The following is a 364,865-nucleotide window of genomic DNA, read 5'->3' as shown; positions in this document are numbered from 1 at the left end:
TGTGAGCTGTGAGCTGTGAGCTGTGAGCTGTGAGCTGTGAGCTGTGAGCTGTGAGCTGTGAGCTGTGAGCTGTGAGCAAAAATCGTAAATTCGGTATGTATTGGTGCAAGCCTTTTTGGCCGATTTGCCAAGAATTTCTCTGAATCGGATTTCTTAAAGGCTCTGGAATGGGGTTTTGCGAGGTGCTGAAAATCGATTAGATTCGCTACCGCCCGGCCGGTTACAGGGCACACCAAGGGGTTGTTCAGTTGTTGAACGCGAATTGTAGGGGGTTGGGGTTGGGGGGTCAAGGGAACTGGTTTGCGTTTTGTTGTTGGTTTGTATTGGGGTTGTAGGGAAGTTGTGAGCTGAGAGCTGGGAGCTGAGAGCTGGGAGCTGAGAGCTGGGAGCTGAGAGCTGCGAGTTAATGATAAGGCCAGGCTATCCTGTCTTTTACTCATAGCTCGCAGCTCTCAGCTTATCGCTTTGTCCAACCCCTTAATCATGGCTGATATTTCGTTGGTTTCGTTTAGCCAGTGTTCACTGGTTTTTGCGTCTATGTACTGGATTTTGGCGCCTATGTGGATTTGGGTGCGTAGCTCGTAGCTCACAACAAACAGTATTCAAACCAGTGCAGACAAGTCTACTTCCAGTGCATCGGCCAATGCGCTTAGTACGGTGACGGAGGCAGTTTTGTTGCCTGCTTCAATCTGGCTGATGTATGACTTTCCAACACCGGCTGCCTTACCCAGGCTTTCCTGGGTTAAGCCGCGGTATTCACGCCAGACCTTAAGTGGGTGATCGTTCATGGCCAGCAGCCGCTTTACAACGTCGGATGGAATTGCTTCGTCGTCACCTGCTTTTATTTCCTGATCTGCACGCTGGGCATCCGCCAGGTCTTCAATGTCTTCAACAATTGACAGCAGGCGTTGGTATTCTTCAAAAGGGATCACCGCGTATTCAGGGACGCCTTCTTTTTCGATAATCTGAGCACTCATTTGTAAACATCTCCTCTGGAGCCAACTTTCAACACCAGCAGCACCAGCTCACCGTCGTTAACACTGCATATTGCCCGATAACTACCCTGACGCAGCCGCCAGTATGGCTCCCCCTTGAGTGGTTTCCAATCACCCTGATAATTAAAGGGGTCTTCAGCAATAGCTTCCAGTGCTGCCTGCATCTTTTGCGCTTGCCCCCTGGGCATTTTAATCAGCATTTTTAGGGCTGATTTTTTAAAGGTGAGTGTGTACATAAGGCGAGTTTACCTCCAGAGTTTACCATCAGTCAACTATGGAGGGATGTGAACTTTGAGTAAAAGATTAGCCTGTGGCTTTTCTGGGTTTTTACTCGTCGCTCACAGCTCGAAGCTCGTTGCTGCCCTACCCCGGCACCCACACCTCCGTATCCAGCAGTCTTTTGGCCAGGTGAGCCTGGAATTGCTGCTTCACCCTCGCGTCGCCGTGGACGAGGCGGATTTCTGTTGGGGCCTTGGGAATGTCGGTGCAGAAGTTGGTTAGGCCGGTGCGGTCTGCGTGGGCTGAGAAGCCGCTTAGGCGGTGTACCTGGGCGTTCATTGGGGTTGGTCGGTTGTTTACTCGTACGGTGTCGCCGTTTTGGGCGCTTTGGATGGCGGCGCCAAGGGTGCCTTTGGCCTGGTAGCCTACGAAGAAGACGTCGGTTTCCGGTAGGGGCAGCATGGCTTCCAGGTAGTTCATGATGCGACCGCCCTGGCACATGCCGCTGGCGGCGAGCACCACAGCGGGTTGGCGGGTGTGGGCTAGGCGTTTCACCAAGGCCAGGTGCTCTTTGTGATGCTCCAGGGTTATTAGCTGGTCGAACGCCAGGGGGAAGCGCCCGGCTTCGCGCTGGGTTTGCAGGGGTTCGCGCCAGTGGTTTACCAGGTGGCGGTAGGCTTGGGTCATGCGTAGGGCCAGGGGGGAGTCCAGTATTATGGGTAAGGCACTGGTGCCATCTGGGTGGATCAGGTTCTGTTCTTGCAGCAGGCCTTCAATAAAGGCGAGTATTTCCTGGGTGCGGCCCAGGCTAAAGGCGGGTATCAGCACGGTGCCGCCATCGGCCAGGGCGCGTTTCAGGCTGTTGCCCAGTTGGGTTTTGCGTTCGGCGCGGGCTTCGTGGTCGCGGTTGCCGTAGGTGCTTTCCAGCACCAGGATGTCGGCGCGTTCGGGAGCCTGGGGCGGGTCTACGAACACGGCGCCGGGTGCGCCGAGGTCACCGCTGAATACGGTGCGGTGGCCGTGGGTTTCCAGTTCAACGTAGGCAGAGCCCATAATGTGGCCGGCGGGCTGGAAGCGCAGCTCGGTTTCAGCGCCGGGCAGTGGCTGCCATTGGTTGTAGGGCACGGGCTGCAGTTGGCTCAGAATGCGCGCCAGGGCTTTCTCTACCAGGTCGGCATCGTCGGGTATGTGTATGCCGAGGGCATCTTCGAGCACCAGGGGTAACAATGCAGCCGTAGGTTCGGTGCAGTATATGGGCCCCCGGAAACCGGCGGCGATGAGCCAGGGAATGCGCCCCACGTGGTCTATGTGGCAGTGGGTGACGATAAGTGCGCTTACCTCGGGCACGGCGAAGTCGAAAGCATCCAGTGGCCGGTTGGATTCAGAACCCTGGAAGAGGCCGCAGTCTATTAAGGCGTTGGTGTGTTTAGTTTGGTATTGGTGGCAGGAGCCGGTCACGCCGGTTACTGCGCCGTGGTGGGTGATTTGGGGTGTTGCATCCTTGGGCATGGGGGTCCTTTTTTTAGCTGAGAGCTTTTAGCTGCGAGCTGTTAGTTTAAGAGATAGCTGTTAGTTTAAGAGAAAGCTTAGAGCTTCGAGCTATTAGCTGAGAGAAAATGATAACTTCGAACTATCAGCTTTTAACTAAAAGCTCGCAGCTCGCAGCTCTCAGCTTTCATTTCAGCTTATAGCTTTCTCTAACCCTTTAATCATGGCTGATATTTCGTTGGTTTCGTTTAACCAGTGTTCGCTGGTTTTTGGGTCTATGTACTGGATTTTGGTGCCTATGTGGATTTGGGTGCGTAGTTCGGCGCAGGAGCTGTAGGCGTAGCCCAGGAATTTGTGTTTGTCTGGGTTTGTTGTCCGGGTCATGCCCTCGGCTATGTTGCTTGGGATTGAGAGGCCGGATCTTGTGATTTGGTCTTTGAAACCGAAGTCGCTTAACTTTTTGAAATAGAGGTATAAATTGGCAGACAGTGTGGCGGACCGTTTCCATACGGTTAGGTTTTCGAAGTTCATGGGGTTCCTTAAATGATAGCTGCGAGCCTTGAGCTGTGAGCTTTTAGTTTAAAATGGAGTTGCGAGGTTTGAGCTTGTAGTTTATTGCTCACAGATCTCTACTTGCAGCTACCATCTCACTTTTCTAATAATTCTCTTTTCTCCAGGTCGGTCAGAATGGCGTTGGCGCAGTTTATTAAGGTTGGCTGGTATGAATGGGCAGCTTCAAGTGCATTAGCCAGTATTTCTGGAACCTCGATATACTCATGCATCATTTGATTTCGAAGTTGGCGGATCATCAGCCATTGATCGGCAGACTCCAACACGCCGAGCCGCTCGGCTTTGTCGAGGTTATCTATAGCAGCACGCGGTTGTTCGCCCAAGGCTGTTAGCCAGCTGGGCAGTAATCTGTCGCCGACGGTATCCTGTAAACGGCAAAAACGGCTGGTATAGGCTTCCACCCGCTCGGCAAAGGCTTCATCAGTCGCCATACTTCGAACTTTGTCGATAGTAATGGGTTTGGCAAAGGCTCGTTGCTCCGAGTAGTTTAAATGCTGTATCTCTTTTCTGACTACCCGGCCCAGGAAGCTCAAGCGCTGCTGAAGGGCCTCAAAGGATGAGTTGCTCACAGCAAGGCCCCCTGCTCTCTGGCTATCCGATGGATAGGCTGGTCAGGCAGGTTGGGGGCACTCAGAACAACATCGATTTTGCGGCCATTTAAGGCCCGCATTACGGCAACACTGACGGATGCCGCTGTTTCAGCAGGGTTAGTGAGTGGGTAATTCAGCTCAACCAGTAAGTCGACATCCCCTCCCCGTGCGTTGTCATCCAACCGGGAACCGAATAACAGTACTCTCGCATCTGAACCTAGTTGCTCTGCTACGATGCGGTGGATTGCCTGTTTTTGGAATGGTGTTAGGCGCATTGGGCTGTGTCTTTTGAAGTTTAATCTGAGTTTAGCAGGAAGGAGGGGTTTAGTTTAGGGATGCGAGACGATAATGGGTTCTGTTAGCTGTTAGCTGTTAGCTGTTAGCTGTTAGCTGTTAGCTGTTAGCTGTTAGCTGTTAGCTGTTAGCTGTTAGCTCGTAGCTCGTAACTCGTAGCTATCCTTCTTTGCGAAGCCAATCACAAGGTTTCCGTTTGGCGCTGGAACTCTGTGCCCGTGCCTTTAAAGTCCCTCGTTATTCGTAAAAACCGTTAGCCCCAGGGATATGGGGAAAGGGATGAGTAATGACCAGCCACTTTGAATCAGGGCAAGATTCGGCGTTTGATGAGGGGTTTGACCCCCTCTTCAGGGAAGATGCCTTCTTTGCCAGCACCAAGCCAACAGATGGCCTTCAACCAGAAGCCCCCCTTCAATCTAAACCCGGTGGCTGCCACCCCATTCGCTGGTATGAACTGCCCCACCCCGTTCGGCATTATCTTCAGCGGCCAGAGCATCGCCGGTTTTGCTGGCAGGCTTCGGCGCAAACGGCGCGGGCCTGGCAACAGGCTTCGCCAAACGAGCATCGGCTGTTCATTGCCTGGGATGGCGTTCGGGCCGAGCCTGTAGCCCAGTACCGCCAGGGGTTGCACAGCCATCGGTCGGTGTATGCATTTCGAACAGATCTACCGGCCCAAAGCACCGCGACCGCGGTTGGTTCGGGCAGTGGCACGGCTGATAAATCCGTTTCCCTGCCTTCCCGTTTCGGCGGCGGCGCTGCCGTTGAAGGGGGTGTTGAGCACAATGCCACGGTGCGCATCATTCAGCCTGAACCCGGCACTGAACTGCGCCTGGAACAGCGCCCCGTTCGCCAAACCCGTGAACGTTACCGTCTGGCGGCCGATGAAAGCTGGTGGGACCTGGCGTTCGAACTCTATGGCGTGCCCCACGCCACGCCGTTGGCCAACCTGAACCACCCGGATTACACCATGAGCCAGCCACCCGAGCCCGGGCAAGAGCTCTGGGTACCGGGAACGCCGGTACTGGCCGTTACCGGGACTGGAAGCTACGGCCGTGCCGTGAGGGTGCAGTGGCAAGGGCCCACCCAGGGCGAACAATCGGTTCCGTTGAACCGGGACCAGGCCGATGTCGACTGGTCTTTAGATATACCGGTGGCGGCCGGGGAGTATCAGTTGCACGCCAGCAACCGGGATGCAGAACACCCGCTCACTGTTACGGTATTACCGCCCGATCCGGTGCCACTGGCCCTAGAGGTGGTGTACTTGCCCGACATCGATGCCTTGTTGGTGGTGCCAGATCTGCTGGCAGACCTGATCGATCAGGACCATCAGGCGCTGACCTCGGCCATCACCGCCCTGAATACGGCCCAACAAAACCAGGAAGCTCAGTCTTCTGGCAGTAGCAGCCATTCAACCGACCCGGTTACCACGGCCAAAGCCAATGTGATGGCCGCGCTTGGCCCGGCGCTGGCCCGGCACACCGGCAACGGCCCCGCTCACAGCAACCAGATTGCCGGGCTGACCGAACTGCTGGGGTACCGGGGCCGCAAGTTCACCTATGTGCGCAGCGACCTTATTCGCAACCATATTCGTCGTTATTCGCTCACCACCGATGTTCGAAATGCCCGGCGCTTTACCAACGCCGCCGGCCAATTCGATGCCAATAAAGCCGCCCGATCACTGGCGGAAGATTTTAACCGGGGCTCCGTGAAAACCCAGGCCCGCATCGATCTGGCGGCGTTTGAACACAGCCTGACCGACTGGGCGGCGGACTGGAACGCAACCACCGGCGAACAGCGCGACTGGCTCAGCGCCAGTGAGCATTATTCAGCCACCACCGAAGCGGCCATGCTGCGTTTCTTTGCCGGTGCTTCCGCCGATGCCACTTTCAGCAAAACCGCAATTGGCCTGTCAGCCAAAGCCCAAATGAGTGTGGCGTTGTTTGAAGGCAAGGCAACGGCGAGCTGTCATTTCCCCAGCAAAGAAGGCTGGCCGATGCGGCTGGACCTGCCCACCAAAGACGGCGGCACCCATCCGCTCGATTTCGGCGCCATTAGGGCCACCATGACCATTTACCTGGTGGGCTTCGCCGGTGCCAAGGTGTTGCTATCGGGCAATGTTGATATCAGCATGAACGGTGGCCAGCCAGAAATTCGCGGGCTAAGCAGCAACGAAGCCACTCAGAAACAACAAAACGACCCGCACTTCGTGCCCACCGATGTGCAGTTAAACGCGTTTACCGGGGTTTCTGGCGGCTGTGGCGCTAACGGATCCATTGAATGGGATAACCCGGAAGCCCGGACGGACGATGAACCCGCGTTTCGGGCGTTGGCTGAATTGGGGGGTGAGTTTCAGGCCCGGGCGGGCACTGGTTTTACATTGGGTTTCTACGTTGGCTATGAAGATGGCAAGTACAAAGTCAGAGCCAAGGCAGGTGCCGCGCTGGGTGTTGGTGCCAGCGGGGAGGTGGTGGCCACCGTCGGCATTAATGCCCTGATCGACTTCGTGCAATTTGTTTATCACCAGTTGATGAAGTTTGATTTTCGGAAGTTGGAAATTATTGAAAGTGATGCGTTTAAGGTACTGCACAAAGTAATTTCAGGTATTTTTTCTGTAGGGATAGCCTTCTCAGATGGTTTAGTGGGTACCTTCAACTCAATAAGCGACTGGTGGGACACCTTGAAGTTGCCCTATGAAGAAAATGAACATGCGCACAACCTTGCGGAAAATATACTCTCTGACAACGAAGGGCTACTACAGTTTGCACCACCAGAGTCAAAAGCAACAATGCTAAGGACACTATGTGTCACTAGTGAAGCTTGGTACCATCACAAAAATTGGCGCTGGGACGGTTTTACTGAGACGCGAGAAGAAGCCATCTTGAAGATTCTTAAAACCATCACATGCAAACGCGAGTACACAGAAATTATCGAACGGATGGGACCAGCTGGGCCACTACATCCAAGCCAAACAGGTTGGTCTGCTTGGGATGGATTTGATTTAATTAGCGGTTCTCTTGATGGAGTTGAAGCCCGGTTCTTCTACGATTGGCGAGATAACCTTCCAGAATTACCTGTTAAAAATACCAATGCCTCGACTGCCGCATTAATTGCTCAGTCCGGGTATCCGATGTATCGTCAAGCATAGCAGAGAGAGTTAATACAACTCACAGTGTCGTTAAGAATTTAAAGCGCAACGAAACCCAGTAGAACTGTATTCTGTTGAATACTCGAGGAATTCAGTTCTCTTAATAACTGTATTAGCATAAGAAGACTCACCATACACCCCACCACGTAGAATCTTCTCGGTGCCTTCCTTTGGACCAGCCGGGTTATTTTCAGGCATTTTCTGATAATAATTTTTGTCATACCAGTCATTTACCCATTCGCTCATATTGCCCGACATATCGTATAGTCCAAGCGGGTTGGGCGGGAATGTTCCTGATTGTAATTGACGATTCGCACCATCTTCATAGTTCTTACCCAAGCGAATCGTTCCATCATCTGTACCAAATATCACATCCAAACCCCGACTGCGCGCCGCATACTCCCATTGGGCTTCTGTCGGCAAATCGAACGGTTCACCTGTGATTTCAGCCAACCATAAACAATAGGCTTTGGCCCGGGTCCAACTCGTTCCTGCTGGATACTCAGGCCCGCGCCACTCCTGACCGACAACCCAATCACGATCCATAGCACGGGGCAGGTCATTGGCCGCCGTGTAAACATCAAAATCCTTATAGCTAACCTCATAGGCGCCAATTGAGTAGCTATCGAGCGATACTTTAACGGCTGGCTTGTTGTCATCACCCCAGGTCGAATAGAGCCCGTCGTGCATGATGTCGCCCATCAGGAACTCGCCCCCTTCGACGAACACCATTTGTTCATAGGTACGGTCGATCAGCGCATCAATATCGGCCTGGGTGACCTTGAGGCGTGGCAGGTGCTTGGAAGGGTTGAGGTTCAGGCCGTACAGGGTGGCACCGCCCGCGCTGATTGCGACAATAGCGATGGCGAGCCATGAACGCGCTTGCATTGAGTGATCCTTACTCGGGTGACTGGTTGGTGCAGTGTATCAAGCTTGGGTGTGCGAGTTTTTTGGTTGGAGTCACAGATTTGGAATGAGCTGTTAGCTGTTAGCTCGTAGCTCGTAGCTCGTACCTCGTACCTCACACCTCGCTACTCTCCTTTTCTCAAACCAACCCCCTCCCGGTTATTATGTTTTTGTCGGCCTCCGTAAGGCCGGTGCTGGTTAAATAGTCTGGTAGTTTTTGGGCCAGGGTTTTTATGTCTTGTACGGTTGCGTGTGCTTCGCTTTCTTTCAGTCCGAACAGGGTGCAGTAAGACAGGGCGTTTTCCAGAGTGCTGTCGGCACCATGTTTACCGACGCCCATGGCTTGCTTGCCGGCTGGTGCTCCTACTGTTGGCAGTACATCGTACAATGGGGCCAGGTTCCAGATGCCGGTTTTGATGTCGAGCGTCATGCCGTGGTTGCGGGCGTGATCGTCGGTATTGCCAATAAGGATGTTGAACACCATGCGCCGAAACAGTTCTTGCCCTGCTTGTTTGGGATGTTCGGCGTGGCGCCGCAGTATGCCGGCCAGGTTAACGTAGCTGTAAGGGTTTTTCAGGGAATCCCGAATCGGCCGAAGCCGGGCCAGGTTAAACAGGCTGTTGGCAGAGATAAAGTGTACGGGATGGGCCGGCTCTCTGTCGAAACGGCGGACCAATAAAGCGGAACGCCCTGCCCCCAGGTCTTTCAGCTGAACCTCGGGAACGGGCCAGCCCGCTTCTTTTAACAGCAATAGGGTGGCGTATTCCAGGCGAGGGATGTCTACCAGATCGCTGTCCCTCGATAACTTGACCAGCCATTGGGCCATTCCGTCAGTGACCACGGTTTTTGGGCGTGCGCCGCCAATGGACGAGCCCGGTTCTATGAGTGCCCACTGTTCTGGCGTGAGAGCCTCTCTTCGCTGTACCCGTTCAGCCACATCGACCAGTTGATCCAGCCATTCCATTGAAGGCGGTTCAACGAGGGGTTTCGAACGGCTACGGGACAGGCTGAGTTCCAGTACACCGACGCCGCCACCACTGGTTCGTAACAGCCGTTCAATTTCGTTTCTGGGCGCGCTTGTCTGGTGCGTCAGCATCAGGCGGGTACCCCAATCATCAGGGCCGGCATCAGTGAACACGCCGAATACGCCTTTTGGGTTTTGAACTCGAAAGGTTCGGGGTTCCAGCGGTAGATTAACTGGGTCTAACGGGTAGGCACCCGGGTCGTCCAACCAGTCTTGCGCATAATGAAAAGTGCCCAGGCCATCGCCAACGGCGAGTGTACCTGCCCATTGCTGTTCGTTCTCGGCATTGATGGCGAAGACATAGGCTTGAGTGTAGGGCACAGTCATTCGGTAACCTTGCGTTGCGCTTTTACAATTCGGTTTCGTCGGCCGGTTTCGTCTCGATTTGGAGCAGCCAGGTCGGCAAAGCCCTCAGACAGCCCCATAGCACCCAGTATTGCCAGGTAAACGCCAATCGCCGTACCCAGGTTGCCTGCTTCGGCAGCACGGTATGAGGTGACTGATAGAAAGGCGCGGTCTGCGGCTTCCTGTATTGTCCAGCCACGCGCCTTGCGGGCTTCTTTGATATTGGCGGCGAATAGGGTGAACAGAGCTCGGCTGTGCTCATCGATGCCGGCCTGATAGTCTGTTCTTGGCATGGGACCTCCCGCATCGGGGTTAGATCGGTTTTTCAACTTAGCACTATTTATTTTATATAGCTATATTTTAGCCGATATTGTATTTATATAAATACTTTACATTAATAACCAGTTACTAACTGCTAGGTGAAAGAAAGTGGCATGAGCTGGTAGCTCGTAGCTCTATACCAATGTGTTAACATTGGCGGCAATTAATCAATTATTAAGGACAACAGGGATGACCATTCTTGTAACCGGTGTAGCCGGGTTTATCGGGTGTGATGTGGCGCTTCAGTTGTTGGCTCAGGGCCACGATGTAGTGGGCATCGATAACCTGAACGATTATTACGAGGTTCAGCTCAAGCGGGACCGGCTGGCGCGTATTGAGAGCGATCGGTTTACCTTCGTTGAAATGGGCGTTGAAGACCGGGTGGCCATGGCCAAACTGGCTGACCAACACCGGTTTGAGCGCGTTGTGCATTTAGCGGCGCAGGCCGGGGTGCGGTATTCCATCGAGAACCCCAGTGCCTATATCGATGCCAATCTGGTCGGGTTTGGCAATATTCTGGAGCTGGCGCGGCAGCAGCAGGTGACGCATCTGGTGTATGCATCGTCGAGCTCGGTGTATGGCGAAAACGAAAAACAGCCATTCAGTGAAGACGACCCGGTAGACCACCCGGTCAGCCTGTATGCGGCCACCAAGAAAGCCAACGAAGTCATGGCGCACAGTTACAGTCATTTATACGATGTGCCCACCACCGGTCTGCGGTTTTTCACCGTGTATGGCCCCTGGGGCCGGCCAGATATGGCCCCAATGAAGTTCTTAAAGCTTGTGTCGGAAGGCCAACCGATTGATGTGTATAACCAGGGCGATATGCAGCGAGACTTTACCTTCATCGACGATATCGTCGCCGGCGTGCTGCAATCGCTCGATGCACCCCCTACTCGCTCTGCCAAGGGAAACTCCCACACGCCCGCCAGCAGCGATGCGCCCTACCGGGTACTGAACATCGGCAATGCCAAGCCGGTGCACCTGATGGAGTTCATCGAAACGCTGGAGCGGCACTGGGGCGCAGTGGCCGAGAAAAACTACCTGCCCATGCAACCCGGCGATGTGCCCATTACCTATGCGGATGCCAGCAAGCTGACGGCGTTGACCGGGTATCAGCCGAGTACGAGCATTGATGATGGGGTTCGGGCGTTGGTGGAGTGGTATCGAAGTTACTTAAATCACTGAAAGACGTGAAACAATAAAAGACGCGACACATGGAAAGACGCAGGATACGAACTGACGTCTTTTCGTGTTTTGCGTCAGTTACTGTTTTGCGTCTTTCATTGTTCTACGTCCCTAAATGTTCTACGTCCCTTCGTGTGTTGCGTCCCTCAATGTTCCGCGTCACTCAACCACTCGCACCTGGCTGGTGGCCATTTCCAGTTCGCGTTCCTGGCTTAGCAAGTTCAGTAGCAGGATGACGCGCTCTTCGCCCTTGGTGGCTTTTACGACGGCTTCGATTGCCTGAAAGGCACCTTCGGTAATGGTAACGGTATCGCCGGGTTTGAATTCGGGTTCGGGTTCCTGGCCGTTCAGGATTCTGCTGTGTCGCATGAGCGCGGTTACCAGAGAAACCGGTACCGGGCTGGGGTAACCGTGAAAGTTCACGATTTTGCAGACACCCCGGGTGGCGTTTACAGCGGCAAAGCTTTGTTGCGGGCGAATCAGCACGAACAGGTAGTGCGGGAACAGGCTTTCTACGCGCACTGAACGGCGGTTGGCGTGAGTTCGGCGCACGGTGTGCGTTGGGTGAAAACAGGTAAAGCCCTGGTTTTTCAGGTGTTCTTCGGCTCGGAAGCCATCGCGCGGTTTGCACTGAACCAGATACCAGGCGGGCTGGCCAGGCAGAACCTCATATTCGCCGGTGTACGGATGGTGCGAGGTGATCGGTTGCAGTGTCATCGCGTGATCTCCTGTCGTTGCCGGTGGCTTCCCTGCCGCGGCGGTGTCCCTGGGGTGAACACGCCAAATCGGCGTTCATACCCTTTGTAGTACACTGGCTCAGTGCGTTTTGCGGTCTCTGAACAGATCGGCAATCAGGCTCACAAACACCGCCCCGAACAGCGTTAATACCAGCAAGGCAATCAGTGTTTTTACGTCGCTGCTGGTAACGGCCCGCGGGGTTGTCTCAGCAAAGGAACCGCCCATTGGCCGTACCAGTTCACTCACTGTGCCCACCGCCTGGCGGCCCAGCTGCTGGTGAATGCGCCCTACCACACGGGTATAGTCGCGCAGGGTTTCCAGTACCATGGGCAGGCGTTCCTGCACCTGGTCGACATAACGTTGAATGTCTTCGTCGTTCTCTTCAGCCCGGTCGAGCGAGGCCAGCGTCAGTTCAATTTCCGCCATTTCGTTCTGTACGTCGAGCGCTTCGTTTTCATATTCCAGCACTTGTTTAGTGAGTTCTTGCCGGTAAGCCAGGTCGTCGCCCTGGCGGGATACTTCGAGCAAGCGGTCGAGGAAGGCATCGCCCAGTTGCGGGGCCAGGCTGGCCTGCGGGGTGTTGCCAGCGTTGCCAGAAGCGGCACCCTGGCCTTCACTGCGGTATGAACTCAGTACAGTGCGGGTAACTTCGGCACGCTGTTGCCACAGGCGTTGCTGCAGTTCCAACTCCTGCATGCGGCTGTTGTAGAACAGGCGCACAAAATCTGGGTCTCGTGCCAGGCCGAGCTCTTTTACCGGGTCGATCAGTTGGCGCAAGTCGTATTCGGCTACGTCGGCAATGGCTTTTTCGAGGTCTTCGAGTTTGTAGCCAGTTTCAGGGTCGGTCACGTTGGTGGAATTCGGTTCCCGCTTAAGGGCGGCGATGTTTTCCTGAATCAGGCTGATGTTATCGAGCAGCAGCTCAATACCGACCAGATAATCGAGGCTTTCGAAGCGTGCTTCGTCGAAAATGCGCTCGGAATAGATGGGCAGGTTCAGTTCCAGCACGCCTTTTTCGCTGATGGCGCGTTCGGCCCAGGCGTTGGGAATATCGCGCAGGATCTCGCGGGCCTGTTCGGTGGTGAGTGTGCCGTCGGGCAATTGCAGGGTTAGCAGTATGCCGCTGGCGCTGGCGGTACGCAGATCAGATTGCATTTGTTGCTGCAACTCGGCCGCTTCGGCGGCTGAGAGGTTGTTGTTCATGCGGCTGCGGTAACGTTGCACAATCAGAAAGTGGTCGGGTGCGTAGGGCTCTATGTTCAGGCCACGGCGCAATTCGTCGAGCGTCAACTCGGTGGCATCAAGCTGGTTCTCCTGGTACACGCGGCTGAGCACGGTGGAGCTGATGACATCGCTGATCAGAAAGGGGGAGCCGTCTGGAAATTCGCCATTGGCAATGCCGTCGAACGTCAGGTCGAAGGCCTGGCTGTAGGTGACATCTTTATCACTGGCCAAATAGCGCAACGCCAGAAACGCACTGAAGGCCAACGCGACCACCAGCAAGGCTATCATGGCCCGGCCTTTGGTAGCCCAGACCCGTGCCATTAACGCACCAATATCGATTTCGTCGTCACTGGGGTCGCGACGTACTTGCTGATCAGTCATTTAACACTCCTGGTTGACCTTCGATCCTTTTAAACGAACCAAGCCACGTGGGCTTCGCCATTCTAGTCGAAAAGCCTTTAGAAACAACGGCATTGGCCATGTTTACCCTGATTTGGGACGCATTGCTCATACAAGATAACCAGAGGCGCTCTATAAGAACGCCTTGCCAGGGCTTGGGCTTCCGCGCCCTCACCCACGCCAACATTAGCTGATGCGTGTACCGGGCGCAGCATCCTCGTGGGCTTCCAGGACCCACAGTTCATTGCCACCGCCTGCGGCCAGCACCATGCCTTCACTCATACCAAAACGCATTTTGCGTGGTTTCAGATTATAGACGAGTACCACATTCTTACCGACTAATTGCTCCGGCTGGTAGTGGCTCTTGATGCCAGAGAACACCTGGCGGGTCGTGCCTTCGCCGACATCCAGCTGCAGCCTGAGCAATTTATCGGCGCCTTCTACGTGGTCGGCTTCAACCACGCGGGCAACGCGAAGGTCGAGCTTAGCGAAGTCACTGAATTCGATCTCACCGCCCTGCTCTGCTGCATCACCTGCCTTGGCAGCCTTCTCAGTTTTGGCCGGTTTGGCCTGCGCCTGGCTTTGCCCGGCAGCTGCTGCAGTCGGAGTGCCGGTTTTGGCATCGGCGGCTACGTCTTCCTTGCTGGCTTCAATGAGTGCGTCGATCTGGGGCAGTTCAATGCGCGTCAGCAGGGGCTTGAACTTGTTGATGACGTGGCCGGTAAGCACGGTTTCGCGATCTGTGAAGTTCAGGCTCTCGACGTTCAGAAAGGCTTTGACCTTCTGGTTCATATCGGGCAACACCGGGCCCAGATAGAGGGTGATCAGCCGGAACAGGTGAATGCCCATCGAGCACACATCGTGCACTTCCTGCTCGCGGCCCGCTTCTTTGGCCATGCTCCAGGGCGCTTTGGCCTGAATGTACTCGTTGGCGCGGTCGGCCAGGTTCATGATCTCGCGCACGGCCTTGCTGAATTCGCGGCGCTCGTAGGCCTGGGCGATGGTGATGCCAGCCTGTTGGAAATCGGCCAGCATTTTCGGTTCGGCAACGGTATCAGACAAGCTGCCACCGGCTTTCTTGATGAAGCCCGCACACCGGCTGGCGATGTTGACGACCTTGCCGACCAGGTCGGAATTCACCCGTTGGGCGAAATCGGTCAGGCTCAAATCGATGTCTTCAACACCGGAGCCGAGTTTCGCTGCATAGTAGTAACGCAGGTATTCCGGGTTCAGGTGCTCCAGGTAGGTTTTGGCCATGATGAAGGTGCCACGGGATTTGGACATCTTCTCGCCGTTCACGGTGATGTAGCCGTGGGCGAACACGCCACTTGGCTTGCGGTAGCCGGCGTTCTCCAGCATGGCGGGCCAGAACAGGGCGTGGAAGTTAATGATGTCTTTACCGATGAAGTGGTACAGCTCGGCCGTGGAATCCGGCTTCCAGTAATCATCGAATTCCAGGTCATCGCGGCGGTCGCACAGGTTCTTGAAGCTGGCCATGTAGCCAATGGGGGCATCGAGCCAGACATAGAAGAACTTGCCGGGGGCACCGGGAATCTCGAAGCCAAAATACGGCGCATCGCGACTGACGTCCCACTCCTGCAGTTCGGCGTCGAGCCACTCAGCGAGCTTGTTGGCCACACTGTCTTGCAGGGTGCCGGAGCGCGTCCACTCTTTCAGCATGGCCTGGCATTCGGGCAGCTTAAAGAAGAAGTGTTCGGATTCGCGCACTTCCGGCGTGGCACCGGTGTAAGCAGACTTCGGGTTAATCAGCTCGTTCGGTTCATAGGTGGCGCTGCACACTTCGCAGGCATCGCCGTACTGGTCTTCACTGCCACATTTCGGGCAGGTGCCTTTTACGAAGCGGTCGGCCAGGAAAATTTCCTTCACCGGGTCGTACAGCTGGCTGATGGTGCGCACGTTGATCATGTCGTTTTCTTTCAGGCGCGTGTAGATCAGCTCGGCGTAGTAACGGTTTTCATCCGAATGAGTGCTGTAGTAGTTGTGGTGGTCGATCAGAAAGCCGCCAAAATCCCGCACATGATCAGCCTGAACGGCTTTGATCAGGTCTTCCGGAGTTTTGCCTTCTTTCTCGGCCCGCAACATGACCGCTGTACCATGAGTATCGTCCGCGCAGACGTAGGTGCACATATTGCCCATGCTGTTCTGAAACCGAACCCAGATGTCAGTTTGAATGTGTTCCAGCATGTGGCCCAGGTGAATGGGGCCGTTGGCGTATGGCAGGGCACTGGTGACCAGTATCTTGCGGCGGTCAGGCATGGGGATTCCTTATGAGCTGTTAGCTGCGAGCTGTTAGCTTTGAGTTAAAACAAACGCGATGAGTTTTCGCTGAGCCGGGCATTCTACCTGATGGTGTGGTGTTGAGAAACGGGGGTTTTGAATTCAGCTGCGAGTTTTGAGCTGTTAGGTGAGAGTTTTGAGCTGTTAGCTGTTAGCACTTAGCTCGTAGCTCGTAGCTCGTAGCTCGTACCTCGCACCTAATGCTATCATTGCGGGCATCGTCAAATTCAACGGTACTAACCAAGGAGCTCCAAGGATGATTATTCCCGTTTTGCTCGCAGGAGGCGTGGGTTCCCGGCTGTGGCCGGTTTCCCGGGAGTTGTTCCCCAAACAATGCATTGCTCTGGCCGACCCGGAGCTGAGCCTGGCCCAGCAAACCCTGAAACGGGTGCAGGCAGCGGGCATTGGTGCCGAACCTATTGTGGTGTGTAACGATGAACACCGCTTTCTCATCGCCCAGCAAATGGCCGACCTGGGCACCAAAGCCGAGCTGATTCTGGAACCCGAAGGCCGCAATACCGCACCGGCCATTGCTCTGGCAGCGTTTCAGGCACTGGAACGGGACCCGGAAGCCACCCTGGTGGTGTTGCCGGCCGACCATGTGATGAAAGACACCGAGGCCTTCCGCGCCTCGGTTCAGGAAGCCATTATTCAGTCGAAGAGTGATTTACTGGTCACCTTCGGCATTAAGCCCACCTACCCGGAAACCGGCTATGGCTACATTGAAGCCGCCGCTACCGATGTGACCAGCGCCGTGGTTGCCTTTCGCGAAAAACCGGATGCCGACACCGCCGCCCGTTACCTGGCGGCTGGCAATTACTTCTGGAACAGCGGCATGTTCGTGTTCAAGGCGCGGGTGTTTCTGGAAGAGCTGAAGCAATTCCAGCCCGCTATTTATGAAGCCACCCAGGCCGCCATGGTCAACAAGTACGCAGACCTCGACTTCATTCGGGTGGATGCAGAAGCCTTCGCCAAGAGCCCTTCAGACTCCATCGACTACGCCATTATGGAACGCACCGAGCGCGCTGTGGTCGTGCCCTACACCGGAGACTGGAGCGACATCGGCGCCTGGTCGGCCCTGTATGATCTGAGCGAGAAAGACGAGCAAGACAATGTGTTGCAGGGCGATGTGCTCACCGAAGACGCCAGCGGCAACCTGATTCGCGCTGAAAGCCGCCTGGTAGCTGCCATAGGTGTGCAGAACATGGCGATCATCGAAACCGACGATGCCGTGGTGGTGGTGCCGCGTGAGCGGGCTCAGGATGTGAAGTTCATTGTAAACCAGCTGAAAGCCGCCGGGCGCACCGAGCACCATGTGCATGCCCGGGTGCATCGGCCCTGGGGGTCGTACAAGACCATTAACCTGGGCACCCGCCACCAGGTGAAGCGCATTACCGTTAAACCCGGTGAGAAACTCTCGGTACAGATGCACCATCACCGAGCTGAACACTGGGTAGTAGTGAGCGGCACGGCCAATGTCACCATTGGCGAGAAGACTCAGATGCTCAGCGAGAACGAATCGGTCTACATTCCCATTGGCACCGTGCACGCTCTGGAAAACCCGGGCAAGATCCCACTGGAGCTGATTGAGGTGCAGACGGGCAGTTATTTGGGCGAAGATGACATAGTGCGGTTCACGGACCGGTATGGGCGGCAGTAACACCGCCTTTGGCCGGGGCACTGCCCCGGCAAACCTCTGTTGCGACTTTTATTTCCGTTACCCCGCCCCCACCCTGCTGTCAAAGCCACGTTAAGGACCCAGCATGTCGACTGAACGCATACTCCAGGCGCTGAACACCCTGAAAGACCCTCACACCGACCGGCCTTTTGCCGACACGGCCGACATCGACATTACCGAGGGCTCGCCGGTTAAGATCTCGGTAACGCTCCACTACGCTGCCGGACAATACCGTGAAGGGCTGGCTATGTTGCTGGCCAGCCATATTGAAGCCCAGGTAGATGACGTTGAAGTAGAGGTCTCCGTTCGCTGTGACATTGGCTCAGTGAACGTGCGGGAAAACCTGCCGGGCATGGAGAACATCAAGAACATCATCGCCGTGGCCTCTGGCAAAGGCGGGGTTGGCAAAAGCACCACGGCCGTTAACCTGGCGCTGGCGCTGCAGGCGGAAGGCGCCCGGGTCGGTTTGCTGGATGCCGACATCTATGGCCCCAGCATTGGCACAATGCTGGGTGTGCCCGAAGGCACCAAGCCCGAGACGGTCGACAACAAATTCTTCAAGCCCGTAGAAGCCCACGGCCTGCAAAGCATGTCGATGGCCTATCTGGTCACTGAGAAAACGCCCATGGTGTGGCGTGGGCCCATGGTGTCGGGGGCGTTACAGCAGTTATTGACCCAAACCCAGTGGGATAATCTGGATTATCTGGTCGTGGATATGCCCCCGGGCACCGGCGACATTCAACTGACGCTGGCGCAAAAGGTACCGGTATCGGGCTCTGTCATCGTCACCACCCCTCAAGACATCGCCCTGCTGGATGCGCGCAAGGGCATCGAAATGTTCCGCAAAGTGAACATTCCTGTACTGGGCATTGTTGAGAACATGGCGATGCATGTGTGCTCAAATTGCGGACATGTTGAACACATATTCGGGGAAGGCGGCGGCGCCAGGCTCTCGGAAGACTACGACGTGAACCTGCTGGAAAGCCTGCCGCTGGACATCAGCATTCGTACCCAGACCGACAGTGGCAAACCCACCGTCATCGCAGAGCCAGATGGTGAAGTGGCGGCGCATTACTTTGTGCTGGCGCGGAAAACGTCGGCAGCGCTGGCATTGCAAGGGGCTGATGCCGGGCCTGAAATCGCCTTTGTTTGACGAGGGATTGAGAGGACGCCAAACAACTACTGACGTAGAACAATAAAAGACGCAAGGCACGAAATGAGGTCTGTTCGTTTTGCGTCTTTCGATGTTTCGCGTCAATTATTGTCCTACGTCATTCCATGTCCCGCGTCTTTTGTCTATACCGGGTTGCGACCCACCGAGTAATAGGTAATCCCCTTCTTCTGCATCCGCTTGGGCTCAAACAGGTTGCGGCCGTCGAAGATAACCGGGTCGGTCAGTTGTTGTTTGATGGCATCGAAATCCGGCACCCGAAACGGTTGCCATTCAGTCACAATGGCCAGGGCATCGGCGCCTTTGAGGGCAGCCTCTTTGGTGCCACACAGGGTTAACCCCTCTTCAGCACCGTAAATGCGCTGGGTTTCTTCCATGGCTTCAGGGTCGTAGGCCTGCACTTTGGCGCCGGCGGCCCACAACGCTTCCATCAGTACACGGCTTGGCGCTTCGCGCATATCATCGGTGTTGGGTTTGAAACTAAGACCCCACACCGCGAAGGTTTTCCCTTTCAAATCGCCGTTGTAGTGCGCGTGAATCTTGCTGAACAGAGTGGTTTTCTGTTCGTAGTTACGCGCTTCTACGGCTTTGAGCACTTTGGCGTCGAAGTCGATGCCATCTGCGGTGCGGATGAGCGCCTGAACGTCTTTCGGGAAGCAGGAGCCGCCGTAGCCAACACCCGGATAAATGAACTGGTAACCAATGCGCGGATCGCTGCCGATGCCGTGGCGCACGGCCTCGATGTCAGCGCCCAAACGTTCGGCCAGGTTGGCGATCTCGTTCATGAAACTGATTTTGGTGGCCAGCATGCAGTTGGCGGCGTACTTGGTCAGCTCGGCGCTGCGCACGTCCATCTGGATGATTTTTTCGTGATTGCGGTTGAACGGCTCGTACAGTTCGCGCATGGCTTCTATGGAGTCGGCGCTTTCCGTGCCGATGACGATGCGGTCGGGTCGCATGCAGTCGTTCACGGCCGCACCTTCTTTCAGGAATTCTGGGTTGGAGACAACATCGAAGGTCAGCTTGGCATCGGAGCGTTTTGCCAGAACATCGCTGATGGCAGCGGTTACTTTGTCGGCGGTGCCAACGGGAACCGTCGATTTGTTCACCACAATGGTGTGGCGGTTCATGTTCTCGGCGATGGTTCGGGCCACGGCCAGCACGTATTTCAGATCGGCGCTGCCGTCTTCATCGGGCGGGGTACCTACGGCAATGAACTGGATGTCGCCATGGGCGACGGCTGCAGGGGCATCGGTGGTGAAGCTGAGTCGGCCGGATTCGTAGTTGGCCTTAACCATGGGCTCAAGCCCTGGCTCGTAAATGGGGATGATGCCTTTTTTCAGGTTCTCGACCCGGTTGGCATCGACATCGACACACACGACCTCGTGCCCGGCTTCAGCCAGGCAGGTTCCCTGCACCAGGCCGACGTAGCCAATACCAAATACAGTAATCTTCATGGTTTATCCCTTCACGTTGCGGGTGTAAGTCATAAGTGGAATGCGCGCAGTTTACCGCAGGAGGTTGAGGGCTGCGACACCCGATTGCTTGACCTTTACCCAACGACCGATGTTAGATACACGCCCTTTTTTCAGTGCAGTCTTTTGGATGAGCGTTATCGATGGGTGAACTCTTTGCAATATTAGCCGCGCTGTCGTGGACGCTGGCCGCCTATGGGTTTCGTCATCTGGGCACTGCCCTGTCGCCGTTGCAGTTGAATTTCTGGAAAGGTTTGCTGGCCTGCGTGGGTTTGCTGGCGTTTATCCGGGTGTCTGGCCAGTGGGTCGAGATTCCACCTGAGGTCTTAACGCCCCTGCTGCTCAGTGGCTTCATTGGCATTACGCTGGGCGATACCTTTATTTTCTCGGCGCTGAACCGAATTGGTGAACGCACGACGCTGTCGATTGCCGAATCGAGCGCGCCCTTGTTTGCCATTGGCCTGGGCATGTTGTGGCTGAGCGAGTTTCTGACCTTGTGGCAATGGCTGGGTGCGGCGATGATCATCCCGGCTCTGTTCTGGGTGCTGGAGCCGGAAAACCCGGCGCATCGCAGCCATCCATTTCTGGGCATGGCCTTCGCGCTGGGGGCGGCGTTGTGCCAGGCGCTGGGCATGGTGTTTATGCGCGAGGTGTTTCTGGCGGTCGATATGCCAGCTTCACAGGCATCGTTTTTGCGGCTGGCCGCCGGCATTACCGCCATTCCGCTGATCATTGGCTTGCAACGCAAGGCGTTCTGGCCCCGACTAACAGGCCGCCAATGGGCGATTCTGGCGCTGAGTACCTTTGTTGGTACCCTGCTGGCCATCTGGTTTCAGCAATTGGCGGTTAAGCGCACCGAGGCGGGGGTGGTACAAACCCTGATCGCCACCTGCGCCATTATGGCGTTTTCGATCGACAGGATTCGCGGGCATCGCGCCAGTCGCAAGGCTTGGGGTGGCATGTTATTGGCGGTGGCAGGTGTGGCGGTTATAGCGCTCAACGGGGCGACACACTGACCCCCACCCATCGTTTGCGGCACAGACGTTTTATAACCATAACCAAACACACTAAAACGATTCCGCCAATTACCTTGTTAGCTATATAACAATTCACGATAATACCGCCGCACATCAACGATTTATCCGTTCACTGCGTTAAAGGCCGTCTTTTAGATGAGCGACTACCTGCTTTTGCTGGTTGGCACCATTCTGGTTAACAACTTCGTTCTGGTTCAGTTTCTCGGGCTGTGCCCCTTTATGGGCGTGTCGAGTAAGCTGGAGACGGCCGTGGGCATGTCGGCCGCGACGACCTTTGTGCTGACGCTCTCCTCGGTGGCGAGCTATGTAGTGTACACCTGGCTGCTCGAACCACTGGGGTTGACCTACCTCAGAACCATCAGCTTTATTCTGGTGATCGCCTTTATGGTGCAGTTCACCGAGATGCTGGTACGCAAGACCAGCCCGCTGTTGTACCGGGTGCTGGGCATTTTTCTACCGCTGATCACCACCAACTGCGCGGTGCTTGGGGTTGCGTTGCTGAACATCAGCCGCCAAAACAGCCTGATTGAGAGCTTCTTATACGGCTTTGGCGCGGCCGTCGGCTTTTCGCTGGTGCTGGTGCTGTTTGCCGCCATGCGTGAACGGCTGGCCGTAGCCGATGTACCGGTTCCGTTTCAGGGCGCGGCCATTGGTCTGGTGGCGGCGGGCATTATGTCGCTCGCCTTTATGGGTTTCTCTGGTTTGGTGACGTTGGGGTAATTTATGTGGATCGCGGTTGTCACCCTGCTCATTCTCGCCGCTGTGCTCGGCGGCCTGCTTGGTTTTGCCTCGGTACGGTTCCGGCCCGAGGGTAACCCCATTGTCGATAACATCGACGACATTCTGCCGCAAACCCAGTGCGGCCAATGCGGCTACCCGGGTTGCCGCCCCTATGCCGAGGCCATTGCCAACGGCGACAAGATCAACAAGTGCCCGCCCGGCGGCGAAGCCACCATTCAGGCCCTGGCCGACCTGCTCGATGTAGAACCCGAACCGCTCGATGCCGAACATGGCGAAGAGAAAGGCCGCACCGTCGCGGTGATTCGCGAAGACGAATGCATTGGCTGCACCAAGTGCATTCAGGCCTGCCCGGTCGATGCCATTCTGGGCGCTGCCAAACAGATGCACACCGTCATCGAAAGCGAATGCACCGGCTGTGACCTGTGCGTCGAGCCTTGCCCGGTCGACTGCATTGATATGGTGCCCATTGAAGTCACCCTGCGCAGCTGGCACTGGGACAAACCCGAACCCGGGGTTAGCCTGATCGCGACCGATCAGCCTTCAGACCGGGAGCGTGCCGCATGACTGCCCAGGCTGTAATCGTGACCGACAAGGTGTTTTCGCTGAAAGGTGGCATTCACCCGGATGAACGCAAAACACTCTCTAACACCACCTCCATTACCGAAGTGCCACTGCCCTCAGTACTGGTATTGCCGCTGACCATGCACCTGGGCGCCCCGGCCGACCCGGTGGTATCCGTTGGCTCTACCGTACGCAAAGGTGACGTGCTGGCGACCGCCGTTGGCGGCATCAGCGCGGCAGTGCATGCACCAACGTCTGGCCGAATTTGTGCCATTGAAGAGCGCGTAATTGCCCATGAATCCGGCTTGCCTGCCCCCTGCATTCTGCTCGAAGCCGATGGTGAGGACGACTGGCGCGACCGCAACGGACTACCGAACTGGCGCGAGCAACCCGTCGATGAGCTGATTCAGCGCCTGCGCGATTGTGGCGTGGTTGGCCAGGGCGGCGCAGGCTTCCCGACCGATGTGAAATACCGCAACAAGCACAAGCCGATCACCACCCTGCTGATCAACGCCGCCGAGTGCGAACCCTATATAACGGCCGACGACCGCCTAATGCGCGAGCGCGCTGATGAGGTACTGCAGGGTGCCGTCATCGCCAAACACCTGCTCGGTGCCAACACAATTCGCCTTGGCATTGAAGACAACAAGCCGCAGGCACTGGCCGCCATGCGCGAAGCCGCTGGCCGCCTGGGCATCGACCTGCGCATCAGTGTGGTGCCGACCAAATACCCGAGCGGCGGCGAGCGCCAGCTGATTCAACTGGTCACCGGCCAGGAAGTACCGCGCGGTGGCTTGCCGAGCGATCTGGGCATTGTGTGCCAGAATGTGGGCACCCTGGCCAGCATCTACCGGGCCATAGTGTTTGATGAACCTCTGATCAGCCGGGTGACTACCGTGACCGGTGAGGCCGTAGACGCACCGGGCAACTACGAGGTGCGCATTGGCACCCCCATTGAGACCGTGCTGAATCAGGCTGGTGTTCATCTTAAAAAAGCGGACCGGGTCATCATGGGTGGCCCGATGATGGGTTTTGCCATTCCTGACATTACCGCGCCGCTGATGAAAACCACCAACTGCCTGCTGGTGCCCACGCGCAAGGAACTGCCCCGGCCCATGCCGGATAACCCCTGCATTCGCTGCGGCTTGTGCGAACAAGCCTGCCCGGTCAATCTGCTGCCACAGCAACTGTTCTGGGCTTCAAAACACCGGGACCTCGACGCCGCCGAATTGCATTCGATCAACGATTGCATTGAATGCGGTGCCTGCGCCTATGTGTGCCCGAGCCGCATTCCGCTGGTGCAATATTACCGCTACGCCAAGGGTGAATTGCGCAACGAACAGGAAGAGCAGATCAAATCGGAACGGGCCCGGGCGCGCTTTGAAGCCCGCCAGGCCCGGCTTGAAAAAGAACGTCTGGAGAAAGAAGCCCGCCGCAAAGCCCGCGCCAAAGCAGCGGCCGAAGCCCGTGCTGCCAAGGCTGAGAGCGGCACCGGCGAGCCCGATGCCCAGGACGATGCCATCAAAGCCGCCATGGCACGCGCCAAGGCAAAAAAGGCCGGGGCCACACAGAACACGGCTGAACCAAGCCGGGAAGACCTTGAAAAAGCGTTGGAACTGGCGGCAACGAAAGTCAAAAAAGCCAATGAGCGGCTTGTGGTCGCCGAACAGGAATCGCCGGATATGGTGCCCGCCCTGCGCAAGGCACTGACCAAACTCGAAGAGAAACATCGTACGGCTCAGGCCGCGTTGGAAAACGCCGCTCACGGCGAACCGACACGCACAGACGCCAAAAAGGAAACCGATTCATGACGGGGCTCAACCTGACCTCACCGCACGTGACCGGTCGTACCTCCGTCAGTTGGGTTATGGGCTGGGTACTGCTGGCGCTGGTACCGGGCTGGGTCGTTCTGATCGTCAGCTTCAGTGTCGGCTATGCCATCAACATGGTGTTGGCGTTGCTGACAGCGCTGATCGCCGAGGCACTGTTGCTGGCCTGGCGTGGCCGGCCGGTGATGTTCTTTTTGAAAGACCTGAGCGCTCTGGTGACCGCTGCCCTGCTCGCGCTGGCGCTGCCGCCGCTGGCACCCTGGTGGCTAACCGTTTTGGGCACGATGATCGCCATTGTGTTCGCCAAACAGCTGTTCGGTGGGCTGGGCAACAACCCGTTCAACCCGGCCATGGTCGCCTATGCCCTGCTGCTGGTGTCGTTGCCGCTGTACATGACCACGCGCTGGGCCAGCCCCGACTTTTCGCTCCCTATCGCTGATACGCTAGACATTATTTTTGCAGGCCAGACCCCGGTCGATGGCGCTACCGGTGCCACACCGCTGGATGTCTACAAGCTGGATATCTCGCGGCTAACCTCGGCTGAAGTGCTGCAATCGCCCATTTTCGGCAGCTGGGTCGCCGAAGGCTGGGATATAGCCAACCTGGCGTTTCTGGCAGGCGGTGCCCTGTTGTTGTGGAAACGCATCATCACCTGGCACATCCCGGTCAGCCTGCTGGCAGGCCTTGGCATTATGGCACTGTTGTTCAGCGGCGATGCCGACGTGCGCACGCCTATCGACCTGCATCTGTTCGCCGGGGCAACCATGCTGGGAGCGTTCTTCATCGCCACCGACCCGGTCAGCGCCGCCACCAGCAACAGAGGCAAACTGGTGTATGGTGCCGGCATTGGCGTGCTGATTTACCTGATTCGAACCTGGGGCAACTACCCCGATGCCGTGGCCTTTGCCGTGTTGCTGATGAACTTTGCCGCTCCACTGATCGACCATTACACCCGCCCTCGTGTTTACGGCCACGACAAATCGGTGAAAGGCTTCAAGAATGACTGACGAAACCGATAACAACGCACAACGGGACACCGGCGCCGAAGCACCCATCACGCTGACGCAGGCGATTCGCCGCAGTGCCATCGGCCTGGGGATTTTTGCCGTGTTCACGGCTGGCATTATTGCCGTTACCCAGACCTTGACGGCCGATCGAATCGACACCAATCAGCGCGAATTCGAAGCGCGGTCACTCTACGACCTGACACCGGAAAGCCTGCGCGACAACGACTTACTGGAAACCGCCTACCCGATCGACCTGCCCACCCTGACCGACACCGCGCTGCTGCGACTGAACCGCGACGCCACCTGGTACCAGGCGCGCAAGGACGGGGCCGTGACGGCGGTAATACTCCCCTTCATCGCCCCCGAAGGTTATACCGAACCGATCCGGTTGATTGCCGCCATTGATGCCAGCGGCACGTTGCTGGGCGTGCGGGTGATCACTCATAAAGAGACCCCGGGCCTGGGCGACCAGATAGAAACCAGCAAATCGGACTGGATATTCAGTTTCGACGGCCAGTCGTTCGAGACGATTGAGCCCGATCAGTGGCAGGTGAAAAAAGACGGCGGCGCCTTCGACCAGATGACCGGTGCCACCATCACCCCCCGCGCCATCGTGCGCGCCGTGGCCAGAACACTGACTTTCTTCGAGACCAACCGGGCAGTGCTGTTAAGCACCGACCCTAACACCACCGGAGTCGATTCATGAGCGACGCGACCCCCGCCAAAAACACCGCCTCGGCCCGCGAGCTGACGCGCAACGGTCTGTGGAACAACAACCCTGCCCTGGTGCAGTTGCTGGGCTTATGCCCCCTGCTTGCCGTAACCGGTTCGGTGGTGAATGCGCTTGGGCTGGGCATAGCCACCATGGTGGTGCTGGTCGGCTCCAACACGGCGGTCTCACTGATTCGCCACTACGTGCCGGATTCGGTGCGGTTGCCCGCCTTTGTGATGATCATCGCCTCCTTTACGACCTGCGCCGAATTGTTAATGCAAGCGTTTACCTATGAGCTGTACCAGGTGCTGGGTATTTTTATTCCGCTGATCGTCACCAACTGCACCATTCTCGGCCGAGCTGATGCCTTTGCCCGCAAGAACCCGGTACTGCCGGCGATGCTCGATGGCTTTATGATGTCGCTGGGGTTTCTGGCGGTGCTGATTGTGCTCGGTGGTCTGCGTGAACTGATTGGCCAGGGCACTCTCTTTACCAATATGGATCTGATTTTCGGGCCCGTTGCAGAAAGCTGGGAAATCACCCTGTTTCCAAATTATCCGGATTTTCTGTTTGCCGTTTTGCCACCCGGTGCTTTCGTGGGGTTGGGTTTGTTAATTGCGGTGAAGAACCGGGTGGACTCGGGTATCGAAAAGCGCAAGGCCGCAAAAGCCGAGAAGCCGGTTGCTGGCTCCAAACGCGTGCGGGTAACCGGGAGCATCAGTTAGCGCAATTATGAACAAAACCATACGAACCGACATATTCAGCCGCTTGCGAGCCGCCAACCCCAACCCGGAGACCGAGCTGAATTACAGCACGCCCTTTGAATTGCTGGTGGCGGTCGTGTTATCGGCCCAGGCGACCGACAAAGGGGTTAACAAGGCCACCGACAAACTCTACCCGGTCGCCAACACGCCGCAGGCCATTGTCGACCTGGGTGTTGACGGGTTGAAGGATTACATCAAAACCATCGGTCTGTTTAACAGCAAAGCAGAAAACGTGCACAAGTTGTGTCGGCTGCTGCTCGACCAGCACAGTGACCTGAACCTCGAAGCCGGCGAAATCCCGAACGAGCGAGCCGCCCTGGAAGCCCTGCCCGGTGTCGGCCGTAAAACCGCCAATGTGGTGCTGAACACCGCTTTTGGCCAACCTACCATGGCTGTAGACACCCATATTTTCCGCGTCGCCAACCGCACCCGTATTGCACCGGGCAAGAACGTGGTTGAGGTTGAGCAACGACTGCTAAGACTGATTCCTGCGGAATTCTTGATGGACGCCCACCACTGGCTGATTCTGCACGGGCGCTACACCTGCACAGCCCGCAAGCCCCGTTGCGGTGCCTGCATCATTGAAGATTTGTGCGAGTTCAAAGACAAAACAGAATGATCTGTATTAAGCTAATTACGACAATGGAACCCGGAACAGGACGTTCACCCCATGCAGTATCTGACTCTGGCACTGGATGCCAGTTGCGACTTGCCAACGGCCATTTACCAACGCTTCGACTTGGCCACCCTGCCTTTAACCTGGCTCGCAAAACCAGCCACTTTGCCACCGGATGAGCGCAGCAAGGCAGTAACGGAAGCCTGGTATCAGACAACAGACCACCCAACCCGCCTTTCCTTGCCAGAGCTGCATCAGGATACCCATCTCAGCCAACGTTTAAACGACAACTGGTTGTTGCAGAGTGATGGCACCCTGATTATTACGCCGGCAAAGCATCGTCACCCCGGTCACCACCACTGGAACCATCAGGCCGCCACCCTGCAACCACAGCTCGACCGCCTCCGGCATGCCGCGAACTTGCACAGCCATTTCAGATTGCGCGTTATGGACAGCGGTCATACGCTGGCCGCTTACGGGTTACTGGTTCAGGAGGTCGCCCATTTGCATCGCGATCAGGGGCTCACTATCGACAAACTGCGCCTGCCTCTGCTGGCCTTTGCACCCAGAATTCGACACTTCTTCAGTGTACCGGCGTTTGCCAACCCTGTGCTTTTCCCTCACACCCCTGCTTACCCACCACTGAACTGGCTGAAACGATCCATCATGGCTCACCGGAAGACCTTCCCCGTCTTTCAGGCTCTGGATGGAGAAGAAAAAATGATTCAACGCGCAACCGCTGAAGACCCTATTACCCCAATCGTCGATCTGGTCCAGGCGGCACTGGAAGAAAGCCGGTTGAGTCATTCAGCGGTTAATGCCAGCTTCGCGGGTGACATAGAACCCTTGCAACAACACCCGGCTGTTCGACGACTTCACCAGTTGGTCACGGCACAGGGTGGCCATCTTTGGTTGAGCCCAATGGCCGGGTCATCTGCCTGTCTGTTCGGGCGCAATGCATTTTCAGTGGCGCTGGTGAACTAAGCGCTTTTGAAGAATAACGCGGGTTATTTTTCGCCGCTGGGACTGTTCATTTCATCTTGCTGCAGCAGTTTCAAAAACGACTGGCCCAGCAATTCATCCACCGTACCGTCACGCAGGCGATGATTTCTCAGGTATTGATACAACGCGATGATGTGTTTCAGGGTTTCGGTATCGGGGGTGTGAAAAGGGGTAGCACCGGGCTGGTTCGCGATGATACGCAGGGCCGACTGCAATGCATCGATGGCGACTTCGGGTGCTGCATCAAATGGCAACCCTTCGCCACTGGCCAGCCAGACCAGAGAGCATTGGCTGCCTCGGGCAATTTGGTGTGCCCGCGACAGCGAGGGTTCGGAGCCGTTCAGGTACTTTCGAATCAGGCTTTCGCTGAGGCCGACCGAGCGTGCGTACTCGCTGACGGTACGGCCGGAGATCAGTATTTTCAGGCGATCGGAAAACGACATCAGGCTTCGCGGCGGCTGGCCATGGCCGGAACGGTTTTAAGCGCTACCGACTCACCGGTGTCGGTGAGGCTCCAGCGGCCGAGGTTGTCGAACTGAATCAGCGACATGGAATGCAATTGCAGTTTAACTTCATCGAGTGCCGCACGTTCGAGTTTCACATCGGCCACCGCATGGCTGCCTTGCCAGCGGCGCTTGACGTCGACCAGTGCCAGAGGCTGCAAATACTCGGCCAGTAGAGCGTTGACCCGGGCTTCTGTAACCGGGGTTAACAGGGGGGCGGCCAGCCAGGTAAAGACCGTTTTCCAGGAAACGGAGACGCTTCCGGTCAGCACTTTAAGCTGCCCCTCACGAAACGCCTTGCAACTGAACTGGCTGTGCCAGACCGACCGGGGGTTGGTCAGCGCCGACAAATCAGCGGCGGCACGCGATGAACGGCCGGCAGACAATTCCTGTTTCAGCCGCTCTACTTCGGCCCGTAACGCAGCGAGCTCGGCAGACGATTCAGTCACCGTGCCTGCCTTTTGCCAACCGGGTGCCGGATGCTCTTCCATCACTTGCTCGATGGCGCGCTCAGTGACATCACGCAGCGTTTCTTCGCCGTCCCACTCGTAATAGATACCAGTCTTCAGCAAACCAACCAGCTGATTCAGGCGGGTTTTATCGATGTCGCTCGGGCTGGGAATTTCATGGCCGGTGTAGATAAAGGCGACGGGGGTTTTGTGCTGGGCACGAACGGTGGCGTAAGTCTGATGCAGGTAGCCGACGCCCTGCTCCGTCAGTGGGCCGTATTCATTACCGACCAGCAGGAACACGTAGTCGGCATCGCTTAAGGCAAGTTGGTTCAGTTTCCAGAGGTAATTCGCAGAGACGGCCGGAAACGGCAGGCCGGTGGGAACACACTGCTGCGCCATGATGGCTTCAAACAGCACATTGCGTTCCTTTACGAGGTGACGTTCGAGTGACGCCACCATGATCAATTTTCGTGTTTCAGACATGCTTGCTAACCACCTGCCCCATCCATGTTCGCAGAACCCTGTGATGAACTCGGACCCTTGCGGGCGCTTCTGGCAAAAGTCCGCTTAAAAGTATAACACAGCGTCTGGTAAACATGCCTCTATTCACACCCAGGCCATAGATCTCTGGCATCACAACCGACCTGGCCGGGTGACACCGGTAAAGGCGGGCAAGGGCCAGTCTGTCCCCTCGGTCAGATTAACCAGTTCAAGCAGGATCATCGCCGTCAGACCCCAGATGTGGTGCCCGTCAAAATCGTAATGCGGGATCTGAAACGAAATACCATGACGTTCGATGGGCTGCAGCCGGGGTGCTGTATCGGTAAAAAATGCCCAGGGCACCGTAAACCACTCGGCAATTTCATCCGGGCTGGCCACACACTGGTCGAGGTTCAATACCTTGCCGACAAACGGAAATACCTGAACCCCATTTTTCGACAAACCGGTCGATAACGGGCCCAGCACCTGAATCAGATCGGGCGACAAATTCAATTCTTCGTGCGTTTCGCGCAATGCTGTGGCCTGCAACGAGGTGTCTTCGGGCTCCCACATCCCCCCCGGAAACGCGATATCTCCGGGGTGCGAATTCAAATGACTGGCCCGAACCGTCAGCAACAGAGAGGGTTCACCAGCGTTGTCGACAAGCGGCACCAACACCCCCGCTCGCGGCTGGTCGAGCGAAAGCAGTCGTGGTTCATGGGTCGTCAACCGGCGTTCCAGTTGGTTAAAAAACGGGGAATAAGCAGTCATGGCCTTATTTTCGCACGTTTACAGCGCTGTGAGTGGCGTAGCGCACCGACCGTTTTCATGACCTTTACGGAGCAACCGTAAATAGACTGTTTTTTGAACAGTGTCACTGCCATTTACCACTCAGTAGTGCTAGATTAAATCGGACAAGGACGAGTCTGGTTCACACCCAGCCCAGTATAAGGTAACGAGAAGTAGGTTGTAGACCTGAATAGGCAACCCATCCATACGGAGACTGTGATGGCCAACCCTGTAATCGAACTGCCCGCCTTTGATACCCTTAAAGCGCTGGCTGATAAAGACCCCGAAGCGCTGGAAACCCTGCGCAATCAGCTGGTCGCTGAGGTGATTGAACGGGCGCCGAGTCACCAGCGGGCGCAATTGCAGGGCCTTCAGTTTGTACTCGATATGGAGCGCCGCCGGGCTAAAAATCCGATGCAATGTTGTATTCGTATGTCTCAACTCATGCATGAACGGGTCGACCGGTTACGCGAATGCCTCAAAGATACGCTGTATTACGACGGCCTGGCCAGCGTTGGAGCACAGGCCGAGCAGGATCACAATGCAGTGATACTGCATTTTCCCCGGCCGGTTCAAGACGCGCCGCCGAAGTCCTGATAGGCTTGTCGCAAAGAACCCACAACGAACCATTTTATTCATGAATTTTTGCAGCCATTGCGGACACCGGGTGCGATTCGACACCCCTGAACTCGATAACCGCCCCCGCTTTATGTGCGACCAGTGCGGTACAGTCCACTACCAAAACCCTCGTGTTATTACCGGTACCTTGCCGGTGGCTCCCGATGGACGGATTTTGCTCTGCCGGCGCGCCATTGAACCCCGTCATGGTTACTGGACCCTGCCCGCCGGCTTTATGGAAAACGGTGAAACGACGGTTGAAGGTGCGCTGCGGGAGACGGTCGAGGAATCCCGCGTGATGGGGAAAAACCCGCAACTGCTGTCAATGGTCAGCTTGCCGGATTTTGATCAGGTGCATGTGTTTTACCGGATCGATATGCCCGACTTTTCGTTCGAAACCACGCCCGAAAGCAGTGAAGTGATACTGTTTCACCACCAGGACATCCCCTGGGATGAGATCGCCTTTCTGACGGTCAAGGTAACGCTTGAGCATTACCTGGAGCATTTGAATACCGAGCATGTTCCGGTGCTTAATTCGGTGGTGCATCGGCCGAAGCAGATGAGGTAAAGATGCTCGTGTCATGAGCCAATTTTAACTCAAGTTTCGGAGTTCGGGTTTCCTGAGAGGCATTGTCCCGCACCGGGAACCGGGTAGACCCCTGTGGGGTCGGCGTGAACCCATCCATGGGGCCTAGACCGCAGCATCCCTGCTGCGGACTTCCCCACAGTGGTCTACCCGGCACCCAGTGCTAGGGAGCCTCTGAATAACTCCCCCGGGACTCTGGCTTATCCGAGGGACGTTGCCGCAAGGCGGACTCATGCAGGAATGTCTAGACCTTTCAAATGAGTCCAACGCAGTGGCAGCGTTCCTCGGAAAGCCCCGGAGGGCGCGGCTAAAACGTCCTGCCACGGCGTTGCACTTCTTGACAAGGGCTACGGCCATTGCACTGCGAAGTGCGCCTTGTGGCAGAACGTTTTAGCTCGCGCAGAGCCCTGGGGGAGTTATTCAGAGGCTCCCTAGTCTCCTGAGCGAACTCCGAAACTTGAGTTAAAAATACCGGGTTTGTCGCCGTGTAATCGCCTGCAACCCACTGACACCCAGCTCTACCCCCCAGCCAGATTCGCCCATGCCACCGAACGGTACATCGATGCGACTTCGCATCGGCTTGTTAATGGCCACGTTGCGAGTGGTTAGCCTGCGCGCGATTCCGGTTGCTTCCTCAAGTGAACCACTCCAGACCGCGCCGCCCAACCCATACCGGCTTCGATTGGCCCACTGAACCGCCTGGTCAACCGTTGAGTAGGCCGCCAGTTGCAGTACCGGGCCGAAAATTTCATCCGGCCATACCGGGCTGGTCATCGGGTCATCGGTTACGGCCCAGGCCGGGCTGACGTATAGCCCCTCTACGTTAGGGTCTTCACTGTGCCGGGTCGCGGTTACCTTCAGGTTGTGCCACTGCTGGAGCAGGCGGTCGCGAATGTCGGGTCGGGCCAGAGGGCCTAGTGTACAGCCTTCAGATTCCGGCTCAGCCGGCGTAAAATCCGCCAGACGCTCCTGCACCCGGGCCAGGACGGCATCCAGCCGGGTTTCCGGTATCAGCCAGCGTTTGGCACAAAGACAGCTTTGACCCGAATTATTGAGCCGGGATGCCAGAGCATTGTCGACAAAGGCGTTCAGATCGCCACTGTCGGTCAGTAGCCAGACATCGCTGCCCCCCAGCTCAAGCGTGCTGGGAATCAGCCGTTCAGCACAGGCCACCGCGATGGCCCGGCCCGCATTACTGCTGCCGGTAAAATGCACCTGGCGCAAATGGGGGTGATCGTACACAGCGGGCAGCACATCAATGTCGATCTGCAACAGGGCTACCGCGTCGGCAGGAAAACCGGCCTGGTGCATCAGGTCGAGGAGCATTCGGGAGCTGAGCCAGACGTTTGGGGCGGGTTTAATGGCCACCGTATTGCCCGCCAGCAACGCCGGCAGCGCAAAGCGGCACACCTGCCAGACCGGGTAATTCCAGGGCATGATGCCGAGAATGCCACCCCAGGGCTCGAAGCTCAGCACGGCATCCGGTTGCACATCGGTTTGCTCTAGCGCGGCGGGGCCCTGTGCAACCAGGTATCCGATCAGATCGATCGTCTTGCTCAGTTCAGCCAGTGACTGGGCAAGAGGTTTGCCCATCTCCCGGCTGATCTGCCGGGCCAGAGAGTCTTGGTTCGTCGCCAACAACCCGGAGAGCGCTTCAAGCCAGCGCGTGCGCTGCTCCAGTGGCAATGCCGCCAGTGCAGGCCATACTGTCTGCTGGCGCTCCAGAACCTCTATCGTTTCAGTCTGTGACCAGCCTTTCGCCTCGAACAGGCATTCCTGACTGGCTGGATTCACAGATCTGAATACACTCATGGTACATCCTATTTTGAGGCGAAATGTTGTAAAGTTACAATCCGGCCAGGTGTTGTCGTCCCTTCGCCGGCTCCGTCCGTATTGAAAGAGGGGCGCAGTGACAGGGTTATTAGTACAATTAAGCCACTCTGTCGCTTACACGATGCACACAAAAAATGAAAGAAAAGTACGACTACAGGGTTGACCACTGTAGGAAGCACTTGTTCGGTGCACCGGTGCAGGGAGCGCATTCTAAAGCATCGGTTGCCAAAGTTAACCTTTTCCCGGGAGAGATCGACACATGACTGTAATTCCTGACACCCTGCGTGAAAACGTACGTCTGCTGGGCGAACTGCTGGGCGATACCCTGCTGGAAACCCGAGGCCCGGAGCTGTTCCGCAAGGTTGAAGAAATTCGCCGTCTTGGCAAGGCCGTTAATACCGCCGAGAGCAGCGATCCGCAGCCGCTGATCGATGTGCTGTCGAGCCTGGAAGACGACGACGTACTGCCCATTGTCCGAGCTTTCAGTCAGTTCCTGAATCTGGCCAACATTGCCGACCAGCAATTTTTTTCCAGTGCTGAAGCCAATCAACGCGAAGCGGTGGAAGACACCCTGGAACAACTGGTCGATACGCTCGGCAAAGACAGCGTGGCCGATGCCCTGCGCAACCTGAACATTGAACTGGTGCTGACCGCCCACCCCACCGAAGTGACGCGCCGTACCCTGATTCGCAAACACGAACGCATTGCCGAAGACCTCGCCGACCTGAAACGCAACGACCTGCTGCGTTATGAACGGACCGAGCTGAAGTCGAACCTGCGCCGCACCGTCAACGAGATCTGGCACACCAATGAGATTCGGGACGAACGGCCAACCGCTGTCGATGAAGCCAAATGGGGCTTCGCCGTTATCGAAAACTCGCTCTGGCACGCCGTACCGCAATTTCTGCGCGAACTCGATCGTACGGCCCGCTCCCGTCTGGGTCAGGGCTTGAGCGTCGATGCCTCACCGTTCCACTTTTACTCCTGGATGGGCGGTGACCGCGACGGCAACCCGAACGTTACCCACAAGGTTACGCAGGAAGTGATATTGCTCGGGCGCTGGATGGCGGCCGACCTGTACCTGAAAGACATTCACGATCTGGCCGGTGACCTCAGCATGAGCGAAGCCAGCGCCGATTTGATGGCCGAGGTGGGTGAAACACCAACGCCCTACCGCGCCAAACTGCACGGCTTGCGCGCCCGGCTGGAACATACCCTGGCCTGGGCCGAACGCCGGGTTCAGGGCGAAACGCTAGCCGCGCCGGATGACGTCATTGTCACCCGCGACGACATTCTGGCTCCGCTGATGACCTGTTACGACTCTCTGCTGGAATGCGGTATGAATCGCATTGCCAACGGGGCGCTGCTCGATTGCATTCGGCGTGTGCACTGCTTTGGCGTCAACCTGGTGCCGCTCGATATTCGCCAGGACAGCGAACGCCACATACTGGCCATCGATGAAGTGACCCGCTACCTGGGCCTGGGCGACTACAAAGACTGGGATGAAGACCAGCGAGAAGCCTTTTTGCTGGAGCAACTGGGCAGTCGTCGCCCGTTGATTCCGCGCCACTGGGAACCGGGAGCGGATACCCGGGAAGTACTGGATACCGCCCGCATTCTGGCAGAAGAGCCAGCCGAGGTGTTATCGAGCTACATCATTTCGATGGCCAAACAACCGTCGGACGTGCTGGCCGTCGCGTTGCTGTTAAAAGAAAGTGGCCTCGACTGGAACGTGCCCATCGTCCCCCTGTTTGAAACCCTCGATGACCTCGACCGTTCGGTGTCGGTCATGGAAAAACTCTGGTCACTGCCCTGGTACCGCGAGTATTGCGGCGGCAAACAGACCGTAATGATTGGCTATTCAGACTCAGCCAAAGATGCCGGCAAACTGACCGCTACCTGGGCTCAGTACAAGGCTCAGGAGCGCCTGGTCAAGCTGGCCAGCGATAACGACATTCACCTGATGCTGTTCCACGGCCGGGGCGGCACCGTTGGCCGGGGCGGTGGCCCGGTTGAAAAGGCCATGGCATCCCAGCCGCCCGGGTCGGTACGTGGCGCCATTCGGGTCACAGAGCAAGGCGAGATGATTCGCTACAAGTTCGGCATGCCCCGGGTGGCCGTGCGCAGCCTCAGCATTTATGTGGCAGCCACTCTGCGCGCCACCCTGGAACCGAGTGCCGCGCCCAAAGCTGAATGGCGTGACCTGATGGAAGCGATGTCAAAGGCCAGCCTGGAGCGTTACCGCTCGGTGGTGCGGCACGATGAGCGCTTTGTACCCTATTTCAGAAGCCTGACCCCCGAACAGGAACTGGGCATGCTGGCGCTGGGCAGCCGGCCGGCCAAACGCAAGGCAACCGGCGGAGTCGAAAGCCTGCGCGCCATTCCCTGGGTATTTGCCTGGATGCAGGTACGGCTGAACATGCCTTCCTGGCTGGGTGCGCGCCAGGCGCTGGAACATGGCCTGGCGACAAACCCGGAGCTGCTGCAGGACATGGTTGAGAACTGGACGTTCTTCAGCAGCTTTCTCGACCTGCTGGAAATGGTGCTGGGCAAAGCCGACGGCTCGATCACGGCTTACTACGAGCAACAACTGGTACCACCGGAATTGCATGAACTGGGCGAAGACCTGCGTGAAGACCTGAAAGCCAGTGAGGTGTTGCTTAACCAGATCAAGAAACAACAGGTGCTGCTGGAAAGCGACCCGCTACTGGCGCAATCGATTCTGGTGCGCAACCCCTACACCGACCCGCTGAACTACTTGCAGGCGGAACTGTTGAAACGGGCTCGTAAAACGGGGAATCTCGACCCACAACTTGAGCGTGCCCTGAAAGTGACCATGGCCGGCATTTCAGCTGGCATGCGCAACACAGGGTAACCGGACTGGGCTGGTCTTTCGCGCTAGGCCAGCCCTCTGGGTGACAGAAAGAACTGTCATCGAGGGGGCTGGCCCTGTTAGGCGATGGGGTCTTCGCCGGTACGGATACTCCCAGTCGCCCCTTGCTTTAATCGGAGCCTTTCGCCCTGCTATCGACTGAAGTCTAACCGCCAATGGTTGAGCTTGACGGCCTTGGCGGGTATCTTAGCGTCTGGCTGATGCAGGCCTATAAGTTCGACACTGCATCAAGATCACCAAAAATAACAGGAATTAAACGATTTTACCGCTAGTTGCCGCCACATAGAGCAGCATACTGACGCTCAGACCGGAGCCGCACTCCTGGCGTTTACAGGGGGTATCTGGCTCACGACCCCTGAATAGGACACTGAATTTGCAATAACGAGTGGATCGCTCAGTCGGTTCAGACTTTTTTAAACCATGTTTTTCAAGATTAAACATTAACGAGGAGCTCGCCATCTATGCGCATTATTCTGCTGGGTGCACCTGGTGCCGGTAAAGGGACGCAAGCCCAATACATCACCGAAAAATTTCAGATTCCGCAAATCTCCACGGGCGACATGCTGCGTGCCGCCGTTAAAGCGGGCAGCCCTTTGGGCGTGAAGGTTAAGGAAGTCATGGCTTCTGGCGGCCTGGTCTCGGATGAAACCATCATTGAACTGATCAAAGAGCGCCTGACGCAACCGGATTGCGCCAATGGCTGCCTGTTCGACGGCTTCCCGCGCACCATCCCACAGGCTGAAGCCCTGAAAAACGAAGGCATTCGCATCGACTACGTCATCGACATCGATGTTCCCGATGAAGAAATCATCAAGCGCCTGAGCGGTCGCCGTGTACACGAAGCCTCTGGCCGTGTGTATCACGTCGACAATAACCCGCCCAAGCAGGACGGTAAGGACGACGAAACCGGCGACACCCTGGTGCAGCGCGAAGACGACAAGAAAGAAACCGTCGCCAAGCGCCTGGAAGTCTACCACGCCCAGACTGAGCCGCTGATTGGCTTCTATAAGGACCTGGCCGCGAAAGAACCCGAGGTAGCACCGAAATACATTCATGTACCGGGTATCGGCAGCTTTGAGGATATTCGGGATAAGATTCTTGCTGAGCTGTGAGCTAAGAGCTGTTAGCTACTAGTTTTGAGTTTTTGAGCCCGCTTTTTAGCGGGCTTTTTTGTAGGTGGGGTTTGGAGGGAATTTCGGCTATTTCCATTCAACCTCAAGCTGAGTGTTGGCTGCTGGGTCTGGTTATCCGGGGTAGTCTGAGGCATGGATGCCGAAGCCTAGGCCCCATGGACGGGTTCACACCGACCCCGGATAGCCTTACCCAGTGGCCGGCACGGGCTCATGGCACGGAATTAATGCCAACGAAGTAACCACCGAAACCCAGTGACGGGCGATGGTTCAGTGGAGTGAGTCCGTAGGGGATTGGTGGCTGTAACCCAGCCGGGGCCACGAACGGAGGCCTGCGCTTTGCGCAGGTTAAACAAAAAAGGGGTCCCCTTGGGGTATGAGACAGTACTTGGCTAGCTGGAGTCCTGAGGGATGGGCTCGATCACGTTCCTGTGATCGATCCGGCTTCGCCGGACGCTGGCGCAGCCCTGAACGCTCCTGGCGTTCAGTCGAACCGCGGGGGCCACGAACGAAGGCCTGCGCTTTGCGCAGGTTAAACAAAAAAGGGGTCCCCTTGGGGACCCCTTTTTTGTTTAATTTGGCGGAGAGTGAGGGATTCGAACCCCCGGTAGGCTTTCGCCTACGTCTGATTTCAAGTCAGGTGCATTCAACCGAACTCTGCCAACTCTCCTTAACAACGGGGCGTATGTTAACGAACCTGTGTTGGGTGTCAACCAAAAAGTTGCTAAGCTGCTGAAATTAAACAAGAAAGATCGTCCACCGCGGAGACCCACTTATGTACTTACTGGTTGTTTATGTGCCTGAAACACACACCGAGGCGCTGATTGGAGCACTGTCTGACGCTGGCGCCGGTAACATCGGCGATTATGATCGTTGTGCCTGGTCGGTGCTGGGTCAGGGGCAGTTTCGACCGTTGGCCGGAGCCAACCCTACCCTGGGACAAACCGGGCAGTTGGAGCGCGTTGCCGAGCATCGCGTGGAAATGGTGGTTAAGAAAGACCGCATCAAAACGGTACTGCAGGCTCTCGTGGTCGCACACCCTTACGAAGAGCCTGCGCATCATGTGATGGCGGTCATGGATCGGCGAGACTTCCTATAGGCTACATGACAGTAGGCTAAACCGCTGTTTTCTGGCAAACACCCATAAAAAAACCCGGGGCACTGGGTGCGCCGGGCTAAAATATTTTGCAAGAGAGTCAAAACGCTGCGTATCTTACGATTCAGCAGCGTAATGTAAACACTACCACCCGATTACGTCGCTTTTATTAAAATCGACCGGTTGTACATAAAATACTACACATCCCTACCCTGGCGTTAATTGTCGTCCTGCGGGCGCAAACCACCGTCCAGGCGACCTTCAAACAAATCGTCTACCGTCGGCGGCAAATAACGATCGTCTACATGATCCATGGTCTGAATGCGTACATCCCATATGCCATCCATACGGCGTGCTCTCAGATCTTCATCGCCATCCACTATGATCGTTGGGCGAATAATGACCATCAAATTGGTTTTTTGACGCTCGGTCGAGGTACTTTTGAACAGGTGGCCCAAGATCGGAATCCGCCCCAACAACGGGACCCGGCTTTCACGTTCGATCAGGGTGTCGTCAATCAACCCACCTAGAACTATGGTACGACCATCGCCAATCAGTACTTCTGTTTTGACTTGCCGCTTGTCAGTAATGATGTCTACGGCACCGAAGGTGTTGTTGCCTGAAATGGATTCGACCACCTGGTCGACCTCCAAACGCACAGAGCCATCCTGCTGAACATGGGGTATAACCGTAAGCGTGGTACCGACATCCTGGCGCTCAATGACAAACGGGTTTTCATCGCTTCCATTGCCACCCGTTTTGAAGGGTACAGAGCTGCCCACGGTGATAAAGGCCTCGCTGTTATCCAACGTCATGACGCTCGGTGTCGACAACAAATTCGTGTTCGACTGGGATTCGATCGCCTGAATAATGGCTGCAAAATTAGGGGTATCACTGATGGGGTCAACCAACCCCAGGAAAGCACCGTTCGGCAAAGCACCCACGTTTTGACTCGCCGCACCGGCTACCACACTGGGTAAGGAGGAAATCGCACCGTCAATGCCCAGGTTGGTGCTACCAAAGGGTACACCATCGCTCACGCGCTCAGGGTTCGTCGCCCATTGAATGCCCAGGGCATCACTGACATTACCATTCACTTCAACGATAGCCGCTTCAATCAACACCTGTTTACGACGCACGTCCAGTTGGCGAATGATGCTTTCAATTTCGGTCATGACCGAAGGCTCAGCACGCACAACCAACGCGTTCAAATCTTCGTCCGCGAGTATGTTGACCGGACCGGCAGGTGGTGCTGTTTGGCCATTGGAGCTTGCCTGAGCGGCACCTCCGGTAAACCCTTTGAGCAACTCAGCCATCCGCGCGGCGTCAGCATTGTTCAAGAAGATAACCTTCGAAGCACTGTTCTCCTGGGCGGGAATATCGAGCTCGCGGATCAGGGCGATAATTTGCGCCCGGGCATCGGCTTCGCCCTTAATGATGATGCGATTACTGCGCTCATCGCCAACGAGGTGGACGCTGCGCAAGCCACGTACGTCACCGCCCTGCTGAGACCCGGAAGTAACCGGTGTGGGGGCGACACGTTCGAGCAGCGTAATCACATTGCCCACCCAGGCATGCTCGAGTTCTATGACTTCTATTTCTTCGCTGCCAGCGCGGTCAAGCAATTCAACGATTTCTGAAATTCGTTCAATGTTGGTGGCCCGGTCAGCGATGATCAGCGCGTTGGCAGTGCTGACCCCCGCCAGGTGACCATACTTGGCAACCAATGGCCGAAGAATTGGCACCAGCTCCATGGCAGATGTATTCTGGATCGGGAAAACCCGAATGATGATCTCTTCACCTGACATCGACCCATCGGTATCAACCTCGAGACCTGCAGATTTGATGTCGGCCTGGCCGATAATTTTAATGGCGTTATCGGTCTCTACGGCAGAAAAACCATAGACTTCAATGGTAGCCAGAAATATTTCGTAGATGGCGTCGGCGGTCAGGTTGCGATCGGAGATAACCGTTACCTGGCCACGCACCCGGGGGTCGACGATAAAGCTCTTGCCGGTAACGCGCGCCACCAGGTCAATCACTTCATTAATGTCGGCACCCTGCATGTTCAACTGATAGGTTGGCTCTTCGGCGCGAACCGGAAGGCTGACCAGCACCAGCGCCAGAGTCAGTAGCAGTGACCGTAACAGGGGTTCCGCAATCCTGCGAACCGGGCTGAAAGCATGCATCTTGTTGTCCTTTCTTAATCGATCGTTCTGCATTTGTCAGAATCGAGGTATGGATTGGTAGATGGTAAAGGAGCGCGAACCCCGTTGAATCTGTATTTTCAATTCACCGCCGGTTTGCAGAATCTGGTTCAGCAATGCCTGATCCTGCCCGATGTTACCAACCGGCTGATCATTAACCGCCGTCACCACATCGCCCGGGCGCAGCCCGGCCATGGCGAGCTGGCGTGCATTCTGGGTTACCTGATAGCCGGAGCCGGTGGCTTCGAGGCCGACTTCATCGAGCAGGCCCTGGGGGTCTGAGTTGGCACGTTGCTGAACATAAGACACCATTTGTTCAACCTGTGCCTGTACATCTTCGCCCCGGTCGACCCGCTGCTGAGCCTGGTCAATGGTCTCTCTGAAACTGCTGTCGTCTTCGATGGGCTCATCGTTGACTTGCAACAACTGCGATGTCGCTTCCCGCTCGTAGCGCAGCGTCTCCAGCTGGCCATTGCGGTCGAGTATGACCCGGTCACGGTATACCGCCGACAGGGTCGCCTGGTTAAAAATATCGTCACCGACCGAGAACGCGCTGGCCTGACTGCCGCCCCGGGAAATAATGGCAAAACCAGTGCCGTCGTCGCCACGGGCAAGCACGGCCTGCAGCTTCATGTTCAATCGGGTTTCTGGGGCTTCGACCGGCTGCTCGGGTTCAGCAGTTGCCACCGCCTCAAATTGCCCGAAGAAGTGGCGTTCGCCCAGAGCGGCGCCGAGTTGTTCGGGGTTGGTGCTGCTCGCAGCGTTATTCAGGTTGGCTGGTTGAATGCGCGGTGCACTTACCTCGGGTACCGGTTGCAGCCAGAGCCAGGTAAGCTGGGCGCTGTAAACGGCGCTCAGGACTATGAGGATCACCACGACCCAGCGCTGCAGCGGCAGCCATAGTTGCCGGCTTTGATTGACCCAATCCATCAAAACACCTTCTGTGAGATTTCTACCAGGGTCTCACGCCCGCCGGGAACCGGAATGCCCAGGCGCTCGGCCATGGCCCGTTGCACGGTAACTTGCCCCTGCCCTTCCCGGCTCAGTTGCGCCCGGATCAGTGAGGTGTCGTCCAACGCATCGATCGCTACGCGCCATGCGGTGTCGTCGCTGGTGATTTCCCCTTGCATCTGGGGTACGTCGAACTGCTGCCGGGAACGCCCCATCGGCACTTCAACGGGCCCGCCGGACCAGGAGAGTTCACCGCTAGCGTCACCGAGGGCCCCGCCCCAGCCGGCATTGGCGCTCAGGTCTGAGATAACCAGCCGCCCCTGGAGAGTTGAATTATAAGACCGGGTAATCTGGGCAAACGCCGCTTCGTCGACATACCCGGATACCTGCTCAACCCCCACGCCCGTCGGGCGCACCTGAATCTGGCCAGACACATCGAGCGCCGGGCTGGATACACGGACATCGTAAGGTAACCGGGCTGTCAGCAGACCCAGGGGCTTCACCTGCCATTCAAGATTGAATTCTGGGCTGTTTGGCACCAGTACCCGGCTTTGTCCCTGCCAGATGTTACCCTGTGGCTGTTCGAGGCGTACGCCTGCAGACCGCAGCGACGGCTCCGCAAAACTGATCACCCAGCTCAATGGCACGGTCGCCACCAGGGTGAGCAAATACACCCCTACAAACAGCACCACTAATTTTAGATTAATTCTCATAGACTTCCGTTCTGCACTATCCCTGCGCCTTTTTCAGGCTTGCGCCCACAGATCAAAATATCGGGACGCCAGTGTATAGAAGGCCCCTATTCACGACAATCGGTTTACACCCATCTGACAGTGCTTTGCGGCCTTGCTGCTGCCTCGTACGGGCGTTTTCCGCCCATAAAAAAGCCCGCACGTAGCGGGCTTGTCGGGTATTGGGCCGGGCTGGCTTACATCATGCCGCCCATGCCACCCATACCACCCATGCCGCCCATATCAGGCATACCGCCGCCGGAAGACTTGTCTTCTGGCTTGTCGGTGATCATGGCTTCAGTGGTGATCATCAGGCCAGCAACCGAGGCAGCCGCTTGCAGGGCTGAACGGGTCACTTTGGCCGGGTCGATAATACCCAGTTCCATCATGTCGCCGTATTCGCCGGTTGCAGCGTTGTAGCCGTAGTTACCAGAGCCTTTCTTGACTTCGTTCAGTACAACAGACGGCTCGCCACCGGCGTTGTAAACGATCTGACGCAGCGGGGATTCCATGGCACGCAATGCCAGGGCAATACCGGTGCGCTGCTCTTCGTTGTCGCCCTGAATCTCGCCTACGTTCATCAGTGCGCGTACCAGGGCTACACCGCCACCGGCAACCACACCTTCCTGAACGGCTGCACGGGTTGCGTGCAGGGCGTCGTCGACGCGGGCTTTCTTCTCTTTCATTTCCATCTCGGTGGCAGCGCCAACCTTGATGACAGCAACACCGCCGGCCAACTTGGCGACGCGTTCCTGGAGTTTTTCCTTGTCGTAATCGGAGGTAGATTGCTCGATTTCGGCACGGATCTGCTCTACGCGGCCTTTGATGTCGGCGTCTTCACCGGCACCGTCAACCACGATGGTGTTTTCTTTGGACAGGGTGACCTTCTTGGCGCTACCCAGGTGTTCCAGGGTGGCGGTTTCGAGGCTCATGCCCACTTCTTCGGAAATCACAGTACCACCGGTCAGAATCGCCAGATCCTGCAGCATGGCCTTGCGACGGTCGCCGAAGCCCGGTGCCTTGGCAGCGGAGACTTTAACGGTACCGCGCATGTTGTTGACAACCAGGGTCGCCAGGGCTTCGCCTTCGATGTCTTCAGCAATGATCATCAGCGGACGGCTGGCCTTGGAGACGGACTCCAGTACCGGGATCAGGTCACGGATGTTGCTGATTTTCTTGTCGACCAACAGGATGTACGGGTTTTCGAGCTCGGCCGTCATGGTCTCCTGGTTGGTGATGAAGTACGGAGACAGGTAACCACGGTCGAACTGCATGCCTTCGACGACTTCCAGCTCATCGTCGAAACCACTGCCTTCTTCAACGGTGATCACGCCTTCGTTACCAACTTTTTCCATGGCATCGGCGATCAGGCCGCCGATGGTGGCGTCGGCGTTGGCAGAAATGGTACCGACCTGAGCGATGGCTTTCTTGTCTGAGCAAGGCACAGACAGCTTGGCGATTTCATCAACAACAGCACGTGTCGCTTTGTCGATGCCGCGCTTCAGGTCCATCGGGTTCATGCCCGCTGCAACTGATTTCAAGCCTTCGTTAACCAGGGCCTGGGCCAGCACGGTTGCGGTCGTGGTACCGTCACCGGCTTCGTCATTGGCCTTGGAAGCAACTTCCTTGACCATCTGAGCGCCCATGTTTTCGAATTTGTCTTCGAGTTCGATTTCCTTGGCAACCGATACACCGTCTTTGGTGATGGCGGGTGAGCCGAAGGATTTGTCGAGAATTACGTTACGGCCTTTGGGGCCCAAAGTTACTTTGACGGCGTCGGCCAGCAGGTTCACGCCTTTCTGCATCTTACCGCGAGCGGAATCGCCAAATTTTACGTCTTTAGCTGCCATGATGTGCTTACCTTCCTTACAATTCGTTGAACGAGCTCGGTTTACTCAATAACGCCGAAGATGTCGCTTTCGGTCATAATCAGCAGTTCTTCGCCGTCGATCTTGACGGTGCTGCCTGCGTACTGACCAAACACAACGGTATCGCCTACCTTCACATCCAACGACTTGACGTCGCCATTCTCAAGGATCCGGCCGTTGCCGACTGCCAGGATTTCGCCCTGAGAGGGCTTTTCTTTGGCAGAACCTGGCAGAACGATACCGCCGGCGGTGGTTTCCTCTTGATCCTTGCGGCGTACTACGACGCGATCATGCAAAGGACGAATTTTCATGGATCCAATCTCCTAAAAGACATGTGGGAGTTTTGTTGTGATTTCAGGGCTGTTCGATACTGAACGGCCCCGGAATGCCAATGCTCCCCGTTAATGGGGCCGACAAATTTTCATTTCAACACCTTCGGGGTTAAATTTTTTCTGAGCCTGGGGATCGCGCAGGGTACCGGGCATGCCTTTCCGGGGTAGGCGTAAATCCGTCCATGGAGCCTAGGCCGCAGCATCCCTGCTGCGGACTACCCCGGAAAGGCATACCCAGCACCCTGCATTTGCTGCACAGCCACCGCTTTATTTTTCCAATTGCCTACTCAATAACTAACAGCTGGTAAAGTACCAACGCAGCATTCGGCTAGTACCACAGTTCTGAAATCGGGGTCTCAGGCTCAAAATGATAGGCGCACTGAGCCTGAAACAGTTCTGCGGTGGCCAGGGCGTCGGTGAGGGCATTGTGGGGTGGGTAATGCGGCAGGCCGTAGCGTATACGGCTGTCCGATAGGCGGATGGAGACGGGCCGGCGGTTGGTCAGGCGGGCCCAGAGGCTTCGGGGTTTGTCGCGGTGCAGCATTGCCTCTATGGCCATGGTATCGACCATTGGAAATTGCAGGCCTTCGTTCCAGCGGGCTTTGACGACGACATCCATAAAGGATCGCTCTATGGCTCTATGGTGCACCACAGCAACTCGCCCGGCCAGGCAGTCGAGCAGGCCAGGCAGAATCTCGGCCATGTCGGGGGCGTTTTTTATGTCGGTGTGGGTAATGCCGTGGAACTGAATTGACTGTTGAATCAATGGCAGTTGGGGCTTTACAACCCAGTGCCGGCTGTCCGCGACCGAGATGCGTTTTACGGTAAAAGGGACCAGGCCGACGCTGAGAATGGCATGGCGATCTGCGTTCAGGCCGGTGGTTTCCACATCGAGGGCCACAAAGGGCACCTCGTTTATCGGGCAATCGGCCGCGACGGTCCCTGCCTGGTAAAAGCGCTGCAATTCCGGGTGCCTGACCTGGTCTGCCCAGGCGCTGAAGCAGGCAGGCCAGTCGGGCCTGGTATCCAGGGAGTCACTGTCTCGGGGGACAAAAAAGCTCACACCCGGTTCACCTGATACCGCATTCGCAGGTATTTCTGGGCGTTGCTAATGACCTGAAAGGCGTCTTTGAGGTTGCGCCGTTCGAAGACCGTCATGTTCTCGGGTTCAACGTTGTTGTCGGGTTCCTGTTCGGATTCGAGGTCAAGCGCCTGGTGCCGGGCACGTACGATGGATATGTATTCCATGGCGTCGCGCAGATCGTCGCCGTTGCTGTGACCCAGAATGCGGGATTCAGCAATGGCATCGAGCCGGTTGAAGGAGTTCTGGGCGGTAGAGCCCGCCGCCAGAGCGTGAACCCGTATAACGTCGCTCAGCGGTGCAGTGCCGCGTCGTTTCAGGTTGATGGACTTGTTGTGCTTGCCGTCGCTTTCCATGACAAACGTTCGGAAAAAACCCAGCGGTGGTGTTCGGTTGAGGGCGTTGCGCGCCAGGCAAGCGAGAAATCTCGGGCTGCGCTGAGCCCGGCTAGCGACATCAACTTTGAGGGTCTCGGCCAGGGCCGTTTCGCCGTGAATACCGTCCAGATCGAAAAATATGGAGCTGTTGAGCAAGGCCTGGGGGTCGGGGTTGTCGATCCAGTCTTTGAAATAGGCGCGCCAGACTGACAGTGGCTGCCGCCATTGGGGGTTGGTGGCCATGATGCCGCCTTTGCAGTATTCGTAACCGCATTCTGCCAGACCATCGCTGACGTAGGCGGCGAGTTTGGCGAAATAGTCGTCGTGCTCATCCGGGTTGAAGTCGTCACTGAGGATCATGGCGTTATCCTGATCGGTGACGACGTATTGCTCATCCCGCGCCATTGAGCCCAGTGCCAGAAAACAGTATGGCACCGGTGGCGGGCCAAATTCTTCCTCGCCCAGCTCCAGCAGGCGCTGCGTGAAACTGCGACCAATTCCGGCGATGGCGCTGCCGATCATGTGGCTGGTGGCGCCTTCGTTCACCATGCGTATGAAGGTGGCCCGAACGTCGGGCATCAGGCTGCTCAGGTCTTTTCTGCGTGGCTGGCGATGAATCTGGCTAACCAGATAGAGGCTGCTCTGGGATTCGTAACGAATGATATCGGACAATGCCAGCACACCCACGGGCTTGCGGTGGCGTAACACCGGCAGATGGTGCACGTTGTGGCGCAGCATGCTGAGCATGGCATCGAATACAAAGGCTTTGGCATCGATGGTGATCAGTTCGGTGGTCATGAACTGCCTGACCGGTGTGTCGTACCCCAGTCGTTCCGCCAGGGCGCGGGTACGAAGGTCGCGATCGGTAATGATGCCGACCATGAAACCCGCCTGTTCGGGATGATCCGGGTCGGTAATCACCAGGGAAGATACACCCTCTTCGGTCATCGCCAGTGCAGCTTCGTGCAGCGTCGCAGTCTGCGGCAACATAACCGCCGAGCGTGACAGCAGTTTGTACACCCGGGAAGTCATCAGGTCAGTATTTTGTTGCTGGTTGACGGCAGCACGCAGGCGAGACTGATCTTCAACCTCGACGAATTCGGCAAAGGTTTCACTCGACTCCCAGAGCCGGTCGAACAGATCTTTGGCGACAAAGTAGATGAGGGTGTCCTCTATCGCACGCGCCGGAAACCGCACGGGGCGATTCATCAGCAGGCCCCACTGACCGAAAATGTCGCCCTCGGCGAGGCGGTTATAGAGTTCGCCATTACTGCGGTACAACTCGACCGCCCCACTGCGGATAATGTGCAGGTAGGTGACCTCTTCCCCTCTGACCATGATGTCGGAGCCGGCTTTGAAGTAGCCGATTTCGATCTGGCTGGCCAAGGTGTCGAGCCATTCATCCGGAAGCTGGTCAAACGGGGCGAACCGCCTGAGCTGATCACGTATCTCCAGATGCTCGACTTCCATCCTCACCTCCTGATATGGCGTTTTTCAAGACCCCTGGCATCTTAGCCGGGTTGGGTCTGTTCTGAGAACGAATGGTGCCGACTCAAACAATGGTTGTCCAACCTCAACGCCGACCTTTATACTGCCGCTACAGAGGTTGTAACCTTTTTGTAAAGGCTTGTTATAAAGGACGTGGCCGCCCACTTATATGACGGACGGTTGCAGCAGTCAGGTCGTGCGCAGTATGCGCGATGACAACAAGGATATATGGACATGTCAGACACACCCAATGGCCCGAAACACCCGGGGCTGACTCCGAGTGAGACGCATGATACCGCTATCATGATCGTCGACGACACCAAGTTCAGCAGCGCGATCATTCAGCGCATGCTGGTCAATGCCGGGTTCCGTGATATTCGCATTGCCGACAACGCCATAGACGCGCTGGATGCGCTGAAACAGCGCCCGGCCGAGCTGATGCTGGCCGACTGGCTGATGCCAGGCATGGATGGCCTGGAATTGACTCAGCTGGTTCGCGAACTGGACCGGCGACGAGGCTGTTTCACCTACGTGATGTTGCTGACCGCCAAGGAGAACGACGAAGCCCTGCAGGAAGCTTTTGCCAAGGGCGTCGATGATTTCATTGGCAAAACCCACCTGAAAACCCAGTTACTGGCCCGGGTTCATGCCGGTCAGCGGTTGTCGCGGCTGCATAACTCGCTGATCTCCCGTGAGCGTCAGCTAAAAGACCAGTTCCGGGCGGTGACCCGCATGAACCGGCTCGATGCAACAACCGGGCTTGGCAATTCGCAGCACTTGCGCCACCAATTGGACCGGACGCTGGTTCACATTAAAGGGCGTACCGGACAAATGGGGCTGATTCTGTGCCGGATCGATAATCTCGGTGAAGTGGCCACTCAGGGCGGCCGGGCCTTACGCAATGAGCTGATTCGCGAAGCCTGCAGCCGCCTTACTGAACACACCCGCCCACTCGATGACACAGCCCGGCTAGGCGAGAACATCATTGGTGTGCTGTTGCATTCCACGGGCGGCAATGTGGCGACGCAGAAACTGATTCGACGCCTGTACGATGCCCTGTTCACCCGCGCCTACTCGACAACGTCCGGCTTTGTGTCACTGACGGGCTGCATTCAGCTCGATCTGGCCGATGCCTCCCAGCCCCTCCCCGCTTCGGCAGAATGGATGTTGGAGCAGGCACTGGTGCGATTGCAGAAGATTCCCGTAGAACAGCGCCATGCCATGCATGTGTGGCAAAACGGACAAAGCGCCTGACCCTGGCTAGGCCTCTTTTGGTGGCTATCTTCCGCAGCGGGTACCGGGGTCACCTCAGTCAATTTTTAAACTGGCGTTAGGTCCACCGATGTCGCCTCCGAAGGGGCGCTAGAGTTACCATATGCGCTCATCCGGTAAGGATACGACGATATGGCAAAGATCCTTCTGCTTGGCCCCGGCGCCATCGGCAGCCTGATGGCCTGGTCACTGCAAAACCACGCAACCATTAAGGTGTATGCCCACCGTGCGGGCTTGTCGTTGCCTGGCTACGTTGAATCCGACGGAGAAACTCATCCGCTGCGGTGGTCACTGACCGACTCGCTCGATGGTATCGATGCCGTGCTGGTGTGTTGCAAGGCCACTCAGGTTGAACGCGCTACTTTGCCCCTCATTCCAAAACTTACTGATATTCCCTGGTTGATTCTGTGCAATGGCCTGGGCCCACAGGCCTGGCTCAGCCAACAGTTGCCGGGCCGGGTGTTGTGGGCATCGACGACCGAAGGCGCGGGCCGGTTTGGTCAGCGGGTTCGGCACACCGGGGTCGGGGAAACCCGGATTGGAAGCCCGGCGCAGTATCCCGTTACTGATGAAACCGAACAGTGGGGGCGCAAGCTGGTGAATCAGGCGGGCCCGCTGGAATTACACTGGGAGACTGATATTACGGCGGTGCTTTGGCGTAAACTGGCGATCAATGCCGTGATTAACCCGATTACGGCGGTGCAGCAGTGCCTGAACGGCGCCCTGGCCGAGCGCGAATGGGTCGGTGAAGTAGAGCTGTTGTGCGCTGAAATTCAACAGATTGCGCGGGCCAGTGACGTTCAATTGCCATCGGATCTTGCCGAACGGGTGGTGATGGTGGCCAAAGCGACGGGGCGCAACCGGTCGTCGATGCTGACGGACATCGAGGCCGGGCGGGAAACCGAGGTCGATTCGATTCTGGGCCCTTTGCTGTGTGCCGCCGATCGGCATGGCCTGGCGGCGCCACGTTTGCAATACTGGTACCAGGCGGTGATTCGCCTGCACCCGCTGATTCGCTGACGAGCGCTTAACCGACAGCGCCTTAACCGCACACCAAGGAGCCTGCATGGCCTATGCATCACCGACCCTGCTGGGGCGTATTCTCTGGTGGTTACTGGGGATCACCGTTGTCAGCAGTCTGAGCATTGGCTTTGTCTTTTTCTCGGGTCAGCACCTGCATCCGCTGGTGGTGATGTGCCTGATTGTGGTGATTTCCATTCTGGGTTCGGCCGTGTTGCTGCAAATTTTCCGCCGGCATTTTCTCAACCCATTGAACCAGTTGATGCTGGTGTCGAACCAGGTAACGGCGACCTCCAATGTGACGCTGCGGGCAAAAAAACACCACCAGGATGAGCTGGGCAAGGTGGTTGACGCGTTCAATGCGATGCTTGACCAGATGGCACGACGCGAAGCCGATCTGAAGGCCGAACGCGACCGGGCCACCCTGGCCGGACAAGAGTCGGAAGCCATGGCCGAGGCAGCGCAGAAGGCCATGCACAAGCTGGAGTTCGAGGTGCAGGTACGCCACCGGGTTGAACGCCGGCTGACCGAGTTTCAGAATTACCTGAACGCCATCATCAATTCCATGCCGTCAGCGCTGATCGCCGTGGACGAGAAGCTGATCGTCACCCAGTGGAATACCGAGGCGGCGCTGATCAGTGGCACCCGTCCGGAGCAGGCCATTGGGCTTTCGCTGCAGGAGGCCTTCCCGTTTCTGGGCCAACATCAGGATCTGATTCTGCTGGCGCTGACCCGGCACAAGGTGCAAAGCCGGCACAACCTTGAACTGCAAACAGCCGAGCAACCCATCCGTGTCGACCTGGTGGTTTACCCGCTGCAACAGACCGATTCTCAGGGGGCGGTGATTCGGCTGGATGACGTAACCGAGCAGTTCAAGCTTGAAGAAGTGATGGTACAAACGGAAAAAATGATGTCGGTTGGGGGCTTGGCCGCAGGCATGGCCCATGAAATCAATAACCCACTGGGAGCCATTGTTCAGAATGCCCAGAACATTGAACGACGGCTCGACCCGGCCCTCAAACGCAACCGTGAACTGGCGTCCAGCCTGGGGCTGAATCTGGAGCTGATGCAGCAATACCTCGCCAGACGGGATGTACCCAAGTTCCTGACCAACATTTCCGAATCTGGCTTGCGGGCGTCACGCATTGTCACCAACATGCTTCAGTTCAGCCGCGACAGCGACCGTTTGCTGCAACCCTACCCAATCGGCCAATTACTCGACCAGGCCATCAACATTGCCCTGAACGACTTCAATTTGAAATCGGGCTATCGCAAACAGCATCTGTTCGTCGATCAGGATTTTCGATCGCCCGAGGTTGAAGTGCCCTGCGTGATGACCGAACTCGAACAGGTGTTACTGAACCTGATGAAGAACGCCGCCCAGGCGATCCGCGAGCGGTTCGACACCTTGAATGACATTGATGAAGGCATCATCCAGATACGGCAATACGTGCAGGACGATCATTGCGTGATCGAAGTGGCCGACAACGGCATCGGCATGGATGAACCCACCCGAAAACGCATTTTTGAACCGTTTTTCACCACCAAGGATGTGGGTGTGGGCACGGGCCTTGGTTTGTCGGTGAGTTTCTTTATCATCACCACCCACCACCACGGCCGGTTGCAGGTCGAATCGACCGTGGGCCGGGGTGCCCGGTTCATTCTGTCGCTTCCGCTGACCGACCCGCTGGTAAAGCAGACGCTTGAACAGGTAACAACAGCCGATGACGTTCGCGGCCCGGCTGCCGATACCGATGCGGACCAGCCTCCCCTTTAAACAGGCTCGCTAACATCAGCGGGCTTAAACCAATACCAAACGCAAGGACCGACACCACCATGGGTAACCGACTTTCCAAGATTTACACCCGCACCGGCGACGCCGGCGACACTGGCCTCGGCATGGATGGGCGAGTGCCCAAAGACAGTGGTCGCATTGCCTCTATGGGTGACATCGATGAACTGAACAGCCTGGTCGGCTTTCTGATGGTCTGCCTGGGAGACCAGCACAGTGAATACCCAATGCTCAGCCAGATTCAACACGACCTGTTTGACCTGGGCGGTGAACTGGCCATGCCCGGCTATGAACTGCTCGACGCAGCGCTGATCAGTGACCTGGAAGACCACATCGACCGCATCAACGAGCACCTGCCGCCGCTGAAAAATTTCATTCTGCCAGGCGGCAACGAAGCGGCCAGCCGCTGCCACCTGGCCCGCGCCACCTGCCGCCGGGCGGAACGGACGCTGGTGGCCTTCAACCGCCAGGAAGCAGAAGGCCATGTGCTGGCCCAGCAGTACCTGAACCGTCTGTCAGACCTGTTTTTCGTGTTGGCACGACAGCTTGCCCGGGCCGATGGCTCCCAGGAAGTGCTGTGGCAATCGCGTCATCGTAAAAAGGATTCCTGATAGAGTTCACAGATTGACGGAAGACCACTAAACAATGGCGATTATCCGCCGATAGCTCTTTCAAGCACTGACCAACCGAGCGTATAGCATGGCCGCCATCATCCTTGGCAAGAATCTGATCAGCGAAGATGAACTGATAGAGTTCGCTTTCAGTGAAGAAAACCTCAACGACCGCACCCTGCGCGAGTTGAAGGCCGAGGCCAGTGAGGCGGCTCTGGAATCCTCCTGGTTGTTGATCCGGATCATGAAGGCGGAACGCATCTATATCAGCCACAAGCCTGCCCTGCGCACCCCACCCCAGGCACCCACTCCCCCAACCCTCAAGTAGTTCCTGCCAGGGAGGCTTTGGCACGCGGCGGCCACTGGGATGCCATTTCAACTTCTTTCGGAATACTTTGCTTACTGTGAAGACAAGCGACGGGTGCCAGTGGGGCTCCTGTGGGGTAGTCCGCAGCATGGATGCTGCGGCCTAGGCCCGAGACGTCGGACCGCCATGGACAGATCTACGCCGACCCCACAGGAGCTCCACTTGTATCCGGCGCGGCCCCGCGCCTCCCAAGTATATTCAACGATGTAACCAAAGAAGTAAGCTCCCTACCTGCAAAACCAGCGGTGGCTGTTTCGCATTCAGGCTGCTAAATTACGCAACAATTCCGGTAAAGCGGTGGTGGGGGAGCCCCCTGCCCAGCTTTACCCATGCCTGTAAACCATGATCCGTGACGATCCGAGACCAAAGGGTTATTCCATGAGTACAATTCCAGCCGATTTGAAATATGCCGCCTCCCACGAATGGGTCCGTGAAGAAGGTGACGATGTCATTACCATTGGCGTATCCGATTTTGCCCAGCAACAGCTGGGCGATGTGGTTTTTGTGGAAGTGCCGGAAGTGGGCGCCGAAATCGTTGCCGGTGACCCGGTTGCGGTGGTTGAGTCGGTAAAAGCGGCCTCCGACATCTATACTCCGGTGACCGGCACTGTCATCGCGGTGAACGAATCGCTGGAAGATGCACCGGAACAGGTCAACGAAGACCCTTACGAGAACGGCTGGTTCTTCAAAGTAAAAATGCAGGACCCGGGTGAGCTGAAAGATCTGATGGACGCCGAGTCCTACCAGGACCAGTGCGCCGAAGACTGATCTTGCTGCGGCTCTGCGGGCCGCGTTAACGACCCCGTATCAGGGCGTGCCTGCCGAAACCGGCACGCCCCATCCCGCCCTACTGGACCGAGAGCGAGCACCATGACCGCACCCTTTTCCCTCGATGATCTGGAAAGTACCGACGAATTCATTCGCCGCCATATCGGCCCAGGCCCTGGTGAGCAAGCGGCCATGCTTGACGCTGTCGGCGCCGACAGCCTGGATCACCTGACTGAACAGATTGTGCCCGGTGCCATTCGCCTCAACTCGGATCTGAACATCGAACGAGCCACCAGCGAACAGGACGCACTCGATTACCTGCACGCCATGGCCCGCCAGAACAAGGTGTTCAAAAGCTACATCGGGCTTGGCTATCACGACACCCTGACGCCGAATGTCATTGCCCGTAACGTGCTGGAGAACCCGGGCTGGTATACCGCTTATACGCCCTACCAGCCGGAAATTGCCCAGGGCCGCCTGGAAGCGCTGATCAACTACCAGCAAACCATCAGTGATTTGACCGGCATGCCTCTGGCCAATGCCTCCCTGCTCGATGAAGCCACAGCAGCGGCGGAAGCCATGGCGATGGCGCACCGCTGTTTGCGCAAGGCGCCGGGCAACGTTTTCTTTGTCGATGAAAACGTATTGCCGCAGACGCTGGCAGTGATCAAAACACGCGCCCGTTACATGGGCTTCGAAGTGATGACCGGGCCTTTGGAGCAGGCTGCCGAGCAACCGGTGTTCGCTGCCCTGCTGCAATACCCTGGTGCCAATGGCGAGATTCGCGATCCGGAGCCGGTGATTGAAGCCCTGCACGCCAAGGGCGCGCTGGCGGTGGTGGCGACTGATCTGATGGCCCTGCTGATGCTCAAATCACCCGGCGAGATGCAGGCCGACATTGTGCTGGGTAACTCCCAGCGCTTTGGTGTACCGCTCGGTTATGGCGGCCCTCATGCCGCGTTTTTTGCCACGCGCGATGAGTTCAAACGCAACATTCCAGGCCGGCTGATCGGCGTCTCCAAAGATACCCATGGCAAGCCAGCGTTGCGTATGGCGCTGCAAACGCGTGAACAGCATATTCGCCGTGAAAAGGCTAATTCAAACATCTGCACCGCCCAGGTGTTGCTGGCCAACATGGCCGGATTCTATGCGGTCTACCATGGCCCTAAAGGTCTGAAACGCATCGCCCAGCGCATTCACCGGCTGACCGGAATTCTGGCCGAAGGGCTGGAAGCAAAAGGCATTCACATCGTTAACAGCCACTTTTTCGACACCCTGACCATCGACCCCCAGGGCAACCGCGAATTGATTCTGGAGCGGGCTGCTGCCAAGCAGATCAACCTGCGCGAAGATGCGGCAGGCACCCTGGGCGTCAGTTTGCATGAGTGTGCCAGTCGGGAAGATGTGGAAGACCTGTTCGATGTATTGATGGGTGACCACGATTTCAATGTGGCCGACATCGACGCCCAGATCACCGAACATGGCACCACCTTTTTGCCAGAGACACTTGAGCGTGAATCGGATTACCTGACCCACCCGGTGTTCAACAGTCATCACAGTGAAACGGCGATGCTGCGCTACCTGAAGCGGCTTGAGAACCGGGACCTGACGCTGACCCACAGCATGATTTCTCTGGGCTCCTGCACCATGAAGCTGAACGCGACGGCGGAGATGATTCCGGTCTCCTGGCCGGAATTTGCGCGCATTCACCCCTTTGCGCCCCGTGCCCAGACCAAGGGTTACCGGGTATTGCTGGAAGAACTGGATACCATGCTGCGCGCCATTACCGGGTTCGATGCGATCAGCATGCAGCCCAACTCGGGCGCTCAGGGCGAATACGCGGGTTTGCTGGCGATCCGTCGCTATCAGGAAGCCCAGGGGCAGGAAGGTCGCCACATCTGCCTGATTCCGCAGTCAGCGCACGGCACCAACCCGGCCTCGGCCCAGATGATGGGCATGACGGTGGTGGTCGTTAAGACCGACGAGGCGGGCAATGTGGACGCCGAGGATCTTCAGAAGAAGATCGCCGCTGCTGGCGATGAACTCAGTTGCCTGATGATCACCTACCCTTCGACCCACGGCGTTTATGAGGAGGGCGTTAAGGCCCTGTGCGATGCTGTGCATGCGGCCGGTGGCCAGGTGTATATGGACGGTGCCAACCTGAACGCTCAGGTCGGCGTTACCCGCCCGGCTGACATCGGTGCCGATGTCGCTCACCTGAATTTGCACAAGACTTTTGCGATTCCCCATGGTGGCGGTGGCCCGGGCATGGGGCCAATCGGCGTGCGATCACACTTGGCGGACTATCTGCCCGGTCACAGTGTGATGGCCAATGCGACTGGCCTCGCCGCTGAGGGCGCGGTCTCGGCGGCGCCCTTTGGCAGCAGTTCCATTCTGCCCATTTCCTGGATGTACATTCGCATGCTGGGCGCGCAAGGTTTGCGCACGGCGACTCAGGTGGCGTTGTTGAATGCCAATTACCTGGCGCAGCAGTTGAAGCCGCACTACCCGATTCTCTACACCGGCCGCAATGACCGTGTCGCCCACGAATGCATTCTCGATTTGCGCCCGCTCAAGGCGGCCACGGGCATCACCGAGGTCGACATTGCCAAGCGACTGATGGACTTCGGCTTCCACGCCCCAACCATGAGTTTTCCGGTGCCGGGCACCTTCATGGTTGAACCGACAGAAAGCGAAAGCAAAGCCGAACTCGACCGGTTCGTCGATGCCATGGTCTCCATTAGAGCGGAAATCGATGCGGTTGCCTCGGGCGAGTGGCCGGCCGACAACAACCCGCTGGTCAACGCCCCCCATACCCAAGCCGATCTGATCGGCACCTGGGAGCGCCCCTACAGCCGGGAAACCGCCATCTTCCCGAGGCCCTGGGTCAGCCAGGCCAAATACTGGCCGAGCGTCAACCGGGTCGACGACGTCTGGGGCGATCGCAATCTGTTCTGCTCCTGCCCAAGTATGGAGAGCTATATTTAGGGCCGGTGGTTGCTACTTCTCGTGCCAGGAGCTCGTGTCGGCCACCGGGTAGACCTGTCCGGGGTCGGCGTAAACCCCTCCATGGGGCCTAGGCCACAGCATCCATTCTGTGGCCTACCCCGGACAGGCCTACCCGGCACCCAACACTATGTCGGTGGTTAAATTTGAAAATCTTTCCGGGTGTCGTTTATGAACCAGTCAATTTTTGACACCTATCCAAAGAATAAAAATGGAGCTTCTATGGAAATTATTCTCAGCATCATGGCATCAGACCGCCCCGGCATTGTCGAGCAAGTCGCCTCTGCAGTAGCCGATGCCGGCGGTAGCTGGCAGGAGAGCCGGCTATCGACCATGGCCGGTCGCTTCGCTGGCATTGTTCGGGTCAATCTTGATGCCGGCCAGTTGGAGACGTTACGGGCCAGCACTCAGGCCCTCGGCAGCAAAGGCTTGTCGATTCAAATTGAAGTGGGCGATAGCGAAGACACCACGCTGCACCAACACCGCATCGCTGTGGTCGGCAACGACCGCACCGGTATTGTCGCGGAAGTCACTCGCAAGCTTGCGGCGATGAACATCAATCTTGTGGATGTTCATACCGATGTCGAACCGGCGTCGATGAGCGGTGGTGTGTTGTTTCGAGCTGAGCTTGAACTGGGATTAACCGACGAGCAGAGCCTCGATAGTGTGATTCAGGGCCTGGAAGATCTATCTGCTGACCTTATGGTGGATGTGTTGGGTAGCGACTAAAACCTGACTCCAGGCCAAAAAAAAGCGACCCGAAGGTCGCTTTTTTTATTTCTGCCTATCCACTTAGCCGCGTGGTTCGCTGGCCAACCCTTTAAACAGGGAGACACAGCACAGCAGCAACACAATGGTAAAAGGCGCGCCCGTCGAGACGGACATGGCCTGCAGAGCCGTCAGTCCCCCCCCTAGAATCAGGGCAATGGCGACCAGGCCTTCAAAGGTAGCCCAGAACACCCGCTGAGGTGTTGGTGCGTTCACCTTGCCACCGGCGGTGATGGTATCGATCACCAGGGAGCCGGAGTCAGATGAGGTCACGAAGAAGACGATGACCAGCACAATGGCGATGAAGGAGGTGATCTGCGCCAGGGGCAGTACGTCGAGCATGGCGAACAGTTGCAGTTCCAGACCAGAGTTGGCGACGGCTTGGTAACCATCGTTGACGTACTGGCTGATGGCGGTGCCACCGAAAGCGGTCATCCAGAGGACACAGGCCGCTGACGGGATCAGCAGAACCGAGACCATAAACTCACGAACGGTACGACCACGCGATACCCGCGCGATGAACATGCCGACAAACGGTGACCAGGAAATCCACCAGGCCCAGTAGAAGGCTGTCCAGCCTTGTCTGAAGTTGTCGTCTTCACGACCAAAAGGCATCGACAGAGCCGGGATATTTTGTACATACCCCCAGAGGTTGCCGACGAAGCCTGTCAGAATAGCCAGAGTTGGACCGACCAGAATGACGAACAGCAACAACAGAACCGCCAGGCTCATGTTGATTTCAGACAAGCGCTTCACCCCGGCGTCGAGACCGGCCACGACAGACACCAGTGCAATGGCGGTAATGCCAATCACCAGCAAGACCTCCGTCGTCGCCCCCATCGGCACGCCAAACAGGTAGTTTAGGCCAGCACTGGCCTGTGAAGCGCCAATACCCAGTGAGGTTGCCAGACCGAACAGTGTCGAGAACACGGCCAGAATGTCGATGACATGCCCCGGCCAGCCCCAGACACGCTCGCCAAGCAGCGGGTAGAAGATGGACCGTACGGTCAGTGGCAGCCCTTTGTTGAACGAAAACAGAGCCAGCGCCAGTGCCAGTACGGCGTAAATCGCCCAGGGGTGAAGACCCCAGTGGTAGATCGTTGCGGCCATGCCCAGACGTTGTGCAGCCGCTGCATCACCTTCAGCGCCACCAAGAGGTGCCCAGTCGGTACGAACGCCGCCTTCAGTCGCGATGCCACCCAGAGACGAACTAAAGTGCGACATGGGTTCGGAGACGCCGTAAAACATCAGGCCAATGCCCATGCCGGCGGCAAACAGCATTGAGAACCAGCCGAGGTAGCTGTAATCCGGTGTGGCGTCGGTACCGCCAATGCGTACCTTGCCCATGGGCGATACGATCAGAAACAGACACACCAGAACGAAGATGTTACCGGATATCAGGAAGAACCAGTCCAGATTACCCGTCAGCCAATTCCGTAAATTGCTGAACATGGGGCCCGCACTGGTCTGGAATGCCAGCGTCAAAATGACGAAGGCAACGACTGAAAGGCCGGAAATCAGGAAAACACGGTTATGAATATCGAGCCCGAAAGGCCCGATATTCATCTTGATGTTGTCCTGACCGATCTGGTAGTCGGTGTCGATGGCATCTACTCGCCCATCGGGCGGTATCATGTCGGTATTTTCTGTCATAAAGGTTCCCTACTGTCAGATTGGGATCAAGAGTTAAGGCAAACGGAGGCCATTAGCGCAGCTGCGAACACTGCCAATACCGTTTACATACAACACACGTGGCGACTATCGACTGCACGGCTCTAGTTCGACAAACACTCAGGGCCGGGCGCTACAACGGTTGTTTGTCGCTGACAGGTCGCACGTTGGGGGTGTAAACCACCCTACTAACGTTTCGTGCACTAAAGACTAACGCACTGACACGCTCCATACAACCCATTGACAGTCACACCACTCGCAAAATAGTTGTTGTGATTGGTTATGCGAGCACGACTCGATGGTAAAACCAGCGTTCAAAAAAAAAGCGCCCGTAGGCGCTGTTTTCTGATCAATTCCCGACATTTCCAGTCAGTTGTTGGTGATGGCTTCATCTTTTTTCGCCGACATAGTCTGTCCGAACTGCAATTCGGCTAACCGCCGATATAGGGGAGACTGTGTCAGCAACTGGGTGTGCGTGCCTTCAGCAACGATGCGCCCCTGATCCATCACCACGATTCGATCGGCCCCCTGAACCGTCGCCAGCCGGTGCGCGATGATCAGGGTGGTCCGTTGCTTCATCAGTTTCTCCAGTGCTTGCTGAACCTGATATTCGCTTTCTGCATCCAGGGCGCTGGTGGCTTCGTCGAGCAGCAGCAGATCGGGGTCTTTCAAAATGGCCCGGGCGATGACCAGGCGTTGCTTTTGGCCGCCACTGAGTCGCACACCGGCCTCGCCCAGATCGCTGGCAAACCCCTGTGGCAGGGCTTCAATAAACGCCATGGCGTTGGCCGCTTCGGCCGCCGCCAGCACCTCGGCATCGGACGCATCGGGCCGGCCATAGCGGATGTTGTGCCAGACATCGTTGCTGAACAGCACGGGCTGCTGGGGCACCAGGCCGATATGCTGGCGCAATTCGGGTAACGGCAGCGCCCGAACATCCTGCCCCAACAAGGTGACCGAGCCCTGTTGCGGGTCGTAAAAGCGCAGCAGCAGCTCGAACAGAGTGGATTTGCCCGCACCACTCGGGCCGACCAGCGCCACCGTCTCGCCGCGTTTTACGGCCAGGCTGACCTCACTCAGTGCGTTGGTTTCAGGCCGGCTCGGGTAACTGAAGCTGACGTTGTTCAGGGTCAGGTGATTCTCGGCTTCCTGGTCGAGAGGCCCGGCTTCAGCGGGCGATACGATGATCGAGGGCTCAGCCAGCAACTCCATCAGGCGCTCGGTGGCACCCGCCGCCCGTTGCACTTCGCCGTAAACCTCCGACACCCCGGCGACACCAAAGGCCACCATGACCGCATAGAACACAAAGGCGGCCAGCTCGCCGCCGCTCATGGTGCCTGTCATGACATCGTACCCACCGACCCAGACCATGGCCGCGATAGCGGTGAAGGCCAGCAGAATAACGACCGCCATCAGGATGCTGCGCTGACGAATACGCTGGCGGGCAACGTCCAATGCGGCATCGACTTCCACCTGAAAGGCTGCCTTTTCGAAGGGCTCACGGGCATAGCTTTGCACGGTTTTGATCTGGCGGATGATCTCGCCAGCGTAACTGCCTACGTCGGCGACGGTGTCCTGGCTACGCCGGCTGAGCTGGCGCACTTGCTTGCCCATGTACAACACGGGGATAAGCACCGCAGGCACCCCCAGCAGCACGACCAGAGACAGCTTGAGATTGGTGATGAGCAACATAACCAGGCCACCGGTCACCGTCAGTGCGTTACGCAAGGCAAACGACAGGCTGGACCCGATAATGGACTGCAGCAGGGTGGTATCAGTTGTCAGCCTCGACATGATGTCGCCACTGGCGTTTTCTTCAAAGTAGCTCGGATGCATGTGCACCAGGTGAGCAAAGACATCGGCTCGCAAATCCGCCGAGACGCGTTCACCGAGCCAGGTGACCAGATAAAACCGAACAAAAGTACCCACGGCCATGGCCACAACCAGCACCATCACAAACCCCAGGGTGCGATTCAAGGCACCGAGTGATTCAGCCAGTATGCCCTGATCGATCACCAGGCGTACGCCCTGGCCCAGTGCAAGCGTCAGGCCCGAGGTGAGCACCAGGGCCGCAGCGGCGCCCAGCATTAAATGACGATAACGTTTCAGATAGGGCCACAGCTGGGCCAGAAACCCGAAGGGGATGGCGGCAGATACCGGGCCAGACCCGGGCGCGGTACCGGGGTGTCTGGCGGCAGACGGCTCAGTAGCGTCGGCGATGACCTGAGGGTCTTGGGGTGAACTCACGGGCAATTCTCCTGATCGATTCCCGTCAAGTCAGGTCTAAGGGCCAGGAATACAAGGTCAACCGGGCAGAATGTGACTTTCAGCCAGCCGGTCGACCCGCACAGACTAAGTCAGGGCCGCTGCAAGTCACCAAGGCCGCGTTCAACAATGCGGTCGGTAATGGACGCCAATGCGTCCGAGGTCGATTTAGTGCCGCGCAACACCTCATGAATTTCACCGGACACATAGCGGGAAACGTACTTGTAGGTACGACCGGTGGCTGATGAGGGCCTCACCGCCACGTTTTCCAGCGCCCGGCCAACGGGTTCGAACACGGCGTTGCCCTGCGTCAGTTCCGGCTCGTTATACAGCGCCGACCGGGTCGGCAGATACCCGAAATCAGCCCGTCGGCGCTGCTCGGACTCGCTGGTCAGAAACCGCACCAGGTCGGCCGACAGTGCTGGGTAGCGCGTGGCCTCGGTTACAGCCAGCTGCCAGCCTCCCAGGGCCCCACTGGGCATGCCCGAGTCGCCTTGCGGCAACACCGTAACACCCACGTTCCCGGACACCGCCGACTCGGGCTCGTTGGCCAGGCGCCAGGCGTAGGGCCAGTTGCGCATAAACAAGGCGTTGCCCGCCTCGAACTGCGCCCGGGCGTCTTCTTCCTGGTACTCCAGTACGGCGGGCGGCGAAATGGTGTCGATCCAGCCAGCGGCCTGATCGATAATACGGGCGGCACGGTCATTATCGAGCGTCACCACGCCCTGAGTGCTGACTACGGTTCCAGCATCGCTGCTGACCAGCCATTCCATGACATTGCAGGTCAGCCCTTCATAGTCGCTACCCTGCCAGACATACCCCCAGAAGTTCCCGTTCTGCGAACGCTCTCCAAGCTGCACATCGGTGGCAATGGTCTCCAGCTCATCCCAGGTCTGGGGTACCGGGTGACCGTAGCGATCGAGCAGATCTTTGCGGTAATACAACAAGCCGGTATCTACGTACCAGGGCATCGCTATCAACCGGCCATCGACGGTGTTATTGGCCATTAAATTGGGGAAGAAGGCGTCGGTGTCTGGCACATAAGGCGATAAATCCAGCAAATACTCACCCAGCAACCCCGGCCAGATCACATCGATCTGAAACACATCGACGGTGTTGTGGCGTTCGCGCAGCAACAGCTGATACATCGCCAGTCGCTCGGTCGAGGACTGGGGTGTGGCGACGACATCAACACTGTGCCCGGTCTGTTCGGCCCAGCGGTTGGCGCCGTCAATACACACCTGGCGTTCTATGCCGACGGCACCGCAGGCGATGGTCAGTTCCACGGCCAATGCGGGGGCAGACAACAAGGCAGCCGCGACTGTGGCGGCCCCCAAACAGGGAATCACTGTGTTTTTCATGGTTGCGCTCTCTTGTTTTTATGGTTTTAGCGGGCACTGCGGGCCAGCATAACGATGGGAGACCACGACTCGGGCTGTTAAGAACACCCATATAGCCGGCTCTTAATCGTTTAAGATGGAGTATATCGCAAAATAAAAGTCATTTGATCCCTAAACACCGTTCTGCGAAGGTGGAATCTTATTAAGGCGTAGTGGAGCAGCACGACATGACACAGGCACTGATGACCCGGGAAGCACGGGAATCGCTTAATTTATCGACAAAACGCTGGTTTGAAACGGAGCTTGAGATTGAACTCGGGCAGTTTGAATGCGAATCGGTGATCGACTATTTCATCGAAGCGCTTAAACCGGCCTTGCATAACCGGGCCATCGCCCAGGCACTGGCCATGATGCAGGAGCACCATGCCCGCATGGAAGACGACCTCTATGCGCTGGAAGAACCGGAGGTCTGAGCCAGGTCCGACAAATCGGGTGCTGCCTCGCACTGGTTGGCCTGAAAATGTGAGCTCAGCACAGGGTAAGCGCCAATCAGCTGCTGTAACCGGGGCAGTGACCCGGTGGTCAGCAAGCGAGTGCTGCCCTGCCCCCACTCGGCGCTGCCAGCCCGGCGGGCCACTTCACCGGCGATGGCCTCACCGGTGTCAATCAACTGCACTTGGCTACCCAGCAGCCGCTGCAACCGGTCTTTCACCAGCGGATAATGGGTACAGCCCAACACCACGCGATCGACACCGGCATCGGTCATTGCGGTGGTACACCGGGCCAGTATGGCATCGATCCGCTCGGTATCCGGCCCCAGTTCAATGGCATCAGCCAGGCCCGGGCACGGCTGATTAACGACACAGGTGTTGGGGTTGAAGCGGGAAGCAAGCTGCTGATAGCGGCTGGACGCCAGGGTGTTTTCGGTGGCGAGAATGCCAATGGCGCCACTGCGGGTACCGAGGGCAGCCGGTTTGATACCTGGCTCGACACCAATGATGTCGAACGGCAAGCGCTGGCGCAGGGCATCAACACAATGCGCCGTGGCTGTGTTGCAGGCGACCACCAATACGGTGCAGCCCTGGGCGATCAGCCAGTCGGCAATGCGGTCGCAGCGTTGCTGCAGCAACTCGGTAGACTTGGCCCCATAGGGAGCAAACGCCTGATCGGCAAGGTACAGCAAATCGGCCTGTGGCAGCCGCTGACGAATCCATTGCAATACCGTCAGGCCACCAATGCCCGAATCAAAAACCCCTATCACGCTAGCGTTCGCCCCTGTTTAAGCTCAGGGCAAGCCTAAGGCTTGCCCTTTCGCTTGTAAACGGCGTTATAGCAGCGCCAGTGCGTCTTTGGGTGCCAGGTACTCAAGCCCCTGGTCATCCGCCACGCTCTTGTAGGTCACTTTGCCACGGCAGACGTTCAGTCCGTTGAGCAAATGCACATCATCCTGCATGGCTTGTTTGGCCCCTTTGTTGGCCAGAGCCAGGGTAAACGGCAGGGTTGCGTGGTTCAGTGCCATAGTCGAGGTACGGGCGACGGCACCCGGCATGTTGGCAACACAGTAGTGCACCACTTCGTCGACGACATAAGTCGGTTCAGCGTGGGTGGTCGCTTTGGAGGTTTCAAAACAACCGCCCTGGTCGATGGCCACATCCACGACCACTGCACCTGGCTTCATCCGTTTGATCATATCGGCCGTGACCAGCTTCGGCGCAGCTGCACCGGGAATCAGCACCGCGCCGACCACCAGATCGGCCTCCAGAACATGTTGCTCAACGCTTTCGCGCGTGGAGTAGACCGTGCGGATCTTGTTGCCGTATTGCTTATCGAGCTCACGCAGGGTGTCGATGCTTTTATCCAGCACGGTAACGTCCGCACCCAGACCGACCGCCATGGCAATGGCGTTCTGACCAACGACACCGCCGCCGATGACCGTGACCAGTGCCGGTGCCACACCGGGCACCCCCCCGAGCAACAGACCACGACCACCCTGGGCTTTTTCCAGACAATGGGCACCCGCCTGAATGGACATGCGACCCGCCACTTCCGACATGGGCGCCAGCAAGGGCAAGCGGCCGGAACGATCGGTAACCGTCTCATAAGCAATGCAGGTGGCGCCCGATTCAATCAGGTCGTTGGTTTGCGGTACATCCGGTGCCAGATGCAGGTAGGTAAAGAGGGTGTGATGCGATTTGAGCATCTTGCGTTCGACCGCCTGAGGCTCCTTAACCTTGACGATCATCTCAGCCCAGTCGAATACACCGGCGGCCGTGTCCAGTATTTGGGCACCGGCGGCCTGATATTCCTCGTTACTGAAGCCGATTGCTGCACCCGCCTGGGTTTCGACAGCGACTTCATGGCCATTGTGAACCAGCTCGCGCACAGCGGTCGGGGTCAGGCCGACGCGATATTCGTGGTTTTTTATCTCTTTGGGGACGCCTACTCGCATGGTCTTCTCCTGTACGTCAATGGCTAGAGTCGTTTTAATTTAAGAACGCTGGGGACCAAATCAGTATAGAAAAAAAAGGGCGGGTGAGTGGCACTGAATTTACCACCAAAAACAGGGCTTATTACCAGAAAAACAAACAGATACGATGAAGCAACCGCCAAAACCCGCTAATTACAGCGATATATACTGCCAGGACTCATGGGGAGCGGCGTTAGCCCTTACCGATCCAGCCGCGCAGCCGGCCCAGCAGGGAGTGCTGGCGCAGCATTCGATCGGCACGGTGCTGGTAGAAACAGGCGCTGTAGAGCGCTTCTGTCAGTTCAATGGGGGCAATGGGCCGATTGAATCGCACCCGAAAGCGGCGATCGGCCTCGACCAGCAGGCGTTCGCAGGCACGATTGTCGGGCGCGTCGAAGTCGTGCATGCGGTGAGGTTCGTCGAAACGGATGCCGCGCTGATCAAACTGCTCGGCAAACCATTCAATCATCTGCTGGCGTTGTTCCATAATCGAAGCCCTGGTACTAGACCGCGACCGGCGCTGCATCCCGAACCGACTGTCGTTCAATCAGGCGCGGGGTAAATCGCAACGGCTGGTCGGCACTGGCGAATTTACTGTCGAGCTGATGCATGACAATACGGGCCGCTAGAGCCCCCATTTCATAGACCGGGTAACGAATGGTGGTCAGTCTGGGGTTCAGCAGGCGGGCGAGAATCACGTCGTCGAACCCAACCACTGATATTTCTTCCGGTACCCGGTGCCCTGAATCCTGCAGCATGGTAATGGCACCGGCAGCCATGGCGTCATTGTAAGTAAAAACCGCGGTAACACCCAGGTTGCGACTGACAACCTCAGCCATGGCATTGTGACCACCCTCTTCATCCGGGAAGGTTCGCACCACCTTGCGCTCATTAAAGGGAACGGAGAATTCCTCAAGGGCGCGCCGGTAGCCGTGCACCCGGTCGGCACCGTCTTCAATCGCGATGTTGGTGCCAATGTAGGCGATGTCCCGGTGGCCTTTCGACAATAAATGCCGCGTTGCCAGATAGGCGCCATATTCGTTGTCGAGATAGACGCAGCGATGTTCCCAGCCGCGAATCAGCCGGTTCACAATGATGATGGGAATATCGAGTTCGAGCAGGCGCACCAGCTCATCATCGGGCAAGGCCTTGGAGTGAATAACCAGAGCGTCGCAGCGACGGTCGAGCAGGAAACGGATTGAATCCCGCTCTTTATCGATGTGGTGATAGCCCGCCGTTACGATCACATGCTTGCCACTGTCGTGCACGACGTGATGCACACCCGCCATCAGCGCACCAAAGAAAGGGGAGTCAATTTCACCCACCAGCAAACCGACGCAGTCGGACCGGCTGTTGACCAGGGCACGCGCCAGAGAGTTGGGTCGGTACTGCAATGCTTCCATCGCGGCCAGTACGGCCTGGCGTTTATCGGGCACGACCGATGCCGAGTCGTTAATGACCCGTGAAACCGTCGACACCGATACCCCTGCTGCTTTCGCAACATCCTTAATGTTTGCCAATGCCCTACTCTCCTGAACCGCTTTGAGTATGAATCAAGTTTGACCGCTTTTCTGAATTGATACAACGCGCGCTGGAGCTGTGGCAACCAATTCAATCTTGAAAACGTTTTCAAATACGATAAACTGCAATGCAAAGAATAACAGGAGGCTGCAATGAGCGCCCATTCCTTCAACCCGAGCGATCATCCGCACAGGCGGTTCAACCCCCTGACTGAAGACTGGGTACTGGTCTCTCCGCACCGTTCCAAGCGGCCCTGGCAAGGGCAGACCGAAGCGGTCAATGAACCGGAACTGCCCCACCACGACCCGAATTGCTACCTGTGCGCGGGTAACACGCGAATTTCCGGCGACCGTAACCCGGACTACACCGATACCTTCGTTTTTGGAAACGATTTCGGCGCTCTTACCGCCGACACACCCGCCTATGAAACAGAGCAAGACCCGCTGATGCAGGTTCAGGCCGAACAGGGTGAGGCCCGGGTGCTGTGTTTCAGCCCGGATCATGCACTGACGCTGCCGCAAATGTCGGTGCCGGCCATTGGCAAGGTGGTCGATACCTGGGTCGAGCAACTGGAGGAACTGGGCAGTCGCTATCGCTGGGTGCAGCTGTTTGAAAACAAGGGCACGGTGATGGGTTGCTCGCAACCACACCCGCACGGCCAGATTTGGGCCAGCAATGGCCTGCCCACCCTGCCTGCCCGGGAGCACAGCGCCCAGCGCGATTACTTTGAACAACACGGTCGCCCCCTGCTGCTCGACTATGCAGACCGGGAAACCGCTGACGGCAGCCGCACTGTGGTCAGCAACGACCACTGGATAGCCGTGGTACCGTTCTGGGCCAGCTGGCCGTTCGAGACATTGCTGATGCCACGCCAGCACCGGCGCCACCTGACGGACCTGAACGCCGATGAAAAGCACGCGCTTGCCGACATACTCAAGCGCCTGACGACCCGTTACGACAACCTGTTTGAGACCTCCTTCCCCTATTCTATGGGATGGCACGGTGCCCCCTGCGATGGCAATGCCAACGACCACTGGCAGGTGCATGCGCACTTCTACCCGCCCCTGCTGCGCAGTGCCACCGTGCGCAAGTTCATGGTCGGCTATGAAATGCTGGCTGAACCGCAACGTGATCTAACGCCCGAGCAAGCGGCCGAACGGCTGCAAACACTCAGCGACATCCACTACCGGGAACAACGCTAATGGATTTGTACACCACTGCCCGCCAGGCCTTCGAACGGCTCTATGGCACCGCCGCACACCATCACTTTCGGGCACCGGGTCGGGTCAACCTGATCGGCGAGCACACCGACTACAACGATGGCTTTGTGTTGCCGGCAGCCATTGATTACCACACCTGTATTGTTGGCAACCCGCGCGAAGACCGGGTTGTCAATCTGGTGGCACTTGATCTGAATGAAGCCCGCTCCAGCTTCCATCTGGATGAGCCCATCGAGCACGACGCTGCTGCCCCCTGGTCCGATTACCTGCGCGGTGTCTGCGATGTACTGCGCAAGGCGGGTTACCAGCTCTGTGGCGCTGATTTACTGGTCACCGGTAATGTGCCCCAGGGCGCTGGCCTGAGTTCATCGGCTTCACTCGAAGTGGTGACTGCCCGCGCCATGACCCAACTGGCCGGGGAAACCCTCAGCGGCACCCAAGCAGCCCTGTTCAGCCAGCAGGCTGAAAACCAGTTTGTCGGTTGCCAGTGCGGCATTATGGATCAGTTAATATCGGCCCGCGGACAACAGGGCCACGCCGCCCTGATCGACTGCCGTAGCCTGACCACCCAGCCGGTACCCATGCCTGCGGATGCGGCCATCGTCATCATCAACTCCAATGTGAAACGCGGCCTGGTCGACAGTGAATACAACCAGCGCCGGTTACAGTGCGAAGCCGCCGCCCTGCACTTGCAGGTACCGGCCCTGCGCGATGCCACACTGGCACAGCTGGAGCAAGAAAGAGACGGGATGGACCCGGTCACCTACCGCCGGGCCCGTCACATCATCACCGAAAACGAGCGCACCCTTGCAGCAGCCGACGCCCTGGCCCAATCGGACTGGCCGCGAATCAGCGAATTGATGGCCGCCAGCCATGCCTCGATGCGAGATGATTTCGAAATTACCGTGCCGCCCATCGATGGATTGGTGGCCATGATTGCCGACCTGATCGGTGACCAGGGCGGTGTTCGCATGACCGGAGGCGGTTTTGGTGGCTGTGTCGTGTCGCTGGTGCATGAGCACCAGGTCGAGTCCGTCATCGAGCGGGTAAACCAGCGCTACGAGGCCGAATTTGGCATCAAGCCTACGGTCTACGTCTGCCACCCGGTCGATGGTGCCTACCCGGACTGACCACAAAAGCCAGCGCCGGGATGGACTTGCCCGGCCGCTGCTTTCACAATACGGCGCATATTCACATTAACCAAAGACGTCAAGGTTACTATGGTGCCAATAGTCCGCGTCGACTACCAATGCTGGCTCTGTGGGGTCGGGCGGAGTGCCGCCCACTCAATCCATCCATGGAGCCTAGGCCGCAGCATCCTTGCTGCGGACTCCCCCACAGAGCCAACATTGGCACCCGCCGCTCTTAATCTGGCAAATTTAAGACTCGAGTGACAATAAATAAATCAACAACAAATCTGGAGCCCCCTGTGACCGTCACCCCAATCAACTCTGAAGAAACCATTGGCGCCCTCAGTGACGGCCGCGCCGTTAAAGCGTTCACGCTGCGCAACAAAAACGGAAGCGAAGCCCGATTCTACAACCTGGGGGCGGCATTTGTGGGCTTTCGATTACCAGGTATGGCGGATAACGAAAACCTGGTTCTGGGTTGCGACACGCTAGAGGCTTTTATTGCCCAGAACGCCAACTTTGGCGCGACCATTGGCCGCTACGCCAACCGCATTGGCCATGGCAAAACCAGCGTCAACGGTCAGGCATTGGATCTGGAGTGCAACAGTGGCGGGCATCATCTGCACGGTGGCTCACACGGCTTTGGTCATCTCATTTGGGACAGCCAGATCAACCTGGAAAACGACGAACCCAGTCTGATTTTCACCCTGACGTCACCTGACGGCGATGCCGGCTACCCGGGCGAGCTGACCATAACTCAGCGAATCCGACTAACGAATAAGGATGAGGTTGTCATCGACTACGAGGCAACCACGACGAAAACCACGCTGGTGAATCTGACCAACCATGCTTATTTCAATCTAGCGGGTGCGGCAGCAGGCTCGCTTAAAGATCATGAATTCCGGGTACACAGCGACACAGTAACCGACATCGATGACACGCTGCTGCCAACAGGCGAGCTGGTTAAGGTTGAAAACACGGCGCTGGATTTGCGCAACTGGCGCCCGATCGACCAGGCACTTGAAAGCCTGGGTGACCCCAGCCTCGCTCGGGCCGGCGGCTACGATCACAACTATGTATTTGGCAAAAAAATGGAAGGGCCACTGACGCTGATGGCCGAAGCCCGGCATGTACCCAGCGGTCGCTGGATGCGGTGTTCAAGTACCCTGCCCGGTGTGCAGTTTTACAGTGGCGGTTTTCTGGGCGGAACGCCGAAAAACGATACAGAGACTTATCAGCGCCATGGCGCTTTCTGCATGGAGCCGGGCGCTTGGCCCGATTCTCCCAATCACGATCACTTCCCCAATTGTACTCTGACCCCAGATCAGACCTACCGGGCCACTCTGGTGTTTGGATTCGGGCAGGATTGAAACCTCCGCAGCTAATGTAAGTTTCCGAGTTCGCTCCGTGTTAAGTATCAGGTGCCGGGCATCTCTGTCTGGGGAAGTCCGCAGCAAGGATGCTGCGGTCTAGGCTCCAGGGAGGGATTCACGCCGACCCCAGACAGGGATGCCCGGTGGCTGATACGAACTCATGGCACTAAAAAAACTCGAACTCGGAAACTTGAGCCTCCAAACGCTATGCAGTCAAGTTAGCAGACCGCTGGGCCTCACGCTCAGCCGCTTTGCGAGCCCGACGCTGTTCGATGCTTTCTTTGGCGTCGGCGCCAATGTGCGCTTCACCGCGCGCTTTGGCCAGTTGCACCTGGCGTTCGCGTTCGATAAAGCGCTGACGACGGTCTTCGGTTACCTTGTCGTAGCAATGCGGGCAGCTGACACCCGGTTCGTAATGGGCGTGGGCTTTTTCGATATCGGAAATGGGCATCCGGCAGGCGTGGCACTGGTCGTAACGGCCGGGTTCGAGGCCGTGTTTTACCGTGACCCGGTTGTCGAATACGAAGCACTCGCCCTGCCATAGGGAATCGGCTTCCGGAACGTTCTCCAGGTATTTGAGGATGCCGCCTTCAAGGTGGTATACCTCGTTGAAGCCCTGCTCTTTCAGGTAAGCCGTAGATTTTTCGCAGCGAATGCCGCCGGTGCAAAACATGGCCACTTTCTTATGCTTGGCCGGGTCGAGGTTCTGTTTTACATAGTCCGGAAATTCGCGAAAGGTTTGGGTGTGCGGGTTCAGCGCATTCTTGAAGGTGCCGATGGCCACTTCGTATTCATTGCGGGTATCGACCAGCACGACCTCGGGGTCTGAAATCAACGTGTTCCAGTCTTCGGGTTTTACGTAGGTACCAACCACATTCAGCGGATCGATGCCTTCAACACCCATGGTGACGATTTCTTTCTTAAGCTTTACCTTGGTGCGATAAAACGGCATCTCATCGCAAAAAGATTCTTTGTGGCTGAGACCGGCGAACGGGCCCTGGCTTTTGATCCAGCCAAGAAGGCGTTCTATGGCGTCCGGTCGGCCGGCGACCGTGCCATTGATGCCCTCGGACGCGAGCAGCAAGGTGCCACGAATGCCTTCCGCCTCCATCATATCCAGCAGGGGTTGACGGTAGTCGGCGTAATCTTTGAGACGAACGAAGTGATACATTGCAGAAACCGCAATGGTTTCTGCTACAGTGGTGTCAGTCATGAAATTTCCTATAGCGGGCTGGATCGCAAATCCAGAGCCACGGGTTAGTTGGGCGGAGAAGTTTAAGTGACCCGGGCCACGATTTCCACAGTCGTTCTTGCCGTTACAGCGTTCAAATTGTCGTTCTGACCCGCTAGACTGCGTTGTCAGGAGTCTTAAACAGGGCTGTTTAGCTTCGAAACTCCACACTGTTCGCTCGAGGATACTCACATGAAAAAAGTACTGATCGCTGCAACGCTCGCAGCCGCAACACTTGCCAGTACGGCCTATGCCGGTGGCCGCGGTGGCGCTGAGCTGGGCCTCGCCTCCTATGGCGGTGGCGTTGGTTTTATCGGCGCCATTGGTTTCCCCATCAATGTGCCCGCCCTGGAAAATAATGGCCTGAACACTTACGGCGAAATTGAGCTGGGTGTTGGCTTTAACGATGACGTGGCCATCGGCGGGGATCTGTCACTGGGTTTGCTGTTTCCGCTCGATACTGGCCTCGACATGTATGCGAGCCTGGGGCCGGGCCTTGGCGCTGAAGGAAATGGTGATGCAGACTTTGGTCTGGCCGCTGAAGTTGGTCTTAATATCCTGATCAGCAACCGGGTATTGTTTATCGAAGGCGGTGCTCACCCGGGTAATGGGTACTTCACGGTAGGCCTGCACTTCTAAGTAAGCCCTGTTCACACCGGGTCAGGCTTCTGGCTAACCCGGTGTGGCTGCTATTTCCTGTTGTTTCAGAAAGGTCAGTACCTGATCTATGCTGTCTTCGGTCCGGTGTGGCGCAACGATGTCTCCGGTAAACACATGGTTGGACTCCCCATCCACCCCGTCTATTCGAATACGTTCCTTAACGTCAGAACCCCACTTCTCGTACACCCGATCGGTGTATTTGGCATTCACCACATGATCATCCTCACTGTACAGAAACAGCGAGGGGGCCTTGATGGCATCGAGCCGGCTTTTTCTCACCGCAACCACCAGAGCCTGCAATTGATGCAACACCCGGGTCGGGTAACTGGAGGTCCAGTATTTGCCGGAAAGTTCACCTTCCGGTTCCCGGCCATATTCGTGACCGGCAAGCCACGGCATCCAATAGCGGGACCAGGGCCAGCCAAACAGCTTCGACGCCCAGTGACGGGGCTGAAAATTGGGAGCGAACAGCACCATGGCGGCCAGGGCATCCTGTGCCGATGGTTGCTGTGCCAGCCAGGTAGACAGAGTGCCACCCGTTGAGCAACTGATGACGATGACACGGTCGCCCAGCGACCGGGCAATCTGCCAGGCTTCGGCGGTGTCTTTCAGCCAGTCACCGGCCTGGGCCTTGCCCAGACTTTCGCTGTCGAGGCCATGGCCAGTCAAACGGGCACCGTAATAGTTGGCGCCGATGGCCTCGGCTACCCGTTCGGGAATGGGAGCCAGCTCCTGGCGGGTTGCGGAAAAACCGTGCAGGTAGAGAACCACCAGTGGTGTTTTGGCCGGCGCGTTTGGGTTGGCGAACCGAACGTGCTTTTCGGCCCCTTCGGTGACTTCGCCCCGGGATTGCTCCGTCTCTGCCAGCCAGTCGGACAAACCGCCTAGCTCGACCGGCAGTTCATCGACGACCCACCGCAACGCCACCCGGGGCCGCGGGCCCAATACGATCAACAATACGACTACCAGGCCCAGCACAATCCAGATCACGTTACGGCGTCCTTACACGTTTGATTTTTAAGGTTATTGGCTGAAAATAGTATCACAGTGATGGCTTTTTACTAAGACAGCTGTGACCCGGGTTTATCCATTTGCTCCCCTAGAGCAACAATCAAACCCATTAACTGACTTTGTTCACTCTCGTTCAAGGGTCTTTTCATCATTTTACGGACCCAGTACACCCACTGGACCTGCTGTTTGCGACCCAGGCCGTCCAGCCAGTGGCTTAAATCAGACTGGTTGAGCAAGACCGCATCACGCCGGGCATGGTTACGGCAACGCAACTGATACCAGATGCGCAGGCTTCGCCCCGCCAGGGCCAATGCAAACTCAAGATTGGAGACCGGCCCGAGTTGCCATTGCTCGTAGCCGGGCACCCGGGACAGCACCTCAAAACTCAGCGGGTCGCGTCCGGCAAAGCCTCCGGCCAGACTGCCCAGTGCGCCGCCCACAACCGCTCCGAGAAACAGGGAGGTGCCCCCGACGGCTGCATCGACAACCAGACCAGAAGCAGCACCGGCCGCCCCGCTCAGTGACGCCAGCCGGGTTCGCGACAAGCCCCAGGCCCGCCATTCGTGCGCATCCAGCAAGTCATCGGTCGCCAGTGACTGCCATTCGCCGGTCCAGTCGAGATTGCGATGCCCGTAATAGCCCGCGAGGGTGACTTGCAGTTGCTGCTCCTGTCGCTGGATATCGCGGTTAAACTGAGCCAGCCCCTGCTGCTTGAGTTGGTCTTTGGGCCCTGCCAGAGGCAGACGCAGACGGTGTTGCAGCACTTGTTGCAAATACAAAACCAGGGCTTCGGCGCTGTGCTGATGGCGCTGCTGGCGTTGTTCCGACAAGGCCTCAACGCTGCGCATCAGACCCTCACGCCAGGGCAGATGGATCTCCGCCATGCTGCGCAACAAACCCAGATGATGCTCAAACGGAGCCTGCAAAGGGTTGAAGGTACGCACCAGCGAAAAATACTGCTGCAGCGCCAGCTGCCACTCGGCTTCGTGTCCGGTTTCCCGTATTGGGTTCAACAGCGCCAGTCGCGGCTGGGCGGTCCAGGAGAGCAGCGTCAGTTCGGCTTCAAAGGTGGCGTCAAAACGCTGGCTGGTATCGACCACGTAGACAATGCCGGCTCCTTCCAGCACGGGGGTCAGCAGAGTGCAGTCGTCTGCGAATTTGGGGTCGTCGCGATGCGACTCGACAAACCGCCGCAACGCCTCAGGCCGGCCAGCGGCACCCTCACTGTGCTGTTCACACCAGGCGATGATCTGGCGTGCACGCTGAAATCCGGGTGTATCGATCAGTTCATACAGAACGCTTTGTTCAAGCATCAACTGATAACGGTGGGCATCCCGGGTGGTGCCGCTGACGGGTGATACCGCAATGTGGTCATCCTGAGTCAGCGTCGACACCAGGCTGGATTTGCCCTGATTGGGGTGTCCAACCACAGCGAATACCGGGGTAGCCATGGCAGTTGCCGGATTCCGGGTCATGATGCTCCCTTCCGGGCTGCCAGCTCGGTTGCCTGAGCATCGAGCCAGTATAATTGCACTGGTAATTCCTGGGTGCTGACAAAGCCCTGCCAGCTCTGGCGGTCGGTTTCCCGTTGTCCGGAACCCGGTTCAGCCGAACTGCTTAACAACACTTTCACTTCCTTGTGACTGCCCGCGCTGAGCGTAATCAGGTCGGCCAGATCACCGGTGGGTACTGCCTGTGCGGAAATCACCCAGACAGGCTCCTCCTGCTCAGTGTGCCGCTCAATGGTCGCTTCGTCTTGTGCCAGACTGCCGCGACCGAGGTTGACTGAGCCAGCGGGCAATCTGCCGGGCAGCGGATCCTGCCAGGCGAGTACCGGGACTGAAGGCGACATCCCGGTTGTCGGCAGGTCCGCCTCATGGGCCGTATAGGTGGCCGGTTGCTCCGGTGTCAGCGATTCAAAGTGCAACACCTCGGGTCTTTGCTGTTCAAAGCGCTGATGCAGCTGCCGGTTCCAGCGCGGCCAGTGCGCCAACCGGCGCCTCAGGACCCGGTGATTCACCAGCAACGCGAGGACCACCGGTAGCAACACCCAAAGCAGAGTGACCTGGGTCAGCCATACAGCCCAGTACTCCGAGAAATTCAGCAAGTCGGTTTCCCACCCGGTAATGCTGCCTGCCTGCGACGCGCTGATCGCCAGCGGTTCGGGCACGTTCAGAATGCCCAGCGTCAGCAGCGTGAACAAATCGTCAACTCGCGCCGAGGCACCCGGCAGTGAGGTGCTCCAGTAGAAAATCAGTTGCCGGGTCAGCAACATTAGCCACATCCAGGCCATGCCAGCCACCACAAACAGCGCCTGGGCTTTGAGGCTTTGGGCAGCGCACCAGGCGGCGATTACCGCATCGTCTTCGGTGCTCAGCCAGTGGCGCCACCAGGGGCTGCGCTTGCGCCACCAGGCGTTGATCAGAGTCCAGACGAGTACCAGCGACGGAGCCAGCCAGAACACCAGCAAAAAAATCAGCATGTGGATGCCGCTGCCATCGGGCCAGACTATCAGCCCGCTGAACGCAAGGATGCCATTAATGGCCCCCAGCCAGAACCACCATGAAAACCACGGCATCCTGCGCTCAGCCGGCAAAGTGCTGGCGTATCCGAGAAACTCGAACCAGTTGTCCGTAGCCGGGCCTGAACGAAGCCCGGGTTCGGCACGCAACCAGCGCAACCCCAGGTCGATGGCTTGAGAGGGTGATATCCTCTGGGACGGTCGTGAAGTTGTCATGGAGTCCTATTAAGATCGCCGGCTTGAGACCGGCACGTTGCAAAAATAAACACAGCAGTGGCCCGAGTTTAGCAAGGAGCATCGCAGGCGTCGCCTACCCATTGGCGAGACCTGGCCGCTGTTACTATGCTCATTGTACTTGTCAGAATTTGGCTGATTGATAAAGGATGATCCCATGACCGTAAAGAAACGCTACCTTACCTCCAAACCCGAATGTCGGTGCACCTTTGTGCTGCCCGCCGAGGCCGCTCCCAACGCCAGTACGGTGACTCTTGCCGGAGACTTCAACGACTGGTCGCCCGACAGTCATCCGATGAAACGGCTGAAATCCGGCGATTTTAAACTTGAATTGAGCTTGCCGGTCGGCCAGCAATACCAGTACCGCTTTTGCATCGACGGTAACCGGTGGGAGAACGACTGGGAAGCTGAAGCTTACGTGCCAGCCGCTGGCCTGCCGGTCGATAACAGCCTGGTAAGTCTCTAGTCACGTGCTGCATTTGAGGGCACTTAGCCTGCTTCCGTTGTAGCGATGCCCTGAGCACGTGCAACAAAGAAATTGGTGAATGCCTCGACTTTGGGCTGGCGCTGACGCACCTGGTGAATGTAGTAGTAGTTATCCAGAGCGTCGTACCAGTAGGCTTCAAGCACGGGAATCAGCCGGCCCGATGCCACACTGCGGCGTATCACCGGCAAATCGGGGGCGGCATTGATCAGCCCCAGGCCTTGCAGGCACAGCTCCAGGTGCCCGGTACTGGTTCTGACCGGTGCTTGCATGCGGGTATGCGGAAAGCCCCCATCGTCGACCGCACCACCGCTGACAATCAGAAAGTCGTTGGGTTCATCGTGCAATTGTGGCAGGACCCGATGCGCGCTCAGATCATCCGGATGATGCGGGGTACCAAACCGTGCCAGATAATCCGGGCTGGCAAAAATCCCGTTAACGACTCGCATCAAACGGCGTCGAACCAGACCCGGAAACCGATCTCCAAGGTATCGCCCTACGCCCCAGGCCACGTCGAATAGATGCCGGTGTGGGTCGAGCAATTCGTTGACGGCATCCACTTCAACCTCAATACCCGGGTAGGCCCGCCTGAATTCGGCCAGGAATGGGATGATAGTCGCCTGCAAAGGCTGCTCCATACCCACTACGCGTATGCAGCCCGATGGTTCCGCACGGCGGCTGGCAACCCAGTCTGCCAGATTCTCCTGCTCGCGCAGCACCTGCCCGGCCCGCGCCAGAAAATCGCCTCCGAATTCGGTTAACCGGACCCGCCTGGTTGTTCGTTCAAACAGCGCCTCACCCAGCGCCGATTCGAGAGCAGCAATGTGTTTGCTTAGGGCCATGGTGCTCAGCTGTCGTTCACGCGCGGCTGCGGTAAAACTGCCTGCCAGGGCGACCGCGTTAAACGACTCAAGCCAGTCGGTTTTCAGCATATTTATAAACTTATTGTTTAGCTAACTTATATATTATAAGCATTATTTTGCCAATGATCTCAACGTAGAGTGTCCGGGTGACCTATATTATGAGGGCTTCGCCATGACACTGATTCAACGCCTGGGCATCCACCACAGCCTTAAAGGCCTGTCGTTAGGTCTGTTTCTAACCGTTCAGACGCTGTTTCTGCAGGAGAAGGGGCTCTCCCTCTGGCACCTGGGCATCCTGTTCGGAACCTTCAGTGTAACGGCAGCCTTGCTTGAATTACCCCTCGGTTTTGCAGCCGACCGGCTGGGAAGAATTCGCCTCTACGCCCTGGCCCGGGCGGTTGGATTGCTGGGCATTGTGCTGGCCATTTATGTGGATCAGTTCTTACTGTTATTGGGTGTAATGGCGCTGCTGGGCACCAGCCGCGCACTCGACTCGGGCTGCATTGAAGCCTGGCAAAGCGAGCGACTGCAAGAAACGGAACCCACAACGGCCTATACCCGGCTTCTCGCTGGTTTTCATACACTCAGCGCACTGTCGATGGCGGCCGGCGCGCTCGCCGGATGCTACCTGACCGATGCACTCGCCCCCTGGACGCCTGCCTCAATGCAACCAACCGAATGGAACCTCATCGCTCAGGCGACAGTTACCCTGTTGCATCTCGCACTTATTCCAGTGCTGTTTCGCGAAACCGGGCGGGCTCGTCGCGAGATGACCAAGGCCGATCGACCACGATTGCAGACGGCATTGCTACTGGCCTGGCGGCTGCGTCCGGTGCGCCGCCTGTTGGGCGTTGCAACAGCCCTCGGCATGCTGCTGTTTGCGCTGGAAACTTACTGGCAACCACGTCTGATGGCACTGGCACCGAACACCGCCTACGCCGTGTTCGGCTGGCTGGTCACCGGCTATTTTCTGGCTGCCGCCGCCGGGCCTGCCCTGTTGGCAATGCTGTTGAAGCGATGGCCAGTTACCACCGACCGTCAGCTGGTTATCATTCTGCTGCTGACCTCACCGGCACTGGCTGTGCTGGCGCTGCAGACTACCCTGCCCGGCTTTGCCAGCGGCTACCTCGGCGTCATGCTGATAACCTCAATGCTGGGCATTCCGATGGAAGCCCTGATCGCGGACCAGGTGCCGGGGCCTATGCGTTCCACGCTGTACAGTTTGCTCAGCCTGACGCTGCAGGCCGGCGGTGTCATCCTGATGTTTGGGTTTTCCTGGCTGGTACCCGCACTGAGCATCGGTGGTTTCTGGCTATTATTAGCTGCCGTGTTGCTCGTGGCAGGCATAGGCGAATTTCTGGACCTGCGTTCACAGCGAAGGGCTGCATTCGCCGGGGTGAGGCCGTAAACTGATTCAATTTGGTCTAACAGGGAGATAGGGTGAACAGGCTTCGACTGGCAACCTATAACGTCGCACTTAACCGCCCCCACGCTGGCGATCTGATTACCGAGCTGACTTCAAAGTCGGGGCCCCAGGTATCAGCCTTGTTGCAGGTAATGGCGCACGTCGATGCCGATGTCTGGGTCATCAATGAGCTGGACTACGACCCAGGGCAACAGGCGTTAACCGCTTTTCAGGCGCGGCTTCGCGAAGCGAGCATGGATTTCCCCTATCGATTTACCGCACCGGTGAACACTGGCGTGCCATCCGGACGGGATCTGGTAAAACAGGACTTGAATAATGCCCGCGAAACCCCGTTCGGGTTCGGTGACTTCCCGGGCCAATACGGCATGGCGGTTTTGTCCAACGTTCCGCTTGATACCGAGTCGTGCCGGACTTTTCAGCGCTTTTTATGGCGCGATATGCCCGACGCTCTGTTGCCCGAAAACCCGGACGGTTCGGCCTTCTATTCGGACGATGATCTGGCGGTGATGCGGCTATCGAGCAAATCCCACTGGGACTTGCCGCTAGCGCTGCCATCCGGGTCCTACCATTTGCTGATCAGCCACCCCACACCCCCGGCCTTTGATGGCCCGGAGCGGCGCAACGTTTGCCGCAATCATGATGAGATTCGATTCTGGGTGGACTACATCAGCGGAGCGTCGTATATGACGGATGATCAGGGGTTGAGTGGCGGTTTGGCACCCGATCAGCCCTTTATTGTGGCTGGCGACCTGAATGCGTCATCGGAGGGCGGCGACAGTCAACCGGGGGCGATTAACCGCCTGGTGACGCACCCGTCTGTTCAGCCACTTCGACCGGTTTCTGACAGAGGCCATGACCTGACTGCACGCTGGAAAATGCGAGCCGACTACGTTTTGCCGTCGACTCAACTGGCGGTTCTCGGGACCGGTGTTTTCTGGCCAGCACCGGAGCACCCGCTCAACGTTGCGTTGGAGCGGGCGTCCGATCATCGGCCGGTCTGGCTGGATATCGCGCTGCCAGACCGGGCCTGACCAATCAGGCCTTACCGTGATGCTCGGCCAGGTAAATCCAGGTGCTGAGCACTGAATCCGGGTTCAGTGACACCGATTCGATGCCCTGATCCATCAGCCATTCTGCAAAGTCCGGGTGGTCGGACGGGCCCTGGCCACAGATACCAATGTATTTGTTGGCCTTGCGACAGGCTTGAATGGCCATGCTGAGCAGGATTTTGATGGCATCATTACGCTCATCAAACAGGTGCGCAATCACACCCGAATCCCGGTCGAGGCCCAGGGTCAGCTGAGTCAGGTCGTTGGAGCCGATGGAGAATCCATCGAAGTATTCCAGGAACTGGTCGGCCAGCAAGGCGTTGGACGGCAATTCGCACATCATGATCAGTTTCAGATCGTCCTTGCCGGATTCCAGCCCATTGTCGGCCAGCAATTCGACCACCTGACGCGCTTCATCAACGGTGCGTACGAAGGGCACCATCAATTGAACGTTGGTCAGCCCCATTTCATTGCGCACTTTCTTCATGGCCCGGCATTCAAGCTCAAAGCATTCGCGGAACGAATCGTCGATATAACGCGAGGCGCCGCGAAACCCGATCATCGGGTTCTCTTCCTGGGGTTCATACTGGGAGCCGCCGACCAGGTGCGCGTATTCATTCGATTTGAAATCTGACAAACGCACGATCACCGGTTTCGGGTAAAACGCCGCAGCAATCGACGACACGCCCTCGACGATTTTCTCAACGTAGAAGTCGACCGGGCTCGGGTAGCCGGCCATACGATGATTGATGCTCTCGCGCACTTCGACTGGCGCTTCGTCGTAATGCAGCAACGCCTTGGGGTGCACACCAATCATCCGGTTAATGATGAACTCAAGCCGGGCCAGGCCGACACCGGCGTTGGGCAGCGACTGGAAATCAAAGGCCCGGTCAGGGTTGCCGACGTTCATCATGATCTTGAACGGCAGATCCGGCATGGTGCTCAGGTCGTTTTCTTCGACGTTGAAGTCCAGCAGCCCCCGGTAAACGCGGCCGGTATCGCCTTCGGCACAGGAAACGGTGACGTCGTCGCCAGTGATCAGTTTATCGGTCGCGTCACCGCAGCCGACCACGGCCGGAATGCCCAGTTCGCGGGCAATGATGGCGGCGTGGCAGGTACGGCCACCGCGGTTGGTTACGATGGCCGAGGCCCGCTTCATGATCGGTTCCCAGTCCGGGTCGGTCATGTCGGTGACCAGCACATCGCCGGCATGCACCTGGTGCATCTGGCTGAGATCACTGATCACCTTGACCGGGCCCTGACCGATGCGCTGGCCGATGGCGCGGCCATCGATCAGCAACTTGCCCTTCTCTTTCAGCGCATAGCGTTCAATAACAGTAGCCGAGCCACGGCTTTTCACGGTTTCCGGTCGGGCTTGTACGATGTACAACTTACCGTCTTCGCCATCGCGCGCCCATTCGATGTCCATGGGTCGTTTGTAGTGCTTTTCGATGGTCATGGCCTGATGGGCCAGTTGTTCCACTTCGTCATCGGTAAGAGAGAACCGCGACCGGTCGGCTTCATCAACCTGAACGGTTTCAACGGATTTGCCGGTCTCGGCCGACGCCCCATAGACCATCTTGATCAGCTTGCTACCCAGGGTCCGCCGCAGAATGCCGTGGTAACCATCGGCCAGGGCACGTTTGCTAACGTAAAATTCGTCGGGGTTCACCGCCCCCTGGACCACGGTTTCGCCCAGGCCATAGGCCGCGGTAATGAACACCACCTGGTCAAAACCGGATTCGGTGTCCATGGTGAACATCACTCCGGAGGCACCAATGTCGCTGCGTACCATGCGCTGTATACCTGCCGACAGCGCGACATGGGCATGGTCGAACCCCTGATGCACCCGGTAGGCAATGGCTCGGTCGTTGAACAGGGAAGCAAAGACTTCCTTGATCGCCTGCAGCACCTCATCGATGCCGTGGATGTTCAGAAAGGTTTCCTGCTGGCCCGCGAAGGAGGCATCTGGCAAGTCTTCGGCGGTCGCCGAGGAGCGCACGGCCAGTGACCGGCCCGGATCTCCGTCGGTCAGTGTCTGGTAAGCCGCCCGTACTTCTTTTTCAAGACGTTCGGGGAACGGCGCCAGCATGACTTCCTTGCGGATTTCACGGCCCACTTTTGCCAGTGCTTCGACGTCATCGACGTCCAGCGATGACAGGCGTGAATCAATCCGCTCTTTCAGCCCTTCAAAAGCGAGGAATTCGCGATAAGCCTCTGCGGTCGTTGCAAAACCACCCGGCACTGTCACGCCCAGGGCCGACAGATGACTGATCATTTCACCCAGGGAGGCGTTCTTGCCGCCCACGGTGGGTACGTCGTGTATACCCAGTTCGGTAAAGTCCTTAACGAATTCCATGCTGATCTCCACGTGCTACTTGATAGGGTTGCCTGCCCTGTTGCCGGGCAGTACATTCATTAAACCTCAGATCGAGGGCGTAGTGCATTTATTATATGAATAATGACCATTGCCTTGCGGAATGGTCGGAACGGCTGTTATACCTAGCAGGCTGTTGAAATTCGAAGAATTTCAGTCGCCTGCTACCGGAACAAGGACGTTCCGGCAAAATTGATGACTGTTAAGTCATTGATTTTGTGAGAGAAGCAAAAATCGCAATTTTTGGTTCTCGTGTTTTGAAAAAGGCATTAAGCCTTTTTCAACAACCTGCTAGACAGTACCGCTATAGTGTAGGACATCGACAAGGGGATGTGACCCCCGCTGACCCGCTCCGGATTCAAGGAATAGTTCATGAGTGCCAACCGCCCCGTCTTTTTTATTTCCGACAGCACCGGCATCACCGCTGAAACGCTGGGCCACAGTCTGCTGTCCCATTTCGACCGTACCCAGTTTACCGAAACGATTCTGTCGTTTATTGATACGGAGCAAAAAGCACGCAATGCCGTTGACCGGGTGGCCAGGGCGGCCCGTGAATCGGGTCTGCAACCGATCATTATCGAGACCATCATCGACCCGAAGATTCGCGCCATTGTGCACGACAGCGATGCCCATACGGTCGACATCATCTCGACCTTTCTCGGCCCCCTGGAGCAGTTGCTGGGGCAGGCGTCGAACATTCGCATCGGCCGGCCCGAGGTGTCAGCCGACTTTGGCCACTACCAGCGCCGCATGGACGCCATGCAATTCGCGCTGGAGAACGACGACGGCCGGCGACTGCATCATTACGACAAGGCCGATATTATTCTGGTCGGCGTTTCCCGCAGCGGTAAAACCCCGACCAGTATCTTTCTGGCGCTGCAAGCCAACATTTACGCAGCCAACTACCCGCTGACCGACGATGACTTTGAAGAGGCACGCATGCCCAAGGCGCTGGAGCCCTTTCGCAACAAGCTCTATGGCCTGAGTATCGACCCGAAACGGCTGAACCAGATACGCGACGGGCGCAAAGCCAATAGCGATTACGCATCGCTGCGTCAGTGTGAAGATGAAGTACGCATGGCCGAGGCTCTGTTTCGGCGGTTCGGCATTCCCTTTATCGATACGACACGTCTGTCGATAGAGGAAATCTCCACGCGCATCATTGTCGACAAGGGCTTGCGCGACCGCATTCGAACCGTCAATTAAAGCTAGCTATTTGGTAAACCAGGCCATCAAACGCAAAAAAGGGGCCGAAGCCCCTTTCAAATCACAACGTTGTGCTGGCTTAGTTATAAGACCAGTTCAGCGTCACGCCCGAGAAGGCGTAGTAAGCTCTAATACCAATCGTCCAGGTATCCGCAGCCGGGTTAGTAAAGCTGCACTGCTCTGTATTGCCACTGCGATAGGGCCGGCAATCGTAACGGTTGCTGGTCGGCTGATCGCCCTGCCTGACATAAAGATCAGCATCACCGCTGCCACCCTCGATGCCAACGTTCAACGAAGCCATACCAGCAGGCACCTCAACCGTGTAGTACAACCACTGGCCCTGAGCTGCCGACAGATTCGACTCGGTGCCCGCATCCGGGCCGCCGCCATCAGTGCCTTCGTCAAATTCAGCCAGCAGCGTTACACCCTGGTAACTGTTGTAGCCGCGCACCATGACGTGATAAACCCCAGCCTCGGGCGAAGCAACTGTGCAGGACTCTGCATTACCATCTTCCCAGGGGCGGCAATCGTAGTTTGACGTCGACGGCTCGCTGCCAAATTGCGTATACAGATCGGCATCGCCACTGCCACCGCTGATGCTGATGGTCAGATCGCTGGCACCGGCAGGCACCGACAAGGTGAACCGCTGTTCAGACCCCTGCCCACCTTGCAGACCCGTTACCGGTACGCCGTTTTCAAGCTCTGATTCGACAGGACCGGTAGGCGCACACGCCGCCGTAGAAACTCCGACGGTATCAAAAGCATCGACTACAACCTCAAGGTCATACCCCAGCGCATCCGTCGCATCGATTGCACCACAGGCCCCTGCTTCGTAATTGGTCGACTGGTTCCAGTACATCTGGTTTGCCAGTACAAAAATATCGAACGCCTGACGCGTATCCCAGCCTTCGCTGGTCGCGATCAGATAAAACGCCCGGTTAAACACGCCGGAGCTGTGGTGAACGTCCATGCCACTGACATAATCCGATGCGTGGCCGATGGACCTGCCGTCCCGGGTGGGGTCGTCCATGTAGCGCAGCGAGCCCTGGCCCTTGTAGATATCGGCACCTACCATCCAGTCGTTGCTACCCTTCATGAAATATTCGGCAGCTTCCCCGGCCATATCCGAGAACGCCTCGTTGATACCGCCGGACTGATTGGCATATTGCAGGCCTGAGTTCTGCTCGGTAAACCCATGGCTGACTTCATGCGCCGACACATCCAGGCTGACCAGCGGGTAGAAGCGATTGGCACCATCACCAAAGGTCATCTGCGAGCCATCCCAGAAGGCATTCTCATAACTGTTGCCGTAATGCACCCGCATTCTCAATTTCTGGGTCAGTGGCGATGTGTCGTACCACTGCTGATACATATTGAACACCACATTGCCAAAATAATGGGCGTCATTCAGCGGGGAATAGGCACCGTTGGTGTAACGGTTTTCATTGTTCGGGCAAGTGAAGGAAAACACGTTGCCACCACTGGTGGCGCCACCCATATCGATCGTCTCGACATTGTCGGTCGACATTCGGCAATTGTCGTCGACGTCCATGGCCGGATAATCGGTACCGTAGACATACTGGCCGGTTTTTTCGTTTCCGCCCGGCCCGGTTGCTTCCTGGTGCGCAATGCCATCCCAGTGTTCAAGCACGGCGCCAGTATGGGCATCGATAAAGTAGAAAGGCCGCGATGGCTCTTCCCCGTACTCAACCCAGTTGATCAGATAGGCCAGCCGCGTCTGATCCTGCTCATCGACATGAATATACAGCGCGTGATCCTGATTCTTTGCGGCCAGCTTTAATGCCTCAAACGACAGAGCGCCGGCGCTGATGCCCTGCTGATTTCGCTGTACAACCGATTGCGTCATCGCCCGGTCTATCGCGTCGGTTACTTTAATGGAGGGGATGACGGAAGGTACTTCTGCAGCCAGCCCGGTCAGTGCATCACCACTGACGTCGGCCGCGATGCCCTGCCCGGTCTGCGTCACCGTCTGCCCCCAGACGGGAACGCCCTGGTGCATTTGCTGAAACCGCGTCACTGTCATGCCATTGGCCAGTGTCCGGCTGTTAACCGATGCCATCTCAACACCGCTCTGACTTGCCGCTACGCCTTGCGACGCTAGCATGTCGGCACTGGCAGGCACCCGGTCTGCTGCCTGCACACCGGCAACCAGAGTCGCCGCCAGAGACAGAGTAATCCTCGAAAATTGCTTCATGATTGGATTCCTTCTTCTATTATTTTTTTTATCCGTTGCCACGGAGCGCAGTGCGCCTCCATGAGGGATCACCTCGCGACAGCAGCACATCCATCAAGTTCCCTGATGGATTGCGACACTGCACATTGGCGTAACGGAATTCGGAAGGTAAGACGTCTGAAGACAGGCCAACGGACACTGTGCGGGAATCGCACACCGTTGCTTTCACAAACCCCGAGTTGAGACAAGCTCAAACTCTGTTCGGGGTTACCGAACTCCGCTAGCGTGCCGGAAAAACTCAGCGGGCAGTACGGATCAGCCCAGGTTTTTGGGGACAGAAGTCACTTTTTTGCGCAACCTGAGAACTCCTTCACAGCCTGAGCACTGAATGAACGAACACCGGTAGAAATGGTGCTGTTATTGCTTGAAAGACAAGGTCGTGATTACCCTACTCGCGGGAAACAGTGTAGGAAGCCTGTCCGTTAACTAATTGAACGGCCTGGTAGCGCTATCGAACACTTCGATACGCCAGATCTGACGTTCGTGGAGAATACACCTGCTGCCATAACTGACCCTGCCGGGAGCGGAAGAAGGCAGCGCAGCTGTAGAGGTAGAACATCCACAATCGCTGAAAGCGTTCATCGTACCGGCCCGACAGGACAGGCCAGGCCGCATCGATTCGCTCAGCCCAGGCCATCAGCGTGCGATCATAATCGGGTCCGAAGTTGTGCCAGTCTTCCAGCCGGAACAGACCCAGACTGGCGTTGTTGATCTCGCGCCGTGACGGCACTTTGCCATTGGGGAAGATGTATTTGTTGATAAACGGCTCGGGCGCGGCACTGTCGGCTTCATCGCCTATGGTATGTAACAAGAACAAGCCATCGTCGGCCAGCAACCGATGGACCGTTTCAAAGAAGATTCGATGATTCTTGGCCCCTACGTGCTCGAACATGCCCACCGAGACGACCCGGTCGAATCGTCCGGTCAGGCTGCGATAGTCGGCCAGGCGAATGTCCACCGGCAAGTCGGCCAGTTTCTGCCGGGCGAAGGCCTGCTGCTCCTTGCTGACCGTAACGCCAACCACATTAACCTGATAATGCCGTGCCAGGTGCCCGGCCAGACCACCCCAGCCACAGCCGATATCCAGTACGGTCTGGCCGGACCTGAGGTCTAACTTGCGACAGATCAGGTCAATTTTGGCCTGCTGAGCGTCGGCCAGCGTCTGTGCCTGCGCCCAATAGGCACAGCTGTACATCATGCTCTCGTCGAGCATGCGTCGAAACAGGTCGTTACCGATATCGTAATGCACCTTGCCAACGGTGAAAGCGCGCCGGTCACTCTGAAAGTTAATTAGCCGGTAAGCCAAACCCCGGCAGGCATCCTTCAACCGAACCAGCGCCGGCATATGGCCCTGAACACCGGTTCTCAACAGGCGCGTCATCATTTCGTCAATTCGATAACAGCTCCACCAGCCGTCAATATAGGCCTCGGCCAATCCCACAGACCCGTGCCGCAACAGGCGCCCGTATAGCCGCGGGTCGTGTACTTGAAGATCCCAGGGGCGGTCGCCCTGAACCCGAATATCGGCCTGATCCAGTACACTCCTAATCCAGGGTGGTGGCTGACCATCAACCGACGGGGTTATATGGGCAAAACGGGAGGTATCGACCGGGCGTCTGGCCGGACGGGATTCATTCGCAGCGGAATGATCATGGGTCATCTTTGTCGTCATCGCTATCCCCTCTGAATCTGTATTCAGCGAGACAGACTATCTTTTCAGGGTAACCGAACTAACTTGTGACCAGGGTAATCCACTAACCTTTCACACGGCGGTGACACCAACTGTCTCCGGGCAATGAATACTTCCCGTTAGTATTAGCTAAGCACTGGATTAACAGAGTATCAAGCGATCATAAATAATTGAATCTCTTGGAATCGAAAAGTGGCAATCAATCAAGTGCAGGTTGCCGGGTATGCCTATCCGGGGAAGTCCGCAGCAAGGATGCTGCGGTCTAGGCCCCATGGACGGGTTTACGCCGACCCCGGATAGGCATACCCGGTGGCCTGCACGAGTTACTGGCAATAATAGGTCATAGCCATGAGGAAGAGTCAAACACCGCCCAGTACCCAGGCAAGCACCAGGGGTATCGACACAATGCTCAGCGCATTGGAAAACATCACCATGGCGGCCACCTGTTCCGGCTGCTGGTTGTAGCGTTCCGCGACCAGATAGTTCAATACCGCCGGTGGCAAGGCACCAAACAGTATCAGCATGGCTTGTTGCTCGGGCGGCAGATCCAGCAGCAGCGCCAGCGGCCAGGCGACCATCAAGCCGAGAATCGGCGAGGCTACCGCGCTGACCACCCCGATGCGCCAGCCACTCAAGTCCAGATTCACCAGCCGGACACCCAACGCGAACAGCATCAGCGGAACCGCGATGTCGCCCAGCAAAGCGAGCGAGCGAATCAGCCAGTCGGGCAAATGCACGCTGAAACCGGCAATGGCCAGACCCAAAGCGGCGGCGATGATCATGGGGTTTTTCAGTACATGCAGCAGATGGGTTCGCGGGTTAAGCAGCCAGGCGCCCACGGTAAAGTGCAGGGTGTTTTCCACAATAAACAGAATCACCGCCGCTGGCATGAATGCTTCACCGAAGGTGAAGAGCATCAGCGGGAGCCCGGTGTTACCGCTGTTGCGGAACATCATCGGCGGTACAAAGGTTTTCCAGCTGACCCCGATGGCCCGGGCCAGGTAATAGGCACCAATGCCGGGCAGCAAGGTCACCAGAATGGCGCCCAGCGCCAGTGGCGCGTAGTCGCCCAAATCAACCGGACGCGAGGCAAACACACTGAGAATCAGGAAGGGCGTGAATACATCGATGTTGATGCGATTGGCCGCTTCCATGTTCGGGGCGTGCTTGCGCCCATAGAGAAACCCGACCAGAACAACCAGAAAAATGGGCACAACAATGCCCGCAATACGCTCAACCATGACGCTTAACCAACCTGTTTACCAGAAAGAGCCCAGCCGGGAAGCCACTCAGAGACGCACCTGGCGACCGGGCAATCGCCAGACCCACAGCACCCACAACACGGCAAAATTCAATTCAAACAGCCGCTGCCACAAGCCCGGATACCAGTCGCGCTGCCAGGCCGCCACCTGCAGAACCAGAAAGGTTAACACCAGCGTCACTTTCAGCGCGCTCATGCCTTTGACGGAGGTCGCTGGCACCAGCCGGACACCCGAGACAACGGCACCTGCGCTGAGCACCCAGATCAGTGTGCTGTGAATCAACTGGTTAGCGCTGCCCGAAGCCGGGCAACCCAGATCACAGGGAAACACCACACTGCCGATGTAGCTGGCAGCAAACGCTATGGCCCCGAACCGCACCCAGGGGTCCATTTTGTTGGGCTCCAGCGCTTTTCGGGCTGCCTCGACAGCCCCCATCCAGAAAGCACCTATGAGCAAAAAAGCGCCATTAGCGGCAGATCGGTTGGGCATATCAATGGCACCCAACTCGCTGATGAACTGAACACTGCTGTAACCTGGCACCCGGGCACCCAAGACCCAGGGCAACGCCACCAGCAACAGAGTGGCGAGAATCGACAACATCATGGCTTTGGTATTCACAGGCATCCTTTTAGTAAGCCGGTCGCAGCGCAGAGCTTACCGGGCCGGGGCCGGGTGGTACAGAGCCCATCACAAACAGATTTTGCTTTCTGGCTCCAGAACTGAATAATAGCGGCCTGTTTCGCCCACCTATCACCGGGTTTCGCCACTGCCATGTCAGCGTTGCTCTCATTCAGACACTCCGGAAGCACGCTTCCAGCGGCCTTGCTATGGCTATTGCTCGGCCTCTCGGCATCCGCCTTCGCCCAACCGCCGTCTGAACCGGTTTGCGCGAGTGATATCGACACCGAGTCTGAGCATTCCGCTGACACTCACCTTTTACTGACGGAAACCGGTTTAACGCCCGACTTTTCACTGGACGACCGATCCGAGCCAGCCTCCCTGCCCTCTCTGCTGCTACTGGCTCGCCTGCCATTAACCACCTCTGACTCCATTCCGACCGGAAGCAAACAACGCCGCACTGGCTGTCATTTCAAGGCCTGGCCACAGGCACCTCCAGCGACTTGAGCTAATCTGTCTGTTTGATGGTTTGCTTGTAAATTGAAGTTTCTGAGGTGTTAGCAAGTTGAGTGATGGCTGCCGGATGAGTCTACCCGGTCGCGATCACGGATTCCTGGCACCAAGGCCCACATTGTGATTGCCAAGTCACACCTTCTGTAAATGGAGCGATTCTGTGCCCTTAGCGTTAATCCTGATTATCGGTATTTTTACTCTTGGCTACCTCGCCATCATTGCCGAACACAGTCTTAAGATCGACAAGACAGCCCCTGCGATTATGAGCGCCGTCCTGTGCTGGACGGTATATATACTGTTCGCTGGCGATCTGATCGCCGTGGATACTCTTCCCGCCTGGTTTCTGGAAGAGCATGCCAACCTCGACCAGAGCGCGCTGATTCATACCTGGGTTGGCGAGCATCAATTGCTGACCTTCCTGGGTGAAATTGGCTCAATTCTGTTCTTTCTGCTCGGCGCCATGACCATCGTAGAATTTGTGGATGCGTATGGCGGCTTTGCCATTATTACCGACCGGATCAAGGCAACCTCCACCGTTACCCTGCTGTGGTTAATTGCGGTGCTCGCCTTCTTCATGTCAGCCGCTCTGGACAACCTGACCACCACCATTGTGATGATATCGCTGATTCGAAAGCTCATCGCCAGCCGCCAGGAACGTCTGTTTTTTGCCGGCATGATCGTCGTTGCCGCAAATGCGGGTGGTGCCTGGTCACCAATAGGTGACGTGACCACAACCATGCTGTGGATTGGTGGACAGATCACAACCATGGCGATCATCAAATCCCTGTTTTTACCATCGCTGATTTGCCTGCTGGTGCCCATGCTGTATCTGACCTGGTCATTACGCGGCCAGTCCATTCACCCGCCCCAGGCCATGCCTTACAAACAGGATGCCGATCAGGTAACCCGCCACCACCGCAATATCATTTTTGCAGTCGGCATTCTGGGTTTACTGTTCGTGCCCGTGTTCAAAACCGTTACCCACTTGCCGCCGTTCATGGGCATGATGCTGAGCCTTTCGGTATTATGGATCGTCAGTGAAATCATTCATCACAGAGCCGACTACGACGACGACACCGAATTGCACATTACCCGGGTGCTTAAACGTATTGATACGCCCAGCGTGCTGTTCTTTCTGGGTATTCTGCTCGCCGTTTCCGCGCTGGAAGCCACTGGGCTGTTATCGTCCCTGGCCAGTACCCTGGATCAATCGATCGGCAACATTAACCTGATCGTCTTTCTGATCGGGCTGATGTCTGCCGTTATCGACAACGTACCCCTGGTTGCCGCAACCATGGGCATGTATGACCTGTCGGTTTACCCAACCGATGCAGCGATGTGGGAATTTCTGGCCTATTCTGCCGGAACGGGTGGCAGTTGCCTGATCATCGGTTCAGCCGCCGGGGTGGCGGCCATGGGCATGGAGCGCATCAGCTTCTTCTGGTACCTGAAGCACATCGCTCCGCTGGCTTTAATGGGCTATATCGGTGGCGCACTGTTTTATCAGTGGGTTGTGTAAGCCCTGCAAGCAACCCAGGCGCGGGCCTTAAGGTCCGCGCCACCCGTATATTGGGAATGGAATCCCAAACGTGCATTAAACCGTTAATTCCTCAAATACTGACATGGCTTCGCCTGCTTTCATCAGTCCCGGACCTCCGCCCATTTGTATAACAACACCCAGCATTTCGGTGAAAGCTTCCCGGGTAACCCCCAGTTTTACCAGCGAGCGCACGTGGTAACCAATGCAGGGCTCACAGTTCACACTGATGGCGATGGCCGTTGCTATCAGTTCCTTGGTCAAATGAGGCAGTTCACCATCCACATAGGTTGCTTTACCGACTGACTGAAAAGCGTCGTAGGTGGCAGGCTGTTCTTTGCGCAATGCAATCAGATGAGGGGTCAGGTCGTTGGTCTTCTTTAGAATACTCATTGGGTACTGCTCCTGATGTTAAAGACAACCAGTATAGGCAAGTACCCGCACGACACGTTGAGTTTGGTCAGTAAAACAAAAAAAACCGGGCAAACGCCCGGTTTTTTTAGGGTAACTGACGTTACCCCATGCTTTCTTCAGAATCGTGCCTGGCAACAATTAGCCATTCACTTCCTGGAAAGTAGCGTGCATTTCCTTTGAAGGCTCTGTCGATGCAATGCTGCCAACGTAGACGGCAATGGTCGAGAACAGGAAGCCCGGAACAATTTCGTACATATCGAAAATGCCACCGGTCATTTGCTTCCAGACAACAACGGTAATACCACCGACCAGAATACCGGCAATGCAACCGACCCGGTTCATGCGGTTCCAGTACAGTGACAGAATAACCGCCGGACCAAAGGCTGCGCCGAAACCGGCCCAGGCATATGACACCAGTGCCAGTACCGAGCTGTCATCATCGAGCGCAAAAAACCAGGCGACTACTGCAATAAGTACCACAGCACCACGACCAATCTTTACCAGAGACGCCGGGTCAGCATCTTTTCTGAAGATCGACTTGTAGAAATCTTCAGTCAGTGCAGATGAGGACACCAGCAACTGTGAATCTGCAGTCGACATGATCGCCGCCAGAATCGCCGCCAGTAAAATGCCTGCCACCAGAGGGTGGAACAATGCCTGAACCAGGCTAATGAACACCGTCTCGCCATCTGGCAAACCCGTTTCAAAATAGCCAATGCCTGCAATACCAACCAGCAGTGCGCCAGCCATACCCAGGAACGTCCAGGTTACGGCAATGCGACGTGCACGCTTCACTTCGTTGCGGTCTTTAATGCCTTTGAAACGCGCCAGAATGTGCGGCTGACCAAAATAGCCCAGGCCCCAGGCCAACGATGAAATAATGGCAATCAGCCCCAGCGAAGAGCCATCGGCACTGGTGAACATGCTGACCAGGTTCGGGTTTTTCGCTTCCAGAACGGCCGCCGGGCCTTCACCGATAACCATAAGCGCAAAGATCGGCACAATGATCAGCGCTGCCGCCATTAACAAGCCCTGCACCAGGTCTGTCCAGGAAACGGCCAGATAACCGCCAAAGAGCGTGTAGGAAACCACCATGATGGTGCCAATGGTAACGGCAATGGTGTAATCCCAACCGAAGACGGTTTCAAACAATTTGCCGCCCGCTACCAAACCGGAACTGGTGTAGAACAGGAAGAACAGCAAAATGAAGAAGGCTGAAATGGCACGAATCGCCACCTTGTCTTCGAACCGGTTGCTGAAGTACTGCGGCAAAGTCAGGCTGTCCGAGGCAGCTTGTGAATAGGCACGCAGACGGGGCGCAACGATCAACCAGTTCAGATAAGTGCCTGCAAGCAGACCAACGGCGATCCAGGCTTCGCCCATGCCCGAGGCATAAATGGCGCCCGGCAGACCCAGCAATAACCAGCCAGACATATCGGAAGCACCGGCCGACAGCGCTGAAGGCCAGGCACCCAGAGAACGACCGCCCAGAATGTAATCAGACAGGTCTGTCGTGCGGCGATAGGCCCAAAGGCCGATCCACATCATACCCGCCAGGTAAATAATAAAGGTCAAACTGACCGCTAAGGTGTTGCTCATAATGTACTCCGAGTTCTAGTTGTTGTGATCGATTAGGCTATCGAGCGTTTCTCGTGCTGCTCCCGAATACCAGCGCTGTCCAGTGCAATAGGGTCGATTCGGGATGCAGACTCTTAACAATTCCACATCCTGGATCCAGTCGGGGCAGTTATTCGTGGCTGTTCAGGCAGCCACTGTTCACCGGGTTCGGAGGCTGGGTTTCAACGCTCCGGCTCCGGTGTCATTCTCCGGCTGGTAGGCCGGTGGAACGATTCAATCGCCAGGCCGGCAGTTACCGGCACAGCAAAGTCTTCAATCATCACTTTCCAGTGACAGCAAGCTGGCATTCCCGCCCACCGCCGTGGTGTTGATGGTACGCACCCGTTCAGTCGCAAAGCGTTTGATGTAATTCGGGCCACCGGCTTTCGGGCCGGTGCCCGACAAACCACGACCACCGAACGGCTGTACACCAACCACCGCACCAATCTGGTTGCGATTGACGTAGCAGTTTCCGACCCGAACCCGGGCTTCGATGTAGGCAGCCGTTGCTTCATTGCGACTGTGAATGCCGAGTGTCAGGCCATAACCGGTTTTATTGATGTCGGCAATTACCTGATCGAGTTCGCGCGCCTTGTAGCGATAGATGTGCAGTACCGGACCAAACTGTTCGCGCCCCAGTTCATCCAGGCTTTCAATACGAATGGCGACGGGTGGGATGAAATAGCCATGCCGGGTGTGTTCACTCAACTTAGCTTCAGCCAGTACCCGGTCTTTCTTGCGCCAGCCGTCGACATAATCGGTCAATCCGGTCAGGGCTTTCTGGTCGATCACCGGGCCACAGTCGGTCTGGTACAACTGCGGATTCCCCATTTCAATGCGGCTCAGTGCACCACCGATCAGCTCAATGATGCGGTCGGCCACATCGTCCTGAACGCAGAGCACACGCAGCGCTGAACAGCGCTGACCGGCACTGGCAAAGGCCGAGCCCATCACATCGGCAACCACCTGCTCCGGCAAGGCCGTTGAATCAACAATCATGGCATTCTGACCGCCGGTTTCGGCGATGAAGGTAGGCATGGCGCCAGTCCGTGCTGCCAGAGTGCGGTTAATCAACTGTGCCGTTTCGGTAGATCCTGTAAACGCAATGCCGACCAGGCGCTCATCACTGAGTACGGCATTGCCAATAACCGGGCCCGCACCCGGCAAATACTGCAGCACTTCACCTGGCACACCAGCCTGGTGAAACAGTTCGACCGTGCGACCGGCAATCAACGACGTGCTTTCTGCCGGTTTGGCGAGCACGGTATTGCCCGCCACCAGCGCAGCGCAGATCTGGCCGGTAAAAATGGCCAGCGGAAAGTTCCAGGGGCTGATGCACAGAAAAACGCCCCGGCCTTCGTAATAATGTTCGTTGCTCTCGCCGGTCGGCCCGGGCAGCAACGTTGGCTCGTTCATGTTGGCGCGCGCCTGCACCGCGTAGTAACGGCAGAAATCGACGGCTTCACGTACTTCATCGATGCTGTCCTGCAACGACTTACCGGCTTCACGGGCACAGAGAGCCATCAGTTCAGCCGTGTTGGCTTCCAGCAAATCGGCCAGTTTGTCGAGGCAGTCGGCACGCTTGATCGCCGGTGTCCGGTTCCAGCCGAACCAGGCTGAATCGGCGGTTGCCAGCGCTTGTTGCGCCATGTCGGCATCGGCGAAGTGCACCTGACCCACCGACTCTCGGGTGTCGTAAGGGCTTTTAACCTCAATCACTTCAGAGGTTGACTGTGCTTTACCCGCCAACAGCGGTTTCTGTACCCATTGGGTGTCGTTCCAGGCATCAATGGTGTGCATCAAAGGGTCTCGTTCAAAGGCTACGGCAAGGTTATACCCCTGAGAATTACGGCGGCTGTCACCGTAGATTTCAGAGGGACGTACAATTTTGGGGTTGCGATACACCGCCCGGCTTTTCGCCAGCTCAACCGGAGATGACACCAGATCACCCACCGGCGTTTCAGCATCGACCAGGCGATGAACAAAGGATGAGTTGGCGCCGTTTTCCAGCAGGCGCCGCACCAGATAGGGCAGCAAATCCTTATGGGCACCGACCGGGGCATAGATGCGCACACGGTGTTTGTCTTCACTGAGCAGGGTGTCGTAGAGGGCGTCGCCCATGCCATGCAAGCGCTGGTATTCGAAATCCCGCTCCGGGCGCTGCCGTGAGAACTCGGCAATCACCGCGACAGTGTGTGCGTTATGGGTGGCAAACTGAGGGTAAATGGCGCCATCGGCTTCAGCGCTCATTAGATAGCGCGCGCAGGTGATGTAGGAAACGTCGGTGTTTTCCTTGCGGGTAAACACCGGGTAATCGGCCAGGCCAAGCACCTGGGCGTGTTTGATTTCTGTATCCCAGTAAGCCCCTTTAACCAGGCGCACCGGAATCACATCACCCTGCGCTTTGGCCAGGGAGGTCAGGTACCCCAGCACCGCCAGCGCGCGCTTTGAATAGGCCTGAATAACCAGGCCGAAATTGCCCCAGCCTTTGGCGGCATCGCTCTGATAAACCTGTTCAAACAGGCGCAGCGACAGCTCCAGGCGGTCGGCTTCTTCGGCATCGATGGTAATGCCAACGCCCAGTGCCCGTGCTTCGCTGACCAGATCGGTCACCCGCTGCGCAAGCTCGGTCATCACCCATTCCTGATGGGATTCTTCATAGCGCGGGTGCAACGCCGACAACTTGATGGAAATCGTCGGTTTCGGAGCATCACTGGCCCACTCGTCCATGCGTGCACCCAGTGTTTGCACCGCATCACGATAGGATTTGAAATAACGCTCGGCATCCGGGTCGGTAAAGGCAGCTTCGCCGAGCATATCGAACGAATAGGTGTACCCTTTCTTGCGGTAGGACTTGCCGTTCTTGATCGCTTCTTTAATGGTGCGCCCGAGCACGAATTGCTTGCCCATAATGCGCATGGCCTGGTTCATCGCAGCACGAATGACCGGCTCTCCGGCACGATTGATCAGCTTCGACAACAGGTTGGCAGGTGACGTCTCACGACTGTCGAGCGAGGTTACCCGGCCGGTCAGCATCAACCCCCAGGTCGAGGCGTTGACCAGCAGTGAATCCGACTTGCCCATGTGCTCTTTCCAGTCGGCAACGGACAGTTTGTCGCGAATCAGATCGTCGGCGGTATCCGGGTCTGGCACACGCATCAGCGCTTCGGCCAGGCACATCAGGATTACGCCTTCCTCGTTATCCAGGCTGTACTGCTGCAACAACTTGTCGACTGCATGCGCCACATCACCCTGGCTACGAACCCGGTCGACAATGCGACGGGCGGTGGCCTCAATGGCTTTGGCACTGTCGTCACCTGGCTCTGCAACCTCAACCAGTTGCGCCATGTATTCGTCTTCATCAACGGCGTACTGGTCCACAATAAACTGAAACCACTGTTGTGGTGTCAGATCCCGGTAGTCTCCCGATACCGCCCGAGAGGCGTCAAACTGCGTCATAACCATCCTGCCTGCAATCTAGTTGGAGTTATGCAGACACAGTAGCCGAGCCCCTCTGTTCAGCGATTGTCAAAAACGGGGCTTTTTTTGTTAAATAATCCGAAAGTTTCGAAAGCGATAAGGTTCGAGCGAGGAATTACAACGGGAGGGTGGTATGAGAAGCGGGCCTGAAGACAGTGCCCCAACACCCTGTGTTAATGGGCGCTGGCTTGCTTGCGAATCTGACCCGGCGAGTGCCCGGTGCGATTTTTAACCGCGTGGGTCAGTGCACTCTGGTTACTGAAGCCGGTTTCAAGCGCAATGTCGGCAATGGAGTGCGAAGAGCAGCGCAGCAGCCAGATGGCCTGGTCGAGCCGCAGTTTCATGACATACTGGTAAGGCGTCATGCCGGTCACCTGGCGAAACCGGAGATGAAACTGGCTGATGCTCATGTGACAGAGGTCAGCCATTTCGGTCACCGAGACTTTTTCTTGCAGGCGGTGTCGAATCATCTGGTCGATTCTCGACAAATCGAACCGCCCGAGAGACTCCTGGCCGGGTACCGCTCGCCCGGTCAGGCGCTGGTACAGGCTGTGCAGCAAGAGTGCACTGACATGCTGCTGCATGTGTGGGTCGTGACCGAACTGATCAATCTCGCGCGCCATGGCGGTCAGCAGGCTGCCGAATTGCGCGTCGAGCTGGAAATAATGGGGGCGATCGAACAACCGGCACAGCATTTCATGGTCAATGCTGCTGTCGATGGAGGCATCCACCGAGAAATCGAGTACCACCATGCGGTTATCGCCCAGGCCCTGAAAGGCGTGATCACTCTGGGTGGGGACCAGACACCCATTACCCAGACACAACTGGTCACCGCCCTCACCTTCAAGCTCAAAGGCGGCATTGCCCTCGAACCCGAGAACAACCTGGTGATGACTGTGATGATGGCGATCACCCGTTTGAGGCATGGGCTCCAAACGACTCAATCCTCCCAACCACATAGCACGCTCCCAGAGGTGATGAATCAATACCGGTGACAGACCTGCATCGACTTTAGCCTCATACCATACGCCCCGCTACCGCTGTCGCCAAGTCATCGGGGGGATTAATGTCTGCAAGGGCTCGTCACTGCGCTCCCCATCGGTGCGGTAAGCCGCCCCAAAGACGCGCGGATGCACCATAATGCAGCGCTTTGAACCCCTGATCCGCCCGACCGCGGCGATTTTAAAGGCACAGCCCTTGCAATGACAAGCCAAGCCCCGTCTTAGACCCATTAATGCAGGACCTCGCCGTGCGCGTATGAACATTCTTGTCATTGACCAACAACTCGAACGCGCCCAAATTCTGGAAACCGCGCTCACCGCGCTCGGCTACGCCGTGGTGATTCGATCGCCGGACGAACACCGCATCTACCAACTGGTCGAGTCCTTTCAGCCCGATGTTGTCATCGTCGATGCCCAGTCACCCGACCGGGACATGCTCGAGGATGTAGCGCTCACGTCCGACCGTACGCCGCGCCCGATCATCTTCTTCGCCGAAGATGACGACGACACCGTCATTCGTGATGCCATTAACGCCGGCGTCAGTGCCTACATTGTCGATGGCCTTCAGGCCAGCCGCGTCAACACCATTATCAAAGTTGCCATTTCACGCTTCGAGGCTTTTCAGGCTCTTCGGGGCGAATTACGCAAAACCCGCGATGAACTGGCTGATCGCAAGGTCATCGACCAGGCCAAAGGCCTGCTGATGAAACATCGCCAGTGCGACGAAGCCGCGGCGTTTGGCGCCATGCGTAAAATGGCCATGAACAAGAAGGTGCGCCTGGTCGAAATCGCCCAGGACATACTGGTGCTGTTCGATGAATAAGCCGTCCACCGCCACCCCTAACGCCTTCACGCCCGGGCCGGCTGGTATAAGCCAGCTTGCGACTGATGACGAGAGAACACTGTAATGAGTAACCCGATCACCCCCCAAGGTACCGACTGCACCGAACTGAACCTCGGCTTTCTACCCCTGCTCGATGCGGCGCCGCTGATCGTTGCCCAGGAAGCCGGGTTTTTTGCCGACGCCGGCTTGCAGGTGCGCCTGCACCGGGAAGGTAACTGGGCCAGCCTGAGAGACAAGCTGTCGCTGAAACTGATCGACGCCGCCCATTTGCTCGCGCCACTGGTGGTCGCCAGCCAGACCTCGCTGGCCAGCACGGCCATTAGAAATCGTCTCACCACGGCGCTGTCACTGGGGCTCAATGGCAATGCCATTACCTTTTCCAATGCGCTCTCGGCGGCACTCGGCTGTGCCCTGCCCGCAACGCAGGCCGAACTGGGGCCAGCGCTGAAAGCGGTGATCGACGACCGGCACAAACGCGGCCTGCCCAAGCTGGTGTTTGGTACGGTCTTTCCGATGTCGATGCACACCTATTTGTTACGCACCTTTTTTGACCAGGCCAACATCGACCCCAACCAGGACATCGGGATCCGTGTGGTACCGCCGCAGCAAATGGTCGAGGCCCTGACTCAGGGCGATGTTGACGGGTTTTGCGTCGGCGAACCCTGGAACACCGATGCGGTTCGCGCCTGCCAGGGCAACCTGGCCTTGCTGGGCTATGATATCTGGCCCGATGCACCGGAAAAGGTGCTGGCCGTTCACGCCGACTTTGCCGACCAGCAGCCCGACACCCATCAGGCCCTGATCGGCGCCCTGTTACGCGCCTGCCAATGGCTGGATGGTCCTAACAGCCTGGCCTCAGTCGCGCACTGGCTTGCGAAACCCGACTACCTCAATTGCGATTCCGACCTGCTGCTGGAAGCCATGCAAGCCCCCTGGCACGATGGCCAGCCACGCTGGCACAAGGTGTTCTTCCGCAACCGGGCTACCTACCCCAACCCGGATCACGCCCGCTGGATGCTGACCCAGATGCAAGCCGCCCGGCAATTGCCCGAAAAACGGGTTTCTGACGCCGAGGTGATAGACCGGGCGTACCAGCCAGAGATCTGGAAAAAAGTTTTCAAAAAGATGACGACGGTACCGAAAGCTGAAACTCCAACCGATTCAGAGACTTAGAAAGCCGTTGAAAAAAACGGCGTCAATCCTCCCGATTTTTCTTTAAAAACCCTCTTTTCAGCCCCCCTTCTCCTCTGTATTATGCGCGACCCGCTGACCACTGAGCCCCTGGTAAAAGAGTGCCAGGGCGCTGACGGGAGACCTGTATGAGCAAAGCAGCGTCGGCACCGGAGCCTTCACGGCACAACCCGGTTGCCCGGTTCAATCCGCACCGAGGCCAGACCTTTACCGACCGGAAAAAGTCGGCCAAACGCGGTTACCAAAAGCATCGCCCAGACTGGGCATAACATTAACCCAACGTGTCCAAAGCGATACCGGGAGCCATATCATGATCCGTTTCACAGTCGATACCATTCGTGTTCTCATTCACGTCAGCCCGCGGGGCGTGTTTGAGGACCTGTCTGACTGGGATCAGGAGGTTGTCGGTTCATACTCGGTCGATGTATCGGCAAAACTGGACAAGGAACACTGGGCCGATGCCGCCCTGGATGCCTTTCACGGGTCCATTTCGGTCGATGATGAAGATGCACTCGAATTTCTGGTTGAAGACAGCCAGGGCAGTCTGCTGATTGGTTCCCAGGGGCATTTGCACGCCTCACTGATGGACGAAGCAGAACTGGTTTAACCGCCATTTTAGAACCGGCGCAGGGTGGTCACCAGCGCCGGATCCTCAGCATCATACTCGTTCCTTCCTCGATAGTTACCGCCTCAATCTCACCCGCTTCCCTGCCGCAAAATTGTGCCCCAATGGTGCGACTGCCCCCATTCAGCCCATAAATAGCGCATTAACGCAGCGCGCAAACCGCGGGCACAGTTGCCCCAGCTAACCCTCCAAGCCGCTCCACTGCGATGTTTCAGACATGATAAACAGTTCTGGCACGGTTATCGCTTTGTTCTGATTAGATCCATTGCTCCGCAGCAGACGCTTAATCGCTGCGCACAGAGCAATAACAACACAGTCTACTTGGCAACGGTGCCCTGTTCGCAAAACGCGAACTCGGTGCCGTTTTTTTTTGGGCGCTCGTCAGCAGCCAGACCACATTCCGGCACGCTGAGTGCAACGGTAAACCTTGGGGAGACAGACACCATGACCTTAAACCACGCTTCGACTTTCGTGCCTAAACGGCTCACCCGAACCCTGGTGGGCACCGCACTGTGCGCCACCGTCAGCGTTGCCCAGGCCGACCTCGGCTGGCCGGAAAAAGAAGCCCTGACCTTTGGGTTTATCAAACTAACCGACATGGCCCCGCTGGCCATCGCCTACGAAAAAGGTTACTTCGAAGACGAAGGGCTCTACGTCACGCTCGAAGCCCAGGCCAACTGGAAAGTTCTGCTCGATGGCGTTATTACCGGTGAACTCGATGGTGCCCATATGCTCGCCGGTCAGCCACTGGCTGCGACGCTCGGCTACGGCACCCAGGCCAACATTATTACGCCTTTTTCGATGGACCTGAACGGCAACGGCATTACCGTCTCCAACGATGTCTGGGCAAGCATGAAAGAACACATTCCCCACGAAGACGGCAAGCCGGTGCATCCGATCAGTGCCGAGGCGTTACAACCGGTCGTCACCGAATACCGCGACCGGGGCGAGGCGTTTCGGATGGGCATGGTGTTCCCGGTCTCGACCCACAACTACGAAATTCGCTACTGGCTCGCTGCGGGCGGCTTGCACCCGGGGTACTACGACCCGGCCAACGGTGATACCTCCGGGCTGATCGACGCCGATGTCGAACTGAGTGTTACCCCGCCCCCACAGATGCCCTCGACACTCGAAGCCGGCACCATCAAAGGCTACAGCGTGGGTGAACCCTGGAACCAGCAGGCGGTGTTCAAAGGCATCGGTGTGCCGGTGATTACCGACTACGAGATCTGGAAAAACAACCCGGAAAAAGTCTTTGGCATTACCGAGGAATTTGCCGAGGCTTATCCGAACACCACCGTACGGATGGTGCGCGCGCTGATCCGGGCCGCTCACTGGTTGGATGCCGACAACAATGCCAACCGGGAAGAAGCCGTACGCATTTTGTCGCAGCCCAAGTACGTTGGCGCTGATGAAGAAGTCATTGCCAACTCCATGACCGGCACCTTCGAGTACGAACGCGGCGATGTGCGATCCGTCCCCGACTTCAATGTCTTTTTCCGCTACAACGCAACCTACCCCTACTACTCCGATGCCATCTGGTACCTGACCCAGATGCGTCGCTGGGGCCAGATCGACGAGCAAAAAACCGACGACTGGTATGTCGAGATGGCAGCACAAGTGTACCGGCCAGACCTTTACCAGGCTGCGGCTGAAAGCCTGATCGAGGAAGGCACCTTCAGCGCCGACCAGTTCCCGGCCTTTGCCAGCGAAACCGGCTTCAAACCCGAGCAGACTGAATTTATCGACGGCATTCCCTACAACGGCCGTGAACCCAACGCCTACCTGAGCCGGTTTCCCATCGGCCTGCAAGGCAGCAACGAGTAATCGTAGACCGTGCACTGCTCGTGGGTAATTAGCGCGCAGTGCGGTACAGGAGAAAACCATGACAGCGCAGACATCCACCCACCCCTGGCGGAAACTCAAGCTCAACCTGAGCCATCGTCTGGCCGACTTCAACCCGGTGCAATGGCTGACATCACTGCTGTTACCCGTGACCGGCATTGTTGTCTTTCTGATGCTGTGGCACGTCGGTGCCGGCCAGATCAATACCTCGCTGGGCACCTTTCCGGGCCCGGTCGATGTGGTGGAACAAAGCCAGTCACTTTGGCAGGGCCATGTGGCCGAGCGGGAAAAAGAAACCGCCTTCTACCAACGCCAGGAAGAACGCAATGCTGCGCGCATGGCCGATGACCCGAGCTACAGCCCAACCATCCACAGTTACCCGGGCAAGGCGACGTTCATCGATCAGATTTTTACCAGTCTGGTCACGGTACTCGCCGGCTTTCTGGTGTCGAGTGTGATCGCGATTCCCTGTGGCATCATCATCGGTTTGTCGCGGTCGACTTATCAGGCCGTCAACCCGATCATCCAGATTTTCAAGCCCGTATCGCCTCTTGCCTGGCTGCCGCTGGTGACCATGGTGGTCAGTGCGGTGTATGTATCAGACGACCCGATGTTCGACAAATCGTTCATCACCTCATTGTTCACCGTTACCCTCTGTTCGCTTTGGCCAACGCTGATCAACACCGCCGTGGGCGTGGCCAATATCGATCGTGATTTACTGAACGTCAGTAAAGTTCTGCGACTACCGACGTTCACCCACATTCGTAAAATCGTCATCCCCTCGGCCATACCGATGATGTTTACCGGTTTGCGGGTGTCGCTGGGTATTGCCTGGATGGTGCTGATTGCCGCTGAAATGCTGGCGCAGAATCCGGGGCTGGGCAAATTCGTCTGGGATGAATTCCAGAACGGCAGTTCCGATTCACTCGGTCGCATCATGGTCGCAGTGCTGGCCATTGGCCTGATCGGCTACGCCCTCGACCGCATCATGCTGATGCTGCAACAGGCCGTCAGCTGGGACAAAACCAGCGAGCAACGCTGAACCCAAGCAACCCGAATTTTTTACGCGTCAGGAGATTAACATGACCCAGACACATCTCGAACTGAGTGGCGTCGGAATCGACTTCCCGACCCCCAAGGGGCCTTTCACGGCCCTCAGCAACGTCAATCTGAAAGTGCGCGACGGTGAGTTTGTATCACTGATCGGGCATTCGGGTTGCGGTAAGAGTACCGTACTCAACATTGTCGCTGGTTTGCACCAGGCAACTCGTGGTGGCGTGTTGCTCAACGGCAAGGAAGTCGACGAGCCCGGCCCGGAACGCGCCGTGGTATTTCAGAACCACAGCCTGCTGCCCTGGCTCACTGCCTGGGAAAACGTGGAACTGGCGGTTAAGCGCGTGTTCGGAAAAACCAAAAGCCGAGCCGAACTGAAAGACTGGATCGCCCACAACCTGGAGCTGGTGCACATGGGCCACGCCATGCACAAGCGCCCCGGTGAAATCTCCGGCGGGATGAAGCAGCGGGTCGGCATTGCGAGGGCACTGGCGATGCAGCCCAGTGTGCTGTTGCTTGACGAACCCTTTGGCGCACTCGACGCCCTGACCCGCGCCCACCTGCAAGATTCGCTGATGGACATTCAATCACAGCTAGGCACAACGGTGATTATGATCACTCACGATGTCGACGAAGCCGTGCTGCTCTCAGACCGCATCGTAATGATGACCAATGGCCCCTCGGCAACGGTCGGTCAGATTCTGGACGTGGATCTTGAGCGCCCACGCAACCGCCTGGCACTGGCCGACGATGGTCACTACAACCATTTACGCTCTGAAGTGCTGACATTTCTGTACGAAAAACAACGCAAGATCGAACCGATTTCATCGCGGGCAACGGCGACCACACCGGCAAAAAAGAAAACCGAAGTGGCCTGACGTTTTTTACAAAGAGGGTGCGCAACGCACCCTCTTTATTGATCTATTTTTTAACAACACCTCCGAATTGCCAGAACAAATACCCCACCATTTCACCGGGTTCTGTTATTTCCTTACGGTTTAACAGGCCGTACTCGCGAACACAGGGCGCATCGGTCAGCAGGCTGTTACTGAGCAACAAAGCTGACCTGCCGGGCAGGCCCAGGTATTAGCGTCGCCATTGGAGAAGCATCCCGAGGGGTGATAGCGTAAAGGTCCTCACTCACTCCCAAAGGACTTGAACGCCCCATGGCGTACCACAGTTATTTGCATCTGGTATCAAGCTACCAGCAAGATCGCGTTGCCATCAATGGCCTGATCGAATCGATCGTCTCCAGCCTCGACCGCATCAGTTTGCTCACCGATCCCAACGCACAGCAAGAGGAAGTGGCCCACCTCAGCAAGGCCTATCCGTTCATCGAGATGCTCTACAGTCTGGACGAGCGAGGCAAACAATTACTGCCTTCCGCCTACGGCCAGGGGGTCACCGAACCGGCGCGTCGCACCCTGGGGCAACACAGCGATCGCAGCCACCGGCCCTACTTTCAGGCAGCGCACCACAACCCGGGGGCCATCACTGTCTCCGAACCTTACCTGTCGAGCGCAACCCACCGTCTGGCCATTTCGGCAGTGCTGCGATTCAACCGCAACGACAGCGATGAGTCGGATGCTGAAACGCCCGGCTATCTGGTCCTTAATTTAAACCTGCAGGCACTGATTGCTTACCTGAACAACGATCAATTGCGCTATCGGTTTCACCCAGTTTTTCGAACCGTCTACGCCCTGATCGGATCGGTGTTGATAGCAGTCTCCGGCCTGTTGCTCTGGGCCTCGCTGCAATCACTGCTGGGTACCCTGCTGACACCCAGCCACATCGCTACCGACTCATTCGGCGTCGTGATTCTGATCACACTGAGCCTGGCCATTTTTGACCTCGGCAAAACCATCATCGAGGAAGAAGTCTTCGTTCACAAAGACATTCACCACCACGGATCAACAGAAAGAACCATTACCCGCTTCATGTCTGCTATCCTGATAGCGATTTCGATCGAGGCATTACTGCTGATGTTCAAGTCACTGCTGGGTGAGAGCGACCAACTGATCCAGGCGGTCTATATGATGTTATCCGCCGTGGCACTCTTGATCGGGCTAGGCATATACCTGAAACTCAGTCGACCCGAAGGTAGTACTGGTGGTTAACTAACCCCGTTATCCTCCAGTGGCTGAGTTGACTGGGAGTTATTGGCCCGCGCCGAATGCCGGCGAAATCCCTGCGGGGTCGGCGTAAATCCTTCCCTGGAGCCTAGGCCGCAGCTTCCCTGCTGCGGACTACCCCGCAGAGATTCCCCCGGCACCCGTCGCTAGCTTTTGCAGCGCACTCAGAAAAAAGAACCTCCAACAGGAACAACCGATCAAGGTGCCATGAAACAACTCGAATTTTTCGACATACCCAGCCCCTGCATCGGCGTTTGTGAATCCGGTGCCAGGGGTTACTGTCGGGGTTGTTTTCGTTCCCGGGCCGAGCGCCAGTACTGGTTTCAGGCAGACGATGAAGCCAAGCGCCTGATCATTCGTGCCTGCCAGGTTCGTAAGCTTCGCTTCGAGCGAGCCCAAACCAGCCAGTCATCCGAACCCTCTCCCCCGCAGGAAACACTCTTTCCTGATCTCGACGAAGAAGTTGGCAGTAATTCTTAACTTTGGATTCAGAGTTCACAACTCAAGTTTCGGAGTTCGAAATCAGCTGAGTGTCAGGTGCCGGGCAACCCTATCTGGGGAAGTCCGCAGCATGGATGCTGCGGTCTAGGCCCCATGGATGGGTCCACGCCGACCCCAGATAGGGTTGCCCGGTGCCTGACACGGACTCCTGGCACCAGAGCAAAACTGAACTCCGAAACTTGAGTTCCAGATAAAGCCGTGCAGATAGAAGAGCCTTGAACTACCTTCTGTCGTATCGTCATACCGACTTTGCGGAGGCCACCATGTCACTCGATCATTTGTCCACTGAACTGGTGGATTTGCGTTGCCCCTATTGTGACGCCAGTATTCATCTGATTGTCGACCCCACTGAAGACAGCCAGGAATATACGGAAGATTGTGAAGTCTGCTGCCAGCCCATGGTCGTGGTGACCGAGGGTGATCAGATTGTGCGCCTGGCGCGGGAAGACGAATAACAAAGGCACCGATGCCCCAACACCGAACACGCCAACGGACTCCCTGGCCAGTCTTGGTGCAAAAAACCACACTCCCTTCTGCGATAACCTGCTAACCGCCTGATTTTAAGCGCTTTTAAAAGTTGGCACGCCCTTCGCTATATAGAAATCAGTCATCACAAATCAGAGTCTGGCTTGCCAGTTCTCTGAGATGAGATGGCCTTACACTGTGATTTGCGTATCGAGCATTGGCGCTCTTGGGGAAACCCAAGAGCGTCTTTTTTTTGTCTGGCCGAAAGGCTCGGGCACTGGCGAGGGCCTATGAACCAGCAACGCTTACTGATCATCGGACACGGCATGGCGGCGACCCGGTTGCTGCAACAGCTGGTCGAGCGCGGGTATCCGGGGTCGATCACCGTGGTCAGCGAGGAAGGCGGTATTGGTTACAACCGCATTCAGCTGACGCCCTGGCTCGCCGGTGAAGTCAGCGAAGCGAGCCTCGACCTGGTCGACGACGCCTGGTATCGCCAGCACCGGATCTACCGGGTAAACGGCGATGCCGTCGTTGCTCTGGACCCGGCAGGCCAGGTAAGGCTCAACTCTGGCCGCGCCCTGGTGTTTGATCAGGCGGTGCTGGCAACCGGCGCCCTGCCCCGGTTTCCCGACCTGCCCTTTCCAGCACAGCCCGCGATTCGGGCCTTTCGCAGCAAGGCCGATGGCCACTGGTTAAAAGCACTGCCAGCGAACCGCTCGGCGGTAGTGGTCGGTGGTGGCCTGCTGGGTCTGGAGGCTGCCTGGGGGCTGCGAGCCTGCGGGCACCGCGTTAGCCTGGTTCACCGCAACACCCACCTGATGAACCGGCAATTGTCGGCACCGACGGCGGCGTACCTGGCGCGCGCGGCATCTCAGGCCGGCATTGCCTTGCATCTTGGCTGTGAACTGAGCCACATCGATGCTGAGCCTGAACTCACCTCGGTCGAATTAAGCCGTGGCGATACTCTGGCCGCCGATGTGCTGATCGCCGCCGCTGGCATTCAGCCCAACGAGCACCTCGCTCGCCAGGCCGGGCTGCGCGTCAATCGCGGCGTGTTGATTGATGATCAGATGCGCACCAGCCACCCCCAACTGTTTGCGCTGGGTGAATGCGCCGAATACAAGGGCCAGACCTTCGGCCTGGTCGCACCGGCCTATCAGCAGGCTGAGGTGCTGGCCTCGGTGCTCTGTGCCGAACCGGCGCACTGGTCACCCCAGCAAAGTACCACCCGATTAAAAATTTCCGGGCTCGATGTGGTCTCTCATGGCTGCATCGACCACCCCGATGCCCGGCACCTGACACTGGACGCGCCCGTCCTGAATCAGTGCCGGCGACTGCATTTTCTGAACGACCGGCTGATCGGTGCCGAGATGGTCGGCATTCGCACCCACCTCGAGCTCTACCAACATCTGATTGAACAACAGACCCCCATAAACGATGCCCGCGCCGTGATGCTGGGCAGCATAAAAGCGGCCTAGGAGAAGCACATGACAACGCAACCGACACACACAGACACCCGGAATCAACGCCAACTGGTCATTATCGGTAACGGCATGGTCGGTCACCATGCTGCCATGAGCTTTCTGGAAACCTGCGGTGAGGCAGCGGACTGGGCCATTCACATTGTTGGTGAAGAGACTTACAGCGCCTATGACCGGGTGCATCTATCCGAGTACTTTCAGGGCAAGACTCACGCTGATCTGGCACTGGGCACACTCGAACAGTACAGCGAATGCGGCATTCACACCCACCTCGGTGTGGCTGCTCGCCAGATCGATCGCGACGCCAAAAAAGTCGTGCTTGCAGACGACACCGCACTGCCTTACGACGCTCTGATTCTGGCAACAGGCTCCTACCCTTTTGTGCCCCCGATCCCCGGGCACGACCTGCCTTCCTGCCTGGTCTACCGAACGCTCGATGATCTCGATGCGATTCGCAATGCCGCCAGTGATGGCAGCGTCGGCGTGGTGATCGGCGGCGGATTACTGGGCCTCGAAGCGGCCAATGCCCTCAAATCGCTAGGGCTCGATACCCATGTCATTGAGTTCGCCCCCCAACTGATGCCCGTGCAACTGGACGCCGATGCAGGCACTGTGCTGCGCGATAAAATTCAGGCACTCGGTGTTCAGGTTCATGTGAATACCGCCACTCAGTCGATCACCCGCGACGAGCAGGGGCGCACCGTGCTTACCTTCGCCGATGCGGAACCGCTGGTCACCGATGTCGTCGTCTTTTCTGCCGGTATTCGCCCACAAGATGCCCTGGCGCGCGACGCCGGGCTGACGCTGGGTGAACGCGGCGGTGTCGCCATTAACAACCAATGCCAGACCTCCGATCCGGCGATCTACGCCGTGGGTGAAGTGGCACTCTGGAACAACGCCATTTTCGGTCTGGTCGCTCCAGGTTATCGCATGGCCGAAGCAGCCGCTGCGCACCTCGCCGGGGGCGATGCCTCCTTCACCGGGGCCGACATGAGCACCAAGCTGAAACTCCTGGGGGTCGATGTGGGTGCCATTGGCGATGCCCATGCGCGCAGCGCCGGCGCGGTGACCTACCGATACAGCAATGAACGCACGGGGGTTTATCGCAAGCTGGTGACCAGTGCCGATGGCAGCCGGCTGCTGGGTGCCATTCTGGTTGGCGACAACAGTCTGTACGACACCCTGCTGCAGTATTACCTGAACGATATTACCTTGCCCAAAGAACCGGACAGCCTGATCCTGCCGAGCAGCGAAGGCGTACCTCAGCTGGGCGTCGACGCTCTGCCCGACACCGCTACGCTGTGTTCCTGTCTCAACGTCACCAAGGGCGATGTCGTTGGCGCCATCGATTCAGGCTGTTGCTCCCTTGGAGAAGTGAAAGCCGAAACCCGTGCCAGCAGCGGCTGCGGCGGGTGCGCCGCCATGCTCAAGCAAGTGGTCGATGCCACCCTGGAAGCGCGCGGCGTTGAAGTTGACCATTCTTTGTGTGAGCACTTCAGTTACACCCGCCAGGAATTGTTTCATCTGGTGCAGGTCGGCCAGATCAAAACTTTCGATGCCCTGATTCGCGAACACGGCAAAGGCCTCGGCTGCGATATTTGCAAGCCTACCGTTGCTTCCATTCTGGCCAGTTGCTGGAACGAAGGTGTGCTGGAACCGGCGCACGTCAAACTGCAGGACACCAACGACACCTTTCTGGCCAACATGCAAAAAGACGGCACCTATTCTGTAGTGCCACGCATTGCCGGGGGCGAAATCACGGCCGACAAACTGATTGTGATTGGCGAAGTGGCCAAAGAATACGATCTCTACACCAAGATTACCGGTGGCCAGCGTGTCGACTTGTTCGGTGCCCAGCTGCATCAGTTGCCTGAAATCTGGAAACGGCTGATCGACGCCGGATTCGAAACCGGCCAGGCCTATGGCAAGTCCGTGCGTACGGTGAAATCCTGTGTCGGCAGCACCTGGTGCCGCTATGGTCAGCAAGACAGCGTAGGCATGGCGATCTTGCTGGAGAACCGATACAAGGGCTTGCGCGCGCCACACAAACTGAAATTCGCCGTCTCCGGCTGTACCCGTGAATGCGCTGAAGCGCAGAGCAAAGACATTGGCGTCATCGCCACCGAACACGGCTGGAACCTCTACGTGTGCGGCAACGGCGGCATGAAACCGCGCCATGCCGACTTGTTTGCGACCGACCTGGATGATGTCACCCTGATCAAAACCATCGACCGGCTGCTGATGTTCTACATCAAGACGGCCGACCGGCTGCAACGCACCGCCCGATGGATGGAAAACCTGGAAGGCGGTCTCGATTACCTGAAAGACGTCATCCTCAACGACTCCCTGCAAATGAATGCCGAACTGGAACAACAGATGGCGCGCATCGTCGAATCGTACCAGTGCGAATGGAAAGCCGTTCTGGACGACCCGGAAAAGCTGAAACGTTTCCGCACCTTCGTCAACAGCGACAGCGCCGACAGCAATGTGGTGTTCGTTAAAGAGCGCGAGCAGATTCGCCCCGCGCGCGATGAAGAAAAAGCCCGACTGATCGCCACCGTCTAGGAGACCGACATGACTGCCAATGCCCAATCGCAATCCCAAACACACCAGTCCGGAACCAGCCCCTGGGTTCAGGTCTGTTCCGTCGATGATCTGGTACCCGGCTCCGGCGTCGCTGCGCTAGTGCTCGGGCAGCAGATTGCCCTGTTCCTGTTACCGGATGGCAGACAACCGACTCAATCGCAACGAGTCTACGCCCTGGCCAACCAAGACCCGGCCAGCGGTGCCAACGTTATGGCGCGTGGCTTGCTCGGTGACATTAGCAGCGAACCTGTCGTCGCGGCCCCGCTGTACAAACATCACTTTTCACTGGAAACCGGTCGTTGCCTGGAAGACGACACCTGGCAAGTGCCGGTCTGGCCAGCGCGTATTGTCGATGGCCGGGTCGAGATCGAGTGGGTATGACCGATCGCAGTCTGCACACCACCTGCGCCTATTGCGGCGTTGGCTGCGGCGTGGAAATACCACACAGCGGTGATCGCGACATTCAGGTCAGTGGCCTGGCCGATCACCCGGCCAACCAGGGGCGACTCTGTGTAAAAGGTACGCATTTGGGTGAGGTACTGCCGCTGCAGCAACGCCTGTTGCGACCCAAACTGGCGGGCAAGACCGTCAGTTGGGACACTGCACTCGACTTTATCAGCCAAACGATCGACAGGGTCCGCACTGAAACCGGCCCCGACAGCCTTGGTTTTTACCTGTCCGGCCAATTGCTGACCGAAGACTATTACGTCGCCAACAAACTCGCCAAGGGCTTTCTCGGCACCGCAAACCTGGATACCAATTCCCGGCTGTGCATGTCGTCGGCGGTGGCGGCTTATCAGCAATCGCTGGGGGAAGATGCGGTACCCGGTTGCTATAACGACCTGGAACAGGCCGATTTGGTGATACTGGTGGGCTCTAACCTGGCCTGGGCCCACCCGGTGCTGTTTCAGCGGTTGCAGGCAGCGCGCAAGGCGCGACCACAAATGCGACTGGTGGTCATAGACCCGCGCGCTACCGATACCAGCCGGGCGGCCGACTTGCACCTGCCGCTCAAACCCGGAACCGATGGCCGGCTATTCAACGGCGCACTGGCCTGGCTGGCCGACAACAACGCACTGGATACCGACTTCATTGACCAACATACCGAGCAATTTGAAGACACCCTGGCCGCCGCACGGCACCATGCCGGCGCCAACTGGGCGGCCCTGGCGGATGATTGCGGCCTGGCGCTGGTAGACTTACTGCAATTCTTTGACTGGTTAGCCACCACGCCCAAGACCGTCACCGCCTGGTCGATGGGCATTAACCAGAGTCGCTCCGGTGTGGCCAAAAGCCAGGCGATTATCAACCTGCATCTGGCCACCGGTCGCATTGGCAAAGTGGGCGCTACGCCCTTTTCCATCACCGGCCAACCCAACGCCATGGGCGGCCGGGAAGTCGGTGGCCTGGCCAATCAACTGGCCAGCCACCGCGGATTTACAGAGACGGACTGCAATGCCGTTACCCGGTTCTGGAATGCACCCAACCTGGCCTGCAAGCCCGGTTTGAAAGCGGTTGATCTGTTTGAAGCGGCGGCGCGAGGGGAAATAAAGGTTCTGTGGATCATGGCCACGAACCCGCTGGCCAGCCTGCCCGACGCCAACCGGGTGCGTGAAGCCCTGGCCCGGGTCGAGACCGTGATCGTCTCGGATGTGGTCACCGACAACGACACCCTGGCCTACGCGGATGTCATCTTGCCAGCACTCGCCTGGGGCGAGAAAGACGGCACCGTGACCAACTCCGAACGCTGTCTGTCGCGGCAGCGTGGCTTTCTGCTACCACCGGGTGACGCAAAACCCGACTGGTGGGCCCTGGCTGAAGTCGGCAAACGGCTGGGTTATGAGGCCGCCTTCAACTACAGCGGCCCGGCGGCTATCTTTGCCGAGCACGCTGCCATGAGCGTCTTTGAACCGGCACCCAACCGGCAATTTGGCTTGCAGCCGCTAACCAACCTGACGCCGCGTGAATACGACAACCTGGCACCCAGCCAGTGGCCCTATGACGCCGAGGGCCTATCCCGTGCCCGCCTGTTTGGTGATGGCCTTTTTGCCACGGCTAACGGTCGTGCCCGGTTTGTTCCGGTCGCACCCGCCGAGCCTGACGCAGCGGGCAAGCAGTTGCGACTGAATACTGGCCGGCTGCGCGATCAGTGGCATAGCATGACCCGCACGGGTCTGGTCAGTCGGCTTGGCCAACACCGGCCGGACTTTTGCCTCACCTTGCACCCGGCCGATGCAGCCGAACGTGGTCTGCTTGAGGGCCAGCCGGTCAGAGTAACCAATGCGTTCGGCCATTTTGTCGCCGTGCTGGCTCTGGACAGCAGCCAGCGGCGCGGAGATGCCTTTGCACCCATGCACTGGAACGAAACCTTTGCCGCAGCTGGCGGTGTCGCCCGGGTGATTCCGCCCGTTGTCGATCCGCAATCGGGTCAGCCGGAAAGCAAACATGCACTGGTGTCTGTAGAACCGATGTCGCTCAGTTGTGCGGGTACTTATGTTGCCGAGCACCTGCCCGAGACCCTCGCTCGGGGTGCCATCTGGTTTAAACGCTCGCTGGGCGGAAAATGGCTATGGTCCCTGTTTTATACCGATCGGACCCTGAGTGACATCACTGAACACTGGCAAAACGCTGCGCCCGATACCGGCATTACCCTAACGGATTCAGAGCAGCACTGGTTTCAACAAGCCAGCCCTCCGGGCCAGACACCCGCCTACTGGCTCGGCGTGAATGACCGGCAACGACCGGTGCCGGATACCGACTGGCTGCAGCAACACTGGCAAAATGCTGAGGTGTCACTGGAAGACTGGCTGGCGGGCAAACCGGGCGAAGCCAACCCCCGTGGCGATCTGATCTGCACCTGTTATTCCGTGTACGAACGGGACATAGAGAATTACCTGACCCGGCATTCGAAAGCCGGGTTGGCCGAGGTTCAACGCGCCCTGAAATGCAGCACTCAGTGTGGCAGTTGCCTGGAGGAAGTCAGTGCCCTGGTTCAGGCGTGCACGGTAACGGCAGTGAACGTCGAAACCGCCTGAGGCTATTGCAATCCTTTCAGGGCATTCTCAACGTTCACGCCAGCCACCAGCATGCCAATAAGGTCACCGCTGGTATCGCGAATCGGCAAGGCGATCTGGGACAAAAACTGGCGGGTGGATTCATCGTAGGCAATGGCGTCTATCTGAACCGGCTCACGACGGGTAACAATGGCATCAAATGGCCCTTCATCGCCCTGAAACCAGTCCGACGTGATGTTACTGGTGCCCAGGGTGACACCGTGTATATCGGTGATGAACAGTTCACTGAACACGCCTTGAGACTGGCGACGAATCAGCGCCAAACGGGTCGACAGGTCTCGGCTGAGCACCTCGGCGACCAGGTCGAAATTGCCGGTTCTTACTTCATCGACCCATTGCCGGTCTATCCGGTTGATTTCATCAGGGGGTAATTGCCGGTTGCGCGCATTGGCCAGCAACACCGGCTCAAGTACCCAGTCGGACGCTAACCAGCGCGACAGAGGCGCGACCAGATTGGCCAACGACTGCTCATTCTCAGCGGTTAACCCAACCTGTTCAATACGGCACCCGGTAGCAGCTGCGTTGAAGTCACTGATAAACCCGGGGTGTTCACTGGAGAACGCATCGGTAATGTACAAACCAAGCGGAATGAAACCCACAAAGCGCTGATTAATGGCCGATAGCTCCCCATTCAAACGAGCCACGGCCTCGTTAAAAACGGTTTCACTCACCAGTAAATGCCGCGCGCGGCCCGCCAGAAAGGCACGAATCAGGCTATCGGTCGACCCAACGCTGAAGAATTCGCTAAACCCCTGGCTTTGCAGCCAGATGGCCTGATAGGTACCGTTCATGACCAGAACGGTTTCATCCCTGAGGTCTTCCAGGGTGGCATCCGACACATCATCCAGGCTGTACCAGTACCAGGATTCCAGCAGCAACGGATCGGACAGCACCGCAAAATCATCGCTGCCTGCGTTTTGCACATAGAGAAACCAGCCATCAATATCACCCCGGTGAGCCAGACGAACCACTCTGGGCCAGGGCGCAATGGCCGTGTGAAACTGATAATCGGGCAACTGCTCAAAAACACAGTCCAGGGTATGCTTCGCATCGCCCTGCAACGATTGATCGGGAGATTCAAACAAATAAGGTGGCATAACGTCTGTGCCCAGACGGAGAATCGTTTCAGCCCTGGTGGCAAACGAGACGCTGACCAGACACGAGATGATCAGTAATGTTAAACGCACCTTCAGACTGACCGAACGCATCAGACCCACTTATCCCCGTGACGCAATAAGCAGAGTGTAGACCGGTTTTCTGAAAACACCGTGCCTCCGGACGGAGGCACGTTTACAACGCGTTAACTGCCCTGTTTGGGGCCTATCCAGACTTGCTGGGCGTTAACGAATTCGCGAATGCCGTGTGGCCCCAACTCCCGGCCCATGCCCGAGCGTTTGATACCGCCACTGGGCAAACGCGGGTCGGTTTTGACAATACCGTTTACCGCTACCTGGCCGACTTCAAGCCGGCGCGCAATGGCTTCGCCGCGATCAGCACGGGTCCACACCGCTGCAGCCAGACCGTAGTCACTGTTATTGGCAATGGCGATGGCCTGCTCTTCATTCTCGGCCTTCATGATCACCGCAACCGGACCAAAGGTTTCTTCACAGCTGGCTACCATCGACTCGGTCACATCAACCAGTAAGGTAACCGGGTAAAAGTAACCGGGACCGTCGGGCATTTCACCACCGAGCAAACAGCGGGCCCCGGCGTCGACCGACGCAGCCACCTGCCGATGCAGATTATCGCGTAAATCAGACCGGGCAATCGGGCCGATGTCGGTGCTTTCCTCGCGCGGGTCGCCCATTTTTAACCGGGCCAGCCGCTCATGCACTTTTTCGACCAGGCTGTCATAGACCGATGCTTCAACAATGATGCGCTTGGCGGCAATGCAACTCTGGCCGGCATTGATGATGCGCGATAACGTGATGATATCGGCTGCTTCATCGAGATTGGCGTCGGCCAATACGATGCACGGGTCAGATCCACCCAGCTCCAGTACCGAGTGCTTGATTTCAGAGGCAGCAATGGACGCCACTGCACCGCCGCCTTTTTCGGAACCGGTGAACGACACCGCCTGAATGCGCTTGTCGCGTATCACCGCTTCAACGGCTGGCGTTTCCAGCGGCAGATTCTGAAAAATATCGGCCGGTGCACCCACCTGAACAAACAGATCGGCAATCGCCTGGGCACAGGCAGGCACATGCGGGTCGTGCTTCATGACGCAGGTATTGCCCGCCATCAGCGTCGGCGCGGCATATCGGAACGCCAGCCAGAACGGCGCGTTCCAGGGCAAGATGCCAAGAATGACACCCAGCGGCAAATGCTGTACGTAACTCAGCGTAGCATCTGAACCCAGGGTCTGCGGCTGCAAATAGGCCTCGGCGTTTTCCGCATAGTGCTCGGCACACCAGGCCGATTTGATGACTTCAGCACGTGCTTCCTTAATCGGTTTGCCCATTTCTTCGGTCATCAGAATGGCCAGACGGTCGACATCGTCGCGCATCAATTTGGCGACCTTCAGCAATACCTCGGCGCGCTCGTTGTAAGAGCGGGTCCGCCAGCTCTTGAAAGCCGTTTCGGCACGCGACAGGATATCCTCAACCTGTGCAGAGGTGGCCGCAGGCACTTCATGCAGAAGCTTGCCTGTGGACGGATCGGTGGCGGTCAACATGTCTCGTTCTCCTCGGTTTATCGCTATGGCTTAGGAGCCAGCCACTTCACTGCTGACTTTTTCGCTGTTCTTGCTGCTGACTTTTTTGGACGGATCGCGAGACGTTCCCTTTCGCTTGGCCGTGTTCTCATCAGCCTCGGGTTGAGATTCTGCGCTGAGTGGCTTGCCCGACACATCGGTTAACCGGGCTGGCGTATTCGCACTGAGTTCACGCGCTGCAAATTCCGGTTTGACGACAAAGTCCTCATCCAGATCGAAAAAGGACTGACAACCGCGATCCGTCACATAAACGGTGTCTGATATGCCCACGGTCTTGTTGCCATCGACGCCCCACATCCAGGGAATGATGTGAAACGTCATGCCCTCGCGCAGCACCTGGGAGTCACCCTGCTTGAGACTGATGATGTAACCCTCGTCCCAGCTGGGCGGAAAGGCAATGCCAATCGAATAGCCGGAACGAGTGACCAGCCGCGCCCCGACGTCGTTGTCGGTGATGATGTTGCGCACCAGGTTATCCACGTCCGAAACCGTCAGCCCGGGTCGAATCAGTTTCTTCACTTCACGCAGCGCATGCTTCATGCGCTCCTGGGCGTGGTGCATCGACGCCGACAAATCCCCCAGCACAATGGTGCGCATCATGGCGGTGTGATAGCGCCGGTAACAGCCGCCCACTTCCAGAAATACATGTTCACCCGGTTGCACTGTGCGCCCTTCCCAGGTCGCATGGCCGATCATCGACCGGGGACCGGAAGTAACGTAGGGCATCACGGCCGGCGGCTCGCCACCGGCCCGAAACATGGCGGCCGAAATGGCCGCACCGATGTCGTTTTCGGTGGCACCGGCCACCGTGGCCTCGAAACCGGCTTTCATACCGGCCTCGGTGGCCCGGGCGGCCTTGCGCATCACATCCAGCTCGGCCGGTGACTTGCAGATGCGCCCTTCCTCGACAATGCCAAAACAGTCGTTCAGAGAACCGTCCAGAAAGGTGGTGTGAATGCTGTCCTGATGATAGGCCGGGAAAAAATAGCTGTTGCGTTCGTAGCCAATGCTCTTACCGTTCAGGCCAAACTCGCGCAACGCCTCGACCAGCATCTGAATGGCATCACCGGTATCCGGATAAGGCCGGGTACGCTCCACCCAGGTTCGGGCGTGAACATTCGACTCCTCCAGCGCCCGGGTGATCATGAACGGCTCGTCCTCCAGCGGCACAACAAGTGCCTGAAAGAAAGAGTACCCGGTGGTCTGATAATCGGTTAGATACATCAGGTTTTCCGGGTCGGTGATTACCACCGCATCCAGCAACCGGCTGGCCATACGCTCGCGCAGTCCGTCCAGTCGACGCACGTACTCATCGAATGGAAACGTCATGTCCTCGCGTTGTTTCATGCCGCCTCCAGTGCGTCTCCGATGGCTTTCGACAAGGTTGCCAGGCCTTCGTGCAAGTCGGCGTTGGGAATCGTCAGTGGCGGAATCAGTTTGAGCACCCGGCCGCCGATACCGCAGGCACCGATCAGCAAGCCTGCTTCAAAACACCGCCGTGCCACGTCTTTCGCCAGGGCACCGTCGCCCAGATCAATGGCCTGCATCATGCCTTTGCCACGCACCTGAAAGGCCTTGCTGCCGTGCTCGGCGCAAATGCCATCAAGGTGTTCTTTCATTTCCTTGCCTTTGGTGACCACTTCGGTCATCAGGCCATCGTCTTTGAAGTAGCTCAGCGCCTGAACGCCGGCTACAAACGAAAAGCCCTGGCCGCGGAAGGTACCGGTGTGTTCACCCGGGCCCCAGTGCTTGTCGTGCTCCGGACGCACCAGGTTCATCGCCAGCGGCGTACCAAAGCCGCCGATGCCTTTGGCCAGCGTTACGATGTCCGGATCCAGACCCATATCGTCGAAACTGAAGTACTTGCCGGTTCGGCCACACCCGGCCTGAATGTCATCGATGATGAACAAAGCCCCCAGGTCATGCGCCAGCTTTTGCACCGCTTGCAACCACTCTTTAGAGGCGACATGAACCCCGCCTTCGGCTTGAATGGCTTCCACCAGAAAGGCCGCGGGTGGCTCCAGGCCACTGCTCGGATCAGCGTATAGCGCGCGCAGCCGATCGACCGAATCAACACCACACCCCAGCGTACAGCCTTTGCACTGTGTTTCGCAGCCAAAGGGCTGACGCAGCACGTGGTTCAGTGGCACGCCAGCGGCGTTACGGAAATAGCTGTTCGCGGTGGCAGCCAGTGCCCCCAGCGTCATGCCATGAAAGCCATGGCTGTAGGCCACAATGGTTTGCCGGCCGGTAACTTTACGCGCCAGTTTCATCGCCGCTTCAACCGCATTGGTGCCAGTCGGGCCCATGAACTGCATTTTGTAGTTCATCTTACGCGGTTCAAGAATGGTCTGGGCGAACGACTGAATGAAATCGCGCTTGACCGTGGTGTACATATCGAGGCTGTGGGCCACGCCATCGTTCTGAATGAATTCGATCAGCGCCTTTTTCATGCGTTCGTTGTTGTGACCGAAGTTAAGAACCCCGGCACCGGCAAAAAAATCCACATAGGATTTGCCCGCTTCATCGACCTGGCGTGCATTCGACGCCGACTTGAACACCGTCGGATACAACCGGCAGTAGCCACGGATATCAGATTCCCACTTTTCAAATACGTCCATTTCAACCCCTCCAGTTGTGTGTTGAGACAATCATGTTTTAGTAGCCCGGTCTGTTCGCTTTTACTTCACGGTACCGCGACTTCGGGTGTGTTGAGTGGCACCGTCGCCTGGAACGGTGCCAGGCCAGAATGTTCTGTTTCTGGCCAGATAATCCGGTCATTCCGGAATCGGGACGCCGGCAAGGCGGGCATAAATGCGTGCCACCGGGTCAATAAGCGCATCGTTAAAATCGTAGTTCGGACTGTGACAGGGCACTTCATGCGCCGTTTCACCGTCTCCGGAGCCGACCAGCGCAAAGGCACCCGGGCAAACCTGCAAGTAATAGCTGAAGTCTTCGGATGCCATAATCGGCAACCGGGTGGTTTCACTCAACGCGCCCTCACCCAACTGTGCTATCAGTGCTGTCCGGTAGTCCGCCGCTTCAGCCGCATGGTTAAACGTAGCCGAATATCGCGGAAATACCTCTACCTGACAGGTAACGCCATAGGCCTGCGCCGTGGCGGTGGCAATCTCCTCAATCATCTGCGTCAGCGGTTCGCGCATGTCAGGGTCGGCCAGGCGAAAACTGCCTTCGAGCACGGCCTGATCGGGAATCACCGTAACGCCACTGCGTGCATCAAAGGAGGTAACGCTCAACACAGTCGCATTCTGCGCCGGTAACCGACGGCTCACAGCTTGCTGCAAGGCCACAACAATGGCGGACCCGGCCAGAACCGGATCCCGGCACAATTCAGGCTGGCTGGCGTGGCCACCCTGGCCTTTGACCACCAGTTTGAAGGTGCCATTACCCGCCATGACAGCGCCATCCGGACACACCGCCTGACCAAAGGGAATTGCCGGCCAGTTGTGCCATCCAAACACGGCATCAACGCCGTTCAGGGCACCGTCTTCGATCATTCGTTTAGCGCCGTGCCCGCCCTCTTCGGCCGGCTGAAACAGCAAGGTTACCGGGCCGGGTAAAACGTCTTCCTGAGACTTCAGCCATTGGGTAGCGGCAAACAGCGTGGCTGCATGGCCATCATGCCCGCAGGCGTGCATGCAACCCTGGTTGTGGGATGTCCAGGCAACGCCGCTGTTCTCTTCGATGGGCAAGGCATCGATATCGGCGCGCAGCGCTATGTGCCGGCCCGGGGCCCTGGGGGCCAGTGTCGCCACCGTGCCGGTATCGGCACAGACCCGCCAGTCGATACCCAGCGCCGTGAGCTTCTGACGCAGCGTTGCCGCCGTGCGTTGCTCAGACCAACTCAACTCTGGCTGGCGATGCAAATCGCGACGCAGCGCGATGGCATCTTCAATAGCCAGTGCCCAGTTTGAATCACTTGACGATGGAGTACGTGCTGACACGTTCGAGTTACCTCTGTCTGTTGGTTTGTCTCTTTCAATCTAGTCGTTACTGCTGAACATCGTGGATCTGCGGGTAAAATGTTTTGATCCCCACAGACCTGCCATCGAGCCTCTAACCCACCCTAGTTTCATAAGCGGAAGCCTTGCAAGGTTTTTTTCCGGCCGGTGGGAAACCCGGCTGACCCCAATAGATTTACCGGTGTTAGGCCAGCCACACTAAAGCAGACCATGTAGCACCGTTTTTTCTTTCTATATCAATCAATTACGACGCATTTTCCAGGTTCGAAACGGACTCGAAAATTGGGTAAAACAGGCGCGAAACAGGCGCTTGAAATCTCATTTGTTGACGCACAATTTTCACGGTATTTCCGGTTTCATTATTCTTGAGGGGAATAACCATTAGGCCCCTAATAGTAAGGGGCATAAAACGTTTAACACCGAGCAAGCGTACCTGTTAGCGCCCAATTAATTCGGCCATTCAAGGCGGAGTTGGCTATACTGTTTCAACAAGATGAACACTGGAATGAATAATGCGGTCCCAATTCAGAATCATCCTGCTGGCAGCGTCGCTGCTCATCGGCCCGGTACAGGCCCAGGTTGTGATCAGCACAGGGGGTTGGCCACCGTTCCTGACACCGGATCAAAAGCATTTCGGCTTTATAGCTCATCTGATCAGCGATGTATTTGCCGAATCCGGCATTGTGGTTGAGTATCGGCTAGTACCCTGGCGCCGGGCGTATGTAGGCACCGTATCCGGCGAGTATGACGCAACTGCGGTGTGGATGGATGCGCCCGACCGCCACGACGACATGCTTTACAGCGACCCGATTCTGGACGAACGCTTTGTATTCTTTCACCGGGCCGACCAGGCGTTCGAATGGCAGGAGTTTTCTGATTTGTCGGGCCTCAAACTCGCAGGCGTCTTGGGTTACAGCTACGGCCCAGCCTTCGATGCCGCGGTGGAAGCTGGCGTTCTGGACATAGAATGGGTTGCCAGCGAGGCATCAACAGTGAATATGCTGCTGGCTGGGCGCATTGACGCCTACCCGCAGGAGATCAACGTCGGCTACTTCAATATTTCAAGAACCGTGCGCCCCGAAGCAGCAGCGCAGATTACCCACCACCCCAAGGCCTTGCTGGTCAATAAAAGTTACTTGCTGCTGCCGCGCTCCGCACCAGACAGTGAAGCCCTGCTTGGTGAGTTCAACGCCCAGTTGCAGGCGTTCAGAGACACGGGGCGCTATCAATCCTACTTCGATGCATTTGAAACCGGTGATTATGAACTCGATACCGCAGAGCCCACGACAGAGCCCGTTAGCCAGCCAGACTGATCCAGCCCATCGATTGCGCCACCTGACTGAACGACATTAGCACACACATGGTGATCACGATCGGACGAATCAGGCGCGCACCACCGCTGAGCATGGTATGACTGCCAACAAAGGCCCCCAGCACCTGCCCCAGCATCATCGCAAACCCAATGACCCAAACCACCTGACCGCCCGCTGAAAACACCGCCAGCGACACAACATTCGACATGAAATTCAGTGGCTTGGCCGAGATCGTCGCGGCCAGTAATGTCTGCCCCCGAAAAGCCACCCCGGTTGCCGCGTAAAACGAGCCGGCACCCGGCCCGAAAAAGCCATCGTAAAAGCCGACCGCCGGCGCCCAGGTCACTGTCCATTGCCGTTCAGACTGATGCGCCTTGGTCTCGATGCTGCCCAGATTCGGGGTAAACCAGAAATACGCGGCGACGCTGATCAACAACACCGGCACCAGCCATTCCAGCCAGCCGGTATCCACGCCCTGCACCAGCCAACTGCCCAGAGCAGCGCCCAAACCCGCAGCAACCAGACGCCAGAGCAAGGCTTGCCCGCGCAAATGGCCTTTCAACAGTAATGTCACCGACGCAGTCAGTGTTCCCACTACGCCCTGAGCCTTGTTCGTCGCCAGCGCACTGACCGGCGGCACGCCCAGCAACAACATGGCAGGCAACGAAATCAAACCACCTCCCCCGGCCAGGGTATCGACCCAGCCAGCCAGCATAGCGACTGCAAACAAGATAAAGAGAATGGTGAAAGACCACTCCATGGATTAAATCTCCTTGGGGAAAGACATTAAAAAAAGGCAGTGGATCGGCATTGTACAGTGGCTATGGTCCGCTACGTCCACCGGTAATGCCTCTCGGTTGGTGCGACACTCGCTCGGCGTGAGTCCGTCCCTGGCGGTACGTCTGGTCCGGCACACCGGTCTCGGGCCCAGACCGCAGAGGCACCACCGGCACCCGACGCTCGCATTGTGCAAACGCCGAAACAGTTATAAAACCTCGAATGGACAGCCCTATTCCTGAAGCACTGGCATCAGGCCAACGCTGCTCAGGTTTTGCCAGGCGCGTCGGGCGTCATTATCGCGGGCAAAGCCGGTCGCGATCAAATGATAACGCTGATCTGAGGCCTGCCATTGCACCACCAGGGTTGGCGGCTCATCGTTGATGGACTGGTAGGCCTGGAACCAGAGCACCTCCGCAGACACCAGCCGCTGCAACATATCTCCGGCATCGGCCTGCTGGTAAAGCTCTAGGCTGTAACCTTGTAACGCCTGACCCAGGTGATACACATAGATATCACCTATGGGCAGCCGCGGCCTCTGTTGCAAGCTTGCCTGCTGGTCATTGCGCTCCAGCCAGGCTTGCCATTCATCGATTTGTCGGTTGGATGCAAACTGGTCCAGATAGACCCAGGCCTGGTTGCGGGCTGCATCCCAAATCAGCCGGTGACGACCGGGCAAGCGGCGGTTGGTGTCGGTCAGCAGTGCGTCCCGCATGGGTGGCTCCGACATCCAGTCGGTCAGCGTAGCTGCGCTGACTGGCCCCAGCACCAGAGTTCCTGCCACGTAGTCCGATTCGTCTGTTAAGGATGTCGCAGCACTGGCCGTTGCCACGCTGTTTGCCGGGGCCTGATTCATGGCCTGACGATCCCGTTCTGCACTGTCACCGGCTTCTGATTGCACCGAGTTCATCCGACGTATTTCTTCAGCTGTGTACTGCGGCGCTCTTGCCTGGGCGCTCGCATCGACCGTGCGGTTTTCAATGCGTCCGTCACTGCCCACTACCTGGCGAATGCGCCCCTCAATACCACTGAGCCGCAACCGGCGTCGCCAGATTTCACTGTCGGCCAACTGCTCATATTCACCCAGAAACAGGCCAACCGGGCCATCGGGGTCGGCCTGAGCCAGAAAGACCGGTTGCGGATCCCGATCGTAGGCGACCGTGGTAAAAAACTGACGCAAACCCCGATATTCCATGGCACGAACCGCTCGCTCCATATTGGGAAACTGACCCAGTTGCAAGGTGTACGGCCCTGCCGGGAAGCACTTGCACAGTTCAGAGCGTTCTATGATGGGGGGTAAAGACTGCGACAAATAGGTTGGAATTGGTTGCACCCGACGCTCGGGTTGAGCGGTCGCCGCACCGTCGCCAGCATTTTGTGGCTGAGCCTGAGCGGCCTCGGCCCGGGCGCGGGCGTCCCGTTCTGCTGCCGACATGCGCTCGCCGAACACATAGCGTAGACCGTAACGCCAGCGCCACTGAGCGGGCATATCGCCACTGTAATAACCCTGATAACCCGCATTGGCAAACACCCGCAACCCCTCTGCCACAGGCGCGCTGATGTCTGCATCGAGGTGATAGCCAAGTGCTCCGGCATTCAACACCGCTTCTCCGGCGTTGCCGACCACATCGCCACCGGCCAGGATAACCCCTGCGACGCCCTGAAAGCGGGCGCCAATGTGGCCCTGCTGCCAGATAAGACCCATTTCATACTGGCTGAAATCGTGATTCAGCGTACCGTTGTCGGTCGGGTATTCCAGTTCGCTGTGATAGCGATAGCCCAGATCCAGCCCCCAGCGGGTGCTTTGCATGAACTGGGCATGACTGGCTACACCCCAGCCGACCGCGTTTTCGCCACTGGCAAGACCAAGATCCAGACTGAACTCCATTGCCGGTGCCGACATTGGCAGCAAGACTGCCCAGCCCAGCAGCAGAGGTCGCAGTGCGCTGGCAAGGCTCATGGGCGGGGTCTCAAGTTGATTGTGGCAGTGACTTGTTTCATGTCTGGACGATCCGGCAAATTACACTGTCAGTGTTATCGCCCGCTGCCCCCAAAAGTTGAGTCAGGATTACCAATTGCATGACAGTTCAGGGGGTGTCATTCCGCGTTCAGTGGAATATCCAGCACATAGCTGGTGGCTTTCACCGGCTTAGTGATGTCGTGTTCCCAAAGCTCGGCGTTATGCTTCTTAACCGCCCAGTCAGCCAGATCGTAAAAAGGCTGGCGCCCGGGGTCTGCGATCAGAATCTGGCGCACACCTGCTTTTTTGGCCCGTTTGATCAGCGTTTTCCATTCGTCACCCAGGCTATCCCAGAAGCAGATATCGCCCCCGACCACCGTGTCGGCCATCGACAGATCGGCTGTTTTCAGCTGCTTGATTTTACGCTGCCAGAAGACGGGTTTTAACTCATTCAGTTCACCATGCAGCTGCAGGTAGGGCTCGACAGAATCGTCCGCGTCGATGGACATGACTCTGGACTTGAACTGGTTCATCAAAAACAAACTGGTTGGTCCCCAGCCACAGCCAATATCAAACACCACCCGCTCTTTGGGAATCGGGTCGATCAGCAGATAATCCATTAATACAAAGCTGGAATCCCAGACCTTATTACCATGCAGGTTGGCATCGCCAACACTGTATTTCAGGGTTTTGATTACCGGATGACTGGCTTTTAAAAAGGTCAGACCGTGGGCAGACATCTGATGCCTGGACAGGGAATTTTTAGACAAAGAATTTCTCCAGCTACTTAAAACTCGTTAATCGCAAATGGGTCGGGGGAACACACCCCGTTACTTCAATGGAATCCCCAGGCGCTGGTAAACAAAACTGAGCAACCAGGCCGGGCCAATTAACAGGAACTGAATATCCTTGAAGAAACTGGGCTTTTTGCCTTCGATGCGGTGCCCCCAGAATTGCCCCACCCAGGCCAATACAAACAGAATCAACGCAAAGATCCACAGTGGCAGGGGTAGCCTGAGCGATTCGTAACCGAGAATCAGTGCCACCGACACCGCGACCAGAATGCCCATGCCGATGGTCAGTGTCCATGACAGACGCGAATAAAACAGAATGCTGATGGCGATCAGCACAACCGCTGCATTCATGATCGGGTTTGGCCCAAGCGGAATTTGCCACAACAACGCCAGTACGCACCAGAATATGACCGGCACACACACCCAGTGGACTTTTTTGTTGGTGGGGTTTTGATGGCTCTCGCCGTATTCGCTTAACCAGGTCTCGAGAGAGTTGGCCATGATCGTACCTCCCGCTAGGTAAGTGTCCCGTCTATGAATCAGACACAACAGCATAGCGGGTCAGCGACCGGTAGAACAGCAGGGACGATTTATAGCAGGCTGTTGAAATTCGCCGAATTTAGCGGACAGCTACCGGAACACGGATGCTCCGGCAAAGTCGATGACTGTTAAGTCATTGATTTTGTGAGAGAAGCAACAATCGCAATGTTTGACTCTCGTGTTTTGAAAAAGTCAGGAAGCCTTTTTCAACAACCTGATGAGGGTAAAACCGCCCTAACGATACCCCTTGGAGTATCGCTGTGGTTGGCATCCTGCCTTTGCCCGATCTTCAATTCATCGGGCGACGACGATCAGTTGTCGCTAAGAACCGCTACACCCTTTAGGGACAGCTCGTCGCGCACTTCAGGACGTGATAGCCGATCCAGCGTTGTGTGGTTACCACGACGACGCGATTTGGACTTGCTGACCACACCCAAAAAGGCGAGGAACGACTGCTTGGCGGTTGCTTTCTTCTCCATTGTGTTCACCTTGAACTCAGTATTCTGAGGTTTAGTACCCCGTTTTACCGTCAGATTTTGCGTGTCAGATTGGGTACTCGACTACTCTACTCTCACCACTGGTTAATTTCTGCACATGAATTAGACAAACATTTATAACTTAGCGTCGTCAATGACCCTTTGCATACAGTCGTGGCGGCATAACCAACGGCTTCCGGGGCCATAAAAAAACCCGCTTCAGGAAGCGGGTTTTTCAGCACCAGCCAGTGACGAATCACTGTCGGGTTTTACCCGACTCGCCAAGCTCTGATACCAGGGTGTCGATAACGCGATCAAACAGCGGGGCGTCGTCCACCACTTTAAAGGCGTCGTTGCGTAATGCCATGGCCAGACCAATCGCCGAGCGCTCCGCCACCTTGTTGCCCTGATGGTCGGTAAAAATATACTTGCTGCCCAGGCCGACGATAGCCGTCAGACAACCCCGTTCGATCTTGCCCGACTGGTTCTCGATCTCGAACCAGCTTCCGGTTTCAAAGGTTGCCACCATATCCATGTAATAGGTCAGGTCAGCAGGCTTGTGTTGAACAACGGGTTCATCGACCGGCAGCGGTTGCGGCCGTTCGACCAGTTCATCGGCACGGGCTGACCGCTCGGCAAAGGCGTCCAGTCGTTCCTGGTCGGCCCAGACACTCTCCGTCAGCGGCTGATGCCGGGGCTGGTGCCATTCATCGATGGCAGACACCAGGCGGTCGCGTTCGCCTTCGTTCAGACCCAGGGCTTTCAGGCCATCCAGCAAACCAGACCTCAAATTGGGCAACAATTTGCTGAACCGCACCGACTCGGTCACCTGAATGTTTGGTTGTAGACTCCAGACCAGTTCGCGGGCAATACGAGCACTGGTTTTCCAGGCCTTGCCTTCACCGTGTGCGTTGTAAATACCCCGCATCAGCCGGTACCAGTGACGCTTGAGCAAATGCTCGGCATCTTCTGGCAGCGTCTCGCCTTCGAGCAAGGTATCCATAAACAGCCGTGCCCGGTCCTGATTCTGGTGCGCCTCGAACTGAGTTTCCTCAGCTTCGACCATGGGCGTCAGGCGAGCCTCCTGAAGCGCATCGTACTCGGCCTTGAGATCATCAAACTCACTCAGGGCCGCGTCGAACATGGCCAGATCGGTTTCGAACTCGTGATTGAGGCGGGTAACGATTCGCTCCATGCCATCGAGCAGGACATCGTCTTCAAGTTGCTCGTCTGGCTGCCAGCCGGTCGCGGCACGCGCCATCCGGTTTAACAACAGCCGGGCCGGATGTTCCGACTCGGTAAAAAACTCCTTATCGAGCAAGGCCACCTTAATGATTGGAATCTGCATGCGCGCCATCAATTGCTTCATGTGCGCCGACAGTTTCTGGTCATCGAGAATGTATTCAAAAAGCATGGCCACCAGTGAAACCGTACCGGCTTCCTGGGTTCCCTGAACCTGGGCGGTGACTTGCTGCGCCTGAGCCTGGGCCCAGAGTTTCATTTCACCCAGATCCAACGATACCGGTGCGGCACTGGCCTGGGTCTGTACCCGGGTCAGATTGCCCATCAGCGCCTGTAATGCATCGGCACCGACCATAACACCCGGCCCGCCCTGCCCTGCCATACCAGCACCAAAGTTGCCCGGACCCGATCCCGCATAGCCACCACCGACGGCGCCATAGCCACCGCCCGGCTGGGCCTGCCCGCCCGGGTTGTCGCCATACAAGCGCTGGTTCAGCATTTGGCCCAGTTGCTCGAAGGTATCGGCACTGGTGATATCCGGACGGCTTGGTGACGACGCATTCAACAGCTTGAGATTGGGCAGAATGCCTTCTTCGATTAACCAGCTGTTATTCGACTGGTAAAAGACCAGCAGCTTGGAAACGGCCTTCTGATCAAACAACCGGAACAGCATGAGGGTTGTTTTCAGCGACCAGTTACCCCCTTCCAGCGCACCCATGGCAATACGTCCAAGCACTTCGGGGTTGTAGGGGGTTTGTTCATTTTTAAGGTCTTTGCGGCCGGTCAGCACACCCAGGCGCTCCCGGAACGCCAGCCACTGGTCACCGGACCGCTCGAGAATTCGGTTGGTAAAGCTGTCGATGGCCAGGCCACGTTCCAGCGTGTCGTCTTCCATCAGCGACAATTCTGTCGCCTTGGGGGCTGCATCGGTCGACTCAGCCTCCAACTGGCCTTCCGCCACTTCATCGGTGTAATTTTTTACCCCTTTGATAATGGCTTCACGAATGCTGTTCTTTTCGAGCCGAAGGGCGCGCAGGCTGTCGAAGTAGGCGCCTGATTCGAAACCATCTGTGGTTTTTTCGGCGAGTCGGAACAGGAAATCATCGGACGCGACAAAGAACTCATCCAGCAAGGCCGGCAGCAGCGCGACAAACCGTCGCGATAGCGCGTCCAGCCTGGCTGTATCGGCTTTGTGCGGTACCTTGCTGAGATGTTGGCGCAGGTCTGTAACCTTGGCTGTGTTCATGGTCGATCCACTTGGAGTAACGTTAGGCTGCCTAATGTACGGTTTCATTCGTCAAATTCTGGGACCCAGTTCACTCTGTTCCGGAACCGAACCGGGCAAAACCCTGAAGTGTCGACTGCGTCACTCTTTCGACTCTTTTCACCCGGATCAATCAGTCAATCTATTGGCTAATGGCATCGTACTCTTCCAGACATTCAGCAAGCGGCAACTTTCTGGCGCACTACTTTATGACGGCACTCACCCGTTCCAACCTGTTACAGTTTGATACTTGTGACGGACCAGACCGACTGGGTTAAATGCGGGTTAAACGATAAAAAAGGTACTGCACCCATGGCACACCCCGCTATTCGAACCGGCATTATTGGCTATGGTCTCTCGGGTCGGGTTTTTCATGCGCCTTTTATTCAAGGCCTCCCCGAATTTGAGCTGAGCGCCGTATGCAGCCGGCAACCGGACGCCGTGCTGGAACGCTACCCGGAAACTCACGTCGTGGCGGATGCCGGGCAACTGATCGCATCGCCAGAGCTCGACCTAATCATCATCACCGCGCCCAACGCCCTGCATTTTCCGCTTGCCAAAGCGGCACTGGAAGCTGGCAAGGATGTGCTGCTGGAGAAACCATCGGTCACCTCCCTGGAGGAGATAGAATCGCTGACACGGCTGGCTGAAAAGCGCGGACGTCTAATGACCGTCTATCAAAACCGGCGATTCGACGGTGACTTTCTGCATTTGAAGGCGATGATGGCATCCGGAGAACTGGGTAAGCTCAGGCATCTGACCAGCCGGTTCGACCGGTTCAGACCCGAGCCTCAGAATCGCTGGCGCGAGCAACCCGGCCCGGCGAGCGGTATTTTTTGGGATCTAGGACCGCATTTGCTGGACCAGGCACTGCATCTACTGGGCTCGCCAGAGTCCCTGCAAGCTACGTTGAGGACGCTGCGACCGGGTGGTACCACCCACGACTGGTTTGAAGTCATGCTCTATTACCCCGGCCTGCTGGTCACCCTGGGCTCTACCCCGTTTGAGGCCGGCCCCATGCAGCGCTTTAACGCCCGTTTCGAACGGGGCAGCTGGCAGTGCTGGGGGCTGGATCCGCAGGAAGAAGCCTTGCGCGCCGGTCAGATGCCCTGGCTCCCGGAGTACCCCGATGCCGCACAGCCACAGTCAGCACACCGTTATCGCGCCACTGAAGACGGAGCCCTGACCGGACAACCCGATGACTGCTCTGCGGGGCACTACCAGGGCTATTTCAGCACTCTGGCCAGTGCCATTCAAAATGGTACGGCCCCGCCAGTGAGCCCTGAAGATGCCTGCGCGCTGATCTATACCCTGGAACTGGCAGAGCAATCCTCTGCCTTGGGGAAACGCCTCGACTGGCACTACCCCGGCGCCTGACCTGCCTTACTGGCTGGTCAGGGACCAGGTTTCCAACCCTTCGTTCAGCGCGCGTTGTGCGGTGCCGTCTTCAACCAGCTCAGCCATTATGCGCGCAAGCTCGGCCCGAAAAGCCTCGGTGTTGCAGGGTGAACGTCGGGAGATTGTCAGGAACAACCCTTCCGAACTGACCGGCGGTTCTATTTGCTCGATGACAAAATCGAGATCAAGTTCCGCCGCATAAGCCAGACCGGGATATTCCTCATACAATACGTAATCAACCCGCCCCTGTGCCAGCATGCGAAACGCTTGTGGCAGGCTGGTGACGTTATCAATACTGAGATTGACGCTGGCAAATTCATCAAAGCTCTGTCCGAAACTGTTGTTGATGACCGTGGCGCCTTCATAGGGTATGAGATCTGCCCATTCACTGTACTCGAAGGCGACCAGCGACCGCTTCCAGACGACCGAGCGGGTGGTCAGAAACGCCGGTTCAATGTAATCCATGTAGGCCGTTCGCGGCAGGGTAAAGAAAGCACCGGCGATCAGATCAATACGCCCTACCCGCACTTCTTCCTGTGCACGGGACCAGGGGCCGGTGTAAATCACCTCAATCGGAATACCCAGGCGCTCGCTTAGGGCTTGCATGATGGTTTTATTGGCGCCAATCAGTCCGCGCCGGGAGCCGGGTTCCTGCCACAGATAGGGAGGGTATTCGGGGTTGCCCGTCGCAGTCAGCCGCGTGCAGCTGTGCTCTGAGGCTCCCACCGTTGTAGTGTCTGACTGGACTTGCTCGGCCTGAACCGAGGCCAGGGTGCCGAGCAAACACATCATCACCAGACGTTGAAACCAGCCGGCTACTCTAAAGATCATTATGTATGCGTGCCCCGATTCGGACAAAAGAGCCGTCAAGATCATGTACTCATTCAGATGGTGCGGATTCAACGCCTGCGCCCCTGCTCCTCCCTGATCCGGAACCCCAGGGTCAATAATAGATGGGCAAACGAAAAATGACAAAAACCCGGACAGGTGTCCGGGCGGGTATCGTCTTCAGCGGGCGGCAAGAAACGCCTTGAACGCCAGCGCACTGGCCTTGGGCGTTCTCACCTGAGTGTCATAATTTACATGCACAATGCCAAAGCGCTGGCTGTAGCCCTCGGCCCATTCGAAGTTGTCCATCAGGCTCCAGGCAAAATAGCCCTGCACATCCACGCCGGCCTGAATCGCGCGGTCAACCGCATTCAAATGCGCATCGTAGTAACCTACGCGAAGCTGGTCGTTCACTTCGCCGTTGGTTACCGGGGTATTGTCGGCCGCGCCGTTCTCGGTGATATAGACCGGCGGCAAGTTGTCATACCGCGCCTTGAACCCGGTTAACAGGTCGGTCAGGGCTTGTGGATAGATTTCCCAGCCAATGTCGGTTTTTGCGGCTTGCTGTGGTACCCCATCGTAATCATTTTCACCACTGGCGGTGATCACGGCGCGGGTGTAGAAATTGATGCCCAGAAAATCAAGGTCTGCGGCAATTGCGTCCATATCGCCCGGATAAACCGTTGGCATCCATTCCGGGTGGCGTTCGGCAACCGCGACTGGGTAGTGACCGGTCAGCAGCGGTTCCAGGTAGAAGTGGCTATTTTCTTCATCACTGTAAGCGGCAGCTGCCCGATCGGCTTGCGAATCGGTTTCCGGGTAGGCCGGGGTGAAATTCAATACAATGCCATGCTCCGACGTCGGCGCATTGTCTCTCATCCGTGGTAGCGCCAGGCCGTGCGCCAGTAACAGGTGGTGCGCCGCCTGAAACCCCATTCGATCGTCTTTCAGACCCGGGGCATGAATGCCCAGACGGTAGCTCAAAAACGCCGAACACCAGGGTTCGTTCAGGGTGGCATAGCTGCTCACCCGGTTGCCCAGCACCCGGGTAACCCGATCGGCGTAATCGGCAAACCGGTAGGCGGTATCGCGATTGACCCAGCCGCCGCGTTCGCCCAGATACTGGGGCAAGTCCCAGTGGTAAAGCGTTGCATAGGGTTTGATGCCCCGCTCAAGCATGCCATCGACCAGTCGGTCGTAGAAATCAAACCCCTTGTCGTTCCAGACACCGGATTCCGGTTCGATGCGCGGCCAGGCGATGGAAAAGCGATAGGCATCGAACCCCAGTGATTTGATCATGTCCAGGTCATCGGCCCAGCGGTGGTAGTGATCGCAGGCAGGCATGCCATTGTCGCCGCCCAAAACACGCCCCGGGGTATCACAAAACCGGTCCCAGATGCTCTCGCCCCGGCCATCTTCAGTCGTCGCCCCTTCTACCTGAAAAGACGCGGTAGCAACACCAAACAGGAAATCGGAACGCTGCAAGGGTGACGCTTCGGGTAATTTAAAACTCATACCGTTCTCCTAAATACCGGGGGCAGACTCCGCCCCCGCAAACTTCATCAATTTTTTACGGCACCGCTGGTGAGGCCGCTGATCATTTGCTTGCTGGCCGCCATGTAGATCAACACCAGAGGCAGAATTGAAATAAAGGTGCCCAGCATCAGCGCGCCCCAGGGCGTATTCGGAACCCCCTGGACGCTACGCAACATCTGGGTGATCACCATCTTGTCACTGCTGGTCAGCACCACCAGCGGTTGCAGGAAGTTGTTCCACAGAAACACGAATTGCACGATCGCCAGTGTTGCCAGGCCAGGCCGCAACAGGGGCAAAACCACACTCCAGTAAGTGCGAAAGGCACTGGCACCATCGAGCTTAGCGGCTTCAAGCAGATCTTTGGGAACAGAGGCAACCACGTACTGGCGAATCAGAAAAATACCAAAGGGGTTAATACTGAACGGCAACCAGACAGCCAGATGGGTGTTGCTCAGACCGATGGCGTTGATCACCATGTAGTAAGGAATCAGCGTCAGAATGGGCGGCAGCATCATAGAGCAAATCATCATGCCGAACAGTACTTTACGACCTCGAAATTCAAATACGGCCAGTGCATAGCCACACATGCTGCAGAACAGCAAAGAGGTGATGGTACCCAGCAGCGCTACGGAAAAGCTGTTAAACATCCCCACCCAGAAATCCATGATATCCAGCAGGCGGTGATAGTTGGCAACCAGTTGATCCCCCAGCGTCAGGTTTAAGCCTGAACTGAACATGGTGGTGCGGTCGTGCGTGGCCATCAGCAATGACCACAGGAAAGGAAAGACCGTGAACACTACTGCGGTAAGCAGAGCGGTCCACAACAGCGCCTTTCCCAGCATGCGGACCATGCCGTCGAGGTTTTCTTTTTGTACCGGCGTCAGCGCTTTCATTATTCTCCCCCCAGACCACGACGGCCAAAGAACCAGAAATACAGCCCGGTAAACAGGCCAATGACCATAAACAGAATCCAGGAGATGGCAGCGGCACTGCCCATATCGAGCCATTCCCAGGCAACCCGGTAGAGGTAGTTGGAGATGGTCATGCCGTTGGTAGACGCCTGTTGCAAGCCTCGCGTCAGTACATAGGGTTCGTCGAACAGGTTCATGTTCCCGATGATGGTGAGCGTCACCGCAAAAAAGATGAACGGACGCAGCAATGGCAGTGCAATGCGGGTAAAGCGTTGCCAGCTGTTGGCACCGTCGATAATGGCAGCTTCATAGAGCTCATCGGAAATGGTAGCCAGTCCGGCGGTGTAGATAACAATGTTGAAACCCACGTACTTCCAGAAAACCACGAAGGAGACGGAGTAGCGGATCAGGCTGTTTTCCTGTACCCAGCCCAGAGGCATCACATCATTCAGCCAGCCAAAAGCCCAGCCCGTCAGGCTGCCATTGGCCAGACCCGTCAATGCCTGGTTAATAATGCCGCTCTCTTTGGAAAACATCACAAAGAAAATCATCGAAATGGCAATGGTCGAGGTCACGTAGGGTAGAAAATAGGCCGTGGTCAGCCAGTGACGTGCGCGCTTGCCCAGTTGCACCAGCAAGTATGCCAATGGCAAGGCAACCAGGTGCTGGGGAATGCCCGAATACAATGCCATCAGGAAAGTATTCCACAAGGTCTGCCACAGGGTCGGGTCGGTCAGGCTGAGTACATAGTTTTCCAGGCCGACGTATTCCATGGTTCCCAGCCCGGCGACAGGATTCCAGGTGTGGAACGACAAATAGATCATAAACAGCACCGGGAAGATGCCGAAGGTGCCGAAAATAATGATGTAGGGAGACATAAACCAATAAGGGGTGGTTTTATGCCAGAAATTACGTTGACGATCCGATTTATCGCGCTGGGCATTTTCCTGCGCGGTCGTCGGATCAGTCATCTCGGTGGTCGTCATGGCCGCAATCCGGGAAGTTGAATGAATTGGAAATAAAAAGGCGGCATCAGTGGTGATGCCGCCCTGGAGTTAACCCGTCAAATTAGCGTACGCGACGCTTGATCTGACGTTCGGCATTGGCCAGTGCCGTATCGATGTCCATGCCATCGTTCAGCACTTGTTCGAGTGCGGTGCCGATCAGTGACTCGGCAATCTGATCACCTTCGTGCGGTTCGACCGGTGTAACGTTTTCAGCGATATCGGCAAACAGAACGCGTGCTCTCTGGCCGCGCAAGAAGTCGATAGGCTCATTGAACATGGGGTTATCGTAGGTGGCGGTGTGCGCCGGGAAGGCTGCAATGTTCTGGAAACCGGCCAGCTGTATTTCTTCGCTGATCATGTATTCGATCAGATCCCAGGCTGCTTTAGGCTGCTCTGACTGACGCGGAATGGCCAGGAAGGAACCGCCCCAGGTTCCGTAAGTGTTGTCAGGCAAATTGCTGACGCCCCAGTTGCCCGAGGTTTCCGGTGCCATCCAGTTTTGCAGGTGACCCAGCAACCAGGCTCCCGACATTTGTGTCGCAAAACGGCCTTCGCGGAAACCGGCGTACCACTCTTCGGTCCACTCTGAAATGTTGCCATCCATGCCTTCATCGCGCACAGTTTTGGCCAGTTCGAAGGCGCGCTTGAAGCGATCGGAAGTGACCAGCGGTTCACCCTCTGAATCGAAATAGAGGCCATTGCCGGGTTCAACGTTAAAGTTCCAGTAGGCGGTCGCGACGGCATTGGCGTTGCCGATCAGCAGAATGCCATCTTCTTTCAATGCACGACCGTAATCGAGGTAGGAATCCCAGTCGGTCATTACCTCGTCGAGGTCATAGCCCATGTCTTCCATGTAGTCGCGGCGGTAATAGACGACGCCAGGACCCAGATCGACCGGTACGGCATATTGATTACCATCATTACCCTGCCCCTGAGTAACGGCGTAGGGGGCAAAGTTGTCTCGGTAGGGGGCGAATTCGTCAGTCAGGTCGACGAAGCCGCCCTGGTTCACGAAGGAGCCAACAAAGTTCCGGTCGATCAGTACCACATCACCGGCGCCACTGCCGGTGGCCAGGTTGGTCTTGAGTTTATCGTGGTGGCCGCCGTGCTCGTTCATCAGCATGTCGACATTGTGTGCCGGGAACCCGCCCAGAATCGCTTCCAGCTGACTGTCGTAATCGGGGAAACCATCCAGTCTCAGATCGGCCGCCATGGCGCCGCCAGCCAGCGTCAGTGAGGCCAGTGCCAGGCCCAGTCCTTGTGTATGTTTCATAATTTTCTCTCCAGACAACTTCTTGTTTTTGTGGTTTGGTATTGCGACTGCGCCCTGTGACAGCACAGCGGCCGATGCGACTGCTTCGGAAAGCAATGTCATGTAACCGGTTACATAACGATAAAGAGAGAAAACTTTGGTGTCAACTGCCTGCAGCGCTATTAGTGCTGTTTCGAGCTAAGGTGAGGGGCTAATGCGCCTTGGGACAAGGTGGTTTAATAGCCAAAGGTGTAACCGGTTACAAGAGATAACAAAAAAAACAGCCCGTTACCCGGGCTTTTGCTTCTCAGGTCTGTAAACCCGGGTTGAAGCCCGCTCAACCAGCGTCGGCTGAAACAGGTGCTGCACGGTAAAGCTGTGCCCTTCGCCAAGATTCAGCGCCAAACGGCCGGCCTCTGCACCAAACTGTTCAATGGGAACGCGAACCGTGGTCAGCCCAGGTTCAATATAGCCCGCCATGACGACATCGTCGTACCCCACGACGCTGCAGTCATCGGGCACGCTGAGACCATTACGGCGCAGTGCCTTGATCACCCCGATGGCCATCAGATCGTTGCTCGCGACCAGTCCGCTGAATCGGGCATCTCGCCGGAACAAACGCTCCAGAGCGGCCTCCCCGCCCTGCTCCAGATAATCGCCTTCCACCACCAGTTGATCGTCGTAAGGGATGTCGGCCATTTTAAGGGCATTGCGATAGCCGGTCAGGCGATCGCGGGCATCGGATTTGTAGAGCGGCCCGGTAATGCAGGCGATGCGGTGGTGACCGCGCTCAATAAGATGCTGTGTTGCGAGATAACCACCGGCTTCATTATCGAGGTAGATGCACTGATCAATCAGTTCCGGAACCAGCCGGTTCACCAGAATGATGGGCGTTTGTTCAGCATCAACCCGTTTGAGTATCTCGGCATCGGACATCAGATCGAGGTGTAAAATCAGTGCATCGCAACGGCGTTTGAGCAAAAATTCAATGGCGTCGCGCTCTTCGGCCAGAGATGCATGACCGCTGGTGATGATCAGGTGTTTGCCTTCGTCGCGAATGACCCGCTCGGCAAACTGCATCATTTCACCGAAGAACGGGCCGGCCAGCTCACCCACCACCATGCCGATGGTTTCCGACTTGTTGGTCGCCAGACTGCGGGCAAACGAATTGGGTTCATAACCCAGTTCCGACATGGCCTCGAGCACTTTCTGGCGAGTCGCTTCCACCACTTTCTGATTGCCATTAACCACCCGGCTGACGGTTGCAACTGAAACACCGGCTCGCTTGGAAACCTCACGAATTGTGGCCATAGATCAGATCCTGTTCATTGTAAGTTACCCGCAAGACAACCCACACGATAAATGAAAACGGGTGTCAGGTAATCTGATAACGACCCGGTTTGTGATTCAATGCAATTACCATATTCAACGCCAGGGCTCCAACCACAGACAGCGCCAGCATCGGCAGTGACACCAGAAAAAACCCGATGCCCACAATGCACACATCAACGGTCATCTGCACTCTGCCGGCATTGATGCCAAACCGTTGCTGTAAGTAGTACGCCAGAATACCTACGCCCCCGAGGCTGGCAACATGACGAAACAGAATCAGCATACCGGTACCGATCAAAAAGCCACCCATCAGAGCAGCAAACACCGGGTTCAGGTTTTGCAAACCGATGACATGAGGCAAGCCTTCCACCATCACCGAAACGCAGGCCACTGAAATAAAGGTGTTAACGGCAAACCGCCAGCCCAGCCCCCGAATGGCCAACCAGTAAAAAGGCAAGTTGATGACAAAAAACAACAGACCAAACTCAACCCCGGTCACTCGGGCAAGCACCAGCGCCAGCCCCGCCGTTCCACCGGTGAGCAAGCCATGATACTGAAACATCAACAGACCAAAAGAAACGAAGGCCGCACCGACGGTCAACGCGAACAAATCTTCCAACAAAGAGTGAGTGCTTTTTTGTTTCAACAATGATCTCCGGATCAATCACCAACGCCAGGCAAACTGTTATTAATCAGCCGGTGTAATACGCTGGGTATAAATGGAAAAATCAGGCTTCGCCGGTGTGTAGTCGCTGTGCAACAGCGGTGATTGAATCATGAAATCAGCGCTCGCCCGGTTACAGGCAACCGGAATATTGTAGAGAGCGGCGATGCGCAGCAGCGCTTTGATATCCGGATCATGCGGTTGTGGTTCGAGCGGATCCCAGAAAAAAATCAGCAGATCGATATCCCCTTCGGCAATTTTAGCGCCAATTTGCTGGTCGCCACCCAGAGGGCCACTGAGCAGTTTCTGCACTGGCCGGTTCAACCCCTGCTCAATCAGTTTGCCCGTCGTGCCAGTTGCAAAAATGCCCAGTGATTCGAACAGCGCCTGGTTCTCCTGCGCCCAGGCAACCAGTTCTTTCTTCTTGTTATCGTGCGCCACCAGGGCTACGTTTCGATTCGGCTTGGCCATTGTGATTCCTCAGTGAGTCGGGTAAATACGGAGCTTCAGTCGGTCCCACAGGGAGACAAGCGCCAGGCCTATCAACAGCCCCGCGCCATTGGCGACGGCATCGGCCAGACTGAACATGCGGTAGCCGGTTAGCCCCTGGGCTCCCTCAAGCGCAAAGCTGGCGCACCAGAGCGCTAACATCAGCCACCAACGGGCTGACCAGCCAAGGCATGCCAAACTGCCCAGCGCGCCCCAACCAAGCAGGTGGTTCACCTTGTCGTTGGGGGAGAACTCGGGGTGCCCCAGGGGCGCAAGCGACAAGACTATGATGGTCAGGAACAGCATCCAGAACAAGGTCCGGATCACGGTGGGCGACACTAACCGGCGCCAGTTGATCGTCAAAAAAAGTACCCTCCCGGGCAAGTATCGTTAACCGACCGTACTGGTCAGTATGCGGGACACAGGCGATACTTTACCATATCCTGATGACTAAGGAGCCTCCGAACAACTCCCCTGGGGGAGTTATTCGGAGGCTCCTTAACAACGACAAGCCACTCAAGGTAGTACCGCGTTATGGCATGGCCGACGTCACCGACTATTACACCCCGGGGGTTGCGCTGGGGCGCGCTGCTGCTGGGCATTCTGATAACGCTGTCACTGGCCGGCTATCAGCTACTGCAAGGTCGGTACGACCAGACCTCGCTGATCAAACGGCTCGATTACCTCTTGTACGACTGGCGCTTCAACCTGCTCAACAGCCATGAGCACTTTGCCCGCAGCGACGCCAATATTGTCATCGTCGACATCGATGAAGCCAGCCTCTTCGCCGAAGGCCGCTGGCCCTGGTCCAGAGATAAACTGGCCACTCTGACCCGCAACCTGACGGACGCCGGCGCAGTCGTAATCGCCTACGACATCCTGATGTCCGAGCCTCAGGAAAACCCGACCCGGCGGTTGCAGCTGCAAGCCCGGCAAGAAGGCGATGAGGCCATGGCAGAGGCATTGGCACCCTTTGTCAAACTGACGGAATACGATCAGCAACTGGCAGACACCTTTGCCAGTGTCGATGTCGTCATGCCGTTTCTGTTTCATGAACAGGCGGCAACCCGAACCGGGCAATTACCCGCGCCGGTCTACTCACTCAGCCCGGAACAGGCCGAGCGGTTGCTGGCGGTGCAAGCCCAGGGTTATACGGGCGCACTGCCCGTGTTACAGGATGCTGCGGTAGGGGCTGGCTTTATCGTTCCTGCTATCGACGGCGATGGCGTGCTGCGCAGCGCGCCGCTGATCACCCAGTATGAAAGCGCGCTTTACCCGTCACTCTCGCTGGCTATGGGTCTGGCATACTACTTTATCGAGGGTATCGACCTGTCGGTCGCACGTTATAACGACCAGCTCGATGTCATCAACTGGCTGCAATTTGCCGACCAGCGCATTCGCACCGATGTGGCCGGCCGGGTGCTGATTCCCTATCTCGGCGCGCAGGGTCAGTTCCCTTATCTGTCGGCAACCGATGTACTCAACCAGCGCATTGAACCGGGTGTTCTGGACAATGCCCTGGTTCTGGTCGGGACATCCTCGGTTGGGCTTGCCGACTTGCGCACAACACCGGTGGGCACGCAGTTCCCCGGTGTCGAAATTCACGCAACCCTGCTCAACGCCCTGCTCGCCGGAGACTTCCCCTACACACCGGATATTGCCCACACCCTGACAGCGCTGATCCTACTGATTCTGGGCGTCATCTATTCGGTCATTTCCAGCCGTATCGGGCCGCTTGGCCTGGTATCGGCTACGCTGATCCTGCTGGCATTACTGGTCGGGCTGAACTTCTATTTCTGGCAACAGCAAAAAGTGGCGCTGCCACTGGCCAGCAGCCTGCTGCTGACCATCGGCCTCAGCGCCCTGCATTTACTGCAGGGTTTTCTGGGCGAGCGGCGGACCAAACAGCACATCAGTTCGGTGTTTGGCCAGTATGTACCGCAGGCCCATATCGACCACATGCTCGCCCACCCGAACGAGTTCGGCTTTGCCGGTGAAACCAGGGACATGACGGTGCTGTTTTCCGACATTCGGTCTTTCACCACCATCTCGGAATCGTTGGATGCAACCGAGCTGAAGGATCTGCTGAACCGGTACTTCACCCCCATTACCGAATCGATCTTCAATCACCAGGGCACCATCGACAAATACGTCGGGGACATGGTGATGGCGTTCTGGGGCGCCCCACTCAAAGACCCTGATCACGCCCGCCATGCACTCGAAGCCGCGATCGATATGATCAACACCCTGAAAACTCTGAATCCGGAATTGAACCGGTTAGGCTACCCCACCATCGAAGTCGGCATCGGTCTGAACACCGGCCCGATGAATGTCGGAGACATGGGCTCACATTTCCGCCGCGCCTATACCGTGCTCGGCGATGCGGTCAACCTGGGTGCGCGCCTTGAAGGGCTGACCAAGTTCTACGGCGTAAAAATTCTGGTCGGCCCGGAAACGTATGCCGCCATTGACGACTGGAGCTTCCGCCCCATCGACCGCATTCGGGTCAAGGGCAAACTGGAACCGGTATCCGTCTATGAGCCAATCGCGCCACGAAAAGTGCTCTCGGATGCGTGGCAACAGGAACTGACCCTCTGGGCAGACACCTACCAAACCTACCTGAACCGGAACTGGGCGCTCACCCGCGAGAAACTAAATGAACTGATCAACCAGAGCCAGAGCCCAGCGTTGTATCAGGTCTACCTGAATCGGCTAACCGACCTGGAAGCCGAAGGCATGCCACTAGACTGGGACGGAACCTACACCCACACCAGCAAGTAACTCTGGCTTCAGGGGTTGGTGAGACTGCGTAGCCATAAACCCGCGTCGGATGGCAGGGATGCTGCGGCCTAGGCTCCATGGATGGATTGAGTGGGCGGCACCCCGTCCGACCCCACAAGGGCATACCCGGCATCCGATGCGGACCATCACCACTCAAGCAACCCGAACTCCAGAACTTGAGGTTTAAGCTTAGTCAGTGCCGCCGTCATCCTTGAACCGGGCCTTGTCGAGGCCGTGCTTTTTCATTTTGTCGTAGAGTGTTTTGCGCGCCAGCCCCAGGTGGACCATGGTGTCTTTTATGCTGCCCTGGCATGCCTGCAGTGCATTTTCGAGCACTGAACGTTCGAAGGCATCGACCAGTTCGGCCAGGGTTTGTCGGCCGGCTACGTCAGTTGAATAGGAGCTATCCGAATCTTCCAGTGCGCTTGGGCCCATCAGCACATAGCGTTCCGCCCGGTTGCGCAATTCACGGACATTGCCGGGCCAGCTGTGACGTAACAGCTGGCCAACTTGCTGGGTATTGAGCGGAATACTTTCCCGGTCATAGCGGGCGGCTGCGATCAGCGCGAAGTGATGGAACAGCATGGGAATGTCTTCCTTGCGTTCGCGCAGTGGGGGAATATCGACTTGTATCACGTTGAGCCGGTAATAGAGATCTTCCCGAAAATCACCCTGTTCGCTCAGCTTTTTCAAATCGGTTTTGGTCGCCGCGATGATGCGCACATCGACATCGATGCTGGTGTTGCTGCCCAGTCGCTCCACCTTGCGCTCTTCCAGAACCCGCAGCAGTTTTACCTGCAGCGGCAACGGCATACTTTCCAGCTCATCCAGAAAAATGGTGCCCTTGTGGGCATGTTCGAATTTGCCGATGCGTTTTTTGTCAGCGCCGGTGAAGGCGCCTGCTTCATGGCCAAAGAGTTCACTTTCAATCAGGTTTTCGGGCACAGCACCGCAATTGATGGCAACAAAGTTGTGCTGGCTGCGTGGGCTGGTCTCATGAATGTAGCGGGCGATGGCATCCTTGCCGGAGCCTGTCTCGCCATGCAACAACATATCGGCCGAGGTTTCGGCCAGACTGTCGAGCATCGACATCACCCGTTTCATGCTCGCCGACTCACCCCCCAGCAAGCGCGGGCCCGGGCGTACAAATTGCCGCAGCTGCGCCTTCAGCATGCGGTTTTCGAGCGCCAGTTGCCGCTTTTCGATCGCACGTTTGAGCAACTCAATCAATTCATCGTGATTGAACGGTTTTTCGATGAAATCATAGGCACCCTGCTGCATCGCCGTGACCGCCGTGCTGATGTCGCCCTGACCGGTTAACATGATGACCGGAATGGATTCATCGATGGCCCGCACCCGGTTCAGCACGCCCAGTCCATCGAGCCCGGGCATGTGATAGTCGCACAGCACCACGCCCTGAAAATCCGGTTTGAGCTCGGCCAGGGCCGAGGCACCGTCTGCATAGCCCCGTGCCGTTAAGTCTTCCAGCGCCAGCGTCTGTAACATGACCTGCCGTAGCGTCGATTCATCGTCAATAAACATTACATCAATGGCAGTCATTCCGACGTCTCTCTTCGATTCAGCTCTACAATAAACTCAGCCCCCCGGGCATCGGTCCGGTTGCGTCCGGTCAATTGCCCACCGAGCGCATCAACAATCTGCCGCGATATGGACAACCCCAAACCCAACCCCTGCTTCAGGGATTTGGTGGTAAAAAAAGGTTCGAATAACTGTTCGGTATTGGCTGGCAAACCCGGACCGTTATCCAGCACCCGGCACACCCAGTGCATCGGCTTTGTAACCAGTTGCACCGTTACCGTCGGTGACTCGCTCGACTCGACAGCGTGTAACGCATTGGCCACAAGATTCACCAGCACCTGTTCGATGCGAATCAGGTCGCCATGCACAAAAGCCGGAAAGTCTGGCCGTTGCCAGTCGATCTGAACACTGTCACTGTGGTCCTGAGCCTGAATGATTTTCAGCGCAGCGTCGATGGGCAAGCGCAAATCGACCGTTGAAGGCGGGCCTTCCGATTTGCGCGCGAAGACCTTGAACTGGCGGGTCAGTTCCGCCATTTTGTCACACAACCCAACAATTTCACCCAGGTTGGATTGCACCGTTTCCGCATCCCCCCGCTCCAGAAAACGCTGGCTGTTGCGCGCATAGGCCTGAATAGCGGTTAGCGGCTGGTTCATTTCGTGATTAAGGCCGGCAGACATCTGGCCCAGCACCGCCAGCTTGGCGGCCTGAATCAGCTCCTGTTGGGTTTCTTTAAGTTCTTTCTCGGCCCTTTCCCGTTCGTGGATTTCAGCCTTGAGCTGCTGGTTCGAGGCTTCGAGATCTGCTGTGCGCTCAGCCACCCGGTGCTCAAGTTGCACGCCCCGCTCGGCCAGTTCGGCTTCGCGCCGGTACCGTTCACGCAGGTAAAGCCAGGTCAGAAAGCAGCCCAGGTAAACCAGGGTACCGGCGATCAAAAACTGCACCTGAGTCCAGAGTACCTGATCGGTACCAATCAGTACCCTGAGTGTCCAGTCCAGTTGCGGTAAGGGAGTATCGACACTGAGGTATTCCTGCTGATTGTCACCGGTATTGATGGCCACCCGAACCGACTGTTCACCCACCCCCCAGGGACGCCCACGCTCTGCCTTGGGAATGGGCGTCAGAGGTTCATCGAAATACCGGCGTTGCGCCCGAATTTCAGCCAGGCGCTGATCAGAAATGGGTTCGAACGCCCGATAGAGCCAGTTCGGGCGGCTGGCCAGAAAGCTGACGCCATCGAGGTCCAGCACCACCATCTCGGCCACCGAAAAGGATTCTGGCCGACGCCACTGCGATTCCAGTTCGTTGACCTGAATTTTTACCGCGATCACACCCAGTGGCCGATCGGGTTCCTGATCTGAGGTTACTGTGTGCGAAAAGTACAGTCCGCGTTCATTGGTGGTAATACCGAGGGCGTAATACAGCGCATCGCCATTGCGCTCCATGGCTTCAAAAAAGTAGGGGCGAAACGCAAAGTTGCGTCCGATAAAACTGGTCGGCAACTCATAATTATTGGCGGCGATCGTCAGCCCGCTGGTGTTCATCAGATAGACGTCGGAGCTGGCGACAATGGTCGCCATGCGCTTCATTTCTTCATTGGCAGCCAGCACCAGTTCCGGATTGCCCGGATCGCGCAGCACGTCCAGCATCACCGGATGCTGCGCCATCAGCTCCGGGATGGGCCGGTAGCGGTTCAGTTCGTTGGCGACCAGTTGGGAGTACCGGAAGGATTCATCCAGACTTTCCCGCTCCACCTGCCGATACCCCACCCAAGAGCCCAGAACCCAGGACACCAGACAGGTCAGAACAAACAACAACAGACCCCAGGTACGGTATTTCATGCTCGGTTCCCATTACAGTTCTTGGAGGTGTCAGCAAACGCGTTCAACAACCAGCCAATTCTACCCGAATTACTGCCCGACAGTGACCAGGTTGAACCCGCCGCCCAATCACCGAACCAACCGCCGACGCCCTAAACAAAACAACCCGCAAGCCGGAGTCGACTTGCGGGTTGATATCAGCTTCGGCGCGGCTGAATCAGCCCGCCTTCATTGGCATTGCGTCATCAGGGCTGGGTTTGAACCAGGCGCCCGTTGATCACCTTCTGCACAAAGAAAGCGATGGCACCGGCCGCGACGCCTGCCAGGTCAGTATAGATACCGCCTTCGATCATCAAAAACGCCGCAATGATCAACAAAATGCGCAGGTACCAGGGCGCGGCGTACCGCAAGAACCAGGCCTGTACACCCGACGACAGCAAGTAAACACCTACAATCGCGGTCACCAGCGCACGGATAATGGCCAAAGGTTCTGCGTCCATCAACAGGGCACTGTTGTAGAAGAACATAAAGGGCACAATGAACGCAGCCAGACCCATTTTAAACGACGCAACGGACGTCTCCATGGCCTTGGCCCCGGATATCGCCGCCGCCGCATAGGAAGCCAGCGCCACCGGTGGCGTAATGGCAGACACTACCGCGAAGTAGAACACGAAGAAGTGCGCCGTCAGTGCCGGGATACCCATCTGCACCAGGCCTGGTGCAACCACCGATGCCGCAACGGCATAGGCCGCTGTCGTTGGCATACCCATGCCCAGCAAAATGGAAATGCACATGGCGAAGAACAGGGCCAACAACTGACTGGCTTCAGCCACGCCCAGCAACAGAGAACTGAAGCGAGCACCCACACCCGTCAGCGAAATAACCGCGACAATAATACCGGCACAAGCACAGACGACAATGATCTGTATCGACATGTAAGCGGCTATCTCAAGCGCCTTCAGAATCGACTTTATTCCCATCTTGTTCGGCGAAATCCAACTGACAACCGCCGCAGACACCGTCGCCAGGGTACCGGCGCGAATGACCGAGTACCCCATAAACAGAGCACCGATCAGGATGATAATGGGGATAAACAGATACACCTGGCGCACCATGCGCCGCAGCGAAGGCAGTTCATCGTCGCGCATGCCGCGCATGCCCGTTCTGGCCGCTTCCAGATCGACCATGAAATAGACCGAGGCAAAATACAGTATGGCCGGAATAATGGCGGCGATCGCGATTTCCGTATAAGGGATACCGGTAATCTCAGCCATGATGAAGGCACCGGCACCCATGATCGGTGGCATAATCTGGCCACCGGTAGACGCCGCCGCTTCAACCGCACCGGCTGATGTCTTGTTGTAGCCCACTTTCTTCATCAGCGGAATGGTCAGCGAGCCGGTGGACACCACGTTACCGGCACTGGTGCCGTTGATCATCCCCATCAAACCGGATGCAAAAATGGCCACTTTGGCAGGGCCGCCACGCGCGCGACCGGCCATCGCAAACGCGAAGTTCACAAAGTAGTCACCCACTTTGGACGCTTGCAGAAAGGCTGCAAATATAATGAACAGAATAATGTAGGTCGATGACACGGCCGTGGTCGGCCCCAGGACACCAGCATCGGTATATACCTGGCTGAAGAAGCGCTGCACGCTCAGACCGGGGTAGCCAAGAAAGCCCGGCAGGTAAGGACCAAAGAAAACATAGCCCAGGAACACCAGGGAAATAATCACCAGCGCATAGCCCGCGACGCGACGCGTCAGCTCAAAAATCAGCGCCGTACCGGCAACGGCGGCGAACGAAATACCAACCGGAGCGAAAGACGTACCTGTGCTCATACGAATGGAGGTATTAAAGACGATCACCAGATAACTGGCCACCGACATGGCGCATACCACCAATACCAGGTCTGGCACAGAGAACACGCTTCGGTCACGACGATGCAACCAGCTCAGCACAATGCCCAAGCCCGTCACGGCAAGCAGTGGCCAGCCGAATCGCCAGGTTTCCATCTCAACCGGCAAGCGCAAGGTGCCGCCAGACAGAATATTTTGCATGATGGCCGTTTGCACCAGCACATAAAAGGCTGGCACCAGCAAGGCAACGCCCGCCCAGGTAGTCCATGATGCGCCCTGTTCACCTTTCTCACTCTCTACAAAGCGAGCTCCGGAAAACAGGATAAAACCGAGAATGGAGGCACCACAGACGTGAAGAATACGAAACGCCCAGGTTTCCAGCGGTGCAATGTTCAGCGTATATAGATGAAAGGCTGAATAGAGTATCGACAATGCCATGATCAGCCAAAGCATCGGGCCGACAAACTGTCGGCGATTAGGCTCAATCGGTTCGTCATCAACCCCTGCTGCCACAACTACATCGTCAATGGACTCGACTTCCGTCGACTCCGGGGTGTTTTTTTCTGTTGTCATAAGTCTGACCCATACCCAAACAGGCAAACGGGTGGCCCAAAGGCCACCCTGTTTCTGGAACAAAGGCTTTTATAAAACCCGAATGATTACTTGATCAGGCTAGCGTCAATGGTATAGCCATTTTCGTTAAACCAGCGTGCTGCACCCGGGTGCCAGGGGATAAAGGTGTTTTTATCGTAGTTCTCTGGAATCGAGGTTCTGGCCGAGTTGTGGATAGACACCATCTGATCATTGTTTTCCATGGTCAGCTTGGTCGCTTCATACACAAAGCTTTCTGACAGTGTGCAATCTGCAATGGCGAAGTTCCACATGGATACGGCACGGGCCCCTTCAGTCAACGTTGTGTAGGTGCTGGCCGGAATGGTGAACTCGGAAACCGGGTATTCAGAGATGATGGTGTTCATTTCATCTTCGGTAAACTCGATGATGTTTACATCGGTCTGAACTTCCAGCTGGCTTACAGCAGGAATCGGGATACCGGCGGCAAAGGCGATAACGTCAAGCAGGCCATCCTGCAACTGGGTACCCAGATCGCTCCAGCCACCATTGCGACGTTCGAAATCCACGCCCAGTGTCTCCAGCATGGCCGGGAAGTAGGTATCCGAGGTTGAACCAGCCGGTCCAAAACCAATGCGGGCACCCGCAGGAATGTCGCTGATGCTTTCAATGCCGGAATCAGACAGCGCCGTTACCGAGAACGGTGTCTCATACATTGGGAAGACAGCGCAAACGTTGTCCATCATCAGGCCAGGTGCCAGTGGGCTATTGCCTTCCATCGAAGCACGGGCCGGGCCCATGGTGGTCAGACCGAAAGCCACTTCACTGGTATGAACCAGCGCCATATTCTGCATTGGACCGCCGGTAATCTCAGAACCACCACTTACACCCAGGTTTTCTGCAACGAAGTTGGCCCAACCGGTGCCGTAGGCAAAGAAGGTTCCGCCCTGGCTGGCAGTACCAATGGTAAAGTTGGAAGGCCAGTCTGACCGGTCTTCGGCGATCGCAACGCCGGCGGTCATGACAGAGGCAGACAGTGCCGCAAGGGCAAACATACGTTTGGACATCATTGAAACTCCAGTTTGTTGTTGTCGTTGTGGTTAACACATAAACGTTAGGGTTAACATCTGGTGGCTACCAGTGTAGTGCGTTTTCGTTCTTATTCGAGCGTTCAGTCGACCGGCATTACACCGGCCTCCGGCTCTGCGCACCAAGACAGTAGCAAGGCGCGGGCCAATGCACCGAAAGCAGGCAAACCGGGGCTTTCAGAACGAAGAGACGCCAATACTGGGTCAGCTATTACCCACCGCCAGCCAAGCGTTGGGTGTAAACCCACCCATTCTCTGAAGACCCAGCAGGATTCACCGGTGTCGACACTGCACCAGTCCCCAAGTCGGGGCAGTCAGTGCTGCCACAATGCGGTAAACTGGCGTCCGCAACCCCACTCTTACAAGATGTTCAGGAGTTTAAACTGGTGCTGACCCTGCCTGCGCCCGCCAAACTGAATCTAATGCTGCATATAGTCGGACGCCGACCAGACGGCTATCACCGCCTGCAAACGCTGTTTCAACTGCTCGATTTTGGTGACACTCTGACACTGGAGCCTCTGGCGCGGTCCGACATTGAGCTGTCTTGCTCAGACCCTGAACTGGCGTCAGCCGACAACCTGGTCATGCGCGCCGCCAGGGCCCTGCAGCCGCTTACCGGAAACCGCACTGGGGCCAGGCTGCATCTGAACAAACAGCTGCCCGCCGGAGGCGGCCTCGGTGGCGGAAGTTCCGACTGCGCGACTGCGTTACTGGGGCTGAACCAGCTCTGGTCACTGAAACTTTCCGTTGACGAGCTGGCAGACATTGGCTTGTCGCTCGGCGCCGACGTTCCGGTTTTTGTGCGCGGCCACTCTGCCTGGGCTGAGGGTGTCGGCGAGCAATTAACGCCTGTCGACTTACCGCTGAACTGGTTTGTTGTGGTTCATCCCGGGGTGCACGTCAGCACTGCTGAATTGTTCAGCCATCCTCAATTGACACGTCATACCCCAGTCAGCACAATACGCACCGCGCTGACTGGGGCCGGACACAACGATTTTGAGCCCCTGGTCAGAGCACTCTATCCTGATATTGATCTTGCCTTTACAGCGCTCAGCGCCCTAGCCGGCGACGGGGCCGATACGGTCAGACTCAGCGGGAGCGGGTCCAGTATGTTCATTAAGACGCGAAGCGAAATGGCAGCCCAACAGATTCTGAGCAGCATTCAAGATCACCACCCCGGCTATCGCGCTTTTGCCGCACGGGGGGTTAATCAGTCGCCTCTGCACCAGGCCCTGGCCAGACAGGGCTAATCGCAACACCAGTTTCCAGGCAGGTGGTTGCGAGAACCACCTGACGTATGTTCAAGCAAACGCCAACAAGGGTGGTTCGAAGTGTCGAAAATGATGGTATTCACGGGGAACGCCAACCCCGAACTCGCCAACCAGGTGGTTGAGCGTCTCTGTATTCCCATGGGGGACGCCACCATTACCCAGTTCAGCGATGGTGAAACCGCCATTGACATCAATGAGAATGTCCGTGGCGCAGACGTCTTCATTATTCAGCCCACCTGCGCCCCGACGAACGATAACCTGATGGAAGTCATACTGCTGGCCGATGCACTGCGCCGCGCTTCTGCAGGCCGTATTACGGCGGTCATGCCCTATTTCGGTTATGCCCGTCAGGACCGTCGCCCTCGCAGTTCGCGTGTACCCATTTCAGCCAAGGTGGTTGCCGACATGCTGACGGTGGTGGGGATCGACCGAATTCTGACCGTAGACTTGCACGCCGACCAAATACAGGGCTTTTTCAGCATTCCGGTCGACAACATCTATGGTTCGCCCATTCTGCTCGACGACATACAACGGCAAGACTTTGAAGACCTGATCGTGGTCTCACCCGATGTCGGTGGCGTGGTTCGGGCAAGGGCCGTCGCCAAGCAACTGGGGGCCGACCTGGCCATCATCGACAAGCGCCGGCCCAAGGCCAACCAGGCAGAAATCATGCACATCATTGGTGATGTCAAAGACCGCACCTGCGTTATTGTCGATGATATGGTCGACACCGCTGGCACTCTGTGCCAGGCAGCAGAGGCGCTGGTCAAACACGGTGCCCACAAAGTGGTCGCCTATGCGGTTCATCCGGTACTCAGTGGACCGGCCGTTGAGCGCATTGCCAACTCAAACCTCGAATTGGTGGTCACCGATACGATTCCCCTCTCGGATGCTGCAAAAAACTGTGCTAATATCCGCCAGCTTTCTATGGCAGGGATTCTTGCTGAGTCCATGCGCCGTGTTAGCAATGAGGAATCAATCAGTGCAATGTTCCGTTAATTCGGAACATTTACCGACTTTTCCCAGCTAAATTCGCTTATCGGGAGTCACCCGATACTTTTAAAAACGGTACCGCCCAGACTGGTCGCGGTCTGTGGTACCTATATTTGGAGAAACACCATGTCCGATTCTTTTGCATTAAACGCCGAAGTGCGTGAGCTTGCAGGAAAGGGTGCGAGCCGCCGCCTGCGTAAAGAAGGCAAAGTACCTGCCATCATTTACGGTGGCGCCAAGAACCGCAAGCCAACCAGCCTGACTCTGGAAGCTCGCGAACTGGTCAAGGCACTGAACAACGAAGCTTTCTTTTCTCACGTCCTGACCATCAACATCGATGGCAAGGAAGAACAGGCCATTCTGATGGACCTTCAGCGCCACCCTGCCAAGGGTCACCCGCTACACGCTGACTTTGAACGTGTCACCAAGTCCAGCGTAGTCCACAAGAAAGTGCCGTTGCACTTCGTTAATGAAGACCAGTGCAAAGCGGTGAAACTGCAAGGCGGCAAGATCCAGCACAGCGCCACCGACGTTGACATCACCTGTAAAGTGAGCGACCTGCCCGAGTTCATCGAAGTCGACATGGCCAAGATTGAACTGGGTACCGTGCTGCACCTGAGCGACCTGGTGTTGCCAAAAGGTGTAGAGCTGGTTGAACTGAACAAGGGTGCAGACCACGACGCACCGGTTGTCTCCGTTGTTAAGCCAGCTGGCATTATTGACGACGCAGACGACGCCGAAGAAGACGCTGCTGAAGAATAAGCAGCGTCATCTGAACGTAAAAAGGGCCTCAGGGCCCTTTTTTTGCTCAGGCAGCTTGGAAAATGCCCCCCATTCTCCAAACTGCTTTCATTACCAAGGTTGCACAGTGGCACCCTCATGAATGACCCTATTGAGATGATTGTCGGTCTGGGTAACCCCGGAACCCAATACGACCACACCCGGCACAATGCGGGCTTCGAGTACGTCGATGCACTGGCTGAAGCCGTCGGTGGCCAATGGAAGCTCGACGGCAAATACCAGGCAATGACCGCAAAAGTGCGCATTGGCAACGCCGACGTCTGGTTGCTCAAACCCATGACCTTTATGAACCGCAGCGGCCAGAGCGTCGCTGCGCTGGCACAGTTCTATAAGATACCGGCCGAACGAATTCTGGTAGCACATGACGAACTGGACTTGCCCGCCGGCGCAGCCCGCCTTAAGAAAGGCGGTGGCCATGGCGGTCACAATGGTTTGCGCGACATCATTGCCTGCCTGGCGAACAATCGGGATTTTTACCGGTTGCGTCTGGGCATTGGCCACCCGGGATCGGCGAGCCAGGTGGTCAGCTATGTGCTGTCAAAAGCACACCCCGATGACCGGATCAGCCTGGCCAGAGCCCTGGACGCCGCAGTCGAGCAAACACCCCTGTGCGTTGCCGGACACTGGCAAAAAGCCATGAACCAATTACACCAATTCAAAGCAGACTGACCTCTGCCTTCAGGAGACCCCCAGCATGGGCATTAAATGTGGCATCGTCGGACTACCCAATGTCGGTAAATCCACCCTCTTCAACGCCCTGACCCAGGCCGGTATCGATGCGGAAAACTTCCCGTTCTGCACCATCGAGCCCAACACCGGTGTCGTGCCGGTACCGGATCCGCGTCAGGACAAGCTGGTCGAGATCGTCAAACCCGAGCGCACCATTCCTACTACCATGGAGTTCGTGGATATTGCCGGCCTGGTCGCCGGTGCGTCCAAAGGTGAAGGGCTCGGCAACCAGTTTCTGGCCAACATTCGCGAAACCGATGCCATTGCCCACGTTGTGCGTTGCTTCGAGAACGACAACGTCATCCATGTTGCCAACAAGATCGACCCGGCATCGGATATCGAAATCATCAACACCGAGCTGGCCCTGGCTGACCTCGACATGCTCGAAAAACAACTGCTGAAACTGCAGAAGAAAGCCAAGGGACAAGACAAAGACGCCATTCGTCAGGTCGCCGTTCTGGAGAAGATTCGCCCGGCCCTGAACGAAGCGCGCCCGATTCGCAGCGTAACGCTGACCGACGACGAAAAAGCGGATCTGAAGCCTTTTTTCTTTCTGACCACCAAGCCTACGCTCTACATCGCCAACGTTGATGAAGATGGCTTCGACAACAACCCCATGCTCGACCGGGTACGGGAAATAGCCGCTGCCGAAAACGCCGAGGTCGTGGCCATCTGCAACAAGCTCGAATCCGAGATTGCAGAGCTGGAAGACGATGAAAAAACCGAGTTCCTGGCCGACCTGGGCATGGAAGAGCCCGGCCTGAACCGGGTTATCCGGGCGGCTTATTCTCTGCTTGGCCTGCAAACTTACTTTACGGCCGGTGTCAAAGAAGTTCGCGCCTGGACCGTCAAGGTGGGGGCAACGGCACCTCAGGCTGCCGGCGTGATTCATACTGACTTCGAGAAAGGGTTCATCCGTTCGGAAACCATCTCCTACGATGACTTTGTCGCCTACAACGGTGAAGCTGGAGCAAAGGAAGCGGGTAAATGGCGACTTGAAGGTAAGGAATACATCGTAAAAGACGGCGATGTGATGCATTTTCGCTTCAACGTCTAACAGGCTGTTGAAATACGACATAATGTCGACGGACTGCTCCGGAACACGGATGTTCCGGCACAATTGAAGACTGCTAAGCCATTGATTTTGTGCGAGAAGCAAAAATCGCAATGTTTGCTTCTCATGTTTTGAAAAAGGCAGGAGGCCTTTTTCAACAACCTGTTAATAGTCCCGCAAAAGGTGGTCTGCTCCGGGCCGCCGCCCCCCACCTTAGTGGAATAGACATTTTCTGTTGGAATGCTAATTTAGGAGTAACGTCTCAACAGAAGACCACTATCGATGCTGCTCTCACTACTTTCCGGAATTATTCTGGGCCTGGCGGCCTGGTTACTGCTTCTCATTCCAATGCCAGCCTGGCAAGTTACGGTAGCGCTGGCATTGCTGGTGGTAGCCAGTCACGAGGTTCACCGCCGACTTCGCGCCCGGCGAGATCAGACCAACCACTCTGAGCAACCGGTATCAGCCGATTCGGAATCTCTGACACACATTGCCGGTGCCGCTCAGCGTATAGCAATCGGTGGCGCAACACTCTCCAATTTTCTCGATAAACTGGCCCGCGCACTGGCAATGCAAGTTAAGCACGCCCAGCAGGTCGCCGACCGCATTGAAGTGCTCGAAACCTCGGGTGCGCAACTGTCATCCAATGTCAGCCAGTCACATGAGCATGTATCCATCGCCACCCAAGACATGAGCCGTATTGACAGTGCTCTGGTGGATATCGCCAACCAACGCGACACCTTGCTGACCCAGATGGAGAGCACCAACGCCGTACTGACCGCGCTGAAAGACAAGGCCGACTCCATCAGCCACATCACGCACACCATCAATCAGCTGGCCGACCAGACCAACCTGCTTGCCCTCAACGCCGCCATTGAAGCGGCGCGTGCCGGTGAATACGGACGCGGATTCTCGGTTGTAGCCGATGAAGTCCGCAACCTGGCCAACAAGACAAGCGAAGCCACCAAAGGGATTGAAACTCTGCTATCCAGAGTGTCTGCAGACAGCGTCAGCTCCGTTGCTGCCATGTCGACCCTGAGCGACATCGCCAATGCCATGTCAGCCCAGATCAGCCAGGCCAGCGAAGATGTCAACAACACTGCCGAGAGCACTCGCAAAGCCAGCCAGGCCATGGAGTCGGTCAGCGAATCACTCGCGCTCTTTGATGAAGCTAAGGGAGGCATCTCGAGCGATGTCACGGCTTTGCACGAATCCATCACCAGAATCGACAAGGACCTGGAAGAAACCTCTGCCAAGGCGATTCAACTGAGTCACGAGACCGAAGACATTTTTCGCCAGCTGCACGACTTTGAGCTGGACGATCGCAACCACAAGATTCAGGCGTTGTGCCTGGCAACCGCGGAGCGCATTGGCAAGCGGTTTGAGCAGGCCATTGAACAAGGGGAAATCACCCGCGAGGCGTTGTTCGATTTCAACTATCAGCGCATACCAAACACAGAGCCACCCAAGTACAAGACCGGTTTCGACACCTTTACTGACAAGATTTTACCAGACATTCAGGAGCCCATTCTTCAGGCCAATTCCGATATCGTCTACGCAGGCGCGGTTGATGTGAACGGCTACTTCCCGACTCATAATCTCAAGTTCTCGAAACCATTAACCGGCAACCCCGAGACCGACCTGGTGGCCAACCGTACCAAGCGAATATTCAACGATTACACTGGCGCCCGCTGCGGCTCAAATATCGAGCGCTTTCTACTGCAAACCTACAAGCGGGATACCGGTGAAGTCATGCACGACCTTTCATCCCCTATCTACGTGAATGGCAAGCATTGGGGTGGGTTTAGAATCGGTTATGCACCGGAAGCCTGAAGGTAGAAGGCAAGCCAGTTGTCGTCAGGTCAATCCTGACGACAACCGGTGAGTTTGGACTGGACAGATACAATAGTAAGTTACCGATTCACCCCGGTGACATACCCCGCAACCGCTCAGAGCGGCGTCTTAGCACTTCCACCGTCGTCAGCAGCAGTATCGAGAAGGCAACCAGAATAGAGGCCACGGCGAGAATGGTCGGGCTGATCTGCTCACGGATGCCCGACCACATTTCACGCGGTATGGTTCTCTGCTCAACCCCGGCCAGAAACAGCACAATGACAATTTCATCGAACGAGGTAATAAAGGCAAACAAGCCACCCGAAATCACGCCCGGAAGAATCAGTGGCATCTGTATCTTAAAAAACGTACGCCCTGCCCCGGCACCCAGGCTCGCAGAGGCGCGAGTGAGGGAGTGATCAAACCCTACCAGGGTTGCAGTGACGGTGATTACCACAAAGGGCGTGCCCAGTGCTGCGTGCGCAAGAATGACACCGGGAAGCGTATTGGCAAGGCCGACGCTCGAATAGAAAAAGAACATACCCGCGGCGGAAATAATCAGCGGCACGATCATTGGCGAGATCAGCAACCCCATGACCAGGCCTTTAAAAGGCATCTCGGAACGGGACAGACCCAGGGCCGCCAGGGTACCCAGAAACGTCGCAATCAGGGTAGAGGCGACGCCGATAATCAGAGAGTTTTGGATCGAGGTCATCCAGGATTCCGACGAGAACAAATCCTGATACCAGCGCAGTGAAAAACCGTCCGGATTGAACGTCAGCATTTCCCGGGTATAGGTAAAATAAGGCTCAACGTTAAAACTCAGGGGCACCATTATCAGAATGGGTGCGATCAGGAAAAAGAAGATAAGCCCGCACAACACACGAAACGCGTAATACCAGATTCTTTCCAGTGGGCCTGCATACGTTGGTACTGCCATGATAAACGCTCCTTCAACCCAGCTTCAGGGAATCTGCACCGACCAGGCGGTTATAGACCCAATAGAGAATTAACACACTGATCAGCAATACCGACCCCAGTGCTGCCGCAAGACCCCAGTTGAGAGACGTCTGCATATGATGCGCAATCAGATTGGAGATCATCTGACCAGACTGACCACCCACCAGCGCGGGCGTAATGTAGTAACCAATGGAAATAATAAAGACCAATACGGCCCCGGCTCCGATACCCGGCAGCGTCTGCGGTACGTAGACGCGCCAGAACGCCGTCCAGGGTGTGGCACCCAGACTCTTCGCAGCACGAACGTATGAAGGCGGAATGGTTTTCATCACGCTGTAAAGTGGCAGCACCATAAAGGGCAGCAAAATGTGGGTCATCGCGATAATGGTCCCGGTCATGTTGTAGATCATGCCCAAACGGCCATCGTCGCCAATGAAGCCCAGAGCAATCAGCAATTCATTGATAACCCCTTGCTGTTGCAACAGCACGATCCAGGACGTGGTGCGTACCAGCAAGGATGTCCAGAATGGCAACAGGACAAAAATCATCAGCAGGTTGGCATGCCGCATTGGCAAACTGGCCATCAGAAATGAGATTGGGAAACCCAGCAGCAGAGTGATCAGCGTAATGCCCAGACTCATGGCAAAAGTTCGAATGAATAAATCGATGTAGATACGGCGGTTTTCATCTTGCAGCACCACCTCACCCTCTTCGTTGTAGGTGCCATCAAACGCTGCAATGTAATAGGAGGCCGTTAGCGGATTGCCTTCCCGCTTGATGATTCGATAAAACGCCGGATCGTTCCAGAGCCGGTGTGCATCGAGAAAGTCCTCTTTGTAGGGCGGTTCAAAATCCTCCACTGACCGGGACGTTCTCATCAGTGCACCACGAGCCGCACTGATTTCATAATTCAGTCGAACGGCCAGTTGCCCGACTGTCCGGTTCGCACTGGCAACGGCCAGCTCTTCTGCCAGTGCCTCGAATACAGGCTCATCAGGCAAGCCTTCTCCGTCCCAGTCTTCCAGTGCCTCCAGAGTCTTGGGCAAGGTAGTAACAACCTGAGGGTTATCCACACTGCGCCACATCATTTGCCCGATGGGGAAAATGAAGGAGATCAGCAAATAGGTCAGAAGCGGCGCGACCAGCAAAAAAGCGATGAGGGTGCGTTTGCGCTCAGCCCGTTTAAGGCTGGCTTTCAACGGCGTACCGTCAACGGTCACCATCTGTCCATTGACCATATGGCCGGCGTCGGATCCGCTATGGGTACCGTCTGACTGGGTCATACTCACTCCTGTTCACCCTGGTTCTGATTCTAACTGCACCGCTATCGTTGTTGTTAAAACGGCTGTACAGATATCACTTACTCGAGTTGCTCTGAAGCAGGTTTCTTAACGCCGGGCGTCAAACAAGACACCTCTACTACGAAAAAGCCTGGTTCAGAATGACTCTTGCCTGTTGTTAGCAGGCTGTTGAAATTCGTAGAATTTCGGCCGCCAGCTACCGGAACACGGATGTTCCGGCAAAATCGATGACTGTTAAGTCATCGATTTTGAGAGAGAAGCGGAAATCGCAATTTTCGCTTCTCGTGTTTTGAAAAAGACAGGCCGCCTTTTTCAACAACCTGTTAAAAGGTAGAAATGGCGAGCCGAACAACACACTGCGCTATCCGGCTCGCGGGTCAGTCACTGTGGTTTAACCACGCAACATCCAGTTGGAGAACCGCTCACGCAATTCGTCGCCGTAATCGGTCCAGAAATCGTTATCCAGCACGATGGGCGTCTCGTAGTTTTGCGGGTTGGTCGGCATATGCGGACGCATATCGATACCCAGATCAGCATGTTCACTTACCAGTGGCGCTGAAGAGGCACGGGCCGGGCCGTAGGAGATGTATTTGGCCTGGTCTGCCAGACGCTGTGTATCAGTCGCCCAGTAAACGTACTCAAGCACTTCTTCCTGGTTCGGGCCATAAGGAATTACCCAGCCGTCCCACTCGACGATCTGACCATCCCAGATGATTTCAAACGGCTGGCCTTCAACTTGCGCTGCGTTGAAGATACGACCGTTATAACCGGTGGAGAAAGCGACTTCCTGGTCTGCCAGCAACTGCGGAGACTGTGCACCTTCGGTCCAGAACACCAGGTTGTCTTTAATGGTGTCCAGCTTGGCAAAGGCACGATTTACACCTTCGGGTGTTGCCAGTACATCATAGATGTCGTCCGGTGCTACACCATCGGCAAACAGAGCCCATTCGAGGTTACCGGCAGGTCTGTCCTGAATGGCACGACGGCCCGGGAAGTCCTCAGTATTGAAGAAATCATCAATGCTTCCCGGTTGGTTATTTGCTGGGAACATTTCTGTGTTGTAGGTAACAACGGTGGAATAAACAATCTGTGGAATGAAACACTCACCCAGGCTTCCCGGGAGGAAGTCTTCACTGGCCGGCGTACCATCGGGTGCAGGTGCGAGCATCTCATCGGCATCGATCGGCATGATGATGCCTTCGTCACAGGCAAGCTGTGCGTCTGACGGCAGCATGTCAACCAGATCCCAGGTTACGTTTCCGGCCATGCTCTGTGAGCGCAAACCTGCCAGGGCATTGGCTGAGCCATCATCGTTAATAATCGTGATGTGGTCTTTAATGGCGGTGTAGGGGTCGTGGTAGGCGCGAACCTGACTTTCCGTGTATGCACCACCCCAGGAGACAATGGTCAGGTCAACGGGGTCTTCTGCGTGTACCGCTGTCACAGCCAACAGGCTGATCGCGCTGCTGACTCCAAGCATTCTAAGCATCGGCTGTTTCATGGGTAACTCCTCTTTGGATATAAACCAGGCAACACTGCCTGGCCGCTTTTTGCCACCAAACCTACTGGACAGATGCCGGAAACTGAAGCATCCGACCCAGAGTTCAGCGAATCATTCACCTCACACTCAGGTTGCATCGAGTGCGCGGCAATCATGCTCCGACCAGCCAATGCGAACAGACTGCCCTACTCGCATGGAATGATGATCGGAAGAATTGGGTACTTTCATAATAAAATCGTCGCGGCCACAGACACTGACTCTGGAGCGAATATGATCGCCCAGATAAATCAGCTCTTTGACGGTGGCGTCAAACATATTCGCATACTGGGCATCACCCTTGACCACTAACGCGCGCTCGGGACGCAACGACAGGGTAGTTTTATCACCAACCTCGTCAACACAGACCTTAAGTGCTTTCACCATTGAGCCATCGTCGAGACGCACCTGAGCGAAGTCACCCTCTATGCTTTCGACCTCGCCCTGCATCCGATTATTCTCACCAATAAATTGCGCGACAAAGGCATTCTCTGGTCGTTCGTAGAGGTCGGCCGGGGACGCCAGTTGCTGAATGCGGCCATCGTCAAAGACGGCAATGCGGTCAGACATAGTCAGCGCTTCGGTCTGGTCGTGAGTTACATAAACGACGGTAATACCCAGCTTCTCATGCAGGTGTTTGATCTCATATTGCATGTGCTCTCGCAGATTTTTATCCAGCGCGCCAAGCGGTTCATCCATCAGCACCAGTTCGGGTTCGAACACCAGCGCTCGCGCCAATGCCACCCGCTGTTGCTGGCCACCAGACAGCTGTGCTGGGCGGCGACCCGCAAAGGCTTCCATCTGCACCATCGACAAAGCGTTCATCACTTTCGCTTCGCGCTCACTCTTGTCCATGCCGCGAACTTCAAGCGGGAAAGACAGGTTTTCGCCAATGGTCATGTGGGGGAAAAGGGCATAATTCTGAAAAACCATGCCAATGCCGCGCTTGTGAGGGGGAATGTTATTAATTGCCTGGCCGTCGAGAAGAATGTCACCGTAGGTCGCTGTTTCAAAACCCGCCAACATCATCAGGCAGGTCGTCTTGCCGGAACCGGAGGGGCCCAGCATGGTCAGAAACTCGCCTTTGCTGATGGCAAGGTTCAGGTCCTTGACAACCAGCTCCTCCCCGTCATAACTCTTTTGAACACGATCAAAGGCTACGAATACTTCACCGGGATTTTCGTTCTCCAACGTGGCATCTCCTGTATTGTTTTGACTGCTTTAACATGCGCCTGCCCAGCAGGTTCTGTCGATGAAATCCCTGATGACACTCTGAGCGAAAAACACCCCGCAGGGTGTCAGTCAGCACAGGTTCACGAAACCGGACAACCCGACCAATCAATCGTGCTCTAAGCGTATGCAAATACTTTGCCGACTGTCTAGATTTGTCGATTTTTTTCAACCGCAGGCTTTTTGACCAGTTTTTTGTTATAACAACGCTGAATGGGACAGGTTGCAGTCAGATGCGGTCAAATAAAGTGCAGGCTTATGGTGCATGATGTTCAACTTTGGGGCAATGCCCAAATACCCTCTCATCAACCCAACCCCGGCCAGCACAACGACCGACCAGCATTCCCTTATTACAGTAAACATTGTTTTCTGTATTTTGCAAGAACGACCCGGCTTTCAGCATGACGGAAAACGACAGAAAACAGATGCCTAACGACTGACTCGAAAAACCTACCTGGCGCCTTGAACACCGTCGCTGCAGGGCACCCGAAAAGTGCAACCCTGTTTACTCAATCTACGAATCACCCGGAAAAAGACACAAAAAAAGGCACTGCCCGAAGACAGCACCTTTTTCGCAGTGTCGCTCTACAGCGACTCGCCCTATGCCATCTGGCTCAACAGAGCAGACAGCGCTGGGCGTTAGCATTCACCGAAATCAAAGAACGACGATGTTCTCTGCCTGAGGACCTTTCTGGCCCTGGGTAATGGTGAATTCTACTTTCTGGCCTTCAACCAGAGTCTTGAATCCAGAACCAGAGATGGCGCTGAAATGAGCAAAAACGTCTGGGCCATTTTCCTGCTCGATGAAGCCAAAACCCTTGGTTTCGTTGAACCACTTAACAGTGCCGGTAGTCGTAGACATAAGTATAACCTATCAATTTACAAGTAATGTGTCGTTCCCGAACGGTGGTCCGTGTTAACGGCCAGCCATCCCAGGGGAACCTTTTTGCTTTTCAGTGTTGCTAATACTTATGGATAACCGACGAGTTCAACTGACAACCGAACATACAGCGTTCACATCGAGCTAACATTCATAAATAGTAAGACGTACTTTCAAGCTGCAATCATGGTAACCGACTGCTAAATGTTGTCAATAAATAATGGGACAAGCCCGCTATGGCGGGCTTAGAAAGGGATTTCAAGGTTTAACTAACACCTTGAATCCTATGTGATTATTGCTTCAAAACAGCCTCGGAAACATTTTTTCATTCTGGTCTGTTTTGCGCGATGTTGAACCGGACCAAGCGCGATTCTTGTCGGAAAATCACGAGCCAGCCGCGCTATTTGCCAAGCACAAACCAACCGGCTAGCGTGACAGCTCCACCCAACGGAGCCTCACCCCGATGACCCGGCAAAACCTTCTCCAGGCCGAACACTGCGTCGACTACCTGATCATTGGTGGTGGATCAGCCGGTTGCGTTTTGGCGGCACGTCTGTCGGAAGACCCGGACTGCCGTGTATTGCTGATAGAAGCTGGAAGCGGTGGCCGCAGCCCCCTGATTCAGGTACCGCTGGGCACAGCTGCAACCGTGCCAGGCTATGCCCACAACTGGAACTTCTCTACCACACCACAACCGAACCTGAAGCATCGTAAGACCTTTCAGCCCAGAGGGCGGGGTCTCGGCGGCAGCAGCGCCATCAATGCAATGATCTATACCCGCGGACACCCACAGGACTACGATAACTGGGCCCGCCTGGGGCTAACCGACTTCAGTTGGGACCAGATGCTGCCCTGGTTCATTCACAACGAGGGAAACCAGCGCGGTGCCAGTGAAGCGCATGGCCGGGACGGTCCGCTGGGCGTTGATGATATTCGTTATCACAACCCCGTTGTCGACGCCTTTCACCAGGCAGCGGCCGGTGCGGGGTACCGGCTGAATTCCGATTTCAATCAGGGCGATCAGGAAGGGATTGGCCGTTATCAGGTCACCCAGAGAGAGGGTCTGCGCTGCAGTGCGGCCCGCGCTTACCTGTTTCCCGCCCTGTCGCGCCCCAACCTGAGCGTGCTCACCAACAGCCACGCATTCCGACTGGCATTGAGCGGTGGCCGGGCCAGCGGTGCCTGGGTGCAGACCGGCAATGGACCACAGCGGCTGTTCAGCGCCCGCCGCGAGGTTATTCTCTGTGCTGGCGCCTTCCAATCGCCTCAACTGCTGATGCTCTCCGGCATCGGCCCGGGTGATCACTTGCAGTCGCAGGGCATTGAAACCCAGGTCCATTCCCCCGGGGTCGGCCAGAACCTTCAGGACCACCTCGACTACATCAGCGCCTGGCGCAGCCCGTCGCCGCATCTGATCGGATACGGGCTAACCGGTATCGCCCGGGTAGCCGCTGCTCTGCCTAACTTTCTGTTTCGCCGCCGAGGGATCATAACCAGTAACGTTGCGGAATCGGGTGGCTTTGTAAAATCCAGCCCTGATCTGACCCAACCCGACATTCAATTGCATTTTCTCGTCGCTCTGGCCGATGACCATAATCGCACGCTGCATTATGGCCAGGGATTTAGCCTGCATGCCTGCGCCCTGCAACCGCACTCCCGGGGAGAGATCCGGCTGGCTGACCCGCACCCGCTGACACCACCACTGATCAACCCGCGTTACCTGAGTGATGAACGGGATCTGGCGACACTGCTTGCCGGGGTGAAGCTCAGCCGGGAGATCGTACTGCGCCCGGAACTGTCAGCCCTGCGTGGCAAACCCCTCTACATTGAAGACGACGCCTCTGATGCGACACTGATCGAATCCATCAAAGCGAGGGCCGATACCATCTACCACCCCGTGGGCACTTGCCGCATGGGCGTGGATGACAGTGCGGTAGTTGATGCCCGGTTTCGGGTGAATGGGGTTGCGGGGTTAAGGGTAGTAGACGCCAGCGTCATGCCAACGCTGATCAGCGGCAATACCAATGCGCCTACTCAGGTGTTGGCTGAACGGGCTGCCAACTGGATTCGCCACGGGGAGTAACGCAAACCGATGGGTGCTCCAGCCGTGTGAAAACGCTTAGCCTTCTTTCCAGACCCAGCGCACCGGCTCGCCAAAATCGTCGTAGATCCAGACTTTTTTGGGCCCACGGTTCTTCACCTTCCGGCTTTCCTTTTGCTTGCGCGAGTCGATGGCGGCCAACACTTCCGGGACTGGCGTGCGTTCTTTGGGCGGCTCGTGGCTCTGACCCGACTGGAACGGATTGGACCAGGGTTTGTTGCGGTCGAGCCCGGTTTCACCGCGCTCAATCGGTTCTATCTTGCCGCCTTCGCGCAAGAACGCATCAACCTGAGACTCCAGATCTTTGCGAATGTCTTTCTTATCAACTGGACGCTTCACGACTGGCCTCGGCTGACTGGACCCGCTCACCCGAAGTTTAGCAAATTTTACACCTGCTTCCGAACCGGCGCTAACCTCGGTCTGATGCCGGCGTTTGAACCTTGCGGAAGACCTCATTCGCCTTTCAACTGTTTCAGCAGGCTGGCGGGTATTTCATGGATGATCAGGCGTTCATTATCCGCATCAAATTGCACATCTTTCCCCAAATTAATATTGCTGAAACTGATGGAGACATCCTTGCTGCGACCCGAGTAACGTATGTATTTCTTCAGGCTTTTCCGGTCCGGGATAAAGCTTTCCTTGAGGCTCGGCTGCTCCTGTTCAATAAACTGCGAAAAGGAAGCATCTGCATCGGTTTGCAGTTCTTCCGACAGCACCCGATAGGAAACCGGCTCGCCCATTTTGTCCTGTTCAATGCAGAACTCGGCCGCCTTCTTGCGATAGTTTTGCCCCTTATCAGCCGGTAACTGCACCGAAAACGCGTCAACCACCGCCATAAAGGCCTCGGTGTCGGCGCTGGTATCGATCGTAGCCACGAAGTCCACAAAATTCAGCAACGCATCCTGCAACGCCTTGTCGCCAAACCCAAAACTGACCGTCAGATACTGGCCGGGCGCCTCCTGCTCCCACTCCGTCACATTCAGACAGGCGCCAAAACCCAGGCGACCATAATCGATCAGGCGGCTGTCGCTCAGGTTCAGGTCGTGAGTGACCGACAGGCCATGCTTGTGCCGCAGTTGAAAAAACCAGACCTGACGGCCGGATTCGAGTTGTTCATCGGCAAACAGCCAGTACCCATCTGATTCCACGCCCTCATTCTCCAGCGCCAGCGCCAGTCGCTCCATCAATTGCTGGCTCCAAGTCTTAAAGGTGATGCCATCGCGCAACCACTGACCGGTCAGTGCCTTGAAGTGCCCGGCTTGCTCGGAGAAACCGCCATAGCGCTTGCTGGCTCGCCCGGCAAAACTGCTTTTGACTTCCGCGACCAGCGTCATGGCGGCATCATCAACCGTCAGCGCTTCATCCTGAAGATGGAGGTCGGTTTTGGCGTCAAGGCGGGTCAGTTGGTGGACAATCAGATGGTTCAGTGACAATGGTTTAACCCCGAATGCTGAAAATGACACAGCGGCACAGTATACGGGTTTATCACCCGATTGTCGGGGTTAGTGTTTGTACTGCACCAAAACCGGTGCCTTTTCGTATACCCTGATACACACTGTCATCGGGCCACTGTCATGAGCCAAACCAAAAATCGTCGCTTGCACCGAAGCCGACTGGGTCGTTTCAGCCAATTAGGACGGTTAGCTGGCGGTGTTGCCGGTGGCATGCTCAGCGAGGGGGTTAAACGCTGGTCGAACGGCGAAGGGTTCAGCGCCCGGGAGCTGGCATTGACGCCAGCTAATCTGGAACGCGTCTCGGACCGGCTGTCACAAATGCGAGGCGCTGCGATGAAGGTCGGCCAGTTGGTCTCCATGGATGCCGGGCATTTAATGCCAGCAGAATTGTCTGCCCTGCTGAACCGGCTGCGATCGGACGCCGATGCCCTGCCACTGTCGCAACTCGAACCGGTGCTGGCCGACGCCTGGGGTAACAACTGGATCAACCAGTTCAGTCAGTTCAGCTACCAGCCTATCGCCGCGGCATCCATCGGCCAGGTACATAAAGCCGTGTTACGCACGGGTGAAACACTGGCCATTAAGGTGCAGTACCCCGGCGTCCGGCGCAGCATCGACAGCGACATCGATAACGTCGCCACCCTGCTGCGCTGGTCCCGCCTGCTGCCTGATGCACTGGATCTGGCTCCCTTGCTGGCCGATGCCAAAGCCCAGCTTCATGCAGAAACGGACTATCAGCAGGAAGCCCGCTCGATGCAACGGTTCAGCGACCGACTGACAGGCCGCTCTGAATGGGCCGTGCCGGACGTATTTACCGAACTGAGTGGCCCGACGGTGCTCGCCATGAGCTACGCACAAGGCGAGCCACTGGAGCGGTTGGAAGAGGCTGACCACGCCACCCGAGAACGCTGGGTGAGCCGCCTGTTTGAGCTCTTCTTCGAAGAACTGTTCCGTTTTGGCAGCGTTCAAACCGACCCCAACTACGCCAACTACTTATACGATGACGCACGCCAGGTTATTACCCTGCTCGACTTTGGCGCCGTACGTGACTACGAGCCAGAGATGATCGACGGCTACCAGGCGCTTTTTATGGCGGCCATGCATTTAGACCGCACGGCGCTGTTCGAGGCTGCTCGTCAAATCGGCTACTTCAGTGAGAGCATTGATGACGCCCAGGCCGAAGCGGTACTGGATCTGTTCATGATTGCCACCGAGCCGCTTCGCGTCACCCGGTACGATTTTGGCAGCAGTGATATAGCAACCCGACTCCGCGAACAGGGTCTTGAGTTGAGTATGAAGCAGGGTTACTGGCACAGCCCACCGGTCGCTTCGCTGTTCTTACATAGAAAACTGGCTGGGCTTTACCTGCTGGCACAGAGGCTTGGCGTCGCTCTGCCGGTTCGCGCCTTGCTTGAACAACGGCTGGGTGGGAACGAGCAGTCGCTAGACAAACACCCGGCAGGCTGCCATTCTTTAGTGGATTAACCGTAGGACAGGGCGCTTGTTCACTGGCCTCCTGCACGCAGCAGTACCGGTTGTACCGCTGTTGGTTCAAACCCCGTGACCGGGGCGTATCCGGATGATACCCCCTGCACAACGGACCCGGGCAGTACAGTTTCCGTAATGAATCAAAATGAAGAGTTCATTGAATACCACCGAGCTCTGATGTCACTCAGCCATGACTCGGCGTTCATCCAGAGTTCCCGTATTGAAAAGATGTCGGCTCTGCTGGATCTGTGCGGCCGCCTGCTGCGCGTTGAACGCGTCAGCGTGTGGAAACTGACCGACAGCGGCGACGCGATTAATCTGGAGTGTCTGAATACGCTCAGCGACGGCATCTTTACCGACGACACCATCCTGAGCCGCGAACAAAACCCCTTGTATTTCGATGCAATGCTGACCGCGGAAGTCATCGATGCCCGCGATGCACCGACCGACCCCCGCACCCGGCAATTCAACGATCTCTATCTGCAACCACTGGGCATTGAATCAATACTGGATGCGCCGGTGTTCGATGGCAGCAATCTCAGCGGCGTTATTTGTCTGGAAGCGACCAGCCATCGTGCCTGGACACTGCCCGAGATTTCAATCGTTACGGTGGTGGCCGACACCATCAGTCTCATCAATTCCTACGAGGCCTGGCATGCCTCCCAGCAAGCTCTCGATTTTATCAGTCATTACGATGAACTGACGGGACTGCCGAATCTGCGCGCCTTTCGCAAGCAACTGGATTATCTGTGCAAGACGGAAAAGACCACACCTTCGATGGCTGTATTCTGGATCGACATCGACCGAATCAAAAGCATCAACGACGGCATGGGCGAGACCATTGGCAACCATCTGATTCAGGAAACCGCCAGCCGGCTCCAATCGCTGCGCATCAGTGGCAAGGAAAAGGTTGCCCGCAGTGGTGGCGATGAATTTCTACTGCTGCTACGCCACACAACGGAACCGGAGGCGTTGCGTCAGGTGGCCGACCAGATTCAGGCGTTGTTGTCGCAACCCTTGTCGATGACGGAAGTCGATGTCGCGACCACCGTATCCATAGGCATCAGCCTGTACCCGGCCGATAGTAAAGACCCTCAGAGTCTGCTCAAACAAGCCGAAGCTGCCATGTATCAGGCCAAGGAATGCGGGCGTGGCCAGGCCCGGTTTTTCAATGCCGACCTGTCCATACAAGCCCGCCAGAAATTCCAGGCCGAAGCTGAAATGCGCCACGCCATCGCCTCGCGCGAACTGGTGGCCTATTACCAGCCGATCGTCGATGCCTTTAGCCAGAAGATCGTCAGTGTTGAAGCCCTGGTACGCTGGCAACACCCGGAACGGGGACTGATCAGCCCCGATGGTTTTCTGAACCTCGTTCGCTCTGCCAACCTGATGAAAGATCTGGGCCAGGCTATACTGGAAACCGTGCTGGAAGACGTGTTGACACTGCGTGACCAGGGTGTATCGATTCCTGGCATCAGTTTGAATTTATCGGCCGAGCAATTGCTGGACCCGGAGTTCGCCGGTTCCGTGCGCAACCAGTTGCAACGCGCCCAGCTTCCCGCCTCGACACTGGATTTTGAAGTCACCGAAGACGCCATTGAGAGTGATACCAAATCCCTTCTCGACAATCTGACCACCCTGGTCGAAATGGGCGCCAGCCTGTCGATTGACGATTTCGGAACCGGCTATTCATCGCTGTCTCGACTCAAGCACCTGCCCTTTACCCACTTGAAAATTGATCGTTCCTTTGTTTCGGGCCTGCCCGACAAACAGGACGATAAGGCCATCACTCTGTCGATACTTGGTTTGGCACGGGGCTTGGGTATGTCGGTGGTCGCTGAAGGAGTTGAGACAGTCACCCAGGCAGACTGGCTGCAGGCACAGGGCTGCGCCTATTTACAAGGCTACCTGCTGCACCGTCCTATGCCGTTTGAACAGTTGGCTGTGTTATTGAAGGGCAACTAGCGCCCTGTCAAGGCAGTCTTTTCGACGGCAAAAACTCATCCAGAACGATGGTTTCCTGAGCCTGCATCAGGCTTTCAGCTCGGATCATATGGGCGCGCATGACGCGACGAACCTCTTCTTCATCTTTGCGCTTAAGGGCGCCTAACAACTGCATCTGAAAATGCCGGCCGGTTTCCCAGAGTTCCGGGTTGGGCAGGTCGTAGATGTCGTGGCAAAGGCGCAGATTTTTGAGCAGGCCGAGTAAAAAATGACAGGTAAAACTCAGAATGGGGTTGGGGCACAAATCGACCAGCACTTCATGAAAACTCAGTTCAGCCAGGCGCTGGGAGTGCTCTTCCTTCTGGTTTTTGGGCGGTGCATCGTAGATAGTCATGGTGTTCTGCAGGCGCTGAAAATCATCGTTCGACAAACGACCACAGACTGAAGCGGCAAGCTCCGGTTCCAGATGAACACGCAGTTGGTAGATATCGTGAATGGTGATGTCTTTAAAATAAAAGTAGTTGGCAAGTAGCGACATCGCGCGGTCGGGCGGTACGTCGGCGACGAAGGCGCCGCCGCCAGGGCCGGTTCGCGTGACAATCAGGCCCTGGGTATCGAGTGCCTTCAACGCTTCACGCACAGTACCCTTGCTGGCGGCAAACTGCACCATCAGGTCTTTTTCCTGAGGCAGACGGTCGCCCGGCTTCAGCCGATGCTCTGCGATCAGCCCTTTCAACGCATCGGCAACCTGGTCGGAACGTTTAGTCATGGTTAATCGCATCCGGTGGAGACAACGGATGATAACACGCCACCCGGTGGCCGGTCGCCAGTGCGTCCAGCTCGGGATCAGACTGCCGGCATTCGTCCGTCGCCACCGGGCAACGCGCGGCGAAGGCGCATCCCGCCGGCGGATGCATCGGGTCGGGTAATTCGACCGCATCGTCTTCTGCTGGCAACTTGCGCACCGACTGACCGGGAACGCTGTCGAGCAACCGCTGAGTATAGGGGTGGCGTGGCTGACTGAATATAGCCTCGACCGGTCCCTCCTCGACCACTCTCCCCAGGTACATGACCGCGACCCGGTCGCAGAAATTTCGCACCACGCCCAGATCGTGACTGATAAACACATAGGTCAATTGCAGCGATTCGCGCAGATCCTTGAACAGGTTCAGCACTTGCGCCTGAACCGAGACGTCCAGCGCAGAGACAGGCTCATCCAGTATCAGCACGTCCGCCTCTGCGGCCAACGCCCGGGCCACACCAATGCGCTGAGCCTGACCACCGGAGAACTCATGGGGGTAGCGTTCCAGAAACTCAGGACGCAGATTCACTTGCGTCATCAGCTCCTCCAGCCGGCTTTGGCGTTGCTCTGCCGACAGACCTTGCAAGTAAATCAGTGGTGCAGACAAGATGTCACGAATGGTTTTACGCGGGTTCAACGAAGAAATCGGATCCTGAAAAATATACTGAACCCGGCGTGCGTGTTGCTTGAGGTTCACCTTACCGTTGGCGCCCACCAGATCTTTGCCATCGAGTTGAATAGTACCTTCGCTCGGCTGGTCGAGCCCCACCAGCATTTTAGCCAGTGTGGATTTGCCACACCCGGACTCGCCTACCACGCCTAAAATTTCACCGGCAATCACCTTCAGTGTAATACCCCGAACGGCTTGTACCGACGGTCGGCGTTTGCGCATGAGCGACAGCCCGCCACCAAAGTGTTTAACCAGGTCACTGACTTCCAGCTTGGTCTGCGTTGTCATAATACCTCCCGCGCAAAGATGCAGCGTGCTTGCCGGCTGTCGGTCAATGTTTCCAGTTCAACCGGGGCGGCCCGGCAGGCATCGGTTACCTGGTCGCAGCGATCGGCAAACTTGCAGCCGACCGGCAAGTCGTTCACCTTGGGCGGCAGGCCGGGAATCTCCGTCAGCCGGTCTGAAACCCGGTTCACATCAGGAACACAGGCGATCAGTCGCCGGGTATAAGGGTGTACCGGCCGGGCCAGTACTTCGGCGACCGGGCCCACCTCGACCAGTTCGCCGGCATACATCACTGCAACCCGGTCGCACAGTTCCGCCACGACACCAAAGTCGTGAGTGATAAACATCAGGCTCGAGTGTTGTTCATGACGAAGCTGATTCAATAGCTTCAGTACCTGCGCCTGAACGGTCACATCCAGTGCGGTTGTCGGTTCGTCGGCAATGATCAGTTGCGGTTCGTTAGCCAGTGCCATGGCAATGCTAACCCGCTGGCGCATACCGCCCGACAGCTGATGCGGGTAGACCTTCGCTCTTGCCTTCGCATTGGGTATGCGCACCTGTTCAAGCAGGACCACGGCTTTTTGCCAGGCCGCCTGATAGCTCAATGGCTGATGCGCTCTCAGTGCTTCCACTAACTGGTCACCAATGGTAAAAAGCGGGTGCAGCGTCGACAGCGGGTCCTGAAAAATATAGGCCAGTTCACCGCCGCGCAGCGTGCGCAGCCGGTTATCGTCAACCGCCAGCAAGTTTTCTCCCCGATAATTCACCTGGCCATCCATAATGGTGCCCGGCGGCGAGGCCACCAGCCCCAGCAACGACATCGCCGTGACCGACTTGCCAGAGCCCGACTCACCGATGATGCCCAGGCACTCACCGGGCGCGATGGAAAAACTGGGCCCGTTGACCGCCCGGTGCACTTCTGAACCAATGTGAAACTCGGTGCGCAATTCAACCACATCCAACAGCCCCTGTTGCGCCTGTGCCGGTGCTTTTTTGGCCGCACTGGCAACCCGGGTTCTGGCTGCCGGCCGCATCAGGGCACCGGCTTTCAGGCGCGGGTCGAGCGCATCGCGCACGCCGTCACCGAGCAGGTTAATGCTCATCACCAGAATAAAGATCACCAGACCAGGCAAGGTTGCTACATGGGGGGCATTAATAATCAGCCTCCGACCTTCACCAAGAATGGAGCCCAGATCGGCTGTGGGTGGTTGAGCACCCAACCCCAAAAACGAAAGGCCAGCAGTTTCCAGAATCATCCAGCCAACGGTGGTCGACATGGTGATCACAATCACCGGCAGCACATTAGGCAAGACTTCGGTCAGCACAATCAACACATCGCCCTTGCCCGATAAGCGGGCCGCATCTACGAATTCCCGGTTGCGCAATGTCACCACCACGCCCCGCACGTTTCTGGCGAAAAAGGGAATATTAACAATGGCAATAGCGTACAGCGCATTCAACAAGCCGGGCCCGAGCACCGCAACGATAGCCAGCGCCAGCAGGATGTAGGGAAAGGCCATCAGCATGTCGATGCCGCGCATCAGAGTGCCATCAACCCGTCCGCCAAAATACCCGGCCAGTAACCCAATGGCAGAACCAAGCGTAGCTGCCACCAGCGTCGCGACAATGCCCACCGCCAGCGAGACCCGGGTACCCCAGAGCAGGCGCGACAACATATCGCGACCAAGCTGGTCGGTTCCCAGCCAGTTACCCGGTGTCAACGGCGGCAACAACCGCTGTGCCGGGTCGGTAATATTCGGATCGGCCAGTGGCAACCAGGGTGTTAGCGCAACCAGTAACAAGACAATGGCAAGCACCACCAACCCAAAACCCGCCAACTGGTTGCGCATCAGCAGTTTAAATGGCCCTGCCCGGCCCGATTTTCGGGTCATACCCGATCCGCTATCATTGGCAACCGTCATGACGTCACCCTCGGATCCAGCAACACCTGCACCACGTCGGCAAGTAGATTAAAGAACACATAGGCAGCCGCAACAACGAGCACCCCACCCTGCACCAGCAACAGATCTCGCGTGGAAATTGCGGTCACCAGCATGCTGCCGATGCCCGGCCATTGAAAAACCGTTTCGATGTAGACGGCTCCGCCCAGCACAAAACCGGCCTGTATACCGATAACAGGGACGATACTGACCAGGGCAGCCTTGAAGGCGTGTCGATAAATTACCCGTCGCTCGGCCAACCCCTTGGCCCGGGCGGTACGAATATAATCCTGTCGCAATACTTCCAGCATGCTGGCGCGGGTCAGTCGCGCAATCACACCAGTGGCAATAAAGGCCAGCGTACCGGCGGGCAGAATCAGGTGCCGGATCAGATCGGGCAAGTCACCTCCGCCATAGACGGCGTACATGCCGCTGGCGGGCAACAGCCGCCATTCAACCGCGAACAACATGATCATCAGCAGGCCCAGCCAGAAGGCGGGCGTGGAAATGCCGATCAGTACGATCAGCGTCAGCACTTTATCGGCGAACCCGTACTGTTTGACGGCTGAAATAATGCCGACCAATAACCCCATGATCGAACACAATACCAGCGCCGTACCGGCCAGAATTAAGGTGGCCCCAAACCGCTCGTTCACAATGTCCAGTACCTCACGGTTCTGGTTAAAGGAACGCCCGAGATCGCCCTGCAACAGATTGCCCAGCCAGGTGAAATACTGACTGACCAGGGGCTTATCCAAACCCAATTGGGCATTGAGCCGGGCCACGTTTTCGGGCGTGGCGTAAGACCCCAGAATGGCGGTCGCAGGATCACCCGGAATCAGCGCCATAATAAAAAAGACAATAAGAGTCAGGCCCAACAGTACCGGTAAGGTCATTACCAGTCGTTTGCCTATATAAGGCCAGATAGGACTGCGCATGATTCACCCTGCCTGCTGTAACTCAAGTTTCGGAGGACGCACGAAGCGAGCGTCGGATGCCGGTTATGCCTCTGCAGGGTAGTCCGCAGCATGGACTAAAACGCCAGGAGCGTTTTAGCACGAGCGCAGCGAGCCCGAAGGGTGAATCCCATGGAGGGGATTCATATCCTGCGGTCTAGGCCCGAGACGTCGGACCGCCAGGACGGATTCACGCCGACCCTGCAGAGGCATAACCGGTAGCCGACGCGGACCAAAGCCACCCAGTCAACTCCGAAGCTGAATTGGTAATAGAAACCCCCGGCCAGTGTTTCGTTTCAAGGCACCGGCCGACAGGGTTAGGTCGGCACCCGGGCCGACCACAGCTCAATTACGGCTTGCTCACATCGTGCAATTGCAACAGGAAGGAGGGCTGTAACTTGAAGTTCTCGACCGCATCTGTCGCCACGGCGTTTTGCTGCCAGTTGGCGATAAAGGCCCAGGGTGCATCGTCATAAACAATGGCCTGCATTTCCCGGTACAGCCGCGCACGCTCATCCTGATCGGTACTGGTACGGGCCTGGTTCAGCAGTTCATCCACCTCAGGGTTGCTGTAATAGCCGGAGTTGAAGCCACCGTTTTCCGGGAAGGCTTCAGTACGCAATGCCAGGAATGGCAGGGTGTCCGGGTCGTTGGTCATCCAGGCCATCTCGGCCATGTCCGCCTTGCCTTCCAGCCCCGGATTTACTTCACCGAGGAAGGTATTCCATTCATAGGTTTCGATGCTGACATCCAGGCCTACAGCAGCCAGATCAGCCTGAATGGCCGTACCCATGGAAATGGGGTCGAGCATGCCCGAGCCGCCCTCGGTGACATAAAAGGTTATTTCGGCGCCTTCACCACCGGCTTCGGCAATCAGTTCGCGAGCACGCTCCGGATCATAAGGATAAGGTTCGAGGTCATCATTGTACGCCCAGCCAAAGGCTGGCGGTGTTGGCCCGGTCGCGACCGTGGCAGTGCCCTGCAAAATATCGTTCACCAGCGATTCCTTATCGATGGCGTAGTTCACAGCCTGGCGCATCGCCTTATTATTAAAAGGCGCTTCTTTCATATTGAGAATCAGAAACCACAGGTGCGGACCGGCCTGTTCGTACAGCTCAAACGAGCCCTCTTGGACAAAGGTCGATACGTTGTCAGGCGGTACTTCCACCATCAGATCGATACCGCCGGAGAGCATTTCCGCCACCCGGGTATTGGCATCGGTAATGGGGCGGAAGACCACAGCTTCCAGTGAGGGCGCACCGTCCCAGTAATCCGGATTACGGGTGACCACCACGCGCTGGTTGGCCTGCCACTCTTCAAACTGAAAGGCGCCGGTGCCGGACGGGTTCCGCCCAACCTCTTCGCCATGTTCACGTACCGCCTCCGGTGAAATGATCAGGCCTGTGGGATACGCCAGGTTCGATAAGAAGGGAGCGAAGGGTTCAGTCAGTGTGAATTTGACCTGATATTCACTCACAGCTTCAACGGTATCCACCTGTCCGAAATAGAACGCCAGCGGGAAAGGGCCGGTGTCGTAATAAGGGTGGTCTTCGTTCAGCATGCGTTCGAAATTGAACACCACAGCTTCGGCATTGAAGGGCGAGCCATCGTGAAATGACACGTCTTCGCGCAGATTGAAGGTGTATTCCAGACCATCGTCGCTAATGGTCCAGTTTTGGGCCAACGAAGGCTCTACGTTGAGCGTGCCGTCGGCATAGCGTACCAGGCCGTCGTAGACGTTCACCAGAATCCGAAAATCGTTCACTGCGGTTACTGCATGAGGGTCCAGAGACTGTGGCTCGGCAATCTGACCGACAATCAGGACATTGGGGGGCGTTTCGGCCCATAGTGGACTGCTGGCCAGTGCAACCAGTCCGAAAAGCAGGGATTGGACGACGCGTTTCACCTTAAGTGCCTCTCTGTGTTGACCGTTTATTGTTGTGATTGCGTGCAGTGTAAGCTCCATTTTTCTCATCCTCTGGCTCTCGCTTTCTCAACCTCTGGAGAGTAGGAAGGTCGGGTTCAGTCACACTGCCCTATTACATTTATCACTATAAATTAGTGGACGCAATAAATTTTATGATGATAAATTAAGCCAACAGTCTGAACGGATACCTGCATGACCTACTCCATCATCGCCACAGACCCAGCGAGCGGCGCCGTCGGCGTTGCCACGGCCACCGGCAGTGTCGCGGTTGGCGGCTTTGTGCCGCATGTGCGGTGTGGTCAGGGCGCCATTGCCACCCAGGGGGCCTTCACCAACTGGCTCTATGGCGATAAGGGGCTGGCGTTACTGAATGAGGGATTGAGGGCCGACCAGGTGCGGGACCGGCTGGTCGAGGCCGACGAAGGCCAGGCACAGCGGCAACTCATTGTCTGCGACCGTTGGGGCAACACGGCCGGGCACACCGGTTCAGACAATCTCGATGCCAAGTTGCACCTGTGTGAGCCGAATTTCGCGGTCGCCGGCAATATGCTCAACAGCACCGACATTGTGCTGGCGATGAAACGCGCCTTTCAGCAATTATCAGCCGCGCCACTGCACGACCGCTTGCTGGCGGCGATGATGGAAGGTGAGCGCATCGGCGGTGATTTTCGCGGCACCCACAGCGCCGCCCTGAAAGTTCACTACCCCGACAAACCCCCGGTCGACCTGCGCGTCGACTGGGCCGAACGCGATTGCATCGAGCAGTTGAAAATTCTGTACCACAAAACACAAAGCGAACCCTTCCAGGAATTTCTGGCAGGGGTACCCACCCTGGCTCACCCCACAAAAACCGGGCACGTCAATCGCAAGGAGGTTCGTTAATGTCTCTGGGCAAACGCATCATGGCCTGGTCTGAACAGGCAGCACGCCATTCCGAACCAGGGCCGGGCGTTACCCGGCTGCTAGGCTCACCGGAACACAAAGCCTTACTGACCGATCTGGAAGGCTGGATGAAGCAAGCTGGCCTTGCAACCGAACTCGACGGTGCCGGCAACCTGGTCGGGCGCACCGACCACAAGCCAAACCGTAAAACCCTGATTATTGGCTCGCATCAGGACACCGTGCGCCAGGGCGGCGCCTACGACGGCATGCTCGGCATACTGCTGCCGCTGGCCGTGCTGCAACACCTTCATGAGCAGAATGAAACCCTGCCAGTTAACATTGAACTGATCGCGTTCAGCGACGAGGAAGGCGCCCGGTTTTCATCCACGCTGGTCGGCAGCTCAGCTCTGGCCGGCAGCTTCAACCCCGACATCCTGAATGCGACTGACCGTGACGGCACCACACTGGAAAGTGCGCTTCGCAGCTTGGGTGCCAATACGGATCAGATACCGACCCTGAAACGGGATCCAACTCAACTGGCCGGTTTTCTTGAAGTTCACATTGAACAGGGGCCTATTCTGGAATCGCTCGACCTGCCCGTGGGTGTGGTCTCGGCCATCACCGGCATTGAACGCCACAAGGTGCGCATCACCGGGAAGGCCGGCCACGCTGGCACCACCCCGATGCATTTGCGACAGGATGCGCTGCTTGCAGCGACCGAAGTGGTGCGCGCGGTCAACGACCTCTGCCAGAACACCGAAGACCTGGTCGGCGTCGTCGGCGAATTGAACGTGACGCCCAATGCCGTCAATGTCATCCCCAGCGGCGTTGATCTGACCATCGAACTGCGCTCACCGGTTACCCGGGTCCGCGAAACCGCCCGCCAGCAATTGCTTGCCCTATTGAATGACCGCATTGCCGCGCATGCCTGCCAGTGGAAACATGACCTGGTTTATGAACAGCAGGAAGTAGACTGCTCACCGGCCATTCAACACCAACTGCACAACGCCATAACCAGCTGCGGCTGGAAACCCCACACTCTGTTCAGCGGTGCCGGTCATGACGGTCTAGCCATGGCCCGTAGCATGCCCATTGGCATGCTCTTCGTACGCTGCACCGACGGCCTCAGCCACCACCCGGACGAAGCGATCACCGAAGCCGATGCCAACGCCGCTGCCCAGGTCATCAAACACGCCCTGCTGAACTGGGAGGTACCGGCATGAGCAGTCTACCCAAGGTCAATATCCAGCGACTGTTAACCACCCTCGACCAACTCCTGCGCATCGACAGCCCCACCGGCGATACAGCAGCCATAGAACATGCCATGTGCGAGCGATTGGCTCCCTTTGGCTGGCAGGTCAGCCAAACGCACCGGGGCAATGTACTGGCGCAATCGGGCGACAACCCCAAACGCGTAATCGCCGCCCACCTCGACACCCTGGGCGCCATGGTGCAATTCATTCGCGACGATGGCCGGCTTGAAGTCACACCGCTGGGCACCTGGTCCGCCCGTTTCGCAGAAGGCGCCCGGGTCACAGTAAAAACACGCCAGGGCCCGATCCGGGCCAGCTTGTTGCCATTACTGTCATCCGGCCATGCCTGGAACGACGCTGTCGATACCCAACCCATAGCCTGGTCACAACTGAGCGCCCGACTCGACCGGCCCACCTCAAGCCGGGAAGAAACCCTCGCGCTCGGCGTTCAACCTGGCGACATCGTCAGCATCGACCCGGCCCCTGAATTCGACGACTCCGGTTATCTCATCAGCCGGTTTCTGGACAACAAAGCCGGCATCGCCTGCGTACTGGAAATGCTGTATTTGCTGCAGGAAAACAAGCTGACACCCGCACAACCGGTGATATTGGCCTTCACCAACGCCGAAGAAATTGGCCTGGGCGCCGGCACTGCCCTGCCCCGAGCAATTGAAGAGTTAATCAGCGTCGACATCGCCCCGGTGGCCAACAATCAGGCCAGCCGGGAAGACTGCGCCACTCTCGGATACAAAGACGCCCTCGGACCCCACAGCCGCGCACTACTCGACCGACTCGACCGGATAGCAACAGAACACCAGGTGAGTTTTATACGAGACGTATTCCGCCACTATCACAGCGACTGTTCGTCCACGCTCACTGCTGGCTACGATGCGTCCACAGCACTGGTTGGCTTTGGAACAGACAGCACCCACGGTTACGAACGAACCCATCAAAAAAGTTTGATTGCTGTTACTCAACTACTAACCGGATATGTGCTGAGCAGTTAACGTCATGAGTTAGGCGTTCGCCGGAAACAAAAAAACCCGGCTATCGCTAGCCGGGTTTTCTCAACATCCAGGGTCGATCAGTATGCCGCATCGGGCTCGTAAAAATCATCGGCATTGTCGGCCGTGATTGGATCGGCCGCCAGCACCATGCGCGACGGAACACCGTGGTACATGTCACCCATTTTCTCACCGCGCACTCCATGTACAGCCAGTGCAATGCCGGACGCAATCATGTTGGGCGGATAGGTTACCGTTGCTTTTACAATCGGGTGGTTGTCACGGATCATGCCGATCACGTCTTTGGAACCACCACCGCCGACCAGAATCTTAATGTCATCACGACCGGATTCTTCAATTGCCGTCAGCACCCCCTTGAGGGCATCGTCATCACCGGCCCAAACCGCATCGATGTGCGGGTGGCGCGCCAGCATGTCTTCCATCACGTTCAGCGACGTTTGCGGGTTCCACTCACCGGACTGGGAATCCAGAATGGTGATGCCCGGGTGACGCTCCATTTCTGCATTGAACGCATTGACGCGCTGGCTGTTGATCGGAATCGAGGGCCCTTCGATCACAACCACATTGCCTTCGCCGTCCATCGCATCAGCCATGTACTTTGCTGCCTGCTCACCCATGCCCGGGTTGTCACCAGCCAGGAACACATCCTGCGTTGGTGTTTCCAGTTCACGGTCAACCACCACGGTGTAAATGCCATCCTGATAGGTCTCGGCAATCACCTGCTGCAGCGTGGCTGGGTTGTGCGGCAGTATGACCAGCGCATCGATCTGGCGTACGCGCAAATCTTCCACATCGCCCACCTGAGCCGTGCCCGAGTTCGCCGCCAGAATAGTGAACTCAATGTCGGGGTATTTCGCCGACAGATCTTCCGAAGCCTGGCGAGCCCACCATAACAGGCCAGCTGTCCAGCCGTGGTCGGCCGATGGCACACTGACCCCAATGTGGTAGCTGTCTTCGCCGAAGGCAACAAAAGGCGTTACCGACAATGCAGTCGCTACCGCCGCCGTTTTTAACAGTTTTTTCAGTTTCATGATTTCCGTCCCATCTCTGATTGTTGTTATCCCATCCCCTCTGTTGCAGGGAGATGCCTACCTGGCTTGCGCCGAACAAGGCCGATGACGAACCGGCCATGGTTTTCATTAAACCCCGATCTACTGCTGACGCTTGTACTGCACCAGCACAGCAATCAGGATCACCGAACCCTTCACCAGCCCCTGCAAATAGGGTGATACCCCCAGCAAGTTCAGCATGTTGTTGATGATGCCCAGAATCAGCGCACCAATGACCGTGCCCCAAATAGAGCCCTTGCCACCCGACAACGCCGTACCACCAATCACCACTGCGGCAATCGCATCCAGTTCATAAAGCACCCCGGCGTCGCTGGGGCTGATTGAATTCAGGCGAGAGGCCAGCATGATCGCCGACAACCCCACACAGCCACCGGCAATGGTAAAGCTGCCGAGAATGACCGTTCTGACCCGAATACCGGAATACCGCGCGACCTGAGCATTGGCACCGACGGCACACAAATGCCGGCCAAAGCGGGTGTAAAACAACAGGATATGAGCCACCACCGCCAGGATCAGAAACGCCCAGACCGGAATCGGTACGCCCAGCCAATAGCCGCCACCCAAATTCGGGAACAGCGGATTGCGGGACACCACTTCACCGGCATCGGTCAGATACAAGGCCACAGAGCGGAAAATGGACATGGTAGCCAGCGTTGCAATAAAGGCGGTGATTTTGCCCCGCGTGACCAGCAAACCGTTGAATACGCCGAACAGCGCACCGCTGCCGAGTGCCACCAAAATGCCGACCACAATCGCCATCACCGGATCGGTGACCGAGTTCAACGCATAGAGCAACAACACACCCACCAATGCCACCATCGACCCGACGGACAAATCGATGCCACCGCCGATAATCACAAAGGTGACCCCGATGGCGATGATGCCGGTGTAGGAAACCTGACGCATCACATTGGTCAGGTTGCGGGTGTTGAGGAAATATTCACTGGCCAGCGACGACGCGATCAGCAACACAACCAGAGCGATCAACGGGGCGAGAATCGTCAGATCCAGTCCGAGGCGATTGACGCTGCTGGAGAAACGATCGGTAAGGGTTCTTGCCTGGTTCATCACAACGCCACTCCTGCTTCGGTAACGTTCGACGCGCCCCGGGCGCCCGCTGCATACAACATGATATCTTCCTCATTTATCCGTTCATCGTGCAGGTCGGCGACAATACGCCCTTCGCGTACCACCAACACCTGATCACACAAGCCAATGATTTCTTCCAGTTCCGACGAGATCACCAGTATCGCCTTGCCTTCGCTGGCCAACCCCCGGATCAACCGGTAAAACTCGTGTTTGGTTCCCACATCAATGCCGCGCGTGGGTTCATCGAGAATCAGGATCTCGGGTTCAATATCCAGTAATTTGGCCAGATAGACCTTTTGCTGATTCCCGCCACTGAGCAGCCCGACTTCGGTTGTCAGGCTAGCGGTGCGAATGCTCAGTGCCTTTTGGTAATGCTCTGCCTGGCGACGTTCGGCCCGGGGACGAATCAGCCCCTTGATGTACCGTTTTAGGCTCAGCAGCGTGATGTTTTCAATCAGATTAAAACTCATCACCAGGCCCTTGCCCTGCCGGTCTTCCGACAAATAGGCCAGGTTGCGGCGATGCGCATCTTCCGGTGACTGAATCGTGCAGGGTTCTCCATTGATGAGAATCTGGCCCGAGGTTTTCTGGCGCAGGCCCATTATGGTTTCGGCGATCTCCGTTCGCCCAGACCCGACCAGTCCGGACAAGCCGAGAATCTGACCGCGGTGCAACGTGAAACTCACATCGCTTAACACAGAGTCAAGCGACAGCTGGCGCACCTCCAGTGCAACCTTGCCGTGCTGCCCCTGCTTTTCAGGAAACACCTGTGACAATTCCCGGCCGACCATTTTGCGGGCCATGCTTTCCTCATCCAGATCGTCGGTGGCGCATTGTTCAACTACCTGCCCATCACGAAGGATCAGCACCGTATGACACAGGTCCTTCACTTCTTTCAGCTTGTGCGAAATAAACAGCACCGCAACACCGGTGGCCTGCAAACGACGCACAACGTCGAACAACACCTTCACTTCCGGGTCGGTCAGTACCGTGGTCGGCTCATCCAGAATCACCACGCGGGCGTCATCGACCAATACCCGCGCCACTTCAACCAATTGTTTTTCAGCCACGCTGAGGCTGCTGATAGGTGCTTCCGGGTCGAGGGTTGATTGCAAGCTGGCCATAACCTCGCGGGTCTTTTGGCGCATGGTGGTGCGATCGAGAAAGCCGTGTTTGCGCACTTCCTGGCCGAGAAACACGTTTTCGTAAACGCGCAGGGTAGGCACCAGATTAAATTCCTGCGGAATCATTGCGATACCGAGACGGCGCGAAGTCACGGGGTCGAGTTCTTGATACTGTTTACCACCCATTTCCAGCGTGCCGGTACTGGGTTGATAAACACCGCTGATCAATTTCAGCAGGGTCGATTTACCCGCCCCGTTTTCACCCAGAATGCCGATAATCTCACCCGGATGAATGTCCAGATTTATGTCCTGCAACACCACATTGGGGCCAAAGGATTTGCCCAAACGATGCAATCGAATAAACGGCTCGGTCATGAGGCGACTCCACCGTTAAGCGGTGTCCAGACACCGTTGTTCTGATCAGAACGCAAAGTGGCCGCGATGAATTTCAGGCCATCAACACCGGTGGATACATCTGGCAACCAGCCGCCTTGCGAGGCCGTGCTCACGTCTGCTGACAGCGCCTGATACACATTGGCAAAGCCCTCGAGATACCCTTCCGGATGCCCGGGCGGCAAGCGCACGCTTTCGCCAGTGGCATCGCTGAACCAGTCGTCCCGGCGGGTAATGCGCTGCCGTGGCTGATTCAAGGGCGAGAACCAGAGTTCGTTTGGATTCTCCTGCGCCCATTCCAGTGATGCCTTTTCGCCAACAACACGAATGCGCAAGGCATTTTCAAACCCCGGTGCTGTTTGACTCGCCCACAACATACCGGTAGCCCCGCCTTCAAAGCGCAGCAATGCCTGAACATTGTCATCCAGCACCCGCCCCGGCACCTGGCAGGTCAGTTCCGCACTGACGGCCTCGGGCGTTAATCCGGATATAAAACAGGCCAGCTGAAATGCATGGGTTCCGATGTCACCCAAAGCACCGGCCGACCCGGCACGCTTGGGGTCGAGCCGCCAGTCGGCCTGTTTGTTATCGGCCGAAGGCACTTCGCTCAGCCATTCCTGCAGATACTCAACCTGCAAACTGAGAATGCGACCAAGATCGCCGCGCTGAACCCGCTCACGCGCATGCTGCACCAGCGGGTAACCGCAATAATTGTGCATCAGTACAAAACGCACACCCTGTGCCGCAACGCGCTCGGCCAAATGCTCAGCCTCGGCTAACGTCACCGTCATCGGTTTTTCACAAATCACATCCAGCCCCGCCTCAATGCAGGCCAGCGCTATCGGGTAATGCAAATAATTCGGCGTGGTAATCGCCACAACACGGGCGCCATCGCCGCGTTTGGCTTCAGTAGCAATTAACGCCTCGTAGCTGTCGTAGCAGCGGCTCGTGTCGAGTCGCAGTTGTGCGGCGGTTTCCCGGTTACTCTCGGGCCGGGTGCTGAAAACACCGGCGACCAGTTCAAACCGGTTGTCCATCCGGGCCGCGAACCGATGCACCGCACCGATCATGGAACCCGGGCCACCGCCGATCATCGCCAGGCGCAGGGGAGTTGATTGGGTCATCACAAACATCCTTTATCGGCTAAGCGGCTCAGAGACCGAGCAGCGACCGGTTAGTGGCTTCGTCGGTACCGGCGGCGGCGAAATCATCAAAGGCCTTGTCGGTCACCCGAATGATGTGGTCCTCCACAAAGCGAGCGCCTTCTTCAGCACCTTGCTCCGGATGTTTGAGCGCACATTCCCACTCGATCACGGCCCAGCCAGCGAAATCGTACTGCGCCAGACGCGAGAAAATGCCTTTGAAGTCAACCTGGCCATCGCCCAGTGAGCGGAAGCGACCGGCGCGTTCAACCCAGCCTTCGTAACCGCCATAGGTGCCCTGCAAGGCTGTCGGGTTAAATTCTGCGTCTTTCACATGAAACATTTTGACGCGATCACGGAAGTGATCGAGAAAGCTCAGATAATCGAGCTGCTGCAACACAAAATGCGACGGGTCGAACAAAATGCAGCAGCGAGGGTGATGACCGACGGCCGTTAAGAAGCGCTTAAAGGTGGCACCATCGTGCAGATCTTCACCGGGGTGAATTTCATAGCACAGGTCGACCCCGGCGTTGTCGAAAGCATCGAGTATCGGTTTCCAGCGCCGGGCCAGTTCTTCAAAGCCGGTCTCCACCAGGCCAGGCGGACGCTGCGGCCAGGGGTACAGAAAAGGCCACAGCAAGGCACCCGAAAAGGTGGCGTGCGCGGTCAGACCCAGGTTTTTACTGGCCTTGGCGGCGAGCAGCAGTTGATCGACGGCCCAGGCTTGCCTGGCTTGCGGGTTCTTGCGCAGAGACTCCGGCGCAAAGCCATCGAACAGGTCATCGTACACCGGGTGCACGGCGACCAGTTGGCCTTGCAGGTGAGTCGAGAGCTCAGTGATTTCCAGGCCATAACCGGCCAGTAAGGCAATTACTTCACGGCAGTAATCAAGATCTTCAGCGGCGCGTTCCAGATCGAACAGGCGCTTATCCCCACTGGGAATCTGCACCCCTTTGAACCCCAGGCTGGAGGCCCAGCGGGCAATGCTGTCGAGGCTGTTGAACGGGGCTTCGTCACTGGCGTATTGCGCCAGAAAGAGTGCAGGCCCTTTGATTGTTTTCATAAACAAACACCTTTAATTTTTGTTTTTGTATAATGTAATGCATTACATTCAAGCAGAGAGATTTGGCGAGGTCAACACCTTAAGCATCAGATTATTTTGAGAAACCATGCGAAAAGGCTTATATTCAACTGAAAATACGCCATGGCGGACTATCACTTTATGCAAGAAAATCTGTTACTGGATGTAATCCATTACATATCAACTCGATATCCTGAACGACAAACACTCAGGTCCGTGCCGGTTTATCCTGCATGGTATCGCTGTGGTAACATCGCCCCTGTTCACGTTGCAGATACGTACCATGCCCACCATTAAAGACGTTGCCCTGGCCGCCGGCTGCTCTACCGCCACTGTGTCGCGGGCGCTTGCCAACCCGGAAAAAGTGACCGAGGCCACGCGCAAGCGAGTGGCCAGCGCCATCGCTAAAGTGGGTTACTCACCGAACCTCGCCGCCCGCAATCTGCGCCGCAGTGAATCGCGCACCATCGTGGTGTTGCTACCCGACATTGCCAACCCGTTTTTCTCGGAAATCATCGCGGGCTTGGAAGACATTGCCCACCGCGAAGGCTACCGGGTCTTGCTTGGCGACTGCGAACACGACACCGGCCGCGCCAAGGCTTACTTCGACTTACTGCCGACCAACCAGGCCGATGGCATTATATTGCTGACCGCTGAAATCCCGTTGTCGCTGGTTACCCAGCAAGCCCGTGGTAGTCAAATTCCACTGGTGATGGCTTGCGAATACTTTGATCAGCTTGCCCTGCCCACAGTGCGCATCGACAACCCGCTGGCCGCTGCCCGGGCCATCGAGTACCTCTCATCGCTCGGACACCAGCGCATTGCCACCATAACCGGCCCGATGCAGAACCCCATCTGTATCGATCGGGTGAAAGGCTACCAGTCGGAAATGGCGCGCCAGCAGTTAGTGGTTAACCCGGGCTGGATTGTCGAAGGCGATTTCGGGTTTCTTTCAGGCTATCAGCAGGGTCAGGTTTTGCTGGCCATGCCTCGCGAACAACGACCCAGCGCTATCTTCTGCCACAGCGACGAAATGGCCATCGGCCTGATGAAAGCCGCTCGCGACGCCTCGGTCCGGGTGCCAGAAGACCTGTCAGTTATCGGCTTCGACAACATCGGACTCAGCGAATACTGCCAGCCGGAACTGACAACCGTTAGCCAGCCCAGAGACGAAATTGGCCGCTGTGCAATGCGGCTATTGCTCGATGTACTGCGCAAGAAACAGGTGCCTCACCAGCAAGTGCTGAGCACTCAACTGATTGTGCGGGCCAGCACCGCACAGGCGCCCAAACCCTGACAACACAGCGACTTAACCGATTAAGTTAACATTAAGCGCCAAGCTGGTTAGACTGAGTGGATCGCCACCCGTTCACTTTGCATTTTTGCTGGAAGGCCGCCTATGGATCACTCGCTCGATTACGACGTCCGCATCACCCTTGAACGCCTGCTCCCCCGGTTGAAACCCAAGGCCAGCAGCGATAAGGAATGGGCGGCCTTTGAAGCGAACCTGAACACTCAGTTTCCCCGCTTATTCGCCCTACTGCGCTCCTTGTACGGAGATCAGTACGACTTTTACTATCACCTGGAAAACACCCTGGAAACGCTGCTGGTTGCTTACCAGGAACGACCCTCTGTATTGCGCAATCAGGACAAAAAACGTCAGGCCGACCCGCTCTGGTTCAAACGCGAGGCTATGCTGGGCGCAGCCTGCTACGTCGACCTGTTCGCCGGCGACCTCAAAGCCCTGCGCGAACAGATTCCCTATCTGAAAGAACTCGGCCTCACCTACCTGCACCTGATGCCGCTGTTCAAAGCACCTGAAGCCAATAGCGATGGCGGCTATGCGGTATCAGACTACCGCCAGGTGAACCCAGCGCTGGGCACCATGAATGACCTGAAACGCCTGGCCGCGGCACTGCGCAAGGAAGGCATCGTCATGGTGCTCGATTTCGTGTTCAACCATACCTCTGATGAGCACGACTGGGCTGTCAGAGCCCAGCACGGCGAGCAGGAATACCTCGATTACTATTTCTGCTTCGACCACCGCAGCCAGATGGCGCCCTATGAGCCCTATTTGCGCGAGATTTTCCCGGAAATCCGCCAAGGCTGCTTTACCTGGCGCGACGACATGCAGCGCTGGATCTGGACCACCTTCAACAGCTTTCAGTGGGACCTGAACTACCGCAACCCAGCCGTATTTAATGCCATGCTTGGCGAGTTGCTGTTTCTGGCCAATGCGGGCGCCGATGTGCTGCGTTTCGATGCCCTGGCCTTTGTCTGGAAGGAAGCCGGCACGCCCTGTGAAAACCTGCCTCAGGCCCATTTGCTGATTCAGGCGTTCAATGCCGCGGCCCGCATTGCCGCTCCGGGGTTGCTGTTCAAATCCGAAGCCATCGTGCATCCGGATGACGTGGTGCGCTACATCAGCACCGATGAATGCCAGCTTTCCTACAACCCCCTGACCATGGCCATGCTCTGGAACACCCTGGCCACACGCGACGTCACCCTGATGACCCGCAGCCTGCAGGCGCGCTTCCCGATCCCGCCCGACACCGCCTGGGTCAACTACATTCGCGGCCACGATGACATCGGCTGGACCTTCGACGACACCATCGCCTGGAGTCTCGGCACCGACCCGGACCACCACCGACGTTTCCTGAACCAGTTCTACACCGGCCAGTTCCCCGGCAGTTTCGCCCGGGGGGTGCCTTTCCAGGAAAACAAAACCACCGGCGATTGCCGCGTGGCCGGGCAACTGGCGTCACTCGCCGGCCTTGAACAGGCACTGAACGATCAGGATGCCGAGGAAGTAAGGCGTTCGATCAACCGCATCCTGCTGATGCACGCCTTGATTCTCAGCATTGGCGGTGTGCCGTTGTTGTATCTGGGGGATGAGCTCGGGCTGCTCAACGACTATAGCTATCAACAAGACGTCAACAAACTGAACGACAGCCGCTGGGTTAATCGGGTGGCTGTAAAGGACGCCGATCTGGAGCTGCGAAACCAACCCGACACGCCCAATGGCCAGGTATACGCTGGCCTGCAACGGCTGGTTGCCATTCGAAAGGCGACCCCCTTACTCGGTGAGGCCCACACCCATATCATCGAAACGGGCAACCCCCATGTATTCGGCTTTACCAGAACACGGGATGCCGACACCCTGCTGGTGCTAGCGAATTTCGCCGATTTCGAACAAAGCCTGGATCAGTCATTGATCGACTCACTACTGACCGGCGGAAACCCCATCGACCTGCTGGAAACAAAACCGAGCTCTGACCTGAAAACGCTTCAACCCCATCAGGTACGCTGGCTGACTGTGGAGTAACAACCAAACCGACTCGCTGAACTCAGCGAGTCGGGTACCGGTCAAAAGTCGGAGATTCCTCAACAGCATCAACCCAATGCGGACGCTCCGACCAGAAAATGCGATCGTCAGGCGTCACCGCCGGGTCCCCATCCAGGCTACCGGCGGGTACTACCAGAAACTTACCGCTGCGGTTCACGTAGGGCAGTCCAGACCCACAGGTCGCACAGAACTGCCGCGTCCAATGTTTGGCTGTCGGCAATTCAAACCGCTTGATTTGATCCTCACCCTGTTCCCAGGTGATGGCATCCGGCACGGTAAACAGATTGGCGGCAAAAGCCGACCCGGTTGAATGCCGGCATCGGTCGCAATGACACAGGTGAAAAGCCGACACCGGCCCGTTGACCACAAACCGAACTGCACCGCAAAGACAACCACCAGAGGCGGCATTTAATGTGTTAGTCATAACTTTTGTCTCCGGTCGATTTACCCAAAACCCTGCCTACACACCGTTGCCAGGCGTTCGTGTTGGGCACCGAGTTAGCCTATTCGGGGTCGGCGTGAATCCGTCCATGGAGCCTAGACCGCAGCATCCTTGCTGCGGACTCCCCCGAATAGGCCAACCCGGCACCCTACACTTGACTGAGAGGCAATTTCCTATTCCTAGATCCTATATTCGACGAGTCATAAACACACTGTTTGGGTCTTCAACATAGTCGCCAAACGGCGGGCACGCTTCGAAGCCGAAGCGGCTATAGAGTGCCCGGGCCGCTGCGAAATAGTCCATGGAGCCGGTTTCCAGGCTTAGGCGAGTCAGTTGCTGAACTTTTGCCTGGTCCAGCAAATGCTGCAGTAAACGCTGGGCCACGCCCTGGCGCCGAAAGGCCATTGCCGTGCGCATCGATTTGATTTCGCCATGATTTTCCGTCAATCGCTTCAGCGCACAGCATCCGGCGAGCTGTTCGCCCTGCCCTTCGGTGTTGGTTGCCCAAATCGTCCAGAAGGTGACGTCCGGTTGCTTAAGGCCATCCAGATCCAGAGCATGTTTGCTTTCCGGCGGCGAAGTGGCGTTCATGTCCGCCAGATGCTCTTCCAGTAACCGGGCTATGTCGGGCCCGGTCAGATCATCGATCCGAATCAGGAAATTGGGTTTGGTCTGCGCTGTTCGCACGGTCATTGTGTGGTTCGCTGTCAGGGTCTCGTTGAGATGATTATTGCGCGCTGACCGCGGCTGCGCAATCGGGTTTAAACCACCGACATAGAAGACAACTTCACCAAAACCACGATAGACTGATTCGTATCTCATTTGGCTCGGACCGGGAAATGCTCAAGCAATTAGGTTACAGCACAGGGCTTTGGCTGCTCACCCTGAGTTTACTGCTCAGCCCGTCGGTATTGGCTGAGTACACGACCAATGCCAGCATCCAGGAAACGCTGGACTCGCTAGGCACGCAGACCAACCAGTTGAACCAGCGGCTGAGTTCCGTTCAACGACAGCATGCCCGATTGCTGACCAATGAAGCCGCGTTGAATGAGCATATCGTTGCCCTGAGAGGCAGCGGACAGGTGTTTCGCGTGCTCCAGGAACAAAACACCAACCTGCCCAATTTCGATTTCGACCCCGGGCTTTCTGATCTGATCGCCGATGCGCGACTGAGACAGTTTACGGTGAGCCAGCAACAAAGGGAGATACAGGACAACCCAAGTGACTACCCGGCCGACTTGCGACTGTCTGAATTGCAGGACCACTTGCAGGAGTTGGTAGTGACTGCGGTAAGCCTGCAACAGGCCCAGCAAGAGCTTACAGCGACGGCTGACCGGGTTCGCTCCAGCATTATTGAACAGCTGTTCTGGATACCGAGCAACCCGGCCATCGGCCTCGGTTGGTTCACCACCGCCCCCGGTGCTTTGGCGGATCAACTTACCCGCCTGCCTGCCCAGTTCTCCGTCAGCCTGACGCCGGGTGACCTGTCGCTCTGGCAATGGCTGGGCACGCTGCTGTTTCTGCCGGCTATCGCCTTGTACTGGCTGCAACCTCGTTTGAAAACGGCACTGGCAACAACGTTAAAAACGGGTACTGCCGCCTTCTACCCAACTGCACCCCGGGCAGAGCCAACATCGGAAGCAGAAACGACGAACTCCAGCCCCTGGTCCACACTGGTGGCGCTGGCATTGACTGCGGCGATTACAGCACCCGCCAGCCTGGCTTTGCTGGCCATCGGGAACCTGCTCTCAGGCACTCAGGAAACCGACACTCTGGTGTTGGGCCCGGCCCTGACCGCCATTGCGCTGAGCTTGTTCGTCGTGCAATTTTTGCGCAGCATCCTGGCGCCCGGACAGATCGCAGAGGTCGACTTTCAGTGGCCGGACCACGCCCGAAAAACGCTGCGCACCTTTGTTCGACGCTTTGCCTGGGTGCTGCTACCGACCAGTGCGGTATTAACGCTGGCCGTTCAACAGGGTGCGACGTTGAGCAATGACGTGCTGGGGCCTGTCATCCTGATTGTGGCGGGTGCTTTGGTCGCCTATTACTTCCGCGTACTGCTAAAACAGCTACCACCCGGTTTCGCCCCGGCCGGAGTGCGCTGGGTACTCAATCTGGTTCTGGTGCTGCTACCACTGAGCCTGGTGGTGCTGACGTTGTCGGGGTATTACTACACCAGCCTTCAACTGACCGGGCGCTTTCTGGCCACCTTTTATGTTCTCAGCGGCTGGGTCATTGCGGAGGCCAGCGCACGCCGGGCCATTGAAGTCTCAAGTAACCGCCTGCGCCAGCAACGGGAAGCTGAAAACCAGGTGCTAAGGGAGCAACGCGACGCCCAACGCGCCAAAGATCCGGACAAAATTCAGGAGCCGCTGCCAGATACCACGGCGGAATTGCGGCAAGTGAGGCAACAGACGCAGCGTCTGGTTCGCTTTCTGCTGCTGACCGGTTTTGGTGGCCTGCTGTATTGGGTCTGGGCTGATCTGGTGGGGGTATTCGGCTATCTCGACTCGCTGGTCATCTGGCAGTACGGCAGCGCTGAAAGCCCGGGCAGCATGAGCCTGCTGGATCTGGCCTCTTTTTTCTTCATTATCTCGCTGTCACTGTTTCTTGCAGCCAACCTGCCCGGCCTGCTGGAGATGCTGGTGCTGTCCCGGCTCAGTTTGCGGCAAGGCAGCGCCTATGCCATGACCACCCTGCTTAATTACATTATTACCGGCATTGGCCTGGTGCTAGCACTGTCGAGCCTGGGCGTCAGTTGGGACAAACTGCAGTGGCTGGTGGCCGCCCTCAGTGTTGGGCTTGGTTTTGGGTTGCAGGAAATTTTCGCCAACTTCGTCTCCGGTTTGATTCTGCTGTTCGAACGGCCGATACGCATCGGCGATATCGTAACCCTGGGTGATTTATCAGGCGTAGTCCGCCAGATCCGCATTCGAGCCACCACCATTACCGATTTTGATCGCAAAGACATCATTGTCCCCAACAAAACCTTTGTGACTGATCAGCTCATTAACTGGTCGCTTACCGACACCGTCACCCGGGTCATCGTCCGGGTCGGCGTCGCCTATGGATCAGACCTCGATAAAACACGAGCGTTGTTGCTCAGTGCCGCCAAGGCTAACCCCCGTGTGCTGGATGAGCCGGAACCCCAAGTTTTGTTTCTCAATTTTGGTGCCAGCACACTGGACCACGAATTACGCATTCATGTGAAGGAACTTCAGGACAGAAACCCCGCGATCGATGAGATTAACCGCTACATCGACCGGGAGTTCAAACTGGCGGGCATCGAAATTGCCTTTCAACAGATCGACATTCACCTTCGCAACAGCGAAGGCCTAGACAAACTGGTCAGCCGGCAGCCACCCCAGACCGACCAGTGAGGTCACTACTCATCGGCCAGAATCCAGGCCACCGCCTTTTCGGCGATGCCTTCAAACAGGTTTTGACCACCGAACGATAGTAAGACGTTCAACTTCCTCTCAGGCAAATACCTGAGCCAGCCTGGCCTTGTGCGCCGCCCGGGTGGTGTCGTCAATCCAGGCACCGTCGAATCCATTTTCCAGGAGTGTCAGCAATTGGTCCCGATCGATCAGCTCCTGGTCAATCAATGCTCCATAATTGTCGTTCACATAACCACCAAAATAGGCAGGGTCGTCGGAATTGATGGTCGCTTTCAGACCTGCAGCCAACATGGCCTTAATCGGGTGCTGCTTCAGATCGTCAATGACCTGCAGCTTGTGATTCGATAAGGGGCAAACCGTCAGCGTATAACCGCGTTCCACCAGTGCCTGCACCAGCGCCGGGTCTTCCATGGCGCGGTTGCCATGGTCGATACGGTCTACTTTCAATTGATCGATGGCCTGCCAGACATACGCCGGCGGCCCCTCTTCACCGGCATGCACGGTAATCCGTTGCCCCAGTTCCCGGCAATGCGCAAACACTCGCTCAAACTTTTCCGGCGGGTGGCCTTTTTCGCCGGAATCCAGCCCCACGGCATGAATACGATCCAGATACGGCTCCGCAATCGCCAGGGTTTCAAACGCACTTTCTTCGGATAGATGCCGCAGAAACGACATAATCAACCGATAGCTGATACCCAGTTCCCGCTCACCCTGCTGCAGCGCTCTTTCGATGCCACTAAGCACAGTGTCAAACGCAATGCCACGCTCCAGATGTGCCTGGGGGTCAAACATGACTTCGGTATGAACGACGTTGTCGGCGTGAATTCGTTTCAGATAGGCCCAGGTAAGGTCGTAAAAATCGGCTTCAGTTTGCAACACCGACATACCCTGGTAATACAGATCCAGAAATTCCTGCAGATTGCCAAACTGATATGCTTCCCGCACTGCCTCAATGTCGGCATAGGGCAAGGTAATGCCATTGCGCTCGGCTAATGCGAACATTAGCTCAGGTTCAAGACTGCCTTCAATGTGCAGATGCAGTTCGACTTTAGGTGCCTTGCTGGCGAGGTCGATCAATGCTGAAGTCATAACGCGATCCAATAGCTCTGATAGTCAGTAATTCCAATTTCAAAATTGCCAGGAAACCAAGTGCCAAGTGCCGGGTATGCTTATCCGGGGTAGTCCGCAACATGGATGTTGCGGCCTAGGCCCGAGACGTCGGACCGCCATGGACGGATTCACGCCGACCCCGGAGAAGCATACCCGGCACCTGGCACGACCCACTGGCAATCAACTCAGGCAACGTCGGACTGGCTCTGGGACTGCCCCCGATACTCGCCACTGAAATAATGATCGGCGATAGCCTGGTGTAATTCGTTGAACGAGATCTGCAGTGTATCGACAAAATCGTGCAGCAAATCCGGCGTATGTGCCATTTTTTCCATGTTGGCATTGACCAGGCGCGGTAGCAAATCATCCACCAGTGCCTGCACTTCCTCATGTCGTGGTAGATCCTCGAGTTCAAAGGATAGCTGACCCAGGCAACTGGCCACGGCCCGAGGGAAAAACTCGTCCTGCAGCAAAAAGCGCAACACGTCCGGGCCGCGAACACGCAACCGAACCTGCTGGCGGTACATCTGATAGCCGGTCAGGGATTTCAGCACGCTCATCCATTGCAGGTTTTCAAAGGGTGTCAGATCATCCGGACTGCGTGGCAGCAGGTTGGCCGAGCGCACATCAATGATGCGTGTCGTCATATCGGCTCGCTCCAGGTTTCGGCCGAGCATTAGAAAGGTGTGTACCTGGGTATGACTCAATGAGCCCTCGATCAACCCGTTGATGGCCTGGCAGCTGCGAATTACGCGTTTCAGAAAAGCATCCCGCTTGCGCGAGGTAATGCCCGCCTCTACCTGTTTCAGAGTATCCAGATACAGCGTATTCAACTCCTCCCAGACTTCGCGCGGCATAATATCACGCGTCGTGCGCAGGTTTTCTCGCGCCGACTCCAGCGAAGAAATGATTGATCCCGAATAATGCAAATCGACACAGAGAAAATTCAGAACATTATCAGCACTGCGCGTTTCATAATGCTCGTCGAATAGATCTTCCGCCCCGGTAATGGTCACCAGCGAGTCCCAGTCCAGCCGGGTGGTTTTTGGAAAATCTAGCAACAAATTACTGGTCACGTTGATCAGTCGGGCAGTGTCTTCCGCACGCTCAAGGTAGCGTGCCAGCCAGTATATATTTTCAGCAACACGAGAAAGCATAGTTCACCTCGTTTTGGTCCAGTGTGGGCCGCATCAGTTCAAATCCACAATCCAGGTGTCTTTACTGCCGCCACCCTGAGACGAATTCACCACCAGCGACCCCTTGGTCAGCGCCACCCGGGTCAAACCGCCGGTGGTGACGTAGGTGCTGCCTTTGCCAGACAGGATAAAGGGGCGCAAATCAACGTGGCGGGGTTCCAGCTGATCATCAATCAGCGTCGGGGTTGTCGACAGTTTTAGCGTAGGCTGCGCCATGTAATTGCGCGGGTCAGCCTTGATCAGCTCAGCGAATTTTTCCCGCTCTTTTTTCGTTGAATGCGGGCCAACCAACATGCCGTAACCACCTGACTCGTTAGCGGGCTTGACCACCAGTTCATGGAGATGATCGAGCACATAACGGCGGTCATCCTCACGCATGCACAGGTAGCTGGGCACGTTGGCCAGCAGCGGTTCCTGATCGAGATAATAACGAATAATCTCGGGCACAAAGGCATAAACAACCTTGTCATCGGCGACCCCGGCACCCGGCGCATTGACCAGCGCCACCTTGCCACTGCGCCAGGCGCGCATCAGGCCAGGCACCCCCAAAGCAGAGTCGGGGTGGAATACCTCCGGGTCCAGAAACAGATCGTCAACACGGCGATAGATCACATCCACCCTTTTGAGCCCGTTGACGGTCAGCATGTGAACGACATCGTCGTCATCGACCACCAGGTCGGAGCCCTCGACCAGCTCGACCCCCATTTGCTGGGCGAGATAGGAGTGCTCGAAATACGCTGAATTATAGATACCCGGTGTCATCACCACGATTTGCGGATCGTCGCCCGGCCGCGGCGACATGGAGGCCAGCATGTCGTAAAGCTGACCGGTGTAATCGTCCACAGGCTGTATTTTTCCGGTGGCGAAGAGCTCGGGCAGAATACGCTTGGTGACGTTACGGTTTTCCAGCATATAAGACACGCCGGAGGGTACCCTCAGGTTATCTTCCAGCACATAGAGCGTGCCGTCTTTATCCCGTACCAGGTCCGACCCGCAAATATGGGCCCAGATATTATTGGGCGGGTTGATACCCACGCATTGTTTGCGGAAGTTCGCCGACTGCGCCAGCACTTCAGCCGGGAACACCTTGTCGCGAATGATTTTCTGATCGTGGTACAGATCGTTGATGAATAGGTTTAGAGCTTGAACCCGTTGCTTCAGGCCGGCTTCGGTACGCTGCCATTCATCGAGCGGGATGACCCGAGGCACTATATCGAACGGCCAGGCGCGGTCGATCATGTTGCCTTCGGAATAGACAGTGAAGGTAATTCCCATCACCTGTATCGCCACTTCCGACGCGTTTTTCAGTTCGGCCAGTTCACGGCCACCGAGTTCAGCCAGATAATCACACAGCATTTTTGCAGCCGGATGCGGCACGCCGGGTTGAGCCATCAGCTCATCGTAAAACCCCTTACAGGCGTATTCCGACCAATTTATTTTACTCATCGATGGTTCTCCTTTACGCGCCCGTTCATTGGCCTGTCCGGCCCGATTTGAGTGCCGCTTCGCGTACGTGATCGAAGCGCATATCCAGGGTGTGTGGGTACTCCCCGCGTGGTACCGACGCGGTCACCGGTAATGGACCCTGGGTATGACCGTGCGACCAGAACCGGGCCAGTCTGCGCGCCTCGGCTTCGTTGGCGTTAACCGGAAAATGTTCGTAATTCCGGCCTGCCGGGTGGGAAACGTGGTAGGTACAACCGCCCAGTGAGCGGTCATTCCAGGTATCGACAATGTCGAACACCAGCGGCGCATGCACCGGAATCATCGGGTGCAGAGCAGACGGGGGTTGCCAGGCCCGAAAACGTACTCCGGCAACGGCTTCACCCTTGGTGCCGGTGGCATGCAGTGGAACCGGGCGACCGTTGCAGGTCAGCACATGGCGCTCCGGAGTCAGGCCACTGACCTTCAGCTGCAACCGTTCAACAGACGAGTCGACATAACGAGCGGTACCACCGCCACTGACTTCCTCGCCCAGCACGTGCCAGGGCTCGATCGCCTGTCGCAGTTCCAGTGAAATCTGGTCGTATTGCACCTGGCCATAAAGCGGGAACCGAAACTCCAGGAAAGGCGCCAGCCAGTCGGGGTCGAAATCGAACCCGTGGTCACGCAAGTCGGTGAGAATATCGAGCATGTCGGCCCACAAATAATGCGGCAGCAGCCACCGGTCGTGCAGCGCTGTCCCCCAGCGCACCAGTGGTTTGCGGTAAGGGTCGGCGGCGAACCGGGCGACCAGCGCCCGAATCAGTAACTGCTGCATCACACTCATGCGTGCATGTGGCGGCATTTCAAAGCCGCGTAATTCGACCAGACCCAGGCGTCCGGTGGCACTGTCCGGCGAGTAGAGTTTATCGATGCAGAACTCAGCGCGGTGGGTATTGCCGGTAATATCGGTCAGCAAGTTGCGCAACAGCCGATCCACCAGCCAGGGCTGCGGCACTTCGCCCGGCGGCATTTGCTGGAATGCGATTTCCAGTTCATACAGCGCTTCGTGGCGCGCTTCGTCAATGCGGGGTGCCTGACTGGTCGGGCCCATGAACATGCCGGTAAACAGATACGACAGCGCCGGGTGGTGCTGCCAGTAGGTGACCATGCTGGCGAGCAGGTCGGGCCGGCGCAGGAACGGCGAATCCGTCGGTGTGGCGCCCCCGAGGGTGACGTGATTACCACCGCCGGTTCCGGTATGGCGACCGTCGAGCATGAACTTGTCGGCACCCAGGCGGGTCTGACGGGCGGCTTCATAAATGGTTTCGGTCACCCGAACCACATCGGGCCAGTTGCTGGCCGGCATAATATTGACTTCAATCACGCCCGGGTCGGGTGTGATCATGAATTTTTCCAGGCGAGGATCCGAAGGCGGTGGATAGCCCTCTATGCCGACCGGTAGCTTGAGTTCTGCGGCGGTCTGTTCAACGCTGGCGAGCAGGTCAATGTAATCTTCGAGTTTGTCAACGGGTGGCATAAAGACAAAAAGCTTACCACCCCTGGGTTCCACGCAGAGTGCGGTATGAATGATGCCCTCGGCTTCATCCGTTAACGCATGCTGATCAAGGTGCTGTTCACTCACCGGATGTTGGGTGCCACTGTCTTTCTGCCAGGCGGTATAACGGGCTGCCACTTCACCATGAATGTCGGCCAGGGGCTGGCGCAATTCAAAGGCACTCGGTGGCTGGTGCTCTTCAGCCCGGTTGGCTTCTGGCAGGCTATCCAGTGGCAAACGCAACCCCATGGGCGAGTCGCCCGGAATCAGATAGAGGGCCTCGCGGCGCAGAGGCCACTCGCTGGATTGCCAGCGATCGCGACGCACATCACGCCCAAGGGGTAACACAAAACCGGTAATTTCATCCAAACCGCGTTGCAGCAAGGCCGCCAGACGACGCCGATTGTCGCTGTCTTTCAGGTCTTCCCTGCTTAAATCCACGTCGGTCGGTTGCTGCGCTTCCTGCAGCAAATAGTGGTAGGCGTCTTCATAACCGGGAATCAGAAACCGGTCACGTACGCCAAGCCGATTGGCGACCAGGGCAGCGAAGTTTCTGGCCGTATCAATGCTGACCGGTGCGGCCTTGGTTTTACCCTCTGTTGCGGTCGATTCATTAAAGGTCGCCAGCCATTGTTCGTTTTGCCACAGAGCTTTGCCATCCTTGCGCCAGTAACAGGCCAGCGCCCAGCGTGGCAGCGGTTCACCGGGGTACCATTTACCCTGCTGGTAATGCACCAGACTGCCCGGCGCAAATTCAGCCCGAAGTTTGTGCAGCAGGGTTTCTGACAGGCGGCGTTTATCGTCGCCAAGGGCGGCGATGGTCCACTCCGGGGCGTCCATGTCATCGATGGATACAAAGGTCGGTTCACCGCCCATGGTGAGGCGCAGATCCTGCTGGTTCAGCTGATCATCCACTTTGTCGCCCAGTGCGAGAATGCCCTGCCATTGGTCTTCGCTGTAAGGCCGCGTTACCCGGGGGTCTTCGTGAATGCGGGTCACACTCATCGAAAAGTTGAACTCGACCTCGCTCTTGTCACTCGCACCGGTAATAGGTGCAGCGCTGGTCGGTTCCGGTGTTGCTGCCAGGGGAATGTGCCCTTCACCGGCAAACAGACCCGACGTGGGGTCCAGCCCGATCCAGCCGGCGCCTGGAACGAACACCTCGGTCCAGGCGTGCAGGTCGGTGAAGTCGACCTCGGTTCCCGACGGGCCATCGAGCGCTTGCTGATCGGCTTTCAACTGAATCAGATAACCGGAGACAAAACGCGCCGCCAGGCCCAGGTGCCGGAAGATCTGCACCAGCAGCCAGGCGGAATCCCGGCAGGAGCCGCGTTTGATGTCGAGTGTTACATCGGAGTCTTGCACGCCGGGTTCCATGCGCACCAGATACTCGATGTCTTGTTGCAGGCGCTGGTTGATGCTGACCAGAAAATCGGCGGTCGGTCGTTTATCGAGACTGACGCCATTCAACCATTGCTTCAATAAAGGGCCGTCTTCGGTGACTTCAAGGTAAGGCGTCAGCTCTTTCTTCAAAGCGGCCGGGTAAGTAAACGGAAACGCTTCGGCGTAATCTTCCAGAAAAAAGTCGAAGGGGTTGATCACCGTCATCGGTACGATCAGTTCCACATCCACTTGCAGAAAGCGGACTTTATCGGGAAACACAACGCGGGCCAGATGATTGCCGAACGGGTCCTGTTGCCAGTTAATGAAGTGAGGTCCACCACTGACGTTTAACGAATAGGCATCAATCGGTGTCCGGCAGTGCGGCGCTGGCTTCAGCCGGATCAGGTGCGGGCTGAGCGCGACGGACCGGTCGAAGGCGTAGCGGGTGGAGTGCTTGAGCGCAACGCGAAGGGTCATGATTCCAATCCTTGAGAGTATGAGTTTGACGTAGCAATTGCTACGCCAGTTAATGCGGGCTAAACCACTGAGTCGGCAGTGAGGGGTGGCGTCGCACGGTGAATGATATCGTGCACCAGACTGAGCTTGCGCACTGCACCGGGTGAAAGCACGAAAGGATACAAATCGCCATGTCCCATGCTTCGGTTCAAGCTGTTTAGAGCATAGGTCAACGGTAGCCAGTGCTCCAGCAGACGATCTATGTGCGTATCAAAATAGGGGTTAAAGTCCTGTTCGGCGCTCGTTTCGGCGACTTCGGTCACCCTGGGTTGCAGGCTCAACCCGAACTGGTAGGCGGTTTCCAGAGTGTCGACCATATGCAGGTAGTGGGCCCAGGTTTCCGCCCAGTCTTCCCAGGGGTGGGCGCTGGCGTAGGCGCTAACGTGATGCTCCTGCCAGTTTGCAACCGCGCCCTGGCTGTACAAGGTATCGAGTGCCTGGCCGTAATCCTGTCGTTCATCGCCAAAACACTGCCGGAACGACTCGAGCCAGGGAGTATTCCAGACCAGCCGGTCCCAGTAATAATGCCCGGATTCGTGCCTAAAATGCCCCAAAATGGTGCGGTAAGGTTCTGCCATCTGGCTGCGCATGGCTTCTCGTGCAACCGGATCGGCCTCGGCAATGTTCAGGGTGATAACGCCGTCTTCATGGCCGGTCATCACCCGGCCACTTTCGTTAAACCGGGGCGCTGTATCGGCCAGAAACTGAAACGCCAGCCCTTGTTGTTCATCGGTTTTGGGCGTCAGCGGCAAGTTCAGTTTCAGCAGGCTGTAAACCAGACGACGTTTCTCAGTTTCCAGCCGCGCCCAGAGCACCTTATTTGCATCAATACTGAGGTCAGGGATGGTCTGGTTAAGACGACAGGCCACGCAAAAATCCTCGGGTGACCCGTCCGGCAACAGCCAGTTGCACACTCCCTGCACCGCATAATTACTGCACTGACGATAAACGCCACTGCCTCGCCGGCCGGTCGCCACAGACTGCCAGCGACCATCGCCCAGCGGTCTGATCGCCGACATCTCGAAGCGGTCGGGGTCGAACCCCAGCGCCGTGCCGCACTGGGTACACTGGGTGTTTTCGAAGTAAACCCGATGACCACAGGATTCGCACCGGAACAATTGCATATAATGTACTCAGTCGGGTGCTGTTGGTTTATCATCCATAGATATAACCTTTACCAGCCAGACTCAAGCGGTTTCGGAGAAACAGCCCGTAAACCCGGCACAACCACTTACCGATCGTCCAGCGGACACAGACCGATCATGCGCAATTCAGCCCCGCACAGCCCCCTGCTGCAACACCTACTAGCGGATTACCAGTCCGAACGACCGCAGGGCACGCACCAGTACGATGACCTGGTCACCCGCGAAGGCCAATTCCGGGCACGCTGGCAGCCGCTGGTCGAAGAACTGGATGAACTGGGGCTGGATGGCCTGCAACAACGCACCCTGGAAGCCCAGAACCTCCTCTATGAAAACGGGGTCACCTTCAACGTTTACGAAGACGAGGTGCGCAAGCTGCGCTCCTGGCAACTGGACCCTATCCCGTATGTGATCAGCCCGCAAAGCTGGACCATGCTGGAACAGGGCCTGAAGCAACGGGCCCGTCTACTGGAATGCCTGGTGGCCGATCTATACGGCGAGCGGCGCGTGCTCAAAGACGGCATTCTGCCCCCCGAACTGATCTATACCCACCCGGGCTGGCTGTTCCCGGCCGCAGACAGTGGCAACCTGTATGAGCGCCCCCGGGTGATTTTTCAGGGCATGGATGTAATACGCAACGAGCACGGCGAATGGCGCGTGCTGGGCGACTGGACTCAGGCTGCCTCGGGCGTCGGCTATTCTCTGGAAAACCGCATTATTCTCTCGCGCGCCCTGTCGCGACTGTACCGGGATGCGCCCCTGAGCCGCCTGGCCGGCTTTCTGCAGGCTTATCATCGCTGCCTGTCGGAACTGGCGCCGCACCGCCGCGAGAACCCCAATATTGTTCTGTTCACCCCTGGCCCGGGCAGTTCGGGTTACTTTGAACACGCCTGGCTCGCCAACTACATGAATTTCTCACTGGTCGAAGGCGGTGACCTGGTGGTGCGTGATGGCCAGGTGTCGATGCGCACCCTGGGTGGCTTGAAGGCCGTCGATGTTATCGTCCGGCAAATCACCGACCCCTGGTGTGACCCACTGGAACTGCGCGGCGATTCGTTGCTGGGGGTTCCCGGTCTGATGCAGGCTGCCCGGCGTGGAGAAGTCGCCATAGCCAATAGCCTGGGCGTTGGGGTTCTGGAGCACCCGGCGCTGGCCGCCTTTTTGCCGGGTTTGTGTCAGTATCTGCTTGGTGAGCCACTGCAACTGGCCGGCCGCGACGTGCTCTGGTGCGGTGAACCGAATTACCTGAGTACCGTGCTGAACGACCTGAGCGTCTGGCAGATACGGGCCGTGAACGACGTCACCCAGACCATCAAACCCGCTGAACTGACGCCCGACGCCCTGGCAAGCCTGCACCAGTCGATCCTGCAGGCGCCACATCTCTATGTGGCAGAGCAACCGCTAAAACCCGCCTCTTCGCCAAGCTATAACCTGAAAGACAATAAGGTAACGCCACAACCCGTCTCTCTGCGGTTTTTCGCACTGGCAGACCCGGGCGACGGCACATCCGATCCGGAAAACCGTCAGCATCGCATCATGCCCGGCGGCCTGGCCTGGGTGGCTGAGCCGGGTATGCCGGTGATGGAAAGCACCATCGTCAAGGATATTTGGGTACTGTCACCGGTCGCCCAACCCCATGTCAGCCTGTTGCAGCGCGCCAAGGGGCCCATTCTGGTGACCCGTGACGGGATGGATCTACCCAGTCGGGTGGCCGAAAGCCTGTTCTGGATCGGTCGCTACGGCGAACGCCTGGACAATCGCTCGCGCCTGATGCGGGAATCCCTCACCAGCCTGGTCGAGGAAGGCCAGTTGCGCCTGGCCGATACCCTGTTGCCCGATCTCTATACCGCTCTGAAACTGGATCTGCCGGAAGCTCTGGATCCGGAACACGACCCGGCTATAAAGCCCTCCGGCGAGCATCCACCAGCGGTCGAACAATTCATGATATTGCGCAAGAGCCTGCTGGGGCTGTTTCAGAATGCCGACGACGAAGGCTTGCCCAGAATGTTCAACGCCATGTTGCGCAACAGCCGTGCCGTTCGCGACCACCTCGGTGACGATGCCTGGCGCACCATCAACACCCTGCATCAGACCTTTAGTGATCTGCCCAATACCCAGGGCGCCAACGCCGGACAGCGCAAACTGGAAGACATTATCACTCTGCTGGCTGCCTTCTTCGGGCTCTGCAACGAGACCATGCCGCACCACTTCGGCTGGCGTTTTATGGACATTGGCCGGATTACCGAACGCTGCATCGCCAGCCTGGAATTGCTGAAACTGGCGATGATCAGCGCCAGCAAACCGGGCACCGATCTATGGGAAACGGTATTGGCCACGACCGATAACTTAACGGTTTATCGGCGCCGCTACCGGTCGCAACTGTACCCGGCTGCCATTCTCGATCTGTTGTTGTTTGATGAAACCAACCCCCGCTCAGTGGGCTACATGCTGAAACGCCTGGAAACCCAGATCGAACATCTGCCCCACCCGGAAACCACCCCCTTTCGCAGCCAGGAAACCCGTCTGATCATTCAGGCCACCAGCTACCTGCACCTGGTCGACCTGGATACACTGACTGATCTGGAGAACTCAACCAAAGCCCAGGCTGCACTGGAATCCCTGCTCGACCAGCTACTGACACCGCTGTGTGCCCTGTCGGATGCCATTTCGCACAGCCACTTTAGCCATGCCGAAACGCCGAAACAACTGGTCACCCTGCAAGGATCCGACACATGAAATACCAGTTGCGCCACACCACCCATTACGACTACAGCAGTCCGGTGACGCTCAGCCACAACGAGGCGCGCCTGCTACCCAGAGACCTCGACTATCAGCATTGCAAAAACACTCGGCTGTCGATAACGCCCACGCCCCTGCGCCAGCATGAGCGGCTCGATTTCTTTGGCAATCGCATCGTCTACTTCGCCATTCAGGACATCCACGACAGCCTGGAGGTTACGATACGCAGCCAAATCACCACACAACCCCGGCCAGCCCCTGCTGGAGATGAGGTTCATACCGCCTGGGAAGCCGTGGTAGAACAACTGGCACCGGGTCGCGGTGGCATTGCCACGGCAATAGACCCGGATAGTCTGGAGGCGCGCCTGTTCACCCTGAACTCGCCGTTCATTCACCGCAGCGAATCGCTGAGACAGTTCGCGCTGGACTGCTTCACGCCGCAACGTTCCCTGTGTGACTCGGTGCTGGCGCTCAACCAAAAAATTTACCAGGAATTCAGTTACGACGCCGAGTACAGCACCCTAGCCACACCGCTTGAAGACGTTTTGAAAGACCGCAAAGGTGTCTGTCAGGATTTCGCCCACCTGGCTATTGGCGCCCTGCGTTCAGTCGGCCTGGCAGCGCGATATGTCAGTGGTTATCTGGAGACTTTTCCTCCGCCGGGGCAGGAAAAACTGGTCGGTGCCGATGCCAGCCATGCCTGGCTAAGCGTCTTCATTCCAAACTGGGGTTGGCTCGATATCGACCCGACCAACGGCAGCCTGCCCGGCGAACGCTATTTGACCCTGGCCTGGGGGCGGGACTACGGCGATGTCACGCCCTTGCGCGGCGTGATGAATGGCGGTGGCGCCCATGAGCTGACGGTTGAGGTGGATGTGCTACCACTGGAGAGTTGAACAGTAGCGATCAAACGAAAAAATTTACCCGATAATGTTCTCAGAGCGAACCAGCGCCTCAAACTCGGCCGCCGGCAACGATTTGGCAAACAGATAGCCCTGAAAGATTCGACAGCCCATAGCCACCAGTTCATCACGTTGATCCGGTGTTTCAACCCCTTCGGCTACAACATCGAGGCCGAGGTTGGTACCGAGTGTCAGAATGGTTTGAGCAATGGCTCTGGATTGCGCCTGTTCGGCGACTTCACGCACAAAACTCCGGTCAATCTTCAACTGTGAAAGCGGCAAGCTGCGCAGGTAGGAGAGCGATGAATAGCCGGTGCCAAAATCATCGAGCGAGAACGTCAGCCCCAGCGCCACCAGCTTATCCATGGTTGTGATGACATCGTCGAGGTTTACGGCCAGCAGAGACTCGGTTATTTCGAGTTTCAACTGCCTGCAAAGCTGGGGTTGAAAGTCGACCAGGCTGGCAACAAAGCTGGCAAAGCCCGGGTCTCTGAATTGCTTCATGCTGATGTTGACCGACATTGGCAACTGGCCGAGCAAGGGGTCATCCTGCCAAATCTGAAGCTGCTCGCACGCCAGGCTGAGAATCTTTCGTCCGAGGCGGACGATCAGGCCACTCTCCTCAGCGAACGGAATAAAAACGCCGGGCAATAACAGCCCCCGCTCAGGGTGATTCCAACGCACCAGCGCCTCGCAGGCAACCGGCTTCTGGTTGGCATCAACCAATACCTGGTAATGCAGTTCGAACTGATCATTAAGCAGAGCCTGTCTCATGTCTTGCAGCAGGCTGGTCCGCTGGACGGACAGAACTTCGAGGTGGTTGTCGTAAAAACGAATGGTGTTCCCACCGGATGCCTTGGCACGGCGAATCGCTATGTCAGATTGTCGCAACGGCACTTCTACGTCGGTAATATCTCCGTCGAAAATGCTGATGCCGAAACTGATGCTGACATGAACCCGCTGACCGTCAAGCTCATAAGGCTCCGTACAGACCTCATTTAATGTTTCACACAGTTTTTTAACCCGGGTAAGGGTATCAGTCAGTTCTGAAGAGACGCTGTCAACCAGCACCGCAAACTCGTCATCACCTAGCCGGGCGAGTGAATCGCTTTCCGGAATAAAGCGTCGTAATCGCTCCGCCATCTGGCTGAGCAGCTCGTCACCGCAAAGATGCCCGTATTCCTCGTTCAACGACTTGAAGCGATCGAGATCAATAATGATCAGCGCATTGTAAAGCGATGAACGCTGGCTGGATCGCAGACTCTGGCGAATGCGCTCGCGAATCAGTGACCGGTTGGCAAGCCCGGTTAGCGTATCGAAAAATGCCAGACGATCAATTTTTTGCTCGGCACGCTGGCGTTGCAGTAGGCTGCAAATATTGCCCGCCAACAGCCGTATGGCCGCTATTTCGTCATCGCTCCAGGATTTGTGGGTGCGCACCAGATCGAGCCCTAACATGCCAAACAGGCCATCTTTGGTGTTCATGGGTACCATCAAGGCTGACTGTACGCTCTGGTGTGCCAGAATGCCGTACTCAACGCTGTCGGAGGGGATGTCGTTTACCTGAGGAATATGAACCGGTTTTGCGTCGTTGAACGAACGCAGCCAGTTCGGAAAGATGTCCACTTCGAGATTCTGCAAACCTTCGATCTGTTCAGTCACCCCTTCGGCGCACCATTCATGGGTATTGCTGCACAGCCGGGTATCGTCTGAAAACAGAAAGATGTAACTTCTGTCAGCATTGAAATAACGCCCAACCCGGTCCAACGCCTGCTGAATAACCTTGTCGACTTTGTGGTGAGGCGTCGCAACAAACTGCGCAGACAGACTGGAAATCATCTCCAGAAAGGTTTTCCAGGATAGGTCAGACTCGCGTCGCATCGAACTGGTGACCTCTTGCAAAAACGGTTAAAGGGGTGTCACAACCACACACAGGCCTTCACAGTGATCTTACATTAGCTCAATGGGTCGGCTTTGGCGACTCACGGCCGACATTCATCCGGCCGAAGATTGAAAAACAAATGATTGAAACAGTGTACGAGACTTCTTGGTAAAATCAAAGTCCGGCGGGAATGGGCTATATAGAACTTTTGTCGAAGTTTTTCACTGAAAACAGAGGTACTGTAAAGTCTTGGCTTGTAAGGAAAACGGCCTGAACTGTTGCTTTACTGCTTTACAAATGAGACACATACAAAAAAGGCCCTGCCTAAGCAGAGCCTTTCGTAGAATCAATCAGCCCTTACAGAGGGGTGATGTTCTCAGCCTGAGGACCTTTCTGGCCTTGAGTTACGGTGAACTCAACTTTTTGGCCTTCGGTCAGGGTTTTGAAGCCAGAGCCAGTGATAGCACTGAAATGTGCGAAGACGTCTTTGCCGCCTTCCTGCTCGATGAAACCAAAACCTTTTGCTTCGTTAAACCACTTAACGGTGCCAGTTACTGTAGACATAGTCGTATTCCTATCAATTAACAATTGTGCCCGAAATTGAGCTCTTTTAGCATAAAAATTGGAGCTGACGTACTTAAGAACTTCAAGGCAGGAATAAAACTAAACCGGCATGGAGCAATTAAACTATCTTGCGTCTTTCTTTTTAAGCTGTGACCAAGGATATAGATTCCACCGATGATGTCAAAGGTTTCTCAGCACCCAAACGCAAATATTTCGAACGCTGGTTCTAACTGCTTGATTTGATTACCTTTGGGCTTTCAAAAAAAATTCTGATGGCGTTATTCCGTGATGAAATTCACCCGTCTTTCAGCCTAACCTGGTGCTCAGCCTGCCCACGAATACCCACAGGGTACTGAAACACCCGCCCGCCCAAACCATCATCCGCCTCCAGCCCTTGGGCAGCCGTCGTCACATAAAGTGTATCCAGCGCTTCCCCGCCCAAAGCAGGACAGGTTGTTTGCGGGGTTGGCAGCGTGATCACCTGCTGCTCTTCACCCTCTGGGCTGTAGCGAACTACACGGCCGGCACCCCATTGGGCACTCCAAATATCACCCCGGGCATCCACAATGGCACCGTCCGGGTTAAGCCCCTGGGCAGCAAAATCGATCACCCGCTGCTTACTACCTGTGGGCCAGCCATGAACCGGGTCGAGTGGCTGACGCCATAACTGCCCTTCGGTGGTATCGACCCAGTAGGCACAGGAGGCATCTGGCGCGAAACAGATGGCATTGGGAATGCTCAGATCAGAGACCAGTTTTTTAAGCACGCCCTGATAATACCGATAGAGGCTACCTGCCCCCGCCTCCCCCTGCCAGCCCATGGTGCTGATCCAAAACCCGCCCCAGGGGTCGGCGCGCCCGTCATTACTGCGGGTTGCAGGGTTATTGGCTTCAAGCGAGTGCACGGGAACCCGTTCAGCGGTGACCAGATCAAACCTGAATAGCATGGACTCGCTGGCGATCAGCAACTCGGTTTTACTGATCCAGCCTGCCGCCGAGACCGCCTCGTCAAACGACCAGCTTATTGCCTCACCCCGCTGACGGCTATGCAGCCGGTTTTCCAGAATGTCGAACCAGAACAGCTGTTGTCGACGAGGGTGCCACAAGGGCCCCTCCCCCAGCTGACAACAACGGTCATCAAAAACACTCGGTGCAGACATGACGCTTGGATTCCTCTGGCTTGTGTAACCGGTTTCATTTCAGTAAACTTTACTGAGTTACCGGTAACATTACAAGCCAGACCGCTTACCTTGCTCGCACTGAACAGGCACCAGGAGCCATAACAATGATAAAAGCCACCGAGGCTGGCCAGCGTTTTGAGTTAAACAGCCCCACCGCCATGCCACGCGCTGCCGGGTTCCTCTGGAACCCGAAAATGATGATACAGATGAACTGCCGGGGTTTTGCCACTGCACAGTTCATGCAGCCTGAACCGGCCAAGTACATCTATGCGCCGAACCTTGAAGCCAAAACCTTCATGCAGCCCGAGCAACCTTACTACGCTCATCACCCGGGCCGGTTCTTCTACATTAAGGATGAACACAGCGGCGAACTCTTTTCCGCACCCTATGAGCCGGTTCGGGCCACACCGGACCGCTTTGTGTTTTCGGTGGGTCAGAGTGACATTCGCTGGCGCATATTCCATTCCGGTTTAAACATTGAACTGACCCTGAGCCTGACCGAGGACGACGTGGTCGAATTGTGGCAGGTAAAACTGATCAACGAATCCGACCGGACGCGAGCGCTCAGCTTTTACCCTTACACCCCCTTTGGCTATATGAGCTGGATGAATCAGTCAGCCAGCTACCGCGAAGATCTGGGCGGCATCGTTGCGCGGTACGTCACGCCTTATCAGAAAGTAGATGATTATTTCAAACAAAAAGACTTTCAGGAGCTCACCTATTTTCTGCACGACCAGCCGCCATTAAGCTTTGAGACCCAGCGTGAACAGTTTGAAGGCGAAGGTGGGCTACACCGGCCGGATGGCGTGCAGCAGGCAATGCTGTCAAAGGGAGAAGCGCTGTACGAATCACCGGTTGCAGCCCTGCAATACCGGCTTGAACTCGAACCGGGAGGCCAGCAGGAGTACCGCTTTCTGATCGGCCCGGCACGGGATGAGGCGCACATTCGACAGATCCGGGAGCGCTATTTCAGCGCTCCGGATTTCAGCGAGGTTCAATCCCGTTATGCCCGCTATATTGGCCAGGGAGAAGGCGTGCTCCATATCGAAACACCCGATGCCCTGCTGAACGACGTTGTGAACCACTGGCTGCCACGCCAGGTGTTTTATCATGGCGATGTAAACCGGCTGAGCATGGATCCGCAAACCCGGAATTACCTGCAAGATGCATTGGGCATGGTTTACATCAACCCCCGGGTTACCCGTGACGCCCTGGTCTACGCCCTCAGTCAGCAAGAGGCATCCGGTGCGATGCCTGATGGCATTCGCCTCAGCGCCGAGACGGAATTGAAATACATCAACCAGATACCCCATACCGACCATTGTGTCTGGCTACCGATTACGCTGCAGGCCTACTTTGCTGAAACCGGTGATTACGACTTACTGTCACAGCGGGTCAGCGATTGGCAGGGTGACGGCCAAAGCACGGTGTACGACCGAATGACGCAAGCCATGCGCTGGCTGATGCAAACAAGGGATGACCGCGGGCTCAGCTACATCGCCCAGGGCGACTGGTGCGACCCGATGAACATGGTCGGCTACAAGGGCAAGGGCGTGTCTGGCTGGCTGAGTGTGGCGACCTCCTATGCCCTTAAACTCTGGGCGCAGGTGTGCCAGCACCAGGGGGACAGCGAGGTTGCTGAGGAATGCCTTGCTTGCGCCGGTGAAATCGACACAGCCGTAAACCGGCATCTGTGGGACGGCCAGTGGTATGGCCGGGGCATTACCGACGATGGTGTTACTTTCGGCATCAGCGACGATGCCGAGGGGCGCATTTTTCTTAACCCGCAAAGCTGGGCGATCCTGGCCGGTACCTGCTCAGAAGCACAGCAATCGTCAATGATTGCAGCCATTGAAGCCCAGCTGGAAACCCCCTACGGCGTGATGATGTTCGCACCAGCCTACACCGCCATGCGCGATGACGTGGGCCGGGTCACCCAGAAACACCCGGGTTCGGCTGAGAACGGATCGGTTTACAATCACGCAGCGGCTTTCTACGCCTACAGCCTTTATCAGACCGGTGAAACGGATCGTGCCTACCGGCTGATTCGACAGATGATTCCCGGCGATTCCGATATCGACTACCGCCAGCGCGGTCAAATGCCGGTATATATTCCCAACTATTATCGGGGTGCCTATTACCAGTTTCCGCGCACGGCTGGCCGGTCCAGTCAGTTGTTCAACACCGGTACCGTTGCCTGGGTCTATCGAACGTTGATCGAGTCGCTCTTCGGATTAAGAGGCACTCAGGATGGCTTACTGATTCGCCCCGCTCTGCCGACAGAATGGGACGAGGTTAAGGTGGTTCGGCAATTCCGGTGGGCCCGTTTCGGCGTGCGCTATCTAAGGACAGCCAAGTCAGACCAGAAAGGCATTTGGGTAGACGGGCATCGCCTCGAAGGCGATTGTATAACCGACATTCGTCCGGGCAAACTATACCAGGTGAAAGTCGTCTGCTGAGCCTTTCCAATAAATGCGGCGATTCAGCCGCTATAAAACATTGTCACCGAAAGGATCCTGCTATAGACTCGCCAAAGTTACCGGTAACAAAACAGATCGCATAAAATTGTTACCGGTAACATCAGACACCAATAACAACAAACCTCGCAGGAGATACCAATGAACACAGCCGTTAAATTGATCGCAGGGATTGTCTCATCAACCCTCGCTACGGGCGCTTTCGCCGCTGAGTACAATTTCAAATTCCAGTCGTCGGATCCGTCCGGCGTAAAGAACTTCCAGATCAAACAGGAATGGGCCGATCGCGTTGAAGCCATGACCGACGGTCGGGTTTCCATTGAAATCATGCCGGTGGGCAGCGTGGTCAGCCACACTGAAACGCTGGATGCGATTGAAGCTGGCATTCTGAACGGTCACATTTCCGTTACCGAATACTTCTCTGGTAAAGACCCGGCCTTTGGCTTGATTGGCAACACCGTAGGCGCCTGGTCAAACCCGAACCAGTTGATCAGCTATATCTATTACGGTGGTGGCTATGAACTGATGAATGAACTCTACGAGCCGTATGGCGTGAAGTTTGTTGGCGGTGGTGCCACGGGCCTCGAAGCCTTTGTATCGAGCGTACCGCTGGACAGCGTAGCGGATCTGGAGGGTCTGAAACTGCGGGCACCTGAAGGCCTCGTACAGTCAGTATTTGCCGCAGCTGGCGCATCTCCGGTCAATTTGCCTGGCTCCGAAGTGTTCACCGGGCTGAGCAAGGGCGTAATCGACGCTGCTGATTACACCGTTTTTTCAACCAACCACGCGGCAGGTATGCACGAAGTTGCAGCCCACCCGGTCTACCCCGGTTTCCACTCCCTGCCATTGCTGGAAGTGGTCATGAATCTCGATGAGTGGAACGAATTGCCCGCCGACATTCAAACCATTTTCACCACCTCAACGCGTGACTTTGCCTATGACATCAGCACCCAACTGGCGATGGCTGATGTTGATGCCGTCAAAGAAGCCCGCGCGAATCCGGACATCACGATCCACAACTGGTCGGATGAAGAACGCATGAAGTTCCGTGGCATCGCTCGCACCCAGTGGGAAAGATACGCCGAGCAATCACCCAATGCACAGAAGGTGTATGAATCGGTAACGGCTTACCTGGAATCCCAGGGCCTGCTGTAATCTGACCAGTCAATCGGAGCCCGGGGACATGCCCCGGGCCTGGAGTCTCGAAATGCCCGATACCCCTGAAGCCCTTCCTCTTCCCGCAGCAGAACGCGACGAAGACCTCGCGAGTAATGCGCTGGACCGCGGCATCGTCTGGCTCGGTTCGAAGCTCAGCATCCTGTTTGCTGTAGTAGCCATTGTCTCGACTTACGAGATCGTCATGCGCTACGTTTTTGATGACCCCACAACCTGGGTACACGAAACCGCAACATTCATCGGCGCCTCTCTGTTTATTTTTGGCGGTCTCTACGCCTTTGCCTCAGACAAACATGTTCGCGTTGTATTGATTTACGATTCCGTTTCCGAACGCGCCCAATGCTGGTTGCGCATCCTGCATCATCTGCTCGGTCTCGGCTTTTCCGGAATGATGCTTTACGCCGGCTGGACCATGGCTCGCAAGGCCGTCTTTACTCCCTGGGGGGCCCTTCGGCTGGAAACCAGCGGCTCTGCATGGAACCCGCCATTCCCGGCCTATTTGAAAGTATTCATCCTTGTCGCTTTTGCGGTGCTGACGCTGCAATTGGTATTACACCTGATCCGTGATCTGCGCCAGTTGAGGAATGTCTGATGTTTGAATTGTCCTCCATCGGCATTGGCTACGGCAGCCTGCTGATGCTCTCTTTAATGATCCTGCTGCTGTTAACCGGTATGCAGTTGGCTTTTGCCACCGGATTCGTTGCGCTGATTTTCGCACTTGGCTGGTTTGGCCCGCCGGCACTCGGCATTGTGACCAGCCGCATGTACAGCTTTATTGGCAGCTACGTATTCCTGGCGGTCCCCATGTTCGTGTTAATGGCGGCGTTGCTGGATCATTCCGGCATCGCCCGCGACTTGTTCGACGCTATGAACCGTCTTGGACGCAAACTGCGCGGCGGTGTTGCCGTACAAACTCTGGTCGTCGCGATGATTCTGGCCTCCATGTCAGGCGTGATCGGTGGCGAAACCGTTTTGCTCGGCATACTGGCACTGCCACAAATGCTGCGTTTGGGTTACGACCGAAATCTGGCCATTGGCACCACCTGTGCCGGCGGTGCGCTGGGTACCATGTTGCCACCGAGCATCGTATTGATTATTTATGGCCTGACCGCCAACGTATCAATTGGCGATCTGTTCAAGGGTGCTTTTCTGCCCGCCTTTATTCTGGCCATGTTGTACATCGCTTACGTACTGATTCGCGTCCGCCTGAATCCGTCACTGGCACCCCTGCCAGCTGAGCAGGAAGCAGAGGAAGCCCCAGCCCCGAACTTTGTTAAAGCCCTACTGTTTCCGATTCTCTCGGTCGTGACTGTGCTGGGCAGCATTTACAGTGGCATCGCTTCCGTTACCGAAGCGTCGGCACTCGGTGCAGTCGGCATAGCTATCAGCACTTTGATCCGCGGCGAACTGACCTTCGACATGGTGCGCAAGGCCACCATGACCACACTGCGTACCTGCGGCATGATCATCTGGATTGGCATCGGCGCGACGGCACTGGTCGGGGTATACAACCTGATGGGCGGCATCGAATTCGTTCGAGACTCCATCTTCGCCGTCAGCGGCGGCCATGGGCTGACCACCATTTTGTTCATGATGGTCATTTTACTGGTGCTGGGCATGTTCCTCGACTGGGTAGGTGTGGCACTGCTAACCATGCCAATCTTTGTGCCCATCATCATCGAACTGGGCTATAGCCCGATCTGGTTTGGCGTGGTCTTCTGCATGAACATGCAGGTGTCGTTTCTCTCTCCACCCTTTGGCCCGGCTGCCTTTTACCTCAAGTCAGTTGCGCCCAAAGGCATTACCCTGGGCCATATTTTTACCTCACTGATGCCCTTCATCGGCTTACAACTGATTGCACTGGCATTGCTCATCGCCTTTCCTCAACTGGCATTGTGGTGGGAATAATATGATCGGAGACAACGGATTGAACACCCCCTGCATTATCGTGATGGGCGTATCGGGCAGCGGCAAAAGCCTGGTGGGTTCGCGACTCGCAGAGGCGCTTGCCCTGCCTTTTTTCGACGCCGATGATTTCCACAGCCAGGCTAACATCGAAAAAATGAGCAGCGGTATCCCGCTATCCGATGCCGACCGAGCCGACTGGCTCAATGACCTGGCCGCGTTAATTCAGCGTCAGTCCGGTCTGGTGCTCGCTTGTTCGGCGCTGAAGATCGATTATCGCGACCGTTTGAGACGCGCTACCTCTGACATGACGTTCGTTTACCTCAAAGGCGACATCGATACTATCTGGTCTCGTCATTCACAGCGCGAAGATCACTACTTCTCCGGAAGAAGGATGCTGGAAAGTCAGTTCGTGCAGCTGGAGGCTCCCTCGGCAGCCGAAGCCCTGATAATTGACATCGCCCAATCAGCAGAGGCGGTAATAGACGATTGTTTGAGCAAGTTACAGGCTCGCCATGAACGGCTCTAGTCGCCACACCAGGCCAATCAATAAACAAGATTCCGACCAGTTACTTTGTGTGTTTTGACCGATTCGACTGGAATGAAACAGCAGGTGACGCCAACCGCTGAGCTACATGGATGTAACTCGCACACAGGCAGGGCGCTTTTTCGAATCCTATTAGATGGTTCCGCCAGCTTCTATTCGATACCCGAGATCAATGATCGGTTCTTCAAACAGCCGCCCCTGAATACGGTTCATCAATTCGTACGCAGCCCTTTCGCCCACGGACTCCCGGGGGGTTATGACACTGGCGAGACGGGGTGACATTACCTGACCGACGTCGTGTCCGTGAAAGCCGGCTATCGCCATCTGCTCCGGTACTTTTACGCCACGCTTCATGCACTCGAAATAGGCGCCCACGGCAACATCGTCGTTGGTGCAAAAGATGCCGTCCGTTTCCGGATACTCCTCCAGTACACTGGCCATGAGACTGGCACCGACACTGTATGAGGACCGGGACGTAATGCGCAGTGTCTGAGGTGTCAGGCCATGTTCGGCCATTGCACGCTGGTAACCTTCCTGGCGTTGCAGCGTGCGGGCATCAAGCCGAACCGCCAGATACAAAACCTGTCGACGGCCACGTCGAATCATCTCACAGACCATGTCGTAGGACGCTGCAACATTATCGAAGCCAACCGCCTGCTGAAAGGGACGAGTTCGCGAATCCATAATCTCTACTGCAGGAATACCTGCCGTGTCGAGCATACGGATGGTACGCTGGGTATGCTGACTTTCCGACAATATCACCCCGTCAACGTTGTAGGACAACAAGGAGGCAAGACTGCGCTCTTCGGTTTCAATGCTGTACCCATAATGGGACATCATCAGGTGATAGCCGGCCGGTTCCGTGACTTTTTCAATACCCATGATCACGTCAGCAAACACCTGATTGGTTAATGACGGCAACAATACACCAATGGCTCGACTGGTTGATCTGGAGAGCATGTCGGGGCCGCGATTGGGGATATATCCCAGCTCTTCTGCAGCCGCAAAAATGCGTTGTCGCAAGTTCTCCGACACCGCATCCGGAGTACGCAAACAGCGACTCACCGTCATTTTAGTGGCGCCTACCCGGTCAGCAATATCCTGTAATGTTGGTCGTCTGTGTTTCACAAAATCAGTTAATCCATACCCGTAAAGACCAATATGATACACCTAATCGAGACATATGCAGGCGCGGAATCTACATCACCGGCGTCCCAGTCAGGTAAATAAAGGCAATCCCCCAGACCCGTCCTACGAACCCCCATGTCAAGCCTATAGCGAGCGCGCTGCACAGTACCTGCTGGTGCGCATTCAGGGCCGTCCCGGCAGCTGAAGCCGCCCTTAATCTGAGTTATCGAATTGAGACTGACGGAACAGTGTCACCAAGCTGGCAATCACCATTCGGCCACAACCTCCACAAGCGGGGTACCAGGTAACGAACGATACTAATACAGAATGAAACCAAGCTGCCGGGCTTTCAGGACGGCCTGCGTTCGGTTATCGCATTTGAACAGCCCCAGAATGTCAGAGACATATTCCCGTACTGTGGTAGGAGCAATGTTAAGTCTGGCTGCGATCTCCTTGTTGGGGAGCCCCTGGGCCAGTAATTCGAGGGTATCTATCTGGCGAGGTGACAATGCTACGACGTCGTCGTTGTCGCGACCACTGAGAATAACAACTTCGCCTTCCATGACATCTCTGAGCGCCCGAACCATCATCGCGCGCGAACTGGTTTTTGCGATAAATCCATCTGCTCCGAGCTGCAGCATCTGCTGAATGCTGGCCTGGTAATCAACCGTAGACACCACCACCAGCGGAAGTGCCGGATAACGGGCTTTGATCTCTTTCAGCCCATTTAGGCCACTGGTGCCTGGAATATGAATATCAAACAACACCAGCGCTACATCTGAATGTGCGTCGAGCAAGGATAACGTCGTGGGAAAATCACCCGATTCAATCACCTGAACGCCCGGAAATGCCTCCAACACCAGAGTACCCAGCGCATCCCGATACAGCTCGTGATCTTCAGTAATCACTATTTTCACGGTCATAATCTCGACTCTTGTGGTCGCATTACTGCGAATAAAACTGTAGCCATGAGGTCAAGCTTCACTGGGCAGCGACTGCTTGCGGTGCCTGAGACTGACGCTTTCGTGCAGCGAAGTTCAATAGGGCGCGCAACTGAGCGGGCATCACCGGCGCCGACAAGGCAACCCAGTGCTCGGGCAACGTGAACCCGGGTTTGCAAATACAGGCGGCCACGCAGCCTTGTGTCAGAACGTCGGCGCGATCAGATAACAGAGCGATGTCTCGCTGATTGGCGTCGTCGCACATCACGATATCCACCGGCACTCGAGACTGCAGCACCTCGTCCGCCGAGTTGAAAATCAATACCGAACAATTCCATTGTTTCAGCCGATCCCACACGGGATCTCTCAGACCGGTATTCCCCAGCACCAGTGCCACGACAAACTTACTGGTTCTCGTTGATGATGTTTCGGGATCTCTGCGCAGAGCCGTTTCTTCCACCAGCGGAGCATGGATCGCGAAACAGCTGCCTTCACCGGGCACTGACGTTAACGACACCGGGTGATCCAGCAACTGGGAGATATGCCTGACGATCGACAAACCAATACCAGAGCCGCTGGTTGTATCCGGAGCTTCCAGTGAACGGTGATAAATATCGAAAATGGCTTCCTGGTCCTCACTGGCAATACCGCAGCCGGTGTCGATAACTTCGATGACCACCTGATTGTCCACACTACGGCAAACCACCCTCACCTTGCCCGCGTCGGTGTACTTGATGGCATTGGAAATGAGGTTACGCAGCATGCGCTCCAGTAAGACCGGATCACTGCGCACCTGCAACGATTCGGCTTCGACGCTCAGCTCAAGACGCCTGGACATGGCCAACCCCAGATACTCACCCCGCAACTTTGAAAACAGACGTTCCAGTGACACGATTTCAAGGCCTGGCCTGATCACACCGGACTCCAGCTTGGTCAGATCCATGATGGCGCTGAAGGATTCATTCATCTGGCGATGGGTTTCTTTGAGCCGTACAAACAGGTCGTTGCCAGCCTGGCCATGAACATGGGGTTTCAAACATTCCATGTAGACATTCATCGAATGCAAAGGCTGACTGAGATCGTGACTGCTATGCGCAATAAAGCGCGATTTGGCCTGACTGATCTGTTCCATGCGGTGCTTTTCTTCATTCAGCGCTTTGACGCGCAAAACGATGGCGGCAATGTGCAGGACCATGTGCAAAATCTGAATATACAGAACATGGATCATCTTGTAGGAAACGCCGATTTCCTCAACGGCTCCCCGGGGGGCATTGACGACCCAGATCACCTGTACCATCGACAAAACCATGGGTAACCAGCCCAGAATGTACATCCAGTAGTAACGCCCCTGAGATCGAACCCTGGAGATTCCCGACCCCAGAATAACCAGCGAGACCAACAAATAATTCAGGGAATAGACAAGTACATTGGCATTGAACGATAGCTGCGTACCGGCGAGCCCAACAAGCATGGTGGCCAAAATGGCGTAATAGAACAGCGAATACCATCGCCCTGACCGTCGGTTGATCTGCAGGAAACTGGCGGCAAAGGCGGTCATCGTCAGTAACGAAAACGTAACCAGCAACCAGAAAAATGCCGTTTTCTCGTAACTGGCCTGCCCCAAAATGGCTGGTAGGCTGCTATGTTCCAGGTAATAGCACAGCATCACCAGAGAAGAGGCGGCACCCCAGAAAAACGTTTTATCAGACGTCAAAGCCCAGGCAACAAAACCCAGTAGTATAATGCCCAGCATGATCCCGATGGCCAGCTTGAACGCAAAATCCATCTGCATTTGCCAGGATTGATAAAAGTCTGTGCTCATCAGGCCGATGTAGGGTTTCCAGGTAACATGATTTGCGGACAACTCAACCACGATTTGATATGACATACCCGGTTCAAGCGTGACTTTGGCCGCACGCCCGATGGCATTGATTTCCGTGGCTCCGGAAGCCACCGTGTTATCGATGGTATGAATGGTCTGACCATCCCAGTCCCTGATCAGGATGCGTGGTTGCTGAAAGCCGAAATTACTGATGTGCACGTACCAGTCCCGGGTCTCAGTCTGATTAATAACGCGCGCAGACAGCCAGTATCGATTGTGCTGTCTGAAATTCGCGGTCAGACCGGCCCCCTGCTCACCTTTGAACTCGTGGGGTGCGTCTTCCAGCTTCTGCCCAATTGGAGCAGGCATAAAACCGGTCGAGTGAGAGTTACTGGCAAGTGCGTAGCGAACATCCGTGCGGTCGAGGTCCAGCATCGACAGGTCGACATTCAAGTGTGAAGAAGCCGAGGGACGCTCAGCCTGAACCGGGTAAGCCAGAAAGAGAACGAGGCAGACAAGCCCGCCGAATTTAACCAGCCCGCTGTGGGGTAAGAATGTCCTCAGGCCAAACGCAAGCAGATTCATAGCGGTGAAAGATCCCTCTGACCAGAGCCAAATCGATAAATTACCGACTCAGGTAAGGTGAGCAACGGGCAAAATGACCCGATTTTACGATGCTGTCAATATGAAGCGACTGATTTTAGCCCGGGAAGTATAACCCCCGTCGGGCTACTTCTGCGCCCTGGTGTCAAAAAACGCGCACAGTGTAATCCTGTATGACCCAGGCGCTCACCCGACATCTGTAGGGTATTCAGCTTTCAAGCCCAGTAGACCCAGCCCATTTCCTGTTCGCACAAAAAAGCCCAAACCGCATTGTTCGGGCTGTGTGATGTTTTGTAGCGGGAATAACTATCTGCCACTGTTACCGGGCATTAAAAAAGCCCGAACATTACTGTCCGGGCTTTTAAATAGGGTTGCGGGGCCGGGCTTTAACCGGCCGGTGCTCCGGCTACCATCTTCGGAACATGAGCCCGACGAGCCAACCTGGCACCACGTTTCAATCACCCATTAAAAAAGCCCGAACATTGCTGTCCGGGCTTTTTTGTTTTTGGTAGCGGGGGCAGGATTTGAACCTACGACCTTCGGGTTATGAGCCCGACGAGCTACCAGACTGCTCCACCCCGCAATAACCTGTTTAGAGAGTGCTTCTGATCGAAGTATTTACAGAAGCCATTATCCGTTTCTGGTTCGGATGCTGTGCTTTGCTGACCGTTTGGTCATCGCCTCTCAACGGGGACGCATATTAATGACGACCCCGGTAGCTGTCAACTAACTTTATGATTTTTTTCAGTTTTTTCTGTCAGTCCGACGTCATCCAGGCTTGTCGGGCCTGCTTCAACCGACTCATCAGTGCATCGAATTGGGCTTCATCGCTGGCGGGGGTGGCAAGCCATGCGACAACGGCCTGATCAATGTCATTCTGATCCACTTGCTGGCCCAAACCATCCGTCAGACGCTGTACTTGCAGTTCCATGCGCAAGGCTTTGTCGGCCTCTGGTGTCTCAGCCCCGGTCAGGATTTCCAGTTCAACGGTTTTACGGCGCAAAGCGTTATCATCGGCATCGGGTAACTGCCAATTCGGCAGCGAGGACAGCAATCCGGTAGCCGGAGCCGGTATCTTGTTCAAGGCCTGCCACTCAGTCGCCGCCGCTTCCGCTGAATCACAATCGAACCGGGCCTGACGATTCCAGTCAAACAGGGCTTGCCAGTGCTGATCCTGCTGTTGAACTTTGATGGCTTTGCACCGGGCCTGGAAATCCCGGTTCAGGCGGTCAAGCCGGTCCTGCAGCTTTTTATAATCGGCTTTAGGCAACGTACCGAGAGCGCTGTACTGGTCTTTAAGGTCATCAAACCGGCCTTTGGATGCCAGCGGGTCCGCGTCGGCCAGAATGGCTTCCATATCCGCCAGTATAACGTCAGCCTGTGCCTTATGGGCGTTCAGGTCTGCCTTAAAGGCATCCGCCGCTGCTTCGCGACGGGCAAAGAGCTCATCGCATATCGCCCGGAACGACTTCCACAACGCCTGTTCGTCGCGCCGTGCCAGATGCCCGGCCTGTTGCCAGTCGCGCTGCAGTTGCTTGGCTTTTTCGGTAGCCTGGCGCGAATCGGGTTCATCCAGCAAGGCTTGTGCCTGCTCGATGATGGCCAGCTTGGCCTCACGAAAGACCTGCTGTTCGCCCTGCAACCGATCACGTAAGCGTTGAAACACGGCGTCGAACTGGGCTTGCACCGCCTTGTTGGCCGCCCGGTCTACCGGTGAGAACCGGCGCCAGTCGTTCCGGGCCAGTGTCAGCACCCGGTCCAGCTCTTTCAGATCCAGGCCCTTACTGTCGATCAACTGCTCATACTGACCCAATTGTTCGGCCAGCGCCTGGCGCTGACGCAAGTTCAGTGCACGTAGCTTGCCCTGCTCTTCAAAAAACGCCTTGCAGGGTTCATAGGCCTCCTGAGCCAGATCGTGAAAGGTCTCCCACAGAGCCTGGTGCTGGTTCTGCAGGCCCCGGCTCAACATGCGCCATTCATCCTGCATGTCGCGAATTTGCCGGGCGCGGTCTTCTGGCGGTAACGACTGGTCGAGCAAGTGACGCATGCGTTCTATCAGGGCTTCTTTTTTGGGCAGTACCGCAAAACTCTGCCAGTCGCGCAATTTCTCGACAGCTTGTTCAGTCTCTTCAAACTGGCGGAAGAGCCCATGATGTTCTTCGGGTTTTAGATCAACCACCGCATCGCGGACGCCTTGCAACAGACCCGAAGCCCGCTTCAGGTGGCCATCGTTGATCGCCCCCTGGCAACGGCGGATCAGCCCGCGTGCCTGACGAACGGCCTGGATGCTCTGTTTTCTATGCTCGGCCAGCTGGTCGTGATGGACTCGAACCACCTGTTCAACCCTGCCTTTCAGGGCAGGTTCCGGTTCACCTTCCGGCCAATCCAGACTGTGCAGCCATTCATCCAACGCGTGGGCCGCAGCATCATGACCAGCCGGATCGGCCTCAATGGCAGGCAACAGGTCAGCCAGCGGACCGTAACGCTCAATCAGTAGAACCAGTGCGTTCAACGACGTTTCATAGGTGGTGCAGAGCTGATGAAAGGCTCGTTCCTCTTCGCGACTGGCGCGTTGCGACTGCTCGGTCTGGCGCCACTGATGTTGTTGCTCTGTCAGATACAGCAAGGCATCGCGCACCTGAGCCTGGTCTGGGTCTGCCTGGTCGAGCCGGTCTTTCAGGTCATGCCACAGATCTTGAATCAATTGGGTGCGACGCGGGTCTTTTTCGGTGCTTTCGACATCCGGGGCTGCGTCGTCTTCAGTCTCCTCAGGGCTAATACCCTCTGAACCTGCATCATCCGGCTCAGTTGCCGGTATGGCAGTGTCCGCCTCCGGTTCGGAGCTGGCGCCATCAGACTCCACCGGAAGCCGGGCCTGAGCGTCGCTGATGGCCTGGTGCCAGCGCTCATTCAGCGCCTCGTCGGCATAGGGGCTATTGGCAGACCATTGTTCCTGAAGCGCGCGCAACTTGCCGCTATATAGAGGATCGACCGGGGCTTTGGCATGACGCTCGAGCTGCTCAACCAGTCGACGGGTGTGATCGAATTTGGAATGCAACGCCTGTTGCTCGTTCTTGTGCACATCCAGCCGGGTTTTTACCAGTCGATACACGGTTTTATCGCGGCCTTTGGCATGCTTCAGCAGTTGTTCCAGTGCATCGATGTCACTGACCAGCCCGGCGGCGGCGGTTCGAACCCGTGCCGAAAAACCGTGACGAGCCACCTCGACGCAGAGATCATCACTGACATCCGACACCGGTGTATCCGCATGCAGGCTCAGCGCCAGTTGTTCGGCTGCAGGCACTTGCTGACGTTGCTCTGCAGTCAATTTACCCTCATCCAGCGACCTGGCCAGCTCAACCATGGCCTCCCTGCGCTGTTTCGGGTCGTCTGCCCGGGCCTGTAACAGCCACTGATCAATGCCAGGCTTGACGGTTTCGGCTCGGGTATTCCCGGGTGATTTCGCAGTGGGTTTTGCGGCCTTGGATTTTTTGCCAAAGAATTTGCTGAGCACCATGTAACGATCTCCCTGATTGCCATTGAGCCAGGCCGGGAACGCGTGTTCACCGTGCCGGAAACGCCCATCGATGATAGGCTGTGCGAAATTGGCGCCGTGTTTAGGCGCCCGTGCAGATCACCGCAGCCAGCCTGTTTGTAAGGGCTGACGCTACAGTGTAAACCCATGCAGGAGCGAGCACTACTGCACCGACAGGACACCGGAATCCATGCCCAAACCCACTTCAACAGCGCCCCGGCAATTTCTGTGGTACGACTATGAAACCTGGGGCATTCACCCGGCCCGGGATGGTATTGCCCAGTTTGCCGCAGTCATCACCGATGCCGACCTGAACATCATCGGCGAGCCGATGGACTGGAAATGCAAGCCATTACCCGATGCCGTCATCGACCCGTCAGCGGTTATGATTACGGGTCTTACACCGGGCCTGTGCCAACAGGAAGGGCTGAGCGAATGGGAACTGGCCAGTCGCATTAACGCCGTTATGTCAGAGCCCGGTACCTGCACCGTGGGCTACAACAGCCTTCGCTTTGACGACGAGTTCACCCGGTTCCTGTTTTACCGCAACCTGCTCGACCCCTACAGCCGTGAATGGCGTAACCAGAACAGCCGCTGGGACCTGCTCGACGTAGTACGCCTGACGTATGCACTGCGCCCGGAGGGCATCGAATGGCCCAGGCATGACAATGGCGACCCCTCGTTCAAGCTAGAACAGCTAACGGCCGCCAATGGCATCGAACACGCAAAAGCGCACGACGCCGTCAGCGACGTCCTGGCTACCATCGCCCTGGCCCGAGTGATTCGAGACCGACAGCCGAAGTTGTTCGACTATGCCTTGTCGTTGCGGTTCAAACATGAAGTGCGCCGGCAGTTACCGCTGGAATCACGCCAGCCCATGTTGCATGTCAGTGGCAAGATTCCGGCCCGGCAAGGCTGTCTGACGGTCGAGGTGCCTCTAATGGAGCACCCGGATCGTCGCAACGAAATCATCGTGCTCGATCTAATGCAGGACCCAAGCTGGCTGTTGGATCATAACGCCGATGAAGTTCGCGACTGGCTCTATACGCCCACTGACTCATTACCTGAGGGCATTGTCAGACCACCCTTAAGAACACTGCACTTAAACCGATGCCCAATGATCGCCCCTTATCGCATGCTGGACGAAGCCACCTGCGAACGGTTCGATATTGACCCGGCCCGCATTGCGCAACACCTGGCCATCCTGGATCGCTGGCACGACCTGGTATCGCTGGCGCGCGAGGTGTTCAAAACCACAGACCGCCCTGCCCCGGCCGACCCTCAGCAGGCGCTTTACCAGGGGTTCATCGGTGATCACGATCGCGGCATTCTGAACCAGATTCGGCGTAAAGACCGCCACCCGGAAACCTGGCCAGGCTTGGCCGATGGCCTGCAAGACGACCGCCAGCAAGCCCTGGTGTTTCTGGCCCGCGCCCGGCATTTTCCCGACAGCCTCAGCGCCGCTGAACAATCACACTGGCACGACCAGGTACGCACCCATCTGACTGACCCGGACTGGGGCAGCACCCTGACACTTAATGATGCCATAGCGGCAACAGAGCAATTGATGACAGAACACCCTGACCGGGACGACTTGCCGGAAGTGCGAACCTGGCTGCAACAACTGGACGAGCACTGGCTACAAGGCCCGACCGCACCAGTGCCTGAAGCAACCAAAGACACAGATAAAAAGGCGCCTGCCCAGGCACCCGCTGAAGACACTGATAATAAAGACAATGACTCTCCTTCTGATGACGGGCCGCAGCTAGGGTTGTTCTGAAACCGACCTCAGGGATAAACAATTACATTCAAAAACCGGGCAGGTTTGTCCGCAGAGTCATTGCGGTAGGCATGTGACTGATCGGCCCGAAAGCGATGAGCTTCGCCCGTTCGAAGTCGGTGCCACTGATCGTCACTGAAGACCGACAGCGCACCAGACTGGACAAGGATGCACTCGATAACGCCGGCCCGGTGAGCGTCTGACTCGCGCAGCCCGCCGGGTTCTATCTCGACGTCCAGCAACTCGGTATGCAGATCTGCCGCAAAAGGCAGGATCGTTTTTACCGCCAATGCGCTGTCTTCCGGCGTTACCCGGGGTACCGAATCAACAGCGGCCTCGTCTTTGCTCAGCCCCGTCTCAACAGGCTCTATCAAGGTTGAAAAGCCAACTTCATAACCCTTGGCCAAACGCCAGAGTGTGGTCAGCGTTGGGCTGGACTCCCCCCGCTCGATCTGCCCCAGCATGGCCTTGCTGACCCCGGTTTCCGTCGCGGCCCTATCCAGACTCCAGCGCCGCTGGGCGCGCAGTGTTTTCAGCCTGGCGGCAAACTGTTGCTGAATGTCCGACATGGTGACTTCTCCTGATCAACAAAGGCTTGTGCGCTATAGCGCACACTGCTAGTCTGCGCGCATTGTACGTTATAACGCACAGCCGTAAAACCACAGGAGAACTGGCCATGCGCACCCCGCTTTGGCGTCAATTCTGGCAGGATCTGTCACTCAGCAGCGTCAGTGCGGGGGTTGTTGCTGTACTCGTTGGTTTCAGCAGCTCAGCCGTGCTGATCTTTCAGGCCGCTGAAGCAGCGGGTACCACCCCCACCCAGGCCAGCTCCTGGCTATGGGCGCTGGGGCTTGGCATGGGTATCACCTCGATGGGCTTGTCACTGCAACACCGGCTGCCGCTGGTAACCGCCTGGTCAACGCCGGGCGCCGCTGTATTAATTGTCAGTCTCTCGGGTTTTTCACTGGCTGAGGCGATCGGTGCTTTTATTCTGACCGGGGCCTTGATAACGCTGGCCGGTTTTACAGGACAGGCCGAAAAACTGACTCAAAAGCTGAGCCCGGCCCTGGCCAGTGCCATGCTGGCTGGCGTGCTGTTTCCTTTTGGCCTGAATGCCGCGTCCTCTCTGACCGAGGCACCGGTTTTGGCCGGAACCATGGCAATCGTGTATTTTCTGGCACGGCTGTGGATCCCGCGCTACGCGGTATTGCTGGTAGCGCTGGTCGGTTTGATGCTGGCACTGGCGTTGAATCAGGTCGCCGACAATGCCTGGGCCTGGTCGTGGACCAAACCCGTGCTGCAGTGGCCAGAATTCACCTGGCAAGCCGCCTTCAGCCTGACCCTGCCGCTGTTTATCGTCACCATGGCTTCGCAAAACCTGCCCGGCATCGCGACGCTGACCGCTGCCGGCTACCGATCCCCCACCTCGTCGGTATTAAAATGGACCGGGCTGACAACCCTGGGCCTGGCGCCTTTCGGCGCATTTGCCTTGAACCTTGCCGCCATCACCGCCGCCATCTGCATGACGTCAGATGCCCACCCGGACCCCAAAAAGCGCTACACCGCTGCGGTATCTGCTGGCGTTACCTACGCCATACTGGGTTTGCTGGCTGCTTCGGTTATCGGGTTATTCAGGGCCTTGCCGGGAGCTTACATCATGACGCTGGCGGGCCTGGCGCTGCTGCCAACCATTGCCAACAGCCTGGTCATTGCCTTGCAGGATGAGCAAGAACGCGAAGCCAGCCTGGTGACCTTCCTGGTCACCGTGGCCAATGTCACTCTATTCGGAATCGGAGGGGCCTTCTGGGGGCTGGTGTTTGGTTACCTGGTGCGGGATCGTCGCTACCTGGTCTTGCTTATTCAGCGCCTGACTTGGCGGCGAAAAAAGCACTGACTGCCTGGCGAAACTCGTCACTCTTCAATTGCGCCTGAAAGTGGCGGGCCTCATCGTCAATGGTATTCAGCGTAATGCTCATAAAATGCTGCTTCATCAGCTTTTTGGTCAGTTCAATTGCCTTGGGCGGTTGCGCGGCCAGCAGTTGCGCCTGCTGGTGAGCGGCTTGCAGGTAATTTTCATCGCCAAAAACAGCATTGACCAGACCGGCTTCAAGCGCCTCCTGCGGACCAAAGCTCTTGCCCAGCATCAGCCACTCGGCCGCTTTGACATGCCCTACTTTTAACGGCAACAGAAAAGAAGAGGCAAACTCCGGCACCAGGCCCAAACTGACAAACGGCAACTGGAACACTGCACTGTCGCCGCTGTACACCAGATCACAATGCAGCAACAAGGTGGTGCCAATACCGACGGCAGGCCCGTTGACCGCCGCAACAATGGGTTTGGGAAAATCAGCCATGGTGCGCAGAAAACGCAGCACCGGGGCATCATCATCTTCCATCGGGTGTTCCATGAAGTCTTTCAGATCGTTGCCCGCCGTAAAGCAGAACTTCTGACCCGACAACAATACTACCCGAGCCTCCGGGTTGTGCTTGGCTTCATCGAGTATGGACTTCAACTCGATGTACATAGCCTCGGTCAGCGCATTGCGTTTCTCGGGGCGGTTCAATGTCAGTTCCAGAACGCCGTTATGCACCCGCTGTATAATTTCGCTCATGGGAGCTCCTGTTGGTATCAGATACCCTACAATTTAAACAAGCGTTTGAATTTTGCAAGTGCCGTTGGTCAGTCACCTTAATTAACAGGGTGCCTATGGTCCGCAGTGGCAACCGGGGGTGCCTCTGCGGGGTCGGCGTGAATCCGTCCATGGAGCCTAGACTGCAGCATCCCTGCTGCAGACTCCCCGCAGAGGCACCCCCGGCAGCCACCGCTTACTATGTGCTAACCCTTCAGCTCAAAAATTAAGCTAATGCTTTTGTACTGACCCGATCTCTGAAAAAGTGTTGTACACTTCGCGCCACCGAGCAGACCGGCAGAGGAGCCCTTCATGACCGTCATTAAGCAGGACGATCTTATTCAGAGCGTCGCAGACGCCTTGCAGTTTATTTCCTACTATCACCCGAAAGACTTCATTCAGGCCGTGCATCAGGCCTACGAGCGCGAAGAATCCCAGGCCGCCAAAGATGCCATGGCCCAGATTCTGATCAACAGCCGGATGTGTGCCGAGGGGCATCGCCCCATCTGCCAGGACACCGGCATCGTGACCGTATTTCTGAAGATCGGGATGGATGTTCGCTGGGATGCCGCCACCATGGGCGTCGAAGACATGGTCAACGAAGGCGTTCGTCGTGCGTATCTGCACCCCGACAACGTATTGCGGGCCTCCGTGCTGGCCGACCCGGACGGCAAGCGCACCAACACCAAAGACAACACCCCGGCCGTGATACACACCCAAGTGGTGCCCGGCAATACCGTCGATGTTCAGGTAGCGGCCAAAGGCGGCGGCAGCGAAGCCAAGTCCAAATTTGCCATGTTGAACCCCTCGGATTCGATCGTCGACTGGGTACTGAAAGTGGTGCCCGAGATGGGCGCTGGCTGGTGCCCGCCGGGCATGCTTGGCATCGGCATTGGCGGAACCGCCGAAAAAGCCATGTTGATGGCCAAGGAATCCCTGATGGAACCGATCAACATTCAGGAACTGCAGCAACGGGGAGCCAGCAACCGGGGCGAGGAACTGCGGCTTGAGTTGTTCGAAAAAGTGAACAAACTGGGCATCGGCGCCCAGGGCCTCGGTGGCCTGACGACGGTACTGGATATCAAAGTCATGGACGCACCGACCCATGCCGCGAACAAACCCGTCGCCATCATCCCCAACTGCGCGGCTACTCGTCATACCCACTTCGTTCTGGATGGTTCCGGCATTGCCAAGCTCGAAGAGCCCAAACTGGAAGACTGGCCCGATATCGTCTGGGATGCCGGCCCCAAGGCGCGCCGTGTCGACCTGAACACCCTAACCAAAGCTGACATGCTCGACTGGAAACCTGGCGAAACCCTGCTGCTCAACGGCAAGATGTACACCGGTCGCGATGCCGCTCACAAGCGCATGGTCGATATGATCAGCAAGGGCGAGCCCCTGCCCGTCGATTTCACCAACAAGATGATCTATTACGTTGGCCCGGTTGACCCCATGGGTGATGAAGCGGTGGGCCCAGCCGGCCCGACCACAGCCACCCGGATGGATAAGTTCACCGACACCGTCCTGGAGCACACGGGTCTGATCGGCATGGTGGGTAAGGCAGAGCGTGGCCCGGTAGCGATTGAATCCATTGCCCGCCACAAGGCAACCTACTTGATGGCCGTGGGCGGAGCAGCCTACCTGGTATCCAAGGCCATTCGCGAGGCCAAAGTCGTCGCCTTTGAAGACTTGGGTATGGAAGCCATTTACGAGTTTGATGTGGTGGATATGCCGGTAACCGTTGCCGTTGATACCCAAGGCAGCTCGGTACACCAGACAGGACCCAAAGAATGGGCGGCCAAGATTCTGGCAAAAGAAGTCAGCTAACGGGCAGTAAGAGTCAATCAAACCCGCTTCGGCGGGTTTTTTTTGGCCTGAAAACGACGTTTCAAAAATAGCAGACAAAAAAAAGGCCCGAATCAAACGATTCGGGCCATCAAAGCCAGGTAGCCTAAACTACCTGATGGTTTCGAGAGGGATTACTCGAAATCAACGTCTGAGTTGGCAGGAGCCGAAGTCTCGGACGCGTCCCACTGGCTTTCCCAGGCAGCGTCAACGATCAGGTTATCGCCAGCTTCAACGTTGTCACCGCCCAACACAAAGGTGAAGGTCAGAGTACGTCCGCCATTGCTGACTACCAGAGAGTGAGTATCGTCAGTTACGTTGATGTCTGCCGTGCCACCACTGGTATCAGTAAATGTGAACCGACCTTCGAACTCATTCTGAGCAATGGTGCCGTCGTTGTTACCGTCCCAGGAAGACAGGTCGATTGGGTGGGTACCTGTGAACTGAACCGAGATGGTGTCAGAGTTCAGCGTTGTACCGTTGTCGACACCGGTTACACGGAACAAACCAGTTTCATCAATCGCTGCGAAATCTGGCTGATGGAAGAAGAACTCGTTGTCATCGGCAGCGTTACCGATCGAGAAATCGTTCCAGCTGTTGCCCAGCACATCTTCAACATCGCTGAAGTTCAGACGAGCGTGGCGGTACAGATCCGACGGGAAAGACCCTTCAGTTGCATCGGTTTCATCATACTGTGCCAGTGTGAAAGTCGCGGTGCGGTTCAGGTCTTCGCCCCAGGCGCTTGGCAAAACACGCAGGGTAGACTGATCAGCCTGTGCATTGAAAGCGTTAACCGTGTCCAGATCCATGGTGATGGTCTGACCACCCAGAACGATCTGTGTGGTGGTATCGATGGCAACAGCTTCGTTGAAGTTGATGACCAGTTCGTTACCTACATAGCTGGCGCTCTCTACCATCGGCGGCAGTGCATCACCAACGACAACCTTGGCATTGCTTGAACCAGCATTTCCGGCCGCATCCTGGATGGAAGCCTCGAAGTCAATGATGGAGCCGTGATCGGTGTTACCGAACGTCACCACATCGTCGATGTCGAACTGGACCAGATCGGCCGTTGTTGATTCGCCATCGTCTTCAATGTTGACGTTGCTGTTGGCAACAAAGTTGCTCAGGCCAGCGTTCAGCGTATCAACAACCGGGTCCGTTCCAGTCAGTTCAACATTTTCAGACATTGCTACACCAATAGTGCGAGTGCGTGCGCCCGGCTCTCCGGTATTTGGATCTTGGACATCTAACATCCATGCTGAGTAGGCTACTGCATCGTAGATACCAGGAGTAGAGCCAGGGATGTTGGCAGCGTCGAAGTCCAGCTCGTCGATGAAGTATTCACCACGGTCGTTGCTGTCGGCGATGTTGTTAACCAGGTTCAGGTCAAACAGGGGCTTCAGTGTCAGCAGACCTTCAACGCCCAGTTCTTCGGTACCGTCGCTGGTGCCATCAACCACGCTCAACATGCGCGGAGTGATGTTCAGGAACGGGATGCCCGGATCAACAAGAGGCGTAGATGACTGCTCGCCACCATTACCGTATTGCAGGCTGGTCACCGAGCCGTTGTTGTTGTCTGCATTAACGCCATACGCATTTTGCAGCACGGTGGTTGGCGCGACATTGTCTTTCAACGTTACCGATGCTGTCTGGCCACTGTAGCCGAACTGATCGTATGGCGTGATAGTGATCATATCTTCAGGTTCTACGCCCTGAACAACCAGGTAAATTGGTTCGCCTTCTACGACATCGGATACGAAACGGTTGGCAACGCCACCGTCGAATGTCGCGCCGACCAGACGCTTGTTAACCAGACCGTTGAATTTGGACAGGCCATTACTGCCGATAACGTCCATTTCATAGTAGTCGGCAACCGTTGCTTCAAACTCAATGCCAGCGGCATTGGCTTCAACACTGGTGTCATCAATGTAACCCACGGTCGCTGCAATGGCACTGGCCAGATCTTCCATACGCTCTGACGCGTCGGCGACATTACTGGAATCGTTGTCGTCAGCAGTGTTCAGTTGTTGAATACCGACACGTTCGTCGTCAACATCCAGGAAGGCACTGTTTTTCTCTTGAAGTTGCAGCAAAGAACCAAAACCGTAATCGTCCTTATTTTGCTGGCTATCAGTGTCATTCAGGTCAACAGCTTCGGCATTTTGGTTTGCTTCAATGTAGGCTTTCAGCTTGATGCGGACATAGTTGCTGCCAACACTGGTTGTCAGGCCTTCATCAAAACCAACAGGGGAGGGAATCAGCGACTCGGTCTCGACATCATACTTGGAAGTGCCAACGGAGTTTGATGGCATGGCGGTATCGCGGAAATCATCGCGCAGCAACAACACGTCAATTTCATTGCCAGCGACCAAAGCTGAATCCAGAGTTACCGTCAGCACTTTGCCGTTCAGGCTGGCGCTGTGCGGCAGGTAGGCACCACCGTCAACGTCACGTACCAGCAGAGAGTTACCTGCCACATCGATGTTAGCCATGGTTTCGCTGAATTCGATGGTGAACTGAGTAGTAACGTCATCGTTCAACATACCGCGACCCGCAGTCTGATCGACAACTTCGGCAACGGCTTTCACCCAGGGTGCAATTTCATCGTCACTTTGTACTTCAGTGGCTTCTACGTTACCCAGCTCGTAGGGCGTGTACTCATCTGAAGTATCCGCTTGAGCAGTGACGGTATAGCCTTCAGCTGCAAGCTTCAGAATGGCGTCAGCAGGGACGTTAGTGAATTCAAAAGCACCGCTGGCCGTAGTAGTGGTGGTAACAGACTCAATGCCGTAGCTGGTTACAACGCCATCCTGTTGTTGCTCCTGGTCGACGCCAGAGGCGGTAGAAACCATATCCAGTGCCAGGTTAACCTGAGCCAGCGCTTCGCCGCTGTCGGCGCTGCGCAGAACGCCTTTAACGGTTGCCATTTTCTCAGGCAATACCGCGGTTCCAGCTGAGGCATTGAAGCCATCGATGAAGGTGGTTACCGGGTTGGTGACTTCGCTGGTGTCTGCATTGGCTTCAGAGCCATTGAAGAGTTGCGCTTGCGGCTTAACAGTAACGCTCGCTTTCAGGTACTGGGCTGGCGGAACAATGGTCAGTGCCAGTGCCTGGGCGTAGGAATCGTTGTCGTTGCGAACTGTCTGGCTGACGGCCACATCGCTGAAATAGTATTGGCCACCGGCGTTGGTTACAACGGACTGGTTGCCAAGGTAGACGGTTGCGCCTTCGATTGGCATACCGTTAGTGTCAGTCACCAGGCCAGTAATGGAACCACGCGGGTTGTTGACGCTGACGTACTGTGAAGATTCGTTGCTGGTGGAGCTGTTGCTGCTGTTGGAATCATCTTCACCACAGCCAACCAGAACCAGAGTACCTGCTGCGACCGCAGCAACCAGTGACTTTTTAATCCAAATGCCTTCAGACATTTCCTTCTCCTATGACTTTTCAGGTGTCGTACTGCATTCCTTCACGCAGTACGAATTCAGCGCGATACGCTATCGAGAGTCTCAGACAGAAAGGGAAATAGAGGATCGCTGCGCCCGCAGGCGTAGGATTTAAAATAGATCAAAGACGCATCGTCCTTGTCTTTCCCTGTCTGTAGCTGTTCCCTTCGCAACCCATGCGGAGCTGATCAGGACTCCGGAGGTTGGATCGTGCTACTGAACTTCATGTTCAGTGTGCCGCGACGACATGCTCGCATTCGGCGCGTGTATGAAACGGTTTCGGGCCACCCAAGTCAATCGGTGATATTTGCCAATATTTTTTTTTGTGATTGACTCGTCATACCAAAAAATTGTCGGCAATGTCTTACATACGAACAGGCAACCAATGTGCACCAAGTGGCTTTTCCTGGCGCCTAAAAAAAGTCTTAAAAACGCCAGATAACCTGAAAATCAGCGGGTAATTCACCAATTAATTGAGCTAGAAAGTCATTCCATGCTGAACAATAAATAGACAGCCCTGTGGCTAATTAATAATCAACGTGACTTTCTACTTTAGCGATACCTGCTCCTTTTCCTGTAAGGAGCGGCTACGCGAATAGCGCCTGAACTGGGTCGGCGACATTCCGGTTCGGCCACGAAACCAGTGACTGAAATTGAAGGCATCGGCATAGCCAACCCGCTGAGCAATTTGACTGACTTGCCAGTTACTGCTCGCCAGAAGTTCACCGGCGCGCTGCAACCGGAGATCCGCCAGGCGCGACATGGGCCCCTGACCATACAGTTTCTTGCACACCCGGTTGAGGTGCGGTACCGAGCAATGTACCCGCTCGGCCAATCTCGCCTGAGACCAGGGATGATGCAACTGGTCTTCGAGCTGGGCATACAATTGACGTATCGTCATTTCAAGCCGGCTATAGCCCGATTCTCTGAGCAACACGTCGGTCAGTATTTCACTGATCAGTCCGACCATGCGGCGCCGGCGCGGTGTCTTAATCTGGTGATAAAGTGCGTCCATCATCGGGGAAATAGCCCAAACCTGATCATGTTGAAACACATCAGCCGGCTGACCGCGCAAGGCAGACCAGACCTCGGAGTCGTCCAGCAGTAGCCAGGCCATTCGCCATTCCTGTTCTGCGGCACCCAGTTCAAACAGGAAAGGTTGATGGGCAGGCAGCAGGGTAACGCTGCCAGGGGTAATGACCTCTGATCGACCCGGCAAAAGAACCTGCCCGCCACCTCCGAGTGTAAACAGCAGGGTATGTATGTCGGGATCTTTTCGTCCGACGTGATAACGCCCACGCAGCCAACTGACCCCACCCATGTGCATGTCATGATCTCTAAGCTCAGGAATCTCCTCAGTAATCAGAAAGCGCTCCCGGCATTCTGGGCCAAGAATCAGAATGTCCTGAAAGTCTTCATGATCCATATTCACAGGTAGTTGATTCATCTGCACATAGCTCTTGAGGTTACCTGACCCTAGAATATAGCCCATTACAAGCCTATTCCATCGATTCCTGAACAACCACCTACGCTATTAAGCAGCCGCCACTCGATCGGAACATTCTTTTTCACAGTATTAACCTGACTGCACTTGTTCGAGTGCACATGGAGAATCGATGAGCTACCGGGCATTCTGGCAACAGGTTTTTGCACTGGCTTTACCAGTCGCGTTTCAGTCAGCCCTGGTATCCGCGCTGGCCATGGCTGACGTGTTGATGGTCGGGCATCTGGGCAGCGAGGCGGTAGCGGCCGTCGGCCTGGCGGCCAAGCTGAATTTCGTACTGATTCTGATCATGGCCGCGCTGGGGACTGGGTGCAGCATTCTCTGTGCCCAGTATTTTGGCGCCGGTCGCCATGAAAAAGTCCGGCAAACGCTGGCGCTGTCGCAGTGTGTCGGCGCCCTGATCATGCTGCCCTTTACCCTTTTGGTGATTCTAAACGCTGAGTTTCTGGTGCGCCTGGGAACACAGGACCCTGCGGTTATCCAACTGGGCACTCCCTACATGGCTTTGCTCGGCCTGACCTTATTCACAACCCAGGGCATCATCGTTTATGAATCAGCAATGCGCGCCATTGGCCGCACCGGCTGGCCGCTGAAGTACGCGATCGTAGCCATCGTGCTGAACATCGTTATGAATTACTGGTTTATTAACGGTGGGCTGGGCGTGCCTGCCCTGGGTGTCACAGGCGCGGCGGTTGCGACAGTACTGGCGCGCGTATTTCAGATCGGCTGGATGACCGTTGACGTTCAACGCACCCGAACCCTGCATCTGTCGGTCAGTGCCTTTACTGGTCTGCGCCACTCTACCCTGCCCAGACGGTTTTTCACGCTGACCTGGCCGCTGGTATTGAATTTTACCCTCTGGTCAGTAGGTTCGCTGGGGTACACCCTGATCGCCGGTCGTATGGGCACTGTACCGCTGGCGGTGATGAGCCTGCTGGCACCCATTGAAGGCATGTATCACTCGCTGTTCTTTGGCCTGGTTAACGCCTGCGGCATCATGATTGGTCAGCGTCTCGGGCGCGGCCAGTTCGACGAAGCACACTGGCTGGCCAATCGCTTTATGTGGATGGCACCGCTGGGCTCACTGATGGTGGGTATATTGCTGCTGATCGGCTCTCCGGTTCTACTGGCAACACTGGCCACCCAGGACGGCGAAACCCTTCGCCAGACACAATGGGCCATGGTCATCATGTGCCTGGGCTTCTGGATCAAGGTGTTCAACATGACCGCCATTCAGGGCATTCTGCGCGCCGGCGGCGACAGCAAGTTTTGCCTGGGTATGGATATGGTGGCGCTTTGGCTGATTGGCCTGCCATTAACCTGGATAGCGGCCTTTATCTGGGAGCTGCCCTTTATCTGGGTATACGCTCTGGTGTTGAGCGAAGAGGTCGTCAAAGCGGCGGGCGTCTACTGGCGTGTGCGCCGCCGCCACTGGCTGGCCAATCTGGCCGATGAGCCGGACACCCAGACAGCTCCGGCCTGACCGTTCAGCAGGGCTACAACGCCGCCCGGATCTTTTCAGCCAGCGACTTAAGATGCTCCATATCCGCTTCTTTGGTGGCGTGAGGCTGGCGCAGGTCGGCGATGGAGCCCGGGATAACATGGCAGTGAACATGAGGAACGGTTTGACCCGCTCCCTTGCCATTCAACTGAAACAACACCACGCCCTGAGCCTCGAGCCCTGCCTTAACCGCAGCAGCGACTTTTTTGGTCGTTTGAATCCAGTGTGCTGCCGCCTCATCGGACAAGTCCATCAAGGTCTCGGCGGGCTCTTTTGGAATCACCAGGGTATGGCCATCGGTCTGTGGCATGATATCCATAAACGCCAGGGTGTAGTCGTCTTCATAGACCTTGATGCAGGGAATTTCGTCGCGCAGCATTTTGGCGAAGATGTTGTTCGGATCGTAGGCCATAACACACTCCTGTAGTCAGTCTGGTGGTTTAAAAACCTGACCGATTGGTTTACTGTTCATGATCTAATCTTAGCGAACTTCACAGTCAAGCTAAACCACTGCCATACTATTGGATCACGGCGGTGCCCAACCCTCCCTTTTTCAGACGGCCGGAATGCCTTTATGACCCTCTACAACCTCGGTTCCATTAATATTGATCATCTGTACCAGGTCGACCACTTTGTCCGCCCCGGAGAAACCCTGGGTTCAACCGATTACCAGACCGTACTGGGTGGCAAGGGTGCCAATCAGTCCATTGCGCTAGCTCGCGCCGGCGCCGACGTACGGCACATTGGCGCGTTGGGTCAGCAGGATGACTGGGCCCTGACACAGCTGCAGGAGGCCGGGGTCAATACCGACCAGGTCGTACTGCTGCCCCAGGCCAGTGGCCATGCCATCATTCAGCTGACCAAAGCCGCAGAGAACGCCATCATCCTGTACCCCGGTGCCAACCACCGGCTGACAGAAGCGCAACTGGCGCAGGCGCTGGCTAACGGCCAACGCGGCGACTGGTTGCTGATGCAGAATGAAACCAATGGCCTCGAAGCAGCAATAACCCAAGCGCGCCAACAGGGGCTGACCATTGCCTTCAATCCGGCCCCTATGGATGTAGATCGGGTCAGGCCACTGCTTGGCCAGATCGACTGGCTGATCGTCAATGAAGTTGAAGCGATGGACCTGACCGAAACCCAGACCGTTGCCGATGCAGAACAGGCACTGGTGAACACCTACCCGCAATTGCATACCCTGCTGACGCTCGGCAAAGCGGGTGTGGTGTATTTGCACCAGACTCACAGAGACAGCGTTGCCGCACACTCTGTCGAGGCTCTCGATACTACGGCCGCCGGTGACACCTTTATTGGTTATGCCTTGTCGGCGCTTGCTGCAGGCAATAGCCCGGCACAGGCCATGGCGCTGGGGTCGACCGCTGCCGCGATCTGCGTCACCCGCCTTGGGGCATCCTCTTCCATCCCCACGCTGGAAGAAACCCAGGCCTTTATGAGCAAGACAGCACACCAACCCACAGACGGAGACCCGGCATGACGCACAAAATCATCATCGACACAGACCCGGGCATCGACGATGCCATGGCCATCCTGTTCGCCTTTGGTGCTGCAGACATCGAGGTACTGGGTCTGACCACGGTATTCGGCAATGTCAGTGCCGAACGTGCCACCCTGAATGCACTGACATTGAGCCAGTGGGCGGGCAGACCCGTTCCGGTCGCCAAGGGGGCCAACACACCGCTGATGATGGAACCGCGCAAACATGCCGACTATGTGCACGGCCAGGACGGCTTCGGCAACATAGGCTGGCCAGAAGCAGCCTGCGAACGTGATGTGCGCAGTGCCCCACATTTTATTGTCGACACCGTCAATGCAAACCCGGGCGAAGTGACCCTGGTTGCACTGGGACCGCTGACTAATCTGGCGCTGGCGCTGGAACTGGACCCGGACATTGCCAGTAAAGTAAAAGAAGTGGTGTTAATGGGGGGCGCGGTGCACGAAACCGGTAACGTCAGTCCGGTGGCTGAAGCCAACCTGATCAACGACCCACACGCTGGCGACGCCGTTTTTGGAGCCGACTGGCCAGTCACCATGATAGGCCTGGATGTGACGCATCAGGTTCTGCTCAAATCGGGGGTGCTGGAACGCATCGAAGCGGCGAATCCGGAACAGGGCGGGTTTTTGAACAAGGCGGCACAACATTATTTCGGCTTTTACCGTGAAGCCATGGGCATCGATGGCTGTTATTTCCACGACGCCGCTACCATCGCCTACGTGCTGGACCCCTCTCTGTTTGGCTGTCGCCATGGTGCCATTCGTGTGGCGACCGATGGTCTGGCTATCGGCCAGACGATGATGGCCCCCGAAGGACGTAGCTTTCCAACGGAAGGCTGGGAAAACAGACCGTTGGTGAAGGTGGCCGTTGAAGTCGACGACGTTCGGGTACTTTCATTATTTGAACGCACACTGTCGGCGCAATAAGAATACCGGGGGCGTTATTGCCCCCAACCTAACGCCTGTTAAGCCTGGCTCACACCAAACAACTCTACCCGCTCGTTTAGATCGCGACTCAATTGATCAACGGCATCACACAGCGCTTCGCTACGAGCTGCCTCGTCGAGTGTTAGCTCGCTGCTTTGTGCCACCGATGCCGCCCGATCCGAGACCTGAACCCCCAACTGATGCTGAGTGTCTGCCGCTGAACCAATCGACCGACTCATCTGTTCGACCTGCTCGATGGCGCTGACCATCAATGACAATTGCTCGCGAGCATGGCGTGCACTGTCCACGGCCTGCTGACCCTTGCCCTGACTAGCCTTCATAAATTCAACGGCCCGCTCCGACCCGGACTGAACGCGTTCAACAACCCCCTGAATGCTGGCCGTGCTCTGCTGAGTACGTGATGCCAGTGACCGTACCTCGTCGGCGACTACCGCAAAACCGCGACCATGCTCTCCCGCTCTGGCCGCTTCAATGGCCGCATTCAATGCCAGCAGATTGGTTTGCTCGGCAATGTTGTTGATGACGTCGAGAATGGCATCAATCTGTTCAATGTCGGTCGCCAGAGCCGTGACCAGTTCAGTGCCATGCACCATGTCACCTGCCAGTTGCTCAAACCGGGCGATCGACTCGGCAACGGTTGCCGAAGTGTGCTGCCCGGTGAGTTTCGCTGCCTCAGCCTGACTAACTGACCGGGCTGCCTGAGAGGATACGTCTTCAACCGACAGCAACAAGGTCTGGATAGTGTCAGTCAGCTGATGCATCTGCTCCAGTTGTTGTTTGCAGCTGGCGCGTGTGGTGTGTGCCGACTGATTCAGGGCCTGGCTGCGCTCACCCAGTGATACACCGGTGTTCCGAATTTCAATGACAAGATGCTCTATCTTGCCGATGAAATCATTGAAGTACCCCGCCAGTGTGCCGAGTTCATCGCTGCGTTGTACATCCAGCCTTCGCGTCAGGTCGCCATCCCCCTGTGCGATATCGATTACGCGCCCAGTGATCTGTTGCACGGGCCGAATCACCAGTACCCGGGTCATCCACAGCAACCCGCCGCAGCTGACAACCACCACCAACAGGGCCGCCAACATGGCGCTTCGAACCTGGTCGCTGATGCGCTGTGCTCTGGCCTGGCTCGCTACAATGATCTCCTCCACCCGGCGTTGAATGGTTTCAACGCTCTCTCCAAAACCGGAAACACTCGCTTCCACTTCCCTGACGGTCGCCAGAGCGCTCGACTGCAATTGCAAAAAATCATCATGGCGGTCCAGCAATTCAGGTTGCACTATGTGATTGATCACCAGGTCATCAAAGCCTTCATTGAGGGATTCAAAATCCTCCCGGGTAAAGGGGTCACCTTCCATTCGAATAACAATATCAAAGGTGGCTTCCACATTTTGAATGGTGTCTTCTATCAACATGCGTTGCCGTTCCAGCAAGCCGATATCCGACGTCGCCAGATAACTGATGATCTCAAGCTCCAGCGACAACAACATCTGTTCCACCCGTTGCGCTTCGATGACGGCCGGGTAATCATTGGGCGTCATGTTGATCAGTTGAATGAGGTCGGACAACGCCTCGCTCAGCCCGGCTACTTCATCGCGAAATGCCGCCAGCCCATACTCCCTTTGCAGTCGGGTTTGCAAAACCTGACGCTGCAGCTGAACGATCAATGCCACCGATTCATCCAGTTGACGCCGGGAGGCGCGCAACGGCTCGATCACAGTACCGGCTTCAGGGAACAATGACTGCAACTGATCCGTCACGTCAGCAAAACGCCCTGACAAACCGGTTAACTCCTGCTCATAGCGGTCAATCTCCTCCAGGGTCCTGGCAGACAGCAAGGTTGTCGACAATGCCGAGGTTCTCAGGTAATTGGTTCTGAGCGTTTCCAGTTGTTCATTACCGAGCCTGATGTCGACGACCAAGCGCTGATAATCAGTTTGCGACTGGCTCATGCCCAATTGCACATAGCCAAATACACCGGAAATAACGAGCGCCACCAGAAGAATCAACGCACTGAGGCGTACGCCAATTCCACTTAGCAGCCTGGGCCATGACTTAGTGTTCATATCCCTACCTCCCCACGCTCAACGAGCGCGCCCGGCATTCCAGGCTTCCAGTAAATCGTCGTATCGGATCGTCTGCCCTGGGGGTTTTTCGTTGGCCAGTACCGCCTTCGGTGCACCCGGTTGAGATAGCCAGTAGTCAGCGCCTTCCGCATCGGCAAGTCGCTCTATGTGCGGTCGACAAACATCGGTCTGCACCGTGCGCTGCATCGTCGACATCACCCGGTCTTGCTCGGTGGCTAGCTGATCCAGTGCTTCTTGTGGGGTTTTGATGCCAGATACGGCGTCAGCAATGTTGGGCCACCAGCGCTCGGATAACCTTGGATAATCCGGGACGTTGTTGCCGGTCGGAGTCCAGAACGCCCGGGCCGGGCTGCGATAAAATTCCACCAGACCACCAAGCCTGGGGGCCATTTCAGTCATCGCCCCGGAAGCCAGGTCTGAATCACGAATCGGGGTCAATCCGGTCAGGGTCTTTTTCAGGGAGACGGTTTTCGAGACAGTAAACTGAGCGTACAGCCAGGCCGCTTGCTGCCGTTCAAGGCTCATGAAGCGAGGAATCGTCCAGGCACCCACATCCTGATAACCCAGCTTCATCCCCTCTTCCCAATAGGCGCCATGGGGCGACGGGGCCATGCGCCACTTGGGCGTACCGTCGGCGTGAGTAACCGGCAGACCGGGCTGCATCAAATCGTGGGTAAAGGTGGTGTACCAGAATATCTGCTGGGCAATGTTGCCATTGGCTGGCAATGAACCGGCCTGTTCAAAGGTCAGGTTCTGTGCTTCCGGAGGTGCGAATCGCTTTAGCCAGTCAACGTAAGTAGTCAGCGCGTAGACCGAGGCCGGGGCATTGGTGGCACCGCCGCGCGCTACGTGTGAGCCTACCGGACGGCAATCCTCCACCCGTATGCCCCACTCATCGACCGGCAATCCATTAGGCAGACCCGGGTCGCCGGCACCCGCCATGGAAAACCAGGCATCGGTAAAACGCCAACCAAGCGAGGGATCCCGTTTTCCGTAGTCTGAATGGCCATACACACGATGCCCGTCGAGTTGTCCGACGTCGTCGGTGAAAAACTCGGCTATGTCTTCATAGGCCGACCAGTTAACGGGCACACCAAGGTCATAGCCATACCGCTCGGCGAATCGGGCTTGCAAGTCGGGGCGTTCGAACCAGTCATAGCGGAACCAGTAAAGGTTGGCGAATTGCTGGGTCGGCAACTGATAGATTTCCCCATCGGCGCCGCGCACGAAATCGAGGCCAATAAAGTCTTCGATATCCAGTGTCGGCAGGGTCACTGCCTCCCCTTCATTGGCCATAAAATCACTGAGTGACAGAATTTTTCCGGATCTGAAATGCGTGCCAATCGAATCGGAATCGTTGGCGAACAAATCAAACTCATTGGTACCGGATAACATTTGCAACCAAAGCTGGTGTATAACCTGATCTTCACGGGCGATGACATGATTAACCGTTATACCGGTGATCTCTGAAAACGCGCGGGCCAAAACCTCCGATTCATACTCATGCATCGCAATGCCTTCACTCAATACGTTGATGGTCATGCCCTGCAGTGGTTCGGCTGCAGATCTGAACCAGTCAAGTTCGGTTCTCTGCTGCTCCCGGGTCAGGGTGGAGGGGGTGAATTCCTGGTCTATCCAGTTATCCAGAACATCGGCCAGGGTTATCTGGCAGGCACAGCACGTCATCAGGACGGCCGCCCGAAAAAAGGAATGGGAATTGAACATGGGAATAACCTTCACTGTGTACCCGCCGGCCTTGTATTGCTGGCACGGCGATGCAGTTTTTTATTGTTCGGTATGTGCTTAGGTTAAGGCTCCCTGAGACTTGCGCTTCCATCGTACCTTCGACCGACACCGGGCTTCTGGTGTTATCGAAAAAGGGGCTGGAAACCAGCCCAAGGACTCAGCACTCGTGGGTACAAACGAGGCGGGGTTTCAGGCAGAAACCCCAGGCCGGGTGAATAGTCCGGCCGCCTCATTTGCATTAACTCTCGTGTCTAGTTGATCTGTCTGACAATGTTAAAATAAGGGTTTGCTCATACAGCGAGCAAACCCCGAGCCATTACATCGTACCGGCAGCCATCCACTCAGCCATCATTTCATCATATGGCTGGGTACGGCCTTGCGGCTTTTCGTTGTCCAGGCGGGGCTTGGGTGCACCCGGCTGATCGAGCCAGTACTGGGCATCACGCTCTTCATTGAGGATTGGAGCATACTGCTCAAACACATTGGCACGGGCCAGACGACTCATGGTGTTATCGATTGCACCGGCCAGGTTATCCAGTGCTTCCTGAGCAGAAATTTCACCACTAACGGCCGGTGCCAGGTTCTGCCACCACAGCGGAGCAAGCCGCGGATAGTCAGGTACGTTGGTACCAGACGGTGTCCACATGCTCTCATTCGGGCTGCGATAGAATTCAACCAGACCGCCCAGCTTGGGAGCCAGCTCGGTCATTTCATCGGAATTAATATCAGAGCGACGAATGGGTGTCAGGCCGCGGATGGTTTTTTCCAGTGACACCGTTTTGGACACGGTGAACTGGGCAAACAACCAGGCAGCGGTGCGACGGTCTTCCGGCGTGGAATCAAAGAAGGTCCAGGCACCTACGTCCTGATAGCCGACTTTCATGCCTTCTTCCCAGTACGGACCGACTGGCGATGGAGCCATGCGCCACTTCGGCGTGCCGTCGTCTTCCGTTACCGGCAAAGACGGATCCGTCATGTCTGCCGTAAAGGCAGTGTACCAAAAAGCTTGCTGGGCGATATTGCCCTGCGCCGGTACCGGCCCTGCTTCACCAAAGGTCATGCCTTGTGCTTCTGGCGGCGCATAGTCACGCAACCAGTCAACCATTTTACGCAGCGCGTATTCAGACGCGGGCGAGTTGGTCGCACCACCGCGGGTAACACTGGCACCAACCGGGTTGCCTTCTGCATTCACACGAATGCCCCAGTCATCGACGGGGTTACCGAACGGCAGACCCGGGTCGCCCATGCCGGCCATGGAGAACCAGGAATCGTGGAAGCGCCAGCCCAATGACGGGTCACGACGACCATAATCCATGTGACCATAGACAGTTTGACCGTCGATTTCCCGACCGGTGAAGAACTCTGCAATGTCTTCATAGGCCGACCAGTTCAAGGGGACTCCCAGGTCGTAACCGTATTCATCGCGGAATGCCGCCTTCAGATCGTCGCGCTCGAACCAGTCGGCACGGAACCAGTAGAGGTTGGCAAACTGCTGGGTTGGCAACTGGTAAATTTTACCGTCCGGGCCAGTTGTATACTGAATGCCGATAAAGTCATCCAGGTCCAGACCAGGGTTGGTAAAATCGCTCCATTCATTCTCGATCGCATCTGAAATAGCGATGGTCTTGCCGTAGCGCAGGTGCGTACCGATTGCATCCGAGTCGTTGACGAAGCCATCGTAAATGCTTCGGTTGGACTGCATCTGCGTTTGCATGGTGTTGACAACGTCACCTTCGCCGATGATGTTGTGCGTGACTTCAATACCGGTAATTTCTGTAAAGGCTTCAGCCAACACGCTCGATTCATATTCGTGCGTTGTCAGCCCTTCTGCAACGGTACTGATTTCCATGCCCCGGAACGGTTCGGCGGCCTGAATAAACCACTCAAGTTCAGCAATCTGCTCTTCACGGCTGAGCGTAGAGCGCTGAAAGTTGTTATCAACCCAACGCTCGGCCGCCTGACGATACTGGTCTTCGGCCTGAGTGTGGGCAGCGATCAGGAAAGAACCTGACATAACTAGCGATAGGTACTTCATTTTTTTATTGTTCATGATGACCTCATTCTTGGTTCTCGAATTACATCCCTTTACTAACATCGTCCTTTCCTTTTGTTTCACATTGCTTCGGGTCAACCCCAGCGCATCAGTACGACTACCCAGACGACTGACAGAGCGGTTGCTACCAACACGTGAAATTCCGTAAACCCAATCATCCCCAGATGAAAGAAAGCGCTGGTCAGCAGACCAATAAACAATCGATCACCCCGGGTGGTACTGATGGGCAAAAAGCCTTTGCGTTCGATCGACGGCGAAAAATACTGCCACACCGTCATACCCGCCAGAATCACTGCTATTGCAGAAAAAAAGCCAGCTGTAGGTAAAGTCCAGACCATCCAGTTCATTGGAAGTCTCCTCAGGTACGGCCAAGAGCGAAGCCCTTGGCGACGTGGTTACGAACAAAGTAGATAACAAAAATGCCAGGCAAGATGGTCAGAACGCCGGCAGCCGACAACAGACCCCAGTCAATGCCAGACGCCCCGGCTGTACGTGTCATGATCGCCTGAATGGGCTGTGACTCCGTTGCCGTTAAGGTGCGTGCGAGCAACAGTTCTATCCAGGAGAACATGAACAGAAAGAAGGCGGTAACCCCAATGCCCGAGCGAATCAGTGGAATGTAGATCTTCAGGAAAAAGTTCCAGAACTTGTAGCCGTCGATGTAAGCCGTCTCATCAATTTCGATGGGTACGCCCGACATAAACCCTTCCAGAATCCAGACAGCCAAAGCCACGTTAAACAGACAGTGAGCCAGTGCTACGGCGATGTGCGTATCGAACAAGCCGATCGAGGAATACAGCTGGAAGAACGGCAAAGCGAACACCGCCGGTGGCGCCATCTTGTTGGTCAGCAGCCAGAAAAACAGATGTTTGTCACCGACAAACTTATAGCGACTGAACGCATAGGCCGCCGGCAGTGCTACCAACAAACTGATGGTCATGTTCATGGCCACGTAGGTCATGGAGTTGATGTAGCCGCTGTACCAGCTGGGGTCGGTCAGAATGCGCTGGTAGTTATCCAGCGTGAAATTATTGGGAAAGAATGACAGCGCACCCAGTATTTCCTGGTTGGTTTTAAACGACATGTTGACCAGCCAGTAGATCGGCAGGATCAGCAGTACCAAATAGATAGTCAGACCAATGCGTGACTTCATGGCAGAGTCTCCTTTGTACCGGGCACGAACATCGAATGAGGGGGCAGATTTCGACTTTGGCATCGAAGCGCCGTTTGTCGTGGTCATCGTCATGTCAGTTATCCCCGGTCTTTTGCGTCGTCTTGTCTTTTTGCATGTGCATGATGGTGGTGTAGAACACAAAGCTCACGGCTAGAATGATCAGAAAATAAATGATCGAGAAAGCGGCCGCAGGACCCAGATCAAACTGCCCGATGGCCATCGCCGTCAATGCCTGGCTGAGAAAGGTGGTTGAACTGCCAGGGCCGCCCCCCGTCAACACAAAAGGCTCGGCATAGATCATGAACGAGTCCATAAAGCGAATCAGCACGCCAATAACCAGCACATTGGTCAACTTGGGCAGTTGGATGTAACGGAACACGGCCCAGCGTGAGGCACGATCAATACGGGCAGCCTGATAGTAAGCCTCAGGGATGGCGCGCAGGCCGCTGTAGCACAACAAGGCAATCAGCGGTGTCCAGTGCCAGACATCCATCAGAATAATGGTCGCCCAGGCATCGCCTGAATTTCGTGAAATGTTGTAGGCATAACCCAGTTCACGCACCCCCCAGCCCATCAGGCCAATGTCTGTGCGGGTAAATATTTGCCAGATAGTGCCCACCACGTTCAGCGGAATCAGCAGTGGCAACGACACCAGCACCAGCGACAGCGATGCCTGCCAACCCTTCTTGGGCATCATCAGCGCCACCAGAATGCCCAGTGGCACTTCAATGGCCAGAATGGTAAAGGAGAAAATGAATTGCCGGACAAGCGCACCCTGCAATTGCGGATCGTTCAACATCGTCCGGTACCATTCTGTACCGGTGAAAAAACGGGTATTAGCGTCGAACACATCCTGAACCGAATAGTTCACCACCGTCATCAGCGGGATAACCGCTGAAAACGCAACGACAATAAAGACGGGCAGAACAAACAACCACCCCTTGTTGCTTTCAATCTTATTCATGGGGAAGCTCCAGCAAATATTCGTCGGCATAGACTTTGAGCCATTGCTCGGGAAAGCTGACGCGTGCTTTCTTATCCGGCACTTTCTGATCTTCGTGCAAACGTGCCTTCATCGGAATCGAGCCGAAGCGGAACGACATGATCCGGTAGGTACCCAGATCTTCGATATCCTGAATGGTGACCTCAAAAGCATCGTCATTGGCTTCTGTCCAGACATGGACAAACTCGGGACGAATGCCCAGTTTGATGTTGGTAATACCGGACTGGCGCAAATGCGCGACCATCTCATCCGCTACCGGCATCAGCTGGCCTTCAAATTCAAGGCCGCGATCAGTCAGCTCCGGCGTGATGAAATTCATGCCCGGGCTGCCAATGAAATAACCGACAAAGGTATGCTTCGGGCTTTCAAACAATTCCCGGGGTGTACCAAACTGAACAATCTGACCTTCGAACATCAGCGCGATCTTGTCGGCGAAGGTCGATGCCTCCAACTGATCGTGTGTTACATACACCATGGTGGTGTTGAACTGCTTGTGGATCTGTTTGAGCTTGCGCCGCAGCTTCCATTTCAGTTGCGGGTCAATGACCGTCAGCGGTTCGTCGAACAAAATGGCGGATACATCGTCCCGTACCAGGCCACGGCCCATCGATACTTTTTGCTTCTGATCGGCACTTAGCCCTTTGGCTTTGCGATTCAGCTGTTCAGTCAGCTCCAGCACTTCCGCCACTTCATACACCTTGGACTTGACCTTGTGCTCAGGCACACCGATGTTCCGCAGTGGAAAGGCGAGGTTCTCGAACACCGTCATGGTGTCGTACACCACCGGGAACTGAAACACCTGAGCAATGTTGCGCTGCTCGGGTTTCAGTTTATTAACCCGGATATCGTCGAACAGAATGTCGCCATCAGATGGTTCCAGCAGGCCGGAAATGATGTTCAGCAACGTCGACTTGCCGCACCCGGATGGGCCCAGCAAGGCATAAGCTCCACCTTGCTCCCAGACATGCTGCATTTCACGAATGGCATAGTCTTCCGGACCTTTGGGGTTGGCACTGTAAGTATGTGCCAGTGACTTCAAGGTAATTTGCGCCATGATCAGGCCTCCACAAGTCGGGCGGGCGAGTGAACAAGCGAGCCCTGGGTATCGAAGGCATACAACTTGTGGGTCGGAAAATAGATTTTGATCTCCTGATCAACCTCGTATTCGTGGACTCCGGACAAATGCAGCACCAGCTCGAAGTGAGGGTTGCGCACGTGCAGGAAGGTCTCCGAACCGGACAGCTCAGCCAGATCCACTTTTACCGGCAGTTCAAGGTCGTCGTCGGAATGAGGCACCAGGCCGATGTGCGAGGCCCGGACCCCGAACTGGTAATGCCCCGGCTGCAGCATTTTCAGATCATTGTTCAGTTGAAAGTGCACGTCCTGATCAAAGGTAACTTCATTTTCTGTCACCTCCCCCGGCACCACATTAATGGGCGGTTCCGAGAACATTTCTGCCGTGATGATGTCGCGCGGCTTGTGGTACACCTGTGCCGTCGGGCCCATTTGCAGCAAGCGCCCCTCATGCAATACCGCCGTATTACCGCCCAGTGCCAGCGCTTCATTGGGTTCGGTGGTAGCGTAAACGGCAATGCAATTGCGCGCTTTGAACAGATTGCGCAACTCATCGCGCAACCCTTCGCGCAATTTGTAGTCGAGGTTGACCAGGGGTTCATCGAACAGGACCACCTGGGCGTCCTTCACCAGAGCACGGGCCATCGCCGTTCTCTGCTGTTGCCCCCCGGAGAGTTCCAGTGGCAGTCGATCGAGCATGGATTCGATGCCCAGCATTTCAGCGGTTTCACGCACCCGCCGATCGAGCGTGCCTTTGTCCAGTTTGGCCAGGCGCAGTGGCGAAGCGATGTTTTCGTAAACGGTGAGGTTCGGGTAATTGATAAACTGTTGATACACCATGGAGATGTTCCGCTCGCGCACCGACACGCCGGTGACATCCACGCCATTCATCAGAACCTTGCCCTTGGTTGGCCGGTCAAGTCCGGCCATCAGACGCATCAGAGTGGTTTTGCCGGAGAGCGTTCGCCCCAGCAATACGTTGAAGGAACCCGGCTCCAGCGTCAGATCGACATCCGAAATCCAGGTCTCTCCATCGACGACCCGTGACACGTTTTGCAGCGTCAATGACATGCTACTTACCCTTTGTCGTTATTGTTTGGTCTTGCAACCCCACTCAAAGGTTGAGCGGGGTGGATAGCCTGATCGGCCTTTTATTTTTATATCAATCTGTAACTGCGATTACCTGCCGGAACCCGGTCACTGCGTTATTGGCTTGCCGCGGACAGATCGGGTTCTGGCGTTCCGTGACATGAGTATTACAAGACTCGTGCCAATAGAAACGAAAATTATCGAATATTTTCCAACACCCTTAACCTGTGGGGCTTCGCGCCATTTCTCCCTGAAGAGACGTTGGAGTTCGAGTAAATAATCCGCGCGTCATGAGTGTTCAAAACTGTTCAAAGTGTTCAGCCTGACCGCAAGAATGAACACTTTCGTGAACAACTGGCCTGACATCAACGTCACCCTGGCAGAAAGAGAACGATCGAACCGGGCCCACAAGGCGGGGGGATTCCTGCTTGAATCCGCCTCGCCGCCACCTGTGAACACTGCTTCACAGTTGACTTGCCCGCAAACCAATGCAGAATGTTGCGCATGGCTTGTCGCTCCACCCTGGTAATCAGTGGTACCGGAGCCGGAAATGGACAAAAACGAACATTCAAGTCTGTCTAAACAACAACAAAACGCACAGCCAAGTCCTGATTTCACAGGACATGAGAGTCTCGATACGAACACTAAAGATCACAAAGATGTGATTCAGGAATCGTGGTTCCGGTGTGAGCAGTATGGTCTGGAGCATGGTAGCCAGCCCAACTTTGCCACCTTACCGAAAGGGGAGCTCAAGGACCGGGTCGAACAGCATCACAGTCTGCTGGAGACAACGGAAAAAGAAGTCCTTCCGTACTACGAAAACATCCTGAGCAACTCATCTTGCATGATTGTTCTGGCCGACCGGCAAGGGCATGTCCTCAATACCTGGGGGCAATCGCGTTTCGGACCCGCTTCCGAACACGGGCTGGTGGGTGGCAATCAATGGACAGAGGTGGGGGTTGGCACCAACGCTATCGGTACCGCCCTGATCACCGGCCACGCCATTCAGGTAGGCCGGGACGAGCATTTCCTGCGTGCCAACCGCTTCATGGTGGGCTCGGCCTCCCCCATTTACGACACCAAGAATGACCTGGTGGGGGTTCTGGACATCTCATCCGATGCTTACCTGCCGCAGGACCACACCCTGGGCATGGTTAAATTGATGTCGCTGAGTGTAGAAAACCGGCTGATTTATTCTGCGTTTCAGAAAGACCACTTTATCCTCACCTTCAATACCAATGTCGTCAGTCTCGACAGCCACTGGTCCGGCATTCTGGTGCTCGATGAGAATGGCATCATCGTCTCGGCCAACCGCCGGGCCGAGGTCGTCCTGGCGCAGGATCTCGCCTTGTTGAACATCAACCAGGTTTTTGACTGCTCCATGCGGGAAATCAAGCACCACCCGCCCAACGCGCCGATGAAACTGCGTGCCATGGGCCGGTTTCAGATCTATGTAAAAGTCATTCCACCCCTGGCACCGGTCATGCGGGTGCCCGATTTCCGCAACCGGGCCGACTATATACCACCAGTGACCCCACTTGATGCTGAGGCACAGACCGCCCCTTTCGATTTGACGGCCTACACCGAATCAGACACCGGGCCAGAGGCGACGGAGACCCATGAAGAACAATCGTCAGCCCGGGAAATAACGGCCGCCCAGCCGCAATACCCGCTGCCGCCGAATGTCATTCCACTGGAGCAACTGGAACATGGGGACGTGCGGGTAAGGCGGACGGTGCGCCAAGCGCACAAGATCATGGAAAAGGACATTCCGATACTGATTCACGGTGAAACCGGCGCTGGCAAGGAAATTCTGGTGCGTAGCCTGCATTATCACAGCAGCCGGGCCAGTGAAATGCTGGTGGCGGTTAACTGCGCCGCCATCCCGTCAGAGCTGGTCGAGTCTGAACTCTTTGGCTACGAGCGCGGCGCCTTCACAGGCGCTCAGAACAAGGGCTCTATTGGCCTCATTCGTCGCGCCCATCGGGGCACCCTCTTTCTCGATGAAATTGGGGAAATGCCACTGACGGTTCAGTCGCGACTGCTGCGTGTATTGCAGGAACGCATGGTTACCCCGCTGGGCTCAACCGAGGTGTTTCCAGTCGACATCAAGCTGATTTCAGCCACCAACCGGATTCTGAAAGACGAAGTCGCCGAAGGCCGGTTCAGGGAAGACCTGTATTACCGCATTTCCGGACTCAACATCGAACTGCCCTCACTGCGCGACCGGGCCGACAAGGCCGAACTGATCCGCTACGTTTTCGAGCGTTTGCGCCTTGAAGAACCCGCCCAGCCGCTGAGTGAGCACTTGCTTAAGATGCTGGTCAAACACCCCTGGCCCGGCAACATGCGCCAGCTGGTTCATGTTTTGAAAGTGGGCATGGCCATGGCCGACGGGGATGAACTGGAAGACTGGCACCTGCCCGATGACTTTTTCGATGAGCTCGACAGCCCGCACCAGCCGGGGAACACGCCAGAGGTAGAACCTCTGGAACGGCTAATACCCCGGTTGCTGAAAGAGCACCACGGCAATGTATCCAAAACCGCAAAAGCGGCCGGGGTCAGCCGCAATACCGTTTACAAATACCGGGCATGAACTCAATGCCCCGATCAATCCATCAACGCTGATCGAACCGCGCGCTGCCATCCAGACACCAGCCGCTTGCGCTGATCCGACTTCATGTCGGTATCAAAGGTGCGGTCTGCCTGCCACAGTTCAGACAATTCCCGGGTCGATTTGTAGACCCCGGTTTGCAAACCGGCCAACATCGCTGCACCGAGGGCAGTGGTTTCTGTAATAACCGGACGGGTCACTTTGGAATCCGTCACATTGGACAGAAACTGCATCGCCCAGTTATTCGCAGCCATACCGCCGTCGATGCGCAGTTCAACTTCATCTATGGCGCCATCGTCGAGCATGGCACCCAGCAGATCGGCGGTCTGATACCCGACCGACTGTAAACCCGCCGTCACGATGTGCTCAATGCCCGTATCCCGCGTCATCCCGACCAGGGCGGCGCGTGCATCCGGATCCCAGTGCGGGGCGCCCAGTCCGGTAAACGCCGGGACCAGATACACATGCTGATCCGGCCCTACTTTCTTGGCCATGGCTTCACTGTCGGCGGCGTGTTTGATGAACCCCATCTTGTCCCGCAGCCACTGCATGGTGGCCCCGGCCATGAAGATCGAGCCTTCCAGTGCGTAGGTCACCCGGCCATCGATCCGGTAGCCAACGGTGGTCAGCAGGCGGTGCTTTGAATTAACCGGTTGCGAACCCGTGTTCATCACCATAAAACAGCCGGTACCGTAGGTGCTCTTGGTCATGCCCTTGTCGAAGCAGCATTGACCGAACAGCGCGGCTTGCTGGTCGCCGGCCACCCCGGCAATGGGCAGTTCAATACCCACGACTTCCGGATCGGTAGTGCCAAAATCGGCAGCTGAGTCCAGCACCGTCGGCATCATTAACCGGGGCACACGAAACAGGTCCAGCAGCGCAGAATCCCATTGCTGGGTATGAATGTTGAACAGCAGCGTCCGCGAAGCATTGGTCGCATCGGTGACGTGGCGTTTGCCTCCGGTCATTTTCCAGATCAGGTAGGTATCAACAGTGCCGAACAACAGGTCACCGGCCTCTGCCTGGGCCCGGGCTCCTTTGACGTTGTCGAGAATCCAGGCGACTTTCGAAGCGGAGAAATACGGATCCAGCAGCAACCCGGTTTTTTCATGCACCCAGCCTTCTGTCTTCCGGTCCTGAAGCTCCTCACAGTACCGGGCTGTGCGCCGGTCCTGCCAGACGATGGCGTTATACAGCGGCTCACCCGTCTTGCGATTCCACACCAGGGTGGTTTCCCGCTGATTGGTAATGCCCAGCGCCCGAATCGTGCCATCGTGCTCCCCAGCCCTGGCAATGACCTCTTTCAAGGTATCGAGCGTCGACTGCCAGATGTCTTCCGGATTGTGCTCAACCCAGCCATCATCTGGAAAGTGCTGTTCAAATTCCTGTTGCGCACTGGCCAGGCTGTCGCCCTGCCGACTGAAGAGAATGGTGCGGGTACTGGTCGTGCCCTGATCAATGGCTAGCAGTAAATCTGTCATAGGAACCCCGGATTCTGTAACGCCGTTATTTTCTTTTTTGTTCGATATTGAAGTTTATCCGCGCATAAACGAACTTTAAAGTATTTTTCTGTGCTTTCTGCCTAGATATAGGTGTTGCGAAAATCAAGTGCAGGCTGCCGGGTAGGCTTATCCGGGGAAGTCCGCAGCAAGGATGCTGCGGTCTAGGCCCCATGGATGGGTTCACGCCGACCCCGGATAAGCCTACCCGGTGGCCTGCACGCACTCATTCCTACCAAGCAGAACCAACCTCCTTATTAGGTAGCCGAACCCGTCACCCATCAAAGCGGATTCCCGGAACAGTGTGGTAACAGGCCATCAAAAACTCAAACCGAATAACAGGCAGAAAGTCGGTAGGACAACGTTAAGAACAGTGTGCTAAGGTACTTTCCGTCCGTCTGATGTCGCATCTAGGAGTGTTCATGAGCAACCCCAAACATACCCTTTTCTGGATGACGGTCTACCTGCTGATCGTTGCCACCGTCTGTGCTCTGATTTATGAACCTCTCAAATCAGCCTTTATGGCCAACTGGGTCTTTAATGCCCTCATTCTGGCCGTCTTGCTGATTGGTATTGGCCTGACCTACCGTCAGGTCCTGATTCTGCGCCCCGAATTGCAGTGGATTGCCCTGTTTCGAACCGGCCGCAGCGGCTTGTCTGTCAAGCAGGAGCCGCGACTGCTGAAGCCGCTGGCGCGCCAGTTGGGTGAAGATTTCAAGCGCGACCGCTTTACCTTGTCGGCGATGTCGCTGCGCACCGTGCTCGATGGCATTCGCTCTCGGCTCGATGAATCCCGCGAGATTTCCCGCTATATGATCAGCTTGCTGGTGTTTCTCGGGCTGCTGGGTACCTTCTGGGGTCTGCTGGGTACCATTGAAGCGGTGGGCCGGGTGATCATCAACCTGGACATCGGCAATCAGGATTTTGAACAGGTTTTCGGCGAACTCCAGGCTGGCCTGTTACGACCACTCGATGGCATGGGTACTGCTTTCAGTTCATCCCTGCTCGGTTTGGGGGGGTCACTGGTACTGGGCTTTCTGGATATTCAGGCTGGCCATGCGCAGAACCGGTTTTACGACAGTCTCGAAGAATGGCTCACGGGCCTGACCAACCTGATTGACGCGCGCGACCTGACCGACGAACCCGGCCTGCCACGGACCCAGAAAGCCCGTGAGGAACTGGCCGAAGAACTCCTGATCCTCGAAGAAGAAAATCGCCAGCTGAAAGAAAAGCTGGGTTTTTCTGACGACGACTGAACGGAGCCCCGCTGATGTTAGGCAGTCGCAGACGCGCTCAAACTACAGTCAATGTCTGGCCCGGCTACGTAGACGCCTTGTCGGCGCTGCTGTTGCTGGTCATCTTTATGTTGTTGATCTTCACGCTGGCGCAGGTATTTCTGGCTGAAACCGTCTCGGACCGGGATGCCGAGCTGAACCGGCTCAATGCCCGCCTTGCCGAAATCAGCAATGCCCTGCGCCTTCAGGAAGAAAGCAATGAAGCACTGAACGAACGGCTGGTATCACTGCGTGCCCAGTATAACCAGAGCCTGCAACGCCAGGCCGGGTTAGAGGAACAGGTAGCCGCGCTCGAAGAGACCATTGAGACCGACCGGGAAACCATTGAAGTCCAGCTACGGGAAAAAGCTGCACTGCAGCAGGATATCGTGACCCTGCGCGAATTGCGGGCCGAACTGGAACAGGAAATTGCCGGCCTGGTAACCCGCCTGAACCAAAGCGAGGAAACCGTCGATCAGTTGGAAGTCGAACTGGCCGCCCGGGATGAGCTGGTCGGTTCCCTGCGCGATCGCAGCCAGGCCCTGGAAGCCAGGTTGGCGACCGAAGAGGAGCGCACCCTGCTCGCCCAGCGTGAGATCGAGGAACAGGAACTGCGCATTGAAGATCTGGTCGCCATCGCCAGCGAAGGCGAGGAAGCCCTGGAAGAGGAAAAACGCCTGTCGGCCCGGGCCCAGGCTGAGATTGACCGTTTGAGTCAGCAAATTGATGCCCTGCAAGCCCAGCTCAACCAAATCAGCACCGCTCTGGCACTGGAACAGGAATTGACTGCTGAGCAGGAGATTTTGCTGGCAGACCTGGGCGAGCGTTTAAATTCGGCACTGGCACAGCGCGTCAACGAACTCGAACAATACCGGTCCGATTTCTTTGGCCGGCTGCGTCAGGCGTTGGCCAACAACCCCAACATCCGGATCGAGGGCGATCGCTTTCTGCTGCCTTCCGAGCTGTTTTTCGAGTCGGCGTCGGCGACGCTGGGCGTTGCGGGCCAGCGCGAACTGGACAAACTGGCCGATATTTTCGAAGAAATCGCCGCTGACATACCCGACGACATCAACTGGATACTGCGCATCGACGGCCATACTGACCAGCGCCCGATCAACACCGAGCGTTTCCCCTCCAACTGGGAGCTTTCCACAGCCCGGGCGGTGTCGGTTGTTCGCTATCTGGCACAACAGGGCATCGACCAGAACCGTATGGCGGCTGCAGGCTTTGGCGAACACCACCCGGTAGACCCGGCTTTTACCGAAGAGGCGTTTCAGAATAACCGGCGCATTGAGGTCAAGTTGACCAATCGCTAAGGCAGTGTAAGGTCAGCAAGCGGTTGCTGCCTGCTACCGGAATGCGGACGGTTCTGCCACCCAAAAAAAGGCCAGACAATAGTCTGGCCAAGGGTCTTACACGGGTTCGGTTACAAAGTCGGGTTCAACTGTTGTCGTCTTCGTCCCAGTCATCCCAGTCGTCGTCGCCATCATCATCGTCGTCATCTTCGTCTGAATCCAGGTCGCCGTCGTCATCGTCGTCTTCGCCATAATCGGCCGACTCCTCGATGTTTTCCTCGATAACGTCATACACCTTCGCAGCGTCATTTGAGCTGTCATCATCGTCGAGGAAAATCTCACTGCTTCCCTGTGCGATGCCATCTTCAAAACGAACGCCATCGCTATTGGTGTCATCGTCATCAAACCGGAACCAGCGTGCCATGCGGAACGCGACGATCAAATCCACTGAGCCATCAACGTCAAAGCCCAGGCTGGAATCCAGCCCCGACAACTCGAAATCGTCGTCTTCGTCGTAGGTCAGTTTAAAGTCATACTCGTTCACTGCCCCGTTTACTGGCGTATATTGCCCCTCAAGATAGAGGCTGTAATTTGCGCCCAGGTCTTCGAACTGATCCATCAGTAGCTGCCCGTCTGCACCCTGATCATTACTGCGCAACGGACCGTACTCGATCTCGATGTCGTCGTATCGGCCCCGGGGCAAACTCAGCTCTGGCAAGTTGGGCGTCACCTCATTGGTGAGCAGATTGACCACAAAGGGTCCGACAAATTCGATCTCATCGTCGTCGCTGTCGTCATCGTCATCGTCATCCTGATCGTCGTCGTCCTGCTCTAGCTCAATGGAGCGCACAACGATCCAGGCTTTGGTTAGGGTCAGGTCCCCCGCTTTAGTGCTGTCCGGGTTGATGACGGGCAATACAACCGGTTCGCCCGCATCCCGCACCGTCAGAGAACGCGCTGTGTTCGCACTGTAGCTGGGTGCCGTGGCTTGAATATCCAGAGTGGCGCGTCCCAAACTGGTGTCACCTCCCGGGTTGCAGGCTGCCAGCAAGGTAGCTGTACCGGCAATAACGGCCATCGTCAGCGGACGGGGACGGTAAGACCAGATACCGCGATGCGATGGCGTGCTGTGTTGTGTCTGTTTCAAGTGTGATGGTTTAGTCATAGTTATCACCTTCTGCTGTCTGCCACTCACGATCAATGTGATGCCCGATGGGCTGATTTGACTCGCAACCAAGCCTACGCCCCAGCTTTGTAAGACATGTTTCAATACTGTACCCGGATTGTTGGCAAGCGTTCTCAGCCGACGCCCGGACCGTTATAGTGGCGTCTCACTGAGGGCATTTGATGTTTTCGATATTCGCCAGAATTTACAGCACCTGGGTTGGCATCTTACTGATTGCCGGCCTGGCGTTGTTTGTGGCCGTCACACTGGTCAACGATGCCCGCTTCAAACATTTCTCAGACCCCTTGCTGAGTTCTGCCGCCCGGTTTGTGCAACAGGGGTACCTGCGCCAGGATACGGACGAACGCCGCCAGTCCTGGTTGGACCTGGTATCAACGCTGACGGGTGCCAACTGGGTCGCATCCGACAATCAGCTGCAGCAAGCCCAGTACAGTGACGTTGACTGGGGCAGCGAAACGGCCCGCTTCATCCATCCGCTTGATGACCGGCAAGCCGTTAGCGTCACCATCAGTGACTGGGAGCACCTGGCCACGGGTCTCGGCCTGCTAGTGACCAACGAGCTGTCGCTGGTCCCTGCTGCGCAACGGGAACAACGCCTGGCCGAGTTGAACGCCGACCTGGGCATCGGCATTCAGCGCCTGGGCTGGCGCAATGAAGGCCTGGGGTTCGTGCTGGAACGCGATCTGGACAACGGACAGGTCGTGGTCGACCGGAATAACACCCTGAAACAGTTTTTTGTCTATGTACCGGCCGGTTCCGAGCAAGCGCTCCGGCTGGGGCCATTTCAGGAGTTCGTCTGGCTAACGCCCGATATGACGCTGATCTTGCTGATGGGTTTTCTAAGCATTACGGCCCTCGCGCTCTGGCGAGTGCTGAGGCCACTGCAATATCGCCTGACTCGCATGAACCAGGCCATCGACACCATCGCCGAAACGGGGACGTCGCCCGACCTGCCGGAAAAACAGAACGACGCACTGACCGAGATGTGGCGTCACATTCAGTCGATGGCTGACCGCCTGATTCAGCTAGCCGAACAAAGTCAGCAACTGAACCAGGCGGTCTCCCACGATCTGAAAACCCCACTGGCCAGAATGCAGTTTGCGCTGGCGATGCTCGACCCGGATGCCCCTCTGACGGCGCAACTGCAAGCCGACGTCCGCGAATTGAATCAACTGATTGATGAATTGTTGCTGTACCATCAACTGAGCCAGCAAAAACCAGCCAGCGGTAGCGATGCAGACGCGGCCTATTGTTTTGTCAGCAATGAACTGAGCGACCTGGTTGATCGCATGCAACCGGGCAGTGGCACCCTTGAACGGGTACTCGACCCCATCAATCGCGGCAGTATCGCTGCCCACCACTGGCGTCGCCTATGCCGCAACCTGATCAGTAACGCCCTTCAGTACGGTCAGGGACAGACGCGTGTCACGCTGAGCGCCCAACCGCCGCAGCTGGTGCTCACCGTTGAAGACAACGGCCCGGGGTTCCGGGGCATGAGCCTCGAAGACGCTATTCAACCCTTCGTGCGTGGCGACAAGGCGCGCAACCTGAGCCATAACGGTCATGGCATGGGGCTCACCCTGGTCGCCACCCTGGTACGTCATTATCAGGGTGAACTGACGCTCGGGCGCAGCGAGTTGGGGGGTGCCTCGGTAACGGTGTCACTCCCTGCTCTGACGCATCAAGCTGAGGTGTCATCATGATGGGCTGTAACGTGTGCACCCGTCTGCTTGAGGCCCTGGTGTTCATGCTCCTGCTGAGCCTCGGCCCGGTTTTGGCCGAAGACGACTGGGGAGAATGGGACGACCTGCCCGACAACCTGCTTGAATCGCAAAACGATGTCCGTTCACTGGAAGATCTGTCGCAACAACTGGACCAGTTGATTGCCGACCGGGCAGGCGCTTCAGGGTCCACTCAGGAGCGTCTGCTGGAGCGCTGGCTAAGCCAGCTTGCCCCCGGTGAACGTGAATCGCTGTCGCTCGATACGCTGCTGTCGCTGCCGGAAGACTGGACCGATGATCAGTTTGAAACCTGGTATGAATCACTGGGTGAAGACCCCGGGGTCAATAGCATCGACGACGATCTTGATGACGATGATGACGACGACGACGATCTGGACGATGATACCGAGATGGAAGAAAGCGAAATAGACGATGACAGGGATGAAGAGGACGAAGATGACAATGACACTGTTTAAGCATCTGCGACCTGCACTGTGGCTGCTGTTATCGCTGCCAGCCATTGCTATCGCTGAAACCGACTGGTCGGAGGAACTGACCGCCATTCAACAACTGCAGGCCGACGGCAACGTCGTGCAAGCCGTCATCGACCTGGAAGCCCTGCACAGCCAGAACCCGACCGCTGCCCGCCTGAAGCTGGAACTGGCGGTGCTATACCTGCAACTGAACCAGCCAGACACCGCCGAACGCTATCTGGCTGACGTTCTGGCCGACCCCGACTTGCCGGTGCGGGTGCGCATCAATACCCAGGTGCTGCTGATTCAGGCACAAGAGGCCCAGACAGTAAGCGACTATCAGTTCAGCAGTTATCTGGAACTCAGTGCCGGGCAGACTGAGCAGGCGAATAGTGGCTATGCTCAGGTCGGAGGCCAGGGCCAGCTACTGCTGCCTAAAACCGTGTTCTATTCCACCCGGCAATCCTACACCGTGCGACCGCTGATTCAGGTGACGGCCTTGTCCCGCTATTACCCGGACAGAACCGATTCGCCCTGGCTTGGGCGACTGGAAGGCGGGTTTTCGGTGCGCAACCCCAGCGCCATAGTACAACTGACCCTGGGTTTGCAACACGACGACACCCTGGACGGCTGGCTCGGCCGGGCCGCCTTTGCACAAAGCATGGGAGAGTTTCGGGTACGCCTCGCTCACGATCAGTTCTGGCACGATCAGGGCCTCGAAAGCGACAGTCGCGCGGTACTATCGGCGGCGGTGGGTACGCGCAGCCGGGCGAGCCTGTTCTGGGAAGGCGAACATCGCCGACTGGACGCCAACACCACCACCGACCATGATCTGGGGGTCGGCGTCAGTAGCGACTTTGCCACCTGGGAGACGGAATACAACCTGGTGCAATCGCTGACCCGCGACCAGCTTGGTCTGGAGAACCGCATCATCTGGCGGGTTGCACCCGACTGGCGCCTGCGACTGCGAGTTGATCTTACCGACCTGACTGAGACCGATCCATTGAGCTATGCTGCATCGATCAGCCTGCGATGGACCCCATAGGAACCCGACCATGACGTTTTCCCACTCCAGTGACAAAACAACGACCAGCGAACCCGAGGCGAATCAGGCCAGCTATGGCCGACTGGTTCTGGTCGAAGACGATGTCGCCCTGAGCGATCTGACCCGACAATACCTCACCCGGGAAGGGTTCGAGGTGCAGACCGTCGCCGACGGCCTTCAGGCACCGGACCGTATTCAGGCCTGGGCACCGGACCTGGTGATTCTGGACATCATGTTACCGGGGCAGGATGGCCTGGAAGTCTGCCGCCAGATCCAGCGTTTTTATCAGGGGCCGATACTGTTTCTGACCGCTCGTGGCGAATCTCTGGACGAAATTCTCGGGCTTGAACTGGGGGCCGACGACTACCTGACCAAACCCGTCGAACCCCGGGTTCTGCTGGCGCGAATTAAGGCGCATCTGCGTCGCAGCCGCCGTATCAAGGCACCATCGGGCATCAGCGACGGCACCGTGCTCGACTGGCTCAACGTCGATAAACGCAATCTCAAAGTCACCTGCCAGGGCCGGGATGTTGAACTGACCCAACCCGAGTTCAACCTGCTGTGCCTGCTGTATGATCAGCCTGGCGTGATTCACAGCCGTGATGACATCATGAAAGCACTGCGCGGCATTGAGTACGATGGGGTATCACGCACGGTAGACATTCTGGTATCCGGCATTCGTCAGAAGCTCGGGCTGGAGAACGCAATACGAACCGTGCGGGGCAAGGGTTATCTGCTGGTGGAATCCCCTTTCTGACCCGGCTACCGTGATGCTGATTTGTCAGCGCCGTGGCATTTTCATAAACTGAGCGGCCATCCGATCAACCGAGTCGCTCCATGGTTCACGCCATTGCATCACACCTGATGGGCGCTGTTGCTGCCCTGGCCCTGCTGGGCCATACCCTGTTTCTCGGGGTCTTTCTTTATATATTTATTCTGCTGCGTTTGTTACTTCAGTTTCCGGCCGGGCAACGCTGGGTAAACCCTTGCATCACTGAAATCGCCGCTCTGTGGATGGGTGGTATTTTATGGTGGATGCGGCGCATGCAGAAAACCCGTTGGGACATTCAGGGATTGGGCCAGCTCAACCCCAGAGGCTGGTATCTGCTCACCGTCAATCACCAGTCCTGGGCCGACATTTTTGTGTTATTCCAGGCCTATCACCGCAAGATTCCGCTGTTGAAGTTTTTCATCAAGAAACAAATGGCCCGAATTCCAGTGGTTGGCCAAGCCTGGTGGGCTCTCGACTTCCCTTTTATGGAGCGTCACTCCAAAGCCTACCTGAAGAAACACCCGGAGAAAGTCGGCCAGGATTTGCTGGCCACCCAACGCGCCTGCGAGAAGTTTTCCGAAATGCCGACCAGCGTGGTGAATTTTCTGGAGGGCACCCGCTTTTCACCACTCAAACACGAGCAGCAGGCGTCCCCATTCCGGCATTTGCTCAGGCCCAAGGCCGGCGGCATCGCCTTTACTATCAGGGCGCTGGGTAGCAAATTCAGCGCCCTGACCAACGTCACCATCGTCTACCCCCAGGGCGTCCCCTCGTTTTGGGATCTACTGTGCGGGCGCATGAAGCATGTGATTATGAGAGTTGAAGAAATCGCCATTCCCGATCACTTCAGCCGGGGCGATTACCAGAATGACGATGCCTTTCGCCAGGAAGTGCAGGAGTGGGTACAGACCATCTGGGTTAGAAAAGACCGGCTCATGGATGCCTGCCTGAGAGAGCAACGACCAAACTAACAGGTGGGTTAACGCCAGCGTTCGGCCAGGGTGGTGTCACTCTGTCGCGCATCGAGCCAGCGCGAAGTACCGTCTGGTCCGGTTTCCTTTTTCCAGAACGGCGCCTCGGTCTTCAGAACGTCCATCACAAAGGCCGCACCGTCAAATGCTGCCTGCCGGTGGGGGCTGCTGACACCAACAAAGACTATCTGGTCAGCCGGGTGCAAATTGCCCACCCGATGCACGATACGAACCCGGTTCAGCGGCCAGCGCCCGGCCGCCTGCTCTGCCAGCTGCTGCAGTACCGATTCGGTCATGCCCGGGTAGTGCTCCAGATGCAGGCTGTGAACCGCTTCCCCCTCATTGAGGTCTCGCACCCGGCCGACAAAGAACACCACAGCGCCGTCATCGGTATTGTGAGAACAGAGGGCATCGTATTCCACCTGAACGTTAAAATCGTCTGAGCCAACGCGTACGTCTATGGCCGTTGTTCGCATGACTCAGCCTCCGGTTACGGGTGGAAACAGAGCGACTTCGTCGCCGGGTTGAAGCGCTACATTGGACGAGGTCATGTTCTGGTTCACGGCCGTCATCAGCTTACCCTGCAGTGCCGGTTGCCATTGGGGGTGCGCCTTGACCAGCCAGTCGAGCAGTGCATCGAGGTCGGGCACTTCCTCAGCCGGAATGTTGAGGCTGGAGACCCCGAGTTCTTCTCGCAAACGGGCAAAAAACTTTACCTGAATCGGTTCAGACATTATTCACGCTCACCCGCTGTCCAATGGCCAGTTTTTCCACCCTGTTTCTCCAGCACCCGGAGGCCTTCAATGCACATGCCCGGGTCGACCGCCTTGACCATGTCAAACAGCGTGAGGGCGGTGACTGACGCGGCGGTCAGTGCTTCCATCTCGACCCCGGTCTTGCCATCGAGCTTGCACCGGGTTTCGATGCGCACGCGCCCTTGCGCACGCTGCAGTTCAAGCTCAACGCCGATCTTACTCAGCATCAGCGGGTGACACAGGGGAATCAGTTGCGACGTCAGTTTGGCGCCCTGAATACCGGCCACCCGGGCCACCCCGAAAATGTCGCCCTTGTGGTGACCGCCCTGTTCGATCAGGGTCAACGCGGCCTCGTTCATGGTCACAAAGGCTTCGGCTCTGGCTTCACGTTGCGACACCGCCTTGCCGGAGACATCGACCATGTTGGCCTCACCCCGGTCGTTCAGGTGACTGAATTCGCTCATGAGACCACCGCCTTCAACTGACCGACGAAATTACAGGGCTTGTGCGTGGAGTCGAGCTGTTCGCGAATAATGCCTTCCCAGCCGGTTCGGCAGGCACCGGTCGAACCTGGCAAACAGAACACCAGCGTACCGTTGGCGAGCCCGGCCAGAGCCCGGCTCTGTACCGTCGAGGTGCCAATTTCCTGATAGGAAAGCTGCCTGAACAGCTCGCCAAAGCCTTCTATGTGCTTATCGAACAGGGGCGCCACGGCTTCCGGCGTCGAATCACGACCGGTAAAGCCGGTGCCTCCGGTCATCAGTACCACCTGGGCATCGGCCGAGGCGATCCAGCGTGACAGGTGGGCCCGCAGTTGATAGACCTCGTCTTTTTCGATCATCGTTTCAATGACCTTATGCCCGGCCGCAGCAGCAGCGTCTGCCAGATACTGACCGGAAGTATCGTTGTGGGGGCCACGCGTATCGGACACCGTTAACACCACCACGTTCAGGGCTTGCGGCGATGGGGTTGTATCCGGGGTTATCGGCTTAGTCACCGGTCTCTCCTCTGGGCATGCCTGGCTGGCTGCGCTGTACTTCAGGCAGGGCCTGAAACGAAGCCCAGTCTTCAGGCGTATTAAGGTTGAGGCGGTGGTGCTCGGTCAAAGGCTCAGCGAGCCACCGCCCATTAAAATGTGACATCAGGGCACGCAGTGACCTGGGTCCGTCTGGCTGATTCAGCCAGGTGGCCAGCGTTTCCCGAAGCGCTGCTGTGGCCGGCACGGCCAGCGGTAGCGGTGCATTGCTGTAAGCCACGGGGAGCGACCCGGCCTTCATGCATTGCGCCAGCCGGCGCAAGCGGTCCAGCGGTAGCGCGGGCATATCCACCGGTATGACTAGCCAGAATGCGGCTTCAGGGTGGTGCCTCAGTGCGCTGTACAATCCAGCCAGGGGGCCCCGAAAATCGGGCCAGGCATCGGCGATGCCGCCTGGCCCGCTGTGCCAGACCGGCAAGTCGAGTGCGGCCAGTCGCTGGTACTGCCAGTTCAGCAGGGTGGTATCCGCCATCGGCAGCTGCGCCTTGTCGGTACCCATGCGCCGGCTGCGGCCACCGGCCAGAATCAGCACCGCCCCCTGTTCAGTCATGACTGTCCACCGCCGTCAGCCTCCGATGATGCTCAGATTCTGGGTGCCACCGGTTTGGCCGTCGTGCAGCAGGTGACTCGGCGCCTTGTGCCTGAGCAGCGCTGTCAGCTTGTCTTGCAGTTCAGTCGTGGCTACCTGAGGTTGCATCCAGGGGCGAACATCCAGCCCACCGTCTGAAAACAGACAGAGATGCAGCTTTCCCGTTGAAGAAATGCGCAGCCGGTTGCAGCTGGAACAGAAATCCTGGCTGTAAGGCATGATCAGGCCAATACGGCCCTGATAGTCCGGGTGCCAGAATTCTTCGGCCGGCCCGGCATCCCGGCGTCGCTGCACGGCTTGCCAGCCCGCAGCGAGCAACTGCTGTTTCACGGTCTGGCCGCTGATGTGATGCTCGCGAAAGAAGGCCGGGTGGTCGCCAGTCTCCATGACCTCGATAAAACGCAAAGTGACCGGAGTGGTCTTCAGCCAATCCAGAAAGGAAGCCAGTTGATCGGGCAGGCCACGCATCAGCACAGCATTGACCTTGACCGACAAGCCCTCTGCCAGCGCCGCATCCAGCCCACGCAGAATTTCCGGCAGGCGGTTATGTCCGGTTATGGAATGAAATTCGGCTGGGTTCAGGCTATCGATGGAGACGTTCAGCTGGTTTAACCCGGCCTGGCGCCAGCGGGCAATACGTTCGGCCAACCGGTAGCCGTTGGTCGTGAGCGCCACGGTCCGTATACCCGGCGTTTGGGCGGCTGCGCTGATGATCTCCGGCAGATCACGGCGCAAGCCCGGTTCGCCGCCCGTAATACGGACCTTTTCAGTGCCAAGGGCCGCAAAGGCCGTCAGCGTCTGGCGGATTTCGGGCAACGTCAGGAAGGACTGATCAGGTTTGCCCTGATAGCCATCTGGCAGGCAGTAGGTGCAACGAAAGTTGCACACATCGGTTACCGACAGCCGCAGGTAATAAAACCGGCGGCCCATCGCGTCTTCTAACATGCATCACCTTTCCAAGTCGGGAGGCTGACGCGTTTCCGCGGCAACCCTGTTGTTCTTCACCGTAGGTGTCGAACAAGGCCCTGGCGTCATATCACACTTGACGTAGACCACCAGGGCTCGGTGGTTTGAATTTCAGAGTATTGCGCTGTCTGTTCGTCGCCTCCACTCACTGGGTGAGCGTGTTAATCAGGTTGCTGGAATCATACTCAGGCCGCTGCCGGTGTACAATGGCCTTGGTTCTACACATACTTCAGGCCTTCCTCCAGAGCCTGCTCTGGCGTCATTTCCCGGGGTGGCATGTGAAAACGCTGGCGCACTTCATCGCCCTGGCACGATTCCAGGTGCACGTCGAAGCCCCACAGCCGGTGTACGTGCTTGAGCACCTTATCGGCGTCTTTGTCGAGCGGTACGTTATTGTGCCGGGTATGGCGCAGTGTCAGAGAACGGTCACCGCGCAAATTGACATCCACGACCTGGATGTTGGGCTCGCGCATGCTCAGGTTATATTGCTCTGCCAGCATCGCCCGCAGTTTGCGATACCCCTGCTCGTCGTGGATCGCGCTGATCTCGTACTCGCTCTCGTCTTCATCGTCATAGACCGCAAACAGATGCATATCGCGCATGACCTTGGGTGACAGGAATTGCTGAATGAAGCTCTCGTCCTTGAAGTTCTCCATCGCGAAATGCAGTGTATCGAGCCAGTCTTTGCCTGCCAGGTCCGGAAACCATTCCCGGTCTTCATCGGTCGGGTGTTCACAAATGCGTTTGAGATCCCGGTAAATGTTGAAGCCCAGGGTATAGGGGTTCAGCCCGGAATAGTATTTTGAATCATAGGGCGGCTGGTACACCACGGCGGAATGACTGGCCAGAAACTCCATCATGAAGCCTTCGGTGATGTACCCCCGGTTGTACATCTCGTTCATCAGGGTGTAATGCCAAAAGCTGGCCCAGCCCTCGTTCATCACCTGTGTCTGGCGCTGGGGGTAAAAATACTGGGCCAGTTTGCGCACAATACGCACCAGCTCACGTTGCCAGGGTTCCAGCAAGGGGGCGTTCTTTTCAATGAAATACAGGATGTTTTCCTGAGGCTCCGACGGGAAGGTGCGCCGCTCCTGCTGGGTTTCCTTGCCCTCCGATACCGGTATGGTGCGCCACAGCAGGTTCACCTGCTGTTGCTGGTAGGCCTCGCGCTCTTCCTGACGGGAGAGTTCTTCGGCCGCTGAAATCGGGGATGGGCGCTTGTAGCGGTCAACGCCATAGTTCTGCAATGCATGGCAGGAATCCAGTATCCGCTCAACCTCACGCACGCCGTAGCGCTCTTCGCACTGGGTCACGTACTGTTTTGCGAAGACCAGGTAATCGATGATGGCGGTCGCATCTGTCCAGGTTTTGAACAGGTAGTTATTTTTGAAAAACGAATTGTGACCATAGCAGGCATGGGCAATCACCAGTGCCTGCATGGGCATGGTGTTCTCTTCCATCAGATAGGCAATGCACGGGCTGGAATTGATCACAATCTCATAGGCCAGGCCCATAAAGCCGCGCTGATAATTCTGCTGGGTCTGCAGGAACTGCTTGCCATAAGACCAGTGGTGATAGCCCAGTGGCATGCCAATGGATGAATAGGCATCCATCATCTGTTCCGAGCTGATGATCTCGATCTGGTTGGGGTAGGTATCGAGCCGGTATTCCTGGGCTATCTGGCTGATCACCTGATCGTATTCCTGTATCAGCGGGAAGGTCCATTCACTGCCGGTCGATATAGGCTTCTGTGTCATGTGGTTTTCCTCTGAAACAACTGGCGGAAGACCGGATAGATATCGGACGGATCAATAATCTGCTCCATCGCAAATTGTTCCGGAAACGCGGCCTGAACATCTTCATAGGCATGCCAGAGCGCCTGGTGGTCTCGCGGTGTGATTTCGATATAGGAGTAGTATTGCACCAGAGGCATGATCGCCTTGGCCAACAGCTCACGGCACTGGGGCGAATCGTCATTCCAGTTGTCGCCATCGGATGCCTGGGCCGCGTAGATGTTCCAGGCATTGGACGGGTAGCGGTCGTTTATCACCTCGCCCATCATTTTCAACGCACTGGAGACAATGGTGCCGCCGGTTTCACGGGAGTAGAAAAACTCTTCCTCGTCCACTTCCTTGGCACTGGTGTGATGCCTGATAAAGACGACTTCAATTTTCTCGTAATTGCGCCGCAGAAACAGGTACAGCAGCAAAAAGAAGCGTTTGGCCATGTCTTTGGTGTTCTGAGTCATGGAGCCGGAGACGTCCATCAGGCAGAACATGACGGCGGCATTACTGGGCACCGGCACCCGTTCGTTGCGGTTAAAGCGCAGGTCAAAATCATCGATAAAGGGCATTCGGCGGATCTTCTGATCCAGTCGTTCAATTTCCTCCTGCCAGGCCAACAAAGAGTGGCCATCGCGCAAGACCTCCTCTTTCTCCATCTCTTGCTCAACCAGTGCTTTGAGCTCTTTCAGCCGACGCCGGGATTTACCGCTGAGGGCAATACGCCGGGCATGGGCGTTGCGTAATGAGCGAACAATATTTATGCGGTTGGGCACACCCTGGCTGGTAAAACCGGCATGGCGATAGACATGATCGCTCATTTCCTTGAGTTCTTTGCGCACCAGATTGGGCAATTCCAGATCTTCAAACAGGAACTCGAGAAATTCATCCTGGGTAATGTTGAAGGTGAAGTCATCCAACCCTTCCCCGCTGTTGCCTGCCTCTCCACTACCCTGCCCCTGGCCACCGCCGCCGCCCTGTGGCTTGCGAATGCGGTCACCGGAACGGAATTCCTTGTTGCCCGGGTTGATGATGTTGCGCTTGCCGCCCCGGCCATGGCCGAAGACCGGCTCGGAAATGTCTTCCGAGGGAATGGAAATGGATTCGCCGTGTTCCATGTCGGTGATTGAGCGCTTGTTTACCGCTTCGTTCACCGCCTTTTTGATGTGCTTGCGATACCGTTCCAGGAACCGCCGACGATTAACCGCACTCTTGTTCTTTCCATTTAACCGACGGTCAATCACGTAGGAATTCATCATACTGTGACCTCTGTGTGTCGGGCTGACCGGGTTGGCCGGCTGGCGGACCAGGGTGTTGCCTGCTGGCCAGCCGGTTCAATAACGATCAGGACGACTTGCGCACTCTCAAATACCATTCGCTTAGCAGACGTACCTGCTTCTCGGTGTAACCACGGTTGACCATGCGCCGCACAAAATCCTGATGTTTCTTCTCGTCATCGGTCGATGACTTGGCCGAATAGGAAATCACCGGCAGCAGATCTTCGGTGTTCGAGAACATCTTCTTCTCGATGACTGCGCGCAGCTTCTCATAGCTCTGCCAGCTCGGATTGCGACCTTCGTTGTTGGCACGGGCGCGCAACACAAAATTGACGATCTCGTTGCGGAAGTCTTTGGGGTTGGAGATGCCCGCAGGTTTCTCGATCTTTTCCAGTTCTTCGTTCAGCGCCGCCCGGTCCAGAATCTCACCGGTTTCCGGATCGCGGAACTCCTGATCCTGTATCCAGAAATCAGCATAGGTGACGTAGCGGTCAAAAATATTCTGGCCGTACTCGGAATAGCTTTCGAGGTAGGCAGTCTGAATTTCCTTGCCGATAAAATCCACATAGCGTGGCGCCAGGTATTCTTTCAGGTGCGCCAGATAGCGATCGTGCACTTCCTGGGGGAACTGCTGCTGCTCAATCTGATCTTCCAGCACGTAGAGCAGATGCACCGGGTTGGCAGCCACCTCGGTGGCGTCGAAGTTGAATACCTTCGACAGTATCTTGAACGCGAATCGGGTCGAGAGACCGTCCATGCCTTCGTCGACACCGGCGGAATCCTTGTACTCCTGAATGGTTTTGGCCTTGGGGTCGGTGTCTTTCAGGTTTTCGCCGTCGTAGACGCGCATTTTCGAATAAACGTTGGAGTTCTCGGGTTCCTTGAGTCGTGATAGCACTGAGAATTGGGCCAGCATTTTCAGGGTGTCCGGCGCACAGGGTGATTCCGACAGAGAACTGTTTTCGATCAGCTTGCGATAGATATTGATTTCTTCGGTGACCCGGGTGCAATACGGCACCTTAACAATGAACACCCGGTCCAGAAACGCTTCGTTGTTCTTGTTGTTACGAAACGCCTTCCACTCCGATTCGTTACTGTGCGCCAGCACCGTACCCGAGAAGGGAATGGCACTCATGCCTTCTGTGGCGTTGTAGTTGCCTTCCTGGGTGGCGGTGAGCAGCGGGTGCAGCACCTTGATCGGCGCCTTGAACATCTCGACAAATTCCATCAGGCCCTGGTTGGCTTTACACAGGGCGCCAGAGAAGCTGTAGGCGTCCGGGTCGTTCTGGGGGAAATCCTCAAGCATGCGGATATCGACTTTACCAACCAGTGCTGAAATGTCCTGGTTGTTCTCATCACCCGGCTCAGTCTTGGCAACCGCCACCTGATCGGTGATGGATGGAAACAATTTCACCACCCGGAACTGACTGATGTCGCCCCCATACTCATGCAGGCGTTTAACCGCCCAGGGCGACATGATGGACCGCAAATACCGGTTGGGGATGCCGTACCGCTCTTCGAGAATAGCGCCATCTTCATCTGGGTCGAACAGGCTGAGCGGGCTCTCGTACACCGGAGAGCCTTTGATAGCATAGAACGGAACTGTCTCAATCAATTGCTTCAAGCGCTCAGCCAGCGACGATTTGCCCCCGCCCACCGGGCCCAGCAAGTAAAGAATCTGTTTCTTCTCTTCCAGCCCCTGAGCGGCGTGACGGAAATAGGAAACGATCTGCTCGATCGGCTCTTCCATACCGTAGAATTCTTCAAAGGCCGGGTACCGCCGGATGATTTTATTGGAGAAAATGCGGCTCAGCCTCGAGTCTTTGGCGGTATCGATGACCTGAGGCTCGCCAATGGCGGCGAGCATACGCTCGGGTGCCGATGAGTACGCCATCGGGTCCTCTTTGCATAGACTGAGGTACTCCTCGAGGGAATACTCCTCCAGCAACCTGGCTTCGTAACGTGACTGAAAGTGCTTGAAAATATCCATGAACGACCCCCTAAAACGCTATCAATTAGGCTCTTTCCATGAGCGATGTCTATCATGCTTCAGTGTTTATCAATCCACCGGTTTCCTGGCTGCAAAGTACGCGCCAGTGTAAGAAACCAGACAGGTTAAGATGAGGTGCCGGCCACCCGGCGTACTCCGTTTTTTGCAATGAACAGGCGAAGAAAGATGAACCCGGGCTGAATGCATTTCGAGCCGGACGTTTCTGTCTTCTTACGTTCTTAAGGTTAGTCCAGACGCCGTGCAATGGCAGGCAAATAGCGGATTTTTTTGAGAATTTACAGTTGGATAGCAAAGCTGCAGGTGGGCTTTTAACCCGTGCAAGTCAGACTTAAACCGTCGTCTGAAGCTGCCAGTCGACGGGTGTTTGACGGGTGCCACGTAAATAGGCATTTGCCTTCGAAAAGTGCCCGGATCCGAACCAGCCCCGATGTGCAGACAAAGGCGATGGATGTGGAGCCGTCAAAACACAGTGACGCTGACGGTCAATCATTTGACCTTTCTTCTGGGCGTAGCTGCCCCACAACATAAACACCACGTCGTTCCGATTCCGGTTAATGTGATCGATCACCGCATCGGTAACGGCTTCCCAGCCTTTGCCCTGGTGAGCATTGGCCTGGCCCTGCTCAACCGTCAGTACCGCATTCAGCAGCAATACGCCCTGTTGCGTCCAGGGCGTCAGATCACCGCTGTCAGGCGGGCTGAACGGCACATCACTGCCCAGCTCCTTGAAGATATTGCGCAAGCTGGGTGGAAACCGAACCCCGGTTGGGACTGAAAAGCTCAGCCCCTGGGCCTGCCCTGGGCCGTGGTAAGGGTCTTGCCCCAGAATAACGACCTTGACCTGCTCGACCGGGGTGGCATTGAGCGCTCTGAACACAGACTCGGCGGGCGGATACAGCTGTACGCCCTGTGCCGCACGCTGGTTCAGCCATTGCACCAGAGTGCGCTGTTGCGGCTCGGCGAGAATGGGGGCAAGCGCTGCCCGCCAGCCCGGGTCAGTCAGGGCGAGGTCGGGGTCCAGTGTCCAGCCCGATGCTGTTGAATCCGTTTGCAACACCGGGTCAGTCCTGGGCAATGCGGATCAGCGCGCGACGCTGAATCTTGCCGGACAGCATGGCGTCGATACGGGGCCCCAGTTCATCGAGCGTCAGGGTGTCACACATCGAGCTTAGCAGCGGCAGCTTCCACAGACCGGCATACTTGGCCAGCACCCGGGTGCGAGCATCGAGTGGCGCATCGGCACTGGCGACACCCAGCAAGTTCACGCCTCGCAGAATAAACGGGAATATATCGGCGGGAAGCGCCGTGCCACCCACAATGCCACAAGCCGCTACTGACCCGCCAAAACGCAAGCTCTTGAGAATATTGACCAGGGTATGTTCCCCGATAGTATCGATGGCACCGGCGAACTGAGCCGGTCGCAAGGCCTTCGGGTCCGGTTCACTGAGGGCTTCCCGGGGCAGTATGTCGGTTGCACCCAGCTGTCGCAGCCAATCGTGGGCGTCAGTCTTGCCCGTAACGGCGGTCACCTTATAGCCCAGCGTCGAGAGCAAATGCACCGCCAGGCTGCCGACACCGCCCGTTGCGCCAGTAACCAGTATGGGCCCGTCGTCGGCACGGACTCCGGTTTCAATCAGTTTTTCCAGGCAATAGGCCGCCGTTACCCCGGCGGTACCAAGCCGCATGCTGTCAGCCATGCTCAGACCGGTTGGCAGGGTCACCACCCAGTCGGCCGGCACACAGACGTAGTCGGCAAAGCCACCCTGGGTGTTCATGCCCAGATCAAAACCGATGACGGCGACCTGGGTTCCCGGCTGAAACTGACCGGACCGGTCGCGTTCAACGACGCCAGCCGCATCGATGCCGGGCGTATGGGGGTAGTAGCGGCTCACGCCCTTGTGGCCGTTTGCGGACAGCGCATCCTTGTAGTTGAGCGACGACCAGTGCACCCGTATCAGTACATCGTGATCGGGCAGTTCGCTCATTGCCCGGTCTTCAATGGCGCGAGTCACCCCTTCATCGGTGAGATGTATTCGTAATGCTCGATAAGTGGTCATGGTTGCCCCCTGCCTTTCTGCTGTGGATACCGGAACCGAGACGCTCCGGCAAGAATCAGTCTACCCACATACTGGTTGAACGGGTTATACCGCTTTAGTCGCCCTCAAACTCGCATAGAGCACGAACCGTATAACCGGCACGCCTCAGCGTCTGGCTGCCACCGAGGTCGGGCAGATCGACAATGGCGGTGCATTCAACCACCTCGGCCCCCAGCCGCTGTACCAGTGAACAGGCCGCAACCAGAGTGCCACCGGTGGCAATGAGGTCATCGATCACCAGCACACGCTGGCCCGGCTTAAGTGCATCAGCATGGATCTGCAGTACCGCCTGGCCATATTCCAGTTCATAGGCTTCTTCCAGAGTGTCAAACGGCAGTTTGCCCTGCTTGCGTACCGGTACAAAGGCGGTATTAAGCTGGTAGGCCAGTGGCGCACCCAGAATGAAACCACGGGCATCAATACCAACCACGGCATCGATTTTATAGTCGAAATACCGGTGTACGAAGGCATCGATCAGCTGACGAAACACCCGAGCGTCAGACAACAGCGTGGTGATGTCACGAAACTGCACCCCGGGCTTGGGCCAGTCCGGCACGGTGCGAATGTAAGCTTTGGGGTCAAACAACCCGGCCTGGTTTTCGGTGTTCTGTACTGAATTATTTAGCACTGACTATTCCACTTCACATAAAAAACGGGGCCATTGTAGCGGCCCCGTTTTATTTTCGCGATGCTTCTGGCGAGCTCAGCCCGTCAGGCCGCTACAGGAAGACGTACTTCAGCAAGGCAGCACCGGCAATGATGTAAACGCTGATGTTCACGTCTTTTGCCTTGCCGGCGAATACTTTGACCACCGCATAGGTGATGAAACCGGCCGCGATGCCTTCTGCAATGGAATAAGTCAGCGGCATCATGACGGCTGTTACCACGACCGGAGCGGCTTCGGTCAGGTCTTTCCAGTCAACGCTGGAAATCGATGAAATCATCAGCACCGCTACGAACAGCAGGGCCGACGCCGTCGCGTAGGATGGGATCATCTGGGCCAGGGGCGAGAAAAACAGCGCCAGCAGGAACAGTACAGACACGGTCAGTGCAGTCAGGCCAGAACGACCACCGGCAGCGATGCCGGCACCACTCTCAATGTAACTGGTGGTGGTCGAGGTACCCAGCAATGAACCCGCAACAGACGCTGTACTGTCAGCCATCAGTGCCTTGCCCAGGCGCGGCAGCTTGCCGTCTTTGTCGAGCAGATTGCCTTCTTTGGCAACGGCCACCAGCGTGCCCGAGGTATCGAACACATCCACAAACAGGAACGCCAGAATGACGGCGATCAGGCTCAGTTCCAGGGCGCCGAGAATATCCAGCTGGAAGAAGGTGGCGCTGAGGCCCGTCGGCATCGATACCAGGCCGTTGTATTCAACCAGACCGAAAAAGAAGCCGGCAACCGTGGTGGCCAGAATGCCTATGATGACGCTGCCGGTAACGCCCCGGTGGTGCAAAGCTGTGATCAGTGCGAAACCCAGAAACGCGAGAATCACCTGCGGTGAGCTCAGATCGCCCGGGCCAACCAGGGTGGCATCGTTATTGACCACCACGCCCGCACCCTGCAAGCCAATAATGGCCAGGAACAAACCAATACCAACCGCAATGCCGGTTTTCATCGATCCGGGAATGGCGTTGATGATCCACTCCCGTACTTTAAAGGCACTGAGCAGCACGAACAGGATACCGGACCAGAACACACAGCCCAGTGCCACTTCCCAGCTAACGCCCATGCCCATCACAACACCAAAGGTGAAGAAGGCGTTGAGACCCATACCCGGCGCCAGTGCCACGGGGTAATTGGCCAGTAAACCCATAATGCCGGTGCCCAGGGCAGCGGCGATACAGGTGGCTACAAACACAGCGTCGAAAGGCATGCCCGTTGCCGACAGGATACCCGGGTTCACGGCGATGATGTACGCCATGGTCAGGAAAGTAGAAATACCCGCAAGCACTTCGGTGCGAACATCGGTTCCGAGTTCTTTCAGCTTGAAGAATTGTTCCAGCATGATGATTCCTATTATAGGCAACCCAAAGGGGCGTCTCTGCGAACGCAGCCAGATGGTCAGTCGCCTTGTTTTTATGGTTTTCCGTAACAGCTGTGTTTTTGTGTTACAGCTGTGGTGTTTTGTAACAGCGGCGATTTTCGCAGACTTTACATGCGCAAGCACCTCTGGACCGTTCGGTCAGAATTTAAGTTAGCAGAAGCCGTGCCAGAAAGGAGGATTATTTGATAACTCAAGTTTCGGAGTTCGCGGTTGGCTAAGTGGCACTGGTCCGCGCCGGCTACCGGGGGTGCCCCTGTGGGGTCGGCGTAGATCCATCCATGGAGCCTAGACCGCAGCATCCCTGCTGCGGACTACCCCACAGGGGCACCCCCGGCAGCCGCCGCTTGTCGCCTCAGCGAACACCGAAACTTGAGTAATAAAAAAGGAATACACCCAGCCTGCGACTGGCAGGCTGAGGGTATTAGACGTCTCAGGGATGCAGTTTCAGGGTTGCCAGGGTGCGCTGACGCACCTCGGCCAGCAAATCGGCATCATCGGTCAGTGACTTGCCGTAAGAAGGCACCATGCTTTTCATCTTTTGCTGCCAGTCGGCGTTATTCATGCGTTCAGCAAAGCAGGTTTCAATGATGTTGATCATGGTCTGCGCCGCTGTGGATGCCCCCGGAGAAGCCCCCAGCAGAGCCGCCAGGCTACCATCGGCGGTTGAGATCACTTCCGTGCCGAACTCCAGCTTACCGCCCAGCTCAGGGTCTTTCTTGATGATCTGGACGCGCTGGCCGGCGATGGCCAGTTCCCAGTCTTCGTCGCGCGCATTGGGGTAGAACTTGCGCAAGGCATCGACCCGGGATTTGTGCGATTGCATCACTTCACTGATCAGGTAGCGGGTTAGGTCCATATTGCCCAGGCCCGCAATCAGCATAGGTTTCAGGTTGTTAGGCCGGACTGATTTGATCAGATCAAAAAAGGAGCCCTGTTTCAGAAACTTGGTGGTGAACCCGGCGAATGGGCCGAACAACAGCGCTTCTTTGCCATCGATAATACGGGTATCCAGGTGTGGAACGGACATTGGCGGCGCACCCAGAGGCGCTTTGCCGTATACCTTGGCGTGGTGTTGCTTAACGATCTCGGGCTTGCGGCATACCAGCCACTGCCCACTGACCGGAAAACCGCCATAGCCGTGGCCTTCCGGCACACCCGATTTCTGCAGCAGGGGCAAGGCACCGCCACCGGCACCCAAAAACACAAAGCGGGCATCCACGGCCTGAATCGAGCCGGTTTTGGTGTCTTTCAGGGTAATGGCCCAGCGACCATTGTCTTTCTGGTTCAGGTCGACCACTTCGTGCGACAGCTTCAATTCGAAGCCTTCCTGTTGCTCCAGATCGCTCACCAAATGCCGGGTCAGTGCCCCAAAATCGACATCAGAACCATAGCGAACGCGGGTTCCTGCCACTTTTTGGTGCGGATCGCGATCTTGCATAATCAGCGGCATCCACTGGCGCAACACCTCAGGGTCGTCGGTAAATTCCATGTCTTTGAACAGGTGGTGGTCTTTCAGCGTTTCATAGCGCTTTTTCAGGAAGGCAACGTTGTCGTCACCCCAGACAAAGCTTTTGTGCGGCGCGGTGTTAATAAACCGGGCCGGTTCCGGCAAGGCGCCCTGCTCCACCAGGTAAGACCAGAACTGAAGACTCACTTCAAAGGCAGAATTGATGTTGAACGCCTTGGAGGTGTCGATGCTGCCATCGGCCTTCACCGGCGTGTAATTAAGCTCGCAATAGGCGGCATGACCCGTGCCCGCATTATTCCAGCCATCACTGCTTTCCTGAGCGACGCTGTTTTGCTTTTCCAGCATCAGGATATCGAAGCCGGGATCCAGCTGTTTCAACATCATTCCCAGGGTAGCGCTCATAGCGCCGGCACCAACTAACACAACGTCTGTAGTGATTGCAGTCATTAGGATATTCGCCCGCTGAAAAGTAAGCATTGGAAAGCCGTTTGCGACACTTTTACGATGTGCGGCACCCCCGCGAACATCGGTTTGTACAAGCGTCAGTCAGAAACAAACCACTTCCTGAAACCGTGGAAGCCCACCATGGCGACGGATTAAAGCGAGTGTATGCTAACCCGCAGCGCCAACAGTTAAGCCAACCGCAGCGAATTATACGGATTTTGTAACAAATGTCTTGAACAAAGCGCCAAACAAAGATCATCCATTTGGCGTATAGACGTTACGGGGGTTGGCGTTCCGTGGTTTACCGGGGTAAACGGCTGACGTTTACCCCCCATAAAAAAAGCCGGGTTGCCCCGGCTTTCAGATCAGCGCTGGTCGACTCAGTCGTGGGCAATGTCCAGCGTCAGATTCTGATAGGACACCTGCTCGCCCTTCTGCACTGCCACCGTGTCGGCACCGGCAGAGATTGTCAGGGTGTATTGCGGATCATCCTCATAGGAGGTCCCCGTCGCACCGGTTTCACCCGCGATCAGGGTATTGCGTACCCAGGTACGATAATGATCTTCGTATAGAACATCGTCATCGGTTGCATCGATGGCCGGGGCCTGATCAAGCGTCAGTGCCGTCGCGCCATCCGCAAACTGGATGTCGTAGGTTTCCGTTTCCGGATACCAGGTGAAAGTATCACCTTCGGTCAGGTAGTGCGTGACCACGCCGCTGGCTTCGAAAGGCGCATCGACCGTGGTGACCAGCTCGGCTGCGTCCACTATGTATACGCCACCAGCACCGGATACGCCCATAACGACTTCCCGCGAACCGTCTTCTTCGTGCTCGACAACCGACAGCGCGGTGGTTTCATCCACCCCAAAACCAAAGCGCACTCCAGCTTGCTCGACCAGACGAATCAGACGCGTCTCGCGTGCACGCTCAGAGAAGTGGGTATCAGTCACACCCCAGGGAAAGGTGCCTATGCCACCGGTGATTTCGTGGTTGCCGGCATCGTACCCGTTCACCAGCGCATCGTGTGCCGACCCGGCGGTAATCATCGGGTTGGTTTGTGCGGCAGCACTCAGCTTCCCGCCACTTTGCACCGCAGCACCGGCCGAGGTTCCGCCGATGACCAGTTCACCATCTTGCTGACGCTCAAGTATTTGCTCCAGTTCGGTACTGTTCTGACGAACCTCACCATCAAAAGTAACCAGCGCATCGAAGGTACGCACCTGATCACCGCCGTTGATAAAGAGGCCGTCCGCTGAGGCTATGACGTCCTGAATACCTTGTTCGCAGGCCGTGATATGAGCGTCAAAGTAGTCGGGATAGAGCAGATCCAGATGGGCGGCTGACGCATAATCGCTGTGGTAAGCCCCTAACCAGTCACACTGGCCTTCATCGTGAGCCCGGCGATAAGCGCGATCCAGTGGCAGCCACTGGGCGTCAGCACCGGCCTGCTCGAACAGACCCACATAGTAATCGGCCGCTGCATAACTGTTGGCCGATGACGACGTCATCACCAATACGGTTGGCATATCTTTGCCACTGGCAGCTCGCGCCTGTTCAACAAAAGCCTCGTAGATACCCACGGCGTCGGCATCGGTCGAATCCGGCAGGCCAACGAACTCCACCGCACGCTCGTAGTCAGTCAAGTCGTCGATCAGCAACTCGAGAATCTTGTAACGCACAACACCGGGCATGTCGTTCCACAGATCCAGTCCGTTTTCATAGCCATCGCGCAGTACAACATCTGTAAATGCCTCACCAAAAACAGCGCGGCTATTTCCTTCACCGGTATTGTTGCTGTAGTCCACCGAGGCTTCACCAGAGTCGTCCAGCATCGCTTGTAGAATCAAAACAACCTGGTCCCGATGCTCGCTGTTGTCCCAGTCAGTCTGAGCATCGATGGCATCGATGAGTGCCTGTTCAAGCAGGAAATTGCTGGCATCCAGCGTATCGATTAACCGGAAGAAATCACCGTCGTTATCATCGTCAACCAGATAACTCAGGTCTGAATTATACAGAGCATCGCCATCGGCGATGAGTGTGCCGCCGGCATCGATGTCTTTCAGCGCCAGCAGCAATTCATCCTGCTTGCGAGTCTCGACACTGATCAGATCAGCGACCACGGCTTTAATAACGCCCTGCTCGTCAGATAGAACGTCAGCGGCCAGAGCATCCACCATGGCATTGACCGCCGCCGACTTGGCTGCAGTCACGGTGTAATTCAAACGCTGGTCCGCCTTTTTTAAGCCCTCAAAGGTTGCGTATTGGGCCGACGAACTGTCGAACCAGATGCTGTCGCCATCGACACCCTCGGGCAACCCTGGCACTTCTGTAGCGGTGATGCTAATAAAGTCGGCTCTGAAATCCTGCCAGTCAGCGTACTCGGGCATGGCGCCAAGTTCTTGCTGTAAATAATTAAGAATTAGCTCAACACCGGTTTTAAAATCCGGATCGGTTTCCCAAGACGGATCAGCCACCAGAGCATCAATTTTAACCTGGCTCAGCTCAACCGGCTCAGTCAGAGCAACGGCAACATTCGCTTCGGGATCGCCATTTTCTGCCCAGTAGGCATCCCAGTCTTCACAATATCCGGGCTGTACGCTCGAGCAAACACTGGCAGCACCGCCAACCAGTTGCGAACGCATGGAAAGCGACGATTCAGACCCGGTATCGGTTGAGGGCTTGTCGTTCGAACTGGAGTTACAGCCTGCCAGTACAGCAGCGGCGGCCAGCGTCAGTGCCAGCGAAATAGGCGTGTTATTCGACTTCATAGATTCACCTGTCCACGACGAACCGCGCGAGTTCATCACGTAAAAATTTGAGAATTGATCAGATTGGGCCATGACGTTTCAAACAGTCAGAACGTTGTATCAGGCAGGCACACACGGCGGTAACAGCAACCGGATTGTGGCTCACTAACGATCAGACTTTATATTGAAACAGAGACCAGGAACGACTCAAAGGACAGGCAGTGGCTACTCGTCGAACCACTCGCTGAGGTAATACGCTTTGCAGGGGAAGGCCCGATAATGGCCTCTTACATTGGTCATCATAATGGTTCACGGCAGCCGGGTCGGTTGCCTTTACCCTCGTGTTGATGGCATTTATTGTTATCTTCAAACGTGAACACTGTACAGGCTGGCTGCTTTGCGTTCCGTTTTGCTGGTTGCCTTCGCATGATTTTAATCTGCGTAATCAGCACTTCCAATGTAGGTGTATTCGGGGGGCGTTGACAAGTATCTTTGCTCGGAAATCGCTAAAAATTAAACCCAGGTCGCATTCCTGTAATTCTAACCGGGTTTGATTTAGTCAGTGGGCCATTGTTTATCGACACGGGGTGAAACCCGCGTCAACAATTCATAGCCGACGGTACCGATGTGTGAGGCAACTTCATCAACACTCAGGTGCTCACCCCAGAGTTCAGCCGAGTCTCCGAGTTGGACCTGGGGAGCATCGGTCACATCAACAGTTAACATATCCATCGATACCTTACCCACCAGAGGTACGCGTTGCCCGCTCAGCCAAACCGGCGTGTTATCGGGAGCGTGACGCGGGTAGCCATCGCCATAGCCGATGGCCAGGGTGGCGATTCGACTCTCCCGTTTGGCTTGCCAGCGGGCACCATACCCCACCCACTCACCGGCAGGAACCGTGCGCAGTGCAATGACCGGCGCCGTTAACCTCATGGCGGGTTTCAGCCCCAGCGCCAACCCGGTTTTTCCGAACCCGGGCGAGGCGCCATACAACATGATGCCGGGTCGAACCCAATCGGCATGGCTTTCTGGCCAGGCCATGACGCCAGCCGAATTGGCCAGACACAGATGCGTGCCCGGCAGTGCTCTGGCCAATTCATTAAAGCGGGCAATTTGCATTGCGGTATAGGGGGCTTCGGGCTCATCGGCACTGGAAAAATGCGTCATCAGATTGACCGGCTGCATGGGACGAATGGCCTGAATCCGTTTCACGAACTCAGGCACTTGCGCGGGAGCCACGCCCAACCGGTGCATGCCGGTATCAACCTTCAACCAAATGCGCTGTTTCCCGAGCCGGTCTGCCATGGCTTCAAGGTAGGATAGTTGCTCGGTCTGGTGAACGACGGTATCGCAGCCAAGACGCACTGCATCCAGCGCCTGCAGTGGCCCGAGCGTGCCCTCCAGCAAGAGGATGGGCGAATCGATGCCCGCATCCCGCAAAGCTTGCGCCTCTGCCAATGTTGCGACGGCAAAGCCATCGGCCTGATGCAGCGCCTGAGCCACCTGAACCGCACCGTGGCCATAGCCATCGGCTTTGACCACCGCCCAGATCCGTACTCCGGGCGCCAGAGTTCGAACCCGCTGCAGGTTGTACTGCAACGCCGAAGGGTCCATGTACGCGCAAGTGCCCCGGCTCATTCGTCTTGCCAGCTGCCGTATTGTTCCGGCGCCAGGTTTTCAAATCGGCTGTATTGCCCCAAAAACGCCACCCGACAGGTACCGATAGGGCCATTACGCTGCTTGCCGATGATCAGCTCGGCAATGCCTTTGTCACTGGAATCTTCGTTATAAACTTCATCCCGGTAAATGAACATGATGATGTCGGCGTCCTGCTCGATCGCACCGGATTCCCGCAGATCCGAATTAACCGGCCGCTTGTTGGGTCGCTGCTCGAGACTCCGGTTCAACTGCGACAGGGCGACCATGGGACAATTGAATTCCTTCGCCAGCGCCTTCAGCGACCGCGAAATCTCGGAGATTTCACCGGTACGGCCCTCGGTAAAGCCCTTGATCTTCATCAGCTGCAAATAGTCGATCATGATCAAACCAATGTCGCCATGCTCCCGAACCAGGCGCCGCAAACGGCTGCGCATTTCATTCGGGCTGATGCCGGGTGTATCATCAATAAACAACTTGCGGTCTTTAAGCAGGTTGACCGCCTTGGTGAGCTTGGGAAAATCGTCTTCATGCAGCTTACCGGTTTTTACCCGCCCCATATCGATGCGCCCCAGTGAGGCGATGGACCGGGTGATAATCTGGTCTGCGGGCATTTCCAGGCTGAACACGACAACGGGTTTTTCCTGATTCAGCGTCGCCTCTTCCACCAGGTTCATGGCCAGGGTCGTTTTACCCATGGAAGGCCGCGCGGCAAGAATCATCAGGTCACCGGCTTGCATGCCGGTGGTCATCTTGTCGAGATCGGTAAAACCTGTAGACACCCCGGTAATCTCACTGTCGGAGTGAAACAGTTCATCAATGCGCTGAATGGCCCGGTCGACCAGTGGGTTGACGTGCACCAGCCCGCCATCCTGATCGGCCCGTTCCTCAGCAATTTGAAACACCTGACGTTCGGCGTCATCCAGAATGGATTCGGCATCCATCCCACGCGGGTCATAGGCTTTGCTGGCTATGTCATTGGCAACGGCAATCAGCCGCCGCAACACCGACCGTTCCTGCACGATCTTGGCGTAGGCAACCAGGTTACCGATCGACGGCGTGTTTTCAGCCAGATCGTTCAGGTATTCCATACCGCCAACGGCATCGAGCTGTTTCTCGTTGTCGAGTGCTTCACCCAGGGTAATCACATCGAGCGGCTGAGTCTGCTCGGCCAGCCGAATCATCATCCGGTACACCTGGCGGTGCTCGTTACGGTAGAAATCGTCGGGCAGTAGGATCTCGGCGACGTTATCCCACTGGCTGTTGTCTACCATCAGCGCACCCAGCACCGACTGCTCCGCCTCCAGCGAGTGCGGCGGCACCTTGAGCCCGGCCAACTCGTCGTTGTGGGAAAACAGATCGTCTTCGAGGGTGTCGGTCATAGGGCGTTACTCATCGGGATCTTCAGCACAGAGAACAGAGCCAGCTATGGTATCGGTTTGAGCTGCTAATTGGGAGGGGCGTGAGAGTCGGTGGCTGACACGAACTCCGGGCACAAAAAAACGGGAGGCAGGGGGCGCACTGGTGCGCTCCTGTCTCCCGTTCTGTGTCAGAACCGTATCAGCAATGAATTACTGCTGTATCAGGCTTCCGGTACCACGATGATGTGAACCGAGGCTTCCACATCCGGATGCACCTGGATGGTGATGTTGAATTCACCGGTGTTACGGATCGGGCCAGCAGGCATTTTGACTTCAGACTTGCTGATTTCAACGCCAGCGGCAGCAACCAGATCAGCCACATCGCGCGGGCCGATAGAACCGAACAGCTTGCCTTCGTCACCGGCGTTCGCTTGAACGGTCAGTTCGATTTCGGCCAGCTTCTCGGCGCGCTCGTGAGCAGCAGCCAGTTTTTCGGCTTCGGCTTTCTCGAGCTCGGCGCGACGCTCTTCAAATACTTTAACGTTGTCCTTGCTGGCAGGCACAGCCTTGCCTTGCGGGACCAGGTAGTTACGTGCGTAACCGTTTTTTACGTTAACGGTGTCGCCCAGAACACCCATCTTGCCAACTTTCTCAAGCAGGATAACTTCCATCTCGCTTACCTCATTCGTCATTCTGGTCGGGCGCTTTGGTCAGGCGGGCTCGAATATCAAGCACCCCATCAATCACAGCACCCAGTACCAGCAATGGTAAAATGAACTGATTGAGCAGCAGGCCCCCGACATAAAATGCGAGTAACCACTGCCCACCCATATTCGTTTTCGCAATCACCCCATGCACCAACGCCACACCGGCGAATAACAGGGGCAATAGCAACAACAGCATGGCTGCAGGCTTCACTGCGTAAGCCAGGCCAGCCAGTAACACCAGCGCTATCAGCAAGCGGCCGCTGATTCGCAGCGCATGGAATTCCTGTCGGAACCCACCCGGGTTGTACAACCCGGCTTGCCAGTAACGCGCCAGCACCAAACACAACAGCGCTTCCAGGAGTTCAACGGTCATTACCAGAAAAGCCGCATTGGGCTTCACCGATTCCAACATCTGCCACATGGGCTGAGAGGAATCGGTGCCAGCGACACCCTGTTGTACCTGGGTAATCACCGCTTCAAACCGATCGTTCAGCAAAACCTGGGCGGCTATAGCCAGCGCAATGCCCAACAGGGCCGCCACTGTCAACAACACCGACCAGCTCTGCACCGATCGCATCACCATCGCCAACAGCGCGGTGACGGGTAAAACCAGCAGGGGCAAGATCAGCCCGGTCAATTGCCAGGAAACCAGTCCCCCTGCCAAACTCCACAACAGCACCCTGGTGCCTTCGGTGGCGCCACGCCTGAGCGTGACCAGTGCCACCAGCGCTGCGCTGAGTGCATAAAGCATCGGCAGCGCAGCAAAACCTGCAGCAAGAACCCCAGCGTTCAGTTGGCTTTTCATCGCAAAGCGAGCCAAGCCCATCATGCCAGGGTCCTCCCTTTAATCCGACTTACTGGTGACTGTCGGTGTAAGGCAGCAAGGCAAGGTAGCGAGCACGCTTGATGGCCGAAGACAACTGGCGCTGGTAACGTGCACGGGTACCGGTGATCCGGCTGGGTACGATCTTGCCGGTTTCAGTAACGTAGCCCTTCAACAGGTCTACATCTTTGTAATCGATTTCCTTGATGCCTTCTGCAGTGAAACGGCAGAATTTGCGGCGGCGGAAAAAACGTGCCATGTGAATGCTCCTCGTTGTTAGGCTTCTTCAGACTCTTCGTCGTTCTCGGGCTCGGACTCAGTCTCTTCAGCGCGGTTGCGGGCAACAGCAGCCTGAGCTTCGTCTTTGGCCTTCTTGGCTTCAACGCTCTTCATCATCGGGGATGCTTCAGTGTCAGCATCTTTGCGACGCATGATCATGTTGCGGATGATGGCATCGTTAAACCGGAAGGTGCTCTTCAGATCTTCAACGGTGTCGTTGTCAGCTTCGATGTTCAGCAGAACATAATGAGCCTTGTGAGCATTGAGAATCGGGTAAGCCAGTTGACGGCGGCCCCAATCTTCATGGCGATGTACCTTGCCACCTTTCTCGGTTACAACAGAGGTGTAACGCTCGATCATGGCCGGTACTTGCTCTGACTGGTCAGGATGGACCAGCAGAACGATTTCGTAATGACGCATAAAATCTCCTTGCGGTTTTGGCAACCTCCTGCGGTGCGGCCGCAGTAAGGTAAGGAGTGACTCTTCAGCCCTTGTTATGGCCCGGCCCGAAACGGCGTAACCGCTCGGCCCTGCCCATGCAAAAGGCACAAACCTCCCTGCCTGAGACAGGCCGGAAGGGCGCGCATAATATAGAATGCCGTAGGTATAATCAAGAAAAACAGGGCCAGTGCACCTTGCATCTGACTGCCTGGCGACTCGCTGGTGAAGACATTTAGTCTGTTACAGTGCGCTAGCCGCCCGGGCGCCACTCATGCTCGACCATCGGCGGTATCGGGCACCCCAGGCAATCCGCCAGAGTCCGAAGCAGCTCGTATTCATCCTGATGAATGGCACCGTCTGCACGAATGACATCAACGCAGGCTTGCAACACCGCCCGGCGCCAGAAATAGGCGATTTCCCCCAAATGCTCCAGCGCGCCGGTTACGGCCGCAAAACTGGCCTGTTCCGGCGCAAGCAGGGACTTATCGGCAAGCTCGAAAGGTTGTATTGCCTGCTCATAGGCGGCTCTGGCCAGTGTTGGCTGACGGTTCACATGCACCAGTGCCGAGAGCACTGTCTGCAGATCCTGCCCACACTCTTTAATGGGCCGGGTAACCTGCGAACCGGTTGCACCGGCACCGGACAAATGTCGGCGCACTTGCGCCAGCAATACCCATTCGCGCAGCGCCAGCTCCTCATCCATAGCTGCCAGCCGGCTCAGCCGGTCCAGAAACACCAGTCGCTCGCGCTCATCCAGCCGTTTGAGCACCGGCACGGCCATGTCGAGCAATGGCAGCCGCAATTGCGGGTCGAGCTTCTGATAAAAGGGCCATAACCGCCGGAGCACTTCAACGGCCGACACATCCTCCTGTTTGATCAGGTTCAGCAGAGCCTGCTCGTGGCCCGGACTGGCCAGCATGATCTGACTGTAACAAAAGGCTCTGGCCCCGGCTGACTGATGCACCGAGTGGCGAACTTGCTCCGGGATGTTCTTATAGAGCCGCCGGGCATAATCGAGGTGATCTGGCCGCACGGTCCCAGCCAGGGCACCCAGCGTTGCCACCCCCATCACCTGCTCGAAGGCATCCGGTGCGGTGCGCGCCACTGCGCTGTCTGCCTGCTCGCTGGCGCGGCTGCGATGGCGTGCCCGGGCCATAAAGGTAGGATTCACCCGGCGGATGCGATCATCCAGCGGCGGGTGCGTTGCCATCATGCTCGACAGTGCCACGCTTTCCCCAAAGCAAAAGTGCGACATGTCTTCAGCGTGTCGGTGTTGCAGCTGGCTACCCTGAACGTGTTCGCGGATCTTGTAGAGCGCCCCGGCGATGCCATCGGGGTTGCGGGTAAACTGAACCGCGCTGGCATCAGCCAGATACTCACGCTGGCGCGAGACACCCGCTTTAATCACCCGGGCTGTCAGAACACCAACGTAGCCAATCAGAATCAACCCCAGCCCTAGCATCGCCAGAGCAGCATCGGAGCGACCGCGGCGGCTGGATCGGAACCCGATGTACATCGAATTCCACATCCAGCGGCCTGCCTGACCGATCTGAATCAGACCCGCCAGTACCGCCATCAGGCGAACATTCAGACGCATATCGCCATTGAGGATGTGACTGAACTCGTGGCCCACCACACCTTGCAATTCATCCCGGCTCAGGGCGTCAAGCGCACCGCGGGATACCACCAGTACAGCCTGGTCGGCCTGGTAACCGGCAACAAAGGCATTGATCGCCGTCTCCTGCTCCATCACATAAAGGCTGGGCACCGGAGCACCGGCGGCGATGGCCATTTCCTCGCTGACGTTAATGAACTGCTGAACAGCCGGTTCATTCTGCTGGTAGTCGACCTGGCGAGCACCCGACCAGCGCGCCACGACCTCGCCCCCACCCTGGCGCAGTTGCCAGTAGGCCGCCAGTGAACCAGCGGCAATAATCAGTAGAGTGCCGAGCGCCAGTTGCCAGGCATAGTGACTGGTAAGCCACCCTTGCAACGACTGCCATACCGTCGCCGGCAGGCCAGTCCCGGCATACCCCTGAATCAGCAGCCAGATGCCAAAGCCCAACAGGTTAACCAGAAAAGCGGTGACCAGCACACCGAGCACAAACAGAAGTACCAGTTGTCCGGACTTGCGTCGGGCCTGGTCCTGATGATCAAAAAAGTCCATCCATCAGCGCCTGTTTAAAATTGAACCTTGGGCGCCTCGCGAGCTTCGGGGTTCTCCAGTTCAAACAAGGCCGCATCTTTGAAGCCGGTGACACCCGCCAGCAGATTATTGGGGAAGGATTCCTTGTAAGTCTGGTAGTTCATGACCGCATCGTTGTAGGCCTGGCGGGAGAAGGCAACCTTGTTTTCAGTCGTCTCCAGGCTCTCCATTAAGTCCCGCATGGTGCCGTCGGCCTTGAGATCCGGGTAGGCTTCAGAGACTGCAAACAGTCGTCCCAGCGCACCGGTCAGCATGCCCTCGGCCTTGCTCAGCATATCGACCATGGGGCCATTGGTAGGGTCAGCTGCCGCTGTTTTCTGGGCCGCAACGGCCTGGTTACGGGCTGAAGTCACGTTTTCCAATGTTTCCCGCTCATGCGCCATGTACTTCTTGGCGGTTTCGACCAGATTGGGAATGAGGTCATGTCGGCGTTGCAACTGCACGTCTATCTGGGAGAACGCATTCTTGAAGCGGTTGCGCAGTGCGACCAGCCGGTTGTATATGACCACGCCTACGATCAGGATGACGGCAGGTATACCCCAGGTAATAACAGTACTGATCCACGACTCCATTTTACTCTCCTTCAATGCGGTAAAATCACAGAATTCCCGAACAGGGCTCAGCCGGCCGGATAACCGGCCGCAGCCTCTGCCCGGCAGTTTAACGAGCTGCGGCTGGAAACAATAGCGCCGCTTGCCGTATTCGGCACCCGGTCACAAAACGCGTCACTACAGGCCATTTGAACAGATTGCACGGATGGCTTGTTTTTTTGGTCAATCCTGCGAAAATCGCCGACCGGCTTTGCCATTGTGTGAGCAAGCCGATACCGGCACCGCATTCCGTGCGCTTCAGACAGGGTTTCATCTCCGGATTCAGGGTTCTAAGCCCTTGAATTTTTTGAAAAAAACGAGATGTTCGTGTTGACACACTGGAAAATATTCGCATAATACGCAGCCGTTACGGAGGCTATGTAGCTCAGCTGGTTAGAGCACAGCATTCATAATGCTGGGGTCGCTGGTTCAAGTCCAGCCATAGCCACCAACTTCTTAATGGGCCGTCGCCAAGTGGTAAGGCAACGGGTTTTGATCCCGTCATTCGCAGGTTCGAGTCCTGCCGGCCCAGCCATCTCCCCGCCTTCAGTGGTATCATCTCCCCTCTGTAGACGGTATTGTTTACGTATTCTATTGGGCCGTCGCCAAGTGGTAAGGCAACGGGTTTTGATCCCGTCATTCGCAGGTTCGAGTCCTGCCGGCCCAGCCATACCTTCCTCCGCACATAACGCTTACCCTCTCATGACAGCCCCTGTACTTCTCATAGACGCTATTAGTCGCTATCGTACCTGGTCAATTGAAAGGAAGCCGACGCATGTCTATCGCAACTCATCCGCTTATCGAGGCTGATCAGCTGGCCGACTGGCTGGCCAACCCCGACATCGTGTCACCCCTGATTCTGGACTGTCGGTTCAATCTGGCCGATCCGGCTGCAGGCGAACAGCATTACCTGCGCGAACACCTGCCCGGGGCGGTCTATGCGCACCTGGACCGGGATCTGTCCGGCACCCGCATTCCCGGCCAGACCGGTCGCCACCCTCTGCCCCACCCGGAAGACTGGCAAGCCCGCTTGCGCGACTGGGGCGTTAACAACGACACCACCGCGGTGGTGTATGACCAGAATAATGCCATGTTCGCCGCACGAGCCTGGTGGCTGTTGCGCTGGGCAGGTGTTGCGCGGGTTCAGGTGCTCAACGGCGGGCTGGATGCCTGGCAAGGGCCACTGCAATCGGGCGCCGACAGCCACCCGCGCCGGGCCGGGAGCATCAAAGCTACCTGCCCGCAAGACTGGATAATCTCCGGTAAAGACCTACAAGCCGGGCTGTCTGACCTGACATTACTGGATGCCAGGGCCCTGCCCCGCTTTCTCGGCGAGCAGGAGCCTCTGGATACCAAAGCCGGCCATATTCCCGGAGCGCGCTGCGCCGATTTTACCGGCAACCTGGACGCCAGCGGTCGCTTCCTGAATCCGGAAACCCTGGCCAGTCGCTTCGCCAGTGTTGGCAATCGCCCGCACACCGTCAGCTATTGCGGGTCTGGCGTTACCGCCTGCCATACTATTCTTGCCATGACACTGGCAGGCTACCCGCAACCCCGCTTATATGCCGGATCCTGGAGTGAATGGATCACCGATCCGCAGCATCCCATTGAAACCGCCCCATCCGAGGAGCCCGCTTTATGATTCCGCGTCTGCTAGTGACACTAGGTGCGATGCTGTTCAGCATTACCGTGCACGCAACCGATTCGGTTAATATTCTGGTCTACCACCACGTCGCCAATGACACGCCGGCCAGTACGACGATCAGCCCCTCCGGATTTCGGGAGCACCTGCAGTTGTTACGCGACAATGACGTGACCGTGGTACCGCTGGAAGATGCGCTGGCTGCACTGCGCGGCGAGGCCGACATCGACCTGCCCGACAAAGCCGTCGCCATTACCTTTGACGACGCTTATGAGAACATTCACACCAATGCCTTTCCGTTACTGAAGGAATTTGACGTACCGTTCACGGTGTTTGTCGCCACCGACCCAATCGACCAGAATTTCCAGGAAATGATGAGCTGGGATCAGCTTCGGGACCTGCAGGAATGGGGTGCCACCATTACCAACCACAGCCGGGATCACGATTACATGGTTCGCCACTCGCCGCTCGATGACGCCTGGCTGCAAGCGATGATCGACAACATCAGCCATGCCCAGCAACGCCTGACCGACGAACTTGGCGATGGCGTTCCGCGCTGGTTTGCCTACCCCTATGGTGAATACAACGAGTCGCTGAAACAGGCGCTGCTGGATGAAGACTTCATTGCCTTTGCACAACATTCGGGCGGCATGAACGCCGACAGTGACTGGGGTGCCATACCCCGTTTCGCCGCCGCAGGCGTTTATGCCAACCCGGAAACCCTGATCACCAAAATCAACAGCAAGCCGATGCCGGTGAACCGGACGGCCCTGCCCGATATGCTGACGTCCGAGACCCGCCCCAGTGTCACCGTGGAACTGACGGACACTTCCGACATGAGCCGCAGCCTGAACTGCTTTGTCGACAGCGCCTGGGTTGACGCCGAATGGCTGGACGATACCCGGTTTCGGGTAAGCACACCGGAGGCTCTCAGTGATGGACGCCACCGCTTTAACTGCACCTCACAGGCACGCAGCGGCTCGTTTTTCTACTGGTTCTCGCAACCCTGGCTGGTGCAAACCGACCGGTAAAAACAGGCGTGTGGGGAGCCGCCACGGCCCCCACTCTGCTCAGCAATATCAGCCTTTGCCGCCAAACTCATCGAGACAGCTTTCCAGGTCTTCAATCATGCGTCGGGAGCCGGCAAAGAAAGGCACCCGCTCATGCAGTGATTCGGGCTGGATGTCCATAATACGCTGCCCGGACCCACTGATGGCTCGGCCACCGGCCTGCTCCACCAGAAAGGCGATGGGGTTGCACTCATACAACAGGCGAAGTTTGCCCTCAGGATAAGGCGCTGACGACGGGTAGAGGAAAATGCCGCCATAGATGAGATTACGGTGAATATCAGACACCAGCGAGCCAATGTAGCGACTGGTATAGGGGCGTGAGGTAGCCGCGTCTTCCACCTGGCAGTACTTGATATAGCGTTTCACCCCGTCCGGGAAATGCACGTAGTTGCCTTCGTTAACCGAATAGATCTGTCCGAGTTCCGGGGTTTTCATATCCGGGTGCGACAAACAGAACACGCCCAGCGTTGGGTCGAAGGTGAAGCCATTCACTCCATGGCCGGTGGTGTACACCATCATGGTGGACGAGCCGTAAATCACATAACCGGCCGCAACCTGTTCGTTGCCGCGCTGGTAGAAATCGGCATCGGTAACCTTGGTCCCCAGGGGCGAGCGACGCTTGTAAACCGAGAAGATCGTACCTACGGAGACGTTCACATCGATGTTTGAAGAACCATCGAGCGGATCCATCAGCACGATGTATTTGCTGTCGGTATTCAGGCCGTCATCGAGCAGGATGTAATGGTCTTCTTCCTCTGAGGCAATGCCACAGACAACGCCCCGCGCGGCCAGAGCAGCCTTGAAGGTATCGTTGGCCAGCACGTCTAGCTTACGTTGTGCTTCGCCCTGAATGTTGTCACCCCCGGCCAATCCGGCCAGGTCAGCCAGACCCGCCTTGTTGATCTCGCGGTGAATGACCTTGGCGGCCAGTCGAATGGCCGAAAACAGGGCGGAGAACTCGCCGGAGGCGTTCGGGTAGTCTTTCTGATTGGCGATGATGAACTCGCCCAGCGTTTGCATAAAGTGCGGTTTCATGGTGCTTCCCTGGTGTTTTTTGACGTTAATGGTCAGGTTGATTATCGGGTTGATAGTAGTACTGCTTATCGGGTCGCTTCAGGAGCAACCTCTTTATTGAATGAGCGTACGGTTCGCTGGCATTGGGTAAAACCCCGGCGAACCGGCTCGAGTAGAGCGACATGGTGTCGCTCAGGTGGGTATTATTGATCGTACGGCGCCCGGTGGCGAGCCTTGTGTTAGCCCATTTCCTGATTATCCAGTTCCACCGCATCAAATATTTGCTCAAGAATGTCGGGAATGGCCGACTGAACCCGGCTCCAGCTGGGCATAAAAGGCGTCGCCATGGGGTTTTCCAGAAATTCCTGTCCTGCAGACATCACATTGCGCGCAAATAACTCCACTGCCTCCTCTTCGGCATGCCGGTCGAGCGACAGCCCGTTGAAGATGGCATCGTTGTAGTAGGTTTCGATGTAATCGAGCGCAACCCGGTAATAAGTCGCCTTGATGGTGCGAAAATGCTCTTCGGTAAAAACCTGGCCCTGGGTGGCGAGCTTGCGAAAGAACGCCTTACTGATATCCCGCGACATCTTCGACAGCCCCTGACGCGCGTCTTCCGGGCTCAGCGGCTGATGTTTGTGGTCATAGATATCCGCGACATTCACCTGGCAGATGCTGCGCGGGCTGTAATTGCGGTGCAGTTCAGCCAGCACGCCCACCTCCAGGCCCCAGTCACTCGGGATGCGAATGTTGCGCAAGACGTCGGTACGCAGGCTGAACTCACCGGACAACGCATAGCGAAACGAGCTCATGTATTCGAGAAACTCATTCTCACCCTTCACCATCTTCAACGCCCGTATCAGCGGAGACACCAGCAAGCGGCACACCCGCCCATTCATTTTATTGTCGGCTATGCGGGCGTAATAGCCCTTGCAGAACTGATACCGGTAGGCCGGGTTTGCCACCGGGTATATCAGTCGCGCCAGCATGCTGCGATCGTAGGTTTTTATGTCGCAATCGTGCATGGCCACTGCTTTGGCCCGGTTGGCGGCCAGAATATAGCCGTAGCAATACCAGACGTTGCGGCCCTTGCCCATCTCGGCCGGTGCCAGGCCTTTGCTGGCCAGTAACCGGTCTATGGCCTGCAAGCGCGGGCCATCGTTCCACAGAATCCGTACCTGTTGCGGCAACCGCGAAAAATACTGCTGGGCATGCTTGAACTCCTCGCGATTGGCCCGGTCCAGCCCGACCACAATGTCGTTCAGATACGGCACCGGAATCAACTCCTGGACGATGTTCTCCAGAGCCGGCTGTTCAAGCTCGGAATACAGGGACGGCAACACCAGTGCCATGGGGTTTTGATGGGAAAAACCGACCAACTCCTTTTCCATGGACGCCAGCGGTCGGTCCACCAGATTGTGCAGATTGGCAATCACGCCGTTCTGGAAAAAATCACTCATCTCGTTCTCCTCGGAGTTCGTTGAACAGCCCCTGGTTCAGCAACGACAACATCGCTTCGTTCCAGCCGGCAGGGCCCGGCTGGCTGGCACGTCTAATGGTCGTCAGGGATTCAGGCCGGCGCGTGCCGGCGGTGGGAATGCGGATACCGATGGTGGCTCGGGCCAGCATGGCGTCGTCATTGCCGCCATCGCCCAGCGCTACCGTGTGTTCGATGTTCAGACGGCGTGCCATCCAGTCAAGCGCAGTGCCTTTGTCAGCGCTGCCAGCCAAATGCAAAAACCGCCCTCCTTCCAGCACCCGTCCGCTGCGAGCTTCTACGGCACGGATAAAGGCGGCTCGCCCGGGCCAGTCGGTTGGGTAATAGACCGGCAACGAGGCCTCCCGGGCACGGGCCTGGGCCGCGTCGGCCAGGCTCAGACCGGTCCAGTCGGCCACCTGCTGATCACTGGCCTGGTGAAATCCGATGCCCTGTGCGCCACTCTCCAGGCTTGCCTGGTCGAACCGGTCAATCAAAGCGTCAGTTGCTTCGCCGAGTACCTCCCGGGTTTGGGAACCGGGCCTATCATCAATCACTACGGCCCCGTTCTCGCAAGCCATCAGGGGTGCCAGGTAAGGAATGTCAGTACGCAACGAGACCAGTTCGGCGGCGGTTTTACTGGTGACCGCGATGACCGGAATGTTCAGTGCCTGCAACGCTTGCAGCGCGGGCTCGGCCGGTCGCCAGTCGTAACTGTCATGATCGAGCAAGGTGCCGTCCAGGTCGGTCAGTACCATCCACTGCGTCATTGGTCGGGCCCCTTTTTGAGCCATTGTATCGGGCCGGGCTGCTGATCGGCCCCCAGCGGAATCAGTATATCGGCCCGTTCGGGCAGGGTTGCCAGCGCGTGCCCGGTCAGTCGTTCGTAATGGGAGATGAAACGCCGCAGCGCCACCTCATCCATAACGCCCTGACCCTGTTTGCGGGCACGCAATGCCTCTTCCTGCTTTTTGCGCCAGGCAAACACCTGCTCAAACCCGGGCGCTTGCAACACAATCAGGGCATCCAACTGGTTGTACCAGGGTTCATAGAACTGCCGCAGCTGGTCGTTCACATAGTGACGCCAGTCGCCGGCGGAATCTTCCCGCGCTTCCAGGCTGTTAACGGGCTCGGTCAACTCGGTTTCTGGCTGAGCCGTCAGGCCGACACACCAGCCTTCAAACAGAAGGACATCGGGCGGTGTCTCACAATGGTGCCAGTCGGCCCGCGAAGCCCGGTCATCCTGAGCCTTGTCGAACCGGGGCAGTGCGCGGGAACCGGTGCCGGACCGAACCCAGGAGAATAGTTCCCGTCCGAGCACAACGTCGTGGGTACCTGGCACGCCTCGCGTAGCCAGCAAGGGGTGCGTGCTTTGCGCCAGCGCATGTCGATCAGCCCGGCTGAGGTAGAGGTCATCGATCGACAGCACCTCAACTCTGAGCCCCGCTTTTTCGAGGTGCCACTTCAACACCTGAGCCAGCGTCGATTTGCCCGACCCCTGAGTACCCTGAATGCCCACCAGCGTTAACCGGCTGGCAATCACCCAATCGGCCAGCGGCTGATACAGGCTCGCCTGATGGGCCAACAAGGCCTCGGGCAAACCGGCGGATTGAATAAAATCTGCGAATGTCGGATCCATGATGAAAATCCTGTCCTGCGGTCAGGGCCTGCTGCCCCAACTTGATTGGCGTCAGTCGCTCTACAGAATAGGACACAGCAAGATACCGGCCAGGACTGACCGCGGAAGTAACGCGCTGTTCGCACCGAATGAGTGCAAATGATTAACATCGCCCCATTTTTGCCACCAGCAAGCACCCTAATGGCGCACGAGTACCCGGACCGGATACAAGGGCTCAGGGGTCGGGATGAGACAGGGGCAAAACAGGAAATGACAGCCCGGACGACGGTGCGCGCGGGCCAACCAAACGGGAGTGGAGCCAGATTCAGCGGGCGTAATGGGCCCTGAGGTGGTCAAATTCAGCAATAACGCCATCCATCAGCTCGGCATCGAAGGGCTGCAACCCGCTGACGATCAGCTTCTTGATGCCCGTACCCACACGCTGCCCGCCAGCGACGATGTTGAACTCGAACAGGGCGTCGCCCCGCTTGCCATTGACGATCAATGAGGTATTGGCCAGTTCGAGCGATGGCTGGCTGATGTTGAGGTCAGTCAACTCGAATGCCATGCTCTCGTATATCACCAGGGGCCGGCGCGGGTTGAACATCACCTGGTGCTTTTCCAGCAGGGGTACCATGATGAACGGGAAATTCTGGCCCGAGAACGCCACGTAACTGCGTGTCAGGTCTTCGATCAGGGCCGCATCGTGACTGGTTTCACCGCTGTGTTCCAGGTGCAGGTAAGCCTTGCCCTCGGCATCGACAATATCAATGGTGCCCTTGTCCACTTCCGGAAGAACCAGTGTCCGGTCGGCGCCGACCATGCCCGAGAAGCGCACCGACATCGATTTGCTCAGCCCGTAGCGGTTCAGAACCAGTGCGAACAACAGATCGCCCGGCACCACAAACCGCTTGGCGCCAACATTGTGAATCGGGTTGAAATCGCCAGCGATTTCCTTGGCAAAGGCACTGCCCTGCTCAGCACTGATGCTGATGGTGTTGTCGGTGTGCTGGGTGTGAAAGGCGTCTAGAAACACAGGGCTCCCCTATTTAATGCAACGATAAATCGTACAATCTGGCCGGGCTGAACATCAATACAGCCTGGCACGGGCACTGTACCGGAACACAGCATTGTTAACCAAAGCAGCCGGCTATTCAGCGGCCATCAACAAAAAGAGCTGTGAATAAGGGTCACTGAACGTCGTCGGCCGTCGGTAAAGAGGGAAAAGCCCCCGCCCGTCCAACCGCCCAGGCACCGCACTTAACGGCCAAACTCAGTGCCGCCTCCCAGTCGGGTGTCTCTGGCTGGCAAAGACTGACCAGAACAGCGCCGGAAAACGCATCACCGGCGCCAGTAGTATCAACCACAGTAACGTCGGGCACCGGCATTTGGTGGCGGGCATCGGGCGTTATCAGTGTCGCCGGGTTGGCTCCATCGGTAATAAAAATGGCCTTGGCTTCATGGGCAAAGGCCCAACTCACCAGCTCGGATTCGGCATCACCATCCCATAGCTCATCCAGCTCTTCACGACTGACCTTGATCACATCGGCACGTTTGAGCATCGACTGAATCGGTTCGCGGAAATTGGTCTGATCGGGCCAAAGATTCTTGCGCAGGTTCACATCGAAACTGATCAGATTACCCGCTGCCCGGCACCGGTCGACAAAACCAATATGGACGCGGCGGATGCCGGGCTCGGTGAGGGTATTAGAACAGCAGTGCAGGATGCCCGGAGCAAATTCAGCCGGGTTGGGCAGTTTATGGGCGGCGAGCATCACATCGGCCGTGCCCTGGCGGTAGAACTGAAAACTACGCTCGCCGCGGTCATCGAGCGTCACCATGGCCATCGGGGTGGGCGCGTCGGTCGAACGCAGATACCGTGTATCGACGCCGTAGTGATTAAGGGCCGTTTTCAGATAATGGCCAAAGCCATCCCGGCCGACCTGACCAATGAACAGTGCCCGTGCGCCCAGGCGCGCGGCAGCAACAGCGGCATTGGCCGGCGCACCACCCGGGTAAAACACAGCCTGAGGCATCGCCAGGCCCTGTTCAGTCACGGTTCCGTTTTGCAGGGCATCGACCAGAACTTCACCAAAGGCATAAACCGGCTTCATGAACGTTTCACTCACTTGGGCTGTTGCATAAAGGCTGAAGTGTGTCACTTCCGTCGCAAGCTGTCACGGCTGTGGCGCCATTCGGGCGTTGTCGAAACACTGAGAGGCCCGTCAGGATGGCAAATTCGGGCAATAGGCCTGGCAAGCAGTCAGATATATCAGGTGAGGCTATACTGTGTGCAGACCGCACAAGGCGGAACGGGTGTGCAGAAGGTTTCTCTGGAAGGTGCTGGAGTGGTATCCCGTAGGGGACTCGAACCCCTGTTACCGCCGTGAAAGGGCGGTGTCCTAGGCCACTAGACGAACGGGACACGTCAAAAGCGGTGGGAACTTTAAGGTCGAGTCTGAATACTGTCAAGCAAATCTTTGTTTTTATACGTTTTTTTAGATTACACTGCTGACTATAAACCCAAGTTCAGCCGCCGCCCCTCCGGGCTGGGTCGTCTGCTGGAAGAATATGAGAGGCCACATGGGCGCGTCCACTACGACATTGCTTGGTGTTATCGCAGTCGCCATCATCAGCCTGATGGTTATCGGCATGCTCATTGCCCAGGGCCGTCACAAAGCCCGCGCCGCCAATAAAGAGCTGCTGCAAAACTTGCTCAACCAGCAACGCAAGCTGAACAACGTATTGCGTGGCCTGCCTTCGTCATTCCTATCACCCGAGTTACGCGATTTTATCTACCAGGCGTTGCTGCAAAACATCAAAGCACAGATCCCTCTGTCGGCCGATAAAGCCAAGTTGCTGGAGGAGGATTTTCAGGAGCTGGCCAAAGAACGCGCCCGGCTGCGCAAGAACCCGCCTTCGGCGGTAGCCCCGCGCCTGAATTCGGAAGAGACCAATCTGCACCGGCAAACGCTCAAATCCCTGTTTCTATTCATTAAGCGCAATTACGACAGCGGCCGCCTGAACAAAACCGACGCCGACAAACTCCTCAACCAGGTGGAATACAAACTGGTAGAAACAGCCCTCGATTATTTCAAAACCCGCGCCGACCAGGCCATGGTGACCAAGCACTTCAGGGAGGCGCGCGTCGCTTACCAGAAAGCCATTGATACCATCGCCACCTCGCGCCAGGCGCCGCTGTTCAAGCAGGAAGAGATTGAGCTGCGTACCCGCCTGCAACAAATCATTGAAGCCTGGCGTAATGATCGCAAAGCCCAATCCAGTGGTCAGGCGGAGCGACTGGCGGCCGATATGGAAGGCCTGATTGATGACCAGGAAAGCTGGAAGAAAAAGAATGTCTACGACTGAGTCACCCTCTGTTCGCCTGGCCGAGCGCATTCTGGCCGGATTCGACCAGCACTATCAGATTTTCCGCTCTTACTGCCAGCGCGCTCATCAGGGCTTTTTGAACGCCCAATGGCTTGAGCTGCAAGCCATCCACAGAGACAGAGTCGACCTCTATGACGCCCAGGTCGACTTGTGCGTCCAGTCACTGCGTGAATGCAATGAAGGTCTGGATCCAAAGCACTGGCAAGGCGTCAAACAATTGCTCAGTGAGCAGCTGCGCCATCACCCCCAGCCCGACCTGGCGGAAACCTTTTTCAACTCGGTCTTTTGCCGGCTGTTCGACCGACGCTATTTCAACAACGAATACATCTTCGTCGAATCCGATGCGCTTTGGCGCCATTATGAGACCGACGAAGACCTGGTGCGCCGCTATACGGTCGATGGCAATCTGGAAGCGACCATACTGCAACTGCTGAAAGACATGGACATCGGCCTGCCGTTCGAGAACGCCCACCGGGATGTCCGACACCTGATTCACCGGTTCCGGACGCAGGAGCCGGAACTGGCAAAAACCGCCTCCAAGTACAGCATCGACCTGATCACTACACCGTTTTTTCGCAACAAGGCCTGTTATCTGATCGGGCGGTTGAACCTGTCCAACCGGACACTGCCCTTTATTGTGCCGGTACTGAACAACGAAGACGGCTTCCTCTATGCCGACACCCTGTTGCTCGACAGCAATGCCATGGCCATCGTATTCGGCTTTGCCCGGGCCTACTTCTTTGTAGACACCGGCAGCCCCATGGCCATCGTCAATTTCTTGCGCAAGCTGATGCCCACCAAAACCCGGGCCGAACTCTATTCATCGATCGGGTTGCACAAGCAGGGGAAAACCCAGTTCTATCGCGAGCTGCTGCAGCACATGGCGGTCAGCGACGATCAGTTCGAAATCGCACCGGGCATCAAGGGCATGGTGATGACGGTGTTTACCCTGCCCTCCTACCCCTATGTGTTCAAAATCATCAAAGACAAGTTCGCTCCCCAGAAAGACATGACGCGTCAGCATGTCAAAAACCAATATCACCGGGTCAAGCAGCACGATCGGGTTGGCCGCATGGCCGATACCTGGGAGTTTTCCAAGGTTGCACTGCCTCTGGATCGCGTTTCAAAAGAGCTGCAGCAAGAGCTGGCACGGGTGGCGGAATCGAGTATTCGCTTTGAAAACGACCAGTTGATCATCAACCACTGCTACATCGAGCGCCGGATGATCCCGCTCAATCTCTATCTCGAAGACCCGGCCCGAGAAGCGCAACAGGAAGCCGCTCTCAGGGAATACGGCCAGGCCATACGGGAGCTGGCAGCGGCCAACATCTTTCCTGGTGACATGCTATTGAAGAATTTCGGGGTGACGCGTCACGGACGGGTGATTTTCTACGATTATGATGAAATCGACTGGGTGACCAACTGCAATTTCCGTCGGATTCCCCCTCCACGCTACCCGGAAGACGAAATGGCCAGTGAACCCTGGTACAGCGTGGCACCGAACGATATTTTTCCGGAAGAGTTTGCCACCTTCCTGTTCAACGAAGCCCGGCTGGAGCGCTACTTTGTGACTTACCACGCCGCCTTGCTGGATGCAGACTACTGGCGCGAGGTACAGGATGAACTCAACGCGGGTGTGGTCGCCGATATTTTTCCCTACCCGGACCACATCCGCCTTAGCCGCCCCTGACAGGCGACGACAAGCCAGCACTTCGTGCGTCAGTTCTGCTCGTTACGGGGTTGAGGCACCAGCCGGCCTGCCGTTTGCAACGACAGGGTTCCGTGCTGCTGCGCACTGATCACAAACCGGCCACAGTCAGCCCCGCCGGATGCCTGGCACTCACCCAGCCCTTCAATCGTCGCTTCAGGCGTCAATTCCAAAATACGCCGGTCTTCGGTAACACAGACCATTTTGCCGGCTTCCAGTTGTGCCGCGTCACCCCCGAGCGATACCCGCACCGACATCAGACAGTGGCGCGGCAACGCCTCACTCAGTGCGCCATCCGGGCTGCCATCGTCTTCTGGCTGAACCGTAACCGTTCCGGATTCCGTCAGGGTCTGGTCCACCAACGGCACCAGACGAATTTTTGCCGTCTCAGAAAGGGCGATGGCTGCCTCCCCCGAGCCTTCCGTTTCCGCCACCGCCGAACCGGCCAGTACCAGCATCACCATGCCAACCGACCAACTCAGCGATTTCTCAAAAGGCGCTCTCATGTTCATCCTCACGTCAATAAACCGATAAAAACGGGGCCAGTTTACCAGAATCAGAGGCGTCAGGCAGACCTCATGCCTTGCCAACACGAAAAGATTCGGTACACAATGAAACGCACCTTTCCAGGATAACGCTGCCCAATGTATAAAAAGCTGCTGATCTTTCTGCTGGTTGTCACTGCGGTGGTTGCTGCACTGGTTTATTACGACCGGAACCGGAGCAACCCTTGGGGGTCTGACGTTTTCTTCGGATCCCTTGGCACGGTCTTCGGGGCCTGACACCGGCGTATTAAGAAAAAATTAAGCAAGAAACTAACGGCAAATCAATGCGCTTTTGCCTACACTGAATTTGAACAGGCTATCGCCAAACACTCACCTGCCCTCCGTCTCAGGACTCAGGGGCAGGCCAGTGCGCATCACGACAACAACAAGACAGACTGAAAAAGGGATACATTATGTCCGGCATACTCTCGATGATTCTGGCCGGTGGCGAGGGCACCCGCCTGGCACCACTTACTTCGGTCCGAGCAAAACCGGCGGTACCGTTCGGCGGCAACTACCGCATCATAGACTTCGTGTTGAATAACTTCGTCAACTCGGACCTGTTGCAAATCTTCGTTCTGACCCAGTTCAAGTCCCATTCGCTGATGAAGCACATGAGCCGGCGCTGGCGCGTGACCGGGCTGACCAACCGGTTCATCGACCCGATACCGGCCCAGATGCAAATGGGCAAGCACTGGTATCAGGGGACGGCCGATGCCATTTACCAGAACATCGAGCTCATTGAAGGCATGGATCCGGAGGTCGTCTGCGTGTTCGGGGGCGACCACATCTACAAGATGGATGTCCGCCAGATGGTGGAATTTCACCGCAGTTTCGACGACGCCAAGCTCACCGTTGCAGCCATTCCGGTTCACATCAGCCAGGCCGACCAGTTTGGCATCATCGAAATCGATGAAAACAACAAGATGATTGGCTTTCAGGAAAAGCCGAAAAAAGACCCGAAAACCATTCCCGGCCGACCCGACTACGTGCTGGCCAGCATGGGCAACTATGTATTCGACGCGCCCACCATGGTGCAGTGTCTGAAAGAAGACGCCGAAAGCTCGGATTCCGTGCACGACTTCGGCCACAACATCATTCCCGACCTGTACAAGGCCGGTGTGGTGTACGTCTATGACTTCTCCACCAACGTGATCCGCGGCGAGCTGGAACACACCAGCGGTTACTGGCGAGATGTGGGCACACTCGATTCCCTTTACGAAGCGAACATGGATTTGCTGGCGGTCGAGCCCCCCTTCGACCTCTACAACAAGCACTGGCCACTGCGCAGCTACCATCCGGCCGTGCCACCAGCCAAGTTCGTACACGACGAAGCCAACCGCACCGGCCAGGCGATCAGTTCCATTGTATCCGGCGGCTGTATTATCTCCGGAAGCATCGTGCACCGCAGTATTCTGGGCTACAACTGCCATGTTCACAGCCACGCCTACGTCGACAACTGCGTGATGATGGGCAACAACGACATCGGACGCGGTTGCCGCATTCGCCGCGCCATCATCGACAAGAACGTGAACATTGCCCCGGGAACGGTCATCGGTGAAGACCCCGAGCACGATCGCCAGCGCTTCCACGTTTCGCCGAACGGTATCATCACCATTCCAAAAGGAGCCCAGGTTGGCTTCGAATAAATCTCCCCTGAAGGTTCTGGTCATTGCCTCTGAAGTTGAGGGGTTGGTAAAAACAGGCGGGCTGGCCGATGTCGCCCGCGCCCTGCCAGCCGAGCTGGTTCGTCTCGGGCACGACGTGCGGCTGGTTACGCCAGCCTATGCCAAAACCCGGGCCGTCTGGTCGCAGTGGCCGCACCAGAGTCTCTGCGTTCACCTGAATGCGTTCGAGGAAACCTGGCTGGCCACCCGCACCGGCGAGCACCAGGGCATACCAACCGTGCAGATCGAGCACAGTGACAGCTTCGACCGCCCGGGTATCTACGACAACGGTGCCACGCCCTATGAAGACAATGCCCGGCGCTATGCCCTGCTCAGCAAAGGGGCCTTGCAATGGTGCCGCGACAACGACTGGCAACCCGACATTGTGCACGCCAATGACTGGCAGGCTGCACTGGCCTGCTTCTATCTGGCCGAGCACTTTCGCTATGAACCCTTCTTTGCCCACAGCCGTTCCGTTCTGACGCTGCACAATGCGGCCTATCAGGGGCAGTGCAGCTCCGGCTGGTTACGAACTCTGGGTATTCACGAACAGTTTTTCCACCCGGGTGCCTTCGAAGACCACGGCCAGATCAACCTGCTCAAAGGGGGAATTCGGTTTGCCGATGCCATCAACGCAGTGAGCCCGGGCTACGCGGCTGAATTGCTCAGTGATCTCGGCAGTCACGGTCTGGGACCCATCTTCCGCGAACGGGCCGACGCCCTGAGCGGTATTCTCAATGGCTGTGACTACGGCCAATGGTCGCCGGAAACCGACCCGGACCTGCCGGCACACTACAGCAGCCCGAACGATGGCGGTAAGGCTCGCTGCAAAGCGTTGCTGAAACAGGAACTGGGGCTTGCAGAAGGCGACGCTCCCCTGCTGGTGTCGATCAGCCGGCTGGCCGATCAGAAAGGCTTTAATCTGTTGATTCCTGCACTATGGGAAACCCTGCGAAACACTGATGCCCAGGTTGCCCTGCTCGGCTCGGGCGATGTGAACCTGGCGGCCCAACTGCACCGGCTGGCACGGGAATACCCCAGCCGGGTCGCCTTCGTGGAGGGCTACGACAATGCCCTCGCCCACCGGCTCGAAGCCGGAGGCGACGCCTTTTTGATGCCGTCGATTTTCGAGCCGTGCGGGTTGAACCAAATCTACAGCCTGCGCTACGCCACCTTACCCCTGGTGCGGGCGGTAGGGGGTCTTAAAGACACCGTCGTCCCGCTGGCCGACGATGGCACCAATGCCGGCCAGGCGACCGGGTTCATGTTTGCGGATCCAACACCGGACGCCCTGATCGCCGAACTGCACCGCCTGATTCGGGTCTACCAGGAACAGCCGGAGGTCTGGCTTGGCATGCAACGCACCGCCATGAAACAGCGCTTTGAATGGTCAACAGCGGCCAAAGCCTATGTCAGCCTGTACCGAAAACTGCTGAAAGTCCCCCGACATTGAAGTCTGTTCGTTCGCAGCTCGGGAGCTACCCCTGGCTGCGGATGGGCTTAAACCCATAATAGGCCAGCAAGGTAGCCACCAACGCCATGGCGGCGGCGAACCAGTACACAATGCCGGTGCCCTGCCACAGCCAGCCAGCAATCAGGTTGCCGCAGATCAGCCCGACGCCCATCCCCATCGAGACATACAGCCCCTGCCCAAACCCTTGTCGGCTGGGTGGAAACAGCCGTCCTACCCGGTGAATCGCAACCGAGTGCACCACGCCAAACGTCAGGGCATGCATGCCCTGGATCAGCAATGCCAAGGCGAAGCTTTGCTCCAAATTGGCCAGCAGAACCCAGCGCACCACGGTAATGCCCAGAGCAAAAACAATCAGCAGCCGCTCACTGAAGCGTTGAAACCAGCTAGCGATAAACAAAAACACCACAATTTCACAGATAGAGCCGAAGCTGATCAGAAACCCGATGGTCGTTGCACTGAAGCCCCGGTCTTTCAAAAACAGATCAAAAAAGGTGTTGTAGGGCGCCAGGCCCAGTTGCCACAAAAACACAACCGCCATCAATATGACCACCTGCGGCCAGTCGATAAAAGCATTCTCCAGCCCCTTTGAGGCTGTTCTGTCTTCAGCGCGCAACCGGGTCTCTTTCGGAATAAGCCAGGTGGAGGCCCACATCAGACCACAGAGCACGGCGCCTATGACGGGTAAAATGGTGACCGGATACCGGTCCAGCGCTGCACCCAGCGTCCAGACGATGACCACATAACCGGCCGAGCCCCAGAGACGGATCTGACCATAGCGGGACCGGTCTTTGCCCAGAACGATTAACGCCACCCCCTCCATCTGCGGTAACACCGCCGACATAAAGACGCCAAAGAGCCCGAATACAGTCAGGTACCAGAAAAAATCGCCGCTCTTTAGCGCCAACAGGTAAAACACCCCCATCAGCACATAGCCAATGCGAATCAGCGGCAGGCGCTGACCGGTGCGATCACTGATCAGGGTAAACAGAAAGGGAGCAAAAACATTAACACCAAAGACCGTAGCGACAATGACGCCAATTTGCTGGGGCGTCAGCCCCTGGGCAGTAAGGTAGCGCGCCAGATAGGGTGTAAAAACGCCGAACAGAGTGAAATAGGCGGCGTACATCGGTGATAGCCGTCGCGATTTCTGAGCAAAACTCAGTGTGGTGATGTCGGTCATAAAATCCTTGTCGGGAAACAAAAACCGGTTAGGGGGTGGCTCGAATATATCGGGTTAAGCGTAGATCAGGATTCGGGCTTTGCAGCACCGGCCGCCTGCTTCAGAGCCTTCTGACGGGCACGCCGCTCGGCAAAGAAGTCAGACATCAGGGTCGAACATTCGTCGGCAAGAACGCCACCGGTCACGTCAATACGGTGATTGTAGGGGCCGTTATGCAACAGATTCAGATTGGAAGCAACCGCTCCACTCTTGGGCTCGACCGCGCCATATACCAATCTTGCTATGCGGCTATGCACCAGCAAACCGGCGCACATGGTACAGGGTTCAACGGTGACATACAGCGTCGCGCCCGGCAAACGGTAGTTCCCAACCGCGAGACACGCCTGTCGGATGGCCTGCATTTCGGCATGCTGGCTCGGGTCCAGCGCACCGATCGGGCGATTGTAGCCCGAAGCGATCACTTCGCCATCGAGCACCACGACCGCTCCAACCGGCACTTCGCCTTCGGCGGCTGCCAGCCTGGCCTGGTTCAGTGCCAACTGCATTGCAGCGCTATCATCCAACTTACCCGCGTCGTTACCGGCCACACCCACTTCTCCCGTAAACCCGATTACCGTCAACCCTTACCAGAGTCGATCGGGCGCAAGAATATCAAACTTCCAGACCAAGTGCGGTATTGCTGTGAGGTTAACTGGCTTGCCCCCGCATCCGCTTAAATGACCCATGGCGAATCCCCGAGGGGGTCTGGCAACTAACAATGGCTTCGAACAGCATTGGCCCTCGGTGGCGAAGCGTACAGTTTGGTAATGAGAATGGGAGCAGACATGGCTAACAGTTACCTCAAAAGCCACCAAATTGGTGGCCTCTGAAGTAACAGCAGGGAATGAAAGACTTGTAGGGGTGTTGCCTAAGTAACGATCGGCGCCTATTCGCCTTACCGATTTTCTGCTTTGCTGATCGCGATGGTACCTGAGTCGTACTGGCGGAACCGGCATTCAGGCAAAGCGTATTATTTTATCGTCATGTCGTTTCGGACAGAGGTCACGCCTTCGATACTACTGGCAACTGCGACGGCCCTATCCATTGCTTCCTGTGACTCAATAAAGCCACTGAGTTGCACAACGCCTTTGAACGTCTCAACATTGACTTCGCGCGCCTTGACGATCGGGTCATCAACCAAAGAGGCCTTCACCTTGGTGGTTATCCAGGTGTCATCAAAGTATTCGCCCGTACTTTCCTGAGTTGCACTGCCCGCACAACCGATAACAGTCGTTAACAGCAGTACCGCGAGCAGTGACGCAAAAATTGATCTTGTCGGATTCATGACTAAAGTCTCCAGTTACCAGTACTTGGGTTAATACTGTCGGTCGACAGTAAAGCCCACCTAAAGAATTGATTAAGCCGAACGTAGGCCAGCCGGGTTAAAACACACCAGGCTGGCGACACCGCTCAGCGAGCAGAACCACGCTGAAAGAAACTCAGAATAGCCAGCAAGATAACCGCGCCGATCAACGACACGATAACACTCAAAATACTGAGGCCATCGTTAATGGAGCCTGCGCCGAGCAAAGGCCCAATCAGCCAGCCACCGATTAGAGCGCCAACAATGCCGACCACCACATTCAAAATAATACCTTGCTGGCCATTAGTACCCATGATCATGCTGGCAATCCAACCGATCAGGCCACCCATGATGAGCCAAATGATAATACCCATGACGTTTTCCTCCTTTTCTCCGGACGCACAAGGCATCAGAAAGAAAAGCATACGTCTGCTGTGGTGATGTTACCGTGCGCTACCGTACTGTTTGCCCCTTTTTAATGTCATTGACTCGACTACAGTCATTAAAAGCGGAACACCGGGGCCATCACCATGTGATTACATTCCAGATGGTGCATAGGCTGAAGATCAGTTCCCGTCTGTGGCATCTTCTATAGCGTCACCAGCATCATCAATGCTGTCATCCATCTTCTCGCCGGCTTCCTCCAAGGGTCCGTCTCTGTCGCAGCCAGCTAACGTAATAACAAAAACACTTGCGATAAGGGTGGCTGACAATGCTTTGTTGATTTTCATGGTATTGACTCCTGGCAGGTGATTGAAATGCACTGCACTGAACTCTGACTAAGCGGGTGTTCAGACAGTATTGACTCTGCTCCTAAACGGAGTTTCCCGTTGAACTGAACGAAACGTCGTTAAGGCAGAAACGAATGATGGCAGGCGACGTTAAAAAGGTCTGTTCGCCCGCGAACAAACGATCCTACCCCGTTGCGTGCCTGCTAACCGATCTTCCTTACAAAACCTGACAGAAAACCCCAAGGTAAATTTACGTACAACACCTGGTCTCTGTACGATGGCGCGCAGACAACCAGTCACTGATACTGGAAACTTGATTGTTCACAGGGGTGGAAGCCGAAAGGCAGTCACTTTTCGTCCGCGCACTGCACAGCCCGCAAAGCTGCACACAATGCCTATACGGCAATGGAGAACACCATGGGTAAAGCAACCAACAGTGAACACGCCACTACAGACCGGCTATCGGAGAGTGCTCACGGCTCAGTAGACCAGATAGCCAAAACAGCCGGAAAGGCCGAAGAGCGAATCCGTCATGAAGCCGCAGACGTGAAAGCCCACGCCAAGGAAGCCGGGCAGAAGACGCGGGAACGCACTGACGACGCGCTGCAGTCTATTAGTGGCTTTGTGCAGGAAAACCCGATGATCTCGCTCGGACTCGCATTTGCCGCAGGAACCTTGCTGTCTGCACTGAAGCGTCCGTCATAATGTCCAAACGAACCAGGTTGAAGCACAGAGCTGCGTTGCTGCGCGGCGATATTGACCGTCGTGCAGACATTGCTCACCAACGCATCCGCAATCTGGTCGGTCGAGCGACACGGTTCGCATATAGCCCGGCTGCCCTACCCATTGCCTTTGTTTCTGGTGTACTGGCCGGGCGTCTGGGTATGCCCGGCATCAAGAACGCGCGGGACCTTCTAACCACCCTCGCCGGTAATGTGAAAGCCGAAGATATCATCTCTGGCCAGGTTGGCTCTTCCACACGCTGACTGTTATCTTGTTTGCTCTTCGGCGTCGCCACCTACTAGCGATCTGGCATGGGCAAGCAAGGTAAACACACTTGAACGACTCTCACGAAAAGTAAGATCGCGGGCAATATGACGTAACCGCCAAATAAGCAGAGCCGCCAAAAAAAGATTACACAAGGCAACCGTTACAACAGCACCTAACAAACTGACATTGTTTAAGCCATCCAGGATGATTACCGCAGCGGTACTGGTAAAAAGCCACCCCGCCACTAGCAGCAGCCCGATCACTACACAGAGTTTCAGCATCGTCAGTGCTGTACTCCCAAACAACTGCGTCTCTACCATGGCAAGGCTTATCATATCCGATGGCATTGATCTAAGAATGGTCATAACATCCCGAATATTACTTGCCATATTTTCGGTTGTATCGGTTTCTTTCACGACCCCACATCCCTATTGTTCAAAGCGCGTTTTCGGGCTCGCCGGCGAATTAACGTCGCGGGCACCTGCGTCAACAACGCCGGTTGGAGGCAGTCATGTGCCTTCAAGTCAAAAATCCCGCCGCGTCCTGCCCGTTAATAGCATCACAACGCCAGCGACAGCAGAGGCAGCACCTAGAATCATGAACCAGGTCGTGGAGTCAGTAAAACGACCGGTCACTGCTTCAGTTACCTGGTCACCCAGACTCTGCGATGATTGATAGGCAAAGAAAAGCAGGATCAGGCCTACGACCAGCAGTACCAGGGCTATAACTCTCTTACTCATCATATCCAACTCCTTTTTTTTTCGATCTGACCGGTCAACCTGCCGACATCCGCAGGCGTATGTACTCTGAAATCGAGTCGTTAAAGCGCTTATTTCTGCTTTTTCTTAGGGTCGTCGTTGATCTCTCCCAATACGGCCCCGGAGTTTCCTCCCTGCTTACCGCCTTTACCCTTTTTGTTGCTGCTTTTGTCAGCAGCCGATTTATCGCCGACTACCCCCATATTTTCCTTCTTCGATTTATCCTGAGTCTGGTTCTTGTTCATGAGCTGTTCTCCTATGAATGTCGTGTTTGGGTATTGCCTGGCGCCGCGAACGAACACAGATACACGGCAAGACTCCCAATCATCAAGCTAGTGAAATCGCGTGCAGAGGTCTGTGCGATGACCCACCAAGCGAACAAAGTATTTGCAGGGTGCGCTTTCGAACAGACGCCTACGCCGCCAGCGATGATCATAAGGGCTAGCGTTTGCGTTGGCAGACAAACCCGCCATTCGCTTCGTCACGGCCTGCCCATAACACATGTTGGCGCAGTTCGGACGTTTAACCCGAACACTTAAAGCAAGGAATGTCTCATGATCAGAATCCATACAGCGGCAATAACGTTCTGCGTGCTGGGTGCCCTACCTATGGCATTATCGGCAGAAAAATTGCAATTCGGCCCCGATCAGGGCGAACAGGAATTTTCAATTTCCGGAACCGGTAGCAGTGATCAGGAATTTAACAGTGGTAGCTTTGGTGTAACCGGTGATCTTGGCTGGTATCTCGGAGACAGCCTGGTTGCCGGTATCCGGCAAAGTGTGAACTACGCCAGTATCAGTGGTGAAAGCATCACCAATGATTTCTGGAACGGCTCTACTCGCGGCTACGTTAACTATCAGTTCCTGAATGACCGCGCACGGCCTTTCGTGGGCGGTAGTCTGGGTGGTATCTACGGCGATGGCGTTAATAACAGTGCCTTCGCTGGCCTGGAAGGTGGTTTGAAGTATTACGTGCAGTCAAAAACCTACTTCCTGTCGCGTGTTGAATATCAGTTCCTGTTCGACAGCACCAGCGATGCCTCCGATTCATTCCAGGACGATGGCGTCTGGGCCTATACGGTTGGCCTGGGTTACAACTTCTAAACTGAACGAACCGCCAGCACCAGCAAACTAAGCACCAAAAGATCGGCAGAGGCTTTCGCCTCTGCCGATCTTTCGTTCTTCCCTGAACGAAAAAGAACTACCTGGCTATCATTCGCGACGTTCAAACATCGGCGCCGCACTCAGGTCATCACGGGTTAACACAACGCGCAATTCCTGATCATCGCCAGTACCGGTACGTGTAACGTCATCCCAGCCAATGGCGACGTCTTTTTCACCCATACCCAGGAAACCGCCAACACCGACGACGATGGCGACGACCTGACCGCTTTCATCAATAATCAGTTCGCTGATTTCGCCAACCACATCACCATCGTTACCCATCACCTGGGCACCGATCAGATTGGTTGCATGCATGCCATTGGCCGGAACCGTGTCCATATAGCCAGTGTTGTTCATGCCAGTCTGGTCAAGATTGCCCCGGTCATCCTGCATTTCATTGTTATTGGACAGATCATCGTTCTGGTCCATTTCAGTACTGCCCGGAACGTACTCAGCATCGGATTCAGTCGCATGCTGGTCGGCCAGCAGTGCACTTGCACTGAATGCAATAAAGGGGGTAACCAAAGCGTAACAAGCAAAAGATTGTAATTTTTTCATGTGAATCTCCTTCCAGTCGAGTAAGTCGGCTGCTCTACAAACGCGAGTCTGGCCAACGGCTTCATCAAGGCTCTTTTCCCTGGCATCAGCGCCAGAAACGGAACTGAATCACCACTCTTTGTGATGTTCAGGATGAAGTACAAGATTACGCGCGCTAAACTGACCGGTCGGTTCGTTGACGCACCCAGGGGGAGCAGTGAACCAAGCAGATAAGGGCGGCCAAGAATCAAACTGGCAATCGGGCTCAACCCAACCCTCGCAGCCTCAGGCTGCAGGCGTGCTGCGCTCGAACGGACACTTCTAGCCAGCACTCAATAACCATTCGAATTGCCCGGTTCTAGCTATCTTTTTACAGTTCGATGACCACCTGCTGCTGATTCAAGGCAAGACAGCCTTTCATCAGCCTTCACCAAACGCCACCTCAACACTATGGTCCAGATGATCGTCGGTGAGCTGAACTCGCAGACCAATGCAGTCGGCACCATCCGCCGTTACACGGGTCACCTGATTCGACTGTGAACCGGTTCTTCTGAGGGTAATGTGGTAATGAGTGTCACCAAATCGGTAATGTATGCTGTAGCTAGTCCAGTCTGCTGGTACACAGGGTTTGAAGCGCAGGTAGTCGGCCTCGCGCTGCACGCCGAGCAACGTTTCCACGGTCAGCCGGTACATCCAGCCAGCGGCACCGGTATACCAGGTCCAGCCACCGCGGCCGATGTGGGGTGCTTCACCATACACATCGGCACACATAACGTAGGGCTCGACTTTATAACGTTCGATGGCTTCGGGTGTGCTGCCATGGTTAACCGGGTTGAGCATGGCAAAATATTCCCAGGCACGTTCGCTGTCACCCAGCATGGCAAAAGCCATGGTGCTCCAGATGGCGGCGTGGGTGTATTGGCCACCGTTCTCGCGCACGCCGGGAATGTACCCCTTGATGTAACCCGGCTCCAGATCCGACGTATCAAAGGGCGGGTCGAGCAACTGAATGATCTGCTTGTCGCGTCGCACCAGGCGCTGGTCGACCGCCATCATTGCCTGGTGCGCGCGTTTGGTGTCGCCCCCTTTCGAGATGACCGCCCAACTCTGGCTGATCGAATCGATCTGGCATTCATCGTTACCGGCTGACCCCAGTGGCGTGCCATCGTCGAAATAGGCACGCCGGTACCAGGCGCCATCCCAGGCCCGCACTTCTATGTTATCGCGCAGTTTTGTCGCCTCGTCATTGCATAAGCCGGCAAATTCGAGGTCATGACGGTCTTTTGCGAGGCCGGCAAACAATTCGAGATTTTCAACCAGAAACCAGGCCAGCCAGACGCTTTCTCCCCGACCTTCCTTGCCAATCAGGTTCATGCCATCGTTCCAGTCACCACAGCCGATCAGCGGCAAGTGATGGGCACCAAAACGTAACCCGTGTTTCAGTGCTCGCACGCAATGGTCATAAAGGCTGGTCGCTTCCGATGATTGTTGCGGTTGATCGTAATAGGCCTCTTCTTCGGCGCACAGCTCGCGTCCCTCCAGAAAATGCACGGACTCGTCAAGCACGCCGGCATCCCCGGTCGCCCTGACGTAGCGACAGGTTGCATAGGGCAGCCACAGGTAGTCATCGGAAAAATGCGTGCGTACGCCCTGTCCGCCCGGCGGGTGCCACCAGTGTTGCACATCGCCCTTCAAAAACTGGCGACTGGCATGCCGGAGCAATTGTTCACGCGCAAGCCAGGGCGTGGCGTGAATCAGCGCCATCGTATCCTGCAACTGATCGCGAAACCCGTATGCACCGCCAGACTGGTAATAACCACTGCGCCCCCACAGACGACAAGACAATGTCTGGTAGACCAGCCAGCCGTTCGCCATGACGTTCAGTGCCGGGTCTGGTGTCTCGACACGGACGGCTGCCAGGGTGTGGTTCCAGTATTCCCACACCGATTCCAGTGCCTGGCGGGCGCCTGCCCGACCACCGAATTGCTGCACCAGATGTCGCGCCTCGTTGGCGTCGGCTGCCGCGCCAAACACGAAGACAATATCGCGCTCTTCGCCTGGTTCAAGTTCGATGGGCGACTGGAGTGCCGCGCACGGATCGAGACTGGCACCGGTGGTCCCCGACAGCTTTTTCCGGCGCATTGCCGCTGGGTTGACGAGCGAGCCGTTTCGGCCAATAAACTCGGTTCGGTTACCACTGACTGATCTGTCGCGCGCACTGGTCTGCGCAAAGACGACCCGGCCACCACTTTCACGACCGTAGGTGTTGTGGGCGAACAACGCGCCCGTATGCAGATCAATATCGGTGACGATGTGCATCAGGTTGCCATCGCGTAATTCACCTAGCACCAGCTCCCAGTATGCCGTGAGTGATAAACGGCGCGTGCGTCTCGACCTGTTTTGCAATGTTACTACTACACACTTGACTGGTGCGTCCATGGCCACATAGGTGGTCATCTGGGAAACGATGTCGGATTGCCGATGTTCAAATACGCTGTAACCGAAACCGTGTCGGCAGACATAACCGGATTGACCACGGGCAGGCAATGGCGTCGGTGACCAGAATTCGCCGGTGTCTTCGTCACGAATGTACATTGCCTCGCCACTGTTGTCCGTCACCGGATCGTTATGCCAGGGCGTCAGACGGAATTCGTGCGCATTACCCACCCAGGTATAGCCGCTGCCACTCTCACTGATGACCGTACCAATGTGCGGACTGGCGATGACATTAGCCCAGGGCATGGGCGTGGTCTCCCCGGGTTCCAGGGTGATAACGTACTCGCGGCCATCCAGCGTGAACCCTCCCAACCCATTGCAGAACAGGCGTTCGCGCGACGCCAGTGGAAAGGCCGGTTCGGTACCTCCCTGTCGCACCGGTACCAGCAAGTCCGAGGGCCGATCGCTCGACATACGACGATCGACTTGTTCAATCAGCGTCTCGGTCGTGTCACTGAATACCAGGCGGGAAACAGTTTGCAGCAGCACCCGCTCATCTTCTGAAAGCTCTTCGGCACGTCGCACAAAAACGCCGCCTGGTTTGTCGATAACCTGGGTTTCAGGGCCTGCATTGATCAGCCCGACGATCAGATCCTGTAACTCCGCCCTGTAGCCGGAGAACCCTTCGTTGACGATCACCAGGTCAACGGTCAGGCCGTTCATGCGCCAATAAGCGTGCGCCTGCAACACCTGCTTGACCAGGTCGATACGACCGACATCACCGATAAGCAACAACACGATGGGCAGATCTCCGGAGATCGCAAAGCGCCACAGCCCCGACTGCCGCAACTGATTCCGGGCGATAACCCCCGGGGCCGCCCGACGCATGGCATTGCTGTAAATTACCGAACTGGCCAGACGACCAAACGCCTGGGCATCGGCTTCGGTTGCATTGAGATGCCTCAGCACCTCCTGGCACTGGAACCAGGCCATCTCGAACGCGCGCTCAACAAAGTGACGGTCGCCGTATTTTTCAATCAACGCCAGCGCCGCTTCGCGCGTGGCAGCTACGCCGGAAATGATTTGCACGCTCGAAGATTCATCCGGCGATAACGTCAACAGGGCGCGAATGGCTACGCAAGGGTCGAGCACCGCACCCTGGGTGTTCGACAACGCCGACGATTCGTTCTGGCCATTGAGAACCGTCGGATTGGCTACACTGCCTCCGCGACCAATAAAGCGAACCCGGTCGGTCTCGCAGGAGGGCTCGCTCAGCGCCAGTCCCGGAGCAGCAAGCAGGTGAAACATCCAGGGGGGATGCTCGCCGGGTGTGCGCGGGCGCCGGGTACAGAGAATGGCCAGTTCACCGGGCAGAATTTCAGTGTGCACAAACAGATTGCTAAAGCTGCGGTGGGCCATGTCGGCGTTCAGCGGTGCCAGTACCACTTCGGCAAAACTGGTCATTTCAATGCGGCGGCGACGCGATGACTGATTGGTCAGGGTGACGCGGCGAATTTCAACGTCGTCTTCCGGCGACACACAGAGTTCGGTGTGCGTGTCGATGGCGTGGTCACGCCGGCGGTATTCCGCACGTGCCTGCACAAAAATCGCTTCGTAGTGATCGGCCGGACGCAACGTTGGCTGATGCGCCGCAGACCAGTAGTCGCCACTGTCCCGGTCACGCAGATAAATAAAGGTGCCCCAGTTATCGCAGGTGGCATCTTCACGCCAGCGAGTCACGGCCAGGTCACCCCAGCGACTCGTGCTGCCACCGGCATGGCTGACCATAACGTGATAGCGCCCGTTCGACAGTAAATGAACTTCCGGGAATCGAGTATCCGGGTCAGCAAACACACGCATTATCGACCCGATATCGGCATCCGGCGGGTTGGCTGCAGCAGTTACTTCTGCCGCATGGGGGTAAAGAGTATTCCCCTGCTTTGGCACCCGCTCCTGCAGCAACAAGTCGGTTGCCCGGACCAGTGGGTCAGATAAAAAGCGGCGCTGCATGGGCTGGTCTAACAGCACATGCGCAAAGGCCAGCAAGCTCATGCCCTGATGATGCGCCATGAAGGACTGCACGATGGCGAAGGGTTTGCCCCGTGGCACGCGCGAGGGCGTATAGTCGATCGCTTCAAAAAAACCGTAGTCGTCGAGAAAGCCTTCTGCCGCCAGAACGTGCAAGTTGCGGCAGGCAGCTTGTGGCGCCACCGTGAGCGCCAACGCACTGGCATAAGGCGCAATCACCAGATCGTCCCCCAGCCCGCGTTTGAAACCGAGACCGGGCACACCAAAGGCCCGGTACTGATACACATGATTCAGGTCGGTGGCGTTGTAGCAGGATTCGGAAATCCCCCAGGGCACGTCGCGTTGCCGGCCATATTCTATTTGACGCGACACCGCCGCCTTGCAGGTTTGCTCCAGCAAGGTATTGGGGTAGCTTGGCATAAGCAGTTGCGGCATCAGGTACTCGAACATCGAGCCGCTCCAGGAGATCAGGCTGACATCGCCACCATGACTGGTCAGCAAACGGCCCAGCGCGAACCAGTGTTTCTGCGGTAACTGCCCCTGCGCAATGAGCAGAAAACTGGCCAGACGCGCTTCCGACGCCAACAAGTCATAACAGGCCAAATCGCGACGCCGTTCACTGAGATCAAAACCAATGGTCAGCAGTCCGCTGCTGGTATCGTATAAAAAGTCAAATTCCATCGCGGCGAGCAGCGTGCAACGGTGCCTCAGGTCATCGATGCGGTCGATGTGCGATTGTGCACCTGCCTCTCCGGCACCGGCCAGATCGAACCGACTCGGCAGCCCGCTGCCCTGCCATCCATCGGGCAGTAACCCCTCAAGCTCGACCCGAACGGCTCGCAATTGCCGCTCAAAGTCGCTGGCCCAGTAGCCCTGTTTATCCTCAGAGCCCAGCGGGTTTGCCGGTTGACCAGACAGCGAACCAACACGGTCGAACTGCGCCAGTGCACGGGTGACCTCCGTCACCGTTTTCAGTGGCCCGGCTTCAACCAGACCACTCAGCAAGTCTTGCAGGGCCAGCAGGTTTACCGCCCCGCTCGCCGGTGGTTGCTCTGCCAGCACCGCCAAAGTGTCGTACAAACCTTGCCAGGCCGTGTGAGCAAACACAGGCTGGTGTTTCATCTCGGCCAGCCCAGCCTGCAAGGTGAGCAGGCTGCCGGCCAGGTTGCCGCTGTCTACCGAAGAGACATAATGCGGGTGAAGCGGTTGCAGCGTGTGAGTGTCGTACCAGTTGAAGAAATGGCCGTGATAGCGTTCCAGCTTTTCCATGGCGGTCAGCGTATGGTCGAGGCGCGTCAGGCACTCACCGACGGTCTGATAACCAAAATCAACCGCTGCCAGATCGGCCAGCAGCGACATACCCATATTGGTGGGCGACGTGCGCGAGGCAATAGCCGGTGCGGGGTAGGCCTGAAAGTTATCGGGTGGCAGCCAGTTATCGTCCGGGCCGACAAAGTCTGCGAAATAGCGCCAGGTGCGTCGGGCCGCTTTGCGCAGAAATAATTGCTGCTCGCCGCTCAACCCGGGGCGGGCAATCTCAAGTGGCCGGCTAAGCCACCAGCCAGCGACGGGTGACAGCAGCCACAGCAACAGGATCGGCGTTGCAACCAGCCACACAGCCGGTTCGCTGCCGGTCACCGCCAGAGCCAGAACCAGCCCTACTGCCAGCACCGGAGCCACCCACATTTCCCGATAGAACTCACCCGGCGTAGAACAGGCATTGCGCCGGACATAACCCGGCAGATGCCATAACAACAGGCCACGTCGACCCAGCGTCATGCGCAGGCCCGAGTGCCAGATTGCCCCGAGCAGAATTCGCGAGTCGTAAGGCAAAAAGGCCAGCGTTAACAGAGCCAGCACGCAGGGTTTAAACGCAGATCTGCCAACCCGTTTCACATGCAAAAGCCAATTGAATTCTCCGGGTTTGCGAATCAGTTCGATCAGCGATGACAGCCAGGCCGGCACAAACAACACCGTCAGCACCAACAGCGTCCACACCCAGGCCGAGCCTGCCCCAACCAGCCAGCCACCCAGCAGCAAGCCAAGTAGCGCTGGCGTTACCAGACTGCGCCTCAGGTTATCGAATATTTTCCATATCGACAGTGCCGACAACGGGTTCGGCTGCCGGGTCGATCCACCGCGCGCGACACCCGCCGGCCCGGGAACACTTGGCAACAGCCACCCTGCCAGTTGCCAGTCACCCCGAACCCAGCGATGGCGCCGGCTGGCTTCATTGCTCATGCTGGCCGGTTGGTCTTCAATCAGGTTAACGTCGGTCACCAGCGCCGAACGGGCATAGCCGCTTTCGAGCAGATCGTGACTGAGGACAAGGTTTTCCGGAAAGCGCCCGTCCAGAGCACGGCGAAAAGCGTCAACGTCGTAGATGCCCTTGCCCACAAAGGAGCCTTCACCGAAGACATCCTGATACACGTCGGAGACTTCGCGCGTGTAGGGGTCGAGCCCCGCTTCACCGGCGAACAAACGGCTAAACCCGGACTGGCCGGCACTGACCAGGCTGATCGAAGCTCGGGGTTGCAGAATCGCATAGCCTTCCACAACCCTTCCGGCGGCCGCCTCATACACCGGCCGATTCAGTGGATGCGCCAGATTGCCAATGAGGGTGCGCGCTGCATCTCGCGGCAATTGTGTGTCGGTATCCAGCGTAATGACGTACCGGACCGATGCCAGCAGGGACTGATCGCCAATGATGTCCGAAAAGGCATCCATCGCCTCACCCCGAAGCCGGGCATTGAATTGCTCCAGTTTGCCTCGTTTGCGTTCATAACCCATCCACACCTGTTCATACGCATTCCATTGCCGTGGCCGGTGAAACAGATAAAACAGACAGGGTTGATCATCATGGTAAGTTGTATTCAGTGCGTCGATTGCAGCACGTACCTGCGCCAGCAATGCGGCGTCTTCCGGCTGCGTTTGTTCGCCAGCATCGTGAAAATCCGTCAGTAGCGCAAACGTCAGATTCGGGTCCCGGTTACCGAGGTAACGAATCTCGAGCGCTTCGACCAGATGATCGATCTCCTGCTGACTGCCCAACATCGTAGGCACCACCACCATGGTTCGGTGTTCATCGGGGATACCTTTTGAAAAATCGAGTCTGGGCAATACACGCGGTGGCAGTACCAGCGTAATGGCCCGATTCACCAGCGCCACCGCCAACGCTGACGCAGCCAGCATGGCCGTCAGCAGAAAGAACACTCCCTGCCACAGGCTGAACAAGGCACCCTCTGCCAGGGAAAACACAACAAGGGTTGTGAGCAACGTCAGCAACGTTATGGCTCCGAGATACAGCGGCAGGCGCACGCCCCGCCCCATTCGTTTCAGACGGGTTCGCCAACTCAACTGACAGCCGACGGCACACTCAAGTTCCGGCAGTCCCCGGTCGATCAGGTAGTAACCAACATGGGCACTGCGTGCATCCCGGCCAAGCTGCACCGCCGCCACCTGGGCGAGCCCAATGGCTTTTCGAGCCACCTTACTTTCGGCGCGACCGCTGCCTCGCGCCACGTCTTCGATGACATGGCGGTAACGGTCACGGGTCGAGAAATCCTGCAAGGCGTGCATGCCGGACGGGTCTTCGCACAGGATTTTTTCCACGTCACTGAGCGATTCGACACAGAGCTTCCAGTCCATGGCACTGATGAACCGCAAACTGCCGATGCTGTTGGCAATGGATATCTGATTGTCCGCATCGGTTCGGCCCGCGGCTTCCGAGAGTTTGGTGGCCGTCACACCCTGTTCAAGCAGCTTTTGTTCAACCCAGGTTTGCACAAACGCCATAGCCGGCCCCTGAGCCTGCAGCCGTTCATAAAACTCCTCCACAAAGGGCGCTGTGAGCGGAACATCGGCATGGGCAAACTCGGCCAGCAGTTGAATCAACTGCTTCGGGTCAGTTTCAACGGCTGCCAACATCCGGTCGGCCCAGTTAATGGCGGTATCTCGTTCTTCGCGTCGTTGCGCGATTCGCACACCAACCCGGCGCAGGTTCTCGAGCAGCGCCAGTTGTAACATGATGGGAAAGGCCCAGAGCTCACCCAACCGCAGCGGTTCAACTTCCTGATAGGCGGCGATTAATTGAGTGACGTTATCGCGATCGACCCGACCATCCATATGGGAAATCAGCGCCAATGCCAGATCGTAAATACGAGGAAAACCGGTTGAGGGACCGTTGGCCAGACGCGGCAACTGCCGGCTGTAACCGCGCGGCAGATGCCGTCGTGCCAGGTTGATTTGCTGCTCTATCAGATAGAAGTTGTCGAGCAGCCAGGCTTCCGTTGGCCGAACGCTCTGGCCTGGTGTCGCTACAGTGGTAACAACGTCATAAGCGGCCAGCAGAACGCGTTCGTTATCGGCCAGGCGAGGCAGCAGCTTGTCTGCCCCGGGGGTCGGGTCAATCTGGTGCTGCGCTGCCAGATTACCCGCGTGACGCTTGAGCTGCTCGATGCTGAACAGTTCTGCGCGCAGCAATTTGGTTTCACGATCCTGGCGCAGCCCATTCCCGGTTAGAGCCGAAAAAATAGAGGCTTTAATGGTTAATACTCCCTACCAACCCTTACCAAGCCTGATCGCGCACAAAGGTGCATCGACGTCGGCCAAAACATCCATAAGGTTGAGGGCATCGAGAGAAAACCATTTCCCAACGCAGCAGCAACAAAACAGACTTAAGGGGTCCTGCAGATCATCCAGTCGCCGTGGCACTGGTCGTTGGTGTTGCCAGGCTTAAGTTTATTTCTGCAGGGTGTAAGGGTCTGTGCGGTTACGAACAGAGGCTTATGCGCCTCTGACGGTCACTCCCATTCAATCGTCGCTGGTGGCTTGCCAGAAATATCATAGACTACCCGGGATACACCGGATATCTCATTGATAATACGGTTACTGACCCGCTCCATCATTTCATACGGCAGATGCGCCCAGCGTGCGGTCATGAAGTCGATGGTTTCAACGGCGCGCACGGCGATCACCCACTCGTAACGACGACCATCACCGACGACGCCCACTGACTTAACCGGCAGAAACACGGCGAAGGCCTGGGAGGTTTTATGGTACCAGTCGGCACGGTGCAGCTCTTCAATGAAAATCGCGTCGGCTTCGCGCAGCAGGTCGGCGTATTCTTTCTTTACTTCGCCAAGAATACGCACGCCCAGGCCCGGGCCCGGGAAGGGGTGGCGGTAGACCATGTCGTAATGCAGGCCGAGTTCGAGACCGATTTTGCGCACTTCGTCCTTGAACAGTTCGCGCAGCGGTTCGACCAGTTTCAGCGCCATGTCGTCCGGCAAGCCACCCACGTTGTGGTGGGATTTAATAACATGCGCCTTGCCGGTTTTTGAAGCGGCCGATTCGATGACGTCCGGGTAGATCGTGCCCTGGGCCAGGAAGGCGACATTGTGGATTTTTGACGCTTCTTCATCGAACACTTCAATAAACTGATGGCCGATAATTTTGCGTTTTTTCTCCGGATCGGCTTCGCCTTTCAGCGCATTCAGAAACCGCTCTTCGGCATTAACCCGAATGACTTTGACGCCCATCTCACGAGCGAAGGTGGCCATAACCTGATCACCTTCCTGTTTGCGCAACAAACCATTATCAACAAACACACAGGTCAGCTGATCGCCAATGGCTTTGTGCAAAAGAGCGGCTACAACGGAAGAGTCCACACCGCCAGAGAGGCCAAGTAACACATGCTGGCTACCCACCTGGTCGCGCACCTTGTCGACCAGATCGTCGATGATGTTGGCTGGCGTCCATAAGGCATCCAGGCCACAGAGTGTGCGAACAAAACGCTCCAGAATGTCCAGGCCTTTTAGGGTGTGGGTCACTTCAGGGTGAAATTGAACCCCGTAGAAGCGGCGCTCATCGTCGGCCATGCCGGCAATGGGGCAGCTTGGCGTCGAGGCCATCAGCGAGAAGCCGTCGGGCATGGCGCTGACTTTGTCGCCATGGCTCATCCATACATCCAGAAAATTCAGATCGTTTGAGGTTTTGTCACTCAAACCGTCAAGCAGCCTCGAAGCGGTATCGATCTGGACTTCGGCGTAGCCGAACTCCTGTTCTTTGGAGCCGATCACCGAGCCGCCCAGCTGCTCGGCCATGGTCTGCATGCCATAGCAGATACCCAGCACCGGTACTCCCAGTTCAAACACGGCTTGCGGCGCGCGCGGCGAATCTTTGGCGTGAACCGATTCCGGGCCGCCAGAGAGGATGATGCCGTTTGGGTTGAACTCGCGGATTTCTGCGTCCGTTATGTCGTAAGGACGGATTTCGCAATACACACCGATCTCACGCACACGGCGACCGATCAACTGGGTGTACTGGGATCCGAAATCGAGAATGAGGATGTTCTGGGCATGAATGTCGAGGTGGCTCATGGCGGGTTCCGGCTGGTTGTTCTGAATGAGGTTTGATACGTAGTAAACAACAAAGCGGCCCGCGGGCCGCTCGTGATTCGGGCTTAGCTGACCCGGTAGTTCGGAGCTTCTTTGGTGATCTGCACGTCGTGTACGTGAGATTCCTTGATGCCCGCCCCGGTGATCTGCACGAACTCCGGTTTGGTGCGCATCTCTTCGATGGTACGACAGCCGGTATAGCCCATGGATGCACGAAGACCGCCCATCAGTTGATGCACAACGGCGTGCAACGGGCCTTTTACGGCGATACGACCCTCAATACCCTCGGGAACCAGCTTTTCAACGCCGCTTTCAACGGTCTGAAAATAGCGGTCACTGGACCCCTGGGTCTGACCCATGGCGCCAATTGACCCCATACCGCGATAGCTTTTATAGGCACGGCCCTGGAACAGCTCCACCTCACCCGGAGATTCATCGGTACCGGCGAACATGCTGCCAGCCATGATGACCGAGGCACCGGCGACAATCGCCTTGGCCAGGTCACCGGAAAACCGGATACCGCCATCGGCGATGACCGGGATGCCTTTATCACGCAACACAGCAGACACATTGGCAACGGCAGATACTTGCGGCACACCAACACCCGCAACGATACGGGTGGTACAGATAGAACCGGGGCCGATGCCCACTTTAACGCCATCGGCGCCAGCTTCAGCCAGTGCCAGTGCCGCTTCCGCTGTCGCGATATTACCGCCAATAACGTCGACTTGCGGATAATTTTCCTTAACCCAGCGAACCCGGTCAATCACGCCTTTGGAATGACCGTGAGCGGTGTCGACAACAATGACGTCAACACCCGCACGCACCAGGGCATCGACCCGATCCGGCGTTTCTGGCCCGGTGCCAACGGCAGCGCCCACACGCAGGCGACCATCGGTATCTTTGCAGGCATTCGGGTAGGCTTCGGCTTTATTGATGTCTTTTACCGTCATCAGGCCGCGCAACCGGAAATCGTCATCGACCACCAGTACTTTCTCGATGCGGTATTCGTGCAGCAGGTCGCGCACTTCCTGGGGGCTGACACCCTCCTTAACCGTCACCAGCTGCTCGCGGCCAGTCATGACGGTTTCAATACGGGCATCCAGGTTTTTTTCGAACCGGACATCCCGGCTGGTGACAATGCCGACCAGATCATCGCCTTCCATCACCGGGACGCCGGAAATGTTGTTTTCACGGGTGAGAGCCAGCAGCTCACGCACGCTGGCGGATTTCTCAATGGTGATGGGGTCGCGGACCACGCCGGCTTCAAACTTTTTGGTCAGCCGCACCTGCTGCGCCTGCTTCTCAATGGTCATCGCCTTGTGAATGATGCCAATGCCACCTTCCTGCGCCATAGCAATGGCCAGACGGGCTTCGGTAACGGTATCCATTGCCGACGAGACCAGGGGGATGTTCAGACTGATGTTGCGGGTAAACTGGGTTTTCAGCGTTACATCTTTGGGCAGTACTTCGGAATAACCGGGTACAAGCAAGACGTCGTCAAAGGTTAGGGCGGTTTCGGCAATACGCAACATGGTGGACTTCCCTCCGGGGTGTGTGGGAAACGACCTGACTAGCATCAGGTCCGAGTTGCGGCGGCATTATAACCAGTTTTGCCTGCAAACAAAGTTTTGTGGTTAAATAACGCGCTTATATACCGTACCTTAATGCGGTCGCGGTAAATGCACCGGGTTCTTTCCGGCCTGCCCTGCCTGTTCACGCCCTGTCAGAGGGTAGTTTTGTCTGGTAAGACCCGCCTTCGGATTCCATTGTTCATGAGCCTTGCCGAGCCAAACGCCCCACTGTCCGTCAGTCAGCTTAACCGCCAGGTAAAATTCCTGCTGGAAACCCAATACCCGGCGATTCCGGTCACCGGTGAACTGTCCAATGTTTCCCGCCCGGCATCGGGCCATATGTACTTCACGCTGAAAGATCAGGGCGCCCAGATCCGCTGCGCCCTGTTCAAGTCGGTTCTGGCACGCTCGGCATACAAGCCCAAAGAAGGCGACCAGGTGCTGCTGCGTGGCAAACTGAGCCTCTATGAGGGCCGCGGCGACTACCAGATCATCGTTTCCAGCATTCAGCCGGAGGGGGAAGGCGCCCTGCAGGCGGCCTTTTTCAAGCTGAAAGAGAAACTGGAACGTGAGGGTCTGTTTGCGCCCGAGTACAAGCAACCACTGCCAGCGGTCATTCACCGCGTCGGCATTGTCACCTCCCGCACCGGGGCAGCCCTGCATGACATTCTGACCGTGTTGAAACGTCGCTTTCCGGCGATCAGCGTGATTCTTTACCCGGTTCAGGTACAGGGTGCCGACGCCCCCGGGCAGATCATCAGCGCGATCGAAACCGCCAACCGGCTGAACCAGGTCGACGTTCTAATTGTGGGCCGTGGCGGTGGTTCGCTCGAAGATTTGTGGAGTTTTAACGACGAGGGTGTGGCCCGGGCTGTGTTTGCTTCACGCCTGCCCATTGTCTCGGCCGTTGGCCATGAAGTGGATGTGTCGATCAGTGATTTTGTGGCCGACGTGCGGGCGGCGACCCCGTCGCAGGCGGCCGAACTGGTCAGCCCGGACCAGGCCGACCTGTATGGCCAAATCAGCCACCGGCGCGACCAACTGGTACGACGCTGGCTGACCATCAGCCAGCATGCTCAGCAACGACTGTCACATTTGCGCCAGCGCCTGCGCGACCCGGGTACCCTGCTGCGCGAATGGCAGCAACGGCTCGACGACCGCGAGCGACGCCTGGTTCACGCCTTACAAAACCAGCAAAAACTGCGCAGCCAACGCTTCGAGTCTCTGGAGAAACGTCTGCACCGGGCCAGCCCGCTGACGCAGTTGAAAGCCGATCAACAGAGACTGGGCCAGTGGAGGCAACGGTTGCAACGGCTCGGCCTTGAACAGTTGAAACCGCGTCGGCAGCAACTGGCCACTCTGGCTGGCCAGCTAAACACGCTCTCGCCTCTGAGTACTCTGGAGCGCGGCTACAGCATTACCCGGGCGGAAGATGGCAAGGTTATTCAACAGGCCAGTCAGACCAGGGCTGGAGATCGAATCACGACCCTGTTGCGTGATGGTACCTTGACCAGTCGGGTGGAATAGGCAACTAACTCCAGTTTCGGAGCTCGCTCAAGAGACTAGCACCGGGTGCCGGGTGTGCCTCTGTGGGGTAGTCCGCAGCAGGGACTAAAACGCCGGGAGCGTTTTAGCATGAGCGCAGCGAGCCCGAAGGGTGAATCCCAGGGAGGGGATTCATATCATGCGGCCTAGGCTCCATGGATGGATTAAGTGGGCGGCACTCCGCCCGACCCCACAGAGGCACACCCGGTATCCGGTGCGGACCAACGCCTTTGAAGCGAACCGAACTCCAAAACTGGAACTCCTAATACCCAGTCATCTCCAGATACCCAACCCCGCCAGAACTGCCTTCAACCCTAACCGGGCCTTCCCAATACGGCACCAGCGTCGCCAGCCAGCTATCGGCTTGGCGCGCCCGGACTGTCCAGCGGGCTTCCTGACCGGGCAATTCAATTCGCCAGACCAATGGCAGGGATTTTCGGGCGTCTTCGCCCTGGGCCACAACCACCTCACTCCACTCAAGCGGCTCAATCACCAGCTCACCTTCTTCAAGCGTCCGCGATTGACCGTCAGCATCAATCCAGGTGCCTCGGACATAGGGCCCGGCGTTTTCCTGACGCAGGTGAAACGCCATCAGCGATGCACCATCGTCAAACTGCAGCGAAAACCAGTCCCAGCCCAACTGGTCCGATGCCAGCGGCTGTGAGCTCCACTCACGGTCGAGCCAGCCTTCGCCGGACACTGGCACTGAAGAGCCATCGATCGTTACCTGGCCGGTAATCTGCAATCGCGGCTGACTGTAGTAGTAACTGCCCTGCCCCTGACCGGATTTCTGGCTGAAGCCGTTATCGCCATGCAACACCCAGGGCTGATCCGCCTGCCAGTTCAATGCCAGCGTGACATCGTTGACCGTGGTGGTCAGACTGCCCGGAACGGGCGAGTCGCTTGTGCCCAGCAATTGCCAGTCATCCAGCCAGGCATCAAAGCGTCCTTCATCAGTCATGCCAACGCCTGCCTGCCCTATGCCACCGCGGGCAAAACGCTCTTCGTAGTCATGACCATTGGGTGTGTGTATCGCCGAATGAGCCATCCACATCTGGTTGCTGATCCAGCCTTCAGGTTCACTGCCGGGCCGCAGTGCGGTGCGGAACAGGGTCCAGTGCACGCCGTAGGGGCGGCCCTCGGCATCGGTCAGGTTGGCGGTCAGGTACCACCATTCAATGCGGTAATCCGGGTGTGCCAGGTGATCTTCGGGAAATCGGATGGGCTGACCGGGCTGAGCGGTCTGGTAGCCTGCGCCGCTGGCACGCATGATATCCAGGGCTGCACTGGGGTCTGTCTCCCGGCTTTCAGCCGTGACCAGAGCGGCGACACTGAACAGTGCCACAATCACGGTTAATCGCAATAATCCCATCAGGCGGCATCCTCTCCCAGGTGTTTCAGAGCCTGCGGTAACCTCAGCCGTGCTTGCACGGCGCTGATCACAAAGGTAAAGCCGGCCACCAGTAACGTCAGCCAGAACAACGACCGGGCCGGTTCGAATCGCCAGATCAGCGGCATGGTCCAGCCGAAACTCAGTACATTGAGATCGTAGATCAGCAAACCGGCCAGCAGGGTGCCCAGCGGAATCGACAGTAGCCAGGTGACCAGCAGCCCAATGCCCAGTGGCAGCCCGGCGATCAGCAGCCACTCCCGGTTGCGCACCCCCATGCTGCGCCAGTGGGCGTAACTGGGCAGGCGTTGCTGGTGAATGGCCAGCAGCGAGGCCAGCAGCGCGATGCCGGCCACGGTAAAGGTCAGGGCATTAATGGCAGCGGTCATGGCGAAGGTGCGGTCGAACACGCGCAAGGAAATGGCCAGTACATCCTCACGCCGGGTCCAGTCACCGGGTCGGGCGCCGGCCGCCACCAGGGCCGCTTCGGCGCTGGTCAGGGCATCGTTCTGGTCACTCAGCCAGAGCCCCAGACCCTGCTCACCGGCGTTCGGCCAAAGCTCGGCGACACGCTGGTACGGCAAATAAAACTGGTACCCCGGGTTACCATAATCGTGATAGAACCCTACCACTTCAAAAGCGACGGTTTGCTGCCCCACCGGTATCTGCACTGTTTCACCCAGGTCAATGCCGGCCAAATAGCGCACCTGTTCATTGGCCAGCACAACGCCCGGGTCGCCGTCGAACCAGGCCGGTGACCGGTCTGTTTCAGCGGCCAGCGGCAATGCCCGGGTATCGGAGGTATCGGTGTTCAGGCCGCGAATCTGGGTCGGCCGGTTTTGCCAGCGCACGGTCAGACCATTACGGCGATGTGATTCGACCAGCCAGTCGCCGGGGCTGGCCAGCAAGGCATCGATATCGAGGGTGTCGCTTTGCACAAACAGATCGGCGGCCAGGCGCTGTTGCAGCCAATCACTGAGCGAGGTGCGAAAAGAGTCGACCAGAGAGTCGACCCCGAAGTTGGCGGTCAGCGCCAGCAACAACGCCATCAGCGCCGTGCGCAGTGTGCCCAGTTGCGCCAGCCCCTCGCCGCAAGCCCAATTCAAGCGCCAGGCTGAGTCCGGCAAAGCACGTTGCACCCCTCGCAAGATCAACGCAACCGTCCAGGGCAATAGGCCCGCCCCGGCAAACAGAATCAGCGCCAGCACGGTAAAACCCATGGCGATGGAAGTGAGCTGAAAATAGAGCCCCAGGGCGAGCAAGGCCAGTACCAGACTGCCCAGCGCCAGTCGGCCACGGGCTCGCTCATCCTGCTGCCATTGCGACGGTTCGTCGCGCTGATCCTGCAGCGACCGCTGCGCCTGGCGCCATAGAGGCCAGGCCAGTGCCAGCACCAGGCCGGCCGAGGTCAGCAGCCAGGCCTGTAGCACCGTCACCGGTTGTACCAGCAGGGTGTAATCCAGCACCGCACCGTAGAGGTTTTGCAACGTCGCGGCGACCGACGGCAGCAACAGCTGGCTCAAGCCATACCCCAGCCCCAGCCCGCCCAAGGTCCCGATAACGCTCATTACCAGGGTTTCCAGGGCAATCGCACCCAGTAACAAGCGCTGACTGACCCCCAGTTCCCGCAAGGTTGTCAGCGTATGCCGACGCGCCGACAGCGAAAACCGCACGGCGTTAAACACGATAAAAAGCCCCACCGCAAACGACAACAAGCTCATTGCCGCCAGTTGCGTGTGCAGGCTTTGGGTAAGCTCGGTCAGGTCAAGCCGTTGCTGGTTGGCGACCAGTCTCAGATCCGGATTCAGAGCCGCCAGGTCCTGTCTGAGGCGAGCAGCGGCATCGCCGGGCAGCTCGGCCACGACCAGATAGCTGAGGTGAGACCGGTCAAGCAGCGTCAGCGCCGCACCGACGTCCATAAAAACTCGCAAGCCCTGCTGTTCACGGCTGAATACCCGGGCCGGTGGCAATGCTTTACCCGAATTCAGGGTCAGCCGGTCACCGTCCTCCAGCCCCAGTTGCTGAGCCAGAGCTTCCGGGTACCAGGCTTCATGAGGCGGAGTAACCAGTTGCATCCAACCACCGGCCGGCAACCCGGTCGCCGTACCCGCCTGTTCATCCGGCAAGGCCAGCAAGTCGGTCGCAATCAGATTAATGACCGACTGGTCGGCGGTGGTGAGGCGTTGTTCCAGAATCGGGAAGACCGAACGCCAACCCTGGCGGCGCAGGTTCACGTAATCGTCCACCGACACCCCTTCTCCGCTGCCAGACCGCACCCAGTGGCTGGCCTGAGCACCCAGTACCTGATCGGCTTCGGCGTAACTGGCACGAGCATGAGCATTGATAACCTGAACCGCTGACCAGAGCGCAACCCCGGTTACCAGCCCGGTGAGCAGAAACAGGGTTTGTAACGGGTGCCGGCGGTGATGGCTCAGCAGGGTGATCAGAACACGCAGCAGCCGGGTCAGTGCCCCGGTCACAGGGCTGACTCCCGGCTGTACTGTTCGTGGTATGGATGTAACTGGCCATGCTGCAGGCGCCATTGTTCATCCAGAAAACCGGCCATATGGGCACTGTGGGTTACCATCAGCAGGCTGCTGCCCGTTTCACGCACCAGCTCGACCAATACGCCCATCACCCGTTCGCTGGTGGCCTCATCGAGATTGCCGGTGGGCTCATCCGCCAACACCAGGGCAGGCCGGTGCAGTAGCGCCCGGGCGATGGCAACCCGCTGTTGCTGACCGCCGGAGAGCTGGTGCGGCAGGCGCCGGGTCAGGTCACCCAGGCCGAGCCGGTCAATCAGGTGATCACGAAACGCCGGGTCAAGGCGCTGGCTTAGCCGGGCTTGCAGTTGGAGGTTATCGAGCACCGTCAGGGTGGGTACCAGATGGTATTGCTGAAATATGAGGCTGAGCCGGTCGCGTCGCAACGAGTTCCAGTCGCCGGACCTCATGCTCAGGCTGCTGTGCCCGTCGATCACCAGTTCACCGGAATCGGGCGTGTCGAGCCCCGCGACCAGATGCAACAAGGTGCTTTTGCCACTGCCACTTTCGCCCAGTAACGCGGCCGAGCGCCCGGCCGGCAGGTGAAAACTGGCGCCACTGAGCACTGTGACGTCGCCATCGGGCTGGGCAAAGTGTTTGACCACCTGGTTGAGTCTGAGCATAGGCCTCACCGGCATTCGATAAACAGGGTTATTCGAGCAGTTGCCTGACCTGGATGGCCAGTTCGGCCACATGGGCATCGCTGGCGCCCAGGTCTGCCAGTGCGTCGTCGAGTTTTAGCAAGTACTCGGCATTGGCGCCGGACGGCCCGTGGCTGAGGGCGATCTGGCGTGCCATTTCGGTCAGCGAGGCCGGGCCCAGAAAGGCGGCATTGGTGTCGCTGGCCACGTAAACCAGGCCTTCTGTCTGCTGGCCATCGCTGAACGTCATGGGCGTGAAGAAGCGCAGGTAACCATTTTTTTCACGCACGTCCAAATGCGCAAAGGTATCGGGCGTCACCCGATAGGCCAGACCGTGGCAAACCGCATTGGGTGCTTCAATCAGCGTGACCACTCGGCCGGGCGCTTCCGGCGTGCCACGATGATCGTGCGAACCTTGCCAGAACCGGCGTGCCCAGCCACGGATACTCGCAGGCCGGCATTCCAGATACGGAAAGTCGACTTTGTACAGCAAGGAGCCATAACCGAACAGCCAGACATCGTCGAGGTGGTCGAGCGGCGTGTTCTGCTGATTCAGGGCGATGGTGTCATTCGACATGGGCGGCGGCCAGTTGTTCCGTTAGCACCTGTTCACACTGGTCGAGTTGCTGCTCTCTTTCAACCAGTGCCGCGGCGACATCATCCGGCAAGCCAGCCAGGGTGGTTCGCCATTGGGCGGTAAACACCCGGCGTGACAGGCTGATTAGCCGGCCCGTGGTCTGAGCCAGTTGTTCGCGCAACCGCCCGCCCCGGTCCAGCGCTTCCAGCGCCCGGGTGCACTCTTGTTCCAGGTTGTTTATGCGCGCCAGCTGCGGTTGCAGTTGCTGCCACTGGGCCGGTGTAAGCGCATCGAACCAGCGGCTTTCACACTGCAGGGAGGGAATGCCCATCAGGTAGGTTTGCAGGCCAGCGTAGTCTCTTGGCACGCGTTCCGACTGACTGCACAGCTGGTTCAAAAGCCCCGGGTGCAATTGCCGGTTTTCGGTCACCAGGGCTGAAAGCCGGGTTTCACACACTGCCAACTCTGCAGAGGCTTCCGCGCCGGGCAAGGTCTGATACCGGTGTAACAGGTAGCGGGGATAGCGGTCGAGCGTGCGCAGCGGGGTTTCGCTGAGCACGGCAAGCTCCTCGTAGCAGCGCTCCAGCTGAGCCGGCGCGTCGGCCAGAGCCGCCGGCGCCAGACTCAGCAGCGCCAGGCTGCTAGCGACGAGCGCGCTGAGTTTTCTTGGTCGTTTGCTTGCCACCGCGTCCACCCTTGGGACCAAAGCCGGAAGGCTTGTTGGCGTAGGGGTTCTCGCCCACCTTGAATTCAAACCGGATCGGCGTACCGCGCACTTTCAACGCCTTGCGGAAGGCGTTTTCCAGATACCGCTTGTAGCTGCCCGGCAAATCGCCCAACTGGTTACCGTGAATCACGATAATCGGCGGGTTCGAGCCACCCTGGTGTGCATAGCGGGGCTTGATGCGCCGGCCGCGCACCATCGGCGGCTGGTGCAGCTCAATCACCCCTTGCATGATGGTGGTCAGCTGGTTGGTGCTCCACTTGCGCCGCGCCGAATGGTAGGCCAGGTCCACCGATTTGTAGAGATGGCCAACGTTGGTGCCGTGCAGCGCCGAAATAAAGTGCATGTCGGCCCAGTCCAGAAACGGCATGCGCCGGTCGATGCTTTCCTTGATCTTCTTTTTCTCGTCTTCGCTGAGGCCATCCCATTTATTGATGGCCACCACCAGGCCGCGGCCCGATTCCAGCACAAAGCCGAGCATGTGCATATCCTGCTCGACCAGACCGTCCCGCGCATCCAGCACCAGCACAACGACGTTGGCGTCCTGAATGGCTTGCAGGGTTTTGACGATGGAAAACTTTTCAACGGCTTCAGACACACTGCGACGGCGACGAATACCGGCGGTGTCGATCAGGGTATAGGCCTGGCCATCCCGCTCGTAGGGTATGTAGATGCTGTCCATGGTGGTGCCGGCCTGGTCGTACACCACAACCCGGTCTTCACCCATGATACGGTTGATCAGCGTCGACTTGCCCACGTTCGGCCGCCCGACAATGGCCAGACGAATGTTGTCGTGCTCGTCGTCTTCAGCGCCCTCAATGGGTTCTGGCTCCGGGAAGTCTTCGAGGGCCAGCTCCAGCAGCGAACGCACGCCCCGGTTATGCGCCGCAGCAATCGGCAAGGGGTCGGTCGACAGGCCAAGCTCGTGAAAATCCCCAAGCACCACATCGGTATCCAGACCATCGGTCTTGTTCACCACCAGCACGGTTTTCTTGCCGGTTTTGCGCAAATGCTGGGCAATGTGGTTATCTGCAGCGGTCACGCCAGCCTGCGCATCGGTAATAAACAGAACGACATCCGCCTCTTCAATGGCAGCGAGACTCTGCTCGGCCATCTTGGCGTCCAACCCCTGCTCAAACCCACTGATACCGCCGGTATCGATGACGATAAAGGGGCGCTCGCCCAACTTGCCGTCACCGTATTTGCGGTCACGCGTCAGGCCCGCCCAATCGGCCACCAGGGCATCCCGGGTACGGGTAAAGCGGTTAAACAGGGTCGATTTACCCACATTGGGTCGCCCGACCAGGGCAATTACAGGGATCATGATGTCTTCCAGTGCCTCTACAGGCTTTAAAATGCAAGAAACCGCGAGGCCGATACGGGGCTCGCGGTTTGTATTTTAGTCTCGTTTCGGAGTTCGGTTTTGCCTTGGTGCCTTGAGTCCGTGTCAGGCACCGGGTGTGCCTATCCGGGGTCGGCGTGAACCCATCCATGGGGCCTAGACCGCAGCATCCATGCTGCGGACTACCCCGGATAGGCACACCCGGCACCTGACACTCAGTTGGCAGCGAACTCCCAAACTAGAAAAATTGACCTTCCGGCTTCCGCCAAAAACAGTTACTGATCGCGCCGGCGCAAGCTCATCATCTTGATGCGCGAGCTGTTGCCTTGTTGCAGCAAGCGGTCGCCATAGGGCACCGGTGCGGTGTAAATGCCGGTCCAGTCGATCGGCTGAGAGACCAGCCATTCACCGGACTGTGCATCCAGAACATGGACGAAACCAGCACCATCGGCAACGGCCAGGGCGTTTTGGCCCGGCCACTCGACCACTTTGGTCAGGCGGCGGTAGGTAAACTGTTCCTGAGTCCAGACCGGTTCCAGCGTTTGCGGGTCCATGGCGATAACGTGGCTTTGATCGTTCACGCCATACCAGTAATTCTCACCGGCAACGATGGCTCGATAGGTCGAAAACGGCTTGGTCGCGATCACTCGGCCAGAATCAGCTTCTATAACCAGCATATCACCCTGATAGCCTGCTGCCAGAATATAGCCATCGACCACGGTGATGGAACCGTCAACATCGACCAGCCGGCTGACATCGGTTTTACCCGATGCACGGGCCAGACGGTACTCCCACTCGGGTGAGCCATCGTTCAGGTTCAGTGCAACCAGCTTGCCGTTAGCCAGGCCAGTGACCACCCAGTCATTCACCACAACCGGGGCGGCCGAGCCGGTCACCGTCAGGCTCGGCTCGACGTCCTGATAGGCCCATAGGGCCCGGCCCGTATTTCGCTCGAGCGCTGTCACGCGGCCGTCGGTGGTTTGTACGATGATGCGGTCATCGAGCAATACCGGTGCTTCGGTTGCCAGCGCGCTGAGCGGGTTGCGCCAGACCGGCTCACCTTCCCAGTCGAGCATCAGCAAATCACCATTACCAGTCACAACGACCATATTGCGGTCATCGGCTGCAACCGGCGACACGATCTGGTCGGCCACCTGACGCCGCCAGATGAACTGGCCGCGCTCGTTCAGCAATACGATTTCGCCGAGCGGTGATGCCGTCAGAATGCCCTGGTCTGTGATCGTTGGCGTAATCCGGTTCAACGGCACTTCGGTGTAGAAGTCGACCAGGATATGCCACCAGTCGATCGTCAGCCGGGCCTTTTCGGGCCGTTCTTCAGGCAGCGGCGTAGGCGCTTCCCGCAGGGGGCCCGACGAACAGGCAGCCAGCGTGAGGCTGGCGACCAGTGTCAGTATCGCAGTCAGCCGCATCAAGCGTCGTCCGTCGTTGCAGCCAGGTCATCCAGCTTCATTTTCAGATAAGGACTTTCCACACCTTGTTGCTGGGCCTGTTCATAGGCCAGACGGTAGGCTTCGCGGGCAGCGTCAGCATCGCCATCGGCGCTGTGAATGTCGCCACGCAGTTCGTTGATCACCAGGTCGTACCCTTCGGTTTCAATGCTATCGAGCGTCGCCAGTGCGGCAGAGGTGTTATCCCGCGCAAACTGGACCCGCGCCAGCCGAACCCGAGCCACGGGTGCCAACAGCGCATCACTGTTGTCGACGGCCCAGCTCAATTCTTCTTCAGCCGCAGCCAGGTCACCCTGCTCTACTTTCTCTTTGGCGGCTTGAAACGCTGCGTAAACAGCGTAGGTGGTGTCTGGGAAGTCAGACTTCAGCGCTTGTGCGAGGGCGAGTCGTTCACCGGCATCGCTGCTGGTATCATCCACCAGCTCCATCAGGGTAATGTACATGCCCGAGGCCGCTTCCTGTTTGGCCTGTACCGAGTTGCTGTAATACAACCAGCCAAAGTAGGCGATCAGTGCCACCAGAATGCCACCAATAACGCCATTGCCGTAGGTTGCCCACCAGCGTTTAATCGCTTCAATCTGTTCCTGTTCGGTATCGTACACCCTGTCTTTCTCCTCTGGCGGCTGCCTTGTGGTTCAACCCGAACCCCTGGCAGCCGGTTCTCCGGCATCAGCCGGAGGGTCTGTTTTATGATTGTGCGTGCGTAACCGCATGTTGCGACTGGCTACCATACTGATTCATCAACCAGTTCGCCAGCTCCCCCTGCGCCAGGGTTTGCTGCGGTGCGTCGTCGCGTAGGGATTTGACAGTCACCTGACTGCCTGAGGCCTCGTCTTCACCCAGAATCAGCGCCCAGCGAGCACCTGACTTGTCGGCTTTTTTCATCTGGCTCTTGAAACTGCCACCACCGCAATGGGAGATCAGCCTTAACCCGCCTACCTCAGTGCGCAGCGTTTCGGCCAGCGCCAGGCCCTGGGTTTCGGCCAGATCACCGGCCATGATCAGGTAGGCATCGACCGTCTCGAACACCTCGGCCGGTATCTTGTTGAGCGTCTCCAGCATCAGTAATAACCGCTCAACACCCAAGGCAAACCCGGCCGCTGGTGTCGGTTTGCCGCCCAGCATGGGCACCAGGCCATCGTACCGGCCACCACCGCAGACGGTGCCCTGGGCACCCAGGCTGTCGGTTATCCACTCAAACACCGTCTGTGAATAATAATCGAGCCCGCGCACCAGCCGTGGGTTCACGGTATAACGGACGCCTGCGCTGTCGAGCCGGGTGCACAAACTCTGGAAGTGCAGCCGCGATTCGTCGTCCAGGTAGGCATCAAATTTGGGCGCGCTGTCCAGCAGCTTCTGTGTGCTTTCCGATTTGCTGTCCAGTATCCGCAACGGGTTGCTGTATAACCGGTTCTGGCTGTCTTCGTCGAGCTGCTCTTTAACCGTTTCCAGGTAATCGACCAGCGCCTTGCGATAGCGACCACGGGCTTCGGAACTGCCCAGCGTATTCAGGTTGAGGGTGACATGATCACCGAGGCCCAGGTTGTTCAGCAGTCGCGCGCTGACCAGAATCAACTCGGCGTCGATATCCGGTGTGGCCACGCCAAAGACTTCAGCGCCAATCTGATGAAACTGACGGTAACGCCCTTTCTGCGGACGCTCGTAACGAAACATGGCACCGCTGTACCAGAGACGCTGAATCTGATTGTGCAGCAAGCCATGCTGCAACGCCGCTCTGACGCAGCCGGCCGTACCTTCGGGGCGCAGTGTCAGGCTGTCGCCACCGCGGTCTTCAAAGGTGTACATTTCCTTTTCAACAATATCGGTATGCTCACCCACGCCGCGCTTGAACAGCGCCGTTGGTTCAACCACCGGCATGCGAATTTCGCGATAGCCATATTGACCCAAAACAGTTTTGATCTGGCCTTCCAGGTACTGCCAGACCGGACTCGCCTCCGGCAGGATATCGTTCATGCCACGGATGGCTTGTAATGTGGACAACCTTACTCTCCCTCAATCAATGCGTTCGGCCCGGGACACAAGGCCCGGGAATCGCCGACCCATATTACTGGCTCTTGGCGATAACCAGCGCTTCTTCGGCTTCTTTTTCGGCAATTTTACGGCGGATCAATTGTTCGTAGTGATCCACCAGGGTGTCGTTCTGCACTTTATGGTCCGGCTTGCCATCGACGTAAATCAGGTTGGAGGGGCTGCCGCCGGTGAGGCCAAGGTCAGCCTCCTTGGCTTCGCCCGGGCCGTTAACCACGCAGCCGATCACCGCAACGTCGAGAGGCGTTAGCACGTCTTCCAGACGCGATTCGAGCGCATTCATGGTGCCAATCACATCGAAGTTCTGCCGCGAGCAACTCGGGCAGGCAATAAAATTAATGCCCTTGTTGCGCAACCGCAGGCTTTTCAGAATATCAAAGCCAACTTTAATCTCTTCAACCGGGTCCGCCGCCAGCGAGACCCGCAGCGTGTCGCCAATGCCGTCCATCAGCAACATGCCCAGCCCCACCGACGACTTCACGGTACCCGAGCGCAGGCCGCCGGCTTCGGTAATGCCCAGGTGCAGCGGCTGTTCAATCTGGCTTGCAATCTGCCGGTAGGCGGCCACGGTCATAAAGACATCGGAGGCTTTCAGGCTGAGCTTGAAGTTCTGGAAATCGAGCCGATCCAGAATGTCGATGTGACGCATGGCCGATTCGACCAGCGCTTCCGGCGTCGGTTCGCCGTATTTCTTTTGCAGGTCTTTTTCCAGAGAGCCGGCATTCACGCCAATGCGGATGGGTATGTTGCGATCCCGCGCGGCTTCAACCACGGCCCGAACCCGGTCTTCCCGGCCAATGTTGCCAGGGTTGATGCGCAGGCAATCGACACCCAGTTCGGCGACTCGCAGTGCGATTTTATAGTCGAAATGAATGTCGGCGATCAGCGGCAGGCTGACGCGTTTGCGAATGGCGCCAAACGCTTCGGCGGCGTCCATGCTGGGCACTGAGACCCGCACCAGATCGGCACCCGCTGATTGCAGCCGTTCGATCTGATCGACCGTGGCATCGACATCGCAGGTTTCGGTGTTGGTCATGCTTTGTACGGCGATGGGCGCATCGCCACCAATTGGCACGTCTCCAACCCAGATTTTGCGAGATACCCGACGCTTGATCGGGCTAACGTGTTGCTTGTTCATGAAACACCCTGCTCTTGCTTCCAGCGTTGAAATTCACGAAATTCGGGGCTGTTGGCAAAACGGTTGCGAAATTGCAGTTCGAGTGATGAATAAAGATCTTCATCGTTCATGGCATGGGCGATGCGGACACCCAGCCAGAGTGTGAACGGGGTCTGGTTCGCCCGGTTGGCACGCACCAGAGAAATGTACCCCCGGTAGGCTCGCAAGGCTTCCTGCATGCGTTCCTGCTGGAATTGCAAATCGGCCAGTCCGATGTAGCTGTTCACCAGCAACCGGTCCAGCACAATGGCCCGCTCATAGGCAGCAATGGCTTCGTCGACCCGGTCAACACGGCGCGAACTCAATGCCAGGTATTCGAAACTCAAGGCACGACGCTGGTAAAAGGTATCTTGAACAACGTCGGCGAATTCCTCGCGCGCGTTTTCATAGCTGCGTTCGTTATAGAGGAAGACCGCGTACTGAAACCGTGCTTCAGTGCCGCCATCGTACCGGATGGCGCGGCGAAAATGGTGATCGGCCAGGTCAACTTCCCGTTCGACTTCATACACACGGGCCAGGCCAAGGTGAGCCCCCGAGGCCCGGCTGTCGATGTCGAGCGCCTGGTCCAGCGAGCGCTTGGCTTCAAACAGGTTGTTGTTTTCGAAGTGGGCATAGCCAATCTGAATATAGGTTTCTACGGCCTTGTCCAGATCCTGTTTTCCGGAGAATGGGCTTTGGGTTGTTGTCACACAGGCGGTTAACAATACCGACACGGCAACAAGCGCCAGGGCACGGATAACGTTCATGATACATTCCTCTGAAAACGGGCACCCGCCAGTTCGGCAGCCGTCTGGCCCAACTGAACCGCTTCGATAAACCGGTCGGAACGACGGGTCTTGTCTGTTACTTCCCCAACCAGCTGACCGCAGGCCGCATCGATGTCGTCGCCGCGCGTCTTGCGAATGGTCACGTTGTAGCCCGCTGCCGTCAGGATATCCCGGAACTTGTGCATCCGGTTGTTGCTGGGGCGTTCATACCCCGAATTCGGAAAGGGGTTAAACGGAATCAGGTTGATTTTGCAGGGTGTATTGCGCAACACCTCTACCAGCTCGTGGGCGAGTTCGGGCTTGTCATTCACTTCGTTCATCAGCGTGTATTCAATGGTGACCACTCGCTTTTCCGAGAAGCGGCTCATGTAATGGTTGCACGCGTCCAGCACCGATTCGATGTTGTACTTGCGGTTCACCGGCACCAGCGTATTGCGTAGGGCATCGTTGGGAGCATGCAGCGACAGCGCCAGCGCCACATCGGTGACCTTGGCCAGTTCATAAATGGCCGGCACCACGCCAGAGGTGCTCAGCGTAACCCGGCGCTTCGACAGGCCGTAGGCGTTATCTTCCATCATCAGCCCCATCGCCTCGACCACGTTGTCGAAGTTCAGCAGCGGTTCACCCATGCCCATCATCACCACATTGGTGACCCGGCGCTGGCGTTTTTCACCCGGCTGGTTGAACGATCGCACCGCAATCCAGACCTGGCCAATGATCTCAGCGGTACTTAAATCCCGGTTAAAGCCCTGTTTGCCGGTTGAGCAAAAGGAGCAGTCCAGCGCGCAGCCAATCTGGGAGGAGACGCAGAGAGTGCCACGGTCGTCTTCGGGAATGAACACCGTTTCAATGGCACTGCCGCCCGGCATCTTCATGACCCATTTGCGGGTGCCGTCCTTCGAGTCTTTCTGGTAAGTCACTTCGGGCGCGACAATTTCAGCGCACTCGTGCAGCTTGGCCCGGGTGGCCTTGCTGATGTCGGTCATGTCGTCGAAATTGTCGACGCCATGCTGGTGAATCCACTTCAGAACCTGAATCGCGCGAAATTTCTTTTCGCCGAGACGGTCGACAAAAAACGCCTCCAGGGCGGGCAGTCCCATCCCCAGCAGGTTCACTTTCTGTGCCGTTTGTTCAGTCATGAATTCACCTTTGTATTCGGTAGGTCGTTCTAAAACAGCAGGCCCGGCACACCCGGAGGCGTGCCTGAATGGGCCTGCCGGGGCAGCCTGGTGCTGCCCCGCATCGATGCTTCAGCCGCGCGGGCAGATCTCATCGTTCGAGAAGAAATAAGCAATTTCGCGCTCGGCCGAGGCCGGGGCGTCAGAACCGTGCACGGCGTTGGCGTCAATGCTGTCAGCGTAGTCGTGACGCAGGGTGCCTGCAGCGGCTTCGGCCGGGTTGGTTGCGCCCATGATCTCACGGTTCTTGGCAATGGCATTCTCGCCTTCCAGAACCTGAACCATCACCGGGCCAGACGTCATGAACTGGACCAGAGCACCGAAAAACGGACGCTCTTTGTGCTCGGCGTAAAAGCCTTCAGCCTGCTCCTGGCTCAAATGAACCATTTTTGAGGCAACGATGCTCAGGCCAGCAGCCTCAAAGCGGCTGTAGATGGCGCCAATCAGGTTTTTGGCAACGGCATCGGGCTTAACGATGGAAAAGGTGCGTTCAATAGCCATGTTCAGTAAAGCTCCACTGTGTACGAATTGAGTCGGGCGCGGATTATACGTGGCTGGAGCCGCCGTTACCATGGCTCCGGGGCGGGTTTTACCCGACTTGACACGGGCCGGAGCCAGGCCGCAAGGCGACGGGCGTCAGGACCGTCTGGTGGAGCAGCTGTAAATCAACCGAAACAAGGGCCAAAGCGTCAGAGACGGTCCCACACCGAGGCATCCAGAGCAATGCCGGTCGCACGGCCCCGGGACAGGAAGCGGTTTTCAAACTCACGCGGAGATAGCGGCTGACTAAAATAGTAGCCCTGAATGCTGTCGACGCCCAGGGTTTCCAGGCAGTGCATTTGGGCAGCGGTTTCCACACCTTCGGCCACCACGCTCATGCCCAGACTGTGCCCCATCTTCACCATGGCGTCGACCATGGCTTCATCCTGGCTGCGCCGGGCGATCTCGTTGATGAACGTTTTGTCGATTTTCAGCACGGTAAAGGGCAAATTGCGCAAGTAGGACAAGGAAGAATAGCCCGTACCAAAGTCATCCAGCGCCAGTTGCACGCCCGCGTCCCTGAGCACATTCAGTTCACGCACCACCCGCTCGGATGCATTGACCAGCAACCCCTCGGTCACCTCCAGCTGCAACGAATTGGGGTTCAGCAACATCTGACCCAGCACGGTCTTAACCGCAGCCAGGATGCTCCCGTCCTGAAACTGGCGTGGCGAGACGTTTATCGACATCATCATCGGGATTTCGTACTGGGTCTGCCAGTGCCGCAGTTGAGCGCAGGCCTCTTTCAGCACCCAGTGCCCGATCTCGCCGATCACCCCAATCTGCTCGGCAATGGGTATGAACACGGTCGGAGAGACCCGCCCCAGCGCCGGGTTGTTCCAGCGAATCAGAGCTTCCATGCCTTTCAGGCTGCGGTCTTCCGTTGCGACAATGGGTTGGTAAACCAGTGCCAGCTCACCCCGTTCCAGCGCCCCACGCAAATGCTGGTCGATCTGCAACCGCTCGGCCGCCTGAATGTTCATCGACTGGGTAAAGAACTGGTAGCCCCGGCGGCCGCTTGCCTTGCTTTGAGCCAGGGCGCTGTCGGCCTCCCGAATCAGGGTCTCGCCGTCGCGGCCATCGGTGGGGCCCAGGCTGACGCCAATGGAGGCCGACACAGCCAAAGAATGCGAATTGACGGCGAAGGGTTCAGACATGCTGGCCAGAATGCGCCGCGCCACCAGTTCGGCGGCCATGCCATCCTGAATCTGTGGCAACAGCACGATGAATTCGTCCGCGCCGTAGTAGCCCAGCAAGTCGCCCTTCTTCACGACAGACCGCAGCCGTACCGCAACGCTCTCCAGCAGTTGATTGGCAAGCTGATGCCCCAGGGCTTCGTTAATGTCTTTGAAAAAATCTAGATCCATCATCAGCACGGCGCAGAGATGGTTGCGTTCTATCGCGACGTGCAAGGCTTCCTCAAGCCGTTCCCGCATATAACGACGGCTATTGAGGCCGGTGAGCGGATCCTTGTTGGCTTCCTGACGCACGGTTTCGAGCTGCTGGTGTGCTTCCAGCACCCGATAGTCGGCGGCGCGCTTGAGTCGCCGGTAGTGGAGCGACCAGAGCATCAGAATGGCACCGCCAAACACGATGCCGGCCGCCAGTGCAACCCAGACCGACCAGGGCATGGCCAGAGTCTGCAGTGACCACCAGGTGGCACCTTGCCAAAGCAACAATAAGCCCAAACTGATCCAACGTTTGTGTCGCACAGGCACTCCGCCGGCTTGGCTCTACCCTGATGTCAGTGAGCAGCTATGTCCTTGATCCGGGCAACCATGGCTCTGAGTCCATTACCGCGCGTTGGACTGAGGTGTTTGACTAGATCCAGCTGCGAAAAATAGGCTTCGGTATCGAAGTCTAGAATCTGTTGACGTGTCTTGCCATTGTAGGCAGCTAAAACAATGGCGAGCAAGCCCCGAACGATGTGGGCGTCGGAATCGGCCTGAAAGCGGATCTGCTCGCCGTCGGCGTCATCGACCAGCCACACCTGGCTCTGGCAACCGCGAACGATTCGCTCGTCGGTTTTCAGGGCATCGTCCATCGCCGGCAAATCCTTCCCCAGATCAATGATGTAGCGGTATCGGTCTTCCCAGGAGTCGAAGAAAGACAGGGTTTCAACGATGTCGTCGCTGGTGACATCAGTGCCGAATTCGGTGCTCATAGCTGACCTGTTTGTCGGAAAATGGGTAAAAGTAGTACTTTAGTGGGATCTTGTTCTATTGGCTCGTTTACTAGGCCATTCAGCTAAAAGAACAAACCAGTCTCAAGCTGGGCTTCTTCGGACATTTTGTCCCGGCTCCAGGGCGGATCGAACACCAGCTCAACCGTCACCGACTCGACACCGGGCACTTTCGCTACCCGGTATTTTACATCGTCGACAAGCACCGGGCCCATGCCACAGCCCGGGGCAGTCAGGGTCATCTCGACCATAACGTGGTGCCCTTCTATGGCCACCTTGTAAATCAGCCCCAGTGCGACCACGTTCACCGGAATCTCCGGGTCAAAAATGGTTTCCATCGCCGCCCAGACCTGAGCTTCTTCGATCTCGCCATCGGCCCGGGGTTCGAATTCCAGGCGCTGCGGCTCAAAACCCAGGGCATCGGCGTCGGTACCGTCGATGCGGGCCATGTTACCGTTGTGCACCACGGTGTAATTCCCGCCGAGCGACTGTGTCAGGGTAACAAAGCTGTCCTGCGGGATGGTGATGGGCGTACCCACCGGCACCAGCCGGGCTTCAACATCACGCTGGGTAACCACCATGCGTTTTTCCATCAGTGCGCGGTCTCCGCCAGGTCGCTGTCGGCCGATTTATCGTCGACCACAAAGCTTTCACCGCAACCGCATTCGGCGGTCACGTTCGGGTTTCGAAACTTGATCACCCGGTTGATGCCGTCTTTGGCGAAATCGATCTCAGTGCCCTGAACAATGGGCAGGGCATCTTTCTGCACGAAGAGTGTAACGTCATCGGCCATGCTCAGGCGCACATCGGTTTCATCCGGCTGTGTCACCAGATCTACAATGTACATATAACCGGAACAGCCGCTTTCCTTGATCGACAAGCGAATGCCCTGGGCACCGGCATCCTGTATCTGGCGGCGGCTGTGCTCCACGGCGGCGGCGGTCATGGTCAGCTGGGCTGACTGACGCGGATCAAAGGATTCAACACTCATGGTCGTACTCCTGTCTCACAAAGGGGCTGCTTGCCTGTCGGTCTACAACCCAACAGGGGCCATAGATACGATATGGGGTCAACAGCGCTTACATCAAAAAGGTTTTGGCCTTGTCGAGCCCGGCAAAGAGCGCATCGACATCGGCACGGGTGTTGTACAGCGCAAAACTGGCGCGCACCGTGCCGGTCAACCCGAACCGGGTCATAATCGGCATGGCGCAATGGTTGCCGGTGCGCACCGCAACGCCCTGCTGGTCCAACAACATGCCCAGGTCCGCCGGGTGGGCGCCTTCGAGCACAAAGCCCATCACCCCGGCGCGATGATCGGCATCGCCGACCAGCGTCAGCCCCGGGTAGTCTTTGGCGCGGCTGACGGCATAGTTGAGCACATCGGCTTCATGCGCAGCGACGGCGTCGCGATCCAGGCTATTGATAAACTCAATGGCCGCACCGGTACCGATGGCCCCGGCTACGTTCGGCGTGCCAGGCTCAAATTTGAACGGCAGTGTATTGTAGGTTGTGCCCTCAAACGACACGGTTTCGATCATTTCTCCACCGCCCATAAACGGCGGCATGGCATCCAGCAATTCCCGCTTGCCATACAACACGCCGATTCCCATGGGGCCGTACATTTTGTGGGCAGAAAAGGCGTAAAAATCGCAATCCAGCGCCTGCATGTCGAGTGGCCAGTGCGCCACTGCTTGTGCGCCGTCGATCATCACTTTGGCACCAACGGCATGAGCCTGTTCAATAACAGCCTCAACCGGGTTAACGGTGCCCAGCGCATTCGATACATGAACGATCGACACCAGCTTAACGCGCTCGTCGAGCAAGTCGGTGAAGGCGGCCATATCCAGTTGCCCGCGGTCATCCACCGGAATTGGCACCAGCTCGGCACCGGTCTGGGCGCCCAGAATCTGCCAGGGCACAATGTTGGCATGATGCTCCATGCCGGAGACCAGCACCCGGTCGCCCTGCTTCAGGTTATCGCGACCCCAGCTAAACGCCACCAGGTTGATCGCCTCGGTCGTGCCCTTGGTCCAGATCACTTCATCGGTGCTGCGCGCGTTGATGAAGCCACGCACCGATTCACGCGCCTGTTCGAACCGGGCGGTGGCCCGGTCACTCAGCGTATGTGCGCCACGGTGAACGTTGCTGTTGTCGTGCCGGTAATAACCGGCAATGGCGTCGATCACGGCGTTCGGCTTGTGCGTTGTGGCGCCGTTATCCAGATACACCAGCGGTTTGCCGTTCACCTGCTGATCGAGTATCGGAAACTGGGCGCGCACGGCATCAACATCAAAGCTCATACCAGGTGCCTCGCCAGCTCGTCTTCTTTGGCAAACAAGGAGGCCAGCATGGGCCGCAGCAATTGCTTGACCGGCTCATCATCGAGCGTTTCGAGCAGTTCGTTGATGAACCCGAAGCTCATCATCACTTCCGCTTCCTGCCGGCTGATACCACGCGAGAGGAAATAAAACATCGAGCCCTTGTCGAGCTGGGCGACCGTTGCTCCGTGCGCGCATTTCACGTCATCAGCGTAGATTTCCAGTTCCGGCTTGGTATTGATCTCGGCCTTGTGACTGGTCAGCAAATTTTTGTTGCTCAGTTCAGCCAGGGTTTTCTGCGCATCCTTGTGGATATGAATACGACCATTAAACACCGCTTTGGCTTCATCACCAATAATGCCGCGAAACACTTCATTCGACGTGCCGTGCGGTACTTCGTGTTCAAGCGTTGTGTGGTAATCGACGTGCTCTTTGCCCTTGGGCAGGTAGACGCCATTCAACTGCAAATGCGCACCGCTGCCACAATGGCGAACCACAATATCCTTGCGCTTCAGTACGCCGCCCAACGCCATATGAAAACTGTTCATCTGGCTGTGAGCGCGCAATACGGCTTGCACCGACCCCAGGTGACGAACATCCCCGGTTTCGAGCAGCAGGTGATAGTGCGTCAGTCTGGCACTGTCGCCGACTTCGATTTCCGTCACCGGGTTAATAAACACCGGCCCGTCCGATTCACTGGAAAAGGTTTCCACCAGCGTCATCTGGCTGCGCGCTCCCAGATCCAGCATCAGCCTTACCGGTACGGCGCGGCCGTTGGCATTGGACGACAGCACCTGATTGATGTGCAGCGGTTTCTCCAGAACAGTTTCCGGCGCAACGTCAATCCACACGGCTTCCGCCAACAGGGCCTGGTTGAAGGTGGTAAACAACTGATCACCCGCCAGCGTTTTGGCCAGCCGGTCTTCGAACTGCGCCCGTTGTTCAGGCGTTGCTTTTGACAGCAGTCGAACGGTCACGCCCTCGGGCAACGCATCATGATCGGTCACCTTGCCATCGACCAGGGTAATGACGGTGCGGTCCCAGTGTTCAAAAACGGTCCCGGTTCCGGTACCCGGCTGTTCGGCCAGCGACCACTCGGTATCGAGCATGGCTTTCAGCGGCGTGTACTTCCAGGCTTCGGTCTTGCGGGTCGGCCAGGGGGTGGCGGCAAATTGCGACCAGGCGCTCGCGCGCCAGTCTTTCAGCCAGCCCCAGTCAGACTGTGCCTGCAAGCCCTGATGGGCCTGTTCTGCCTGCATCGGGTCGGACACTTAGGCCACCTCCTCGTCGATCCAGCTGTAACCGTGTTTTTCCAGCTCCAGCGCCAGTTCGCGACCGCCGGATTTCACAATGCGGCCCTTGGCCAGCACGTGCACGTAATCCGGCACGATGTAATCGAGCAAGCGCTGATAGTGGGTCACGACGATGATGCCGCGGTCCGGGCTGCGCAACGCATTCACGCCACGGGCAACCACTTGCAGGGCATCGATATCGAGGCCGGAATCGGTTTCATCCAGAATGCACAGGCTCGGTTCCAGCAACATCATTTGCAGCAACTCGTTGCGCTTTTTTTCGCCACCGGAAAAGCCTTCGTTCACACCGCGCTTCAGGAAATCCTGCGGCAGATCGACGGCCTTGCATTTCTCTCGAGCGAGCTTGATGAAATCCATCGAGCTCATCACTTCTTCACCGCGTGCGGTGCGAATGGCATCGACGCTGGCTTTCAAAAATTCCATGTTGGACACGCCGGGAATCTCAACCGGGTACTGAAACGCCAGAAACACGCCGGCACGGGCACGATCTTCGGCTTCCAGTTCGAGCAGGTCGCTGCCTTTATAAGTCACAGTACCGCCCGTCACTTCGTAACCGGGGCGGCCGGCCAATACGTTGCCCAGGGTGCTTTTGCCAGCCCCGTTCGGGCCCATGATGGCATGCACTTCACCCGGCTTAACCTCCAGGTTCAGACCGTGCAGAATGGCGGTATCCTCAACCCGGGCGTGCAAATCGTTAATGTTCAGCATGATTCAATCTCTTTCATTCAAATTCGGTTCATCGCGAGTGCGCGCAGGGCCGGCTAAAGCGGCCCGGGAACTTAACCTACGGCACCTTCCAGACTGACTTCGAGCAACTTGCCGGCTTCAACGGCGAATTCCATCGGCAATTCGCGGAACACGTCTTTGCAGAAGCCGTTGACGATCATCGAGACTGCTTTTTCGGCATCGATGCCGCGTTGCTGGCAGAGAAACAGCTGGTCGTCACTGACTTTCGAGGTGGTTGCCTCGTGCTCGATCACCGCCGTCGGGTTTTTCGACTCAATGTACGGAAAGGTGTGAGCCCCGCACTTGTCACCAATCAGCAAGGAATCGCACTGGGTGTAGTTGCGCGCACCTTCCGCGCCCGGGTTCATCTTCACCAGGCCGCGATAACTGTTCGAGCTCTGCTTGGCGCTGATGCCCTTGGCAATGATGGTCGAACGGGTGTTTTTGCCCAGATGAATCATCTTGGTGCCGGTATCGGCCTGCTGATAATTACTGGTCAGTGCCACGGAATAAAACTCGCCGATGCTGTCATCGCCTTTCAGGATGCAGGACGGGTATTTCCAGGTGACCGCCGAGCCGGTTTCAACCTGAGTCCAGGAAATCTTCGAACGGTTGTGGGCAATGCCACGCTTGGTCACGAAGTTATAGATACCGCCTTTACCCTGTGCATCACCGGGATACCAGTTTTGCACGGTCGAGTATTTGATGTCGGCGTCGTCCAGCGCAACCAGCTCAACCACCGCCGCGTGCAACTGGTTTTCATCGCGCATCGGCGCGGTGCAACCTTCGAGATAACTGACCTGACTGCCTTCGTCGGCGATGATCAGAGTGCGCTCGAACTGGCCGGTTTTGGCTTCGTTGATGCGGAAATAGGTCGACAATTCCATTGGGCAACGCACGCCCTTGGGAATGTAGACGAAGGAGCCATCGGAGAAGACCGCCGAGTTCAGAGCCGCGTAGAAATTATCTTTCTGCGGCACAACCGAACCCAGGTACTTCTTAACCAGTTCCGGGTATTCATGCACGGCCTCGGAGATCGGGCAGAAGATCACCCCGGCGTCCTTGAGTTTCTGGCGAAAGGTTGTTCCGACAGAGACACTGTCGAACACCATATCGACCGCAACCCCGGCCAACACTTCCTGCTCATGCACGGGGATGCCCAGTTTTTCATAGGTGCGCAGCAACTCTGGGTCAACTTCATCCAGTGATTGCGGGCCGTCTTCCATACTCTTGGGCGAAGAATAATAAGACAATGCCTGAAAATCGGGTTTCGGGTAGACCACATGCGCCCACTCCGGTTCTTTCATCTCCAGCCAGGCACGGTAGGCCTTCAGACGCCACTCGAGCATCCATTCGGGCTCTTGCTTCTTGGCTGAGATCAGACGAATCACGTCTTCATTCAAACCGGGCGGAATGGTCAGCGACTCGATATCGGTTATCCAACCGGCCGAGTATTCCGACTTCAAATACTGGTCTATGTTCTCACTCATGGTATTCCCCTGCGAAGGTCAGGTGGCCGCCGTTTTGGCTTGCGTGCGCAAGGCCGTCACGGCGTCCCTAATACGGTGTATGGCTTGGTCCACCTCTTCACGGGTGGTGAAACGGCCCAGGCTAAAGCGCAAGGAACCGTGTGCGGCCTGATCACTCAGGCCCATGGCTTTTAATACGTACGAAGGCTCAACGCTGGCGGACGTACAGGCGGAGCCGGTCGATACCGCAATGTCGCGCAATGCCATCATCAGCGATTCGCCATCGATGCCGCCAAAATGAACGTTCAGATGGCCCGGCGTACGCGGTGCCTGGCCGCCATTGATGTGTATATCGCCAAGGTCGGCAATGCCCTGCCAGAGGTCATCGCGCAGCGTCGCAATGCGCTGGCCTTCTTCTGCCAGGTGTTCGGACACCAGGTTGGCTGCGGTGCCAATCCCGACCAACTGATGCGTGGCCAGGGTTCCCGAGCGCATGCCCCGCTCATGACCGCCACCGTGAATCTGGGGCAACAGCGTCAAGCTGGAGCGACGCCGCACATAGAGGGCGCCAACGCCCTTCGGGCCATAGAACTTGTGGGCTGAAACCGACACCATGGTGGCTTGCCAGTCATCGACATTCACCGGAATCTTGCCAACAGCCTGGGCCGCATCGACATGAAACCAGATGTTATGGTCGGCACACACCTGGCCAATACCGGCGACCGGGTTCAACACACCGGTCTCGTTATTGGCGGCCATAATGCTAACCAAACGGGTATTGGGTTGCAGCGCCTGAGCGACAGTTTCGGCCGAAATAACGCCATCGGCGTCGGGCATGAGCACCGTCAGGCCATAGCCTTTTTGCTCCAGATACCGCGCCGGATCGAGCACGGCTTTGTGTTCTGTTGCAGCCACCACGATATGGCAGTCTTGCGGCGCGAATTGTTCGGCAACACCCTTGATCGCCAGGTTATTGCTCTCGGTCGCGCCGCTGGTCCAGACGATTTCGCGGCTATCAGCTCCCAGCAAATCGGCCACCTCATTGCGGGCGTCTTCCACCGCTTCCTCGGCTTGCCAGCCGAGCAGGTGCGAGCGCGAGGCCGGGTTGCCATAGATGCCATCGCGGGTCAGGTGCGCCATCATCCGCTCGGCGACGCGTTCGTCGACCGGCGTGGTGGCGGCGTAATCAAAGTAGATCGGGTGCATGCTCATAACTGACTGGCCAAAATGGTGGCTTCGTTCGGGGCGTCTGTGCGCCCGGTTTTCAAATACTGATTCTGGCGCTGGCTGACGACCTGAATATCACGCCGCCCGACCAGGTCGGCCAGGGAAATCCCGTGCAGAAAATCATGGATTTGCTGGCTCAGGTCTTGCCAGAGATGGTGTGTCAGGCAGACTTCACCCTGCTGGCAGCCGGTTTTGCCCTGGCATTTGGTCGCATCGAGCGACTCACTGACGGCATCCACCACATCGGCCACACTGATCAGTTCGCTCGGCCGGCCAAGCTGGTAACCACCGCCCGGCCCGCGCACTGAGGTAACCAGAGTATGACGGCGCAGTTTGGCAAACAGCTGTTCCAGGTAAGACAACGAAATGCCCTGCCGCTCAGATATGTCGGACAAACTGATCGGGCCTGTCTCCTGGTTCAGCGCCAGATCCAGCATCGCCGTTACCGCATAGCGGCCTTTGGTCGTCAGTCTCATGCGGGTGATCCCCCGAGTAGCCGGAAGTGTCTATCCATGAATGAAGTCGAGCCACCACCCAAAACGCAGGCGAGGCTCTATGGGCGCGAATTATAAATACCTGAGTAAAACAGTCAACTATTGCCCGCTAAAAAGCCCGCAAGCCCCGGCCACCCTCCTTGACACCGAATCACGGATCCAATATCAGCCGCCCCATTGATGCAAAAAAATAACAAATTGCCACCTTTCGTTTACAAAACACTCAGGCTGGACTACTTATAACGTAAGACGAACAACAACAATAACCGAGTGGTCAGGGCCTGCCTGAACCCCTCTGGAGTCGCTGCCATGCTATCTCTGATACCCCCTCGCCTGGCCGGGAGGGTCCAACTGTGCTGAGTGTTTCCCAGGCCAGCCTGGCTTTTGGCGGGATCAAGGCGCTGGACGATGTGTCCTTTACCGCCACGCCCGGCGAAATCACCGCCATCATCGGCCCCAACGGCGCCGGTAAAACCAGCTTGTTCAACATCATCTCCGGGTTTTACAGGCCGCAGCAGGGGCAGATTCTGTTTGATAAGCAAAACATCACCCGGATGCGGGCCGACAAGCGCGCTGAACTTGGCATCGCCCGTACGTTCCAGAACATCGCCCTGTTTCGAGGCATGTCAGTGCTGGAGAACATCAAACTCGGTGGCCATACCCGGCTGAGCACCGGCTTCTGGGCGTCCGGCTTCTTTTATGGTGGAGCCCGCCGCGAAGAAGCCCGGCTGCGCGCCGAGATCGAACGGGATGTGATCGACTTTCTGGAGCTGGACCACATTCGCAAAGCCCCCGTCGCCGCCCTGCCCTATGGCTTGCAAAAGCGGGTTGAACTGGGCCGGGCACTGGCGATGCAGCCACAAGTACTGTTGCTCGACGAGCCTGTTGCCGGCATGAACCGGGAAGAAACCGAAGACATGGCCCGCTTCATTCTGGACATTCAGGCCCGGTGGGGCACCACCATTTTGCTGGTCGAGCACGATATGGGCATGGTGATGGACATCTCCAACCAGGTGGTGGTGCTCAACTTTGGTCGCCAGATCGCCAAGGGCACGCCAGATCAGGTGCAGGCCAACCCAGCCGTTATTGAAGCCTACCTGGGCACCAGCGACCGCAGTAAAACCGACGCCGGGGAGGTGACCGCCTGATGGGTCAATTTATTCAGTACATCATCAACGGGGTCATCTCCGGCAGTATTCTGGCACTCATCGCCCTAGGCATTGTTGCGGTGTTCAAGGCAACCAAAGTGGTTAACTTTGCCCATGGCCATCTGATTCTGTTCGGTGCCTACTTCTATTTCACCTTTTCCGTCGTTCTGGCTGACGCTCCTTTTATGCCAGCTTGGGTAAGCAGTTGGGAACCCGCCTGGTTAATAGCCTACGCGGGCGATGCGCCCATGTTTTCACCCAGGGCCGCCATTGCCAGCTGGGTCAGCGACCTGCCGCGCATCGTGCTGGGACTTGTGGGTGCCCTGGCGGCCAATGCCGTGCTGGCGCTGATTATTGAGCGTTTGATCATGCGCCCACTGCTTGGCCAGTCTGCCTTTGCGATGATTCTGTCGACCGTCGGGCTGATCTGGGTGCTCGAGGGCAGCGCAGGCCTTATCTGGACCGCAGAAGCCGAGCAGGTACCGGCGCTCGGTCCCAATTTCCCAATCCGATTCCAGCTGTTCGACCAGAACCTGTTCCTGTTCAGTGGCTCGCTGGTCAACTTGCTGGTCGCCCTGCTCCTATTCGCCAGTTTGATGCTGGTTCTGCGATATACCCGTTCCGGTGTCGCGATTCGGGCCACCGCCGAGGACCAGAGCACCGCCTACGCCATGGGCATCAACGTACCCAGAGTCTTTTCCACTGCCTGGCTGGTGGCTTCAACAACCGGTGCTGTTGCCGGAGCCATTCTGGCCAGCCGTAATGGCTTGTCACCCGCTATAGGCCTGTTTGGCCTGTCCGTTCTGGCGGTCGTGTTGATGGGCGGTTTGGATTCCTTTGCCGGTGTGCTGATCGCCTCGATGCTGGTCGGTATTTTGAGCTCAATGGCGCAATGGAAACTCGGCGGCGGTGTGGCTGAGATCGTGCCCTACGTGGCGGTTTTAATAGTCATTCTGATTCGGCCCCATGGCTTTATGGGCCAAGAGGAGATCGAGCGAATATGACCAACAGTGTCCACTACACCGACATACACCACCCTGAGCACAGGATAACGCCATGATCACCGGACACTTTAAGACGGATTACAGTGCCGATGAGGGCATCTGGTCGAACTGGCCCAAGCGCTGGGGGTTGGTGGCTGCTTTGATTGGCCTGGCGATTTTCCCATTCATCGCCAGTAACTATGCACTGCTGCTCGCCGGGCAGATCGGCATCTTCATTGTCGCCGTGGTGGGTCTGAACGTATTGATTGGCTATACCGGTTTGATGTCGCTTGGCCACGGTGCTTTCTTTGCGGTCGGCGCCTACACCACTGTGGCCATTCACCATGAGTGGCCGCTCACTTTCCCACTGATTACGCTGGTTATTTCAACGATTGTTGCTGCGGCTTTTGGGGTGTTGTTCGGGCTGCCGTCGTTGCGGGTAAAAGGGCTCTATCTCGCCGTGGCGACCCTGTCGGCCAATTTCATTATTCTGTTTCTGATCGAGCAGGAGTGGCTGGCCGAATGGACCGGAGGGATCAGCGGCACGGAAACCCCCAATGCCGTTTTCTTCGGCGTTGAGCTGGTGTCCCAGCAGGCCAAATACTTCTTCATCATGCCGGTGATGGTTTTGATGCTGCTGTTCGCGCAGAACCTGTTCCGTACTCGCTTTGGCCGTGCCCTGATCGCCATCCGCGACAAAGACTATTCGGCCGAGATTCTGGGCATCGCCCTGTTCAGCTACAAGCTGAAAAGCTTCGCCATCTCAGCCGCCTATTGCGGCGCTGCGGGCAGTCTGTGGGCTTACTTTTTCCCGGCTATACTGCCGGAGGACTTTGGGCTGAACATGTCGATCACCCTGGTCGTATGCCTGGTCGCCGGGGGGATGGGGCGCACGCTCGGGCCGATATTCGGGACTATCCTGATTCTGCTGGTGCCGGAGCTGCTTAAGATCGTTGCCGCTAACATTACCGGCGGGGACGCAACCGCACAAACCTGGGTGAGCCCGACACGGGACATTCTATTTGGCCTGATGATCATCGGCTTTTTGATATTCGAGCCAATGGGGCTGGTCAACATCTGGGACCGTTTCTGGCGCTTTATGTCGCGCTGGCCGTTTGCGAAGTGAGAGAAAGCTGCGAGCTTCGAGCTATGAGCTATGAGCTATGAGCTGTTAGCTTAAAACTCGCAGCTCGAAGCTCGCAGCTCATAACTACAACAAAAAGGAGGCTATCATGGCCCTGAATCGAAGAACCTTGTTAAAAACCGGCGCCGCTCTCACGGCGGCCAGCATGGCCCCGGGTATTGTGCGGGCGGAAGGCGCGCACTGGCGCGTGGCGGCTTCACTGCCAATGACAGGCCCCTTCGCAACGGCGGGCCAGTTGGTGGCCCCGGCCTTCAGCGAGTTCGAGCAACAAGTTAACGACAACGGCGGCATTGGCGGCAAGCCGATTCGGGTTGAAGTGGCCGACTCCGGTTACATTCCACGCAACGCCCTGGCGAATTTCCAGCGGGCTCAGGCTGCCGGTGACCTGCACTTTTACTACGGTGACTCCACAGGCTTCATGGAGCTGGTCGGCCCTACGTTGACCGGCGAGAACGCGGTGATGATGGGCTCAACCTCCTTTGCCTCGGCGCTCTCTAACCCGGCCAACCGGCCCTACCAGTTCATGGCTGGCCCCACCTACGAAGACCAGTTCGAAATTCTACTGCGCGACATCGCCAACAAAGGCGGTAAAACCGTTGCCTTCGTGTATTCCGATACGGAATTTGGGCGTGACCCCATCGAACACGGTCGGCAAGTTGCCGCAGAACTCGGCATTGACGTGGTGCTGGAAGAAGTCACCCGCGCCGAAGGTGCAGACATTGAAAACCACGTCACCAAACTGGCCCAAGCCAACCCGGAATACACCATTCTGCAGGGTTACGTGACCGGCGTCTGGCCTCAATTGATCGGCGGTGCCCGGGCATTTGGCCTGACCACCCAGTTCATGGGCACCTTCTGGGGCATGGAAAAAATCATTGCCGATCGGGTGACCGAGCAAGCAGGCCCGTTTCTCGACGGCTACCAGGGCGTTATGCCCTACCGCTATTTCTACGACCAGGACGACGCCCCGTTTTATCAGGAACTGGGGGCGTTCAAGCGCTCCGTTAACCCGGGGTTTTCCGGCTACGTTACCGCCTGGGAACTGGAAGGCCGCTTGTGCCTGGAACTGTGGAAACTGTGCATGGAGCGCGTGATCGAAGCCGACAAAGAAGTCACGCCCGATAACCTGATGGCCGAGCTTGGCGCCATTCGCAACTGGGACAGCGGCGGTTTCTTCGGGGCACCGGTCGACGTGGTCGATAACAAAATCGGCCAGGGCCGGGTGTACCGCTACGACGCCGAAACCCGCCTGTACAACCCGGTTTCGGATTGGATTCAGGTCTGATCGAACTCGGCTTGTTCGTCAGAGCTGAACCCTCACGGTGGCCCGGGGCAACCCGGGCCCACCCCGTTTCCGAATTCGGATGCAGACATGCTGAGCATTGAAAACATTGAAGTGGCCTACCACCATGCCATTCAGGTGCTGAAAGGCCTGACGTTATCGGTCGAACCGGGCGAGGTTGTCGCCCTGCTGGGTGCCAACGGCGCCGGTAAAACCACGGTACTCAAGGCCGCTTCTGGCCTGTTGCCGCTGGAAAACGGTTCCATCGACGCCGGCCAGATTCGCTTCAACGACGACCCCATTAATCGGGTTGCCCCGCACGAACTGGCCCGTGCCGGCCTGATTCATGTTCGCGAGGGGCGACGCATTTTTGCCGAAATGACGGTGGAAGATAACCTCATCGCGGCTTCCTATGCGCTGACCGGGCGCAAGGAAAAACCAGACTACGACGCCGTGTATGCGTTTTTCCCAAAGCTCAAAGAGCGGGCCCACCAGACGGCTGGTTTATTGTCGGGTGGCGAGCAGCAAATGCTGGCCATCGGCCGTGCACTGATCGGCAAACCCCGGCTCATTTTACTGGATGAACCCTCACTCGGTTTGGCGCCGCGTATGGTCGATGAAATATTCGACAACATCGCCCGGGTGAATCAGGAACAGGGCGCCAGCATTTTATTGGTCGAACAAAACGCCAATGCCGCCTTTCGCATCGCTCACCGGGGTTTCATTCTGGAGAATGGCAAGGTGGTGCTCGAAGGGTCGGTCGAACAATTGCGCGAAAACCCCGACATCCAAACTTTCTACCTGGGTGTTGGCGAGCAGGACGATCAAAAATCGTTTCGAAACATCAAGCACTACAAGCGCCGCAAGCGCTGGCTCAACTGAGGAGCGCCGCCGAGATGTCTGAACGTTCGTTTCACGATCAGGGCTACATCAGCCTCACCCAGTTACTGGAGCGCCACGCCCAAACCGTGCCCCATGAAGTGGCCATGCGTCAGAAAGACATGGGCATCTGGAAGGAAACCACCTGGCGCCAATACCGCGACCAGACTCACGCCATTGCCGCCGGGCTGATTGACCTGGGCATTCAACACAGCGACCACGTCGGCATTATTTCCGAAAACCGCCAGGAGTGGATTGTCGCGCAACTGGGTATCAACAGTGCCGCAGCTGTGTGTTGCGGTATTTACCCGACCAGCCCGGCCAGCGAAGTGGTGCACCTGCTGAGCAGCGCCGATTGCAAAGTCGTGTTTTGCGAAGATCAGGAACAGGTCGACAAGGTACTGGAGATACGCGACAAACTGCCGCTGCTGGAACACATCATCGTCTTCGACGCCAAAGGCCTGTACGGCTACGACGCCAGCCTATGGATGACGCTCAAAGAGTTGATTGATCGTGGCAAAACCCAACTGAAACGCTCGCCCGGTGCTGTGACAGACCGCCTGGCCCAGCAGGTACCCGAAGACACGGCGCTGATTGTGTTTACCTCGGGCTCCACCGGCCTGCCCAAGGCCGCAATGATTTCGTTCCGGAACATCTGGTCACAAATGGCGTTGCTGTGGGATGCTGTGCCGTCTCAGTCTCATCAGAACATTTTGTCTTACCTGCCGCTGTGCCACGTCGCCGAGCAGGCGTTTTCGACCATGAACGCCATGGCACGCCGCATGGTGGTGAACTTTGGCGAAAGCCTGCGCACCATCCGCACTGATTTGCAGGAAATCTCCCCGCAGATGTTTTTTGGCGTGCCCCGCATATGGGAAAAAATGCAGTCCGAACTGACCGTGCTTGGCGACCGCACCGGCCCGTTGCGCCGCTGGTTGTTGCACAAGGGTTTGAAATCGGCCCAGCAACGCGGCACCAAACCCCGGTCACAATGGACCCGCCAGGAGAAACTGAGCTACGCCGTCTATCGCCCGTTTCTGTATGCGCCCTTACTCGGTTACCTGGGCCTGGCCCGCTGCAACATCGCCATGACCGCCGCCGCGCCGATTTCACCGGACTTACTGGCCATGTTCCGGGGCATGGGCCTGTCGCTGATCGAAATTTACGGCATGACGGAAACCACCGGCGCCGCCACCCTGCAACCGATGGACCTGAACTGCCAGGGTCGCATCGGCCGCGCCATTACCGGCGTGGAATCCCGCGTGGGTAACGACGGCGAACTGCTGTTGCGCGGCCCGATTATCTTCAAAGGCTATTACAAGAACGACAAAGCCACGGCTGAGACCCTGCAAGACGGCTGGCTGCATACCGGCGATGTCGTCGAAGAACACGAAGACGGCACCCTGACCATTGTTGACCGCAAGAAAGACATCATCATCAATGCAGCAGGCAAGAACCTTTCGCCCAGCGTGATCGAAAACACCATGAAGGCCAGCCCGTTTATCAAGGAATGCATCGTGATCGGCGACCAGCGCAAATTCCTGGTCGCACTGATTCAGGTCGATTACGACACCGTCACTACCTGGGCCGAGCGCCAGAACCTGGCCTACACCACCTTCAAATCCCTGGCCGAAAACGACCAGGTAAAAGCCCTGGTTCAAGCGGAAGTCGACAAGGGCAATGCTCAGTTGGCCCCGGTTGAGCAAATCAAGCGTTTCACTCTGCTGACCAAGGAACTCGACCACGACGACGGCGAAGTAACCGCCACCATGAAGGTGCGGCGCAGCACCATTGCCAAGCAGTATGAGCAGCAGATTGAGGCGTTGTTCAGAGAAGAGACAGCGGCTTAGAAAAACCGCGTAAAAACGCTTTACCCGGCGGTCAGTTTTCGTACTATAGCGCACCCTTTCTGGATGCCCGGCCTTGAACACGACCGCCCTGCTGACCCCCCTGTGGGATTATGACCTCATCGCCGATGGCCTGCGCCAGCACGGCTGGGTGCACCTGCCCCATGGCATCAGCGACGGCCTGGCGCTTAACCTGTTGCAGGACATCCACCGACACCAGCCCGACCAGTGGGATCAGGCCGGCATTGGCCGCAAGCAGGACAACCACACCAACGACCTGATTCGTCGCGACAGCACCCACTGGCTAACCGGGGAAACACCCGCACAGAGTCAGTACCTGGCGGCCGCCGACGAACTGCGGCTCGAACTCAACAAACGCCTGATGCTCGGCCTGTGGGACTATGAATGCCACTACGCCCGCTATGACACGGGCGCTTTCTACCGCAAGCACGTCGATGCCTTCCGCGGCCGCACCAACCGGGTGCTGACGACGGTGACCTACCTGAACCCCGACTGGCAAGACAACCAGGGCGGCGAGTTGTTGCTCTACAATGAGCAAAACCAGCTCATCAGCCGCTTGTTGCCCACTCTGGGCAGCATGGTCATCTTCCTGAGCGAAGAATTCCCGCACGAAGTGCTGGCGGCCGAACGCACCCGGTTCAGCATTGCTGGCTGGTACCGCAACAACAATTCCATTCAGAACCGGATCGACCCGAGCCAGTAGCGTTTTTTCCCACATCACCGGTCAGTCAGCTATACTGCCCCGAGACCAATTTTGATACAGCGTTTCAGGAGTTTTCCAATGCAGGGTGACCGTCAGGTGATCGACGCACTGAACAAGGTGCTGACCACCGAACTGACCTCCATCAACCGTTACTTTCTTCACGCGCGGATGTACCGCAACTGGGGGCTGGAACGGCTGAACGAGCACAGCTACAAGAAATCCATCAAGGACATGAAACAGGCCGATGAGCTGATTGAGCGCATTCTGTTTCTGGAAGGCCTGCCCAACCTGCAGAAGCTGAACCGGCTGATGGTCGGGGAGCACACCGAAGAAATGCTGAAGCTGGATGCCGACTTTCAGTTAGAGCAGATCAGCCAGCTTAAAGACACCATCGCCCTGTGCGAAACCCAACAGGATTACGTCAGCCGCGACATGCTGGTCGAACTGCTGGAATACGAGGAAGACTACCTCGACTGGCTCGAAACCCAGCACTACCAGATCGCCAACGTGACGCTGCCGAATTATCTTCAAGCCAACCTGTCGGATGAGGACTGACCATGAAAGGCAATCCAACCATCATCAAGGCGCTCAACGCCTTGCTCGCCAACGAATTGTCGGCGATGGATCAGTATTTTTTGCATTCCGAAATGTATCGCGACTGGGGCCTGAACAAACTCTACGAGCGCATCAGCCACGAGTTTGACGACGAAAAAGGCCACGCCACCAAACTGATTGAACGCATTCTGTTTCTGGAAGGCACGCCCAACATGAAAGACCGCGAACCGATCAACATCGGTTCCGATGTGCCGTCCATGTTGCAAAGCGATCTCGACATTGAGTACGCCGTACAAAAAATGCTCACCGACACCATCGCCCTGTGCGAAAAAGAGCAGGACTACGGCACCCGGGATATGCTGGAACCGTTGCTCGACGACACCGAGATGGACCACGCCTACTACCTGGAACAACAACTGCGCCTGATCAAAATGATCGGCCTGCCGAATTACCTGCAATCTCAGATGTAATTTCAAACCGGTCTGGCGCTCGAAATTAAGTGCCAGTCCGGGCTCACTACTTACAAGGTCATTCTCATATTTCAACGTTGGTATCTAGCCGAGTGCCAGGTGCCGGGTATGCCTATCCGGGGAAGTCTGAGGCATGGATGCCGAAGTCTAGGCCCCATGGATGGGTTCACGCCGGCCCCGGATAGGCATGCCCGGTGCCTGGCACGGACTCGTGGCACTATCCCTCGACAATGCCACCTACTGCATCGCCGCCATCACCGGATCTCCCACCTCAATCACATACACCGCAATCAGGGTAATCACACCCGCAAATGCCAGGTAATACAACGTCGGAATAATGGTCATACGCAGTATCGTGCCCTCGCGCCCCATCAAACCAACGGTAGCCGAAGCCGCCACAATATTGTGAATGGCAATCATGTTCCCGGCCGCCGCACCCACCGCCTGGGCGGACACCAGCATCGCGGTTGAAACCCCTAGCAACTGAGCCGTGTTGAACTGAAAATCAGACAGCATGAGGTTCGACAGCGTGTTGGAGCCGGCAATAAAGGCACCCAAACCACCAACGGTTGATGCAAACATTGGGTACACCACCCCAACGCCGTTCGACACCAACTGCGCCATGGCACGCGGCATCGAGGGCAGGTCAGCCGCGTTCACGCCCGAGTTAATTAGAATTCGCACCATGGGAATGGTGAATACCAGCACAAAGCCAGCGCTGATCAAAGTTTTGGTACTCTCACTGGCGGCCTGACCCAGCGACCGCACGCCCACGCGCTGCAGCAACATCGTAAGCGCAACCACAACCACCATGATACCGCCGGGCAAATACAAAGGCTGCAGGCTTCCACTAATACCGCCCTCACCCAAAATATCGGTCCAGCCGAAAGCGAGAAAGGTTTCAACAAAATGTTTCAGAACCGGAATGGCCCGGGTGAGCACCAGCAATATCGCCAGCATGGCATAGGGCGCCCAGGCGCGCAGCAGCGGCATGCGCTGTTCGGGTGGCGTGTCATCCAACGGAATGTTAATGCTGCCATTCCAGGCTTCGGGCCACTGCTGCTTGGCCGAAAAATCCCATGACTCCTTTGGGAGCAACCAGCCGCGTCTGGCCACCGGCACGACAATCATCAGGCCGATCAGCGCACCCAGCATTGAGGGGAATTCAGGGCCGAGCAGAATGCCCGCCGCCGCGTAGGGGATAGTGAATGCAAGGCCTGCAAACAGCGCAAAGGGGAGCATGGCAAAGCCTTCACGCCATTGCTTTTTCTCACCGAAAAACCGGGTCAGCATCAGGCACATCAGAAACGGCATCAGGGTGCCGATAATGCCGTGGGTGATGGCGATTTCAGAGGTCATCAGCCGGTAAAATTCGCTCCAGCTGCTGCCATCGGCAACCAGCAATTCAGTAATGGCGATTCGGTCCAGCCCCCCGGTCACCCCGACCACAATGGGCGTACCCACTGCCCCGAACGATACCGGCGTTGACTGCACCATCATGCCCATCACCACCGCAGCCATGGCCGGGAAACCGAGCGCGACCATCAACGGCGCAGCAATGGCGGCTGTGGTGCCAAACCCGGAAGCCCCTTCCAGAAAGCAGCCGAACATCCAGGCGACCAGAATCACCTGCACCCGCCGGTCCGGGCTGATGTCGGAAAACCCGGCACGAATGGCCGAGAGCGCACCGCTGGCTTTCAGAGTATTCAGAAGCAGCAGCGCGCCGAAGATAATCCAGAGAATGCCCGCCGTCAGAATCAGCCCCTGCAGCACAGAGGCCGTCATCCGCATCAGGCTCATCTGCCACACCCAGCCACCCAGCACCAGTGTGACCAGCAGCACGACCGGCATGGCTTTTTTGGCGGGCCAGTGAAAGCCAACCAATAGAATGCCAGCCAGTACAATAGGCAGGAAAGCCAGGGAATAAACAACGGACAGCATGCAAAGCTCCAGACAGAGGTTTTCAACCCCGCAGTCTAGACCACTGATCGAGTAATACCTTGCTTCGGATCAAGAAAGGCGCGATTTGCTCGTGCCTTGCCGTTACCGCCCAATCACCAATGCAGCGTTGCCCCAAAAAGGGCGTAATGCAGCCAGGCGAAGGTATAGACGTCGCCCCCTTCGCCACCCCCTTCCAGGGTGCGGTAGCCGGCCCGGGCCGTTACCCGGTCGCTCCACCGGTAATTGGCAACAAAAGCCGCATCGATCGCCCGGCCCTGGGGGCTGCCCAGTGCATCGACATCGAACTCCAGCGACACGGAATCGTTTAGGTGACGTTGGGCATTGAAATGCAACAAAGGCACAACACCCAGGTTGGGGTCATCGGCTTCAGTGCTGCCCTGGGTCAGCCGAATGTTGGCATCGCGCACCAGCAACGTTGCGCCCGCCCCCAGCGTCCACTGCTGATCGTCCCGAAAGGTATAGCGGTAGGTCAGCCGGTAGGTGTTGAACTTGTAGTAGCCTTCGATCGGGGTATCGGCCGCGAAGGTTTCGCCGCCGAAACGCGTCGGCTCACTCAGTGTGCCGGTGCCTTCGATGCTGACCGGGGCATAGAGTGCCCGCACTGTGTGACGCTCGGCGAAGGTCTGTTCAACGCTGAGCCGACCATAGGGCACCGGGCCGGCACCGGTCAGTTCAAGCAGGTCGAACCGGTCTCCGGCCGATGAATTGGGGATCTGGGCATCGTTATAGGAGAAGCCGAGCGGACCCGCCTCCAGCGTTAGGTCCAACGCCTGGGCGGGCACCGATAGCAGAGTAAACGCCGGCACCAATAAAAGCCGACTGAGAAGTGAGGTATTCGCGGGGGAATGAACCATGGTGATGCTCCTTTTGAACGATCACCATGGTACGGCAGGCAACTCAGGCCGGTTCAGACTTTACGTTCCCAAACCTCTTTCAAGCCAATGGTTCGGTTGAACACCAGGGCATCTGGTTTGGACTCATACCGGTCGATCACAAAGTACCCTTCCCGCTCGAACTGGTACGACTGCTCAGCCGCGCCCTTAGCCAGGCTCGGTTCGACCACACAGCCGGTTAGCACCTTCAACGATTCGGGGTTCAGGTGCTGCATGAAGTCATCACCACCACGATCCGGGGTTTCGGTATCGAACAGGCGATCGTACAACCGCACTGTGGCTGGCACGCCTTCGCTGGCCGAGACCCAGTGAATGACACCGCGCGGGCGAACGCCTTCGGGGGCATCTGCACCCACCGTGCCTTCAACAACCTTGGCACGAATCTCGGTAATCTCACCGGCGTCGTTCTTGATCACCTCATCGGCCTGAATGATGTACGCATTGCGCAACCGTACCCATTCACCGGTGACCAGACGCTTGAACTTCTTGCGCGACAGGCTGCTGTCTTCATTGAAGTCGGACCGGTCGATGTAGATTTCGCGGGTAAAAGGCAATTCGCGCTCGCCCAGGTCTTCCCGGTTCGGGTGGCCCGGGGCGGTGAAGACTTCACGGTGCCCTTCCGGCAGGTTGGTGAACACCACTTTCAGCGGGTCCAGCACGGCCATGGCGCGGGGAGCGTTGTCGTTCAGGTCTTCACGAATCGCGAAATCGAGCATGCCCAGGTCTACCACGCCGCCGGCACGGCTGGTGCCGACCATATCGGAGAAGTGGCGCAGTGAAGCAGGCGTCACACCACGACGACGCATGCCACTGATGGTGGGCATGCGCGGGTCGTCCCAGCCGTCGACCACGCCGTCGTCGACCAGGCGCTTGAGTTTGCGCTTGGAGGTGATGGTGTAGTTCACGTTCAGGCGGGCAAATTCATACTGGCGCGGCACCGCAGGCACCGGCAACTTGCTGATGAACCAGTCGTACAGCGGCCGGTGGTCTTCAAATTCCAGCGTACAGATGGAGTGCGTAACGCCTTCGAGCGCATCCGACTGGCCATGGGCGAAGTCGTAACTTGGGTAAATGCACCATTTGTTGCCAGTCTGGTGGTGCGCTTTCTTGCGAATGCGATACAGAATCGGGTCGCGCAGGTTCATGTTCGGCGCGGCCATATCGATTTTGGCGCGCAGGGCACATGAGCCTTCGTCCAGCTCGCCATTGCGCATTTGTTCGAACAGGGCGAGGTTTTCCTCGACGGTGCGATCCCGGTACGGGCTGTTTCGGCCGGGCTCGGTGAGGGTGCCGCGGTATTCCCGCGCCTGGTCACCGGAGAGATCACACACGTAGGCATCGCCGTTTTTGATGAGATGCACGGCGTAGTCGTACAGGGTATCGAAGTAGTTCGAGGTGTACTTTTCGGTCTCGTTCCATTCGAAGCCCAACCAGTGAATGTCGGCCTTAATCGAATCGATGTATTCCTGTTCTTCTTTCTCCGGGTTGGTGTCATCAAACCGCAGGTTGCAGACACCGCCAAATTGCTGGGCCAGACCAAAGTTCACGCAGATGGATTTCGCATGGCCAATGTGCAGATAGCCATTGGGCTCTGGCGGGAAGCGCGTGACGATTTTATCGTGCTTACCCTTGGCCAGATCATCCTCAATGATGGTGGCGAGAAAGTTGGACGGCTTGTCACTCATGTGAACAGAAACTCCCGGGTCGGTCGAGTAAAGTCAGGGCGGGCCGCACGCGGCAACCCAAAGCCGGGCATTATAGCGGGTTCATTGCTGGCGGGTAAGGCGTCTGCTGTCATCAGACTGTGATCTGGTGCCAGGATTCCGTTTCGGCCACCGGGTGTGCTTGGTCGGGGTCGGCGTGAACCCATCCATGGGGCCTAGGCTTCGGCATCCATGCCTCAGACTTCCCCGACCAAGCACACCCGGCGCCCGGCACTCACTCAGCTGGTTGCGAACTCGACGTTCTAAAAACTAACAGCTCGAAGCTCACAGCTCTCAGCTCATCTCTCAAAACCTTGATCCACAGCGCCGCTCAGATTACTGTATATCCATCCATGCTTATTGATATCTATTAATGCGCCTCTTTATTGCCGAAAAACCCAGTCTCGCCCGCGCCATAGCCGATGCCCTGCCCGGCACAGGCAAGAAAGAAGCCGGTTGCATCCGTTTTGCCAGTGGCGATGTGGTGAGCTGGTGCATCGGCCACCTGCTGGAGCAAGCCGACCCGGATGCCTACGACCCGGCCTTTAAACGCTGGAGTCACGATCACCTGCCGATCATCCCCAAGCAATGGCAGTGGGTACCCAGAAAGCAGGTGGGCGCTCAGCTAAGCGCCCTGCGCAAACTGGTGAAAGAAGCCGACCAACTCGTACACGCCGGCGATCCCGACCGCGAAGGCCAGTTACTGGTCGATGAAGTAATCGCTTACTTAAAGGTGCCCGCTGCCAAAAAAGCCGCCACCCAACGTCTGCTGATTGCCGACTTGAACCAGGCCGCCGTAGAGCGTTCATTGCGTCAGTTAAAACCGAATGCCGATTTCCAGCCGCTGTCGACCTCTGCCCTCGCCCGCTCCCGGGCGGACTGGCTGTATGGCATTAACCTGACCCGGGCGATGACGCTGCAGGGCAAAGCCGCCGGGTACCAGGGCGTGTTATCCATCGGGCGGGTGCAAACGCCGGTGCTGGGCTTGGTGGTCGGGCGGGACGACAGCATCGAGGCCTTCGTCAGCAAACCTTTCTATGAAGTCATCGCCCTGCTGGAAACCGAACAGGGCGAGCGCTTTCACGCCAAATGGGTGCCCAGCGAAGCCTGCGAACCCTGGCTGGATGACCAAGGCCGCAACCTCTCCCAACCCCTGGCGCAGAACGTTGTGCAGCGGGTGAGCTTCAAACCGGCCAGCGTCACCCGGCTGGAGCAGAAAACCATAAACCAGCCAGCCCCCCTGCCCCACAGCTTGTCCAGCTTGCAGATGGACGCCAACCGAGCCTTCGGCATGAGCGCCCAGCAGGTGCTCGACACCGCCCAGTCACTCTATGAGACGCACAAAGCCATTACCTACCCGCGCTCCGACAGCCGCCACCTGCCTGCAGAACACTTTGCCGAAGCGGCCGCGGTGACCAAAGCGATAGAGACCAGCCTGACCAACCTCAACCATTCAGGCTTTACCGACACCGGCGGCCGCCTGAACCTGAAACAGAAAAGCAAAGCCTGGAACGACGCCAAAGTAGGCGCGCACCACGCCATCATCCCCACCCAACGCAGCCTTACCCGGCTGAATGCCGATGAACTCAAAGTCTACAGCCTGGTCTGCCGCAACTATTTAGCGCAGTTCATGCCGGTGTGGAAAAAGCTGGATACCAAAGTAGACGTGACCATAGAAAACGGCCTGTTCCGGGCCAGCCAGACCGATACTCACGACCTGGGCTGGAAAGCCCTGTTTCCAAGTGCTCGCAACACAGAAGAGGCAACAACCGCCCCACCCTTACCGGCACTGAAAGAAGGCCAACCCCTGCAATCGCTACAGGCAGAATGCATGGAGAAACACACCACCCCTCCCAAACCTTTCACCGAGGCCACCCTGCTTGCGGCGATGACCGGCATCAGCCGCTTCGTAAGCGATGCCTCCCTGAAAAGCATTCTGAAAGAAACCGACGGTTTGGGTACCGAAGCCACCCGGGCGGGTATTATTGAGCTGCTGTTCAAGCGCGACTTTTTGCAGCGTCAGGGCAAGAACATTCATGCGACGCAGGCAGGGAAAGCGCTGATTCACGCCTTACCTGAACGCATTACCCAGCCGGATTTGACGGCCCGTTGGGAATCGGTGCTGGGGGACATTGCCAGCAAGAAGGCTCGTTATGATGATTTGATGAAACCTCTGGAGCAGGGGTTAACTGAATTGTGCGGTCAGCTTAGGACACTGTTGCCCACGGGGTTGGCTGGGTTGGGGCGGAAACCTGGGAAAGCTTTTGGTAGGAAGCGTAAGCCGAGGCAGGCAACTGGAGCTAAAAAGGCTGGAGCCAGATCCAAGCCAAAAACAGTAACCAATCTCCGTTCGCACTGAGCCTGACGAAGTGCCTTGGGAAGTATAAAATCCACTGAATTGAGCCCACTAACCCAAAAGCGGACAGATGTGACACCCTTACTCAATAAATACTTGCCAACTGAATCACAGAGTGAGATGGTGACGAAACAACGTTTTTCGCCTTGGTGTGCCCTGTAACCGGCCGGGCGGTAGCGGCTTTGGTCGATTTTCAAAGAATACGATTCTTCGAGAAAAGAAACCTCAATATGCATTCAATTGGCTTGATTACATTAGCCACAAAAATCTACTTTGCTGCCTCAAAGGCTTTGCAATGATGAGTTTCCAAGCAATATTTCTGGATAGGCGACAAAAGCAATGAAATATCACGGAAAACTTGTATTTTTATGAGTTTGTATGGGGAGCCAAATGAGTGCTTGTGGCTTGTAGAGAGGCCTTAATCAGCACTGGAATAGGTGTTTCTGGCCGGTGGCTGTATTAGATGGAACAATTCGGCCCTTGGATCATGTGCAGTTCTCTATGAGAACAAACTGTTATACGGCAGTCATAGTAAGTCTGATTGCGACTCAATACGGGCATTGAATTTTTTAGTAAACTACTCCCCGAAATTCCAAAAACAAGTAGTCTAATAGGAGTAATCGTGGACGAAAGACCGGATAATGAGCTATTGCAGGCTGCTCTCTTAAGATATCTTGATGTATTGCGAAGTTCCGGCTCTCGTCCGGAGTCTATAGCTCTTGGTGCGGTAGTATGCTTACTTGCTCTTCACAAAGATAATAATCCAGATCGGATAATGAAGGCATTACCTCGAGAGATGGATTCTTTTTTAAGAGGGATTGTTGGCGAGTTTGAAACAGATTTTCTTGTCAACTATCGGGATTTAAATAACGTTTACCATATACCATTCGCACACCCTGCTCTCCACCGGTTCTTGTATGAGGTGGGGTCTTTGCATATCGAATTGGGCATGGAGATGTTTGAACTGCTAGACACTGTTTACTCTATTCCTAATGGAAAAAGTGGTGAGTTTGTAACACCAAGTTCCGTAGCAGAACTTATGGCTGATTTGGTCCAAGTGTCATCAGGGGAGACTCTATTTGATCCTTGTATGGGGTCCGGTGGTTTTCTAAATGCAGTTCAGCAAACAGGGTTGACTGACTTTCAATTTTGGGGGGGAGATAAAAATGCCTTTAACCTGGTCGTTGTTCGGTTAAAGACTTTGCTTTCTAATCAGCACTATCATGAGATTCGAGGATCTAGCTTTGCTTTTACCAGCGATTTACCTCAGTTTGACGTAGTACTTAGTAATCCTCCAATTAGAAAATTGAAGCGCGACCAAGCGCGGCATATGTACTCTGACTCTCTACGTGGTGTAGCTTATCAGGATATGTCGGCCAATTTTATTGAGTTGGGGCTCCAGCATCTAAAACCTGAAGGAAGGGCTGCATACCTAGTTCCCATGGGGTTGCTATTTCAGGCTGGTGATGCTGAGCAGGCTCGAAAGAACTGGTTGCAATCCGGCATGCTGAAACTGGTTATTTCTTTGCCCGATAACTTATTGCCACATACAGGCTTACGATGTGCCATTTTGCTCTTCAAAAACAGCGAGCGAAAAGAATCGGTTCGCTTTATCAAAGCGGATGAATACTTTGAGAATGGTCATAGAAGACAAAATCGTTTGTCATACGAAAACATCAAAACGATTCTTAGCATGAGTCTATCTGACCATCCTAAAGATGGAGTTATTAATGCTGACTATAGCGCTATCGCTGACAATCAGTATTGTTTGATTCCCAGCGAGTATATCCCTGTGGAGGAAAGCAATATTGGGCATTTGTCCGAGGAATGGTCAAAGATCGGTAACATTGCTGATGTATTTCAAGGAACATCTCTTTCGCAGGTTGAAGGAGGTGATCAACCTGTTATTAGGGGTAAGGACTTAAGGACAAGTCAAATAGACTTAGATGATCTAGCGAAGAAGGATCTGACTAGCTTCTCGAAACCAGTTCGATACGCTGAGAGAGGGGATATTCTACTGCAACGTATAGGGGCTAATCCTGCTGCCTATTTAGTCGGTGTTAGGGAACAAGGCTGTGCAGTGGAGGATACCGTCTTTATCATTCGAAGCTCCAGTTTAGATTTGGATCAGATGGATTTTATCTGCCAATTTCTTAACTCTGATCAAGTTGCGAGTCGTATTAGCAATGCCAGGAGTTATTCGGTTATTCCTACTCAGACGCTAAAGTCAATCAGAACATTGGAAGTACCTATACCAAACTCGAAGATTATCGATCTGGTGAGGGAAATGAATGCGCTCGAAGCATCACTAAAAAATGAGTATGAGAAGGCCAGAGAGTACAAGAAGGCCCTGTTTGATGGGTATGATCCAAGTGATATCAGCAGTCGTTTTGAAGATGCACGATTCACTGCTAATGCTCTTGAGGCTGCACTAAAGCAAAAGGATGACATTAAATACCGTGTAAGAACGCAGTATCCATTCCCGCTAGCTTTTGCCTATAGAAACATATACCTAGAGCACGAGTATGCAGGAATTTACGAGCGGCAGATGAAATATGGGGAGCAGTTGCTGTCTTTCCTATCTGCTGTAGGAATTGCGTTGAGTGTTAAATATGGTGGCATTGACAACAATTCTAACAAGGTAGAGTTACTTAAAGAGTTTCAGTCTTATGTTCGTCGAGGTTTGTCGCCTGGTGATTTTCAAACGATACTCCAAAAAGCCTGTAAGGTCTTAAGTTCTGTGAAGGAGCCAATTGCACAGTCTTTCTCTCAGGTTTGGTACAAGCCTGGCGGCAAGAAAGAGTCGGTATTCGCAAAAAATGCTAGGGAAAGTCTTGTATCTAAGCTTAATGATTATAAGCATCATCGTGGCCCTTCAAATCGTCACGAAAGAAAATTGGTGGGAGAGGAACAATCGAGAACTTTAGATAAGCTGCTGATGCATATTGAGTTCATTTCAGATTGTGAGTTAATCCGTATCGACAAGATTGATAAGCAATGGCGTGGTGATGAGCTGATGTACTCCGCCAGTATGCTAAAGGGAGACCATCCCGCATTTGAAAAGATCCAATTCAGCTCTGAGCAAAATCTTTCTATTGATAAGCTATATATTCAGCATAAGTCCGATTTCATTTGTCTCTACCCCATGGTTTCACTGGCCTATAACCCCTACACTCGAAAGGAGGAGATTTTCTCTATCGATAAAGAGTCGGGGCATGGGTTTATGCTGAAAAGCTTCGAGTCAGGAACATCTGTAGAGAGTAAAGAGGTACGGTCTGATTTCATCTATTGGGTTGAAAAAATGCTGAACCGTTCGGATGAGCTCGAACTATGTTAAAGCGCCAAATTTAGTCTAGATTTAGGCATTATGACTAACAAGACAGCAACGCAGAAGCAAATATCGAAAACCTAGCCGAACGAATTTGAAGTCACGCAATAAATTACAATAATCAATGGGGTCAGAGTCATTGATTCAAGGTGTCCTACTCATTCCTATGGCTCAAATTGGCTATACTGCCGCACAGGACGGCCAGGCCAAACACTGCAAGTGTTGAAAGGAGCAAACAAGGGTATTTTAATGGAAATAGTCATTACTGTATGGGCCAGCATCGTAGAGACCGGTTACCTCATCCCGGGCTTTCTTGCATTCATATTCCTAATCACATTTTTCCAGAGCAATTGGTTTAAAGGTAAAGCTGGCGAAGGTGCCGTCGCGTTCTTACTGTCCCGATTGCCCAAAGACGATTATGTCACGCTCAATGACGTCACGATTCCTACTCAAGACGGAACTACCCAGATAGACCATATTGTGGTGTCTATATATGGCGTGTTCGTCGTTAAGACTAAGCTGACACCCACCGCAGTGAGAAATATCGGAAATCTGGCCGAACGAATTTAAAGTCTCGCAATAAAACACTGACTAGCTGGACACCCACTACCAGAGACTACCAAGACACCCATCGCAATGAGCAATGACGAAAATCTGGCCGAACGATTTTAAAGTCTCGCAATAAAATGCAAAAAATGGGTAGTAAGCTGGTGAAATTACAGCATGACTCGAAAATCAGAGATTTCAGGCACAACGAAACCGTAGGCTGCCCCGTGACGAGTATTTTAAATAGTGAGTATCTAAGTCAGCAGTTCAGCTAACGCAAGCCCTGGCGTACGCTGATAACCAAATTGTTGAAACTTGGCCTTGATGGAAATTGCAGTACCCACCAGGCCTTTAAACTGACTTTCAAAGTGCTGAGTGTTGTAGACCCAGTGCTCAGCATCGATGTTTAAACGTTCAAGAATGGGCGGAATGCAATTGTTGATACTCCCGCGTTTGTCATCACGGATTTGCCGCCCGGTCCAGTCAATTAGTTCCAGGTAGTCTTGCAGTCGAAACGGAAGGCCTGCGGGCATGTTCTGTCGCGGGTAGCCCACAAACGGAAACAGTGATTTTGGTTGATGTGGCTCCAGTGATTCCGGGGCCTTTTGCGCGGTAGCTATCCGTTCTTTAGCTGAGGTGAATTCGGATGATTCCGGCGTGTCTGCCATCCGGGCTCGTATGGGGTTTAAATCAACGTAGGCCAGGCAAGTTGCCAGGGCTTCTTCATCAAGTAAGGCCTGGGATTTGAATCTGCCTTCCCAGAAGCGGCCTGTACAACCGTCTTCAGCATTGGCTTGGCGTGCAATGTCTTCATTCAGAGCACGCATGAACCAGCTGATCGACATCAGGCGTTCACGCCATTCCGCCGCCAACTCTGCTATGACCTTGAGCTGTTCGTCGTACAGATCTTTCCCGGCCAGGTACTGCTGGGTCAGGAAGCTACCGGCATATAACCTGTGCCAACGCTCAATCACTTCGGTATCCGTCCAGCCTTTCGCCTTTTCAGCGTTGATGTGCAGGACAATGTGATAGTGGTTGGACATGACGGCATAGGCGCAGACATCGAGTGCGTATACTTCTGCCAACTCCAGCATGCGCTGCTCTATCCAACCGCGACGGTGTTCGTAATCGTTACCGGAGCGATCATCGCGCCCGCACAGGAACGCTCGGCGCACACACCGGGAGGTGCAGTGGTAATAGGGTGTCGCCTCCAGGGCGATCTGGCTTTTCCTCGGACGTGGCAT

At 56.7% G+C, this 364,865-nt stretch carries 296 protein-coding genes, 6 tRNA genes and 1 riboswitch; of the genes, 114 read left to right on the top strand and 188 right to left on the bottom strand.

The window, feature by feature from the left end; translation table 11 throughout:
• Positions 1 to 452: 452 nt before the first annotated feature.
• From ACHUE7_RS14385 to ACHUE7_RS14355, 7 genes are all read right to left on the bottom strand, one after another.
• The gene (locus ACHUE7_RS14385; RefSeq protein ID WP_394170588.1) at positions 453 to 590 is read right to left on the bottom strand and encodes a four helix bundle protein; all 138 of its coding nucleotides are present in this window, start codon (positions 588 to 590) and stop codon (positions 453 to 455) included.
• A gap of 12 nt (positions 591 to 602) precedes the next feature.
• Entirely contained in the window at positions 603 to 977 is a 375-nt protein-coding gene (locus tag ACHUE7_RS14380) for a helix-turn-helix domain-containing protein (protein WP_394170587.1), read from the bottom strand.
• The gene (locus ACHUE7_RS14375) at positions 974 to 1,231 is read right to left on the bottom strand and encodes a type II toxin-antitoxin system RelE family toxin (protein ID WP_394170586.1); all 258 of its coding nucleotides are present in this window, start codon (positions 1,229 to 1,231) and stop codon (positions 974 to 976) included. Before ACHUE7_RS14375 ends, ACHUE7_RS14380 begins: the two co-directional genes overlap by 4 nt.
• Positions 1,232 to 1,358: 127 nt before the next feature.
• Complete coding sequence (locus ACHUE7_RS14370) at positions 1,359 to 2,723, bottom strand: MBL fold metallo-hydrolase (protein ID WP_394170585.1); 1,365 nt, start codon at positions 2,721 to 2,723, stop codon at positions 1,359 to 1,361.
• 171 nt (positions 2,724 to 2,894) lie between these two features.
• Complete coding sequence (locus tag ACHUE7_RS14365) at positions 2,895 to 3,233, bottom strand: four helix bundle protein (RefSeq protein WP_394170584.1); 339 nt, start codon at positions 3,231 to 3,233, stop codon at positions 2,895 to 2,897.
• Positions 3,234 to 3,349: 116 nt separating this feature from the next.
• Positions 3,350 to 3,841 (bottom strand): hypothetical protein, encoded by a 492-nt coding sequence (locus ACHUE7_RS14360; protein WP_394170583.1) that lies wholly within the window; start codon positions 3,839 to 3,841, stop codon positions 3,350 to 3,352.
• Positions 3,838 to 4,137, bottom strand: a complete 300-nt coding sequence (locus ACHUE7_RS14355; RefSeq protein WP_213677726.1) for a nucleotidyltransferase domain-containing protein — start codon at positions 4,135 to 4,137, stop codon at positions 3,838 to 3,840. The genes ACHUE7_RS14360 and ACHUE7_RS14355 overlap by 4 nt, the downstream gene beginning before the upstream one ends.
• Before the next feature lie 305 nt (positions 4,138 to 4,442).
• Between ACHUE7_RS14355 and ACHUE7_RS14350 the strand changes: the two genes are divergently transcribed.
• On the top strand, positions 4,443 to 7,301 hold the full coding sequence (locus ACHUE7_RS14350; protein ID WP_394170582.1) for a hypothetical protein: 2,859 nt from the start codon (positions 4,443 to 4,445) through the stop codon (positions 7,299 to 7,301).
• Positions 7,302 to 7,331: 30 nt separating this feature from the next.
• On the opposite strand, the gene ACHUE7_RS14345 is transcribed toward ACHUE7_RS14350, so the two are convergent.
• From ACHUE7_RS14345 to ACHUE7_RS14335, 3 genes are all read right to left on the bottom strand, one after another.
• Entirely contained in the window at positions 7,332 to 8,189 is an 858-nt protein-coding gene (locus ACHUE7_RS14345) for a formylglycine-generating enzyme family protein (RefSeq protein WP_394170581.1), read from the bottom strand.
• Between the two features lie 157 nt (positions 8,190 to 8,346).
• Entirely contained in the window at positions 8,347 to 9,558 is a 1,212-nt protein-coding gene (locus tag ACHUE7_RS14340) for a type II toxin-antitoxin system HipA family toxin (RefSeq protein ID WP_394170580.1), read from the bottom strand.
• Positions 9,555 to 9,869, bottom strand: coding sequence for a helix-turn-helix domain-containing protein (locus ACHUE7_RS14335; RefSeq protein WP_394170579.1), 315 nt, complete (start codon positions 9,867 to 9,869; stop codon positions 9,555 to 9,557). Before ACHUE7_RS14335 ends, ACHUE7_RS14340 begins: the two co-directional genes overlap by 4 nt.
• A 217-nt stretch (positions 9,870 to 10,086) precedes the next feature.
• Here ACHUE7_RS14335 and ACHUE7_RS14330 point away from each other — a divergent pair, with 217 nt between their 5' ends.
• Positions 10,087 to 11,085 (top strand): NAD-dependent epimerase, encoded by a 999-nt coding sequence (locus ACHUE7_RS14330; protein WP_394170578.1) that lies wholly within the window; start codon positions 10,087 to 10,089, stop codon positions 11,083 to 11,085.
• Between the two features lie 159 nt (positions 11,086 to 11,244).
• Here ACHUE7_RS14330 and rfaH read toward each other — a convergent pair whose 3' ends face one another.
• The 3 genes from rfaH to metG form a co-directional block, all read right to left on the bottom strand.
• Complete coding sequence (gene rfaH, locus ACHUE7_RS14325) at positions 11,245 to 11,802, bottom strand: transcription/translation regulatory transformer protein RfaH (protein ID WP_394170577.1); 558 nt, start codon at positions 11,800 to 11,802, stop codon at positions 11,245 to 11,247.
• Between the two features lie 99 nt (positions 11,803 to 11,901).
• Positions 11,902 to 13,428, bottom strand: coding sequence for a hypothetical protein (locus ACHUE7_RS14320; protein WP_394170576.1), 1,527 nt, complete (start codon positions 13,426 to 13,428; stop codon positions 11,902 to 11,904).
• Between the two features lie 204 nt (positions 13,429 to 13,632).
• Positions 13,633 to 15,723: a methionine--tRNA ligase gene (metG, locus tag ACHUE7_RS14315; protein WP_394170575.1), complete on the bottom strand. Its 2,091-nt coding sequence runs from the start codon at positions 15,721 to 15,723 to the stop codon at positions 13,633 to 13,635.
• Positions 15,724 to 16,000: 277 nt separating this feature from the next.
• Here metG and ACHUE7_RS14310 point away from each other — a divergent pair, with 277 nt between their 5' ends.
• A complete protein-coding gene (locus ACHUE7_RS14310) occupies positions 16,001 to 17,404 on the top strand; it encodes a mannose-1-phosphate guanylyltransferase/mannose-6-phosphate isomerase (RefSeq protein ID WP_394170574.1) in 1,404 nt (467 codons plus the stop codon).
• Between the two features lie 103 nt (positions 17,405 to 17,507).
• Positions 17,508 to 18,575 (top strand): iron-sulfur cluster carrier protein ApbC, encoded by a 1,068-nt coding sequence (gene apbC, locus ACHUE7_RS14305; RefSeq protein WP_394170573.1) that lies wholly within the window; start codon positions 17,508 to 17,510, stop codon positions 18,573 to 18,575.
• Positions 18,576 to 18,718: 143 nt separating this feature from the next.
• Here apbC and ACHUE7_RS14300 read toward each other — a convergent pair whose 3' ends face one another.
• Positions 18,719 to 20,050 carry a UDP-glucose dehydrogenase family protein gene (locus ACHUE7_RS14300; protein WP_394170572.1) on the bottom strand — a complete coding sequence of 444 codons (1,332 nt, stop codon included), beginning with the start codon at positions 20,048 to 20,050 and terminating at the stop codon, positions 18,719 to 18,721.
• A 161-nt stretch (positions 20,051 to 20,211) separates the two neighbouring features.
• Between ACHUE7_RS14300 and ACHUE7_RS14295 the strand changes: the two genes are divergently transcribed.
• The 9 genes from ACHUE7_RS14295 to ACHUE7_RS14255 all read left to right on the top strand — a co-directional run bounded on the left by ACHUE7_RS14295 (position 20,212) and on the right by ACHUE7_RS14255 (position 28,319).
• Positions 20,212 to 21,084, top strand: a complete 873-nt coding sequence (locus tag ACHUE7_RS14295) for a DMT family transporter (RefSeq protein WP_394170571.1) — start codon at positions 20,212 to 20,214, stop codon at positions 21,082 to 21,084.
• Positions 21,085 to 21,240: 156 nt separating this feature from the next.
• Positions 21,241 to 21,825: an electron transport complex subunit RsxA gene (gene rsxA / locus ACHUE7_RS14290; protein WP_028672676.1), complete on the top strand. Its 585-nt coding sequence runs from the start codon at positions 21,241 to 21,243 to the stop codon at positions 21,823 to 21,825.
• A 3-nt stretch (positions 21,826 to 21,828) separates the two neighbouring features.
• Positions 21,829 to 22,410 carry an electron transport complex subunit RsxB gene (rsxB, locus tag ACHUE7_RS14285; protein ID WP_394170570.1) on the top strand — a complete coding sequence of 194 codons (582 nt, stop codon included), beginning with the start codon at positions 21,829 to 21,831 and terminating at the stop codon, positions 22,408 to 22,410.
• On the top strand, positions 22,407 to 24,218 hold the full coding sequence (gene rsxC, locus ACHUE7_RS14280) for an electron transport complex subunit RsxC (RefSeq protein WP_394170569.1): 1,812 nt from the start codon (positions 22,407 to 22,409) through the stop codon (positions 24,216 to 24,218). Before rsxB ends, rsxC begins: the two co-directional genes overlap by 4 nt.
• Positions 24,215 to 25,243: an RnfABCDGE type electron transport complex subunit D gene (locus ACHUE7_RS14275; RefSeq protein ID WP_394170568.1), complete on the top strand. Its 1,029-nt coding sequence runs from the start codon at positions 24,215 to 24,217 to the stop codon at positions 25,241 to 25,243. Before rsxC ends, ACHUE7_RS14275 begins: the two co-directional genes overlap by 4 nt.
• Positions 25,236 to 25,949, top strand: a complete 714-nt coding sequence (rsxG, locus tag ACHUE7_RS14270) for an electron transport complex subunit RsxG (RefSeq protein WP_394170567.1) — start codon at positions 25,236 to 25,238, stop codon at positions 25,947 to 25,949. Before ACHUE7_RS14275 ends, rsxG begins: the two co-directional genes overlap by 8 nt.
• Positions 25,946 to 26,680, top strand: coding sequence for an electron transport complex subunit E (locus ACHUE7_RS14265; RefSeq protein ID WP_394170566.1), 735 nt, complete (start codon positions 25,946 to 25,948; stop codon positions 26,678 to 26,680). Before rsxG ends, ACHUE7_RS14265 begins: the two co-directional genes overlap by 4 nt.
• A gap of 7 nt (positions 26,681 to 26,687) precedes the next feature.
• A complete protein-coding gene (nth, locus tag ACHUE7_RS14260) occupies positions 26,688 to 27,338 on the top strand; it encodes an endonuclease III (RefSeq protein ID WP_394170565.1) in 651 nt (216 codons plus the stop codon).
• A 51-nt stretch (positions 27,339 to 27,389) separates the two neighbouring features.
• A complete protein-coding gene (locus ACHUE7_RS14255) occupies positions 27,390 to 28,319 on the top strand; it encodes a hypothetical protein (RefSeq protein WP_394170564.1) in 930 nt (309 codons plus the stop codon).
• 23 nt (positions 28,320 to 28,342) lie between these two features.
• On the opposite strand, the gene ACHUE7_RS14250 is transcribed toward ACHUE7_RS14255, so the two are convergent.
• The 3 genes from ACHUE7_RS14250 to ACHUE7_RS14240 all read right to left on the bottom strand — a co-directional run bounded on the left by ACHUE7_RS14250 (position 28,343) and on the right by ACHUE7_RS14240 (position 30,543).
• The gene (locus tag ACHUE7_RS14250; protein ID WP_394170563.1) at positions 28,343 to 28,780 is read right to left on the bottom strand and encodes a helix-turn-helix domain-containing protein; all 438 of its coding nucleotides are present in this window, start codon (positions 28,778 to 28,780) and stop codon (positions 28,343 to 28,345) included.
• Positions 28,780 to 29,775, bottom strand: a complete 996-nt coding sequence (locus ACHUE7_RS14245) for a DUF4062 domain-containing protein (RefSeq protein WP_394170562.1) — start codon at positions 29,773 to 29,775, stop codon at positions 28,780 to 28,782. Before ACHUE7_RS14245 ends, ACHUE7_RS14250 begins: the two co-directional genes overlap by 1 nt.
• A 150-nt stretch (positions 29,776 to 29,925) precedes the next feature.
• Entirely contained in the window at positions 29,926 to 30,543 is a 618-nt protein-coding gene (locus tag ACHUE7_RS14240) for an NUDIX hydrolase (protein WP_394170561.1), read from the bottom strand.
• Positions 30,544 to 30,780: 237 nt separating this feature from the next.
• Between ACHUE7_RS14240 and ACHUE7_RS14235 the strand changes: the two genes are divergently transcribed.
• Positions 30,781 to 31,158, top strand: coding sequence for a DUF3135 domain-containing protein (locus tag ACHUE7_RS14235; RefSeq protein ID WP_394170560.1), 378 nt, complete (start codon positions 30,781 to 30,783; stop codon positions 31,156 to 31,158).
• A gap of 40 nt (positions 31,159 to 31,198) precedes the next feature.
• On the top strand, positions 31,199 to 31,747 hold the full coding sequence (locus ACHUE7_RS14230; RefSeq protein ID WP_394170559.1) for an NUDIX hydrolase: 549 nt from the start codon (positions 31,199 to 31,201) through the stop codon (positions 31,745 to 31,747).
• A 480-nt stretch (positions 31,748 to 32,227) separates the two neighbouring features.
• On the opposite strand, the gene ACHUE7_RS14225 is transcribed toward ACHUE7_RS14230, so the two are convergent.
• Positions 32,228 to 33,577 carry an aldehyde dehydrogenase family protein gene (locus ACHUE7_RS14225; RefSeq protein ID WP_394170558.1) on the bottom strand — a complete coding sequence of 450 codons (1,350 nt, stop codon included), beginning with the start codon at positions 33,575 to 33,577 and terminating at the stop codon, positions 32,228 to 32,230.
• Positions 33,578 to 33,857: 280 nt separating this feature from the next.
• On the opposite strand from ACHUE7_RS14225, the gene ppc reads away from it, so the two are divergent.
• On the top strand, positions 33,858 to 36,473 hold the full coding sequence (ppc, locus tag ACHUE7_RS14220) for a phosphoenolpyruvate carboxylase (protein ID WP_394170557.1): 2,616 nt from the start codon (positions 33,858 to 33,860) through the stop codon (positions 36,471 to 36,473).
• 479 nt (positions 36,474 to 36,952) lie between these two features.
• Positions 36,953 to 37,603: an adenylate kinase gene (gene adk, locus ACHUE7_RS14215; RefSeq protein WP_394170556.1), complete on the top strand. Its 651-nt coding sequence runs from the start codon at positions 36,953 to 36,955 to the stop codon at positions 37,601 to 37,603.
• Between the two features lie 596 nt (positions 37,604 to 38,199).
• Here adk and ACHUE7_RS14210 read toward each other — a convergent pair.
• Positions 38,200 to 38,291: transfer RNA gene (locus ACHUE7_RS14210), tRNA-Ser, on the bottom strand.
• Positions 38,292 to 38,396: 105 nt separating this feature from the next.
• Between ACHUE7_RS14210 and ACHUE7_RS14205 the strand changes: the two genes are divergently transcribed.
• The gene (locus ACHUE7_RS14205) at positions 38,397 to 38,720 is read left to right on the top strand and encodes a YqfO family protein (protein ID WP_394170555.1); all 324 of its coding nucleotides are present in this window, start codon (positions 38,397 to 38,399) and stop codon (positions 38,718 to 38,720) included.
• Positions 38,721 to 38,935: 215 nt separating this feature from the next.
• On the opposite strand, the gene gspD is transcribed toward ACHUE7_RS14205, so the two are convergent.
• From gspD to ACHUE7_RS14170, 7 genes are all read right to left on the bottom strand, one after another.
• Positions 38,936 to 40,906 carry a type II secretion system secretin GspD gene (gspD, locus tag ACHUE7_RS14200; RefSeq protein ID WP_394170554.1) on the bottom strand — a complete coding sequence of 657 codons (1,971 nt, stop codon included), beginning with the start codon at positions 40,904 to 40,906 and terminating at the stop codon, positions 38,936 to 38,938.
• A gap of 36 nt (positions 40,907 to 40,942) precedes the next feature.
• Complete coding sequence (locus tag ACHUE7_RS14195; RefSeq protein ID WP_394170553.1) at positions 40,943 to 41,854, bottom strand: type II secretion system protein N; 912 nt, start codon at positions 41,852 to 41,854, stop codon at positions 40,943 to 40,945.
• Complete coding sequence (gene gspN / locus ACHUE7_RS14190) at positions 41,854 to 42,588, bottom strand: type II secretion system protein N (RefSeq protein WP_394170552.1); 735 nt, start codon at positions 42,586 to 42,588, stop codon at positions 41,854 to 41,856. The genes ACHUE7_RS14195 and gspN overlap by 1 nt, the downstream gene beginning before the upstream one ends.
• A 215-nt stretch (positions 42,589 to 42,803) precedes the next feature.
• A complete protein-coding gene (gene groL, locus ACHUE7_RS14185; RefSeq protein WP_127555607.1) occupies positions 42,804 to 44,456 on the bottom strand; it encodes a chaperonin GroEL in 1,653 nt (550 codons plus the stop codon).
• Between the two features lie 41 nt (positions 44,457 to 44,497).
• Positions 44,498 to 44,785 (bottom strand): co-chaperone GroES, encoded by a 288-nt coding sequence (gene groES / locus ACHUE7_RS14180; protein ID WP_127555608.1) that lies wholly within the window; start codon positions 44,783 to 44,785, stop codon positions 44,498 to 44,500.
• A gap of 349 nt (positions 44,786 to 45,134) precedes the next feature.
• A complete protein-coding gene (locus ACHUE7_RS14175; protein ID WP_394170551.1) occupies positions 45,135 to 45,869 on the bottom strand; it encodes a 3'-5' exonuclease in 735 nt (244 codons plus the stop codon).
• Complete coding sequence (locus tag ACHUE7_RS14170; protein ID WP_394170550.1) at positions 45,866 to 47,734, bottom strand: DUF294 nucleotidyltransferase-like domain-containing protein; 1,869 nt, start codon at positions 47,732 to 47,734, stop codon at positions 45,866 to 45,868. Before ACHUE7_RS14170 ends, ACHUE7_RS14175 begins: the two co-directional genes overlap by 4 nt.
• Positions 47,735 to 47,986: 252 nt before the next feature.
• Here ACHUE7_RS14170 and ACHUE7_RS14165 point away from each other — a divergent pair, with 252 nt between their 5' ends.
• The 8 genes from ACHUE7_RS14165 (at position 47,987) to ACHUE7_RS14130 (ending at position 57,317) form a co-directional block, all read left to right on the top strand.
• On the top strand, positions 47,987 to 49,006 hold the full coding sequence (locus tag ACHUE7_RS14165) for a GGDEF domain-containing response regulator (protein WP_394170549.1): 1,020 nt from the start codon (positions 47,987 to 47,989) through the stop codon (positions 49,004 to 49,006).
• 150 nt (positions 49,007 to 49,156) lie between these two features.
• Positions 49,157 to 50,044 carry a ketopantoate reductase family protein gene (locus tag ACHUE7_RS14160; protein ID WP_394170548.1) on the top strand — a complete coding sequence of 296 codons (888 nt, stop codon included), beginning with the start codon at positions 49,157 to 49,159 and terminating at the stop codon, positions 50,042 to 50,044.
• A 46-nt stretch (positions 50,045 to 50,090) separates the two neighbouring features.
• Positions 50,091 to 51,821, top strand: coding sequence for a two-component system sensor histidine kinase NtrB (locus ACHUE7_RS14155; protein WP_394170547.1), 1,731 nt, complete (start codon positions 50,091 to 50,093; stop codon positions 51,819 to 51,821).
• A 59-nt stretch (positions 51,822 to 51,880) separates the two neighbouring features.
• Positions 51,881 to 52,447 carry a cob(I)yrinic acid a,c-diamide adenosyltransferase gene (locus tag ACHUE7_RS14150; RefSeq protein ID WP_348476530.1) on the top strand — a complete coding sequence of 189 codons (567 nt, stop codon included), beginning with the start codon at positions 51,881 to 51,883 and terminating at the stop codon, positions 52,445 to 52,447.
• Positions 52,448 to 52,535: 88 nt separating this feature from the next.
• Entirely contained in the window at positions 52,536 to 52,775 is a 240-nt protein-coding gene (locus ACHUE7_RS14145) for a hypothetical protein (protein ID WP_127555615.1), read from the top strand.
• A 417-nt stretch (positions 52,776 to 53,192) separates the two neighbouring features.
• Positions 53,193 to 53,582 (top strand): glycine cleavage system protein GcvH, encoded by a 390-nt coding sequence (gene gcvH, locus ACHUE7_RS14140; RefSeq protein WP_127555616.1) that lies wholly within the window; start codon positions 53,193 to 53,195, stop codon positions 53,580 to 53,582.
• Positions 53,583 to 53,684: 102 nt separating this feature from the next.
• Positions 53,685 to 56,570 (top strand): aminomethyl-transferring glycine dehydrogenase, encoded by a 2,886-nt coding sequence (gene gcvP / locus ACHUE7_RS14135; protein ID WP_394170546.1) that lies wholly within the window; start codon positions 53,685 to 53,687, stop codon positions 56,568 to 56,570.
• A gap of 240 nt (positions 56,571 to 56,810) precedes the next feature.
• A complete protein-coding gene (locus ACHUE7_RS14130) occupies positions 56,811 to 57,317 on the top strand; it encodes a glycine cleavage system transcriptional repressor (protein ID WP_394170545.1) in 507 nt (168 codons plus the stop codon).
• Positions 57,318 to 57,380: 63 nt separating this feature from the next.
• Here ACHUE7_RS14130 and ACHUE7_RS14125 read toward each other — a convergent pair whose 3' ends face one another.
• The 3 genes from ACHUE7_RS14125 to ACHUE7_RS14115 all read right to left on the bottom strand — a co-directional run bounded on the left by ACHUE7_RS14125 (position 57,381) and on the right by ACHUE7_RS14115 (position 62,653).
• Entirely contained in the window at positions 57,381 to 59,009 is a 1,629-nt protein-coding gene (locus ACHUE7_RS14125) for a BCCT family transporter (protein ID WP_394170544.1), read from the bottom strand.
• A 387-nt stretch (positions 59,010 to 59,396) separates the two neighbouring features.
• The gene (locus ACHUE7_RS14120) at positions 59,397 to 61,274 is read right to left on the bottom strand and encodes an ABC transporter transmembrane domain-containing protein (RefSeq protein WP_394170543.1); all 1,878 of its coding nucleotides are present in this window, start codon (positions 61,272 to 61,274) and stop codon (positions 59,397 to 59,399) included.
• Positions 61,275 to 61,384: 110 nt separating this feature from the next.
• On the bottom strand, positions 61,385 to 62,653 hold the full coding sequence (locus ACHUE7_RS14115; RefSeq protein ID WP_394170542.1) for an ABC transporter substrate-binding protein: 1,269 nt from the start codon (positions 62,651 to 62,653) through the stop codon (positions 61,385 to 61,387).
• Between the two features lie 206 nt (positions 62,654 to 62,859).
• On the opposite strand from ACHUE7_RS14115, the gene ACHUE7_RS14110 reads away from it, so the two are divergent.
• Positions 62,860 to 63,105, top strand: a complete 246-nt coding sequence (locus tag ACHUE7_RS14110; RefSeq protein WP_348476522.1) for a DUF2164 domain-containing protein — start codon at positions 62,860 to 62,862, stop codon at positions 63,103 to 63,105.
• Here ACHUE7_RS14110 and murI read toward each other — a convergent pair.
• The 4 genes from murI to ACHUE7_RS14090 form a co-directional block, all read right to left on the bottom strand.
• Positions 63,078 to 63,893 carry a glutamate racemase gene (murI, locus tag ACHUE7_RS14105; protein ID WP_394170541.1) on the bottom strand — a complete coding sequence of 272 codons (816 nt, stop codon included), beginning with the start codon at positions 63,891 to 63,893 and terminating at the stop codon, positions 63,078 to 63,080. The two genes, ACHUE7_RS14110 and murI, sit on opposite strands and share 28 nt — an antisense overlap.
• Positions 63,894 to 63,959: 66 nt before the next feature.
• A complete protein-coding gene (gene ald, locus ACHUE7_RS14100) occupies positions 63,960 to 65,081 on the bottom strand; it encodes an alanine dehydrogenase (protein ID WP_394170540.1) in 1,122 nt (373 codons plus the stop codon).
• 211 nt (positions 65,082 to 65,292) lie between these two features.
• Positions 65,293 to 65,586, bottom strand: coding sequence for a hypothetical protein (locus ACHUE7_RS14095; RefSeq protein ID WP_394170539.1), 294 nt, complete (start codon positions 65,584 to 65,586; stop codon positions 65,293 to 65,295).
• A gap of 16 nt (positions 65,587 to 65,602) precedes the next feature.
• Positions 65,603 to 66,619, bottom strand: a complete 1,017-nt coding sequence (locus tag ACHUE7_RS14090) for a LacI family DNA-binding transcriptional regulator (protein WP_127555626.1) — start codon at positions 66,617 to 66,619, stop codon at positions 65,603 to 65,605.
• A gap of 153 nt (positions 66,620 to 66,772) precedes the next feature.
• Between ACHUE7_RS14090 and ACHUE7_RS14085 the strand changes: the two genes are divergently transcribed.
• The 3 genes from ACHUE7_RS14085 (at position 66,773) to ACHUE7_RS14075 (ending at position 70,340) form a co-directional block, all read left to right on the top strand.
• Positions 66,773 to 67,822: a UDP-glucose--hexose-1-phosphate uridylyltransferase gene (locus ACHUE7_RS14085; protein ID WP_394170538.1), complete on the top strand. Its 1,050-nt coding sequence runs from the start codon at positions 66,773 to 66,775 to the stop codon at positions 67,820 to 67,822.
• Positions 67,822 to 68,970, top strand: coding sequence for a galactokinase (galK, locus tag ACHUE7_RS14080; protein WP_394170537.1), 1,149 nt, complete (start codon positions 67,822 to 67,824; stop codon positions 68,968 to 68,970). The genes ACHUE7_RS14085 and galK overlap by 1 nt, the downstream gene beginning before the upstream one ends.
• A gap of 299 nt (positions 68,971 to 69,269) precedes the next feature.
• The gene (locus ACHUE7_RS14075; protein WP_394170536.1) at positions 69,270 to 70,340 is read left to right on the top strand and encodes an aldose epimerase family protein; all 1,071 of its coding nucleotides are present in this window, start codon (positions 69,270 to 69,272) and stop codon (positions 70,338 to 70,340) included.
• Between the two features lie 208 nt (positions 70,341 to 70,548).
• Here the strand turns inward: ACHUE7_RS14075 and trhO are convergent, their stop codons facing one another.
• Entirely contained in the window at positions 70,549 to 71,556 is a 1,008-nt protein-coding gene (gene trhO / locus ACHUE7_RS14070) for an oxygen-dependent tRNA uridine(34) hydroxylase TrhO (protein ID WP_394170535.1), read from the bottom strand.
• Positions 71,557 to 71,766: 210 nt separating this feature from the next.
• Between trhO and ACHUE7_RS14065 the strand changes: the two genes are divergently transcribed.
• Complete coding sequence (locus ACHUE7_RS14065) at positions 71,767 to 72,213, top strand: hypothetical protein (RefSeq protein WP_394170534.1); 447 nt, start codon at positions 71,767 to 71,769, stop codon at positions 72,211 to 72,213.
• A 33-nt stretch (positions 72,214 to 72,246) separates the two neighbouring features.
• Here ACHUE7_RS14065 and ACHUE7_RS14060 read toward each other — a convergent pair whose 3' ends face one another.
• The 3 genes from ACHUE7_RS14060 to ACHUE7_RS14050 all read right to left on the bottom strand — a co-directional run bounded on the left by ACHUE7_RS14060 (position 72,247) and on the right by ACHUE7_RS14050 (position 75,982).
• A complete protein-coding gene (locus tag ACHUE7_RS14060) occupies positions 72,247 to 73,224 on the bottom strand; it encodes an alpha/beta hydrolase (protein WP_394170533.1) in 978 nt (325 codons plus the stop codon).
• Positions 73,225 to 73,295: 71 nt separating this feature from the next.
• Positions 73,296 to 74,720, bottom strand: coding sequence for a DUF3482 domain-containing protein (locus ACHUE7_RS14055; protein WP_394170532.1), 1,425 nt, complete (start codon positions 74,718 to 74,720; stop codon positions 73,296 to 73,298).
• The gene (locus ACHUE7_RS14050) at positions 74,717 to 75,982 is read right to left on the bottom strand and encodes a DUF2868 domain-containing protein (RefSeq protein ID WP_394170531.1); all 1,266 of its coding nucleotides are present in this window, start codon (positions 75,980 to 75,982) and stop codon (positions 74,717 to 74,719) included. The genes ACHUE7_RS14055 and ACHUE7_RS14050 overlap by 4 nt, the downstream gene beginning before the upstream one ends.
• Before the next feature lie 175 nt (positions 75,983 to 76,157).
• Here ACHUE7_RS14050 and ACHUE7_RS14045 point away from each other — a divergent pair, with 175 nt between their 5' ends.
• On the top strand, positions 76,158 to 76,466 hold the full coding sequence (locus ACHUE7_RS14045) for an isoamylase early set domain-containing protein (RefSeq protein WP_394170530.1): 309 nt from the start codon (positions 76,158 to 76,160) through the stop codon (positions 76,464 to 76,466).
• A 23-nt stretch (positions 76,467 to 76,489) separates the two neighbouring features.
• Here ACHUE7_RS14045 and ACHUE7_RS14040 read toward each other — a convergent pair whose 3' ends face one another.
• Positions 76,490 to 77,416, bottom strand: a complete 927-nt coding sequence (locus tag ACHUE7_RS14040; RefSeq protein ID WP_394170529.1) for a LysR family transcriptional regulator — start codon at positions 77,414 to 77,416, stop codon at positions 76,490 to 76,492.
• A gap of 103 nt (positions 77,417 to 77,519) precedes the next feature.
• Here ACHUE7_RS14040 and ACHUE7_RS14035 point away from each other — a divergent pair, with 103 nt between their 5' ends.
• Both ACHUE7_RS14035 and ACHUE7_RS14030 read left to right on the top strand, forming a co-directional pair.
• The gene (locus tag ACHUE7_RS14035) at positions 77,520 to 78,755 is read left to right on the top strand and encodes an MFS transporter (protein ID WP_394170528.1); all 1,236 of its coding nucleotides are present in this window, start codon (positions 77,520 to 77,522) and stop codon (positions 78,753 to 78,755) included.
• A 32-nt stretch (positions 78,756 to 78,787) separates the two neighbouring features.
• On the top strand, positions 78,788 to 79,804 hold the full coding sequence (locus ACHUE7_RS14030) for an endonuclease/exonuclease/phosphatase family protein (protein WP_394170527.1): 1,017 nt from the start codon (positions 78,788 to 78,790) through the stop codon (positions 79,802 to 79,804).
• 4 nt (positions 79,805 to 79,808) lie between these two features.
• On the opposite strand, the gene ppsA is transcribed toward ACHUE7_RS14030, so the two are convergent.
• On the bottom strand, positions 79,809 to 82,181 hold the full coding sequence (ppsA, locus tag ACHUE7_RS14025; protein WP_394170526.1) for a phosphoenolpyruvate synthase: 2,373 nt from the start codon (positions 82,179 to 82,181) through the stop codon (positions 79,809 to 79,811).
• 390 nt (positions 82,182 to 82,571) lie between these two features.
• Between ppsA and ppsR the strand changes: the two genes are divergently transcribed.
• Positions 82,572 to 83,405 carry a posphoenolpyruvate synthetase regulatory kinase/phosphorylase PpsR gene (ppsR, locus tag ACHUE7_RS14020; protein WP_394170525.1) on the top strand — a complete coding sequence of 278 codons (834 nt, stop codon included), beginning with the start codon at positions 82,572 to 82,574 and terminating at the stop codon, positions 83,403 to 83,405.
• Positions 83,406 to 83,484: 79 nt separating this feature from the next.
• Here the strand turns inward: ppsR and ACHUE7_RS14015 are convergent, their stop codons facing one another.
• The 4 genes from ACHUE7_RS14015 to ACHUE7_RS14000 all read right to left on the bottom strand — a co-directional run bounded on the left by ACHUE7_RS14015 (position 83,485) and on the right by ACHUE7_RS14000 (position 89,229).
• Complete coding sequence (locus tag ACHUE7_RS14015; RefSeq protein ID WP_394170524.1) at positions 83,485 to 85,620, bottom strand: M4 family metallopeptidase; 2,136 nt, start codon at positions 85,618 to 85,620, stop codon at positions 83,485 to 83,487.
• Positions 85,621 to 86,107: 487 nt separating this feature from the next.
• Positions 86,108 to 87,331 (bottom strand): cyclopropane fatty acyl phospholipid synthase, encoded by a 1,224-nt coding sequence (gene cfa, locus ACHUE7_RS14010; protein ID WP_394170523.1) that lies wholly within the window; start codon positions 87,329 to 87,331, stop codon positions 86,108 to 86,110.
• A 377-nt stretch (positions 87,332 to 87,708) separates the two neighbouring features.
• Positions 87,709 to 88,590 carry an AEC family transporter gene (locus ACHUE7_RS14005; RefSeq protein ID WP_394170522.1) on the bottom strand — a complete coding sequence of 294 codons (882 nt, stop codon included), beginning with the start codon at positions 88,588 to 88,590 and terminating at the stop codon, positions 87,709 to 87,711.
• 48 nt (positions 88,591 to 88,638) lie between these two features.
• Positions 88,639 to 89,229: a DUF998 domain-containing protein gene (locus ACHUE7_RS14000; protein ID WP_394170521.1), complete on the bottom strand. Its 591-nt coding sequence runs from the start codon at positions 89,227 to 89,229 to the stop codon at positions 88,639 to 88,641.
• A 673-nt stretch (positions 89,230 to 89,902) separates the two neighbouring features.
• On the opposite strand from ACHUE7_RS14000, the gene nhaD reads away from it, so the two are divergent.
• Complete coding sequence (gene nhaD, locus ACHUE7_RS13995) at positions 89,903 to 91,261, top strand: sodium:proton antiporter NhaD (protein ID WP_348476497.1); 1,359 nt, start codon at positions 89,903 to 89,905, stop codon at positions 91,259 to 91,261.
• Between the two features lie 75 nt (positions 91,262 to 91,336).
• Here nhaD and ACHUE7_RS13990 read toward each other — a convergent pair whose 3' ends face one another.
• From ACHUE7_RS13990 to ACHUE7_RS13975, 4 genes are all read right to left on the bottom strand, one after another.
• Complete coding sequence (locus ACHUE7_RS13990) at positions 91,337 to 91,672, bottom strand: carboxymuconolactone decarboxylase family protein (RefSeq protein ID WP_394170520.1); 336 nt, start codon at positions 91,670 to 91,672, stop codon at positions 91,337 to 91,339.
• A 159-nt stretch (positions 91,673 to 91,831) separates the two neighbouring features.
• Complete coding sequence (gene putP, locus ACHUE7_RS13985; RefSeq protein ID WP_394170600.1) at positions 91,832 to 93,295, bottom strand: sodium/proline symporter PutP; 1,464 nt, start codon at positions 93,293 to 93,295, stop codon at positions 91,832 to 91,834.
• Positions 93,296 to 93,583: 288 nt separating this feature from the next.
• Entirely contained in the window at positions 93,584 to 96,769 is a 3,186-nt protein-coding gene (putA, locus tag ACHUE7_RS13980) for a bifunctional proline dehydrogenase/L-glutamate gamma-semialdehyde dehydrogenase PutA (RefSeq protein ID WP_394170519.1), read from the bottom strand.
• A gap of 194 nt (positions 96,770 to 96,963) precedes the next feature.
• A complete protein-coding gene (locus tag ACHUE7_RS13975) occupies positions 96,964 to 97,716 on the bottom strand; it encodes a helix-turn-helix domain-containing protein (protein ID WP_394170518.1) in 753 nt (250 codons plus the stop codon).
• A 331-nt stretch (positions 97,717 to 98,047) separates the two neighbouring features.
• Between ACHUE7_RS13975 and ACHUE7_RS13970 the strand changes: the two genes are divergently transcribed.
• The 14 genes from ACHUE7_RS13970 to ACHUE7_RS13905 all read left to right on the top strand — a co-directional run bounded on the left by ACHUE7_RS13970 (position 98,048) and on the right by ACHUE7_RS13905 (position 113,552).
• Positions 98,048 to 98,614, top strand: a complete 567-nt coding sequence (locus ACHUE7_RS13970; protein ID WP_127555646.1) for an ANTAR domain-containing response regulator — start codon at positions 98,048 to 98,050, stop codon at positions 98,612 to 98,614.
• Positions 98,615 to 98,698: 84 nt separating this feature from the next.
• Positions 98,699 to 99,808: a CmpA/NrtA family ABC transporter substrate-binding protein gene (locus tag ACHUE7_RS13965; protein ID WP_394170517.1), complete on the top strand. Its 1,110-nt coding sequence runs from the start codon at positions 98,699 to 98,701 to the stop codon at positions 99,806 to 99,808.
• A gap of 146 nt (positions 99,809 to 99,954) precedes the next feature.
• Positions 99,955 to 100,095: a hypothetical protein gene (locus ACHUE7_RS13960; RefSeq protein ID WP_213677648.1), complete on the top strand. Its 141-nt coding sequence runs from the start codon at positions 99,955 to 99,957 to the stop codon at positions 100,093 to 100,095.
• A gap of 41 nt (positions 100,096 to 100,136) precedes the next feature.
• Complete coding sequence (locus ACHUE7_RS13955) at positions 100,137 to 100,433, top strand: hypothetical protein (RefSeq protein ID WP_213677647.1); 297 nt, start codon at positions 100,137 to 100,139, stop codon at positions 100,431 to 100,433.
• Positions 100,434 to 100,895: 462 nt separating this feature from the next.
• A complete protein-coding gene (locus tag ACHUE7_RS13950) occupies positions 100,896 to 102,278 on the top strand; it encodes a CmpA/NrtA family ABC transporter substrate-binding protein (protein ID WP_394170516.1) in 1,383 nt (460 codons plus the stop codon).
• A 58-nt stretch (positions 102,279 to 102,336) separates the two neighbouring features.
• On the top strand, positions 102,337 to 103,338 hold the full coding sequence (locus ACHUE7_RS13945) for an ABC transporter permease (protein ID WP_348476488.1): 1,002 nt from the start codon (positions 102,337 to 102,339) through the stop codon (positions 103,336 to 103,338).
• A gap of 40 nt (positions 103,339 to 103,378) precedes the next feature.
• The gene (locus ACHUE7_RS13940) at positions 103,379 to 104,227 is read left to right on the top strand and encodes an ABC transporter ATP-binding protein (RefSeq protein ID WP_394170515.1); all 849 of its coding nucleotides are present in this window, start codon (positions 103,379 to 103,381) and stop codon (positions 104,225 to 104,227) included.
• A 288-nt stretch (positions 104,228 to 104,515) separates the two neighbouring features.
• On the top strand, positions 104,516 to 105,466 hold the full coding sequence (locus ACHUE7_RS13935; protein WP_394170514.1) for a PDC sensor domain-containing protein: 951 nt from the start codon (positions 104,516 to 104,518) through the stop codon (positions 105,464 to 105,466).
• Between the two features lie 222 nt (positions 105,467 to 105,688).
• Positions 105,689 to 105,961, top strand: a complete 273-nt coding sequence (locus tag ACHUE7_RS13930; RefSeq protein WP_394170513.1) for a DUF1289 domain-containing protein — start codon at positions 105,689 to 105,691, stop codon at positions 105,959 to 105,961.
• A 284-nt stretch (positions 105,962 to 106,245) separates the two neighbouring features.
• Positions 106,246 to 106,437, top strand: a complete 192-nt coding sequence (locus ACHUE7_RS13925; protein ID WP_127555654.1) for a zinc ribbon domain-containing protein — start codon at positions 106,246 to 106,248, stop codon at positions 106,435 to 106,437.
• 300 nt (positions 106,438 to 106,737) lie between these two features.
• Positions 106,738 to 107,928, top strand: coding sequence for an NAD(P)/FAD-dependent oxidoreductase (locus ACHUE7_RS13920; protein ID WP_394170512.1), 1,191 nt, complete (start codon positions 106,738 to 106,740; stop codon positions 107,926 to 107,928).
• A 9-nt stretch (positions 107,929 to 107,937) separates the two neighbouring features.
• Complete coding sequence (nirB, locus tag ACHUE7_RS13915) at positions 107,938 to 110,496, top strand: nitrite reductase large subunit NirB (protein WP_394170511.1); 2,559 nt, start codon at positions 107,938 to 107,940, stop codon at positions 110,494 to 110,496.
• Positions 110,497 to 110,505: 9 nt separating this feature from the next.
• Positions 110,506 to 110,898 carry a nitrite reductase small subunit NirD gene (gene nirD, locus ACHUE7_RS13910; protein ID WP_394170510.1) on the top strand — a complete coding sequence of 131 codons (393 nt, stop codon included), beginning with the start codon at positions 110,506 to 110,508 and terminating at the stop codon, positions 110,896 to 110,898.
• The gene (locus ACHUE7_RS13905) at positions 110,895 to 113,552 is read left to right on the top strand and encodes a nitrate reductase (protein WP_394170509.1); all 2,658 of its coding nucleotides are present in this window, start codon (positions 110,895 to 110,897) and stop codon (positions 113,550 to 113,552) included. The genes nirD and ACHUE7_RS13905 overlap by 4 nt, the downstream gene beginning before the upstream one ends.
• 2 nt (positions 113,553 to 113,554) lie before the next feature.
• Here ACHUE7_RS13905 and ACHUE7_RS13900 read toward each other — a convergent pair whose 3' ends face one another.
• The 5 genes from ACHUE7_RS13900 to doeB2 all read right to left on the bottom strand — a co-directional run bounded on the left by ACHUE7_RS13900 (position 113,555) and on the right by doeB2 (position 120,269).
• Positions 113,555 to 114,799: a substrate-binding periplasmic protein gene (locus tag ACHUE7_RS13900; RefSeq protein WP_394170508.1), complete on the bottom strand. Its 1,245-nt coding sequence runs from the start codon at positions 114,797 to 114,799 to the stop codon at positions 113,555 to 113,557.
• Between the two features lie 92 nt (positions 114,800 to 114,891).
• On the bottom strand, positions 114,892 to 116,265 hold the full coding sequence (locus ACHUE7_RS13895; protein ID WP_394170507.1) for an NAD-dependent succinate-semialdehyde dehydrogenase: 1,374 nt from the start codon (positions 116,263 to 116,265) through the stop codon (positions 114,892 to 114,894).
• 30 nt (positions 116,266 to 116,295) lie between these two features.
• Entirely contained in the window at positions 116,296 to 117,651 is a 1,356-nt protein-coding gene (gene doeA, locus ACHUE7_RS13890; RefSeq protein WP_394170506.1) for an ectoine hydrolase, read from the bottom strand.
• The gene (locus ACHUE7_RS13885) at positions 117,648 to 118,925 is read right to left on the bottom strand and encodes an aspartate aminotransferase family protein (RefSeq protein ID WP_394170505.1); all 1,278 of its coding nucleotides are present in this window, start codon (positions 118,923 to 118,925) and stop codon (positions 117,648 to 117,650) included. Before ACHUE7_RS13885 ends, doeA begins: the two co-directional genes overlap by 4 nt.
• A 156-nt stretch (positions 118,926 to 119,081) precedes the next feature.
• Complete coding sequence (gene doeB2 / locus ACHUE7_RS13880; RefSeq protein WP_394170504.1) at positions 119,082 to 120,269, bottom strand: N(2)-acetyl-L-2,4-diaminobutanoate deacetylase DoeB2; 1,188 nt, start codon at positions 120,267 to 120,269, stop codon at positions 119,082 to 119,084.
• Positions 120,270 to 120,799: 530 nt separating this feature from the next.
• Between doeB2 and ACHUE7_RS13875 the strand changes: the two genes are divergently transcribed.
• Positions 120,800 to 121,600: a substrate-binding periplasmic protein gene (locus ACHUE7_RS13875; RefSeq protein ID WP_394170503.1), complete on the top strand. Its 801-nt coding sequence runs from the start codon at positions 120,800 to 120,802 to the stop codon at positions 121,598 to 121,600.
• Here the strand turns inward: ACHUE7_RS13875 and ACHUE7_RS13870 are convergent.
• The 6 genes from ACHUE7_RS13870 to ACHUE7_RS13845 all read right to left on the bottom strand — a co-directional run bounded on the left by ACHUE7_RS13870 (position 121,584) and on the right by ACHUE7_RS13845 (position 128,635).
• The gene (locus tag ACHUE7_RS13870) at positions 121,584 to 122,360 is read right to left on the bottom strand and encodes a TSUP family transporter (RefSeq protein ID WP_394170502.1); all 777 of its coding nucleotides are present in this window, start codon (positions 122,358 to 122,360) and stop codon (positions 121,584 to 121,586) included. The two genes, ACHUE7_RS13875 and ACHUE7_RS13870, sit on opposite strands and share 17 nt — an antisense overlap.
• A gap of 249 nt (positions 122,361 to 122,609) precedes the next feature.
• A complete protein-coding gene (locus tag ACHUE7_RS13865; RefSeq protein WP_394170501.1) occupies positions 122,610 to 124,337 on the bottom strand; it encodes a hypothetical protein in 1,728 nt (575 codons plus the stop codon).
• Between the two features lie 137 nt (positions 124,338 to 124,474).
• Positions 124,475 to 125,107: a class I SAM-dependent methyltransferase gene (locus tag ACHUE7_RS13860; RefSeq protein ID WP_394170500.1), complete on the bottom strand. Its 633-nt coding sequence runs from the start codon at positions 125,105 to 125,107 to the stop codon at positions 124,475 to 124,477.
• A gap of 60 nt (positions 125,108 to 125,167) precedes the next feature.
• Entirely contained in the window at positions 125,168 to 125,632 is a 465-nt protein-coding gene (locus tag ACHUE7_RS13855) for an Mpo1 family 2-hydroxy fatty acid dioxygenase (RefSeq protein ID WP_394170499.1), read from the bottom strand.
• Positions 125,633 to 125,982: 350 nt separating this feature from the next.
• Positions 125,983 to 126,150 carry a hypothetical protein gene (locus ACHUE7_RS13850; RefSeq protein WP_164743820.1) on the bottom strand — a complete coding sequence of 56 codons (168 nt, stop codon included), beginning with the start codon at positions 126,148 to 126,150 and terminating at the stop codon, positions 125,983 to 125,985.
• Between the two features lie 253 nt (positions 126,151 to 126,403).
• Positions 126,404 to 128,635 (bottom strand): DUF1631 family protein, encoded by a 2,232-nt coding sequence (locus ACHUE7_RS13845; RefSeq protein ID WP_394170498.1) that lies wholly within the window; start codon positions 128,633 to 128,635, stop codon positions 126,404 to 126,406.
• A gap of 330 nt (positions 128,636 to 128,965) precedes the next feature.
• Between ACHUE7_RS13845 and ACHUE7_RS13840 the strand changes: the two genes are divergently transcribed.
• The gene (locus tag ACHUE7_RS13840; RefSeq protein WP_394170497.1) at positions 128,966 to 130,030 is read left to right on the top strand and encodes a Gfo/Idh/MocA family protein; all 1,065 of its coding nucleotides are present in this window, start codon (positions 128,966 to 128,968) and stop codon (positions 130,028 to 130,030) included.
• 6 nt (positions 130,031 to 130,036) lie between these two features.
• Here ACHUE7_RS13840 and ACHUE7_RS13835 read toward each other — a convergent pair whose 3' ends face one another.
• The 9 genes from ACHUE7_RS13835 to ACHUE7_RS13795 all read right to left on the bottom strand — a co-directional run bounded on the left by ACHUE7_RS13835 (position 130,037) and on the right by ACHUE7_RS13795 (position 138,433).
• The gene (locus ACHUE7_RS13835; RefSeq protein ID WP_394170496.1) at positions 130,037 to 130,882 is read right to left on the bottom strand and encodes a substrate-binding periplasmic protein; all 846 of its coding nucleotides are present in this window, start codon (positions 130,880 to 130,882) and stop codon (positions 130,037 to 130,039) included.
• 177 nt (positions 130,883 to 131,059) lie between these two features.
• Entirely contained in the window at positions 131,060 to 132,394 is a 1,335-nt protein-coding gene (locus tag ACHUE7_RS13830) for a GH1 family beta-glucosidase (RefSeq protein WP_394170495.1), read from the bottom strand.
• A gap of 47 nt (positions 132,395 to 132,441) precedes the next feature.
• Positions 132,442 to 133,308 carry a carbohydrate ABC transporter permease gene (locus ACHUE7_RS13825; protein ID WP_394170494.1) on the bottom strand — a complete coding sequence of 289 codons (867 nt, stop codon included), beginning with the start codon at positions 133,306 to 133,308 and terminating at the stop codon, positions 132,442 to 132,444.
• Positions 133,308 to 134,312, bottom strand: coding sequence for a carbohydrate ABC transporter permease (locus ACHUE7_RS13820; protein WP_394170493.1), 1,005 nt, complete (start codon positions 134,310 to 134,312; stop codon positions 133,308 to 133,310). The genes ACHUE7_RS13825 and ACHUE7_RS13820 overlap by 1 nt, the downstream gene beginning before the upstream one ends.
• Before the next feature lie 82 nt (positions 134,313 to 134,394).
• Positions 134,395 to 135,606 (bottom strand): extracellular solute-binding protein, encoded by a 1,212-nt coding sequence (locus ACHUE7_RS13815; RefSeq protein ID WP_394170492.1) that lies wholly within the window; start codon positions 135,604 to 135,606, stop codon positions 134,395 to 134,397.
• A gap of 267 nt (positions 135,607 to 135,873) precedes the next feature.
• The gene (locus ACHUE7_RS13810) at positions 135,874 to 136,896 is read right to left on the bottom strand and encodes a LacI family DNA-binding transcriptional regulator (RefSeq protein ID WP_394170491.1); all 1,023 of its coding nucleotides are present in this window, start codon (positions 136,894 to 136,896) and stop codon (positions 135,874 to 135,876) included.
• Positions 136,897 to 136,960: 64 nt separating this feature from the next.
• A complete protein-coding gene (locus tag ACHUE7_RS13805; RefSeq protein WP_394170490.1) occupies positions 136,961 to 137,563 on the bottom strand; it encodes a YitT family protein in 603 nt (200 codons plus the stop codon).
• Between the two features lie 42 nt (positions 137,564 to 137,605).
• A complete protein-coding gene (locus ACHUE7_RS13800) occupies positions 137,606 to 138,052 on the bottom strand; it encodes a methylglyoxal synthase (protein ID WP_394170489.1) in 447 nt (148 codons plus the stop codon).
• Between the two features lie 9 nt (positions 138,053 to 138,061).
• Complete coding sequence (locus tag ACHUE7_RS13795) at positions 138,062 to 138,433, bottom strand: VanZ family protein (protein WP_394170488.1); 372 nt, start codon at positions 138,431 to 138,433, stop codon at positions 138,062 to 138,064.
• Between the two features lie 171 nt (positions 138,434 to 138,604).
• Here ACHUE7_RS13795 and ACHUE7_RS13790 point away from each other — a divergent pair, with 171 nt between their 5' ends.
• On the top strand, positions 138,605 to 140,851 hold the full coding sequence (locus ACHUE7_RS13790; RefSeq protein WP_394170487.1) for a CHASE2 domain-containing protein: 2,247 nt from the start codon (positions 138,605 to 138,607) through the stop codon (positions 140,849 to 140,851).
• Between the two features lie 189 nt (positions 140,852 to 141,040).
• Here ACHUE7_RS13790 and ACHUE7_RS13785 read toward each other — a convergent pair whose 3' ends face one another.
• From ACHUE7_RS13785 to ACHUE7_RS13770, 4 genes are all read right to left on the bottom strand, one after another.
• Positions 141,041 to 142,411, bottom strand: coding sequence for a sigma-54-dependent transcriptional regulator (locus ACHUE7_RS13785; protein WP_394170486.1), 1,371 nt, complete (start codon positions 142,409 to 142,411; stop codon positions 141,041 to 141,043).
• Positions 142,408 to 144,231, bottom strand: a complete 1,824-nt coding sequence (locus ACHUE7_RS13780) for a sensor histidine kinase (protein ID WP_394170485.1) — start codon at positions 144,229 to 144,231, stop codon at positions 142,408 to 142,410. The genes ACHUE7_RS13785 and ACHUE7_RS13780 overlap by 4 nt, the downstream gene beginning before the upstream one ends.
• Positions 144,232 to 144,455: 224 nt before the next feature.
• Positions 144,456 to 146,642: a TRAP transporter permease gene (locus ACHUE7_RS13775; protein ID WP_394170484.1), complete on the bottom strand. Its 2,187-nt coding sequence runs from the start codon at positions 146,640 to 146,642 to the stop codon at positions 144,456 to 144,458.
• A gap of 86 nt (positions 146,643 to 146,728) precedes the next feature.
• Positions 146,729 to 147,709: a TAXI family TRAP transporter solute-binding subunit gene (locus ACHUE7_RS13770; protein WP_394170483.1), complete on the bottom strand. Its 981-nt coding sequence runs from the start codon at positions 147,707 to 147,709 to the stop codon at positions 146,729 to 146,731.
• 404 nt (positions 147,710 to 148,113) lie between these two features.
• Here ACHUE7_RS13770 and ispE point away from each other — a divergent pair, with 404 nt between their 5' ends.
• The 6 genes from ispE (at position 148,114) to ACHUE7_RS13740 (ending at position 154,408) form a co-directional block, all read left to right on the top strand.
• Positions 148,114 to 148,977, top strand: coding sequence for a 4-(cytidine 5'-diphospho)-2-C-methyl-D-erythritol kinase (ispE, locus tag ACHUE7_RS13765; protein WP_394170482.1), 864 nt, complete (start codon positions 148,114 to 148,116; stop codon positions 148,975 to 148,977).
• A gap of 93 nt (positions 148,978 to 149,070) precedes the next feature.
• Positions 149,071 to 149,997 carry a ribose-phosphate pyrophosphokinase gene (locus tag ACHUE7_RS13760; RefSeq protein WP_463558946.1) on the top strand — a complete coding sequence of 309 codons (927 nt, stop codon included), beginning with the start codon at positions 149,071 to 149,073 and terminating at the stop codon, positions 149,995 to 149,997.
• A gap of 120 nt (positions 149,998 to 150,117) precedes the next feature.
• The gene (locus ACHUE7_RS13755; RefSeq protein WP_127555684.1) at positions 150,118 to 150,753 is read left to right on the top strand and encodes a 50S ribosomal protein L25/general stress protein Ctc; all 636 of its coding nucleotides are present in this window, start codon (positions 150,118 to 150,120) and stop codon (positions 150,751 to 150,753) included.
• 117 nt (positions 150,754 to 150,870) lie between these two features.
• Positions 150,871 to 151,461, top strand: a complete 591-nt coding sequence (gene pth, locus ACHUE7_RS13750; protein ID WP_394170480.1) for an aminoacyl-tRNA hydrolase — start codon at positions 150,871 to 150,873, stop codon at positions 151,459 to 151,461.
• A gap of 25 nt (positions 151,462 to 151,486) precedes the next feature.
• Positions 151,487 to 152,578 (top strand): redox-regulated ATPase YchF, encoded by a 1,092-nt coding sequence (gene ychF / locus ACHUE7_RS13745; protein ID WP_127555686.1) that lies wholly within the window; start codon positions 151,487 to 151,489, stop codon positions 152,576 to 152,578.
• A gap of 279 nt (positions 152,579 to 152,857) precedes the next feature.
• A complete protein-coding gene (locus tag ACHUE7_RS13740; protein WP_394170479.1) occupies positions 152,858 to 154,408 on the top strand; it encodes a methyl-accepting chemotaxis protein in 1,551 nt (516 codons plus the stop codon).
• A gap of 88 nt (positions 154,409 to 154,496) precedes the next feature.
• On the opposite strand, the gene ACHUE7_RS13735 is transcribed toward ACHUE7_RS13740, so the two are convergent.
• From ACHUE7_RS13735 to ACHUE7_RS13715, 5 genes are all read right to left on the bottom strand, one after another.
• On the bottom strand, positions 154,497 to 155,348 hold the full coding sequence (locus ACHUE7_RS13735; RefSeq protein WP_127555688.1) for an ABC transporter permease: 852 nt from the start codon (positions 155,346 to 155,348) through the stop codon (positions 154,497 to 154,499).
• A gap of 13 nt (positions 155,349 to 155,361) precedes the next feature.
• Complete coding sequence (locus ACHUE7_RS13730; RefSeq protein WP_394170478.1) at positions 155,362 to 156,651, bottom strand: ABC transporter permease; 1,290 nt, start codon at positions 156,649 to 156,651, stop codon at positions 155,362 to 155,364.
• Between the two features lie 409 nt (positions 156,652 to 157,060).
• Positions 157,061 to 158,170, bottom strand: coding sequence for an ABC transporter substrate-binding protein (locus ACHUE7_RS13725; RefSeq protein WP_394170477.1), 1,110 nt, complete (start codon positions 158,168 to 158,170; stop codon positions 157,061 to 157,063).
• 126 nt (positions 158,171 to 158,296) lie between these two features.
• Positions 158,297 to 159,397: an ABC transporter ATP-binding protein gene (locus ACHUE7_RS13720; protein WP_394170476.1), complete on the bottom strand. Its 1,101-nt coding sequence runs from the start codon at positions 159,395 to 159,397 to the stop codon at positions 158,297 to 158,299.
• Between the two features lie 694 nt (positions 159,398 to 160,091).
• A complete protein-coding gene (locus tag ACHUE7_RS13715) occupies positions 160,092 to 160,298 on the bottom strand; it encodes a cold-shock protein (protein WP_028672005.1) in 207 nt (68 codons plus the stop codon).
• A 481-nt stretch (positions 160,299 to 160,779) separates the two neighbouring features.
• On the opposite strand from ACHUE7_RS13715, the gene ACHUE7_RS13710 reads away from it, so the two are divergent.
• The gene (locus ACHUE7_RS13710) at positions 160,780 to 162,399 is read left to right on the top strand and encodes a GMC family oxidoreductase (RefSeq protein WP_394170475.1); all 1,620 of its coding nucleotides are present in this window, start codon (positions 160,780 to 160,782) and stop codon (positions 162,397 to 162,399) included.
• A 36-nt stretch (positions 162,400 to 162,435) separates the two neighbouring features.
• Here ACHUE7_RS13710 and ACHUE7_RS13705 read toward each other — a convergent pair whose 3' ends face one another.
• Entirely contained in the window at positions 162,436 to 162,756 is a 321-nt protein-coding gene (locus ACHUE7_RS13705) for a hypothetical protein (RefSeq protein WP_394170474.1), read from the bottom strand.
• Positions 162,757 to 162,869: 113 nt separating this feature from the next.
• Positions 162,870 to 163,850 (bottom strand): nucleoid-associated protein, encoded by a 981-nt coding sequence (locus tag ACHUE7_RS13700; protein ID WP_394170473.1) that lies wholly within the window; start codon positions 163,848 to 163,850, stop codon positions 162,870 to 162,872.
• A 141-nt stretch (positions 163,851 to 163,991) separates the two neighbouring features.
• On the opposite strand from ACHUE7_RS13700, the gene ACHUE7_RS13695 reads away from it, so the two are divergent.
• Positions 163,992 to 165,356, top strand: coding sequence for an ABC1 kinase family protein (locus ACHUE7_RS13695; protein ID WP_394170472.1), 1,365 nt, complete (start codon positions 163,992 to 163,994; stop codon positions 165,354 to 165,356).
• 138 nt (positions 165,357 to 165,494) lie between these two features.
• Positions 165,495 to 167,324, top strand: a complete 1,830-nt coding sequence (locus ACHUE7_RS13690) for a putative bifunctional diguanylate cyclase/phosphodiesterase (RefSeq protein ID WP_394170471.1) — start codon at positions 165,495 to 165,497, stop codon at positions 167,322 to 167,324.
• 7 nt (positions 167,325 to 167,331) lie between these two features.
• On the opposite strand, the gene ACHUE7_RS13685 is transcribed toward ACHUE7_RS13690, so the two are convergent.
• From ACHUE7_RS13685 to ACHUE7_RS13665, 5 genes are all read right to left on the bottom strand, one after another.
• Positions 167,332 to 168,072: a FadR/GntR family transcriptional regulator gene (locus ACHUE7_RS13685; RefSeq protein WP_348476432.1), complete on the bottom strand. Its 741-nt coding sequence runs from the start codon at positions 168,070 to 168,072 to the stop codon at positions 167,332 to 167,334.
• Positions 168,065 to 169,063 (bottom strand): ABC transporter ATP-binding protein, encoded by a 999-nt coding sequence (locus ACHUE7_RS13680; protein ID WP_394170470.1) that lies wholly within the window; start codon positions 169,061 to 169,063, stop codon positions 168,065 to 168,067. The genes ACHUE7_RS13685 and ACHUE7_RS13680 overlap by 8 nt, the downstream gene beginning before the upstream one ends.
• On the bottom strand, positions 169,060 to 170,952 hold the full coding sequence (locus ACHUE7_RS13675; RefSeq protein WP_394170469.1) for a dipeptide/oligopeptide/nickel ABC transporter permease/ATP-binding protein: 1,893 nt from the start codon (positions 170,950 to 170,952) through the stop codon (positions 169,060 to 169,062). The genes ACHUE7_RS13680 and ACHUE7_RS13675 overlap by 4 nt, the downstream gene beginning before the upstream one ends.
• Before the next feature lie 26 nt (positions 170,953 to 170,978).
• Positions 170,979 to 171,938, bottom strand: a complete 960-nt coding sequence (locus tag ACHUE7_RS13670; protein WP_394170468.1) for an ABC transporter permease — start codon at positions 171,936 to 171,938, stop codon at positions 170,979 to 170,981.
• 367 nt (positions 171,939 to 172,305) lie between these two features.
• Entirely contained in the window at positions 172,306 to 173,862 is a 1,557-nt protein-coding gene (locus ACHUE7_RS13665; protein ID WP_394170467.1) for an ABC transporter substrate-binding protein, read from the bottom strand.
• A 213-nt stretch (positions 173,863 to 174,075) separates the two neighbouring features.
• Between ACHUE7_RS13665 and ACHUE7_RS13660 the strand changes: the two genes are divergently transcribed.
• From ACHUE7_RS13660 to ACHUE7_RS13650, 3 genes are read left to right on the top strand one after another with little or no spacing between them, the layout of a single operon-like run.
• Complete coding sequence (locus ACHUE7_RS13660) at positions 174,076 to 174,765, top strand: DUF1028 domain-containing protein (protein ID WP_394170466.1); 690 nt, start codon at positions 174,076 to 174,078, stop codon at positions 174,763 to 174,765.
• Positions 174,765 to 175,988, top strand: a complete 1,224-nt coding sequence (locus tag ACHUE7_RS13655; RefSeq protein ID WP_394170465.1) for a M20 family metallo-hydrolase — start codon at positions 174,765 to 174,767, stop codon at positions 175,986 to 175,988. The genes ACHUE7_RS13660 and ACHUE7_RS13655 overlap by 1 nt, the downstream gene beginning before the upstream one ends.
• Positions 175,985 to 177,025 (top strand): M20/M25/M40 family metallo-hydrolase, encoded by a 1,041-nt coding sequence (locus ACHUE7_RS13650; RefSeq protein WP_394170464.1) that lies wholly within the window; start codon positions 175,985 to 175,987, stop codon positions 177,023 to 177,025. Before ACHUE7_RS13655 ends, ACHUE7_RS13650 begins: the two co-directional genes overlap by 4 nt.
• A 77-nt stretch (positions 177,026 to 177,102) precedes the next feature.
• Here the strand turns inward: ACHUE7_RS13650 and ACHUE7_RS13645 are convergent, their stop codons facing one another.
• The 5 genes from ACHUE7_RS13645 to ACHUE7_RS13625 all read right to left on the bottom strand — a co-directional run bounded on the left by ACHUE7_RS13645 (position 177,103) and on the right by ACHUE7_RS13625 (position 182,924).
• Complete coding sequence (locus ACHUE7_RS13645; RefSeq protein WP_394170463.1) at positions 177,103 to 178,074, bottom strand: substrate-binding domain-containing protein; 972 nt, start codon at positions 178,072 to 178,074, stop codon at positions 177,103 to 177,105.
• A gap of 120 nt (positions 178,075 to 178,194) precedes the next feature.
• Positions 178,195 to 179,181 carry an ABC transporter permease gene (locus ACHUE7_RS13640; RefSeq protein ID WP_394170462.1) on the bottom strand — a complete coding sequence of 329 codons (987 nt, stop codon included), beginning with the start codon at positions 179,179 to 179,181 and terminating at the stop codon, positions 178,195 to 178,197.
• On the bottom strand, positions 179,181 to 180,701 hold the full coding sequence (locus ACHUE7_RS13635) for a sugar ABC transporter ATP-binding protein (RefSeq protein WP_394170461.1): 1,521 nt from the start codon (positions 180,699 to 180,701) through the stop codon (positions 179,181 to 179,183). Before ACHUE7_RS13635 ends, ACHUE7_RS13640 begins: the two co-directional genes overlap by 1 nt.
• Entirely contained in the window at positions 180,698 to 181,843 is a 1,146-nt protein-coding gene (locus tag ACHUE7_RS13630) for a Gfo/Idh/MocA family protein (protein WP_394170460.1), read from the bottom strand. Before ACHUE7_RS13630 ends, ACHUE7_RS13635 begins: the two co-directional genes overlap by 4 nt.
• Positions 181,844 to 181,871: 28 nt before the next feature.
• On the bottom strand, positions 181,872 to 182,924 hold the full coding sequence (locus ACHUE7_RS13625; RefSeq protein ID WP_394170459.1) for a sugar phosphate isomerase/epimerase family protein: 1,053 nt from the start codon (positions 182,922 to 182,924) through the stop codon (positions 181,872 to 181,874).
• 301 nt (positions 182,925 to 183,225) lie between these two features.
• On the opposite strand from ACHUE7_RS13625, the gene ACHUE7_RS13620 reads away from it, so the two are divergent.
• A complete protein-coding gene (locus tag ACHUE7_RS13620; RefSeq protein WP_394170458.1) occupies positions 183,226 to 184,239 on the top strand; it encodes a LacI family DNA-binding transcriptional regulator in 1,014 nt (337 codons plus the stop codon).
• 102 nt (positions 184,240 to 184,341) lie between these two features.
• Entirely contained in the window at positions 184,342 to 186,267 is a 1,926-nt protein-coding gene (locus tag ACHUE7_RS13615; RefSeq protein WP_394170457.1) for an alpha-amylase family glycosyl hydrolase, read from the top strand.
• A gap of 22 nt (positions 186,268 to 186,289) precedes the next feature.
• Here the strand turns inward: ACHUE7_RS13615 and ACHUE7_RS13610 are convergent, their stop codons facing one another.
• Together ACHUE7_RS13610 and ACHUE7_RS13605 are read right to left on the bottom strand one after the other, a co-directional pair.
• On the bottom strand, positions 186,290 to 186,712 hold the full coding sequence (locus tag ACHUE7_RS13610; protein WP_394170456.1) for a GFA family protein: 423 nt from the start codon (positions 186,710 to 186,712) through the stop codon (positions 186,290 to 186,292).
• 204 nt (positions 186,713 to 186,916) lie between these two features.
• Positions 186,917 to 187,552 carry a GNAT family N-acetyltransferase gene (locus ACHUE7_RS13605; protein WP_394170455.1) on the bottom strand — a complete coding sequence of 212 codons (636 nt, stop codon included), beginning with the start codon at positions 187,550 to 187,552 and terminating at the stop codon, positions 186,917 to 186,919.
• 17 nt (positions 187,553 to 187,569) lie between these two features.
• On the opposite strand from ACHUE7_RS13605, the gene ACHUE7_RS13600 reads away from it, so the two are divergent.
• Positions 187,570 to 190,110, top strand: a complete 2,541-nt coding sequence (locus ACHUE7_RS13600) for a mechanosensitive ion channel domain-containing protein (protein ID WP_394170454.1) — start codon at positions 187,570 to 187,572, stop codon at positions 190,108 to 190,110.
• Positions 190,111 to 190,209: 99 nt separating this feature from the next.
• On the opposite strand, the gene ACHUE7_RS13595 is transcribed toward ACHUE7_RS13600, so the two are convergent.
• The 5 genes from ACHUE7_RS13595 to ACHUE7_RS13575 all read right to left on the bottom strand — a co-directional run bounded on the left by ACHUE7_RS13595 (position 190,210) and on the right by ACHUE7_RS13575 (position 198,440).
• Positions 190,210 to 191,220: an adenosine deaminase gene (locus ACHUE7_RS13595; RefSeq protein ID WP_394170453.1), complete on the bottom strand. Its 1,011-nt coding sequence runs from the start codon at positions 191,218 to 191,220 to the stop codon at positions 190,210 to 190,212.
• Positions 191,221 to 191,426: 206 nt separating this feature from the next.
• Positions 191,427 to 192,398, bottom strand: coding sequence for an alpha-E domain-containing protein (locus ACHUE7_RS13590; RefSeq protein ID WP_394170452.1), 972 nt, complete (start codon positions 192,396 to 192,398; stop codon positions 191,427 to 191,429).
• A gap of 33 nt (positions 192,399 to 192,431) precedes the next feature.
• Positions 192,432 to 193,883, bottom strand: a complete 1,452-nt coding sequence (locus ACHUE7_RS13585; protein ID WP_394170451.1) for a circularly permuted type 2 ATP-grasp protein — start codon at positions 193,881 to 193,883, stop codon at positions 192,432 to 192,434.
• A 25-nt stretch (positions 193,884 to 193,908) separates the two neighbouring features.
• Positions 193,909 to 197,277: a transglutaminase family protein gene (locus tag ACHUE7_RS13580; RefSeq protein WP_394170450.1), complete on the bottom strand. Its 3,369-nt coding sequence runs from the start codon at positions 197,275 to 197,277 to the stop codon at positions 193,909 to 193,911.
• A 59-nt stretch (positions 197,278 to 197,336) separates the two neighbouring features.
• Complete coding sequence (locus ACHUE7_RS13575) at positions 197,337 to 198,440, bottom strand: zinc-binding metallopeptidase family protein (protein ID WP_394170449.1); 1,104 nt, start codon at positions 198,438 to 198,440, stop codon at positions 197,337 to 197,339.
• 138 nt (positions 198,441 to 198,578) lie between these two features.
• Between ACHUE7_RS13575 and ACHUE7_RS13570 the strand changes: the two genes are divergently transcribed.
• A complete protein-coding gene (locus tag ACHUE7_RS13570) occupies positions 198,579 to 201,194 on the top strand; it encodes a circularly permuted type 2 ATP-grasp protein (protein ID WP_394170448.1) in 2,616 nt (871 codons plus the stop codon).
• Positions 201,191 to 202,093: a transglutaminase family protein gene (locus ACHUE7_RS13565; protein ID WP_394170447.1), complete on the top strand. Its 903-nt coding sequence runs from the start codon at positions 201,191 to 201,193 to the stop codon at positions 202,091 to 202,093. The genes ACHUE7_RS13570 and ACHUE7_RS13565 overlap by 4 nt, the downstream gene beginning before the upstream one ends.
• Before the next feature lie 24 nt (positions 202,094 to 202,117).
• Here ACHUE7_RS13565 and ACHUE7_RS13560 read toward each other — a convergent pair whose 3' ends face one another.
• The 3 genes from ACHUE7_RS13560 to ACHUE7_RS13550 all read right to left on the bottom strand — a co-directional run bounded on the left by ACHUE7_RS13560 (position 202,118) and on the right by ACHUE7_RS13550 (position 205,704).
• The gene (locus ACHUE7_RS13560) at positions 202,118 to 203,980 is read right to left on the bottom strand and encodes a sensor domain-containing phosphodiesterase (protein ID WP_394170446.1); all 1,863 of its coding nucleotides are present in this window, start codon (positions 203,978 to 203,980) and stop codon (positions 202,118 to 202,120) included.
• Between the two features lie 358 nt (positions 203,981 to 204,338).
• The gene (cspE, locus tag ACHUE7_RS13555; protein WP_028671572.1) at positions 204,339 to 204,545 is read right to left on the bottom strand and encodes a transcription antiterminator/RNA stability regulator CspE; all 207 of its coding nucleotides are present in this window, start codon (positions 204,543 to 204,545) and stop codon (positions 204,339 to 204,341) included.
• A gap of 295 nt (positions 204,546 to 204,840) precedes the next feature.
• Positions 204,841 to 205,704 (bottom strand): SMP-30/gluconolactonase/LRE family protein, encoded by an 864-nt coding sequence (locus tag ACHUE7_RS13550; protein WP_394170445.1) that lies wholly within the window; start codon positions 205,702 to 205,704, stop codon positions 204,841 to 204,843.
• Between the two features lie 125 nt (positions 205,705 to 205,829).
• Here ACHUE7_RS13550 and ACHUE7_RS13545 point away from each other — a divergent pair, with 125 nt between their 5' ends.
• The 5 genes from ACHUE7_RS13545 to ACHUE7_RS13525 all read left to right on the top strand — a co-directional run bounded on the left by ACHUE7_RS13545 (position 205,830) and on the right by ACHUE7_RS13525 (position 211,812).
• On the top strand, positions 205,830 to 208,184 hold the full coding sequence (locus ACHUE7_RS13545) for a GH36-type glycosyl hydrolase domain-containing protein (protein WP_394170444.1): 2,355 nt from the start codon (positions 205,830 to 205,832) through the stop codon (positions 208,182 to 208,184).
• A 159-nt stretch (positions 208,185 to 208,343) separates the two neighbouring features.
• Complete coding sequence (locus tag ACHUE7_RS13540; protein WP_394170443.1) at positions 208,344 to 209,357, top strand: TRAP transporter substrate-binding protein; 1,014 nt, start codon at positions 208,344 to 208,346, stop codon at positions 209,355 to 209,357.
• A gap of 52 nt (positions 209,358 to 209,409) precedes the next feature.
• Positions 209,410 to 209,970, top strand: coding sequence for a TRAP transporter small permease subunit (locus tag ACHUE7_RS13535; RefSeq protein ID WP_394170442.1), 561 nt, complete (start codon positions 209,410 to 209,412; stop codon positions 209,968 to 209,970).
• On the top strand, positions 209,970 to 211,286 hold the full coding sequence (locus ACHUE7_RS13530; protein ID WP_394170441.1) for a TRAP transporter large permease: 1,317 nt from the start codon (positions 209,970 to 209,972) through the stop codon (positions 211,284 to 211,286). The genes ACHUE7_RS13535 and ACHUE7_RS13530 overlap by 1 nt, the downstream gene beginning before the upstream one ends.
• Before the next feature lie 19 nt (positions 211,287 to 211,305).
• The gene (locus ACHUE7_RS13525; protein WP_394170440.1) at positions 211,306 to 211,812 is read left to right on the top strand and encodes a gluconokinase; all 507 of its coding nucleotides are present in this window, start codon (positions 211,306 to 211,308) and stop codon (positions 211,810 to 211,812) included.
• Between the two features lie 150 nt (positions 211,813 to 211,962).
• Here ACHUE7_RS13525 and gntR read toward each other — a convergent pair whose 3' ends face one another.
• From gntR to ACHUE7_RS13500, 5 genes are all read right to left on the bottom strand, one after another.
• Positions 211,963 to 212,958: a gluconate operon transcriptional repressor GntR gene (gntR, locus tag ACHUE7_RS13520; protein ID WP_394170439.1), complete on the bottom strand. Its 996-nt coding sequence runs from the start codon at positions 212,956 to 212,958 to the stop codon at positions 211,963 to 211,965.
• A gap of 317 nt (positions 212,959 to 213,275) precedes the next feature.
• A complete protein-coding gene (locus tag ACHUE7_RS13515) occupies positions 213,276 to 213,881 on the bottom strand; it encodes a response regulator transcription factor (protein ID WP_394170438.1) in 606 nt (201 codons plus the stop codon).
• 58 nt (positions 213,882 to 213,939) lie between these two features.
• Complete coding sequence (locus ACHUE7_RS13510) at positions 213,940 to 216,306, bottom strand: sensor histidine kinase (RefSeq protein ID WP_394170437.1); 2,367 nt, start codon at positions 216,304 to 216,306, stop codon at positions 213,940 to 213,942.
• A gap of 524 nt (positions 216,307 to 216,830) precedes the next feature.
• A tRNA-Met gene (locus tag ACHUE7_RS13505) sits at positions 216,831 to 216,907 on the bottom strand.
• Between the two features lie 174 nt (positions 216,908 to 217,081).
• Positions 217,082 to 219,841: a DUF349 domain-containing protein gene (locus tag ACHUE7_RS13500; protein WP_394170436.1), complete on the bottom strand. Its 2,760-nt coding sequence runs from the start codon at positions 219,839 to 219,841 to the stop codon at positions 217,082 to 217,084.
• A 208-nt stretch (positions 219,842 to 220,049) separates the two neighbouring features.
• Between ACHUE7_RS13500 and sbcB the strand changes: the two genes are divergently transcribed.
• Positions 220,050 to 221,639: an exodeoxyribonuclease I gene (gene sbcB, locus ACHUE7_RS13495; RefSeq protein ID WP_394170435.1), complete on the top strand. Its 1,590-nt coding sequence runs from the start codon at positions 220,050 to 220,052 to the stop codon at positions 221,637 to 221,639.
• An 8-nt stretch (positions 221,640 to 221,647) separates the two neighbouring features.
• On the opposite strand, the gene ACHUE7_RS13490 is transcribed toward sbcB, so the two are convergent.
• Entirely contained in the window at positions 221,648 to 222,208 is a 561-nt protein-coding gene (locus ACHUE7_RS13490) for a helix-turn-helix domain-containing protein (protein ID WP_394170434.1), read from the bottom strand.
• Between the two features lie 107 nt (positions 222,209 to 222,315).
• Between ACHUE7_RS13490 and ACHUE7_RS13485 the strand changes: the two genes are divergently transcribed.
• Positions 222,316 to 223,533, top strand: a complete 1,218-nt coding sequence (locus ACHUE7_RS13485; RefSeq protein ID WP_394170433.1) for a benzoate/H(+) symporter BenE family transporter — start codon at positions 222,316 to 222,318, stop codon at positions 223,531 to 223,533.
• On the opposite strand, the gene ACHUE7_RS13480 is transcribed toward ACHUE7_RS13485, so the two are convergent.
• Positions 223,496 to 224,251, bottom strand: coding sequence for an enoyl-CoA hydratase (locus ACHUE7_RS13480; RefSeq protein WP_127555736.1), 756 nt, complete (start codon positions 224,249 to 224,251; stop codon positions 223,496 to 223,498). The two genes, ACHUE7_RS13485 and ACHUE7_RS13480, sit on opposite strands and share 38 nt — an antisense overlap.
• A 330-nt stretch (positions 224,252 to 224,581) precedes the next feature.
• Between ACHUE7_RS13480 and ACHUE7_RS13475 the strand changes: the two genes are divergently transcribed.
• On the top strand, positions 224,582 to 226,096 hold the full coding sequence (locus ACHUE7_RS13475) for a fumarate hydratase (RefSeq protein ID WP_394170432.1): 1,515 nt from the start codon (positions 224,582 to 224,584) through the stop codon (positions 226,094 to 226,096).
• A 152-nt stretch (positions 226,097 to 226,248) separates the two neighbouring features.
• Here ACHUE7_RS13475 and ACHUE7_RS13470 read toward each other — a convergent pair whose 3' ends face one another.
• Together ACHUE7_RS13470 and ACHUE7_RS13465 are read right to left on the bottom strand one after the other, a co-directional pair.
• Complete coding sequence (locus ACHUE7_RS13470) at positions 226,249 to 229,545, bottom strand: hypothetical protein (RefSeq protein ID WP_394170431.1); 3,297 nt, start codon at positions 229,543 to 229,545, stop codon at positions 226,249 to 226,251.
• A gap of 565 nt (positions 229,546 to 230,110) precedes the next feature.
• A complete protein-coding gene (locus tag ACHUE7_RS13465) occupies positions 230,111 to 231,010 on the bottom strand; it encodes a helix-turn-helix transcriptional regulator (RefSeq protein ID WP_394170430.1) in 900 nt (299 codons plus the stop codon).
• A 169-nt stretch (positions 231,011 to 231,179) separates the two neighbouring features.
• Between ACHUE7_RS13465 and ACHUE7_RS13460 the strand changes: the two genes are divergently transcribed.
• Positions 231,180 to 232,550: an MATE family efflux transporter gene (locus tag ACHUE7_RS13460; RefSeq protein ID WP_394170429.1), complete on the top strand. Its 1,371-nt coding sequence runs from the start codon at positions 231,180 to 231,182 to the stop codon at positions 232,548 to 232,550.
• Positions 232,551 to 232,563: 13 nt separating this feature from the next.
• Here the strand turns inward: ACHUE7_RS13460 and ACHUE7_RS13455 are convergent, their stop codons facing one another.
• Complete coding sequence (locus ACHUE7_RS13455) at positions 232,564 to 232,980, bottom strand: HIT family protein (RefSeq protein ID WP_394170428.1); 417 nt, start codon at positions 232,978 to 232,980, stop codon at positions 232,564 to 232,566.
• A gap of 162 nt (positions 232,981 to 233,142) precedes the next feature.
• Between ACHUE7_RS13455 and ACHUE7_RS13450 the strand changes: the two genes are divergently transcribed.
• Together ACHUE7_RS13450 and ACHUE7_RS13445 are read left to right on the top strand one after the other, a co-directional pair.
• Entirely contained in the window at positions 233,143 to 234,063 is a 921-nt protein-coding gene (locus ACHUE7_RS13450) for a ribokinase (protein WP_394170427.1), read from the top strand.
• Positions 234,060 to 235,007 (top strand): nucleoside hydrolase, encoded by a 948-nt coding sequence (locus ACHUE7_RS13445; RefSeq protein ID WP_394170426.1) that lies wholly within the window; start codon positions 234,060 to 234,062, stop codon positions 235,005 to 235,007. Before ACHUE7_RS13450 ends, ACHUE7_RS13445 begins: the two co-directional genes overlap by 4 nt.
• A 38-nt stretch (positions 235,008 to 235,045) precedes the next feature.
• Here the strand turns inward: ACHUE7_RS13445 and ACHUE7_RS13440 are convergent, their stop codons facing one another.
• From ACHUE7_RS13440 to ACHUE7_RS13405, 8 genes are all read right to left on the bottom strand, one after another.
• Complete coding sequence (locus ACHUE7_RS13440) at positions 235,046 to 237,094, bottom strand: methyl-accepting chemotaxis protein (protein ID WP_394170425.1); 2,049 nt, start codon at positions 237,092 to 237,094, stop codon at positions 235,046 to 235,048.
• 18 nt (positions 237,095 to 237,112) lie between these two features.
• Positions 237,113 to 238,801: an ABC transporter substrate-binding protein gene (locus tag ACHUE7_RS13435; protein WP_394170599.1), complete on the bottom strand. Its 1,689-nt coding sequence runs from the start codon at positions 238,799 to 238,801 to the stop codon at positions 237,113 to 237,115.
• A 376-nt stretch (positions 238,802 to 239,177) separates the two neighbouring features.
• Positions 239,178 to 240,911 (bottom strand): ABC transporter substrate-binding protein, encoded by a 1,734-nt coding sequence (locus ACHUE7_RS13430; RefSeq protein WP_394170424.1) that lies wholly within the window; start codon positions 240,909 to 240,911, stop codon positions 239,178 to 239,180.
• A gap of 77 nt (positions 240,912 to 240,988) precedes the next feature.
• A complete protein-coding gene (locus tag ACHUE7_RS13425; RefSeq protein ID WP_127555745.1) occupies positions 240,989 to 241,261 on the bottom strand; it encodes a DUF2160 domain-containing protein in 273 nt (90 codons plus the stop codon).
• A gap of 11 nt (positions 241,262 to 241,272) precedes the next feature.
• Complete coding sequence (locus tag ACHUE7_RS13420) at positions 241,273 to 242,067, bottom strand: carbohydrate ABC transporter permease (RefSeq protein WP_127555746.1); 795 nt, start codon at positions 242,065 to 242,067, stop codon at positions 241,273 to 241,275.
• A gap of 94 nt (positions 242,068 to 242,161) precedes the next feature.
• Positions 242,162 to 243,052 (bottom strand): carbohydrate ABC transporter permease, encoded by an 891-nt coding sequence (locus ACHUE7_RS13415; protein ID WP_394170423.1) that lies wholly within the window; start codon positions 243,050 to 243,052, stop codon positions 242,162 to 242,164.
• Positions 243,045 to 244,145, bottom strand: coding sequence for an ABC transporter ATP-binding protein (locus tag ACHUE7_RS13410; protein WP_394170422.1), 1,101 nt, complete (start codon positions 244,143 to 244,145; stop codon positions 243,045 to 243,047). Before ACHUE7_RS13410 ends, ACHUE7_RS13415 begins: the two co-directional genes overlap by 8 nt.
• A gap of 2 nt (positions 244,146 to 244,147) precedes the next feature.
• Positions 244,148 to 245,236: an ABC transporter ATP-binding protein gene (locus ACHUE7_RS13405; RefSeq protein ID WP_394170421.1), complete on the bottom strand. Its 1,089-nt coding sequence runs from the start codon at positions 245,234 to 245,236 to the stop codon at positions 244,148 to 244,150.
• 679 nt (positions 245,237 to 245,915) lie between these two features.
• On the opposite strand from ACHUE7_RS13405, the gene ACHUE7_RS13400 reads away from it, so the two are divergent.
• On the top strand, positions 245,916 to 247,850 hold the full coding sequence (locus ACHUE7_RS13400; RefSeq protein WP_394170420.1) for a sigma-54-dependent Fis family transcriptional regulator: 1,935 nt from the start codon (positions 245,916 to 245,918) through the stop codon (positions 247,848 to 247,850).
• A gap of 14 nt (positions 247,851 to 247,864) precedes the next feature.
• Here ACHUE7_RS13400 and glpK read toward each other — a convergent pair whose 3' ends face one another.
• Positions 247,865 to 249,349: a glycerol kinase GlpK gene (gene glpK, locus ACHUE7_RS13395; RefSeq protein ID WP_394170419.1), complete on the bottom strand. Its 1,485-nt coding sequence runs from the start codon at positions 249,347 to 249,349 to the stop codon at positions 247,865 to 247,867.
• 440 nt (positions 249,350 to 249,789) lie between these two features.
• On the opposite strand from glpK, the gene ACHUE7_RS13390 reads away from it, so the two are divergent.
• Both ACHUE7_RS13390 and ACHUE7_RS13385 read left to right on the top strand, forming a co-directional pair.
• Complete coding sequence (locus ACHUE7_RS13390; RefSeq protein ID WP_394170418.1) at positions 249,790 to 250,623, top strand: hypothetical protein; 834 nt, start codon at positions 249,790 to 249,792, stop codon at positions 250,621 to 250,623.
• A 14-nt stretch (positions 250,624 to 250,637) separates the two neighbouring features.
• A complete protein-coding gene (locus ACHUE7_RS13385; protein ID WP_394170417.1) occupies positions 250,638 to 251,957 on the top strand; it encodes a peptidoglycan-binding protein in 1,320 nt (439 codons plus the stop codon).
• Between the two features lie 124 nt (positions 251,958 to 252,081).
• Here the strand turns inward: ACHUE7_RS13385 and ACHUE7_RS13380 are convergent, their stop codons facing one another.
• Positions 252,082 to 253,101, bottom strand: a complete 1,020-nt coding sequence (locus ACHUE7_RS13380; RefSeq protein WP_394170416.1) for a hypothetical protein — start codon at positions 253,099 to 253,101, stop codon at positions 252,082 to 252,084.
• A 182-nt stretch (positions 253,102 to 253,283) separates the two neighbouring features.
• Between ACHUE7_RS13380 and ACHUE7_RS13375 the strand changes: the two genes are divergently transcribed.
• The 5 genes from ACHUE7_RS13375 (at position 253,284) to ACHUE7_RS13355 (ending at position 258,104) form a co-directional block, all read left to right on the top strand.
• The gene (locus ACHUE7_RS13375; protein WP_394170415.1) at positions 253,284 to 254,825 is read left to right on the top strand and encodes an ATP-binding protein; all 1,542 of its coding nucleotides are present in this window, start codon (positions 253,284 to 253,286) and stop codon (positions 254,823 to 254,825) included.
• A complete protein-coding gene (locus ACHUE7_RS13370) occupies positions 254,822 to 255,319 on the top strand; it encodes a hypothetical protein (RefSeq protein ID WP_394170414.1) in 498 nt (165 codons plus the stop codon). Before ACHUE7_RS13375 ends, ACHUE7_RS13370 begins: the two co-directional genes overlap by 4 nt.
• Positions 255,306 to 256,361 (top strand): tetratricopeptide repeat protein, encoded by a 1,056-nt coding sequence (locus ACHUE7_RS13365; protein ID WP_394170413.1) that lies wholly within the window; start codon positions 255,306 to 255,308, stop codon positions 256,359 to 256,361. Before ACHUE7_RS13370 ends, ACHUE7_RS13365 begins: the two co-directional genes overlap by 14 nt.
• Before the next feature lie 10 nt (positions 256,362 to 256,371).
• Entirely contained in the window at positions 256,372 to 257,118 is a 747-nt protein-coding gene (locus tag ACHUE7_RS13360; RefSeq protein ID WP_348476070.1) for a response regulator transcription factor, read from the top strand.
• 80 nt (positions 257,119 to 257,198) lie between these two features.
• Positions 257,199 to 258,104 carry an acyltransferase gene (locus ACHUE7_RS13355; RefSeq protein ID WP_394170411.1) on the top strand — a complete coding sequence of 302 codons (906 nt, stop codon included), beginning with the start codon at positions 257,199 to 257,201 and terminating at the stop codon, positions 258,102 to 258,104.
• 8 nt (positions 258,105 to 258,112) lie between these two features.
• On the opposite strand, the gene moaE is transcribed toward ACHUE7_RS13355, so the two are convergent.
• The 23 genes from moaE to ACHUE7_RS13240 form a co-directional block, all read right to left on the bottom strand.
• Positions 258,113 to 258,580, bottom strand: a complete 468-nt coding sequence (gene moaE, locus ACHUE7_RS13350) for a molybdopterin synthase catalytic subunit MoaE (protein WP_394170409.1) — start codon at positions 258,578 to 258,580, stop codon at positions 258,113 to 258,115.
• 3 nt (positions 258,581 to 258,583) lie between these two features.
• Positions 258,584 to 258,838, bottom strand: a complete 255-nt coding sequence (locus tag ACHUE7_RS13345; RefSeq protein ID WP_394170408.1) for a MoaD/ThiS family protein — start codon at positions 258,836 to 258,838, stop codon at positions 258,584 to 258,586.
• Positions 258,838 to 259,323, bottom strand: coding sequence for a cyclic pyranopterin monophosphate synthase MoaC (moaC, locus tag ACHUE7_RS13340; RefSeq protein ID WP_394170407.1), 486 nt, complete (start codon positions 259,321 to 259,323; stop codon positions 258,838 to 258,840). Before moaC ends, ACHUE7_RS13345 begins: the two co-directional genes overlap by 1 nt.
• Positions 259,320 to 259,856 carry a molybdenum cofactor biosynthesis protein B gene (gene moaB, locus ACHUE7_RS13335; RefSeq protein ID WP_463558923.1) on the bottom strand — a complete coding sequence of 179 codons (537 nt, stop codon included), beginning with the start codon at positions 259,854 to 259,856 and terminating at the stop codon, positions 259,320 to 259,322. The genes moaC and moaB overlap by 4 nt, the downstream gene beginning before the upstream one ends.
• Entirely contained in the window at positions 259,849 to 260,445 is a 597-nt protein-coding gene (gene mobA / locus ACHUE7_RS13330; protein ID WP_394170405.1) for a molybdenum cofactor guanylyltransferase, read from the bottom strand. The genes moaB and mobA overlap by 8 nt, the downstream gene beginning before the upstream one ends.
• 15 nt (positions 260,446 to 260,460) lie before the next feature.
• Positions 260,461 to 261,429 (bottom strand): GTP 3',8-cyclase MoaA, encoded by a 969-nt coding sequence (gene moaA, locus ACHUE7_RS13325; protein ID WP_394170404.1) that lies wholly within the window; start codon positions 261,427 to 261,429, stop codon positions 260,461 to 260,463.
• Positions 261,418 to 261,564: riboswitch (molybdenum cofactor riboswitch) on the bottom strand. Its footprint overlaps the gene before it by 12 nt.
• Before the next feature lie 104 nt (positions 261,565 to 261,668).
• A complete protein-coding gene (locus ACHUE7_RS13320) occupies positions 261,669 to 263,207 on the bottom strand; it encodes a SpoVR family protein (protein ID WP_394170403.1) in 1,539 nt (512 codons plus the stop codon).
• A complete protein-coding gene (locus ACHUE7_RS13315; protein ID WP_394170402.1) occupies positions 263,204 to 264,490 on the bottom strand; it encodes a YeaH/YhbH family protein in 1,287 nt (428 codons plus the stop codon). The genes ACHUE7_RS13320 and ACHUE7_RS13315 overlap by 4 nt, the downstream gene beginning before the upstream one ends.
• A gap of 85 nt (positions 264,491 to 264,575) precedes the next feature.
• Positions 264,576 to 266,498 carry a PrkA family serine protein kinase gene (locus ACHUE7_RS13310; RefSeq protein ID WP_394170401.1) on the bottom strand — a complete coding sequence of 641 codons (1,923 nt, stop codon included), beginning with the start codon at positions 266,496 to 266,498 and terminating at the stop codon, positions 264,576 to 264,578.
• Between the two features lie 349 nt (positions 266,499 to 266,847).
• Positions 266,848 to 267,576, bottom strand: a complete 729-nt coding sequence (ung, locus tag ACHUE7_RS13305) for a uracil-DNA glycosylase (RefSeq protein WP_394170400.1) — start codon at positions 267,574 to 267,576, stop codon at positions 266,848 to 266,850.
• Positions 267,577 to 267,580: 4 nt separating this feature from the next.
• On the bottom strand, positions 267,581 to 268,576 hold the full coding sequence (locus tag ACHUE7_RS13300; protein WP_394170399.1) for a YhdH/YhfP family quinone oxidoreductase: 996 nt from the start codon (positions 268,574 to 268,576) through the stop codon (positions 267,581 to 267,583).
• 94 nt (positions 268,577 to 268,670) lie between these two features.
• The gene (locus ACHUE7_RS13295) at positions 268,671 to 269,243 is read right to left on the bottom strand and encodes an adenine phosphoribosyltransferase (RefSeq protein WP_394170398.1); all 573 of its coding nucleotides are present in this window, start codon (positions 269,241 to 269,243) and stop codon (positions 268,671 to 268,673) included.
• A 91-nt stretch (positions 269,244 to 269,334) separates the two neighbouring features.
• Positions 269,335 to 270,630 (bottom strand): NCS2 family permease, encoded by a 1,296-nt coding sequence (locus tag ACHUE7_RS13290; protein WP_394170597.1) that lies wholly within the window; start codon positions 270,628 to 270,630, stop codon positions 269,335 to 269,337.
• A gap of 463 nt (positions 270,631 to 271,093) precedes the next feature.
• On the bottom strand, positions 271,094 to 272,578 hold the full coding sequence (gene mqo, locus ACHUE7_RS13285; protein WP_394170397.1) for a malate dehydrogenase (quinone): 1,485 nt from the start codon (positions 272,576 to 272,578) through the stop codon (positions 271,094 to 271,096).
• A gap of 377 nt (positions 272,579 to 272,955) precedes the next feature.
• Complete coding sequence (locus ACHUE7_RS13280) at positions 272,956 to 275,343, bottom strand: cyanophycinase (protein WP_394170396.1); 2,388 nt, start codon at positions 275,341 to 275,343, stop codon at positions 272,956 to 272,958.
• A gap of 534 nt (positions 275,344 to 275,877) precedes the next feature.
• On the bottom strand, positions 275,878 to 276,963 hold the full coding sequence (gene alr, locus ACHUE7_RS13275) for an alanine racemase (protein WP_394170395.1): 1,086 nt from the start codon (positions 276,961 to 276,963) through the stop codon (positions 275,878 to 275,880).
• A complete protein-coding gene (dnaB, locus tag ACHUE7_RS13270) occupies positions 276,960 to 278,363 on the bottom strand; it encodes a replicative DNA helicase (RefSeq protein ID WP_394170394.1) in 1,404 nt (467 codons plus the stop codon). Before dnaB ends, alr begins: the two co-directional genes overlap by 4 nt.
• Positions 278,364 to 278,563: 200 nt before the next feature.
• The gene (gene rplI, locus ACHUE7_RS13265) at positions 278,564 to 279,013 is read right to left on the bottom strand and encodes a 50S ribosomal protein L9 (RefSeq protein WP_213677529.1); all 450 of its coding nucleotides are present in this window, start codon (positions 279,011 to 279,013) and stop codon (positions 278,564 to 278,566) included.
• A 10-nt stretch (positions 279,014 to 279,023) separates the two neighbouring features.
• Positions 279,024 to 279,878 carry a hypothetical protein gene (locus ACHUE7_RS13260; protein ID WP_394170393.1) on the bottom strand — a complete coding sequence of 285 codons (855 nt, stop codon included), beginning with the start codon at positions 279,876 to 279,878 and terminating at the stop codon, positions 279,024 to 279,026.
• A gap of 25 nt (positions 279,879 to 279,903) precedes the next feature.
• A complete protein-coding gene (gene rpsR / locus ACHUE7_RS13255) occupies positions 279,904 to 280,131 on the bottom strand; it encodes a 30S ribosomal protein S18 (protein WP_028671490.1) in 228 nt (75 codons plus the stop codon).
• Positions 280,132 to 280,148: 17 nt separating this feature from the next.
• Positions 280,149 to 280,571, bottom strand: a complete 423-nt coding sequence (rpsF, locus tag ACHUE7_RS13250; protein ID WP_028671489.1) for a 30S ribosomal protein S6 — start codon at positions 280,569 to 280,571, stop codon at positions 280,149 to 280,151.
• Positions 280,572 to 280,842: 271 nt separating this feature from the next.
• Positions 280,843 to 282,759, bottom strand: a complete 1,917-nt coding sequence (locus ACHUE7_RS13245; RefSeq protein WP_394170392.1) for a M48 family metalloprotease — start codon at positions 282,757 to 282,759, stop codon at positions 280,843 to 280,845.
• 14 nt (positions 282,760 to 282,773) lie between these two features.
• On the bottom strand, positions 282,774 to 283,370 hold the full coding sequence (locus ACHUE7_RS13240; protein WP_394170391.1) for a LemA family protein: 597 nt from the start codon (positions 283,368 to 283,370) through the stop codon (positions 282,774 to 282,776).
• A 392-nt stretch (positions 283,371 to 283,762) separates the two neighbouring features.
• Between ACHUE7_RS13240 and ACHUE7_RS13235 the strand changes: the two genes are divergently transcribed.
• The 5 genes from ACHUE7_RS13235 (at position 283,763) to ACHUE7_RS13215 (ending at position 286,061) form a co-directional block, all read left to right on the top strand.
• Positions 283,763 to 283,839 (top strand) — tRNA-Met (locus ACHUE7_RS13235).
• 9 nt (positions 283,840 to 283,848) lie between these two features.
• A tRNA-Gln gene (locus tag ACHUE7_RS13230) sits at positions 283,849 to 283,923 on the top strand.
• Between the two features lie 60 nt (positions 283,924 to 283,983).
• A tRNA-Gln gene (locus tag ACHUE7_RS13225) sits at positions 283,984 to 284,058 on the top strand.
• A gap of 105 nt (positions 284,059 to 284,163) precedes the next feature.
• The gene (locus ACHUE7_RS13220; protein ID WP_394170390.1) at positions 284,164 to 285,030 is read left to right on the top strand and encodes a sulfurtransferase; all 867 of its coding nucleotides are present in this window, start codon (positions 284,164 to 284,166) and stop codon (positions 285,028 to 285,030) included.
• Complete coding sequence (locus ACHUE7_RS13215) at positions 285,027 to 286,061, top strand: polysaccharide deacetylase family protein (protein WP_394170389.1); 1,035 nt, start codon at positions 285,027 to 285,029, stop codon at positions 286,059 to 286,061. The genes ACHUE7_RS13220 and ACHUE7_RS13215 overlap by 4 nt, the downstream gene beginning before the upstream one ends.
• A gap of 48 nt (positions 286,062 to 286,109) precedes the next feature.
• Here the strand turns inward: ACHUE7_RS13215 and fbp are convergent, their stop codons facing one another.
• From fbp to ACHUE7_RS13180, 7 genes are all read right to left on the bottom strand, one after another.
• Positions 286,110 to 287,135 (bottom strand): class 1 fructose-bisphosphatase, encoded by a 1,026-nt coding sequence (gene fbp / locus ACHUE7_RS13210; RefSeq protein ID WP_348476097.1) that lies wholly within the window; start codon positions 287,133 to 287,135, stop codon positions 286,110 to 286,112.
• Positions 287,136 to 287,353: 218 nt separating this feature from the next.
• The gene (locus ACHUE7_RS13205; RefSeq protein WP_394170388.1) at positions 287,354 to 288,574 is read right to left on the bottom strand and encodes a glycosyltransferase family protein; all 1,221 of its coding nucleotides are present in this window, start codon (positions 288,572 to 288,574) and stop codon (positions 287,354 to 287,356) included.
• The gene (locus tag ACHUE7_RS13200; RefSeq protein ID WP_394170387.1) at positions 288,567 to 289,361 is read right to left on the bottom strand and encodes an HAD-IIB family hydrolase; all 795 of its coding nucleotides are present in this window, start codon (positions 289,359 to 289,361) and stop codon (positions 288,567 to 288,569) included. Before ACHUE7_RS13200 ends, ACHUE7_RS13205 begins: the two co-directional genes overlap by 8 nt.
• On the bottom strand, positions 289,358 to 290,230 hold the full coding sequence (locus ACHUE7_RS13195; RefSeq protein WP_394170386.1) for a hypothetical protein: 873 nt from the start codon (positions 290,228 to 290,230) through the stop codon (positions 289,358 to 289,360). The genes ACHUE7_RS13200 and ACHUE7_RS13195 overlap by 4 nt, the downstream gene beginning before the upstream one ends.
• A 304-nt stretch (positions 290,231 to 290,534) precedes the next feature.
• Positions 290,535 to 291,245 (bottom strand): DUF3581 domain-containing protein, encoded by a 711-nt coding sequence (locus tag ACHUE7_RS13190; RefSeq protein ID WP_394170385.1) that lies wholly within the window; start codon positions 291,243 to 291,245, stop codon positions 290,535 to 290,537.
• A gap of 154 nt (positions 291,246 to 291,399) precedes the next feature.
• Complete coding sequence (locus tag ACHUE7_RS13185) at positions 291,400 to 292,323, bottom strand: carbohydrate kinase family protein (RefSeq protein WP_394170384.1); 924 nt, start codon at positions 292,321 to 292,323, stop codon at positions 291,400 to 291,402.
• Between the two features lie 235 nt (positions 292,324 to 292,558).
• Positions 292,559 to 292,634: transfer RNA gene (locus ACHUE7_RS13180), tRNA-Glu, on the bottom strand.
• A 158-nt stretch (positions 292,635 to 292,792) separates the two neighbouring features.
• On the opposite strand from ACHUE7_RS13180, the gene ACHUE7_RS13175 reads away from it, so the two are divergent.
• Together ACHUE7_RS13175 and aceK are read left to right on the top strand one after the other, a co-directional pair.
• Positions 292,793 to 293,578: a hypothetical protein gene (locus ACHUE7_RS13175; protein WP_348476104.1), complete on the top strand. Its 786-nt coding sequence runs from the start codon at positions 292,793 to 292,795 to the stop codon at positions 293,576 to 293,578.
• Positions 293,565 to 295,289 (top strand): bifunctional isocitrate dehydrogenase kinase/phosphatase, encoded by a 1,725-nt coding sequence (gene aceK / locus ACHUE7_RS13170; RefSeq protein ID WP_394170383.1) that lies wholly within the window; start codon positions 293,565 to 293,567, stop codon positions 295,287 to 295,289. The genes ACHUE7_RS13175 and aceK overlap by 14 nt, the downstream gene beginning before the upstream one ends.
• A 29-nt stretch (positions 295,290 to 295,318) precedes the next feature.
• Here the strand turns inward: aceK and ACHUE7_RS13165 are convergent, their stop codons facing one another.
• Positions 295,319 to 295,813, bottom strand: a complete 495-nt coding sequence (locus ACHUE7_RS13165; protein WP_394170382.1) for a hypothetical protein — start codon at positions 295,811 to 295,813, stop codon at positions 295,319 to 295,321.
• A 452-nt stretch (positions 295,814 to 296,265) separates the two neighbouring features.
• Here ACHUE7_RS13165 and glgC point away from each other — a divergent pair, with 452 nt between their 5' ends.
• Positions 296,266 to 297,501 (top strand): glucose-1-phosphate adenylyltransferase, encoded by a 1,236-nt coding sequence (glgC, locus tag ACHUE7_RS13160; RefSeq protein ID WP_394170381.1) that lies wholly within the window; start codon positions 296,266 to 296,268, stop codon positions 297,499 to 297,501.
• A complete protein-coding gene (locus ACHUE7_RS13155; RefSeq protein ID WP_394170380.1) occupies positions 297,488 to 298,972 on the top strand; it encodes a glycogen synthase in 1,485 nt (494 codons plus the stop codon). The genes glgC and ACHUE7_RS13155 overlap by 14 nt, the downstream gene beginning before the upstream one ends.
• A gap of 25 nt (positions 298,973 to 298,997) precedes the next feature.
• Here the strand turns inward: ACHUE7_RS13155 and ACHUE7_RS13150 are convergent, their stop codons facing one another.
• From ACHUE7_RS13150 to ACHUE7_RS13130, 5 genes are all read right to left on the bottom strand, one after another.
• On the bottom strand, positions 298,998 to 300,173 hold the full coding sequence (locus tag ACHUE7_RS13150) for an MFS transporter (protein WP_394170379.1): 1,176 nt from the start codon (positions 300,171 to 300,173) through the stop codon (positions 298,998 to 299,000).
• Between the two features lie 65 nt (positions 300,174 to 300,238).
• Entirely contained in the window at positions 300,239 to 300,760 is a 522-nt protein-coding gene (gene tadA, locus ACHUE7_RS13145) for a tRNA adenosine(34) deaminase TadA (protein ID WP_394170378.1), read from the bottom strand.
• Positions 300,761 to 301,182: 422 nt separating this feature from the next.
• Entirely contained in the window at positions 301,183 to 301,497 is a 315-nt protein-coding gene (locus tag ACHUE7_RS13140) for a BON domain-containing protein (protein WP_394170377.1), read from the bottom strand.
• A 125-nt stretch (positions 301,498 to 301,622) separates the two neighbouring features.
• Positions 301,623 to 301,889 carry a GlsB/YeaQ/YmgE family stress response membrane protein gene (locus tag ACHUE7_RS13135; RefSeq protein WP_394170376.1) on the bottom strand — a complete coding sequence of 89 codons (267 nt, stop codon included), beginning with the start codon at positions 301,887 to 301,889 and terminating at the stop codon, positions 301,623 to 301,625.
• Between the two features lie 192 nt (positions 301,890 to 302,081).
• On the bottom strand, positions 302,082 to 302,246 hold the full coding sequence (locus tag ACHUE7_RS13130; protein WP_394170375.1) for a hypothetical protein: 165 nt from the start codon (positions 302,244 to 302,246) through the stop codon (positions 302,082 to 302,084).
• 417 nt (positions 302,247 to 302,663) lie between these two features.
• Between ACHUE7_RS13130 and ACHUE7_RS13125 the strand changes: the two genes are divergently transcribed.
• Positions 302,664 to 302,951: an ElaB/YgaM/YqjD family protein gene (locus ACHUE7_RS13125; protein WP_394170374.1), complete on the top strand. Its 288-nt coding sequence runs from the start codon at positions 302,664 to 302,666 to the stop codon at positions 302,949 to 302,951.
• A 17-nt stretch (positions 302,952 to 302,968) separates the two neighbouring features.
• A complete protein-coding gene (locus tag ACHUE7_RS13120) occupies positions 302,969 to 303,232 on the top strand; it encodes a hypothetical protein (RefSeq protein ID WP_394170373.1) in 264 nt (87 codons plus the stop codon).
• A gap of 3 nt (positions 303,233 to 303,235) precedes the next feature.
• Here ACHUE7_RS13120 and ACHUE7_RS13115 read toward each other — a convergent pair whose 3' ends face one another.
• From ACHUE7_RS13115 to ACHUE7_RS13105, 3 genes are all read right to left on the bottom strand, one after another.
• Positions 303,236 to 303,652 (bottom strand): hypothetical protein, encoded by a 417-nt coding sequence (locus ACHUE7_RS13115; RefSeq protein WP_394170372.1) that lies wholly within the window; start codon positions 303,650 to 303,652, stop codon positions 303,236 to 303,238.
• 108 nt (positions 303,653 to 303,760) lie between these two features.
• On the bottom strand, positions 303,761 to 303,979 hold the full coding sequence (locus tag ACHUE7_RS13110; RefSeq protein ID WP_394170371.1) for a DUF3185 family protein: 219 nt from the start codon (positions 303,977 to 303,979) through the stop codon (positions 303,761 to 303,763).
• A gap of 86 nt (positions 303,980 to 304,065) precedes the next feature.
• Positions 304,066 to 304,239 (bottom strand): hypothetical protein, encoded by a 174-nt coding sequence (locus tag ACHUE7_RS13105; protein ID WP_394170370.1) that lies wholly within the window; start codon positions 304,237 to 304,239, stop codon positions 304,066 to 304,068.
• 309 nt (positions 304,240 to 304,548) lie between these two features.
• Here ACHUE7_RS13105 and ACHUE7_RS13100 point away from each other — a divergent pair, with 309 nt between their 5' ends.
• Positions 304,549 to 305,097: a hypothetical protein gene (locus ACHUE7_RS13100; protein WP_394170369.1), complete on the top strand. Its 549-nt coding sequence runs from the start codon at positions 304,549 to 304,551 to the stop codon at positions 305,095 to 305,097.
• Positions 305,098 to 305,205: 108 nt separating this feature from the next.
• Here ACHUE7_RS13100 and ACHUE7_RS13095 read toward each other — a convergent pair whose 3' ends face one another.
• From ACHUE7_RS13095 to guaB, 4 genes are all read right to left on the bottom strand, one after another.
• Positions 305,206 to 305,715 (bottom strand): PRC-barrel domain-containing protein, encoded by a 510-nt coding sequence (locus ACHUE7_RS13095; protein WP_394170368.1) that lies wholly within the window; start codon positions 305,713 to 305,715, stop codon positions 305,206 to 305,208.
• A 399-nt stretch (positions 305,716 to 306,114) separates the two neighbouring features.
• Positions 306,115 to 314,640 (bottom strand): GH36-type glycosyl hydrolase domain-containing protein, encoded by an 8,526-nt coding sequence (locus ACHUE7_RS13090; protein ID WP_394170367.1) that lies wholly within the window; start codon positions 314,638 to 314,640, stop codon positions 306,115 to 306,117.
• Positions 314,641 to 314,960: 320 nt separating this feature from the next.
• Positions 314,961 to 316,538 carry a glutamine-hydrolyzing GMP synthase gene (gene guaA, locus ACHUE7_RS13085; RefSeq protein WP_394170366.1) on the bottom strand — a complete coding sequence of 526 codons (1,578 nt, stop codon included), beginning with the start codon at positions 316,536 to 316,538 and terminating at the stop codon, positions 314,961 to 314,963.
• Positions 316,539 to 316,621: 83 nt separating this feature from the next.
• On the bottom strand, positions 316,622 to 318,091 hold the full coding sequence (guaB, locus tag ACHUE7_RS13080; RefSeq protein ID WP_394170365.1) for an IMP dehydrogenase: 1,470 nt from the start codon (positions 318,089 to 318,091) through the stop codon (positions 316,622 to 316,624).
• 240 nt (positions 318,092 to 318,331) lie between these two features.
• Here guaB and xseA point away from each other — a divergent pair, with 240 nt between their 5' ends.
• The gene (gene xseA, locus ACHUE7_RS13075; RefSeq protein ID WP_394170364.1) at positions 318,332 to 319,657 is read left to right on the top strand and encodes an exodeoxyribonuclease VII large subunit; all 1,326 of its coding nucleotides are present in this window, start codon (positions 318,332 to 318,334) and stop codon (positions 319,655 to 319,657) included.
• 280 nt (positions 319,658 to 319,937) lie between these two features.
• Here xseA and ACHUE7_RS13070 read toward each other — a convergent pair whose 3' ends face one another.
• The 23 genes from ACHUE7_RS13070 to iscR form a co-directional block, all read right to left on the bottom strand.
• Positions 319,938 to 321,047 carry a lipocalin-like domain-containing protein gene (locus ACHUE7_RS13070; RefSeq protein WP_394170363.1) on the bottom strand — a complete coding sequence of 370 codons (1,110 nt, stop codon included), beginning with the start codon at positions 321,045 to 321,047 and terminating at the stop codon, positions 319,938 to 319,940.
• On the bottom strand, positions 321,047 to 323,545 hold the full coding sequence (locus ACHUE7_RS13065) for an FtsX-like permease family protein (RefSeq protein ID WP_394170362.1): 2,499 nt from the start codon (positions 323,543 to 323,545) through the stop codon (positions 321,047 to 321,049). The genes ACHUE7_RS13070 and ACHUE7_RS13065 overlap by 1 nt, the downstream gene beginning before the upstream one ends.
• Complete coding sequence (locus tag ACHUE7_RS13060; protein WP_394170361.1) at positions 323,542 to 324,231, bottom strand: ABC transporter ATP-binding protein; 690 nt, start codon at positions 324,229 to 324,231, stop codon at positions 323,542 to 323,544. The genes ACHUE7_RS13065 and ACHUE7_RS13060 overlap by 4 nt, the downstream gene beginning before the upstream one ends.
• A gap of 28 nt (positions 324,232 to 324,259) precedes the next feature.
• Positions 324,260 to 324,826 carry a gamma-glutamylcyclotransferase gene (locus tag ACHUE7_RS13055; RefSeq protein ID WP_394170360.1) on the bottom strand — a complete coding sequence of 189 codons (567 nt, stop codon included), beginning with the start codon at positions 324,824 to 324,826 and terminating at the stop codon, positions 324,260 to 324,262.
• Positions 324,816 to 325,511, bottom strand: coding sequence for a hypothetical protein (locus tag ACHUE7_RS13050; RefSeq protein WP_394170359.1), 696 nt, complete (start codon positions 325,509 to 325,511; stop codon positions 324,816 to 324,818). The genes ACHUE7_RS13055 and ACHUE7_RS13050 overlap by 11 nt, the downstream gene beginning before the upstream one ends.
• Positions 325,468 to 326,874 carry a ribosome biogenesis GTPase Der gene (gene der / locus ACHUE7_RS13045; protein ID WP_394170358.1) on the bottom strand — a complete coding sequence of 469 codons (1,407 nt, stop codon included), beginning with the start codon at positions 326,872 to 326,874 and terminating at the stop codon, positions 325,468 to 325,470. Before der ends, ACHUE7_RS13050 begins: the two co-directional genes overlap by 44 nt.
• A gap of 293 nt (positions 326,875 to 327,167) precedes the next feature.
• Entirely contained in the window at positions 327,168 to 328,322 is a 1,155-nt protein-coding gene (locus ACHUE7_RS13040; protein ID WP_394170357.1) for a PQQ-binding-like beta-propeller repeat protein, read from the bottom strand.
• Positions 328,322 to 328,963, bottom strand: coding sequence for a YfgM family protein (locus ACHUE7_RS13035; RefSeq protein ID WP_394170356.1), 642 nt, complete (start codon positions 328,961 to 328,963; stop codon positions 328,322 to 328,324). Before ACHUE7_RS13035 ends, ACHUE7_RS13040 begins: the two co-directional genes overlap by 1 nt.
• Positions 328,964 to 329,048: 85 nt before the next feature.
• On the bottom strand, positions 329,049 to 330,362 hold the full coding sequence (hisS, locus tag ACHUE7_RS13030; protein ID WP_394170355.1) for a histidine--tRNA ligase: 1,314 nt from the start codon (positions 330,360 to 330,362) through the stop codon (positions 329,049 to 329,051).
• A gap of 64 nt (positions 330,363 to 330,426) precedes the next feature.
• A complete protein-coding gene (gene ispG / locus ACHUE7_RS13025; RefSeq protein ID WP_348476128.1) occupies positions 330,427 to 331,548 on the bottom strand; it encodes a flavodoxin-dependent (E)-4-hydroxy-3-methylbut-2-enyl-diphosphate synthase in 1,122 nt (373 codons plus the stop codon).
• Entirely contained in the window at positions 331,545 to 332,333 is a 789-nt protein-coding gene (locus ACHUE7_RS13020) for a tetratricopeptide repeat protein (RefSeq protein ID WP_348476130.1), read from the bottom strand. Before ACHUE7_RS13020 ends, ispG begins: the two co-directional genes overlap by 4 nt.
• Complete coding sequence (rlmN, locus tag ACHUE7_RS13015) at positions 332,330 to 333,493, bottom strand: dual-specificity RNA methyltransferase RlmN (protein ID WP_394170354.1); 1,164 nt, start codon at positions 333,491 to 333,493, stop codon at positions 332,330 to 332,332. The genes ACHUE7_RS13020 and rlmN overlap by 4 nt, the downstream gene beginning before the upstream one ends.
• Positions 333,494 to 333,604: 111 nt before the next feature.
• On the bottom strand, positions 333,605 to 334,033 hold the full coding sequence (ndk, locus tag ACHUE7_RS13010; protein ID WP_127555805.1) for a nucleoside-diphosphate kinase: 429 nt from the start codon (positions 334,031 to 334,033) through the stop codon (positions 333,605 to 333,607).
• A 188-nt stretch (positions 334,034 to 334,221) separates the two neighbouring features.
• Positions 334,222 to 335,784: a putative bifunctional diguanylate cyclase/phosphodiesterase gene (locus ACHUE7_RS13005; RefSeq protein ID WP_394170353.1), complete on the bottom strand. Its 1,563-nt coding sequence runs from the start codon at positions 335,782 to 335,784 to the stop codon at positions 334,222 to 334,224.
• Positions 335,785 to 335,816: 32 nt separating this feature from the next.
• Positions 335,817 to 336,236 (bottom strand): SufE family protein, encoded by a 420-nt coding sequence (locus ACHUE7_RS13000; protein WP_348476135.1) that lies wholly within the window; start codon positions 336,234 to 336,236, stop codon positions 335,817 to 335,819.
• Positions 336,237 to 336,319: 83 nt separating this feature from the next.
• The gene (gene sufT, locus ACHUE7_RS12995) at positions 336,320 to 336,847 is read right to left on the bottom strand and encodes a putative Fe-S cluster assembly protein SufT (protein ID WP_394170352.1); all 528 of its coding nucleotides are present in this window, start codon (positions 336,845 to 336,847) and stop codon (positions 336,320 to 336,322) included.
• Positions 336,847 to 337,245: a HesB/IscA family protein gene (locus ACHUE7_RS12990; RefSeq protein WP_394170351.1), complete on the bottom strand. Its 399-nt coding sequence runs from the start codon at positions 337,243 to 337,245 to the stop codon at positions 336,847 to 336,849. Before ACHUE7_RS12990 ends, sufT begins: the two co-directional genes overlap by 1 nt.
• 88 nt (positions 337,246 to 337,333) lie before the next feature.
• Entirely contained in the window at positions 337,334 to 338,554 is a 1,221-nt protein-coding gene (locus tag ACHUE7_RS12985) for an aminotransferase class V-fold PLP-dependent enzyme (RefSeq protein ID WP_394170350.1), read from the bottom strand.
• Entirely contained in the window at positions 338,551 to 339,843 is a 1,293-nt protein-coding gene (gene sufD / locus ACHUE7_RS12980) for a Fe-S cluster assembly protein SufD (RefSeq protein WP_394170349.1), read from the bottom strand. The genes ACHUE7_RS12985 and sufD overlap by 4 nt, the downstream gene beginning before the upstream one ends.
• The gene (sufC, locus tag ACHUE7_RS12975; protein ID WP_394170348.1) at positions 339,844 to 340,593 is read right to left on the bottom strand and encodes a Fe-S cluster assembly ATPase SufC; all 750 of its coding nucleotides are present in this window, start codon (positions 340,591 to 340,593) and stop codon (positions 339,844 to 339,846) included. It abuts the gene before it with no gap.
• A 71-nt stretch (positions 340,594 to 340,664) separates the two neighbouring features.
• Complete coding sequence (gene sufB / locus ACHUE7_RS12970) at positions 340,665 to 342,101, bottom strand: Fe-S cluster assembly protein SufB (RefSeq protein WP_213677473.1); 1,437 nt, start codon at positions 342,099 to 342,101, stop codon at positions 340,665 to 340,667.
• 18 nt (positions 342,102 to 342,119) lie between these two features.
• A complete protein-coding gene (locus tag ACHUE7_RS12965; protein ID WP_394170347.1) occupies positions 342,120 to 343,292 on the bottom strand; it encodes an IscS subfamily cysteine desulfurase in 1,173 nt (390 codons plus the stop codon).
• Entirely contained in the window at positions 343,289 to 343,783 is a 495-nt protein-coding gene (gene iscR, locus ACHUE7_RS12960) for a Fe-S cluster assembly transcriptional regulator IscR (RefSeq protein WP_348476142.1), read from the bottom strand. The genes ACHUE7_RS12965 and iscR overlap by 4 nt, the downstream gene beginning before the upstream one ends.
• A 371-nt stretch (positions 343,784 to 344,154) precedes the next feature.
• Between iscR and ACHUE7_RS12955 the strand changes: the two genes are divergently transcribed.
• The 9 genes from ACHUE7_RS12955 to bfr (ACHUE7_RS12915) all read left to right on the top strand — a co-directional run bounded on the left by ACHUE7_RS12955 (position 344,155) and on the right by bfr (ACHUE7_RS12915) (position 352,833).
• Positions 344,155 to 344,949: an ABC transporter ATP-binding protein gene (locus ACHUE7_RS12955; protein ID WP_394170345.1), complete on the top strand. Its 795-nt coding sequence runs from the start codon at positions 344,155 to 344,157 to the stop codon at positions 344,947 to 344,949.
• Positions 344,949 to 345,953 (top strand): branched-chain amino acid ABC transporter permease, encoded by a 1,005-nt coding sequence (locus ACHUE7_RS12950; RefSeq protein ID WP_394170344.1) that lies wholly within the window; start codon positions 344,949 to 344,951, stop codon positions 345,951 to 345,953. The genes ACHUE7_RS12955 and ACHUE7_RS12950 overlap by 1 nt, the downstream gene beginning before the upstream one ends.
• Positions 345,954 to 346,005: 52 nt before the next feature.
• Positions 346,006 to 347,058 (top strand): branched-chain amino acid ABC transporter permease, encoded by a 1,053-nt coding sequence (locus ACHUE7_RS12945; RefSeq protein WP_394170343.1) that lies wholly within the window; start codon positions 346,006 to 346,008, stop codon positions 347,056 to 347,058.
• A gap of 106 nt (positions 347,059 to 347,164) precedes the next feature.
• A complete protein-coding gene (locus tag ACHUE7_RS12940) occupies positions 347,165 to 348,361 on the top strand; it encodes a substrate-binding domain-containing protein (RefSeq protein ID WP_394170342.1) in 1,197 nt (398 codons plus the stop codon).
• An 87-nt stretch (positions 348,362 to 348,448) separates the two neighbouring features.
• Complete coding sequence (locus ACHUE7_RS12935; protein ID WP_394170341.1) at positions 348,449 to 349,240, top strand: ABC transporter ATP-binding protein; 792 nt, start codon at positions 348,449 to 348,451, stop codon at positions 349,238 to 349,240.
• A gap of 14 nt (positions 349,241 to 349,254) precedes the next feature.
• On the top strand, positions 349,255 to 351,087 hold the full coding sequence (locus tag ACHUE7_RS12930) for an AMP-dependent synthetase/ligase (RefSeq protein ID WP_394170340.1): 1,833 nt from the start codon (positions 349,255 to 349,257) through the stop codon (positions 351,085 to 351,087).
• Positions 351,088 to 351,160: 73 nt separating this feature from the next.
• Complete coding sequence (locus tag ACHUE7_RS12925) at positions 351,161 to 351,808, top strand: 2OG-Fe(II) oxygenase (protein ID WP_394170339.1); 648 nt, start codon at positions 351,161 to 351,163, stop codon at positions 351,806 to 351,808.
• A 78-nt stretch (positions 351,809 to 351,886) separates the two neighbouring features.
• Positions 351,887 to 352,363 carry a bacterioferritin gene (gene bfr, locus ACHUE7_RS12920; RefSeq protein ID WP_213677464.1) on the top strand — a complete coding sequence of 159 codons (477 nt, stop codon included), beginning with the start codon at positions 351,887 to 351,889 and terminating at the stop codon, positions 352,361 to 352,363.
• A 2-nt stretch (positions 352,364 to 352,365) separates the two neighbouring features.
• Positions 352,366 to 352,833, top strand: coding sequence for a bacterioferritin (gene bfr / locus ACHUE7_RS12915; protein ID WP_394170338.1), 468 nt, complete (start codon positions 352,366 to 352,368; stop codon positions 352,831 to 352,833).
• A gap of 237 nt (positions 352,834 to 353,070) precedes the next feature.
• Here bfr (ACHUE7_RS12915) and ACHUE7_RS12910 read toward each other — a convergent pair whose 3' ends face one another.
• The 3 genes from ACHUE7_RS12910 to ACHUE7_RS12900 form a co-directional block, all read right to left on the bottom strand.
• Positions 353,071 to 354,774, bottom strand: coding sequence for an L-lactate permease (locus ACHUE7_RS12910; RefSeq protein ID WP_394170337.1), 1,704 nt, complete (start codon positions 354,772 to 354,774; stop codon positions 353,071 to 353,073).
• Positions 354,775 to 354,887: 113 nt separating this feature from the next.
• Positions 354,888 to 355,649 carry a hypothetical protein gene (locus tag ACHUE7_RS12905; protein WP_394170336.1) on the bottom strand — a complete coding sequence of 254 codons (762 nt, stop codon included), beginning with the start codon at positions 355,647 to 355,649 and terminating at the stop codon, positions 354,888 to 354,890.
• Positions 355,650 to 355,702: 53 nt separating this feature from the next.
• Entirely contained in the window at positions 355,703 to 357,373 is a 1,671-nt protein-coding gene (locus tag ACHUE7_RS12900) for a glutamine--tRNA ligase/YqeY domain fusion protein (RefSeq protein WP_394170335.1), read from the bottom strand.
• 391 nt (positions 357,374 to 357,764) lie between these two features.
• Here ACHUE7_RS12900 and ACHUE7_RS12895 point away from each other — a divergent pair, with 391 nt between their 5' ends.
• From ACHUE7_RS12895 to ACHUE7_RS12885, 3 genes are all read left to right on the top strand, one after another.
• Positions 357,765 to 359,750, top strand: a complete 1,986-nt coding sequence (locus ACHUE7_RS12895) for a DNA topoisomerase III (protein WP_394170334.1) — start codon at positions 357,765 to 357,767, stop codon at positions 359,748 to 359,750.
• Positions 359,751 to 360,369: 619 nt separating this feature from the next.
• Positions 360,370 to 363,084 (top strand): N-6 DNA methylase, encoded by a 2,715-nt coding sequence (locus ACHUE7_RS12890; protein ID WP_394170333.1) that lies wholly within the window; start codon positions 360,370 to 360,372, stop codon positions 363,082 to 363,084.
• A gap of 240 nt (positions 363,085 to 363,324) precedes the next feature.
• The gene (locus ACHUE7_RS12885; RefSeq protein WP_394170332.1) at positions 363,325 to 363,645 is read left to right on the top strand and encodes a nuclease-related domain-containing protein; all 321 of its coding nucleotides are present in this window, start codon (positions 363,325 to 363,327) and stop codon (positions 363,643 to 363,645) included.
• 230 nt (positions 363,646 to 363,875) lie between these two features.
• On the opposite strand, the gene ACHUE7_RS12880 is transcribed toward ACHUE7_RS12885, so the two are convergent.
• On the bottom strand, positions 363,876 to 364,865 hold a 990-nt coding region (locus tag ACHUE7_RS12880; RefSeq protein ID WP_394170331.1), incomplete at its 5' end, for a transposase.

It is taken from the genome of Saccharospirillum alexandrii (assembly GCF_043641555.1).
GTDB classification, from domain to species: domain Bacteria; phylum Pseudomonadota; class Gammaproteobacteria; order Pseudomonadales; family Natronospirillaceae; genus Saccharospirillum; species Saccharospirillum alexandrii_A.
The sequence above is the reverse complement of the archived record's forward strand: the minus strand, read 5'-3'. Positions and strand labels throughout refer to the sequence as shown.

Bases quoted from the DNA above. Each gene is read 5' to 3' on its own strand.
- ACHUE7_RS13710 (WP_394170475.1), top strand. From the start codon at position 160,780: ATGACCCGGCAAAACCTTCTCCAGGCCGAACACTGCGTCGACTACCTG.
- ACHUE7_RS13415 (WP_394170423.1), bottom strand. From the start codon at position 243,052: ATGAATAAGATTGAAAGCAACAAGGGGTGGTTGTTTGTTCTGCCCGTC.
- ACHUE7_RS14170 (WP_394170550.1), bottom strand. From the start codon at position 47,734: ATGGAAGTCGAGCATCTGGAGATACGTGATCAGCTCAGGCGGTTCGCC.
- ACHUE7_RS13580 (WP_394170450.1), bottom strand. From the start codon at position 197,277: ATGACCCTTCGCGTTGCGCTCAAGCACTCCACCCGCTACGCCTTCGAC.
- rpsF (WP_028671489.1), bottom strand. From the start codon at position 280,571: ATGCGTCATTACGAAATCGTTCTGCTGGTCCATCCTGACCAGTCAGAG.
- ACHUE7_RS13865 (WP_394170501.1), bottom strand. From the start codon at position 124,337: ATGAGCCTTGCCAGCGCACTGCGACCTCTGCTGCTGGGCTGGGCAGTC.
- ACHUE7_RS13040 (WP_394170357.1), bottom strand. From the start codon at position 328,322: ATGCGGCTGACTGCGATACTGACACTGGTCGCCAGCCTCACGCTGGCT.
- ACHUE7_RS12985 (WP_394170350.1), bottom strand. From the start codon at position 338,554: ATGAGCTTTGATGTTGATGCCGTGCGCGCCCAGTTTCCGATACTCGAT.
- ACHUE7_RS13380 (WP_394170416.1), bottom strand. From the start codon at position 253,101: ATGACTAAACCATCACACTTGAAACAGACACAACACAGCACGCCATCG.
- ACHUE7_RS13300 (WP_394170399.1), bottom strand. From the start codon at position 268,576: ATGACCACTTATCGAGCATTACGAATACATCTCACCGATGAAGGGGTG.
- ACHUE7_RS13200 (WP_394170387.1), bottom strand. From the start codon at position 289,361: ATGACGCAGTGGATGGTACTGACCGACCTGGACGGCACCTTGCTCGAT.
- rfaH (WP_394170577.1), bottom strand. From the start codon at position 11,802: ATGACACTGCAACCGATCACCTCGCACCATCCGTACACCGGCGAATAT.
- ACHUE7_RS14055 (WP_394170532.1), bottom strand. From the start codon at position 74,720: ATGACCCGGAATCCGGCAACTGCCATGGCTACCCCGGTATTCGCTGTG.
- ACHUE7_RS13430 (WP_394170424.1), bottom strand. From the start codon at position 240,911: ATGAACAATAAAAAAATGAAGTACCTATCGCTAGTTATGTCAGGTTCT.
- ACHUE7_RS13675 (WP_394170469.1), bottom strand. From the start codon at position 170,952: ATGACCCGAAAATCGGGCCGGGCAGGGCCATTTAAACTGCTGATGCGC.
- ACHUE7_RS14375 (WP_394170586.1), bottom strand. From the start codon at position 1,231: ATGTACACACTCACCTTTAAAAAATCAGCCCTAAAAATGCTGATTAAA.
- ACHUE7_RS13310 (WP_394170401.1), bottom strand. From the start codon at position 266,498: ATGGATATTTTCAAGCACTTTCAGTCACGTTACGAAGCCAGGTTGCTG.
- ACHUE7_RS13390 (WP_394170418.1), top strand. From the start codon at position 249,790: ATGAGCAACCCCAAACATACCCTTTTCTGGATGACGGTCTACCTGCTG.
- ACHUE7_RS14095 (WP_394170539.1), bottom strand. From the start codon at position 65,586: ATGGAACAACGCCAGCAGATGATTGAATGGTTTGCCGAGCAGTTTGAT.
- ACHUE7_RS13545 (WP_394170444.1), top strand. From the start codon at position 205,830: ATGATAAAAGCCACCGAGGCTGGCCAGCGTTTTGAGTTAAACAGCCCC.
- ACHUE7_RS13780 (WP_394170485.1), bottom strand. From the start codon at position 144,231: ATGAAATACCGTACCTGGGGTCTGTTGTTGTTTGTTCTGACCTGTCTG.
- nirB (WP_394170511.1), top strand. From the start codon at position 107,938: ATGACAACGCAACCGACACACACAGACACCCGGAATCAACGCCAACTG.
- alr (WP_394170395.1), bottom strand. From the start codon at position 276,963: ATGAGCCGGGGCACTTGCGCGTACATGGACCCTTCGGCGTTGCAGTAC.
- ACHUE7_RS14345 (WP_394170581.1), bottom strand. From the start codon at position 8,189: ATGCAAGCGCGTTCATGGCTCGCCATCGCTATTGTCGCAATCAGCGCG.
- putA (WP_394170519.1), bottom strand. From the start codon at position 96,769: ATGACGCAGTTTGACGCCTCTCGGGCGGTATCGGGAGACTACCGGGAT.
- ndk (WP_127555805.1), bottom strand. From the start codon at position 334,033: ATGGCTATTGAACGCACCTTTTCCATCGTTAAGCCCGATGCCGTTGCC.
- ACHUE7_RS13660 (WP_394170466.1), top strand. From the start codon at position 174,076: ATGACCTACTCCATCATCGCCACAGACCCAGCGAGCGGCGCCGTCGGC.
- ACHUE7_RS12895 (WP_394170334.1), top strand. From the start codon at position 357,765: ATGCGCCTCTTTATTGCCGAAAAACCCAGTCTCGCCCGCGCCATAGCC.
- ACHUE7_RS13870 (WP_394170502.1), bottom strand. From the start codon at position 122,360: ATGGAGTGGTCTTTCACCATTCTCTTTATCTTGTTTGCAGTCGCTATG.
- ACHUE7_RS14355 (WP_213677726.1), bottom strand. From the start codon at position 4,137: ATGCGCCTAACACCATTCCAAAAACAGGCAATCCACCGCATCGTAGCA.
- ACHUE7_RS14350 (WP_394170582.1), top strand. From the start codon at position 4,443: ATGACCAGCCACTTTGAATCAGGGCAAGATTCGGCGTTTGATGAGGGG.
- ACHUE7_RS13645 (WP_394170463.1), bottom strand. From the start codon at position 178,074: ATGAAACTGAAAAAACTGTTAAAAACGGCGGCGGTAGCGACTGCATTG.
- ACHUE7_RS13435 (WP_394170599.1), bottom strand. From the start codon at position 238,801: ATGACGTGCTGTGCCTGCCAGATAACCCTGGCCGATGTTCTGGATAAC.
- ACHUE7_RS13445 (WP_394170426.1), top strand. From the start codon at position 234,060: ATGACGCACAAAATCATCATCGACACAGACCCGGGCATCGACGATGCC.
- ald (WP_394170540.1), bottom strand. From the start codon at position 65,081: ATGCGAGTAGGCGTCCCCAAAGAGATAAAAAACCACGAATATCGCGTC.
- glgC (WP_394170381.1), top strand. From the start codon at position 296,266: ATGTCCGGCATACTCTCGATGATTCTGGCCGGTGGCGAGGGCACCCGC.
- fbp (WP_348476097.1), bottom strand. From the start codon at position 287,135: ATGAAACCGCACTTTATGCAAACGCTGGGCGAGTTCATCATCGCCAAT.
- bfr (WP_213677464.1), top strand. From the start codon at position 351,887: ATGCAGGGTGACCGTCAGGTGATCGACGCACTGAACAAGGTGCTGACC.
- ACHUE7_RS13530 (WP_394170441.1), top strand. From the start codon at position 209,970: ATGTTTGAATTGTCCTCCATCGGCATTGGCTACGGCAGCCTGCTGATG.
- ACHUE7_RS13895 (WP_394170507.1), bottom strand. From the start codon at position 116,265: ATGTTGACCGCCACCGATCCGTCCACAGGCAAGCTTCTGCATGAAGTG.
- nirD (WP_394170510.1), top strand. From the start codon at position 110,506: ATGACTGCCAATGCCCAATCGCAATCCCAAACACACCAGTCCGGAACC.
- nth (WP_394170565.1), top strand. From the start codon at position 26,688: ATGAACAAAACCATACGAACCGACATATTCAGCCGCTTGCGAGCCGCC.
- ACHUE7_RS13625 (WP_394170459.1), bottom strand. From the start codon at position 182,924: ATGAAAACAATCAAAGGGCCTGCACTCTTTCTGGCGCAATACGCCAGT.
- ACHUE7_RS13425 (WP_127555745.1), bottom strand. From the start codon at position 241,261: ATGAACTGGATGGTCTGGACTTTACCTACAGCTGGCTTTTTTTCTGCA.
- rsxA (WP_028672676.1), top strand. From the start codon at position 21,241: ATGAGCGACTACCTGCTTTTGCTGGTTGGCACCATTCTGGTTAACAAC.
- ACHUE7_RS13125 (WP_394170374.1), top strand. From the start codon at position 302,664: ATGGGTAAAGCAACCAACAGTGAACACGCCACTACAGACCGGCTATCG.
- ACHUE7_RS12930 (WP_394170340.1), top strand. From the start codon at position 349,255: ATGTCTGAACGTTCGTTTCACGATCAGGGCTACATCAGCCTCACCCAG.
- ACHUE7_RS14275 (WP_394170568.1), top strand. From the start codon at position 24,215: ATGACGGGGCTCAACCTGACCTCACCGCACGTGACCGGTCGTACCTCC.
- ispG (WP_348476128.1), bottom strand. From the start codon at position 331,548: ATGAACAAGCAACACGTTAGCCCGATCAAGCGTCGGGTATCTCGCAAA.
- ACHUE7_RS13755 (WP_127555684.1), top strand. From the start codon at position 150,118: ATGTCCGATTCTTTTGCATTAAACGCCGAAGTGCGTGAGCTTGCAGGA.
- ACHUE7_RS14160 (WP_394170548.1), top strand. From the start codon at position 49,157: ATGGCAAAGATCCTTCTGCTTGGCCCCGGCGCCATCGGCAGCCTGATG.
- mqo (WP_394170397.1), bottom strand. From the start codon at position 272,578: ATGACTGCAATCACTACAGACGTTGTGTTAGTTGGTGCCGGCGCTATG.
- cfa (WP_394170523.1), bottom strand. From the start codon at position 87,331: ATGACGACAAAGATGACCCATGATCATTCCGCTGCGAATGAATCCCGT.
- ACHUE7_RS14235 (WP_394170560.1), top strand. From the start codon at position 30,781: ATGGCCAACCCTGTAATCGAACTGCCCGCCTTTGATACCCTTAAAGCG.
- ACHUE7_RS13905 (WP_394170509.1), top strand. From the start codon at position 110,895: ATGACCGATCGCAGTCTGCACACCACCTGCGCCTATTGCGGCGTTGGC.
- ACHUE7_RS13835 (WP_394170496.1), bottom strand. From the start codon at position 130,882: ATGATCTTTAGAGTAGCCGGCTGGTTTCAACGTCTGGTGATGATGTGT.
- ACHUE7_RS13760 (WP_463558946.1), top strand. From the start codon at position 149,071: ATGGTATTCACGGGGAACGCCAACCCCGAACTCGCCAACCAGGTGGTT.
- ACHUE7_RS13855 (WP_394170499.1), bottom strand. From the start codon at position 125,632: ATGGCCAACTCTCTCGAGACCTGGTTAAGCGAATACGGCGAGAGCCAT.
- rpsR (WP_028671490.1), bottom strand. From the start codon at position 280,131: ATGGCACGTTTTTTCCGCCGCCGCAAATTCTGCCGTTTCACTGCAGAA.
- ppsA (WP_394170526.1), bottom strand. From the start codon at position 82,181: ATGGAATTCGTTAAGGACTTTACCGAACTGGGTATACACGACGTACCC.
- apbC (WP_394170573.1), top strand. From the start codon at position 17,508: ATGTCGACTGAACGCATACTCCAGGCGCTGAACACCCTGAAAGACCCT.
- ACHUE7_RS13560 (WP_394170446.1), bottom strand. From the start codon at position 203,980: ATGCGACGCGAGTCTGACCTATCCTGGAAAACCTTTCTGGAGATGATT.
- ACHUE7_RS13875 (WP_394170503.1), top strand. From the start codon at position 120,800: ATGCGGTCCCAATTCAGAATCATCCTGCTGGCAGCGTCGCTGCTCATC.
- ACHUE7_RS14015 (WP_394170524.1), bottom strand. From the start codon at position 85,620: ATGAAGCAATTTTCGAGGATTACTCTGTCTCTGGCGGCGACTCTGGTT.
- ACHUE7_RS12965 (WP_394170347.1), bottom strand. From the start codon at position 343,292: ATGAGCATGCACCCGATCTACTTTGATTACGCCGCCACCACGCCGGTC.
- ACHUE7_RS13215 (WP_394170389.1), top strand. From the start codon at position 285,027: ATGATTCCGCGTCTGCTAGTGACACTAGGTGCGATGCTGTTCAGCATT.
- ACHUE7_RS13465 (WP_394170430.1), bottom strand. From the start codon at position 231,010: ATGAATCAACTACCTGTGAATATGGATCATGAAGACTTTCAGGACATT.
- ACHUE7_RS13815 (WP_394170492.1), bottom strand. From the start codon at position 135,606: ATGAAACATACACAAGGACTGGGCCTGGCACTGGCCTCACTGACGCTG.
- ACHUE7_RS13140 (WP_394170377.1), bottom strand. From the start codon at position 301,497: ATGAATCCGACAAGATCAATTTTTGCGTCACTGCTCGCGGTACTGCTG.
- ACHUE7_RS13470 (WP_394170431.1), bottom strand. From the start codon at position 229,545: ATGTCTGAAGGCATTTGGATTAAAAAGTCACTGGTTGCTGCGGTCGCA.
- ACHUE7_RS13410 (WP_394170422.1), bottom strand. From the start codon at position 244,145: ATGGCGCAAATTACCTTGAAGTCACTGGCACATACTTACAGTGCCAAC.
- ACHUE7_RS13105 (WP_394170370.1), bottom strand. From the start codon at position 304,239: ATGAACAAGAACCAGACTCAGGATAAATCGAAGAAGGAAAATATGGGG.
- ACHUE7_RS13770 (WP_394170483.1), bottom strand. From the start codon at position 147,709: ATGATGTCCAAACGTATGTTTGCCCTTGCGGCACTGTCTGCCTCTGTC.
- ACHUE7_RS13460 (WP_394170429.1), top strand. From the start codon at position 231,180: ATGAGCTACCGGGCATTCTGGCAACAGGTTTTTGCACTGGCTTTACCA.
- ACHUE7_RS13280 (WP_394170396.1), bottom strand. From the start codon at position 275,343: ATGAAGTCGAATAACACGCCTATTTCGCTGGCACTGACGCTGGCCGCC.
- glpK (WP_394170419.1), bottom strand. From the start codon at position 249,349: ATGACAGATTTACTGCTAGCCATTGATCAGGGCACGACCAGTACCCGC.
- ACHUE7_RS13620 (WP_394170458.1), top strand. From the start codon at position 183,226: ATGCCCACCATTAAAGACGTTGCCCTGGCCGCCGGCTGCTCTACCGCC.
- ACHUE7_RS13850 (WP_164743820.1), bottom strand. From the start codon at position 126,150: ATGGAGAAGAAAGCAACCGCCAAGCAGTCGTTCCTCGCCTTTTTGGGT.
- ACHUE7_RS13735 (WP_127555688.1), bottom strand. From the start codon at position 155,348: ATGGCAGTACCAACGTATGCAGGCCCACTGGAAAGAATCTGGTATTAC.
- ACHUE7_RS13385 (WP_394170417.1), top strand. From the start codon at position 250,638: ATGTTAGGCAGTCGCAGACGCGCTCAAACTACAGTCAATGTCTGGCCC.
- ACHUE7_RS14050 (WP_394170531.1), bottom strand. From the start codon at position 75,982: ATGACAACTTCACGACCGTCCCAGAGGATATCACCCTCTCAAGCCATC.
- ACHUE7_RS14065 (WP_394170534.1), top strand. From the start codon at position 71,767: ATGAAAAAAGTACTGATCGCTGCAACGCTCGCAGCCGCAACACTTGCC.
- ACHUE7_RS14195 (WP_394170553.1), bottom strand. From the start codon at position 41,854: ATGGATTGGGTCAATCAAAGCCGGCAACTATGGCTGCCGCTGCAGCGC.
- ACHUE7_RS14340 (WP_394170580.1), bottom strand. From the start codon at position 9,558: ATGACTGTGCCCTACACTCAAGCCTATGTCTTCGCCATCAATGCCGAG.
- ACHUE7_RS14300 (WP_394170572.1), bottom strand. From the start codon at position 20,050: ATGAAGATTACTGTATTTGGTATTGGCTACGTCGGCCTGGTGCAGGGA.
- ACHUE7_RS13955 (WP_213677647.1), top strand. From the start codon at position 100,137: ATGATCCGTTTCACAGTCGATACCATTCGTGTTCTCATTCACGTCAGC.
- ACHUE7_RS13320 (WP_394170403.1), bottom strand. From the start codon at position 263,207: ATGACACAGAAGCCTATATCGACCGGCAGTGAATGGACCTTCCCGCTG.
- groES (WP_127555608.1), bottom strand. From the start codon at position 44,785: ATGAAAATTCGTCCTTTGCATGATCGCGTCGTAGTACGCCGCAAGGAT.
- ACHUE7_RS14380 (WP_394170587.1), bottom strand. From the start codon at position 977: ATGAGTGCTCAGATTATCGAAAAAGAAGGCGTCCCTGAATACGCGGTG.
- ACHUE7_RS13970 (WP_127555646.1), top strand. From the start codon at position 98,048: ATGAACATTCTTGTCATTGACCAACAACTCGAACGCGCCCAAATTCTG.
- ACHUE7_RS13605 (WP_394170455.1), bottom strand. From the start codon at position 187,552: ATGAGATACGAATCAGTCTATCGTGGTTTTGGTGAAGTTGTCTTCTAT.
- ACHUE7_RS14240 (WP_394170561.1), bottom strand. From the start codon at position 30,543: ATGACTGCTTATTCCCCGTTTTTTAACCAACTGGAACGCCGGTTGACG.
- ACHUE7_RS13600 (WP_394170454.1), top strand. From the start codon at position 187,570: ATGCTCAAGCAATTAGGTTACAGCACAGGGCTTTGGCTGCTCACCCTG.
- ACHUE7_RS13680 (WP_394170470.1), bottom strand. From the start codon at position 169,063: ATGACAACGCAGACCAAGCTGGAAGTCAGTGACCTGGTTAAACACTTT.
- ACHUE7_RS13205 (WP_394170388.1), bottom strand. From the start codon at position 288,574: ATGAGTGATTTTTTCCAGAACGGCGTGATTGCCAATCTGCACAATCTG.
- ACHUE7_RS13110 (WP_394170371.1), bottom strand. From the start codon at position 303,979: ATGATGAGTAAGAGAGTTATAGCCCTGGTACTGCTGGTCGTAGGCCTG.
- ACHUE7_RS13345 (WP_394170408.1), bottom strand. From the start codon at position 258,838: ATGTCTGAACCGATTCAGGTAAAGTTTTTTGCCCGTTTGCGAGAAGAA.
- moaC (WP_394170407.1), bottom strand. From the start codon at position 259,323: ATGAGCGAATTCAGTCACCTGAACGACCGGGGTGAGGCCAACATGGTC.
- guaB (WP_394170365.1), bottom strand. From the start codon at position 318,091: ATGTTGCGTATTGCCGAAACCGCCCTAACCTTTGACGACGTCTTGCTT.
- ACHUE7_RS13370 (WP_394170414.1), top strand. From the start codon at position 254,822: ATGATGGGCTGTAACGTGTGCACCCGTCTGCTTGAGGCCCTGGTGTTC.
- ACHUE7_RS13375 (WP_394170415.1), top strand. From the start codon at position 253,284: ATGTTTTCGATATTCGCCAGAATTTACAGCACCTGGGTTGGCATCTTA.
- ACHUE7_RS14115 (WP_394170542.1), bottom strand. From the start codon at position 62,653: ATGAAAAACACAGTGATTCCCTGTTTGGGGGCCGCCACAGTCGCGGCT.
- ACHUE7_RS12940 (WP_394170342.1), top strand. From the start codon at position 347,165: ATGGCCCTGAATCGAAGAACCTTGTTAAAAACCGGCGCCGCTCTCACG.
- galK (WP_394170537.1), top strand. From the start codon at position 67,822: ATGGATTTGTACACCACTGCCCGCCAGGCCTTCGAACGGCTCTATGGC.
- ACHUE7_RS14205 (WP_394170555.1), top strand. From the start codon at position 38,397: ATGTACTTACTGGTTGTTTATGTGCCTGAAACACACACCGAGGCGCTG.
- ACHUE7_RS13960 (WP_213677648.1), top strand. From the start codon at position 99,955: ATGAGCAAAGCAGCGTCGGCACCGGAGCCTTCACGGCACAACCCGGTT.
- ACHUE7_RS12885 (WP_394170332.1), top strand. From the start codon at position 363,325: ATGGAAATAGTCATTACTGTATGGGCCAGCATCGTAGAGACCGGTTAC.
- ACHUE7_RS12910 (WP_394170337.1), bottom strand. From the start codon at position 354,774: ATGCTGTCCGTTGTTTATTCCCTGGCTTTCCTGCCTATTGTACTGGCT.
- ACHUE7_RS14295 (WP_394170571.1), top strand. From the start codon at position 20,212: ATGGGTGAACTCTTTGCAATATTAGCCGCGCTGTCGTGGACGCTGGCC.
- ACHUE7_RS13455 (WP_394170428.1), bottom strand. From the start codon at position 232,980: ATGGCCTACGATCCGAACAACATCTTCGCCAAAATGCTGCGCGACGAA.
- ACHUE7_RS14155 (WP_394170547.1), top strand. From the start codon at position 50,091: ATGGCCTATGCATCACCGACCCTGCTGGGGCGTATTCTCTGGTGGTTA.
- ACHUE7_RS14040 (WP_394170529.1), bottom strand. From the start codon at position 77,416: ATGCTGAAAACCGACTGGCTTGAGTCGTTTAACGCGGTCGCCCTGGCA.
- sbcB (WP_394170435.1), top strand. From the start codon at position 220,050: ATGCCCAAACCCACTTCAACAGCGCCCCGGCAATTTCTGTGGTACGAC.
- ACHUE7_RS13355 (WP_394170411.1), top strand. From the start codon at position 257,199: ATGGTTCACGCCATTGCATCACACCTGATGGGCGCTGTTGCTGCCCTG.
- ACHUE7_RS14035 (WP_394170528.1), top strand. From the start codon at position 77,520: ATGACACTGATTCAACGCCTGGGCATCCACCACAGCCTTAAAGGCCTG.
- ACHUE7_RS13550 (WP_394170445.1), bottom strand. From the start codon at position 205,704: ATGTCTGCACCGAGTGTTTTTGATGACCGTTGTTGTCAGCTGGGGGAG.
- pth (WP_394170480.1), top strand. From the start codon at position 150,871: ATGAATGACCCTATTGAGATGATTGTCGGTCTGGGTAACCCCGGAACC.
- rplI (WP_213677529.1), bottom strand. From the start codon at position 279,013: ATGGAAGTTATCCTGCTTGAGAAAGTTGGCAAGATGGGTGTTCTGGGC.
- ACHUE7_RS14110 (WP_348476522.1), top strand. From the start codon at position 62,860: ATGACACAGGCACTGATGACCCGGGAAGCACGGGAATCGCTTAATTTA.
- rsxG (WP_394170567.1), top strand. From the start codon at position 25,236: ATGACTGACGAAACCGATAACAACGCACAACGGGACACCGGCGCCGAA.
- ACHUE7_RS13920 (WP_394170512.1), top strand. From the start codon at position 106,738: ATGAACCAGCAACGCTTACTGATCATCGGACACGGCATGGCGGCGACC.
- ACHUE7_RS13885 (WP_394170505.1), bottom strand. From the start codon at position 118,925: ATGGACGTATTTGAAAAGTGGGAATCTGATATCCGTGGCTACTGCCGG.
- adk (WP_394170556.1), top strand. From the start codon at position 36,953: ATGCGCATTATTCTGCTGGGTGCACCTGGTGCCGGTAAAGGGACGCAA.
- ACHUE7_RS14125 (WP_394170544.1), bottom strand. From the start codon at position 59,009: ATGACAGAAAATACCGACATGATACCGCCCGATGGGCGAGTAGATGCC.
- ACHUE7_RS12935 (WP_394170341.1), top strand. From the start codon at position 348,449: ATGCTGAGCATTGAAAACATTGAAGTGGCCTACCACCATGCCATTCAG.
- ACHUE7_RS13500 (WP_394170436.1), bottom strand. From the start codon at position 219,841: ATGGTGCTCAGCAAATTCTTTGGCAAAAAATCCAAGGCCGCAAAACCC.
- ACHUE7_RS13925 (WP_127555654.1), top strand. From the start codon at position 106,246: ATGTCACTCGATCATTTGTCCACTGAACTGGTGGATTTGCGTTGCCCC.
- ACHUE7_RS13450 (WP_394170427.1), top strand. From the start codon at position 233,143: ATGACCCTCTACAACCTCGGTTCCATTAATATTGATCATCTGTACCAG.
- ACHUE7_RS12990 (WP_394170351.1), bottom strand. From the start codon at position 337,245: ATGAGTGTTGAATCCTTTGATCCGCGTCAGTCAGCCCAGCTGACCATG.
- ACHUE7_RS13240 (WP_394170391.1), bottom strand. From the start codon at position 283,370: ATGGAGTCGTGGATCAGTACTGTTATTACCTGGGGTATACCTGCCGTC.
- ACHUE7_RS13810 (WP_394170491.1), bottom strand. From the start codon at position 136,896: ATGGCCACAATTCGTGAGGTTTCCAAGCGAGCCGGTGTTTCAGTTGCA.
- ACHUE7_RS12950 (WP_394170344.1), top strand. From the start codon at position 344,949: ATGGGTCAATTTATTCAGTACATCATCAACGGGGTCATCTCCGGCAGT.
- ppsR (WP_394170525.1), top strand. From the start codon at position 82,572: ATGAGTGCCAACCGCCCCGTCTTTTTTATTTCCGACAGCACCGGCATC.
- ACHUE7_RS14265 (WP_394170566.1), top strand. From the start codon at position 25,946: ATGAGCGACGCGACCCCCGCCAAAAACACCGCCTCGGCCCGCGAGCTG.
- ACHUE7_RS14045 (WP_394170530.1), top strand. From the start codon at position 76,158: ATGACCGTAAAGAAACGCTACCTTACCTCCAAACCCGAATGTCGGTGC.
- sufT (WP_394170352.1), bottom strand. From the start codon at position 336,847: ATGGAAAAACGCATGGTGGTTACCCAGCGTGATGTTGAAGCCCGGCTG.
- ACHUE7_RS14365 (WP_394170584.1), bottom strand. From the start codon at position 3,233: ATGAACTTCGAAAACCTAACCGTATGGAAACGGTCCGCCACACTGTCT.
- trhO (WP_394170535.1), bottom strand. From the start codon at position 71,556: ATGACTGACACCACTGTAGCAGAAACCATTGCGGTTTCTGCAATGTAT.
- ACHUE7_RS14130 (WP_394170545.1), top strand. From the start codon at position 56,811: ATGGAAATTATTCTCAGCATCATGGCATCAGACCGCCCCGGCATTGTC.
- ACHUE7_RS12905 (WP_394170336.1), bottom strand. From the start codon at position 355,649: ATGGTTCATTCCCCCGCGAATACCTCACTTCTCAGTCGGCTTTTATTG.
- ACHUE7_RS14250 (WP_394170563.1), bottom strand. From the start codon at position 28,780: ATGTCGTTTTCCGATCGCCTGAAAATACTGATCTCCGGCCGTACCGTC.
- ACHUE7_RS13900 (WP_394170508.1), bottom strand. From the start codon at position 114,799: ATGCGTTCGGTCAGTCTGAAGGTGCGTTTAACATTACTGATCATCTCG.
- ACHUE7_RS13615 (WP_394170457.1), top strand. From the start codon at position 184,342: ATGGATCACTCGCTCGATTACGACGTCCGCATCACCCTTGAACGCCTG.
- ACHUE7_RS13690 (WP_394170471.1), top strand. From the start codon at position 165,495: ATGAATCAAAATGAAGAGTTCATTGAATACCACCGAGCTCTGATGTCA.
- ACHUE7_RS13975 (WP_394170518.1), bottom strand. From the start codon at position 97,716: ATGCCTCAAACGGGTGATCGCCATCATCACAGTCATCACCAGGTTGTT.
- ACHUE7_RS13150 (WP_394170379.1), bottom strand. From the start codon at position 300,173: ATGACCGACATCACCACACTGAGTTTTGCTCAGAAATCGCGACGGCTA.
- ACHUE7_RS13845 (WP_394170498.1), bottom strand. From the start codon at position 128,635: ATGAACACAGCCAAGGTTACAGACCTGCGCCAACATCTCAGCAAGGTA.
- ACHUE7_RS13775 (WP_394170484.1), bottom strand. From the start codon at position 146,642: ATGACAACAGAAAAAAACACCCCGGAGTCGACGGAAGTCGAGTCCATT.
- gspN (WP_394170552.1), bottom strand. From the start codon at position 42,588: ATGAGAATTAATCTAAAATTAGTGGTGCTGTTTGTAGGGGTGTATTTG.
- ACHUE7_RS13515 (WP_394170438.1), bottom strand. From the start codon at position 213,881: ATGACCGTGAAAATAGTGATTACTGAAGATCACGAGCTGTATCGGGAT.
- ACHUE7_RS13535 (WP_394170442.1), top strand. From the start codon at position 209,410: ATGCCCGATACCCCTGAAGCCCTTCCTCTTCCCGCAGCAGAACGCGAC.
- ACHUE7_RS13165 (WP_394170382.1), bottom strand. From the start codon at position 295,813: ATGAGAGCGCCTTTTGAGAAATCGCTGAGTTGGTCGGTTGGCATGGTG.
- ACHUE7_RS14085 (WP_394170538.1), top strand. From the start codon at position 66,773: ATGAGCGCCCATTCCTTCAACCCGAGCGATCATCCGCACAGGCGGTTC.
- ACHUE7_RS13185 (WP_394170384.1), bottom strand. From the start codon at position 292,323: ATGAAGCCGGTTTATGCCTTTGGTGAAGTTCTGGTCGATGCCCTGCAA.
- groL (WP_127555607.1), bottom strand. From the start codon at position 44,456: ATGGCAGCTAAAGACGTAAAATTTGGCGATTCCGCTCGCGGTAAGATG.
- ACHUE7_RS14230 (WP_394170559.1), top strand. From the start codon at position 31,199: ATGAATTTTTGCAGCCATTGCGGACACCGGGTGCGATTCGACACCCCT.
- ACHUE7_RS13540 (WP_394170443.1), top strand. From the start codon at position 208,344: ATGAACACAGCCGTTAAATTGATCGCAGGGATTGTCTCATCAACCCTC.
- aceK (WP_394170383.1), top strand. From the start codon at position 293,565: ATGTCTACGACTGAGTCACCCTCTGTTCGCCTGGCCGAGCGCATTCTG.
- doeA (WP_394170506.1), bottom strand. From the start codon at position 117,651: ATGAAACAACGCGAGGACATGACGTTTCCATTCGATGAGTACGTGCGT.
- rsxC (WP_394170569.1), top strand. From the start codon at position 22,407: ATGACTGCCCAGGCTGTAATCGTGACCGACAAGGTGTTTTCGCTGAAA.
- rlmN (WP_394170354.1), bottom strand. From the start codon at position 333,493: ATGACTGAACAAACGGCACAGAAAGTGAACCTGCTGGGGATGGGACTG.
- ACHUE7_RS13730 (WP_394170478.1), bottom strand. From the start codon at position 156,651: ATGACCCAGTCAGACGGTACCCATAGCGGATCCGACGCCGGCCATATG.
- ACHUE7_RS14245 (WP_394170562.1), bottom strand. From the start codon at position 29,775: ATGTCTGAAACACGAAAATTGATCATGGTGGCGTCACTCGAACGTCAC.
- ACHUE7_RS13480 (WP_127555736.1), bottom strand. From the start codon at position 224,251: ATGAGCGAAATTATACAGCGGGTGCATAACGGCGTTCTGGAACTGACA.
- ACHUE7_RS14150 (WP_348476530.1), top strand. From the start codon at position 51,881: ATGGGTAACCGACTTTCCAAGATTTACACCCGCACCGGCGACGCCGGC.
- ACHUE7_RS13820 (WP_394170493.1), bottom strand. From the start codon at position 134,312: ATGACGACCACCGAGATGACTGATCCGACGACCGCGCAGGAAAATGCC.
- ACHUE7_RS13195 (WP_394170386.1), bottom strand. From the start codon at position 290,230: ATGGATCCGACATTCGCAGATTTTATTCAATCCGCCGGTTTGCCCGAG.
- ychF (WP_127555686.1), top strand. From the start codon at position 151,487: ATGGGCATTAAATGTGGCATCGTCGGACTACCCAATGTCGGTAAATCC.
- gspD (WP_394170554.1), bottom strand. From the start codon at position 40,906: ATGCATGCTTTCAGCCCGGTTCGCAGGATTGCGGAACCCCTGTTACGG.
- ACHUE7_RS13020 (WP_348476130.1), bottom strand. From the start codon at position 332,333: ATGAACGTTATCCGTGCCCTGGCGCTTGTTGCCGTGTCGGTATTGTTA.
- ACHUE7_RS13595 (WP_394170453.1), bottom strand. From the start codon at position 191,220: ATGACTTCAGCATTGATCGACCTCGCCAGCAAGGCACCTAAAGTCGAA.
- ACHUE7_RS13610 (WP_394170456.1), bottom strand. From the start codon at position 186,712: ATGACTAACACATTAAATGCCGCCTCTGGTGGTTGTCTTTGCGGTGCA.
- ACHUE7_RS13000 (WP_348476135.1), bottom strand. From the start codon at position 336,236: ATGAGCACCGAATTCGGCACTGATGTCACCAGCGACGACATCGTTGAA.
- ACHUE7_RS13570 (WP_394170448.1), top strand. From the start codon at position 198,579: ATGCGCAATTCAGCCCCGCACAGCCCCCTGCTGCAACACCTACTAGCG.
- iscR (WP_348476142.1), bottom strand. From the start codon at position 343,783: ATGAGACTGACGACCAAAGGCCGCTATGCGGTAACGGCGATGCTGGAT.
- ACHUE7_RS13095 (WP_394170368.1), bottom strand. From the start codon at position 305,715: ATGAAAAAATTACAATCTTTTGCTTGTTACGCTTTGGTTACCCCCTTT.
- ACHUE7_RS14145 (WP_127555615.1), top strand. From the start codon at position 52,536: ATGGCCGCCATCATCCTTGGCAAGAATCTGATCAGCGAAGATGAACTG.
- ACHUE7_RS13510 (WP_394170437.1), bottom strand. From the start codon at position 216,306: ATGAATCTGCTTGCGTTTGGCCTGAGGACATTCTTACCCCACAGCGGG.
- sufB (WP_213677473.1), bottom strand. From the start codon at position 342,101: ATGAGTGAGAACATAGACCAGTATTTGAAGTCGGAATACTCGGCCGGT.
- ACHUE7_RS13740 (WP_394170479.1), top strand. From the start codon at position 152,858: ATGCTGCTCTCACTACTTTCCGGAATTATTCTGGGCCTGGCGGCCTGG.
- ACHUE7_RS13965 (WP_394170517.1), top strand. From the start codon at position 98,699: ATGAGTAACCCGATCACCCCCCAAGGTACCGACTGCACCGAACTGAAC.
- ACHUE7_RS13655 (WP_394170465.1), top strand. From the start codon at position 174,765: ATGTCTCTGGGCAAACGCATCATGGCCTGGTCTGAACAGGCAGCACGC.
- ACHUE7_RS13990 (WP_394170520.1), bottom strand. From the start codon at position 91,672: ATGAGTATTCTAAAGAAGACCAACGACCTGACCCCTCATCTGATTGCA.
- ACHUE7_RS13485 (WP_394170433.1), top strand. From the start codon at position 222,316: ATGCGCACCCCGCTTTGGCGTCAATTCTGGCAGGATCTGTCACTCAGC.
- ACHUE7_RS13785 (WP_394170486.1), bottom strand. From the start codon at position 142,411: ATGACTGCCATTGATGTAATGTTTATTGACGATGAATCGACGCTACGG.
- ACHUE7_RS13930 (WP_394170513.1), top strand. From the start codon at position 105,689: ATGAAACAACTCGAATTTTTCGACATACCCAGCCCCTGCATCGGCGTT.
- der (WP_394170358.1), bottom strand. From the start codon at position 326,874: ATGATCCCTGTAATTGCCCTGGTCGGGCGACCCAATGTGGGTAAATCG.
- ACHUE7_RS14310 (WP_394170574.1), top strand. From the start codon at position 16,001: ATGATTATTCCCGTTTTGCTCGCAGGAGGCGTGGGTTCCCGGCTGTGG.
- gcvP (WP_394170546.1), top strand. From the start codon at position 53,685: ATGACCGCACCCTTTTCCCTCGATGATCTGGAAAGTACCGACGAATTC.
- ACHUE7_RS13830 (WP_394170495.1), bottom strand. From the start codon at position 132,394: ATGAGTTTTAAATTACCCGAAGCGTCACCCTTGCAGCGTTCCGATTTC.
- ACHUE7_RS13135 (WP_394170376.1), bottom strand. From the start codon at position 301,889: ATGGGTATTATCATTTGGCTCATCATGGGTGGCCTGATCGGTTGGATT.
- ACHUE7_RS13840 (WP_394170497.1), top strand. From the start codon at position 128,966: ATGGCACACCCCGCTATTCGAACCGGCATTATTGGCTATGGTCTCTCG.
- ACHUE7_RS13635 (WP_394170461.1), bottom strand. From the start codon at position 180,701: ATGACCGAGCCGTTTATTCGATTGCATCGTTTGGGCAAATCCTTTGGC.
- ACHUE7_RS13945 (WP_348476488.1), top strand. From the start codon at position 102,337: ATGACAGCGCAGACATCCACCCACCCCTGGCGGAAACTCAAGCTCAAC.
- ACHUE7_RS13070 (WP_394170363.1), bottom strand. From the start codon at position 321,047: ATGGGATTATTGCGATTAACCGTGATTGTGGCACTGTTCAGTGTCGCC.
- ACHUE7_RS13440 (WP_394170425.1), bottom strand. From the start codon at position 237,094: ATGAACACTAAGTCATGGCCCAGGCTGCTAAGTGGAATTGGCGTACGC.
- ACHUE7_RS13245 (WP_394170392.1), bottom strand. From the start codon at position 282,759: ATGGACTTTTTTGATCATCAGGACCAGGCCCGACGCAAGTCCGGACAA.
- ppc (WP_394170557.1), top strand. From the start codon at position 33,858: ATGACTGTAATTCCTGACACCCTGCGTGAAAACGTACGTCTGCTGGGC.
- ACHUE7_RS14165 (WP_394170549.1), top strand. From the start codon at position 47,987: ATGTCAGACACACCCAATGGCCCGAAACACCCGGGGCTGACTCCGAGT.
- mobA (WP_394170405.1), bottom strand. From the start codon at position 260,445: ATGACTGAACAGGGGGCGGTGCTGATTCTGGCCGGTGGCCGCAGCCGG.
- guaA (WP_394170366.1), bottom strand. From the start codon at position 316,538: ATGAGCCACCTCGACATTCATGCCCAGAACATCCTCATTCTCGATTTC.
- rsxB (WP_394170570.1), top strand. From the start codon at position 21,829: ATGTGGATCGCGGTTGTCACCCTGCTCATTCTCGCCGCTGTGCTCGGC.
- ACHUE7_RS13360 (WP_348476070.1), top strand. From the start codon at position 256,372: ATGACGTTTTCCCACTCCAGTGACAAAACAACGACCAGCGAACCCGAG.
- ACHUE7_RS12945 (WP_394170343.1), top strand. From the start codon at position 346,006: ATGATCACCGGACACTTTAAGACGGATTACAGTGCCGATGAGGGCATC.
- ACHUE7_RS13220 (WP_394170390.1), top strand. From the start codon at position 284,164: ATGTCTATCGCAACTCATCCGCTTATCGAGGCTGATCAGCTGGCCGAC.
- ACHUE7_RS14330 (WP_394170578.1), top strand. From the start codon at position 10,087: ATGACCATTCTTGTAACCGGTGTAGCCGGGTTTATCGGGTGTGATGTG.
- ACHUE7_RS13940 (WP_394170515.1), top strand. From the start codon at position 103,379: ATGACCCAGACACATCTCGAACTGAGTGGCGTCGGAATCGACTTCCCG.
- ACHUE7_RS13575 (WP_394170449.1), bottom strand. From the start codon at position 198,440: ATGCAATTGTTCCGGTGCGAATCCTGTGGTCATCGGGTTTACTTCGAA.
- ACHUE7_RS13175 (WP_348476104.1), top strand. From the start codon at position 292,793: ATGGGCGCGTCCACTACGACATTGCTTGGTGTTATCGCAGTCGCCATC.
- bfr (WP_394170338.1), top strand. From the start codon at position 352,366: ATGAAAGGCAATCCAACCATCATCAAGGCGCTCAACGCCTTGCTCGCC.
- ACHUE7_RS13565 (WP_394170447.1), top strand. From the start codon at position 201,191: ATGAAATACCAGTTGCGCCACACCACCCATTACGACTACAGCAGTCCG.
- ACHUE7_RS14005 (WP_394170522.1), bottom strand. From the start codon at position 88,590: ATGGTTGAGCGTATTGCGGGCATTGTTGTGCCCATTTTTCTGGTTGTT.
- ACHUE7_RS13100 (WP_394170369.1), top strand. From the start codon at position 304,549: ATGATCAGAATCCATACAGCGGCAATAACGTTCTGCGTGCTGGGTGCC.
- ACHUE7_RS13650 (WP_394170464.1), top strand. From the start codon at position 175,985: ATGAGCAGTCTACCCAAGGTCAATATCCAGCGACTGTTAACCACCCTC.
- ACHUE7_RS13490 (WP_394170434.1), bottom strand. From the start codon at position 222,208: ATGTCGGACATTCAGCAACAGTTTGCCGCCAGGCTGAAAACACTGCGC.
- ACHUE7_RS13405 (WP_394170421.1), bottom strand. From the start codon at position 245,236: ATGTCATTGACGCTGCAAAACGTGTCACGGGTCGTCGATGGAGAGACC.
- ACHUE7_RS13365 (WP_394170413.1), top strand. From the start codon at position 255,306: ATGACACTGTTTAAGCATCTGCGACCTGCACTGTGGCTGCTGTTATCG.
- ACHUE7_RS14370 (WP_394170585.1), bottom strand. From the start codon at position 2,723: ATGCCCAAGGATGCAACACCCCAAATCACCCACCACGGCGCAGTAACC.
- ACHUE7_RS14320 (WP_394170576.1), bottom strand. From the start codon at position 13,428: ATGACTGATCAGCAAGTACGTCGCGACCCCAGTGACGACGAAATCGAT.
- ACHUE7_RS13590 (WP_394170452.1), bottom strand. From the start codon at position 192,398: ATGCTTTCTCGTGTTGCTGAAAATATATACTGGCTGGCACGCTACCTT.
- ACHUE7_RS14335 (WP_394170579.1), bottom strand. From the start codon at position 9,869: ATGCCAAGAACAGACTATCAGGCCGGCATCGATGAGCACAGCCGAGCT.
- ACHUE7_RS13695 (WP_394170472.1), top strand. From the start codon at position 163,992: ATGAGCCAAACCAAAAATCGTCGCTTGCACCGAAGCCGACTGGGTCGT.
- ACHUE7_RS14255 (WP_394170564.1), top strand. From the start codon at position 27,390: ATGCAGTATCTGACTCTGGCACTGGATGCCAGTTGCGACTTGCCAACG.
- ACHUE7_RS13670 (WP_394170468.1), bottom strand. From the start codon at position 171,938: ATGCGCAGTCCTATCTGGCCTTATATAGGCAAACGACTGGTAATGACC.
- ACHUE7_RS13725 (WP_394170477.1), bottom strand. From the start codon at position 158,170: ATGAAACAGCCGATGCTTAGAATGCTTGGAGTCAGCAGCGCGATCAGC.
- metG (WP_394170575.1), bottom strand. From the start codon at position 15,723: ATGCCTGACCGCCGCAAGATACTGGTCACCAGTGCCCTGCCATACGCC.
- ACHUE7_RS12900 (WP_394170335.1), bottom strand. From the start codon at position 357,373: ATGAGTGACAAGCCGTCCAACTTTCTCGCCACCATCATTGAGGATGAT.
- moaE (WP_394170409.1), bottom strand. From the start codon at position 258,580: ATGCGAACAACGGCCATAGACGTACGCGTTGGCTCAGACGATTTTAAC.
- ACHUE7_RS13715 (WP_028672005.1), bottom strand. From the start codon at position 160,298: ATGTCTACGACTACCGGCACTGTTAAGTGGTTCAACGAAACCAAGGGT.
- ACHUE7_RS13055 (WP_394170360.1), bottom strand. From the start codon at position 324,826: ATGTCGAATGACACCATCGCCCTGAATCAGCAGAACACGCCGCTCGAC.
- ACHUE7_RS13640 (WP_394170462.1), bottom strand. From the start codon at position 179,181: ATGAACCAGGCAAGAACCCTTACCGATCGTTTCTCCAGCAGCGTCAAT.
- ACHUE7_RS13060 (WP_394170361.1), bottom strand. From the start codon at position 324,231: ATGCTCAGACTCAACCAGGTGGTCAAACACTTTGCCCAGCCCGATGGC.
- ACHUE7_RS14225 (WP_394170558.1), bottom strand. From the start codon at position 33,577: ATGAGTGTATTCAGATCTGTGAATCCAGCCAGTCAGGAATGCCTGTTC.
- ACHUE7_RS13475 (WP_394170432.1), top strand. From the start codon at position 224,582: ATGACCGTCATTAAGCAGGACGATCTTATTCAGAGCGTCGCAGACGCC.
- dnaB (WP_394170394.1), bottom strand. From the start codon at position 278,363: ATGACCGACACCCTCGAAGACGATCTGTTTTCCCACAACGACGAGTTG.
- moaA (WP_394170404.1), bottom strand. From the start codon at position 261,429: ATGTTAGAAGACGCGATGGGCCGCCGGTTTTATTACCTGCGGCTGTCG.
- ACHUE7_RS13685 (WP_348476432.1), bottom strand. From the start codon at position 168,072: ATGACTAAACGTTCCGACCAGGTTGCCGATGCGTTGAAAGGGCTGATC.
- ACHUE7_RS13585 (WP_394170451.1), bottom strand. From the start codon at position 193,883: ATGAGTAAAATAAATTGGTCGGAATACGCCTGTAAGGGGTTTTACGAT.
- ACHUE7_RS13630 (WP_394170460.1), bottom strand. From the start codon at position 181,843: ATGACCCAATCAACTCCCCTGCGCCTGGCGATGATCGGCGGTGGCCCG.
- sufC (WP_394170348.1), bottom strand. From the start codon at position 340,593: ATGCTGAACATTAACGATTTGCACGCCCGGGTTGAGGATACCGCCATT.
- ACHUE7_RS13130 (WP_394170375.1), bottom strand. From the start codon at position 302,246: ATGAAAATCAACAAAGCATTGTCAGCCACCCTTATCGCAAGTGTTTTT.
- xseA (WP_394170364.1), top strand. From the start codon at position 318,332: ATGAGCCTTGCCGAGCCAAACGCCCCACTGTCCGTCAGTCAGCTTAAC.
- ACHUE7_RS13935 (WP_394170514.1), top strand. From the start codon at position 104,516: ATGGCGTACCACAGTTATTTGCATCTGGTATCAAGCTACCAGCAAGAT.
- cspE (WP_028671572.1), bottom strand. From the start codon at position 204,545: ATGTCTACAGTAACTGGCACCGTTAAGTGGTTTAACGAAGCAAAAGGT.
- ACHUE7_RS13420 (WP_127555746.1), bottom strand. From the start codon at position 242,067: ATGAAGTCACGCATTGGTCTGACTATCTATTTGGTACTGCTGATCCTG.
- ACHUE7_RS13950 (WP_394170516.1), top strand. From the start codon at position 100,896: ATGACCTTAAACCACGCTTCGACTTTCGTGCCTAAACGGCTCACCCGA.
- ACHUE7_RS13260 (WP_394170393.1), bottom strand. From the start codon at position 279,878: ATGATGGGCTTGGCTCGCTTTGCGATGAAAAGCCAACTGAACGCTGGG.
- ACHUE7_RS13790 (WP_394170487.1), top strand. From the start codon at position 138,605: ATGGCATGGCCGACGTCACCGACTATTACACCCCGGGGGTTGCGCTGG.
- ACHUE7_RS13825 (WP_394170494.1), bottom strand. From the start codon at position 133,308: ATGAAAGCGCTGACGCCGGTACAAAAAGAAAACCTCGACGGCATGGTC.
- ACHUE7_RS13800 (WP_394170489.1), bottom strand. From the start codon at position 138,052: ATGGCCAAGCCGAATCGAAACGTAGCCCTGGTGGCGCACGATAACAAG.
- gcvH (WP_127555616.1), top strand. From the start codon at position 53,193: ATGAGTACAATTCCAGCCGATTTGAAATATGCCGCCTCCCACGAATGG.
- ACHUE7_RS13315 (WP_394170402.1), bottom strand. From the start codon at position 264,490: ATGATGAATTCCTACGTGATTGACCGTCGGTTAAATGGAAAGAACAAG.